The organism is Sulfurimonas sp. HSL-1716, assembly GCF_039645975.1.
GTDB lineage: Bacteria > Campylobacterota > Campylobacteria > Campylobacterales > Sulfurimonadaceae > Hydrocurvibacter > Hydrocurvibacter sulfurireducens.
In genome coordinates this window covers 1267214-1728586 of record NZ_CP147918.1, presented here as the reverse complement: position 1 = coordinate 1728586, position 461373 = coordinate 1267214, and the positions used below count along the sequence as shown (strand labels likewise).

General features: G+C 42.7%; 445 protein-coding genes, 9 tRNA genes and 3 rRNA genes (2 of these 457 only partly in view). 257 read left to right on the top strand and 200 right to left on the bottom strand.

Annotation, left to right across the window (positions count from 1 at the left end):
* Positions 1-302 carry the 5' end (the start) of a lipopolysaccharide heptosyltransferase I gene (waaC, locus tag WCY03_RS08785; RefSeq protein WP_345992145.1) on the bottom strand. The gene continues 685 nt to the left of window position 1, outside the view, so the window shows 302 of its 987 coding nt (coding positions 1-302); it begins with the start codon at positions 300-302; the stop codon falls past the left edge of the window.
* A gap of 33 nt (positions 303-335) precedes the next feature.
* Here waaC and WCY03_RS08780 point away from each other — a divergent pair, with 33 nt between their 5' ends.
* From WCY03_RS08780 to pssA, 9 genes are all read left to right on the top strand, one after another.
* Positions 336-1235, top strand: a complete 900-nt coding sequence (locus WCY03_RS08780; RefSeq protein WP_345992143.1) for a cation diffusion facilitator family transporter — start codon at positions 336-338, stop codon at positions 1233-1235.
* Positions 1236-1296: 61 nt separating this feature from the next.
* Complete coding sequence (locus tag WCY03_RS08775) at positions 1297-2202, top strand: PDC sensor domain-containing protein (protein WP_345992141.1); 906 nt, start codon at positions 1297-1299, stop codon at positions 2200-2202.
* Positions 2199-2810 (top strand): imidazole glycerol phosphate synthase subunit HisH, encoded by a 612-nt coding sequence (gene hisH, locus WCY03_RS08770; protein WP_345992139.1) that lies wholly within the window; start codon positions 2199-2201, stop codon positions 2808-2810. Before WCY03_RS08775 ends, hisH begins: the two co-directional genes overlap by 4 nt.
* A 14-nt stretch (positions 2811-2824) precedes the next feature.
* The gene (hisA, locus tag WCY03_RS08765; protein ID WP_345992137.1) at positions 2825-3538 is read left to right on the top strand and encodes a 1-(5-phosphoribosyl)-5-[(5-phosphoribosylamino)methylideneamino]imidazole-4-carboxamide isomerase; all 714 of its coding nucleotides are present in this window, start codon (positions 2825-2827) and stop codon (positions 3536-3538) included.
* A 60-nt stretch (positions 3539-3598) separates the two neighbouring features.
* Entirely contained in the window at positions 3599-3973 is a 375-nt protein-coding gene (locus WCY03_RS08760) for a chemotaxis response regulator CheY (RefSeq protein ID WP_345992136.1), read from the top strand.
* Positions 3973-4800 (top strand): 50S ribosomal protein L11 methyltransferase, encoded by an 828-nt coding sequence (locus tag WCY03_RS08755; protein ID WP_345992134.1) that lies wholly within the window; start codon positions 3973-3975, stop codon positions 4798-4800. Before WCY03_RS08760 ends, WCY03_RS08755 begins: the two co-directional genes overlap by 1 nt.
* A 6-nt stretch (positions 4801-4806) precedes the next feature.
* Positions 4807-6810 (top strand): ATP-dependent zinc metalloprotease FtsH, encoded by a 2004-nt coding sequence (gene ftsH / locus WCY03_RS08750; protein WP_345992132.1) that lies wholly within the window; start codon positions 4807-4809, stop codon positions 6808-6810.
* The gene (locus WCY03_RS08745; RefSeq protein WP_345992130.1) at positions 6797-7423 is read left to right on the top strand and encodes a phosphatidylserine decarboxylase; all 627 of its coding nucleotides are present in this window, start codon (positions 6797-6799) and stop codon (positions 7421-7423) included. The genes ftsH and WCY03_RS08745 overlap by 14 nt, the downstream gene beginning before the upstream one ends.
* 1 nt (position 7424) lies before the next feature.
* Positions 7425-8150 carry a CDP-diacylglycerol--serine O-phosphatidyltransferase gene (pssA, locus tag WCY03_RS08740; protein ID WP_345992128.1) on the top strand — a complete coding sequence of 242 codons (726 nt, stop codon included), beginning with the start codon at positions 7425-7427 and terminating at the stop codon, positions 8148-8150.
* Positions 8151-8153: 3 nt separating this feature from the next.
* Here the strand turns inward: pssA and WCY03_RS08735 are convergent, their stop codons facing one another.
* Positions 8154-10502, bottom strand: a complete 2349-nt coding sequence (locus tag WCY03_RS08735) for a tetratricopeptide repeat protein (protein WP_345992126.1) — start codon at positions 10500-10502, stop codon at positions 8154-8156.
* A gap of 262 nt (positions 10503-10764) precedes the next feature.
* On the opposite strand from WCY03_RS08735, the gene WCY03_RS08730 reads away from it, so the two are divergent.
* Entirely contained in the window at positions 10765-12720 is a 1956-nt protein-coding gene (locus WCY03_RS08730) for an EAL domain-containing protein (RefSeq protein ID WP_345992124.1), read from the top strand.
* On the opposite strand, the gene WCY03_RS08725 is transcribed toward WCY03_RS08730, so the two are convergent.
* The 6 genes from WCY03_RS08725 to WCY03_RS08700 all read right to left on the bottom strand — a co-directional run bounded on the left by WCY03_RS08725 (position 12721) and on the right by WCY03_RS08700 (position 17942).
* A complete protein-coding gene (locus WCY03_RS08725; protein WP_345992122.1) occupies positions 12721-13659 on the bottom strand; it encodes an HD domain-containing phosphohydrolase in 939 nt (312 codons plus the stop codon). It lies immediately after the preceding gene.
* Positions 13660-13802: 143 nt separating this feature from the next.
* Positions 13803-14741 (bottom strand): HD-GYP domain-containing protein, encoded by a 939-nt coding sequence (locus tag WCY03_RS08720; protein WP_345992120.1) that lies wholly within the window; start codon positions 14739-14741, stop codon positions 13803-13805.
* Positions 14742-14841: 100 nt separating this feature from the next.
* A complete protein-coding gene (locus WCY03_RS08715; protein WP_345992118.1) occupies positions 14842-15252 on the bottom strand; it encodes a DUF1566 domain-containing protein in 411 nt (136 codons plus the stop codon).
* A 1-nt stretch (position 15253) separates the two neighbouring features.
* A complete protein-coding gene (locus WCY03_RS08710) occupies positions 15254-15682 on the bottom strand; it encodes a thioredoxin fold domain-containing protein (protein ID WP_345992117.1) in 429 nt (142 codons plus the stop codon).
* Complete coding sequence (gene serS, locus WCY03_RS08705; protein WP_345992116.1) at positions 15682-16926, bottom strand: serine--tRNA ligase; 1245 nt, start codon at positions 16924-16926, stop codon at positions 15682-15684. Before serS ends, WCY03_RS08710 begins: the two co-directional genes overlap by 1 nt.
* Positions 16927-17030: 104 nt before the next feature.
* Positions 17031-17942 (bottom strand): methylenetetrahydrofolate reductase, encoded by a 912-nt coding sequence (locus tag WCY03_RS08700; protein WP_345992115.1) that lies wholly within the window; start codon positions 17940-17942, stop codon positions 17031-17033.
* A 74-nt stretch (positions 17943-18016) separates the two neighbouring features.
* Between WCY03_RS08700 and serB the strand changes: the two genes are divergently transcribed.
* Both serB and WCY03_RS08690 read left to right on the top strand, forming a co-directional pair.
* A complete protein-coding gene (gene serB / locus WCY03_RS08695; protein WP_345992112.1) occupies positions 18017-18637 on the top strand; it encodes a phosphoserine phosphatase SerB in 621 nt (206 codons plus the stop codon).
* A gap of 8 nt (positions 18638-18645) precedes the next feature.
* Positions 18646-18978, top strand: coding sequence for a hypothetical protein (locus WCY03_RS08690; RefSeq protein WP_345992110.1), 333 nt, complete (start codon positions 18646-18648; stop codon positions 18976-18978).
* A 77-nt stretch (positions 18979-19055) separates the two neighbouring features.
* Here the strand turns inward: WCY03_RS08690 and WCY03_RS08685 are convergent, their stop codons facing one another.
* The 8 genes from WCY03_RS08685 to WCY03_RS08650 all read right to left on the bottom strand — a co-directional run bounded on the left by WCY03_RS08685 (position 19056) and on the right by WCY03_RS08650 (position 25726).
* The gene (locus WCY03_RS08685) at positions 19056-19589 is read right to left on the bottom strand and encodes a peptidylprolyl isomerase (RefSeq protein WP_345992109.1); all 534 of its coding nucleotides are present in this window, start codon (positions 19587-19589) and stop codon (positions 19056-19058) included.
* Positions 19590-19674: 85 nt separating this feature from the next.
* Positions 19675-20067, bottom strand: coding sequence for a peptide-methionine (R)-S-oxide reductase MsrB (msrB, locus tag WCY03_RS08680; protein WP_345992108.1), 393 nt, complete (start codon positions 20065-20067; stop codon positions 19675-19677).
* Complete coding sequence (locus WCY03_RS08675; RefSeq protein WP_345992106.1) at positions 20051-21427, bottom strand: hypothetical protein; 1377 nt, start codon at positions 21425-21427, stop codon at positions 20051-20053. Before WCY03_RS08675 ends, msrB begins: the two co-directional genes overlap by 17 nt.
* Before the next feature lie 153 nt (positions 21428-21580).
* Positions 21581-21865, bottom strand: coding sequence for an HU family DNA-binding protein (locus WCY03_RS08670; protein ID WP_345992104.1), 285 nt, complete (start codon positions 21863-21865; stop codon positions 21581-21583).
* Positions 21866-22205: 340 nt separating this feature from the next.
* The gene (locus WCY03_RS08665; protein WP_345992102.1) at positions 22206-22448 is read right to left on the bottom strand and encodes a helix-turn-helix transcriptional regulator; all 243 of its coding nucleotides are present in this window, start codon (positions 22446-22448) and stop codon (positions 22206-22208) included.
* Between the two features lie 250 nt (positions 22449-22698).
* Positions 22699-24357, bottom strand: coding sequence for a hypothetical protein (locus WCY03_RS08660; RefSeq protein WP_345992100.1), 1659 nt, complete (start codon positions 24355-24357; stop codon positions 22699-22701).
* Positions 24358-24379: 22 nt separating this feature from the next.
* Positions 24380-25066, bottom strand: coding sequence for a hypothetical protein (locus tag WCY03_RS08655; RefSeq protein ID WP_345992098.1), 687 nt, complete (start codon positions 25064-25066; stop codon positions 24380-24382).
* 9 nt (positions 25067-25075) lie between these two features.
* A complete protein-coding gene (locus WCY03_RS08650) occupies positions 25076-25726 on the bottom strand; it encodes a hypothetical protein (RefSeq protein ID WP_345992096.1) in 651 nt (216 codons plus the stop codon).
* Between the two features lie 93 nt (positions 25727-25819).
* Here WCY03_RS08650 and WCY03_RS08645 point away from each other — a divergent pair, with 93 nt between their 5' ends.
* Complete coding sequence (locus WCY03_RS08645) at positions 25820-26365, top strand: hypothetical protein (protein ID WP_345992094.1); 546 nt, start codon at positions 25820-25822, stop codon at positions 26363-26365.
* A gap of 26 nt (positions 26366-26391) precedes the next feature.
* Positions 26392-27105: a carboxy-S-adenosyl-L-methionine synthase CmoA gene (gene cmoA / locus WCY03_RS08640; RefSeq protein WP_345992093.1), complete on the top strand. Its 714-nt coding sequence runs from the start codon at positions 26392-26394 to the stop codon at positions 27103-27105.
* 15 nt (positions 27106-27120) lie between these two features.
* On the opposite strand, the gene WCY03_RS08635 is transcribed toward cmoA, so the two are convergent.
* Positions 27121-27342 carry a hypothetical protein gene (locus tag WCY03_RS08635; RefSeq protein WP_345994075.1) on the bottom strand — a complete coding sequence of 74 codons (222 nt, stop codon included), beginning with the start codon at positions 27340-27342 and terminating at the stop codon, positions 27121-27123.
* Positions 27343-27449: 107 nt separating this feature from the next.
* On the opposite strand from WCY03_RS08635, the gene WCY03_RS08630 reads away from it, so the two are divergent.
* Positions 27450-28706: a diguanylate cyclase gene (locus WCY03_RS08630; protein ID WP_345992091.1), complete on the top strand. Its 1257-nt coding sequence runs from the start codon at positions 27450-27452 to the stop codon at positions 28704-28706.
* 1 nt (position 28707) lies between these two features.
* On the opposite strand, the gene nth is transcribed toward WCY03_RS08630, so the two are convergent.
* Complete coding sequence (gene nth, locus WCY03_RS08625; RefSeq protein ID WP_345992089.1) at positions 28708-29355, bottom strand: endonuclease III; 648 nt, start codon at positions 29353-29355, stop codon at positions 28708-28710.
* 94 nt (positions 29356-29449) lie between these two features.
* Between nth and WCY03_RS08620 the strand changes: the two genes are divergently transcribed.
* Genes WCY03_RS08620 through WCY03_RS08605 form a run of 4 tightly spaced genes read left to right on the top strand, consistent with a single transcriptional unit; the run spans position 29450 to position 35127 of the window.
* The gene (locus WCY03_RS08620; protein WP_345992087.1) at positions 29450-31408 is read left to right on the top strand and encodes a response regulator; all 1959 of its coding nucleotides are present in this window, start codon (positions 29450-29452) and stop codon (positions 31406-31408) included.
* 1 nt (position 31409) lies between these two features.
* A complete protein-coding gene (locus tag WCY03_RS08615) occupies positions 31410-33365 on the top strand; it encodes a response regulator (protein WP_345992085.1) in 1956 nt (651 codons plus the stop codon).
* Positions 33366-33425: 60 nt separating this feature from the next.
* On the top strand, positions 33426-34268 hold the full coding sequence (locus tag WCY03_RS08610) for a peptidyl-prolyl cis-trans isomerase (protein ID WP_345992083.1): 843 nt from the start codon (positions 33426-33428) through the stop codon (positions 34266-34268).
* Positions 34231-35127, top strand: coding sequence for a 1-aminocyclopropane-1-carboxylate deaminase (locus WCY03_RS08605; RefSeq protein WP_345992081.1), 897 nt, complete (start codon positions 34231-34233; stop codon positions 35125-35127). Before WCY03_RS08610 ends, WCY03_RS08605 begins: the two co-directional genes overlap by 38 nt.
* On the opposite strand, the gene fbaA is transcribed toward WCY03_RS08605, so the two are convergent.
* Positions 35113-36192: a class II fructose-bisphosphate aldolase gene (gene fbaA, locus WCY03_RS08600; protein WP_345992079.1), complete on the bottom strand. Its 1080-nt coding sequence runs from the start codon at positions 36190-36192 to the stop codon at positions 35113-35115. The two genes, WCY03_RS08605 and fbaA, sit on opposite strands and share 15 nt — an antisense overlap.
* Before the next feature lie 131 nt (positions 36193-36323).
* Between fbaA and WCY03_RS08595 the strand changes: the two genes are divergently transcribed.
* Positions 36324-37913 carry a methyl-accepting chemotaxis protein gene (locus WCY03_RS08595; RefSeq protein WP_345992078.1) on the top strand — a complete coding sequence of 530 codons (1590 nt, stop codon included), beginning with the start codon at positions 36324-36326 and terminating at the stop codon, positions 37911-37913.
* Here the strand turns inward: WCY03_RS08595 and WCY03_RS08590 are convergent.
* Complete coding sequence (locus WCY03_RS08590; protein WP_345992076.1) at positions 37910-38212, bottom strand: cupin domain-containing protein; 303 nt, start codon at positions 38210-38212, stop codon at positions 37910-37912. The genes WCY03_RS08595 and WCY03_RS08590 overlap by 4 nt on opposite strands.
* A gap of 107 nt (positions 38213-38319) precedes the next feature.
* Here WCY03_RS08590 and WCY03_RS08585 point away from each other — a divergent pair, with 107 nt between their 5' ends.
* The 11 genes from WCY03_RS08585 (at position 38320) to WCY03_RS08535 (ending at position 51595) form a co-directional block, all read left to right on the top strand.
* On the top strand, positions 38320-38829 hold the full coding sequence (locus WCY03_RS08585; RefSeq protein WP_345992074.1) for a shikimate kinase: 510 nt from the start codon (positions 38320-38322) through the stop codon (positions 38827-38829).
* Positions 38826-39272, top strand: coding sequence for a thioredoxin family protein (locus WCY03_RS08580; RefSeq protein WP_345992070.1), 447 nt, complete (start codon positions 38826-38828; stop codon positions 39270-39272). The genes WCY03_RS08585 and WCY03_RS08580 overlap by 4 nt, the downstream gene beginning before the upstream one ends.
* Before the next feature lie 28 nt (positions 39273-39300).
* Positions 39301-40590: a histidinol dehydrogenase gene (gene hisD / locus WCY03_RS08575; protein WP_345992068.1), complete on the top strand. Its 1290-nt coding sequence runs from the start codon at positions 39301-39303 to the stop codon at positions 40588-40590.
* A 302-nt stretch (positions 40591-40892) separates the two neighbouring features.
* Entirely contained in the window at positions 40893-41528 is a 636-nt protein-coding gene (locus WCY03_RS08570; protein WP_345992066.1) for a 4Fe-4S dicluster domain-containing protein, read from the top strand.
* On the top strand, positions 41528-42424 hold the full coding sequence (nrfD, locus tag WCY03_RS08565; protein WP_345992063.1) for an NrfD/PsrC family molybdoenzyme membrane anchor subunit: 897 nt from the start codon (positions 41528-41530) through the stop codon (positions 42422-42424). Before WCY03_RS08570 ends, nrfD begins: the two co-directional genes overlap by 1 nt.
* Positions 42425-42435: 11 nt before the next feature.
* Positions 42436-45711, top strand: coding sequence for a molybdopterin-dependent oxidoreductase (locus WCY03_RS08560; protein ID WP_345992061.1), 3276 nt, complete (start codon positions 42436-42438; stop codon positions 45709-45711).
* 143 nt (positions 45712-45854) lie between these two features.
* Positions 45855-46436, top strand: coding sequence for a molecular chaperone TorD family protein (locus WCY03_RS08555; protein ID WP_345992058.1), 582 nt, complete (start codon positions 45855-45857; stop codon positions 46434-46436).
* Positions 46433-47530: a 4Fe-4S dicluster domain-containing protein gene (locus WCY03_RS08550; protein ID WP_345992056.1), complete on the top strand. Its 1098-nt coding sequence runs from the start codon at positions 46433-46435 to the stop codon at positions 47528-47530. Before WCY03_RS08555 ends, WCY03_RS08550 begins: the two co-directional genes overlap by 4 nt.
* Positions 47527-48279, top strand: coding sequence for a hypothetical protein (locus WCY03_RS08545; RefSeq protein WP_345992054.1), 753 nt, complete (start codon positions 47527-47529; stop codon positions 48277-48279). Before WCY03_RS08550 ends, WCY03_RS08545 begins: the two co-directional genes overlap by 4 nt.
* On the top strand, positions 48279-48740 hold the full coding sequence (locus tag WCY03_RS08540) for a hypothetical protein (protein WP_345992052.1): 462 nt from the start codon (positions 48279-48281) through the stop codon (positions 48738-48740). The genes WCY03_RS08545 and WCY03_RS08540 overlap by 1 nt, the downstream gene beginning before the upstream one ends.
* 134 nt (positions 48741-48874) lie before the next feature.
* The gene (locus WCY03_RS08535; RefSeq protein WP_345992050.1) at positions 48875-51595 is read left to right on the top strand and encodes an EAL domain-containing protein; all 2721 of its coding nucleotides are present in this window, start codon (positions 48875-48877) and stop codon (positions 51593-51595) included.
* A 5-nt stretch (positions 51596-51600) separates the two neighbouring features.
* Here the strand turns inward: WCY03_RS08535 and WCY03_RS08530 are convergent, their stop codons facing one another.
* The 18 genes from WCY03_RS08530 to WCY03_RS08445 all read right to left on the bottom strand — a co-directional run bounded on the left by WCY03_RS08530 (position 51601) and on the right by WCY03_RS08445 (position 69869).
* On the bottom strand, positions 51601-53313 hold the full coding sequence (locus WCY03_RS08530) for a lysophospholipid acyltransferase family protein (protein WP_345992049.1): 1713 nt from the start codon (positions 53311-53313) through the stop codon (positions 51601-51603).
* A gap of 2 nt (positions 53314-53315) precedes the next feature.
* Positions 53316-53495, bottom strand: a complete 180-nt coding sequence (locus WCY03_RS08525; RefSeq protein ID WP_345992047.1) for a hypothetical protein — start codon at positions 53493-53495, stop codon at positions 53316-53318.
* Positions 53496-53553: 58 nt separating this feature from the next.
* Positions 53554-54699, bottom strand: a complete 1146-nt coding sequence (locus WCY03_RS08520; protein ID WP_345992046.1) for a hypothetical protein — start codon at positions 54697-54699, stop codon at positions 53554-53556.
* Complete coding sequence (locus tag WCY03_RS08515) at positions 54680-56275, bottom strand: VWA domain-containing protein (RefSeq protein WP_345992044.1); 1596 nt, start codon at positions 56273-56275, stop codon at positions 54680-54682. The genes WCY03_RS08520 and WCY03_RS08515 overlap by 20 nt, the downstream gene beginning before the upstream one ends.
* Positions 56272-57177: a VWA domain-containing protein gene (locus WCY03_RS08510; protein ID WP_345992042.1), complete on the bottom strand. Its 906-nt coding sequence runs from the start codon at positions 57175-57177 to the stop codon at positions 56272-56274. Before WCY03_RS08510 ends, WCY03_RS08515 begins: the two co-directional genes overlap by 4 nt.
* Before the next feature lie 6 nt (positions 57178-57183).
* Complete coding sequence (locus WCY03_RS08505) at positions 57184-57693, bottom strand: TlpA disulfide reductase family protein (RefSeq protein WP_345992040.1); 510 nt, start codon at positions 57691-57693, stop codon at positions 57184-57186.
* Positions 57693-58871 carry a glutathionylspermidine synthase family protein gene (locus WCY03_RS08500; protein ID WP_345992038.1) on the bottom strand — a complete coding sequence of 393 codons (1179 nt, stop codon included), beginning with the start codon at positions 58869-58871 and terminating at the stop codon, positions 57693-57695. The genes WCY03_RS08505 and WCY03_RS08500 overlap by 1 nt, the downstream gene beginning before the upstream one ends.
* A 2-nt stretch (positions 58872-58873) precedes the next feature.
* Positions 58874-59449, bottom strand: a complete 576-nt coding sequence (locus WCY03_RS08495) for a hypothetical protein (protein ID WP_345992036.1) — start codon at positions 59447-59449, stop codon at positions 58874-58876.
* The gene (locus tag WCY03_RS08490) at positions 59433-59888 is read right to left on the bottom strand and encodes a hypothetical protein (protein WP_345992035.1); all 456 of its coding nucleotides are present in this window, start codon (positions 59886-59888) and stop codon (positions 59433-59435) included. The genes WCY03_RS08495 and WCY03_RS08490 overlap by 17 nt, the downstream gene beginning before the upstream one ends.
* Positions 59885-60316: a hypothetical protein gene (locus WCY03_RS08485; RefSeq protein ID WP_345992033.1), complete on the bottom strand. Its 432-nt coding sequence runs from the start codon at positions 60314-60316 to the stop codon at positions 59885-59887. The genes WCY03_RS08490 and WCY03_RS08485 overlap by 4 nt, the downstream gene beginning before the upstream one ends.
* A gap of 1 nt (position 60317) precedes the next feature.
* Positions 60318-63578, bottom strand: a complete 3261-nt coding sequence (gene carB, locus WCY03_RS08480; RefSeq protein WP_345992031.1) for a carbamoyl-phosphate synthase large subunit — start codon at positions 63576-63578, stop codon at positions 60318-60320.
* A gap of 149 nt (positions 63579-63727) precedes the next feature.
* Complete coding sequence (locus tag WCY03_RS08475) at positions 63728-64471, bottom strand: MipA/OmpV family protein (RefSeq protein WP_345992028.1); 744 nt, start codon at positions 64469-64471, stop codon at positions 63728-63730.
* Entirely contained in the window at positions 64468-65229 is a 762-nt protein-coding gene (gene mreC, locus WCY03_RS08470; protein WP_345992026.1) for a rod shape-determining protein MreC, read from the bottom strand. The genes WCY03_RS08475 and mreC overlap by 4 nt, the downstream gene beginning before the upstream one ends.
* Entirely contained in the window at positions 65222-66259 is a 1038-nt protein-coding gene (locus WCY03_RS08465) for a rod shape-determining protein (RefSeq protein WP_345992024.1), read from the bottom strand. The genes mreC and WCY03_RS08465 overlap by 8 nt, the downstream gene beginning before the upstream one ends.
* 9 nt (positions 66260-66268) lie before the next feature.
* Positions 66269-67510, bottom strand: a complete 1242-nt coding sequence (gene clpX / locus WCY03_RS08460) for an ATP-dependent Clp protease ATP-binding subunit ClpX (protein ID WP_345992022.1) — start codon at positions 67508-67510, stop codon at positions 66269-66271.
* A complete protein-coding gene (lpxA, locus tag WCY03_RS08455; RefSeq protein WP_345992020.1) occupies positions 67510-68292 on the bottom strand; it encodes an acyl-ACP--UDP-N-acetylglucosamine O-acyltransferase in 783 nt (260 codons plus the stop codon). Before lpxA ends, clpX (WCY03_RS08460) begins: the two co-directional genes overlap by 1 nt.
* On the bottom strand, positions 68292-68735 hold the full coding sequence (fabZ, locus tag WCY03_RS08450) for a 3-hydroxyacyl-ACP dehydratase FabZ (protein ID WP_345992018.1): 444 nt from the start codon (positions 68733-68735) through the stop codon (positions 68292-68294). Before fabZ ends, lpxA begins: the two co-directional genes overlap by 1 nt.
* A 51-nt stretch (positions 68736-68786) precedes the next feature.
* Complete coding sequence (locus WCY03_RS08445; RefSeq protein ID WP_345992016.1) at positions 68787-69869, bottom strand: epoxyqueuosine reductase QueH; 1083 nt, start codon at positions 69867-69869, stop codon at positions 68787-68789.
* 105 nt (positions 69870-69974) lie between these two features.
* On the opposite strand from WCY03_RS08445, the gene WCY03_RS08440 reads away from it, so the two are divergent.
* Positions 69975-70544: a hypothetical protein gene (locus WCY03_RS08440; protein WP_345992013.1), complete on the top strand. Its 570-nt coding sequence runs from the start codon at positions 69975-69977 to the stop codon at positions 70542-70544.
* Between the two features lie 228 nt (positions 70545-70772).
* Here the strand turns inward: WCY03_RS08440 and WCY03_RS08435 are convergent, their stop codons facing one another.
* Entirely contained in the window at positions 70773-71162 is a 390-nt protein-coding gene (locus tag WCY03_RS08435; protein ID WP_345992011.1) for a hypothetical protein, read from the bottom strand.
* Positions 71163-71170: 8 nt separating this feature from the next.
* Positions 71171-71677: a peptidylprolyl isomerase gene (locus tag WCY03_RS08430; RefSeq protein ID WP_345992009.1), complete on the bottom strand. Its 507-nt coding sequence runs from the start codon at positions 71675-71677 to the stop codon at positions 71171-71173.
* Positions 71678-71768: 91 nt separating this feature from the next.
* Here WCY03_RS08430 and WCY03_RS08425 point away from each other — a divergent pair, with 91 nt between their 5' ends.
* From WCY03_RS08425 to pyrF, 10 genes are all read left to right on the top strand, one after another.
* Positions 71769-72986 (top strand): HAMP domain-containing sensor histidine kinase, encoded by a 1218-nt coding sequence (locus WCY03_RS08425; protein ID WP_345992007.1) that lies wholly within the window; start codon positions 71769-71771, stop codon positions 72984-72986.
* Positions 72986-73642, top strand: a complete 657-nt coding sequence (locus WCY03_RS08420; protein WP_345992005.1) for a response regulator transcription factor — start codon at positions 72986-72988, stop codon at positions 73640-73642. Before WCY03_RS08425 ends, WCY03_RS08420 begins: the two co-directional genes overlap by 1 nt.
* A 145-nt stretch (positions 73643-73787) precedes the next feature.
* Entirely contained in the window at positions 73788-75131 is a 1344-nt protein-coding gene (locus tag WCY03_RS08415) for an OprD family outer membrane porin (protein ID WP_345992004.1), read from the top strand.
* Between the two features lie 16 nt (positions 75132-75147).
* Positions 75148-75465 (top strand): DUF485 domain-containing protein, encoded by a 318-nt coding sequence (locus WCY03_RS08410; protein WP_345992002.1) that lies wholly within the window; start codon positions 75148-75150, stop codon positions 75463-75465.
* Entirely contained in the window at positions 75462-77126 is a 1665-nt protein-coding gene (locus WCY03_RS08405) for a cation acetate symporter (RefSeq protein ID WP_345992000.1), read from the top strand. The genes WCY03_RS08410 and WCY03_RS08405 overlap by 4 nt, the downstream gene beginning before the upstream one ends.
* 56 nt (positions 77127-77182) lie before the next feature.
* Positions 77183-78997: a putative nucleotidyltransferase substrate binding domain-containing protein gene (locus WCY03_RS08400; protein ID WP_345991998.1), complete on the top strand. Its 1815-nt coding sequence runs from the start codon at positions 77183-77185 to the stop codon at positions 78995-78997.
* Positions 78997-79620, top strand: coding sequence for a 3'-5' exonuclease (locus tag WCY03_RS08395; protein WP_345991996.1), 624 nt, complete (start codon positions 78997-78999; stop codon positions 79618-79620). The genes WCY03_RS08400 and WCY03_RS08395 overlap by 1 nt, the downstream gene beginning before the upstream one ends.
* A complete protein-coding gene (acs, locus tag WCY03_RS08390) occupies positions 79620-81575 on the top strand; it encodes an acetate--CoA ligase (protein WP_345991994.1) in 1956 nt (651 codons plus the stop codon). Before WCY03_RS08395 ends, acs begins: the two co-directional genes overlap by 1 nt.
* Positions 81576-81668: 93 nt before the next feature.
* Entirely contained in the window at positions 81669-82286 is a 618-nt protein-coding gene (locus WCY03_RS08385; RefSeq protein ID WP_345991992.1) for a dual specificity protein phosphatase family protein, read from the top strand.
* 15 nt (positions 82287-82301) lie between these two features.
* A complete protein-coding gene (gene pyrF, locus WCY03_RS08380; RefSeq protein WP_345991990.1) occupies positions 82302-82985 on the top strand; it encodes an orotidine-5'-phosphate decarboxylase in 684 nt (227 codons plus the stop codon).
* On the opposite strand, the gene WCY03_RS08375 is transcribed toward pyrF, so the two are convergent.
* The gene (locus WCY03_RS08375) at positions 82982-83443 is read right to left on the bottom strand and encodes a hypothetical protein (protein WP_345991988.1); all 462 of its coding nucleotides are present in this window, start codon (positions 83441-83443) and stop codon (positions 82982-82984) included. The genes pyrF and WCY03_RS08375 overlap by 4 nt on opposite strands.
* A 43-nt stretch (positions 83444-83486) precedes the next feature.
* On the opposite strand from WCY03_RS08375, the gene dbpA reads away from it, so the two are divergent.
* From dbpA to rrf, 5 genes are all read left to right on the top strand, one after another.
* The gene (gene dbpA / locus WCY03_RS08370; protein WP_345991986.1) at positions 83487-84863 is read left to right on the top strand and encodes an ATP-dependent RNA helicase DbpA; all 1377 of its coding nucleotides are present in this window, start codon (positions 83487-83489) and stop codon (positions 84861-84863) included.
* A 354-nt stretch (positions 84864-85217) separates the two neighbouring features.
* Positions 85218-86732 (top strand): 16S ribosomal RNA (locus WCY03_RS08365).
* A 131-nt stretch (positions 86733-86863) separates the two neighbouring features.
* Positions 86864-86939 (top strand) — tRNA-Ala (locus WCY03_RS08360).
* A 348-nt stretch (positions 86940-87287) separates the two neighbouring features.
* Positions 87288-90204 (top strand): 23S ribosomal RNA (locus WCY03_RS08355).
* Positions 90205-90328: 124 nt separating this feature from the next.
* Positions 90329-90444, top strand: a 5S ribosomal RNA gene (rrf, locus tag WCY03_RS08350).
* Together the 16S, 23S and 5S rRNA genes with 1 tRNA gene alongside form the textbook arrangement of a ribosomal RNA operon.
* A 436-nt stretch (positions 90445-90880) precedes the next feature.
* On the opposite strand, the gene WCY03_RS08345 is transcribed toward rrf, so the two are convergent.
* Together WCY03_RS08345 and WCY03_RS08340 are read right to left on the bottom strand one after the other, a co-directional pair.
* Positions 90881-91825 carry an endonuclease/exonuclease/phosphatase family protein gene (locus WCY03_RS08345; RefSeq protein WP_345991984.1) on the bottom strand — a complete coding sequence of 315 codons (945 nt, stop codon included), beginning with the start codon at positions 91823-91825 and terminating at the stop codon, positions 90881-90883.
* A gap of 54 nt (positions 91826-91879) precedes the next feature.
* The gene (locus WCY03_RS08340; protein WP_345991982.1) at positions 91880-93829 is read right to left on the bottom strand and encodes a M3 family metallopeptidase; all 1950 of its coding nucleotides are present in this window, start codon (positions 93827-93829) and stop codon (positions 91880-91882) included.
* A gap of 147 nt (positions 93830-93976) precedes the next feature.
* Between WCY03_RS08340 and pyrH the strand changes: the two genes are divergently transcribed.
* Genes pyrH through WCY03_RS08310 form a run of 6 tightly spaced genes read left to right on the top strand, consistent with a single transcriptional unit; the run spans position 93977 to position 100808 of the window.
* Positions 93977-94687: a UMP kinase gene (gene pyrH / locus WCY03_RS08335; protein ID WP_345991980.1), complete on the top strand. Its 711-nt coding sequence runs from the start codon at positions 93977-93979 to the stop codon at positions 94685-94687.
* Between the two features lie 35 nt (positions 94688-94722).
* The gene (locus tag WCY03_RS08330; RefSeq protein WP_345991978.1) at positions 94723-94935 is read left to right on the top strand and encodes a DNA-directed RNA polymerase subunit omega; all 213 of its coding nucleotides are present in this window, start codon (positions 94723-94725) and stop codon (positions 94933-94935) included.
* Between the two features lie 14 nt (positions 94936-94949).
* Positions 94950-97103 carry a RelA/SpoT family protein gene (locus WCY03_RS08325; RefSeq protein WP_345991976.1) on the top strand — a complete coding sequence of 718 codons (2154 nt, stop codon included), beginning with the start codon at positions 94950-94952 and terminating at the stop codon, positions 97101-97103.
* A gap of 15 nt (positions 97104-97118) precedes the next feature.
* Positions 97119-98321, top strand: a complete 1203-nt coding sequence (gene tyrS, locus WCY03_RS08320) for a tyrosine--tRNA ligase (RefSeq protein WP_345991974.1) — start codon at positions 97119-97121, stop codon at positions 98319-98321.
* Positions 98321-99412: a nitronate monooxygenase gene (locus WCY03_RS08315; protein WP_345991972.1), complete on the top strand. Its 1092-nt coding sequence runs from the start codon at positions 98321-98323 to the stop codon at positions 99410-99412. The genes tyrS and WCY03_RS08315 overlap by 1 nt, the downstream gene beginning before the upstream one ends.
* Positions 99413-99419: 7 nt before the next feature.
* Entirely contained in the window at positions 99420-100808 is a 1389-nt protein-coding gene (locus WCY03_RS08310) for an N-acetylmuramoyl-L-alanine amidase (RefSeq protein ID WP_345991967.1), read from the top strand.
* On the opposite strand, the gene WCY03_RS08305 is transcribed toward WCY03_RS08310, so the two are convergent.
* The 3 genes from WCY03_RS08305 to WCY03_RS08295 are packed head-to-tail and all read right to left on the bottom strand — an operon-like array spanning position 100805 to position 104503.
* Complete coding sequence (locus WCY03_RS08305; RefSeq protein WP_345991965.1) at positions 100805-101884, bottom strand: phosphoesterase; 1080 nt, start codon at positions 101882-101884, stop codon at positions 100805-100807. The genes WCY03_RS08310 and WCY03_RS08305 overlap by 4 nt on opposite strands.
* 30 nt (positions 101885-101914) lie before the next feature.
* Complete coding sequence (gene flhA, locus WCY03_RS08300; RefSeq protein WP_345991962.1) at positions 101915-104095, bottom strand: flagellar biosynthesis protein FlhA; 2181 nt, start codon at positions 104093-104095, stop codon at positions 101915-101917.
* Between the two features lie 3 nt (positions 104096-104098).
* A complete protein-coding gene (locus tag WCY03_RS08295; protein WP_345991959.1) occupies positions 104099-104503 on the bottom strand; it encodes an Rrf2 family transcriptional regulator in 405 nt (134 codons plus the stop codon).
* 164 nt (positions 104504-104667) lie between these two features.
* Between WCY03_RS08295 and rpsO the strand changes: the two genes are divergently transcribed.
* A complete protein-coding gene (gene rpsO, locus WCY03_RS08290; protein ID WP_345979151.1) occupies positions 104668-104943 on the top strand; it encodes a 30S ribosomal protein S15 in 276 nt (91 codons plus the stop codon).
* Between the two features lie 35 nt (positions 104944-104978).
* Here rpsO and kdsB read toward each other — a convergent pair whose 3' ends face one another.
* Positions 104979-105698, bottom strand: a complete 720-nt coding sequence (kdsB, locus tag WCY03_RS08285; RefSeq protein ID WP_345991957.1) for a 3-deoxy-manno-octulosonate cytidylyltransferase — start codon at positions 105696-105698, stop codon at positions 104979-104981.
* A gap of 51 nt (positions 105699-105749) precedes the next feature.
* On the opposite strand from kdsB, the gene WCY03_RS08280 reads away from it, so the two are divergent.
* The 5 genes from WCY03_RS08280 (at position 105750) to WCY03_RS08260 (ending at position 109776) form a co-directional block, all read left to right on the top strand.
* Complete coding sequence (locus tag WCY03_RS08280; protein WP_345991955.1) at positions 105750-106445, top strand: methyltransferase; 696 nt, start codon at positions 105750-105752, stop codon at positions 106443-106445.
* On the top strand, positions 106433-106813 hold the full coding sequence (locus WCY03_RS08275; RefSeq protein ID WP_345991952.1) for a YkgJ family cysteine cluster protein: 381 nt from the start codon (positions 106433-106435) through the stop codon (positions 106811-106813). Before WCY03_RS08280 ends, WCY03_RS08275 begins: the two co-directional genes overlap by 13 nt.
* Entirely contained in the window at positions 106806-108074 is a 1269-nt protein-coding gene (locus tag WCY03_RS08270; RefSeq protein ID WP_345991949.1) for a hypothetical protein, read from the top strand. The genes WCY03_RS08275 and WCY03_RS08270 overlap by 8 nt, the downstream gene beginning before the upstream one ends.
* On the top strand, positions 108071-108859 hold the full coding sequence (trpC, locus tag WCY03_RS08265) for an indole-3-glycerol phosphate synthase TrpC (protein WP_345991947.1): 789 nt from the start codon (positions 108071-108073) through the stop codon (positions 108857-108859). Before WCY03_RS08270 ends, trpC begins: the two co-directional genes overlap by 4 nt.
* A gap of 512 nt (positions 108860-109371) precedes the next feature.
* Entirely contained in the window at positions 109372-109776 is a 405-nt protein-coding gene (locus WCY03_RS08260; protein ID WP_345991944.1) for a hypothetical protein, read from the top strand.
* 37 nt (positions 109777-109813) lie between these two features.
* On the opposite strand, the gene WCY03_RS08255 is transcribed toward WCY03_RS08260, so the two are convergent.
* A complete protein-coding gene (locus WCY03_RS08255) occupies positions 109814-110257 on the bottom strand; it encodes a GatB/YqeY domain-containing protein (RefSeq protein WP_345991943.1) in 444 nt (147 codons plus the stop codon).
* A gap of 84 nt (positions 110258-110341) precedes the next feature.
* Here WCY03_RS08255 and flgH point away from each other — a divergent pair, with 84 nt between their 5' ends.
* Together flgH and WCY03_RS08245 are read left to right on the top strand one after the other, a co-directional pair.
* Positions 110342-111055 (top strand): flagellar basal body L-ring protein FlgH, encoded by a 714-nt coding sequence (gene flgH / locus WCY03_RS08250; RefSeq protein WP_345991941.1) that lies wholly within the window; start codon positions 110342-110344, stop codon positions 111053-111055.
* A gap of 25 nt (positions 111056-111080) precedes the next feature.
* Positions 111081-112541: a hypothetical protein gene (locus WCY03_RS08245; protein ID WP_345991938.1), complete on the top strand. Its 1461-nt coding sequence runs from the start codon at positions 111081-111083 to the stop codon at positions 112539-112541.
* A 27-nt stretch (positions 112542-112568) separates the two neighbouring features.
* On the opposite strand, the gene WCY03_RS08240 is transcribed toward WCY03_RS08245, so the two are convergent.
* Together WCY03_RS08240 and WCY03_RS08235 are read right to left on the bottom strand one after the other, a co-directional pair.
* On the bottom strand, positions 112569-114113 hold the full coding sequence (locus WCY03_RS08240; RefSeq protein WP_345991936.1) for a SulP family inorganic anion transporter: 1545 nt from the start codon (positions 114111-114113) through the stop codon (positions 112569-112571).
* 152 nt (positions 114114-114265) lie between these two features.
* The gene (locus WCY03_RS08235; RefSeq protein ID WP_345991934.1) at positions 114266-116896 is read right to left on the bottom strand and encodes a valine--tRNA ligase; all 2631 of its coding nucleotides are present in this window, start codon (positions 116894-116896) and stop codon (positions 114266-114268) included.
* A 140-nt stretch (positions 116897-117036) separates the two neighbouring features.
* Here WCY03_RS08235 and fliW point away from each other — a divergent pair, with 140 nt between their 5' ends.
* Both fliW and WCY03_RS08225 read left to right on the top strand, forming a co-directional pair.
* Positions 117037-117423 (top strand): flagellar assembly protein FliW, encoded by a 387-nt coding sequence (fliW, locus tag WCY03_RS08230; RefSeq protein ID WP_345991932.1) that lies wholly within the window; start codon positions 117037-117039, stop codon positions 117421-117423.
* A 55-nt stretch (positions 117424-117478) separates the two neighbouring features.
* The gene (locus WCY03_RS08225; protein WP_345991930.1) at positions 117479-119563 is read left to right on the top strand and encodes an ATP-dependent helicase; all 2085 of its coding nucleotides are present in this window, start codon (positions 117479-117481) and stop codon (positions 119561-119563) included.
* A 39-nt stretch (positions 119564-119602) separates the two neighbouring features.
* On the opposite strand, the gene WCY03_RS08220 is transcribed toward WCY03_RS08225, so the two are convergent.
* From WCY03_RS08220 to WCY03_RS08135, 18 genes are all read right to left on the bottom strand, one after another.
* The gene (locus tag WCY03_RS08220; RefSeq protein ID WP_345991928.1) at positions 119603-120850 is read right to left on the bottom strand and encodes a type II secretion system F family protein; all 1248 of its coding nucleotides are present in this window, start codon (positions 120848-120850) and stop codon (positions 119603-119605) included.
* Positions 120847-122583, bottom strand: coding sequence for a GspE/PulE family protein (locus WCY03_RS08215; protein ID WP_345991926.1), 1737 nt, complete (start codon positions 122581-122583; stop codon positions 120847-120849). Before WCY03_RS08215 ends, WCY03_RS08220 begins: the two co-directional genes overlap by 4 nt.
* Before the next feature lie 13 nt (positions 122584-122596).
* On the bottom strand, positions 122597-123142 hold the full coding sequence (locus WCY03_RS08210) for a hypothetical protein (protein ID WP_345991925.1): 546 nt from the start codon (positions 123140-123142) through the stop codon (positions 122597-122599).
* Positions 123139-123951 carry a hypothetical protein gene (locus WCY03_RS08205; protein WP_345991923.1) on the bottom strand — a complete coding sequence of 271 codons (813 nt, stop codon included), beginning with the start codon at positions 123949-123951 and terminating at the stop codon, positions 123139-123141. The genes WCY03_RS08210 and WCY03_RS08205 overlap by 4 nt, the downstream gene beginning before the upstream one ends.
* Positions 123944-124756: an ATP-binding protein gene (locus tag WCY03_RS08200; protein WP_345991921.1), complete on the bottom strand. Its 813-nt coding sequence runs from the start codon at positions 124754-124756 to the stop codon at positions 123944-123946. The genes WCY03_RS08205 and WCY03_RS08200 overlap by 8 nt, the downstream gene beginning before the upstream one ends.
* On the bottom strand, positions 124746-126350 hold the full coding sequence (gene mshL / locus WCY03_RS08195) for a pilus (MSHA type) biogenesis protein MshL (RefSeq protein WP_345991920.1): 1605 nt from the start codon (positions 126348-126350) through the stop codon (positions 124746-124748). Before mshL ends, WCY03_RS08200 begins: the two co-directional genes overlap by 11 nt.
* Before the next feature lie 9 nt (positions 126351-126359).
* Positions 126360-126839, bottom strand: a complete 480-nt coding sequence (locus WCY03_RS08190) for a hypothetical protein (RefSeq protein WP_345991918.1) — start codon at positions 126837-126839, stop codon at positions 126360-126362.
* Between the two features lies 1 nt (position 126840).
* Entirely contained in the window at positions 126841-127470 is a 630-nt protein-coding gene (pilO, locus tag WCY03_RS08185) for a type 4a pilus biogenesis protein PilO (protein ID WP_345991916.1), read from the bottom strand.
* Complete coding sequence (locus WCY03_RS08180; protein ID WP_345991914.1) at positions 127467-129002, bottom strand: hypothetical protein; 1536 nt, start codon at positions 129000-129002, stop codon at positions 127467-127469. Before WCY03_RS08180 ends, pilO begins: the two co-directional genes overlap by 4 nt.
* Positions 129003-129010: 8 nt before the next feature.
* Positions 129011-130300, bottom strand: a complete 1290-nt coding sequence (locus tag WCY03_RS08175) for a M99 family carboxypeptidase catalytic domain-containing protein (RefSeq protein ID WP_345991911.1) — start codon at positions 130298-130300, stop codon at positions 129011-129013.
* 1 nt (position 130301) lies between these two features.
* The gene (locus WCY03_RS08170; RefSeq protein ID WP_345991909.1) at positions 130302-131264 is read right to left on the bottom strand and encodes a L,D-transpeptidase family protein; all 963 of its coding nucleotides are present in this window, start codon (positions 131262-131264) and stop codon (positions 130302-130304) included.
* A complete protein-coding gene (era, locus tag WCY03_RS08165) occupies positions 131261-132136 on the bottom strand; it encodes a GTPase Era (protein WP_345991908.1) in 876 nt (291 codons plus the stop codon). Before era ends, WCY03_RS08170 begins: the two co-directional genes overlap by 4 nt.
* Positions 132137-132144: 8 nt before the next feature.
* Entirely contained in the window at positions 132145-133473 is a 1329-nt protein-coding gene (hslU, locus tag WCY03_RS08160; RefSeq protein ID WP_345991906.1) for an HslU--HslV peptidase ATPase subunit, read from the bottom strand.
* Positions 133473-134018 (bottom strand): ATP-dependent protease subunit HslV, encoded by a 546-nt coding sequence (gene hslV / locus WCY03_RS08155; RefSeq protein WP_345991904.1) that lies wholly within the window; start codon positions 134016-134018, stop codon positions 133473-133475. Before hslV ends, hslU begins: the two co-directional genes overlap by 1 nt.
* Positions 134018-134464 (bottom strand): 50S ribosomal protein L9, encoded by a 447-nt coding sequence (gene rplI / locus WCY03_RS08150; RefSeq protein ID WP_345991902.1) that lies wholly within the window; start codon positions 134462-134464, stop codon positions 134018-134020. Before rplI ends, hslV begins: the two co-directional genes overlap by 1 nt.
* A 17-nt stretch (positions 134465-134481) precedes the next feature.
* Complete coding sequence (locus WCY03_RS08145; RefSeq protein WP_345991900.1) at positions 134482-135219, bottom strand: ferredoxin-thioredoxin reductase catalytic domain-containing protein; 738 nt, start codon at positions 135217-135219, stop codon at positions 134482-134484.
* Positions 135220-135233: 14 nt separating this feature from the next.
* On the bottom strand, positions 135234-136469 hold the full coding sequence (locus WCY03_RS08140) for an argininosuccinate synthase (protein WP_345991898.1): 1236 nt from the start codon (positions 136467-136469) through the stop codon (positions 135234-135236).
* A 102-nt stretch (positions 136470-136571) separates the two neighbouring features.
* Positions 136572-136943, bottom strand: coding sequence for a flagellar protein FlaG (locus WCY03_RS08135; protein ID WP_345991896.1), 372 nt, complete (start codon positions 136941-136943; stop codon positions 136572-136574).
* A gap of 151 nt (positions 136944-137094) precedes the next feature.
* Between WCY03_RS08135 and WCY03_RS08130 the strand changes: the two genes are divergently transcribed.
* The 3 genes from WCY03_RS08130 to WCY03_RS08120 are packed head-to-tail and all read left to right on the top strand — an operon-like array spanning position 137095 to position 138832.
* Complete coding sequence (locus tag WCY03_RS08130; protein ID WP_345991894.1) at positions 137095-138291, top strand: MFS transporter; 1197 nt, start codon at positions 137095-137097, stop codon at positions 138289-138291.
* Between the two features lie 3 nt (positions 138292-138294).
* Positions 138295-138549: a hypothetical protein gene (locus WCY03_RS08125; RefSeq protein WP_345991892.1), complete on the top strand. Its 255-nt coding sequence runs from the start codon at positions 138295-138297 to the stop codon at positions 138547-138549.
* Positions 138539-138832: a hypothetical protein gene (locus WCY03_RS08120; protein WP_345991891.1), complete on the top strand. Its 294-nt coding sequence runs from the start codon at positions 138539-138541 to the stop codon at positions 138830-138832. Before WCY03_RS08125 ends, WCY03_RS08120 begins: the two co-directional genes overlap by 11 nt.
* Here the strand turns inward: WCY03_RS08120 and WCY03_RS08115 are convergent.
* The 6 genes from WCY03_RS08115 to WCY03_RS08090 are packed head-to-tail and all read right to left on the bottom strand — an operon-like array spanning position 138818 to position 144962.
* Positions 138818-140029 carry a peptidoglycan DD-metalloendopeptidase family protein gene (locus WCY03_RS08115; protein WP_345991889.1) on the bottom strand — a complete coding sequence of 404 codons (1212 nt, stop codon included), beginning with the start codon at positions 140027-140029 and terminating at the stop codon, positions 138818-138820. The two genes, WCY03_RS08120 and WCY03_RS08115, sit on opposite strands and share 15 nt — an antisense overlap.
* Complete coding sequence (locus WCY03_RS08110) at positions 140029-140841, bottom strand: cell division protein FtsX (protein WP_345991888.1); 813 nt, start codon at positions 140839-140841, stop codon at positions 140029-140031. The genes WCY03_RS08115 and WCY03_RS08110 overlap by 1 nt, the downstream gene beginning before the upstream one ends.
* A complete protein-coding gene (locus WCY03_RS08105; RefSeq protein WP_345991886.1) occupies positions 140828-141499 on the bottom strand; it encodes an ABC transporter ATP-binding protein in 672 nt (223 codons plus the stop codon). The genes WCY03_RS08110 and WCY03_RS08105 overlap by 14 nt, the downstream gene beginning before the upstream one ends.
* Entirely contained in the window at positions 141492-142670 is a 1179-nt protein-coding gene (gene trmB, locus WCY03_RS08100; protein WP_345991884.1) for a tRNA (guanosine(46)-N7)-methyltransferase TrmB, read from the bottom strand. The genes WCY03_RS08105 and trmB overlap by 8 nt, the downstream gene beginning before the upstream one ends.
* Complete coding sequence (locus WCY03_RS08095; RefSeq protein WP_345991882.1) at positions 142670-144046, bottom strand: hypothetical protein; 1377 nt, start codon at positions 144044-144046, stop codon at positions 142670-142672. Before WCY03_RS08095 ends, trmB begins: the two co-directional genes overlap by 1 nt.
* Positions 143985-144962, bottom strand: a complete 978-nt coding sequence (locus tag WCY03_RS08090) for an RluA family pseudouridine synthase (protein WP_345991880.1) — start codon at positions 144960-144962, stop codon at positions 143985-143987. The genes WCY03_RS08095 and WCY03_RS08090 overlap by 62 nt, the downstream gene beginning before the upstream one ends.
* A gap of 58 nt (positions 144963-145020) precedes the next feature.
* On the opposite strand from WCY03_RS08090, the gene WCY03_RS08085 reads away from it, so the two are divergent.
* The 4 genes from WCY03_RS08085 (at position 145021) to WCY03_RS08070 (ending at position 149368) form a co-directional block, all read left to right on the top strand.
* Complete coding sequence (locus WCY03_RS08085) at positions 145021-146133, top strand: FtsW/RodA/SpoVE family cell cycle protein (protein ID WP_345991878.1); 1113 nt, start codon at positions 145021-145023, stop codon at positions 146131-146133.
* An 80-nt stretch (positions 146134-146213) separates the two neighbouring features.
* Positions 146214-146290: transfer RNA gene (locus WCY03_RS08080), tRNA-Ile, on the top strand.
* Between the two features lie 60 nt (positions 146291-146350).
* Positions 146351-147502, top strand: a complete 1152-nt coding sequence (locus WCY03_RS08075) for an FAD-binding oxidoreductase (RefSeq protein WP_345991876.1) — start codon at positions 146351-146353, stop codon at positions 147500-147502.
* Between the two features lie 123 nt (positions 147503-147625).
* Complete coding sequence (locus WCY03_RS08070) at positions 147626-149368, top strand: HD domain-containing phosphohydrolase (RefSeq protein ID WP_345991874.1); 1743 nt, start codon at positions 147626-147628, stop codon at positions 149366-149368.
* Here WCY03_RS08070 and WCY03_RS08065 read toward each other — a convergent pair.
* A complete protein-coding gene (locus WCY03_RS08065; protein ID WP_345991871.1) occupies positions 149360-149908 on the bottom strand; it encodes a hypothetical protein in 549 nt (182 codons plus the stop codon). The genes WCY03_RS08070 and WCY03_RS08065 overlap by 9 nt on opposite strands.
* A 176-nt stretch (positions 149909-150084) precedes the next feature.
* Between WCY03_RS08065 and WCY03_RS08060 the strand changes: the two genes are divergently transcribed.
* Positions 150085-150426, top strand: a complete 342-nt coding sequence (locus WCY03_RS08060) for a TraR/DksA C4-type zinc finger protein (protein ID WP_345991869.1) — start codon at positions 150085-150087, stop codon at positions 150424-150426.
* Here the strand turns inward: WCY03_RS08060 and WCY03_RS08055 are convergent.
* The gene (locus WCY03_RS08055; protein ID WP_345991867.1) at positions 150415-150777 is read right to left on the bottom strand and encodes a hypothetical protein; all 363 of its coding nucleotides are present in this window, start codon (positions 150775-150777) and stop codon (positions 150415-150417) included. The genes WCY03_RS08060 and WCY03_RS08055 overlap by 12 nt on opposite strands.
* A 122-nt stretch (positions 150778-150899) precedes the next feature.
* On the opposite strand from WCY03_RS08055, the gene WCY03_RS08050 reads away from it, so the two are divergent.
* Positions 150900-151256 carry a cupin domain-containing protein gene (locus WCY03_RS08050; protein WP_345991864.1) on the top strand — a complete coding sequence of 119 codons (357 nt, stop codon included), beginning with the start codon at positions 150900-150902 and terminating at the stop codon, positions 151254-151256.
* A gap of 10 nt (positions 151257-151266) precedes the next feature.
* Here the strand turns inward: WCY03_RS08050 and WCY03_RS08045 are convergent, their stop codons facing one another.
* Positions 151267-152190: a glutaminase gene (locus WCY03_RS08045; protein WP_345994074.1), complete on the bottom strand. Its 924-nt coding sequence runs from the start codon at positions 152188-152190 to the stop codon at positions 151267-151269.
* A 78-nt stretch (positions 152191-152268) separates the two neighbouring features.
* On the opposite strand from WCY03_RS08045, the gene WCY03_RS08040 reads away from it, so the two are divergent.
* Entirely contained in the window at positions 152269-153387 is a 1119-nt protein-coding gene (locus tag WCY03_RS08040) for a metallophosphoesterase (protein ID WP_345991862.1), read from the top strand.
* A gap of 9 nt (positions 153388-153396) precedes the next feature.
* Here the strand turns inward: WCY03_RS08040 and WCY03_RS08035 are convergent, their stop codons facing one another.
* The gene (locus WCY03_RS08035) at positions 153397-153975 is read right to left on the bottom strand and encodes an NUDIX domain-containing protein (RefSeq protein ID WP_345991860.1); all 579 of its coding nucleotides are present in this window, start codon (positions 153973-153975) and stop codon (positions 153397-153399) included.
* Between the two features lie 74 nt (positions 153976-154049).
* Here WCY03_RS08035 and WCY03_RS08030 point away from each other — a divergent pair, with 74 nt between their 5' ends.
* The gene (locus WCY03_RS08030; RefSeq protein ID WP_345991858.1) at positions 154050-155819 is read left to right on the top strand and encodes an ABC transporter ATP-binding protein; all 1770 of its coding nucleotides are present in this window, start codon (positions 154050-154052) and stop codon (positions 155817-155819) included.
* A gap of 36 nt (positions 155820-155855) precedes the next feature.
* On the top strand, positions 155856-156263 hold the full coding sequence (locus WCY03_RS08025) for a tetratricopeptide repeat protein (protein ID WP_345991856.1): 408 nt from the start codon (positions 155856-155858) through the stop codon (positions 156261-156263).
* On the opposite strand, the gene WCY03_RS08020 is transcribed toward WCY03_RS08025, so the two are convergent.
* Positions 156260-156772 carry a hypothetical protein gene (locus WCY03_RS08020; protein WP_345991855.1) on the bottom strand — a complete coding sequence of 171 codons (513 nt, stop codon included), beginning with the start codon at positions 156770-156772 and terminating at the stop codon, positions 156260-156262. The genes WCY03_RS08025 and WCY03_RS08020 overlap by 4 nt on opposite strands.
* 104 nt (positions 156773-156876) lie before the next feature.
* On the opposite strand from WCY03_RS08020, the gene WCY03_RS08015 reads away from it, so the two are divergent.
* The 4 genes from WCY03_RS08015 to WCY03_RS08000 are packed head-to-tail and all read left to right on the top strand — an operon-like array spanning position 156877 to position 158717.
* A complete protein-coding gene (locus WCY03_RS08015) occupies positions 156877-157497 on the top strand; it encodes a NifU family protein (RefSeq protein ID WP_345991853.1) in 621 nt (206 codons plus the stop codon).
* Between the two features lie 55 nt (positions 157498-157552).
* Entirely contained in the window at positions 157553-157945 is a 393-nt protein-coding gene (locus WCY03_RS08010; protein ID WP_345991851.1) for a 4Fe-4S dicluster domain-containing protein, read from the top strand.
* Between the two features lie 5 nt (positions 157946-157950).
* The gene (locus WCY03_RS08005) at positions 157951-158328 is read left to right on the top strand and encodes a NifB/NifX family molybdenum-iron cluster-binding protein (RefSeq protein ID WP_345991849.1); all 378 of its coding nucleotides are present in this window, start codon (positions 157951-157953) and stop codon (positions 158326-158328) included.
* Positions 158328-158717, top strand: a complete 390-nt coding sequence (locus WCY03_RS08000; RefSeq protein ID WP_345991848.1) for a 4Fe-4S dicluster domain-containing protein — start codon at positions 158328-158330, stop codon at positions 158715-158717. Before WCY03_RS08005 ends, WCY03_RS08000 begins: the two co-directional genes overlap by 1 nt.
* 25 nt (positions 158718-158742) lie before the next feature.
* Here WCY03_RS08000 and WCY03_RS07995 read toward each other — a convergent pair whose 3' ends face one another.
* Positions 158743-158997 carry a hypothetical protein gene (locus tag WCY03_RS07995; protein WP_345991847.1) on the bottom strand — a complete coding sequence of 85 codons (255 nt, stop codon included), beginning with the start codon at positions 158995-158997 and terminating at the stop codon, positions 158743-158745.
* A 171-nt stretch (positions 158998-159168) separates the two neighbouring features.
* Here WCY03_RS07995 and WCY03_RS07990 point away from each other — a divergent pair, with 171 nt between their 5' ends.
* On the top strand, positions 159169-159564 hold the full coding sequence (locus WCY03_RS07990) for a 4Fe-4S binding protein (RefSeq protein ID WP_345991845.1): 396 nt from the start codon (positions 159169-159171) through the stop codon (positions 159562-159564).
* A gap of 5 nt (positions 159565-159569) precedes the next feature.
* On the opposite strand, the gene WCY03_RS07985 is transcribed toward WCY03_RS07990, so the two are convergent.
* The 3 genes from WCY03_RS07985 to WCY03_RS07975 form a co-directional block, all read right to left on the bottom strand.
* The gene (locus tag WCY03_RS07985; RefSeq protein ID WP_345991843.1) at positions 159570-160832 is read right to left on the bottom strand and encodes an ArsS family sensor histidine kinase; all 1263 of its coding nucleotides are present in this window, start codon (positions 160830-160832) and stop codon (positions 159570-159572) included.
* The gene (locus WCY03_RS07980) at positions 160825-161493 is read right to left on the bottom strand and encodes a response regulator transcription factor (RefSeq protein WP_345991841.1); all 669 of its coding nucleotides are present in this window, start codon (positions 161491-161493) and stop codon (positions 160825-160827) included. Before WCY03_RS07980 ends, WCY03_RS07985 begins: the two co-directional genes overlap by 8 nt.
* Before the next feature lie 62 nt (positions 161494-161555).
* Positions 161556-162218: an EF-hand domain-containing protein gene (locus WCY03_RS07975; RefSeq protein WP_345991840.1), complete on the bottom strand. Its 663-nt coding sequence runs from the start codon at positions 162216-162218 to the stop codon at positions 161556-161558.
* A 169-nt stretch (positions 162219-162387) separates the two neighbouring features.
* Between WCY03_RS07975 and WCY03_RS07970 the strand changes: the two genes are divergently transcribed.
* The gene (locus WCY03_RS07970) at positions 162388-163602 is read left to right on the top strand and encodes a diguanylate cyclase (protein WP_345991838.1); all 1215 of its coding nucleotides are present in this window, start codon (positions 162388-162390) and stop codon (positions 163600-163602) included.
* Here the strand turns inward: WCY03_RS07970 and WCY03_RS07965 are convergent.
* Together WCY03_RS07965 and WCY03_RS07960 are read right to left on the bottom strand one after the other, a co-directional pair.
* The gene (locus tag WCY03_RS07965; protein ID WP_345991836.1) at positions 163587-164654 is read right to left on the bottom strand and encodes an alkene reductase; all 1068 of its coding nucleotides are present in this window, start codon (positions 164652-164654) and stop codon (positions 163587-163589) included. The two genes, WCY03_RS07970 and WCY03_RS07965, sit on opposite strands and share 16 nt — an antisense overlap.
* A gap of 120 nt (positions 164655-164774) precedes the next feature.
* On the bottom strand, positions 164775-166121 hold the full coding sequence (locus tag WCY03_RS07960) for an NAD(P)/FAD-dependent oxidoreductase (RefSeq protein ID WP_345991834.1): 1347 nt from the start codon (positions 166119-166121) through the stop codon (positions 164775-164777).
* A gap of 94 nt (positions 166122-166215) precedes the next feature.
* Between WCY03_RS07960 and WCY03_RS07955 the strand changes: the two genes are divergently transcribed.
* Entirely contained in the window at positions 166216-166860 is a 645-nt protein-coding gene (locus WCY03_RS07955) for an HAD family phosphatase (RefSeq protein ID WP_345991833.1), read from the top strand.
* A 5-nt stretch (positions 166861-166865) separates the two neighbouring features.
* Here WCY03_RS07955 and WCY03_RS07950 read toward each other — a convergent pair whose 3' ends face one another.
* Genes WCY03_RS07950 through WCY03_RS07930 form a run of 5 tightly spaced genes read right to left on the bottom strand, consistent with a single transcriptional unit; the run spans position 166866 to position 170706 of the window.
* Entirely contained in the window at positions 166866-167432 is a 567-nt protein-coding gene (locus tag WCY03_RS07950; RefSeq protein ID WP_345991832.1) for a hypothetical protein, read from the bottom strand.
* Positions 167433-167485: 53 nt separating this feature from the next.
* Positions 167486-168694 (bottom strand): ATP-dependent Clp protease ATP-binding subunit ClpX, encoded by a 1209-nt coding sequence (gene clpX, locus WCY03_RS07945; RefSeq protein WP_345991830.1) that lies wholly within the window; start codon positions 168692-168694, stop codon positions 167486-167488.
* The gene (locus WCY03_RS07940; RefSeq protein WP_345991827.1) at positions 168691-169290 is read right to left on the bottom strand and encodes an ATP-dependent Clp protease proteolytic subunit; all 600 of its coding nucleotides are present in this window, start codon (positions 169288-169290) and stop codon (positions 168691-168693) included. Before WCY03_RS07940 ends, clpX (WCY03_RS07945) begins: the two co-directional genes overlap by 4 nt.
* A 34-nt stretch (positions 169291-169324) precedes the next feature.
* Positions 169325-170155, bottom strand: a complete 831-nt coding sequence (locus tag WCY03_RS07935; RefSeq protein WP_345991824.1) for an SIR2 family protein — start codon at positions 170153-170155, stop codon at positions 169325-169327.
* Positions 170155-170706, bottom strand: a complete 552-nt coding sequence (locus WCY03_RS07930) for a hypothetical protein (RefSeq protein WP_345991821.1) — start codon at positions 170704-170706, stop codon at positions 170155-170157. The genes WCY03_RS07935 and WCY03_RS07930 overlap by 1 nt, the downstream gene beginning before the upstream one ends.
* A gap of 160 nt (positions 170707-170866) precedes the next feature.
* Between WCY03_RS07930 and WCY03_RS07925 the strand changes: the two genes are divergently transcribed.
* From WCY03_RS07925 to nifK, 11 genes are all read left to right on the top strand, one after another.
* The gene (locus tag WCY03_RS07925) at positions 170867-171592 is read left to right on the top strand and encodes a DUF4395 domain-containing protein (protein ID WP_345991819.1); all 726 of its coding nucleotides are present in this window, start codon (positions 170867-170869) and stop codon (positions 171590-171592) included.
* Positions 171593-171760: 168 nt separating this feature from the next.
* Positions 171761-173179: a nitrogenase cofactor biosynthesis protein NifB gene (nifB, locus tag WCY03_RS07920; RefSeq protein ID WP_345991816.1), complete on the top strand. Its 1419-nt coding sequence runs from the start codon at positions 171761-171763 to the stop codon at positions 173177-173179.
* Between the two features lie 4 nt (positions 173180-173183).
* The gene (gene nifV / locus WCY03_RS07915) at positions 173184-174296 is read left to right on the top strand and encodes a homocitrate synthase (RefSeq protein ID WP_345991813.1); all 1113 of its coding nucleotides are present in this window, start codon (positions 173184-173186) and stop codon (positions 174294-174296) included.
* A complete protein-coding gene (locus WCY03_RS07910; protein WP_345991811.1) occupies positions 174287-175111 on the top strand; it encodes a GNAT family N-acetyltransferase in 825 nt (274 codons plus the stop codon). Before nifV ends, WCY03_RS07910 begins: the two co-directional genes overlap by 10 nt.
* A gap of 25 nt (positions 175112-175136) precedes the next feature.
* A complete protein-coding gene (locus tag WCY03_RS07905) occupies positions 175137-175331 on the top strand; it encodes a CCE_0567 family metalloprotein (RefSeq protein ID WP_345991810.1) in 195 nt (64 codons plus the stop codon).
* A gap of 56 nt (positions 175332-175387) precedes the next feature.
* Entirely contained in the window at positions 175388-175666 is a 279-nt protein-coding gene (locus tag WCY03_RS07900; RefSeq protein ID WP_345991809.1) for a hypothetical protein, read from the top strand.
* Positions 175656-177170, top strand: a complete 1515-nt coding sequence (locus WCY03_RS07895) for a GNAT family N-acetyltransferase (protein WP_345991808.1) — start codon at positions 175656-175658, stop codon at positions 177168-177170. The genes WCY03_RS07900 and WCY03_RS07895 overlap by 11 nt, the downstream gene beginning before the upstream one ends.
* A gap of 211 nt (positions 177171-177381) precedes the next feature.
* On the top strand, positions 177382-178287 hold the full coding sequence (gene nifH / locus WCY03_RS07890) for a nitrogenase iron protein (RefSeq protein WP_345991807.1): 906 nt from the start codon (positions 177382-177384) through the stop codon (positions 178285-178287).
* A gap of 95 nt (positions 178288-178382) precedes the next feature.
* A complete protein-coding gene (locus WCY03_RS07885) occupies positions 178383-178730 on the top strand; it encodes a hypothetical protein (protein WP_345991806.1) in 348 nt (115 codons plus the stop codon).
* 194 nt (positions 178731-178924) lie between these two features.
* Positions 178925-180397: a nitrogenase molybdenum-iron protein alpha chain gene (nifD, locus tag WCY03_RS07880; RefSeq protein WP_345991805.1), complete on the top strand. Its 1473-nt coding sequence runs from the start codon at positions 178925-178927 to the stop codon at positions 180395-180397.
* The gene (gene nifK / locus WCY03_RS07875) at positions 180397-181938 is read left to right on the top strand and encodes a nitrogenase molybdenum-iron protein subunit beta (RefSeq protein WP_345991804.1); all 1542 of its coding nucleotides are present in this window, start codon (positions 180397-180399) and stop codon (positions 181936-181938) included. The genes nifD and nifK overlap by 1 nt, the downstream gene beginning before the upstream one ends.
* A gap of 43 nt (positions 181939-181981) precedes the next feature.
* Here nifK and WCY03_RS07870 read toward each other — a convergent pair whose 3' ends face one another.
* On the bottom strand, positions 181982-182524 hold the full coding sequence (locus WCY03_RS07870) for a hypothetical protein (RefSeq protein ID WP_345991803.1): 543 nt from the start codon (positions 182522-182524) through the stop codon (positions 181982-181984).
* 179 nt (positions 182525-182703) lie between these two features.
* Here WCY03_RS07870 and WCY03_RS07865 point away from each other — a divergent pair, with 179 nt between their 5' ends.
* The 4 genes from WCY03_RS07865 (at position 182704) to WCY03_RS07850 (ending at position 187537) form a co-directional block, all read left to right on the top strand.
* Entirely contained in the window at positions 182704-183384 is a 681-nt protein-coding gene (locus tag WCY03_RS07865; protein WP_345991802.1) for a superoxide dismutase, read from the top strand.
* 24 nt (positions 183385-183408) lie between these two features.
* Positions 183409-185952 (top strand): 2-oxoacid:acceptor oxidoreductase subunit alpha, encoded by a 2544-nt coding sequence (locus WCY03_RS07860; RefSeq protein WP_345991801.1) that lies wholly within the window; start codon positions 183409-183411, stop codon positions 185950-185952.
* A complete protein-coding gene (locus WCY03_RS07855; RefSeq protein ID WP_345991798.1) occupies positions 185949-186797 on the top strand; it encodes a thiamine pyrophosphate-dependent enzyme in 849 nt (282 codons plus the stop codon). The genes WCY03_RS07860 and WCY03_RS07855 overlap by 4 nt, the downstream gene beginning before the upstream one ends.
* Positions 186798-186886: 89 nt before the next feature.
* Positions 186887-187537: a leucine-rich repeat domain-containing protein gene (locus tag WCY03_RS07850; protein ID WP_345991796.1), complete on the top strand. Its 651-nt coding sequence runs from the start codon at positions 186887-186889 to the stop codon at positions 187535-187537.
* 3 nt (positions 187538-187540) lie between these two features.
* Here the strand turns inward: WCY03_RS07850 and WCY03_RS07845 are convergent, their stop codons facing one another.
* Positions 187541-188293 (bottom strand): TIGR01458 family HAD-type hydrolase, encoded by a 753-nt coding sequence (locus tag WCY03_RS07845; protein WP_345991794.1) that lies wholly within the window; start codon positions 188291-188293, stop codon positions 187541-187543.
* 233 nt (positions 188294-188526) lie between these two features.
* Between WCY03_RS07845 and ald the strand changes: the two genes are divergently transcribed.
* Together ald and WCY03_RS07835 are read left to right on the top strand one after the other, a co-directional pair.
* A complete protein-coding gene (ald, locus tag WCY03_RS07840; RefSeq protein WP_345991792.1) occupies positions 188527-189627 on the top strand; it encodes an alanine dehydrogenase in 1101 nt (366 codons plus the stop codon).
* Between the two features lie 137 nt (positions 189628-189764).
* Entirely contained in the window at positions 189765-189920 is a 156-nt protein-coding gene (locus WCY03_RS07835; protein ID WP_345991791.1) for a hypothetical protein, read from the top strand.
* A gap of 65 nt (positions 189921-189985) precedes the next feature.
* On the opposite strand, the gene cowN is transcribed toward WCY03_RS07835, so the two are convergent.
* Entirely contained in the window at positions 189986-190285 is a 300-nt protein-coding gene (gene cowN, locus WCY03_RS07830; protein WP_345991789.1) for a N(2)-fixation sustaining protein CowN, read from the bottom strand.
* 55 nt (positions 190286-190340) lie between these two features.
* Positions 190341-190721, bottom strand: coding sequence for a hemerythrin family protein (locus WCY03_RS07825; RefSeq protein WP_345991787.1), 381 nt, complete (start codon positions 190719-190721; stop codon positions 190341-190343).
* Between the two features lie 103 nt (positions 190722-190824).
* On the opposite strand from WCY03_RS07825, the gene nifE reads away from it, so the two are divergent.
* From nifE to rpoN, 9 genes are all read left to right on the top strand, one after another.
* Positions 190825-192186, top strand: a complete 1362-nt coding sequence (nifE, locus tag WCY03_RS07820) for a nitrogenase iron-molybdenum cofactor biosynthesis protein NifE (protein WP_345991785.1) — start codon at positions 190825-190827, stop codon at positions 192184-192186.
* Positions 192183-193499 (top strand): nitrogenase iron-molybdenum cofactor biosynthesis protein NifN, encoded by a 1317-nt coding sequence (nifN, locus tag WCY03_RS07815; protein WP_345991783.1) that lies wholly within the window; start codon positions 192183-192185, stop codon positions 193497-193499. Before nifE ends, nifN begins: the two co-directional genes overlap by 4 nt.
* Before the next feature lie 104 nt (positions 193500-193603).
* On the top strand, positions 193604-194059 hold the full coding sequence (gene nifX / locus WCY03_RS07810; protein WP_345991781.1) for a nitrogen fixation protein NifX: 456 nt from the start codon (positions 193604-193606) through the stop codon (positions 194057-194059).
* Positions 194060-194069: 10 nt separating this feature from the next.
* Entirely contained in the window at positions 194070-194513 is a 444-nt protein-coding gene (locus WCY03_RS07805; RefSeq protein ID WP_345991779.1) for a NifX-associated nitrogen fixation protein, read from the top strand.
* Between the two features lie 10 nt (positions 194514-194523).
* Positions 194524-195042 carry a flavodoxin domain-containing protein gene (locus WCY03_RS07800; RefSeq protein ID WP_345991777.1) on the top strand — a complete coding sequence of 173 codons (519 nt, stop codon included), beginning with the start codon at positions 194524-194526 and terminating at the stop codon, positions 195040-195042.
* A gap of 93 nt (positions 195043-195135) precedes the next feature.
* A complete protein-coding gene (locus WCY03_RS07795; protein ID WP_345991774.1) occupies positions 195136-195513 on the top strand; it encodes a nitrogenase-stabilizing/protective protein NifW in 378 nt (125 codons plus the stop codon).
* The gene (locus WCY03_RS07790) at positions 195467-195865 is read left to right on the top strand and encodes a nitrogen fixation protein NifZ (RefSeq protein WP_345991772.1); all 399 of its coding nucleotides are present in this window, start codon (positions 195467-195469) and stop codon (positions 195863-195865) included. Before WCY03_RS07795 ends, WCY03_RS07790 begins: the two co-directional genes overlap by 47 nt.
* Before the next feature lie 37 nt (positions 195866-195902).
* Positions 195903-196193, top strand: coding sequence for a 2Fe-2S iron-sulfur cluster binding domain-containing protein (locus WCY03_RS07785; protein ID WP_345991770.1), 291 nt, complete (start codon positions 195903-195905; stop codon positions 196191-196193).
* 159 nt (positions 196194-196352) lie between these two features.
* Complete coding sequence (gene rpoN / locus WCY03_RS07780; protein ID WP_345991768.1) at positions 196353-197621, top strand: RNA polymerase factor sigma-54; 1269 nt, start codon at positions 196353-196355, stop codon at positions 197619-197621.
* A gap of 18 nt (positions 197622-197639) precedes the next feature.
* Here the strand turns inward: rpoN and WCY03_RS07775 are convergent, their stop codons facing one another.
* Entirely contained in the window at positions 197640-198038 is a 399-nt protein-coding gene (locus WCY03_RS07775; RefSeq protein WP_345991766.1) for a P-II family nitrogen regulator, read from the bottom strand.
* A 201-nt stretch (positions 198039-198239) separates the two neighbouring features.
* Here WCY03_RS07775 and WCY03_RS07770 point away from each other — a divergent pair, with 201 nt between their 5' ends.
* The 7 genes from WCY03_RS07770 to WCY03_RS07740 all read left to right on the top strand — a co-directional run bounded on the left by WCY03_RS07770 (position 198240) and on the right by WCY03_RS07740 (position 203427).
* Positions 198240-199361, top strand: coding sequence for an aldo/keto reductase (locus WCY03_RS07770; RefSeq protein ID WP_345991764.1), 1122 nt, complete (start codon positions 198240-198242; stop codon positions 199359-199361).
* The gene (locus WCY03_RS07765; protein WP_345991763.1) at positions 199351-201012 is read left to right on the top strand and encodes an FAD-dependent oxidoreductase; all 1662 of its coding nucleotides are present in this window, start codon (positions 199351-199353) and stop codon (positions 201010-201012) included. The genes WCY03_RS07770 and WCY03_RS07765 overlap by 11 nt, the downstream gene beginning before the upstream one ends.
* A gap of 3 nt (positions 201013-201015) precedes the next feature.
* A complete protein-coding gene (gene nifT / locus WCY03_RS07760; RefSeq protein ID WP_345991761.1) occupies positions 201016-201237 on the top strand; it encodes a putative nitrogen fixation protein NifT in 222 nt (73 codons plus the stop codon).
* Between the two features lie 217 nt (positions 201238-201454).
* Positions 201455-201763, top strand: coding sequence for a hypothetical protein (locus WCY03_RS07755; RefSeq protein WP_345991759.1), 309 nt, complete (start codon positions 201455-201457; stop codon positions 201761-201763).
* A 105-nt stretch (positions 201764-201868) separates the two neighbouring features.
* Entirely contained in the window at positions 201869-202162 is a 294-nt protein-coding gene (locus WCY03_RS07750; protein ID WP_345991757.1) for a hypothetical protein, read from the top strand.
* Positions 202163-202256: 94 nt separating this feature from the next.
* Positions 202257-202685 carry a hypothetical protein gene (locus WCY03_RS07745; RefSeq protein WP_345991755.1) on the top strand — a complete coding sequence of 143 codons (429 nt, stop codon included), beginning with the start codon at positions 202257-202259 and terminating at the stop codon, positions 202683-202685.
* On the top strand, positions 202678-203427 hold the full coding sequence (locus tag WCY03_RS07740) for a hypothetical protein (RefSeq protein ID WP_345991754.1): 750 nt from the start codon (positions 202678-202680) through the stop codon (positions 203425-203427). The genes WCY03_RS07745 and WCY03_RS07740 overlap by 8 nt, the downstream gene beginning before the upstream one ends.
* Positions 203428-203479: 52 nt before the next feature.
* Here the strand turns inward: WCY03_RS07740 and WCY03_RS07735 are convergent, their stop codons facing one another.
* Positions 203480-205111 (bottom strand): sigma 54-interacting transcriptional regulator, encoded by a 1632-nt coding sequence (locus WCY03_RS07735; protein ID WP_345991752.1) that lies wholly within the window; start codon positions 205109-205111, stop codon positions 203480-203482.
* A 156-nt stretch (positions 205112-205267) separates the two neighbouring features.
* Between WCY03_RS07735 and WCY03_RS07730 the strand changes: the two genes are divergently transcribed.
* From WCY03_RS07730 to WCY03_RS07705, 6 genes are all read left to right on the top strand, one after another.
* Positions 205268-205816, top strand: a complete 549-nt coding sequence (locus WCY03_RS07730; protein WP_345991750.1) for a redoxin family protein — start codon at positions 205268-205270, stop codon at positions 205814-205816.
* A gap of 57 nt (positions 205817-205873) precedes the next feature.
* Positions 205874-206200 carry a nitrogen fixation protein NifQ gene (locus tag WCY03_RS07725; RefSeq protein WP_345991748.1) on the top strand — a complete coding sequence of 109 codons (327 nt, stop codon included), beginning with the start codon at positions 205874-205876 and terminating at the stop codon, positions 206198-206200.
* 18 nt (positions 206201-206218) lie between these two features.
* Positions 206219-206461 carry a hypothetical protein gene (locus tag WCY03_RS07720; RefSeq protein WP_345991747.1) on the top strand — a complete coding sequence of 81 codons (243 nt, stop codon included), beginning with the start codon at positions 206219-206221 and terminating at the stop codon, positions 206459-206461.
* Positions 206462-206556: 95 nt separating this feature from the next.
* Entirely contained in the window at positions 206557-207840 is a 1284-nt protein-coding gene (locus WCY03_RS07715) for a nodulation protein NfeD (protein ID WP_345991745.1), read from the top strand.
* 3 nt (positions 207841-207843) lie between these two features.
* Complete coding sequence (locus WCY03_RS07710) at positions 207844-208605, top strand: slipin family protein (protein WP_345991743.1); 762 nt, start codon at positions 207844-207846, stop codon at positions 208603-208605.
* 16 nt (positions 208606-208621) lie between these two features.
* Positions 208622-209143, top strand: coding sequence for an NAD(P)H-dependent oxidoreductase (locus WCY03_RS07705; protein WP_345991741.1), 522 nt, complete (start codon positions 208622-208624; stop codon positions 209141-209143).
* On the opposite strand, the gene WCY03_RS07700 is transcribed toward WCY03_RS07705, so the two are convergent.
* From WCY03_RS07700 to WCY03_RS07665, 8 genes are all read right to left on the bottom strand, one after another.
* Positions 209135-211048: a methyl-accepting chemotaxis protein gene (locus tag WCY03_RS07700; protein ID WP_345991740.1), complete on the bottom strand. Its 1914-nt coding sequence runs from the start codon at positions 211046-211048 to the stop codon at positions 209135-209137. The genes WCY03_RS07705 and WCY03_RS07700 overlap by 9 nt on opposite strands.
* Before the next feature lie 105 nt (positions 211049-211153).
* A tRNA-Asp gene (locus tag WCY03_RS07695) sits at positions 211154-211230 on the bottom strand.
* A gap of 58 nt (positions 211231-211288) precedes the next feature.
* Positions 211289-211364, bottom strand: a tRNA-Val gene (locus WCY03_RS07690).
* Between the two features lie 30 nt (positions 211365-211394).
* A tRNA-Glu gene (locus WCY03_RS07685) sits at positions 211395-211470 on the bottom strand.
* Positions 211471-211500: 30 nt separating this feature from the next.
* Positions 211501-211576 (bottom strand) — tRNA-Val (locus WCY03_RS07680).
* Between the two features lie 12 nt (positions 211577-211588).
* Positions 211589-211665: transfer RNA gene (locus tag WCY03_RS07675), tRNA-Asp, on the bottom strand.
* A 94-nt stretch (positions 211666-211759) separates the two neighbouring features.
* Positions 211760-211835: transfer RNA gene (locus WCY03_RS07670), tRNA-Lys, on the bottom strand.
* 66 nt (positions 211836-211901) lie between these two features.
* Positions 211902-212996, bottom strand: coding sequence for a CinA family protein (locus tag WCY03_RS07665; protein ID WP_345991739.1), 1095 nt, complete (start codon positions 212994-212996; stop codon positions 211902-211904).
* 103 nt (positions 212997-213099) lie between these two features.
* Here WCY03_RS07665 and ileS point away from each other — a divergent pair, with 103 nt between their 5' ends.
* The 5 genes from ileS (at position 213100) to WCY03_RS07640 (ending at position 218717) form a co-directional block, all read left to right on the top strand.
* On the top strand, positions 213100-215862 hold the full coding sequence (ileS, locus tag WCY03_RS07660) for an isoleucine--tRNA ligase (RefSeq protein WP_345991737.1): 2763 nt from the start codon (positions 213100-213102) through the stop codon (positions 215860-215862).
* Between the two features lie 335 nt (positions 215863-216197).
* The gene (locus WCY03_RS07655) at positions 216198-216719 is read left to right on the top strand and encodes a hypothetical protein (RefSeq protein WP_345991735.1); all 522 of its coding nucleotides are present in this window, start codon (positions 216198-216200) and stop codon (positions 216717-216719) included.
* 136 nt (positions 216720-216855) lie between these two features.
* On the top strand, positions 216856-217575 hold the full coding sequence (locus WCY03_RS07650) for an isoprenylcysteine carboxylmethyltransferase family protein (protein WP_345991733.1): 720 nt from the start codon (positions 216856-216858) through the stop codon (positions 217573-217575).
* A 92-nt stretch (positions 217576-217667) separates the two neighbouring features.
* Positions 217668-218042 carry a thioredoxin gene (trxA, locus tag WCY03_RS07645; protein ID WP_345991731.1) on the top strand — a complete coding sequence of 125 codons (375 nt, stop codon included), beginning with the start codon at positions 217668-217670 and terminating at the stop codon, positions 218040-218042.
* Between the two features lie 99 nt (positions 218043-218141).
* Positions 218142-218717, top strand: a complete 576-nt coding sequence (locus WCY03_RS07640; protein ID WP_345991729.1) for a hypothetical protein — start codon at positions 218142-218144, stop codon at positions 218715-218717.
* A 22-nt stretch (positions 218718-218739) separates the two neighbouring features.
* On the opposite strand, the gene WCY03_RS07635 is transcribed toward WCY03_RS07640, so the two are convergent.
* A complete protein-coding gene (locus WCY03_RS07635; protein WP_345991727.1) occupies positions 218740-219753 on the bottom strand; it encodes a PAS domain-containing protein in 1014 nt (337 codons plus the stop codon).
* A gap of 129 nt (positions 219754-219882) precedes the next feature.
* On the opposite strand from WCY03_RS07635, the gene gatA reads away from it, so the two are divergent.
* Positions 219883-221229 (top strand): Asp-tRNA(Asn)/Glu-tRNA(Gln) amidotransferase subunit GatA, encoded by a 1347-nt coding sequence (gatA, locus tag WCY03_RS07630; RefSeq protein ID WP_345991726.1) that lies wholly within the window; start codon positions 219883-219885, stop codon positions 221227-221229.
* Positions 221230-221304: 75 nt separating this feature from the next.
* Here the strand turns inward: gatA and WCY03_RS07625 are convergent, their stop codons facing one another.
* Entirely contained in the window at positions 221305-221907 is a 603-nt protein-coding gene (locus WCY03_RS07625; protein ID WP_345991724.1) for a LysE family translocator, read from the bottom strand.
* Positions 221908-222041: 134 nt separating this feature from the next.
* Between WCY03_RS07625 and WCY03_RS07620 the strand changes: the two genes are divergently transcribed.
* From WCY03_RS07620 to proB, 7 genes are all read left to right on the top strand, one after another.
* Positions 222042-222296 (top strand): hypothetical protein, encoded by a 255-nt coding sequence (locus tag WCY03_RS07620; RefSeq protein ID WP_345991722.1) that lies wholly within the window; start codon positions 222042-222044, stop codon positions 222294-222296.
* Entirely contained in the window at positions 222296-222793 is a 498-nt protein-coding gene (locus WCY03_RS07615; protein ID WP_345991720.1) for a hypothetical protein, read from the top strand. The genes WCY03_RS07620 and WCY03_RS07615 overlap by 1 nt, the downstream gene beginning before the upstream one ends.
* 64 nt (positions 222794-222857) lie before the next feature.
* A complete protein-coding gene (locus WCY03_RS07610; protein ID WP_345991718.1) occupies positions 222858-223412 on the top strand; it encodes a hypothetical protein in 555 nt (184 codons plus the stop codon).
* On the top strand, positions 223412-225313 hold the full coding sequence (locus tag WCY03_RS07605) for an HD domain-containing phosphohydrolase (protein ID WP_345991716.1): 1902 nt from the start codon (positions 223412-223414) through the stop codon (positions 225311-225313). The genes WCY03_RS07610 and WCY03_RS07605 overlap by 1 nt, the downstream gene beginning before the upstream one ends.
* Before the next feature lie 141 nt (positions 225314-225454).
* Complete coding sequence (guaB, locus tag WCY03_RS07600; protein ID WP_345991714.1) at positions 225455-226900, top strand: IMP dehydrogenase; 1446 nt, start codon at positions 225455-225457, stop codon at positions 226898-226900.
* Between the two features lie 53 nt (positions 226901-226953).
* Positions 226954-227454: an RDD family protein gene (locus WCY03_RS07595; protein ID WP_345991712.1), complete on the top strand. Its 501-nt coding sequence runs from the start codon at positions 226954-226956 to the stop codon at positions 227452-227454.
* Positions 227451-228212: a glutamate 5-kinase gene (gene proB / locus WCY03_RS07590; RefSeq protein WP_345991710.1), complete on the top strand. Its 762-nt coding sequence runs from the start codon at positions 227451-227453 to the stop codon at positions 228210-228212. Before WCY03_RS07595 ends, proB begins: the two co-directional genes overlap by 4 nt.
* Here the strand turns inward: proB and WCY03_RS07585 are convergent.
* The 3 genes from WCY03_RS07585 to WCY03_RS07575 form a co-directional block, all read right to left on the bottom strand.
* A complete protein-coding gene (locus WCY03_RS07585; RefSeq protein ID WP_345991709.1) occupies positions 228209-228571 on the bottom strand; it encodes a response regulator in 363 nt (120 codons plus the stop codon). The two genes, proB and WCY03_RS07585, sit on opposite strands and share 4 nt — an antisense overlap.
* Positions 228572-228594: 23 nt before the next feature.
* A complete protein-coding gene (locus WCY03_RS07580; protein WP_345991707.1) occupies positions 228595-229485 on the bottom strand; it encodes a HAMP domain-containing sensor histidine kinase in 891 nt (296 codons plus the stop codon).
* A 115-nt stretch (positions 229486-229600) separates the two neighbouring features.
* The gene (locus tag WCY03_RS07575; RefSeq protein ID WP_345991706.1) at positions 229601-230083 is read right to left on the bottom strand and encodes an Hsp20/alpha crystallin family protein; all 483 of its coding nucleotides are present in this window, start codon (positions 230081-230083) and stop codon (positions 229601-229603) included.
* A gap of 168 nt (positions 230084-230251) precedes the next feature.
* Here WCY03_RS07575 and WCY03_RS07570 point away from each other — a divergent pair, with 168 nt between their 5' ends.
* The 12 genes from WCY03_RS07570 to WCY03_RS07515 all read left to right on the top strand — a co-directional run bounded on the left by WCY03_RS07570 (position 230252) and on the right by WCY03_RS07515 (position 242042).
* Positions 230252-231517, top strand: coding sequence for an O-acetylhomoserine aminocarboxypropyltransferase/cysteine synthase family protein (locus WCY03_RS07570; RefSeq protein WP_345991704.1), 1266 nt, complete (start codon positions 230252-230254; stop codon positions 231515-231517).
* 163 nt (positions 231518-231680) lie between these two features.
* Entirely contained in the window at positions 231681-231920 is a 240-nt protein-coding gene (locus tag WCY03_RS07565) for a DUF2798 domain-containing protein (RefSeq protein ID WP_345991702.1), read from the top strand.
* A complete protein-coding gene (locus WCY03_RS07560; protein WP_345991701.1) occupies positions 231910-232359 on the top strand; it encodes a MarR family transcriptional regulator in 450 nt (149 codons plus the stop codon). The genes WCY03_RS07565 and WCY03_RS07560 overlap by 11 nt, the downstream gene beginning before the upstream one ends.
* A 92-nt stretch (positions 232360-232451) precedes the next feature.
* Positions 232452-232910, top strand: a complete 459-nt coding sequence (locus WCY03_RS07555; protein ID WP_345991699.1) for a MarR family winged helix-turn-helix transcriptional regulator — start codon at positions 232452-232454, stop codon at positions 232908-232910.
* The gene (locus WCY03_RS07550; protein ID WP_345991696.1) at positions 232907-234037 is read left to right on the top strand and encodes an efflux RND transporter periplasmic adaptor subunit; all 1131 of its coding nucleotides are present in this window, start codon (positions 232907-232909) and stop codon (positions 234035-234037) included. Before WCY03_RS07555 ends, WCY03_RS07550 begins: the two co-directional genes overlap by 4 nt.
* An 8-nt stretch (positions 234038-234045) precedes the next feature.
* Complete coding sequence (locus WCY03_RS07545) at positions 234046-237174, top strand: multidrug efflux RND transporter permease subunit (protein ID WP_345991694.1); 3129 nt, start codon at positions 234046-234048, stop codon at positions 237172-237174.
* Positions 237164-238588, top strand: a complete 1425-nt coding sequence (locus tag WCY03_RS07540; RefSeq protein WP_345991692.1) for an efflux transporter outer membrane subunit — start codon at positions 237164-237166, stop codon at positions 238586-238588. The genes WCY03_RS07545 and WCY03_RS07540 overlap by 11 nt, the downstream gene beginning before the upstream one ends.
* A 2-nt stretch (positions 238589-238590) precedes the next feature.
* Complete coding sequence (locus tag WCY03_RS07535; protein WP_345991690.1) at positions 238591-239139, top strand: HPP family protein; 549 nt, start codon at positions 238591-238593, stop codon at positions 239137-239139.
* Between the two features lie 72 nt (positions 239140-239211).
* Positions 239212-240324, top strand: a complete 1113-nt coding sequence (locus WCY03_RS07530) for a homoserine O-acetyltransferase (protein WP_345991688.1) — start codon at positions 239212-239214, stop codon at positions 240322-240324.
* Positions 240311-240499: an exodeoxyribonuclease VII small subunit gene (xseB, locus tag WCY03_RS07525; protein ID WP_345991687.1), complete on the top strand. Its 189-nt coding sequence runs from the start codon at positions 240311-240313 to the stop codon at positions 240497-240499. Before WCY03_RS07530 ends, xseB begins: the two co-directional genes overlap by 14 nt.
* Entirely contained in the window at positions 240496-241284 is a 789-nt protein-coding gene (locus tag WCY03_RS07520) for a carbon-nitrogen hydrolase family protein (protein WP_345991686.1), read from the top strand. Before xseB ends, WCY03_RS07520 begins: the two co-directional genes overlap by 4 nt.
* 86 nt (positions 241285-241370) lie before the next feature.
* On the top strand, positions 241371-242042 hold the full coding sequence (locus tag WCY03_RS07515; RefSeq protein ID WP_345991684.1) for a ThiF family adenylyltransferase: 672 nt from the start codon (positions 241371-241373) through the stop codon (positions 242040-242042).
* A gap of 80 nt (positions 242043-242122) precedes the next feature.
* Here WCY03_RS07515 and WCY03_RS07510 read toward each other — a convergent pair whose 3' ends face one another.
* The 4 genes from WCY03_RS07510 to WCY03_RS07495 form a co-directional block, all read right to left on the bottom strand.
* Positions 242123-242536 carry a c-type cytochrome gene (locus WCY03_RS07510; RefSeq protein ID WP_345991682.1) on the bottom strand — a complete coding sequence of 138 codons (414 nt, stop codon included), beginning with the start codon at positions 242534-242536 and terminating at the stop codon, positions 242123-242125.
* Positions 242537-242592: 56 nt separating this feature from the next.
* Positions 242593-243411 carry a hypothetical protein gene (locus WCY03_RS07505; protein ID WP_345991680.1) on the bottom strand — a complete coding sequence of 273 codons (819 nt, stop codon included), beginning with the start codon at positions 243409-243411 and terminating at the stop codon, positions 242593-242595.
* A gap of 13 nt (positions 243412-243424) precedes the next feature.
* Positions 243425-243823 (bottom strand): hypothetical protein, encoded by a 399-nt coding sequence (locus WCY03_RS07500; protein ID WP_345991678.1) that lies wholly within the window; start codon positions 243821-243823, stop codon positions 243425-243427.
* Between the two features lie 61 nt (positions 243824-243884).
* Positions 243885-244286: a hypothetical protein gene (locus tag WCY03_RS07495; protein WP_345991677.1), complete on the bottom strand. Its 402-nt coding sequence runs from the start codon at positions 244284-244286 to the stop codon at positions 243885-243887.
* Positions 244287-244410: 124 nt separating this feature from the next.
* Between WCY03_RS07495 and WCY03_RS07490 the strand changes: the two genes are divergently transcribed.
* From WCY03_RS07490 to WCY03_RS07440, 11 genes are read left to right on the top strand one after another with little or no spacing between them, the layout of a single operon-like run.
* Entirely contained in the window at positions 244411-245547 is a 1137-nt protein-coding gene (locus tag WCY03_RS07490) for a succinyldiaminopimelate transaminase (protein ID WP_345994073.1), read from the top strand.
* A complete protein-coding gene (locus WCY03_RS07485) occupies positions 245544-246041 on the top strand; it encodes a hypothetical protein (RefSeq protein ID WP_345991675.1) in 498 nt (165 codons plus the stop codon). The genes WCY03_RS07490 and WCY03_RS07485 overlap by 4 nt, the downstream gene beginning before the upstream one ends.
* Positions 246042-247352: a UDP-N-acetylmuramate--L-alanine ligase gene (gene murC, locus WCY03_RS07480; RefSeq protein WP_345991674.1), complete on the top strand. Its 1311-nt coding sequence runs from the start codon at positions 246042-246044 to the stop codon at positions 247350-247352. It abuts the gene before it with no gap.
* On the top strand, positions 247353-247682 hold the full coding sequence (locus tag WCY03_RS07475; protein WP_345991672.1) for a hypothetical protein: 330 nt from the start codon (positions 247353-247355) through the stop codon (positions 247680-247682). It abuts the gene before it with no gap.
* Positions 247673-249895 carry an endonuclease MutS2 gene (locus WCY03_RS07470; RefSeq protein ID WP_345991670.1) on the top strand — a complete coding sequence of 741 codons (2223 nt, stop codon included), beginning with the start codon at positions 247673-247675 and terminating at the stop codon, positions 249893-249895. Before WCY03_RS07475 ends, WCY03_RS07470 begins: the two co-directional genes overlap by 10 nt.
* Before the next feature lie 10 nt (positions 249896-249905).
* On the top strand, positions 249906-251861 hold the full coding sequence (ligA, locus tag WCY03_RS07465; protein ID WP_345991668.1) for an NAD-dependent DNA ligase LigA: 1956 nt from the start codon (positions 249906-249908) through the stop codon (positions 251859-251861).
* On the top strand, positions 251854-252417 hold the full coding sequence (locus WCY03_RS07460) for a porin family protein (protein ID WP_345991666.1): 564 nt from the start codon (positions 251854-251856) through the stop codon (positions 252415-252417). Before ligA ends, WCY03_RS07460 begins: the two co-directional genes overlap by 8 nt.
* Positions 252414-253130, top strand: a complete 717-nt coding sequence (locus WCY03_RS07455) for a TlyA family RNA methyltransferase (RefSeq protein WP_345991664.1) — start codon at positions 252414-252416, stop codon at positions 253128-253130. Before WCY03_RS07460 ends, WCY03_RS07455 begins: the two co-directional genes overlap by 4 nt.
* Entirely contained in the window at positions 253096-253938 is an 843-nt protein-coding gene (locus tag WCY03_RS07450; RefSeq protein WP_345994072.1) for a bifunctional riboflavin kinase/FAD synthetase, read from the top strand. Before WCY03_RS07455 ends, WCY03_RS07450 begins: the two co-directional genes overlap by 35 nt.
* Positions 253935-254933 (top strand): tRNA pseudouridine(13) synthase TruD, encoded by a 999-nt coding sequence (locus WCY03_RS07445; RefSeq protein ID WP_345991662.1) that lies wholly within the window; start codon positions 253935-253937, stop codon positions 254931-254933. The genes WCY03_RS07450 and WCY03_RS07445 overlap by 4 nt, the downstream gene beginning before the upstream one ends.
* Positions 254934-254993: 60 nt before the next feature.
* The gene (locus WCY03_RS07440) at positions 254994-255824 is read left to right on the top strand and encodes a hypothetical protein (protein ID WP_345991660.1); all 831 of its coding nucleotides are present in this window, start codon (positions 254994-254996) and stop codon (positions 255822-255824) included.
* 3 nt (positions 255825-255827) lie between these two features.
* On the opposite strand, the gene WCY03_RS07435 is transcribed toward WCY03_RS07440, so the two are convergent.
* Together WCY03_RS07435 and WCY03_RS07430 are read right to left on the bottom strand one after the other, a co-directional pair.
* Positions 255828-256004, bottom strand: coding sequence for a hypothetical protein (locus WCY03_RS07435; RefSeq protein WP_345991658.1), 177 nt, complete (start codon positions 256002-256004; stop codon positions 255828-255830).
* A gap of 45 nt (positions 256005-256049) precedes the next feature.
* Complete coding sequence (locus tag WCY03_RS07430; RefSeq protein WP_345991656.1) at positions 256050-256574, bottom strand: transglycosylase SLT domain-containing protein; 525 nt, start codon at positions 256572-256574, stop codon at positions 256050-256052.
* A 198-nt stretch (positions 256575-256772) separates the two neighbouring features.
* Here WCY03_RS07430 and WCY03_RS07425 point away from each other — a divergent pair, with 198 nt between their 5' ends.
* Together WCY03_RS07425 and WCY03_RS07420 are read left to right on the top strand one after the other, a co-directional pair.
* Positions 256773-257249, top strand: coding sequence for a thermonuclease family protein (locus WCY03_RS07425; RefSeq protein ID WP_345994071.1), 477 nt, complete (start codon positions 256773-256775; stop codon positions 257247-257249).
* On the top strand, positions 257246-258505 hold the full coding sequence (locus WCY03_RS07420; RefSeq protein ID WP_345991654.1) for a hypothetical protein: 1260 nt from the start codon (positions 257246-257248) through the stop codon (positions 258503-258505). Before WCY03_RS07425 ends, WCY03_RS07420 begins: the two co-directional genes overlap by 4 nt.
* Here the strand turns inward: WCY03_RS07420 and WCY03_RS07415 are convergent.
* Together WCY03_RS07415 and ppa are read right to left on the bottom strand one after the other, a co-directional pair.
* Positions 258493-258786: a hypothetical protein gene (locus WCY03_RS07415; RefSeq protein ID WP_345991653.1), complete on the bottom strand. Its 294-nt coding sequence runs from the start codon at positions 258784-258786 to the stop codon at positions 258493-258495. The two genes, WCY03_RS07420 and WCY03_RS07415, sit on opposite strands and share 13 nt — an antisense overlap.
* A gap of 13 nt (positions 258787-258799) precedes the next feature.
* The gene (gene ppa / locus WCY03_RS07410; protein ID WP_345991651.1) at positions 258800-259318 is read right to left on the bottom strand and encodes an inorganic diphosphatase; all 519 of its coding nucleotides are present in this window, start codon (positions 259316-259318) and stop codon (positions 258800-258802) included.
* A gap of 177 nt (positions 259319-259495) precedes the next feature.
* Between ppa and WCY03_RS07405 the strand changes: the two genes are divergently transcribed.
* The 4 genes from WCY03_RS07405 to WCY03_RS07390 all read left to right on the top strand — a co-directional run bounded on the left by WCY03_RS07405 (position 259496) and on the right by WCY03_RS07390 (position 264346).
* Positions 259496-259744: an OadG family transporter subunit gene (locus WCY03_RS07405; protein ID WP_345991649.1), complete on the top strand. Its 249-nt coding sequence runs from the start codon at positions 259496-259498 to the stop codon at positions 259742-259744.
* A 2-nt stretch (positions 259745-259746) separates the two neighbouring features.
* Positions 259747-261573 (top strand): biotin/lipoyl-containing protein, encoded by a 1827-nt coding sequence (locus WCY03_RS07400; protein ID WP_345991647.1) that lies wholly within the window; start codon positions 259747-259749, stop codon positions 261571-261573.
* 4 nt (positions 261574-261577) lie between these two features.
* Positions 261578-262906: a sodium ion-translocating decarboxylase subunit beta gene (locus WCY03_RS07395; protein ID WP_345991645.1), complete on the top strand. Its 1329-nt coding sequence runs from the start codon at positions 261578-261580 to the stop codon at positions 262904-262906.
* Between the two features lie 156 nt (positions 262907-263062).
* A complete protein-coding gene (locus WCY03_RS07390) occupies positions 263063-264346 on the top strand; it encodes a sensor domain-containing diguanylate cyclase (RefSeq protein ID WP_345991644.1) in 1284 nt (427 codons plus the stop codon).
* A 21-nt stretch (positions 264347-264367) separates the two neighbouring features.
* Here the strand turns inward: WCY03_RS07390 and WCY03_RS07385 are convergent, their stop codons facing one another.
* Positions 264368-265318 carry a chemotaxis protein gene (locus tag WCY03_RS07385; protein ID WP_345991642.1) on the bottom strand — a complete coding sequence of 317 codons (951 nt, stop codon included), beginning with the start codon at positions 265316-265318 and terminating at the stop codon, positions 264368-264370.
* A gap of 140 nt (positions 265319-265458) precedes the next feature.
* Between WCY03_RS07385 and WCY03_RS07380 the strand changes: the two genes are divergently transcribed.
* The 6 genes from WCY03_RS07380 (at position 265459) to WCY03_RS07355 (ending at position 272376) form a co-directional block, all read left to right on the top strand.
* Entirely contained in the window at positions 265459-266256 is a 798-nt protein-coding gene (locus tag WCY03_RS07380; RefSeq protein WP_345991641.1) for an HlyD family efflux transporter periplasmic adaptor subunit, read from the top strand.
* Positions 266249-267979: a molybdopterin-dependent oxidoreductase gene (locus WCY03_RS07375; RefSeq protein ID WP_345991639.1), complete on the top strand. Its 1731-nt coding sequence runs from the start codon at positions 266249-266251 to the stop codon at positions 267977-267979. The genes WCY03_RS07380 and WCY03_RS07375 overlap by 8 nt, the downstream gene beginning before the upstream one ends.
* Positions 267980-268065: 86 nt before the next feature.
* Positions 268066-269247: an acetylornithine transaminase gene (locus WCY03_RS07370; protein WP_345991637.1), complete on the top strand. Its 1182-nt coding sequence runs from the start codon at positions 268066-268068 to the stop codon at positions 269245-269247.
* On the top strand, positions 269204-270427 hold the full coding sequence (locus WCY03_RS07365) for a TolC family protein (protein WP_345991635.1): 1224 nt from the start codon (positions 269204-269206) through the stop codon (positions 270425-270427). Before WCY03_RS07370 ends, WCY03_RS07365 begins: the two co-directional genes overlap by 44 nt.
* The gene (locus tag WCY03_RS07360; protein WP_345991634.1) at positions 270417-271406 is read left to right on the top strand and encodes an SAM-dependent methyltransferase; all 990 of its coding nucleotides are present in this window, start codon (positions 270417-270419) and stop codon (positions 271404-271406) included. The genes WCY03_RS07365 and WCY03_RS07360 overlap by 11 nt, the downstream gene beginning before the upstream one ends.
* A 10-nt stretch (positions 271407-271416) precedes the next feature.
* Positions 271417-272376 carry a 5'-nucleotidase gene (locus tag WCY03_RS07355; RefSeq protein WP_345991633.1) on the top strand — a complete coding sequence of 320 codons (960 nt, stop codon included), beginning with the start codon at positions 271417-271419 and terminating at the stop codon, positions 272374-272376.
* 2 nt (positions 272377-272378) lie between these two features.
* Here WCY03_RS07355 and WCY03_RS07350 read toward each other — a convergent pair whose 3' ends face one another.
* Positions 272379-272921 (bottom strand): hypothetical protein, encoded by a 543-nt coding sequence (locus WCY03_RS07350; RefSeq protein WP_345991631.1) that lies wholly within the window; start codon positions 272919-272921, stop codon positions 272379-272381.
* Between the two features lie 98 nt (positions 272922-273019).
* Here WCY03_RS07350 and thiS point away from each other — a divergent pair, with 98 nt between their 5' ends.
* Positions 273020-273220, top strand: a complete 201-nt coding sequence (gene thiS, locus WCY03_RS07345; protein WP_345991629.1) for a sulfur carrier protein ThiS — start codon at positions 273020-273022, stop codon at positions 273218-273220.
* A 9-nt stretch (positions 273221-273229) separates the two neighbouring features.
* On the opposite strand, the gene acpS is transcribed toward thiS, so the two are convergent.
* The gene (gene acpS, locus WCY03_RS07340) at positions 273230-273580 is read right to left on the bottom strand and encodes a holo-ACP synthase (RefSeq protein ID WP_345994070.1); all 351 of its coding nucleotides are present in this window, start codon (positions 273578-273580) and stop codon (positions 273230-273232) included.
* Positions 273581-273791: 211 nt separating this feature from the next.
* Between acpS and WCY03_RS07335 the strand changes: the two genes are divergently transcribed.
* The 5 genes from WCY03_RS07335 to WCY03_RS07315 all read left to right on the top strand — a co-directional run bounded on the left by WCY03_RS07335 (position 273792) and on the right by WCY03_RS07315 (position 279623).
* Complete coding sequence (locus WCY03_RS07335; RefSeq protein ID WP_345991627.1) at positions 273792-274607, top strand: SDR family oxidoreductase; 816 nt, start codon at positions 273792-273794, stop codon at positions 274605-274607.
* Positions 274607-275521, top strand: coding sequence for an AraC family transcriptional regulator (locus WCY03_RS07330; protein ID WP_345991624.1), 915 nt, complete (start codon positions 274607-274609; stop codon positions 275519-275521). The genes WCY03_RS07335 and WCY03_RS07330 overlap by 1 nt, the downstream gene beginning before the upstream one ends.
* Positions 275522-275588: 67 nt before the next feature.
* Positions 275589-276401, top strand: coding sequence for an SDR family oxidoreductase (locus WCY03_RS07325; protein WP_345991622.1), 813 nt, complete (start codon positions 275589-275591; stop codon positions 276399-276401).
* Between the two features lie 198 nt (positions 276402-276599).
* Positions 276600-277793 (top strand): cytochrome c peroxidase, encoded by a 1194-nt coding sequence (locus WCY03_RS07320; protein ID WP_345991620.1) that lies wholly within the window; start codon positions 276600-276602, stop codon positions 277791-277793.
* Positions 277794-277805: 12 nt separating this feature from the next.
* Positions 277806-279623 carry a multiheme c-type cytochrome gene (locus WCY03_RS07315; RefSeq protein WP_345991618.1) on the top strand — a complete coding sequence of 606 codons (1818 nt, stop codon included), beginning with the start codon at positions 277806-277808 and terminating at the stop codon, positions 279621-279623.
* Between the two features lie 104 nt (positions 279624-279727).
* On the opposite strand, the gene WCY03_RS07310 is transcribed toward WCY03_RS07315, so the two are convergent.
* From WCY03_RS07310 to WCY03_RS07280, 7 genes are all read right to left on the bottom strand, one after another.
* Complete coding sequence (locus WCY03_RS07310) at positions 279728-280894, bottom strand: KamA family radical SAM protein (protein ID WP_345991616.1); 1167 nt, start codon at positions 280892-280894, stop codon at positions 279728-279730.
* 195 nt (positions 280895-281089) lie between these two features.
* Positions 281090-281644 carry a flagellar basal body-associated protein FliL gene (gene fliL, locus WCY03_RS07305; protein ID WP_345991615.1) on the bottom strand — a complete coding sequence of 185 codons (555 nt, stop codon included), beginning with the start codon at positions 281642-281644 and terminating at the stop codon, positions 281090-281092.
* Positions 281645-281684: 40 nt separating this feature from the next.
* Positions 281685-282344 carry a carbonic anhydrase gene (locus WCY03_RS07300; protein WP_345991613.1) on the bottom strand — a complete coding sequence of 220 codons (660 nt, stop codon included), beginning with the start codon at positions 282342-282344 and terminating at the stop codon, positions 281685-281687.
* 18 nt (positions 282345-282362) lie between these two features.
* Positions 282363-282620, bottom strand: coding sequence for a hypothetical protein (locus tag WCY03_RS07295; RefSeq protein ID WP_345991611.1), 258 nt, complete (start codon positions 282618-282620; stop codon positions 282363-282365).
* Positions 282621-282677: 57 nt separating this feature from the next.
* Complete coding sequence (radA, locus tag WCY03_RS07290) at positions 282678-284024, bottom strand: DNA repair protein RadA (protein WP_345991609.1); 1347 nt, start codon at positions 284022-284024, stop codon at positions 282678-282680.
* A gap of 101 nt (positions 284025-284125) precedes the next feature.
* Positions 284126-285010, bottom strand: coding sequence for a signal recognition particle-docking protein FtsY (gene ftsY, locus WCY03_RS07285; protein WP_345991607.1), 885 nt, complete (start codon positions 285008-285010; stop codon positions 284126-284128).
* A complete protein-coding gene (locus tag WCY03_RS07280; RefSeq protein ID WP_345991605.1) occupies positions 285010-285564 on the bottom strand; it encodes a TlpA family protein disulfide reductase in 555 nt (184 codons plus the stop codon). Before WCY03_RS07280 ends, ftsY begins: the two co-directional genes overlap by 1 nt.
* A gap of 51 nt (positions 285565-285615) precedes the next feature.
* Between WCY03_RS07280 and WCY03_RS07275 the strand changes: the two genes are divergently transcribed.
* On the top strand, positions 285616-286245 hold the full coding sequence (locus WCY03_RS07275) for a 5-formyltetrahydrofolate cyclo-ligase (protein ID WP_345991603.1): 630 nt from the start codon (positions 285616-285618) through the stop codon (positions 286243-286245).
* A complete protein-coding gene (gene rny, locus WCY03_RS07270; protein WP_345991601.1) occupies positions 286175-287743 on the top strand; it encodes a ribonuclease Y in 1569 nt (522 codons plus the stop codon). The genes WCY03_RS07275 and rny overlap by 71 nt, the downstream gene beginning before the upstream one ends.
* 38 nt (positions 287744-287781) lie before the next feature.
* On the opposite strand, the gene WCY03_RS07265 is transcribed toward rny, so the two are convergent.
* The 3 genes from WCY03_RS07265 to WCY03_RS07255 all read right to left on the bottom strand — a co-directional run bounded on the left by WCY03_RS07265 (position 287782) and on the right by WCY03_RS07255 (position 291095).
* Complete coding sequence (locus WCY03_RS07265) at positions 287782-288300, bottom strand: GNAT family N-acetyltransferase (protein WP_345991599.1); 519 nt, start codon at positions 288298-288300, stop codon at positions 287782-287784.
* 2 nt (positions 288301-288302) lie between these two features.
* Entirely contained in the window at positions 288303-290138 is a 1836-nt protein-coding gene (locus tag WCY03_RS07260) for an ABC-F family ATP-binding cassette domain-containing protein (RefSeq protein WP_345991597.1), read from the bottom strand.
* Positions 290139-290201: 63 nt separating this feature from the next.
* Positions 290202-291095, bottom strand: coding sequence for a cation diffusion facilitator family transporter (locus tag WCY03_RS07255; RefSeq protein WP_345991595.1), 894 nt, complete (start codon positions 291093-291095; stop codon positions 290202-290204).
* Between WCY03_RS07255 and cmoB the strand changes: the two genes are divergently transcribed.
* Both cmoB and WCY03_RS07245 read left to right on the top strand, forming a co-directional pair.
* The gene (cmoB, locus tag WCY03_RS07250) at positions 291013-292050 is read left to right on the top strand and encodes a tRNA 5-methoxyuridine(34)/uridine 5-oxyacetic acid(34) synthase CmoB (RefSeq protein ID WP_345991593.1); all 1038 of its coding nucleotides are present in this window, start codon (positions 291013-291015) and stop codon (positions 292048-292050) included. The two genes, WCY03_RS07255 and cmoB, sit on opposite strands and share 83 nt — an antisense overlap.
* Positions 292043-292555, top strand: coding sequence for a hotdog domain-containing protein (locus tag WCY03_RS07245; protein WP_345991591.1), 513 nt, complete (start codon positions 292043-292045; stop codon positions 292553-292555). Before cmoB ends, WCY03_RS07245 begins: the two co-directional genes overlap by 8 nt.
* Here WCY03_RS07245 and WCY03_RS07240 read toward each other — a convergent pair.
* From WCY03_RS07240 to msrA, 3 genes are all read right to left on the bottom strand, one after another.
* Complete coding sequence (locus WCY03_RS07240; RefSeq protein WP_345994069.1) at positions 292552-293145, bottom strand: MBL fold metallo-hydrolase; 594 nt, start codon at positions 293143-293145, stop codon at positions 292552-292554. The two genes, WCY03_RS07245 and WCY03_RS07240, sit on opposite strands and share 4 nt — an antisense overlap.
* Positions 293145-294806 carry a methyl-accepting chemotaxis protein gene (locus WCY03_RS07235; protein WP_345991590.1) on the bottom strand — a complete coding sequence of 554 codons (1662 nt, stop codon included), beginning with the start codon at positions 294804-294806 and terminating at the stop codon, positions 293145-293147. Before WCY03_RS07235 ends, WCY03_RS07240 begins: the two co-directional genes overlap by 1 nt.
* A 72-nt stretch (positions 294807-294878) precedes the next feature.
* Complete coding sequence (gene msrA / locus WCY03_RS07230; RefSeq protein WP_345991589.1) at positions 294879-296063, bottom strand: peptide-methionine (S)-S-oxide reductase MsrA; 1185 nt, start codon at positions 296061-296063, stop codon at positions 294879-294881.
* Between the two features lie 123 nt (positions 296064-296186).
* Here msrA and WCY03_RS07225 point away from each other — a divergent pair, with 123 nt between their 5' ends.
* The 6 genes from WCY03_RS07225 to thrC are packed head-to-tail and all read left to right on the top strand — an operon-like array spanning position 296187 to position 302257.
* A complete protein-coding gene (locus WCY03_RS07225) occupies positions 296187-297005 on the top strand; it encodes a ferritin-like domain-containing protein (protein ID WP_345991588.1) in 819 nt (272 codons plus the stop codon).
* Positions 297006-297064: 59 nt separating this feature from the next.
* Positions 297065-297871 (top strand): NAD+ synthase, encoded by an 807-nt coding sequence (locus tag WCY03_RS07220; protein ID WP_345991586.1) that lies wholly within the window; start codon positions 297065-297067, stop codon positions 297869-297871.
* A 9-nt stretch (positions 297872-297880) separates the two neighbouring features.
* Positions 297881-299002, top strand: coding sequence for a DegT/DnrJ/EryC1/StrS family aminotransferase (locus WCY03_RS07215; protein ID WP_345991585.1), 1122 nt, complete (start codon positions 297881-297883; stop codon positions 299000-299002).
* Positions 298999-299910: a tetraacyldisaccharide 4'-kinase gene (locus WCY03_RS07210; RefSeq protein ID WP_345991582.1), complete on the top strand. Its 912-nt coding sequence runs from the start codon at positions 298999-299001 to the stop codon at positions 299908-299910. The genes WCY03_RS07215 and WCY03_RS07210 overlap by 4 nt, the downstream gene beginning before the upstream one ends.
* Positions 299910-300761 carry an acetylglutamate kinase gene (gene argB / locus WCY03_RS07205; protein WP_345991580.1) on the top strand — a complete coding sequence of 284 codons (852 nt, stop codon included), beginning with the start codon at positions 299910-299912 and terminating at the stop codon, positions 300759-300761. The genes WCY03_RS07210 and argB overlap by 1 nt, the downstream gene beginning before the upstream one ends.
* 26 nt (positions 300762-300787) lie before the next feature.
* Positions 300788-302257 carry a threonine synthase gene (gene thrC, locus WCY03_RS07200; protein WP_345991578.1) on the top strand — a complete coding sequence of 490 codons (1470 nt, stop codon included), beginning with the start codon at positions 300788-300790 and terminating at the stop codon, positions 302255-302257.
* A 25-nt stretch (positions 302258-302282) separates the two neighbouring features.
* On the opposite strand, the gene WCY03_RS07195 is transcribed toward thrC, so the two are convergent.
* From WCY03_RS07195 to WCY03_RS07165, 7 genes are read right to left on the bottom strand one after another with little or no spacing between them, the layout of a single operon-like run.
* Positions 302283-303494 (bottom strand): ABC transporter permease, encoded by a 1212-nt coding sequence (locus WCY03_RS07195; RefSeq protein WP_345991577.1) that lies wholly within the window; start codon positions 303492-303494, stop codon positions 302283-302285.
* The gene (locus WCY03_RS07190; protein ID WP_345991575.1) at positions 303484-304164 is read right to left on the bottom strand and encodes an ABC transporter ATP-binding protein; all 681 of its coding nucleotides are present in this window, start codon (positions 304162-304164) and stop codon (positions 303484-303486) included. The genes WCY03_RS07195 and WCY03_RS07190 overlap by 11 nt, the downstream gene beginning before the upstream one ends.
* A complete protein-coding gene (locus tag WCY03_RS07185; protein WP_345991573.1) occupies positions 304161-305369 on the bottom strand; it encodes an efflux RND transporter periplasmic adaptor subunit in 1209 nt (402 codons plus the stop codon). The genes WCY03_RS07190 and WCY03_RS07185 overlap by 4 nt, the downstream gene beginning before the upstream one ends.
* A gap of 9 nt (positions 305370-305378) precedes the next feature.
* Positions 305379-306554 (bottom strand): TolC family protein, encoded by a 1176-nt coding sequence (locus WCY03_RS07180; protein ID WP_345991571.1) that lies wholly within the window; start codon positions 306552-306554, stop codon positions 305379-305381.
* Between the two features lie 10 nt (positions 306555-306564).
* A complete protein-coding gene (gene ppk2, locus WCY03_RS07175) occupies positions 306565-307380 on the bottom strand; it encodes a polyphosphate kinase 2 (protein WP_345991569.1) in 816 nt (271 codons plus the stop codon).
* A gap of 21 nt (positions 307381-307401) precedes the next feature.
* Positions 307402-309384: a diguanylate cyclase gene (locus WCY03_RS07170; protein WP_345991567.1), complete on the bottom strand. Its 1983-nt coding sequence runs from the start codon at positions 309382-309384 to the stop codon at positions 307402-307404.
* Between the two features lie 4 nt (positions 309385-309388).
* On the bottom strand, positions 309389-311335 hold the full coding sequence (locus WCY03_RS07165; protein WP_345991565.1) for a thioredoxin domain-containing protein: 1947 nt from the start codon (positions 311333-311335) through the stop codon (positions 309389-309391).
* 137 nt (positions 311336-311472) lie between these two features.
* Here WCY03_RS07165 and WCY03_RS07160 point away from each other — a divergent pair, with 137 nt between their 5' ends.
* From WCY03_RS07160 to WCY03_RS07130, 7 genes are all read left to right on the top strand, one after another.
* On the top strand, positions 311473-315033 hold the full coding sequence (locus tag WCY03_RS07160; protein WP_345991564.1) for a bifunctional proline dehydrogenase/L-glutamate gamma-semialdehyde dehydrogenase: 3561 nt from the start codon (positions 311473-311475) through the stop codon (positions 315031-315033).
* A 22-nt stretch (positions 315034-315055) separates the two neighbouring features.
* Entirely contained in the window at positions 315056-316525 is a 1470-nt protein-coding gene (gene putP / locus WCY03_RS07155; RefSeq protein WP_345991563.1) for a sodium/proline symporter PutP, read from the top strand.
* A gap of 18 nt (positions 316526-316543) precedes the next feature.
* The gene (locus tag WCY03_RS07150; protein ID WP_345991561.1) at positions 316544-318079 is read left to right on the top strand and encodes a hypothetical protein; all 1536 of its coding nucleotides are present in this window, start codon (positions 316544-316546) and stop codon (positions 318077-318079) included.
* Between the two features lie 151 nt (positions 318080-318230).
* The gene (dsbD, locus tag WCY03_RS07145; RefSeq protein ID WP_345991559.1) at positions 318231-320006 is read left to right on the top strand and encodes a protein-disulfide reductase DsbD; all 1776 of its coding nucleotides are present in this window, start codon (positions 318231-318233) and stop codon (positions 320004-320006) included.
* Between the two features lie 107 nt (positions 320007-320113).
* Entirely contained in the window at positions 320114-321265 is a 1152-nt protein-coding gene (locus WCY03_RS07140; protein ID WP_345991558.1) for an AAA family ATPase, read from the top strand.
* Positions 321262-321864, top strand: a complete 603-nt coding sequence (locus WCY03_RS07135; protein WP_345991556.1) for a DUF4276 family protein — start codon at positions 321262-321264, stop codon at positions 321862-321864. Before WCY03_RS07140 ends, WCY03_RS07135 begins: the two co-directional genes overlap by 4 nt.
* Before the next feature lie 145 nt (positions 321865-322009).
* Complete coding sequence (locus WCY03_RS07130; protein WP_345991554.1) at positions 322010-322495, top strand: hypothetical protein; 486 nt, start codon at positions 322010-322012, stop codon at positions 322493-322495.
* A gap of 56 nt (positions 322496-322551) precedes the next feature.
* Here the strand turns inward: WCY03_RS07130 and WCY03_RS07125 are convergent, their stop codons facing one another.
* Positions 322552-324003 carry an acetyl-CoA carboxylase biotin carboxylase subunit gene (locus WCY03_RS07125; RefSeq protein ID WP_345991552.1) on the bottom strand — a complete coding sequence of 484 codons (1452 nt, stop codon included), beginning with the start codon at positions 324001-324003 and terminating at the stop codon, positions 322552-322554.
* Positions 324004-324132: 129 nt separating this feature from the next.
* Here WCY03_RS07125 and WCY03_RS07120 point away from each other — a divergent pair, with 129 nt between their 5' ends.
* The gene (locus WCY03_RS07120; RefSeq protein ID WP_345991550.1) at positions 324133-325005 is read left to right on the top strand and encodes an AraC family transcriptional regulator; all 873 of its coding nucleotides are present in this window, start codon (positions 324133-324135) and stop codon (positions 325003-325005) included.
* 12 nt (positions 325006-325017) lie between these two features.
* On the opposite strand, the gene WCY03_RS07115 is transcribed toward WCY03_RS07120, so the two are convergent.
* The 5 genes from WCY03_RS07115 to lpxB all read right to left on the bottom strand — a co-directional run bounded on the left by WCY03_RS07115 (position 325018) and on the right by lpxB (position 329455).
* Positions 325018-325569 carry an outer membrane beta-barrel protein gene (locus WCY03_RS07115; RefSeq protein ID WP_345991548.1) on the bottom strand — a complete coding sequence of 184 codons (552 nt, stop codon included), beginning with the start codon at positions 325567-325569 and terminating at the stop codon, positions 325018-325020.
* A gap of 131 nt (positions 325570-325700) precedes the next feature.
* Positions 325701-326426 (bottom strand): acyl-ACP--UDP-N- acetylglucosamine O-acyltransferase, encoded by a 726-nt coding sequence (locus WCY03_RS07110; RefSeq protein ID WP_345991546.1) that lies wholly within the window; start codon positions 326424-326426, stop codon positions 325701-325703.
* Positions 326423-327319, bottom strand: coding sequence for a Gfo/Idh/MocA family oxidoreductase (locus WCY03_RS07105; protein WP_345991545.1), 897 nt, complete (start codon positions 327317-327319; stop codon positions 326423-326425). Before WCY03_RS07105 ends, WCY03_RS07110 begins: the two co-directional genes overlap by 4 nt.
* Before the next feature lie 2 nt (positions 327320-327321).
* A complete protein-coding gene (locus tag WCY03_RS07100; protein WP_345991543.1) occupies positions 327322-328413 on the bottom strand; it encodes a DegT/DnrJ/EryC1/StrS family aminotransferase in 1092 nt (363 codons plus the stop codon).
* A complete protein-coding gene (gene lpxB, locus WCY03_RS07095; RefSeq protein ID WP_345991541.1) occupies positions 328403-329455 on the bottom strand; it encodes a lipid-A-disaccharide synthase in 1053 nt (350 codons plus the stop codon). The genes WCY03_RS07100 and lpxB overlap by 11 nt, the downstream gene beginning before the upstream one ends.
* Positions 329456-329514: 59 nt before the next feature.
* Between lpxB and WCY03_RS07090 the strand changes: the two genes are divergently transcribed.
* Both WCY03_RS07090 and WCY03_RS07085 read left to right on the top strand, forming a co-directional pair.
* A complete protein-coding gene (locus WCY03_RS07090) occupies positions 329515-330702 on the top strand; it encodes a dihydroorotase (protein ID WP_345991539.1) in 1188 nt (395 codons plus the stop codon).
* Positions 330703-330782: 80 nt separating this feature from the next.
* Positions 330783-333563 carry an EAL domain-containing protein gene (locus WCY03_RS07085; protein ID WP_345991537.1) on the top strand — a complete coding sequence of 927 codons (2781 nt, stop codon included), beginning with the start codon at positions 330783-330785 and terminating at the stop codon, positions 333561-333563.
* A gap of 37 nt (positions 333564-333600) precedes the next feature.
* Here the strand turns inward: WCY03_RS07085 and htpG are convergent, their stop codons facing one another.
* The 3 genes from htpG to recO form a co-directional block, all read right to left on the bottom strand.
* Positions 333601-335493 carry a molecular chaperone HtpG gene (gene htpG / locus WCY03_RS07080; RefSeq protein WP_345991535.1) on the bottom strand — a complete coding sequence of 631 codons (1893 nt, stop codon included), beginning with the start codon at positions 335491-335493 and terminating at the stop codon, positions 333601-333603.
* A 107-nt stretch (positions 335494-335600) separates the two neighbouring features.
* A complete protein-coding gene (locus WCY03_RS07075; protein ID WP_345991534.1) occupies positions 335601-336674 on the bottom strand; it encodes a response regulator in 1074 nt (357 codons plus the stop codon).
* Between the two features lie 61 nt (positions 336675-336735).
* Positions 336736-337353 (bottom strand): recombination protein RecO, encoded by a 618-nt coding sequence (gene recO / locus WCY03_RS07070; protein ID WP_345991532.1) that lies wholly within the window; start codon positions 337351-337353, stop codon positions 336736-336738.
* Positions 337354-337544: 191 nt separating this feature from the next.
* Between recO and gltB the strand changes: the two genes are divergently transcribed.
* The 13 genes from gltB to WCY03_RS07005 all read left to right on the top strand — a co-directional run bounded on the left by gltB (position 337545) and on the right by WCY03_RS07005 (position 352967).
* On the top strand, positions 337545-341984 hold the full coding sequence (gene gltB / locus WCY03_RS07065; protein WP_345991530.1) for a glutamate synthase large subunit: 4440 nt from the start codon (positions 337545-337547) through the stop codon (positions 341982-341984).
* A 1-nt stretch (position 341985) separates the two neighbouring features.
* The gene (locus tag WCY03_RS07060; RefSeq protein ID WP_345991528.1) at positions 341986-343371 is read left to right on the top strand and encodes a glutamate synthase subunit beta; all 1386 of its coding nucleotides are present in this window, start codon (positions 341986-341988) and stop codon (positions 343369-343371) included.
* The gene (locus WCY03_RS07055; RefSeq protein ID WP_345991526.1) at positions 343371-344108 is read left to right on the top strand and encodes an inositol monophosphatase family protein; all 738 of its coding nucleotides are present in this window, start codon (positions 343371-343373) and stop codon (positions 344106-344108) included. Before WCY03_RS07060 ends, WCY03_RS07055 begins: the two co-directional genes overlap by 1 nt.
* Positions 344105-344950 carry an acetyl-CoA carboxylase, carboxyltransferase subunit beta gene (accD, locus tag WCY03_RS07050; RefSeq protein ID WP_345991524.1) on the top strand — a complete coding sequence of 282 codons (846 nt, stop codon included), beginning with the start codon at positions 344105-344107 and terminating at the stop codon, positions 344948-344950. The genes WCY03_RS07055 and accD overlap by 4 nt, the downstream gene beginning before the upstream one ends.
* On the top strand, positions 344951-345508 hold the full coding sequence (locus WCY03_RS07045; RefSeq protein ID WP_345991523.1) for a thiamine phosphate synthase: 558 nt from the start codon (positions 344951-344953) through the stop codon (positions 345506-345508).
* Positions 345505-345963 carry a 23S rRNA (pseudouridine(1915)-N(3))-methyltransferase RlmH gene (locus tag WCY03_RS07040; RefSeq protein ID WP_345991522.1) on the top strand — a complete coding sequence of 153 codons (459 nt, stop codon included), beginning with the start codon at positions 345505-345507 and terminating at the stop codon, positions 345961-345963. Before WCY03_RS07045 ends, WCY03_RS07040 begins: the two co-directional genes overlap by 4 nt.
* A gap of 11 nt (positions 345964-345974) precedes the next feature.
* Entirely contained in the window at positions 345975-346331 is a 357-nt protein-coding gene (dksA, locus tag WCY03_RS07035) for an RNA polymerase-binding protein DksA (protein WP_345991520.1), read from the top strand.
* A 10-nt stretch (positions 346332-346341) separates the two neighbouring features.
* Positions 346342-347355: a hypothetical protein gene (locus tag WCY03_RS07030; RefSeq protein ID WP_345991518.1), complete on the top strand. Its 1014-nt coding sequence runs from the start codon at positions 346342-346344 to the stop codon at positions 347353-347355.
* 106 nt (positions 347356-347461) lie between these two features.
* Positions 347462-348418 (top strand): tRNA dihydrouridine synthase DusB, encoded by a 957-nt coding sequence (gene dusB, locus WCY03_RS07025; RefSeq protein WP_345991516.1) that lies wholly within the window; start codon positions 347462-347464, stop codon positions 348416-348418.
* 11 nt (positions 348419-348429) lie between these two features.
* Positions 348430-349569: a hypothetical protein gene (locus tag WCY03_RS07020; protein ID WP_345991514.1), complete on the top strand. Its 1140-nt coding sequence runs from the start codon at positions 348430-348432 to the stop codon at positions 349567-349569.
* A gap of 170 nt (positions 349570-349739) precedes the next feature.
* On the top strand, positions 349740-351719 hold the full coding sequence (locus tag WCY03_RS07015; protein WP_345991512.1) for a molybdopterin oxidoreductase family protein: 1980 nt from the start codon (positions 349740-349742) through the stop codon (positions 351717-351719).
* A 70-nt stretch (positions 351720-351789) separates the two neighbouring features.
* On the top strand, positions 351790-352437 hold the full coding sequence (locus tag WCY03_RS07010) for a ferritin family protein (protein ID WP_345991510.1): 648 nt from the start codon (positions 351790-351792) through the stop codon (positions 352435-352437).
* 14 nt (positions 352438-352451) lie between these two features.
* Positions 352452-352967 carry a ferritin-like domain-containing protein gene (locus tag WCY03_RS07005; protein WP_345991509.1) on the top strand — a complete coding sequence of 172 codons (516 nt, stop codon included), beginning with the start codon at positions 352452-352454 and terminating at the stop codon, positions 352965-352967.
* 82 nt (positions 352968-353049) lie between these two features.
* Here WCY03_RS07005 and WCY03_RS07000 read toward each other — a convergent pair whose 3' ends face one another.
* Positions 353050-354957, bottom strand: coding sequence for a ferredoxin--nitrite reductase (locus WCY03_RS07000; protein WP_345991507.1), 1908 nt, complete (start codon positions 354955-354957; stop codon positions 353050-353052).
* Between the two features lie 217 nt (positions 354958-355174).
* On the opposite strand from WCY03_RS07000, the gene WCY03_RS06995 reads away from it, so the two are divergent.
* Positions 355175-356455 (top strand): MFS transporter, encoded by a 1281-nt coding sequence (locus WCY03_RS06995; RefSeq protein WP_345991505.1) that lies wholly within the window; start codon positions 355175-355177, stop codon positions 356453-356455.
* A 13-nt stretch (positions 356456-356468) separates the two neighbouring features.
* Positions 356469-358106: a protein phosphatase 2C domain-containing protein gene (locus tag WCY03_RS06990; protein ID WP_345991504.1), complete on the top strand. Its 1638-nt coding sequence runs from the start codon at positions 356469-356471 to the stop codon at positions 358104-358106.
* Here WCY03_RS06990 and WCY03_RS06985 read toward each other — a convergent pair.
* The 3 genes from WCY03_RS06985 to WCY03_RS06975 are packed head-to-tail and all read right to left on the bottom strand — an operon-like array spanning position 358103 to position 359692.
* A complete protein-coding gene (locus WCY03_RS06985; RefSeq protein ID WP_345991502.1) occupies positions 358103-358957 on the bottom strand; it encodes a hypothetical protein in 855 nt (284 codons plus the stop codon). The two genes, WCY03_RS06990 and WCY03_RS06985, sit on opposite strands and share 4 nt — an antisense overlap.
* Positions 358954-359274, bottom strand: a complete 321-nt coding sequence (fliN, locus tag WCY03_RS06980; RefSeq protein WP_345991500.1) for a flagellar motor switch protein FliN — start codon at positions 359272-359274, stop codon at positions 358954-358956. The genes WCY03_RS06985 and fliN overlap by 4 nt, the downstream gene beginning before the upstream one ends.
* Positions 359264-359692: a chemotaxis protein CheX gene (locus WCY03_RS06975; protein ID WP_345991498.1), complete on the bottom strand. Its 429-nt coding sequence runs from the start codon at positions 359690-359692 to the stop codon at positions 359264-359266. The genes fliN and WCY03_RS06975 overlap by 11 nt, the downstream gene beginning before the upstream one ends.
* A gap of 141 nt (positions 359693-359833) precedes the next feature.
* Here WCY03_RS06975 and WCY03_RS06970 point away from each other — a divergent pair, with 141 nt between their 5' ends.
* The 5 genes from WCY03_RS06970 to WCY03_RS06950 all read left to right on the top strand — a co-directional run bounded on the left by WCY03_RS06970 (position 359834) and on the right by WCY03_RS06950 (position 366879).
* On the top strand, positions 359834-360568 hold the full coding sequence (locus WCY03_RS06970) for a sulfite exporter TauE/SafE family protein (protein ID WP_345991496.1): 735 nt from the start codon (positions 359834-359836) through the stop codon (positions 360566-360568).
* A gap of 18 nt (positions 360569-360586) precedes the next feature.
* Positions 360587-363397, top strand: a complete 2811-nt coding sequence (gene uvrA, locus WCY03_RS06965; RefSeq protein WP_345991495.1) for an excinuclease ABC subunit UvrA — start codon at positions 360587-360589, stop codon at positions 363395-363397.
* On the top strand, positions 363397-364476 hold the full coding sequence (locus WCY03_RS06960; RefSeq protein WP_345991494.1) for an MltA domain-containing protein: 1080 nt from the start codon (positions 363397-363399) through the stop codon (positions 364474-364476). The genes uvrA and WCY03_RS06960 overlap by 1 nt, the downstream gene beginning before the upstream one ends.
* Positions 364473-365042, top strand: coding sequence for a recombination mediator RecR (recR, locus tag WCY03_RS06955; RefSeq protein ID WP_345991493.1), 570 nt, complete (start codon positions 364473-364475; stop codon positions 365040-365042). The genes WCY03_RS06960 and recR overlap by 4 nt, the downstream gene beginning before the upstream one ends.
* Before the next feature lie 73 nt (positions 365043-365115).
* On the top strand, positions 365116-366879 hold the full coding sequence (locus WCY03_RS06950) for a cache domain-containing protein (RefSeq protein ID WP_345991491.1): 1764 nt from the start codon (positions 365116-365118) through the stop codon (positions 366877-366879).
* Between the two features lie 14 nt (positions 366880-366893).
* Here the strand turns inward: WCY03_RS06950 and sulP are convergent, their stop codons facing one another.
* The 10 genes from sulP to WCY03_RS06900 all read right to left on the bottom strand — a co-directional run bounded on the left by sulP (position 366894) and on the right by WCY03_RS06900 (position 377059).
* Positions 366894-368588 (bottom strand): sulfate permease, encoded by a 1695-nt coding sequence (gene sulP, locus WCY03_RS06945; protein WP_345991489.1) that lies wholly within the window; start codon positions 368586-368588, stop codon positions 366894-366896.
* An 85-nt stretch (positions 368589-368673) separates the two neighbouring features.
* Entirely contained in the window at positions 368674-369468 is a 795-nt protein-coding gene (locus WCY03_RS06940) for a shikimate dehydrogenase (protein ID WP_345991488.1), read from the bottom strand.
* A complete protein-coding gene (locus WCY03_RS06935; protein ID WP_345991486.1) occupies positions 369468-370871 on the bottom strand; it encodes an anthranilate synthase component I family protein in 1404 nt (467 codons plus the stop codon). The genes WCY03_RS06940 and WCY03_RS06935 overlap by 1 nt, the downstream gene beginning before the upstream one ends.
* A 25-nt stretch (positions 370872-370896) precedes the next feature.
* Positions 370897-371577: an SPOR domain-containing protein gene (locus WCY03_RS06930; protein ID WP_345991484.1), complete on the bottom strand. Its 681-nt coding sequence runs from the start codon at positions 371575-371577 to the stop codon at positions 370897-370899.
* Between the two features lie 13 nt (positions 371578-371590).
* Positions 371591-372133 carry a DUF1882 domain-containing protein gene (locus WCY03_RS06925; protein ID WP_345991482.1) on the bottom strand — a complete coding sequence of 181 codons (543 nt, stop codon included), beginning with the start codon at positions 372131-372133 and terminating at the stop codon, positions 371591-371593.
* A gap of 18 nt (positions 372134-372151) precedes the next feature.
* Positions 372152-373399 (bottom strand): serine hydroxymethyltransferase, encoded by a 1248-nt coding sequence (locus tag WCY03_RS06920; RefSeq protein ID WP_345991480.1) that lies wholly within the window; start codon positions 373397-373399, stop codon positions 372152-372154.
* A 31-nt stretch (positions 373400-373430) separates the two neighbouring features.
* Positions 373431-374957 (bottom strand): lysine--tRNA ligase, encoded by a 1527-nt coding sequence (lysS, locus tag WCY03_RS06915; protein ID WP_345991479.1) that lies wholly within the window; start codon positions 374955-374957, stop codon positions 373431-373433.
* Between the two features lie 22 nt (positions 374958-374979).
* Entirely contained in the window at positions 374980-375447 is a 468-nt protein-coding gene (locus WCY03_RS06910; RefSeq protein WP_345991477.1) for a Fur family transcriptional regulator, read from the bottom strand.
* A 3-nt stretch (positions 375448-375450) separates the two neighbouring features.
* A complete protein-coding gene (locus WCY03_RS06905; RefSeq protein WP_345991475.1) occupies positions 375451-376143 on the bottom strand; it encodes a CvpA family protein in 693 nt (230 codons plus the stop codon).
* Positions 376133-377059 (bottom strand): GGDEF domain-containing protein, encoded by a 927-nt coding sequence (locus WCY03_RS06900; protein ID WP_345991473.1) that lies wholly within the window; start codon positions 377057-377059, stop codon positions 376133-376135. Before WCY03_RS06900 ends, WCY03_RS06905 begins: the two co-directional genes overlap by 11 nt.
* A 216-nt stretch (positions 377060-377275) precedes the next feature.
* On the opposite strand from WCY03_RS06900, the gene WCY03_RS06895 reads away from it, so the two are divergent.
* Positions 377276-378625, top strand: coding sequence for a 3-deoxy-7-phosphoheptulonate synthase class II (locus tag WCY03_RS06895; protein WP_345991471.1), 1350 nt, complete (start codon positions 377276-377278; stop codon positions 378623-378625).
* 94 nt (positions 378626-378719) lie between these two features.
* On the opposite strand, the gene WCY03_RS06890 is transcribed toward WCY03_RS06895, so the two are convergent.
* The 3 genes from WCY03_RS06890 to gatC are packed head-to-tail and all read right to left on the bottom strand — an operon-like array spanning position 378720 to position 380435.
* The gene (locus WCY03_RS06890) at positions 378720-379799 is read right to left on the bottom strand and encodes a type IV pilus twitching motility protein PilT (RefSeq protein ID WP_345991470.1); all 1080 of its coding nucleotides are present in this window, start codon (positions 379797-379799) and stop codon (positions 378720-378722) included.
* Complete coding sequence (locus WCY03_RS06885) at positions 379796-380137, bottom strand: arsenate reductase family protein (protein ID WP_345991469.1); 342 nt, start codon at positions 380135-380137, stop codon at positions 379796-379798. Before WCY03_RS06885 ends, WCY03_RS06890 begins: the two co-directional genes overlap by 4 nt.
* A gap of 7 nt (positions 380138-380144) precedes the next feature.
* Entirely contained in the window at positions 380145-380435 is a 291-nt protein-coding gene (gene gatC, locus WCY03_RS06880; RefSeq protein WP_345991467.1) for an Asp-tRNA(Asn)/Glu-tRNA(Gln) amidotransferase subunit GatC, read from the bottom strand.
* 110 nt (positions 380436-380545) lie between these two features.
* On the opposite strand from gatC, the gene WCY03_RS06875 reads away from it, so the two are divergent.
* The 3 genes from WCY03_RS06875 to WCY03_RS06865 are packed head-to-tail and all read left to right on the top strand — an operon-like array spanning position 380546 to position 382965.
* Positions 380546-381142, top strand: coding sequence for a hypothetical protein (locus WCY03_RS06875; protein WP_345991466.1), 597 nt, complete (start codon positions 380546-380548; stop codon positions 381140-381142).
* A 3-nt stretch (positions 381143-381145) separates the two neighbouring features.
* Entirely contained in the window at positions 381146-382150 is a 1005-nt protein-coding gene (locus tag WCY03_RS06870) for a hypothetical protein (RefSeq protein ID WP_345991464.1), read from the top strand.
* Positions 382150-382965 (top strand): tyrosine-type recombinase/integrase, encoded by an 816-nt coding sequence (locus WCY03_RS06865; RefSeq protein WP_345991462.1) that lies wholly within the window; start codon positions 382150-382152, stop codon positions 382963-382965. Before WCY03_RS06870 ends, WCY03_RS06865 begins: the two co-directional genes overlap by 1 nt.
* On the opposite strand, the gene WCY03_RS06860 is transcribed toward WCY03_RS06865, so the two are convergent.
* From WCY03_RS06860 to WCY03_RS06840, 5 genes are read right to left on the bottom strand one after another with little or no spacing between them, the layout of a single operon-like run.
* Positions 382940-383626, bottom strand: coding sequence for a phosphatase PAP2 family protein (locus WCY03_RS06860; protein ID WP_345991460.1), 687 nt, complete (start codon positions 383624-383626; stop codon positions 382940-382942). The genes WCY03_RS06865 and WCY03_RS06860 overlap by 26 nt on opposite strands.
* Positions 383623-385062, bottom strand: coding sequence for a glycosyltransferase family 39 protein (locus WCY03_RS06855; protein WP_345991458.1), 1440 nt, complete (start codon positions 385060-385062; stop codon positions 383623-383625). The genes WCY03_RS06860 and WCY03_RS06855 overlap by 4 nt, the downstream gene beginning before the upstream one ends.
* Positions 385046-386269, bottom strand: a complete 1224-nt coding sequence (locus WCY03_RS06850; protein ID WP_345991456.1) for a glycosyltransferase family 9 protein — start codon at positions 386267-386269, stop codon at positions 385046-385048. The genes WCY03_RS06855 and WCY03_RS06850 overlap by 17 nt, the downstream gene beginning before the upstream one ends.
* A 3-nt stretch (positions 386270-386272) precedes the next feature.
* Positions 386273-387193: a lysylphosphatidylglycerol synthase transmembrane domain-containing protein gene (locus WCY03_RS06845; protein ID WP_345991454.1), complete on the bottom strand. Its 921-nt coding sequence runs from the start codon at positions 387191-387193 to the stop codon at positions 386273-386275.
* A 44-nt stretch (positions 387194-387237) separates the two neighbouring features.
* A complete protein-coding gene (locus WCY03_RS06840; RefSeq protein WP_345991452.1) occupies positions 387238-388632 on the bottom strand; it encodes a glycosyltransferase family 39 protein in 1395 nt (464 codons plus the stop codon).
* 196 nt (positions 388633-388828) lie between these two features.
* Between WCY03_RS06840 and WCY03_RS06835 the strand changes: the two genes are divergently transcribed.
* The 12 genes from WCY03_RS06835 to hypF all read left to right on the top strand — a co-directional run bounded on the left by WCY03_RS06835 (position 388829) and on the right by hypF (position 403802).
* On the top strand, positions 388829-389593 hold the full coding sequence (locus WCY03_RS06835; protein WP_345991451.1) for a motility protein A: 765 nt from the start codon (positions 388829-388831) through the stop codon (positions 389591-389593).
* Entirely contained in the window at positions 389593-390372 is a 780-nt protein-coding gene (locus tag WCY03_RS06830) for a flagellar motor protein MotB (RefSeq protein WP_345991449.1), read from the top strand. The genes WCY03_RS06835 and WCY03_RS06830 overlap by 1 nt, the downstream gene beginning before the upstream one ends.
* Entirely contained in the window at positions 390372-391103 is a 732-nt protein-coding gene (gene fliP / locus WCY03_RS06825; protein WP_345994068.1) for a flagellar type III secretion system pore protein FliP, read from the top strand. Before WCY03_RS06830 ends, fliP begins: the two co-directional genes overlap by 1 nt.
* A gap of 22 nt (positions 391104-391125) precedes the next feature.
* On the top strand, positions 391126-392007 hold the full coding sequence (locus tag WCY03_RS06820; protein WP_345991447.1) for a hypothetical protein: 882 nt from the start codon (positions 391126-391128) through the stop codon (positions 392005-392007).
* Complete coding sequence (locus tag WCY03_RS06815) at positions 392004-394001, top strand: EAL domain-containing protein (protein ID WP_345991445.1); 1998 nt, start codon at positions 392004-392006, stop codon at positions 393999-394001. The genes WCY03_RS06820 and WCY03_RS06815 overlap by 4 nt, the downstream gene beginning before the upstream one ends.
* A 9-nt stretch (positions 394002-394010) precedes the next feature.
* Positions 394011-395123, top strand: a complete 1113-nt coding sequence (trmA, locus tag WCY03_RS06810; RefSeq protein ID WP_345991443.1) for a tRNA (uridine(54)-C5)-methyltransferase TrmA — start codon at positions 394011-394013, stop codon at positions 395121-395123.
* A complete protein-coding gene (locus WCY03_RS06805) occupies positions 395123-395731 on the top strand; it encodes a hypothetical protein (protein WP_345991441.1) in 609 nt (202 codons plus the stop codon). The genes trmA and WCY03_RS06805 overlap by 1 nt, the downstream gene beginning before the upstream one ends.
* 122 nt (positions 395732-395853) lie before the next feature.
* Positions 395854-397089, top strand: a complete 1236-nt coding sequence (locus WCY03_RS06800; protein ID WP_345991439.1) for a hydrogenase small subunit — start codon at positions 395854-395856, stop codon at positions 397087-397089.
* A complete protein-coding gene (locus WCY03_RS06795; RefSeq protein ID WP_345991437.1) occupies positions 397089-398867 on the top strand; it encodes a nickel-dependent hydrogenase large subunit in 1779 nt (592 codons plus the stop codon). Before WCY03_RS06800 ends, WCY03_RS06795 begins: the two co-directional genes overlap by 1 nt.
* A gap of 11 nt (positions 398868-398878) precedes the next feature.
* Positions 398879-399580 carry a cytochrome b/b6 domain-containing protein gene (locus WCY03_RS06790; RefSeq protein WP_345991435.1) on the top strand — a complete coding sequence of 234 codons (702 nt, stop codon included), beginning with the start codon at positions 398879-398881 and terminating at the stop codon, positions 399578-399580.
* Between the two features lie 51 nt (positions 399581-399631).
* Positions 399632-401557 carry a hypothetical protein gene (locus tag WCY03_RS06785; RefSeq protein ID WP_345991433.1) on the top strand — a complete coding sequence of 642 codons (1926 nt, stop codon included), beginning with the start codon at positions 399632-399634 and terminating at the stop codon, positions 401555-401557.
* Entirely contained in the window at positions 401529-403802 is a 2274-nt protein-coding gene (gene hypF / locus WCY03_RS06780; protein ID WP_345991432.1) for a carbamoyltransferase HypF, read from the top strand. The genes WCY03_RS06785 and hypF overlap by 29 nt, the downstream gene beginning before the upstream one ends.
* Before the next feature lie 17 nt (positions 403803-403819).
* Here the strand turns inward: hypF and WCY03_RS06775 are convergent, their stop codons facing one another.
* From WCY03_RS06775 to hoxE, 7 genes are read right to left on the bottom strand one after another with little or no spacing between them, the layout of a single operon-like run.
* Entirely contained in the window at positions 403820-404497 is a 678-nt protein-coding gene (locus WCY03_RS06775; RefSeq protein WP_345991430.1) for a transposase, read from the bottom strand.
* A gap of 17 nt (positions 404498-404514) precedes the next feature.
* The gene (locus WCY03_RS06770) at positions 404515-404922 is read right to left on the bottom strand and encodes a hypothetical protein (RefSeq protein WP_345991428.1); all 408 of its coding nucleotides are present in this window, start codon (positions 404920-404922) and stop codon (positions 404515-404517) included.
* A gap of 3 nt (positions 404923-404925) precedes the next feature.
* Complete coding sequence (locus WCY03_RS06765; RefSeq protein WP_345991426.1) at positions 404926-406350, bottom strand: Ni/Fe hydrogenase subunit alpha; 1425 nt, start codon at positions 406348-406350, stop codon at positions 404926-404928.
* Positions 406347-406886, bottom strand: coding sequence for an oxidoreductase (locus WCY03_RS06760; protein ID WP_345991425.1), 540 nt, complete (start codon positions 406884-406886; stop codon positions 406347-406349). Before WCY03_RS06760 ends, WCY03_RS06765 begins: the two co-directional genes overlap by 4 nt.
* Positions 406879-407601, bottom strand: coding sequence for a 2Fe-2S iron-sulfur cluster-binding protein (locus WCY03_RS06755; protein ID WP_345991423.1), 723 nt, complete (start codon positions 407599-407601; stop codon positions 406879-406881). The genes WCY03_RS06760 and WCY03_RS06755 overlap by 8 nt, the downstream gene beginning before the upstream one ends.
* Positions 407594-409213 (bottom strand): NADH-quinone oxidoreductase subunit NuoF, encoded by a 1620-nt coding sequence (gene nuoF / locus WCY03_RS06750; RefSeq protein WP_345991421.1) that lies wholly within the window; start codon positions 409211-409213, stop codon positions 407594-407596. Before nuoF ends, WCY03_RS06755 begins: the two co-directional genes overlap by 8 nt.
* On the bottom strand, positions 409210-409683 hold the full coding sequence (gene hoxE / locus WCY03_RS06745; RefSeq protein WP_345991419.1) for a bidirectional hydrogenase complex protein HoxE: 474 nt from the start codon (positions 409681-409683) through the stop codon (positions 409210-409212). Before hoxE ends, nuoF begins: the two co-directional genes overlap by 4 nt.
* 151 nt (positions 409684-409834) lie before the next feature.
* On the opposite strand from hoxE, the gene WCY03_RS06740 reads away from it, so the two are divergent.
* From WCY03_RS06740 to WCY03_RS06725, 4 genes are all read left to right on the top strand, one after another.
* A complete protein-coding gene (locus tag WCY03_RS06740; protein ID WP_345991417.1) occupies positions 409835-413128 on the top strand; it encodes an EAL domain-containing protein in 3294 nt (1097 codons plus the stop codon).
* 72 nt (positions 413129-413200) lie between these two features.
* On the top strand, positions 413201-414628 hold the full coding sequence (locus WCY03_RS06735) for an FAD/NAD(P)-binding oxidoreductase (protein WP_345991415.1): 1428 nt from the start codon (positions 413201-413203) through the stop codon (positions 414626-414628).
* A gap of 219 nt (positions 414629-414847) precedes the next feature.
* The gene (efp, locus tag WCY03_RS06730) at positions 414848-415414 is read left to right on the top strand and encodes an elongation factor P (protein WP_345991414.1); all 567 of its coding nucleotides are present in this window, start codon (positions 414848-414850) and stop codon (positions 415412-415414) included.
* 19 nt (positions 415415-415433) lie between these two features.
* Positions 415434-415991, top strand: a complete 558-nt coding sequence (locus tag WCY03_RS06725) for a DJ-1 family glyoxalase III (protein ID WP_345991411.1) — start codon at positions 415434-415436, stop codon at positions 415989-415991.
* Between the two features lie 20 nt (positions 415992-416011).
* On the opposite strand, the gene WCY03_RS06720 is transcribed toward WCY03_RS06725, so the two are convergent.
* The 7 genes from WCY03_RS06720 to WCY03_RS06690 form a co-directional block, all read right to left on the bottom strand.
* A complete protein-coding gene (locus WCY03_RS06720) occupies positions 416012-416464 on the bottom strand; it encodes a hypothetical protein (RefSeq protein WP_345991409.1) in 453 nt (150 codons plus the stop codon).
* The gene (locus WCY03_RS06715) at positions 416445-419513 is read right to left on the bottom strand and encodes an efflux RND transporter permease subunit (protein ID WP_345991407.1); all 3069 of its coding nucleotides are present in this window, start codon (positions 419511-419513) and stop codon (positions 416445-416447) included. Before WCY03_RS06715 ends, WCY03_RS06720 begins: the two co-directional genes overlap by 20 nt.
* Entirely contained in the window at positions 419510-420544 is a 1035-nt protein-coding gene (locus tag WCY03_RS06710) for an efflux RND transporter periplasmic adaptor subunit (protein WP_345991405.1), read from the bottom strand. The genes WCY03_RS06715 and WCY03_RS06710 overlap by 4 nt, the downstream gene beginning before the upstream one ends.
* Complete coding sequence (locus tag WCY03_RS06705; RefSeq protein ID WP_345991403.1) at positions 420537-421733, bottom strand: TolC family protein; 1197 nt, start codon at positions 421731-421733, stop codon at positions 420537-420539. The genes WCY03_RS06710 and WCY03_RS06705 overlap by 8 nt, the downstream gene beginning before the upstream one ends.
* Positions 421734-422423: a hypothetical protein gene (locus WCY03_RS06700; RefSeq protein ID WP_345991401.1), complete on the bottom strand. Its 690-nt coding sequence runs from the start codon at positions 422421-422423 to the stop codon at positions 421734-421736. It lies immediately after the preceding gene.
* Between the two features lie 66 nt (positions 422424-422489).
* Entirely contained in the window at positions 422490-423788 is a 1299-nt protein-coding gene (locus tag WCY03_RS06695; RefSeq protein WP_345991399.1) for an ATP-binding protein, read from the bottom strand.
* The gene (locus WCY03_RS06690) at positions 423772-424434 is read right to left on the bottom strand and encodes a response regulator transcription factor (protein WP_345991397.1); all 663 of its coding nucleotides are present in this window, start codon (positions 424432-424434) and stop codon (positions 423772-423774) included. The genes WCY03_RS06695 and WCY03_RS06690 overlap by 17 nt, the downstream gene beginning before the upstream one ends.
* A gap of 87 nt (positions 424435-424521) precedes the next feature.
* On the opposite strand from WCY03_RS06690, the gene dnaE reads away from it, so the two are divergent.
* Genes dnaE through WCY03_RS06650 form a run of 8 tightly spaced genes read left to right on the top strand, consistent with a single transcriptional unit; the run spans position 424522 to position 433479 of the window.
* A complete protein-coding gene (gene dnaE, locus WCY03_RS06685) occupies positions 424522-428109 on the top strand; it encodes a DNA polymerase III subunit alpha (protein WP_345991395.1) in 3588 nt (1195 codons plus the stop codon).
* A 10-nt stretch (positions 428110-428119) separates the two neighbouring features.
* The gene (locus tag WCY03_RS06680; protein ID WP_345991393.1) at positions 428120-428740 is read left to right on the top strand and encodes an ankyrin repeat domain-containing protein; all 621 of its coding nucleotides are present in this window, start codon (positions 428120-428122) and stop codon (positions 428738-428740) included.
* Positions 428727-429959 (top strand): M18 family aminopeptidase, encoded by a 1233-nt coding sequence (locus tag WCY03_RS06675; protein ID WP_345991392.1) that lies wholly within the window; start codon positions 428727-428729, stop codon positions 429957-429959. Before WCY03_RS06680 ends, WCY03_RS06675 begins: the two co-directional genes overlap by 14 nt.
* A gap of 2 nt (positions 429960-429961) precedes the next feature.
* Positions 429962-430939 (top strand): HAMP domain-containing sensor histidine kinase, encoded by a 978-nt coding sequence (locus WCY03_RS06670; RefSeq protein WP_345991390.1) that lies wholly within the window; start codon positions 429962-429964, stop codon positions 430937-430939.
* 13 nt (positions 430940-430952) lie between these two features.
* Positions 430953-431582 (top strand): protein-L-isoaspartate O-methyltransferase, encoded by a 630-nt coding sequence (locus WCY03_RS06665; protein ID WP_345991388.1) that lies wholly within the window; start codon positions 430953-430955, stop codon positions 431580-431582.
* An 18-nt stretch (positions 431583-431600) separates the two neighbouring features.
* On the top strand, positions 431601-432221 hold the full coding sequence (gene upp, locus WCY03_RS06660) for a uracil phosphoribosyltransferase (RefSeq protein ID WP_345991386.1): 621 nt from the start codon (positions 431601-431603) through the stop codon (positions 432219-432221).
* Positions 432218-433099: a class I SAM-dependent methyltransferase gene (locus tag WCY03_RS06655; RefSeq protein ID WP_345991384.1), complete on the top strand. Its 882-nt coding sequence runs from the start codon at positions 432218-432220 to the stop codon at positions 433097-433099. Before upp ends, WCY03_RS06655 begins: the two co-directional genes overlap by 4 nt.
* Positions 433100-433140: 41 nt before the next feature.
* Entirely contained in the window at positions 433141-433479 is a 339-nt protein-coding gene (locus WCY03_RS06650; RefSeq protein WP_345991383.1) for a hypothetical protein, read from the top strand.
* A gap of 4 nt (positions 433480-433483) precedes the next feature.
* Here WCY03_RS06650 and WCY03_RS06645 read toward each other — a convergent pair whose 3' ends face one another.
* From WCY03_RS06645 to WCY03_RS06625, 5 genes are all read right to left on the bottom strand, one after another.
* Positions 433484-434158, bottom strand: coding sequence for a YggS family pyridoxal phosphate-dependent enzyme (locus tag WCY03_RS06645; protein WP_345991381.1), 675 nt, complete (start codon positions 434156-434158; stop codon positions 433484-433486).
* Positions 434159-434162: 4 nt separating this feature from the next.
* Positions 434163-435218: an RIP metalloprotease RseP gene (gene rseP, locus WCY03_RS06640; RefSeq protein ID WP_345991380.1), complete on the bottom strand. Its 1056-nt coding sequence runs from the start codon at positions 435216-435218 to the stop codon at positions 434163-434165.
* Between the two features lies 1 nt (position 435219).
* The gene (pgsA, locus tag WCY03_RS06635) at positions 435220-435771 is read right to left on the bottom strand and encodes a CDP-diacylglycerol--glycerol-3-phosphate 3-phosphatidyltransferase (protein ID WP_345991377.1); all 552 of its coding nucleotides are present in this window, start codon (positions 435769-435771) and stop codon (positions 435220-435222) included.
* A 127-nt stretch (positions 435772-435898) separates the two neighbouring features.
* On the bottom strand, positions 435899-437356 hold the full coding sequence (locus WCY03_RS06630) for a methyl-accepting chemotaxis protein (RefSeq protein WP_345991375.1): 1458 nt from the start codon (positions 437354-437356) through the stop codon (positions 435899-435901).
* A complete protein-coding gene (locus tag WCY03_RS06625; protein ID WP_345991373.1) occupies positions 437325-437834 on the bottom strand; it encodes a PAS domain-containing protein in 510 nt (169 codons plus the stop codon). Before WCY03_RS06625 ends, WCY03_RS06630 begins: the two co-directional genes overlap by 32 nt.
* 232 nt (positions 437835-438066) lie before the next feature.
* On the opposite strand from WCY03_RS06625, the gene WCY03_RS06620 reads away from it, so the two are divergent.
* Together WCY03_RS06620 and WCY03_RS06615 are read left to right on the top strand one after the other, a co-directional pair.
* Positions 438067-438459, top strand: coding sequence for a hypothetical protein (locus WCY03_RS06620; RefSeq protein WP_345991370.1), 393 nt, complete (start codon positions 438067-438069; stop codon positions 438457-438459).
* Positions 438460-438601: 142 nt separating this feature from the next.
* Positions 438602-439660 (top strand): polysaccharide deacetylase family protein, encoded by a 1059-nt coding sequence (locus WCY03_RS06615; RefSeq protein ID WP_345991368.1) that lies wholly within the window; start codon positions 438602-438604, stop codon positions 439658-439660.
* 2 nt (positions 439661-439662) lie between these two features.
* Here the strand turns inward: WCY03_RS06615 and WCY03_RS06610 are convergent.
* From WCY03_RS06610 to WCY03_RS06590, 5 genes are all read right to left on the bottom strand, one after another.
* Positions 439663-439738 (bottom strand) — tRNA-Ala (locus tag WCY03_RS06610).
* Positions 439739-439910: 172 nt separating this feature from the next.
* Positions 439911-440678 carry an enoyl-ACP reductase gene (locus tag WCY03_RS06605; RefSeq protein ID WP_345991366.1) on the bottom strand — a complete coding sequence of 256 codons (768 nt, stop codon included), beginning with the start codon at positions 440676-440678 and terminating at the stop codon, positions 439911-439913.
* A gap of 2 nt (positions 440679-440680) precedes the next feature.
* A complete protein-coding gene (dapA, locus tag WCY03_RS06600; RefSeq protein ID WP_345991363.1) occupies positions 440681-441574 on the bottom strand; it encodes a 4-hydroxy-tetrahydrodipicolinate synthase in 894 nt (297 codons plus the stop codon).
* A gap of 1 nt (position 441575) precedes the next feature.
* Positions 441576-442844, bottom strand: a complete 1269-nt coding sequence (locus WCY03_RS06595) for a pitrilysin family protein (RefSeq protein WP_345994067.1) — start codon at positions 442842-442844, stop codon at positions 441576-441578.
* A 107-nt stretch (positions 442845-442951) separates the two neighbouring features.
* Positions 442952-444010, bottom strand: coding sequence for a quinone-dependent dihydroorotate dehydrogenase (locus WCY03_RS06590; protein WP_345991361.1), 1059 nt, complete (start codon positions 444008-444010; stop codon positions 442952-442954).
* A 143-nt stretch (positions 444011-444153) separates the two neighbouring features.
* Here WCY03_RS06590 and WCY03_RS06585 point away from each other — a divergent pair, with 143 nt between their 5' ends.
* Both WCY03_RS06585 and WCY03_RS06580 read left to right on the top strand, forming a co-directional pair.
* Positions 444154-444939 (top strand): MBL fold metallo-hydrolase, encoded by a 786-nt coding sequence (locus tag WCY03_RS06585; RefSeq protein ID WP_345991359.1) that lies wholly within the window; start codon positions 444154-444156, stop codon positions 444937-444939.
* A 10-nt stretch (positions 444940-444949) separates the two neighbouring features.
* A complete protein-coding gene (locus WCY03_RS06580) occupies positions 444950-446824 on the top strand; it encodes an EAL domain-containing protein (protein ID WP_345991358.1) in 1875 nt (624 codons plus the stop codon).
* Positions 446825-446847: 23 nt separating this feature from the next.
* Here the strand turns inward: WCY03_RS06580 and cysS are convergent, their stop codons facing one another.
* The gene (gene cysS / locus WCY03_RS06575; protein WP_345991356.1) at positions 446848-448254 is read right to left on the bottom strand and encodes a cysteine--tRNA ligase; all 1407 of its coding nucleotides are present in this window, start codon (positions 448252-448254) and stop codon (positions 446848-446850) included.
* Positions 448241-449647: a murein biosynthesis integral membrane protein MurJ gene (gene murJ / locus WCY03_RS06570; protein WP_345991355.1), complete on the bottom strand. Its 1407-nt coding sequence runs from the start codon at positions 449645-449647 to the stop codon at positions 448241-448243. The genes cysS and murJ overlap by 14 nt, the downstream gene beginning before the upstream one ends.
* Before the next feature lie 86 nt (positions 449648-449733).
* Between murJ and WCY03_RS06565 the strand changes: the two genes are divergently transcribed.
* Genes WCY03_RS06565 through WCY03_RS06535 form a run of 7 tightly spaced genes read left to right on the top strand, consistent with a single transcriptional unit; the run spans position 449734 to position 457211 of the window.
* Positions 449734-451638: a flagellar assembly protein A gene (locus WCY03_RS06565; RefSeq protein ID WP_345991352.1), complete on the top strand. Its 1905-nt coding sequence runs from the start codon at positions 449734-449736 to the stop codon at positions 451636-451638.
* Positions 451635-452201, top strand: a complete 567-nt coding sequence (gene ruvA / locus WCY03_RS06560; protein WP_345991350.1) for a Holliday junction branch migration protein RuvA — start codon at positions 451635-451637, stop codon at positions 452199-452201. Before WCY03_RS06565 ends, ruvA begins: the two co-directional genes overlap by 4 nt.
* A gap of 18 nt (positions 452202-452219) precedes the next feature.
* Entirely contained in the window at positions 452220-453257 is a 1038-nt protein-coding gene (locus WCY03_RS06555) for a D-alanine--D-alanine ligase (protein ID WP_345991348.1), read from the top strand.
* Positions 453258-453992, top strand: coding sequence for an alpha/beta hydrolase (locus WCY03_RS06550; RefSeq protein WP_345991345.1), 735 nt, complete (start codon positions 453258-453260; stop codon positions 453990-453992).
* Position 453993: 1 nt separating this feature from the next.
* Positions 453994-455439: a UDP-N-acetylmuramoyl-tripeptide--D-alanyl-D-alanine ligase gene (murF, locus tag WCY03_RS06545; RefSeq protein ID WP_345991343.1), complete on the top strand. Its 1446-nt coding sequence runs from the start codon at positions 453994-453996 to the stop codon at positions 455437-455439.
* Positions 455440-455448: 9 nt separating this feature from the next.
* Positions 455449-455934 (top strand): TRAP transporter small permease subunit, encoded by a 486-nt coding sequence (locus WCY03_RS06540; protein ID WP_345991341.1) that lies wholly within the window; start codon positions 455449-455451, stop codon positions 455932-455934.
* Positions 455931-457211: a TRAP transporter large permease subunit gene (locus tag WCY03_RS06535; RefSeq protein WP_345991339.1), complete on the top strand. Its 1281-nt coding sequence runs from the start codon at positions 455931-455933 to the stop codon at positions 457209-457211. Before WCY03_RS06540 ends, WCY03_RS06535 begins: the two co-directional genes overlap by 4 nt.
* A 2-nt stretch (positions 457212-457213) precedes the next feature.
* Here WCY03_RS06535 and WCY03_RS06530 read toward each other — a convergent pair whose 3' ends face one another.
* Both WCY03_RS06530 and WCY03_RS06525 read right to left on the bottom strand, forming a co-directional pair.
* Positions 457214-457843 (bottom strand): DUF47 family protein, encoded by a 630-nt coding sequence (locus WCY03_RS06530; RefSeq protein WP_345991337.1) that lies wholly within the window; start codon positions 457841-457843, stop codon positions 457214-457216.
* Entirely contained in the window at positions 457840-458883 is a 1044-nt protein-coding gene (locus tag WCY03_RS06525) for an inorganic phosphate transporter (protein ID WP_345991335.1), read from the bottom strand. The genes WCY03_RS06530 and WCY03_RS06525 overlap by 4 nt, the downstream gene beginning before the upstream one ends.
* A 44-nt stretch (positions 458884-458927) precedes the next feature.
* Here WCY03_RS06525 and WCY03_RS06520 point away from each other — a divergent pair, with 44 nt between their 5' ends.
* Entirely contained in the window at positions 458928-459422 is a 495-nt protein-coding gene (locus WCY03_RS06520) for an HIT domain-containing protein (protein ID WP_345991333.1), read from the top strand.
* Positions 459423-459471: 49 nt separating this feature from the next.
* Here the strand turns inward: WCY03_RS06520 and WCY03_RS06515 are convergent, their stop codons facing one another.
* A complete protein-coding gene (locus WCY03_RS06515) occupies positions 459472-459672 on the bottom strand; it encodes a hypothetical protein (RefSeq protein ID WP_345991331.1) in 201 nt (66 codons plus the stop codon).
* A 255-nt stretch (positions 459673-459927) separates the two neighbouring features.
* Between WCY03_RS06515 and pstS the strand changes: the two genes are divergently transcribed.
* Positions 459928-460896: a phosphate ABC transporter substrate-binding protein PstS gene (pstS, locus tag WCY03_RS06510; RefSeq protein ID WP_345991328.1), complete on the top strand. Its 969-nt coding sequence runs from the start codon at positions 459928-459930 to the stop codon at positions 460894-460896.
* Between the two features lie 172 nt (positions 460897-461068).
* Positions 461069-461373: the start of a phosphate ABC transporter permease subunit PstC gene (pstC, locus tag WCY03_RS06505; protein WP_345991326.1), read on the top strand. It continues 658 nt past the right edge of the window; 305 of the gene's 963 nt are visible here — the first part of the coding sequence; the start codon lies at positions 461069-461071; its stop codon lies beyond the right edge, outside the window.

The following is a 461373-nucleotide window of genomic DNA, read 5'->3' as shown; positions in this document are numbered from 1 at the left end:
ATCGCTGATTTTACAAGCCCCTGCATATCGATGATAAGATCGTATTTCGGGAGGTTTTTCAGCTTGGTTACGGTCTGCTTTAAAAGCCGGAGGCTTTTCTCTTTTTTTATCTTTTTCAAGTTTACGGTGTGGACTTGATCTATGAGCGGGTGTTCATATAAAAGAGGTGCAAAAACTTCCTCGCAGATCCAGTCGATTTTCATCTCGGGATATTCTTGACGGATAAATTGTAGTACAATTGTAGCATTAACAATATCTCCAAGAGCCGAAAGCCTTACTAAGGCTATGTGATTAAGTTTCATGGGCGGTATTATATCAAAATCATCGGAAGAAAAATGTCACAGCATCACCATCACCACCACCACGTAAGCGGAAAGAATCTTTTGATCGCGATCATTTTAAACCTGACGATCACGCTTTCTCAGGTCATCGGAGGAATATTCTCCGGTTCTCTTGCGCTTTTAAGCGATGCCCTTCATAATTTCAGCGACGTACTGACGCTGCTTATAGCTTATGTTGCGAATCGCCTTTCACATAAAGAACATACAGAAAGCAAGACTTTCGGATATAGACGCGCAGAGATAATCGCGGCGTTCTTTAACACATCCGTTCTTATGGCAGTCGCTATCTTTTTGATCTACGAATCGTATCAAAAACTCATCAATCCGCAGAGTGTGGATTCGTTGACTGTTGTGTGGCTGGGTGTGCTGAGTATATTTTTAAATGCTCTTGGCGTACTGCTTGTCAAAGATGATGCCCATCACAACATGAATATCAAAGCGGCATATCTTCATTTACTGACGGATATGGTGACTTCCGTCGCGGTCGTTGCGGGCGGACTTTTAATGTATTTTTATCAGATATACTGGGTCGACCCGCTCGTATCGATGATCATCGCTTTATATCTGATAGTTGCATCATGGAGCCTGATGAAAGTTTCGCTCTCCGTATTGATGCAGTTTACGCCCGAAGGCATAGCAATACAAGATATCATCAACAAGATAAAAGAGACGCAAAACGGTATCGAAAACGTACACCATGTCCATCTTTGGCAGCTGGACGATCACAGTATCCATCTTGAAGCACACTTGAACTTTCAGGACAATATCTCGTTGCAGGAGTGCAGTGCTGTTTTGGATTCTTTGGAAAAGGTGTTGAAAAAAGATTTCGGCGTGACGCATACGACGTTTCAGTGCGAACATAACCGCTGTCAAGTAATGAACGCGATAGTATAGGGCGGTTAATTTAAAAATATGATGGTATAATCGCGGAATTATTTTATTAAAGGTGTCGAAAATGGTTGCGTCTGATATTCAAGATTTTTCGCAGGGCAGAACCAAAGCCAGAGCATATTTTTGTTATCTGTTTTCTAAAAATATTCCCGACAGGCTGCCGTCGCTTTCGCCGGAGATGATCATGCCTAGGCTTTTAAAGATAAAAGCCGATCTGCAGAACTGCGATGCGGTATACCTTTTGGATTATAAAGGCGTTCAGGTATCGCCTACATATGCGAAAGACAATGTTTTAGAAGATGATATAGGCAAGATAAGGGCCGACAGAGCCTATTATTACCGAGCCGTCAGGGAAAAAAGATGTACCATTACCGATCCTTACCCGTCCCTGCTCAGTCCTGAACTGACCATTACCGCATCCAAACCGATATTTGACGAGCATGGCGAGATAAAGTATGTCGCGTGTCTGGATATGCCTTTGGACGAGGTTCTCAAGATATCCCATCTCAACACTCTCGATACTTTTTTTAAAAACTTTTTCAAATACTCGTACGGGATATTCGCTATCGCTTTGATTGCCGTTGCGATGCTGCTTTTTGTCAAAGGGGTGCAGAGCTTTTTTGTCAACGAAATATCTCCGAAAAACTTTGAGATAAAAAACGTTTTTGAAGCGACGATCCTTTTGACTCTTTCGCTTGCGATGTTCGACCTCACTAAAACGATCATCGAAGAGGAGATAACGGGTCAGATGCAAGAGCATAACATATCGGGACCGCACAAGACGATGGTAAAGTTCCTGGGCTCCATCATCATCGCTTTGTCCATCGAAGCTTTGATGCTGGTCTTTAAGTTCGCGATAACGGACCCTGACAAGCTCTTATACGCCTTGTACATAGTAGGCGGAGTCGCAATGCTGCTCATCAGTCTGGCGGTCTATATAAAATTTACGAAAGAGAAGATTCAAAAATGATAGCCATCGTCGATTATAATATGGGAAATCTTGCAAGTGTAAAGAATGCGTTTGCCAAACTCGGAAAAGATGCCTTTATAGTGTCGGACCCCCATAAGTTTAAAGATTATGACAAACTTATCTTGCCGGGGGTCGGTGCGTACGGCGATGCTATGGAACACTTAAAAGAGCGGGGGATGGATGAAGCTCTAAAAGAGTTTGCTGCAAGCGGAAAATATATGTTTGGCATCTGTCTTGGAATGCAGCTTCTTTTTCAAAGCAGTGAGGAGTTTGGAGACAGTAAAGGGCTCGGACTGATAGAAGGAAAGGTGATAGAATTTGACAAAAACCGTTTTCCTCATCCTTTGAAAGTTCCCCACATGGGATGGAACAGGATGTTCACGAAAGAGCATCCGCTTTTTAGCGGTATGGACGAATCGCACTACCTTTACTTCGTTCACTCCTTCCACGTTGTCTGCCAAAACGAAGCGGACATCATAGGAAAAACGGAGTATGGCTATGAGTTTACAAGTGCCGTAGCACGTGACAATATTTTCGGTATTCAGCCGCACCCGGAAAAAAGTCACACGAATGGGCTTAAAATATTAGAAAACTTTATAAAACTATAGGAAATTACGATATTATGACTTTATACCCGGCAATCGATTTAAAAGATGGAAAAGCAGTTCGCCTTACAAAAGGCTTGATGGAGAGCGCGAAGATATACTCAAACGAACCATGGGAACTTGTTAAAAAGTTCGAAAGCATGGGGGCTGAGTGGGTGCATCTTGTCGATCTTAACGGTGCGTTTGCAGGCGAACCGAAAAATCTTGAACAGATCATAAAGATAAGAGAAAACTGCAATGTCAAGCTGGAGCTCGGCGGGGGTATCCGTGATGAAAAAACGGTACAAAAAATGCTTGAAATCGGAATCGACAGAGTGATCTTGGGATCAATTGCCGTGAAAGACCCCTCTTTTGTCAAAGAGATGGCCGCAAAGTACCCTATAGCGGTGGGAATAGACGCAATAGACGGTTTTGTGGCGGTTGAAGGCTGGGGAGAAGTAAGTTCTATGAAAGCTACGGATCTGGCACGTGAGTTCGCAAATGCGGGAGTCGAGGCTATTATTTGTACGGATGTCGGCAAAGACGGTACATTAAGCGGCGTAAATGTCGATTTTACTCTTGAGATCGCAAGAGCAAGCGGAGTGAGCACGATCGCAAGCGGCGGAGTGAAAGATGCCGGAGATATTGAAGCTTTGATGGCGACCGGCGAGATCGACGGCGTCATCATAGGTAAAGCATATTACGAGGGTACTTTGGACTTAGAGCACATGTTTAAAGTTACTTCAAACTAAATTAGGCTATTATTAGCCTGAATTCTTAACAAAATATATAATTTATCTAAAGGATTATATTTGAAATTATTAGTAGTTGATGATAGTTCTACAATGCGCCGTATCATAAAAAATACTTTGGCTCGTCTAGGATATAAAGATATTTTAGAGGGTGAAGACGGAGTGCAAGGGTGGAACGTTTTAACAGAAAATCCGGATCTCGGCATGCTGATCACTGACTGGAATATGCCCGAGATGAACGGCCTGGAGCTTGTTAAAAAAGTCCGCGCCGATGCCCGTTTTAAAGATTTGCCGATCATCATGGTCACAACAGAAGGCGGTAAAGCCGAAGTTATAACGGCATTAAAAGCAGGCGTAAACAACTATATTGTCAAACCTTTTACTCCTCAAGTATTAAAAGAGAAACTCGCTGCAGTTATGGGCATTGAGGGTTAATGCAAGAACTCTACAATCAACTCGCGGTGAGAGTCTCATCTCACCACGATCTTTTTAGTGACTTTTTAAACGATATTCTACCTATAGGTTTTGAAGAGACGGATGACGGTTTTATCATCCGCAGCGAAGATGAGCTTGAGACCATAAAATGGGGAGTCGAGCAGTTTGGCGAAGCTTTGCAAAAAGCTTTGAAACAGCCTATAGACATAGAGATCGTTTTGACTAAAGAGAAAAACAGCGACTGGGTCAAAGAATACCAAGAGGGTGTGACTCCGGTCGAAATCGATCAATTTTATATCTATCCGACCTGGGAAGAGCCGAAAAACGGCAAAGTAAACATAGCCATAGACCCAGCTCTGGCTTTTGGAACGGGGCATCACCCGACAACGGCGACATGCCTTAAAGCGGTCGCAAAATATGTAAAAGAGGCTGATGAGGTCATAGACGTGGGATGCGGAAGCGGGATACTGAGTATCGCCGCTATGAAACTCGGAGCCGTAGCTGATGCCTGTGACACGGATCCGATATCAGTTGAAAATTCTAAGATAAATGCTACGGAAAATAGTGTAGAATATAGAAATATCTGGGAAGGTTCGGCATCCGCCGGCAATACAAAATATGACGTGACGATAGCAAATATCGTAGCGGACGTCTTGACATACATTGCAAACGATCTGAAAAAGATCACGAAATCCGGCGGGATCATGGTCTTATCTGGGATTTTAGACAAATATGAGAACAAAGTGTTGAAGTTTTATCAGGATTGTGAGTTGATCGAGCGAATACCACAAGATGAATGGGTAACATTAATTTTAAAAAGAGGATAAAACATTATGGGATCTCCCGACAATAATAGCAATAATAAAAACAATAATTTCTTCAATAATAATCCGCTTATAACTTTTGCAATATTTTCAGTAGTTATAATCTTGATCTTTAAGACGCTTATCGGCGAACAAGGTGCATCGGGGCCTATGAGCTCGTCGATCGGTGCGACGGTCAAAAACAAACAGATCAGTTATTCCGAGCTAAAAACCTTGGTAAATGAAAAAAAAGTGCAAAAAGTAGAGATCGGGCAGAGCTATATACGTGCGCTAGGTACTGAAGACGGCAGAAAGATCTCTTATACGACGCGTATGGTAAGCGGCGATAACACTCTTGTACCGTTACTTGATAAAGAGAATATCGATTATTCGGGCTTCAGCGAGTCAAACTGGTTTACTGAGATGTTCGGATGGCTGCTGCCGTTTTTGATCATCATCGGCATATGGATGTTCTTTGCAGGGCGTATGCAAAAAAATATGGGCAGCGGAATCCTGGGAATGGGCAATTCGAAAAAACTCGTAAACTCGGAAAAACCGAAGACAAAGTTTGACGATGTCGCAGGTGCTCAGGAAGCAAAAGAGGAAGTCCTTGAGATAGTAGACTTTCTAAAATACCCTCAAAGATATGTGGAACTCGGAGCAAAGATACCAAAAGGGGTTCTTTTAGTCGGCAGTCCCGGTACGGGTAAGACCCTTTTGGCAAAAGCCGTCGCGGGAGAAGCTGAAGTTCCGTTCTTCTCCGTCAGCGGTTCAAGTTTCATAGAGATGTTCGTCGGTGTGGGTGCGGCTCGTGTGCGCGACCTGTTCGAACAGGCGAAAAAAGATGCTCCTTCCATCATCTTCATCGATGAGATTGACGCCATAGGTAAAAGCCGTGCGGCAAGCGGCATGATGGGCGGTAACGACGAGCGTGAACAGACGCTGAACCAGCTTCTTGCGGAGATGGACGGGTTTGGAACGGATACGCCTATCATCATCTTAGCGGCAACGAACCGTCCGGAAGTACTTGACAGCGCATTATTGCGCCCGGGTCGTTTTGACAGACAGGTCTTGGTTGACAAGCCTGATTTTCAAGGGCGTATAGAGATATTGAAAGTGCACGTAAGAGGCGTAAAACTCGCAGATGACGTGGATCTTGAAGAGATAGCGCGCATTACGGCCGGACTTGCGGGCGCCGATTTGGCTAACATCATAAACGAAGGTGCTCTTTTAGCCGGACGTAACGGTAAAAAAAGCGTGACCCAAAAAGATCTGTTCGAAGCGGTCGAACGTGCTATCGCCGGACTTGCAAAAAAATCCCGCCGTATCAATCCTAAAGAGAAAAAGATTGTCGCTTACCATGAAAGCGGTCATGCGCTGATTGCCGAGATAACAAAAGGCGCGAAAAAAGTCTCTAAAGTTTCGATTGTTCCGCGCGGACTTGCAGCGCTCGGATATACGCTAAACACTCCCGAAGAGAACAAATTTATGGCTCAGCGCCACGAGCTTTGGGCGGAGGTCGACGTGCTTTTAGGAGGGCGTGCGGCAGAAGAGGTTTTTTTAGGCGAGATATCCACAGGCGCCGGAAACGATCTGGAACGTGCCACGGAGATCATAAAATCTATGGTTCAAGTTTATGGAATGAGTGACGTTGCCGGACTTATGGTACTGGAAAAACAGCGCCAGTCTTTCCTTGGCGGCGGCGGACCTGCTGCTAGAGAGTTCAGTGAAAAGATGGCTGAGGACATGGATTCGTTCATCAAACGTAATCTGGATGAACATTATGTCCAAGTCAAAAAGAGTCTTGAAGAGTACCGTGACGCTATTGAAAACATGGTTGCGCTGCTTTATGATAAAGAAAACATAACAGGCGAAGATGTCCGTTCGATCATAGAGAAGTTTGAAAAAGACAATAATATCGAAAGCAAACTTGAACCGGTAAGCGATGAGATCGAAGACGAATTGAAAGAGGATGCGAATATGACCAAAAAGCGTCCCGGTATAGGTGAAGAGAAAAAAAATGATGATGAATGATACGTTTATAGTTTCAAAAGCAGGTTACAAGCATATAGCTGCAGCGGTTGCTTTTTTTATTATATTCGCCTTGTTTGGCTGGGGTCTCTTTAAATTTTTAAGCTTTGCGGCGCTCATCTTTTTTATTTTTATATACAGAAATCCTGAAAGAGAGACTCCCTACTTTCAAACAGGTTCTCTCGTGAGCCCGGTAGACGGAAAGATAACAGCAATAAATACGCTTGATAACGGATACGAGATCGTAATAAAATCGTCTTTGCTCGATACTTCGATCCTTAGGGTGCCGTTCCTCTCAAAAGTAAAATCGTTTCATATCAGAAAAGGGGCAAGGCTCTCGACGGACATAAGAAAAGCCATGTTCTTAAATGAAAAGTTCGAAGTGTCGTTTGAAGACAAAGATGGGCATATCATGCACATTCAGCATCTCTTAGACAACAGCATTGACGATATAACGGCAAACTTGCATCTTGACCAAGAATTCAACCAAGGCAAAAGATACGGTGTCATGACAAAAGGCAAAACGATCATCACTCTTCCTATGACATGCAGGCTTTCTTTGCATGTGGGTGAGAAGGTCAGAGCCGGCGAAACGCTTTTAGGATATATAACCTAAGATGTCCAGACAAAAATCCGGCGTAATCTATATCCTTCCGAATATATTTACCGCTTCTGGTATTTTTGCCGGTGTCATCAGTATCGTAAACTCCATTAACGGAGAGTTCGTAACTGCCTCATGGCTTATTATGCTCGCTCTTATCTTTGACGGTCTGGACGGCAGGGTGGCGCGTCTTACAAACACCTGCAGCAGATTCGGCGTAGAGTTCGATTCTCTTGCCGATCTGGTTGCTTTTGGTGTTGCTCCTTCGATATTGCTTTATATGTATGCCGGTCATGATTATGGAAGAATCGGTATCGTTGCAACCGCGCTATTCGTCATATTCGGAGCGATCCGGCTTGCCCGTTTCAATGTAATGACCTCTCAAGTCGAACCCTCTGTATTTATAGGTGTTCCCATCCCTACCGCAGCTGTTTTCATATCTATTTTGATTCTCTTATTTGAAAAATATGATTTTTTACACCGTTATTTATATGTCCTTTTAGGTCTATCGATGCTCATCTCATTTTTAATGGTCAGCAATATAAGATATCCTAGTTTCAAAAAGCTCAATTTTACAAAAAGATATGCACTGAGATTATTCGTTTTGCTTTTGTGTCTGGCTCTTGGTATCTTCGTCTATCCTATAGAGGGCTTTGCTTTGATATTTGTCGTCTATATCCTTTACGGACTGATAAGAGCGGTCGTAAATATGAATAAAAGGTCTATAAACAGAAAAGAGTAGTTCTTATTTGTCGGGATGCTCTTTTTTGAAAAACAACTCGTTTGTGTCTATACCGAATGTAAAGTAGTTTGACTGAAAACCGCTCTCTTGGATATGTCCGAGCTGTATGACCGCTCCTTTGTTGTTCTTTTGTTCAAGATATAAAAGACCAAGAGCGAACCGGCTCTCCGAATATTCCGGATTTTTCAATTTTGCCAGCTCTAAAAGGGCGATAGCATTTTCATGGTGCCCCGCTGCGATAGAAGCCACCGCTCCGAGAAACAGCGTATGCGCATCGTTTATTTTATAGTCGTCGATCAGCTGGTTGAAGATAGTATAGGCCTGTTCTGCGTCTTTGCTGAAAAGATGCGTTAATGCAAGAGTGTAAAGTATCTCTTCGGGAGACTCTTTCGTGGTGTTTAGTTTTTCCTGCAGTTTGAGCTGCAAAGGATATAGAGTTCCGGTGACAAGAGCCTGCTGCACGTAAAGATATCTGGTTATATAGGGTCCGAAATAAAGGTCTTCGTAGTTGAAATTCTGTTTTTTCATAAAAAACAGCGTTTCTTTTGCATACTCTTTGCTGTCGTCGTTTTTGAATTTACTGTTGCAGTAGATGATCTGAGGCAGTATGTCATGAGGCAGCAGAAAGCTTAGTTTTTGTGCCGATCTCTGCACTATGTCGTTTTTTCCCAATTTGGAGGCGATTATTGCATTTAAAATGAGATAAAGCGGTCTGTCCTGATACGTATTGTTTAACCATTTTGAACTGCCTAAGAGATTGTTTTGTGTTATATTCAGCAGTGCGGTGTAGAGATCTGTGTCCTCTGATGGTTCTTCATGCGAGAGATTATCTTTTAAAATAGATGTAAACTTGTCGTTTTGTTTATGCAGAATCTGTGCGCACATTATGGTAAATATTCCAGAAAGATAGTTGTTTGAATCAAGGTGGTAGGATCTTTTAAAATGCTCGTATGCTTTTTGAATGTCTCCCATCTGTGCATAGGTAAGAGCTAGATTATAATGCAGGATCGAGTGTTTGGGCTGAATCTTTACGAGTGCTTCAAGCTGTTTGTTCGCATCCCTGAGTCTAAATGAGAGAGCCTTTTTTATCGCCTGTGCTATTCCGTAGTTGACGGTAGAAGACGATCTGCTTTTTTCAAGATAATCTTTTGCAGACGAGATATCGTCGATATACATGTTTGCATTTCCCTTCCTGATATAGCTTATCGTGTTGGCGGCATTAAAAACCTTATAGGGAGCGAAATAAAAGATCTCTTCATATTTTATCCATGTTTCATTGTCCATATTTTTTCTAAAATGTGTTTGGGCTACTTCCGTATCGAAAAGAGAATCTTTCAAATAGACTTTGACCGGGTAGGGAATATAGACCTCCTGAGGATACATATCCGTGAGATTGTTTAACTGTTTGGCAGCTTCTTGCAGTTGTCCTGCTTTTATGTTTATAAGAGCCAAAGAAAGCTCTTCGCGTACAGGATAGAGATTTTGAGGGATGGAGCTCGCGAGATGTTTTTTAGCTAACGTTAAATCGCCTATATTTGAGTATAAAAGTCCTAAAGTAAGCGAGTTTTCTTCTACAAAAGGATTTTCAAGAGCATCGATAGCTTCATAATAATTTCCAAACAAAGAGTTGATTTTCGCTTTTAAGATCTGTTTTTGGTATTTGTACTCGTTTGAAGTAGGATGTTCCAATCCGCTTAAAGATTCCAGATAGTTGCCCTTGTAATACTGTATCAGCGCATAGTAGTATGAGTACATAGGAGAGTTTATCTCTTTTGGAAGATATGCAAGGGCGAGGTTTATATAGTATCTAAAGCTCTCTTTTTGATTCAGATAATGCGCGCATACGGCTGCATTAATGGCGCTTACGCATACTTTCTCATTGTTTTTTATCGCTTTTTTAAAGGTCGATAGTGCTTTTTTGTATTGTTTGTCTTTAAGCTGCGCAACACCCAGGTTGTACTGGGAGATCGCTTCGCTGTACAGAGCTATCTGTTCGTACAGGTTCAATGCTTCTTGTTTATTGCCGTTTGTATAGAGGTAATTGGCTTTTGCGATGATTTTTTCAAGCTGGCTTTGTTCGATGACCTTTTTCGGTTTTTCTTTGAGCTTTTTTTCTATAAAATGAACGGCTTTTATTTCGGTTTTATCAGGAGAGCTTCTTAGTAAAAGAAAGATAACAACGCCAATCACTAAAACAGCTGCCGCCGCGCCGCCCAGCAGAAGGATCTTTTTTTGTTTTTCGGATTTTTCGTCACTTTTGACTTCTGAAGCCACATCATCCGAGATAAAATCGGCGCCGCCCGCCGCATCTTCATCTTGAATAATGATTATCTCTTCGTTTTCTTCAGCCATTGTGATCTCATACCTTTAATGTAATAAACATGATTATATTGTATAAGCAATTAAAGTACCAGAAAGAGAATAAAGAACCACATATATATTAAATAATATTTTATTCGGTAGATAAAAATTAACTTTTTTTGATATTTTATCTATTTAGATGAATTAGTAGGGGTTTTGACTAGATTTTTACCTGATTTCATAGTATTATAATGTGAAAACAAAATATAATATTTCTCTGATCATTCTGGGGAGATAAAGGTTTCTGAAATAGATGACTAGAAAAACGACTTATGCAAAGATTACTGCAAAGATCATTTTCATAACAATGCTGCTGACTCTTATGACCGCTTTTATATACGGCCAGTATATGAAAAAAGAGGCTATATCCAGTTTGGCATACGTGGATGCCAAAAAAACCAGTATGTTTGTTTTTGAAACCCTGTATTCCGCAATGCAAAGAGGATGGAACAAGAGCGACATCTATGAGATAATATCAAGACTTAACCGGGTTGACCCGAATATGAGGATCAATGCTTATAGAAGCAAAATAGTCGCGGACCGTTTCGGCGATATCGATATCGACAAGAATGTAAGAGAAACAGAAAGTTCTATCATCAAAGCCATGAGAGGCAAAGAGATACTTGATATTTCACAGGCGGGTGTAATCAAATACAGTTATCCCGTTACTGCGAAAAACGAGTGTATCAAATGTCATACGAATGCAGAGATCGGTGATGTTCTAGGCGTTATAAATGTCGTCTATCCTATCGATAATCTCAAGATATCCCTTGATGAGATGATCAATTTTTTCATAGTGTTTATCATAATCTTTTCCATTGTGATATTTATCGCCATATTTTTTGAACTTAATATCCATTTGATCAAACCCATAAAAAACTTTTCAAACGTTATTAGAAATATAACCAACTCCAAAGATATCACAAAACGTGTAGATGTGTGCGATAACATCGAAGAGATCGATTCTATAAAAGACACCTTCAACGAAATGCTGAGTTCTATCGAGTATCAATTTTATCATGACACTCTTACGGGCTTGGAAAACAGAAAAAAATTGACGGAAAAACTCGAGAAAAAAGTAAATACCTTTTTGATGATCATAAATATCGACTCTTTTCAAGAGATCAACGATCTTTACGGGGATCAGGTCGGAGATGTGATACTAAAAGAGTTCGCTGCATTTTTAATACAATCGGCACCCAAAAAAGGCATTGTATATAGACTGCATTCCGATGAATTTGCTTACCTGTGTCAAGATAAGATCGATCTAGCGGAGTTTAAAGAGTTCGCTGCCGACCTAAGCCAGAAGATATACAAAAAAAGCTTCAATATCGACTCAAAAGGAGAGGTCAGCCTGACTGCAACCATCGGCATATCGTACGGATCCGAAGTGCTTCTGGCAAATGCCGATATCGCTTTGAGTCTGGCAAAAAAGAACAGAAAGAACTATCTTGTATATGAAGAATCGATGGCAATGGCAAAAGAGTATGAAAAAAATCTCAGCTGGACCAAAAGATTGAAAAAAGCGATAGACGAAGACAGGGTGGTACCTTTGTTCCAGCCTATTGTTGACGTAAAAACGCAAAAAATTGTCAAATACGAATCGCTTATACGGATATCCGATCATGAGGGCGGATACATAACCCCGATACATTTTTTAGAACTTTCCAAAAAAAATAAGCTCTATCATAATTTGACGAAGATCATGATAGAAAAAACATTTAAAAAGTTCGAGGATCTTTCCTATTTTGTTTCGATAAACATCTCTGTCGAAGATATCTTGAATAAAGAGATCCATGCTCTGATCCTTGAAAAACTCAAAAACAGCCCTATCAGAGACAGAGTCGTCTTTGAGATCATTGAATCCGAAGGTATCGAGAACTTTAACCAGGTCATAGAGTTCATCGATGACGTTAAACGCTACGGAGCAAAAATATCGATAGACGATTTTGGAACGGGATATTCCAACTTTGAATATCTGATGAAGCTCAAAGTCGATTATATAAAGATAGACGGTTCCATGATAAAAAATATAGATACCGATACCAATTCGCAGATGATCACACAGACGATTGTAGACTTTGCCAAAAAGATGAATATTCAAACGATTGCGGAGTTTGTCTGTTCAAAGGATGTTTTTGACAAGATAGTAGAGCTGGGTGTCGATTATGCGCAGGGGCATCACTTCGGCAAGCCTACGGAACTGTAGTTATTTGAACATAATGATCATTTTGGTCAGCAGTTTTATATCTATACGGTCTTTCATCTTCGTCTTCATCAGTTTTAAAGCATCAAACGTACTTAACTGCTCTTTATAACTTTTTTTGCTTGTCAAAGCATCGAAGATATCGCATATACCGATTATCCGTGCAAAAGGAGGGATCTCTTCTCCTTTCATCTTAAAGGGGTATCCTGCCCCGTTCATCCGCTCATGATGGTGACGGATACCTTGCAGTATATTTTTGTTCTTGATACCGAGTTTTAATGCGATCGTATAACCGAACGCGGGATGTTTTTTCATCTTTTCATACTCTTCGTCATTGAGTTCGCCGTTTTTATTTACAATTTCAGGAGGAATTTTGCTTTTTCCAAGATCGTGTAAGAGTGCCGCTTCGCCTAACTGAGACAAGATATTCGGTTTGAGTCTTAAAAAAGCTCCAAGGCTGAGTGAATAGATCGCTACGTTAATGGAGTGCGTATGGATGTAGTAGTCCTGTGTAGCGACGCTCATTAATGATTTGATGGTAAAATCTTCTGCCGTAACCGTTTCTATGAGTTCGTTTACCACCTCTTTACATGTTTCATAATTGGATACATCGTCGGGATCTTCGAAAAGTTTGTTTAATATCGCAGCGGCGTTTTTGTACATACTTGCCGATTTTTCCGTAAAACTGACATTTTTTATGGAGGAATCCGCGGGTAGAAGTGTTTTGCATATCAGCTGGTAATTCTTATATTTGGACTCGTCTATATAAAAAGTCTCGACAGTATCGATAATCGATTTGTCATCACTTGTAAGGGCTGTTCCGTTTTCCTTGAAGCATCTCATATCCTCATTCGCATCGGAAGGAATAAGAATATCAAATTCAAACTGCATTCCCTCTTTAAGAATGCTTTTGTCGATGGGAACGTATTTGACGGATGTCATCGCAATTTCCTTTTTATCTTGTCTCTAGTACGGCGCGGATATCGTCGTTTGTCAGACTTGAAAAATCAACGGTTTAATTATAGCAAAGTGTTCGTTTATATTGACTCAGTTCGAATGATGTACGGCTGCAAATAGAGCGCTGCTTATTTAAACATGGTGATCATTTTATTAAGCAGGTTTATATCGATGTGGTCTTTCATGTTTATCTTCATCAATTTCAACGCATCGAACGTTGTCATAGGGTTTTTATAACTTCTTCTCGTCGTCAAAGCGTCAAAAATATCACATATGCCGATTATGCGGGCATACAGAGGGATCATTTTGCCTTTCATTTTGGATGGATATCCGGATCCGTCTATTTTTTCATGATGGTGTCTTATGCCGTTGAGTATGTTTTTGTTTTTTATACCCAGTTTCATCCCGATCGCATATCCAAGATTTGGATGTTTTTGTATCTCCATGAACTCATCTTCGGTGAGCTTGCCTTTTTTATTTATGATAGCCGGATTTATTTTACTTTTGCCAAGATCGTGCAAAAGAGCCGATTCACCGAGTTCCGAGAGCGCTTCTTGCGATAATCCGATATATGAACCCAGGCTCAGGGCATAGATGGCGACATTTATGGAATGGGTATGGGTATAGTAGTCATGTTCGGCAATGCTCAAGAGTGATTTGATGGTAAATCCGTCATCGAGAATAGTCTCTACTATCTCATTTACGACCTTTTTGCAGACATCATAATTAGCGAGTGTTTCGGGATTCATAAAAAGATCATTTAAAACGGCGGAAGCGTTTTTGTATATACTCGCTGATTTTTCTTCAAAGCTTATATAAGTTGACTGGGTTTGAGATTCTAAAATATTTTTATAGAACTCTTCATAATACGAATATTGAGATTCTTCGACATACAAGGTGTTTATGGTGTCGATGACGTTTTTTTCGTCATTTGTTATGAGCGAACCGGTCCTTTTAAAACATTCCACTTCTTTATCGGTATCTGCCGAGACAAACAGGTCAAATCCGACTATCATCCCTTCGTCAATCACATTTTTATCGATGGGAATGTATTTTGTGGTACTCATAACGAGAGACGTCCTTTGAAACAAATGATAACATTATATAATAAAAAGGTAAAAATGAAAACTCCAGCGGGTATTTGGCTCTTATATTGAAAAGAGGGGATTATCGGGATCTAACGCACAGTGAATGATTTTTTTCGCATTTGTCGCTGGAAGATATGTAGCCGTTTGGCATATAGACTGTGAATGCGTTGATGTCGTCTTGAGGATTTTCCTCGCCGCTCCAAAACAGATGATCACTCAAATGTAAAAAAACTTTTTTTGCTTCTTTGGATTTTGCAAGAGCGGAAAGTTCCTCTTTTGTAGGCAGCCTCCAGTCGTTAAAACCCGATAGATGAAGTCCCTGACAATGTGCTTTTTGCATTTTCCATATAGCGTCGTTTTCCTCCATATCTGCCGTGTCTTGCCACTGCAGATGATGTTTAATGTCGATCACGCTGTTCTTGCTCCTTATCAAGTCGCCTGCAAATACAAACGTACTTGAGAGTAACAAGAACATTAAAGCTTTAAGCATTTTATTTTTTCCATCTCTCTTTTACTTTATCCATCATCATAGCAAAATCTTCTTTAGGCAGAAACCCGTCGATCTCAAGCAGTATCTTGTTTCGCTTAGGATCGATGAACAAAACCTTTGGACTGATATGCGCTTGATATTTTTGCGAAGGAAAATGTTTTTTCTCCAGGTCTTTGTCCACGATGACTGCCACAACCTCATTTTTAAGCCGAGATTGTATCGTATCCGAAGCAAGGGTGTTCTTTTCAAGTCTTCTGCACCATGGACAATCCTGTTTGGTCAAAACAAGCATAACGGGCAGATCCAGATGCTTGGATTTTTTTAGCGCCGTAGCATAATCTCTTTCAAAACCTGTTTTCTTTGCAAAATCGTCAAGCTCAGATGCAAAAAGTGAAAAACCTAAAAATAATAGCGTTAAGATCAATTTCATTACATGTACCTCTCAAGTATGTCGGGAATGGTAATGCTCCCGTCTTCGTTTTGGTAGTTTTCCATGATAGCTACCATCGTACGTCCTACTGCCAATGATGAACCGTTTAATGTATGAACAAGCGTATTTTGCTTGCCGTCTTTAAAACGGATCTTTGCACGGCGTGCCTGAAAATCCCTAGTATTTGATACGGAACTTATCTCTCTGTATTGCCCTTGACCCGGAAGCCAGACTTCAAGATCTACCGTTTTTGCCGCGCCAAAACCGAGATCTCCGGTACAAAGCGTTACGAGTCTGTGCGGAAGTCCGAGGGCTTCGAGCAGATCCGATGCACATGCAACCATATCGTCAAATATTTTGTCGCTTTCATCCGGCTTGGTGATAGCTACCAGTTCGACTTTGTGAAACTGATGCTGTCTGATGATTCCTCTGACGTCGCGTCCTGCACTTCCGGCTTCTTTTCTAAAACATGCGGTGTGTGCGGTCATCTTTATCGGGAGCTCATCAGAAGGGATGATCTCATCCTGATAAAGATTTGTAAGCGGAACTTCGGAGGTAGGGATAAGATAGAGTTCGTCATCCTCTATTTTGTAAAGGTCTTCTTCAAATTTAGGAAGCTGCCCCGTGCCCTCCAGTGCGCTGCGGTTGACAATCTGCGGGACGCTGACCTCTTTAAATCCGCGTTTTTCGTTGAAATCAAGCATAAAGTTTATAAGTGCACGCTCCAATTTCGCACCCACGCCGCCGATGACGCTAAATCTGCTTTTTGCAAGCTTGACGCCGCGCTCAAAATCGATCCAACCGTTTTGTTCTGAGAGTTCCCAATGCTCTTTTGGTTTAAAGTCAAACTCTCTTGGTGTGAGGATCTTTTTTATCTCGACATTGCTCTCTTCATCTTCACCGTCGGGTACGTCGGCATCTGGAAGGTTCGGTACTGCCATGGCACGTTTGACAAGGGTTTCTTCGGCTTCTCTTTGAACATCGAGGAGTTCTGTGACCCTTATCTTGTTAGCGTCCACTTTTTCTTTGAGTTCGGTTATATCTTTGCCTTCGCGTTTGTAGACGCCAAAGAGCTTGCTCATCTCGTTTTGCGCCGCCTGCGCAGCTTCATAGGCAGTTTTCGCCTCTTTTAAAGTTTCGTTCTTGGCTTTGAGATCGGCAAGTATCTCTTCGTCGACCCCTTTTCTTTTAAGTTGTACAGAAATATTGTCAAAATCTTTTTGAAGCAGTTTTAAATCTATCATTTTTTCCCTTATAAAATAAACTTTTAAACGTAAAATGAGCAAAGCCCATTTCACTACGCTAGCCGCTTAGGCACTAAAGCTTGCCTTTTTAAGGCAGATAAAATTTACAGTAGTATCTCTTTGGCGATCTCAAACTGGTTCGCCGTCATCAGATGAATCTTCGGATGTATCTCTTTTATCGATTCGAAAAGCTCTTTACTCAGTTCAAATCCCACTTTATACTCCTCTTGGGGAGAGATCTCGTTTGCGCGTCTGAGCTTTTCTATCCAGATGTCGGGAACGTTGATGCCCGGTACATGCGAAGCCAAGAACTGTGCGGTCCTGAGTTTTGTGATCGGAAAGATTCCGAGGATCAGCGTCGCATCTGCTTCTTCGATACAGCACTCTTTTTTTGCTTTTTCCATCAGTTCCAAAAGCAGTTTCGTATTTTCTGTGTCATAAACCGGCTGGGTAATGATACCAAGAGCGCCTTTTGCCAGTTTTTTCTGCATCTTTTTTTGGAGTGTCTTGGGATTTTTCGCATAGGAGTTCACTACTCCAAACGGGTAGATGGTCTCAGGCTTGACGCTAAAAGGTTTTCCTGCGTAGTCGATAGAGGAGTTAAAGCATGAGATGATATCGAGCAAAAGGGTGCTGTCGCTCTCAAAGACGCCTTTTACATGGGGTTGATCGGAGAGTTTTGCAGGGTCACCGGTAAGAGCGAGTATGGCTCTGATGTCGGCTTCGTTCGCACCCAGCAGATCGGACTGAAGGGCGATGATGTTTCTGTCTCTCATAGTCATCGTTGCGATAACGGGTTTGTTAAATCTCTCTTGAAGCATCTTTGCGGCAAAAAGAGAGTTGTATTTTAGTTTTGCCAAAGGATTGTCCGTCGTGCTGAATCCGTCGACAAGATCTGCGAGTCCAAGAGATTCAAGACGCTCTATCACCGTTGAGAACCTTGGAGAGTGTCCTGGTGTAGTCTCAAGCGTGATATAGGTCGAATTTTTCAATTTATCTAAAAGCTCTGTAAACAAATATATTCCTAAGATAAGAGGTTTGGGCAAACTCTATTGTATAATTGCGTAATTATAACTAAAGTGAGTGAAATTTGAAGTTAGCTGTGTTTGATTTTGATTCGACATTGATGGATGGCGAGACGATAGACTTTTTTGCCAGGGAACTCGGCATCGGAGAAAGAGTCGCGACTATTACCGAACGCGCCATGAACGGCGAGATAGATTTTTTTGAAAGTCTTCAAGAAAGAGTTTCTCTTTTAAAAGGACTTCCGTATAAAAAAGTCGAAGAGATCAGCCATTCGCTGCCATATATGAACGGTGCGGTCGAAACGATAAAAGAGTTGAAACAGCGCGGCATGAAAGTAGTCTGCTTTAGCGGTGGTTTTAGAACGGCTACAACGTATGCGAAAGATATTCTCGGATATGATGCGGATTTCTCGAATGCGCTTCATCATAAAGAGGGTGTATTGACGGGCTTGGTCGGCGGTGATATGATGTTTAACTTTTCAAAAGGCGATATGCTGGTACGTTTGCAGAACCTGCTTGGTGTAAACGAAGAGGAGACGATGGTCGTGGGCGACGGAGCGAACGATCTGTCAATGTTTGCCCATGCAGGTACGCGTGTCGCGTTTTGTGCAAAAGAGATACTTAAAAAAGAATCGACGATCATAATCGATACAAAAGATCTGACAAAGATACTAGAGAAGATATAAGGAAAAAGATGTTAGAAAATTCGGTATGGAAGCAGTATCATGAGGATATGTCCATAAGAGAAGTGATAAGCAGGTTTTATGAAGTCGATCCGGCTTTGATAATAGATGATGAAAAAGAGCTGTACGCACTCTTAAAAAGAAAACTCACGAAAAAAGAGCTGAGACTTTTTACGATGGACAGTGCAAACGTTTCGGATAAGAAGATGATGGAGTTTTTTGAAGTAGATGCCAAAGAACTGAGCGTTATGAAAGACAAACTGTATAAAAAGATGCGTCAAGACAAATTGAGATATCCTCTCAGGATGAAACAGTTCAGCCAAAGCAGGTATTCCGAAGAGTAACTTTATCTAACTGCGGTTGATGAAAGCGATGATCAAACATATCCAAGGATAACGCTCTTAGACATGTTTGAGCGAGACTATTTTTTAATATACGCCTTTATGATCTCTTGGCGCTCCAAAGGTCTGTCTCCTCCGTATCTTCCCGAAGTAGGAACCTTGTTTAATTTCATAAGCGCGTCCATAGAACCGACGACATGACCAAAGATAGTGTGATGTCCGTTGAGCCAAGAGGTTCTTGCAGTCGTGATAAAAAACTGGCTTCCGTTCGTGTTTGGTCCTGCATTTGCCATTGCCAGCACCCCCGCGTCATCAAAAGCATATCCTGGTTTGAACTCGTCTTTAAAAGGTTTTTTCCATATAGATTCCCCTCCGCGGCCCGTTTCAGTCGGATCTCCGCCTTGGATCATAAAATCGCGTATGATTCTGTGAAAAGCCACATGATCGTAATAACCCTCTTTTATATGGGTCATAAAATTTTCAACGGCTTTCGGTGCGGCATCGGGATAGAGTTCAAGCTCTATATTGCCCTGTGTCGTTTGAAGTACGGCTATCGGGTTGCCTGCCATAAGATAAGAAAAGCTCAGCAGCAGCGAGAGTAGGATTTTTTTCATAGTTTCGTTCTCCGTATTTTTTTGGGCATTATATCAAATAAGCGGTATAAATAAAAAAATTATCCGATGGAAAATACTTTGAAGATCATCTCTCTTTAAATTCCAGGCAAACCGAGTTTATGCAGTATCTAAGCCCTGTAGGCATAGGACCGTCGGCAAAGACATGCCCCAAATGTGCATCGCATTTAGAGCATTTCACTTCGACTCTTGTCATGCCGTATGAGGTGTCTTTTTCTTCGACAACGGCTTCGTCTCGAACAGTTTCATAAAAACTTGGCCATCCCGTTTTTGAATCGTATTTTGTGCTGCTGTCAAAGAGTTCTTGGCCGCAGCAGATACATCTGTAAATGCCATCACCCTTAAAATCATAAAACTTGCCGCTAAAAGGCGCTTCTGTTCCATGCGCTCTGCACACTTCGTATGCTTCGGCAGACAATTGTTCTTTCCACTCTTTGTCTGTTTTAGATATCTTTTGCATCCATTTTTCCTATAAGCTTATTGTCTTGGTCATATATTACAAATGTTTTTTTACCGGCTCTTGAAAATATAAAATTTATGATATTCGTCTCTATATCTTTAGGATCAAATATAAATACATAATCTCTTGAAAAACCGAATATCTCATCGTAGTTGGCTATAAGGATATGGCCTAATTCCTGATTGTTTATAGTCTCAAACGGATCTAAGATCACTGGTACGTCTTCGACAAAAGAGTGCAGATCTTCAAGAATTTTATATCTGTCGTCGTCTTCTGTAGTTATTATGAGAATATCTTTAGGAAGAACACCTTTTTCTAAAAGTCTTCGTATATTCACAAATGTCAAAGCATATGGGTTGCCGTTTAAGAGCTCTATCGTAGATTGAGCTCTGTAGTTGTTGTTTAATGAGAATCTGTATGTTTTTAATTCGTCGTGATTTTCAAAAATCACAGTATCTTTTTTCAGGCTTGTCAGATAATCCAAAAAACTTTTATTGAGCATTGAAGCATTGTCTACAAGAATATAGTCCGTTTTTTTATTTTTAAAATCATGTGTCGTAATAACCGAAATCTTTGAAAAGTCGACTTCGACGATAGAGTGCTCTACCAGATATAAAAGTTTCTGCTTAAAAAGTTCACAAGCGATATTCGTCGGTTCAATAATACAGATATTTTTTTCTTTGTTCAGCAGGTGCTCGTATACGGCTTTTAAAAGAATAGTGCTTGTTTTTCCCGAACAGTCTTTTGCCGATATAAAGTTTATACCGCGAAAATCATGACGTATGATCGCATTTTGATCGTCGGAGGTTATCTGTATGGAGTGATCTTCACAGATGATAGTATTTTGGACGAATAGAGTCGAGATGATACTATTGATATCTAAAATATCATGTTTTTTGTCAGAAACACCGAAGAGCTTCTCTTTGATCTCATTTACGGAATCGGAACTAAAAAGCGTTCTGCTTTGAGGTATCAACTCATGAAATGAGCTGTCGAGACGTTCAAACTCCTCTTTTGTAAGGTTTTCCATCAGAACGAAGTTAAATATATCGGCTCCATCGTTGTTAAGAATCTCGTTGAACCTTCTTTTTATATACTTTTGTTTCGATTCAAAAGCAAGGGAGTTTTTTGAAGAATCCTGCTGCGATGATTTGGCAGCTTTAAGGCTTTTTATCTCATTGTAGCACCACGTCTTATACTCAAAGATATATATGCCTCTTTTAGGATCTACGACCAACAGCGGAATATCCAGTATATCCGCATGATGAAAGATCTTGGCGTCTTTGAAAATATAAAGCGAATTTTCATGTGCGCACTCTTGTACTTTGTTTACCAATATGGAATCAGGTACTTTGAGCAAATTTTTGTTTTTAGGAAAAAGATTTGAAAAGAGAGAGGAAAACATTTTATGACTTCATAAGAGATTTGTATGACAAGGTTAATATTTCATAAAATACTAAACTAATCATACGAAGATGACAATGCCGCTATATCAGCGGCATTAAAAAAAGAGTTATTTGCCAGCAGAGATACGGTCTTTAAGACCTTTTCCAGCTTTAAATTTAGGAACCATTTTATCTTGAGTAGTATAAGTTTTGTTAGTACCAGGAACTTTACCACTTTTTCCTTTTTGAAGAGCAGCACCAAAACTACCAAATCCGACAAGAGATACATCTTCTTTAGCAACCAACGCTTCCGTTACAGCTTCTGTGAAAGCTTTTATTGCATTTTCAGCTTCAACTTTAGTTTTGTAGCTACCACTTTTTTGAACTAATTCAACGAATTGTGCCTTATTCATTCATCCACCCTTAATTTATTTGAAGATCGCGATGCACTGTAAATGGCCCTAAAAGTATAGTATTAAAGGCACTTACTAGTGATTCAGCTAGCTATACTTTATAATTTATTTGCTTAAATTTTTCTTCTTTCTTACATAATTTGTAAATAATTGTGATATTTTAGTTAATTTAGTACTCTTTTTTAGTTTGAAACTAAGCATTTTAGGCTTAAACACATTCTTGTCCACCAGTAAAAACGAGGATAAATAGGTACTTATGGAGTGTTTTGTTTTATCTACATGAATTGAATTAAACACATCCTCAAGTCCGCTTTTCTCTTTTTCGGTTAATGTATTCATCTTAATTGTCTCCAAGCTTATTTATTTTTCTGACTACTCTTATGATCTCATCGTCTTCCAAATATCCTAACATCTTGATAACGGCTGCCGAGGCCTGAGGCTTTGTATTTCCAAGCCTCCAGTCCTGATATGTTCTCATAGGTATGCCTAATTTTTTAGCCATATCTTTTTGAGATATCTTTTTACCGTTGTACCGAGCTTCGACGGCATTGTGAAGAATATTAAACAGATCGATGATTTCCATAGCCACTATTATACAGATTAAAGCTTAAATTATACGAAAATAAATATAAAAAACTATATTAATAGTATAAAATATACATTTAATAGAATTAATTATAATGAAATAAGTATATTATAATGTATTAAAAGTATATTGTATACGGAAAAACGTATTTAATTTATAAAAAAAATTCTGAAGAGATTTTAAAAAATTTCAATCGATGCAGTTTTGTCGAAGTTCTAAGATTAAAAGAGAGAAGGGGGCAGAAGCGTCAGATATTTTTTGTGACACCTACCGGATAAAGTGTTACTTTTTCATCATCGAGTTTGATATAAAATTTCTCGTACTGTTTTGGGGAGGTTTTATAGAGTATCTCATCTTTGTCGGAGAAAACGAATTTGATTATATTAAGACCGCGCAGAGGATTCTTTATACTGATAGAAGCCTTTAACGAAGAGCTTATTATCTGCTCTTTTTCATGTTTTAACTCGTCGATCTTCTCCTCTATGGATGCAGCGGTGTTGTTGTCACTTTTTAGAGCATCTTCGAGTTTGAACTTCAGATCGTCTATATCGGCATCTATTAAAGATATCTGACTTGTAACGACTGGAATCTTTCTGTAGTCGATGATAAAGCTGTTGTCTTCTCCGGTGACAAGCCTTACCGTTATCGAATTGGAAGCATAAACGGTGACATTGTTTTTGACATGATCTATGACCACGTCCCTGGCATAGATACTTCCTCCAAGACAAGTTCCCACTTCGGCATAAGATGCATGTACTTTACCGCCTTCAAGAAGTGTTATCTCTGCTTTGTTGCATCTTAAGGTGCCTTTATGTCTGTTGATCTTTGCATTTTTTGCGAATATGTTGGAGTCTTTGTGGGTTGCTCCGTCTATGACGAGATCTGTGGCTTCTAGCAAAGATTTACTGCCTGTATGACCGTTGATATGTATACGCTCGGAGACGATCTCCGCACCTTCCCCGACGCTGTCCCTTGTTATATCGTTTTGAGCGACGACTACCTCTATCTCATTGTCTTCATCGTCTGTTATCTTGGATTGGATACGGTTTATCTTATTTACTTTCACGACGTTGCTGACGGCGATCTTCCCGTCGTTATAATCCACAAAACCTTTTTTTCTGCTTTTTAAAATAAGCATGTTGTCTTTTTCAACCGTATATATAGATTCGTCGTCTATCTGCAGATCAAAACTTTTTGCTTCGAGATCACCGTGTTCTATCAGTTTTCCATAGCAGTTAAAACCATTGGAGCCGTATATCGGTTTTCTATATTCCAAAATGATCTCGTCTTTATCGACCTCTATGAGCTGATGATCGGGAGAGGTTTTGTTCTTAAATATCAGATTTATGGAACTCTGCATCGAAAGTTCGGGTTCTATCCCTTCAAAGAGCTGTATTTTGACAGGTTTTACAAATTTTCCCGCATACAGATGTCTGACAAACTTTTTAAGATCTTCAAGCATTTTGTTATGATGGAAATTGACAAGAATTCTGTTTTTGGCTTTGATCTTGTTGAGTTCGCTTATCAACAGTACATAGAGCTCTTTGGGCTTTATCGTTTTATACGGAATATGCGATGTCGGAAGAACGATAAGTTTGGGATGTGTTTTGAACTCATCGAAATTGATCTTATATTCAAGTTTTATGGTACATTCATGTGCTATGAACAGAGTTATTTTATAGACTTGGTTGATGTTTATCTTGTCTTTTACTACATTGTTTATATCTTGTGAATACTGTTTATAATGATCATCCGGTATTTTTGTGTAGCTTTCGTCACTGGGGTACTTTACATATGTGACGGTGCCCTCCAGACTAAAATCACAGCTGTCGAGAGGTGTATAGTTATCCGATGCAAACTCTTTGAGTAAGGAATCGATATTTCTTGTTAGTGTCGGTTTTTGCATCTATTCTCTGAATAATGGTATCTTAGTACTTTAAGAGATCTGAATAGTCATATTTCGCAAAATCCAGATAGATCTTTCCGTTTTGCTCAATGACTCGTATGTCATGCTCTCTTGCATCTAAAAATCGTCTTTTGATGATCTTTCTTTGATACGGTTCTATGTCCAATGTCTTTAGATAATGTTTCAGTTCTACAAATGAAAAATTGTCGTCGATAGAAGCATTTATCGTATCAAGTTCGCTAAGGCTTACTTCATGTACGGTCTCGGTCTTTTGTTCGAGTAAGAATTTTTTATTGATAAGCTCGAGTATGGTTTTAAGCTGTTCGTCTTTTGAGGCATAGATAGTCTCTATCCTGTCTCTCTCATCCCTAAGCATCTGCTCTTTGTCGTCTACAAGAGAGTCTATCTTCTTTTCCAGCTCTTTTATCTTCTGTTTAAGCTGAGCGTTCTCTCTTTGATATAGCGACAAGATCATGCCAACCGTCGTTTTTTTAGTGGTTATGTTCGAGGCTGTTTCCTGTGATTTTTTTTGCATGTTGTGCTGATGAATCTCTTCTCTTTTTTCCTGATCGAGCGAACTTCGTGTCACTATGATATAAGTCGTACCGTTTTCAATGATGTAATTTAGTTTTTTAGACCGCAGTTTTGAGTTTATCATCTCTTTGGACATTTTAAACTGTTTTGAATATTCATCAATTGTAAAACGCATTTTAGTTCCTTACATTAAAAGAGAGTTGAAATTCGTATTTGGCGGATTAATTATACCAGAGTGTCTTAGCCAAACGAGATAAGTAGCCCTTATTTTACCATGTTTATCCTCAAATTCCTGTAAAGAGCTGCGTTTTAGTTCTCTTTCAATCATAAGCTCTTCAAAATCGGGATGAAAACTCAAAAATTTTTCAAACGAGTCAAAAGCGGCTTTTGAAGCGATGAGAGCCGAGGGACTCACATTTTTTATCTGCAGATATCTTGAACAGTCGTTTAATCCGTCACCGATAAAGTTCGTGTGCCCCAGTATGTCCGTAAACGGATAAACCTCTCCCGCATGAACTGCTACTTTTACTCCCGTGAATTTTTTGTTTCTTTTGATGATCATCTCTGAAAAATAGATAAAATTGAGTCCGAGTATGACTCCGTAGCCTTTTAGCCTCGGATTTAAGATGCAGTAAAAACCGTCGCCGGTAGGGACGATGCCTTCGATCATTTTACTAAAGCTCATTTGCGAATTGTTCAGCAGTGTTCGTATCATCTTGGAGTAGCTTTTTGTCAAATAGGTAATGATCTCAAGCTGCTCTTTTGACGTGTTGTGCGAAAAACCGATTATATCGATAAGGACGATATCAGTGTTGCTAAATTTTTTATTTGTCATATATTCCAAACTTTAAACAATAATGTGGATTGTATCGAGAACTATCTTTAATTAGATATAATTTTACACAAGAATTATTAAGGAAACCGCTTTATGAGAAATTTCGTTTTGATTTGTATGCTTTTTTTTGTTAACATAAGTGCTAAAACAACCGAAGAATTTATAAAAGAGTTTAAAAATAAAAAATATGACATTGTCTGTACCGACGGACTGAAGCAATATTACGGCGGCCGTCAGGACGAGCTGTTCATTTCGATGGTGGGTATCGCCTGTGCAAACATAGACAATATCAACCCTCTCGGTACGATGCAGTCGAAACTGGTTTCAACGAAAGAATCCAGAGAGACGGCGTCTTATTTCGCTTCTTTGCTGCTCTCAAAACGTCTTATCTATCAGTTCATGATTGACGACATCTCTTTAAAAGCGCTGCAGCTGCCCAAATCAAACCATATTTTATCTTTCGTTTTCGAGCATCTTGGAAGCGGAAATTTCGTATATATCAATAAAAATCCTAAGATGATAAAGATAGACGACGGAGGAAAAAGCGTTCTTCTGTCCGTCTCGGACGATGAAGTAAAAAAGGTGCTGATAGATGAATACAAGGGTGCGACGCTTATTAAGCGCCACTGGTTTCAATAAGCAGATCCGAACCTGACAGAGCGATGATGAAAAAAGATAAAGTCTTTACAAAACCGATAGAAAAACAGTTTGAGTTCGACGAGGATGTCGCAGCCGTATTTGACGATATGCTCTCCCGTTCGGTTCCGTTTTACAAAGAATCTCAGGAGATCACGAAACATTTCACCAGCCGGCATCTTAAAAACGGTTCGATTGTCTACGATCTGGGCTGTTCGACCGCTTCGACGCTTTTGAGCATAGAAAGAGATCTCTCAAAAGAGAGAGTCCGCCTCATTGGCATAGACAACTCAAAAGCGATGCTTGAGCAGGCAAAGAAAAAGATAGATGCCTTTGATTCGGATATAGAGGTTCTCGAAGGCGACATATTGGAGTTCGATTATCAAAAAGCCGATGTTTTTATAAGTAACTATACCCTGCAGTTCGTTCGTCCGCTGGTGCGTGAAAAACTGATAAGAAAGATTTGCGGCAGTCTCAACGAAAACGGGGTGTTTATATTCAGTGAAAAGATAATAAGCGAACATAAGCTTCTCAATAAAGAGCTGATAGACTATTATTACGATTTTAAAAAAGAGCAGGGCTATTCCCAATATGAGATCATGCAAAAGCGGGAAGCTTTAGAGAACGTTTTGATCCCCTACAGTGAGTCAGAAAACATAAAAATGGCAAAAGAGTGCGGCTTTTCTCATTGTGAGGCGGTATTTAGATGGGGGAATTTCGCGACTTTCATCGCTATAAAATAGATATGGCAGTAAAACCTACCAGACGTTTCCGGTCGGTTTCTCCTCTTTCTTTTTAAATATTTTTTTCACGTCTTCATATTCTATTATATTTTTATCGCAATCTTTATGGTAATACCCTTTTGAATCGTAATACTCGTTGCAGTCATTATAGTATTTTGCAGATATCCCGCGTCTGTTGACGCATCCGGTAAACAACAGAGCCGACAGAGTAAATAATAAAACGGATACTTTTAACATAAAAGAGATTGTATCTAAAATATCGTTAGTAGCCAATAGTTTTCCCTAAATTATCGATAAAAAATTCTTTAAGAAAATTGTAATGAAAATAGTTATAGACTGTTAAAATGAGTTGTTTTTCAAATAATAATATTAGCTATAAAACTGTTTTTGAACATATTCCCGCTGCCAGTTTTATAGCGAAATTAAAGCGAGATCCCGACCTTTCGGTCGATGATCTGCATTTTAACAAAGCTTTTATGCAAAAATTTAACACTCTTGAAACAGACCTTTTTTCCGATACTCTGATAAACGATAAATTAAATTTTGCGGTGCGAAACAGCTTTGAGACGACTGCTCCTCAGTATTTTGAACATACCCTAAAAAACAGAGATCTGCTAATACATCTCCGCATAGCCGTAGATACGCTGTGTATGAACGAAACGGAGTTTGTAACGGGGATCATAGAAGATATCAGCGCACATGTGGATACCACAAGAAAGATGCACAGTCAAAATAAAGAACTTCAAATCCTAAACTATGAACTTACGTCATCAAAGATATTGATAGATAAGTACATACCTATATCCATTACGGATTTAGACGGTGTAATAACCGACTGTAACGAAGCTTTTTGCAATCTTACGGGTTTTACAAAAGAGGAAGTTCTAGGCAAAAAGCACAATATTTTAAAAGATGAGCAGACACCGCAGAAAGTATACAAAAATTTTTGGGACATAATTGTCAACAACGAGACATATATAGGAGAACTGAAAAACAGAAAAAAAGACGGTACTCCGTTTTGGATACGTACGCGGGTTCATCCCAAATATGAAAAAGACGGAACAAAAGTGGGATATATATCGGTGAGAGAAGATATAACCAATACGAAACATCTGGAGGAAAAAGCTTCGATGGATATGCTCACAAGAGTGTTCAATAGAAATAAATTCAATGATTTCATAGCAAAATCGATGGCTGAGTTTCATAGATATTCCAAAGTGTCTTCGCTGATCATATGCGATATAGATCATTTTAAAAACGTAAATGACAGATACGGACATCTTATAGGCGATGAGATACTCAAAGAGGTGGCTTTTGAGATAAAATCCTCTTTAAGAGACAGTGACGTCTTAGGAAGATGGGGCGGAGAAGAGTTTATCATACTTCTTCCAAACACATCCGAGAAAAATGCATTTCTTGTCGCGAACAAAATTTTAAAAGCCGTTGCACAAAGAAGGTTCAGCGTTGTGGAAAATATCACTATAAGCTGCGGCGTCAGTGAAGTATCCAAAAGAGACACCTTGAACGTTTGGTTCAAAAGGGTGGACGACGCGCTTTACAAAGCAAAAGAGGGCGGGCGCAATACGGTTGTCTGTATCTAAGTTATTTGGGTTTAAAGCTTTCGGTACTTTTACAGAACTCTTTTAAAAAACATTTTGTATCGCATTTGGGATTTTTAGCGGTGCAGATGTATCTGCCAAAAAGAACCATCCCCTGATGCAGCGCATGAAGGTCGTTTTTGAATTTTCTTACCAGCGTTGCTTCCGTTTTTGACGCTGTGTCGTCGCGGCTGAGACCAAGCCGGTGCGAAACTCTGAAAACATGTGTGTCGACTGCCATAAGATTTGCTTTCGTGTACTCTATCATAACGACATGTGCCGTTTTTTGCCCGACGCCGGCCAATGTCATAAGATCTTTTTCATTAAGAGGGATCTCTCCGTTATAGACTTCGACCACGCGTTTTGCCATATTGACAATATTTAGGGCTTTGTTGTTAAAAAACGAGCAGCTTCTGATCAGTTCTTTTACTTCGTCGATATCGGCGGATGCCAAAGTCCGGGCATCGGGATATCTTTTAAAAAGCTCAGGGGTTATGATATTGACTCTTTTGTCCGTACATTGTGCCGAAAGCGCTACGGCGACGACAAGTTCGTAGGCGTTGTCGTAACGGAGTTCTGTTACGGCATCGCTGTAGTGTTCTAAAAAAATTCTATGTATCTCTTGGATCTCTTTTTTTGTGGCTGTTTTCATAAATATAATTTTATCGAGATAAAATAAAAAGACTACATTTTTTAGTTAGAATATGATAGAATAGTTTGAATCCCTTTAATCATAAGGATATGTGATGTCTGTTTTTGATTTATTCTCAAAACTTTTCAATAAAGAGGAAGAGGCTGTTTCAGCTTCGAGTTTTTTGGACGGACAGGAAGTCGTAAACAAAAATCTTTTTTATAAACTTTTGGATCTCAATGACTCTATCATCCTTTTTTTTAATAAGAAAAACGGATATATCGGTGCGAACAACTCTTTTTTTAAAGTTTTCGGATTTGAGCATATAGATGATTTTAGAAACAATTATGAGAGTATAAGAGAGCTTTTTGTATCTGAAGCAGAAGAGATATTTACAGAAGACGACAAGAGCTGGATGGACTATATCCGCATCCATAATAAAGCGGGATATCGGGTAAAAGTACGATCCAAAGAGGAAAAGGTTTTGGAGCTTGTGGCAAAAAACACGGTCTTTAAAGAAACCGGTCAGGAGCTGTATATTTTAGAGCTCAAAAACATCACGGAACTTGAAAATGCAAAAGCCAAAGCCAGCGAGATCGACGCGTTAAAAACGAAGATACTTTCAAATATAGGGCATGAGTTCCGTACACCGATGAACGGAATACTCGGATTTTTATATCTGCTGGAAAAAACCGGTCCAACCCCAAAACAGGCAGAATATCTCAAAATGACGAACAGCTCCGCAAGAAGCTTGATGTCCAATATCGAGACGCTTCTCGATCTGGCACAGATGCAAAGCGGCAGATTAAGCGTAAGCAAAACAGAGTTCTCTCTGGTTCACGATATGCAGGAGATCGCAAAATATTTTACCGAGGACGGGGTCGATAAAGGGATAAACGTCAGTTTCTTCATAGACTCGAAGCTTCCCGAAACTATAGAGGGCGACATCCATAAAATAAGGCAGATAATAAACAATCTGGTACAAAACGCCATAAAGTTCACGCCAAGGGGCGGAAAGGTCATGGTCGATATCAAACTGCTCAAAAAGCTTCCTCATGGAGCTTGCAGCGTTGCATTCAGTGTTAAAGACAACGGTAAAGGAATATCTGCGAGCAGGTTATCCGAGATCACGCAGCCTTTTATATCCTCAGAAGAGGCGGATCAAAGACTGGGAGTCGGGCTCAGCCTCTCTTACGGACTCATTCATCTTTTAGGCGGCGAGCTCAAGATTCAAAGCGAAGAGGGAAGAGGTTCGATATTTAACTTTTCATTGGATTTTGAGAAATACAGCGGACAGTCGTTTAAAATAGCGGTGCAAAAAAATGTGAAAGTATTGCTTTTGGATGATGCAAAAATAGACGATGCCAACCTTTTGACGTCGTACTTGCGCTCCTTTTCTCTCGGGGTTACAAAGGTCAATAGTATAGATCAAAACATATATGAAGACACGGATGCGCTTTATATTGTTGCTTCGCAGGACAAATCTTCATGGCTTATGGAGCTGGGAACGCATAATAAAAAAGCTCCTGTCATATTTTTGCTCGATATCGGCGAGACGCTGCAGACGAAGATGACGCATGTGATCGATGAGGTCATAACAAAACCTCTGCTTCCTTCGAGCGTATCGGAGCATCTGGATAAAATATTTTTACAAAAGCCGGCAGAAGAAAAAACATCCAAACGGATGAGAGCGGATATTCAAGCGCTGGTTGTTGAAGACAACCTGATCAATCAGAGGCTTATCAAGATCCTGCTGCAAGAGTATAATATCCGCGTGGTAACCGCTTCAAACGGACAAGAAGCGGTAGATATCTGTAACAACAAGGATTTCGATATCGTCTTTATGGATATCGATATGCCCGTAAAAAACGGGGTCATGGCAACAAGGGAGATCAAAGAACATCTGCGCAGCAACGGACACACGATGCCTATTATCGCAGTCACTGCACTGGCCATGGAAGGTGATAGGGAAAAACTGCTTTCCGAGGGGTTGGATGATTATTTGTCCAAACCTCTTACGCGAAATAAACTGGATCTTATTTTAAATAAGTATCTCTCAGAAATGATGGTGTAAAATGCAAGGTTTAACAAAAGTAATCGAACAATTTCCAGAACATGCCGAAATCATAGTGGCATTTGCCAAACTTGAAAAACATCTATTTTTCATATTTAACGACAAAGGCGAGCTTTTAGGCTGTAACTATTCCACTTATGAAGCTTTGGGCTTCTCGACCTACGACGAGTTTTTAGAGTATTATGACGATATGAACAAGCTGGTGGAGCCTAAAGAGGGATGTGTGGACATCTCCGTTGCAGGCTGGATAAATAAACTCGAAGAGGGAAAAGACCACTGCATCGATATAAAGAATAAAGAACAGGAGATAATCCCATGCACCCTCAGATTGCAAAGTTTTGCACTAAACGGTGTCGTGCTTCATCTGATCCTGCTTGAAAATCAGTATATTATCGAAAGAGCGAAAAAGGCGCATGAATATTTTGAGAACTTTAAAAAGCAGTTTTTAAAAAACATATCTCATGAATTTAGAACGCCGATGAACAGTATAATAGGCTTTGCCGAACTTTTAAAGAACACGAATCTCGATAATTCGCAAAAAGAATATGTCAACAATATAGATAGCAGCTCTCATATGATGATGGATAATATAGAAAACCTTCTTGATATGATGCAGATCGAAAGCGGTGTGGTAGAAGTGAAGAACGAACCGTTTTATCCGTTTGAGGAGTTTGAAAGGTTTTTTGGCGAATATTGCAGTATCACAGGCAATAAAAAACTGCAGATATTCTTTCTTATCGATCCTCATATCCCAAAAGAGATGGAAGGGGATTTTTACAAGATAAAAAGAGTTCTGATGAACCTTATATCAAATGCTATGAAGTATTCTAAGGATAAAGACGGCAAGATCGTCGTAGAGCTCAAAGCAAGATATAATCAGGAAAACGTACAGATAGAGTATTCCGTGAGCGACAACGGTATAGGGATATCGCAGGATAAACTAAAAACGATATTAAGACCTTTTGCCGCCGTCTATGAAAAGCAAAGAGTGGCTGAAAGCGGTATCGGTATAGGTCTGAACTTGTCACATAGACTCTTAAGTATGCTCGGTTCGAAACTCAAAGTCAAAAGCCAGCTCGGCAAAGGCAGCCGTTTTTATTTCGAGATAATACACAAGATCGTAGAAAAAACACCGTATGAGTTCGTCTCAGGATCGAAGATTGCCGTGTGGGCGGAAGAGAAAGGTTCGTCCATACAGCAGAAGGTCCTTGAGGAGTATCTCAGAAGATTTGAGGTGAACGTCGTTGAGATCGACGGACTGGCTCATAAAGAGCTGGATTCTTCATTGGCACTGTTTATCCTGACCGATTATATAAGCAGTTCGAGAGTAAGATCCATTAAAACACATTATAAAAACCTGCAGATCGTACAAGTGTGCCATAAAGATGCAAAATCTGGCTGCGAAGCGATCATCGACGAGATAGACGGTTTTGTGATACTTCCTCTTCTGCCGCATAAACTTTACGATGTATTGAAGGTTTTATGGAAAAAAGCTTCGCCGAGCAAATTAAAATATTCGACGTTCAAAAACCTTGATTCAAAATTGTACTCGGCTAAAATACTGATAGCCGAAGACAATGAGATCAACAGGAAACTTTTGCGCACCATCCTTGAAAATGAGAACTATAGCGTATCTACCGCCGATAACGGGCAGATGGCTATAGATATGTTCTTAAAAGAGGATTTCGATCTTGTTCTTATGGATATCGATATGCCTGTAATGGACGGTATTGTAGCAACGAGACTGATAAAAGAGTATGACAAAAAAAGAAAAGTTTTTACCCCGGTAATCGCTTTGACGGCGCATGCTCTTTCGGGTGACAGAGAGAGGATATTAAGTGCAGGACTGGATGCGCATCTTGCAAAACCGATAGACAGAGAGTTTTTGCTGCAGGTAATTGACAGGTATTTAAGCGAAAAGTTAACAAATAGGACCAATTTGGATAATTTTGTTTAATAATTGTTAACATATAAGCTATAAACTACTATTATAAAGAAAAGAAAAAAAAGGGAATATATGAATATAGCACAAAAAGTTTTAACTACTGCCGCTTTGGTTGCAACGACTTTAAGCGCGAGTACACTTGTAACGGTAAACGGTAAAGCGATAACTTCAGATGAGGTAAACGAAGCGTTGATGCAGGCGACTCAGGGCAGATTCAAATCACTGCCTCAAGATAAGCAGCAGCAGCTCGGACAACGTATACTTCAAGAGATGGTTATGCAAGAAGTCGTATATAACGATGCTAAAAAGCAGGGAATAGACAAAAGCAAAGAGTTTAAAGAGGAACTGGCAAAGATTACCGAACAGATCAAAAAAAGACTTGCAGTACAGTTGTGGCAGAAAAAAGTAGCCGACAAGATAAGCGTAACGGATAAAGAGATAAAAGATTATTACACAAAAAATAAATCGGAATTCCAAGAAAAAGAGCGTGTTCATGCGTACCATATCTTAGTCAAAACAGAAGATGAAGCCAAAAAGCTCATAGGAGAGATGAAATTCTTAAAAGGCAGCGATCTTGAAAAGAAATTCTTTGAACTGGCAAAAGCCAACTCTACAGGACCGTCTGCTTCAAAAGGCGGAGATTTAGGAACATTTACGCAAGGTCAAATGGTTCCCGCGTTTGACAAAGCGGTGTTTGGCATGGATGTAGGAACGATAACTCCGACACCTGTAAAAAGTGAGTTTGGGTATCATATCATCTATCTTAAAGATAAAAAACCGGCGCGTACCCTGTCATTAAACGAAGTAAAAAACTTTATCGAACAGCGTCTGAAAATGGATAAATTTAAAACGGTAGTTCAAGCTAAAATGCAAGAACTTGAAAAATCTGCACAAATTGTACCGGCTAAAAAATAACATAACTTCTTTATCGTCCATCCAAGAGTATCCTCTTGATGGACGTCTCTTCTACGTTAAAAGAGACGATCTGATAGACCCCTATTTGAGCGGAAACAAATATCGAAAACTCTATACTCTTATTCATACCCCCGAATCGAGATTCAATACAATAATTTCTTACGGCGGTACACAATCAAACGCGATGCTTGCCATCGCCGCGCTCTGCAAAACGAAAGGCTGGAGATTTGAGTACTATACGAAATCTCTGCATATAAAAGAAAATCCGAATTCCAATTACGCAATGGCCCGCGGGCTTGGAATGATCCATAAAGAGCTTGAAGAGGAGTTATATAAAGACTACATATCCTCTTTGATGCTGAACCTTGATGAAAAGAGTTTTGTTTTGCATCAGGGCGGTGCGGATAAAAGTGCAAAAGCGGGGGTGGAAGAGTTAGCGCAAGAGATAAGAGAATCGGGCTTGCATATAAGAAGTCTGGCAACCCCTTCAGGTACCGGAACGACAGCGCTGTATCTGGCTTTGGCTTTGCCTGAATACAAGATATACACGACTCCCGCGATAGGTGATAAGAGCTATCTTATACAGCAGATGTCCGCACTTGAAAAGATACCAGAGAATCTGATCGTGCTTGAATGTGAAAAAAAGTATCATTTTGCAAAACCCTACAAAGAGTTTATCGAGATATATCAAAAACTTAAAAAAGGCGGTATCGAGTTTGATCTGGTCTATGCCCCTAAACTGTGGAAGATGATTTTGGAAAAAACGGATGAAGAGATACTCTACATCCACAGCGGCGGAACCACCGGGAATGTAAGTATGCTGGAGAGATACAGATATAAAGGTCTAATTTCTGTTTAGTGCGTTGAGGTCGCTGAAAGCGACTTTCACACGCTCGATCAGGGATACTTGTCCTGCTCTTAGCCATTTTCTCGGATCATAATATTTTTTATTCGGTTTTTCGTCGCCTTCAGGATTTCCGATCTGTCCTTGAAGGTAGTCTTTATACTTTTGGGCATATTCTTTTACGCCCGCCCAAGTAGCCCACTGGGTATCGGTATCGATGTTCATTTTGATGACACCGTAGCCGATCGCTTCGCGGATCTCTTCGAGAGTCGAACCGCTGCCGCCGTGAAAGACGAAGTTTACGGGTTTCTCTTCGGTATTGTATTTTTCCTGAATATATTTTTGAGAATTGTCCAAGATCTTTGGAGTAAGCACCACGTTACCAGGTTTATATACGCCATGAACGTTTCCAAAAGAAGCGGCTATCGTAAATCTGTCGCTTACCGACGAGAGTTTTTCATATGCAAAAGCCACCTCTTCGGGTTGTGTATAAAGAAGTGAATTGTCAAGATGGGTATTGTCGACGCCGTCCTCTTCTCCACCCGTCACGCCGAGTTCTATCTCCAACGTCATACCAATCTTGTCCATACGTGCAAGATACTCTTTACACGTAGCAACGTTCTGCTCGATAGGTTCTTCCGAAAGATCAAGCATATGGGAGCTAAACAGCGGTTTGCCCGTTTGCTCAAAATGTTCTTCTCCGGCATCAAGCAATGCATCTATCCAAGGCAGAAGTTCACGTGCGGCATGATCTGTGTGAAGTATAACGGGAATGCCGTAAGCTTCAGCTATCATATGAACATGCTTTGCTCCCGATATCGCACCCAGTATCGCAGCTTTTTCGTTCTCGTTGCTTAAGCCTTTTCCTGCATAGTAGCTGGCGCCCCCGTTTGAAAACTGAATGATCACGGGAGAATTTACCAGTTTAGCCGCTTCCAGCACGCCATTTATCGAATCAGTCCCGACAACATTAACGGCAGGAATCGCAAAACCGACTGCTTTAGCGGTCTTATATACTAAACTAACGTCATCACCGGATAGTACGCCGGGTTTTACTAAATCAAGAATACATTTACTCATAATCTCATTTGCCTTAATTTTTTTGATTTATTATTATACAAAAGAGTTCTTTTAATATTCCTTTTGATTTTTCTTTTAATATTCCTTTTGATATGCTACAATTGTGAGACAAAATCTTATAAGGGTGTTTTATGCTTTCAACAGTCAAGTCCAAGATAATCTTTTCGACAATAGCAGTCAGTATATTAAGTATTATAGGTGTGTATATTTATCTTTCAGAGACTTTCAATGAATTTTCAAATAAAACCGCTCAAAAATCTTTACATATGCTTAGTGATTCCGTTTTTCAAACCCTTTCCAGAAGTATGCTTGCCGGAGATCCTGCAGTAGTCGAAGAAACGTTAAAGCAGTCTCAAGAGATAATCAAAGGGATAGACAACATAAGCGTTGCCAAATCGAAAAAGGTTATCGAGCTGTTCGGCCTGCAGGCAAAATTTACAGACGATCCTCTTGTAGAAAAAGTGTTTGAAACAAGAAAAAATGATATCATCGAATCAAACGTCGGGCACCATACGATAAGATTGTTGAAACCTTTGATAGCGAACAAAAGCTGTTTGGAATGCCATGTAAACACACAAGTAGGAGATGCTCTTGGCGTCATGGATATGACGGTGTCGCTTGCAGGCAACGATGCAGATATCTCTCATACGAAGATGACACTTCTTATGTATCTGACGGGTGCATGTCTTATTTTCGTCGCTCTTGTTATGTGGTTCTTCTCAAAAGCGGTTATAAATCCTTTGGAAAACTTAGGCTGCCGCGCACATTCTTTGGTTGAAGGCGACAAAGACTTAACGAAACGTATCAATGTATCGGGCAAGGACGAGTTTGCATATGCGGCATCCTCGGTGAACAGTTTCATAGAAGTTGTACAAGATACGATAAACGAAGTGAAAAATCTGGGTGAACAAAACATCAATATAGCAAAGAACATGTCAAGTCAGGCTGAGTTGATAAATAAAAGTATCTCCGGCGAGAGGGATATAGTAAATCAGACGACACAAAAAACAGGTTCTATTAAAGATATTCTAAACAGATCGATCGATGTTACGAAAGAGACGCAGGAACATATCTCATCTGCGAATCAAGAGCTTTTAACGGCAAAAGACGCTCTTAGCCATCTGGTAGGAAGGGTCGATGAATATATGGAGGTCGAGAGCGAACTGGCTTCACAGCTCGGCGGACTCAAAAATGATGCCGATCAGGTAAAAGAGGTACTCGATATCATCAAAGATATAGCAGACCAGACCAATCTTCTGGCACTCAATGCTGCGATCGAAGCGGCACGTGCGGGTGAGCATGGCCGTGGATTTGCGGTTGTTGCCGATGAGGTAAGAAAACTTGCCGAGAGAACGCAAAAAAGTTTGATGCAGATCGAGATAAGCGTAGGAACGATCGTTCAGTCCATTAACGACGTAAGCGACTCGATGGGGCAGAACGCTTCAAATCTTTCTGCTTTGACGGAGATCTCATCTGATGTCGAAAGCAAGATAAACACGACCTCAGAAGCTATGAACTTCTCAATAGAAGTTGCGGACAAATCTTTTGACGATACGCAGGAGATAGTTAAAAATATCGAATGGATAATCGAGAGAATAAACAAGATAGACGAGTATTCAAAACAAAACGAAAACAGTGTAAACCTTATAGACACGGAATCGTCAAAACTCCTAGAGGTTGCCAATTCGCTTAAATCCAGAATAGACGAGTTTAGAAGTTAAAATATATGTACTGCCAGCCAAAGGGTCTTTTCGTCCGTCGAGATGACCCGGTGCGGCGTATTTGCTTTTATAAATATAAAATCTCCTTCATTTAACGTATGCCTGACATCTCCGATCTCCAGTACCGCACTGCCTGTTAAAACAGCGACCCACTCATCGTGATCTTGATCGTACAAGACTCCGTTTTCAATACTGTTCGAGTGTATAAACTCTATCTTTACGTTTTTGTGCGATAAGAGTGTTTTAAAAAGTTCTTTCCCTCTTTTTGGAGAATTGATATCTTCGAATATGTTCCGCACTCTGTTCTTCATAATCCGTATTATAGTATAAAACGTATTTATACTGTTGTCAGGGCTTTTAAAGTATACTTGCACAATAAAATGAGATTGTGGTTTCGGAAAGATATATGAAAAATATAATATTAATAGGTTTTATGGGTGTAGGCAAGGGCAGTGTTGCCCGTGAAATGGTAAAACAGGCGGATATAGTCGCAATAGATACCGATGATATCATTGAGAGTATGGAAAACAGGACAATAAAAAAGATATTTGCGACAGAGGGCGAAAAATATTTCAGAGACATAGAAGCAAAGGTGGCAAAATGGCTTGAAAAAAGTGTCGAAGATACGCTGATTTCTACGGGCGGAGGATTTTATAAAGTAAAGAACCTTAAAAAGATAGGAACCGTCGTTTTTCTTGATTCACCTTTTGATAAGATATATGAGCGTATAATAAATCATCCGAAAGCTCAGAACAAGATAAAAAAACGTCCGCTTTTCCAAGATCTGGAAAAAGCCAGAGAGCTGTATGAACAAAGATATCCGCAATACCAAAAAGCGGCGGACATTACGATCGACGTGACGGATAAAAGTGTAGAAAAGATAGTAAAAGAGATACTAAGAAAGGTAAAGTTATGAAAAAAATAATATGGAGTCTTTTATTCCTGTTTTCAAGTTTGTTTGCAAGTGAGTTGCATTTAGAAAAAAGTTTTAAAGACGCTGTCGCTCATGCACAAAGTGCAGGGAAACCTATGATGTTTATTCTTTCGCGACATACCTGCAGATACTGTGTACTGCTTGAAAGAACGACTCTTTCAGACAGCGGTGTGATAAACGAGTTGAACAAAAATTTTGTTACATATATCGCGTATACGGATGACGGCGACTACTGCCCCGAAGAGTTCTGGCGTCCCGGAACGCCTACCCTTTGGTTTTTAGACGACAAGGGAGAACCTCTAAGCAAGCCTATCATGGGTGCGATAGATGCAAAAAATCTTCTTAAAGCCTTGGATATTATAAAAGGAAGATTTCAAAAAGTGAAAAAGCTGGATAAATACAACTATACTAGAAATAAGTTATGATTTTTTATAAAAATATATAGGAATAGATATGATCTTCACAAATACGTCCGAAAAGGATTTCGATAATAAATTTAACGACCTGCTTAGCCGCGGTAAGATGGATATAGAACATGTAAGCGGAATCGTGGGCAACATAATAAACGAAATAAAAAAAGACAAAAACAGTGCGTTAAAAGCGCATATTGCAAAGTTTGACAAATGGACTCCGCAAAATGACGATGATCTTAAGATCGATACGAAACTCATGCAGCAGGCCTACGATGTATTGGATGCCGATCTGAAAAACTCACTGCACCTGGCATACGAGCGTATCAAAGCCTATCATGAAAAACAAAAACCGAAAAGCTGGTTCGATACGGAGAGCAACGGAACCATTCTCGGACAAAAAGTGACGCCGGTAGATTCTGCCGGATTATATATCCCTGGCGGAAAAGCGGCGTATCCCTCTTCGCTTTTGATGAACGTTATCCCGGCTCAAGTCGCAGGCGTCGAAAAGATAGTGGTCTGTACACCGACGCCGGATAATGAACCAAACGAACTTCTGCTTGCGGCTTGTCATTTGTGCGGTGTCAGTGAAGTATACAAAGTGGGCGGAGCAAGTGCGATCGCCGCTATGGCGTACGGTACAGAAACGATCCCGAAAGTGGACGTCATCACGGGTCCTGGAAACATCTTTGTCGCGACTGCCAAAAAAATGGTGTTTGGGGATGTGAACATAGATATGATAGCAGGACCGAGCGAGATAGGTATCCTTGCCGATGAAAGTGCGAACACGAATCATCTTGCGATCGATATGCTTTCGCAAGCCGAACATGACGAGATGGCGAGTTCGATCCTTATCACTCCTTCACAACGAATTGCAGACGAAGTAAAAGTCGAGATCGAGAAATGGCTTTTAAAACTCCCGCGCGAAGAGATAGCAAGAAAATCGATCGAAGAACGAGGCGCGATCATAGTGACAAAAGATATGGACGAGGCGGTCAAACTTATGAACGAGATAGCTCCCGAGCATCTTGAAGTCGCGACGAACAACCCATTTGAGCTTCTTGCCTCGATCAAACATGCCGGAGCGATTTTCTTGGGCCACTACACTCCAGAAGCAGTAGGCGATTATGTTGCCGGACCGAACCATACGCTTCCTACCGGAGGCACGGCAAAATTCTACTCTCCTTTGGGGGTTGAGAACTTTATGAAGAAAAGTTCCATCATCTCTTTTAGCTCGGCTGCGATCAATGAGATCGGCGAAGCATGTGCACTAATTGCAAATACGGAAAGTTTGACAGCACATGAGCAATCGGTCCGAGTCCGCTTAAAGTAAAAAACAGAGCTTAATGTCAACTTAAATTTAACATAATATTAAGTAAAATTGATGAATCCTTTTTTAAAGGATTCTGCTTTCAGTTATAAAAAAAAATAATCTTGCTCCTTTATTGCACAATTGCGAATTTATCACACTTTTATCAAAAAAAATATCAAATTTTAGTTTCAGTTAAAGAAACATTGGTTAAGATCGAAATAGCGAAAATGCTGTGAGAGACGTATTTTACGGTATCTTTATAATAAAAATTAGTTCGACTAATAAAACGCTAAAATATCTACTTGGTAGGTGAAGGAGAGTATATGCAATTGGGCTTTCTAGTTGATTTGCATCTTTGTATGGGATGTAAAGGTTGTGAAATCGCATGTAAAGTGGAAAACGAAGTTCCGCTAAGTACATGGAGACTTCGCGTTAAGTATGTGGATGTTGGAATGTACCCGGAAACGAAGCGTACATTTACACCGTTACGTTGTAACCATTGTGCGAATGCGCCATGTGAACGTATATGTCCGGTCAGTGCCCTGCACTATATTGAAAACGGAATCGTAAATATAGATAAAGAGCGTTGTATCGGATGTGCAGGTTGTATCATGGCTTGTCCGTACGGAGCTATTTATATCGATCCTGAAACTCAAACAGCTGATAAATGTACATATTGTGCACATCGTATCGCTTCTAGTATGATGCCTGCTTGTGTTGTGGCTTGTCCTGTACAGGCAAACATATTCGGCGATTTGGACGATCCGACATCAGAGATCAGCAGATACATTCAAGACCATCATGATACAAGAGTGAGAAAACCTGAAAAAGGAACGAATCCTCATCATTATTACGTAGGCGGCGGAGACGTGAATCTTAATCCGTTGGCGTCAGAGCGCGTTGAAGGTTATTCATTGTTCAATAACATAACACACTTACCGGTAGGAGGGCACCATTAATGCATGCAGCAATTGAAGCAACAAATGCGGTAGTAACTCTAGATGTAGGCTTGCCAGGCATCGTATGGGGTTGGATTATTACTATGAACATGTGGGCGAAAAGTATTGGTACGGGTGTTATCTTCTTACTTTTTTATCTACTGAAAAAATATCCGAACGAAGCCGGATATCTGCGTTTTCCGGTAACGGTGGTATCACTTGTATTTATACATATATTCCTGCTGTTTACCGTGATCGACCTGCACCATATCTTTAGGTTCTGGCATATATTCACGCAGCCTCATTTTACATCGGCGATCACGGTCGGCGCTTGGATCGTGACCGGTTTGGTGGCCTTGCTGTTCCTGATGGCATTTACCGTGTTTATTAAGAAAAATACGGCATCTTTTGACAAGATGCTTACTTGGGCTGTTGTGATCTCTATCCCTGTTACGCTTTACACGGCGGCGATCATGGCCGAAGCTACTGCCCGCGAACTGTGGCAGATGCCTACAGAAGCTGTTCAGATGCTTCTAGCGGCAACGCTGACAGGATCTGCAACACTGATTTTGATGGGCGGCAGATTGTCTTACGAAGCAAAAAGAGATCTTGGTCTCATCCTGGGTCTTAGTGCCTTCGTGGCTTTCATAGTATATATGAGCGAGATGGTGTTTGGACCGATGAAAGGCGAAGAGATCATCGTGACGCTTCAAGCGGTCAAAGGTGCGGGTCAGTACACGACTATGTTCTGGATAGGACAAGCTGCGGCTTTCATCCTGCCTATGGTTTTAGTTCTACTTAGTATCTCCAGTAGAAGTGAAAGTTTATTGAAGTTGGCTTCTATACTGGCAATTGCAGGTCTCTGGATTGTCAAATATGTATGGCTGGTTATTCCACAATTATTAAACTTGAGTTAAAGAGGTAATAGATGTATTTAGAAAGAAGAACATTTTTAAAAGGCGCTGCATTTTCAGTTGCTGGCGTCACATTAGCAAGAGGTGTATTTAGTACGGATGCCGTAGCGGAATCTGTTACTGAATCAAAATTTACCAATACGCCGGATTCTTTGTCATTTTATCCTCCTCAAAAAGAGTGGGATCATTTTGCCGAACTTGACGGTACTGATTGGAAACGCGGCGGTATCGAACGCCACGGCGTAAAAAGCAAAGAAAATCCGGACGGTATACAGGTAAACAACTATACGATCGTTCCTACGGTCTGTTCGAACTGTGAAGCGGGATGTGGGCTTACTGCATGGGTCAACAAAGATACCATGACGGTACGTAAATATATGGGTAACCCTTTACACACGGGTTCTCGCGGACGTAACTGTGCAAAAGGGTATGCGGTTACTTCTCAGATGTACGATCCGGATCGTATACCGTTCCCGCTTAAACGTGCACCGGGTTCTAAACGCGGTGAAGGGAAATGGGTTCGTGCAACTTGGGATGAGGCTATGGCCGATATCGGTAAAAAGATGCATGATACTCTTAAAGTCGGCGATGAGCTGTCTAGAAAATCGATCATGTATCATGTCGGACGTCCGAACGAGAACGGTTTTGGTCACCGTGTATCGCATGTTATGGGTACAGACGGATTTAACTCTCATACGAACATCTGTTCTGCAGGTGCACGTGAGGCTACGATCCAATGGGCCAACGATGACAGAAACTCTCCGGACTGGGCAAATGCAGACTTGATCTTTTTACAATCGTCTCATGCAGCCGATTCCGGTCACTACTTTCAACAATCGGCTGCTTACATTGCAGATGCAAGAAGAAAAGGTGCAAAACTCGTCGTAATCGATCCTCGTATGAGTAACTCTGCAGGTATGGCAGATCTTTGGTTACCGGTATGGCCGGGTACGGAAGCAGCGCTTTATCTTCACCTCGCCAATCGTATCTTAAACGAAAAAGATATAGACGGTAATGATTATGTTGCTCATGATTTCGTTAAAGAGTGGGTAAACTGGGATCGTCTGATGGCGAATAAAGAGTATCTTAAAAAGATGGTAAGCTACGGCTATATCTCTAAGATGCCAAAAGGTAACAGCTATAAAGATTTCATCGCTTTAGCTAGAGAACTTTACGCTCCGTATACTGCGGAATTCGTAGTCAAAGAGTGTAAGATGGAAGGCATGGAGTATAAACTAGATGAACTCTGGGATATGTTTATTTTCGCAGGCGACAAGATAGCGACTTACCTATGGCGTGCCGGTGCAATGGGACACCGCGGCGGCTGGATGAACACACGTGCAGGCTTCTTGCCGTTGGTTCTTCGCGGTGCGTTACGCGGTGATGTCGGTGGAACAGGTATGCACCACTGGCATGAGATCGGTGTTGCGGGTAAAGGCGATAAAGCGACCGTAGCTGGTGAAAAAGCTCCAAAAGTCGATGTCTGGAACGAACTTATGTGGCCGCCGGAATATCCGCTTTCTACATATGAGATGAGTTACCTGCTTCCTCACCTGCTCATGGATACCGAGTGGCAGCAAAAATGGAAAGCAAAAGGGCTTAACGTCCCGACCAAGCTTGCCGTATGGTTCCCTCGTATGTATAACCCGGTATGGATCAATCCAGACGGGTTCAGATGGATCCAAGCGATTAAAGACGAGTCTAAGGTCGAGATGTCATTTAACCTTTCTCCTACATGGAGTGAGACAAACTGGTATTGTGATTACATCCTTCCTGTAGGTCTTGCAGGTGAGCGTAACGATCAGCAGTCGACTCCATCTAAGCCGGAACAGCGTATAGAGTTCCGTCAAGCGGTACTTCGTGTCGCGGCTGAGAAAATGGGATGGAAAGCAAAAGATCCTGCACGTGCGACGTTAGAAGCACACATGAAATACGGTCTGGGCGAGATCTGGGAAGAAACGGAGTTCTGGGCAAATATCATGGTTCACCATGTCGACCCGGACGGAAGCTTGGGCATCCGTAAACACTGGGCATCTAAAAAAGATCCGTCTCGTGCCGTAACTGTACCGGAATATTTCGATGCGGCTATGAGTTTGCTTCCGAGACTAAACGATACGGCTAAAAGACTGTATGCGAACTCAGAGTTCCCTGTTTACGAGTATATGCGTGACCACGGTGCTTGGACTGAGAAAACTCATGTCTATAAACCGCAGGAAGAGGAACTTAGATTCGATGGAAGCAACTATATCGTACACGGTAAAAAAGTTCCTAAACATGAAGTTACCAAAGATAAGTTCGGAACATTATGGATGGAAGAGGGCGGACGTAAACAGTCTATCGGTATAGATATCAACGGTAAGCTTCATGAAGGTTTCCATACACTAAGTAAAAAACTTGAGTTCTTCTCTGAGTGGTTTGCAGAATGGAAATGGCCAGAATACGCTGTTCCTGTGTATCCGCGTAATGAAGGCGAATACGAGAAGATGAAACATATCGTGACTCAGGTACACCATACGCACTTAAAAGGCGACAATGAGTTTGCACTAAATACGATTTACAGATTACCGTATAATATCCATACGCGTTCTGTAAACTCCAAACATCTTATGGAGATATCTCAAAACCATAATCCGGTCTGGATATATACAAAAGATGCAGAGAAACTCGGAATCAAACGCGGTGACGCTATTCGCGTGAAAATCACGGATACCGTTTCCGGTTTAGACAGCGGTTATTTCGTAGCTATGGCCGTGCCGACCGAGGCGACCCGTCCGGGTGTTCTTGCTTGTTCTCACCATGCCGGCCGTTGGAAACTCAAAGATTCCGTAGAGATTCCAGGGTTTAACCATAAACTTGGAATCATGGGTCTTGGTGCTCCTAGATACGATATGACGAACGACGGCAAAGTCGGTACGTTAAAACCTGTCGAAGGGATACGTCCTCGTCATGATGTCTGGCAGTTCAAAGAGTACAATAAAGATCTTGACAATATCTGGTGGGACGGATTGAGCGGTGCATGGCAAAATGCCGTTATCCCTCCGCATCCGGATCCTATCGCAGGTCATAACTCTTGGCATCAAAAAGTGACTATCGAAAAAGCGAAAGTCGATGACAAGATAGGCGATATCGTCGTTAATTATGCGAATAACTTCAAGATCTATCAGGCGTGGAGAGATGAGTTTACCCGTCCGCTTCAAGCAGGCGATACGCTTCGTCGTCCGCGTCATATGCCGCGTCCGGCTGTTCCTCTTTCGGAAAAAGCTTACGCAGTCAAGATTAAAGACGTATAATTTAATAATTAAAGCCCGCATCAAGCGGCGCTTTAATATACTTCAAAAACATTTCTCCAAAAGGTACCTTATCGATGCAAGCAACCCTTAAAACCGAACAATTATCACGCGTTAACCTGTATGCTCTTATATCTCGTATATTAATGAATGAAATCGATGAAACGTTGCTAAAATCAATAGTCGAAGATGAAAATATATTATCTTTTTTTCCGTCGTTTAAAGACTGGGGAAAACGTAAAGAATTAAATTCTAAAGACTTGATTGAAAAATATTTAAATGTTGATTTTACTAACCTTTTTTTACTTCATTTAGTTCCTTATGAATCGTTTTATCTCAGAGAGGATCAGATGATGGAAACAGGCGGAGACAATCCGGTTCAGGTTCTTTATAATGATTTTGACTTTAGAGTCGAACTTGATAAAGCACGCGTTATGAGTGCGGATCATATCGGGGTGGAACTTGAATTCATGTATAAGCTTTGCGAAGCGGAATACAAAGCAATTGAAGACGGCGAGTTCAAGATTGCCGCGGAGATAGCGGAGATAGAATACAACTTCTTAAAAGAGCATATTCTCGAATGGGCTCCGATGTTTTTGCTTAACGTAAAATCTGAAGCGGGTACCGCATTTTATTTCGATGCGGCGGAACTGGCTTTGGAATTCATGATGAGTGATTTTGAATATCTCACCGCATTGAAAAATAACGGATACGACTATAACGCATGAGTTTGCTTTCATTAGATATCTCCAAATGTGTCCATACCAGCAATAAGCTCTCGGCATGTGAAAGCTGCGTGAGTGCTTGTCCGGTAGATACCATAAAGGTACAGGACAATGTAGTCTCTTTTATTCCCAGCGAATGTGTGGGCTGCGGCGGCTGTGGTGCCGCTTGTCCGACTGCAGCGTATACTTTGGACGATTTTAACCCTATCAACTATATATTTAAGTTCTTAGAAGAGGACAAAGAGGTACTGACCTGTAAAAGCGAGCTTCCGTGTATTGCCGCATTCAGCGCAGATGAACTTCTCAGTCTCTCACTTTTTAGTAAAGAGGAGATAACTCTTGATATCGGACCGTGTGCGGAATGCGCGATCGCAAAGACCAATCTGCAGATCATAAAGGACAGAGCAGAGGAGGCGAACTTCTTGCTTGAGGCGATGATGCAGACAAAACGTCTGCATGTCAAAACGCTTTCTTACACGCTTGAGGAGGAAACAAAGGCGATATCAAGACGCGATCTGCTTACAAAAGACTCTGTAAAGCGCGTTTCACAGATAAAACAGCAGTTTTTAAACAGAGTGGACGAAGGGGACGACGAAATAAAGTTACATAATGTCACCACAGCCGATATCGTCAAAATAAAACAGAAAAAAGTGCCTGATAGAAGAAGTCTGCTTTTAATGGCGTTAAAACGTGCGGACGTTCCTCAAGAATTTCATATTATCAGCGCCAAAGATATCTCTTTTATCTCTCAAAAAGAGCTTGATGCACAAACGTGTACGAACTGCCAGATGTGTTACAGGATCTGTCCTACCGGAGCGCTCAGTTCAGATATAAAAGGTTCTTTTATCGCCTTTAATCCGCTCGCTTGTGTAAAGTGTCAAAGCTGTCATGACGTCTGTGAGCCCGGCTCATTAATGCTTAAACAGACGTTTAATCTTAAAAACTTTTTTGAGCCGAAAGCGGAAGAGCTTATTAGGTTCGATATGAAAAGATGCAACGAATGCAACACCCCTTTTGCCTACAGAGGCGGAGAGATCTTGTGTAACAGATGTATGACCGAAGAGGAAGAAGCTAGAGAACTATGGGGAGTCAGATGAACGAAGAAAACAGTATGAACCTTGACGACAGAATAGGAAAAGAGACCATTTTATACGGTTATATTGCAGTGTCCGCATCGCAAAACAGGCTCAGCCACAACTTTAATAAAGCGTTAAAAGAGCAAAGTATAGATGGAATGATGATACCGATGAACATCAGAGAAGACGATTTTTATTTTACTCTTGCGAATATGAAAAAATCGCATGTCAACGGTGCCGTGCTCAGCCTCGAATATCAAAAAGAGATACTCGATCTGCTTGACGACTCCTCAGAGACGGTAAAGAAAAGCGGCGGGTGTGATTTTGTAAAAAGAGAGGGGCAGACCCTTCGCGGTTATTTTATATCTGCCGATGTCGTAAAAGAGTTTATAAAAGCGCATAAAAACATAAAAAAGATAGCAATCATAGGCGATGAGCCGCTCGCACGCGGACTGGCACTGTTGCTAAAAGATTGCGAAGTTTCTTTTTACGACAAAGAGATAGAGAAGCTTCTGGCAATGAGCCGGGACCTGCATATGGACATAGATATAAACTATCTTTCACCTAACGGAATCGATTTCAGCGGATATGATATGCTCATAGATACGACGACCGATGATATATCATCGGCCGTAGCAAAGCCTTCAGCGATGAACCTTGATCTAAAAGATTCAAAAAGCTTTTCAAATCTGAAAAGCTTTGAAGGCTATAGAGGGTTTGATAATCTGCTGGATTTTTTTACAATACATTTAATTGAGGATATAAAATAATGGATATTAAAGATCTAAATGAACTGAGAAACGAGTTTGAGGCACTTCAAAAAAATATGCAGCAAGAAAGCTGTGTTGACGATAGCTGTGTAACTGACGAAAGCCGTGAGGATTATCCCGATTATCTTGTGGCTATGTACAAAGAGGTGATGCCTCCTGCAAAGAGCGGTGTTTATTTTTCAAGATGGGATCTCAAAGCGATGGCAGCAGAGCTGGATGAGCATTTTGCGCTTGACATCAGAGAAAGAATGTTCCAAAACTTTATGAAATGGGTTTCAAACCCTGACGATATGAGGCTTGTTATGGATCAGTTCGTTAAAAATATGGATATGAAATGCGATCTTTATCGTGAGTATTCTGAACGGTTCCCTTCTACAAAGCCGATCTTCGACAAAAAAATAGCAAAAGCGCAAAGTACTAAAAAATATCTTGACAAAGTATTTACCGAGTTCTTTACATGAATTAAAAGTTCCGGAAATATCTCCGGAATCCACACTCTTCATAATAAAAGCAAATTTTTGCCGTGAAATAATCTATAAAAATTTTTTTTTCGGTAGAATGTAAGTATATATATCATTTAGCGGAACCGAAACATATGTTCAAATATTTCGATCTATTTAGATTTTTTAAAAAAAGTTTTGTTTATAATAAGATAACGGTTTTAATCATTATCGTTTTATCCATCATTTTCTCTCTAGTCGTCTGGTTCGCTTCAAAAAACTACTACGATAATCTCATTAAAGATAAGTTCGAGACCAATGTTCTTGAGAACATGGACCGTATTGAAAAACGGATGTCCAGTTACAAGAGCGTTCTGCAAAGCGGAATAGGATTTTTCCGCGGAAGCGAAGACGTCAGCAAACAAGAATGGCATGATTTTGTCGATTCTTTGGATCTCAAAACCAACTATCCCGGTATTCAGGGAATAGGGTACTCGGTTATGCTTACTCCTGAGCAGGTTGCTCCAACGGAAGAAAAGATGCGTCAGGAAGGCTTTAAATCTTTTACCGTCAAGCCTCAGGGAAAGAGGGCAAAATACAGCGCTATCTTATATCTGGAGCCGCTGGATATACGCAATATACAAGCTATCGGATACGACATGTATTCAGAACCCGTACGCCGTCAAGCGATGCAGACGGCAAGAGATACGGGGCTTCCTTCTATCTCTGGCAAGGTAACGCTTGTTCAGGAGATAGATTCCGATGTTCAACCAGGAATGCTAATGTATCTGCCTTTGTATAAAAAACATACCAAGACAGACAGCGTCGAAGAGCGCAGAAAAGCTTTGATAGGTTTTGTCTACAGCGCTTTTCGTATGAACGATCTTATGGATAAGCTGGTCTTGGAAAAATCGGTTTTGAATTTTGAGATATACGACGGCAGCGATCTGTCTGAAGAACATCTGTTGTACAGATCTTTTACTCCCTCTTCATATATTTCAAAATACAATGTAGAGAAAAAGATGAAGATCGATAACCGTACGTGGATCATTCACCTTTCCAGTACAAGACAGTTCGATATATCCGTAAACAATTATTATCCGCTGATGATGACGATAATAGGATTGACGATATACTTCTTTTTACTTTTTATCATCTTGTCGCTTATTAAAAGCAGATATCTTCTTTTATCTCAAGCCGATGAACTGCTCAAACTCTCAAAAGCCATCGAACAGAGTCCAAACAGTATCGTCATTACGGATACAAAGGGAGATATCGAATATGTGAATCTTGCTTTCTTAAAATGTACGGGACATTCCAGAGAGGATACGATCGGTAAAAATCTCTGCTCTTTTCAAGACTGTGAATCACAAAAGAACGGCTATGAGGATATGATGCATGCCCTTTCTTTGGGAAAACAGTGGGAAGGAGAGATAATAAATTGGGATAAAGACAAAGTAGAGCATACAGAGTTCGTAAAAGCATCGCCGATCTTTCAAATGGATAAAAAAGTATATCACTACATAATAATCAAAGAAGATATAACAGAAAAAAAATATTCTCAAGAACGGATACATCGTCTTGCAAACTTTGATTCGCTTACAGGGCTTCCAAACAGGCTTCAACTGGAAGAGCTGACACAATACGTTATCAATACGGCAAAAAGAAATAACGAACATTTTGCGATAATGTTCCTTGATCTCGACCATTTTAAAGATATAAACGATACTCTCGGGCATAGTGTCGGCGATAACCTGTTGGTTGAGATGGCCAAACGTTTCGAATCTGTTTTACGCGATGTGGATACCGTGGCAAGACTTGGAGGCGACGAATTCATTTTTCTGCTGCCTAAAACCGATATGAACGGTGTTCAAAAAGTGGCAGATAAACTGCTTCTTGTTATCGACAAACCTTTCAAGATCGATAGCCACGAGCTGATGGTTACGGCATCTATCGGTATCGCTATCTATCCGCAAGACGGCCTTGATCAGGAAACTCTTGCCAAAAATGCGGATGCAGCGATGTATATGGCAAAAAAAGAGGGGCGCAACAAATATTATTTTTATACGAACATACTGCAAAAGGATTTCTCGAGAAATCTGCAGCTTAGCAATGCCCTTCATCATGCGATAGACAATAACGAACTCTCTCTGGTATATCAGCCGCAGTTCTCTATGACAAAAGGATGCGTCATAGGTGCCGAAGCTCTCTTAAGATGGAAACATCCGGAATTTGGAAATATAGAGCCTGCAGAGTTTATTCCGCTGGCAGAAGAGAGCGGCAAAATACTCTCCATAGGCGAGTGGGTACTTAAAGAAGCGATCGTTCAGGCAAAAAAATGGCAGCAAAAGGATCCTACGTCGTTTATTATGGCGGTAAATATCTCCTCGATCCAGTTTCGTCAGATGAACTTTGTCCAAAAAGTCACTACTATACTCGATGAGATCGGATTGCCGCCGGAATGTCTGGAACTGGAGCTGACCGAAGCCGTTGCGATGCATTCGTACGATGTTATGGATAATCTTCATGAACAGGGGATACGTATGTCGATAGACGATTTTGGAACAGGCTATTCCTCTTTGAGCTATCTTAAAAAACTAAAAGTCTCAAAATTGAAGATAGACCAATCCTTTATCCATGATATTTGGACGGATCCCGATGACAAGGCGATAGTAAGCGCTATTATCAACATGTCTAACAGACTAGGGATACGAACTATTGCTGAAGGTGTTGAGACGGCCGAACAGCTGCAATACCTCCGAGAACAGGGCTGTGACGAAGTACAGGGGTATTATTACAGCGAGCCTTTAAGTCCCGAAGAGTTTGAAAAGTTTATGAAAGCGGATCATAGAAGAGATAATCAGAGTGTTTTTTAAACACTCTAGCCCATGTACCGCTCTCTTTTATGCGCTTTTAGTTTTGTGATGTCGACGATGATAAAACCGTCGACACAATCTTCAAAATCCTTATCCAGTCCGAAATCCGTAAACATCACGCCGCCGTCTTCACACAGGTCGCTGTACTGTTTGTATAGCGTCGGAATCGCAAGCCCCTGAAGCTGAAGTCTGTCTCTGAGCGTTATGAGGTCTTTTTTGTAGTTGTCCAGCTCAAATATCTTTTCAAATTCGGATTCCAGCTGTGATGAGATGATGAAACGCTCTTTATGTTTTACATACAAGATGTCCGAACCGAAATAGTTCATATAAAAATAGATCATCATAGCCGTTGATTCATAGTTATAAGATTTTGAGATGCTTACGGGGCCGAACATATATCGTATGTTCGCATTTTCCCGCAAGTATGCCCCGATCCCCTGCCAGAGGTAGTCAAGTGCTCTTGAGTTTTGATATTTTGGCTGGATGAAACTGCGTCCGAGCTCCAACCCTTGGGCAAAATACTCCTGAAAACTCTCCTGATAATCAAACAAGGTAGCCGTATACAATCCCTCTTTGGAGTATTTTTCCAGTACCTCTTTTGTCTTTGCAACTCTGTATGAACCGACGATTTCCAGATCGTTGTCATCCCAAAGGACTATATGCTCATAGATCAGATCGTATTCGTCGATGTCCCTTTTTTTGCCGCTTCCCTCTTTGACATGACGAAAACTTATCTCTCTTAATCTTCCTATCTCTTTTAAAACGGATGTTTCTTCCGTCGATGAATACTGGAATATTTTTTTGCCGTCTTTGGTCTCGCCCAATGCTTTTGCCTTGAGAAGTTCATTTTTGAGCTCCTGATGGTTTTCTGCAAGTGCTATCTCGTTTTGCGTCTTAAAGAGGCATGATTTGTTCGTCGCCAGACGCTCGAGGTGTTTTTTAAAGAGCTTAACCGTATCTTTTGTGGAAAGGGCGGGGATATTGTAGTTCTCGTAAGGGATCGATTTTCCTATCTTGAACTCTATCTTTTTCCCGTAGAACTTGAACATCTCGTTTGGAAGAGTGATGGTTGCCAGAGATTTGTTCAGGCTTGAAAGGGTGTAGAAAAACTTGCTGTTTTTGGCATTGATATAGATAGGCAGGATAGGGGCCTGCATCTTTGAAGCGATACGCAAAAATCCGCTTCTCCATTTCGTGTCTTTGATGCCGTTTACGCGTGCGCGGCTTACTTCGCCTGAGGGAAACACTATGATGAGCTGCTCTTTTTTCAGAGCGTCATACATCTTCTCAAGAGAACTCTTTTCCATCTTTCCGCGTATGTTGTCGACGGGGATGATGAGTTCGCCGAGATTTTCGATAGAAGCCAAAAAGGTTGTTGCGACGATCTTGATATCTTTTCTTACGTCCTTTAATACGTATAAAAGAGCAAGTGCATCGAGCGCTCCCAGCGGATGGTTCGCGATAACGACACATCTTCCGTAAGAGGGTATGCGCTGCAGCTGGTTTTTATGGATGGTTATATCGACATTGAAATGATCCAAAACAGCTTCGACGAAACCGAAAGAGTCTTTGTGACGGTTTTTTGCCAAAAAGCTGTTTATCTCGTTCTCATGGAAAAGCTTTTTCAAAATGGCAGACGATAAGTTTTTTAAAAGAGAGGGAAGCTTGTTGTAGCCGCTGTAGTTGTGTTGTAAATAATTCTCTACCGATACCTGCATAGTTACGCCACCATATAGATATCGATGAGCGCTTTTGCCACATCTTCTACGTTCATGTTGGCGTCCGTAAAGCAGTTTTCAATGAAATCATACTCTTCATCTATGATAATACATACATTTTCCTGCGCTATAAAGTAGTACTTTACAAGGCGCTGCTGCAGCTTTTGTATCTTTAGTTCCATATTGTCACCTCACGTTAAATCGTTAGTGAGATGGTAATACACAACTGTCTCAGATTGGTTACATAAATTTTTTTAATATCTCCTCTTTTATTGCATTGAAACTTCTTTGAGAAGATTTGTACTCCAAGCGTTCGAGTTCGTTTATATACTCCTGTATATCTCTATTTTTATAGTTCTGCAGTAAAACGATAATAAGCTCTTTTGGACTTTTTGCATCTTTTATATCTCTAAAGCGGTGCTTTTTCGTCACTTTCTTAAATTTGAATTCTGAACTGAGTCTAGCCGTAATGAATCCTGCCAGAAAGATGATGATTGCGATGAAGATATTTTTCAATGTGCTAAGGTCGTACCCGTTTTCTTTTGGGAAATCTTTATCGTCTACAAGTGTATCGGGGTTTATGGACGTGATCTTTATGGGGTAAGCCTGGGTGCTTAGCGTATAATATTTATTTTTTGTAGGCGAATATGCTTTAAGTGTGAGTGCAGGGATAACAAAATCTTTTTGAGCGATAAGGGCATAAGAAAAATCGCGTTTGATTTTTAGTCCTTGTGCGGTGTATTTGGATATTTCGTCTTTGATATCCGAAAAAATAGTCGCGCCGGAGACATTTTCAAGCAGTTTCAAGTCGTCATTGACATAACCGGTGCCGCTTAGCACGTAGGATATATTTGCTGCGCCGTATTGATTTGTCTGTGAAGCCTGCAGGTGCGAATCGATTTTAAAATCTCCCACGAGATCAACTTTCTCTTTTAAAGGTTTTACATGCAGGCGAAGCGGCGGTATTTTTACCGGAATACTCGGCATCTCGACCCATTTGACCCTGGAGTAATCTCCCGTATATATCTGTGCCATGACATCGTCGCTCGCCACCTTGATGATAAAATCAAAATCAACGTCGATGTCTCCGCTAACAAGAGGAAACACCACAAACCTGAAAGTCGCCGCGTAGTTATGATAAGAGAGTTTTTTGCTTTCTTGGGTCAAAAGTTCTATCTTATATTTTGAGCTCGGTTTTGGATTGAGAATGAAGAACATCGCGTCTTTTTGATCTTTTTGCGTTGCGGTGAAAGTCACTTCTACCGCCTCTTTTGTATAGATCGTTTTCTTGTCGATATGAAAACCGTAATCGGCAAGGTCAGAGCGTGCCGACAGGGCAATTGCAAAAAGTAACAGAACTACTATCTTACCAAGGTTCTTTTTCATCCGTATATCCTTTGTTTATCATTTCGTAGGAGCGGTACCCCATCTTGTATTTGTTCTTTTGGATCTGTTTTACTTCACTTTTCTCGGCTTTTTTCATATCGCCTTTTTTTGCGTCGCCTGCACCCTCGCTGCTCTGATCTGCCTGCTGATTCGAGTTGCTTTTACCGCCGCCCTCTTTGTTTTCATCCTTTTTACTGCCTGTTTTTTTGGTGCTGTTCTTTTTTGTCTGCGCATTTTTCGGCGGAAGCATATCGGATATGTTCACGCCAGTTTTGAGGTTGAGCTTTTGCAGGAGCGTGAGATTGTAAAGAGCGTCTTCGTCTTTTCCAAGAGCCAAAGCCTGCTGGTAATAGATTTCGGCTCTGTCGTATTTTTTGAGCTTTACCGCGCACCCTGCCATATCGTAGAGTATCTTTTGTTTGATCTCTTTGGAGGTCGTTTGTATCATATCGAAATATTGCAGCGCTTTTTTATAATGTCCCGCTTTATAATATGCCGTTGCCGTATTATAGTAGCTTTTTACGCTTGGAGTCACTTTCTCGAACTCTTTTGCCGAATCGAGATATTTCTGCCGTTTAAAGCTCTCATCCGCTTTTTTTAGGTGATAAAAATCCAGTACTCCGGCATGAGAGAGATCGGGTAGCAGCAGCAAAGGTACAAATACGTAAAGCTGATGGATTTTCGTAACGCCGGCAAAGAAAAACAGCACCGCCAAAAGAAGGGGGATATAAAAAAGTTCTTTGTAGCTTTTTACTTTCACGGTTTCGTTCATCGAGCTTTTTTGGCGTGAAGATATATCGTCTGAGAGTTCTTGGACAACGCCCGATGAGCCAAGCTCGTAATATTTACCGCCGCTTTTTGCCGCCAGTTCTTCGAGTATAGGATTAATGCGCGAGATGACAAGTGAGCTGTACTGGTCTTTTATGTATCTGCCGTCTTTTTTAAGGGCAGTTCCGTTTTTCGATGCGGACGCTACGATGTAAGGGATAATGGAGCTTTTTTTGCAGATGTTTGTGAGTATTTTCAAATCTTTTTCGTCGCCGCCGTCGCTGAAGACGATGAGCTTTTTCTTCGCGCGCGATACTTTTGCTATTGTCTGAAACATCTGTTTGAGATCGGTGCTTTTTGTAAGTATGAACGAAGGGTTGAGCGCGTCGAGTGCGTTAATGCTGATGGCACTGTCTGTTGTGGGAGGCGAGATAAGCAGCGTGTTGGAAGTAAATGCGAAGATCGTGAACCTGTCTTTTGGATGCAGTGCGAACAGTTGCTTTATCACCTCTTTAGCGGCTTCGTAGCGGGATGGTTTTATATCATCTGCCTGCATAGAGTATGACGCATCGATGGCAATTATGTACTCCTGAGCGTCAGATTTCTCGTCCGTAAACGAGTTTTCTATGACGGGGCGGGAGAGGGCGGCGAGCATAAGCACCAATGCGAGGTAGAGATACTTTATCTGTCTTTTTTGAGTCTTTTTTTCTTCAAAGAAATGAGCCTCATATGAGTTATTGAGACTTTTTTTATAAAGAAGATAGATCGGAATAAGCGCAACGTATACCCAAGGATAAAGAAAACTCATGATGCCTGCCTTCTTAAAAGCATGCCAAGCAGTAAAACAGAGGCAAGAAGAAGCGGATAAAGATATAAAGCGTGTTTGTATAGATAATTCTCTGAGCGTATGCGGCTCGGTTCGAGTCTGTCGATCTCGTCATAGATCTTTTGAAGCGAAACCGAATCTGCCGCGCTGAACATCTTTGCATGAGATTTTTCTGCGATGAGCTGTAAAAGATCTTTGTCGAACTCTCCTTTTTTGCCGATGCCGACGGTGTATATTTTTATGCCTTTTTTGACCGCTGCGGTGAGTGCGTCTTTTGGCGAGACGGAGCCGCTGTTATGGTAACCGTCTGTGACGAGAATTATCACTTTCTCTTTGGCTTCCCCTTTTTGCAAGATGCGTGTCGCGTTTGCTATGCCTTCGCCGATAGCCGTATTCTCTCCTGCTATGCCCACGTCTAAAAAGTCGATAAGATAGGTGATGGCGTTCATATCGTATGTAAGAGGTACGCTTGAAAACGCGTATGAGCCAAAGACGGTGACCCCGACGTTGTCGTCATAGCGCTCATTGACAAACTTTGAGATGATCGACTTTAAAATATCGAACTTGCTTTGGCTGTTGTCCTCTTTGTCAAATCCGCTCTCGCCCATCGAACCGCTTGCATCAAGAGCAAATACCAGGTCGCGCCCCTTTCTTTGATGCGATGATTTTGAATCATATGAGATCGGCGAAGCAAGAGCGCTTATCATAAGTGCGAATATAAGCGAATAAAGAAGCCTGTCTCTGTTGAACCAGCCCGTTTTAAGAGAGAAGAGAGATATGTGCGGGAAGATGATTTTTTTTAAAGCCGCCGGACATCTGTAGATGCAGACGATGAGTAAGAGCAGTAAAAATATGTATGGATACTCAAACTCAAAATGGCTCAAAGTCTTTTACCTATGTGCGTATAAAAGTTTCAGGTACAGAGTCAGATAGGAGCTGTAACCGACCTCGCTGAATTTTAACACTCCCTCTTTGTCATAGATGAAGGTAGTAGGATATCCGCTGATCTTAAAGAGTGAAGCCAGATGTGAATCCTTGTCGTTTATGACGTTAAGCTTCAGATTTTTCTCTTTTAAAAACTCTTTTATCTTTTCATCATCGCCCGAGTTTTCCACTACTGTGATGACGTTGAACTTCTTGGAGAGCGAAGCTATCGTGGAGTTTTCCATCTTGCAGGTGGGACACCATGTCGCCCAAAAATGGATCATAATCGGTTTCGCATTTTTTGTGTCCGTCGAATCGAACTTTTTGCCTTCGATAGTCACTGCACTAAAGGAGGGCAGTTTCTTGTTCTCAAATGACGGGGCTCTCACATAGCTTACGATATTGCTGAAAACAAAGAGTATAAGGATGAAGATCACCGCCTCTTTTATAAGCTTGTTTAGATTGCGCTTTTTCATCAGCCGACCAGTACATGTCCCACGAATTTGCTCATATTGTCCAAAATATCGCCGCCGCGTCTGTATCCCAGACCGCATGCTTCATATGCGAAAAACACTCCCGCTTGATATTTGTTGCCGTGGACGTCTTTGCTAAACTCGACGTATTCCTGATATACCTTTTTATAGTTGCCGTAGGGACCGTCGTTGGCTTTTAGCACTTCGCCGGTTTTTGAGAGTATCTTCGTATTCGCTCCTTCACGTCCGAACACAGGTTTTTCCACACACTTTACGTCAAGCGGTTCAAAAGAGGTGCGAAGCAGATAAGGTGAATCGGGAAAAAGATCACAGAGTATCTTCATCATCCCTTTTGATTGAAAGAGCAGGGTATAAGGCGGATTCAAAAGAATCGCCTTTTGGTTTTGCATGATGTTTGTGAGCATCGTGGCAAGCTCCGGCTCATCATGGGCTATATCTTCAAACGGATAGAGTTTAAACCAGTATTCATAAGGATTGTCGTTGGCGTCGCATATCTCCTCATCGCCAAATCTTACGTTTTGGATGAACTCAAAAGCCGTAGCAAATCCCGCGTCGGTCGCGATCTGCTGAAGAAGTCTGGTCGTGACCTCCTCTTCGGTGTTGCCTTCTACCGATGAGAAAAGTATCTTCCATCCGTCGTAAAGCTCGTCAAACTTCTCTGGATCGTCAAAGAGCGTTATCAGACGGCGGAAATTCTCGCGCACTGCGTCGTAAACGTTGTTGAACTGCTCATTCTCGTTCATATCGTTGTATTTTAAGAGCGCCCATTGAAGTACGGCGGTTTCAAAGAGTGATGTCGGCGTGTCCGCGTTGAACTCTATGAGCTTTATCGGATCTCCTCCTACTCCTCCTGCAAGATCGAATCTCCCATAAACATGCCAGTGAACATCATTTTCCCAGCTTTTTTTTATCATCTCTATCAAGTTAAACGGGATTCCGAGTTCAAAGAACAGATCATTGTCTATGACAAACTCGGCAGCTTCTGCGTACATATCGTAGAGTTCATTGACCGCTTCATAGTAAGCTTCGGCTTCTTCATGCGTAATCTCTACAAGTTTGTCGGCGATATATTTGCTTCCGTCGCTGTCTGTATGCCAGGTAAATCCGATCTCTTCGAGCGATTTGTCGTCAAGGGGTTTTATATCTCTTAGCGTTACCATTTTCAACCTCCGAAAAATCCGCCGGAATATTTTTTTGAGCTTCCGCTGCTGCTAGATCCAAAAAAGCTTTTTTTTGCGCTAGAACCGCTTTTGTTCGGACTGTATGCTCCTGCTGAACGGTGATAAGCAGAACGATTTACGCTGTTTGCTTTGTTTAGAAAATTCGAGTTGTTTAAAAGCGCATTACCGATCATATTTCCCAGCAGACTTCCTGCGGCGACTGCGAGAATAGTACCTGCGAGTCCCATCCCTTCGCCGCCGTTGTTTTGGTTCAGCTCGGAGCCTCCGTGTTGAAATTTGTCGTATTCCTGTTGGGCAAGGGTTTTCATTTCGGCTTCGCTCATAATACGCTCGGTCACGTTGCCGTTTGCATCTTTTTCACGGATGATGGCACGGCTGGGACCATCTGTTGGTATCTCTTCGACTACTACGTATTTACCGTTTGTGAGCTGTTCGATGACTAAAAATTTATTTTTTTGCTGTTGTTGTTCTTGAGAACAGCCTCCCAGAACGCTCATCAAGACAATTCCCGCACTTCCCAGTGCGACGCCTTTTGCCAGACTATTTATATGCTTCATCTTTTATATCTTCCTTTTTGAATCTCAATATCTTGTTCAACTCTTTATCAAAAAAATAAACCTCTTTTCTGCCGTTATAATAAAGATCTCCGCTGTAGGTATATTTTCCCACATGCAGGGTCGTATTTTTTTGCATCAGCAGTGTTTTGGCTGTCTCTTCGCCGATCGAAGGTACAAGCGGCAAAAGCGATAAAACAAACAGTGTCGAAATTATAATAATAGATACTTTTATATTGTCTAAGTAGACTATTACCGCGCCGAGCATAAGCGTAAATAAAGCAAATATGAAAAAGTTTTGATGGTCTGCAAAAAGGATGTTGTAATAAAGGTCTATATCATATTTTTTTATATAGTTTTGAAAGATTCCCAAAAAGATAAAAAAATCATAGATAAACGTAAAGAAAACACCTGTTAACAAAGCTTGTAAAAAACGTATCATCTCAACCTCCTGGACTTGACATTATTGAGTCTGTAAAGAGAAGACGGCGTCTCCTCTTTCAACCCTCTGTGATCCTCTATGATTATATCGCTTTTTGTTATGCAGAATTCTTTATCAAAACCATATCCGCTTTTATTTGCCGAGGTTGAGTACAGCCAAGAGTATTTTTTTAAAAGCTTTAAATGGAGAGGATCTTTTACGATCCTAGAAGCCCTGCCTTTGATGATAAAGGTGGTTTTTTCTGCACGTCTGACAAGGTTCTTATATTTTTGAGGGACTCTGTTACCGTTTTTTTTAAACTCTTTGAATGACGGATAGACCTTTAAGAACTGCTTTTTTGGAGGACGTGATTTTAACTTTTCAAGACTCTTAGCATCATTGGATAAAAATCCGACAGTAGTATCTGTTTGTGCTAAGAGAACGGACATTTTAAGATAAAAAATCCTGAAGCGACTGCGGTTCGTTCCAGGCGCTGTTGTTTTTCATCTCGCTGAGTGCGGCCAGCATGGCACGGGTAGCGCTCAGTGTCGTGAAGTACGGAATGTTGCGGCGCAGGACTTCCTGACGGATGACTATAGCGTCTTTTTTAGACGTATTGTTGTCGGAAGTGTTAATGGCAACCGTTATCTCTCCGTTTTTCATACTGTCTTCTATGTTTGGGCGGCCTTCTGAGATCTTTAGAACCGTTTCGCACTCTAACCCCGCTTCATTGATGATCTGAGCCGTCCCGCGGGTTGCTACAAGCTTAAATCCATGCGCTATAAGACCTTTTGCGATCTCGGGAGCATGTTTTTTATCCATATCTATGAAAGAGAGGAATGCCGTTCCGCTTGCAGGGATCTTGTTTCCTGCTGCCAGCTGCGCTTTTGCAAAACTGATACCGAAGTTTTTACTGATACCCATGACCTCGCCCGTAGATTTCATCTCAGGACTCAGTACCAGATCTGCACCGTAAAGTTTGTTGAACGGGAAAACCGCTTCTTTGACGGCGATATGGTTTTTTAGTTTCGGTTTTAAGACACCGTTTTCATAGAATACCACATCGAATTTATCGTAATATTTCAACGAACTTCTCAAGGTTTCTCCCATCATGACACGGGTAGCGACCTTTGCCAAAGGTATGCCCGTTGCTTTGCTGACAAACGGTACGGTGCGAGATGCACGAGGATTTACTTCGATAAGATAAATCTCACCCTCATAAATCGCATACTGAACGTTCATGAGTCCGCGTACTCCAAGACCCAAAGCTATAGTTTTTGTCTGCTCTTCCACTTGTCTGATCAGCTCTTCGCTAAGTGTTACGGGAGGAAGCGAACAAGCGCTGTCTCCGGAGTGGATGCCCGCTTCTTCGATATGCTGCATAACAGAGCCGATATAGACTTCAAAGCCGTCACAGATAGCATCGACGTCAAGTTCTATCGCCTGATCCAGAAATTTGTCAATAAGTACGGGAGCGTCGTTGCTTACAGATACAGCAAGATCCATATATTTTCTCAGTTCGTCTTCACCGTAGACGATGCGCATACCGCGTCCGCCAAGAACGTATGACGGGCGGACAAGAACTGGGTAGCCGAGTTTTTGAGCGATGAGATAAGACTCCTCTTTTGTACGGGCAAGACCGTTTTGGGGCTGTTTTAGACCGTTTCTGATAACGAATTCTGAGAATTTCTCCCTATCCTCGGCAAGGTCGATGACCGAAGCAGGAGTTCCGGAGATGTTTGCACCGATGTTTGTCAGAGCGTTTGCAAGTTTAAGCGGGGTCTGTCCGCCGAAATGCACTATGATCCCGTCTGGTTTTTCGTTATCGATGACTTCTCTTACGTGTTCGAAATCGATCGGCTCGAAGTAAAGGACGTCCGAAGTATCGTAATCGGTCGAGACCGTTTCTGGATTACAGTTGTACATGATGGTCTCGATATCCATCTCTTTAAGCGCGAAAGCAGCATGGACACAGCAGTAGTCAAACTCGATACCCTGACCGATTCTGTTTGGTCCGCCGCCGACGATGAGGACTTTCTTTTTATTGCTCTGGCGGGGACTTACATTCGGCAGTTTCGAGATATTTGTGGTAGAGTAAAGATACGGGGTAAGCGCCTCGAACTCTGCCGCACAGGTGTCTACTTCGTTGTATTCCAGATTTATTCCCAAGGCTTTTCTAGCAGCGTAAACATCGTTTTCACTTACTTTTACCTTAGAGTTTTTATGGATCAGTTGTGCGATCTTGGCATCTGAGAAACCGTCGCTTTTCACTTTTCTCAAATGTGGTTCATACGTCAGGATCGTATCGGCGATCTCTTTTTCGGACTTGATTATCTCTTCGATCTGATATAAGAACCAAGGATCGATATTGCAGGCATCAAATATCTGTTCGACGCTCATACCGCGTCTAAACGCTTCTGCAACGTAAAGAATGCGATCGGCATTGGGACGACGGATCTCATGAAGCATTGTTTCATCATCGACTTTTATTTCGTCAAAACCGCTAAGACCCGTTTCTAGCGAACAAAGTGCTTTTTGAACGGATTCTTTGAAGGTTCGGCCGATCGCCATAACCTCGCCGACAGATTTCATGCTTGTACTGAGCGTGCTTTCTGCTTCGGGGAACTTTTCAAACGTGAAACGAGGAATCTTTGTAACGATGTAATCGATGACTGGTTCAAACGCTGCAGGTGTTCCCGTGATATCGTTTTCGATCTCGTCAAGTGTGAATCCGACAGCCAGAAGCGTCGCTACTTTTGCGATAGGATAGCCCGTCGCTTTGGATGCAAGAGCCGAAGAACGAGAGACACGAGGGTTCATTTCGATGACTATCATACGCCCGCTTTGAGGGTTTACCGAAAACTGAACGTTGCTTCCGCCCGTATCGACGCCTATCTCTCTTAAAATTGCAAAAGATGCATCACGCATACGCTGATACTCTTTATCAGTGAGCGTAAGTGCGGGTGCGACGGTGATGCTGTCACCCGTATGCACACCCATAGGGTCGAAATTTTCGATGGAACAGACGATGATACAGTTGTCCGCACGGTCACGAATGACCTCCATTTCATACTCTTTCCAACCAAGAAGAGACTCTTCTATGAGTATTTCGTTGACGGGAGATTCCGCAAGTCCGCGGGCTGCTAAAGTCTTGAATTCGTCTATGTTATAAGCGACACCGCTTCCCCCGCCGGCAAGGGTGAAAGATGCACGGATGATGATAGGAAATCCTATCTCTTCTGCGGCGCTTATAGCTTCGTCGATATTATAAGCGTATCTTGAATAAGGAAGGTCCATGCCGAGTTTTTGCATAGCCTCTTTGAATGCTTGGCGGTCTTCGCCTTTTTTGATTGCCGAAGGGTTCGCACCGAGGAATTCTATACCCTCGAGCATCCCCTTTTCATACATGCTCATAGCGGCATTGAGCGCTGTTTGACCGCCCATAGTCGGAAGTATGGCATCAACCTTTTCTTTTTTGATTATCTCTGCAATGATATCTTCTTTGATCGGTTCAATATATGTTCTGTCGGCAAATTCTGGGTCTGTCATGATCGTCGCCGGATTTGAATTGATAAGGACGACCCTGTATCCAAGCTCTTTAAGAGTTTTTACCGCTTGGGTTCCGGAGTAGTCGAACTCGCAGGCTTGCCCAATGATGATCGGGCCTGATCCGATGAGAAGTATGGTCTTTATATCAGTGCGTTTTGGCATTTTTAACCTTTAAAAAGTCTATGTAAAAATTTTTTTATTATATTGCAAAAGCACTTAAAATTTGATGATTCTTTTGAAGAAATTCGCTTCTGTGCAGGAAGAATTAAAATAACTTTTGCATAAGAGTTTTTTGTCTTATGCAGTGTTTGTCAAAGCTCCAATCTATACATAAGCGAGATCAGTCCAGAAAACATATATTTGTCCGAGACAATAGGAGAGTTTTGCTCCTCTTTGCCTAAATAATCGGCGCGAAAATTGAGCAGTGCCGACCACTTTTCCGTAAAGGCGTATCTCGCATATGTCTGAAAAGCCAGATCGATACTTGATGAGGGTGAATAAGCGGGTCTTGAGGCAGTCGCTTCGCTTTGTCTGACACCGTAATAATAGTTGTTAAACTTATCTGCATGGTAGATCGCCATGATGCTCGGATAAAAGTCGAGTTTTCCCATAGCTAGATGATGTCCCAATTCTGCTCTGACTATATAGGAGTTGCTTCTGTTTAAGATGTCATGGAAAAAAACGGCACTGAAAAAAGTGTTTTTATACTCCACATCCAGAGCCGGTCCCGCTTCAAAGCTGCTGTCTCTGTTCATATCCTCCAAGATAGCAGAATCGCTCGATTTATACCCAAAAGGTCTGGGCTGCGCAGTCAGTGAGATGCCCCAGTTGAAGTTGTCTTTTGAGTTACCAAAAAGATAGAGCCCGACTCTTGTCCATCGCACGTAAAAAATGCCATTGTCAAAAAATATAACGGGAGAGGGAACGATGATCGCATCTGCGCCTTTATAGGGCTGGGTCTGAATATAGGGCCCTGCACCGATGAACAGAGGCGTTTTTTTGTCATCGGCGATGAGATGAAAAAAAAGTATAAAAAGTAAAAGAAAAAATCTCATTGAACCCCGGTGATTACATAAAAATATCTGGGTTCTTTTGATTTAAAATAGGGGTCGACTACTACGCTTTGATACCCTTGCGATCTTTTTATGGAGAGTACTTTTCCCACTTTAAGTCCTCTGAAAAAAAGATTGTCCAGACCTGAAGATATCACTTCGTCACCGACTTTTATATTTATCCATGAAGGTATAAAATTGACTATGATAGTATTGTCGTTGTTCCCATGCGCTATTCCCGGAGCATTGTTTTCTCCGACGAAAACGGCGTAGGAACTCTTGATATCGCCGTTTAAAAGGGCTATAGGTTTTGAGTCTTTGGAGATGACGATACCCGCGACACTGTCCTTATAGACCAGCCCGTATATTTTTGAACTGTTAAAATCGTTCATCTCCAGCCAAAGTTTGTTAATGTCGGAAAATTTAACGTATGAGATCGCGCGTACAAGTTCCACTTTGGGATGTGTGCGTATAGAGGAGTTGCTTTCTTTATAGAGACTGTTAAGCTCGCTTGAAAGCTGCTGCATAACGAGATGATTGTTGTCATACTCTGCCAGCTGTTTTTTTAATTTTTGGATATGTTTTTGCTGATAAAAATGTTCATCCAGAGTATTGAAAACGGATTCTACCGTATTGAAGTAAGCAGATTGAATGGAATTAGACAGCGATATAAAAGGAGATTGGATACTGTTCGTATAATATATAGCACCGCCCAGCAGTGCTATAAATATTATGAAAAAACTAAGGAGTCCCTTATTCATTCTCAAAAAGTTCTTGTAATAGATCTATCTCTTCAAGCGCACGGCCGGTTCCGCGTGCAACGGCTAAAAGAGGTTCATCCGCTACATAAACAGGAATTTTTACTATGTCGGAAAGGAATTTATCAAGCTGACGGATAAGTGCCCCGCCGCCTGTTAAGATAATGCCGTGGTTTACGATGTCTCCTGCTAAGTCAGGCGGCATCTTTTCCAAAACATCGCGCAGTGCTTCAGAGATCTCGCGAAGAGGTTCTCTCATCGCTTCACGGGCGTCTTCGCTTGTCAGTTCGATCGAACTGAGCAGTCCTTCGACCTGGTCGCGGCCGTTAACTACGATGGTAAGCTCTTCATCCAAAGGCACTGCGGTCCCAATGGCGATCTTGATGATCTCTGCGTTTCTTTCGCCTATTAAAAGGTTGTACTTTCTTTTGACGTAATCGACGATCGCTTTGTCAAGTTTGTCTCCCGCTGTACGGATAGATTTTGAAAGAACAAGACCGCCTAACGAGACAACACCTATCTCAGTGGTACCGCCGCCGATATCGACGACAAGGTTTCCTTGAGGCTGACGGATATCGATACCCGCGCCGATGGCTGCTGCCATCGGTTCTTCGATCAAGAACACCTCTCTTGCACCCGCGCTTAAGGCAGATTCGCGGACGGCTTTACGTTCGACCTGTGTGAGACCGTAAGGGACACAGATGATGATACGCGGGCTTATAAGGCTTTTTCTTCCATGGGCTTTTTCAATAAACTTTCTTATCATTTTTTCTGTCATATCGAAGTCGGCAATAACGCCGTCTTTCATAGGACGGATGGCTTTGATGTTGCCCGGAGTTTTTCCGACCATCTCTTTAGCTTCATGCCCTACTGCAAGAACGTTTTGCTGTCCGTATTTTTCAGTTTTTACGGCAACGACCGAAGGCTCGTTAATGATGATTCCTCTGCCTTTGGCAATCACTAAAGTGTTTGCGGTTCCTAGATCTATCGAGAGATCGTTTGAAAAAAGTCCAATCAGTTTGTTTAATATCATATATTTGCCTTATGCAGTTTTTTGCTCAGTTTTTTTAATATAAATAGGTTTTTCACCATTTTCTATCACATCTTTTGTTATCACGACCTCATACCCGCTGTACTCCGGAAGTTCATACATGATGTCTATCATATTCTCTTCCAAAATAGCTCGGAGTCCGCGCGCGCCCGTTTTTCTTTCAATGGCCTTTTTTGCGATCGCCAGCAGGGCATCGTCTTCAAAATTCAGCTCAACCTTGTCGATGGCGAAAAGTTTTTTGTACTGGCGGATCAAAGAGTTTTTCGGCTCGGTCAATATTCTGACCATGTCTTCCTCGTTTATCTCGTTTAACGACGCGATTATCGGAAGACGGCCTACAAGCTCGGGGATCAATCCGTAATGGACGAGATCGTCCGGTTCGACCAGATCGAATGTCGGTTTTTTCTCATTTTTGCTTTTCTTTTCGTGTCCGAAACCTAAAACATTTTCGCCTTGTTTTTTCTTCAGGATCTCTTCAAGGCCGTCAAAAGCACCGCCGCAGATAAAAAGGATGCCCGAAGTATCTATCTGCGTGAACTCCTGATTGGGATGTTTGCGTCCGCCTTTTGGCGGGATATTTACCATTGCACCCTCGATGATCTTGAGCAGCGCCTGCTGGACTCCTTCGCCCGAGACATCTCTGGTGATGGAGCGGTTCTCGCTCATACGGGATATTTTGTCGACTTCATCGATGAATACGATCCCCTGTTGTGCACGCTGAATATCTCCGTCAGCCGCTTGAAGAAGACGGGTCAGGATGTTTTCGACATCTTCTCCTACATATCCGGCTTCTGTAAGGCTTGTCGCATCGGAGATGGCGATCGGAACATTCAAAACACGAGCGATGGTCTGTGCTAAAAGGGTCTTGCCGCTTCCCGTCGGTCCGATAAGCAGTACGTTCGATTTTGCGATTTCGGTATCGTCTTCTTTGACGTCTGAGGTTTTGAAAATTCTTTTGTAGTGGTTATAGACCGCAACGCTTAGAAGTTTTCTTGCTCGTTCCTGACCTATGATGTACTGGCCGAGGAAGTTGTCAAGCTCTTTTGGAGTCATAAGTTCGCCGACGGCTTCGACAAGCTGAACATGGTTCTCTTTTATATCATCTTCGTCGCCGAACATGATCTTATATGCCGAAAAAACACAGTTTTTACAGATATAGACGCCGTTTCCCGCTATAAGGGGATTCTCATCGCTCTCGGTAGCGTCACAAAAACTACAATGTCTATGGATCATTATATCTTCCTCTCAAATGGGATACCGCGCTTAGTTTTTATAATAAAATTACAAAGTTTCTGTACGTGGTGGTTTGAACTGGTCTCTAAAAGAGTATTCGCAACGTCTTTTAGGGGTTGTCCTGCTTCAAAAAGGTCGCGGTAAGCCGACTTTAGCTCATCTATCTCGCTTCTTTCCAGATGGCGTCTAAGACCTGTGAGGTTTAGACCTCTGATACTCGCGCGATTGCCTTCGGCCATACAGTAGGGCGGGATGTCCTGAGCAAGAGCAGATGCGCCTGCTATCATCGCAAAATCTCCGATATGGACAAATTGATGGATCGGCGTCATACCGCCGATGACGACATAATCACCCATTTCGACATGTCCTGCCAAAGTCGCGGCATTGGCAAGGATACAGTGGTTGCCGATAAGTACGTCGTGACCGATATGAACATATCCCATAAAGAGATTATGGTTGCCGATAATGGTTTTTCCGCCGCCGCCTTTGGTACCGGGATTAAAAAGAGTGAACTCTCTTATCTTGTTATTGTCGCCGATGATGAGTTCCACCTCTTCCCCAGCAAATTTCAGATCCTGGGGAATAGAACCTAAAACGGAATGGGAAAAGATATGGTTGTTTTTACCGATGGTGGTCTTGCCGTAGATACAGCTTCCCTGATCGATGACGGTTCCCTCACCGATGGTGGTCTGCGAGGAGATAAAACAGTATGCTCCGATCTCTACGTTCTCACCTATGACCGCTCCCTCTTCTATAATGGCAAGGCTGGATATTTTACTCATTATTTGTCAACGACCATTGCTTTGAGTTCTGCCTGGGCGACTACTTTGTCGTCCACATACGCTTTTCCGTCAAGCATCCAGATAGCGCCTTTGTTCTTTATGACGCTGACTCTGTACTCCAAACGGTCTCCGGGACGCACGGGTGCACGGAACTTCGCATTATCTATACTCATGAAATATACGACCTTTTCGGCCGCCTCTTCTTTTGTCATATCCATGCTCTTAAATGCCAAGATACCGCCTGCCTGTGCAAGACCTTCGAGAATCATCACGCCCGGATAGATAGGATGGTCCGGAAAATGTCCTTGAAAGACCTGCTCGCTGATACTAACGTTTTTGTAACCGATCAGATTTTCTCCGTTGTTCACTTCAGTGACCCGGTCTACAAGCAAAAACGGAAAACGGTGAGGAATAATCTCTTGAATCTCAATAACATCCATCATTTATTTAATACCTTATATATTATGAATTTGGATATTTTACCAAAATATTTGTTAAATTTCGATTATCTTATCTTTTGTATCTTCATATATCTTTGCGTCAAGAACTAAAGAAAGTTTCCCTTGCGGTATCTCGTCGACGACGATGATAGGTGTCAAATCGTAGATGCTTTTGGTGATTTTGATCCTTAAAGCGACTTCATCCTCGTATGCTAACGGACTGTATATCAGTTCTTTAACGGATAAGTAGTCCCTGTCTGCAAGGAGGTTGAACTTTTGTAACGAGATAAAGCGTATCTCTTCGCGGTTAAAATAGTGAATTCCCTCTATCTCTGTCTCTATCCTGCCTTCGGCTTTTTTTCTTTGCAGTATCGAGTAGGAGAGTGCGTAAGCTGCAACGGGTATAGATTTGTCTACAGTAAGTTTACATGTAAACTGCCTGTAGTTTAAGAACTTATGCTTTTGTATCCTGTATTTTCTGCCTTCGTCTTCGAGTCTCATTCTAGTTTCGTAAAGAGAGAGCCTCTCTTCGATGGAAGCGGGCAAGACGGTATTTGAGATAGGAGAGAACATCTCGTCCATCAGTTTGTCCTGAGACTCTCTTTGCATGGTAAGACCGTAGATACATCCGCAGTAGTCCTGTCGGTAAAGCTGTTCTTCTTTTGTCACTTTGGCTTGATCCTGCGTGCCGCCGCCGCTTCTGTAATCTACGGCAATGAATTCCACGCCGTTTTTTCTGTAAAACTCGTCGCCGACGCGTTTGAGCTGTTCTTGAGATTTGAGCGGACTGACCAAAAGTGTTGTCGTCATCTTTTTTTCGCCGAGTTCAAGCGCTTTTTGCGCACTTACCTCAAAGCGTTTGTCAAAACAGACTTCGCAGCGTTTGCCTTTTTCAGGTTCTCTTTCAAGACCCCGCACGGCTTCCATCCAATTTTCGTAATCGTATTCGCCTTCCAAAAGAGGAATGCCGAGTTTTTTGCAGGAACGCTTTACGTCCAGATAGCGCAGACGGTATTCGGAGTAGGGATGGATGTTGGGATCGTAAAAAAAGCCGGTGAGTTTTTCTTCGGGAAAATCGCGCTGCAGTTTCTCTAAAAAAAAGTGGCTGTCAACAGAACAGCAGATATGAACCAGCACTGTATCTCCTTCTCTTTATATGACTGACATTATAATTTAATTAGATAAATTTTTGAATAAAGGCATTTTTTGGCATAATGGTATTAATTCAAGGCAGGAGTTGTTATGCGCTTATTTCTTTTTTTACTACTTACTTTTAGTTTTTCACATGCTATCGACAAGCAAATCATCTTGGGAAGTTACACGATTGAAGAAAATGGTATGCAGGCATTGACAAAGCTGAATAAAACGATTTTAAAGGATCCTAAACTTAAAGAACAGGTAAAAGTAAATGCTCTTAAGAGTAAGATGAAACGCATAGGAAAGTATTATGTCGTATTTTTGGCTCCACTTACCACGCGCCAACAGCTTTTCCGCACCCTTGACAGGTTGAAACCTTACTATGATGATGTATTTGTTTTAGAAATGTCTGAACCTGCCCCTACACAGATGCTTCAAGTAAGACCGCTGCCAGCCCCTATGAAAGTAGTTGCTAAGAAGGAGGAGCTTCCTATAGCAAAAAAGGAGCAAGCAGCAGTGCCAAAACCAATCGTGCCCCAGCTTAAAAAGCTAAAAGAGGTGCAAAAAGTACAGCCAAAAGAGGAGAACAGCTACTCTTTGTATTTCATTATCTTACTTATAATAGTGGTTGCTATGGGAACATCATACGTGATCTTTAGGAGGAAAAATTCATAGAATAATATTTGACTGTCTTTTGTGAACGCTTTTTGCTGTTTGTACGTTGATACTTCAAAACTAAGGAAATGTCATGAACAATGGTTTATTTCGAGTTGATGTTGTAAGTACTCACAGTCCAAAAGTTAATCAGAACAATCGGTTTATAAAAATGGTGAAGATCAATTTGATACATTGCGATAAAGGAGGCTGATCCTTACGCAACGGCATATAAAAGTCTAAGAGTCTTTAAAAGACACTTACAGTGTACAGGGGGCTATCGTCGTCCTCTTGTTCTAAAAACAGTTCTATGCTTTGTGTTTCGTAATTGCCTTCGTGGCGTATCTCGATTCTCTCTTCTTGGACGCTCATAGGAAATTGGAGTTCAAATTCGTCCATTGTTTTAGCGAGTCGTTCGGACAAGGTTTGTGCGTCTTCTATCAAGATATCGTCAAACTTTGTTTCGATGATATCTTCGAGTTCGCTGAGACGCGCAAACGCTTCTTCGTCGGCCTGAACCAAAAGCTCGTCCCTTTGAGCGATGGTTCCTTCATCGACCAGTTTCTCTCCGCAGTAGGGACAGAAGATAAAAGGGGGAAATGTTCCTTCGATAACGATGTTGTCTAGACAATTACACATTTTTTTGCTTATTTTGATTCTAATATCTCGATAGTTTCTATCTCGTCTCTCATAACGATAGAATCTAAGACGCTCATGCTCTCTTCATCATTGGCTTCGATACCGCCAAATACGGTATGTACGCCGTCAAGATGAGGACACGGTACAAAACAGATGAAGAACTGGCTTCCGCCGGTGTTCGGTCCCGCATGTGCCATAGAGATAGTACCTTTTACGTGTTTGTGCGTGTTTTGTTTCGTCTCACAAGGGATAGCCCAGCCCGGTCCGCCTGTTCCTGTCCCTTGAGGACATCCGCCTTGAGCCATAAAGCCAGGGATAACACGGTGGAAGTTCAGACCGTTGTAAAAACCGTCATTTACCAAATGAGCAAAATTCGTTACGGTGATAGGAGTTTCTTCAGGGTAAAGCTTTACCCACATGACGCCTTTGTTCGTAGTTATCTTAGCCCATTGCATTTTAGCTAATTCATCTTCATTGATATCGTATTTTTTTAAGTCTCTTCCAAAAAATGACATTGTATTACCTTCATTAGATTTTATTTTTGAAATTATAGTCAAAGTTTTGTAAGAAGTCTAATTTTAGACACATGACTGTATAATTACACCTATGAAAATCGAATCGTTTTTTAAAAATATTACTATTAAACAAGCCAATATTTACACGATGATCATTATCTTTCTCTTTAGTGTCGTCTTTGTCTCTCTGCTTGTTTCGCAGATATATAAAGACTATGAACAGTCGCTCGTGGAGAATATCATCGTCAAAAATCTGGACACGAAAAACGTAAAACTGGTCGAGCAGAAAAAAGAGATACTCAAATCGATCTTGATCAAAACGATACTCGCGATCGTGACGCTCTCTTTCATACTCTTTGGAATAGCGTTCGGCGTCTTTAAAATATTTAACGCACTTTTACAAAAAGACACGGAGCAGTTTTTGGATTTTTTCAAAAATGCCGCACATGACGACAGGTCTATGGATGAGAATACTCTGTTTTTTCAGGATTTTAAACTTATGGTCGGGCATATAAACAGTATGCTTGATATCATCCGCGAACAAAAAGACTCTTTACGGGAGTTGAATGTGCATCTTGAAGACAGGGTCAGAGAAAAAACTGCCAATTTAAAGCTGATAAACGAAAACCTCGTAAAGGAAAAAAGCCACAAAGACGAAATATTACAGTCGCAAAAAGAGTTTTTAAGGTACACCATCCATGAGACGAACACTCCTCTTAGCGTGATATTGACGAGTATAGAGCTTTTTGTCATGAAAAATCAAAAAGACAGACAGCTCTCCAAGATAGAGGCCGCCGCGAAAAATATCTTTAATATCTACGACGATCTGAGCTATCTTGTAAAAAAAGATCAAGTAGAGTATCCAAAAGCCGCCATAGAGATAGAGCTGTTCTTGATCTCAAGACTCGATTTTTTTGCCGAGGTCGCAGAGCTTTCAAAAGTGAGATTCGAGTATATTTCGGACTTTAAAGGCAGATATATATATTTTAATGAAACGAAACTTCAACGGATCATAGACAACACCATAACAAATGCCATCAAATATACGTTGGCTTACGAGATCGTACATGTAAGCCTGAAACAGGAGGGTGTCTTTGCCGAACTCTCTATGGGAAGTCTCTCCAAAACCATAAAGAACACCGACAGGATCTTCGATGCATACTACAGGGAAAATAAAACGCAAGACGGTTTTGGGATAGGTCTGCAGCTTGTCAACAGTATCTGTAAAGAGGAGGATGTCGTGATCTCTTTAGATTCAAGCGACGAAAGAACGACTTTTACATATAAATTCAAAATGATGGGTGAGTGATGAAGATACTGCTGCTAGAAGACGAAGTGATGTTAAATGAATCCATACAGGAGTTTTTGGAAGCGGAAGGGCACAAGGTAGATACCTATTTTGACGGGCTCAAAGCGTTTGAAGCGCTAAAAAAGAACAGTTACGATCTGCTTATCCTGGATATAAACGTACCGGGGATGGACGGACTTACTTTTTTAGAAAAACTGCATGAGCTCAAAATCCATGTACCGACCATCTACATCAGTGCACTTGTGGATATAGAAGATATCTCCCGTGCCTACAATCTCGGATGTTACGATTACCTGAAAAAACCGTTCCATCTAAAAGAACTTGCCCTGCGTCTTGACAGAGTGATGCTTTCAAACGAGGTCCCAAGAGTCCATCTGCGTCTGTCGAAAAACTATAGTTACGATCAGGAACACAATACGCTTCTTTTTAACGGATACCCTCAGATACTTACCAAAAGACAATCCCAGATTATTGATCTTCTAGCTAGAAACAGGGGAAGGATTGTCGATTTTGAACAGTTTACTATATATGTATGGGACGAGCAGATAGTCGATAATGCCACCATACGCGCAGAAGTAAGCCGCCTAAAAAAATCTATGCAAGAAGATGTGATCATCAATGTCCGTGGGATGGGCTATATGATAGACAAACCGTAAAGTACATTGTTACCGATATACACAATTAAAAAAAATCCCAAAATATAACACTCTATTTTTATCATTGCTACGTTCACGCTATTTTTGTCACATACCATTATGCTGTTTAGATTAATACCGACAGGTATAACAAGGAGAATGTGAGATGAAAAAAAGCTTAGCGATTAGTTTGATTGCAGTTGGATTCCTTGGTTCTGTAAATACGTTTGCAGCCGAAGATATGAGTTCTATGTTTAAAGACGGAAAAGTCAGCGGACAGATCCGTATGTTTTCTATCGACCGCGAATATCAGGGGAGCGCGGGAAATACTTTACACCGTAACGGTACGGCGCTCGGCGGGCATTTGAAGTTTGAGACAGCCGATTATGAGGGATTGAGCTTCGGTACGGCGCTTTATACTACGAACCGTATAGCGTCATCACCGACGATAGACGCGACGCTGTTTGGCAAAAACAACGACGGTTATTCGATCCTTGGAGAGGCTTACGTTCAATACAAATACGGCAAAACGACGTTTAAAGGCGGACGCCAAAAACTCGATACGCCGCTGGCAGGTTCGGATGATGCGAGAATGCTTCCAAACCTTTTTGAAGCCTATCTGCTTATCAATACCGATATCCCAAATACTACTTTGATAGCCGGACATGTAACAAAATTCGCTCAAGGAACGTTCGGGCGTGTATACACTAACACTTCTGTGGCAAACCAATTACTTTCCGTAACATCCGGTTATTCGTATGTCGATCCGCAGAATCAAGTGGGCGATTTTGTAAAAATGGGCGAATACGCGATCGGGCAATCGACTGACGGTGTAAGTGTCGCATCGGCAACTTATGCACCCAACAAAAACATAAAAGCTCAGGTATGGGACTACTATGCATACGACATCTTAAATGCGGTATACGGCCAAGTCGATCTTTCATGGAAATGTCTTTTGACAGATAAGATTCATCCGTTTTTTTCGGCTCAGTTCATAAAAGAGGATGAGGTCGGAGATAAACTGGCCGGAAAAGTGGACGGGATGTACTGGGGCGCGAAATTCGGTGCCAAAGTCGAAAACCTAACGGCATACGTGGCGTATTCCCAAACAGGTGCGAACAATGCAGCAGAAGCAGCGGCCGGAGGACTTGCAAACGCTATCATCACTCCATGGGGCGGTATGCCTGCATATACGCAAGGTATGGTGACTCGTCATCAGTTCATTGCAGGTACGAAAGCGGCAAAAGTGGCGGCTACGTACAACTTCAAAGATCTGGGCGCGAACGTAAAAGCGACTGCTTATTATACATCTTTTGACATGGATGCAAACAGCGGTTACGGCATAGCACGCACCGCAACCGAACCAGGTTTTGATATCATATATAATCCGGAAGTCGTGAAAAATCTTCAACTGCGTTTACGCGGGAACTTCCCGAGAAAATTTGCAGAAACTGCCTCAGGTGACACGGGCTGGGACGAATACAGATTTATAGTTAACTATAATTTCTAATATAAGGAAACAGATCATGAAAAAAGAACTTGTAGATCAGATTAAAAACGATCCCAATTACAAAGAGCTGGTAGCAAAAAGAGGGTCTTTTTCGCTAAAGCTGACCATGGCGATGCTGGTCGTGTATTTTGCATTTATCCTGACGATTGCATTCGATCCGTCACTTTTGGCTGTTCCTCTGTCGTCTGATTCCGTTACTACGGTAGGGATTCCTATCGGTATGGCGGTCATCGTATTTGCATTTATCCTTACGGGTATATACACAAAAAGAGCCAACGGCGAGTTTGACGATCTGTCAAACAAGATCAAAAATTCTATAAAGGACAACGGATGAATAGAATATTTACATTTTTAGCACTTTCGGGTGTGGCTCTTTTTGCTTCAGAAGCGATTCAGGGCGAGGTGCAAAAACAGGCACTAAACATTTCTGCCATTGTGATGTTCGTTATCTTTGTCGGAGCTACTCTGGGTATCACTTACTGGGCAGCCAAGAGAACGAAAAGTGCAAAAGATTTTTACACTGCAGGCGGCGGCATAACAGGTTTTCAAAACGGTATGGCTATTGCGGGCGATTATATGTCTGCGGCGTCATTTTTAGGAATTTCCGGTCTTGTCTACCTAAAAGGATATGACGGGCTTATTTATTCCATCGGTTTTCTTGTCGGCTGGCCGGTCATTCTTTTTATGATCGCAGAACCGCTTAGAAACCTTGGAAAATATACATTCGCAGACGTTGCGTCATACAGACTCCGTCAAGGGCCTATCCGTACTTTGGCGGCGTTTGGTTCTATTGCGACGGTTATTTTGTATTTGATCGCACAGATGGTCGGTTCGGGTAAACTTATCCAGCTTCTTTTCGGGCTTCATTATGAAGTGGCCGTTATCCTCGTCGGAGTATTAATGGTACTTTACGTGACGTTTGGAGGTATGCTTGCAACTACCTGGGTACAGATCGTAAAAGCGTTTTTACTTTTGGCGGGTGCTACGTTCATGGCGATCGCCGTTATGGCGCATTACGACTTTAGTTTCTCGACGCTTTTCTCTCACGCAACAGAGTTAAAAGGTGCGTCTATTATGAGCCCGGGCGGACTTGTAAGTGATCCTGTATCGGCGATCTCTCTGGCAGTGGCACTGATGTTCGGTACGGCGGGACTTCCTCATATCTTGATGAGATTTTTTACCGTCGGCGATGCGAAAGAAGCAAGAAAATCCGTTTTCTTCGCGACAGGTTTTATCGGATATTTTTATATCTTGACGTTCATCATCGGTTTTGGTGCTATCGTATTGGTATTTAAAAATCCTCATTATCTGGATACGGCAAAACAAGCAGTAAGCGGCGGTTTCCCTATCCTTGGAGGAAACAACATGGCGGCGATCCACCTGAGTCATGCGGTCGGCGGAGATTTCTTCCTAGGCTTTATCTCGGCTGTGGCATTTGCTACAATATTGGCAGTCGTTTCAGGTCTGACATTGGCAGGTGCATCTGCGATATCTCATGACCTTTACGCTTCGGTATTCAAAAAAGGTCAAGTCGACGGTATAACAGAGATGAGAGTTTCCAAAATAGCTACCGTGGCTCTTGGTGTCGTGGCTATCATCATGGGTATCGCGTTTGAGAAACAAAATATCGCATTTGTCGTCGGTCTTGCTTTTGCCATCGCTGCTTCTGCGAACTTTCCGATCCTTTTCCTTTCTATGTACTGGAAAAAACTTACTACCCGCGGTGCGGTGATAGGCGGAAGTCTGGGACTTGCTACTGCGGTACTTCTCGTTATTCTCGGACCGATCGTTTGGGTACAGATACTTGGAAACGCGCATGCGATATTCCCGTATAAATATCCGGCGCTCTTTTCAGTAGTGGTCGCATTTATCGGGATATATATCTTCTCGGTCACTGACAACTCTGAAGAGGCTAAAGCCGAAAGAGAGGCTTTTGAAGCTCAATATATCAGAAGCCAGACAGGTATCGGTGCAGAAGGTGCCAGTGAACATTAGCAAAAAAAGTGCATGGAGACTTCTCTTCATGCGCCATATCTTTTAGGAGAGGTGCATTGAGCATACTTGATCAAAGAAAACTTATCGAGTCCATCCATCCTTTTGAACTGCTCAGTTCGTCCGTGCTGGACGATCTTATGAACAAAATGGATATTGCCTACTACCCTAAAGACACTCTTCTATTCTCAAAAAACATTCCCTCGATCGCATTTTATATTATCATCAAAGGCACCGTCAAGGAGTATGTCGATGATGAGATACATAGTTTTTTCAGTTCCGGCGACAGCTTTGACGCGGATGCTCTCATCTACGGAAAAACCGAAGGGAGATTCATAGTTGACGAAGACCTGATATGTTACGAGCTGAAAAAAGAGGATTTTATAGCCCTTTTGGAGAACAAAGATGTCCAAGGCTATTTCCTGCAGGATTTCGTGACCCGTCATCAGCAGCTAAAAGAGTATCATACCCAAAGCGATCTGACCCCGTTCTTGATCTCAAAAGTAAGCGAAATCTATCTTCATAACGCCTGTATAGTCGATGAGGCTGCAAGCATTTACGATTCTTTAAAGAAGCAAAAAGAGCTCAAAGCAAGCGTGATACTCGTAAGATCCCAAAACGGCTATGCTATCGTGACAGATACGAACCTGAAAGAAAAAGTGCTCTTAGGCGGGACAGGAGTAGAAGAACCGATCATACGCATAGCGACTAAGAACGTTATCGGCATAGATATAAACGATTTTCTGTTCAATGCACTTTTGCTTATGACGCACAACAGCATAAAAAGGGTCGTGGTATTCGATGAAGGCGAGGTTAAAGGCGTATTGGAGCAGTTGGATCTGCTTAGTTATTTCGCAAACCATTCGCATCTTGTCGCAGTCCAGATAGACAAGGCAAAAAGTGTAGACGATCTTAAAAATCTGCAGCAAGATCTGAAAAACATTATACTTTCGCTTGATGCCAAAGGCGTGAAGGCGAGATATATCACAAAGCTGATATCGACGCTCAACACCAAAATATACAAAAAAGTCTTTGAGATGTGCGTCGATGAAGAACTGCGGAACAAATGCGCACTTATCGTCATGGGTTCAGAAGGCAGAGAAGAGCAGATCATAAAGACCGATCAGGACAATGCTTTGATCATAAAAGAGGGTGTGGATGCACAGCTCTTTGCTCAGCCTATGATGAAGCTTAACAAGTTTCTGCTGGATATCGGTTTTCCGTCTTGCAAAGGAAACGTCATGGTAAGCAATGAGTTTTACAGGCGTGATGAAGCCAGATACAGATCTTTGATCGATGAATGGATAGTGACGCTGGATGAAACAAACCTGCAGAACCTGAGCATCTTTTTGGATGCGAAATGTGTGAGCGGCGACAAAACCCTGCTTGAAGGGCTTAAGAACTATCTCTTCGAGAGTTTCAATGCCAGGGACGATGTCTTGGCGCATATCGCAAAAGCGGTACTTAACTTTGAGACGCCACTTTCGCTGATCTGGGGCTTTGTACTGGAAAAAAGCCATCACAATAAACTTGATTTAAAAAAAGGAGGTATATTTGCCCTGGTTCACGGGATAAGGACATTATCGCTGGAGTATAAAGTCGATGTGACAAACACTATAGAGAGGATCAAAGCCTTAAACAATAAAGGTATCTTCGATAAAACGTTCGCTACGGAGCTTATAGAGTGTTTTGACACATTGTCGTCCATAAGGTTAAAAGCGATGCTTGAAGCAAAGAACATGGAAGAGATAAACTACATCAATCCAAACAACTTGCAAAAGATCGACATCGATCTTTTAAAAGACAGCTTTAAAGTCGTAAACAAGTTTAAAAAATTTATGATTTTTCATTTCCATCTCAATATGGTCGGCTGATGTTTTTTTCTTTATTTAAAAAATGGAAAAGAGATAAAAATTTGTCAAATCTCACAGATAAAGAGTTCTCCTTTTTATTTGATGAGGATACAAGCGGAGAATTTGTCGTGTTTGATACGGAAACGACGGGACTTGATCCAAAAAAAGACGAAATACTCTCCATTGGAGCGGTTAAGATAAAAGATAATAAAATATTGACTTCGCAAACTTTTGAGGTCTATCTTAAAAACTCCAAAGATATCTCTTCCAAGAGCATCGCCATTCACCGCATAAGGGAGTGCGATCTTATGAGTGCGAAAAGTCCCGAAGCCGCCGTTAAAGAATTTTTGCGATTTATAGGAGCAAGAACTTTAATAGGGTATTATTTAGAATTCGACGTAGAGATGATCAACAAGTATATAAAACCGATGATAGGCGTAACTCTGCCCAATAGTATGATCGAGGTTTCTGAAATCTATTTTGAACAGACGATTACCTTGATACCGCAAGGAAATATTGATTTACGCTTTGATACAATCTTAAAAAATTGTAATTTACCTAACATGGGTGCTCATAATGCCGTCAATGACGCGATCATGACAGCTATGATATATTTAAAACTTAATTCAAGGAGAAAAAAATAATGACAGAAGTAAAACCTGTTTTTAAACCAAATAAAGAGTTTGCAAAAACTGCAAGAATCAAGAATATGTGTGAATATCAAGCGCTGCAAGATGCCGCTATGGAAGATTATGAAGGGTTTTGGGGAACTTTTGCCAAGGAAAAGATCGATTGGATAAGACCGTTTGACACGGTACTGGACGAGAGTGCTTATCCGTTTGTAAAGTGGTTTGAAGGCGGGAAGCTCAATGTCGCGGCGCAATGTATCGATCGTCATTTGAACTCCCGTAAAAACAAAGCGGCCATTATTTTTGAAGGTGACAGAGGCGACAAGCAGATCATCACATATTTGGAACTTTACTACAATGTAAATCAGTTCGCAAATCTTCTAAAAAATGAGTTCGGCGTGAAAAAAGGCGATCGTGTCGTTATCTATATGCCTATGATCCCTGAAGCGGCGTATGCGATGCTCGCATGTGCAAGAATCGGTGCGATCCACAGCATCGTGTTTGGAGGCTTCTCGGCAGAAGCGCTTCGTGACAGAATCATCGACGCAGACGCAAAGGTCGTTATCACGGCCGACGGTGCTTTTAGAAAGGACAAACCGTATATGCTTAAACCGGTCGTGGATGAAGCGTTAAACGGGGATACTCCTGTAAAAAAAGTTTTAGTCGTGGAGAGAAACGGTGAAGATGTCGAGTGGGTAGCGGGACGTGACTATTCTTACAACGAGATCATCAAGCATCAATCCACTAAATGCGAGCCTGAAGTAATGGATGCCGAAGATCCGCTTTTCCTTCTTTATACATCGGGTTCGACCGGTAAACCAAAAGGTGTACAGCATAACCAGGCAGGTTATATTCTTTGGGCGCAAATGACCATGGAATGGGTCTTCGATGTTAAAGAGAATGATACATACTGGTGTACGGCGGATGTCGGCTGGATTACGGGACATACCTATATCGTCTACGGACCGCTTGCCATGGGTGCTACAACGGTAATGTTCGAAGGTGTTCCGACATATCCTGATGCAGGTCGTCCATGGAAAATGGTAGAAGAGTACAAGATAAATCAGTTTTATACGGCGCCGACGGCTATCCGCGTACTTCATAAGACGGGTGAACATGAGCCTGCAAAATATGATATCTCGAGTCTTAAAGTTCTTGGAACGGTAGGAGAACCGATCGATCCTCCGGCATGGAAATGGTATTATGAAGAGGTCGGTAATTCCAAATGTGCGATCGTGGATACTTATTGGCAGACTGAGACGGGCGGACATATCGTTTCACCTCTTCCGGGAGCTACGCCTATCAAGCCTGCGTGCGCCACGTACCCGCTTCCGGGGATCATGGCGGAGATACTTGATCCGCAGACCGGAGAGCGTACAGAAGCGGGAGAAGGCGGTTATATGTGTGTAACACGTCCGTGGCCGTCTATGATCAGAGGTATCTGGGGCGATCCTGAGAGATTTGTAAAATCTTATTTCGGTGATGTTAAAAAAGAGGGTAAAGCGGTATATTTTACGGGTGACGGCGCTGTTTACGATGCGGACGGTTATATCACTATTACCGGACGTACGGATGACGTTATCAATGTTTCGGGACACAGAATGGGAACAGCAGAGGTCGAAGCGGCAATTAAAAAACATCCTAACGTTGCTGAAGTCGCAGTTGTAGGCAAACCGCATGAGATAAAAGGCGAAGGGATATTTGCCTATATCGTTCTCAAATCGGACGAAGGGGTCGCAGATGAACTAGAGGAGTTCAAAGCTATCAACAATGTCATCAAAAAAGAGATAGGCAATATCGCTTTATGTGACGATATCGTTTTTGCTCCGGGATTGCCAAAAACACGTTCTGGAAAAATCATGCGCCGTATTCTCCGCTCTATCGCCAAGGGCGAGGCAATAACACAGGATATTTCGACTCTCGAAGATCCTAGCGTGGTCGAAAAAATCGAAAAAATGGTAAACGCGTAATCAAATCGGCATGTAAATTTTACATGCCGACGACTCTTCTTAATCAAACTTTGATACAATTTCTCTTTTGATCTTAATCTTTAGGAAAGACTTGTGAAAAAACTTCTTAAGCTACTTGGCCTTGCAGTCGTGATTATCGGTGTTTATTATGTATGGCATGTGAATTTTAATTATCGTTTTGAAGAGATAAGCAAAGACAAAGTGTATAAATCGGCACTTATCAATCCCGATAAATTGGGCTCTTATTTAAAAGAGTACAAGATCAAGACGGTCATAGATCTCCTTGATCCCGGAGTACAAGACAGATTAAACCCTGGAAAACAGGCGCATATAGACGCAGAAGCGGCAGCCGTAAAAAAATATGATGAAGAAAATAACGCTAATGTCGTTCATGTGAACATCCCTTCGGGACAAGTTCCGACAAAAGAGACGCTGAGCAAGTTTTTTTCGGTGTTGGACAATAATGCAAGTTATCCTGTTCTTATCCACTGTTATCATGGAACGGGCAGAGCGCAGATATACAGCGCTATCTATAGAATAGAGTATGAAAAATGGAAAAATGCGGATGCCAGAGCCAAGACAAGGTTTTTAGTGCAAGGATTCGGATATAGAAGCAGTTTTGCAGACGGAAAAAGCAAAGGCGATTTTCTGATGCATTACAAACCGAGAAGAGTCGGAGAAGAAGCGACTATAAATCAATTGAACAAATAATATAAAAGAGAAAAGATGGAACTTTGTATTGCCCTGGACCTGCCGAGCAAAGATGAAAACCTGGCATTGGTCGAAAAGATAAAAGATTACGATGTCTGGCTAAAGGTCGGTTTTCGTTCATATATCCGCGACGGTGCTGATTTCATAAAAGCGATAAAAGCGATTAACCCGGATTTTAAAATATTTTTGGACCTGAAGCTTTATGACATCCCAAATACTATGGCTGATGCGGCCGAGTCGATCATGGGGCTGGGTGTGGATATGTTCAATGTCCATGCAAGCGCGGGAAAACGTGCGATGAACACGGTCATGCAGAGACTGAAAAAATATGAAAAACGTCCTATCGTCTTAGCCGTAACGGCACTTACTTCTTTTAACGAGGAGGAGTTTATGGATGTGTATAACGAAAATATCGCAAAAAAAGCGGACAAGTTTGCGCACGATGCTTATGAAAGCGGGCTTGACGGTGTCGTGTGCAGTGCATTTGAAAGCGAATCGATCAAAAACATAACGTCAAGAGAGTTTATGACCCTGACACCGGGTATCCGTCCCTTCGGTGAAGATGCAGGCGATCAGCAGCGTGTTGCGGATATCGACTACGCGCATTCGGCAATGGTTGATTTTATCGTGGTCGGCCGTCCGATCTATATGGCCGAGAATCCGGCTGAGGTCGTTGAAAAGATAATAAGAAAACTTTAAACGGCTCTTTTATGAAAGTATGCGTCATTTTGAATGTAGATATTGGCGGCATCGGCTTTTTGAGCAGTAAAATCTATACTGCCGAGTTTGGGTGCTAAGGTATATTTGACGTTTTGCAGCGACGTTATCTTATAAGAGGTCTGCTGATACGCGCTTTCTCTCTTTTTTAAAATATTAAAACTGCTTACATAGCGGCTTTCATCCAAACTTTTTGATATCTCTTCATCTGAAGATATATCCTGCTGCATACGAAGTTTGTTAAAAAATGTACTCTCTTTATTTATATAATCGATAGGAAAAGACTTAGGAACATTGTATGTATCTATGGTCTTGTATAACAGCTGCTCTTTAAAACTGGTCTGCGGCTTTGTTAGCGGAGCTGTTTCTTGTTTATTATAGGTTCCGACAGGATTTATATAACTATTATATGTTGATATGTACATAATCGATTGTAGCATTATCCATACCAATATGATGCTATACTGTCGAAAAAGATTTAAAATGTCCCATAAAAGTTTCACTTCGTTAAATATACAAGAAAAGCTGCTAAAAAGTCTGAGTTTATTAGATTTTACACAGATGACCCCCATTCAGGAACAATCCATACCGTTAATACTGCAGGGTGAAGATCTTGTTGCAAAATCCAAGACGGGCAGCGGCAAGACCATCGCTTTTGGAATAGGTCTGCTTCAAAATCTGGACGTAAAAGATTTTCATATCCAGTCCTTAGTCATCTGTCCGACCAGAGAGCTGAGCGAGCAGGTTGCATCGGAACTGAGAAAACTCGCACGTTCGCAGCATAATGTGAAGATTGCGACGATCTATGGCGGAGACTCCTTCGCGAATCAAAAACGCTCGCTGGAAAAAGGTGCTCATATAGTAGTCGGGACTCCGGGACGTATCATCGATCATATAGGAAAAGAGAGCATCGACCTTAGCCGCATAAAGATATTGGTACTTGATGAAGCCGACAGGATGTTGGATATGGGTTTTTTTGACGATATCTCATATATAAAAAACAAGCTTCCCTCAAAACTTCAAATACTTCTTTTTTCGGCGACATATCCGGAAAATATCAAAAAACTTGTTTCAAGCATCATGAACACTCCAAAAATCGTAACAATAGAAGAAGATAATGAAAAGTTTTTAAAACAGTTTATATGCAAAGTGAATAAAAACAGTAAGTATGAAACATTAAAGATCATCCTTCTATCATACAGACCTGATTCTGTAATAATCTTTTGTAACACAAAACTTGAAGTGGAAGAGTTGACGCATAATCTTTACAGTGACGGTTTTGATTCGGAATTTTTCCATGGCGGAATGGAGCAAAATATCAGAAACGAGATGCTCTTGATGTTCGCAAATAAAAGTATTCCAATCTTGGTCACTACAAATCTCGCGGCACGCGGCATCGATATAAAAGATATCTCGCTTGTCATTAATTACGATATCCCCCATGATCCGGAAGTTTATCTTCACAGAGTAGGCAGAACCGCAAGAGCAGGTGATGAAGGTGTGAGTATCAGTCTCTATGATGATTACGGTATCAAACATCTAAATGCAGTAAAAGAGCTGATAAAAACAGATATCGAAGAGTTGGATGTAAAAGAGCTTTCATATAACGATAGATCGTCTATCCGTGCAAAATATGTGACGCTTCATCTGCTCGCGGGCAAAAGAGACAAGATACGTGCAGGAGATATAGTCGGGACTTTCATAAAAACACTCGATTTGGAAAAAAATTCATTGGGAGATATAGATATTTTTCAAAAAGATTCATATGTCGCAATAAAAAGAGAGTGTTTCGATAAAAAAATACCTAAGATAAAAGAGATGATTATCAAGGGAAAAAGAGTAAGGATCTTTGTTTTATAAGAAAAAATAATCAAAAAAAGTGCGAAAAGATTACACAGAGAGAAAAAAAGCGAAGAAAAGGTGAAAAAGGGGTAAAAACCTCTTGACAATGGATAGATTTTTCCCTATAATTCCCGTCCACAAACGAAGAGACCTAAAGTTTAGGGATTTAAAGAGAGATAAGAATTTCACGTTTGAGATCATTGAAAACTAAGCAAGTAGACGACGGGGACGGCTAACGAGAGTTAGGGTTGTCGGAAGTTTACTTAAAGATAACTATAACATAACCGTCTATTTAATACTATTTATTAAATGGATACTTTTTAAAAAATAAAGCCAATGATTTTTATCTTGGGCTTTGGTTCAAATAATTCAATTATGGAGAGTTTGATCCTGGCTCAGAGTGAACGCTGGCGGCGTGCTTAACACATGCAAGTCGAACGATGAATAAGAGCTTGCTCTTAGGATTAGTGGCGCACGGGTGAGTAATATATAGTTAATGTGCCCCAAAGACCGGGATAGCCACTGGAAACGGTGATTAATACTGGATACACCTTTTAAGCAGAAGCTTAAACGGGAAATGTTTTTTCGCTTTGGGATCAGACTATATCCTATCAGCTAGTTGGTGAGGTAAGGGCTCACCAAGGCAATGACGGGTAGCGGGTTTGAGAGGATGATCCGCCACACTGGTACTGAGACACGGACCAGACTCCTACGGGAGGCAGCAGTGAGGAATATTGCACAATGGGGGGAACCCTGATGCAGCAACGCCGCGTGGAGGATGACGCATTTCGGTGTGTAAACTCCTTTTATGAGTCAAGATAATGACGGTAGCTCATGAATAAGCACCGGCTAACTCCGTGCCAGCAGCCGCGGTAATACGGAGGGTGCAAGCGTTACTCGGAATCACTGGGCGTAAAGGACGCGTAGGCGGGTTGTCAAGTCAGGTGTGAAATCCTACAGCTTAACTGTAGAACTGCACTTGAAACTGGGAGCCTAGAGTATGGGAGGGGGAGATGGAATTAGTGGTGTAGGGGTAAAATCCGTAGATATCACTAGGAATACCGAAAGCGAAGGCGATCTCCTGGAACATAACTGACGCTAAGGCGTGAAAGCGTGGGGAGCAAACAGGATTAGATACCCTGGTAGTCCACGCCCTAAACGATGTTCACTAGTCGTCGGGATGCTTGTCATCTCGGTGATGCACCAAACGGATTAAGTGAACCGCCTGGGGAGTACGGTCGCAAGATTAAAACTCAAAGGAATAGACGGGGACCCGCACAAGTGGTGGAGCATGTGGTTTAATTCGAAGATACGCGAAGAACCTTACCTGGCCTTGACATTGATAGAATACTGTAGAGATACGGTAGTGCCTTTCGGGGAACTTGAAAACAGGTGCTGCACGGCTGTCGTCAGCTCGTGTCGTGAGATGTTGGGTTAAGTCCCGCAACGAGCGCAACCCTCGTCGTTAGTTGCTAACAGTTTGGCTGAGCACTCTAACGAGACTGCCTTCGTAAGGAGGAGGAAGGTGAGGACGACGTCAAGTCATCATGGCCCTTACGGCCAGGGCTACACACGTGCTACAATGGGGCGTACAGAGAGTTGCGATACCGCGAGGTGGAGCCAATCTCTTAAAGCGTCTCTCAGTTCGGATTGTTCTCTGCAACTCGAGAGCATGAAGCTGGAATCACTAGTAATCGTAGATCAGCATTGCTACGGTGAATACGTTCCCGGGTCTTGTACTCACCGCCCGTCACACCATGGGAGTTGATTTCACCCGAAATCGGGAAGCTAACCTTCGGGGGGCTACCGCTTACGGTGGAATTAGCGACTGGGGTGAAGTCGTAACAAGGTAACCGTAGGAGAACCTGCGGTTGGATCACCTCCTTTCTAGAGTAAAGAGATATCATTCGTTTGATATGCTCAATATAAAGAAAATCTCACACGAGAAAAAAATGTTAGTTGTTCAGTTGTCTGCTTGCTTAGTCCTGAGTGATCAGGCTGTATTATGATTACTTGATGGGGAATTAGCTCAGCTGGGAGAGCGACTGCCTTGCACGCAGTAGGTCAGCGGTTCGATCCCGCTATTCTCCACCATCTTTTCATTATAAAGTTTAACACCAGACCTACAGAGGTAGGTTTAGTGTTAGACTTTAAAAGTCTAAGAAGAGTTCATTAAATTAATATTGTCAAAGTCAACTAAAGTAAAGAATAAACAAGGTTTATTTTTGAAATAACAACTACAACAGATCGCTGTCTTATGTTAAGTAAGGCAGTGAGCGCAAATTAGAATAGTACGCCAAAGGAAGTAATTCCTTAGGCTGCGCTAACGCTAAGTTCTCTTCGACAGAGAGTCCAATCGCACTAGTGCGATGAGCTTACTGCTGAAGTAAACCCAGTGTTAACGTAGGTATTCGGACTTTGTTCGGATAACGTATCATATAAAAAAAAGATATTAAGGGCCATAGGTGGATGCCTTGGCTGGTAGAGGCGATGAAAGACGTACTAGGCTGCGAAAAGCCTCGGGGAGCTGCCAAGAAGCTTTGATCCGGGGATTTCTGAATGGGGCAACCCGGCATGGCGCGAGTCATGTCACCCTACGGGGGGCGAACGAAGGGAAGTGAAACATCTCAGTACCTTCAGGAAGAGAAATCAAACGAGATTCCCAAAGTAGCGGCGAGCGAAATGGGATTAGGACAAACCTGGTGCTTGCACTAGGGGTTGCGGACTGCATACGGTATTTGAGTCGATAGATGAGCCATTTGGAAAGATGGGCCATAGAGGGTGATAGCCCCATAATCGAAATCGACGATAAGCCAGCAGGATCCAGAGTAGGTCGGGACACGTGTTATCTTGACTGAAGCCGGGGGGACCACCCTCCAATCCTAAATACTACTACCAGACCGATAGTGAACCAGTACCGTGAGGGAAAGGTGAAAAGAACTGCGGTGAGCAGAGTGAAATAGAACCTGAAACCTATGGCTTACAATCATTCGGAGCACTATTATATATAAGTGTGACGGACTGCCTTTTGCATAATGAGCCTGCGAGTTGTGGTATCTGGCGAGGTTAAGCGAACGCGAAGCCGTAGCGAAAGCGAGTCTTAATAGGGCGACATAGTCAGATGCTGCAGACCCGAAACTGAGTGATCTATCCATGAGCAGGTTGAAGCTGGTGTAAGAGCCAGTGGAGGACCGAACCCATTGACGTTGAAAAGTCTCGGGATGACTTGTGGATAGGGGTGAAAGGCCAATCAAACTCAGTGATAGCTGGTTCTCTCCGAAATATATTTAGGTATAGCCTCGAGCATTAGCATACAGGGGTAGAGCACTGACAGGGCTAGGGCTGCCTACCGCGGTACCAAACCCTATCAAACTCCGAATACTGTATGTGCAACCTCGGGAGTCAGGCGGTGGGTGATAAAATCAATCGTCAAGAGGGGAACAACCCAGACTAGCAGCTAAGGTCCCAAAGTTACATCTGAGTGGAAAAGGATGTGGAGTTGCTGTGACAACCAGGAGGTTGGCTTAGAAGCAGCCATCCTTTAAAGAAAGCGTAACAGCTCACTGGTCTAGCGATTCTGCGCCGAAAATATAACGGGGCTAAGATGTACACCGAAGCTCTAGATTCATAGTTTACTATGAGTGGTAGGAGAGCGTTCCAAACAGCGTAGAAGCCATACCGGCAAGGAGTGGTGGAGCGTTTGGAAGTGAGCATGCAGGCATGAGTAGCGATAAAAGGGATGAGAATTCCCTTCGCCGTAAACCCAAGGTTTCCTACGCGATGCTCGTCATCGTAGGGTTAGTCGGGACCTAAGTCGAGTCCGAAAGGGGTAGACGATGGCAAATCGGTTAATATTCCGATACCGACGGTTGTTCATTTGAGTGATGGGGGGACGCATAGAGTTAAACGAGGTCACTGATGGAATAGTGGCTCGAAGGGTGTAGGATGATAAGCAGGCAAATCCGCTTATCGCGAATCCGAGACCTGACAGGCAATCCAATCTCTTCGGAGAGCGGGTTGAATCGTTGATACTGTCGTGCCGAGAAAAGCCTCTAAGCGAGAACAGCCGTTGCCCGTACCGTAAACCGACACAGGTGGGTGAGATGAGTATTCTAAGGCGCGTGGAAGAACCCTGGTTAAGGAACTCTGCAAACTAGCACCGTATCTTCGGTATAAGGTGTGCCTTAATCGTTAGGAGATTTACTCTCCAAAGCGATCAAAGGCCGCAGCAAAGTGTCCCTCCCGACTGTTTACCAAAAACACAGCACTCTGCTAACTCGTAAGAGGATGTATAGGGTGTGACGCCTGCCCGGTGCTTGAATGTTAAAAGGATTTGTTAGCTCTGCGAAGCATTGAATTGAAGCACAAGTAAACGGCGGCCGTAACTATAACGGTCCTAAGGTAGCGAAATTCCTTGTCGGTTAAATACCGACCTGCATGAATGGCGTAACGAGATGGGAGCTGTCTCAACCAGGGATCCAGTGAAATTGTAGTGGAGGTGAAAATTCCTCCTACCCGCGGAAAGACGGAAAGACCCCGTGCACCTTTACTATAGCTTGACATTGCTATTGGGATATCCATGTGCAGGATAGGTGGGAGCCGTTGATGTAGAAACGCCAGTTTTTACGGAGGCATCCTTGAGATACCACCCTTGGATATTCTGATAGCTAACTTGGTACGATTATCTCGTGCGAGGACAATGTCTGGTGGGTAGTTTGACTGGGGCGGTCGCCTCCTAAAAAGTAACGGAGGCTTACAAAGTTCGGCTCAGAAGGGTTGGAAATCCTTCGTAGAGTATAATGGCATAAGCCGGACTGACTGTGAGACAAACACGTCGAGCAGAGTCGAAAGACGGTCATAGTGATCCGGTGGTTCTGAGTGGAAGGGCCATCGCTCAAAGGATAAAAGGTACGCCGGGGATAACAGGCTGATCTCCCCCAAGAGCTCACATCGACGGGGAGGTTTGGCACCTCGATGTCGGCTCATCGCATCCTGGGGCTGGAGCAGGTCCCAAGGGTATGGCTGTTCGCCATTTAAAGCGGTACGCGAGCTGGGTTCAGAACGTCGTGAGACAGTTCGGTCCCTATCTTCCGTGGGCGTAGGAAAGTTGAGGAGAGCTGACCCTAGTACGAGAGGACCGGGTTGGACGTGCCACTGGTGCACCAGTTGTTCTGCCAAGAGCATCGCTGGGTAGCTACGCACGGATGTGATAACCGCTGAAAGCATCTAAGCGGGAAGCCAACTCCAAGATGAACTTTCCCTGAAGTACGCTTGAAGACTACAAGCTTGATAGGCTGGATGTGTACGCAGAGTAATCTGTTTAGCTGACCAGTACTAATAGTACGTTCGTCTTTTTTTTAGCTCACTGCCTTACTTAGTATAAGCAAAGTGGTCTGTTGTTGTAAATGTTGACTTTGATAATAAACTCCTCAAGTCCAAGCAGTTGGATATAAGCGCATCCCGGTGCTTTTATATCCGATTGTCTAGGTGGCTACAGAGAGAGGGAAACGCCTGGCCCCATTCCGAACCCAGAAGCTAAGCCTCCCATCGCTGATAATACTGCACCTTTCAGGTGTGGAAACGTAGGTCGCCGCCTAGTTATCGGATTTACTACTCCAATCACTTAAATCATTTACTAATCAATCCAAGCTTTTACTTAATACAATGACTTTATATTTTAATTTATACTTGTCACTTTTTTATAAAAGTAACCAAAAATCTTTTTTTTCGATTAGAGACGGCTACAACCTTTTTCGGGGATAAAAAGCTAAGCGAAACGATTCGGTTAATGTCAAGCGTTTTGCAATAAAAGTCATAATAGTTTATTCGACTGTGCAACATCTACAGAGCTAAGAAATCGAAACGGAATAACGTAAAGAAAATGCAACTGTTTGAACGAAGTGAGTTTTGCATTTTTAGGAATGGAGTTACTATTTTTTAGGAACCTAACGAAGTTAGGCTCGAAGCCGTTGCAGAGTTTTTGCTTACTTTTTGCGGACAAAAAGTATGAAAGAAAAAGCTTACATGTAAAAGAATTATTTTACAAGAAACTCAGCAGTTAGAGGTAGATGGTCGGAGTATCCTTTTCCCAAGTGTTTATGAGGTTTTCTTCTACTCATCTGCCATCTGTTTATTTTGTTTTTTACTACCAAGTAATCAGTTGTAAAAGTTTGAATGCTTCCCTCAATATAATGAAGCTTTTTATTGTGAAGCAGTTTGGGAGTTATTATAATGTTATCAAGTGCTTCTTTTCTTTTACCGTAGATGTAGGTATATCGTTTTGCTTCATCTGTATCGTACCAAAGATTGTAAAGGCAGTTTTTACAAGTAGAGGTTTTATCGGCTTTATTTTTTAATTCATCGGTGTGTAAAATATCGTTTATTCCTGTCCTTCCGTTTGTATTGTTATGATATCTGGAAAGTTTGTATTTTTCAGCATAATCGGAATTAAAATCTCCCAGTGCAATGATGTTTTTGTCAAAACCGATCTCTTTGATTCTTTCATAGAGTTTTTTTGCACACAGAACTCTTTCTCTTTCTTTACCCGACTTGGACTTCCAATGGTTTACAAAGACGTAAAGAGGCTCGTCTTCAACATCGAGCTTGACTTCTAAAATGTTTCTATATCGAAATGTAGCGTTAATGGGAATCTCTTTTTTATAAAGAATCTTATATTTGCTCAAAATCCCGACTTTTACAGTTGTGTTTTTAGCATCTGCAAGTGCATAGTATCGATAATACAGCCCATCTCTTTTAATTTGATTTTTAAGGTCGATAAACGCTTCATAAGATTCGATTTCCTGTAGAGCAATGATATCTGCATCTATATCTTTTATAACTTTTGCCGTATTTTTTATTTTTGCAGTATAATTTTTTTGGTTCCACTGTGAAACGGTATTTGGAATATATTCTTTGTATTCGTATCCGGATTTTTTGAGATCAAAGAGATTCTCCACGTTATATGTTGCAATTTTTATCACTTTTTCTCCATATGAAATCGATACGAGAAGTATAAATAATACTAATAATCGCATCTATTTTATGCCGTTTAATCTTAAAAGATTATTGACATCCGGTTCTCTTTGCATAAGATCAAAGAAAAGCTTTTGCATACTGTAACTGCCGCCTTTTTTTAGTATGATATCCAGATATGATCTGGCTGTTTTTGAATCGAATATCCCTTCATCGACTATCTGAAAGAACGCATCGGCACTAAGTACTTCCGCCCATTTGTAGCTGTAATATCCTGCTGCATATCCTCCTGCGAAGATATGAGAAAAACCGTTTTGGAACTTGTTGTAAGAAGGCGGTTTTATAAGAGCCGTTTTTTCTCTTATGTTATCAAGCAGAGTTTGAACTTCATCGCCTTTATATGTTTTCATATGCAGTTTAAAGTCAAATAATGAAAATTCAAGTTGTCTTAACATCGACAAGCCTGACTGAAAATTTTTAGAGAGGATGAGTTTTTCGATCATCTCATCGGACAATACCTCGCCAGTTTTGTAATGTTTTGCAAAAAGTTTCAATATCTGCGGTTCGTATGCAAAGTTTTCAAGCATCTGCGACGGAAATTCAACGGCATCCCATTCGACGCCGTTGACACCGCTCACTTCGTTTTCGTTTACTTTTGATAATATATGGTGGATTGTATGCCCCATCTCATGAAAAAGCGTTACTACGTCGTCATGACGGAGCAGGGAAGGTGTTTCCTTGCCTGATGGCGGAAAGTTGCATACAACAAAAGCGGAAGCCGGCTGTTCAACGTTATTTTCATCCATGCAATGGGTCTGCCAGTTGTGCATCCATGCACCGCCTTTTTTATTTTTTCTTGCCTCCAGATCCATATATATTCTTGCTGTGATCTTATCATCGAGATAAATATCGTATGCTTTTGCTTTTTCATCCCAGAGCTTAAGGTCTACTTGTTCGCAGGTGAGACCGAAAAGTCTTTGTAAAAACTCAAAAAGCCCTTTTACTACAGAATTCTGTTCAAAATAGGGTCTGTACAGCTCCTCGTCGATATCATATTTTTTGTGTTTTAAGATCTCGCTGTAATAAGCTGTATCGTAGCTTTTGATCTCTTCATATGTTATCTCTTTAAGTTCAAGAAGCTCATTTTTCGCCTGTTCTATGGATGAATCTATCAGTTTTTCTATAAACTCTATTACTTTGTCGGTAGAGGGTGCCATTTTCGAAGCTATGGAGTATTGACTGTAATTGTCAAAGCCCAAGAGTTTTGCCATCTTCTGTTTTAGTTCCAGCAGTTTATCAATTATCTGAGCATTTTGAGGAGCTCTTGTCGTATAGGCTTTATACAGTATCTCTCTAAGTGCTTGATTTTTTCCGTAGGTCATATAAGCGATATATGTCGGCATCTGAAGATTCAGTCTGTATCTTGTCACACCGTTATCGTCAAATTTCAGCTCTTCTATGTCGCTGGCGGGAACACCTTGCACATCTTTTTCATCGACGATGTGCTCAAATTCGTTTGTTGCATCCAGAAGATTTTGAGAAAACTTGTTTGAAAGATCGTTTATCTCCAGATGTATTTTTTGCAGTTTTTCTTTTATTTTCTCATCCAGATGTGCACCGTTTAGCTCGAAGTTTTGGATGTTTAGTTCCAATACCCTTTTTTGTTCGTCGTTAAGGCCCGCTTCATTTTTTGATATCTCTTTCATCGCCTTGTAGATATTGAGATTTTGACTGAGTTTTGTCGAGTATTCCGTGATAATAGGCAGTGACCTGGAGTACACTTCTTGTGTTTCTTTAGAGTTTTTTACCGAGTTTATATGCGATAAAAGAGTAAAAAACTGATCCAGTTTTTCGTCCATCATCTCAAACGGTTTTATGAAGTTTGCGAATGTTTTTTCTTTAATACAGAGCAGTTCATCTGTTTTTTTATTATTTTGTTCAATAATCGATGTCAAATCATCAATAAAAGTGCTTAAATTTATATCAAAATCTAAAAAAAGTTCTTTTTGCATAGAGATATCCCGATCCATTATAATTTTTAGCAGACATTGTATCTTAGTTAGGATAAACTCCTATTAAATTATATAAAAGAGATTTTCTAAAAGCCTTTTTAAAGCGACTTTCATATATAATTGCGTGATTTAATATAAGGGTATTCTATGGCCAATAAACGCGTATTAGTTAAGTTCTCTGGTGAAGCATTGGCTGGTGAAACCGGTCATGGTATCGATACCAAGATTTTGAAGTATATTGCAGGCGAGATCAAATCTTTGGTCGATGCAGACATAGAGGTCGGAATAGTTATCGGCGGAGGCAATATAATCCGCGGTGTCACCGCTGCGCAAGACGGTATTATCAAGCGTACGTCGGGTGATTATATGGGTATGCTTGCAACCGTCATCAACGGTGTCGCTATGCAAGAAGCGTGTGAATATACCGGTCTTCAAGTTCGTATGCAGACGGCAATCAAGATGGAACAGATCGCCGAGCCTTATATCAACCGCCGGGCCGTACGTCATCTGGAAAAGGGCAGGGTCGTTATTTTTGCTGCAGGAACGGGAAATCCGTTTTTCACGACGGATACGGCAGCGACGCTGCGCGCCGTGGAGATAGGAGCGGATATGATCATAAAAGCGACAAAAGTCGACGGTGTTTACGATAAGGACCCGAAAAAATATGATGATGCCGTTAAGCTTGACACATTGACTTACGATCAAGCATTGAGCGATCATATAAACGTTATGGACGATACGTCGATCGCGCTGGCAAAAGATAACAGACTTCCTATAGTCGTTTGCGATATGTTCAAAGCGGGTAATCTGCTGGATATCATAAACGGAAACATGAAAAACTGTTCTATAGTTAGATAAACTATTACTAAATAAATCAAATAAAAGGTTTTAAAATGAGAGTAGAAGAATTAACGGCAAAAGCATTGGAAGTAGCAAATATAGATAGATATACATTGGCAATAGCAGTTTCAAAACGCGCTGATGAACTTTTAAACGGAAGCCCGAGCAAGCTGAACATCGACCCTAAATCGATGAAGGCATCCGATCTGGCTTTAATGGAAATAGCTGAGGGCCTTGTCGTTGTAAAAGGCTTTGAGAAAAAATAATATAAAGTAGAATCTTGAGTCGATTTAATTTAGAAAAGATAAAACATCTTCATAGTGTCGACTCGGCGAAAGATTATCTTTTCAAACATATCGAACATTCCGAAAAGTTAAGAGAAGCTCTTGACTTTGCCTCTAAAGCTCATCATGAACAGTTTAGAAAAAGCGGTGAGCCTTATATAATCCATCCCATCTTAGTTGCTTCCATCGTCGCTTCAATCACTAATGACGAATCTATGACGATCGCCGCGCTTTTGCATGATATCGTCGAAGACACGGATGTAGCGGTAGAAGAGATAACGGAGCGTTTCGGTTATGATGTCGCCCATCTTGTCGAAGGATTGACAAAGATAGATATCATCCGCGACGCCGAGCTTATCCCCTCGTCTTCCGATGAAAAACTGATAGTTTCGGCACTTTCGTTTAGAAAGATGCTTGTCGCAAGTATCCACGACGTAAGAGTTCTTGTCGTCAAACTCTGCGACAGGCTGCATAATATGCTTACATTAGATGCGCTCGCACCCTATAAACAGCACAGAATAGCTGAAGAGACATTGGTCGTTTACGGACCGATAGCTCACAGGCTCGGTATCTCTTTTTTAAAGAACATGCTTGAAGACTTGAGCTTTGCGTATCTGTTCAAAGAGGAAAAACACTATATCGACAACTATCTCGATACCAATTACAGAGAGCTGGAAACAAAGCTCGACGAATTCAAGCAGTCCGTTTCAAAACTCTTGGTGCAAAACGGTTACTGCGAAGATGATTTCGAGATACTCAGCCGCGTAAAACATAAATATTCCATTTATCTGAAGATGCAGAGAAAAGGGATAACTATAGATGAAGTCCTAGATCTCTTGGCTATCAGGGTCTTGGTGAAAAATGAAATCGACTGCTACAAGATACTGGGTATCATTCATTTGCATTTCAGGCCTTTGGCGTCAAGGTTCAAGGATTACATCGCTATTGCAAAAGAGAACGGATACCAAACTATCCATACGTCGGTATTTTTTAATTATGTCATTTTTGAAGTCCAGATCCGCACCTTTGCTATGCATAAGACAGCAGAATACGGAGTTGCCGCTCATTGGAAATACAAAAACGGCGGTAACGAGATAAATCTCGACTGGTTGAAAAACCTTCAATATCAAAACGAATCGGTCGAAGATTTTTACGAGATGATAAAAAACGATCTCTACAGTGAAGATATAAGTGTCTTTTCGCCCAAAGGCGATGCGTACACTCTTCCAAGAGGTGCCGTTGCTTTGGATTTCGCATATGCAGTACACTCTAAAGTAGGCGACTGTGCCGCTTCATGTCTTGTAAACAAAGAGAGAGTTTCTCTTCTTTCGGAGCTGCAAAACGGAGATATCGTCAATATCATTACGGAAAAAGAACCGGTGAGCAGATGCAGCTGGCTTGATGCCGTAAAGACTTCCAGAGCAAAAACCTATATGAAGGCATTGTGCAACTCAAAGTTCAAACATATAGATTCTCTGGCAAGCGTGAGCATAGTCGCTACGATCATGGGGCTGAACAACTCCCGTGTCGAAGAGTGGTTTAGTGCCCACAACTGCGGTGAAGCAAGACTTAAAATACCAAACGATCTCAATCAGTTAAAAGAGACCATCGCAAAATATGTGGAAGAACTGAGTAAAAATAAGAGATTTTCAAACTTTTTAACAAGAAGAAGATTTAAGTTTAAAGAGCATGTATACCAAGGCGTAAAAGTCATAAGCAACAAATCGATAAACGGACTGATATTCGACTACTGCTGTCATCCGAAGATGAGTGATCCGATAGTCGGGATACTTCATGGATCCAAAGTTCATATCCATCATAAGATGTGTCAAAACGCACTGAACCAGATCAAAGAGTTTAATGCTATGGTCTTTGTAAAGTGGGAAGACAAGAAAGTCTACCATTACCATATCATTGTCAGTCTGCAAAACGGAAAAGGAGCGCTTGCAAACTTTTTGACATATCTTGCAAAGATCGATATAGATATCATGAGCATCGTTTTGGGCAAGGAAAAAGTGGATCATGTACATTACTGCGAGATCGATTTTCATTCAACGGAAGCAAACATTTATCAACTACAAGGTAAAATAGAAAAAAAAGTTAAAGTAATAAATCTGGTCAGAACAGATGATGTGTATAAAAAAGATTAAATAGTTAGGATAGAGATGATACAAGAGGCGTTAAGAGAGATAAGTCGCGGCAGTGCAGAAATAATAGATAACGAGCATATAGAAAAATTGGTAAAAAACTATTTTGAAAAGGGTGAAACCTACAGCGTAAAAGCAGGTTTTGACCCGACTGCTCCGGATCTTCATTTGGGGCACACGGTACTGCTGCAAAAATTGGCTACATTTCAAAAATATGGAGCGAAAATACAGTTCTTGATCGGCGATTTTACGGCACAGATCGGTGATCCGACCGGAAAAAGCGTCACAAGAAAGACTCTGAGTGCGGCAGAGATACAAGAAAACGCAAAAAGCTACAAAGATCAGGTATTTAAGATACTCGATCCGCAGAAAACACAAGTCGTATTTAACTCAGAATGGATAAACGCGCTCGGTGCTTCGGGAATGCTTTCTCTTACAACCACTTTTAACGTAGCCAGAATGCTTGAACGTGATGATTTTGATAAAAGATACAAAAGCGGAACTTCCATATCTATTAGTGAGTTCATCTATCCGCTTTTGCAGGGGTATGACAGTGTTCATCTAAAAAGCGATGTCGAGATAGGCGGAACCGATCAGAAGTTCAATCTTTTGATGGGACGCCATCTTCAGCGGGCGTATGAGATAGGAAAAGAGCAGTCGGTCTTGATGATGCCTATCTTAGAGGGACTAGACGGTGTTCAGAAAATGAGCAAGTCTTTAAACAATTATATCGGCGTAGCGGATGAACCAAACGATATGTTCGGTAAGGTGCTGAGTATCTCCGATGAGCTTATGTGGAGATATTACGAGCTTTTGAGCTCAAAGACTCTTGACGAGATAGAGGCGCTTAAAAAAGGTGTTTACGGAGGTTCGATCCACCCTAAAGCAGCCAAAGAGGATCTGGCACTGGAGATCATAGAAAGATTTCATTCAAAAGATGCCGCAGAGCAGGCAAAAGCTGAATTTGAAAGAGTACATGCAAATAACGAGATACCGACGGATATCGAAGAGTTCGAACTATCCGAATCACCGATCTGGATAGCCAAAGCCTTAGTCGAATGTAAATTGGAACCGTCAACTTCCCAAGCGCGTAGAGATATTAAGCAAGGTGCTGTTAAAATAGACCAAGATAAAGTCCAAGACGAGCAGTTACAGATACAAAGCGGCGAGTATGTCTTACAAGTTGGAAAAAGAAAATTCGCAAAAGCAAGGGTGAAGTGATGAGTTATAAATCTGTACAAATAGGAAAATATAAAATAAAGAGACCTATCATTCAAGGAGGCATGGGTGTCGGTGTAAGCTGGGATAAACTGGCGGGAACCGTGTCCAAAGAGGGAGGTCTTGGAGTTATAAGCGCAGTCGGTACGGGTTATTATGAAGATAAATCCTATGCAAAACGTCTTGTTTCGCAAAGACCCTTGGAGGCTGAAAATTTTTATTCAAAAGAGGGATTGACAGCGATCATCAAAAACGCCAGAAAGATATGCGGCAATAAACCTCTGGCAGCAAATATCCTCTATGCCATCAATGATTACGGACGTGTCGTAAAAGATGCATGCGAAGCCGGGATCGATATCATCATAACGGGTGCGGGACTTCCTACGAATATGCCCGAGTTTACCGAAGAATACCCCGATGTCGCATTGGTACCCATCGTTTCCTCTCCAAAAGCTCTTGCCATTATCTGCAAAAGATGGCAGAAAAGATACAACCGTCTTCCCGATGCCGTTGTACTGGAAGGTCCAAAAAGCGGAGGCCATCAGGGATTTACCTATGAACAGTGTGCAATGGAAGAGTTTCAATTGGAAAATCTTGTGGCACCGGTAGTGGAAGAAGCGAAAAAATGGGGCGACATTCCCGTTTTTGCAGCAGGCGGTATCTGGGATAAAAAAGATATCGACGAGATGATGGCACTAGGAGCTGCAGGCGTTCAGATGGGTACAAGATTCATCGGTACGCACGAATGTGACGCACATGAAAACTTTAAAGAAGTACTCTTAAACGCGAAAGAGGAAGATATACAGCTTATGTCTTCACCTGTCGGTTATCCTGCCCGCGGCGTAAAGACGAACCTCACATCTCTCGTAGAAAAAAGAGAAGGTCCCGTGATCAAGTGTATCTCAAACTGTGTCGCCCCGTGTCATCGCGGAGTCGAAGCAAAAGAGGTCGGGTTTTGTATAGCGGACAGACTCAGTGACGCATATAACGGAGATCTTGAGTTTGGACTCTTCTTTTCGGGAACGAACGGCTATCGTTTGAACGAACTTATCTCAGTAAAAGAGTTGATGGACAAATTGGTAAACGGTGAATAAAATTTGAATGTTTAGATTCTTCTCTTCCCTTTTTTTATTGGTATCTTTGCTCGGTGCATCGACAAATCAAGATATATTAAAAAGAGCCGAGGGGCTTGCCGGATCCGGTAAAACCAATGAACTTTTTAGAGCATATAACGATTACAAGAATCTCTATCTTCGTTCGATTATAAGCGGTGACTCGTCGTTGAAAATAAAATCGTTAAACGGCATAGTGGTTACAGGTAAAGAACTTCACATAGATGTTTCCCAATATTCGGACGAGCTGAAAAAAATAAACTCGCATAATACCTATAAAGTATCAAAAAGCGATACAAGAAGTAAAACAAAGACTGTTAAGCTCGAACCGCTCTCAAGAGTAAAATCCGTAAAATGGGACGGCAATGATCTTGTTCTAAGTTTCGATACCGTGCTTAAAAACGGTCAGATCAAATACTTTGTACTTCATGACAGTAAAAAAAACAGATACAGGTATGTATTTGATATAAGTTCCTCTTCGATCTCCAAAAGCAAAGTTCTTGTTAAAAAAGGCGTATCCAGGATCAAATTAAACCAATATAATCCAAAGACGTTAAGACTGGTATTTGAAAATAGAGAAAAGTTGAACCTGCATTTCACCGTAGATAAAAATGATCTGATCATCAGTTTGCTGATAACAGAGAAGCAGGTTTTCAATAAAAGCACTCTTAGAACCTTGCCGAAAAAATACAATACGCATACGAACAAGATAATAGTAGTGGATCCTGGTCATGGAGGAAAAGACTCCGGTGCTATCGGATATAGACACTATTATGAAAAAAATCTGGTTCTCTCTATCGCCAAAGAGCTTACACAGACTCTTAAAAAGCGCGGATATAAGGTTTATATGACAAGAGACAGAGATATTTTCATAAAACTAAAAGAACGTACGGCATACGCGAATAGAAAAGATGCCGATCTTTTTATATCCATTCATGCAAATGCCGTCTGCAGTTCAAAAGCTGAGAAAGCCTGCGGTATAGAGACATATTTTCTTTCACCTTCGAGAAGTGCAAGAGCGACATCGGTCGCGGAGCTGGAGAACTCCGCCGATCTTTCGGATATGAACGGTTACGGTAAAACGACGTTTTTGAAGTTTACGACAAATCTAAACCGAATTGCATCAAACAAACTGGCAATAGATCTGCAGCGGGGAATGCTCGGCAATTTAAGAAAGCATCACAAAGGCGTCATAGATGCAGGTGTGCGCGAAGGGCCGTTTTGGGTCTTAGTAGGTGCGCAGATGCCGGCTGTTCTGGTCGAGGTAGGATTTATTACAAACCCCGAAGAAGCAAAAAAACTTGTCAACAAAACATATGAAAAGCATTTGGCCGAGGGGATCGCCAACGGCGTCGAGAGTTATTTTATAAATAATTAGTCCTCTTTCTTATACTCCAAGTTTCCGGCTACGGCTTCTTTATCTGCTATGAGCTTTTGTATCTGCTCTTTTACTTTGGCGTATCTGTACTGCTCTTTAAAGCCTATGATACGTCCGCCCGAGGCATTGGGATGTCCGCCTCCGTCCACCCACTCTTTTGCGATTTCGGAGACGCTTACCTTGTTGTTTGCCCGAAAGCTCATCGTGCCTCTGTAACTTACGTCGACTATAAAGTCATAATCATCGAACTTTGTCAAAAAACCGTTTCCAACGATGGAAGTGTTGCCCACGCCGTAGCTTAGGAATCCTTTGTAGCCTTTGTAATATATCGTCATAATATTTGTTTTTTGACCCAGAAGGTTTACGATGTATGCAGTTGAAAGATTATCCAGCGTGTCGTCTTCATCTTCTTTAAAAAACTCTTTTTTCATCATATGTATAGCGTCGTCTAATGCGATATTCGCTTTTTCATTTTCTATAAATTCGACGGCTTTTTGTAAAAGCGAAAGTTTATAAAATCTGTCGTCATCTCCGAAAGTTACGCGGTTTAACTCTCTCGTTTCGGAAATAAGACGCATACAGACCTTTCCGAATTCAAAGTTAAATACTTCCTCCTGTTTCCAGAGATCGACGGCATTTACGATATCGACGAATTTTTCCATCCAAGATGTTTCGTTTAGTTCAAAATTCTCTTTTGCATAATCGTAAGTAATCTTTGTAGCGCATCTTGTGGTGTCGAGATAGTACCAGTCGAATTTGTTCGCACTGTCCTGTCCGCTTCCATGATGATCCAAGAGAAGGATCTTTATATCTCTGCCTTTGTCGCACAATTGGATCACTTCTCTATCCAGCCATTTTGCTTCATCCATCGTCAGATTGAGATCCGTTATAAGGATAAGGGCGCTTTTGTCGTTTGCTTTGATATCATCTAGTATCTCTTCGAGTCTGCTTTTCACTTCTGCACCGTAGTTGGCGTTATAGCTTTTCATATTATGCGGAGTGTAGCTCATGACAAGCTGGCAGCTGTAGCCGTCAAGATCCGTATGCGAGAGATGATATATATTTTGTATGTTCAATTTTTTTCCTTTTTTAGGTTTACGCGAAGTCTAGGCTATATCGATAGAACCCATTACTTCGAATTTTGCGTTTGAGTCTATCTCTGCGTGAGAAAGCGTTACGACATCAAGGCTGAATCTTTCAAAAATCTCGGCAACAGGACGGCGCAGCTGCGGATCGACTATGATGATGACAGGAGATATCCCTTTTTGCAGGACTTCGGTCGCTTTTTGACTCGTTGCTTGGATAAGGTTGTTTATTTCGCCGACATTGAGCATAAGATTTCTTATGCCGTCTTTTTCATTTGATTTTTCAAGCATCATCTGTTCGCTTGCAGTCGAGAATGTAAGCAGATGGATGATGCCGTTATCACCCGCGTACATTTGTGTGATCACCCGGGAGAGTTTTGCACGGACCTGTTCGGTAATGATATCGATGTTTTTAGTGTATTCACCGATGTCTGCGACGGTTTCTAAGATCGTCAGCATATCTTTAAGCGGTATCTTTTCATGTAAAAGTGATTTGAATACCCTTTGAATAAGCCCGATGCTTGCGACTTTAAGTACATCGTCGACGACAACGGGATAATCCTCTTTGATCTTGTTGATGAGAGACTGTACCTCTTGACGGGTGAGCAGGTCTTCGGCATAACGTTTGACAAGCTCGCTCATATGAGTGGAGATAACGGTCGCAGGATCTACGACGGTATAGCCGTTGATGATGGCATCCTCTTTTTGTCCCGGTGATATCCACAGGGCATCAAGACCGAATGCCGGTTCTTTTGTCGGCTCTCCGTCGATATCGCCCGTCGCCATTCCGCTGTCCATCGCCAAGAACTTATCGGGAACAATCGTTCCCTCTCCGATAGAGATACCTTTTAAAAGTATCTGGTACTGGTTTGGTTTGAGATGCAGATTATCGCGTATACGAACCTGAGGCATTAAAAAACCGAAGTCTGCAGCTATCTTACGGCGCATAGAGCGGATACGCTCTAAAAGATCACCGCCTTGTGCGGCATCGGCAAGACGGATAAGCTGATAGCCTAACGTGAGTTCAAGCATCTCTACTTTCAAGATATCTTCAAGTGCCGCTTCCTCCTCTTTTGCGATCTCTTCATTTGATTTTGCCGCCGTTTTCGTCTGAGCAGACGCGGCTGAGGTTTTCTCTTCGCTTTCCTCTTTCTCTTTGCTTGAAGGCGAAAGAGCGTTCAAGATGGTGAGTTCTCCCAAGTCATACTTGTAAAGAGCGTATCCAAGCCCCAAAAATACTAGACCGACAAAGCCCATAGATATTGTCGGAAGACCGGGAACGAGTGCAAACATGATCATGATCCCGCCGACGATGATCATATTCTTTGCACTTCCCATCATCTGTTTGATGGTACCTTCGGCAAAGTTGCTTCCGTCGCTTGATGAACGGGTGATCATAATACCCGTCGCAGTCGATACGATGAGTGCGGGGATCTGCCCGACAAGTCCGTCTCCGATGGTAAGTATGGTAAATGTCGAAGCACTGCTTGCGACCGTCATATCATGCTGAAACACTCCTATGAGAAATCCGCCGATGATATTTACAAGCGTGATGATGATACCCGCAACGGCATCTCCTTTTACGAACTTGCTCGAACCGTCCATGGCTCCGTAGAAGTTTGCGTCCTGAAGAATTTCCGCACGTCTTTCTTTTGCCTGTTCGTCATCTATGAGTCCGGCGTTTAAGTCGGCATCGACTGCCATCTGTTTACCGGGCATCGAGTCGAGGGTAAAACGTGCAGCGACCTCTGCAACCCTTCCCGCACCTTTGGTGATGACCATAAAGTTGATGATGACAAGGATGGTAAAGACGATGATCCCTATAACATAGTTTCCGCCCACGACGAACTGTCCGAAACTGGTGATGATATCACTCACCGCCTGAGGACCTTCGTTCCCGTGACTGAGAATCATCCTTGTTGTGGCGACGTTTAGAGAAAGCCTGAAAAGAGTGATGATAAGAATAATGGTCGGAAATGTCGTCAGATCGGTCGGTTTTGGTATGTAAAGAGATATGAGAAGTATTAAAACCGCGATCGCCATAGAGATGGTAAGCATCAGATCAAGTACACCGCTCGGAAGAGGAACGATGATGATGGCAATAATGGCGACGACAAAAAATACTACACTTAAATCGCGTTGACCGATTAAAAAATTAAGAGATTGGCTTATCTGTTTTCTAAAAGGTACTTTTTTTTCCAAATGTCACTCTTCTATAAGATCTTCGATGGTGAGCGTATCTAAGAAATCGTCGATTTTCCCCTGAAGTTTGTTTAAAAACGGCCATAATGAGCATACCTTGGCTTTATCCGCAGGGCAGGAGTTTATGGAAGGCGAACAATCAAAAACCGCCGGACTTTTTCCCTCTACGGCACACATGACCTCCAAGATGGTTATCTCCTTACTGTTTTTGATAAGTTCGAATCCGCCGTTTACTCCCTTAAATGACTGGAGGATATGATGTCTTGTGAGAGACTGCAGTATTTTTGATAAAAAACTTTTGGAGATGTCAAGCTCTTTTGACAAAGTATCCGAATCCATAGGACCGGAAGCTTTCGCCAAAACAACCAAAGATAAAAGAGCGTATTCGCTCGCGCGTGTCATTAACATAGATGATGGTTTCCTAAAATGTATAAATTATAGGTATTATATCTAAAAAAATATTTTACGGGGTCTAATTTATTTAAGCCGGGTATAGGAGATTGAAGAAATTTTAGATATAATTTCGCTTCGGCTTTTAAAAGCTAGATTATTATACCATTCAGGAGGCTATTATGGCTTTAGATTCGGCTAAAAAATTAGAAATTATTGCTAAGTACGGACGTAGTGAAAACGATACGGGTTCAAGCGAAGTTCAAATCGCACTTTTAAGTAACCGTATTGAAGAGTTGACTTCTCACCTTAAAGTGTTTAAAAAAGATCATGCATCTCGTTTAGGTCTGCTAAAACTTGTCGGTCAACGTCGTCGTTTGATGCGTTACTTCAAAGCTAAAAACAGAGAAGCTTACAATAAACTTGTTGCAGACCTCGGTATCCGCGACAACATATAAGTAACTACTTGTATAAAAATAGTCCGTTAACCGGACTATTTTAAAAATATCTCTTTCGCTTTTTTTAGATCTTCCTCGGTATCTATACCAAATCCCGTACTCGAAACTTTTACCATCGATATCTTCTTTTGATGATAGATCGCACGTAACTGCTCTAACTTTTCTATATCTTCTATCGGAGCATCGCTCAGATTGCAAAACTCATACAGACTCTTTTTCGTGAATCCGTAGATTCCGATATGCCCGAAATAGCTTGCATCTCCGCTTCTGTCATAGGGAATAGGCGATCTTGAAAAATAGATGGCGTTGTTTGCATCGTCAAGTATTACTTTTACAAGATTTGGATCCTGTGCAGCTTCTTTGTTAATAGCGTTATAACAGCTTCCCATGATGAAAGGTTCGTTTTTCTTTTTAAGCGTGTCAAGCCTGTCTATGAGTGCTTTGACTACGGCTGTTTCAATAAAAGGCTCATCTGCCTGTACGTTTATGATGATCTCATCATCTGCGATATCCAAAAGCTGTGCACATTCGTTAATACGGTCCGTTCCGCTTTTATGGGTGGTCGAGGTCATCATGGCTTTGATATCGTGATCTTTGCAGGTAGAGAGTATAAGCTCGTCATCGGTCGCAACGACTACGTCGTCTACAGACATTACTGCTTTTGCCGTGCGAACGACCATCGGCAGACCGCCGATATCTGCCAGAACTTTTTGAGGAAATCTCGTGGACGCCAAACGTGCCGGGATGATTATCATTTAACCGCCTTAGTGTATAATTACGGAAATTATATCAAAAAAGGGTGTTTTATGACACTTTATCAGCCCGAATCAGGGTATTGTTACAATAGCGATTCTTTATATCTGTATAAGTTTATAGACTCTTTTCATCCGCGCGGAAGGATGCTCGATGTAGGTGCCGGATGCGGAGTTGTAGGACTTTTAGTAGCAAGAGATAATCAAAAAGTCGAGCTCCATGCCGTTGAAAAGCAGGAGATATTTGTAAAATATGCCGAAAAAAACGCAAAAGCAAACGAAATAAATTATAATATACACCATATGGATTTTTTAGAGTATGAGGATGAAAAGGGGTTTGACTATATCATCTCAAACCCGCCTTTTTATCACGAGGGCGCATCAAAAAGTGAAGATGAGATGCTTTACCATGCGAGATACAACGTGAACCTCCCGTTAAAACAGTTTTTCGGCAGAGTAGCAAAGCTTTTAACACCGAAGGGGCATTTTATATTTTGTTACGATGCAAAACAGTTCGCAATTATCTGCGCTCTGCTCTCTGAAGCAAAATTAAGAGTAGTTGATGTACAATTCGTACATTCAAAGATAGACAGAAGTGCATCGCTGGTAATGCTGCATGTAAGAAAAAATTCTAAATCACTTTTAAATGTACTGCCGCCTTTCATAGCTTTTGACGGAGACAGATTTTCAAAAGCTTCGGAGTCAGTATATGAAAAAGCGGGGACAAACAGCATAAAATGTCAGATTTAATAAGAAAAGAGGGCTTCTCTTACGCTTTTGACCCTTCACAGTGTGAGACCTGCGAAGGGAGATGCTGTACCGGCGAGAGCGGCTATATCTATCTTACACAAGACGAGATAGTGAACATCGCAGCACTGCTGCGACTCGATACGCAGAGTTTTATCGAGAAATATCTTTATAAAAAAGGGTATAGATACTCCATAAAAGAGGTAGTGTACGAAGGTTCCAACGACTGTATATTTTTTGACAGAAAAATGAACGGATGCAGTATATATGAGGCCAGACCGACTCAATGCAGAACATTCCCTTTTTGGGATTATTTTAGACAGAGAGTAGATGAAGTAAAACAAGAGTGTCCAGGGATATCAGATGACTAAAGTTATATTTTTCATACTTGTTTCAGTGTTTTTTATCGGATGTCACAGCAGTGACGTCAAGCCGAACCAAAAAGCTTTTGAAGGCGAAGACAGATATACGGTATTTGCACTTGAAGCCGAGAGAATAGGGGATTATAACTCCTCGGCGTCTCTGTTTAATACGATATATGAAAAATCGGGGAAAAAAGAGTATCTCTACAGATCGCTTTTGGGACTGCTGGATTCGCATCAGTATAAAAAGCTTTTACAAAGATCCGTAAAATATCAAAAAAAATTTGCCGACGATGCGGTACTTAGAAGATACGAGATATTGGCACTGGTCGATCTTGACAGGCTCGAAGATGCGAAAAACAGAGCGCTTGAGTTGGTCACTAAAACAAAAGAACCCGATGACTATATCTTAGTCAGCAATATCTATGTAAAACAGAACCATTTTAAAACGGCGTTAAAATATCTTGAAAGTGCTTATAACGTTAACTATAACGAAAAAATACTCGACAAGATGGCGATCATCTTATATGTGAACCTTCAAAAAAAGAACGAAGCGCTTGCATATCTTGAGTCGCATATCAGGATACACGGCTGCTCAAAGCTCATCTGTCTCAGGCTGGCGGGATTTTACAGCAATGAGAACAATGTGGACGGGATGCTTGCCACATATCTGAGACTCTATGAACTCGACCCTTCCGATAAAATCGCTCAAAATATCATAAAGCTTTACGGGTACAAAAAAGAGTACTCAAAACTGATGATATTTTTAGAAGACTGCGGTTGTGACGACGATCTGCTGCTGCAGCTGTATTCCGAAGCGAAGCTTTACGCAAAGGCTTCCGTCTTGGCAAAAAAACTTTATATGCAGAACTATGATCCGCAGTATCTGGCACAAAGTGCCATCTATAGATATGAGAGTCTCGATAAAAAAGGCGATAAAAAAAGTATCGATGAAATACTCGAAGATCTAAAAACAGCCGTGCAGTCAGATCCTAGACCACAGTATCTCAACTATCTCGGTTACTTGATGATAGAGCATAACACGCATATAAAAGAGGGGATATCTTATGTTAAAGAGGCTCTAAAAATAGAGCCAAATTCAGCATACTATCTGGATTCCCTTGCTTGGGGGTATTATAAGCTTCACAAGTGTAAAACGGCAAAAAGAATCATAAATAAAGTCGTAAAAGAGATAGGTTTGAAAGAACCGGAAGTTAAAGAGCATTATGAAGCGATAAATCAGTGTATAAAGGAAAAAAAGCGTAGATGATTTTAGACGATATCATAAAAAGAACGAAAGAAGACCTAGAAAAAAGAGAGAAGGAGTTCAGTCTTGACTGGCTCGGGCGCTCTCTTGCTTTTAATGCAAGAGCACCCAGAGACGTGGTGCCGTATCTGAAATCAACAGAAGAAGACCCGTACAGGATCATAAGCGAAGTAAAAAAAGCAAGTCCTTCAAAAGGGGTTATACGCGAAGATTTCGACCCTTTGGCGATAGCACAGGCGTACGAAAGAGGGGGAGCGAGTGCTATTTCCGTTTTGACAGAACCGCACTTCTTTCAGGGAGATATCGAATATCTCGCCGGAATAAGACGCTATGTGGGTATCCCGTTGCTTCGTAAAGATTTTATCATCTCAAAGTATCAGATTTTAGAGGCTATGGTATTTGGAGCCGATTTCATTCTTTTGATCGCTGCCGCGCTTTCTAAAAAAGATCTCAAAGAGCTGCTAAACTATACCCGCCATCTCGGGATGGAAGCATTGGTAGAAGTCCATGACAAAACCGACCTTACAAAAGCCATCTATGCGGGTGCGGATATCATAGGAATAAACCACAGAAATCTGCAGACGTTCGAGATGAACATGAACCTCTCGTACGAGCTTATCCCGCTTATTCCAAACGGCAAGATCATAGTCGCAGAAAGCGGTATCTATGAGCACGGACAGCTTGAAGACTTAAGCAAGGCAGGTGTGGATGCGTTCTTGGTAGGTGAGTCTTTGATGCGTCAAGATGATGTGGAAGGTGCTCTTAAGAAGCTAAAATACGGGGAGTAAGTTCTTTACTCTCTTTTCTTATATGTAAGACTTCTCGCATACTTTTTTTTATCGCAAAAAAAGTATGCAAAAAAGCTTGTGTCACGAGTTGGATTTTTTAACGCCTTTTTTCGGTCGTTCCAGCTAAAAATCAAAAACTCGGTCGCACACTTCCTCAAACAGTTTGATTTTTTTCACGCTTGCTCTCGGTCAAAAAGACTAAAATCCAAAGTGACACAAAACAGCCGATACAATTGCCACGTCGGTGCAACATCTGCAGAGCCAAGAAATAGTAAAGTAATGACGTAAAGAAAATGCAACGTGTTTGAACGAAGTGAGTTTTGCATTTTTAGGAATGGATTTGCTCTTTCTTGGGAACTCGCCTATGGCGAGCTCGAAGCCGTTGCAGAGTTTTTGCTTACTTTTTGCGGACAAAAAGTATGGAGTAGTTGTTTACATGTAAAAATTTTTATTCATTTTGTTTTTTTAAATGAAAACGAATATAATATCTCTGATTATAAAAAAGGACATAGATGGAAATAAATACTCTTTTACCTATTTTTACTGCAATAGTAGGTTCGTATCTTACATATTTTTTTACAAGTCGTTCAAAACGTGAAGAAGCTATTTTAAAGTATAAAGAAGAAAAGTATGCAAATCTTTTAGTTTTATTACAAGGGTTTGTAGGCTTAACAGCAACAACTGAAACAAAACGTAAATTTTTTGAAGAACAATATCGTTCGTGGATTTATAGTTCAGATGAAGTTGTTTTAGCAGTCAATAAAATGATAAAGCTTGTCATTGATTCAAAAGGAAATAATCCAGATCTTGAAGAAGGAAGAAAAGCAATAGGTAATATTGTTCTATCAATGAGAAAAGATTTAAAAGGCAAAACAAATCTCACATACAAAGACTTTACATACATAGATGTTAGATAAGATTACATGTAAGAATTCTTACATGTAAAAAGAAGTTTTACGAAAGAATCGCTTTCGCACACTCATTGATGCGCTTTCCATCTGCTTTTCCTGCAAGTTCTTTACTTGCTGCTCCCATAACTTTTCCGATATCTTTCATAGATTCAGCACCGACTTTTGCAATTATCTCTTTAATTGCGGAGCTTAGTTCATCATCACTTAACTGCTTCGGAAGGTACGGTTCAAAACATGCTATTTCTGCGCTTTCTTTTTCTACTAGGTCGTCACGTCCTGCATCTTTGTACTGCGTGATAGAGTCGTTTCTTTGCTTTATCTGCTTTTGAATAATTTTGATGACGTCATCGTCTGTAAGCTCTTTTCTTTCATCTACTTCTATCTGCTTGAATGCACTGGAAAGGAGTCTTAAAGCGTCACGTTTTACTACGTTTTTTGCTTTCATCGCTTCTTTTATGTCTGTATTTATCTGATCTTTTAAGCTCATAAATATCCTTGGAACTTTTTTTGCTAGTATTATACCAAGAGCTTTTAAAGCTGCCCTTTATCCTATGCTAAAAGAAGAATTTTGATGATTAAAATAGTATTTTTCGGTTTGTATGTTATACTGTTATTTAGCGGTTGTACGGCTAACCTGACCGATCCGGAGATAAATTTCAAGCCTCCCAAATATGTTGAAGAGATGCCTCCAAAACAGGATCAAAAAGATTATGCTTCAGAGGGAAGTATATTCGGAAAAGGGGACAATCCTCTCTTTTCGGATCATAAAGCGATGCATGTCAACGACATCGTGACGATCGTGATCTCTGAGGCTACACAAAGCAGCAATACCGGTACCAAAGCACTTTCAAAAAGTGATACGAGCACCCTTGGAGGAGGCATTTTTGCGGCAAACGGAGGAAATCCCGCCGTATCGGCCTATGCAAACAAGCTAAACGGATTGACGAACATAGGCTTTACGGGTGCTACGACCTCCGCATATACCGGTTCGGGATCTTCGACCAAAGATGCTTCGTTCACGACGACCGTCTCGGCAAGAGTCATCAAGGTATTGGAAAACGGAAACTATTTTATCTCCGGAAAACGTGAGATCCTGATCGATGATCAAAAGCAGATCATACAAGTCAGCGGCGTGATAAGACCGTACGATATCAGCCAGAATAACCAGATAAGCTCTTCACAAATGAGCGATGCAAAGATATTATATAAATCTGAGGGAGATGTAGACCGTGCGACGAAACAGGGATGGGGAACAAAGATCATTCAAAGTATTTGGCCGTTTTAGCAGTATCGTTTTACTTAGCGCTTTAGTGCTGCATGCAGGTTCTTTTGAAGATTTCAAAAGAACGCAGACCGAGTCTTTTAAAAAATACAAAGATGAAAGAGACGCTGCGTTTAACAACTATCTAAAAGAGCAGTGGAAAGCATATAAAGAGTTTGCAGGACAGCCTCTTTATGAAAAACCAAAACCAAAAGTAGTTCCCAAAACTACCTATGTAGAACCGCCGAGTCTTGGGCCTAAGATCATCATCAAGATCAAAAAACCGATTGAAAAAGCCGAAGTACCTGCTATTCCGGTGCCGAAAAAAGAGATCACACAGAAACCTCAAGCAGTACAGCCTCCAAAAGCGGAAGAAAAGCCGCTTCCCGTGATCGTTGTTAAAAAAGCAGAGACTCCTAAAGCAGGAACTGCGTTTATGTTTTATGGCTCCATGCTGAGCTTTGATGTTCCCGATACGATCAAGAAGGCAAGATTCTCTCCGAAAACTCAAGAAGGGATCGCCGGATTTTTCGATGTTTTGGCTTCGAGTGATTATAAAGGACTGGTGCAGAGCATAAAAGAGGTGCAAAGCGACATGAAGCTCAATGACTGGGGTGTCTATCTTTTGGTAAACGATATCTCCTCCAAAGTATTTGCATCGCAGGACGAGGCGACTCTTCTTAGCTGGTTTATATTCAATAAACTCGGATATGCAGTGAGAGTGGGACTTGCAGATAAGCATGTAGTGATGCTGCATTATTCAAAAAAGATCATCTACTCTACGCCAAACTATACGTTAAACGATAAGAAGTATTATGCGCTCTCTTTTTATAACAAAAACGGAGTCGGGCGCCTGTTTACTTACAATCAAGATTATCCGGACGCGACAAAACCGATGGATCTGGGTGTAAAAGAGCTTCCAAACTTCGTAGATGACAAAAATGCAAAAACCCTGAAGTTTAAATATCAGGGAACGGAGTATAAGATAGATTTCGTCTATAACAAGAACATCATCGATTTTATGGCTTCGTACCCTCAGGCGGATTACGATACCTATTTCGACGCTCCGATAGAGAACCAAAGCTATGTTCAAATAGCAGCAGCACTCAAAAAATATCTGGACGGCAAGCGTGCAAGCGATGCTATGAACTTTGTCCTTTCTTTCGTGCAGCATGCGTTTATCTATCAGACCGATCCTGAACAGTTTGGAAGAGAGAAACCGATGTTTGCCGAGGAGACTTTGTATTATGATAAATCCGATTGTGAGGACAGGGCGGTTTTGTATGCGTATCTGATGAAAAAGCTCTTTAACGTCAATATCGTAGGGATCAAATATAAAGATCACATGGCAACCGCCGTACAGATACCGCTTAAAGGGGATTCTCTAAATATTCAAAACAAACGTTTCGTTATTGCCGATCCGACATACATCAACGCGACCATAGGACAAAGTATGCCGCAGTACAAAAGTGTCATACCCGAATCGTTTATAAGGGTAAAAGTCAACTAAGTGTAAAAAGCTCTGTTAAAACGCCCTTTAGTAATTATATGCCACTTTATATGTCGGGTCGTCGTCGGCTTCTATAAAGGTGCAGTGTCTTCCCGCTGCAATCAGCAGATTTTTGCAGTCACGGCTTAGATGACGAAGCATAAGCGTTTTTCCGGCATCTTCATATTTTTTCGTTATGACGTTTATCGCTTCAACGCCCGATGAGTCCATGACTCGGGCATTTTTGAACTCCAGTATCACTCTTTGGCTGTCATCGTCGACATCGAAAATATCCATAAATGAAGAGGATGAAGCAAAAAACAGCGGACCGTCGAGTTCGTAGATCTTTGTTCCATCGTCTGTAAAACTTACTTTTGCGTAGATGCGTGCATGTTTCCATGCAAATACGAGTGCAGAGATGATGACTCCGGCTATCACGGCGGTGGCTAGATCCGCAAAGATAGTGATAAGCGTCACGGAGACGACGATAAAAGCATCTTCGCGAGGCATATGTTTTAGGTGAGAGAAACTGCTCCACTCGAACGTTCCGATGCTTACCATAAACATGATCCCGACAAGTACTGCGATAGGGATGATATTGAGCGTGTCTGTAAGTGACGCGACGAGCACCATCAATCCGATCGCCGCCGTAACACTCGAAAGCCGTCCGAGACCGCCTGAAGTAAAATTGATGATGGACTGGCCGATCATCGCGCATCCCGGCATAGCGCCAAAGAGTCCGCAGGTAAGGTTTCCTGTTCCAAGGGCGATACACTCTTTGTTTCCGCTTCCTCTGGTATCGCTCATCTCATCAAGAACTGAAAGCGTCAGAAGCGATTCTATAAGACCGACCATCGCCACTATAAAGGCATATGGAAGAACCATCTTGAAAGCTTCAAAACTAAGAATAGTATCGGGAATATAAAATGAAGGAAGCTGTCCCTTAAAGGCGCTTAGATTTGCCATATCTCCTACAAGCATCGTATCTATATGCAGATAGTAGACGCCTACGGTAAGAGCGATGATCGCAACAAGCCCTGAGGGCACCGCTTTTGTGAACTTTGGTAAAAAATACATGATGAGCATCGTGACGGCAACAAGAAGATACATCGCATATCCCTGTCCATGAAAGAACTTGAACTGTGCCATAGCGATCACGATGGCAAGTCCGTTGACAAAGCCGTAGATCGCAGGCAGGGGAACCAAACGGATAAATTTACCCAGCTTCAAGACACCGGCAGCTATTTGGATAAGACCGGCAAGAATTGCAGCGAGCGTTATATACTGCAATACTCCAAAGGCAAGCTCGTTGCCGCTGAGGCCCTGTGAAACTAGCAAAGAACGGGCCTCGAGCGTAAGCCCTACAAGAACTACCGCGACCGAGCCTGTTGCTCCGCTTATCATACCCGGTTTTCCGCCGATAAGCGCGGTAACAAGACCGAGTATAAAAGCGGTGTAGAGACCGACTATTGGACTGACGTTGACTATGAATGAAAAAGCAATAGCTTCAGGAACGAGTGCGACGGCGACGACAAGTCCCGAGAGTATATCGTTTTTGATGTTGGAGGTGTCGTATTTTCTTATATCGAACAAATTTCTAGCCTTTAAAAATATAGAATAAAAAAAATTTCGGAATTATAGCTAAAGAGTCATAAAGGCTGGCTTGCCGCATAGAGGTTTGATTTTTGTGGAAGTATTGAAAAAGAATAGAGGCTTTTACCCAAAGAGTCCGGCTCTTCGGGATTTCAAGATTTTAGCGAGTTAAGCTGCTCTATCACCTTTTCCTGCTTGCTTTGCGCGTCTGCAAGGGCTTCACGGTTTTTGGCGAGTACGTCCTCGGGAGCGTTGGCAACGAATCTTTCGTTGTTTAACATACCGTTTAATTTCGCTATCTCTTTTTCAAGCTTCTCGCTCTGTTTTTCTAAACGCGAGATGATAGGAGAGAGGTCTATGGAAGCAGTCGGAATGAACACCTCGCATTTTTCGCCGATATCGCTTACCGCATCGGCTATTTTGCTATCGCAGAACTCTATCTCTTCGACTTTCGCGAGTTTTTCAATGTATGGTTTCATCATCTCTTTGTCTTTTTCGGTTGCACCGTCTATTTTCACATACGCTTTGGCGATCTTCTGGTTTGCCATATCCACGAGAACTTTTGCACGTCTGATAGATATGATGGCATCCATGATGATTTCAAATTTGGCTTCCTCTTTTTCGCGTTTTTTTGTTTTTGTAGGAAATTTTGAGATCATGATAGATTCGGTGTCTTCGAGCTCTTTGCCTGAAAGTTCCTGATAGAGATACTCTGTGATAAAAGGCATAAACGGATGCAGAAGTCTCATCGCTTCTTTGAATATCGCTCCAAGTTCGATTATGGAAGCTTTGTCTGCCTTAGAGAGTTCGATACCCCAGTCGCAGAATTCGTTCCATAAAAATCTGTACAGTACCGTAGCAGCATCGTTGAATCTGTATTCATCCAAATATGCACGAACCTCTTTTGTTGCCATGTTTAGGCGTGAGACCATATATTTTCCCAGATTCGTGTCCATACAAAAACCGTTGATATCCGGGAAGGTTTGGGCATTCATCTGCAGATATTTGGCCGCATTGTAGAGCTTGTTGGTAAAGTTACGGGTCTGCTCCAGTTTATCATTGCTCATACGGATGTCGCGCCCCTGCGCCGCACTGATAGCCAGAGTAAAGCGCAGGATGTCTGCACTATAGTCGTTGATGGTGTCAAGAGGATCAATCACGTTGCCTTTTGATTTGCTCATTTTATCGCCGTTCTCATCGCGGACAAGTGCATGTAGGTAGATATGCTCAAACGGCAGCTTATCCATAAACGTTTCACCCATCATCATCATTCTTGCGACCCAGAAGAAAAGGATGTCAAAGCCTGTGATAAGAAGAGAGTTCGGGTAGAACTCTTTTAAATCGTCAGTCTCAAACAGTCTGTCCATCTCGCTGTCGCCGTTACCCCATCCAAGAGTTGAGAAAGGCCAAAGCGCAGATGAGAACCATGTATCTAGGACGTCAGGGTCTTGTGCAAACTCTTTTGAAGCACATTTTGGACACTGCGTTGGATGTTCATCTATACTTGCCCACTCATGGTCGCAAGAAGAGCAGTAAAATACCGGTATCTGATGTCCCCACCAAAGCTGACGGGAGATACACCAGTCACGCAGTTCGCCCATCCAAGAGTTATAGCTGTTGATCCAGTGAGGAGGAAAAAATTTCGCAAGACCATCATTTGTCTTCTCGATAGATTTGTTAGCGATCTCACTTCTAATGAACCACTGTTTTGAGATGTACGGCTCGACCACGTTTTTACAGCGGTAACAGTGTCCCACTTGATGCGTATGCTCTTCGACCTTTGCCATAAACCCTTCTTCATCGAGACGTTTTACGATAGAGCTGCGTGCGGCAAGACGCTCCAAACCTTTGAATTCGCCGGCAAAATCGTTAAGTATTCCGTTTTCGTCAAATACCGTGATGAACTCCAAGTCGTGACGTTTTCCAACTTCGTAGTCGTTTGGATCATGTGCAGGGGTCACTTTTACCATACCCGTTCCAAATTCCATATCAACGTAGCTGTCCGCAATGATAGGGATCTCTCGCTCAGTTAAAGGCAGTTTGACTTTTTTTCCGATGAGGTGTTTGTACCTTTCATCTTCGGGATGTACCATGACAGCTGTATCTCCGAAGTATGTTTCAGGTCTCGTCGTTGCTACGGTGATCTCTCCGCTGCCGTCTGCAAACGGGTATTTCATATGGTAGAAGTTTCCCTGATGTTCTTCGTACTCCACTTCGATGTCGCTGAGCGCGCCGTCATGCGTACACCAGTTGACCATGTAGTTTCCGCGGATGATAAGCCCTTCGTTGTAGAGGTGGACAAACGCTTCACGAACCGATTTTTGCAGACCCGCATCCATTGTAAATCTCTCACGTTTCCAAGCAGGAGAAACTCCAAGTTTACGTAGCTGAGAAACCATAGTATTACCGCTGAACTCTTTCCACTTCCAAGCACGTTTTAAGAACTCTTCTCGTCCGAGTTCCTCTTTTGTTTTTCCTTCGGCCATGATCTGTTTTTCCACAACGTTTTGCGTAGCGATCCCCGCATGATCGGTTCCCGGCTGCCACAGGGTCTTATATCCGTCCATTCTTTTATATCTGGTGATAATATCTTGCAGCGTGAATGTAAGCGCATGACCGATGTGAAGACTTCCCGTGACGTTTGGAGGAGGCATCATGATTGCGAATTTTTTATCATCTTCTTGGATGGCTTTGTTTCCGTCTATCTCAAAATAGCCTCTGTTTTCCCAAAGTTTATAAAATCTATCTTCTATTTTGCCGGGTTCATAGCTGTTGGTGGACATAAAATTACCTTAAAATTGTGGATTAAAATTTCGCGATTATAACCAAAATGACGTGAAAATATCCTTACATACCGATAACGGCAATTTTGGAATAGCTTTTGCTTTTTAACAAAAATATAGAAATTACATAAGGAAGCGATATGACTTACGAAGTAAAAACAGAGATACTCGGCTTTGAGAATATCAGCAGTATGGAGTTTATAGAAGTAGATAATCTTTTTGCGACTATTAAAAGTAACGGAGAACCTATCTCTTTTACATTGGTGAATCCCTATCTTTTAAGAGAGTATTCGTTCGATCTGCCAAATTCGGCAAAAGTTCTGCTCGGGATCGATGAAACGTCAAATATTTTAGTCTATAACATCATGGTCGTCCAAAATCCTTTGAACGAGTCAAGAGTTAACTTTCTGGCACCGATCATTTTCAATAAAGACAAAGGTTTGATGGGTCAGATCACTCTTCGTGCTGCGGATTACCCGAACTTTGGATTCGCTGAAGAATTAAAAACTTTTATGATAGCGGCATAATTTTACAATAAAGCAAATCTGGTATAATCCGTTTTTTAAATAAGGATCGTACCTCTTGCCACTATCACGTTTAAACGAACAGCAGCTCTCAGCAGCAACGGCTTCATTCGGTCACAATCTTATCATAGCTTCAGCCGGAACGGGGAAGACCTCCACGATAGTCGGACGCATTGCGCATCTCCTAAACAGCGGCGTTAAACCAAACGAAATACTTCTGCTTACTTTCACAAACAAGGCCGCAGCGGAGATGATCGAGCGCGTCGCCCAATATTTCGGAGCCGAGATCGCGGCAAAGATCGATGCGGGAACCTTTCACGCGGTGAGTTACAGATGGCTCAAACGCGAAGATAAAAGAGTAGTCTTAAAACAGCAAAGAGAGCTGAAGACGCTCTTTAGAAGCGTACATGATAAAAGAAGCTTCATGCATATTTCCGCCGAAGTGACTCCTTACGGCGGCAACTATCTTTATGATCTGTACTCATTTTACCAAAATACGGAGATGAGTCTTGATTTTGAAGTATGGATAAAAGAAAATCAGAGCGAACATGAAACGTTTGCGATGATATATGCGGATATCGTCGATGAATTCGAAGCATTAAAAACGCAATACGGTTTTTTGAATTTTAACGATCTGCTTATAAAGATGCGAGATCTGTGTAAAAACAAGGCTCTGGGATATAAAGAGGTCTTAATAGACGAGTATCAAGACACGAACGCTCTTCAGGGAACGCTGATCGATGCCATGAGACCCGAATCACTCTTTTGTGTCGGAGATTACGATCAAAGCATATACGCTTTTAACGGAGCGGATATATCTATTATAGGGAGCTTTTCTAAAAAGTTCAGCGATGCGAATATCTTTACCCTGAACAAAAACTACCGTTCTACCATCCCCATCCTTTCTCTTGCAAACAAGGTGATCTCTTACAATGAACGTATCTATCCAAAAGCCCTGGAGTTTACAAGAACACAAGAGAATGCCCGTGCACCGAAGCTGATAGCTTATGACGAGCTGTTCGATCAGTACCATGACATAGCCTCGTCCATCAGGGATTCCATGACTCAAAGGGATGAGATAGCCGTTATCTTTAGAAACAACTCTTCGGCTGACGGTATCGAAGTAGCCTTAAAAGAGCTTGGTATAGCCTGCAGAAGAAAAGGCGGAACGAGCTTTTTTGATTCAAAAGAGATAAAAGTTCTGCTTGATCTTTATACGCTTCTCATCAATGAGTCGGACATGATGGCTTTTATCCATCTATTCGAGTATGCCAAAGGTGTCGGAACGTCGATGGCAAAAGAGATATATATAGCTTTGAAAACTCTTGGAAACGGTTCTATTTTTTACGGTCTTTATGCGCCTGACAGTTCGATATCAAACCCATTTGAGAAAAGAACACTGAACCATCAGCTGGGACTTTTCGATGATTTTTTGGAACTCGGTGCGATAGGACGTTTTGCCAAGCTCGGATTTGAAGAGAAGTTTTTAAAGAACGTTGTTTTAAAGCATCCGAAACTGACGAAGGACGGTGCGATTTTTCTGCATCTGTTTTATCAGCTTTTCCGTGATCTTAAAGGAATAAAGCAGCCTAAAACGATTGTCAGGAAGATGGCTTCATCAGAGCTGTATAAGCTGATAATCAATCAGCTTGCACAAAAAAGGGCACAGTTAAAAGACGGTTCGATAGACGAGCGTTTAGAACAGGAAGCAAAGTCAAGAATATCTAGAAAATCGATACTGCTTGAAGAACTCTCTAAACCGTATAAGGAGCATGAGCGGTTTTTAAACGCCATGATACTGGGTTCTCAGGATTTGACACAAGGTGAAGGCGTGCATCTGCTTAGTATTCATGCATCCAAAGGGCTGGAGTATCAGGAGGTCTATGTTATCGATTTGATGGACGGAAGATTTCCAAATAGAAAATTGATGTCCAGAGGCGGCAGCATAGAGGAGGAGAGAAGACTTTTTTATGTTGCGGTCACACGCGCAAAAGATATACTTTATCTAAGTTTTGCGAAATACGACAAGATAAAAAAGATAGATTTTGCAGCTTCACAGTTTTTGTATGAGGCCGGACTTATTGCGATGGATGAAAATTATAAGAAGCTGGTCAAAAAAAATAATAAAGATGAAGAGAAATAGATTTTTAAATGAGAAAATCTAGCATGTGAAGAAGATATTTTATCTTCTTCCATGGACGGCGTTGCCCATATCCCACATAGGCAGGAATATCCCCAGTGCCAATAATAAAACCATGGCTGCGATGATAAAGAGCATGACGGGCTCGATGGCTTCGGACAATCCGTCGATAATGGCATCAAATCTCATTTTATAGTAATCTGCGACTTTTTGCATCATCGAATCCAGCTGACCGCTCGATTCACCCGCGGACACCATTTGTACAATCATATTTTCAAACAGCTCGGTCTCTTTTAAACCCGTATTGAGCGTTCCGCCCTTTTCAACAGTGGCTCTGACAGTAGAAAGTTTCTCTTTTAAAGGAAGGTTGTCGATCATCGTAATGGAAGTCTCCAGAGCTTCTGCAATTGGGATACCTGCACGCACGAGCTCTGAAAAGACAAGGGTAAAACGGCTTAGGGTAGCAAATTTAATGATATTTTTTATGAGATACACTCGTAAAAGAAACTTATGAAAGCCGTACCGTATATTTCTATAGTTATTAATCAGATATTTAAAGATCATATAAATGATAAACAGTGCAGCCAAAAGATACGGACCGAAGTTGTTAAAGAGATATTCCAGTTTTAAAAGAATGATGGTCGGAAGCGGAAGCTGTGCTCCAAGCTCTTCGAAAATGGATTTGAACTGAGGCACGACGTAAGAGATAAGTATGGTAAAAGCGACAGCCATAGCGATCATAACATTTCTTGGGTATGCCATTGCTTTTTTGAATTTGATAATGTTTGAACGTATCTCTTCGAGCATGTCCGAAAGGGAGTACAGAGCTTCTGCGACATTCCCTGTTTTCTCACCGAGCTCGACCATAGCTAATGTAAGGTTACCGAGTTCGTATCTATAGTTTCCTACGGCATGGGAAAGACTGTGCCCAGAATTTATGTCGTCTGCAATAGATAAGAAGATGTCTCTTAAATTTTCGTCATTGGTCGAGCGAGCGATCTCTTTGATGGAGTCATGTATGGAAATACCGGCGTTTGTCATAACGGCCAGTTGTCTTGTCGATGCGATCAATGCATCCTGTTTTACTTTTTTTCTTTTTAGATTTTTTGTCAGGCTCGCTTTAAATTGTTTTAACTGCTCCTCTAATGGAGGTTTTGATTCAACAACTTTGATTATTATCCCTGAAAACTTGATCTTTGCAAGATAATGAGCTTCTTTTTTACTCTCAGCATAAAACCCGTGTTCCTCTTTCTTTCCTTTTGAAAGAACAGTTGCAGTAAAATAATTCATACTTTTGCCACCCTTAATATCTCTTCAAATGTCGTTACGCCGTTTATCGCTTTTTGCATGCCGTTTTCAAACATACCGATAAAACCCTCTTCGATCGCTTGTTTATGCAGATCCTCTTTCGATGAATTTTTCGCGATCATACTAGATAGTTTTTCAGATATCGGCAGAACCTCACATATCATCTCACGCCCCATATAACCCGTTCCGTTACACTCGTTACATCCTTCGCCTTTATAAAAGATCGTATCTTTAGGGATCATATATCTATATGTCTCTAAAGAAGATTCCGGCAGATGGTCTGGAGCCTTGCAGTTAGGACAGATCTTTCTTACAAGTCTTTGTGCCTGAACCGTGACCAAAGCACCGCTTATAAGATAAGGTTCGATTCCCATATCGATCATACGCGGGATCGCGCTGATTGAGTCGTTCGTATGTAGCGTAGAGATCACCAGGTGACCCGTCAATGCTGCTTTGATAGCGATCTCAAGTGTTTCCTGGTCACGGATCTCCCCGATCATTATCTTATCGGGGTCTTGACGGAGTATAGATCTTAATGCGTCGGCAAAACTGAGACCGACACTGGCATTTACCTGAACCTGCTGAATTAGGTTCATCCTGTACTCTACGGGATCTTCAACCGTGATCACCTTGTCTTCCACGTTTCTCAGTTCGTTCAACGCACCGTAAAGCGTAGTTGTCTTTCCTGAACCGGTAGGTCCGGTGACCAGGATTATCCCAAAAGGAGAGCCCAGACCTTTTAGCAGCTTGTTATAGCTTGCGGTATCCATTCCGGCGTCTTCGAGTTTTACCAGCGCTTTGGTTTTATCCAAGATACGCATAACTATGGATTCTCCGTAAAGTATAGGCAATGTCGATATACGAAAATCGAACTCTCTATCGCTCAGTGTTGCCGAAAAACGGCCGTCCTGAGGTTTTCTTTTTTCCGCAATATCAAGATTTGCCAAAAGCTTTAGTCTTGATGCAAGGGGCGGATATATATCTTTGTCAAAGATGAATATCTCGCTTAACTTGCCGTCGATACGCGAACGTATGACACAGTTCTTTTCCGTCGGTTCGACATGGATATCGCTGGCTCTGCTTTTTATACACGCATTTAGTATTACATCAATAAGCTGAAGAATGGATGAAGCTTCCTGCTGTTCTTCTATGCTTCCGATGGAGTTAAGTTCCGTTCGGATATTGGTGACAAGCTCTTTTACACTGTCTTTAAGGGCGATCTTAAACAGGTACTCTTGTATCTGTTTGTTTGTGGCGATCGCTACTTTGACCGGCTTTCTTGGAAATATCCTCTGGATAGCTTCCTGTGCCTCGATATTAAACGGATCCGCAAAGACGACGATCAGATTCAGATCGTCTTGGGATATCGGAAGAAGATTATATTTTTTTAACTGGTTCAACGGAACGCGCTCTGCCAGTTTATAGTCCATATCTATCGAATCAAGGTCGACAAAATTCAGGTGCATCGCTTCAGCAAGAGATTGAAGAACATCGGACTCTTTAATAAATTGATAGTTTTTTAAGATGCTGATGGCGTATTTGCCGCTTTTTATCTGTTCGACTATAAACCGCTTCACGAAATTCGCCGAAACGGCACCGACTTTTATAAGTGTATATAATACGGTGTCTTCATGGACGCCATGTGAGACCAATCTGTCGATTTGACGTTGGGTAATATGATTATGTGTCAATAAATCTAAAGTGATTCTATCCATACTTTACCCTTGTTTATCTATATATATGTTTTTTTACCAATGTCGAATCATATAACTCTTCGATAACCATATTGCTTGAATCCGCATTGCCGGACAAATACAGTTTATAAGTTATTTTAGCATTATTTGGATCAATAAATACATAGAGCGGAATCTTTTTATGTATTTGCAGGTTTGAGTAGAGGTCAAATACTTTAGATAAGATGTTATCCGTTGTGGGAAGTTTTAACGATTTTATGTTGTAATTGTCCTTTAAAGAGTGCTCCAATAATTTTTTCTGCATCAATATGATCGACAAGTAAGCGGCGTTGGAACGGGCTTCTTTTGAGTTTTTTAAGATCGTTATGGGAACGCTTAATCTATCTATATAGTCTGCATTAAGACAGGAAAAAGCATAGATAGACACGAAATTTTCATCATCTCTGTGTTTACTGAAATGCAGTAATCCAAGCTTGCAGGCTTTATCATACTGTTTTAACTGGTATAAACTGTAAATATCCTGTTTTGCGTCGGAAAAAAGGAGGGTAAAGAGGGATATGAGCAGAAGAAGCGATCTCATTGAAAACGTCCTGTCTGTATCTCATCGAGCAATGTTATGGCAGTTTGAGAATTTGAATTTTTGATGTAGGATTTAAGCGTGTTCACGGCCATATCTTTTTGTCCGAGTTTTACTAACGATTTTGCAAAAATGATCCAGCTCATATCTATCTTATTATCGATCTGATTCGTTACAAGAGCATAATTATAGGATAGATCGTATTTTTTCATAGCATAATATTTTTTAGCCAGAAAAAGGCTTAATACGGGATTATTGGTCTTTTTGAATCTTTGAATCACGTCTTGCAGGTTTTTATCGACACTGTGCATTTTGATAGTGATCTCGCTCTTTTTTTCCTCTTTTACGGGATCCGGTTTCTTTTTAACTACTTTTGGCTTGGGATGTACACTGCTTTTTACTTTCGCGGCGGTTTTTTGAGGTGCTCTTTTCTTTACGGATTTTTTATTATTGCTTTTATCATCGTAATATGTGACCATGGAGTCTTCCATCTTATTGACAAAATTAAGAGACGGTTTGAGTACTAGCTTATCCTCTTCTTTTATATCGGCAGAGGTGTTAAGATCTTTTTTAACGGCTTGCACAACAGGCGGCACAGATATATTGACATCGGTGCGGGTCTTATTGTCCTCTTTTGCCGCTGCTGCTAGCTTTTTAGGTTCGGCCACTTTTTCGATCGGTTTTTTAGCAGGATAAAATATTATGACAAGCGGGACGGATACGATCACAAAAGCAAAGAGAAGAATATAGGGTAAAAAAGCTTTTAACTTATATTTTATCCATTTTTTTTCAAGTTCCGGCACATTAAGCATTGACAAGTCCTGTGGAGATAGCAGCCATCTCTATGATCTTATTGGATACGAAACTTCTATTTAGTTTATATGGCTGGTTATTGTCGTACCATTCGTATATTTCAAATAGCGAGTGTACCAGTTTGTTGGTATCTCTGTAATTGCCGCGGGTGATCTTATGTATCTTTTCTGCAGCTTTGTCATGAAACATATTTGCAATATCGAAGCAGTTAGCTTTCATAAGTTTTTTTTGTATGTATATTTTAAGTTCGCCACTTGTGGCATTGCTCAGTTCTATACTTTCCCAGATTCTTGTTTGAAAATGTTCTTTGGCGATAATATCCTCTTGTTCGGTCTTGTGAAGCACTATTACAAATTTTACGATTCTCGAATCGGACAGCAGTCTTATCTTCTCCATCAACTCCGGCGGGTAGAGTTGTGCTTCGTCAAGCAGGATAAGAGGAACATGTTTTGACTCATAGTTTTTAGCGATTTTTAAGAACTGTGTCAAGTTCAGTTCCCCGTTATATTTCACTTCAAAAAGATCGGCTGCCAGAGATTTGAAAAACTCGCTTTCATCTATAAGCGGAGTGCTGTACAGATGGATCTTCTGATGTTTGGAAAGATCGCTAAAAAGCTTGGTGAGGAGCATACTCTTTCCTGTACCCGGTTTTCCGTAGAGAAGTATCATCTTCAATGGTTTTTGTACAGTCTCTTTAAGTGATTGATATATACTTGAACTGCGGTCTATATGAACGTAGTTCTTCGCATCGACCGTATCAAGAAAAACCATTTTAGGTTTTTCATAAATACTATTATTTGTCATCCTGTTTTTCAGCTTTCTTTGTTGACTTGTTTTCTGTTGTGCCTTTTTCTAACTCTTCTGCCGTCAGGTTGTGGTTAAGCAGATTATTGCTGATGCCTTCATATCCAAGATCGGAAAGTGAAAGGTTTGATTTTGCTTTTCGAATGATATGAGGTTCGATGACTATTACGAGCTCCTCAATTTGCTTAGTGTTTTCTTCGCGTCTGAAAAGATAGCTAAGGCCTGGGATACTTCCAAGTATCGGTACATGGTTACCGCCTTTTGAAGTGCTCGTATGAATCAGACCTCCTAAGATTATCCTGTTGCCGTCTTTAACGGTTACGACAGAAGAAAGCTGTCTTCTGTTAAGATCGGGCGGTGTAGTTCTGTTCGCAGATGACGTATTGGACATATCAGTTGTCGTTTCCGATAGAGACGGGTTTATTTTCAATGTGATCATATCGTTATCGGATATTTCAGGTGTGATATCCAAAAGAATTCCTGCAAATACGGAGCTTATCTCTTCGTTTTGCGTAGTAGCAGCCACTCCGCCGCCTGTTCCCTGCTGGTTAGTCGATTGCTGTATTTTATAAAAATATTCCGTTCCCGCAGTTACGAGTGCGGGCTGATTATTTAGAGTCAATACTTTAGGATTTGAGATCGAGCTTACGTTTCCTTGTGTTTTTAAGAATTTGACGACTTGATCCAGATCGATGCTTGCTCCGGTTGCTTTGATATAGTCATCACCTGACGCATGATCGGTGTTGTACGAGGCATCGACTTTTATATTTTGCAGTTTATACAGCTGGCTCCAGTCGATACCGGTCGTTTTGCTTTTACTCATAGAAACGGTTAAGAGCTGAACGTCGATAAGAACCTGCAGTTTGACCTTGTCTTGCAGCTTTTTCAAATATTTGTCAAGTCTGTTGATCTGTTCTTGCGTAGCCGTAACGGTGATAAGTCCGGCATTTTTGTTTATGATTGGAGCTTCGGCTTTATATTTATCTTCAGGTCTGTTAAGCACATGTTCGAGCTCTTTATCCAGCTGTGCCCAGAACACTACTTCATCAGTAGATTCTATCGATATTCCCGAGTTTGCCGTAGAAGGATTGGTTGTTGTTACAGTAGAAGATGCCGTTGCCGTCGATGAACTTGTTGTACCAGATGCCGCTGTATCAAGGCTGCTGGCCCCTCCGGAAGATGAGAGGGTGACGTCGGTGCTGCCTTTTCCTTTTCTTTGGGAAAGAATATAGTCTATGTTGAACACTCTTGTATTTAAATACGAGATCTTAAGTATATTGTTCTCAAAAGAGTAGGTTAAGTTGTTTTGTTTGAGTATCAGGTCCAATACCTCGTTGATAGTAAGATTCTTTATATGAGTTTTATTTAACGGAGTTCTCAGTATTTTTTCCGCCTGTGAATCGGAAACGACGACGGTAAATTCACATTCATCACTAAGCTGGTCGATAAAGTCCGTGATTCTGGTACCTTTTACCGAGCTGATATTAAACAGCTCATACGTACAATCCGCCGATACAGAAGTAGATAATAACATTAATGCTGCTACTGTACTTACAACCGATGTTTTTAATATGTTTTTGTATTGTGTTTTCATATTATTTTCCTACTTTGTATTGATTTTTATATTTTTATTATCTTTTTTTATCGATAATATTTTTACTTTCTTGTTTTTTACAAGAGACACTTTTACTTTATCGATAGAAGTCACTTTGTAGCCTCGTACTTTATCGTTTATACCGTACCATCTGCCGTTGATGAACGCTTTTGAATTTATTATCAAAGTGACTCTTAGAGGCCATATTCGACGTTTTTTGAAGACTCTTGTGCCCGAGGCCGTTTTAGATTGGGCATTTTCTGCTTTCTCTTTTTTGACGACAAAGATAAAAGGCTGGTTGATCGTATCTATAAAGGCATTGGTCGTTCCTTTTCTTGCCGGTATGATAGCTCTTATCTGTTCATCGACCCAGGACAGCTCTTTGCTTTTTACGGTCCCTTGAGGCGCTTTTTCTATAGGGACGGCACCTTGGGCGAAAACAACGGATGACATAAGCAATACGCTTAGAATTAAGATTATATTCTTCATATCAATTGATCCCCCATACCGAGATATTAAGATCGCTATACAGCTTGTCTTCGGCTTTCATAGAGAGGTTGTGCAGATCAACGACCAAAAAGCTCTGCTCGATAGAGTTTATAAACTTGAGCGTATTTTTATACGTTCCGTCCACTCTTACGTTGATATCAAGGACATGTCCGAAGGTCGTGCTGTTCGTTGCATATTTATTATTGAAATTAAGTATTTTTACATTGTATTTTTTAGCATTTTCGGAAATCGAATCGATATATTCTCCCCATGTCTGCTCATCATAGAACAAAGAAGAGATCCTTTCGATCTGATATTTTATATATTCATTATAATCTTTGTACATCATGTATTGATTTTTTAACGTTTTGATCTCTTTATCCAGCTGAGCGACCGTAAGTTCGGTGTTTATCCTCAGGTACTCATTGTCGACATTTAGTTTCTGCTGGAGTCTTTCGACTTTTGCGTGTTCCTGGTCGAAAAGCGCTTTGGATGAATCAAACAAAGTCAGATATGACAGTGCGATTATAGAGACGACTATCAATATATACAGCATATACAGATCTTTTTTAGACTTTTGGTTGAGTACGTTATCTATCTTGTAAAGGTAGTCTTCAATATTTGTTTTCATAGCAGTGTTACCTTCAGTTCACTAATATACTGTTTCTCTTTTTCATTATAATCTATACTTTCTAAAGAGAATTTGTATTTGTTAGTTTTTGATTTCGTTAGATACTCCAGCAGTTCGGTGATCTTTTTGTCAGTCGTCGACATCAAAGTAAATACGAACGCTTTTTTCCCCTCTTTTTCATCATATGAGATGTTTGTGAGCATGATCGAGTATCTGTTGAGGTCTTTTGTCAATTCTGCCAAATGTTTAGATTTCATAGGGTAGTTGACTTTGACATCACGGATCTTCATTAGCGTGTTCTTTTTGTTGTTATACTCGTCTTCCTCTGCGTCTTTTAGTTTTTGGGCTTCTACTTTGTGTGCTTTTTTCAGCTTTATCGTAGCCTCTCGCGTAACCCTTGTATTATGTACTTCGGTATATTTTGTGTCCAAAATGGCGTATCTCAGACTTTCCGCATAAGCGAGTGACCAGTTCACAATAGGATATATAAGTCCTATCACCAAAGCAGCAGAGGTTAATAGGATCAGTTTTCCGCTTTCTCTTTTTATAAAAGGAGGAGGTCTGTTAAAGACGGTAAAATTACATTCATATCTCTGCTCGCCGGGCATCGTGGTATAAAGCTGCATAAGAGCATGAAGCTGGTTGATATGACCGGTATCGGAAGTATATCCATAGTCAAAATCGAAAGTGCTCGCCTTCACGGCAAGATATGTTTGAGCGTATTCGTCGAGTCCTGCGATACCGGTAAGTTCGCTTCCGATATAAATATGATCGATCTTTTCTATCTCAAACGCTCTTTTCGCATAAGTCAATACATCGCTGATATGTAAAAAGACTTCGGCAAAAAGTTTGATCAGATGTTTTTGGTACTCTTTGTTCGCTGTCGCCAATCCTTCGTTTGACAAGATCTGAAGGAATATATCAAGAGGAAGCTGTTCTCCGAGAAGTTCGCAAAATCTCTCGTAGATCTCTTTTAACGAATATTTCAGGGATTTTGTATAGACGAACTCATTTTCATTATATATGGTTAAAAAGGTGTCGTTTTCTTGAAAATATATAAAGCAGTGGACTCCCGCATCGTCAATGATCTCTTTCGTATAGAGCGTTTTTAACAATAGTGGAGCGGGGATGATCTGATCGATATACTTTATGTCTTCTACGACGTTTTTGAAATCTTCGTCCAGGGTAAGAGGATCGACGACGAATACGTGGAAGAACCTATTGCTCTCATCCACATTGTTGTATGCTTCGATATAGTTCGTTTTATACGAAATGGCCATATCAAGAGCCAGTTCTTCGTATACTTTGTTTTCTATGACATCGGGCAGGTCGTCTTCTGGTATATTTTTACTTACGCTTATCAGTGCGCTGATAAAACTTTTTGTTCCAAGATAGGATATGGCATACTGACTTTTAGAATATCCTGGATCCGATTCTTGACTTAGGTGACTAGATACACTTTTATAATATTCTCTTTTATATGGATCAACAGATATGACGCTTGTAAAACTCTGCTGCTTTTCTTGATTCATTTTGACACCTACCTAAAATTAACGAGGATCATTCCGCAGAACGAACTCTTATCATAAAATTCGATACGAAATCTTTTTTTATGATTATCTATCGAGTAATTTTTATCCAAAGATTTATAGTTGATCGTCAAACCGCTTTCGTTTTTATGAGTTTTGTCGGTAAATCCGATGACGTTTACCCTTAGGTTATTAGAATTCACTACTTTAAAATCGTCATTAACGAAAAACTCTGAAGCGAATTTGAACTGTTTAACTTTTCCATCTACTTCTATAGAAACATTATTGTCCGACTTTTTACAAAGAGAGAAGTTTTCTCTGTGTAAGGTCGTTATCTTCTTGTTTCCGACATATAAATCAAAAGAGCCATTTTGTGTTTTTACACTCCCTATTGAACTAGAAAACACAAAATCGTTATTTCTCCATTGTAGCGGAATAAAACTTAAAGATTTTTTTATATCTCGCAAATCTAATAAAATATTACCATTTATAATAATACTTCCATAATCGTTTATTATGTTCGTTATATCTTTTGAATCAAGTTTAAAATCTCTTTCGAATTTGATGTTCATAATGGTCATAAATTCTTCTATGGCGTTTAATTGATAATAAACTTTTTGTGAAAGACTTGAAAGGTTTTTACTCGTTTCTATCGCGAATGCAGGCTTGTTGTGTGTTACGGCAAAATAGGTAAGAGAGTGTCTCATCTCTTCGTCGTCAAATTTGGTATTGGTGTTTTTGACGTTGAATATATGATGGTTTTCAATAAGGCTTTTGTTGATGTTCTCTTTCACTTTTGTCGCGATTTTATCCATATTGTTATATGTCGCGCTGTTTTTTAAGTTACACTGATCGATGACGCAGGTCTGTCCCCATGCCTTAGGATTGAAAATAGTTCCTAAATTCTTGTTCCTGTAAAATCCGTGTCCGTCGTGAAGATTGATGATAAGCGTTACGTTTTTGTCGAGGATGATCTTTTTGATATCGGAAACTATGTCGAAGTCGGGGTCATTTTTGGTGATCGTTGAGAATTTGCGGTTCATATCACCGAAGACGCCTCTTTTGTCGGCTTGAATGCTTCTTGCGTTTAAGTTTGGAACGATCCACAGATTACCGGATTTTATCTTATAGTGCGAAGCAAGTATTTCCGCGGAAAAGTATCCGCCGGGCTCGTTACCGTGTATACCTCCTATGACCAGCAGCGTATTGTTGTTATCGGTTCCGTGTTTTTTGATAAAGTTGAAATCATAGGCCTGTGCAGATACGAAGATCATGCATATTGCAAGAAAAAAGCGCAGCATCTTATCTTTCTGTTAGTATTTTAAATGCGGTGTCGCTTAACTGCACGATCAGTTTTTTATTACCTGAAAACGAAAAACTGTCCGATCTGTAAGTCTCATTAAAACTGATCTCATAGATGTTTTTTTCATAGTTTGGATAAGGGATCACCGATATATTGGTAAATACGATGCTCTTTTTTTCATTTTTATTGAATATTCTGGTCTTATATTTCTTGAAATCATTGATCTGCATTCCGTCGAAGCGTTTAAAAGATTCGTCATAAAAACTCAAATAGGTTTTTAGATCGTTGTATATCCAAGAATATCTCCATTTATAAAGGTTTGCAAGGATGACGGAGAGATCATCTTTTGAAGGATACGTTTTGATGTTCGTATCGTTTATGATAAGCAGAGTCTTGTCATAGTTTATTTTTCTATCCAGACAAACGATATCGTCGTTGCCTATGGCGATACATCCTTTTGTGAACTCGTCTCTCTCTTTATTTATAGGCAGACCATGGATCCAGATACCGTGGCCGTCTTTATTGTTGTATCTGTCGTAAAGGTTCGGGTATGAGGTCACAAGTGCCAAAGGACCGTAAAAGGAATCGATCTTATCGATCTTTTTCACAATGGTATAGATCCCCACGGGTGTTCTTAGATCTCCCTCTTTCATTTTGTCGCCGCTGTATTTTCCCGTGAACGCACTGTAGTTGTTTATCTCATGAAAAGTGTTGTTTTTGTCCATTACATGCAGTTCAAGCGAAGATTCCTTTTTATTACAGGTAAGGATGTCCATATCTGCTTCGAAATATCCGTATTTTGTGTCGGCGTGACTCAACACTTTGTCCCAATAAGATTTTTCCGACAGTTCTTGATCGAGCCTTTGTTCGATGCCGTCTATCCCGTTTAGCCTATATTGTGTCAGTATGTCTTGTGCAAAAGCAAAGTTTACAAATACCAGAACTAATAATACCTTTATCATTTATAACCGATCTCCTCTAAAAATTTTTTATCGTTTGTCCAGCCTTTTTTAACGGAAACAAAAAGGTCCAAAAACACTTTTTTACCAGAAAGCTGTTCAATTTTAAGTCGTGCACTTTTTCCGATTCTTTTGATCGTAGAGCCGCCGCTTCCGAGAATGATCCCTTTTTGGCTCTCTTTTTCAAGTATGATTGTCGCCCGTATATGATCTATATCTCTTTTTTCATCTATTTTATCGATGATAACGTCCGATTCGTAGGGAACCTCGTCGCTGACGTTGTCAAAGATAGCTTCTCTTATGAACTCTCTGTAAATATCTCTTAGCATCTGTGTCGTAATATCTTCAGGGTCATACAGATACGGAGATTCATCGAGGTACTTTACTATCGTGTCCAGCAGATCTTTATGCCCGACTTTTTTTGAGATACTCACAGGTATCAAAGCTTCGAACCGGTCTGAATACTGGTTATAAGAGTTTATACGTTTGAAAAGTTTCTCCTGCGAGACCTGATCTATCTTGCTGAGGACCACGATATGTTTTTTCTTACCGCCGTTGATCTTTAAGAATTTTTCATAATGCTCGAGTGAATCGGTGACGGGTGAAAGATATACGATGAGATCGCAGTCGCCGATCGCTTTTAACGCTTCTTCGAGCATGAACTGGTTGAGTATCTTCTCTTTTTCATGCAGTCCCGGAGTATCGACGAAGATGATCTGGGCATCGCCGTGCATAACGATTGCATTGGAGCGTTTTCTTGTCGCATTGGCTTTTTGGGAGACCATCGCGATCTTTTCTCCGAGAATCGAATTCATCAGTGTGCTCTTGCCTGCGTTTGGACGTCCTACCAGTGCTACAAAACCGCATTTGCTCATATTTTGCCTTATAGTATATATCTTGAAAGATCTTGGTTCTCGACGACAAGGTCAAGTTTTTCGTGAACGAGTTCCGGCGTAACGATATATTTTTGACCGCTGAACTCATCGGCATTGAAGCTTACGTCTTCTAAAACTTTTTCAAGTACGGTATGCAGACGTCTTGCCCCTATATCTTCGGTTATCTCGTTCGCTCTGTGCGAGACTTTTGCGATCGCACGGATCGATTCTTCGCTAAACTCCAGTTCGACGCCTTCCACATCCAGCAGAGATTTGTATTGACGAAGCAGAGAGTTCTTTGTCTGAACAAGTATTTTGTAAAGCGATTCTTCATCTAAAGATTCAAGTTCGACACGTAAAGGAAAACGTCCTTGAAGCTCCGGAATAAGATCGCTGGGCTTGCATAGATGAAAGGCTCCCGCAGCAATAAATAAAATATGGTCGGTCTTGATCACGCCGTATTTTGTAGTGACGCTGCTTCCTTCGACTATGGGAAGCAGATCGCGCTGGACTCCCTCTTTGCTCGGATCGTTTCTGCCTTCGCTTTTAGAGTTGACAGCTATCTTGTCGATCTCATCTAAAAAGATTATACCGCCGTCTTCTGCGCGTTTTAACGCTTCGTTATGGATATTGGTCATATCAAGCAGTTTTGAACTTGCTTCTTGACGGAGAAGCTGTTTTGCGTCTTTTACCGTGACTTCTACGGTATTGTTCTCTTTGGAAAGTGAGCTGAACATCTTTGTAAAAGATTCCTGGACTTTCACCATCTCGGGCGGGAGATTCGTATCATTGAACTCGACAGATGCCTTTGCCAGATCGATCTTGATGATTTTATCGTCCATTTCGTTCGATACGACTTTGTCTTCCATTTTTTTTAAAAGCTCTTTATACTCGGTTTTTTTCTGTTCGGAAGCCAGATCGGAGATAGGAGGCAGAAGTTTTTCGACTATCTTGTTTACGACATAGTTCTCTATCTTTTCGGCATTCTCTTCCTCTTTTTCCGTCTTTACGATCGAGATCGATGCGACGACGAGATCTCTTATCATAGACTCGACATCACGTCCTACAAATCCGACTTCGGTATATTTGCTGGCTTCGACCTTGATAAAAGGAACTTTCATCATCTTTGCAAGACGGCGGGATATTTCGGTTTTTCCGACACCTGTAGAACCTATCATCAGGATGTTCTTTGGCATTATTTCGTCTTGGATATTCTTGTCAAGCTGCATTCTTCTGTATCTGGTTCTCAGCGCCAGTGCAATGCTTTTTTTTGCATCTTTTTGGCCGATGACATAGTTATCCAGATACTCTACGATCTCTTTTGGAGTCATATCCATTACGAGTCTTCCTCTAATATAAGTGTTTTAATGTTGTGATTGGTGTAGATGCAAAGCTCTGCTGCGATCTTTAAGCTTTCTTCGACTAAAAATTCTTCGTCCATGCCTTGTGCATGACGTTTAAGAGCGCGTGCCGCAGAGATCGCAAAGTTGCCGCCGCTGCCAATAGATGCGATCTCGCCGTCTTCAGGCTCTACGACATCACCGTTTCCCGTAAGAATAAAGATATGCTCTTTATTAAGTACGATCATCATTGCTTCTAAGCGGCGCAGAACTTTGTCTTTTCTCCAGGCTTTGGAAAAATCGATGACGGCTTTGAGAAGGTCGCCTTTTCTGTCTGTCAAATAATCTTCGAACATTTCAAAAAGGTTAAATGCATCGGCGGTACTTCCGGCAAATCCCGCGAGGATCTTGCCGTTATAAAGAGTTCTGATCTTGGTAGCGTTGCCTTTTAGAACACTGTTGCCAAACGTCACCTGTCCGTCGCCGCCTATGACCGCTTTATTTTTGCCTTTATATGCCAGTATGGTCGTAGCGTCGAACATTATTCACCGACAACATCTACATGCAAAGTCGCATGCAGACCGTGTCCCAGTTTGAAATCTATATCGTGCTCACCGACGGTTTTGATGTTTTCCTTTGAGACGATATGTTTTTTGTCTATTTCGATACCATGCTGTTCTTGCAGTGCATTTGCTATCTCATCTTTGGTCACTGCACCGAAAAGGTGGTTATTCTGGCCTATTTTTTTTGTGATGACTATCTCCAGTTTATCCAGTTTGAGAGCAAGAGCTTTTAATTCTGCAATCTCCTGGGCTTCATTCTCTTTTCTTTTTCTTTCCTGGGCGGCATGACGCGCCAAAACATCGTTGGTCGCATGCTGTGCAAGGCCTTTCCCGATAAGGAAATTTTTTCCGTAACCGTCTTTGACCTCTTTTACTTCTCCGGCTTTACCCAAGCCTTTTACATCTTTTGTCAATAATACTTTCATAGTTTATCCTAAATTTATTAACGTTCAATCTCACCGTCGTAAGAAATAATACCGTGTGTCAAGTTCCCTATCTTGGTATATCCCATATCTTTCAATATTCTTGCAACATGTGCACTTCTGCTTCCTACATGGCAATAGACGATGATGTTTTCATTTTTATCAAGCTGAGATTCGTTTAGCGTATTGAAGAAACTGCTTGTCGGGATCAGCTGATCTGCGCCTTTGATGTGACCCATCTGCCACTCCATGTATTCGCGGACGTCGACAAGTTTAAACTTGACCATTCCGAGCTCACGCGCTTCAAGCAGCGATATAAGTTCGTCTGAATCGAGTTCGCTGTTGTTTACCAAAACTTCGCATTCCTCTTTGGTCAGACCGCGGGAATGTTGGTGAACGACCTCTTCCATACCCATCTCGATTCTTTTTTTAGCGGCATATTCCGGAGTACAAAATATCTGGCAATGACATACACCCTCTTCGGGGATCTCTTTTTCAATAGCAGGAGTACAAGGACATACTCTGTCTTCTACGCTTTTTGGTTTTCCTTCGACCTCTTCGACCATGAAACATGGGCAAAATCTTTTGTTGTACATCATCTTATTGCGGGCAAGTCCCATTTGGACACCCTCGTTGATCATATCTTCAGGGTTGTATTCCCAGCCGAACTGATTGATCACTTTATCCGTAAAACGGACGGTTTTTTCAAGCTCTGCTTGAAATTCCGGTGAATTCATATCTATCTTGATTATACTCATAATGATTTCCTTTCTTAGTTTCCTCTGGCTTTACCTGCGATGATTAAACGAAGTGCGTTCAAACGAATGAAGCCTTCTGCATCTTTTTGGTTATAAACTGTATCTGCTTCAAATGTAGAGTGCGCTTCTGAGAAAAGTGTTTTCGGCGAAGTTCTACCTACGACCATCACGTTTCCTTTGTAAAGTTTTAATCTCACATCACCCTCGACAAATTTTTGTGTATTGTCGATAAGTGCTTGAAGAGCCTCACGTTCAGGGGTAAACCACATACCGTTGTAGATAAGTTTTGCATATTTTGGCATGATCTCATCTTTTAGGTGTGCAGCTTCACGGTCAAGTGTGATCGATTCGATCGCACGGTGAGCTTTTAACATGATCGTTCCGCCCGGAGTTTCATAACATCCGCGTGCTTTCATACCTACATATCTGTTTTCAACAATGTCGATACGTCCGATACCGTGTTTGTTTCCATAGTCGTTAAGTTTTTTTAAAAGTGTAGCAGGAGACATCTCTTCGCCGTTAATTGCTATAGGATCACCGTTTTTATAACTGATAGTGATGTATTCCGGCGCATCCGGTGCATTTACGGGGTCAGTCGTCCATAACCACATAGAGTCTTCAGGTTCTGCATTCGGATCTTCTAGGTGTAGTCCCTCATAAGAGATGTGAAGAAGGTTTGCATCCATTGAGTAAGGGCTTACTTTCGGGTTACCGTTCTCATCGATATGTTTTTGAGAGATATCGATACCATGCTCTTTTGCATAGCCGAGAAGTTTTTCACGAGAGTTAAGGTCCCACTCTCTCCACGGAGCGATTACCGTAATATCAGGGTTTAGTCCCAGGTACCCAAGCTCAAAACGTACTTGGTCGTTTCCTTTTCCTGTTGCTCCATGGCTGACCGCATCGGCACCCATTTTATTTGCAATTTCGATCTGTTTTTTTGCGATAAGCGGTCTTGCGATTGAAGTTCCCAAAAGGTATTCGCCCTCATAAATGGTATTTGCTCTAAACATCGGGAACACGAAGTCTTTTACGAACTCTTCGCGAATATCCAAGATAAAGATATTTTCCGGTTTGATCCCCATTTTAAGTGCTTTTTCACGTGCAGGTTCGACCTCTTCGCCCTGTCCGAGATCTGCCGTAAAAGTAATGACTTCAGCCTTGTATTCGTCTTGAAGCCATTTTAGTATCACACTGGTGTCAAGTCCGCCCGAATATGCCAAAACTACTTTTTTTACCTCTTTTTTCATACACAAAACCTCGTAATAGATAAAATAATATGCGTGATGTTACAACAAAATAGATTAAAAAACAGTTAGTGGAGGAGGAGTATACGAAAAGGATAAGTTTCCTTAGCCTTTCGTATCAAATATTATTCCGGTCAGTTCTTTCATTTTTGGAAGAAATTCGGTAGCCTGTTCAACAGGAAAACGTCTTATCATTTTTTGTGATTGTGTATCTACGACCGAAACATAAAAAGTGTCTTGTTTGTCGACCCCGAATTTGATCGATGTATTAAACGGGCTTAAAGCATCGTTCATTTTTTTTACCAGATCATTCACTTCGTCTTGAGAAGTAATTTTTTTTGTAGGATGCATATCTTCATTTTGCATCTGTTGAACAACTGTAGATTGTTGTGTTTGCTCCGCAGCCGCTCTTCCTTGAGCATTCGGATTAGACATCTGTGACACTTGCTGTCTTGCAACGTTTTGTAAGCCGTCCATGGCAAACTCCTTATGTATAAGAATATCACTCTGGGCATATTATCGTCTATAAAAATAAAAACTTTAATAAATCTTTGAATTTTTTTTAACAAATTTAAATTTATTCAATGTTATGTGTAAAATAATAGCTGTTTTTGGTACTATGGCGAGTATGAAACAGTATATAAAATTATTGAAGAACGAATACGTTTTAAGACGATTGTCGACCATACAATTGATCTCGTATTTCGGTGCGTGGTTTAGCAATGTGGCGATCTATACTCTGCTTATCGAGATGGATGTTTCAGCAGGCGTGATTGCACTCGTCGCCGCTTTGCATTTCCTCCCGGGCGTTTTGCAGGCACCCGTAAGCGGAACGTTCATAGATCGGCTTGCTCCGAAAAAACTTATGCTTTGGCTTTTATCGATAGAGATCGTCTCAACTCTTTCGCTTTTAATGGTACAAGACATCTCTTTATTGTGGCTTTTATATATCATCATATTTATACGAATGGGTGCGGCCAGTTTCTACTTTACCGCCGAGATGTCTCTTTTGCCGAGGATACTTCATCACGATCATTTAAAGCAGGCAAACGAGATACATTCGGTTATCTGGTCGTTTTCATATACCGTCGGTATGGCGGTGAGCGGTTTTGTCGTTTATGCACTGGGTGTTAAGGCGGCATTTGTTCTTGATGCGCTTTTGTTCTTTATCGGTTTTTTACTTCTTTTTAACGTAAAGATAGACGTTATTGTCACACAATCGGGCGAGTCGGTCATAAGGATGATGAAAAAAACGTTCACGTATCTCAAAGAGAACAAACATGTTCTGCACTTGATGTTTGTTCACTCTCTTGTCGGATTGACATCGTTTGATGCGGTCGTTGCACTTATGGTAGATAGATACTACTCCGCAGTCATAGCCACTTCGCTTGCTCTTGGGCTTATGCATTCATCAAGGGCCGTAGGACTCGTGTTTGGTCCTGTGTTCTTGGGAAAATGGATAAACGACAAGAGACTTTTGTATCTTTTTTTGTTTCAGGGAATTGCACTTTTTGTCTGGTCGTACGTGATGGAGTATTTTTATCTCTCGCTTCTCGCATCGGTTTTTGTCGGATTCTTTACGACGACGCTTTGGTCTTACAGCTACACTTTGATACAGCATAAGACCGACAAGGAGTATTATGGTCGTATCGTAGCATACAATGACATGATATTTTTGACTGTCGCTTCGGTTACTTCTCTTTTAACGGGAGAATTGGCTAAAATTGGATTTTCGCTGCAAAGCATCGTCGCTTATATGGCAGCAGCGTTTTTTATGAGCTCTATTTATTATGCGTGGATATATAAAAGATATATAAGGGGTTGAGAGATGGTTTCTTTTGCGGTTATCGGCGGTATTCTTTTGAATATCGGAGCATATCTCACCTTTAAAGGAAAGATATACGAATCGGTTGCGGCTTTTCTTTTGGCCGATTTGTGCTGGGTGATAATGGCTTATGAAAGGGACGACTACCTGGGAATGTTCTTTATCGTAGTGGGAGTCACTTTCGGCGTACTCGCATTTTTTAAGATGCAGACGGGGAAGATGCGAAAAAATTTAAATAAGGATGATAATGATATATAAGTCTCACGGTCATGAACTTGATCTAAAAAAAATAACGAGGCTCTATCCAGCGGTGCAGGTCGATGTCCACGGAGAGATAGCACAGGTTTCGCTGGAGTGGGCGGAGCTAAACGGTGATAAAGTAAAACTTAGCAACTATGTTCTGGTTTTTGATTTTGATGCTTTGGGCGAGGTTGTAAAAAACAGAATCGAGATACTTTTTTCTACAAAAGAGGAACTGTTTGAAGAGATGAGAAAGGTCGATGTGTTCGTAAAAGAACACAATATGTCAAAACAGTTCTAACGGGTTTATATGGGAATCTTTTTGTGTCACTTCAAAGACAAGTTCGTCGTTTACCCGTCCGATGACCGAGCTTTTTTTGATCTTTTTGCCTTTTTTGATGTCTGGCGCTATCTGAGAAAGGTTCGCGTAGATCGTATGCATTCCGTTATCATGTTCGACGATGACCACATTGTCTAAAAGCGGCGTACTTTTTGCAAAGATGACTTTCCCGTTGAAAACGTTTCTCACTTTGGCATCCTTTTTTTTCGGTGCCAGCGACACGGATTCGTTGAAGATCTTTATCTTATAGATAGGGTCCGTGTAGTTTCCGTATTTTTTGGTGACCGTATAACCGTCCAGCGGAGATATTGTCTTTGGACCCCTGTAACGTACGGTTTTTACGCTTTGGTAGCTGCTTCCCACTTTTTTGACCTTAGGCATGTTGGAGAGATCGACCTCTTTCATCGCCTGTTCTTGCTGCGCTTTCTCCCGTGCTCTTTTGATTTCGTCGATCTTTATGATGTTGAGGTTTGCAAGAGTCTGCTTCAAAGAATCCTGCTGTTTTAGTATCTTTTCAAGAGCGATCTTATAGTTTTGCTTGTTCTTTTTTAACTCGGCGAGCTCATTTTCGTTCTCTTTTTTTGTTTGTTTCAATTCTTTGCGTTTTTGATCGATGGAGGTTATCTCCTCTTTTATGTGACCGCTTTTTTTCTCCAAGGAGGCAATATGCTCATTATTCTTAAAAAATCTCTCGTTTAGGTCTTTTATGTCGGTATCTGTCTGTTTTGCAAGTATCTTTATGATCTCTTCACTCATGATGGAGTCGACGCTTGTGCTTTCTTTTTTGTCCATAAGTATCGTGAGTGATGCCATCCTGGCAATGTTGAATATGAGCTTTTGTTCGATGTCTTCTTGTTCTTTTTTAAGATTCGACTGGGTCTGTGAGAGGTTTTGAAGTTCCGTTATGTTGGATTTGTATACATCCTCTTTTATCGCCAGTTCGAGTTCAAGTTCTTTCAATCTTTTTTGCTGCTGAAGAATCTCTTTTTTCTGTTTTAGTATCTCCTGGGCGTTTTGCTGCATTTTGTAATGGATCGAGGAGTATTCGCTCTTTTTGTCTTTGATAGCCGAAGCAGTGCTTTTTATTTTTTTATCGATATTTGAAGCATTGACGAAAAGAGGAAAAAAAACTATGATAAATGATAAAAAGAATCTCATCATACCTCTTCTTTATATCCTATGACTATCATGCCGGCAAGTAAGATAGAGATGCTCACGGAGACAAGACCAAGGACGCTCCCGTCACTTACAAATTTAAAAATATCTATATCTATACCTATGACATGCAGCTGTTCTTTTGCCCATGATGTCTTGGCTATGACGGAAAAAAGTGCAATAGCCAATATCGACGATAAAATGGCATCGACAATGGCAAGCCTGAAAAGTACGGCGCTTCTCAGCCATACGGGCGCTCCGAAAAGCCCCATGATATTCATACGTTCACTGTGCTTGAACTGCCAGATCCTCATCTCTTTTGCTATAAGAAGTACGGTGACTACGATAATGACAAGTGCAAAGAGCTGTGTTATCTCTTTAAACAGAAGAAGAAGTTTGTATACTGTATCGTGATTGTTTGAAAAATCTTCTACTTTGGTGACGGTATCATTCTTCATAAGAGACGATGTTAGGTTCTTTATCTCGCTTGGAGAAGGAAAAGTCTTTAAGTGTATACGATAAAACTTCGGCATGGATATCTTAAGCAGTTCTATATTCTTCTTGCTTATGTTCTCCTGGAGTTTTTCAATGATCTCATCGGCCGAGAGCTCTTCTATATTATCTATGTTCGGGCTGTATTTTTTAAATACTTCATCGGTGATCGCACTGTTGGCGACAACGATCATAGAGTAGTTGCTTGAAAGCTTCTCTTCATATGCTTTTAGAGCTCTGCTGTTTATTGTAAATACCTGGATTGCAAACAGTATGGAAAAAAGTGCCAATATAAGTGAAAAGTGGTTTTTAAGTGACTTCATATATTGTTCCATATTCGATGTGGAGATGTTTATAGTCTATCTTCATTGTTTCCGGGATATGGTGTGTGACAACGATGATAGTGGTCTTTAGCTGAGTGTTGGCACCCTCTAGCAGGTTCCAGATAAGTTCAGAAGAATAATCATCCAGATTTCCCGTAGGCTCATCCGCAAGAATGAGAATAGGGTTGTGTGAAAGTGCTCTTGCCATAGCGACACGCTGCTGTTCGCCCCCGCTTAGTTCAAGAGGATATTTTCCCGATTGATGGTTGAGCTTTACATGGTTTAAAAGTTTGTGAACCTGCTGTTCGCTGACACTTTTTTCATATCCGCCGATGATGAGCGGCAGCATGACGTTTTTCTCGATGGTCCACTCTTTGACGAGTTTGTAATCCTGAAAGACGATACCGATATGCTGTCTTAGAAAGTTCAGTTTTTTTGTGCTGATATTGTTTATCTGCGCACCGCCGACGATAAGGCTTCCCTGCGCGGGTTTAAGTGCGCCGTAAAGCGATTTTAGCAGGGTGGATTTCCCGCTTCCGCTCGCACCCGTGATAAAAGTGAAACTACCCGATTCGATGGAAAAAGAAGCCTGGTTTATGATCGTTTCGTTTTTGTTGTATGAAAGAGTCAGGTCTTCAGCTACTATCACTTTATCCATGGAGCATCTCTTTTAAGATTTGGTGTGCTTTTACGTTCGCCGATGATTTTAAAGGCGGTTTTGGAAAGTATCTTGTCTCGTTTTCGCCTATCAGTACATACAGGTGTTCGGGTCTGTCGAAACTTCCCATAGAGATCCGAAACAGGATCGCATTTTGGTCTTCGATATTATATACTCTTTCGATGTGAATGAATCCTTCATCGAATCTTTTTATGGCGGAATTGAGTTTTTCCAGCGCTTGAAAATCTGTCTTTACAAGATCGAAATCAAAATTGCCTTGGACCTGCAGCGGTTCGCTCTCCTCTTCGTTTATCATAGTTATGTCGTAGATGTTTTTTTCCATCTTGCGCCAGCGGTCCTCATATTTGCTGATGATGGCGATATCCTGATTTTTGTTTATCTGCAGCTTGACTTTCGTGCGGGAAATGAAGGTCTCGTATGAATAAGCGTAATAGTTCTCGCTGTCGGTTCTCAGCTCCAGTTGTCCGCCGACCTTGAGCACTCTGGTCGCTTCGTCCAGAAACTTTTTGGAGATGACGCGTCTGTGCGGTTTTTTATCCCAAGGCACGGGAAAATGCACATATATCCTGCCCACGATGTTTGATGGAACCTGCTCTAAGAAGAGTCTTGCATCATAATCGAGAAGCAGAAGATTGTCCAGTTTATTGATGCTTATCTGTTTTAAAACCTGTTCGATAGAGGGGCGGTGTATCTCTATGCCTATGAAAAGAATATCGGGATTGCTCTTTGCCTGATGCAAAATATGTCTTCCCGAACCGAAACCGACCTCTATCCTTACCTCTTTGTCTTGAGGGAAGTTCGATGCAAAATACTCTATATCTTTGAGTGCCGTGACGTTATTGAGGTGGATGTTCTTTTTACCGTCGATGACATTAGAGGCGATGACGTTCATCCCAGAATCTTTCGCATAGGACAAAAGAGCCTGATGTACCAGATATGTGGAAGAGGGACGGGTCAGTTTATCCGTCTTTAAAAGACTTTTTCCTTCGTCTTGAATTGAAAGTAAAAAAAATTCTTCTCCCTCGGCTTCTGCAGCGATGAGCTGTTCCTCGGGATGGTTAATGTTCTTTGCCAAAAAATTGAATCTGAACGTCCCGTCATCTACGGGAAAGTTCAGATTTTTAAAATCCTCGATATGCAGATGCGGCATTACAGCGAACTCGTATCCAAATCAGGTGCTGCTTTGACTGAATCTTTTACCGCTGGAGTTCTGTTTTGCATCGTATTGTCAGGTGCTTTGTTCTCCATCATTTTTCCGTCTTTTTGCTCCACAAGAGGAGGAAGTTCATCCGATGATATCTTTACTTCGCTGCTAGGCTCTGATTCGATGTTATTCTCATCGACGGCAATGACTTGGTATATGTATTCTACGCCGGCATAGATATTAGGGTCGGTATAGCTGGTATTTGGTATCCCTTTTATCTCGTCCACTTGAGAATCAAGCCATCCTTTTTTCGACGTTTTTATGACTGTATAGGTCTTTGTTCTCGGATCGACTTGCGACCATTTGAGTTCGGCTTTGTTATCGACTATTTTCGCTCCGATGACTGCAGGCGGTTTTGGTTTTGACAGAGTAAGACCTTGAAGGGCAGGAACGTTCTGATCGCTTTCAAGACCGTCTTTGTCCACTACGGTTACTTTATAAAAATACTGTTTTCCATCTTTTTCGATGGCATCTGTGAACTCGTTATTGTTGACTTTGGCATAATAGTCAAGACTTCCCGTTGCACTTGTTCCTCTGTATATTTTGTAATAATCAAAATCCTTCGCATCAGAAGGCTGCCATGAGAGTCTTATCTTTTTAGGCAGGTTGTTTGTGACCATCAGACCTTGGACGTCATGCGGAAGAGGTTTCGTCACGGCTTGTATGATTATGCTCGGAGTCGAGACGACATCATCGTACGTTACGGCTCTTAATCTGTACTTGTAGACCTGACCGTCTTTGAGATCCGTATCTATGTACTCAGCATTGAGTCTGCCGTCTATATGCGCTATCTTTTTGAAATCATCGTCTTTAAGTGATTTTCTTTCCAGAATATATCCGTTCACTCTAGGATTTGTATGCGGTCTCCAGAGTATCTTGACGCTTCTTGGCATGTTTTGTATGCACTGTATCCACGCGACCGATTGCAAGACAGGTAAAGTATTGACCGTTACGGTCTCCGATTTTCCGCCTTGGGCTTTATCTGAAAAAGTCGTAAAAAAGTATTGGTATTTTGTGTCCGGTTTTACGCCGGTATCTACGAAGTGTGTCGCAAAACGGTTTGGTATGGTGGCGTATCGTCTGATCTGCGGATCGCTGTCTTCAGGATTGCTTCTATAAACGTAGATACCGTTTACTCTAGGATCTTTCGTGTCCTTCCATTCAAAAGCGACCGATTTCATATCCTCGATATGACCGTTTAAAGTTACAACGGGTAAAGTGGTGTCTATAGCATCTTCGTTGGGCGGTGTGGGAGTAGAATTACATCCGCTGATCAGAAGTGCTGAAGCCGTGCCTAATGCTATCAGGTTTAAGATTTTCATTAAAATTCTCCATATCAAAGTTTTTCTCTATAAATTGTAACATATCATTATCTAACGAAGCCGTAAAATATTGCATTGTTTTCATCGTCGGATGCACAAAGTATAACAGATAGGCATGAAGCAAGATATGTTCCGATTTGCCCTTTTTATCCTTTGTGCCGTAGAGATGATCGCCTATTATATGCCTGTTGAGTTTTTCCAGATGAACCCTGATCTGATGCGTTCTTCCGGTGAAAAGTTTGCAGGTAAGGATCTCGCAGCTTTCATCTTTGCTTAAAAGTGTTTTTTTGAATTCGGTCTTTGCATATTTTCCATGCGGCTGGATAGCCATCTTCAGGCGGTTGTGAGAACTTCTTGCTATAGGCTCCTCTACAACGGTTAGATCGTCTTTGAGCGGAGGAGTGCTGATGGCAAGGTAATATCTTCCCATGGTCTTGTCTTGGAGCTGAAGAGAAAGCGCTTCATGTGCTTCGTTCGTTTTTGCGACTACCATGGCTCCGCTTGTGCCTTTGTCGAGTCTGTGAACTATGCCGTGGCGTTCCTCTCCGCTGATGGTAGAGAGTCTGATGCCTCTTTTTTTCAGCCAATCGACAAGAGTGGCTTCTTTAACGCTGGGAGCAGGGTGGACTGTTACGCCCGAGGGCTTGTTGATAACCATCAGATCGTCGTCTTCATAAAGTATCTCCACATCGAAATCAACCTCTTTGGGAGCGCTCTCTTTTGCTTCTGGAAATGTTATGGCGATCTCTTGTCCCGGTTTGAGTTTTATGCCGGGTTTAGTGACCGTTTTGCCGTCTACGCATACGGCGCTTTGTTTTATGAGCTGTACTATCTGCGATCTCGTCTGTCCTATTTTATCGGTTAAAAACGTATCTAACCTCTGTTCGTTCTCGATCGTGTATATTTTTTCATTCATTATTAAATAAGTACCTTTGTATGTTACAATCTCATAATTTTTTTAGGAGTTGCGCAGTTTGTGGAGAATCGATAGGCGAATTTTAGCACAATTTGATTTTATTTCAATTATATTCATTATGCCGCTTATATTTATCTCGCATTGGCTTATCGGTGAGGTCGTCCCGATGCTGGCGCAAAAACATACCGCGTACGTATTCTTCGCATTTTTGGCATTTGCCGTTGTCTTTTTTCTGCCTATCAGACGGATGAACTGGCTTATCCCCATCATCTACTGGATCAACATTTTGCTTCTTGTCGCGGTGGAGTTCTTCGGGCATACGCGCCTCGGTGCGAAGCGCTGGATAGAGATACCTTTTATTCATGCTACTATACAGCCCTCGGAATTCGTAAAACCCGCTCTCATACTGATGCTCGCATATCTTATCAGCAAATCGCCTCCTCCTCTTGAAGGCTACAGACTCAAGGAGTTCTTAAAGATATCCGCCTACATCCTGCTTCCTTTTGTTCTTATCGCCAAAGAACCCGATCTGGGCACGGCGATGGTTCTTATAATGATCGGATTTGGAGTGTTGTTTTTTGTAGGAGTATACTGGAAGATCTGGGCGGGTATTTTCGTGGCCGTCATTTTGATGTTTCCCATAATCTATACACAGCTGCTTCATGATTACCAAAAGCAGAGAATATTGGACTTTGTAAGCGAAAAACCCTCATACCACGTGCAGCAGTCTATCATTGCCATAGGTTCAGGGGGATGGAGCGGCAAGGACAAAGATGACGCGACGCAGACGCAGATGCGTTTTCTGCCGATCGCAACAAGTGATTTTATTTTTGCTTATGTGGTCGAGAGGACCGGTTTTCTGGGCTCTTTGCTTTTGATCACCATCTATGTACTGCTCATCCTTCATCTTTTTGCGATCAGCGTGTATCATGACGACTATTACATCAAAGTGGTTTCCTCCGCCGTCGCATTCATGATATTTATCTACATGAGCGTAAATATTGCCATGACGATGGGGCTTGCTCCCGTCGTCGGCGTGCCTCTGCCTATGTTCAGTTACGGAGGAAGCAGCTTTTTGAACTTTTTGATCCTCTTTGCGGTGATGGAGAATCTTATAGCTTTCAGATTCAAAGATTCATACGATTCGCGCGGTACGAAAAGTTTCTTGTGAATTTTTGAGATTTCAATTTTTTTTAATAAATATCTAGTATAATTTCGGTCTCAAATATGCACCTGCATACTTGATGTGGAGGGTCTTTAGCTCAGTTGGTTAGAGCTCTCGGCTCATAACCGAGCGGTCCCGAGTTCGAGTCTCGGAGGACCCACCACTCCTAACTTTCTAAAATATACTTTTCCAAGACTTTTTATCATTATTATTTTGGGTTATAATGTCGCCGATGAAAACATACGACTACTTAATTATCGGTGCGGGAAGCGCCGGATGCAATACGGCTTATTTTCTAAAACAAAGCGGCAAAAAAGTCGCCGTTGTCGATAGAGAGGGTATTGCAGGAGGTGCAAGCGGTGCGGCGGGAGCATTTTTATCTCCGCTTCCGGGTAAGACAAATCTTTACAACACTTTTGTAAACAATGCACTGGATTTTTCGATCGATTTTTATCAAAGACTGTTTCCCGAAGATATAGATGCAAAGGGTGTTCTTCGAGTCAAAAACGATAACTTTACAGAAGAAAAATTGCAGACAAACAGCATAGGACATCAATATTACAGCAGTCAAGAACTGCAAAAAATTTCTGAGAATTTTAAAGAGATCGACGGATACTTTTATGCCGATGCAGCTGTTTTGGATCCTTTGAAAATCTGTAAAAAGTTGATAGAGGGATGCGACTTTTATATTGAAAATGTCGAAACGCTGACTTTTGAAGACGGACTTTATAAAGTGGGAGAGATCAAAGCAAAACATATCGTTTTAGCCCAGGGAGCCAGCAGTTCTTTGGTAGAACTTCCCTATATGAAAATATCTCCGATCTTCGGACTCAGGATCGATGTCAAAACAACGACAAAGATCCCTTTTAACATACATAAATCCATCTCTATCTCAACCAACAAATCTGACGGTACGGTAGCCATTGGAGCCACGCATCAAAGACATGACAATGAAGCGATGACATGTTTGACCACATGCGATAAATGCGAGTACTACGTAAACAGTGAAGAGGGACAGATACAAACCCTTTTAAGCCAAGCGGAGGAGTTGATAAGACTCGAAAACGTAGAGGTGCTAAAAACATATAAAGGTGCAAGGGCGACTATTAAAAGTTATTTTCCGGTGATCGGTAGAGCGATCGATCATGAAAACTCTTTAAAAAAATACCCTTCTATTAAAAAAGGGACAAAGATCCCGCCGGAAAAACTCCAATATCATGAAAATATCTATGTCATAAACGCTCTTGGTTCCAGAGGTTTCGTATTTGGCCCCTATCTGGCAAAAATCTTAAGCCAAAACATACTGCATGCAGACAAGATACCGCAAGAACTCTCCACCGAAAAACTTTTTTATAAAACGGCTAGAACAAAATAAAAAACACATTTATTGAAAAGTTTAGTTTGTTTTTTTTACTTTTTGGTATAAATTGAGTATACTTTGAATATATCGTAGGTTTAGTACAATCTATTATTTTTTAGAATATATCGAAGGGTTTTAATGGCGTTCAGAGCACGTTTTATAAACAAAATTGCTTATGTGTTGGCATTGGTATGGTCGGTGTTAATTTTTGCATCGGCATCCGTTTCTATCTATAATGATTATAAGTATGCAGACGCATTAGTGAAAAATGAAGCAGTTGTGAGCGTCAATAAAGATCTGGCTTATCGTTCTTGGGTATCTTCGCATGGCGGCGTTTATGTGCCTATTACGAAAAGAACCCCTCCCAATCCGTACCTTTCACATATAAAAAACAGGGACGTTACGACGCTTGATAATCAAAAACTGACGCTTATGAACCCTGCATATACCCTTTCGCAGATGATGAGAGATTATTCGAAACTCTACGGAACGAAGGGGCATATAACAAGCACGAAACTGATGAATCCAAAGAACAAACCCGATGAGTGGGAAGAAAAAGCGCTTAAGACCGTAGAGATCACCAGAAAACCCGTTTTTGAAAAATCGATCATCAACGGAAAAGAGTACTTTCGATATCTCAATCCTCTGGTGACAAAACCTTCATGCTTGAAATGTCATGCTTTTCAGGGGTATAAGGCAGGCGATATCCGCGGTGGGGTATCAGTGTCGATACCGATGGCAAAGTATAAAAAAGAGGCTTTTATCCATTCGCTTGATAACGGTATCGTATTTTTTCTGATATATATTTTGGGTCTGGGAGTGATACTGTTCGCCAAGAAAAAATCAAAAGAGTTTTTGGACAACAAGATCAAAGATTACGAACAGCATATCTTCTCTTTGGTCAACATCATGGAAAAAAGAGACAGTTATACGGCGGGACATACGCAAAGAGTCGCCAAATATGCGGTGATGATCGCAAAAGAGATGAACTTTAGCCAGGAGGAGATAGACGATATCTACAGAGCCTGTATGCTTCACGACATAGGCAAGATCTCTACTCCCGATTCTATTTTGCTCAAGCCGGGCAAACTCAGCGCGATAGAGTATGACATAATCAAAGAGCATGTCAATGTCAGCTATGAGCTTTTGATGAACGTCGATATTTACAAAGATATCGCCGAAATAGTGCGTCATCATCATGAACGTTACGACGGTAGCGGTTATCCGCAGGGGCTTAAAGGGGATGAAATCCCTATCATGTCTCAGATAATGACGGTAGCCGATGCTTTTGACGCTATGACGACCAACAGAGTGTATAAAGCCAGAAAAAGCGTTAAAGATGCGATAGCCGAGCTAAATGAACTGGCGTCCAAACAGTTTAACGCCGAGATAGTACGAGCGGCGACAAAAGTATTAAAAGATATTCAGGTAGAAGCATCGATAACGCAGCGTCCAAAAACCAAGATCGAGCAGGAGAGGTTCTCGTACTTTTATAGAGATCAAACCACCGGCGTATACAACAAAGAGTATCTGGATTTTGTTTTGGCCTACAACCATACGGACGAGTTTAATCTCAGATGTATCAATATCATCTATCTGCATAACTTTAGCCGTTATAACCAAAAGCACACCTGGGAAAAAGGCGATGAGTTCTTAAAAAAATTCGCCGAAGTATTGGACGGTATCAATGAGAGCGATTATGTCTTTCGGGTCTACGGTGACGACTTTATAGTCCTAAATGCAGAGCATTATGAGATGAGTGAGCATATATCAAAACTTGAAGAGGTTCTGCTCGGTACGGACATATATATTTCATATAAACATTTTGATATCAATGAAGAGAATATTAACAATATAGCAGATCTGGAAAAGTTACTTTAGTTTTATAAAAAATTTTTTCTGCTCTTTTGCCAAAATGTTTATGGGTGCAAAGAAATCATTTATCATAAGAGCTTGAAGCGACAGTTTATAGAGATCCGTATCAGGGTATAGATAGCTTGCATAAGCGTTTGAGACGATGAACATCGCGTTGTCGTCGTCGATGATGACTGCAGAAAGAATACTCTGTATGTAGGTTATGCTCTCTTCAAAGTTTTTAAACCCCGCTTCTTCGTTCAGAGGATCGGATCTGTTAATGATAATAGAGAGAAGGTTGTAATGTATCTTGTCTTCGGCTTTGGAAAAATTTTCATGGTCGCTGGCTCTGGCAAAAATATTTGCGAGAAGGAGATATATTTTGCTTTTATCTTTATAGTCAAATTTTTTTTCGAACATGCCGCAGCATTCATCGATAGTGAGTTCAAGGACATTTATGTAGTCGGTAAGAGTTCTGCATTTTTTCAAGAGCTCTTCGACGTCGATGGGGAAGTCGTTGGATCTTTCGGGCTCTTTGTAGAACATTTTTTTTAGCCATTGAAGCATTGTAATTATCCGATCTCAAAGAATATCTCATACTATTGTAACAAAAAAATGTATCTCTTTTTACCCGAATGATCCAAAGCGGTTTATAGTTTATTTTGGTTTATTATATTCATAATTTACCTTTATGATTAATATTTATATTATAATTGAGAAATTTGTATCGAAAAGAGAAGATGATGACTACTTCACAAAAAGAGCAGATCAAAGAGAATATCGTCGAGCATATCGCGTCGCTCGAAAATGAGATAACAGAACTGCAGGAGAAAATAAAACCTATAGCACCGGATTGTTCCCTGGGCGACCTGACGCGTTTTGAGATGATGCATGAACAGGATGTGTTTCATAAAGCTCTGCGTAACTCGCAGACACGGCTTAACAGGCTGAAGCATATTCTCGGCACTATAGACGGTGACGATGAATATGGAAGCTGTGCCGAATGCGGCGAAGATATCCTTTTTGAACGTCTTTTGCTTCTTCCCGAAGCTAAGCATTGTACGGATTGCGCCTCAGACAGATGAATCTTGTAAAGATATCTCTATGCGTGCGGGTTTTAAGATAAATCTGTAATAAAGATAATACAGCGGAAGCCCGAAATAGGCGAGTGCTCCAAAAAAGATGAGCAGAACTCCCAGATTGAAATGTTTTTTTTCCACAACGAGCGTATCGTCCGTGCGCAAAATCCTTTTGTACCCGTTTTGATAGTACATCTCGTCTATCTTGTCAAGTTTTTCTTTTAGTGTGATATCCGTAGCTTTTACCTGAGATATGTAATGCTGAAAATTCGCTTTGTTGTTTTTTTGAACCTTTTTATCAAAAAAATAGACAAGGATGCCAAGAGGCAGGATAAAGAGCATGATAATGGTCGTCATTTAGTATCCTTTTGGTGCGAATCTTTTTATGGGATTATATTATAAAAAACTGTAAGGATTTTTAATAATAATTTGGATATATTTTTCAAAAATTTCAGTGATGGTCACAAAAGGATCTTTGTATGATAAAAAAAGCGGTTATGGACATAGCTTCTATAGAGCAAAAAGCGGGTAAAGGCGTTTCTATGAAGATGCTTCTCTCAGGAGAAGAGGCCGAAAATTTTGCGATGAGGCAGTTTACTATCAAAGCGGGCGGATATATGCCTCTTCATACGAACAGCGTGGAGCATGAGCAGTTCGTGTTGCAAGGCAGAGCAAAAGTAACCGTCGGCGATGAGGTGTTCGAAGCAAAAAAAGGAGACATCCTTTATATCCCCGCAGATGCGCCTCATATGTATGAGACGATAGGCGATGAGGATTATGAGTTTTTATGTCTCGTACCCAAAAAAGAAGATACTATCAGCATCCTTTCATGCTGAGAACGTTCGGCTAAAAAACGGAGAGCCCGCTCTTTTGGGAAAAGAGCTCGAGTGCCTGCGTTCCGGCAAGCGAATTGCCCCAGCTGTTGAGCCTCGGTGAGAAAACGGCAATGCTCATCTGTTTTGGCACCACTGCGACGATACCTCCTCCTACACCGCTTTTGCCGGGAAGCCCCACATGAAAAGCAAACTCTCCCGAGGCATCGTAATGCCCGCAGGTAAGCATCATGGCATTTACCCTTTTTGCCTGATTGTCCGTGATGAACCGATGGTTTGAGATGGGATCGGTGCCGTGGTTGGCCAAGAACAGCATTGCACGCGAAAGCTCTTTTGTACTCATTGTGACCGAACAGTGTTTAAAATAGGTTTTGACGACATCTTCGACGTCGTTATCCAGATTGCCAAAACTTTTCATAAGATTTGCAAGGGCAAGGTTTCTGTACCCGTGCGCATATTCGGAGTCGCAGACCTCCTGATCATGCGTGATCGCTCTGTCGCCGGCGACCGCTTTTATGAAATCCATGACTTTTTCGAAAGTGTCGTTTACATTTTTATAGTGTGAGAGCAGCGTATCGGTGATGACGATAGCTCCGGCGTTTATAAAAGGATTTCTCGGGATACCTCTTTCATATTCCAGCTGTACCAGTGAGTTAAAAGGGTTTCCCGAAGGCTCTTTTCCGACTCTTTTGTAAAGCTCTTTACTGTAGATATTAAGAGATTTGGTAAAGGTGAAGACCTTGGAGATGCTTTGGATGGAAAATTTCGTGTCGCTGCATCCGATACTGTGCGTCGTGCCGTCGAAAAGAGTGACGCTCATAGCAAACTGGTCCGGGTCGACCTTGGCAAGAGCCGGGATGTAGTCCGCTACTTTTCCCTGCGACATAAAGGGCTTTATCTCCTCTTGTATCTCTTGAAGTATCTTTTCGATGTCGATCATCTTCATACCTTTTTGCTCATAGCTTTTACTCAGACCATTTTATCAAATTTATATTAATCTGATATAATCGAATCTATGAACGCGCTTATGTTTGGAACGATATTCTCGGCCGTATTTGTATTGTTGAATCTCTATATCCATAAAAGGCTCATAGAGAAGCTCGACCTCTCAAAGAAGATAAAACATTTTCTAAATATCTTTTTGCTCGTTAACTTTTTTGGCATCGTCGCTTATATTTCGGCGAGGTATTACATAAACATCCCGAGCTGGCTTTATTATCTGCTCTCTTTGCCTATCGGCGTACTTTTTTTGCTTTTTTGTACCGCTGTTGTCTATGACGTTTCAAGGCTTGTGCTTTCTATCGCGCCCATCTCATCCTCGCGCAGGAATTTTTTTAAAAGATCTCTTGATATCTCCTCTCTTTTCGTAGCGGTCTCTCTCAGCGCCAGAGCGATGTATGAAGCGAGGTTCGTAGAGGTCGAAAAAGTGAGCGTCAAGATAAAAGGGCTTGCGCGTCCCTATAAAATAGCGCAGATCAGCGACCTGCACATAGGCGGTCTTATCGGCAGAGAGTTCATAAAAGAGGTCGTGCAAAAGGTCAATGCCCTAACGCCAGATCTGATAGTGATAACGGGAGATCTTGTCGATGTCAAAGCCCTTTATGCAAAAGATACGACTGATGAGTTCAAAGAACTTCGTTCCAAATACGGAACATACTACATCGTCGGAAACCATGAGTATTTTCACGGTATAAAGGAGATAATAAAAGCCGTAAAGGCGCTCGGCATAAGAGTGCTTGAAAACGAGAACGTCTATATCGGAGAAGAGGGAAGAGGGTTCAATCTCGCCGGCGTTTACGACGTTTTTGGATATAGGACGAAAACATACATGCCCGACCTGCAAAAAGCACTGCAAGGCATCAAAGACTCTCCGACCGTCCTTTTGGCGCATCAGCCGCGCTTTATAGAAGAGGTCAAAGAAAAAGTGGATCTGATGCTAAGCGGTCATACCCACGGCGGGCAGATATATCCGTTTAAATTTCTGATAAGCCTTGTGCAGCCTTATATCAGCGGACTGCACCGCCATAGAAAAGACCTGCAGATATACGTCAATAAAGGAACGGGTTTCTGGGGACCGCCGATGAGGCTGGGAGCCAACTCCGAGATAACCGATATGACGCTCGAACCTTCGTAAAAGGTGTGTTCAGTTAAACTTGGTTATATCGATCTTAAAAAGTTCGTCGAGCATGATCAGTATTTCATTCTTTGAAGAACCCGCAAAGGAGTTTTGCAAAAAGAGATTGATCCCCTTGTTCTTGTGTTCAAAGACGGGGACGATCTTTATGCCCGTGATCTCGGACATAAAATGCGATTTGTCTCCCTCTTCGTAGGCATGCAGAAGGATCGAACGCGAAAAGTTGTTTAGGATATGGTAGTAGATGTGCAAAAACTCTATCTCCAGTACCTCAAGCGCATAAAGATGCGTGGCTATCTTTCCTACATGCGTTGCGATCGGGCGGACTTTTTCGGGCTTTACCGTGATACCCACTTCCTCTTTGACCTCGCGCACCAAAGCGTCCAGGAGATCTTCGCCCTCATTGACGGTACCTCCGGGAAATCCCATCCTTCCGTCCCATCTGTCTATCATGATGAGCGCAGGGCATATCATATGTTTTATATCGTCGTTAAAATATTTCCATGGCGATATCTCTTTTACGTAGATAGCCAAAAAAACGGCATTTGTCCTGTCTCTGTAATGATCGCCGAATTCTACACGTTTCATGATGCTCTTTTAAACTGTTTTTATAATTTTACATAAAAAACCGTTGCTTTACCTATAAGAGATATAATTACGTTATGAATAATGAACCCATAACGCTGAAATATATTTTTAGGCTCATACTGCACAACAGATCAGCTTTGATATACGGGCAGATCATAACGGTGATCGCCATACTTCTTAGTGTTCCGATCCCGCTTATGCTTCCCGTCATGGTGGATGAGGTGCTGCTGCACAAACCGTCGCACTTCGTACATACGATCGATTTTCTTTTCGGCACCGGCAGTGCATTTTACTACATAGGACTCGTCACTCTGGCAGTCATTTTACTGCGGTTCATATATTTTGTTCTGGGCGTCATCATCACAAAAATATTTACGAAAATATCCAAGTATGTGACCTTTATGATAAGACGCAGACTCATAGAACATCTCAAGATCGCCTCCATGAACGAGTACGAGACTCTTGGAAGCGGTGCGATCACAGCCAATCTCATCACTGACGTGAACACGCTCGATGCTTTCATCATTACCAGCGTAAGCCGTTTTGTTTCTTCTGTTTTGACCCTTGTGGCCGTAGGCGTGGTCATGATCATGATAGACCCGACTCTGGGAGTACTTATCCTTTTCATACAGCCTCTCATAATGTTCATCAGTAAAAAGATGGCAAAAAGGGTAGGCGTATTAAAAAAAGAGGAGAACGAATCGATCGAGAAGTTTCAAGAGGAGGTGGGAGAGACTCTGGAGCTTTACGGGCAGATAAAAGCAAGCAACAAAGAGAACTATTTTTTCTCTAAGGCCATCATTCAGGCAGATACGATCCAGAAGACTTCAAACGAGTTCGGATACAAAAGCGTCGCCTACGAGAAGCTTTCATACACCATCTTTCTTGTAGTCTTCGAGCTTCTGCGTGCCAGCGGGCTTTTGCTTGTGGCGTACAGTGATCTGAGTATCGGGATGATGTTTGCGATGTTTGGCTACATCTGGTTTATCATGACTCCCGTACAGGATATCCTCTCCATGCAGTACTCCTACGCTTCTGCGATGAGCGCGATAAAGAGGCTCAACAAGATACTCGCGCTAAAAACGGAAGCCAGCGGAAAAGAGGTGCTCGATTCGGCACAAGTGGATATATCTTTAAAACATCTGAGCTTTTCATATACCGCGGATAAGAAGATACTTCAGGATATCTCCTTTGATATCCCTTCAGGTTCGAAGATAGCGCTCATCGGGGCTAGCGGAAGCGGAAAAACCACATTGGCTCAGGTGATATCTGGATTTTACGAAAAGGATGAAGGGGCTCTTACATACAACGGCATAAACATAGAAGAACTCGACAAACATTCGCTCAGACAGCGGATATTCTTAGTTCTTCAGATGCCTATACTCTTCAACTCTACGCTGCGTTTCAATATCACGATGGGAGACGATCGCATTAATGACGAGGCGATATATAAAGCGCTTGAAACAGCACAGCTGCGTGAGATGATAGATGCGATGCCGCGCGGTCTGGACACCATCGTAGGACATCATGGTGTCCGTCTCTCAGGAGGGCAGAGACAGCGTCTGAGTATCGCAAGGATGATAATCGCCGATCCGAGCGTCGTCATCTTCGATGAATCGACCTCCGCGCTCGATGTGCAGACGGAGGCAAAACTTTACACCGCCGTTATGCCGCTTTTAAAAGAGAAAACAGTCATAACCATAGCCCACCGCTTGAGTACGGTCAAAAACGCGGATATGATCTACGTACTTGACAGCGGAAAGATAGTGCAAAGCGGAACTCATAAAGAGCTTGAAGAGCAAGAGGGGCACTATATGGAGTTTATAAAGAATCAGTTGATATAAAGAGTTTGGTTATAATAGATCTATTGAAGGATAAAAATGAAAAAAATATTATTGATAATTTCCTTGTTTTTAAGTGTTAATCTTTTTGCGGACATGATGAAAGACGGTTCCTCGGCGTACGAGAAGGGTAATCTCGACGATGCCATAAGCATATGGTCAAAAGCGTGCAGCGACGGTTTTATGGAAGCGTGTGACAAACTCGGCTCGATGTATTATTTTGGATACGGTACGCAAAAAGACCGTCTTAAAGCTAAAGAGCTGTTTTTAAAAGTATGTATATCGGGCAACGGCGAAGACTGCGCGAAAGTTGCAAGGATGTACGACTACGGCTACGGCATAAAACAGGATAGGAAAAAAGCGGCGGAACTTTACAAAAAAGCATGCGATGCTGGCTTTAAAAAGAGCTGTAGAAAATACAAGGAGTTAAAAAGAAAAGGCTACTAAAGAGTTTTTAAAGCCTCTTGTATCTGCAATAGCGCAAGTTTTTTGCCGTTTTCCTCTTCGTTCGCGTTCCACCAGTATTCTATGATCTGCTGCTCTATCGTCCCCAAAAGATCTATGGGCAAATTTGCAAACACTTCAAAAGAGCTGACGGCATCTTTATTCACGCCGTTTCTTTTGGCGATCTCGTCTATCAGTTCTCGTATCGATTTTTCAATATCCGTGGGTTCGGGCAGGGGCGTACCGTCGTCTTTTGGATGTTCGAGCTTTCTTGCATAATCTATCCAGGTCTTTATCTCCTCTTGCAGATAGTCATAACCGTGAATCTTGTAGCAGAGTATGCGCGAGGGGGTGTAGAGTATCTCCTCCTCTTTTTCTAGTATGTCCGACATTTTGGGCACACCGCCGTCTAAGTACACCTCTATTCTCTGGCTCTCATACAGCGTAGATGCTGTTTCAAAAGCATTTCTGGCGTGTTTAAGCAGTTGAGTCTTTAGCTGTTCATAGTCCATGCGGCTCCTTTTTAGATCTGTTGTTAAGAGTACTATGCAAAAACGGTTCTAGAACAGTTGATGCATAGTGCTTTTTAAAGATACATATAAAAAAGGATAGCGGCATGAGCGAGACATTCAATACGGCGATACGGGAGTTCGAGGCAAAAAACTACGCCTATGCGTACGATCTATTTGAAGAAGCCGCCCGCACAGGCGATATAAATGCACAATACGCTTTGGGAGCTTTTTACGAAAGAGGCATGCTCGGCGGTATAGATGAGGACAAAGCTTTGGAGTACTTTAAAAAAGCCGCAGACTGCGGTCATATAGACGCCCAGCTGAAGACGGGACTGTTGTACAGACAAAAGGGAGAGATCTTCGAGTCTATGCGCTATCTCATTACGGCGGCGCATAACAATAACAGACAGGCGCAGTCGATCATCACGTATGTGAGCAACTCCTCTTTGTCCGCAGAGAAGAACGAAGCGTTTCACCTTTTGGAAGAATCCAAACAAAGAGCCTTGGTAGAGGAGCTGCTGCAAACAAAGATACGTCCTATGCTCGCGGGTGACGGCGGCGGGATAGAGCTTGTACATTATGCAGCAAAAGAGAAACCGCAGGTGTGGCTGAACTACCAAGGCGCATGTTCGGGCTGTCATCTCTCTTTTACGTCAACGGCGGATATGCTGCTTGATCATTTTGAAACAATGATAGACAAAAATGTCGTACTTTATCTAATGTAGGGTACAGAATAAAAGTTGCATATTATAGATCGATGTATCAACAAGGAGAAAAACAATGGCTGTAATGATAACTGATGAGTGTATAAACTGTGATGCGTGCGCATCGGAATGCCCGGTAGCTGCGATACTTTCTGACGATAATGAGAAAAATCCGTATGAGGGCGAGAGATTTTACGTAAAACCCGAAACATGCGTGGAGTGTGTGAGTCATGCCGACACTCCCCGCTGTGCGGAAGCCTGTCCGACGGAAGGTTCCATCGTCTGGGATATGCCTTATACCGTGGAATTCAATGAGTATTTTACCCAAGGCAATGAAAGCGGAACGTACAAGATCCGTGAACACAAATCAAAAGGACTTATGCTTCCTGCCGTAAAAGAGCAGGCGTTTATAGCAGAGATATCTATGGATGCCCGAGCATCGCATGCGAACGTCATGGATTCGTTTTAAAGATCATGAACGTAGCATTTGCGTCGACTGACGGAGAGAAAATAGACCAGCATTTCGGCTGGTCGAAAAGTTTTTATATCTATGAAGTCGATAAAGAAAAAGTCGAGTTCGTTACGGTGTCCGACAGCTCAGAGGAGCCTGAGGACGAGCAGGAGAAGCTGCACTACAAGATCAAAACACTTGGGAGTTCGGACATCATGTACTGCACGCAGATAGGGCCGACCGCTTCGAAGATGCTTCAATCTTCAGGCATCTATCCCGCAAGAGTCGCCGAGGGCCAGAGCATTAAAGAAGCTGCAAAAAAACTGCAGGAGATGTTAAACGGCAATCCGCCTTTATGGCTGCAGAGGATATTTCATAAATCACAGAACAGGAGTGCGTAATGGCCGTTCTTATCACTGAATCTTGCATAAACTGTGACGCCTGCATAGAGGAGTGCCCCGCAACGGCGATCGTAAGTACCGAAGAATCGCCTTTAAAAGATGCAGAGCATACCTATGTCAAGCCTGAAAAATGCATAGAGTGTATGGATGCCGCGGTACCTAAATGTGCCGATGTCTGTCCGAGCGAAGGATGTATAGTCTGGGATATGCCCTACACAAAAGAATATAACGACTACTTTACCAAAAGTGATGCGTATGTCATCCGCGTGCATAAGAAAAAGGGTTTGCTCTCCCCCGCAGTAAACCCGCAGGCCTACAGAGAGAACATCACAAAAGAGCAGAGAGAAAACCATGTCAGCATCGGTGAGACACTGAGGCTTTATAATTAGGCATGAAGTTTAAAATCGATCTTTTTTACTCTTCATCCGGGCAGACGTCATACTGATAGATATGTGATTGGTAATATCCCGATACCATCTCCGCTGATCTGTTCTTCAAAGCGACTTTGATGTGGTCTTTGTAAAAACTCAGAGCTCCATCTTCATCAGTTTCGTATGAGCTGCAGTATTTGATGGCTTCATCGCTTACCAGAGTTTTCATCTTCTCGTTTTCGTCGATGATATAATGTCTGCTTGCATTCTCAGGGTCTATAATTGCTTTTATACTCATAATTGACTCCTTTTTTCTTTTCTTGAATTATTAGTATAACAAATAATATAAAAGCTACAAAGCAATATTTGCAAAACCGACAATTTACACGATTTTTCCCCTGTAGATAAGCCTTCTAGAACACATCTTGCAAATGTTCGGATATAGAGATCTTAGATCAAGGAGATAATAATGTCGGTAATAATAGATGATACTTGTATAACCTGCGATGCATGTGCGCAAAACTGTCCGGTTGGGGCGATAGTGGATGATTTGAACAATCCGACGGGCAATCCCCGCTACTATGTTTGTCCTGAAAAATGCGTCGAGTGCGTCGGTATATATGACGATCCTCAGTGTGCGGCGATCTGTCCAAGCATCGGATGTATCACATGGGATATGCCTTTTACCAAAGAGTTCGACGGGCATTTTTTAAATGAAGAGATATACAGACTCGGCATGGCTAAAGAGGGACAGGTAAGATCTCCTGCATATAAAGAGAAAAAGTTCCGCAAAGATATCTCTCTTGTTAAACGCGGTATAGGTGAAAAAGTACAAGAAGAGCCTGAAGAATTGGAAGCCGGGTAAAGCAGCTAATTTAAGACGACATGAAAGCAGTTGTATCCTTCTGTATATTTGTAGATGAGCCTGAAACCATGTTTTTTTAGTACAGAATCGGTTATGTAAAGTCCCAGTCCAAGACCTGCGGAGGAGTTTTCAAAATCGCGGTTGAAGGGTCTGCTGAAATCTTGCTTCTCTGCGGGCAGCGGCTCGCCTTGGCTGCATATCTCAAAAGCATCGGCTTTTATGGTGAGGACGGGTTTTGATACAGAGTATTTCAGCGCATTGTCGAGGAGGTTTTTGAGCGCGACGGTGAAAAGATCAAAATCCGCTTTTACGATGAGCTGGTTCTCTTCTCCGTGAACGATGATGCTTTTTCTGCTGCAAAGGAGCATGTCGCAGGAGTGATCTAAAAGATCTACAAACCTGTATTCTTGCAGATTTAGACGCCACTCTCCGCTGTTGAAGTTTTCCATTTTCGCAAACTCGTTTAAAAGGTAATCCATACGTGAAAATATCCTCTTAAGCCGTTGTTGATCGGCGGAAGATTCCAGACAATCGGTCGTGAGAGAACCTTTCATGATGGGTGTTTTCAGCTCGTGCAGGACGTTTCTTAAAAAGAGCGAACGTGCTTCGCGCATCGCCGCGATCTTGTTTAAAGCGGAGTTGAACTCATGCGTTATCTGAGATATCTCGTCGTTTCCGCTGACGGGCAGATCGAGGGTCGCGTCTTCGTCCTTAAAAGCGATGATCGCGTTTTTGAGGCGGTGCAGAGGAAGCAGCTTGCGGATAATATATGCGAAAAACAGGAGGATGAGTAAATCCACTGCAGCTACAACGGCCCAAAACACTTTTAGCGAATGCGGTGCGATGTCCTCAAGAACGACGGAAGTAAAATGATCCATCCACGGTGCAAACAAAGGCGGAGGCATAAGGTCAAAACGTCCGAGATCAAATGCCGGAGGCGGAGGCGGGGGAGGTCTGTCGTTTGCAAAGAAAGTACGGTCTTTAAAGCTCACCATCTTGCCAAAGGGAAGTTCCATAAGTATCTTTCCTTTTGAAAAGAGTTCTTGAGAAGACAGGTTTGATGGGCGTACCATAAGCTGTTTCAGCTCTGCGGAAAAGTCTTGTTTATTGTCATGAAACAATCTGTCCGCAAGAAGAAAACGGCGTATCTGTTCGCTCTCTTTTTGTTTGCTGAAGTGCTGATGCGCTATGTAGAACAGTCCGTTTATAAGGGTAAAGATGAGAAAGAAAAATATACTGATAAGACGTAGAAGAGAGTGTTTATGCATTGAGAAACTTATATCCTACTCCACGTACGGATACTATGTGTCTGGGATTTTTCGGGTCGTCTCCTATTTTTTGGCGTATGCGCCCCATGATAACGTCTATACTTTTGAGACTGCTTTCGTAACGGATGGAGCCTATGTTTAAAAGCAGCTCTTCGCGCGCTATGACAAAACGCTCTTTTCTTATCATATACGAGACTATGTCGTATTCTGCTTGCGTCAGTTGCAGAGGGATGTTGTATTTTGAGATCTCATGCCGTTCGTCATCTATTTCAAAAGGAGCCGTTTTCTTTACCATAACGGGATTGATACGCCGCATGATGGCATTGATGCGAAAGACAAGCTCCTGTGAGTCGTACGGTTTTGGTATGTAGTCGTCTGCACCGCGTGAGAATCCCATCATCTTGTCTCTAATATCTGAACGGGCTGAGGAGATGATGATGGGGATATCGCTTTCCTGACGTATAAGACGGCATATCTGCATCCCGTCCATCTGCGGAAGCGAGAGATCGAGTACGAGCAGGTCGTAGCTGTTTTTTTGAAAAAGGCTCAATCCTTCCAGCGGAGTAGAAGCCAGAGTGACGTCGATATCCTCTTTTTCGAGGCTTTTTTTTAGCAGCTGCGCCAACTCATCGTCGTCTTCGATCATCAATACGTTTATCATCTCTTGATTATATCTTTAAGAAAGTAAATAAAAAGTAACATGCCCCAAGCAGGGCATGTGTGTCATGCGCTTGTGTTGAGAAGCGATGTAGTGTCCGTAGAGGATGCACTGTTGTTGCCGTAGTAAGAGAGGATCTTTTGAAGCCAGTCGTTACTGATCTGTTTAGTGATATTGTCCGTAGAGGATGCCGATGCGGTTGTTGAACTGTCTTGATCCGTCGAATCCCCGAAAAGAGCGGAAAGTTCATCGGAACTGATGCTGCCGTCTTGATTCGTATCGAGTGCCGAAAAAAGCTTGTCGATGCCCGAAGTATCCGATGATGCGGATGATGAATCATTCGGTGGAGGCATTCCTCCCGGCGGAGGCGGAGGCATATCTCCGTCTTGACCCTGCGGAGGTTTTGGTGGCTTCATATTCTTAAGCGCTGCCATAAGCTCGTCGGTGCTTAGGGTACCGTCGCTGTTTGTATCAAGCGTATCGAACACATCTGATGCGGATGAAGTGTCGCTGCTAGTGCTGCTGGTGCTGCTGTTTGAATTTGATGCGAGAGCTTGTGCAGCCGCGCTGAATTCTGTTTTGTCTATGGAACTGCTGTTGTCGCTGTCCATAGAGGTAAGCAGCTCTTGTGCCATCTTTTCAAAATCAGGCTTTCCTCTGTGTGCAGAGGAGGTAACACCCGAAGAGCTGTAAGACGAATATGCATTGTAGCTAGAGCTAACTGTCATAGTAGACTCCTTGTTTGGTGTAGCAAGAAAGAGTTCTTGCCCAATGAAAATCATAAATCTTCTATGGTAACTAATGGGTAACATTTGAGCAATATCAAAAATTGTGATAATCACCGGTCGAAATTATTAATATTATTTTAGGTGATATTAACATTACGCATATATAATTATGCTAGTTTTAAGAATCGGCGGAACTTTGATGTTTGAAGAGACGAAAAAATATATTAATGCTTTGACTATAGGCTATATCATCGCGCTCAGCATCATCGCGGCATTGTCCGTGAGTTCCCATTTCTTTCTTTACAAAGTCATCAAAGTGCAGTCCTGCTTCGCTTCGCTTATCAATGTAAGCGGTAAACAAAGGATGCTCTCTCAAAGAATAGGGATGCTTTCCTGCCACTATGCGCTCAATCAAAACGATTACAATAAAAAATCGCTCTCCCAAGCGATATCTTCGATGGAAAGTGCACATCTTGCTCTAACCAAAGGCGATAAGACTTTAGATTTTCCTTCGACTCTGCCGCCTGAAATTTATGACGTATATTACGGGAAAAAATACGATCTGGATCATAAGGTCAAAGAATATATCGCTTTGGCAAAACAGTTTTTGTATAATCCGACGGATAAGGAACTTCTTAAAGAGATTATGAGCAAGTCTCATGATTCATTGCTCGAAGGGCTGGACAAAATTGTCAGGCTGTACGAAACTCAAAGCATCGAACAGATAGAGATGATAACGTATACACAGCGAATAGTCCTTATCGTGATCATAGCCACGCTGTTTGTCGAAGCACTCTTTATTTTCCGGCCGATAATCAAAAAGATAAAATATTTCGCGACCTTGCTGTATGAACTTGCTACACATGATTATCTGACGAAATTCGCGAACAGAAGACTCACTTTGGAACTGCTTGAAAAGCTTCTTATCAGAAACAGGATCGATAAGCAGCCGATCTCGGTCATGATGGTGGATATCGATTTTTTTAAAAAGATCAACGATGCATACGGACATAATGCGGGTGACAGTGTGATCGTCGCCGTTGCAAAAACCATTTTAAAGAGTGTTCGTCCGACGGATATCTGCGGTAGATGGGGAGGAGAAGAGTTTTTGATCATTCTTCCGGAAACCGATCTTAAAGATGCGGATGCGGTCGCGCAAAGGGTTCTTTTAAATATTGAAAAAGAGGATATCGATATAGAATCAAAAAAGATCAAAACGACCGTGAGTATAGGAGTATCGACATATATTGCCGGCGAACCTGTCATGGACTTTATCGAGCGTGCGGATTCGGCTCTTTATCTGGCTAAGAACAACGGCAGGAACAGGGTAGAAAGCAGAGTTGAAGAAGAGTCTTTATCGACACTGTTTCATAAAGAGGGGTAGTCCGTATAGCCTTTTGCATCCTGTGTATAAAAAGTATCAGGATCGGCTTCGTTGAGCGGAGCATTTGTTTTAAAACGCTCCGGCAGATCCGGATTGGCGAGAAACAGCGCCGCAAAAGAGACGGCGTTTGCCAGATGGTCTTCGATGACCTTGTTCGCTTTTGCTTTGTCATACCCGCCGTTTACTATCAAAAGACCTTTGTAAGCATCTCTAAGTACCGCCAGTTCCACGACATTGGCACCGTGTCTTATGTCGCCTTCAAGTGCGTCGACCACATGAAGATACGCAAGGTTGAACTCGTTGAGCTTTTGACATACGTAAGCAAAATGTTTTTGCGGGTTGGAGTCGGTCATACTGTTAAAAGTTCCGCTCGGGGAGATCCTGACACCCGTCTTTGCCGCACCGACGGCGGCCGTCACGGCTTCGACGATTTCAAAAAGAAAACGGGCTCTGTTTTCTATCGTCCCGCCGTATTCGTCGCTTCTTATATTTGTACCGTCTCGCAAAAACTGATCGGGAAGATAACCGTTTGCGCTGTGTATCTCAACGCCGTCAAAGCCTGCCTCAATCGCATTTTTAGCACCTTGGGCATACTCTTTTACGATCTCTTTTATCTCTTCTATTTTAAGTGCTCTTGGCGTTTCGAAATCTTTCATCCCCTCGTAGGTGTATATCTGACCCGAAGGTTTGATGGCAGAAGGAGCCACGGGAAGTTTTCCGCCGTGATAAGATGAATGCGATACTCTTCCCACGTGCCACAGCTGCAAAAATATCTTTCCCTCTTTTTCATGTACGGCTTTTGTGATCTTTTTCCAACCTTCTATCTGAGCATCCGTATGAATCCCGGGAGTTGCAGGATAGCCGATGCCCTGAGTCGAGATCTGTGTTCCTTCGGTTATGATCAGACCCGCTGAAGCTCTTTGTGCGTAATACTTAGCCATCAGATCGTTTGGAACGTTGTTCTTGACGCTTCTGCATCGTGTCATCGGAGCCATGAAAATTCTATTTTTTAAATTGTAATTTCCAAGTTTTATAGTCGAAAAAATATTCATACCCAACTCCTCTGTAATATAATGAAAACTATTATCTCTCAGAATTGATTATATATCTATAAAAAAATATTATTAGATAATACTCAGGGATTTAGATCGTTAAAAAATCTCTTATATCTCTCAGCTCAGCATATATCGTATGTCGGAAGTAAAGTTCGGATACGCCCACATCATGTGCTTGAGGTCATGTGTCGTCGCCTTTGTCTTGATGGCAAGGGCAAAGAGGTTTATCAGCTCCGAGGCATGGTGGCGGATAAGATGTGCGCCCAGTATACGGGCGCTCTTTTTTTCGACGATGATCTTGTAAAAGCCGTGTTCTTCTCCGATCCTTTTTGATGAAGACCACTCTTTTGTCTCGCCGCTGTAAATCTCAAACGAAAGCCCCTGTGATCTTGCCTGCATTTCATCGAGTCCGACGGCTGCTGCTTCGGGATAGGTGAAGATGGAAGTGGGAACGATGTCGTAATCTATGCTCTCACTGTTGCCGTGCAGGATATTTCTCGCCGCTACACGAGCTTCCTGATCCGCGGTCGAAGAGAGCATAAAAGGTGTTGCTGCGGCATCTCCCGCGGCATAGACGTCGGGGTTGGATATGCTTTGGCAAAAACTGTTGACTTTGATGCCGTGCGCATTATATTCGACTTCTCCAAGACCGCCCTCTAGTACGGAGAGATTGGGTACTCTGCCTATCGCCGAAAAGATCTTTTCACATCTGTGCAGAGTGCCGTTTGAGTCGGTGATCTCAAATGCTCCGCCAACCTTTTTTATCTTCGATACCGTCGTCTCTTTTATGATATTTATGTCCATATCCGCCAAAACGTTTTCAAGTCTTGAAGATATCTCTTGATCCAGCCGTTTCAGAAGTGTATCTCCCCTGTGGATGATCGTGACTTTGCTTCCGAATGCACCGAGTATGTGTGCAAACTCCATCGTGATATAGCCGCCTCCGATGAACACCGTATTTTTCGGAAGCTCTTTTAGGTTAAGAAAATCGTCACTGTTAAGGATATGCTGTGAGCCCTCTATCTCTTTTGCTTTTTTTGGTTTTGAGCCGGTGGCTACGATGATTTTTTTTGCGTTTATTTCATATGAATCGCCGACCTTAAGAGAATGCGTTCCGCCAAAAACCGCTTTTCCCTGCACAAACTCCACGCCGGCGGCTTGAAGCAGTTTGCGCGTGTGGTTTGGGACACTTTTTGTAAACTCCTCTTTGGCGGCTTGAAGCGAACTCCAGGAACTTTTTGGCAGGGTCTCAAACCCTCTTGTCAAAAGATGGCGGATCATCATGCGGATGTGAGCGTGTTCTACAAGGTATTTTTTGGGCAGACACCCATGCAGCGCGCATGTGCCGCCAAGCTCGTCCTGTTCGATCAAAACCACTTTCTTCCCACCTTTGGCAAGATGCATGGCGACAGTGTGGACCGAACCCGAACCGACGATAGCGACGTCTGTGTCTAAAATCTTCATGAAGAGCCTTTGAAATATTATATAGGGATGAGTTTTAAAAGCTCAAAGACAAATGAAACTATATATATTTGTTAAGTTTTGATATTATAAAAAAATGAAAAAATTTCTTCTTTTTGATAATGACGGTGTCCTTGTAGAGACTGAAAAATGGTACTACGAAGCAAATAAAAAAGCTTTAAAAGAGATAGACGTGGAGCTGGAGTTCGATGTCTATATGGAGATTATGGCGCGAGGCGGTACGGCTTGGGAAGCGGCGCAGAAACTCGGGCGTCCCAAAGAGCTCATAGATGAACAAAGACGCAGAAGGGATGCATACTACCAGGAGTTTTTGCTAAGCGAACATATCGAGATAGAGGGAGTTCTCGATGTGCTTGAAGAGCTCTCACGTGAGTACAGGATGGGCATCGTCACGACTGCCAGACGGGTTGATTTTAATCTCATACATTCGCAAAGAGAGATAGTGAAATATATGGATTTCAGCCTGTGTGTAGAGGAGTACCCAAGAGCAAAACCCTATGCCGATCCCTATTTGGCGGGGATGAAAAAGTTTGGTGCCTTGCAGCGGGAGTGTCTTGTCATAGAAGATTCTCAAAGAGGGCTTCAAGCAGCTGTGAATGCAGGCATAGAGTGTGCCGTTGTAGATAACACTTTCACCGCGACACATGATTTCAGCGGCGCGGCCTTCCGGATAAAAGCGCTCAAAGAGCTTCCCTTATTGCTTAAATCTTTAAAAAAGTAGGGAGATCAGACGGCTCCAAAAAGTGTTTTTCCCGCGTCTTCGTTTTGAAGCGCTTTGATCTCGTCGTAAGACTTGCCGCTCATACGTAAAGTACTCCCTTTGATCTCGTCGTATACGATGTCGATCTTCTCTTCGGCACTCGCTTTTTTCAGATCGCCTTTTGAAAGGTCGGCGTGGTCTAAAAGCTCGTTCCATACTGAACTTTCATCGAGTGCGAACGTGTAGAAAGTGAAACCTTCGTATTCAAACTTGCCGTCACCGTCGAGATCCGTCACGAAAAGTATGTACAGACCGCTTGGTGAAAGAACCTCTTTGTAACGCTCTACAAAAGGCTCAAAAAAATCCAAACTCTCCAGTTCGCAAGCGAGAAAATCGATCTTATCGCCGCTGCTCACCAAGATGGCTTGAGTAGCGGTCGCTTTTGGCGGCAGCTGTTTGTCCGCAGACATAACCTTACCCGGAGTGATCACCAGACTTCCTCTGTATCCGTAAGCGTACTTATCCGTTTTTGCACTGAACGATGCCTGCCATTGCAGGTTGTTTTCATAGATGAACTCTTGTACTTTTGACATGTGCTGTTTCCTTTGATTTGTTTGACTTTTCCGATGCAATTTCGGTTCTAGATTTACGCTTCTTTTTCCGTTTTATAGGTAAATATTGGTTCTTTTGAAGGATCTTTTACGAGCGCTTCTGTTATGGTACAACTCTGTAGATCTTCGCGCGAAGGGCAGGAGTATTGAAGCGGCAGCATCACCTCTTCGATGATCCCTCGAAGCCCTCTGGCACCCACGCCTTTTTCTATCGCTTGTTGAGCGATCGCTTCGAGTGCTTTGTCTTCGAACCGCAGCGTTATGCCGTCCATCTCAAAGAGAGCCTGAAACTGTTTAATGAGCGCGTTGTCTGGCTCTTTTAAAATCTGAACCATCTGCTCTTTTGTCAGCTCTTTAAGCTGGGCTATGACGGGGATACGTCCGATGAACTCGGGAATGATGCCGTAATGCACGAGCGCTTTTTGGTCGACTTTGAACTCTTTCGCCTCTTTGTCTTTGAGCGAACCGAAACCGACTCTGTTGCTTTTTTTACTGTTTGTGTCGGGGACCAGTCCCACAAACGCTCCGCCGCAGACAAAAAGTACATGAGATGTGTCAAAAAGCACGGTCTCCGTCGTTGAATTTTTACGGCTTCCCTTGAGAGGAACGTAGACCTCTGCACCTTCTAGTATCTTTAAAAGTCCCTGCTGTACGCCTTCGCCGGAGACATCGCGTCCCATAGTGGAAGATTCGCTTTTTCGTGCAATCTTGTCTATCTCGTCTATGTAGATGATCCCTCTTTGAGCAAGTTCGATGTCGTAGTTCGCAGCGGCGAGCAGGCGCGAGAGGATGCTCTCGACGTCCTCGCCAACATATCCGGCTTCAGTCAGTGCAGTCGCATCGGCTATGGCAAAAGGAACCTTCATGATACGAGCCAGTGATTTTGCAAGAAGGGTCTTGCCGCTGCCCGTTGGTCCCAAAAGCAGGATGTTGCTTTTTTCAAGTTCTACATTGTTGTAGATGGGACTCTCGATGCGTTTGTAGTGGTTGTACAAAGCGACTGCCAGTACTTTTTTCGCATCTTCTTGACCAATAATGTGTTTGTCGAGATGCTCGACGATCTTTTGGGGTTTTGGAAGCTGTTCTTGCATCTGCGCGCGCTGTTCGTACTTCACCTCTTTTTGCAGGATGTTCGAACATGTAGCGATACACTCGTTACAGATATGCGTCTTCTCCGATGAGAACATCTTTTTGACTTCGCTTTGTTTGCGCCCGCAAAACGAGCAGATTTTCTCTTGGCTCATCGATTATCCTTTTTTTCAATGCTGCTTAGTATTGTGTCGGCCAATCCAAATGCAATAGCCTCTTCTGCTTCAAAATAGTTGTCACGATCGCTCTGTTTTTCAATAGTCTTAACATGTTTTTCCGTCGCCTTTGAAATGATTTTGTAGAGTCTTTTTTTAAGGTTCATGATATGTTTTGCCTGTATCTCTATGTCGCTTGCCTGTCCGGATGCGCCGCCTAAAGGCTGATGTATCATGATCTGGGCATTTGGCAGCATATACCTGTGTCCCTTCTCGCCGCATGTAAAAAGGACGGCTGCCATGGAAGCGACCATTCCCATCGCGTATGTGTAGACGGGTGCGCAGATGAGCTGCATCGTATCGAGGATGGCAAGTCCTGCCATCACTGAACCGCCCGGCGAGCTGATGTACATATGGATGGGTTCACTTGAATCCTCTGCTTCAAGGTAGAGAAGCTGAGAGACGATGATGCCCATCATCTGGTCGTCCACTTGTTCGGTGATGATGATGACGCGGTCGTTTAAAAGTTTTGAAAAAAGGTCAAAATATCTCTCGCCTCTGGGCGAGAGGTCTTTTACTGTCGGTATTATTGGCATTTACAAACTCCTTGTGTTATGTTCTCTGTCCCTATTAAACGAACTCTTTTATGAAATCTTGAAGCGACATGTCGATGACTTCCAAGTTATGTTTTTCGATGAATTTTTTCTCTTTTTTACCAAGTTCTTTGTCCGTGATGACGTAACCGCCTTCAAGATTGAGTGTCAGCTCGTTGGCGACCATTCTGTCGGTATCGCGGTCGAACGATGTGCCTAAAAAAAGATACTTTTTTGTCTTTCTATATGTCTTTAATATGCAAGGAAGCGCAAACCCGCCCATAGCTTCGGTCAGCCAATCCACATAATCGGCATCGGAGATGATGAAGCTCGGCTCAGGTAGGGGCGAGCCCATCGGTTTGAAAAGTATTTTCTTCGCATTGTCCAAGACTTCGTCTTCTACAAGAAAGTATTTTTTGTTCTCGACGTCGTACTCATACACTTCATATCTGTTTTTATCAGCCATTATTCTTGATTTGCCGATGATAAGACAGTGTGGTTCATACGCCAAGAGTTCTTGTATCTTCATATCGCGGTTGGTATCTATGATGTAGCGCGGCGACATGTCCAGCACCGCTTTTTGCAAAGAGGTAGGCTCGAACTCTTTTGTGTAGATATGGTTCATAAGCTGGGTCATATACTCTACACCCCTGCGCTGTTCGAGGTGCATGGCAGCGCGTGAATACTCGAACATCAGCCTTTGGCTCATCGCTCTTCCGCTGTTCATCGCAAGTATCATCGAATCCGAATCATAAGGCATCTCTTCACCGTTTTTCGTTGTGATGCCCTGAAATATTCCCAGTCCGAAATAGGGTACGGTCGTTTGGTTTCTCAACTCTTTTTTTATGTTTTGTATCATCTCGTTCATTAGTGGCATCCTTTACCCGTATAACAGGTTTGTGCTGCGTATATTTTTCTCATAAGCGTCTCTTGGTCGAATCTCTCGCTCAGGTCTTTTGCGATCTCGTCATAAAAAAGCGCGCCGTCTTTTGAGATAAGAAAGACAGCTTTTGTAAGCTCTCTTTCGTAGGGTTCGCCGCTGAGCCTGACACCGTAGAGATCGCCGAACTCCTCTTTTTTGTCTGTATACTGCTTGAATTTTGCAAGGGCCAAATCGTTTTTTAGTTCATGTGCCAGTACAAGTGAGGCCGTGACCTCATGCTCTGCTGTGTTTGGCAGCGAGGCTTCCATCTCCCGAAGCTCTTTTAAAAGATTTTCGTCTATGAAAGGCGCAGTGATGATGAGCTGAGTCTTTCCGTTTTGCCCGCCGATGGTGTGTTCTTTGCCGTTTTTACCTTTTACACCGACCTTGTCGGATGCATAACCGATGTCAAGAGGCATCTCATCAAGACGCATCGTGTATGTGCCGTACTTTATCTGCAAGTGAGCTCCTTTAAAAGACTTTTTTATCGTCTTCATAGACTGTACTTTATATAATTAGCCAAGTATTTGCATATAGCGTTCTAGATGGATGTTCATTGAGTCTGACATTTGTATTTGATGTTTAATGAAACTATATTTCAAATAAAAAAAAAGCTATAATTTTGTGATAAAAAAGTGATATTGGTAGAGGACGGTAATGAAAGAGTTATTTGCATACGGTGAAAAAGTTGCGGGATATGACGTAAGAGTTTTGAATGAAAGAGAAGCCAGGGCTGCGGCGGGCATACTTTTTGTAGGAGCGTTTTTAGGACTTACCAACGGCGTTATGCTTGGAACGGCGGTTTTTTCAGAGTACTTCGTGAGCTTTTTTGCGCTCGATTTTACCATCCGTGTCATCAAACCGAAGTATGCGCCTAGCCTGCTGATCGGTCGTTTTTTTGTGCAGAATCAGACACCCGAATATGTCGGAGCCGAACAAAAACGTTTCGCCTGGCTGCTTGGGATGATTATTGCATGGCCCATGTTTTACTACCTTGTCATAGATTTTCAGCCAAATCCCATTAAAGTCCTTGTCTGTCTCATCTGTATGGCTTTACTTTTTTTAGAGGCTGCTTTTTCTATCTGCCTTGGTTGTAAGATATTTAGTGTCATCAGAAGAGAAAAAGCAAGCCACTGCCCGGGCGGCGTATGTGAAATGAGGATAAAAGAGCCTGTTCAAAGATTCTCTCTTTTACAAAAATTTATAGTTGTCGTCACCTTTACAGGGATGATCTACGGCGGATATGCTTACATGACAAAACTTCCCGACAGAACATTTCTCGTAAAAAAGCTTAAAGTGATGATGATGAGCGAAGCGGAGCTTAAAAAGAAAGAGCAGCAAGAGTATCAAAAACAGCTTGACGAATTTGATAAAGAGGAGTGAGCTTTCCTTCTCAAATAAATTTTTAAACATACAAAATTGTCGTTTTTTTGTTTCAATATCAAAGATAGTGCTAGAACGTCAATTGCATAATCTCATTTTAGTAAATGATTATAGCTTTCGTGTGCGAGATCATTTGAATTCCTAACAATAGTCAAATAAGGAGCTAAAATGAGTTGTTGCTCAAACAATCCTGCTGAAAACTTTATGCCCGAAGATATTCGCCAGAAGATACACAACCACCCGTGTTATTCAGAAGGCGCACATCATCATTATGCCCGCATTCACGTAGCGGTCGCCCCTGCATGTAATATCCAGTGCAACTACTGTAACAGAAAATACGACTGTTCGAACGAAAGCCGTCCCGGTGTCACAAGCGAAAGGCTTACTCCCAAAGAAGCTGCGAAAAAAGTCTTGTTTGTCGGCGGCGAGGTACAGCGTTTAAGCGTTTTGGGCATAGCGGGACCCGGTGACGCACTTGCTAACCCTCAAAAGACATTCGAGACATTTGAGTTGGTACGTGATTATGCGCCTGACTTAAAACTGTGTCTTTCAACAAACGGGCTTGAACTGCCTCAATATGTAGATGAGATGGTCAAGTACAACATAGACCATGTCACCGTCACTATCAACAGCGTGGACGAAACAGGTGAGATCGGTTCGCAAATATATCCTTGGATCTTTTACAACAATAAAAGATACTACGGTAAAGAAGCGGCGCAGATCCTTTTAGAACGTCAGCTTGAAGGGATGAAAAAGTGTGTCGAAAAAGGGATACTTATCAAAGCCAACTCTGTTTTGATCCCCGGCATCAACGACAAACACCTTCCTGAAGTCTCTAAAAAGCTCAAAGAGATCGGTGTGTTTTTGCATAACATCATGCCTATCATCTCCGAGCCTGAACACGGTACTGCATTTGGGCTCGCAGGCGTACCAAGCGCGACCGATCAGCAGCAGATGGAAGTACAAGAAGCATGCGGAATGGACATGAAACTTATGCAGCACTGCCGCCAATGCCGTGCGGATGCCGTGGGCCTTATCGGCGAGGACAGAGGACAGGAGTTCACAAAAGCGGCTTTTAACGAGATGAATTTTGATGAACTACAGACTAAGTACGATCTGCAGGGACGTCAAGAAGCACAGGCAAAGATCGAAAAATTTAGATTTTTCTTGGATCAGGCAAACGAACGCGTGCGTAAAGAAAAAGAGGAACTCAGCTCTGACGGCAATACTGTCCTTGTAGCGGTCACGACTGCAGGCGAGGGGATGATAAACCAGCATTTCGGCTCAGTCAGAGAGTTTCTTATCTATGAAGCGGGTGACAAAGGTATCCGCTTCGTTCACCATAGAAAACTCGATTATGAATACTGTGCGGGACCGGACGGTGCAAACCCTATGGACCCTATCCTTGAAAAACTCAAAGATGTAAAACTCATCCTTACAGCAAAGATCGGCGGATGCCCGCAAGACGATCTGGCTAAAGCCGGAATCGCTGCAGATCAAAGCTACGCTTACGAGCCGATTGAGGTTTCTGTTTTAAAAGCGGCGAGAAAATACTTTAACCTCTCCGAAGAGATGGAAGGGAATTGACAAGATGCTTATCAATGACACGACTCTTCGCGACGGTGAACAGGCTCCCTACGTAGCGTTTAATACAGAGGAGAAGCTTACCATTGCCAAAGCGCTCGTAGCCTGCGGTGCCGATGAACTGGAGATCGGTATCGCTGCTATGGGAAGCAAAGAGCAAGAAGATATCAAAGAGCTGCTCTCTCTTGGTTTGGACGTATGCATGATGACTTGGAACCGTGCAAAGATGAGTGACCTGGAAGCGTCACTTAGCTGTGGTGTTAAAGCAGTTGATCTTTCTATTCCCATTTCGGATATTTTAATAGATGTGAAGTTCGGCGGCAACAAAGATGCTATGCTGCGTGAACTTGAAAATGTCATCAAAGTAGCAAAAGCCGAAGGTGTCTATGTTTGTATCGGAGGAGAGGACAGCTCGCGCGGTTCTCTCTCTTTTATGAAAGAGGTTATGAGACTTGGGCGCGAACTCGGGGCTGATCGCTTTCGCTACTGTGATACGGTAGGCATCATGACCCCGATGCAGATTTATAACGATATACGTGAACTGGTTTCTGCGGATATTCTTCCTATAGAGATGCACACTCACAACGATTTCGGTTTGGCAAATGCCAATGCGCTCAGCGGTTTGGATGCAGGTGCCCTAAGCGTCAATACGACGGTCATAGGTCTAGGAGAGCGAGCGGGCAACGCATCGTTCGAGCAGATCTCGATGGCGCTCAAACATCTTTACGGACAAACCCGTCCTATAGACACGCTGGGTATGCGCAATCTTGCGCTTTTAGTCGCAAATGCGGCAGGAATGACTCTCTCTCCTAGTGCGCCGATCGTAGGTGAGAGAATATTTGCCCATGAAAGCGGAGTTCATGCGGACGGTATGATGAAAAACTCTAAGTCGTATGAGCCTTTTGAAGCTGAAGAGGTCGGTTCTTCAAGAGAGTTTCCCATAGGAAAGCACTCGGGGACGGGAACAATTTTGTACCATCTCAAACAGCTCGGCATTAATGCGGAAAGATCGACATTGGCACTATTGCTGCCACGTATCCGTGATATAGTTACATCCAGAAAAAGAGTCTTAGATGATGCCGAGCTTGTCACTCTTTACAGGGAAAGCCTATGTTTATAGGATGGCTTAAATTCATCGATGTTGCCGAATTTGTAAGCATGTCAGAAGAGGTAGGCTGGTTGCTTGACGGCTATCATGTCAAGCTGATGATGATGCACTCGCCGCATTTGTGTTACGGTGCATACGACAACGGTAAACTCGTAGGTGCGGTTATGGCCATAGAGTTTGAGCACTCTGCCATGATAAAGTATTTTATGGTTAAACCAAGCTATCAAAAACAGGGGATCGGACGCCGTTTATTCGAGACTCTTTTGGGTGCAGTGAACGAATATGATTGTCTTTACATCCATGCAAATCCGGATTTGGTCGACTTTTTCAAAGGTTACGGTTTTGAGGAGAAGATGCAGGTCGGAAGATATATAAACGTCGGAAAAGTCCCTCCGTTTAACTTTACCAATGCCCATGCCAAAGAGCTGGACGGAAGTAACTTTGAAGCGGTTATCTCTGCGATCGACAAAGAGACATTTCATGAGAATAGAATGGACTTTTTACTAGATGAAATGGATAGGAACAGTTCGCTTAAACTGACTTTGCCAAACGGTTTTCAGCACTCAAGCATCGTGAATGCAAGAAATGTTTACCTGGGTCCTTGGCAGGTCCGCGCAGGGCACGAAGATGAAGCCGAGAAGATGATGCGCGGGGTGCTGTACTTCAGGGGATTAAAAAGAGTGGTCGCAGACGTCCCTTTGGGCATCAAACATGTAGTCGATCTGTATGAAAAGTATCATTTTCAAAGCAAACAGCGCTTTGTACATATGTCGCGAGGCGTGACGACCGAGATCGACTTTGAAAACATCTACGCGTTTTCGTTGTAAAAAATAAGATTTAAGGAGTAAGAACATGTCTGAAGAACTAAAAGAAAATAAAAAAGAGCTGGCAAAGCTAAAGAGAATAGCGGTCGAGATCGCTTCTGAGATACACGATATAGTAGAGGACACTTTGTGGACGGATTATGTCAGGATGCCAGAACTCAGCCTAAAACTAAAAGCCGCGGTCGAAGAAGCAAACAGCTTTAAAGAAGCAAAGGGTCTGTAAGGGATTCTTTGGCTGGCATCGCATTTTTTTAGCATCGTCAAAAAAAGGAGTTTCGTATGCAAGAGAAGCAAAAGATCCTTGAGATGGAGATCTGTGAATGCGGTCAAAAAAATGTCGCCCAAGCGGTCGATATCTTCCAAAACACGGCTCTCCCGTTTAAAAAAGCCAAAAAACTTGTGACAGAATGCAACAAAAGCTGCTGCAGAGCAGTGCTTATGAAGCTTTATGATATGAATCGATACGGCAGATACGATTATGACGAGATCGCCTACTTGATAGAACAAAGACTAGAGAGGATCAAAAGATTATGTGAAGGAGCCGGCGATGATGAGTAGCAAAGAACAGAGACTCAAAAACTGGTTGGTATCGCTTGGTGCCGTCGATGAGAAGATCGGGTCGCTCGCAGAGATCAACAGGCTCGATCTCAGCGGACGCAAGATAGCAAAGCTGCCCGAAGAGATCGGTCTGCTGAGAAACTTAAATGCGCTGAACCTCTCAAACAACAAGCTGGACTCTTTGCCCGATTCGATGCGTAAACTAAGCAGACTTGTCAATCTCAACCTGCGCAGAAACAGTTTTAAGGCGCTGCCTTTTGTACTCAGAGATATAAACCTTCGCTCCATCAATGTGAGCTCCAACAAGTTAAGCGACGTATCGATATTACAAGAGTGTGAATATCTAAGAGTTCTCGATCTAAGCGGCAATGCCTTAAAATGCGTAGACGGCTGTTTTGCCTCAAATAATGAGATCCGTACGCTGAACCTTTCGTCAAATCTGCTGCATGACATGAGCGGTGTCTTTTCGATGCTAAAAAAAGTCCAGAGACTCGATATCAGCGACAACATCATAAAAGAGATACCCCAAACAGTCAAAGAACTGTCGTCCATAGAGGAGTTCGCAGCATCGCATAACAGGATAGAAAAGATAGATGCTGCCTTTTTTGCACTGGACGTAGAGCGCGTCGATCTGAGTTCGAACCTGCTTGCATCTTTGCATCTTGGCTCTCTCGTGTCTCTTGAAAGCCTGATCCTTGACGACAATCCGTTTGAGATACTGGACATCGATGACGGCTTTGCACCCTGTTTAAAAGAGCTTTCTTGCGAGGGCTGCGGACTGCGCGAGCTTTTGCTGCCTGCTTCTGAAAATCTGGAACTTTTATGCTTTTCCTCTAACGAGATAGAGACGATCCCAAAAGAGATAGGCAGATATATACGGCTGCAAGAGCTGGATATCGACGGCAACAAGATAAAAGAGCTGCCCGACACTTTGGCAAATCTCTCTTATCTAAATATATTGTACGTAAACGGCAATCCGCTCGGCGAAGAAGCAAAAAAAGTGATAACCATTTTGAACCCGGAGATATGCGATATGAATATGAAAACAGGAATAACCATAGAAAAAGCGATAAAACAGGATCTGCCCCAAATGGCCGAACTGCTCGGTGTATTGTTTGCAATAGAGTCGGATTTTACGATCGATTACGACAAACAGCTCTCCGGGATCACCCGGCTCTTTGAACATGAGAGCAGCGACCTGCTTGCGGCAAAATATGAAGGCAGAGTCGTCGGCATGGTGACGATGCAGCGTCTCATCTCGAGTGCCGAGGGCGACTACGTCGGTCAGATAGAAGACCTTGTGGTGCATGAAGAGTACCGAAAGATGGGTGTGGGGAGCCGTCTTATAAACAAGATGAGAAGTATGGCCGTAGAGTACGGCTATAAACGCATTCAGCTCGCAGCCGATGTGGACAACAAAAACGCGCTGCAGTTTTACAGCAGACGCGGCTTTAAAAAGACGCATCTCAATATCTACCACTATACGGTTTCATCTTCTGCGTGATCTGTTTTTCTACAAAAACCGCTTTTTTGCATATATCGTTCTAACAAATTTGTCGGCATTTACGCGCTTTGTAGGAATAAAGCGCTTTTGTAGGTTTTTTTTGTACCAAAAATCGAGAATGACGGATGCATTGACCTAAGTGAAATACATAAATACCTTCAAAGAGCCGTTTATCGGTTAAGAGGGAGTATTTAAAACAAAGGAGATAAAAATGGCTGCACTTCGTCAAATAGCATTTTACGGAAAAGGTGGGATCGGTAAATCTACCACATCTCAAAACACATTGGCTTCTATGGCTTATTATTTTGATAAAAATATTATGATCGTCGGTTGTGATCCAAAAGCGGATTCTACTCGTCTTATCCTACATGAAAAAGCACAAAACACTATTCTTCAGTTGGCTGCTGAAATGGGTACGGTTGAAGATCTGGAGCTTGAAGATGCATGTAAACCGGGTGCAGGGATATTTTCTCCCGATTCGCCTCACGGCTGGATAAACTGTACTGAATCCGGCGGACCTGAACCGGGAGTCGGTTGTGCGGGACGCGGTGTTATCACGGCGATCAACTTCCTGGAAGAGGAAGGCGCGTATGAAGCTGAAGGTCTGGATTTCGTTTCTTATGACGTTCTTGGTGACGTTGTCTGCGGCGGGTTTGCTATGCCGATTCGCGAAGGTAAAGCGCAGGAGATCTATATCGTTATGTCTGGTGAGATGATGGCTATGTATGCCGCGAACAACATCTCTAAAGGTATCTTGAAGTACGCCAATACGGGCGGTGTCCGTCTTGCCGGTCTTATCTGTAATGCCCGTATGACCGACCGCGAGTACGATCTTGCAACGGCTCTTGCAAAAGATCTCGGTACTCAGATGATCCACTTCGTACCACGTAACAACATCGTTCAACACGCTGAACTACGTCGTATGACAGTTGTCGAATACAGCCCGAAATCTGATCAGGCGTTAGAGTATAAAGAGCTTGCCCGCAAGATCATTGCAAACGATATGAAGATCATTCCTACTCCGCTTGAGATGGACGATCTTGAAGACCTGTTGATGAAATTCGGTCTTGAAGACGAAGCCGATGAGGAGAACATCGGTAAGGCGGCAGAGGCGTAAAACAGAAGATGTGTGAGTTTGCTGCTGAGGCTTGGCTTCAACGGCATATTTTGTAATGAAAAGAAAACTATAAAAGACAAAGAAGGAGAATTATTATGTTTATTTTAGGTTTCCACTTCCCTGCAGATATGGGAAATACAATTGCGGATGAGAAAGTCGTCGAAAAACTCGGTGATGTAGATACAAGCGGCGTAAAAGAGGTTAAGCTCTACATGGAAAGCCGCGAAGGCCAAAAAGAGGAGATCTCTTATACGAACAAAAACACGTTTATGTTCAAAGCGCTGGTTCATTATGCAACGAGTGCAGAAACCGACTATATGATCTATACGAACCGTTACCAAATAGCCGAGATATCAAAACGTCTTGACAGCAGTGATGATGAGACTATGGCTCTTTGTAAGAAATTCGATTCTATGGCGCAGTTTCGTATAAAAGCCGCATAAGGCAATATGAACGATGCCGGGAACAAAGTCCCCGACATCTACGCTAGGCGCTGTGTCACTAAAGCACAAGCATGCTTCCGGCATGCTCGTAAAGCCGCAATGGGCCTGCTGCCGAAGCAAACTTAGTGTTAACGTAGCAAAAGGGGGCTTTGCTCCTTTAGCGTTTTAAAATGATAAAAATAGAGGAGAATGAAATGGGTCCAGAATCATTGGAAGCTAGACAAAAAGCAGCCGTAGAAGAAGTTTTAAAAGCTTATCCTGCAAAAGCTGCCAAGAACCGTGCGAAACACCTGGGTGTCGGCGGTCCTGAAGATGAAAGTCAAAAAACATGCGGAAACGTCCGTTCAAACAAAAAGACCGTTCCGGGCGTTATGAGTCAGCGCGGTTGTGCGTATGCAGGGAGTAAAGGGGTCGTCTGGGGTCCGGTAAAAGATATGATCCATATCAGCCACGGTCCTATCGGTTGCGGACAATACAGCCGTGCGGGCCGTCGTAACTATTACATAGGCACGACGGGCGTTGATACGTTTGTGACGATGAACTTTAGTTCCGATTTTCAAGAAAAAGACATCGTTTTCGGCGGAGACAAGAAACTTGCCGTTTGTTTTAAAGAGATAGACGAGCTTTTCCCTTTGAACAACGGTATATCTGTTCAATCAGAGTGTCCGATCGGTCTGATAGGCGACGATATCAACGCGACGTCCAAACAGTATACGAAACAAACGGGCAAAACGGTCATCCCGGTGAACTGCGAAGGTTTCCGCGGAGTTTCCCAATCACTCGGGCATCATATAGCAAACGACACCGTGCGCGATTATGTGTTTGAGGCAAAACCGCAGACGCTTGGAGAAGAGATAAAAGAGACTCCTTATGATGTCGCGATCATCGGGGATTACAACATAGGCGGTGATGCATGGTCGAGCCGTATCCTGCTTGAAGAGATGGGGCTGCGCGTTGTGGCTCAATGGTCGGGAGATGCGACATTAAAAGAGATGGCGGCAACGACAAAAGTGAAACTGAACCTGCTTCACTGCTACCGTTCTATGAACTATATTTCCCGCCACATGGAAAAAGAGTACGGGATACCTTGGATAGAGTATAACTTCTTCGGACCGAGCCAGACGATTAAATCTCTGCGCAAGATAGCCGCATTCTTTGACGAGAGCATTCAGAAAAAATGCGAAGAGGTCATCGCTAAATATCAACCGCTCGTAGATGCAGTGGTCAACAAATACCGTCCGCGCTTAGAGGGCAAGCAGGTCATGCTGTTCGTCGGCGGTCTGCGTCCTCGCCACGTTATCGGCGCTTATGAAGACCTTGGTATGGAAGTGATCGGTACGGGTTACGAGTTTGCTCATGACGATGATTATAAACGAACAAAAGACGAGATATTCAGATCGACCGTGATCTATGACGACGTTAACGAGTATGAGCTCGAGGCGTTTGTCAAAAAACTGCAGCCGGATCTGGTCGCATCTGGTATCAAAGAGAAATATGTGTTCCAAAAAATGGGTCTGCCGTATCGTCAGATGCACTCTTGGGATTATAGCGGTCCTTACCACGGATATGACGGTTTTGCGATCTTTGCACAAGACATGGATCTGGCGATAAACTCTCCGGTATGGGCTCACACAAAAGCACCATGGGAAAAAGAAGGAGAAGCGTAATGCAAGAGATAGAAAAAATTGTAAATGGTCAAAAACTATTTCAACGTCCTGAATATAAAGAGGTTTTAAACAACAAAAAAGAGTTCGAAGGCGGCATGGGCGCTATCGATCCCGAGAAAGTCAAAGAGGTAGCCGAGTGGACGAAATCATGGGATTACCGTGAGAAAAACCTCGCCCGTGAAGCCATCACCGTAAACCCTGCAAAAGCATGTCAGCCTCTAGGGGCGGTTATGGTAGCGCTTGGATTTGAGAATACGATGCCTTACGTTCATGGCAGCCACGGATGTGTCGCGTATTTTCGTTCATATTTCACGAAACACTTTAAAGAACCCACTCCTTGTGTTTCTGACTCTATGACAGAAGATGCGGCGGTTTTCGGCGGTCTTGCAAATATGAAAGACGGTCTGAAAAACTGTGCGGCGCTTTACAAACCTGAGATGATCGCAGTCTCTACTACATGTATGGCAGAGGTCATCGGCGATGACCTAAACGCGTTTGCAACGGCGGCGAAAGATGAAGACGGCGGTGAGTTCCTACCGGCCGGTTTCCCGATCCCGTATGCGCATACTCCGTCATTTACGGGCAGCCATATCACGGGTTATGACAACATGATGCACGGTATCTTGGATCAATTATCAGAAAAATCTGAAGAGAAAAAAGAGCGTATCAATATCATTCCAGGTTTTGAAACATATATCGGTTCGATCCGTTCCGTTAAAAGCATAGCAGAAGCATTCGGTGCTTCATACTTAATGCTGGGTGATCACTCCGATCAATGGGATATGCCTGCGGGCGAGTACAGTATGTTTGCCGGCGGTACGCCGATAGCCGATGCAAAAGATGCCGTCAATTCTACAGCTACGATATCTTTACAAAAGTATGCGACCGTCAAGACCATGAAAATGGTTCACAAAAGATGGAAACATCAAGGCGGATTTTCCAATCCGATCGGTCTTAAAGGCACGGATGAGTTCGTGATGAAACTCGCAGAACTTACAGGAAAAGAGGTACCTGAAAAGCTAAAGATCGAACGCGGCCGTCTTGTTGATGCGATGCAGGATTCATATCCGTATATGCACGGTAAAAAATTCGCTATATGGGGCGATCCTGACTTTTTGATCGGTATGATCTCGTTCCTTTTGGAGATGGGTGCCGAGCCGACTCATGTACTGTGTCACAACGCACCGCGCGGGTGGGAAGAGGAGATGAGAGCATTGCTTGATACTTCGCCGGCGCACGCAAGCTGTCATGTCTGGGCAGGTAAAGACCTGTGGCATATGCGTTCGCTGCTGTTCACAGAGCCGGTCGATTTCATGATAGGCAACTCTTACGGCAAAGAGCTTATGCGTGATACAGGTACACCGCTGATCTATATCGGATTCCCGATATTTGATCGTCACCATCTGCATAGATATTCTATTGCAGGATACGACGGAGCGTTGAACCTGCTTACTTGGATCACGAACAAAGTCCTTGATCAGTTGGACGAAGAGACCAAAAACATCGCTTCGACCGACTACTTTTTCGACTTGGTCCGCTGATTACTTCTTGTTGTATCGATCCTTTTTGGATCGGTATGTTTACTTACCCGTAAGAATCCAGCTCTTTTTTGATCTTTTCAAAATAAACGAACATCTCTTTATCTCCGGGATATGTTTTATGGTAAAGCTCCTGCAACGCTACGTTGAGATCGTACGGATTGGCCATAAAGATATCTTGCTTGAGTGAAAAAAGTGCCTGCTGGATCTCCGCCATATTGAGATGAATACTTTTCTTTGATTTTTCTACGTTTTTTAGAACCTTTTTCAAACGAAGAAGGATCCTTTCTATATGATGGTTTTTCTTTTTTTTTGCGACTGCTTTTGGCAGTTCTTTGATATTGCTGCGCGGCAGGAAAACGGGGTCATAAGATTGCAGATCCAAGCGGTATTTTGCATTGAGTGTCGCATAACAATCAGAATAACATCCGTAATGTTCGACCGCACCGTTGGTATAGGTTATCCTGATTTTATTGTTTTGAGTCCATTCGAACTTGGAGATAACTTTTCTTTGTAATTTCAACAATGTCTTTTCGTTGACAAGATCAACTAACTCTGCAATAGTGATTTTCATTTTAAAATTTTGCACTGTCTTCCATAGAGATCGATTACTGTTTTTTTGTTCGTAATTATAGTTGAAATTCTTTAAGAAAAAGTCGATAAAGATCAAGAAGAATAACTTCTTTAAACTAGTTCAATATTTTTTGCAAAACATTATATTTTTTCAGTTACGATGATACAAAGCAACTTATATGCAAGGAGTGTAAAATGAAGTTTGAATTAATGTCACTGCCCTATAGCCAAGCAGCATTAGAACCATATATTTCCTCTGAAACGATAAGCTATCATTACGGTAAACATCATGCAGGTTATGTCAATAAGCTCAATGGGCTTATCGAAGGAAGTGATTATGCGGGTAAGCCTTTGGAGTATATAGTAAGATATTCAAACGGCGCGATCTTCAACAATGCCGCACAGGTGTTTAACCACAATTTTTACTGGCATGGCCTCTCTAAAGAGCCTAGTACATGTTCTGTATCGCTTTCTGACATGATACAAAACACTTTCGGCTCGCAAGAAGAGTTTAAAAAGATGTTTTTGGGCAAAGCCGCCGCACTGTTTGGTTCGGGATGGGTTTGGCTTGTTTTGACAAAAGACGGCAGACTGGCCATCTCCGAGTTCTCCAATGCGGACAATCCGATACGCCATAACGAGACACCTCTGCTTACCTGCGATGTCTGGGAACATGCATACTATATCGATTATCGCAACGGCAGAGCGGATTATCTTGAGAACTGGTGGAAGCTGATAAACTGGACGTTCGTATCGGATAATCTCGCAGATGCTCAAGACGATCCGATCTCAGGGTATGCTCAGCCGTGCAACGATAACAACGAAGTGTGTGATTATGTCGATGTCATGCAGGAAAACGAGCGTACACAGTCATAAACTAATGTTACAAAGGACATCATGATGACGCTAGATGAGCTGAAATCGTATGACGGTAAAAATAGTTCTAAGGCTTACGTCGCTTACAAAAATGTTGTATACGACGTATCAAAGAGCCCCTTTTGGCAAGAGGGCGAACATGAAGCCTCCCATAGTGCCGGGATGGATCTGACATCCGAACTTTCCGGCGCGCCGCACGGAGACGAAGTCTTTAAAAACTTTCCGGTAGTCGGAGAAGTGGATGAAGAAGAGCCTCTCTTAAAGACGCAGACTCCTCCTCTTGAAGATATGAAAAACCGTCTTAGACTTCTCTATAAAAAATTCCATCCGCATCCCATGATCGTTCATTTCCCAATAGCCCTGCATCTTTTTGCCGCGGGACTAGATATAGTCTTTTTGGATACTCCGCGCGAAGATTATGCGGTAGGCGTGTTTTATTCATTTTTTGTCGCTACCGTGATGGGATTTTTTGCCATGATACCGGGACTGCTCAGCTGGTGGATAAACTACAACCTTTCGACCCACAGAGCTTTTATGGTAAAGATCGTCGTTTCGGTAGTGACGCTGATCTTGGGCATAGTCGGCATAGGTATCTATCTTGAAAATACAAACGTCGTCTATGACTATTCGCTTCTTGGGATAATTTACCACGCGATCATCTTGTTTACAGGCCTAAACGTCATTGTACTGGGGTATTACGGCGGAAAGATCAGCTGGGGCAACATAGGAGAAGAGAATATGCAGACAGTTTCTTTGGATATGAACGAACCGAAGTTTTTTATGGGAGGTGCTTCTCCTTTAGACAGGAAGTATGAAGCTCCCCTTTCTATGTCTACTCCGACCTCTTCGGCAAAGATATCGGAGCAAAAAGAGAGAGGTGTGAGCAGCAGTGAGCAAGCCGATATCTCTATCTTGATAGGGGGTGCCGCGGGTCTTGGCATAGATACGCTGGAAAAGATACTCAGTGACGCTTTTAAGAGAAGCGGATATTATGTATTTTCGACAAAAGAGTTTATGTCCCGCGTACGCGGGGGAAGCAATACGACGCTTATCCGTATCGCTTCTTTTCCGGTGCAGGCTCCATGCTGGGAAGTCGATATCGCCGTGGCGCTTGACGAGCTTGCGCTGGAGCACATGAAAGGCAGATACAAAAAAGACACCGTTGTCTTTGCGGATGAAAGCCTCAATGAAAAGGGTTCAAATATCGTCGCCGTTGCGATGAAAGAGAGAGCCAAGAAGTTCGGCGACGTACGCTATGCGAACACCTATATGGCAGGTTTGCTTTTCGGAGTGCTCCATGTCGATGAGCCCGCTCTTCTTCAGACGGTCGAAAAACACTTTAAAGACGAGGGTGCAAACATAGAAGCGGCCCAAGCGGGATATGAAACGGGGCGCGATATCAGATCTCTGCTGCTTCCCCCACTTCCAAAAGCAGACATCCAAGCCGTAGAAAAACTGCACCTTATGGACGGTACGACCGCATGCGGATTCGGCTTTCTTTCTGGCGGATGCAACATGATGACTGCATATCCGATGTCTCCTTCGACGGGAGTACTCAACTTTATGGCATCGATGTCAAAACACTTTGATATTGCAGTGGAACAAAGCGAAGACGAGATAGCCTCTTTGACCATGGTGCTTGGCGGCTGGTACGGCGGTGCGCGCGCTTTGACATCCACTTCAGGCGGAGGATTCGCTCTGATGGGCGAAGCGCTGAGTCTCAGCGGCATGACCGAGACCCCTGCGGTCATCTACCTCGCTCAGCGTCCCGGTCCTGCGACGGGACTACCCACACGAAGCGAGCAGGGAGACTTGAACATGGCGATCTATTCGGGGCACGGACCCTTTGCGCGCGCGGTGCTCGCTCCGGGATCGCTGCAGGAGTGCATCGAATGCGGATATCTTGCCTTTGAGCTGGCGGACAAGTACCAGATACCCGTCGTCGTGTTGAGCGACCAGTATTTGGCGGACTCTATGAGTATGATAGGCGATATCGATTTTTCCTCCTACGAACAGCGCAGATATATCATAAAAAGTACTAAAGAATATGAACGTTATGCGGATACGGAAAGCGGTATAAGTCCGCGGAGTGTACCGGGCTTTGGCGAAGGTCTCGTGTGTGCGGTCGGCGATGAACATGACGAACGCGGACAGATAACCGAGGATTATAAAATGCGGGAGCAGATGATAGAAAAACGTGCGCGAAAAAGCGAAGCGCTCACAAGCGAAGCCCTCTCTCCCGTATGCATCGGCGAAGGGGACATAGCCGTTATCGGCTGGGGATCGAGTAAAGGCGCCATAGCCGAAGCCCTGCAAAGACTTGACGATCCGCGTCTTGTCCAAGTCCACTTTACATGGGTGCATCCTCTAAGCAGAGAACAGCTGAGCGTTTTAGACAGCTACAAATATAAGATAGTCGTGGAAAACAATGCGGACGGTGCGTTTGCAGACCAGCTCAAACTTTATGGTGTCAAAGTGGATGAGAAGATATTGCAGTCCAACGGTTTTAGTTTCTTCGCCGATCAGCTGAAAAGTATGATAGAAAAATCTGTAAAGGAGCTGTCATGAGCCATCTTTTTGACAGAGAAAATGTCGATGTTGCATGGTGTCCGGGATGCGGGAACTTCGGTATCTTAAAACTTATAAAAGAGGTACTCGAAGAGCTGCAGGCGGATAAAACAAATACCGTCATAGTCTCAGGCATCGGACAAGCGGCAAAAGCACCTTATTATGTCGATGCCAACATGTTTGGAGTCCTGCATGGCAGGGCGGTACCCGTGGCTACGGCCATAAAAGTCGCAAATCCGCATCTAAACGTCGTCGCCGAAGGCGGTGACGGAGATATGTACGGCGAGGGCGGAAACCACTTCATCCACGCGGTGAGACGAAACGTCGATATCGTCCACATAGTACATAACAACATGGTCTACGGGCTGACAAAAGGGCAGGCTTCGCCTACAAGCCAAAAAGGTTTTGAAACGAAAGTACAGGTGAACGGTGTGGTAAACGAACCTTTTAACCCTCTTGCCGTGGCGCTTTCTCTAAGAGCGGGATTTGTCTCGCGCGTGAGTATCGGCAATGCCGTTCATGCAAAAGAGGTGCTCAAAGCCGCATTCAAGCATCACGGCTACGCACTTGTCGATATCTTTCAGCCATGCGTCACTTTCAACAAAACAAACACCTACCACTGGTTCAAAGACAACACCTATGCGCTTGACGAGAACTACGACAGCAGTGATTTCAATGCGGCGCTCGGCAAAGCTTTTGAGACGATGCCGATGCCTCTGGGTGTGATATACCAAAACAAAAACGGCGGTGCGACCCTTGAAGAGTCGATAAGAAAAGAGGATACGCCGCTTTATACCGCGATGCACGACACGGTTAAGATACAGGAGCTTTTTGAGAGGTATTGAGTTAAGAACGCTTACTTGTTTTTTTCATTGATTTGTCTATTTTCGATAATGTTTGATACAATGTTTTTAAGTAAGAAGAAGGAGATAATATGGTTGAAATAAAGTCCTTAGCCGAAGCGCAACAGCTCAAACAAAGCATTTCAGATAAAAGTATTGTGGATGAAACCTCATTTTCATTTTCAGGTGGAGATTTTACAGATATACCGTTGTGGATATTTGAACTTCCTCATGTCGAATCTTTAAGATTTACCAATACTAAAATAACCACCGTTCCAAACGAGATAAAGAAACTTGGTTCGACTCTTGCCGAACTAGATCTGGCACGTAATGAAATTAAAACTCTTCCCGATAGTATAGGGCAGCTAACAAAAATGCAAAAATTAGATTTAAGGAATAACAAATTAGTTCAAATTCCTAAAAGTATAGGAGATTGCGCAGCATTAAAAACTTTAGTAATTTCTAATAATTTATTAAAAGAATTGCCAAGCAGTTTAGAAAAACTACAAAGTATTCAATCTATAGATGTTCAAAACTGTCAACTTTTGACTCTTCCATATGAATTGAAAGAATGTACATCTTTAAGTTCGCTGTATTTAAATAAAAATAATATTTCAACTTTGCCAACCTGTATACCGCATTTAGAGTTCTTGAGCATACTCGACCTTACTAACAATAAAATTTCCGAAAGTGAAAAAAAAGCTATAAAACAAATTTTGAATGTACATGATTTAAGACTGTAAAAATTATACTCTAGGTATAAAATCCGCGATGGAATCGATGATTATATCTGCTTTTATACCCGTTTGCAGGTCTTGATCTCTGAATTTTCCCGTTTTTACAAGAGCCGTTTGCAGTCCCGCATCTTTTGCTCCGCCTATGTCGCTTTCTATGTCATCGCCTATCATGATACAGTCCCTAGGTTTGCAGGAAAGTATCTCGCAGGCTAGGTGGTAAAACTCCTTGCTTGGTTTGCCGATGATCTTTGCCTTTGTTTGCGCTGCATATTCGAGGGCCTTCACAAATCCTCCCGCATCCATGCTAAGCTTTTCGTTCGTATCTTTAAAGTAGCGGTTTTTTGCAGCGGCAAGGAGGGTTGCTCCCGAGTGAAGATAGCTAAATGCGGTGTTGAGGTTTTCGTAGCTGAAATTTTTCTGCGCATCGCCTACGACGACATATCGTATGTCGGTAAAAACTAGATCGTCAAAGAAGGCCTTGGCATCGTCTGTCAAAAGATAGTAGGCTCCCGCTTTTTTCTCTTGGAGGTACATCTTTGTCACGTCCAGTGCCGTGATGATCTCCTCTTGCGTGATATCAAAACCCATCTTTTGCAGGGATGCTGCCAGTTGTCTGCCGCTTTTTTGCGTCGTATTTGTCAAAAAACGGACGGGGTAATGCTTTTTGATGTTGGCGACTGCTTCGATCGCTCCTTTTATGGGGATGTTACCGACGTAAAGAACGCCGCCTATATCGCACAAGATACTTTTAAAATGGGACATGGCCTCTCCTTGAAAAGAGAATAAGGACTTTTTACATTGTAATCACAGATGCTTTAGGAGAGGATGAAAGTTTTAGATTAACTTTTCAATGTACGGCTTAACAAGATGAGTTAATAGAAATCTTAAAATAAAAAAGGCAAGATAATGCAATATCATAGAAGTATAAAAAGCATGCGTGGACTAAAAGTAGTCGAGATTGATGATGATTTTGCCGTTGCAGCAGGAGAAAAAAGATGATTATCGGTGTACCAAAAGAGATAAAAACGGATGAGTACCGCGTGTCGGTTACGCCTGCGGGCGCGGCAGAACTCATTAAAGAGGGGCATACTCTTTATGTCCAAAACGGTGCCGGCGAAGGAAGCGGTTTTAGCGACGCGGAGTATGAAAAAGCGGGAGCGGTGCTTTTAAGTGACGCCGCAGAGCTTTTCAGGTCGGCGGACATGATAGTCAAAGTAAAAGAGCCGATTCCTTCGGAGTACGGTCTTTTTAAAGAAAAACAGATACTTTTCACATATCTTCATCTGGCGGCGGACAGAGTGCAGACGGAGTTCTTGCTGGAGAAAAAGATAAGAGCTTTTTCGTACGAAACACTGGAGGTAAACGGGAATCTGCCGCTGCTGGAGCCGATGAGCGAAGTGGCTGGGAAGATGGCCTCTCTCATGGGAAGCGTGCATCTCGGAAAGTATCACGGCGGCAGCGGTCTGCTTGCAGGCGGGGTTGTTGGAACGCATAAAGCCAAAGTGATGATACTCGGCGGAGGCGTCGCTGGAAAAGCCGCTGCCGAGGTTGCCGCTGGTTTGGGTGCTGATGTGACCATCGTAGACATAAACATGGAACGTCTGCATTATCTAAATGACGTAATGCCCTCCAACGTCGCTACGCTTTACAGTTCGCATCAGACCATCAAAGATCTGCTGCCTCATTGCGACATTGTCGTGGGAACAGTACTTATCCACGGTGCAAAAACACCCAAGCTTATCACAAAAGAGATGCTCTGTCTTATGAAAAAAGGCAGCGTCCTTGTCGATGTTTCGATAGATCAGGGCGGATGCTTCGAGACTTCTCATCCCACTACCCACACTCATCCGACATTCATAAAAGAGGGAATCGTGCATTACTGCGTGAGCAATATGCCAGGAGCCTACCCGCACACATCGACATACGCACTCACAAATGCGACGCTGAAGTATGTAAAGGCGTTGGCCCGCTATGGAGCACAAAACGTCTGCAAAGAAGTGCCCGTGATGATAAGTTCGCTCAACACGTATGACGGCGTACTCTACAACAAAGCTGTCGGCGATGCTCACGGCATAAGTAGTAAAACTTTCGTATAAACTCCTAAAACACGACAATTTTGTCGCGTTTTTGTATTTTTGGTATGTTAATTGCATATTTTCTTATGTTCTTTAGGGAACGCTTTATGTAAATATCCTATTAGAAAAGGGCAGACGCCCTCAAAAAAGGAGATAAGATGTGTGAAAGCGATATCATAGAGTTCGAAGATTTTAGTTTCAATCATTACATACACCACTTTGACGAGTGCGATGCGGAACATCTGAAATATAACGAAGAGTATGATTGTATCGAAACGGTCACGGAGTTGATCGAAGAGATCATCTGGAGCTGATCTTGAAATGCGCTAAGACGGGATCATAGATAAACAAAAACAAGTTTACATACGATCCCCTATTGTTAACAGCAGTCGAACTCCGCCGTCTGTAAAAACCTCAATCCTTTTTCAAACTCGTATGTCTCAAAAAGCTCTTCGATGTAAAATACGTTCGAGCAGACCTGATAAAGTGTGTCCCTGCCCAGATCGTCAAGCGGGTTGTTCGCATAGTCTTGCGGCAGTTTCGTCTCAAACCTTTCCCAAAACTCGTTTTTAGATTCTGGCTTTAGCGAAAAAAGCTCGTACATGGCGTCCAAGACCGCTTTGGCGTCGTTATAGCAGTCGATGTTTTCAAATGTGATATACCTGTCTTTTTTACTCAAAGAGATTCCTTTATGAGATCATATAAAAAAAAGATGCAATTCTCAGACCAGCTTTTCATAACTCTATGCCTCTCTCTTTAAAGAACATCGCAAGCTGCGAGTCGATGTTGATGATGTGGCGTCTGAACTTGTCGTATGCGTAGTCGTCTATGTAGGATTTTCCAAACACAGGCAGTTTCTGCGCCTTCTCATAAAAATACTCCATCTCGCCAAGCAGGTTCTTGTGTTCGTCGAGATGCTCCCCTTTTGCATAGAACTCATACTTCTTCATCAACTCCTCTTCAAAAGCAAAGTGTTCTTTCGTATGCTCGATCATCTCTTTAAAAAGAGGCAGAAACTCATTTTTTTCGCAGGAGCGGATATTTGAGAGGAGCGTTAAGAACTCCTCATGCTTTTCATCCATAAGGGGTATGTTCACATGCAGGTCTTCGTTCATGGTGTTCTCTTTTTATTATACCGGATGCATATTGCATACCAAGTACTTGCATCTCGAACAAAAGTTGCACAAGGTGAAGTAATTGACTCCAAAGGAGTGTTTTATGGTCAACCGTGCAAAGATAAAAGAGCTGATGAACGAAAGTGCCTGCTCGCACAACAAAGATAAAAAAAAGGGTGAAGGCTGCGACAAACCAAAGCCGGGACTCGCAGCGGGAGGATGCGCATTTGACGGTGCGCAGATCTCCCTTTTTCCCTACGCCGATGCAATCCACTTAGTCCACGGCCCTCAGACCTGTCTGGGAGCTTCATGGGAGACGAGGGAGACGCTTACCTCTTATGAGGGGCGCGACCATACCGTGATGGGTTTTACCACGGGCATCACTACAAACGACGTTATATTCGGAGGTGATAAAAGACTCGCCGATTCCATCGACTATATTATGCAAAACTACAAACCAGAAGCGGTCTTTGTCTACTCCACTTGTGTGACCGCGCTGGTGGGCGATGATATCGATATGACATGCAAACTGGCAAGCGAGAAGCACGGCATCCCCGTAGTTCCCGTGCATGCACCCGGTTTTGTAGGCGGAAAGAACCTCGGTTCGCGTCTTGCGGGCGAAGCGGTACTCGAAAATCTCATAGGCACGAAAGAACCGGAATTTACGACGCCCTATGACATCAACCTCATAGGAGATTACAACGTAACGGGCGACATGTGGCAGTATCTTCCCATCTTTGAAAAGATAGGCATCAGGGTGCTCAGCTCGCTCAGCGGTGACGGACGCGTGGGAGACATAAGGTGTGCGCACCGTGCGAAACTCAATGTCATCGTCTGTGCGAAATCGCTTATCACGCTTTGCAGAAAGATGCAGGAAAACTACGGTATCCCTTGGGTATCCGTATCGTTCTACGGAAAACGCGATACGACCTTTGCGATCATGGAGATAGTAAAAGCTCTGGGTGATGAGGCGCTCATCAAAAAAGCAAAAGAGGTGATAGCCCAAGAAGAGGCGAAACTTGAAGAGGCTTTGCAGGAGTACAAGGCACTTTTTGCAGGTAAAAAAGCGGTGCTCAATACGGGTGGAAACAAGGCTTGGTCCATCGCATCGGGACTTCAAGACCTCGGCATAGAAGTGGTAGCCACTTCCATCCGCAAATCCACCGAAGACGACATCGCAAAAGCAAGAGAGTACCTCGGCGAGAACGGACTGCTCATGAAAGCCCCCGCAAGCGAACAGGCAAAAGCGATTGATGAAAGAGGTGCGCACATACTGCTTGCGGGAGGCCGAAGCCTCTACACCGCCATCAAGAAAAAGATATCGTTCATCGACGTGAATCAGGAGAAAAAAGTGAGCTACGGCGGTTACGGCGGACTGCTCAATCTTGCAGAGGACCTCAAACATGCGTTTAACAACCCGGTCTTTGCAAACGTATCTAAAAAAGCGCCGTGGGAGGCCGAATGATGGAAGCACAAAAAAATATAGAGCTAAGCAGACACGAACACAAACCGCTTCAGGTAAACCCTATAAAACACTCTCAGCCTATGGGTGCGGCACTTGCATTTATGGGGATAAGGAACTGCCTTCCGCTGATGCATGCATCGCAAGGATGCGCCTCGTACACAAAGGTATTCTTTACACGCCATTTTAACGAACCCATCGCCATGTACAATACATCCGTAAGTGACATAACGGCGGTTTTAGACGGCGGAGATTATTCCGTTTTGATGTCGATCGAGAACATCACCCAAAAGAACTCTTCCATGAAGCCTGAACTTATCGGGCTGCATACGACGGGGCTCACGGAGACAAAAGGCGATGACGTAAGAAGCATAGGCACGCATGTGGAGATACCCTACTGCTATGTGAACACACCTGATTTTGAAGGCGGTATGGAGAGCGGATGGGCTCTTACTGCAAAGGCGCTGATACAGCAGCACACAGTGGCTGTAGAGGATGTAAAACCAAACAAGCTTCTGCTGCTTCCGCATGTAAGCATACAGCCGGCGGAAATAGAAAAAGTAAAAGAGTGCTGTGAAAGTTTCGGTTTTCATACCCTGGCTCTTCCCGATCTGTCCACTTCTCTTGACGGCTGTCTCAGCGATGGGCAGGGAAAACTCGGCACGGGTGCTATCGGTATTGAGGATATCAGAGAGCTTGCAAGTTGTTCGACCGTCATCACTCTGGGCAGTTCGATGAAGATCGCTGCCGAAGCACTTTTAAAAAAGAATCCGAACATAACGCATCTGCATTTCGATCATCTCATGGGACTCTCTATGAACGACAATTTTGTCGCTTCATTGATGAAAATCAGACAGATCGATCCGACTCCGCTGTTAAAACGCTGGAGAGGAAGACTTCAAGATGCTATGCTCGACAGCCATTTTCTCATCGGCTCGTCAACTTTCGTCATCACCGGCGAGCCCGATATGTGCGCGGGCATATGCGAAACGCTTCAAAGCGCAGGAGGCACCGTAAACGCGGTGATTGCGACCGTTTACAGTCCGGTTTTAAAAACGATAAAAGCAAAAAACGTCTTTGTCGGCGACCTTGAAGACGCACAAGAATACTTTAAAGACGCCGACCTCGTCATCGGCAACTTTCATGCAGAACGGATATTGCACTCACAAAAAAAACACACGGGTTTGATCCTAAGAGGGTTTCCAAACTATGAAGAGCTGGGCAACCAGCTTAAAAACGATCAGCTTTATGAAGGAAGCACCTATTTTCTTTTTGAAGTTGCAAATAAACTTCGTGAAGTGAAGCATTATACATAATAGTTCTGACTCGAAAGAGTCAAGCTTCAGTGCCTTAGCGGCTAGCGAAAGTAAGCCGGGCTTTGCTCGGATTGCGATTAAATTAAATAAAAAGGTAAAGCATCATGGGTGAAAGTACAAAAATAACTGTCGAGGGAAGCAGTCCTTTAGAAAACGCGATAAAAGTGGCATTTGCCACAAAAGATATGCAGAGTGTCAACGCGCACTTCGGCGGTGCCAAAGAGTTCGTCGTCTATAAAGTCTCAAAAGAGGGTTTTGAGCTGAGCGAAGTCGTCAAAACGGACACGGAAGATATGGAGGGCGACGACAAGACCGATTTTAAGGTCAAAGCGCTCAAAGGGATCAACATCATGTACTGCGAATCCATCGGCGGAACGGCGGCGGCCAAAGTGATCCGCAGCGGCATAAACCCAATGAAAGTTCAAGAACCCCGAGCGATCGAAGATATTTTAAAAGAGCTGGTCGTCATGCTAAAGAACAATCCTCCGCCTTGGGTTAAAAAAGCTATGAACATACAGACAAAAAACGACCCGCGCCTGGAGCGCTGGACGGTAGAATAAGGAGAAAAAGATGAGTGAAGTAATGGAGTTTAATGCGTTTACACAGGAGCTGATACGTCAGCTAAGAGCGACGGATCAGTTTGGCAGCTGGGCAAAAATGAGCGACGAGGAGCTGCTCGCTAAAAAATATGTCAAGACAAAAGAGGATCTCAAACAGATCCCCATCATCGCTGATATAGACGAGATGCTTATCGGCGAGATCAAGATGATATTTAAAGCCGTCGCGCTTCAGTTCGAACGCAAAACGGGAGTCATGTGCAATGTCGTGATGGAGATGAGTCATGAAGGATTCGGACGCTGTATCGTCATAGCAGACAAAATAGTGCTGGTGGATAAATATTTCAAAGACGCTCACCGTTTTAGTTTCAGGACTTTGGAAAAGCTCTACGAAGAGGGCGAGAAGTATTTAAACGCTTCATTTGAGATCTACAATAAATTTAAACCATGTATATAAGGAGATAAAAATGGCAAAAGTAGGCATATTTGTAGGAAGCAGCGGCGGAGTCACACTGAGTGCGGCGCAGATGCTGGAGGGACTCTTGGAGGATGCGGAACTTATCAATATGGAAGAAGATTACGATGATCTGGAGCAGTTTGAAGAGTTTGACGTTCTGCTCATCGGTTCATCCACTTGGGGACAGGGCGATCCTCAGCGAGACTGGGTAGATCCGCTTTACGAGATGCAAAACGAGGAGCCTGACTTCAGCGGCAAAAAAGCGGCATTTTTCGGTGCGGGCGATCAAAAAAGCCACCCTGAAGAGTTTGTCACGGCTTTGGGAAAGATGAAAGATATCTTCTCCAATCTCGGTGCAGACACCGATTTCGGTCATACCTCTACGAGTGGGTACTCTTACAAATATTCGTATGCTGAAAGAGGCGGAAAGTTCTGCGGACTTGCGATAGACGATATAAACCAAAAGGAGCTTACGGCAAAAAGAATCGCGGAGTGGGCAGCACAGATCAAACGGGAGATGGGAATCTAAACGCAGAAAAAGCGACATAAATGTCGTTGTTTGTGTATTTAAACAAGAGTAGAAATTGCATCTATACCTGTAAATGAGTATGAGGAATTGATTATGAGCAGACTTCAGGAATTTGAATCGCTAAGCGATACGGAAGATTTTTTTGACTTTTTCGACCTTGAGTACGATGAGCGTTTGGTTTACGTAAAAAGATTTCATATCATGAAAAAATACGGAGAGATGATAAACAAAGCCAAAGAGAATGATCTGGGAAGTGATGAAAAAACACTTGAGTATTATAAGTTCGCTCTGATCAGCGTGTACAAGAACTTTGAAAACGGCTACTCCCCCTCTGCTGCGGAAATATGGGACACGTTTTGCAAACCTAGCGCCTGCAGCACATGTTCTACATCTATGAGCTGTAACGATATCGAGGAGGTAAGCCATGGCGTTCACGCATGCACAAGCCAATCAAATCTCAGCTTCAACTAAAGACGAGATCCTTCCCGTTTTTCGTTTGGGACAGCGGGTACGCATAACCAAGCCCGTCAGAAACGACGGATCGAATCCTTTTGAAGCGCCCGATGCTGTTTTGGTACAGCCGGGAGCCGAGGGGTATATCAAGTATATCGGCGACTGGCTTCAGGTCATACGCATATATGAAGTCCATTTTATAGAAGAGGGGCATACTTACGGCTGCCGCGAAGCCGAACTCGAAGCCATTGACGATCTGGACGGATACGATGAAGTACAAGAGGAGCTGAGATGGCTCCGTGAACACAGAGAGAACAAAGCCAAAGAGAGCTTGTTCTCGCAATCCCAAAAAGAAGGAGAACCGAACTAACTTTTTGCGAATTGACACTATATCGAAGGAAAAATGAATGACAACACGTGTAGAAATAATAAATGACTTCTTGGCGATCAACGTAAGACCGGGCAAAACGATCCAAGACATCGTAGAAGCATCCGGAAGCGCGCTGCCGTTTGGATGCCGTGACGGTGAATGCGGTACCTGCATCGTTACCATAGAATCGGGCATGGAGTATCTAAGCGACGTGACGGACAAAGAAAAAGCCGTCATGAAGATGCTCAACGAAACAAACCCAAAAGCACGCCTCTCCTGCCAGATGAAGATCGTCGAACCAAACGGTCTTGTACGCCTCAAATACTAAAGATCCGCATCGCCTTCCTCGTGGCGATGTTCTTTTATCTCTTTCATTAAGTATCTAGAACAAAAATTGCAAACTGTATAAAAAAAGAACACTTATTTGTATATAAAATACAACATGAGAGTATAATCTATATAGATTACAGCGTAAAAAGAAGATAAAATGAAACAGCAATTTTCCTTAAAACAAAAACAACTGCCTAGACTTTCCATGCAGACCTGGCTGCCTCTTTTACAATGTTCTTTGAGTGACCTGGACAAACATCTGCAGGTCATCACAAATGAAAACCCGTGTCTGGAAGTACAATCGGGTTTTGAGGTTTCAGAGAGTTCCAGCAACAGATCTCACACCGCTTTTATGGAGTACCAAAACAGAGTATCAAACACGGCAAGCGACGAGATAGAGTGGATGAGCGTGGCGACGGAGTCGCTTTATGAGAAACTTGACAACCAGATAAGCGCTCCGCTTTTCCCTACGCCCATATCGCAAAAGATAGCAAAACAGATCATCTACTATATAAACGACGAAGGGTACTTCGAGGGAGATGTCAAAGAGATAGCTCTTCAGTGCGGCGTAGACGCCTACAAAGTAGAGCAGGTCCGTCAGCGTTTTGCCTATCTGGAACCTGTCGGCGTGGGTGCGGTCGATTACAAAGAGTCGTTTTTGTTTCAGCTGGGCGACTATGATCTTGATGATGAGCTTAGCATCCTGCTCAGTGCTATGATCACGCAGTTTGACAAGATGGAGAAGTTCATAAACCATCCGCGCATACACGACGCAAAAGAGATGATAAAAAAACTCAACAATCCTCCGGCGATCGCCTACATGGAAGCTGAAGAGAACATTCTGCCGGACATGTTCATCGAGTCAAAGGGCGATGAGTTTGTCATTCGCATCAACCATGCGTTTTATCCCGATCTCATAGTCAACCAGATAGACAAATACGACAACTTCGCAAAACAGAAGTTCAAAGAGGCAAGAGAGCTTGTGAAACTGCTAGACCTTCGAAAAGCGACGCTTTATAACATCGCTTTGGTGCTTATCGAAAAACAGTACAGCTTTTTCATGGGAGGCAAACTGATGCCGCTTCGTCTTCAGGACGTAGCCGACGAGCTTGGTTTTAACGAGTCCACCGTCTCGCGCGCCATCAGCGACAAATATCTGGAGTGCAGCCGCGGCGTCTTTGCGTTTAAGGATTTTTTCTCAAACGCCATAGACAACGTCTCCACTTCGGAGATAAAAAGTTTTCTCAAAAGACTTGTGGAGTGCGAAGAGAAGGAAAACCCTCTCAGCGACAAGCATCTGCATGAGGAGATAGAAAAAAGGTTTCATATCAAAATGGTGAGGCGTTCTATCGCAAAATATCGTCAGGAACTGGATATTCCGGCTTTTAAAGAGAGGCAGTTCTTGTATAAACTCGCGACACTCTAAAAAGAGTGCCGTGGCCGATCAGCTTACGGGCGTGTCTATCGCCGTAAAGTAGTTCTCTTGGAGGTTTTTCTTTTTCCCTATCGTCGGATGTGCCAAAGCGGATTCGTTCGTCTCTCCCGTTCTTATTCTCTCCACTTCCAGTACCGGAGTGACCCACATCTTGCCAGAACCGGTCTCCAATTCGCGGGTATTTGTCCTGATAGCTTCTTTTGCGCTCTCTTTGAACGCTTCGTTGGAGATGACGATGTCGAGCCTGATGTTTTTATCCAGCTCGGTCTCTCCGCTCTCTTTTATAAAGCCGAGTCCGCCCTTGCCGACGACGTGGCTTATGGTGACTCCCTCTATGCCTCTTTCTTTGAGGTCGATCAGAACATCCGTGAGACAACTTTGGTTAAATATCGCAGTTAATAAATACATGAGAATCCTTTTGTGTGTGATTGTTTACGTATATGCAAGTGCCGTTCTAGCAGCGGGAAAAAGAAACATTTTTGTAGGGATATCTTAAATTTGACAAAAATGTAGCCGCTTTTTTGCCTGATGTGCGTTTATGTTCGGTATCCGGCGCAGCTGCAAGAATGCAAATTGCAACTATGAGGGTAACGACTTACAAGGAAAAAAATGCATTGTGCGACGAAAGAGGGTACTTTTTCATACTTGAAGCAATATCCCAAATACAGTATGGATTTTTACAGGTTCAACGGAGACTTTTTCATCTCCTCTTTGGGTCTTGGCACCTTTAGAAAAGAGCCTTACCGCGAGGAGAACTATGTCTTAAACTATAAAGACGCGGTAAAGACGGCTGTCTTAAACGGGATAAACCATATAGATACGGCTATCAACTACAGATATCAGACAAGCGAGCGGGAGATAGGCGAAGCGCTCGAGGAACTGTTTAAAGAGGGCAAAGCATCCAGAGAACAGCTCGTCATCACTTCAAAAGCGGGGTTTCTGCCTCTTGATTTTCCTTTTCCGGAGAACCCGTACAAATGGATAGAGGAGAACGTGGTGAGCAAAGGTCTGGCGCTAAAAGAGGAGATCGTCATAGACCAGCACTGCATGTCGCCCGGATATCTGAGATGGAGCGTGGAGAGATCGCTGGAAAACCTCGGCATAAAGACTCTGGATATCTTGTACCTTCACAATCCGGAGACACAGCTCGGCTACGTTGACTATGCGACGCTTTTAGGACGCATCGAGGATGCGTTCGTACTCTTTGAAGAGCTTGTAAAAGAGGGCAAAATAAAAGCCTACGGCATCGCCGCATGGAACGGTTTTTTGTACGAAGAGACGCACAAAGAGTACATCAGCCTGATGGATATCGTAGGCCTTGCGCAAAAAGCCGGCGGTAAAGGGCATCATTTCAAATATATTCAATCCCCCTTCAATCTGGCAAAATCGGAGGCCTACGGCTTTACCAACCAAAAGGCTCCCGACGGGCGCTACTATACGCTTATGCAGGCGGTAAGCGGGTTCGGACTGCAGTTTATGGCTTCGTCCTCTTTGCTTCAGCTAAACCTTTTCAAGTCGAAGTTTTCGCCGAAGGTAGGCGAGACGCTGGGCACATCGGAGTTCAACGACGTGCTGAGCGCGCTTCAGTTCGCGCGCTCGGCAAATGTCGTGAGCGCGCTTTTTGGGGCGGTCGATCCCCTGCATGTAAAAGACAACCTCACGCTTGCTTACCTGCCGCGGGCTGAAAGCAAGAAGATAAACACTCTGCTGGGAGACGCGAATGCTTTATGATGTCATAGTCGTGGGAAGCGGCATATCGGGACTTTTTGCCGCCTTGTATGCAAAAAGGGCGGGGTGCAGCGTCGTGGTCATCACCAAAAGCAATCCCTTCCGCTCGAACTCCGCCGTGGCCTCAGGCGGCATGAACGCCGTCACAGGACAAAACGAGCATGATTCGGTATATAGACATATAAAAGACACTGTCGGCGGAGCGGACGGGATCTCCAACGAAGTGAACGTCAACGACATGTGCAAAGAGGCGGTAAACATCGTGCGCGAGCTTATGGAGATGGGAGTAAAGTTCGACTGCGATGCAAACGGCAACATACAACAGCGCCCTTTCGGCGGAGCCAGTGCGAACAGGACATGTTTCATAGCCGACCGTACGGGAAGCGCGATAGTGCAGACCCTGCTTATGCAGTGCCGCAAAGAAGGTGTGGAGATACTGGGCAATCATCAGCTTTTAAACATCACAAAGTTCGACGACAAACTCTCGGGCATCACGCTGCTGCACCGTGAGGATTCGCATGTAACGGCGTTTGCCTGCAAATCGCTTGTACTTGCGGGAGGAGGATTTGCGGGGATATACAGAGGTCACTCGACAAACCCGCAGGAGAGTTCTGGAGACGTCATCGCAGCAGCGTTACGTGCGGGCATGAGACTCTCAAACCTCGAGTTCGTGCAGTTTCATCCGACCACGCTAAAAAACGGTTCTCTCATAAGCGAAGCGGCCCGCGGCGAGGGTGCTTACATAGTCGATGAGACGGGGATGCGTTTTACGGACGAACTTCAGACAAGAGACAAGCTTTCGCGCGCCATTTTGGAGCATATACAGGCCGGACATAAAGTCTATCTGGATTTCAGGCATCTCTCCTCTGAAACTATCGAAACAAGACTGCCTTCGACTCAGAAGATGGCGCTAAACAGTGCGGGAATAGACATAAAAACGGAGCTTTTGGAGATAACCCCTTCGGCGCATTACACCATCGGCGGTATCTGGACAAGAGGAGACACCTCTACGGATATCGCCGGGATCTTCGCATGCGGCGAGTGCGCGGCGACGGGAGTACACGGGGCAAACAGGCTGGGAGGCAACTCGCTTCTTGAGGCTGCTTACTTCGGCCGCATAGCCGGAGTGGAAGCCGCGCGCAGGGCAAAAAGGCGGGATTTTCTCCCCATAGATTTTTCTCAGGTCAACAAAGAGTACAGGCGGATAAATCTCATACTCGATGCGGACAGCCATTTCAACATAAACGCGATGAAAAAAAATCTCGGAGAGTCTTTGTTTAAAAATGTAGGCGTGTACCGAAGCGAAGAGAGCCTCATAGACGCTTTTGAGTATGTGCATTACCTGATGAAATGCCAGTACGGTCTGCACTGCGTGAACAAAGAGAGGCATAACAATGTGGAACTCTCCTCCATCTTGGAGTTCAGAAATGCGCTTTATGTGGCAGAAGCGATGATCCTCTCGGCAATGAAAAGGGAGGAGAGCAGAGGCGTTCACTACCGTACCGATTTTTTGGAGCGTGACGACAAATACTATGGGGTCTCCTCATGCGTCAGGAATTTGGGAGACGGGTTTTTAAGGGTCTCCTTTGAAAACGACATATTGGATAATTTTTTATACAAGATAAAAAGTTATCTTAAAAAACTAAAAGGATGAACAATGGCAAAAGTGATGTTGAGAGAAAACGATGAAGGCAAGGTCCTTTTTTATGTGGCAAAGAAAGATATGGAAGAGATCATAGAGACTCTGGAGTTTGACACGGATGAAAAATGGGGCGGTGAGGTAAACCTGACAAACGGCGACGTATGGTTCATCAAACCCGACGTAAAAAAACTGCCAAACGAAGTCGATGCAAAGATAGTAAGCCGCGGCGACGACTAAGATAAGAACCCTCTTTAGGGTCTTTTCTACCTGTGTAATATCTTTTTTTCATACTTTCGCATCTTCATCATAAACTTCAAAAAAATTAATGATAGTCTTTACATGTAAGGTTCTCTTGATTGAAATTAACATGTTTTGTGTTTATTTAGTGAATGTCAAGCTGTTTTATATATAATGTTTATTAAATAAATAGTTATCTACAACATAAAGGAACTGCATGTCAACACCTACTCAGACAATAACATTAAAAAGTGCTAACAAGTCCAGTCGAGTAACAATCGACAAAATCGGTATCGATAAATTTGAGCTCGCCGTAACGACCAAGTTAAATAGTTCAAACGAATACGCAGCTCCAACAAGAGTAAGAAATGGCTATACCAGTGCACAAGACGCTTTGCAAGATGCTATTTATCGTTTTACAAAAGACGGTTCTACTATTCAGGATGCCACTAATGAAATATCTGATCTTCTAACTACCAAAGAAGTCTCGAGTATTGTTGGGCTCGCCAGCATTTCTGAATGCTAAAACTAAAGAAGATAACAAATCAGTGGAGACCAATCAAAAACCCGCGAGCGGCTTTTTAATTGCTCATTTTAAACGTTACGTATTCAAAACTCTAGGAGGATTAACATGTCTGAATATATTGAATTAGAAAAAGAAGTAAATAGCCTAAAGAGCAATCAAGATTTTTCAGCATTTTTAACAAAATATGGTTTAACAAAGTCTAGAGAAAATGATTCAAGGAATGAAACTTTTTATTCAGGACAAGTTGGTGAAGACAGCTTGCATGTCAGTTATCGCTGGAAGGATCCAAGTAAATCTTTTTCTATACGACCAGATCGAAATTTTATCGAAGTCCATATCAAAGATGTAAACGACAATGTTAAAGCTAAATTCACAACTATGTATGAAGATGATATGTAACAAACCAAAGGAAACCAATTAAAAACTCGCGGGCGGCTTTTTGATTGCTTATTTTCAACGTTAAATGTCAATCCAACTTAAGGAGTTACAAGCAATGAATCCACAAGCTCAGATATTATTGTTACCAAGAAATTATGAATCAATTGATGAACATTATCTCTATGATAACACGGTATATACTATCAATAAAGTTTTAAACCAAGCAGGCATAAATAGTGCGTATCTCGACGACAAACCTATTCAAGTTCTCGAACTACGTAACGATAATTGGTTTCTCCCAGTTTTATATATTTCCTACAATGTACTGATTGAAAATAAAGAAGTGTATGAAGTGGCTTTAATGGCAATCAAAGAATACATAATTAAGTCTTCCCCATTTACACGAGGAGAAGATAATACTGTCGAATTGAAAGTTATTGTAGAAAAATCAGAAGATAAAACAACCAAAAGCATTGAGTATAACGGTTCTATTGATGGATTAAGTGATTTAAAAGATACTATATTGAGGATTGCTAATGAGTAAAACAATTACTTTTGAAGATATAGTTGAAAAATTTAATATATCTCTTGAAGAAGCACTGAATATGACAATTTTTGTTCGTGATATTGAACTACAAAAAGCACAAGTGTCTACTTTGACAACGCAAGTTGAAGAAATACGTCAGTATAAGTGTCAAGCTATGAAACGTAGGGAAGAAGAAAGAGCAAATCTTTTTTTTGCTTTTCACAATCTTTTAAACTCAGTCAAGTCGTGTATTGAATCAATCATATGTTTAAAAGAGAATGAACACCAAAAAGGTTGGAGTAAATTTGTTGATGCAGAAGAATTTTTAGATTATGCCGCTCTTCAAAAGGAAAAACTTGTCGGCTTAGAAGGCTATCATCAGCATTTAATACATATGGAAAAATGTTTATTTCCTCAATGGAAAATTTTTAATAGTCCTGGTATTGTTGAAACGATCGGAGATTGTAATATTTGCAATGTTCAATATGGTAAATGTGACCATATTGAGGGCTTATTGTACTCTGGTATTGTATGTCAGAGAATTAATAGAAAATTTATTAGAGTCGATCACAGCGCATTAGTAGAAAAGCCTAAAGATAGACGGTGTATTATTACAAAAATTTCAACAGATAATGGCTATATGAAAGATTATATGACATTAAAAATGTTAGATGAAAAAGTCAAAAATGATGGTAATGAAGAAAAGCATATGAATATGGAGTGTATTTTAATGACGACAACATCATTAGATATCAATTAAAACTACACCCCAGTGACTAAATTTCCACTTCAAAACATACCGCCCGACCTCGTTAGAGGTCGATATCGTATTTCTTAATCTTGTAGCCTATCTGTCTTGCCGTCATGCCCAGCTGCGCAGCGGCTTTTGTCTGGATGCCGCGGTTGTCTATGAGGGCTTGAAGTATGGCTTCTTTTTCCAGCTCCTGCAGGTTCATCTTTGTGACCGGTGCCGATTTTTTTGGCTGAGGGTTCGGTTGCAGCGATTTTTCTTCCAAAATCGGCTCGGGAGGCGTATTTACGGGTGCGGGCTCCATGTAAAGCTTTTGGTAGTTAAAGGGCAGGACATGGTTTAGCATCTCGGGCATTATGACGCCCTCTGGACAAATCAGCACGATCCTCTCCATCGTGTTTTGAAGCTCGCGGATATTTCCCGGCCACGGATAGTCTTGCAGAACTTCGAGTGCTGCTTTACTGAAGCTCATGTTCTTGCGGTGCTCTTTCATGAACTTGTGCAGATAGTGTTCTATAAGGAGCTTGACATCTTCGTAGCGCTCTCTGAGCGGAGGAAGGTTGACGGGGATGACGTTGAGACGGTAGAACAGATCCTCTCTAAACTCCCCTTTTGCCACCATGCTTTCCAAGTTGCGGTTAGTTGCCGCTACCAGACGCACGTTTGTTTTGATGGTCTTCGTTCCGCCAACGCGCTCGAACTCCTGCTCTTGAAGGATGCGCAGCAGTTTTACCTGAAGTGCGGGCGTGATGTCGCCTATCTCATCAAGAAAAAGCGTACCGCCGTCGGCCAGCTCAAAACGTCCTTTACGCATCTCTTTGGCATCGGTGAACGCACCTTTTTCATGTCCGAAAAGTTCGCTTTCCAAAAGCGTCTCGCTGATAGCCGCACAGTTGAGTTTGATATAGGGGCCGTTTTTTCTTTTGCTGAGGTTATGCACCGCCGTGGCGATGAGCTCTTTTCCCGTTCCCGTCTCACCGCGCACCAAGATGGTGGCATCCGATGGCGCGACGGTCTCTAAAAGACTGAAGATATGCTGCATCTTCGTACTGTTGCCGACAATGTTCTCGAACTTGTATTCGCTCAGCACCTGGTCTTTGTAGTACGTTTTTAGATCGGTGAGATTCTCTTTTTCCTGTACGAACCTTTTTTGTATGGCGAGTGTTCCGCAAAAGAGCGAACCCACGATGGTAAGCATCCTCACGATATCGTCAAAACTCAGCACGGAAGATTTGTTTATGTTCGCGGAGATGACCCCGAAAAGCGCTTCGTCCTGCATGATCGGCACGGCGACGTAAGAGATCGATTTCGTGTCTACGATACCCATCTTGTTGAGATAGTTGATGTTGTTGTGGATGTTTTCTATGACGACGGGTTCGCAGCTCTGCGTGGCAAGTCCCGTAGCGCCTTCTCCCAGCTTGTAGACCGCCATTTTACGCTGTTGGGGCGTCGTGTCTATGGAGGTGTAGAGTTCTACCGTGTTTTTGTCCTCGGAAAGCAGAAAGAGGCTGCAGCGCTCCAGATACGAGTTGCGTTTTAGCAGACGCATCCCTTTTTCTATGCTTTCGTTCACGTCGGTACTGCTTGAGAGCATCACCGCGATATCGTAAAGGATCTTGATCTCGTTGTATGCAAATGTAAGGGCACACGCCTGACAATCTTCGCTGTTTGATATATTTATCTGGTTATACATACTGTCCAACTATTAAATTGATATAACAAAATTATATAGAGAATCCAAACGGGTTCTACAAAAATGTTGTATAAAAAATGACCATTTTGTTGTATTTTAAATAGAATGCCTTATGCATATATCATCGAATAAAGAAACATGAAAAGAGAGGTGAATATGCAAATAACGGTACATAAAACGCCTACGAAACTCTTGGGCAAAGAGCTCTTTATCGGTAAAGAAGCCCCCGCCGCGCGCATAACAAAACTCGACGGCACTGCCAACGTGATCGGCATGATCGCCCCATCCATCCAGCTGCTCATCGCCATTCCCTCGCTTAAGACCGAAGTCTGCTCATTGGGTGCAAAAAAGTTTAATACATTGCTCAAAAAAATCAAAGGGGTAAGTGCGGTCATGGTCACTACCGATGATGCGGAGTTTTTAAAAGGGTATAAAGAAGCCCAAGGTATAGACGGTGCGGAGATCGTCATAGACGAAGAGCGCCATTTCGCCAAAAAATACGGAATTCTCATCGGTGAAGGAAAACTCAAAAACCGTTTGGCACGGGCTGTTTTTTTGATAGACAAAGAGGGCAAGGTTGCGTATAAGGAGATCGTACCGGAGATAGTCGATGAGGTCGATTATGACGCCTGCCTGCAAGCACTCACGGATCTTTTGAACGAAAAGAGAAAAGGACATACGCATGAGAACTGGATGTCCCTTTGAGCTTTTAACAAGGCTAAAGAAGAACAAAATATGCAATCGGCATGACGGAGATAAAAGATGATCGACCTAAAGACTATAGAAAAAGAGGTGTGTTCGCTTCTGCACTCTTACGGTGTCAATGCTTTTGCGCAAAGCGTCTTAGCGCCTTGGGTAGCGCACGAGTCACTGAAGATGAACCATCTGTATCAGGATCTTGGCTTTAAAAGCAGAACGGAGATGGGCAGGTTCATGAAAAAGAACTTTCCCGCATTTGCTGCTAAAAAACCAAAAGACAAGCTATGGAAAAAGTTCATTTACGACCAGATCGGACAGACCGCTCCCGCGTGCGTCCAGTGCGATGACAGGGTGAACTGTTTTAAGTGCTCTTTAGAAGAAGCGAGCTGATCAAGGAAAGGATATTGTATGACGGGTATTTTAAAAAGTGTTATGAAAGCCATATATAATCTAAGTGATGAAGATAATTACAACTTGTATGATGCCGAGGATATCGCAGAGTATCTGGGCTTGAGACAGGAGGTGGTCGACAGGGTCATAGGGACGCTTTTGGATGCAGGCTGCCTGAGCGAATGCATGAATCTGCATGATGACGGGATCCAGACATACTGCCTGACGGACAAAGCCATCGATATGGTAGAGATCGGGTAGAAGCGGCTTGACTTTGGGGAGATAACTCTGATATTATAAGTAATCGTTATTGTTTCGTATGCACTGTAGAATATTTAAAAGCGAGGTGTATAGATATGAAAAAATTACTTTTACTGCTATTTCTTTTATTATCACCGCTTTTTGCCGCATCTTCGGTCATAGTTGAGCTGGAGATAAAAGGCGCTATCGGTCCTGCGAGCAGCGAATACTTAAAAGGCGGTATCGAAACGGCGGTGCGTGAAGACGCCGAGATGATACTCGTCAAACTTGATACTCCCGGCGGTCTTTCCACCTCTATGCGCGAAATGATCCAGGATATCGCCAACAGTCATATTCCAGTTGTCATGTATGTCTATCCAAAAGGTGCGCGCGCCGCGAGTGCGGGGACGTACCTCATGTATGCGTCGAATGTCGCGGCTATGGCACCGGGAACAAACATCGGCGCAGCCACGCCCATAAGCCTGATACCTTCGCATCCGGCGACAAACGAGATGTCGGCTCCCGAGAGAAAAGCGGTGAACGATGCCGCGGCATACATCAAGAGCCTCGCCGAACTAAACGGCAGAAACGTACCGTGGGCGCTGGATGCCGTAAAAAACGCAAAAAGCATCACGGCAAAAGAGGCTTTAAAGCTCGGCGTTATTGAATATATCGCCGAGAATCCTCGCGAACTTATCGCTATGCTTAATAACAAAACGGTAAAAGTCTCGAACAACACGCTCACCTTAAACACACAAAACAGCATCATATCGAAGTATGAGCCTGACTGGAAGACGAAGTTCTTATATGTAATCACCAACCCCAACATTGCGTATATCCTTTTGCTTATAGCGGTGTATGGAATATTTTTTGAACTGATGAATCCAGGTGCGGTGCTTCCGGGTGTGATCGGGACAATCTCGGGAGTGGTGGCGCTCTATTCGCTGAATATGATCCCTTTTAACTTTGCGGGATTGTTTCTCATCATCTTGGGTATCGCTTTTATGATAATAGAGGTCTTTGTGGCAGGATTCGGTGTTTTAGGCATCGGCGGAGTGGTATCTTTTGCATTCGGTTCTCTTTTGCTTTTCGATGCAAAGACTTTGGGTAACAGCGTGTCCGTTCCTTTGGTGATAGCTTTTAGTCTGGTGAGCCTTGCTTTTTTTATCATGGTCGTGAAGCTGTTCTTAAAAGCGAGATCGGCCAAGGTTGTCAGCGGTGCCGAAGAGATGATCGGCTCCTTTGCGGAGGTGGTCGATGTGGGTGAGACGGGTTACCGTATCATGTCTCACGGCGAGCTATGGAACGCCGTAAGCAGAGAAAAACTGAAAGTAGGGCAGAATGTCCAAGTCGTAGGTCTTAACGGCCTTACATTGAGAGTCGAACCGACCAAGGAGTAGATCATGTTCTTAAACATACCTATCATCGGAGTGTATATCTTCATATTCGTTTTCGCTTTTTTGGCGATGTCTATCCGTGTTTTGAGGGAGTACCAGCGCGGAGTGGTCTTTACGCTCGGGCGTTTTACGGGTATCAAGGGTCCCGGGCTCATCATCCTGGTACCGTTTGTGCAGCAGATGGTCAGAGTCGATCTTCGTACCATAGTCCTCGATGTCCCGACTCAGGACGTCATCTCGCATGACAACGTTTCCGTGCATGTAAACGCCGTGGTCTATTTTCGGGTGATCGACCCTGAAAAAGCAATCATACAGGTGGAGGATTTTCACGATGCGACGAGCCAGCTCGCACAAACAACCCTGCGTTCGGTTCTTGGAGGACATGAACTGGATGAGATGCTTGCAGAGCGCGAACGCCTCAACTCCGATATTCAGGAGATTCTCGACAAACGTACCGATGCTTGGGGAATCAAAATATCAAACGTAGAGATCAAGCATATCGATCTTGACGAGAGTATGATCCGTGCTATTGCCAAACAGGCCGAAGCGGAGCGTGAACGCCGCTCCAAGGTCATCAACTCAAAAGGCGAACTTGAAGCGAGTGAGAACATCTTGGCGGCGGCTCAGAAACTGAGCCAGAACGATCTGGGGATACAGCTGCGTTATCTTCAGACTATGAGCGATATCTCCAACGATAAGACGAACACTCTCGTCTTTCCGTTTCCCATAGACATAGCCAATATCTTCAACACGAGCCAGAAAAAATGATCTTTGAGGCGGTATGATGAAAACGCTGATCCTGCTTGCCAGTTCGGGAGAGAATCTAAAACTGGCGCTCAGACTGCAAGAGCAGGCCGCAACTCTGGATGCCGAAGCGGAGATAGTCAACATCATGAAACTCAAACTGCCGCTGTACGATATGGATGTCGAAATAAACGAAGGCATTCCCCAAAAGGTTTACGCATTGATGGAAAAGATGAAAGAGGTTGATTCTTACATCGTAGTCGCTCCCACATATAACGGCTCCATTCCTCCTGTACTTTCAAATGCGGTCGCCTGGATATCAAGAGCCGACGCAGATTTCAGGGTGCTGTTCAATGAAAGGATCATCCTGATGTGTTCTCACAGCAACAGCGATTGCAGCGGAGTATTTTTGGCCATGAGACAGCAGTTCAACAAACTCGGTTCTATCGTTCTCTCACGGGAGATAGGTACGACCTTGACCAAGGAGCTCAACGAAAGAAGCTCACTAAAGACCCTCAAACAGTTTTTTAAGTTTTCAAAAGTCAATCAAAGGCTAGAGTAGCTTCGTTCCGTAGAAGAAGATACCCTGCATAGCTTCCTGACTGATATAGACTATCTCACATTCGAACTCGGTCTTGTTGTCAAGCGGTTCTTTGGTGACAAATACGATCTTGTCGCCTTTTTGTCTTTTGACATTTTTATCGACATCGTAAAAAGAGATGCCGTTATGGGAATAGTCGAATATATAGATACAGTTGGCATTGCCGTCTCTTGCTTTTAACGGCGGCGTTATCACGGTTCTTTTCGCGCTTCTGCTGTTTAGAACGACCTCAAATCCGTCCGCAAGCGTTTTAAGCGATGCACTCTTGTCTGCCGTGTCTTTCATGATATGTTTGGAATCTTCGGCATTGTCTACAAGAACCTTGCTCGATTCTTCCACTTTTTGAAGTTCATGGTTCATGTCGTTTAACATCACCGATTCTTCGCTGAACTGGGTGTTGAACTCGACAAGATAGTTTGAGATGAGATTAAAGCTGTTTTTTATCTCTTCGAAGTTTTTATCGATGATATTTGAACTCTCCACCAAAGAGACGACACTGTTCTTAGAGTTCAGCGCGCTTATCGAAACATTATCTATCTGCTTGTCTATTTTGTTGAGGACCTCTTCGATATCATCCGCATTTTTCTGCGAGACCTCTGCAAGTTCGCGGATCTTGTCCGCAACGACGGCGAAACTTCTTCCATGGACTCCCGCGCGCGCCGCTTCGATGGCTGCATTTAAGGAAATGAGGTTCGTTTCATCCGCGATGTCGGAGATAACGTCCATCATTTTGGAGATCTCGCTGGAGAATGTTTTGAGATCTTGTACCGTAACGGTAGTGTTTTCCATAGATTCGATCGCTTCAGAACCCTGTTTAAGGTTTTTGGAGACCTCTTTTTGGCTGTTGCTTACGATCTCTTTGGAATTATCCGAACTCTCGAGCATTCTGGCGAGGGTACTTTGCATCTTGTCGTTGTCTTCGACGATCTCGTAAAGCTTGCTTTTTGTGCTGTGCAGCGAGTGATGCTGTATCCTTACATGTTCATTGGTCTGATCGATCTTGACATATCCGTAACTTGCATTAAACGCCATATGCTTGCTTTCGTTCACGACATTTTCTATGACGGGTTTTAATGCTTTTACCATCTGATCGAGATGGATAAAGAGGTTGTCTATCTCGTTGTCGTTGTCCTCTTCTTGAAGGAGTTCGTCTTTTACGATATCATCGATAACAAAGTTTCCTTTTTCAACCCGCAAGATGACCTCTAAAAGTTTGTTTATACGTCTTGATACATATTTGCTAAACAAAAAGTGAGTCAGAAGAAGGATGATGACTATATTGATGATGCCCGTAATGATAGTAAGGGTGATGTTGTCGTTTATGGCCGTGTCAAAATCGTTGAGGTCGATCCTGGCATCTTCAATCGCGATCACGTCTCCGGGAGTCCATGTAGGGTGGCACATCTTACATTTTTCTTCCGCGACGATGGGACGGGCCAATATATAGTAGTTTTTGTTTGAATCGACAATATTTTCCTCTATCTCCTTGACCTTTTTGTCGTTTTGAAATCTGTCGATTATCGCCGCTTCGTATGCGGTCGCTTTGTTTTTTATGTTTGTAGGTGTTTTTGACGCTTCTTTAAAAAAGACCTTCCCTTTTGAAAGATCGGTAAATCTGTCAAACACCTCGTTTTGGATTATCTGAGGTATCTCGGTAGATTCACCGCTGAAGAACTTTTCATTTCTCGAGTCGAGCAAAACATCGGCAAAGTTAAGTACCGCCGTGGCTTGCGATTTTAGATTTACCGTCAAAGATTCTTTTTGTTTTACGTATCCGTAGTAGTAGAAGATTGCCGAGATGGTTATGAATGCACCTGCAAACATAATAGAAAACATCGTAGCTAATTTTAATTTTTGAACATTCATTAAGTACCTGCTGAGATTGAGTATGTTTATTTTTGTTATTATAACAAAAGATAACTGTAGATTATTTTAAGAGTATTTACAGTTTGCAGAATATAAACAAAAGGGTGGCGCAGCGGACGGGACTCGAACCCGCGACCCCCTGCGTGACAGGCAGGTATTCTAACCAACTGAACTACCGCTGCATTTGCGCCTTTAAAGAAACACTTTTATTACAAGCTGCATCTAAGTATGTAAGATCTATGGTGGGCACTACTGGACTCGAACCAGTGACATCTACCTTGTAAGGGTAGCGCTCTACCAACTGAGCTAAGCGCCCTTCGTAAAGGAATGGTTTAGTACACCAAGATGGCGACCCCTAAAGGATTTGAACCTTTGTTCCTACCATGAAGTGATAGTGTCCTTGGCCACTAGACGAAAGGGTCACTTTCATAAACAAAAGGCTTTTAAATAAATGGTGGGCACTACTGGACTCGAACCAGTGACATCTACCTTGTAAGGGTAGCGCTCTACCAACTGAGCTAAGCGCCCTTTGTTAATTGATGGCGCAGCGGACGGGACTCGAACCCGCGACCCCCTGCGTGACAGGCAGGTATTCTAACCAACTGAACTACCGCTGCATGCGCCGTTGTTTTTTTGTTTAGACAAGGCAAATTTTAACGTAGCGTACAAAAAAGTACGTGAGTTGAAATTTAACGAAGTATAAACTAAAAGTGGTGTCCCGTGATGGACTCGAACCATCGGCCACATCATTAAAAGTGACGTGCTCTACCAACTGAGCTAACGAGACGGATTTTCACTTGCTTGTGAGGGCGAAATTATATGTAAAATGCACCTTTTTGTCAAGTCTTTTTCGTCAATTTGCGAAAAAAAGTTTTTTATCGATTTCCAGGAGCATTTTTATCGCATACAAAGCGCTTTGCTCCTGTATATATCTTCTATCGCCTTTGAGTGAAAGCTTCTGAGTACTCTCATGTTCTCTGCTTCTTACGCTGATGTAAACGGTTCCTACAGGCTTTTCTTCCGTGCCTCCCGTAGGGCCCGCCACACCGCTTATCGCGACTGCGTAGTTTGCGTAACTGACGTTGAGCGCTCCGTCGCTCATCTCTTGGACCACTTCTGCACTTACCGCGCCATGTTTTTCAAGCGTACTATGTTCGACGGCAAGCCAGTTCTCTTTTAATGCATTGGAGTAAGTAACAAGCGATCCGTCAAAGATATTGGACGCTCCGCTCTCTTTTGTAAACATGTACGCCAAAAGCCCGCCCGTGCAGCTTTCCGAAAAAGTCACTTTTTTCTGGGCATAGTGCATCTTTTCTATCATGTATGCGGGGATGTTGGATGCGGCTATGATCTTTGAGCTGAGAAGCTGCTTTGTCGAAGAGATGAACTGCGTGATGTTCCCGTATTTTTTGCTTGTTACGTCGATGCGCAGCCAGTTTTCTACTACGTCGGTGATATCGATCTTTACTTCGTTTGTCTGGGCTATGGGCGATATAAGCGCTTTTGCGCTCTCTCTGTCCTCTCCGAAGAGGTGTATGGTCGCACTGGAGTATTCATCTTCTAAAAGCAGTCTTGGAAACTCTGTGAGCTCGTCGCAATGCAAGACGTTGACAGTGCTGTTTTTGTAGTTTAAAAGATAGGTCTGATCTTCAAAAACGGTACACATGGAGGGAAGAAGCATGTTCTCTTTGAGTATCTGATTGTCAGCGGTTACGGTGCATAAAAGTTTACCGATCACGCTGAAATTTTGTTTTGTCGTGATAATGAGTAGTTTTGTATCAACCGAGAGCTCGCGTTCCAGATGCAAAAACAGGGAGTTGTCATTTTCAAGGTAAAAGGTTATAGAGTCTATATGAGATATTTTTTTGTTTATCTCTCTTAATATGTAGTCCTTCAGATAAGTGTTATTTGAGAATTTATTGCCGACAAACAAAACGTTAAACTTCATCGATAAAACCTTATGAACAAGATGATGGATTATACCATATCAGTCTGTTTTAAACACTTTAAAGGTATAATCCAACGATTTTAATAATGATAATGAGGTCTAAATGGACTATAAAGATACCCTTCTTTTACCTACAACAAACTTTGCCATGCGTGGAAACCTTCCGCAAAACGAGCCTATAAGATATGAATCCTGGTACGCAAAAGATGTGTACACAAAGATGAAAGACAAACGTAAAGGAAGAGAGTCTTTTACGCTTCATGACGGCCCTCCGTACGCAAACGGAAACATTCACATCGGCCACGCACTCAATAAAATATTAAAAGATATTATCGTAAAACAAAACTATTTTGCAGGAAAATCGGTTCGCCTGACTCCAGGTTGGGACTGTCACGGTCTTCCGATCGAACAGCAGGTCGAGAAAAAACTGGGCGGAAAACAGAAAAAAGAGCTTTTAAGCACAGCAGAGATCAGACATCTCTGCCGCCAACATGCCGCAAAATTCGTCGACATCCAGCGCGGTGAATTTAAACAGATGGGTATCATCGCAGACTGGGAAAATCCGTACGTCACCATGGACTTTAAGTTCGAAGCGAATATCTACAGAACTTTGTGCGAAGTAGCGCAAAAAGGGCTTCTCATCGAGCGTTCAAAGCCGGTCTTTTGGAGCTGGGCGGAGCGTACTGCGCTTGCCGAAGCCGAAGTAGAGTATCAGGACAAAGAGGACTACTCTATCTACATCGCGTTTGAACTCAGCGACGATGCAAAAGCAAAAGCGGGCATAGAGGGAAAAGCGGCGTTTGTCATCTGGACCACGACTCCTTGGACCATCCCTTCAAATACGGGTATCTCGCTGCATCCCGATGAAAAATACGCATTGACGACCGACGGCTACATAGTCGCGGAAAAACTGCACGATGCACTAGTAAAAGCGGGCATACTAAAAAGCGGGATCGCGCGTACTTTCGATGCGACGGTATTTGAAAATCTAAAAGCGATCAACCCTCTAAACGGCAGAGATTCGACTCTGGTACTCGGCGAGCATGTCCTTATGGACAACGGTACGGGAGCGGTCCATACTGCACCGGGTCACGGCGAGGACGACTACCGCGTCGGTCTGAAGTATGACCTTGAAGTGATCATGCCCGTTGATGAAACGGGATGTTACGACGAAACGGTCGTAGGACTGAAGCTGATCCCTAACGCAGAGGAGTTCGTAGGCAGACATATCTTCAAATCAAACGAAGCCATCATCGAACTTTTGGGCGAGAGCGTCTTGCATGTGAGCCGTTTTGTGCACTCGTACCCGCACTGCTGGAGAAGCCATACACCGCTTATCTACAGAGCTACAAAACAGTGGTTCATCTCGGTGGACGAGACGCCTGAAGGCGAGAAAAAGACATTGCGCCAGATAGCGGCGGATGAAGTGGCAAAGACCGCTTTTTATCCGGCAAGCGGACGCAACCGTCTGAACTCAATGGTCGAAAACCGTCCCGACTGGTGTATCTCCCGTCAGCGTGACTGGGGTGTGCCTATCGCATTTTTCAGAGTGAAAGCGACGGGCGAGGTACTGCTGGATGAAAAAGTGCTCAACTTCGTGGCGATGATATTTGAGATGCAGGGAAGCGACGTGTGGTACTCTATGGATATCGCAGAGCTTCTTTATCCGGGAAGCGGTTACAAGCCCGAAGAGCTTGAAAAAGTGAACGACATCCTTGACGTTTGGTTCGACTCTGGTTCGACTTGGAACGCGGTACTGAAATCTCGTAACTACGATGCGGGCGAATACCCTGCGGATATCTACCTAGAGGGTAGCGATCAGCACCGCGGATGGTTCCAGTCTTCACTCTTTTTGAGTGCGGCGGTACAACACAAAGCGCCTTACAAGACGGTCCTTACCCACGGTTTCACGGTCGATGCCAAGGGTGAGAAGATGAGTAAGTCCAAAGGCAACGTCGTAGCCCCTGACAAGGTTCTAAAAGAGTTCGGAAGCGAGATACTCAGACTATGGGTCGCATCAAGCGACTACCAGGGTGATCTTAAGATCTCAAACGACATCTTAAAACAGATAGCGGAAAACTACCGCAAGCTGAGAAATACGTTTAGGATTATGCTCGCAAACGTCAACGACCTTGAAACACTCGTAGACGTAAAAGATATGGGCATACTGGACAGATGGATAGTTGAAAAAGCGAGTAAAGTGTTCGCAGACGTGATGAAGGATTTCAAAGAGTACAATTTCGTCCATGCGATGAGCCTGCTCAACAACTTCATTGTTAACGATCTGAGCGGTATCTACATCGACATAACCAAAGACAGGCTCTACTGTGACGCAAAAGACGATATGCACAGACGCTCATCCCAAAGCGCACTTGCACTCATCGCAAAATCGCTTTTGACTATCGTAGCGCCTATTCTCACTTATACGGCAGATGAGATCCTTGAAAACGCTCCGGCTGTCGTAAAAGGCGACGCGGAAGATATCTTTGACCTTGAGTACACGCCTCTAAACGCAGAGCCTTCGGGCTTTAACGAAGCGTATATGCTAAAAGCAAGAGACGCGTTCTTCGAGATCGTCGATGTCTTGAAAAAAGAGAAGAAGATCAAAAACACTCTGGAAGTGGAGATATCCACAGGTTCAGAGATACTTTTGTCTATGAATGCTCTTGAAGCTGAAGACTGGTTCGTAGTCTCAAGCGTGAACAACAATGACATTGCAGATGAAGAGCTCGATCACTTCACGGTAGATGGCGATGAGTTCGTAGTCGTAAAAGCGACAAGAGCAAAATGTCCAAGATGCTGGAAGTTCCAAGCGGTAAACGAAGAGTGCGTCTGTGATCGTTGTGCAAAGGTAGTAAATGCCTGATTTCTCTCGTCCTGTAGAGATGAGCTTCATCATCGAAACTATAGGCGTCATCTTCGTCATCATCGGCATCGGTGTAGCTCTTGTAAAACAAGGCAAAAAAGCGAAGCATTAGGCTTTGCTTCTTTTTTCCACTCTAATCTCATTTTTTTGTTTATATACTTAGTTAATATTCAGTTAATCTATATATAATATTTGGTGAATAAATAGTTAGGTTGTCTATAAGCTTACGCTCTTCCATGAGAATCCTAACTTGCGATTTATCTTTACTACGAGGAGAAGAAAGATGAGTATTAAGAACAGCAATCATCAAATATTGGGCGCATGGAAACACCACGATGAAAGATAATAAGATTACTTTGCCCGTTCGATATATCGTTGCTGTTGGACTTACTCTCGTGGCGTTAGAGTCACACGCAGTTGAGCTCAAGGAGTACTGGTATAAATCCGAGCCTAAAGGCACTTGGACGGAGCCCTCGTATATCGCAATAACCTTGGTGCATGATCGTGAAAAAGTGTGCGGTGTGCTGAGCTCCTCGCTAATGGGTACAAACCGCATTGATCGCTCTCTCTTAGTCGGAAGAGTATTACCAGGCAATAAGTATAAGGTCATGTACGCCAGTTCATATTACGCTGAGCAACAGGAAGTTGCCATCGCTACTCTTGAACTAAACGGGACTAAACTGCGATGGTCACCGGGAGAAAAAGTATTGCGAATGAGTTGGTTCTGGGATGAAACGTTGCTAAATCGAGTCAAGAAACCATATGATTATGGATTGTCTCCAGAGCTAGTTGCTAGATGTCAGAAGCTTAATGATATGCCAGTAATCACGGCCAAGAACCTCTACCTTGATCCGTAAAACTAAATTCCGGGAACAGCGTACTTAATTATTTTTTTTTACATGTAAGAAATAGTTAAATTACACCTTAGGAGTTGAATATCTACCTTCTGACTACTCACTTTAAACGTTAAAATAGTTGCAAAGAGGAGAGGCTATGACATCACAGACAAGCGATCAACAGAGCGTTCAGACTATGACTCCCTTTCAGTGGATTCGTATGATTCTGGTCTATTTTCTTATCCCTTTTTTGCTCTTAGCGTTCGGAGGGGAACTCGGATGGTGGCAGGGGTGGGTATACTCCTTTTTGCTCCTAGTGACCGGCATCGGGGGGCGTATATTGACTGAACAGAGACATCCGGGACTTCTGGCAGAACGGGTCAATTTTGAAAAGCTGCGAAATGCAAAGCCGTGGGATAAGGTGCTGGCTCCGCTGATGGCGGTGAGTTTTTCATTTCCTCTTGTCATCGTTGCAGGACTCGATCACCGCTATGCGTGGACACCTCAGTTTTGGACATGGCTGAACATTTTCGGTCTCGTTCTCATTGCACTTGGGTACGCGTTTGCTACCTGGGCTTTCATAGAGAACCGCTTTTTCTTCACTGCAGTGTATATTCAAACGGATGGGGAACATGCGGTCTGCGATAGCGGCCCTTATCGGTTTGTGCGCCATCCCGGCTATGCCGGAAATCTGCTGGCACTTCCGGGCATGGTATTTGCCTTTAGCTCGGTGTGGATACTCATCCCCGCCATGGCGGCGCTCATCATTACCGTGATCAGAACGGCTCTGGAAGACAGGACTCTTCATGAGGAACTGCCGGGGTATCGGGAGTATGTTCAGCGCGTACGCTATCGTTTGCTACCGTGGGTCTACTAAGCAGCTTCACATTGCGGTTATGATTGTTCGATTATGCTCAAGTTAAATTTCATATGGTATAGTACGGTCTAACACAAATAAAAGGATGACCGTTGGCAACAATTGAATTGACACAAGAAAATTTTGATAAAACCGTTACACAAAACGATATAGTAATTATAGATTTTTGGGCACCGTGGTGTGGACCTTGTAAGTCTTTTGGACCTGTTTTCGAAAAAGTATCGGAGCAATACCCAGACATCGTTTTTGCTAAAGTTAATACGGAAGAGGAACAAGGATTGGCAGGTCACTTTCAGATCCGTTCGATTCCTACTACGATGATCTTAAAAGAGCAGGTACTTGTATTTAATCAGGCGGGTGCTCTTCCTGAAGAGGGTTTGAAAGATCTTATGGAACAGGTAAAAGTACTTGATATGGACCATGTCCGCGAAGAGATCAAAAAACAGCAGGAATCTGCTCAGCAGTAAAGAGGAAACTTATCCCGGACTCCAAGGAGATTCTATGAAAAAAGTTCTGTTTATGATGCTTTTGATGATGTTGTCCAGTGCGGCTTTTGCAGGTGCTAAATGAAATTAGTTTCAAATGCAATATTGATCATTATGCTTATATTGATAAGCGGATGTTCATCTAAATCGATTGTTTTGAAAGATGCGCCAAAAGAAGGTATTCATGCACAAGGTATCAATATCCTTTATAGAACTTTTCCTTTGGCTGCTCCGACGGATGTAAAAAAACTTTCAGCCCTCACTGCGCCGACTCATCCTCAAATAGAGAGATTGGGAAAAGATATCGAAAAGCGTATGCCTCTTGATTTTAAAAATAAAGGTTTACACTCAAATTTTGCAACTTTAAATGTACCGGGCATAGCAATGACATCCAAGAAAGATCTATGTCCGCCAAGTTTTTCAAAAAACTACTATACATTGATCATCACTCCCGTGCGAGAACATGTATTTTGTTATCAGACCTGTTCGACGACTTATACTGTTTTGTTGAGCTTAAAAACTCCCAATGAAGATAAAGAGGTTTGGGATCTTATGTTGATCCAGTCAAAAATGTCTGCATCGGATATAATGCCTTTTAAAAACTATCAATTTATTAATGATATGGCAAATGCTGTTTTAAACGTTGTTCACAACTAAATTGTTAAGCTAAGAATTCGGCTTAATTCTTTTGAATGACGAAGATATAGAGCTTGATCTTCTTTTTGGGACTTTGCAGCGCGCGGACATCAACTCTGTACTTTTCACCGTTTTCTTCAAAATTATAGTGCATCTCTTTGATAAGCTCTATATACTCGTTCATCTGTCGAAGGTCTATATGCTTTTTCAAAAGAGGTATCTCTTTGAAATGGAGATGTTTTTTCTCTTTTGGTATTTTTAGAAGCTTTATAAACTTGGGATTCATCGTGATGAAAATCCCTTTTGCATCCATATACCCCACTGCCATCGGGAAAAAATCGAATCCGACTTTGATGCTTGTAAGTTCGCGTTTGAGTTCACAGTTCTCTTCGACATACTTGCTGATGTCATTGCCGATAGCGACGATGTATGTCTGCTCTGCTTTTTTCATTGTCGAGACCTGCCATTGGATCCGGTACAGCTTGTCGTTACTTCCTTTAAGCGGTGTTATGAAATGCTGATGAGGTATATCATCCGAGCAGAGTGCCTGCAGGTAGCCGTTGAGTTTTTCCCGGTTGCCGGGGATAAATCGGTCGAAAAAGCTCTGATGAAGGACATCCTCTCTTTGCTTGTTTACAATATTTAAAAAAGACTCGTTTGCATCTACAAGAGCGCCGTCGGTATCAAGAATGACGATAATAGGTTTATAGTCGATGTCATGAGCGTCAAAGGTTATGCTTTTAAAAAGTTCTTGAAACTGCAGTTCGATGAAGATGACAAAAAGATGGTCACCGTTACGGTTAAAATAGATGGTATAAAGAGAACCGAAGATCTCAAAATTATGTAAAGCGTTTGAGGTTCCGTCGGTTTTTTTTGGAATATGCCGTATCAATGATTGTATAGGCTCGGAGATCGGCTGCTCTTCGGTTATGGATGCCAAACTCTTTAAAGTGCTGTTGGCATAGACGAAATCGTATCTTTCATCTGCATATTTGAGTATTAATATCGGATACCCGAGTGTATCTATGGTTTCAAAAACTGATGTTTGAGCATCCATACGGACTCCCTTTTTGTATATATTTTATTTTATCATGAGTTTTGCTAAAAGTAAAAAACAGCATAAAAGAAAACAATAAACACATTTCGATATAATACAAAAAATAATTTTTACATTGTAGGAAAACCGGTGATTACATTAAAAGAAGCATTATCCCTAAGCAAAGACGAACTAAACAAATTTAAAGACTCCCTCAAAGCCAAAATACAAGCCGATCCGGAGCTAAACGCATACATAGACGTAAACAATGTAGGCGAGGGCGTGCCTATCGCCATAAAAGACAACATTCAGGTAAAAGACTGGTCCGTGACTTCGGGCTCGAATATCCTTCAAGGCTACATCGCTCCATACAACGCAACCGTCATCGAAAAGATGTTAAACGCCGGTCTTAGTCCGTTTGGACGTACGAACATGGACGAGTTCGCTATGGGTTCTACGACTGAGAGCAGTTTTTACGGCAAGACATTAAACCCTAAGAACCGCGACTGCGTACCGGGCGGAAGTTCGGGCGGAAGCGCTGCTGCCGTGGCTGCGGGTCTTGCTATCGCTGCTCTTGGAAGCGATACGGGCGGGTCTATCCGTCAGCCTGCCGCGTTTTGCGGGATAGTAGGGATGAAGCCGACTTACGGGCGTGTAAGCCGTTACGGTCTTGGCGCATATGCTTCTAGTTTAGATCAGATCGGGCCGATGACGCAAAACGTCGAAGATGCGGCGATCCTTTACGACATCATCTGCGGTTACGATGAAAAAGACTCTACAAGTGCGAACATCGCATGCGAAAAAGTCAGCGACAAACTGAACCCTGAGAGAAAACTGCGTATCGCGGTACTTCCAGAGTATGTAAAAGATGCAAGCGACGATGTACAAAAAGCGTATACATATGCAGTCGAGTCGTTAAAAGCTGCGGGTCATACCATCGTGGAAAAAGAGATGATGAACCCGAAATACGACATCTCTGCCTACTACATCACCGCAACCGCAGAAGCGACCACGAACCTTGCACGTTACGACGGTATCCGTTACGGTAACCGTAAAGTGGGCAAAAACCTTGAAGACACTTTCATCCAGACAAGAAGCGAAGGGTTTGGCGATGAGGTAAAACGCCGTATCATGCTTGGAAACTTCGTACTTTCTTCAGGGTACTACGATGCTTACTACGTAAAAGCGCAAAAAGTACGTCACCTTATCAAAGACAACTATGCGAAAATTTTTGAAGACGTGGATCTGATCCTCTCGCCTGTCGCTCCGACAACGGCAAACAAGTTCGGCGAACTTTCCAGCCCGATAGAGATGTATCTAAGCGACATCTACACGATCTCCATCAACCTTGCGGGACTTCCTGCTATCTCGCTTCCTGTCACCAACGCAGCAAACGGTATGCCGATAGGCTTACAGTTCATTGCAAACGCATACGATGAGCAAACGCTTTTCGACGGTGCAATGAGCCTGGAAAAACAAGTAAACTACAACGCGTAATCTTTCTCTTTGACTTCTTTTATTTCCAAGCTTTGCTTGGATTTATACCCTTTATTTTTTAGTATTTTTGGCAGTTTAAAAAATTACATGTACAAAAAGTGAGAAAGCAAACCCGCACAGAATGAGTGCCGAAAAAATGCTGAGATAGGTTGAAACACTTTGAGATATTTTGTGCTTTGTCCTGTGAACCAGATAGGGCATTAAAGTTGTCCAAAGAGTGATGGCGCTGATCATGCCCAGTATGGTAAAACCGGTGTTTAGGTTTTTCGTTGCGGCATAGCCCGCGATACTAAACCAAAATACGACGGTGTAGGGATTTAGAAGCGTTAACAACAGCCCTTGCATATAGATCTTGGAGAGATTCTTGATCGGGACAGGCTGGGTGTGCAGTTTTATTTTTTTCGCCCTGTTCTTGTAAATGTCGTATGCAAGATAGAGCAAAAAAGAGCTCCCGAGAATCCCTATGATATTTAAAAGCGTCGGGTTGTTGAAAAGTTTGAGAAATCCGGCTAGGATTAAAGACAGATAAAGTATATCCGCGCTCATGGCTCCAAAACCAAGAGCAACCCCCGCCTTGTAGCTTTTTAAGGCGTTGTTCATGATGAGGATGTTGATGGGACCCAAAGGGATGGCGGCGCCAAGACCCAGTAAAAACCCTTCGCTAAAAGATACTATCATCTGATATGCCGCAAATGATGAAGAGATGACATTTTTTTATATCCTTATTAAAGAAACAGTGTCATTATAGCACCTCTTTTCACTTTGAGAATACATCTTGCTTACTCTGTCTAAAATGATTTCAAGGGATACAAATGGCTGTATATACGAGTAACGGCAAACAACTGCTTGATGTCGAGTATGACGCGATAGTCGAACTTAACGACATGGTCGACGGTATGCGGGTGATCTCAAAAGATGTACGTGACGACGAGTATGCGATCTTTATGCTGGAACCAAACGGCAACGTCTGCTGCTATGTTTTTGACGAGGTGTTCATTATCGGAAAAGTCGGCGGTTTTGAAACGCTCATCGAAGCGGTGACGGCTTGGAAAGATAACGAGATCTGATGAATCCTCTGTTCCTGTCCTTAAAAGCACAGTTGAACGATTATGAAAAGATTCAAAGCGATTTTGGCGGACTCGTCACAGGACGCTGGACTCCGATTGAAAATCTGCACGTCACTGTCGGTTTCTTTGCTAACAAGTTCAGCATCGAAGAACTGCTTGAAAGAGTTCCGCCGCTTCTTGTACCTATCAACTCTTTTAAACTCTGCGGACTGGATTATTTTACATCTAACAAAATATTTTACGCAAAAAGCGAGAGTTCAGAACTAACCTCGCTTGTCGCATCTCTAAACGATGCTTTTTCTCTGGGCGGGACAAAACAATTCACGGCTCACGTAACATTGATGCGGGTAAAATCCGTCGAAAATAAAGCGGCTTTTGAAAAGATGCTTCGAAGTTATGACAAAAAAGAGCTGGGCAGGGTGGATAATGTTTTTGAACTGATACAGAGTCATAGGCATCCTAATGGCGCGAATTATGAATGTATCAAAAGGTTTTAACCCGTTTTATCGTTTTTTTCTTTCTTTGTGTTAGAATATAGGCAAATTCAAGAAGGAGCAGAAGATGCGTGTAGTTTTTTTATTGATCACGTTGGTAGTTTTTAGTTTTTCAAAAGGCCTGAAAGATGAAAATATTCTATTTGGTATGCCTCATGATTTTAAAGTAGGATACAAAGCGTACAATCCGAAAAGTTCTCTTTCTTTTGCGGAATTCGTGCCAAAGACCGAGAGCGTAAAAGACTGGTCGCAGATGCTCACCGTGAGCATCTACCACAAAAACCTGCCCATAAGTGCAAACGAGTATATCGCCAATATGAAAGAGATGTGGCAAAAAGAGTGTAAGCAGAGCTATACGAAAGTCATATCCGAAGGCAAAGAAAACGGCTATGACTATGCACTGATAATGCTTTACTGTCCAAAAAGCAAGATCTCCCATAAAGAGGAATATACATGGATAAAAGCGATAAAAGGCAACGATAGTTTTTATGCGATCCAAAAAGCTTTTGCCATGAAACCTGATGAAGCGCAGATAACAGGTACGATGCGGTACCTGAGACAAGTTCAGCTTTGCGATACAAGACTTAAAAACTGTCCAAAAGGGATACTGGGAGTGAAGTGATGAGTGAAATGACGTGCGAAAAGATCGAACATGCACACCAGGAGTGGATGTGCGCACTGGATTCTTTTAAAGATGCGATCTTTATGCATGATGACGATTTTCGCATACTGCGCTGCAATAAAGCGTATCAGACATATGCGGGGCGTCCGTTTAAAGAGATCATAGGTCAAAAATATTTCGAGGTATTTCCAAAGTCCGATGCGCCGATCCGCAGCTGTCAAGAAGGGCTGGAAAATCCCGGCACAAGGGGCAGTGAAGAGGAGATACAAGTAGGCGATACTACTTTTCGTTCTTTTGCGTATTCTCTGACAAATAAGAACGGTGAGTATCTCTACTCGATGCATACGCTCGAAGACGTTACGAAATACAAGAAGATGGAGATGTCTTTGCGCGAAAGCGAGGAAAAGTTCCGTGTCATCGTAGAGTCTGTGAGCGACTGGATATGGGAGGTCGATAAAAATGGAAGGTACACCTATGTCGGCCCTCAGTCAAGAACTCTCATCGGATATGAACCTGACGAACTGCTCGGCAGGACGCCTTTTGAATTTATGCTTTCCGAAGAAGCACAAAGGTTAAGTCTTGTTTTTCAAGACATAGTCAAAAAACGTTCGGAGATGGTCGCCTTGGAAAATACCATGATCCACAAAGACGGACACGCCGTGACGATGGAAACAAGCGGTATTCCGTTTTTTAACGAAGAGGGAGAGCTTTTGGGATATCGCGGTATTGACCGCGACATTACCGAGCGCAGGGAAGCAGAGATCTCGCTTAATCGCGCCAACAGGGCTCTAAGAACTCTCTCCGCGGGAAATCTGGCATTGGTGCGCGCGACGAACGAAGAGGAACTTTTACAATCCGTTACGGATATTATCGTGGAGAAAGGCGGCTACAATCTGGCGATGGTCTGTTATGCTCAAAACAATGATGCAAAAAGCATTGTTCCAAAGGCATGGTCCGGCTTGCAGAAAAGCTACTTTTGGGAAGGAGAACCCAGCTGGGGCGATAACGAGAACGGACAGTTTCCCATCTCAAAGGCGATACGGGAGTCAAAGACTCAGATATGCAGGGATCTGGGCGGCAAATGCAGCATAAAAGGCTGGGAAGAAGCTGTCTCTTCACGGGGATTTTCTTCAAACATTGCGCTTCCGCTGATCGATAAAGAGGGTAGTTTCGGTACATTGACGATCTACTCGACCGAAGCGGAGCCTTTTGACGATGATGAAGTTAAACTGCTCGAAGAGCTGGCAAGCGATCTGGCTTACGGCATCATCACGCTTAGGGTGCGTATCGAGCATGAACGGCAGGCTCTGCTTTTAAGAGAGAGTCTTGAACAATCGATCCAGACTATTGCTGCGACGTTAGAAGCGCGAGACCCTTACACTGCGGGACATCAACGCCGTGTAAGCGAGCTTGCGGTTGCCATCGCCTCTGAAATGGGCTTATCCGAAGATCAGATCAAAGGCATCAGCTTTGCGGCAATGATCCACGATCTCGGCAAGATCCATGTTCCCGCGGAGATACTTTCCAAACCTACAAGACTCAACGAATTGGAGTATAAGCTGATCCAGATGCACCCCCAAACGGGGTACGATATCTTAAAGGAGATCAAATTTCCGTGGCCTATCGCCGATATCATCTTGCAGCATCATGAAAAGATCGACGGAACGGGATATCCTCAGGGTTTAAAAGGCGATGAGATCCTGATAGAATCCAAGATCGTCGCTTTGGCAGATGTCGTCGAGGCGATGTCTTCGCACCGTCCTTACCGCCCCTCTTTAGGCATCGAGGCTGCGCTGGACGAGATAAAGCGCGGAAAAGGGAGCTTGTATGATTCTGCGGCGGTGGATACCTGTCTGAAACTGTTTTATGAGAAAAAATTCGCTTTTAGCAGCGATTTTTGATCATAAGGCGAGATATACAGGTACGGCTTGCTTAAAGAAGCGGGCGCGTAAATTCCTTTACCTGTTTTTAACCACAAAAAAGTTATAATCGCATAATTTTAAGACAACTATATGATTTTTACTCTACATAAGGACAGCCGTATGAAAATTCGCAAGCGCGCTCTAACATTTGAAGACGTACTACTGGTACCGCAATACTCGGAAGTCTTGCCAAAAGAGGTAAGCTTAGAGACAAAACTTACAAAAAACATCACATTGAATATTCCTATGGTTTCAGCGGCGATGGATACCGTAACCGAGTATCAAGCGGCTATCGCGATGGCACGCCTCGGCGGTATCGGGATCATCCACAAAAACATGGATATCAACACGCAGTGTGCCCAGATAAAAAAGGTAAAAAAATCCGAAAGCGGTATCATCATCGATCCTATCTACGTGTATCCTGATGCGACGCTCGGAGAAGCCGACGCGCTTATGAGCGAGTATAAGATATCGGGAGTACCTGTCGTAGACGGACATAACAAGCTTCTGGGAATCCTTACGAACCGTGATATGCGTTTTGAAAAAGATATGCGCAAGACCGCTGAAGAAGTGATGACGAAAATGCCTTTGATTACTGCGACAAAAGGGATATCGATAGATCAGGCGGCAGAAATCATGCACAAAAACAAGATAGAAAAACTTCCTATTATCGACGAGGAAGGATTTTTAAAAGGTCTTGTAACGATCAAGGACATCAAAAAACGTATTGAGTATCCAAATGCAAATAAAGATGATTTCGGCAGACTCAGAGTCGGCGGAGCTATCGGCGTAGGTCAGCTCGACCGTGCCAAAGCGCTTGTCGATGCAGGCTGTGACGTGCTTGTCCTTGATTCTGCACACGGACACTCCAAAGGGATCATCGATACCGTTAAAAAGATCAAAGAGAGTATGGTAGTCGATGTCATAGCCGGCAATATTGCGACGGGAGAAGCTGCCGAAGCATTGATAAAAGCGGGTGTCGACGGAGTGAAAGTAGGTATCGGACCGGGTTCTATCTGTACGACCCGTATCGTTGCTGGTGTGGGTGTTCCTCAGATATCAGCTATCGATGAATGTGCCGAAGTGGCGAGAAAACATGGTGTTCCTGTTATTGCCGACGGTGGTATAAAATACTCGGGCGATATCGCAAAAGCTCTTGCGGTCGGTGCTTCATGCATCATGGCGGGCTCACTTCTTGCGGGGACGGAAGAGTCTCCGGGCGAGACGATCATGTTTCAGGGCCGCCAGTACAAATCATACCGCGGTATGGGAAGTATCGGTGCGATGCAAAAAGGTTCTAACGACAGATATTTCCAAGAGGGAACGGCTGCGGACAAACTGGTCCCCGAAGGGATAGAGGGGCGTGTACCTTTTAGAGGAAGCATTGCCGGAATCATCCATCAGATGATGGGAGGTCTCCGCTCGTCCATGGGATATTGCGGAAGCAAAAGTATAGAAGATTTTTGGAAAAAAGCAGAATTTGTCGAGATCACGAGTGCGGGACTTAAAGAGAGTCATGTCCATGATGTCATCATCACGCAGGAAGCTCCGAATTATCATATATAATTTTAAGGCATCCGCTCTTATGAGCGGATGCCGGCAACGTAAAAGATCGGCATATGGATAATATAAAATACGCAGGTTTTTGGGTAAGATTTACCGCCTCTTTTTTAGATACTCTCTTTTTGGCTCTGCCCGTAGCAGTCGTCATCTACTTTTTAAGTGACGGCAACTGGTTTGATCTCTCTCTTTATAAGCAAAATATGATCTACGCGATGAACGGAAACGCACAGGCGGCACTTGCTCATCAGCCCAAGACTTCTTTTAGCTGGGAACTCGTTTTTGAGATATCGGTTTTAGTTGTGACTATCGTTTTTTGGAGAAGCTGGCGCGGTGCCACTCCCGGTAAGAAGATAGTTAAAATTAAGATAGTAGATGCAAAAACATTTGATGATATAACGAACAAACAAGCAATTACCCGTTCTTTAGGGTATGTCATCTCGACAATTCCATTTTTACTTGGATTTTTAATGGTTGCATTTCGAAAAGATAAAAGAGCGTTCCATGACCTTTTGGCGGGAACAGCTGTTATTTACGATGAAGATGAAAGGAAAATATGAAAAGAGTTGTAATAAAAGTCGGAAGCGGGGTTTTAACGGAGTCAAACAGTATAGCTAAGGTAAGGATGCTCAAGCTTGTCACGTTCATAGCCGAGCTCATAGAAAAATATGACGTTATCCTAGTGACCTCCGGTGCGGTGGCTGCCGGATATACCGCTTTGAAACTTGACAGAAAAAAGCAGATAGGTAAAAAAGTCCTGGCATCGGTCGGACAGCCTATTCTTATGAGCAGTTACAAAAAAAAGTTTGACACTTTTGAAGTGGATATCTCACAAATACTTTTAACCGAGGATGATTTCGATTCAAGAAAAAGAACCGAGATATTCAGCCAGATCATAGACACGACACTGGAAAACGGCATACTGCCTATCATCAATGAAAACGATATATCTACCACGCCCGATCAGGTGTTTGGAGATAACGATCAGCTTTCAGCACATGTTGCGCATCATACGAATTCCGATATGCTCGTTATTTTAAGTGACATAGACGGTTATTATGATTCAAATCCGCATGAAAACAAGGACGCGAAGCTTTTAAAGGTGGTAAACAGTATAGACGAGTGTGCTTTAGAAGCAACACATACGCCAAACAACGAATTTGCCACAGGCGGGATAGTCACAAAATTAAAAGCGGCAAAATATCTGCTTGACAAAAATAGAAAGATGTTCCTGTGCAGCGGTTATGACCTTTCAACGGCAAAGGAGTTTTTGATGGAGGGTATTCACAACAAAGGGACTCTTTTTAAAAACAGTTAAGCTTCAAGCAGTTCTTTGATCCTTTTCTCAAGCCTGTTTAGATCCAGAGGCTTGATCATAAAATCATGAGCTTCGTATCTATGACTTTTTAGAACTCTGTCCAAAGTCGATTGCGCCGTCATCATGATCATTTTCGGCGGATTTTTTAAAGCTTTTACGTTTTGTAAAAGCTCGAGTCCGTCCATATTTGGCATAGTGATGTCGGACAAGACAAAATCCACTTTTTCGCTTTGAATGTACTCCAATGCCTTAAAAGGGTTGTTAAAGGTCTTTATATTGTTCTTGTCAAATCTTTTAAAGAACCTTTCTAGCATCATGGTCATGTCCGGATTATCGTCTATAATTACTACGGATTTCACGTAAAACTCCTTTGAAACAAGATCTATTGTTTATGAAAGTCGAGTGAGAACCTTGCTCCGTTCTCATGATTTTGTACGCTTATGTCGGCATTGTGCTTTTGCATGATAAGCTGACTCATATACAGCCCGATTCCCGAACCTCCAAAAGCTTTTTTTGTCGTCACGTAGGGATGAAATATCTTATCGAGCATCAGCTCGTCGATGCCGCCTGCGTTGTCGTCTATGAGCAGAGACACAGTGGAATCCTTTTGTTTTACGGATATGTTAATACGGCAGCCGCTTATATTTCTCAGCTTGAAAGCATCTTTTGCGTTATTTAATATGTTGATGATCACATGCTGGATCTCTTTGCCGTTACCTTTGATGAAAAGTTCGTCGGATTTTTTAAACGAGAGTTCTATGCCGTTTAGATCGAACTCCTCTTTGAGTAGATTCAAAGATTTCTTTACCGTTTTGTTGAGTTCAAATGTTACCTCTTCATTGAGCGGGTTCAAAAAATTTCTGAACTCGTTTAGCGTTGAATCCATATAATCTTTTTGCTTGTCTATCGATTCTAAAAGTTCGATAAAATAGTCTTTGTTTATTTTGTCCTCTCTGATCTCATATTTCAAAGTATCTACATACATGGAGATCAGCGTGATCGGCTGTACCCATTGATGTGCAACTGCGTCCATCATCTCTCCCATAGTCACAAATCTGGTCTTCTCAAGCATCAAAAGCTCATGTTCCAGTCGTTTTTTTATCTCCTGCTGCACTTTTTTTTCCAGTACACCTTTGTAATCTTCTAGTTTGTTGTAAGCGGTTTCGAGTTCTTTATATGATTTTTTCAGTTTTGTGTCGTCTGTTTTCAGGTCGAGTCGTTTAAACTTTTTTTTGAACTGTTTAAACACGGATTTGAATGCGGTATTTTTCAAAATGTTGCACCGATTTTTGATTTTTAAGATTATATTTTTAGTTTGTTACATATCAATTACAATGAAGAAAAAAAGGATTTGCAGGGTTTATCCCCGTGGGGGAGGGGGATAAAGTCTATGTTTTCGGGATGTCTATCGTCAAGACGCCGTTTTTATAGTCGGTTTTCAGCTTTGAAGTATCTGCATTTTTTGGAAGGGAAAAGCTTCTGTATACAGAGCCTGTATAACGTTCTCTTTCATAAAAATGTTCATCTTTCTTTTGGGTGTCCATGTCGTTTTTGGCTTTGATATTGATGATTCCGTCTTTTGCTTTTACGTCTATGTTTGATTTTTCAAATCCCGGAAGGTCCATCTTGATGACATATTTTTTGCCGTCGTCTTTAAAGTCGCTTTTTGCGGATATTTTCATTTGGCTGAAAAACTTGTCATCGCTGAAATACTTCTGATGAAAGTTTACAAACATACTGTCCATATCCTTTTGCAGTTTTACAAAATCATTGTAAAAAGGATCGTTCATAGGTTTTTGTTCTTGCGCGTTTGCACTTACTAAAAGCCCACCTAGAATTGCCGCTATCAAAGTCGAGTGAATAACTTTCATAGTGTTACCTCCTGTTTGCGTTTTAATATTTCGTACAACCAAATTTTAATACTCTTTTCTAACTGAACGGTGAACGAGGTAACACTTTAAAGTTACTAAGGATTGGCAATGTTCTTATCTGTTTTTTGATAAAATAGGAAAAATTTATAAATCACGAGGTTTCTTCCTATGAAACAACAAACACAAGCTCTCCATGCAGGATACGACAAAGACTCTCAAAGCACTATGGCGGTACCTATCTATCAAACCACTGCTTATGAGTTTCGCGATTCTAAACATGCAGCTGATCTTTTTGCACTTAAAGAGCTGGGAAATATCTACACGCGTCTGAACAACCCGACCACCGATGTCTTTGAAAAGCGTTTTGCTGCGCTTGAAGGCGGAGAAGCCGCACTTGCGACATCCAGCGGTATGAGCGCTATTTTTTACGCCATCGCAAACTGTGCCGAAGCGGGAGACAATATCGTCTGTGCCTCGCAGCTTTACGGAGGGACACTGACGCAGACCGCTCATACGCTCAAACGCTTTGGTATCGAGGCAAGATTTTTTAATGTCCATAATCCCGAGGAGGTACATAAACTTGTAGATGAGAAGACAAAAGTGATATTTTTCGAAACTCTTACAAATCCGAGTATCGACGTAGCGGATATTTCTGCAATCACAAAGATCGCCGACGGCTACAATATTATCACGGTCGTAGACAATACGGTGGCCACGCCTGTTCTCTGCCGTCCTTTAGAGCGCGGAGCGGATGTGGTCGTTCACAGCGCAAGCAAATATACGACGGGGCAGGGACTTGCGATAGGCGGAATCTTGGTAGAGAGAAAAGGACTTTTGCAAAAGATAAAAGCAAACCCGAGATATGCTCACTTTAACGAGCCTGATCACTCTTATCATGGTCTCGTTTATGTCGATGTGCCTCTGCCGCTCTTCACGCTTCGTGCAAGGCTCAGCCTGCTTCGTGATCTGGGTGCGGTAGTCTCTCCTTTTAACTCATGGCTCTTTATTCAAGGGATCGAGCATCTTTCGCTTCGTATGAGAGAACACTCGAAAAACGCCCAGATGCTTGCAGAGTTTTTGGAGGCGCATCCAAAGGTCAAAAAAGTGAATTATCCGGGGCTGAAAAGCAATGCAAACTATGAGAACGCGATGAAATATTTCGACGGCGGTGCATGCAGCGGACTTTTAAGTTTTGAACTGGAGAGTTTTGATGCGGCGGTGAAAGTCGTGGATGCCACGAAACTCTACTCGCTTGTGGTAAATATAGGCGATTCAAAATCGATCATCACGCATCCCGCTTCAACGACCCATCAGCAGTTGAGCCCGGCGGAGCTTGACGCATGCGGCGTACCTGCGGGACTTATCCGTATCAGCTGCGGCCTTGAGGATATATCCGATCTTATCGAAGATATGAAACAGGCATTGGACGCTTAAGGGCTGTGGCGGCAGTTTTCCTCGCCGCCGTTTTAGCTTAAGATATACTTTTAAACGGAGCTTTAATAATCAAATAAAATTTATAGTTATGCGCATAATAGTTATTTATATAATATTAAGGAAAAGGGTTATATACTTTTCAAAATCATTTTAAAGGACTCTTATGATCTCCGTAAAACATCTTTTCTTTGTTCAGTCTTTTTTGGTTGCGTTTGTGATGACCTTTGTCATGTCTTTTGCTATTTCCGCTTTGAACCTTGGATTTGTTTCAGGATTCTTAAGTATTTGGCTTCATGCATGGATGGCGGCATTTATCATCGCTTTTCCTACGCTTATGATCATACTGCCTCCGATGAAGATGCTTGCTATGAAGATCGCTTCAAAGGCGCATGATGAGCAATGAGCGTTTAATGGGTTCTGCTCTAAAGATCGGACCGCTTATCGGGCGTGTAAAGCGCAAGATGCACAAAAGAATGAGTGATCTGCTAAAACCTTACGGCATCACTCCCGAGCAGAGGGCAATCTTGCTTACGCTTATTGAAAAAGGTCCGATGACGCAAGCTCAGCTTTGCGAGCTGACCTCGACAGAACCTTCCAATCTTTCTACGACGCTCAAAAGGCTGCTTCAAAAGGAATATATACTTAAAGTAGACCATCCTGAGGATCCCAGAGCGTATCTGATAAAAGCGAGTAAAAAAACAAAAGAAGCGGCACAGGAACTTGCGGCTCTGAGTGCTTTTATCGATGAAAGATTGATAAAAGGCATAGAACCAGAGATGTTCACGGCAGCTGTAAAAGTTCTTGAAACAATAGACAAAAATCTGGATGACTTGTCTTTATAAAAAATAAAAAGAATCCATGATTATTTTTTATTTTAAATTTCATTAAAGTTGCATATGCTACTATTTTAAAAATTTTATCTTCTGGAGCTTGCATGTCATATATGCTGAAAGATTCTATCGGTTATAGAATAAACCTTGTAGCTACAACGCTTAAAACAAATTTTACAAAGCTGTTAAGGCCTTCTTTCGGGATCGCGGCGGAGCAGTTTGCTACACTGAAAATAATAAGCGAAGACAATGAAGTAACGCAGACGCAAATAGCCGAACTGCTTGGAAAAGACAAAACGACCGTGGGCAGATCGATCGATTCGCTTTTAAAAAAAGGCCTGCTTGCAAGAGAAGATATAGAAAATGACAGAAGGGCGAACAGAATTTTTTTGACGCCCAAAGCAGAAAATATTTTGGGATCTGCGATACCGCTGGCACAGAAATTTAATGAAACGGTAAAAAGCAGATTGAGCAAAGAGGAGATAGAGACTTTTTTTAGAGTTCTCGATACGATTCTTGAAGAGAGTAAAAACATGAAGATAAAAAAAGGGGATATCAAATGAAACTGTTTAATAGAGATATGTTTAAAGCGGTGATCTTGAGCGGTATCGTGCTAGGAAGCACTTTATCGGCACAAGATGCTAAAGCGGCAGCGGCGATGCCTGCACCGAAGGTCGATGTCTATATCGTAAAAGAAGCACAGGATATGCCGGTTTCTTTAGAGTACCCCGCGCGCATCAGTTCCGTAAAAAACGTAACGGTAACGGCAAGAATCTCAGGCGTTTTAGAGGAAAAGCATTATACGGAGGGAGCAAGTATTCATAAAGGCGATCTGCTTTACAAGATAGAACCGGATGTCTATCAAGCGGCCGTAAACAGTGCCAAAGCGACGCTCGATCTGGAAAGCGCAAAGATGCAAAAAGCGAAAAAAGACTGGGAGCGTGCAGACGGGCTTTACAAAGACAAAGCGATAAGCGAACAGGATAAAGATACGGCGTATTTTGCTTATCAGACCGCAAAAGCCAGTGTCGATGTCGCAAAGGCGGAGCTTCAAAGAGTATCGGTAGACCTGAACTATACAGAGGTGAAAGCGACGATCGACGGTGTTGCCGGAATGAAGCTCGCAGATATCGGCGATTTTGTAAAAGAGGGAACATCGCTTGTAAAGATAACGCAGACGAACCCCGTCTATGCCGAGTTTTCTATTCCCGATATCAATGCTATAAAACAAAGATACGACCTTCAAAACGGAAGCTGGTCGAATATGCAGGGAGCAGGTTTGAAAGCTTCGCTCACAGTTGAGGGCAAGCCCTATAAAAAAGAGGGCAAAATAAACTTTATAGATACGAGCGTCGATGCTTCGACTTCGACCTTAAAAGCCCGCGCCGTTTTTGAAAATGCGGATGCACAGCTTTTGGCAGGGCAGTTCGTCAAGATCAAGATCATAGGCATAGTATCAAAACATGTCATCGCCGTCCCGCAAAAAGCGGTACTGCAAAACCCTCTGGGAACGGTCGTGTTCGTAGTCGCCGGCGGTAAGATAGCCGTAAAACCCGTAAAAGTACTCGATACCGTAGAACAGGATTTCGTAGTCGAGGGTGTCAAGGCGAACGACAAAGTCGTAGTGAATAATTTCTTTCGAATCAAACCGGGTGAGAACGTGGTTATAGATAAAACAATAAACAGATAGGCACAGCAATGTTTTCTAAATTTTTCATAAACAGACCGATATTTTCAGCAGTATTGTCCATTGTGGTCATAATCATCGGTTTTATCTCTATCAAATCACTCCCTGTACAGGCCTATCCGAGTGTCGTTCCCGTTCAGATAAACGTTCAGGCGACATATCCGGGAGCGGATGCACAGACCTTGTCCAAAACGGTTGCCGCACCGCTTGAAGAAGCCATAAACGGTGTTGATAACATGATCTATATGACATCGACCGCGTCGCCGAGCGGGACCATCTCCATCAGCGTGCTCTTTAAGATCGGTACGGATCCAGATCAGGCAAATGTCGACGTAAACAACCGTGTTCAGCTGGCAATAAGCAAGCTTCCTCAGGCCGTGCGCAATCAAGGGATAAGCGTACGTAAGCGTTCGCCGGATATGCTGAAAGTCTTGGCATTCACCTCCAAGAATCAAAAACATGATACGATCTATATCTCCAACTATGTTCTTATCAACGTGCTTGACGATATCAAGCGTATCCGCGGAGTCGGAGATGCTCACATTTTCGGTAACCAGGATTACTCTATGCGTGTCTGGCTTAATCCGGACAGACTTGCAAACTATAATCTGACCGTAACGGACGTGGTCAATGCGATTCATAGCCAGAACAATCAATATTCGGCAGGTCAGTTAGGACAAGAACCAGTTGCAAAACATCCTGTATATACCTATACAATCCGCGCTCAAAGCAGGCTAAAAGATGTAGAAGAATTTTCAAATATAAGACTCAAATCAAACAGCGACGGTTCGGCTCTCAGACTCAAAGATGTCGCACGAATCGAACTCGGCTCGGAGTCATACTATTTTAATGCAACGTACAATAAAGAGCCTATGATCCCCGTAGGTATCTTCCTTTCGCCGGGTGCGAACGCCTTAGAGGTTTCTGCGGCTCTTGACAAAACCATAGCGGAGCTGTCTAAAACTTTTCCTTCGGACATAAAAGTAAGCGTTCCGTATGATCCGACAGAATTTGTCAGGCAGTCGATAGAGGAGGTTGTGCTTACCTTGGGTCTGTCGATCCTGCTGGTCGTGGGCATTATCTACCTGTTTTTGGGAAATATCAGAGCTACGATCATTCCTGTACTTGCCATTCCCGTATCGATCATCGGTACGTTTGCAGGATTTTATGCCGCCGGTTTTTCCATAAATCTGCTGACGCTTTTCGGGCTTACGCTTGCCATCGGGCTTGTCGTCGACGATGCCATCGTCGTTATAGAGAACGTGGAGCGTATCCTGCGGGATAATAAAGATATCAGTGTCAAAGAAGCGACCATAAAAGCGATGAGCGAGATCACGGGACCTGTTGTTGCTATCGTTTTGGTGCTTTCTGCGGTTTTCATTCCCGCATCGTTCATGGGTGGATTCAGCGGTAAACTTTACCAACAATTCGCCATTACGATCGTTATGTCCGTCAGTATTTCAGGACTTGTCGCATTGACACTTACTCCATCGTTATGTGCGCTGTTTTTAAGACATGAAGAACCGACGCCGTTTTGGCCTATACGTAAATTTCATCAGATGTTCGACTATGCTACATCAAGCTTTACCAACGGCGTCAAACGGGTGATAAAACTCGGGATTATCAATCTGCTTTTGTTTGCTGCGATGATAGGCGCTGCGTATATGCTGATGCTGAGGCTTCCAAGCGGCCTGGTCCCGGGTGAAGATCAGGGTGTCATCATGGTCATTCAAAATATGATGCCTGGTGCTTCTTTGGAAAGAACTGAGGCTGTCACCAACGAAGTGAGCAATGAGCTTTTAAAAAGCAAAAACGTTACCAAAGCCGCGGGACTCAGCGGACTTGACGTGACGACGTTTGCGTACAAGACGGATGCCGCGATCTCGTTCGTGCATCTGTCCGATTGGAGCAAACGCCGCTCGCCTGAGCTTTCGGCTTCGGCCATAGCGCATCAATATATGGGCAAGTTCTCCCAGAACAAAGAAGCGTTCCTGTTTGCCGTTACTCCGCCTCCTATTCGCGGGATGAGTACGACAGGCGGGTTTGAGATGTACATACAAGACCGTACGGGTTCGGATCTGGAAAAACTTAACGGTTACGTCCAAAAGATCGTACAAAAGGCAAGCGAGCGCCCTGAACTGATGGCAGTACGTACGACGTTAAATACGAACGTACCGCAGTATATGATAAAAGTGGATGAAGCGAAGGCAAAAGCCTTGGGTGTGACGATAGCAGATATCTTTACGACTCTGCAGGCTACTTTCGGATACACATACGTCAACGATTTCAATCTTTTCGGACGTACCTATCATGTCAACTTGCAGGCAGATTCCCAATATCGCGAAGGATTGAACAGTTATGACAATGTTTTTGTAAAGTCGAATAATGGAAGTCTGATCCCTATCAGTTCTATAGTCGACATAAAACGTATCGTCGGCTCAAGCGTCATACAGCGTTTTAACATGTTCGATGCCGCAAAGATATCGGGACAGCCAAAACCGGGATACAGTTCCGGAGATGCGCTAAAAGCGATCGAAGAAGTTTCCAAATCGATCCTTCCCGAAGGGTACACTATCAGCTGGGCTGGAACGTCGTATCAGGAGAAAAAACTGCAGCAAAGCGGTAACGTGGCGTTTGTTTATGCTATTGTGTTCGTATTTTTGATCCTTGCTGCGCTGTATGAGAGCTGGAGCATCCCTTTTGCCGTCATCTTGGCGGTACCGTTTGCATTTTTCGGCGCGGTTTTGGGACTTTGGCTGCGCGGAATGGAAAGCGATATCTATTTTCAGGTAGGTCTCATCACGCTTGTCGGTCTTTCGGCAAAAAATGCGATCCTTATGGTCGAGTTCGCTATGCAGAGATTAAAGCAGGGATATCCGCTGCTTGAAGCGACGATAGAGGGAGCAAAGATACGTTTTAGGCCTATCGTCATGACATCGTTTGCTTTCATCATGGGGTCTTTGCCTCTTGCTTTGAGTATCGGTGCGGGTGCGAACAGCCGTCATATCATCGGTACGACGGTTGTGGGAGGTATGATCGCACTTACCATGATAGGTATCTATTTCGTACCGCTTTTTTATTATCTGATCATGAGGTTCAAGATGAAATATTTTAACAAAGGAGAAGCAGATGCGCATTAAGACATTAACGGTATGCACGGCAGCGGCACTGCTTTTTGCAGGCTGTTCGCTGGCACCTGAAATGAAGACTCCCAAGGTCGAACTGCCTTCGTCGTTTGATAAAAACGGTGATAAAAACGTAACGATCGATGTCGCTTGGTGGAAAAACTTTAACGATGAAAACCTGAACGTTTTGATTGGAGAAGCTTTAAAGAACAACGATGATCTGAAACTTGCCGTCGCCAACGTTCAAAAGGCCCGTGCACAGTACGGGCTCAGCGAAGCGGAGATGTATCCGCAGCTGGATATGGATGCTTCGGCTTCACGTGAGAAAAAAAGTATCAATACTTATACGGGCACTAAAAACGGTTCATATAATAACTACGGTGTTTCGGCTTCGGTCGCTTACGAGATCGATTTCTGGGGCAGGGCGCAGAACCAAAAAAACGCGGATCTTTCACTGCTTCTTGCCAGCGATGCCGATAAAGAAGCGCTGCGTATCTCTGTCGTGGTCGATGTCGCTACGTACTATTTCAATCTGATCTCAGTCAACGAGCGTTTAAGTATCGCAAAGAAAAGCCTGATGAGCTATGAAGAGAGTCTGCAGTATAAGCAGATGCAGCTAAAACATGGAGTCGTCGACGAACTGGTCGTCGCACAGGCAGAGGCGCAGGTCTCGGCTGCAGATACTCTTGTGCAGACGATCGAATCGGAAAAAATAAAGATACAAAGCGCTTTGGCACTGCTTTTAGGGCGTACGCCAAAAGAGATATTTGAAAAGATGCTGATCGCTTCAAAAACGCTTCCTTCAGCAATTGAGATTCCAGCGGGTATCCCTGCAAAGATATTGGAGAACCGTCCGGATATAAAGGCGGCGGAAGAAACCCTAAGAGCAAAAACGGCATTTATCGGCGTAGCCAAAGCGGCGTATTTCCCAAGCATCAGCCTGACGGGCAGTTACGGATACCAAAGCCAAAATCTTGATAATCTCGTAAGCGGCAACTCCTCCGTATGGGGGATCGGTCCGAGCCTCAATATTCCGCTTTTTGATTTTGGAAGGATCAAAGCAGCCGTACAAGCGAGCAAAGCCGATCAAAAAGCCGCGCTGATATCTTATGATAAAGCGGTAAAAACTGCGTATAAAGAGGTATATGATTCTTTGGGAAGCATCCGTATATCCAAACTCAAAAGCGCTTCGGCAGACCGGGAGATAGAAGCGTACGACAAGGCGTATATGCTGGCAAGTAAAAAATTCGAGCGCGGAACGGCCAGTTATCTTGACGTGCTGCTTGCCCAAGAGGGGCTTTTAAATGCAAAACTTTCGGGTGTAGATGCCTATACCCAGCTTTTAATAGACGAGGTAACACTTTACAAATCGCTCGGCGGCGGATGGAGTCGTCATTATGACAGTAATGTAACACAAGCCGACAAATAAAGATGAAGACCTTTTTCAAAAAGATGAGAGGCGGAGAAAAATCTCCGCCCAGAAAACCTTTCAGTAAGATCGCATGGTCCTGGCTTGGTGCCTTTATGGGGATATATCTTGTCTCGATTCTGAGCCGTCTGACACATTTCAACCTGCTTAACAGCATGTTCTTGGTCGGATCTTTCGGAGCATCCGCCGTACTTATCTACGGCGTTCCTCAAGCCGATCTTTCGCAGCCGCGCAATCTGGTAGGAGGGCATGTGATATCTGCTTTTATCGGGGTGACGATATATAGGTATCTCTCCTTGGATGTAGCTGTTTTGGGGGCGCTTGCGGTCTCTTTGTCCATCGTTGCGATGCATTTTGCGCGTATGCTGCATCCGCCGGGAGGCGCTACGGCATTGATCGCAGTAACGGGAAGCGCGCAGGTTCACAGTACGGGGTATCTGTTTGTGCTCTCCCCTATCGCTACGGGAGCCTTTATTTTACTCACCGTCGCTCTTTTTGTAAACAATCTTTCCGGCAATCCGAAAAGGCATTATCCGAGATACTGGATATAAAAAGACAAAATTGAATTTGCATTAAGTCATTTTCGCTAAAATAACATAATCATTTTGAAAAGAGCGTAGAAATTGTCGTTGAACCTGCAAACACATACCGAGCATTTTACCAATCCGCTTTACCTTGAAAGCGGGCGTATATTAGAGCCTTACGACATAACGTATGAGACATACGGGACTCTAAACGAAGATAAAAGCAATGTGGTCGTTATCTGTCATGCACTCACCGGTTCACACCATGCGGCCGGTATTTACGAAGGTGAGAACAAAGCGGGCTGGTGGGACGGTTTTATCGGTCCTGGCAAAGCGGTAGACACGAACAAATACTTTGTCATCTGCACGAACGTGATAGGCAGCTGTTTTGGTTCTACCGGTCCGATGTCAAATATGTACCCCCATCAAGAGCCGTACCGTTACAAATTTCCTGTTGTTTCCATAAAGGATATGATCAAAGCCCAGCGCATACTTTTCGATAGGCTTGATATCCACTCCGTAGAAGCTATCATAGGCGGTTCTATGGGCGGTATGCAGGCGCTGCAGTTTGCCATCAATTTTCCAAACTTCGCAAAAAAAGTGATCTCGATGGCGGCGACGTACGCGACTCAGCCATGGGCGATAGCTTTTAACAAAGTAGCGGGAGAAGCGATACTCAAAGACCCGAACTTCAAAAACGGGTATTACGATCCGCAAGAGATAAAAGAAAATGGACTCAGCGGTATGGCTATCGGCAGGATGGCGGGACATATCAGTTTCTTGTCGCATCACTCCATGGCCGAGAAGTTTGGCCGTGAATACAAGAGAAACGACGGCCTTTTTGAGCTTTTCGGGAAGTTTCAGGTCGAATCGTATCTGGAGTATAACGGGAATAATTTTACAAAATGGTTCGATCCGCTTGCATATCTTTATATAACAAAAGCGATAAATATCTACGATCTGGCACGCGGATACGATTCATTGGAAGATGCACTTAAGAACATCTGTTCTGAGCTTCATCTTATAGGCTTTAAAAGCGATATGCTGTTCTTGAGCGACGAGATGAAGCATATTGGCGATACTTTAAAAAGTATTGGAAACAGCAATCACCGTTATTTCGAAGTCGACAGCGATTACGGTCATGATGCTTTTCTTGTCGAGTTGAACAGATTTGATTACTACGTAAAAGAGGTGCTAGATGGCAAAGAATGATTTTGAGACAAAGCTTCAAAACTCAAAAAAGATACTTGAGACTCTGATGGATCCTGAAGTAACGCTGGAGAACAGCATAAAAGCTTACGAAGAGGGGATGAAAGAGCTTCAAGATGCCCAAAAGATGCTCGAAGACGCCCAGTTGAAAATCCAAGAGATAAAAAGCTCAAAATGACGGCCGCCGTTTTACAGCTTCCCTCCATCGGAATGAGCTCGACAAAACTTTACCACTACATCCGCATAGCGAATAAAAAGGGTGTTAAAGTGCTTGTCATGGGAGAGTATCTCCTAAACTCTTTTTTCAAAGAGCTGCAGAGTATGTCTACTGCGATGATACAAGAGCAGTCACAGCATCAGATAAAGATACTTAAAGAGCTTTCCGCTACATACTCCATGACCATCATAGCCCCGCTTGTAATCGTAAAGAAGAAACAGCCCTATAAATGTATAGTCAAGTTTTCGCCGACATCCGCGTCATACTATTACCAGCAGATCCTTATCAACTATCCTCACTGGAACGAAGCGAAGTTTTTTGCCAATGAAACCACTTTCTTAAAATCGCCGATGGTCTTTAGCGTCGATGGTTTTAGATTCGCGGTCATGAGCGGCTTTGAGATGCATGCGGACAAACTCTGGCATTTTGCTTCACAAAAGAACGTCGATGCGGTAATCGTTCCGAGCGTTTCGACGTTTGAATCTTCCCAAAGATGGAAAGAACTCGCCCGTATGCGTGCATTTACCCATAACTGCTACGTGCTCCGTGCAAACAGGATAGGCGAGTATAAAGACAAAGATCATACATGGAGATTTTACGGGGATTCGTTTTTAATCGATCCTAACGGAGACGTTATCAACGAACTCGGCAACAGCGAAGAGCTGATGATAGTGGAGATGAGTCATGCAGAAGCGGTGGAAGCCAGACGTGCATGGGGATTTCGGGATATAAATACGAAGTATTGATCCATTCCTGATGATTTGACTCATATTTGTTCGTGTATGAGCGCATTAGTGATAAAATAGACAATTCATATATAAGGAGATTTGAAATGATGCACTATTTTCATCGTCAAGTCCAGCTGTGGGGAGAAGAGACCCAGCGCTCGCTGCAAGATAAAAAGATAGCCGTCATAGGCTGCGGCGGGCTTGGATCGTCCCTTGCTTTTGCTTTGGGTTCCAGCGGAATCGGCGAGATACATCTGGTTGATTTCGATGAAGTGAGCACCCATAACATCCACCGTCAAATAGCTTTTAAAGTGGGAGACGAAGGTAAGAACAAAGCCGCAGTGAACGCAAAGATCATTCAAGAGAGATCTCCTTATGTAAAAGTGGTTGCCCATGAGTGTGATTTTAACGGATTTAAAGAGAAGAAGATAAAAGTCGACCTTATTATCGATGCGACGGACAACCTTCCAGTGCGCGGCGAGATAAACCTTTACGCAAAAAGTGTGAATACTCCCTGGATCTATGGAAGCGTGGAAGCTTTTAACGGGCAGGTATGTTTTTTTGACAAAGCCTCTTTTAACGATGTGTTCAAGATAACGCAAAAGACGCCTGCGGGCATAGCCGCTCCCATAGTGATGCATATAGCCTCTCTTCAGGCAAATCTGGCTTTGCGTTTTTTAGCGGGTTTGAGCGTGAAGAAAGATTTTTTATATTATCTTTTTTTCAATCAAGAGGGAGAATTCGTCACTCAAAAGTTTTCACTTCCGACAGCCTAACACTTCCGATGCGAAGCATCAAACTTCAGTGGCATAGCGCCCAGCGTAGATAAAGGGGCTTAGCTCCTTTATCGTTCTAATCATAATGAATGGATGTAGACAGCGACTTTTTTGATCTCTTCATCAGATAACCCTTTGGCCTGTGCCGACATGATATTTTTCATCTTCGCACCGTATGTACCGTTTTTGTATCCGTGCAGAGCTTCTTCGATTTTTGAGACATCCCAGCCTTTGATGATCTGTGATGAGCCGAGAGCTTTCTTTTCGGCGCTGTTTCCATGGCAGCCTTTGCACTTGCTGAAAATCGTTTCGCCGTTCATCTCTGCTTTTGCATTTTCCTGAGCAGGTTTCGTATCGGGTTTTTCCTCTTCGACCTGTGTAACGGCCTGTTCTATGGAAGTAGAGTTTACACTCATCTTTTCGTTAGCGGTTTTATCTGAATTGTTGCAAGCCGTAAAAAACAGTGATATGATCAAGGGTAATATATATTTCATCATCTTCCTTCTTTTTGATACAAAATTATAAGTGGAAAATGGTTAAAAAATAATTATCAACTTTTATTTCTTATTAGCCGCAGGATAGTTTCAGTTTCGATTCTACCCGTTAGGGCATATTTCATGCAAAGTACGAATATCCAGATATACAAAAGCGGGAGGAGAATACTGCTGAGCACAAAGATGGCGCTTAGGGTTATGATCTGTCTGGAAGCATCGTCAATAATCGATTTTAATGTCTGGAGTTTCTGTCGTACGTCAAAGATCTGGCCGAGATCCTGCGCGTTTGTCTGCTGCAAAGCGAACTCTTTGTCCAGCTGTCGATCTGTTTTTGTAAGGACAACAGAGGCGTTGTTATAGTCATTTTCAAGCAAAGAGGTGTATACGAACTGGTTGAGATAGATAAAAAGGATGGTCGCAAACCGAAAGATGAACATGACGATAAATATTCTCACCGAGATATTTACCCATCTGCGGTCTTGAAAGTTCTTTATCCACAAAAGCATCATTAAAAAAACAGAACTGAAGATAAATGCTAGCTGAACAAAGAGCTTCGTGCCGATGAGAAGAAAGAATTTTTGAACGCCGATAGATATCGTGGCTGCAAGCATAAGCCAGGAGAAGCGTTCGATCAGATCGTTTAAGGGATCGAGTATCTCTCCGATACTTATATTGACGCCCATACCCATAGGCGAAAAAGAAAACTCTGTGCCTTGAAAGACGGAGATAACGGCATTGAGCGCTTTGGCGATCCCAAAAGCGGCCAGTGACCGCTGAAAAGAAAGGTCATGCAAAGCCAATGCGGCAGAGTCTATATAAGTCGAGATATTTATTAATGAGAGAAAAACGATAATGATCGTTAAAAATATCTTCATCTCTTCTCTAAAATCACTTTTTCTTTCTGAAAAGGTGATATTTTTCCTTCTCCAGCATATCTTCGATATAACCTTTTACGCATTTCGTACAATCGGTCCAGATACCAGAAGGAAGCCTGACCTCAAGTTTTTTCTTTTCCCTGAGCTTGATGATCTTCTTGGTAGAGAGGACTTTTTTCGTAGGAGTGAAGTCCACATCGGTAAGATCGATATCTTTTTTATAAAATATAGTCTGTTTTTTGAAGTTTCCCCAGCCCGGAATGCCGTCTTCGGTATAGGGGACTTCATATCCGTTTTTAAAAGAGACCATCATCTTGTAGTGGCTGTTTTCAAATACCTCTATGACCTTTCCTTTACCAAATACCAGTCCGTAAAGTTTGTCGCCTTTTTTTACATCGTCAAAATAAGCCATGTTTTTCCTTTTTTTTAAAATTATAATAGAGAAATATTACAAAAAATTACAATAAGCCGTATTAATGGATAGGGTTTTTTATAGAATCTTTCAGATATTTCAGATAAGAGATGAAAATCGCGCTTAAGAGGAGTACGGCGATCACTTCGTAACCGATCGCCCAGACTATAAAGAAGGCACCTATGTCAAGGACAAAAAAGTTCGTTACGCTGCCGTGTGCTATGAATATGAACAAGAACAAAGCGCCTACGAGGTAAGGTAAAGATATGAAATAAAGAAAAAGCATTAATCCTTCCCACCCTTCGGGAGAAAGTATGTAGTCGTTAAGGTCCACTTTCTGCGAACCGAAACTCTCTTTTTTTATTTTTCTGGCATCCTTCATCCGCTCTAGATATTTTTGCGTATCGCTTGATTCAGAGCTGAACAACACATCGTCACCGAGCTGGTCTTTATTCTTTGGCATCTGATTTCACTTTTAATATCTTATTTGAAAACATTATAGCACAAAATTTAGTTTGAACTACCTAATATAACTGTTCTAATATTATGTTAAAATTGCGCATCTGTTTTAAAGGTAAGAAATATTGATAGACTTTGAACCGTATCCGTTTGAAAAATTAAATACATTATTAAAAGATATAACTCCATCGAAAAATTATGAAGCCCTTACACTGACCATAGGAGAGCCCCAGTTCGAAACGCCTGCGTTCATACAAAAAACGCTTTGCGAAAACTCCTCTCAGCTAAAAAAATATCCAAAAACAAGCGGTGAGGACTATCTTGTAAAGAGTATGACCGGTTTCGTGCAAAAAAGGTTCGGTGTTTCTCTGCAAGAGAGCGAGATAATACCTACTTTCGGCACAAGAGAGGTGTTGTTTAACTTCCCTCAATTCCTGCTGTTCGGCAAAGAAAAGCCCGTAATGGCGTATACGAATCCATTCTATCAGATATACGAAGGTGCGGCTATCGCTTCTCAAGCCGAAGTGATCCACATCAACCTTGAAGAAAAAAACGCGTTCAAACCCGTTATAGACGAACAGAGCCTGAAAAAATGCGATCTCGTGATCTTGAACTTTCCAAATAATCCCACGGCATCCGTACTTACTCTCGATGAACTTGCAGAGTGGGTCAAGCTGGCACAAAAATATGACTTTGTCCTGCTAAACGACGAGTGTTACAGCGAGATATATACGAACAAGTCCGTACCTTCGCTCTTAGAAGCTTCCATTTATGCAAAAAACGAGAGTTTTAAAAACGTGCTGGTGATAAACTCGATCTCAAAACGCTCATCCGCACCGGGGCTGCGCAGCGGGTTTATCGCCGGTGATCAAGAGATATTAAAAGAGTACATGAAATACAGAACGTATGTAGGCTGTGCATCTCCGCTGCCTCTTCAAAGTGCGGCTGCTGCGGCTTGGAGCGATGAAGCGCACGTGGCGGTATCAAGAGATATATATAAAAGAAACTTCGAACTCGCACAGGAGATACTTGGATGCGAGATCTCGGATGCGACCTTTTATGTCTGGCTGAAGGTCGATGATGCTTTAGACTTTACATGCAGGCTTTATGAGGAGTATAATGTAAAAGTACTTCCCGGAGAGTTTTTGGGGCGCAGTGATAAAAACGGCATCAATCCTGGAGAAGGGTATATCCGCATAGCGCTTGTCGAAAGTGAAGATCGGACGAAAGAAGCATTAAAACGCATAAAGGAGTGTTTATCATGAGAGATCTGAAAAAAGAGGTCTTAAAGGCTCAAGAAAGCGGTGATATAGCAAAACTTTACGTGCTTGAACAGCGTGCGCAGGATGAACTTGGTGAAGATGAACTGATGCGCTACTACTCCAATATTTTGGAGCTTGCACTTGAGCGTTTGACGGATGTTTTGGAGAAAAAAGTGAGAATGGATATGAACGACGTTCAGGATTTTGCAACGCTTCGGGCTTTGTATGAATACGCCGTCGAACATTACAGTGCAGGCGGTCTGCATGACGCGTCCGCGCTTTTTGAAGTTTTAAGCGGGCTCAGTCATGATAAAGCGTTTTCAGATGCGATGAAGATCCATCAAAAAGCTGCAGATGCAAAGATGAGTTTGGATGATTTCATAAATCAAATAGCTGATATCGAAGCGACTCAATCTGCCGGTACTTTTTATGTCAGCGTTTTTACAAATGAGGCACAAAAATTGCTAAGTGATTCAAAAAAATCGGCGGAGAAGTAAATGAAGATCCATTTTATCGGAATCGGCGGAATCGGAATATCGGGACTGGCGCAGTATATGCACTATAAAGGACATACTGTCAGCGGTTCGGATATCAAAGATACCATCATCACTAAAAAATTAAGAACACTCGGCATAGATGTAAATATTCCGCATTCGGGCGATGCCATTACGAACCAGGATCTAGTCGTCCATTCTGCAATCATCCGTCCCGATAATCCGGAGATCGAAGCGGCCGTGGAAAAAGGGATACGCGTCCTTGCCCGCCGTGAAGCACTTTTAGAGATACTTGACGACAGAAAGGTATATTCGGTCGCGGCTGCTCACGGAAAAAGTACGACGACCGCGATCCTTACCGCCATAATGAAAGGTTCGGCGATCATCGGAGCCGAGGCAAAAGAGTTCGGCTCGAACGTGAGATACGACAAAGAAACAGATGTGATGCTCTTTGAAGCGGACGAAAGCGACGGCAGTTTTATCAATTCGAACCCTTACTGTGCGATCGTTATCAACACAGAACCGGAACATATGGAGTATTACGACTATAATTACGAGCTTTTTTATGAGTCGTACCGCAGGTTCATCACCTCTGCAAAACACAGAGTCATAAATGCCGAAGACCCGTTTTTGGCGACATTGACAGATATCGAAGCGGTACGTCTGTATCCGAGCATGGATATAAAAAATATCGAGTATGTTCTTATCAACGACGAGCCTCACACGAGATTCGAGCTCAAAGATATGGGATATTTCGACGTCTGGGGATTTGGAGAACATATTGCTCTTGATGCGTCGCTGGCTATCCTGGCGGCGTCAGAGGAGATGGATATAGAAGATATCCGTAAAAACATACTGAATTTCAAGGGTATCAAAAAGCGCTTTGACATCATAAATATTCAGCAAAACAGCATTATGATCGACGATTACGGACATCATCCCACAGAGATCCGTGCAACGCTGCAGTCTGTAAAAGAGTATGCGAGACTTAAAGGTTTCGACAAGATAACCGCTATCTGGCAGCCGCATAAATACTCAAGAACCATCGATAACCTCGATGAGTTCATCAAATGTTTCGACGGTGCGCAGGAACTTATCATTCTTCCTGTCTGGGCAGCAGGCGAAACCGCAAGAGAGATAGATTTTGCAGACAAGTTCAGCCGTTACAACCTCACCATGGCCGACAATATAAAAAGAGAAAACGACAAGATCGACCTTATAAAAGATGAGCATATCTTCAAAACACTCGATAACGGACTTATAATCGGTTTTGGCGCGGGAGATATCACATACCAGTTAAGAGGAATAATTTAAGTGGGATATATTTACGGTTTAATTGTTCTGGGGTTGTTATTTACCCTTTTAAACTACTTTACTGAACTGAACAATAAACAGAAGTTTGCCGTATCTTCACTCTTTGGGCTTTTCGTCCTGTTGGCGTATCTGTATAATACTTCTACGCAAAATGAGCAGGAAAAGATACTAAAGACGGTAAGAGATTTTCAAAACGGCAAGACCCTTGTCTGCAACGGCAAAGATATAAACTCCACGTTCTACACGCTAAGTGTAGGCACATACACATTTATAGGGAAAGAAAATACACCGTATTACAGTGATATGGTCAGTGCTTCTACATGTCGATAAACAGCAACAACCATTTTGACAAACTGACTGCTCAATTAGATCTTTTGACTCATATAGCATCACTGCAGAGCTTTTTTTCAAGAGAACAGTCTTTATATATAGAGGGTGACCAAGAGAGGCATTTCGGTTTTATAAAAGAGCTTGAAAAACTTGTCTTTAAAGCTCCTGCGAAGATAGCGAGTTTTAAGCCGTTCATCATGCATCTTAAAAAGCAGGGAGTCTTGCGCTTTGAGCAGATATTTGAGGTCGTCAAGCTTATCCGCTATATCAGGTATTTTAAAAATCTGGAGCCACGCGGGATCATAGGCGAGTGGATAGACAAAGTCGTCATTCCCGAGAACTTTATAGAGATAGAAAAGTATTTTGACGAGAGCGGAAACTTCAACGAACATCTCGACGAGACGCTTTACGGACTCAATCAAAGGGTAAAGGCGCATAAAAGCGAGATAAGTTCCATACTCAAAAGGCTGCTTCACGGTTCAAAGCTGGGCTCCTATCTCATTGACACGCAGGTGCATTACCTGAATGACGAAGAGTGTCTGCTCCTTCGCGGCGGATTTAATCATGTTATTAAAGGCAGCGTCGTAGGGCGCAGTACGGCAGGGTATTTTTATGTCTCCCCCGATGCCATCATCAAAGAGAAACAGGCGATACGCTATATCGATCAGGAGCGAGAGGCGCTCTTTTACGAGTATGCTAAACAGTTCTCATCCAAACTTTTCGAATCGGTGCTTTTTCTAGGTTTTATAGATAAAGAGTTCGACAGATTCGATCACTATCAGGCGCGTATACAGTTTGCCAGAAGCAAAGACCTCGTCATCTTGCATGCACAGAAAAACTCCGATATCGTGATAGCCGACTTCAAACATCCCGCACTCGAACATGCAAAAAGCGTGAGTGTGGATTTTACGAAGAACGTGTTGATGATAACGGGGGTCAATGCCGGAGGAAAGACGATGTTTTTAAAATCCATCCTCAGCAGTGCGCTTATGGCAAAGTATCTCATACCGATGAGCATCAACGAGAACCGCTCCAAGATCGGAACGTTCAAACACATAGAAGCCATCATTGACGATCCGCAGAACGTAAAGAACGACATCTCCACTTTTGCGGGGCGTATGAAAGAGTTCGCACACCTCTTTACGCATCGCGAGACACTTGTGGGGGTCGATGAGATAGAACTCGGGACCGACAGCGACGAGGCTGCGGCGCTCTTTAACGTCATACTTGACGAGCTTGTGAAAAAAGGACAGAAGATAGTCATCACGACTCACCATAAACGTCTTGCCTCGCTTATGGCGGATCGTGAGGACGTAGAGCTTTTAGCCGCGCTTTACGATGAAGAGAGACGTCTGCCGACTTATGAGTTCTTGCATGGTGTCATCGGCAAAAGCTATGCTTTTGAAACGGCGAGCAGATACGGCATAGCATCGAATATCGTCACAAAAGCAAGAGAAGTCTACGGGCTCAACCATGAAAAGCTAAGCGAACTGATAGAACGCGGTTCGACGCTTGAACGCGAGCTGAAAAACAAGCACAGACAGGTAGACGAAAAACTCGACGAACTTCAGAAAAAAGAGCTGCGTCTCAAAGAGCTGGAAGAATCGCTGTACAATGAACTCAAATCCCAAAAACAAAAACTCAAAGCCCAGTTCGACGAAGCGATAGACGCAGCAAAAAAAGCGGCGAACGCGACCGATACAGCAGCGATACACAGAGCCATGAACAAAGCGGCAAAAGCCCTGCCAAAAGAGGAGATAAAACCGCCTAAAAAACAGAGTTACAACTTTAGTGCGGGAGATGTTATAAAATACAGAGGCAAAAGAGGCACCGTCGTCTCCATCAAAGCCAAAGAGGCGATGATAGAGGTCGAGGGGATGCGTCTTCGCGTCAAGACCTATGATCTCAAACCTTCCGGAAACGAGACGGTCAAAAAGGTCAAAAGCGACCTGCAGTTAAACGTTCAGAGAAAAAGCGGTCTGAAATGCGATCTTCACGGGATGCGCAGCGACGAAGCCTTGGAAGTTCTGGACAAGTTTATCTCCGACGCGCTGATACAGGGCTGGGATGAAGTGATAGTCTACCATGGCATAGGTACGGGCAAACTCTCCTATGCAGTCAAAAACTATTTAAAAGAGCATCCTAAAGTCAAAAAATTTGAAGATGCACCGCAGCATATGGGCGGATACGGTGCAAAATTAGTCTATCTCTAGGAGGGTCGCATTGAATTACGAAGAGTACAAAAAAGCGGTGGAAGAGCTTAACAGATACGCATACCATTATTACGTCGAAGACAATCCGATCACTACCGACGAGGTGTACGACAAGCTTTACCATGAAGTGCTGGCATACGAAGAAAAAAATCCCTATCAGGTACTTGATAATTCGCCTACGCAAAGGGTCGGAGATGTCGTTTCAGAAGGGTTTCATAAAGCTTTGCATAAAAGCAGAATGTGGAGTCTTGAAGACGTTTTCGATGAAGAGGATCTGAAAAAATGGCTTGCACGCATCTTCAAGCTTGACGACAGAGCAAGTTTTTACTGCGAACCCAAATACGACGGTGCGAGCCTGAACCTTTACTATGAGGGAGGCAGGCTGATTCAGGCAATTACGCGCGGAGACGGAGTGACTGGTGAAGATATCACGCAAAATGCAAGAACCATAAAAACCATTCCTTTGAAGATTGACTATGAAGAGCCTATAGAGATACGCGGGGAGGTCGTCATATTCAAATCGGAGTTCCAAGCGATAAACGAAGAACGCGCAAAAAACGGTGAGAATATCTTTGCAAATCCGAGAAATGCCGCGGCGGGAAGTCTTCGTCAGCTTGACTCGAGCATAACGGCAAACAGAAATCTTGTGTTCTTGCCTTACGGAATAGGACAAAATACGCTGGACATACCGCTGTTAAGCAAAAGGATGGAGTTCATCTACTCTCTCGGATTCAAGACTCCCCCTTACCGTGCGGTCTGTAAATGGCTTTTGGATATCGAAAAAGTGTATGCAAAGATGAAAGATGAGCGTGACGATTATGATATGATGCTTGACGGCATGGTCGTCAAAGTCGATCAGATCGAGTCGCAGGAGAGCATGGGATACACCGTAAAATATCCGCGCTGGGCGGTCGCATACAAGTTTCCCGCAGTCGAGAAGATAACGACCGTCAAAGATATCATTCTTCAAGTGGGACGCAGCGGGGTCGTTACTCCCGTTGCAGTCGTTGCACCGACAAACATAGACGGAGTGGTGGTCGAGCGTGCAACGCTGCATAATTTTGATGAGATACAGAGAAAAGATATCCGTATCAACGATAAAGTGATCATCCTAAGAAGCGGCGACGTCATTCCAAAGATCATAAAAGTCTTAGAACATGAGCGAACGGGCAGTGAAATAGAAGTGCTTCGCCCAAAAGAGTGTCCCGTATGCGGCAGCGAACTTCTCGACGAGGGTGCTCTTATCAAATGCCAAAACCTTACCTGCAAGGCGAGAGTGGTAAACTCCATCATCTATTTTGCTTCAAAACAGTGTCTTAATATCGACGGACTGGGAGAGAAGATAGTCAAAGCACTTTTTGATTCCGGACTCGTAAAAAGCGTCGAAGATATCTTTTCTCTAACATTGGAGAAACTTTTGGCTCTTGAAGGGTTTAAGGAGAAAAAATCCCAGAACCTGCTCGATGCCGTAGAGAACGTAAAAGGGTGCGATTGCTGGAGATTTATCAATGCGCTTGGTATGGAACATATCGGAGAGGTTGCATCCAAGAGTCTGTGCAGCGAGTTCGGGCTCGGTTTTATGAAAGCTGAAAAAAACGATCTGCTTACCATCGAGGGTATAGGCGAAGAGATGGCCGAATCGGTACTGGAGTTTGTCAGGGTAAACGAAGAGCATATTTTACGGCTTACAGAGATATTGAACCCGAAAATACCGGAGCCGAAAATTGAAGCCAAAGACAACCCTTTTAAAGCAAAGACCATAGTGCTCACAGGTTCTTTAAGCCACCCTCGCGGCGAGATAAAAGAGATGCTCGAATCTTTGGGCGCAAAGGTGTCGGGTTCAGTTTCAAAAAAAACAGATATGGTAATATACGGAGACGATGCAGGCAGTAAATACGACAAAGCTTTGGAACTTGGCGTAAGGACTGTAACCGAAGATGAGATGAAGGAGATGCTCGATGACTAAGTTTTTTATTAGATCGCTCTTATCGATCTGTTTGCTGTTTACGGTGCTCAATGCAGAGCAAAACGAAAGAAACGGCGGTCCGTACATAGGTTTTGGATACGGAGAGGCTTCATACAATGACGACGGTTATTTTTCTGATGTAAAAGATTCCCGCAGCGCTTCATATAATCTTTATGCGGGTGCGTATATAAACAGATTCTTATCGGTCGAGCTCGGATATATGAAAAGCGGGGATTTCAGTGCGGTGGATCTAAGTTCGATACAAACAAGTGTCAACTATTCATCTATCACGGTTAATGCACTGGTGCACTATCCGGTACTGGACGACAGTTTGGATTTTTATGCAAAATTCGGTGCGGGACAGTCATATGTCAGCCTCTCCAACAGCGACGGTGCAGCTCTTGTATACGGTGCGGGAATGAGCTATAGATTTAACGGAACATATGCTTTGCGGATAGCTTACGATATGTACAAGTTTGCTTATGACAGCGATACGAGAGGCAGATTCAACATGAACATGCAGTACGTGTATGCGGGAATCGAGGTACAATTTTGAAACGTTTGGACCAGTATCTCGTAGAAGCCGGTCTGGCAGAAACCAGAAACAAAGCGCAAAACATCATAAAAGAGGGACTGGTCTCGGTTGACGGCATAGTGATGCTCAAAAGTTCGTTCAAAGTAGACGGCGGGGAATCGATCGTAAAAGTCAAAGAACATAAGGATTATGTCAGTCGGGCGGCGTTTAAACTTGCAGCATTTTTAGACGAAATAGCGATAAATATAGAGGGTGCGAATGTGCTGGATATCGGATCTTCTACGGGAGGTTTTACGCAGGTGCTGCTTGAAAACAGAGCCTTTCATGTCAGTTGCGTGGATGTCGGACGCGATCAGCTTCACAGATCGCTGCGCGAAGACGCAAGAGTAAGCGTTTATGAAGATCGGGATATCAGAGAGTTTCAAACAGTTGAACGTTTTGATCTTGTTACAAGCGATGTTTCTTTTATATCGCTGTTACACATACTAGACGATATAGACCGTTTGTCGTCCGATAAGATTATTCTTCTTTTCAAACCGCAGTTCGAGGTCGGACGCGAAGCAAAACGGGATAAAAACGGTGTTGTTACGGATGAAAAAATCATACAAAAAGCGATGATACATTTTGAAGACGCCTGTGTCATAAAAGGATGGAATCTTGTGGTAAAATCACCGTCAAAAATCACAGGAAAGGAGGGTAATCTTGAATACTGCTATTACTATAAAAAACAGTGATACTATCGCCATCGGCGGATTTGACGGTATGCATGTCGGACATCAGCATCTTTTTCGCGAGCTGGGAGACAACGGATGTATCGTCGTTATAGATTCCGGCTATACAAATATTACCCCAAACAAAGACAGAGAAAAGTTTACGCACTATCCCGTGTTTTATTTTGCTCTTGAGAGTATCCGTCACCTTGAGGGCGAAGGATTTGTGAAACTTTTAAAAGAAAATTTTCCGAAATTGAAAAAGATAGTCGTGGGGTACGATTTTCATTTCGGTAAAGACAGAGCCCATAACTATGATGACCTCAAAGAGATATTCGAGGGTGAAGTGATGGTCATCGACGAGGTTAAAGTAAACGGAGAGTCGGTTCACTCCCGTACTATTAGAAAAAAGCTCTCACACGGAGATATAAAGAGTGCCAACTCTCTACTCGGGCATAACTATACGATACACGGAAGTCTTGTAAAAGGCCAGGGCATAGGGGCAAAAGAGCTCGTTGCCACCATAAACCTGCATGTCAGCGATTATATCCTGCCAAAAGAGGGTGTCTATACCACTCTGACACGTATAGATGACGAAGAGCATTTTCACCCCTCTGTGAGTTTCATAGGTCATAGGGTCAGTACAGACGGGAGTTTTGCGGTCGAAACTCATCTGCTTGACGGTCAAGTGATATGTACCAGCAGCGCAAGTATCGGTTTTGTGAATTTTATACGCGAGAACATGAAGTTCGAAACACTTGAAGAGTTGAAAAAGCAGATAAACATGGATATAAATATCGCAAAGAGAGAATTAAAGATGCTTGAACTATGAATGAGACGGTAAGAATCTTTTTACAAGACCATGAGCCGATAGATTTTCTTTTTGAACAAAACAGGGACGATTTTATAGTCGATGAGATATTTGCAAAACCTTTTAAAACAAAGGGAAACTTTCTGATCCTGCATGTCAAAAAGGTGAATATGACGACATGGGAGATGATAGAAAGGATCGCGTCTTTTTTAAATATACCGGCGAGTTCGATAGGATATGCAGGGCTCAAAGACAAATACGCCACTACGACGCAGTATCTTTCCCTGCCTCTAAAATATGAAAGATCTTTAAATAAGCTTCAAGATAAGCAGATAACGATACTCGAGACCTTTAAAGACAGTAAAAAGATAAGCATCGGTGATTTAAAATCAAACAGATTTACCGTTACGTTACGCAATGTCGATGACATAAAGGCCGGAAAGATAGAAAAAGTTGCGAGAAATATCGAAAAGATCGGATTTCCGAACTATTTCGGATATCAGAGATTCGGACAGGACAGTGAGACACAGGCACAGCAGATGATAGAAGGCGAGATATTTATACAAGATAAGAAGTTAAAGAAGTTTTTAACGAGCGTGTATCAAAGCAAAAAATTCAATGAATGGCTAAAAGAGCGTGTCGAGATCAGTAAAGCGGATGCAATAAACGGATTTAAGCTTTTAAAGGGCGATGTGATGATGAGTGACGATGACAAGCTTTTCACTCCAAAATCTCCTTCACTTACGGATTTCAGAGATAAAAAGATCGTTCTTACGGGTCTGCTTGTCGGGCGCGAAGTGTTCCGTGCCAGAGATGAGGCAAGAGAGATAGAAAAAAAATATGATGACGAACTGCTGCAGGAAAAGGGTTTAAGACGCCGTGCCTGGGTGTATCCGCAAGATCTTACATGCAAATACCGCAAAAAGGATTCTGCGATGGAACTTTCTTTCGTGCTTCCAAAAGCTTCGTATGCCACCGTCTTTATAGAAAATATTGCAAACAAAAATTTCAATTGAATTTTAATATATAAATTATTTTAATATGATAATATGTTGTTAAGTTTTTAGGGGTGACTTTTGAAAAACATATTACTTATCGCAAAAGTTAAAGCGCTGCAGGAAAATAGCGAGTGCGTAAAAATATGTCACTTGCAAACGGCATTAAACAATGTCACGATACGCAATGAAAAAGTAAGAGATTTTATATATAAATTTTTCGGTGCCTCATATCTTCCGCCGGAAGCACACTACACTCAAGCGATACTCGAAGACAAAAAGCTTAAAAAAGCGATAACTTATGACGAACACCTCAAACATATTTTAATGCAGCTCAAAAACAAAGAATTTTCGATCGATATTATGAACATTTCAAAATTAAATAGATTAGAAGAGCTGGAGGCTTCATATCTTGAATTCGCGGAAAATATCTGCAATGCAAAAGATGAAGCTTACGGTGCTGCTTTTTATAATTTCGATTATATATACGACCCTTCAGAAGCCATCAATGAGCTCGGTCTTTCAGAACAGCTGGTGTATGAACTGGTAGAAGATTACGTAGAGCAGATACTGCGTACATACGGGGAATTTAAACTTTATCTGTCTGCTTTATGGGAGTGCCGTTTTCTGGATCAGCCGCTTGATTATACGCCCTTACGCGATCTGGCGCATAAAAATCTGGGTGTTGCCAAGAATCTTCGCATCGAAGACGGCATCGCACTTTTAAAAGAGATAAAAAATGAAAATGATCTGGATAAAATATCTAGGTATTTAAATCTGCTTATTAGCCGTACGATAAAATTAAAACCGAAAAAAGCTTGCGAAGCGATGTTTGATTCCGTAGAAGAGTTAAAAAGATTTCAAAAGTTTTATTCAAATAAAGAGAAGATTCTTCAGACTATCAAAAACTGATCGTTATTTATTTTTCATAGCATGCGATATTTCAGCAAGCTTGCCTTTTGGCTTCTCCATGACAAGCGGAGTGTCGTTATTGTCTTTTATAGGTACGACCAAAGCAATAAGTATAAATATAAAAGAGAATATCAAGCCGCTCAGTATGCTGATAAGGATCTTTATTTTAAAATCATTCATAGGATGATTTTACTAGATATTTGTTTACAGCAGACTTACGAAATCTCAAGATAGTTTTTTATTCTCTTTGAGTTTATTTATAATGGTCAGATTTTTCATGACTCTGGAGTAGTAAGGCATATTTACCATACCGCCGTTATAACCGCTTACCGAATGAAGATATTTTTTTCTGGTGTCCCTGAGTATGACGAAATAGTGGGCGGCTATACGTGCTGAGAACTCCACATCCGTAAGCAGACGGTTGGCTATCTGAGCGTTTGACATGGAAGATATCCAGCTCATACTCTCTACTTTTCCTGCTACAAAACGTGCAGTTGCTACTTGAACCTGCATAACGCCAAGAGAAGCTTTTGTTAAAATAACGTTTTTATTGAAATCGCCTATGAGGTTTTTTCCTGCACTGCTTTCGGTCAGACAGATCGCACTAAGCGTGTCCTCATAAGTTTCGCCGTTTTTTGCGGGTACGGTTCTGGCGACGTCTCTGACTATCTGAAGAGTACGTAATTGATCGTCCGTTATCGCAAACAGCGAAGTCATAAATATAAATGATACTAATAATAATAATTTCAAAACCACTCCATATAAAAAAGAGTGGAATTATATCCAAAAACAGCATAAAAAGTCCAATGATTTAGAAATAAATAAAGTTTTTAAGAAAGTTTGTTGATTATTTCAACAATATTGTCTTGAATCGTATAAAAAATCGAATCTGCCTTTTTCAAATCGATTAAATGCTATCATTAGGGCATGAGAACTATTTTTTTATTGATGATTTTTTTTACTCTCAATGCCCAATCTATACAGATTGCAGAATTAAGAAGCGTATATTCGAACGATATGCAGAAGTTCAGTATAAAAATGAACAGTTTTATCTGTGAGCCTTACGGTGTCGTTACGCTCGAAGAGATTCTGGCAGATAAGAATACGATACCGATATGCAAAAAAAGGATCGAAGAATATTTTTCTAAAAATCCCGTACAAAAATATTTTATACAGATGAACCTGCATCTAAGACAAAACTACCATATAGAATTTAAAGATAAAAGATGTCTGGTATACGCCTTCGGACAAAAAACGATCTCCGAAGCTCTTCTGGAGCAGGGCCTTGCGATAAAAAAGCCAAGCCTAAAAGACGATGAATTCGGATATCTCTTTCTTAGAGCGCAAACCCGTGCAAAGAACAGAAATAGCGGAATCTGGAGCGATAAAACTCTGCAGAGCTGCGTAAAGAGCTTTTACAAATGAAAAAAGCCGTTTATCACAGCATCTGGATATCGTCGCTGAGCGTCATTTTAAATTTCGGATTTAAAATATTTCTGGCAAGGCTCATGCCAAAAGCGGATCTGGCTTTGTATTTTACCGCGATAGATATCTTTACCATGACCCTTTTGGTGCTTGTCGGGTTTAGAAGTTCGATGGTGGTTACTTTTGCCCAGACAAAGGATGACTATAAGATATTAAAGGTTTTTAAAACCGTTTTGTTCGTGACCGTTTTGGCGGTGTGGGGATTTGTCATCCCTTACCTAAAGCACAGGATAGGCGTGCACATAGATTATTGGTATCTGGTCTTTACCGTCATATCGCTTGGATTCAGCGTTTATTTTACAAATCTCATCGCGATGTACAGGATGTACAAGGTCATAAACTTCGTAACCTTTTTAGAACCGGCACTTCTCATCGTCTGGTTTTTGATAGCGTATTTCTTTGTCCACACGCACGGACTTCAGCCTCTGTTCATATCGACTATCATGACGGCGTTTAGCATATCTCTTTACATCTATATAAAAAAGACGCGCGAGATAAAAAGTGTCTCCGTAGACAAACCCAAACATAAACACGATACGCCGAAGTTCTTGAAAAACTCTCTTATCTCCACCATAGAGTTCGGTTCGGGAATCGTTATGATGTATACCGCCGTGCTTTTGATTATGAAATATTTTACACTAGAAGAGCTCGGTGATTTTCAAGTGGTCGTCAAACCTATATTCACTTATATGATCATGCTTTTCGTTTTTCCGATCTTCAGATTCGTTCTGCCGGAGCTTTCAAGACTTTACAGCGAGAAAAAGTATGATGAGCTCAAGAGGGTCAAAAGGTGGGTAATGAAGTTCGCATTTACGGTAAGCACGACTTTTATCGTGCTTTCGCTTCTTTTTGCAAACAGAGTCGTTTTGTTTCTTTTTTCAAAAGAGTATGCCGAGGCGTCTTTGATGATCATACACATATCGTTTTTCTTTATCTTCGTTATGCTCAATGCTTATCAGATATCGGTTATAAAGGCCAGCGGAGATTTTCTTTCAGCCCTTTTTATCCGTTTGTGGGGAATCGCTTCGCTGGTAATGATATTTTACGGGATCTATTATTTTTATTCAAAAAATATTATCGCCGTCGTCGTTGCGCTTATTGGCAGCTATATATCTATGTTTTTGGTTTCGCTGTATAAAGAGAGAAAGATATTAAAAGAGCTGCAAAGAGCAGACCGAGATATCTACTCTTCGTGAGTCATATATATCCAGAACTCTTTATGCGTCTTGCCTTTGTTTAAAAAGTAAAACTGTAGTATTGCCACTCTGTAAAGTGTTATTATCATCTTTGCATAGGGGATAAAAAGAGAGATAGCGACCAGTGAAGACTGCTCTTTTTCCCCTTTGCTCGTTATCATCTCCTGCATACCGATGTTTTTGCTGAGATAGATCCCAAACAGTATGGAAAAAACAAAATTCAGCACTATTCCGAATATGAAATAAGCGATAAAATCTTGTTCATACATCTGCGCTATCATAATCTTTTATGTCCTATTTATAGTTGTTTATTGCGTCTTGAAGGATCTTCGTCGCACTTGCTTTGTCTTCAAAACCTTTTACTTTTACCCATTTGTTCGGTTCAAGCATCTTGTATGTTTCAAAGAAGTTCTTGATCTTTGCCAAAGTGTGTTTTGGGATATCGCCTAGATCTTGTATCTCTTCAAACGTAGGATCGATCTTTGATGTAGGAACTGCAAGAAGTTTTTCATCGATTCCGCTTTCATCCTCCATGATCAATACTCCTACCAAACGGCAGTTTACGACACAACCTGCCTGCATAGGATACTCGGCAAGAACTAAAACGTCGGCAGGATCGCCGTCTTGAGAAAGAGTTTTGTTGACAAAACCGTAGTTTGCCGGATAATACATAGCCGAATGCATAACACGGTCAAGAACTACCGCACCGCTCTCTTTTTCAACTTCATATTTTATGTTCGAACCGCATGGGATCTCTATGATAGCTTTTACTTTGTCCGGGTTTTCGCCGTAACCTATTTTATCTAAGTTCATAAATTCTGCCTTTTTTTATTTTTAGTACCGAAATTATATCGTCTTAACTTTATATGTTCGTAAAATAATCTAAAAAAAGTAACAAGGATTATAAAATATTGAAGTTAGATGAAAATCTATAAAAAGTTTAATATTATTTATACTACCATTACGGATTATTTTTTAAGGTGAAATGAGATGGAGACAAATTTAGTTCTTGAAGGAACAAAGTTTATGTTTCTGGGTATGGGAACAGTTTTCGTATTTCTGTTTATTATGATCGTGGCGACGAACATCGTTTCTAAAGTCATAAACAGATTTTTTCCGGAACCTGTAAGCATACCTAAGACAGAGACACATGAGGCCCATACGCAGAGTGCGCAAGACAATAAAAAGATAGTCGCCGCCATTACGGCAGCTATTATGCATCATAGACGACAAGGATAGATATGGCAAAGAAATTTATTGATATCATGGATACCACATTCAGGGACGGGTTCCAATCCGTTTTCGGCGGCCGCGTGCTTATGGACGATTTTTTTCCGGCTGTGGAAGCAGCAAAACATGCCGGCATCACACATTTCGAGTTTGGCGGAGGGGCAAGATTTCAATCGCTGTATTTTTATCTGAATGAAGATGCATTCAAAATGATGGACAGATTCCGTGAAATTGTTGGACCGGATGCAAATCTTCAGACCCTTGCCCGCGGTGTAAATACCGTTATGCTCGATACGGGTTCCAGAGAACTGATCGATCTTCATGCAAAAATGTTTAAAAAGCACGGAACTACGACTATCCGTAACTTCGATGCGCTAAATGATGTTGAAAACCTTAAATATTCAGGCGAGAGAATATCCCACCACGGACTTAAACATGAAGTGGTCGTAACCATGATGGATCTTCCTCCGGGATGTTTTGGAGCTCATGACGTCGCCTTTTATGAAAAGACTCTCCGCGATATTCTAGACAGCGGTATCCCTTATGACAGTATCTGTTTTAAAGATGCCAGCGGAACTTCAAGCCCTAAAAAAGTGTATGAGACCATAAAAATGGCTCGTGCTTTGGTCCCTGAGGGAACCCATCTTCGTCTTCATACTCACGAAACCGCAGGTGTTTCGGTCGCTGCTTATCTGGCTGCGCTTGATGCCGGAATCGACGGTATCGACATGGCGGCTTCTCCTGTAAGCGGCGGAACGTCTCAACCCGATATCCTTACTATGCTGCACGCTACCAAAGGGATGGATTACGACCTCGGCGGTCTGGAGATCGATAAGATCCTTTCTTATGAAAAAGAGGTAGAACGCTGTTTGGAAGATTACTTTATGCCTCCCGAAGCTACTATGGTTTCTCCTCTTATCCCGTTCTCTCCTATGCCGGGCGGTGCACTTACTGCAAATACTCAGATGATGCGTGACAACAATATCTTGGACAGATATCCTGAGGTGATCGCAGCGATGCGCGAAGTCGTAGAAAAAGGCGGGTACGGTACATCTGTAACTCCTGTTTCACAGTTCTATTTCCAACAAGCGCTTAATAATGTTATGCAAGGTCCTTGGAAAGCTATCGCTCCGGGTTACGGAAAAATGGTTCTTGGATATTTCGGCAAGACTCCCGTCGCGCCGGATCCGGAAGTAGTCAAGATAGCTTCTGAAAAGCTGCATTTAGAGCCGACGACCGAAAAAGCTTTGGATCTGGCGGATGCGGACGAGACGAAATCTTTAGACCATTGGATTAAAAGACTTGAACTCGAAGGGATCGAGACGACTGAAGAAAACATCTTCATCGCAGCAGCCTGTCAGGATAAAGGGATCACTTTCCTTAAGGGTGAAGCCGAAGTAAACGTAAGAAAAAAATCATTAATGGCGGCACAAGAAGCAAGCCAAGCAAAAACAACAAATAACGAAGGAGTCAAAAGCATGGGTACAGGAACTTATACGGTAGTAGTAGACGGACAAAAATTCAGTGTTCAAATAGCAGAAGGTGATGCAGATATCCAAGTAACGGCGGTAAACGGTGAAAGTGTTTCTGCTCCGAAAAATACGGCCGTACCGCCATCGACCAATGGTACGACTATCAAAGCGCTTCTACCGGGTGCAGTTTGGAAAATAGTTGCTAATCCGGGACAAAGCGTTGCTGAAGGCGATGTTATTCTGATCCTTGAATCCATGAAAATGGAAATAGATGTAGTCGCTCCTAAAGGCGGAGTCGTAAAATCTATCAATGTAAGCGTAAACGACAAGGTAGTAGAAGGTCAAGTCGTAGCAGTAATAGGATAATTTTATGAAAACATTTCTAGTCAGGTTTTTAACACTTTTAGTCCTGTTTGGATTTGTCGGTGTCGGTGCGAACGAGCATCAAGCGGCTTCTGCGGCACAGACAACGGAAAAAAAAGAAACCTATGTGGCAAAAGATTTTTCTGTTATGGTCAGCAACTTTTTAAAAACGACGGGGGTCAATGCTATTTTGCATCCTGATCCGAACGAACTCAGTGCGACCGGAGAACCTATGAGCGAGTTTCATAAGGGCTGGGGCCGTGTACTGATGATACTCGTGACGTTTTTGATCTTCTGGCTGGCTATTAAAAAGGGATTTGAACCGCTTCTGCTTCTGCCGATCGGTTTTGGCGGGCTTTTGGCAAACATTCCCGTCGCGGATATCGCAGGTCCTCACGGATTTCTGGGCGTGATCTTTCATGCCGGTCTTTCAAACGAACTTTTCCCTATCATCATATTTATGGGCGTAGGTGCGATGACCGATTTCGGTCCGTTGCTCTCTAACCCGAAAACCGCTCTTTTGGGCGGTGCGGCGCAGTTTGGAATCTTCGGTACTCTCGTAGGAGCCGTCGCTCTTGCACAGTACACCGATATTTTTGACTTTACTCTCAAACAGGCTTCTGCTATCTCTATCATCGGCGGAGCGGACGGACCGACGTCGATATTTATTGCGACAAACCTTGCTCCCGAGCTTTTAGGTGCAATCGCCGTGGCTTCGTATTCATATATGGCTTTGGTTCCTATCATCCAGCCTCCGATCATGAAAGCGCTGACTACCGATAAAGAGCGTCGCATCAAAATGACGACGCTTCGTCACGTATCGCGTGTAGAGAAATTGATATTTCCTTTGTTGGTTTTGACTCTTTCTATCTTGGTACTGCCTGATTCGACACCGCTTATCGGTGCGTTCATGTTTGGTAACTTCTTAAAAGAATCGGGTGTGGTCGATCGTCTTTCTGACACGATGCAAAACGCACTTATCAATATCACTACAATCATGCTCGGTCTGGGTGTCGGTTCAAAACTCGCGGCCGATCAGTTTTTGGTACCCGATACGCTGGCGATTCTTTTGCTTGGAAGCCTTGCATTCTCGGTCGGAACTGCGGCGGGTGTGCTTATGGCGAAGATTATGAACATGTTTCCAGGACATAAGATCAATCCTCTTATCGGTTCGGCGGGTGTTTCTGCAGTTCCTATGGCTGCGCGCGTATCGAACAAGGTCGGTATGGAGTATGACAGAACGAATATGCTCTTAATGCATGCAATGGGTCCGAATGTTGCGGGTGTTATCGGTTCTGCGGTCGCAGCAGGCGTACTTCTTTCTATCTTTAAATAGTAAGAACTTCTAACTTACATGCAGTTTTTGCATGTGAGTCCATGACACACCTCTTTATAGATGTTTTTTTTTGTTTATTTTTTAAAGTGCAATTAAAGTATTATTTAAATATAATCGTCCCTTAAAAAAACCGTGCAGGTGTATAGGATATAAACAATGAAATATAATTTCTCAAAACTATTTGACAATACAGAAATTATTTTAGAAGAGTTTATAGATAAATACACATCCTATTTTCAATCAAATCAAGATGATACAAACTATGATCTGCATATGAAATATTATAAGAACATCATACAGATGCTCAGCAGAGAATTTGAAGAAGAGGATCTGCTCGAGCAGTTCGAACTGTTTGCAAACCATAAGATATCTTCAGGCACACACTACATAATAATAACAAATGAGATAAACAACCTCAAAAATATTCTGATAAACAAGATTGATGAAAATCAGACAAAGGCTAATTTCACTGATCTGTTTAGACTGTTTAACAATATATACAATAAAATCGCATCCGTATATCTGGAATCATATGCAGAGAATATAAAATCGATAAACAACGTTCGTATAGCTTCTCTTTCCGATTTAATGGAAAAAAAAATTTTAGTTCATTACGAAGCGCATCTTGTATGGCTTTCCGATCTTGCAGATTGTATCAAGAATAAAACTATAAACAAATTTCCGGAACTGAACCCCTTGACATGCGATTTCGGAAAATGGATGCATGAAGAGGGAAAAAAGATCATACAAAATAATTCAAAATACAACACCATAGACAACCTGCACAAAAGTCTGCACCTTTTTGCAAAAAAGATTCTCGACAGCATGTTTACACAAGAGCATCACGTGATTATTACCTATCTTGAAAAATGTGAAATGCTCTCTTTAAGCATAGGAACGGAGCTGGCTCTTGTGGATAACATCCTAATGAACAGCAGAGTCATCAAAGATCCTTTGACAAATGCGCTCAATAGACATAATTTAAAAAACATATTTAAAAATCAATATGAGCTTTCTTTGGCTACAAGCAATCCTTTTATCATTGCAATGTGCGATCTTGACTATTTTAAAAATCTGAATGATACTCACGGTCATCTCTTCGGTGATAAGATTTTGGTTCATTTTGTTAATGTGGTAAAAAGAAATATTCGTAATTCGGATATTGTCGTAAGATATGGAGGCGAAGAGTTCATAATAATACTTCCCGCCGTTAATAAAGAAAAAGCTCATATCGTTTTAGAAAAGATACGTAAAGATTTTTACGATGATATTTTAGAGATCGACAAGAAGCCGATCCAGCACAGTGTAAGTATCGGCTTTACGGAGATAATGCCGCAAATACAATATAAACAGCATTTTTTAGATGAATATCTCGGTTTAGCGGATCAAAGGCTTTATTCTGCTAAAAAGAACGGCAGAAACCAGATCGAATATTGTTAACCTGATATCGGCGGCATCTTTTTACAGATGTCCTCTCCCGTTCATAGCCTGTACTATCAAAGGTATGATGTTATGGCTTTTTGTTTTGTCGATAAATCCGTCGGCTCCAAGTCCCGTTGCTTCGCGCTTGTTGTTCGAACCAGTCATCGAACTGTTTACGATAATAGGCATTTTGGATGTTCTTGGATCTGCTCTTAACTCTTTTATGACCGTAAATCCTGAGACTTCAGGCATCTCGATATCCGTGATGACGACAGGAATAATACTCGGGTCTTCCATTGAGAATATATATTCGAGCAGCAGTTTTCCGTTGTTGAATATTTTGTATTTTAAAAGGGCGTTGTCAAATATCTGCATCAGATGTTTTTGTGCGGTTTTTGAATCTTCGGCAATTAAGATAGTCCCTTTTTTAAGTTTTTTAGGAATATCGACCTCTTCAAGAGCTCTTTTTCCTTCACTGACGTCGACCATCGCCTGAGGGACCACATCTGCCAAAAGTTTTTCGTAATCCAGAATCAGACACATATTGCCGTCTTCAAGCCGCGTATCGTTGATGACGACACCGTCTTCGCCGAGTCTGTAACTTTCCGGAGCATGCATTTCATTCCAGTTTTTCTTGATGACTCTGTATGCTGACATGATGCGAAGACCGATGATAATGCCGTTGAAGTCGCATATGAGGATATTTGATTTTTTCATCTCCTCTTTGTTGAGAGGCATATGCAGCCAGGAAGGGAGGTTGAGTATCGGGATCTGGATTCCTCGAAGCGTGATGGTTCCTTCGAGCAAAGGATGTGAAGATGGGATCTGCGTTAGATAATGATTTTTAGATTCGACGACTTCACGTGTTTTAAAAACATTGATGGCGTAAAAAGCCGAATCGTCATTGTTGCTCACTTTAAATACTAATAGCTGTACTTCATTGTTTTTTGCTAAATTTGTGGATGCATCTACATTGTCTAATACGGACATACCATTATCCTTTGTGCGATTATATGTAATATTATCAAAATAAATATGAATATGAGTTTATATTCGTTTACTTATCTTTTTAAAAGTGATATGTGAGTAGAATGCATATAAAATTTTTAACGATCATTAAGGGTGTATTGATGAACAGATCTATCTTTTTTGCTTTGATCGCGGTTTCTTTGAACGCAAAGGTCTACTACTCGAAAATCGAGCCGTACGAGATACGGAGCATCTCCTCAAACGTATCTGCACAAGTCGTTTTTACGGATGAAAAAAAACTCGGCAAACTTCTTGATGCCGATGATTACATAAAACTTGACGATGAACTTGATCTCGTAGAACTCAAACAGCTCAAAGAAAAAACCGTTTTGCTAAACGATACCGTCAAACTGGATGAAGAGATAGTAAAGAACTATCGAAATATTTTAGAGAAAAAAAATGTAAATTATGACCGAATCAAAGTTCTGAAAATAAAATCGACCGTCGAAAAAGATAAAGAGTTTTACGATCTTTATACGACGCAAAATCAATATCTTTCTACAAAAAAAGAGCTTGACAGTCTGAAGATGCAGCTTTTAGACACCTCTTTACAGATAGCAAGGCTGAACAAATCGGTAAAAGACAAACACTTAAATGCAAAAAATTTCGTTCTTTACGATCTGATGGTAAAAGAGGGGCAGGTAGTTTCGCCTGGCACACCCCTAGCCAAGGTCGCCGATGTATCAAAAGCCATTCTGACCGTATTTCTTGACGAAAAAGATGTCAAAGGTATTGAAAGCAAAAAGATCTATATCGACGGACAAAAGACGAACTATAAAATAAGTAGACTTTGGAATATTACGGATGAGACGCATATATCGAGCTACAAAGCTCAGATCATCGTAAAAACGCCTCACAGATTCTCAAAACTTGTACAGATCGAGTTTAAAGATGAATAATATTACCGCATGCCCGCTGGATTGTTACGATGCTTGTGTAGTAGAGTACACGGATAAAAAGTTAAAAGGCTATAAAAAGGGACTTACGCAGGGATTTTTATGTCCGCATCTCAACCATTACGCCGATTTTAAAAGGATAGAAGAACCCAGATACAAAGGCGAGACCATTACGATGGACGAAGCGATAGGGCACCTTAAAACGATACTCAAACAGAGCAAAAACATCCTTCACTACAAAGGTAACGGCAATTTCGGGCTTATGCAGGAAGTGACCGATCATTTTTTTACCTCTTACGGCGCGACTCTTACAAACGGTACGCTCTGCGACGGAGCAGGCGAAGCGGGCATCATAGAGGGAAGAGGGCACAATGACATTATGACACCCTCACAGATAGCAAAGTCCGAAGTGGTCGTATTTTGGGGGAGAAATCCTCATGCGACCTCTTCGCATCTGCTGCCGCTTATAAAAGATAAAAAGGTGATAGTTATCGATCCCGTGAAGACAAAGGCGGCAGAACATGCCGACCTTCATGTACAGATAAAACCGCATGGTGACTTGCAGTTTGCCATGCTGCTTTCCCGTTTTTTATGTATAGAAGGCAGTGTCGATCTCTCTTTTGTCAACAGATGTGCGAGCGAGCATGAGGATTTTTACGAACTGACGCAGACGGTACGCATCAAAGCCGTTTTGGACGAGATCGGTGCGACGCTCGGAGATATCGGCAAGTTCCTTGAGATCATCAAAGACAAACGCGTGGCCATCATCTGCGGGGTGGGGATACAAAAATATCGTGACGGAGCCGATGTCATACGCGCCATAGACTCTTTTGCCGCATTGTTGGGGCTGTTTGGCAAAGAGGGATGCGGTGTGAGCTATCTCGGTTCTTCAAGAGCGGGTATAGAATCTCCTTTTGCTTCTGCTGCAAAAAAAGTGAGCAAAGTAGATACGAGATTCGGCGATTTCGATACGGTGTTTGTGCAGGGAACAAACCCGCTAAACCAGATGCCAGATACCGCACGGGTAAAAAAAGAGATGCAGAACGTAGAAAATCTCATCTATTTCGGTCTCTTTGAAAACCAGACTTCGGCAATGGCGGACCTTATCATTCCCGCGAAGAACTTTTTGGAAAAGGATGATGTCAGAACGTATTACGGCACGCATTATCTCTCGTTGATGCCTAAACAAAAAGAGAGCGATATCGGCATAAGCGAATATGGGCTTGCACGCGTTTTATGCGACGAATTCGGTATTGTGCTTAAAAGCGAAGAGGAGTATTTGGAGCATTTCAAATCCTTTGCCAGACAAAACGAAGAGGGGCTTTTAGAGGTAAAAGGACGAAGTGTTATATCTTATGAAGAGGGTTTTACGACCGATGATGAAGAGTTCGCATTTTTGGAGGAGATAGACATAGAGTTCAACATGACGGACGATTTTTTCCTCATCACCAGCAAGTCGCCGACAAGCCTCAACTCGCAGTTCAAAACGGACAATAAAGTCTATATAAACCCTTCTTTGGGCTATATAGAGGGACAAACGGTGGAGATCGTCTCAAAAACGGGAAGCGTGGTTTTATCTGTGGCGTTAGACGGCAGATTAAGACCTGACTGCGTACTCATCTATTCGGGAACGGACGGAGTGAACAATCTTACCACCTCTAAGCGAAGCTTTGAGGGGAACAGTGCGGTCTTTCAGGAAAATAAAGTGAAGATCAAGATCATATGATCCTGTTTTTAAAAGAGTTAAATAATTCTCTGGATGATTAGATATAATTCGGATAATAAAATAGAAAACAGTATGAAGGTTGTGAAATGACAACAAAAGAATTAGATAACAAATATGTTTTGCCTACATACGCCAGAGCGGACGTAGAGTTTGTAAGCGGTAAAAATGCGAGACTTTTCGATGTCAACGGAAAAGAGTATATAGATTTTACTTCGGGCATCGCCGTAGTGAGTGTGGGGCACGGAAACGAAAGACTTTCAAACGCATTGTGCGCCCAGATAAAAAACGTGGTACATATGTCAAACCTGTATTACATAGCTCCTCAGGCACGTGCTGCGGAGAAACTCGTAAAAGCGAGCGGTTATGACATGAAATGTTTCTTTGGAAACAGCGGAGCCGAAGCCAACGAGGGTGCCATCAAGATAGCGCGCAAATACGGTGAAAAAGACGGTCAGGTAAAAAAATACAAGATAATAACTTTAGATCACTCGTTTCACGGACGTACTATCACGACCGTCAAAGCAACGGGGCAGGAAAGCATGCACAACTATTTCGGACCGTTCCCCGACGGCTTCGTGTACGCGAAAAACATCGATGAGATAGAATCTCTTGTCGACGACCACACGGTTGCGGTGATGATAGAATTGGTGCAGGGAGAGGGCGGAGTACAGCCTCAGGATAAAGAGAAAGTACAGGCGCTTGCAAAATTTTTAAAGAGTAAAGATATACTGCTTATCGTCGATGAGGTGCAGACGGGTGTTTACAGAACAGGAAAATTTCTTGCGTCAAACCTTTACGAGATAGAGCCCGATATCGTGAGCCTGGCAAAAGGCGTGGGCGGCGGAGTGCCTGTGGGCGTCGTGATGACAACATTAAAAGATATTTTCGGCGCAGGCGATCATGGTTCGACGTTCGGCGGGAATTATTTGAGCACGACTGCGGTCTGCGAGGTCATGGACATACTTGACGAGTACGTGAGCAGCGGAAATCTGGAGATAAGTATGCTCTTTTTCGATAAAGCACTTGAGAAATTTTATAATGCTCACAAAAATATTTTCACGGAGAAAGTCGGCCTTGGCATGATGTGCGGTCTTCGTGTCAAAGATGCCGATACCCTTGCAAAAATCATAAACAGTGCAAGAGAAAACGGTGTCATGGTCTTAAAAGCGGGCAGAAATACGCTGAGACTGCTGCCGCCGCTGACTATTACAAAAGAGGAGATCGATGAGGGCTTTAAACGTCTTAATATTGCTGTTAGCGGTCTTTAATCCTGCTTTTGCACAACAAAGCGGTCAAAAGCTTGAGAGCTATCTTTCCGATATCAAAAAGCAGGAGTTCTCTTACGATTACAAAAAGGTCGAAGCCGACAGCTCAAAACTGAGAGATTCCTGGATACAACCGCTCATCATCAGTTACGCCTACTCTAAAAGCGATCCGTACAAAAACTCTCAGGAGTCCCAAAAAGCCGCGATAGTGATGGATCAACCCATCTTTCAAAGCGGCGGTATCTACTACGGAATCAAATTCGCTCAAGCCTCAAGAAAATACTCCGACTATACCATAGACGTCGCAAAAAGAAAACTCATAAAAGACACCGTCGCCCTTTTGATGCAGATAAAGCAGACGGAGTTCAAGAAGCAAAAGCAGAAACTTCAGATAAAAAATGCCGAGATAAATCTGGAGCAGAAAAAAGAGGAGTATCTAAACGGGCAATTGGATTCTGGCTTTTTAGACAGTGCGATCATACAGACAAATGAAGCAAATCAGGCTCTTTTTGATATCGAAGCAAACGAACAAAAATTGATATCACAGTTTAAAAGCATAAGCGATATGAATTATGAAACGGCAGAGATTCCAAAACTCAGAATCTTAAACGAGAGCGAATTTTTAAAAAACAATATAGACATTTATCAGATAAGAAGCCAAGAGGAAAGAGACAGATACAACAAAAACGTGACCGTGTCCAAATATCTTCCAAAGATCAGCATAACGGCCGGCTACAACTGGGACAAAACAAAAAACCAGCAGTATGGAGGATCGGGTATCACCTCTTCAGGTGAAACGGATTACTACAATTACGGCATCAAGGCTTCCATCCCTCTTGATATAAACACCTTTAGAGACGTCGAATCCGCAAAAGTGGAGTACCTCAAATCCCAAGTCGTGGTCATAGACAAAAAAAGAGAGCTCAAAGCGCTTTTCGAGCAGGTAATGCAGAACATAAAAAACTTTGAGAACAAGATACAGCTTTCAAAAAAAAATAAAGAGTTGTATGAAAAACTCTTGGAGGATACGGCACAGCTTTTTCAAGCGGGGTATAAAACGCAATATGACGTAGACACGCTGAAAAACTCCGTCGAGATCCAAAAGCTCGACACAAAAATTTATGAGATGGACAAGCAGCTTGAACTGCTGAGTCTGTATGAAAAGTTTAAAGATGAGATTTAGCGAATACATGAACGAGTGGCTCTACGGTAAAGACGGCTACTACACGAACTACAAACAGATAGGAAAAGAGGGTGATTTTTACACCTCCGTGAGCACTTCGAAATTTTTCGGCGGTACGATCGCCAAACATATCCTCTCTTTGATCGAGGACGGTTTTTTACAGCGTGATGCCGTCATCTGCGAAATAGGCGCGCATCACGGCTATTTTTTGGCCGATGTGGTAGAGTTTATTTATACCCTTTATCCCGAACTTCTGGAGAGTCTGCAGTTTGTCATCATAGAGCGTTTCGATGCGCTTCAAGAGCGTCAGCGCGCATATTTTAAGGAGTCTTTCGGCGATGTGGTCTCTTTGACGCATTATAAGTCGCTTGGCGAGCTTAGATGCGAGAACGCATTTTTTATTGCAAACGAGATATTCGATGCATTCGGCTGCGAGCTTTTATATGACGGTAAGATCGCTTCTGTCACCAACGGCAAGGTGGAGTTTGATACTGTCGATGAAAAGATCCTGCAAAAAGCTGCGAAGTACCATAAAGACAAAGGTGAGATAGCCGTGGGATACGAGGAGTTTGCAAAAGAGATGTACGGCTCATGTAAAAAATTTGAGTTTGTCAGTTTTGATTACGGCGAGATGAAAGCCCGCCCCGATTTTTCGCTTAGAATCTACAAAGATCACGAAGTGTTTCCTTTCTTTGACGAGAAGATAGATATTAAAGAACTGTTTAAAAACTCCGACATCACGTATGACGTGACGTTTGAACATGTAAAAGACGCTTTTGTCGAAGCAGGATGCGAGTTTGTGGCGCTAAAAGCCCAAATGACGGCTTTGGTGGATATGGGTATATTGGAGCTTTTGGAGATGCTTCGCATCAACGTGGACGAGAAGATATACGAGCAGGAGCTTCAAAAAGTTAAAATGCTCATCATGCCAAATCTCTTAGGCGAGAGATTTAAGATGATACGGATAAGAAAATCCTAAAAGGAACACTATGGCACTTGACCTCTCCGATACTCTTGTCGTAGGCATTTCGGCGACGGCTTTGTTTGATCTCAGTGAAGCGGATGCGGTTTTTCAGTCAAAATACAAAGAGGACAAAGAGACGGCAATGAACGAGTATAGAAAATATATGCTCGAGCGTGAGAATGAACCTTTAAAAGACGGTACGGGGATGCCTCTTGTCAAGGCCCTCTTGGAGCTAAACAGATATCAGCCGAAGGGAGAATCGCCTCTCATCGAAGTGGTTGTCATGTCCAGAAACAGTCCCGAAACGGGTATACAGGTCTTTAACAACATCAGAAGAACGAAGCTTAATATTTCAAGACACGCTTTTACCGGCGGGGAATCCGTTGTGGATTATCTTGAAGCGTACGATGTCGATCTGTTCTTGACGACGAACATAGATGACGCGCAAAAAGTGATAGACGGCTTTACATGTGCGGCGGCTATTGTTAAAAATCCGCCCGAAGATTTGAGTCGTATTGCAGAAGGACAGGTGCGTATAGCGTTTGACGGGGATGCCGTCTTGTTCGACGACAGCAGCGAGATCGTATATAAAGCCGAAGGGCTCAGCGGCTTTCATAAAAACGAGGATACGAATCAAGATGTCCCGATGGCAGAAGGGCCTTATGCGGCGCTGCTTAAAAAACTCGCAAGGCTGCAGGAGAGGCTGCCTTTTAGTACGGAGTTCTCTCCGGTAAGAATAGCGATAGTGACGGCAAGAAACGCACCTGCGGAGCTCAGAGTCATAAAGACGCTCCGGCAGTGGGGTGTGTATGTCGATGAAGTGTTTTTTTTGGGAGGGCTTGAAAAATCGAAGATACTCAAGGCGTTTAAGCCTCATATCTTTTTTGACGACCAGGAGCTGCATCTTGAAGCAGCATCGAAGTTTGTTCCTTCGGGAAAAGTTCCCTATCTCAGCACTTCGCCTCTAAACGAGGTGAAAAAGTAGCGTCAGTCTTTTTTCACTATCTTTCTGACGGTACGCTTTGGAGGAAGCTGGGACTGAGCTTTTTTCTCTTCTTTGTCTCTCTCTTTTTGACGCTCTTTTTCAAAACGTTTTGCTTTTTTCTCTTTTTTCGCTTTTGCCTTTTTACGTTCTTGGCTTTGTGTCGTCTCAAACTTTTTGATGACCTCTTCTACAAGAGAGCGTCCCAGAAGCGTTTCTATCGGGTAGAGCAGTTTCTGCTCTTCGGGATCAAGCAGGATGAAAGCGTAGGTCTTTGCTAAAGAGATGCGGTTGAGATACTGCTGTGCATCTTTGGGAAGATCGTAGTTTATGATCAGATCGTACTTTGAATCCAAACGGCTGTCGTCTAGGATCTTTACTCTTTCGTTTGATGAGACAGCTTTAAAATCATCTATGGTTTCTTTTGCTATGATCGCAATGTCAAGGTCGCTGTTCTTTTCTATAAGGAAGTTTATGAGCTCGATCTTGCGGTCTTTATCACAAGGCAGAACTCGGTGATTATGACGCTTTATTGCAGAGGATGACATATGGTTCCTTAAGTCGTATATTAGTGGAATTATATCGTAATAAATTAATAAAAAAATAGTAATATTCTTTTTGAATAAAAAAGATGAAAAGAGTAAAAATGAACATAACGGTAAACGGAAATATGAGAGAGGTCAAAGAGGGGATCTCTATGCAAGAGCTGATAAACGAACTGGGCCTGCAGGACAAGGTCATGGCTGCAGCTCTTAACATGGAGGTTGTCAAACAGGAGAACTGGGCCTCTTGCAGATTGAAAGACAAAGACAGGGTCGAACTGCTCGATTTTGTAGGCGGAGGGTGATTAAAGCGGCTAAAACCTCTCTATGGCGACGACGGCTATGGCGTAATCGCCGTCATGCGTGATCGAAAGAGAAGAGTCTTTTATATTGAAATTTTTTTGTACTTTTTCGCTGAAAGTGATCTGCGGAGCTCCTTTTTGCGTTTTGGATATTACTATATCGAAAAAGCCGCATTCCGAACCTATCCCGACCCCGAGAGCTTTTGAACAAGCCTCTTTCGCGGCCCAAAAACCCGCCGCAGTTTTATGATTTTTGACTAGAAGAGACTCTTTCGGGGATAAAAATCTTAAAAGAGCTTTCTCTCCGAATTTTTCCATCATATTTTTCATCCTGTCAGTCTTAACGAGATCGATCCCTATCATCTTTAAAATCCAATTTTTCAAATATTTTTCTATTGCAAATGCAATTATATAGAAAATCGGCTTATCTTATTGATTAAACTCAAAATGATCGATCTAAAAACGTATTTTGACAAAAGTCAATGTTTCCGCCTTGAAAAAGTGTTACCATCTTCTAACAAAACACATTCTGCATCTGAATTTGATAAAAAATATAGACTTAAAAGATCGATACATGCAAGCTCCCCGAAAAGTAGTTCTTATTACCGGTTGTAGTTCCGGAATGGGAAAAGCAAGTGCGCTTTTTTTAGCAAAAAACGGTTTTACCGTATATGCCGGAACAAGAACACCCGAAAAGATCAGTGACTTGATCAGTGAAAATATTCATCCCGTCAAACTTGATCTAACAGATATGCAGTCCATCGCCGATGCTGTTTCTAAAATAGATCAAATCGATATTCTTATCAACAATGCAGGATACGGTCTCGTTTCAACCGTTGAAGACGTGCAGGAAAAGCAGATGTTCGATCAGTTCGATATCAATGTTTTTGGTATCCTTAGAGTTTGTAAAGCAGTGATACCAAAAATGAGAAATCAGCAGGACGGCATCATAATAAATATCAGTTCGTTTTTGGGCAAGATCGGGCTTCCTCTTTTTACATTTTACAATGCAAGCAAATATGCCGTGGAGGGCATAACCGACTCTTTGAGATATGAATTAAAAGATTTCGGCATCAGAGTACATTCTATCCTGCCCGGATTTTTCGATACCGATTTTGCAAAAGACAACTTGGCCGTAAATGCTAAAACCTTTGATAAAAATTCGCCTTATGCAGCGCTTGTCGACAATCTGGCTCCTACCATCGTAGATCAGATCAATTTCGGCAACAATGCTGATGAAGTTGCCAAAATGATATTGGAGATCATCACTAATGACAACTTTTCTGCCCGTGCGACGATAGGCGACAAAGCCAAAAAATTTATTCCTATGCGAAAAGAGCTGAGCGATGAAGATTTTGAAAGACATGTACAAAGGTATTACAATCTATAATGGAAAGTTTTTTCTTCAACATCACCGACCGAAGCTACAAAATAACTAAAGAAAAATCTTTCAACAGAGTCGATATCTCAAACGGTATCGTTTTTTTGGATATTCATGCTTTCACTCAATTGAATATACAAAATATCGATCGGATGATTATTTTGGTCATAGTTCAAGAGGGAAAATTCTCTATATCGGATCATCTGTCTCAAAAAGAGTTTATCTCCCATGCAAACACAAGCGAGATCTTTTGTACGACGAGACAAGACTTGACTATTAAAGCCGAGGGTGATGCCTTTATTCTTTTTATTGCAGATTTTTTCTTGAAGCGCTATCTTTTGTCAACACAAAAAGAACCGATAGATTTTCTCTATCAAAAACTGCAAAACGATATCTCTTTGATATCTTTGGACAAAAAAACCATAGACGCGCTTAGTTTATATCTCATCAATAAGATCACGGCCCGGCATCAAAATATGAACAGTATCCGTTGTGAACACAATGTCATGGAGCTTATGATACATAGATTTTTACAGCTTGATATATTTGATACCTCTATCGGCGAGGATGAACTAACAATAGCAAAAAGAGCAAAAACACATCTTTTGCATGATCTTGCAAATCCGCCTACCATATCGGAACTGGCACATAAATGTGCGACAAATGAGTCGAAGCTTAAAATGGTTTTTAAAAAAGTTTATCAGACTACCATTTATAACTACATCCAAAAACAAAGGCTGGAGATGGCCAATCTTCTGCTTATGGAGCAGATATACTCTATCGGAGAGATCGCACATAAAGTAGGATATAAACACCAAGGACATTTTTCAAAACTTTTTTTTAAGAATTTTGGTGTTTATCCTAAAGATCTACTAAAAAAACAAAATTCTTTTCGTGCTAAAACAAAATTCTTTTCGTGCTAAAAAAGGGTTGTTTCGGAAAATACAATCCAATATACTTATGCTACAAAAATATTTGAGGAGAAATATTATGGCAAAAGTAGTACTGATCACGGGGGCGAGTTCAGGTATGGGGAAACTCACAGCAGCGTTTCTAGCGCAAAATAATTATATGGTTTATGCAGGCAGCAGAACTTTCGATACTGTATCCGATAAACATAATCTTAAAAATATCTATCTCGATGTTACAAATACCAAGAGTATTAAAAATGCGGTAAGGTACGTCATAGAGCAAGAAGGAAAGATAGACGTATTGGTAAATAATGCCGGATACGGTCTGCTGGCAACAGTTGAAGAGGGTACTGACGAAGAGATGTTTGACCAGTTCAATGTCAACGTTTTCGGACTTCTTAAAATGACAAGAGAAGTGCTTCCGTATATGAGAGAGAAAAAAAACGGCGTTATCATTAATATCAGTTCGTTTCTAGGCAAAATGGGGCTTCCGCTTTTAGCACATTATAATGCCAGCAAATATGCAGTCGAAGGCATCGTAGACTCTTTACGTTTTGAGAGCTTGCCGTTTAATATCCGTGTCCATTCGATTCAATCGGGATTATTTGGTACAAACTTTGTCAAAAAAGGACTTGTAGCCAATGCGCGAACAGTAAGTGAGACTTCACCTTATAAAACTTTGGTAGACCACTTTGTTCCTATTGTCGCAAAAGCTATCAATGAAGGCCCGAATTCTCAGCCCATAGCCGATGCGGTTAAATATATCATTGAAAACGAAAACGCCGATATCTCTATGCCTGTAGGCGCTGAAGCAGAAACGTTCGTTCCTCTTAGACAGGAGTTGAGCAATGAAAAATTCGAGCGACACATAAAGGAAACTTTTGGTGTATAAGTAAGTAACAGCTGTAAAAACTTTTATACAATTAGCCAAAATTATTATTTTTTCATTTTATCCGTCTTAACGAGATCGATCCCGCAAGTGCAGTTATCTATAAAATCAGCTTATCTTCTTGACTAAACTCAATAAGAAATGGATCAAATACGGTTAAAATGAGAGATAAAACGTTAAATATCCGTTTATGGAGTAAAAATGAAGAAATATTTATTTATTATACTTATTACGCCTCCTGTTCTTGTCTTGATCGCATTATCACTGCCTTTTATCTGGCCGACACGTGAGTGGCCTCATTACACCGACAACGAACTGCGCAAACTTGCTTTGTCAAAAGGTTTGAAACCGACGCCGAGCTCTTTTGAAGAACTCAAAAAGCTCATGGACACTCCGAGTAATCCTTTGACACCTGAAAAAATAGCTCTGGGCAAACAGCTGTTCTTTGACGCGAACCTCTCTAAAAACAGGGATATAAGCTGTGCTACCTGCCACTCCTTTGACAAAGACGAAGCCAACAAAGGCGCTCTTTTAAAGACGCTTACGTCCAAAAATGACAAGACCACGAATTGTGCCGCCTGCCATCTGCAGGATCAAAGCGGTACGGACAGGTTTACGTTCTCTGTGGGAGAGGGCGGACGCAAGCATCCTCATCTGCTAAATACCCAGACCATTCTCAACTCCGCGTTGGCAAAATTCTACACATGGAGCGCCGAAGTTAAAAGCATAGAGGATGAAGCCGCCAACTCTATACATCTAAATTATAAGATGGACCTATCAACAAGCGAGGCGGAGGTAAGGCTAAATGAAAACAACCTCTACAGAGAAGAGTTTAAAAGGGTCTTTAACGAAGATGCCAACTTCAAAGATGCGACAAAAGCCATAGCGGCGTATGTGAAGACCCTTATAACAAGAGGCAGTTACGACAGGTTTTTAGACGGCGACAACACTGCCATAAGCCCCGAAGCAAAAAGAGGACTGGCCGATTTTATCAATTTCGGATGCAAGGGCTGTCACTCGGGGATGAGCATAGGTGGGCAGAGTATCCAGAGATTCCCGTTGAGAAAGTTCGCTCTTATCTCCTATTTCAGGCCTAATATCGAGACGATCGCGCACATAGAATACAGTGATGACGAGTTTCCATTTAAGAACAACGGCGGGTTTCTGGGCAAAGACAACAACCACCTTTTCAGGGTCCCTGTTTTAAGAAATGTGGCAAAAACCTCTCCCTATTTTCATAACGGAGCGGTGCCAAAACTCAGAGAAGCCGTCGCGACCATGGCAAAGCATCAAGTCGGACTTCCTTTGACCAGTGTACAGATAGACGAGATAGTGGCGTTTCTAAAAACGCTTAACGGGGATATAGTCGATTACACCAAAAAGAAAAAAGATTGAAAAGAGGAACATATGAAAATATATATTGTTAAGATATCTATAATTTTAATGTTTATAACGGGAATTTTGCAATTGGACCAGCTCCATATAAAATGGGAATTTTTTACGCTGACTCAAGCCGTACACATCCTCGGTTCCATCTTTGTAACGATCTTTTTTCTTATACCGCTGATAAAAAGACACGTTTATTATTATGCCGTTATCGAGAAAGTGGATTACAGGGACGGGGCACTGCTTGGAGGAGCTCTTTTGCTTATCCTCATCAGCGGGACATATCTGTTTTTAGTCGGTAACCGTGGCGGAGATATTTTAGGCAGCGCATCCTTTTATGTTCATCTCTACGGCTCTTTTGTTCTGCTTGGAATGCTGTTTTATCATATGCGCAAACATGTAAAAGATCTAAAAGTGCAGATATCTCTCCTCATACTGCTCATAAGCGTTGCATATCCGGCATCGTCATACGCCGAGGAGAAACTTTCCAAGATAAAGCTCGGCGATCATGTCCAAAGATACCACAGCGAAGACTGGACCAACTCCGTAAAATGCAAGTCGTGCCACAGCGAGATCTTTAACGAGTGGGCAGATTCCAATCACAAGCATATAGCGGGTTCCAACCCTTACTATATGGTCATGGAGACACTTGCGGGAGAAGATCAGGGACAGGGATTTAGAAAATGGTGTATGGGATGCCATAACCCCAGCGCGCTTACAACCGAACATGAGAAAACGACGCACGGGATGCAGGGTAATTTTCTCAGCAACGATATATTTGAAAAGAACGCACAAGCCTCAAAAGAGGATTTCGCCGATCAGGATAACTTTAGGCTTGAAGAGGGAGTGTCGTGTATAGCATGCCATAGGATCGAAGATGTAAACAGTACAGGAAACGCTTCGTATACGCTGGATCTGACAGACCGAAAAAAATATATGCTAGAAGAGAGCAGATCGGATATCGGCCGATGGGTGGGACAGAAATTCATTAACTCAAAACCTGGCGTACACAAAAGCAGCTATTCCAACGACGTATACAAACAAAGCAAGTTCTGTGCTTCATGCCATGACGAGTTTCATCCCGTAACCGGGTTTAAGATAGTCTCCACCTATGAGCAATGGAAAAAATCGCCGTATAACGATCCGAAGGACAAAACAAAAAACAAAACCTGTATCGATTGCCACATGACAAACCTAAAAGACGGCAAGTTCTCACCTCTGCGAGGTGCTTCTACCGACGGAGGCGAGATAAAAAGCGATATAAAGGTCCATTATTTCGCAGGTTCGAACCATTTTCTTGTGGGACTGAAAAACAAAGCGCATGAAGAGCAGACCTTACAGCTGTTAAGGACATCGGCAAAACTTGACGTAGATATCAAAGACGGCAAAATACTCGTGGGTGTCAAAAATGTGGGAGCCGGACACAATCTGCCTACGGGAGTAGCCGACTTTAGAGAGCTTTGGTTAGACGTTACCGTACAGGACAAAAACAACAAGACTGTGTTTTCAAGCGGAAAACTGACAAAAGACGGCAGCATAGAAAAAGGCTCGAGGGTCTTTATGAAAGTATTCGGCGACAAAAACGACAAACCAGTCGGTCTGATGTTTTGGAAAGCCGCGAAGCTTTTAAGCGATACGACGATCCCTGCAAAAGAAAGACGCATTGAGACGTATGAGGTGGGAACGAAGCTGCAATATCCGCTGAAAGTGACGGTAAAACTGAACTTTAGGATATATCCGCAATGGGTAAGCAACGCTGTTCAAAGAATATACCCGCAGCTTCCGAGTCCGCCTGTAGTGGAAGTGAAAAAAGTGGAAAAAGAGTTTGCAGATGAGTGATCTTTGCGATGATAAATAAAATGCGAACTGTGCTATTGTAAGAGATAAAGGCTCTAAAAAAGAGTGAAAAATTTTAAAAGCACAGTTTACTCTGTATCTATGATTTAAATCGTGACCTCTTTCATATCATCTAGCCAGCCGGCATTTTTTGTGAGTTCCATAACTCTTATCTTGCTTGCGTCCTTGGGTTTTTCGGGGCGGGAATGGATATGCTTTAAGATCAGTTTGTCGTCTACTTTACCTATGATCTCTATCTTGCCTATATCGTGCCCCATGATAAATTTAAATCTCTTCGCATATCCGTCAAGTCTTGTCTTCGCTTCATCGACTATATTGATCCCTTCGGATAAAGGAACCTGAAAATGGTTTCTTACGCGGCTGACAGGCATACATTGGTACAAATAATAGGGGTTGACACCGATACTGGTCAGACCGTTCATCAACTCCTCTATATCCTCCGCACTGTCGTTCACGCCTTTTAAAAAGACTGCTTGATTATTAACTGTAATACCTGCTTCTCTAATACGCAGAACAGCTTCTTTAGAGATTTCTGTTATCTCATTGATATGGTTAAAATGAGTAGGAATATAGAGTGTTTTGACTTTGTTAAACTCTTTGAGATAATCCATCAATTCATCGTCAAAAAAACGCAGAGGATACACCACAGGTGTTCTTGTTCCTATTCTTACATAGTTTACATGTTTGATCTCTTTTAGACCGTTAAGCATCTTTTTCAGTTTTGGTGTGTCAATGAGCATTGGGTCGCCGCCTGATATGATGACGTTGGTAATCTCTTTATGCTCTTTTATGTATTTTAGTGCATTTTGAAAGTTTTCGACGGTTTTGTCGTTTGGAAGACCTACTATCGCTTTTCTAAAACAGTGTCTGCAGTACATTGAACAGTAGTCTGTTGCGACTATAAGCGCAGAATAGGGGTATTTATGTAAAATTCCGTTGCCCTTGTTATGTTTGTCGTCGCCGTAGGGGTCTTGCGTGGTTTCTCCCATACTTCCCGAAACGGTCAGCTCCTCTTTGTTGGGAAACGCTAATTTTTTGATGGGGTCGTCGGGATTATCTTGATCGATGAGGCTTAAGTAGTATCTTGGAATATTCATAGGATGGTTAGCAACTACTTCACGCAGTTTTTCCTCCTCGTCTCCACGAAAATTCATATATTTTTTTAATTTATCGATCGAATTAATGTTGTTCTTTAATTCGTTCCACCAGTTTAACTCTTTCCAATCTATGTCATTTAACTCTTCATCATGCAAAACATCTCCTTTCAAAACTTAATGCTTGTATGCAGTGCATTCTTTAATGTAACATATATGCGTAATAGTGAAAAGCTTTTAGCTGAAATATAGCAAATTTAATGTTTGAAACTGAAAGTAGTTTTAAATGAAATGGTATATTTTGAGAGAAACGGTAGAATTGAAGCCCAAATTTATGAGCTTCTATATCTTAAACTATTGAATGACGAATTCGGTAAAATATATTCCGTTTATGCTGCCGTCGGTAAGCATCGGGTTTAAAACGTCCATCATCTGTTCGCTCAGTTTGTCTTTACCTTTTAGAGTAGAGACCTCTTCAAGTGATTTTGAAGAGAGAAGGCGCAGTATCCTGTCTCTGATGACCGCTTTTTTAGAGTCGAGTTCCGCAGCGAGTTCCTGTCCGCTCAACTCCAGTGATATTTGAGCTTTGAGGTAACGGCTTCCGTTCTCGCTTAAGAGATTCACCGTAAAAGTGTCCAACGGATACAAGATACCGATTTTGTTCAATGTTCTGGAGTTGTCAAGCTCGGCATGAGACCTTTTCATCGGCTGAGAACTTGCAGACTGCTGTACGTTCTTTTGCACCTGCTTTGACGAGCTGCTGTCTCCTCCCATCATAAGTACGGCGATGATAGCACCAATTAAAATAACGACCACCAAAACTATGATGATAACAATCAGCATTAATGAATTTGATTTTTTGGTTTCAGCCCCTGCTTCGGTTTCTTCTGTTTTTTTCTCTTCCGCCATTATCCGTCCTTAGATGTTGTGAGTTTGTATTTTTCGATAATTATACCATATCGGTTTTTTTTACCAATGAGTTTAGAGGTTCGAACTCGTAGGTATCGGGATCATAGTAATGTATTCCGCCTGTTTGTATGTCGTAATACCAGCCGTAAATATGCAGATTCTCTTCGGCTACTCTCTTTTTGACCGTCGGATACGTCAAAAGATTTTCGATCTGTGTTATTACGGAGAGTCTTTCCGTCACGCGCAGCAGCTCTTCGCGGTCGGCATTTCTGCCTAGACTTAAAAGAGCCATAGATTTTGCTTTTTCACCGAGATCAAGCCATTTTTTCGTATGCGTGAGCGAAGGGTCCTCGATGTTTTGAAACAGATGATTGATCGCACCGCAATGGGAGTGACCGCATATGATGATCTCGCTCACGTTAAGAACGCTTACAGCGTATTCTATCCCCGATGCGGTTGCATGATAATCTTCGTCTGGTTTATAAGGAGGAACAAAATTTCCTACGTTTCTTATGACAAAAAGATCGCCGGGATTTGACTGTATCATTAAATCCGGTATGACTCTGGAATCGGAACAGCCGATAAAAAGAGCTTTCGGATTTTGACCGTTTTGAGCAAGTTCTAAAAGAGCCTGTTCGTTCTTTTTGAAATAAGCTTTTTGAAAAAGCTCATTTCCTTCAGCAAATTTTTTTAAATCCAAAATAATATCCTTTAAATATTAGCAGTGTGATATTCCCAGATTTTTCATCATGTTATTAAAAATTGATTCGGATGAGCGGTCGTAATCGTCATGATACTCAACGACCAATACTTTTTTGTTGTTTGGAAGTTCGCAGGTATATATTCCCGGTTTGATCGAGTTTTTGCTTACGATGTCGTCTACGACCGAACAAACCTTCTCTTCTTCCTCTTTCGTATCAAAAACTATTGAAAGTTTTGCGTAGCGCTCTTCACTTTTATGTTCTGCTGTTATCATATTTTTTATGTTCCTTGAGTGATAATTAAAACATTATACAAAAAGTTTTTAAACAAATCAAAACCATTCCAGAAGTTTTGTGACTTCGTCCACTATGTAGGTCTTTATGGTAGATTTTTCCAATGTCTTTTTTGCTATCAGCGCTTTTGAGATATTTTGCATTTTTGCCTCTTTGAGTCTTGAGTCGAGTTGAAAAACTTCCCTCACGTCGCCTACAAGCGAAACCTCTCCGATGAAAACCGTCTCTTTGGATATCGCTCTGTCTCGAAAACTGCTGATGATTGCCGCGAGTATGGCCAGATCCGCCGCGGTTTCGGTTATCTTGATACCGCCGGTGATGTTGATGAATACGTCGTAGCCGTTCAGCGGGATCTCAAGCTTTCTTTCTAAAAGTGCAAGAAGCATATTGAGCCTGTTGTTGTCAAAGCCAGTAGCCTGACGTTTGGGATTGGATGTGTGCGATTCGGATACCAATGCCTGGACTTCGAGGATTATCGGACGGGAACCCTCCATAACGACCGTTAACGCCGAACCCGGCTGGGAGGTGGCGCGGTTGAAAAATCTCGAGGAGATATCTTTTGCGCTCAATAAGCCTTCGTTTCTCATCTCAAATACGCCTATCTCGCTGGTCGGTCCGAATCGGTTTTTAAATCCTCTGAGTATCCGCAGTTCCTGTGATGAATCGCCCTCAAAATATAATACTGTATCCACCATATGCTCCAAAACTCTCGGTCCTGCGATAGAGCCCTCTTTGGTTATATGTCCGATAATGAAGATAGCGATGTTTTTCTCTTTTGCAAGGCGCATCAGCTCGAACGTTATCTGTCTGACCTGCGTGACGGAGCCGGGTGCAGACGTAATCGCTTCGGAGTAGAGTGTCTGGATGGAGTCGATGATGATGAACTCGTACTCTTTGTGATGAAGCTCTACTAAGACCTGTTCCAGCCTTATTTCGCTTAAAAGGTAAAGGTTCTTTTCATTCGATCCCAGCCTGTTGGCGCGAAGTTTTACCTGGCTCTCGGATTCCTCTCCTGTGACGTACAGGACGTTTTTGCCGGTCGAAGCTATATTTGAACCGATCTTTAAAAGCAGAGTCGATTTTCCCACTCCCGGGCTTCCTCCGATGAGCGTAAGCGAACCGGGAACGACGCCTCCTCCAAGAACGGTATCGAGCTCATAATCTAGCGATGAAAATCTCGGGATATCTACTTCCGTGATATCGGGCATAGATACGGCTTTTGTCTTTGCATTGCTCGAAGAAGAGAGGGATTTTACGATCTCCTGCTCTTTTTCATCGAGTTCGACAAAAGAGTCCCACGCACCGCAATTTGTACATTTTCCCATCCATTTTGGAGTCGTCAGTCCGCAGTGTTGACATTCGTAAAGAACTTTTTTCTTTGCCATAAATATGAACCTTTAGCCTAGCCTTATGAGTAAGGGAGAAATTTATTATATTGTAGGAGAAAGTTCGTGTTGCAGTTTAAAATATGACATATTGTCATATTTTAATTTTCTTCCTCTGCTGCGAAGATTTCATCAAGCAGACTGTTTACAAATTCGTATTTGTCGAATTTGATAAGATGTTCAGGCTGCTCGCCGACACCGACGTAGAGTATCGGAAGCTGCAATGCATAAGCAATGCTAAAGACGGAACCGCCTTTTGCCGTCCCGTCAAGCTTCGTTATGATGATGCCGTCTATGCCGATCATCTCGTTAAAGGCTTTTGCCTGAGCGATGGCCGAGTTGCCCTGCGTACCGTCTATGATGAGTATCGTTCTGTGCGGGGCTCCCGCATGTGCTTTTTCGCAGATACGGTTTATCTTTTTAAGCTCGTTTGCGAGGTTTGTCTGGGTGTGCAGACGACCCGCAGTATCTATGATGACATTGTCCAAATTTTTGGCTTTTGCCGATTCGATGGTATCGTAAGCGACGGCAGAGGGATCATGCCCCTGACGAGAGAACACGATCGGGATATCGAGTTTGTCCGCCCATCGGGTAAGCTGCTCGATCGCTGCTGCTCTAAACGTGTCCGCAGCTCCGAGCATAACGCGTTTTCCTTCGTTTTTGTACATAGATGCCAGCTTGGCGATGGTTGTGGTTTTACCCGCACCGTTGACGCCTATAATCAAGTCGACAAAAGGCGCGTCGTATTTCGGCTGTGCATAGCTTGAGTATGCAAAAGTCGCCAGCAGCTTGGCTTCGAGTATCTGACGTGTTACTTTTTCTTGATAGATCTCGTTTAGAATGATCTCTACCAAAGCGTATTCGACATCGGCTTCAAGAAGTATATCTTCCAATTCATTTTTTGTTAAGGTGAGCTTTTTTTTCGGAACGACCGTTTTTATGGCATCGACGGTCTTTTTAAGCCCCTGCTTTATAAATCCGAACATTATTTTCCTAATGCTTTTTTGATGTCGCTCTCAATAAACTCTTCAGGTGTTGCGCCGACATAGTACTTTATCAGTTTTCCGTCTTTGTACATCACCATCAACGGGATAGGAAAGTCCGCACTTAGTCCCTCCAGCGTAGAAGCGATCGAGAAAGCAAGTTTGCGGTTGTCTTCGGAGGTAAGCATCATATAATCGGCGCCGTTATCGTTTTTGAACTTGACGACCTCCGATGCTGCCAGATCTTTTTGTATGGATATGCCCGCAACTATCAGATCGTCTTTATATTTATGCTGCAGCGACGACAGATGTGATGCTTCGGCGCGGCACGGCGGACACCATGTGGCAAATATATCGAACAGTACGACCTTGCCTTTGACATTGTCAAAAGTAAAATTATTTCCCTCTTTGACAACGGTGTGTTCTTGGTTGCTTAAATCCTTTACCATAAATTTGTTTGAGGCTATCATAGAATTTTCATCATTTTTCTTGTCACTGCAGGCTTGGAAAAGCAGAGTAACGGCTAAAGCTGAGAGTATGAGTGATTTTTTTAGCATATAAAACCTTTTATTGGATAAAATATACGAAATTATATCAAAAGATTGAAAATGGACATGACAAAAGAGAACTTTCGCAAAAATTGTTTGGAAAAATTCTGCAGATCCTCAAAATTCAACAAAATTTATCGCGATAATTTGATAAACAGGCAGCTGATAACGCTATTTAAAGAGGTAAAGGGCCAAAATATACTTTGTTACTGGCCGCTCGGACTGGAGGTCGATATAAGAAAAACGATCGCTAGAATCAGAAAAAATAATAATATTTTTCTTCCGTTTATGCAAGAAATCAGTTTTAAAATGGTACCATTTAGATTACCGCTGTCACGAAAAAAGTTTAATATATATGAAGCGGGAAACAGTTTTAAAAATATAAGAAAAATTGATGTAGCTATTATTCCTGCGGTTGGAGTTGACAAAAAATCGCGACGTATTGGATTTGGAAAAGGAATGTATGATCGTTTCTTTGAAAAACTCAAAAATGATCCATATAAAATTTTTTTACAATCACAGATCTGTTATACGGAAAAAGATATTTGTGATACCCATGATATATCGTGCGATATGTTGATAACGCCGAGAATAAGATTGTTGCATCGAAGGAAAGTAAATGCTGACTATCGTACTGTTAGGGGCTTTAATAGCCATCGTAAGCGGGGTAGCAGGTTTTTTCATTTCTAAAAAAGTTTCAAGTGCCAATTTTGAGATATATGTAGAACAGGCAAGATCAAAAGCCAAAGCCATCGAGAGCGAGGCCGAACTACTTTTACATAAAGCGAATTTAAAATCTCAAGAGATCGAGTTGGAGGCCAAAAAAGAGTACGAAAGCGTCAAAGACCGCGTGAAACGCGATATGCAGGAGCGTGATGACGAACTTCAAAGAAAAGAGCGTGAGTTCGGCAAATATAAAGAGAGCGAAACGCAGAAGTTAAAAAATGAAAATTTGGCATTATCCAGTGAAAGATTGAAATTAAAAAGAAATGAGAAATCTCTAGAAATAATAAAACATGATTATGAATCGCGTATCGACGATGTCATAAAAGTTTTAGAGGGTGCCTCGGGAATGACAAAAAAAGAGGCTAAAACGTTGCTTCTTCAAAAAGTTGAAGAGAGCTCGCGTGCGGATATTTCACATATTGTCCGCAAATATGAAAACGAAGCAAAAACGGAAGGGCAGAGAAAAGCCAACTTCATTCTGGCGCAGGCCACGACCCGCTATGCAGGAGATTTTGCAAGCGAAAGGCTCGTGAACAATATCTACCTTGAAAGCGACGAACTAAAAGGGCGCATCATAGGCAGAGAGGGCAGAAACATTAAAGCGCTGGAGATGGTTCTGGGCGTCGATATCATCATTGACGATACGCCAAATACCATTGTTGTGAGCAGTTTTAATCTTTACAGACGCGCCATCGCCACACGGACGATAGAACTTCTTGTGGAGGATGGCCGCATCCAGCCCGCACGCATAGAGGATATCTACCAAAAAGTGTGTGACGAGTTCGAAGACAAGATACTGCAAGAGGGTGAAGATGTTGTTGCGAAGATGGGTCTTCCTCCTATGCACCCCGAGCTGATGAAGCTTATAGGAAGACTCAGGTACCGTGCCAGCTACGGACAAAATGCACTTGCGCATACGCTTGAAGTGGCGCACTTGGCGGGCATCATGGCTGCAGAGATGGGTGGTGACCCGCTGTTGGCAAAAAGGGCGGGTCTGCTTCATGATATCGGCAAATCTCTGACGCATGATGTCGACGGCAATCACGTCGACCTCGGAGTAGAGGTGTGCACGAGATACAACGAGAGCGAAGTGGTGATAAACGCCATCTATGCTCACCACGGGCATGAAGAGATCAAAAGTGTGGAGTGCGGCGCTGTCTGTGCTGCGGACGCGCTCTCAGCTGCCCGTCCGGGCGCAAGACGCGAAGTACTCGAAAGTTTTTTGAAGCGGGTAAGTCTGGTCGAAGAGATAGCTTCAAAACATAACGGCGTCAAACAGAGCTATGCCATAAATGCGGGTCGTGAACTAAGAGTCATCGTGAATGCGACACTGATAAACGATGATGAATCCGTGCTTCTGGCAAAAGAGATAGCAAAAGAGATAGAGGAAAAGGTCCAGTATCCCGGAGAGATAAAAGTAAACGTGATACGCGAGACAAGAGCTACCGTTTACGCAAAGTAAAATCATATGTAAGGCAAAGCCTTACATGCGGGAGTCTCTCAATCCATCCATTTGGAAGCGTCATAACCGTCGCTTGGACGCACTATCTCCTTATATTCCAGTTTTTTTATCATCGTAAATATCTCTCTGCCGTCAACGAGGCTTTTTGTATCCGAACCTTCCAGCGGCGTAAATCCAAAACGTTCATAGAATTTTACGGCAGGAGATTCTTTGAGTACATCCACAAATATCTGTTCAAACTTTGCCGCCGCTTCCAAAAGGAGCTGTTCAAGCATCATGGAACCCAAACCCTCTCCTCGAAACTCCGGTTTTACGGCGATGGTCAAGACGGGCAGGGTATCTAGCAGGCGTATCCACGCTGCCCCGGCGATCTTGTGTCCTTTTAAGAGATATATGCCGAGATCTCTGCTAGTGAGTCCGTAGTGCTCTGTGAACTTTCCCAGCTCAGGAAAATCTTGAAATGTTTTTCCAAGTTCGTCCAGACGGTAGGCAAAATAAAGCATATCCGATGCTATCTTCTGCTCGGACGAGCGTAAAAAATAAAGTTCTGTCTGCATGGTTATCCTTCTAAATCGTTTAATCTTCTTTCATAACTCTCTAACAGCTCGTCAAGCCTGTTCTGTGTCTCTTCCATCAGCTCAAATTTTTCCTCTACGGCATTTTCGAGTTTTGAGATGAGCTGTGAGAGTTCCATTATCTTGGAGTTATCCGAAGCGTTTGAAGCTTTTATGAGTTCGGTATGATGCACTTTGAGTTCCTCTTCTGTCTTTATAATGGACTTCTCTGCGTTTTCAACCTCTTTTTTCAGCGGCGAAGTGAGTTTGCTTCTCTCTTGGATGAGTGCGGCTCTGAGTTTTTTATTTTCCGCTCTGTTCGTTTTGGGTGCAGGTTTTGGTTTTTCCTCCGCATCTTCCTCTTCCCAGCCTATTTTTTCCAAAAACAGGTCATAACCGCCGTCAAAATACTCCGCACCGTTTTTGCCGAAGATGATGAGTCTGTCGCATACGCGGCGAAGCATCTCCTGAGAGTGAGTGACGATGACAACGGAGCCTTTGAAGTTTTGTATGGCGAGAGTGAGGGCTTCTATGGAATCCATATCCAAGTGGTTGGTAGGTTCGTCCAATAAGAGCAGGTTCACATCGCGTGCGAGTATCTGTCCGAGCATGACGCGGCTTTTCTCCCCGCCCGAGAGGAGCGATATCTTTTTTTTGGCACTTTCGCCGCTAAACATCATTGCGCCGCAGATGCTTCGCACCGTTGATTCCGAGAGCTTCGGATTTCCCAGATAGATCTCGTCCATAACGGTATTGTTTGGATGCAGACGGGCAATATTTGTTTGTCCGAAATGAGCATGTTGGGCCGTCGTGTGAAAACGAACCTCTCCGATAAGCGGCTTTAACTCACCTGCGATGGTATTTAAAAGCGTGGATTTTCCTTTGCCGTTTTTCCCGATGATGCCCAGGCATTCTCCTTTTGCCAGAGCAAAAGAGATGTTCTTAAAGAGGATGTTCTGCGGACTGTATCCAAAACTCAGATCTTTTACTTCCAGCAGGATCTTTGCCGGCGTGTCTTTGAAGTTGAAGTCGAACTTGAGGGTAGGATCATATCCGAGATCATCTAAGAGATCCATTTTTTCCAGCTGTTTTACTTTTGACTGAGCAAGGGCAGCGGTGGAGGCGCGCACCTTGTTTTTAGCTATGAACTCTTCGAGCTCTTTTACTTTTTTATCCTGGTTGATTTTCTGCTTTTCGTGCAGCTCTTCATCTGCTTTTAACTGGGCGTAAAACTTATGAGTATCTCCGGCGATGATGTTTAACGATCTGCGGATGATTCCCATCGTATGGGTTGTCACACCGTCCATAAAATCTCTGTCATGCGTGATGAGAATGACCTCTCCCTCAAAAGTTTTTAAAAAGTTTTTCAGCCAGCGGAGCGAGACGATGTCGAGATAGTTGGTAGGTTCATCCAAAAGAAGCAGATTGGGCTCGGCTACCAAAAGCTTCGCCAGATTAAGACGTATCTGATATCCTCCCGAAAAGGAGAGGGGGCTTTTGTCCAGATCTTCATGAGAAAATCCGAGCCCGAAAAGGATCTTTTCGACCTTGTAGATACTGAACTTGTCATCTTCGCCAAGGGCTAGGGCGACTTCATCTTTGATGCTAGGCTCGCTGAACTCAAGATGCTGCTTGAGCGCACCTATCTTGTAGCCTTTTGGTATGACGATTTCGCCGCCATCAGGCGTTTCTTCGCCGAGGATAATCTTAAAAAGAGTAGATTTTCCGCTGCCGTTTTTGCCGACCAGCCCGACCTTGTTGCCGGAATTTAGTTTAAAGTTCAAGTCGGAAAAAAGTTCTTGCGAAGCAAAACTTTTCGAGATGTTTATAAGCTGTATCATTTGAGTCTTTTTTATTTATGGGATTTGATCGGATCGATCTGTTTGATGCGTCGTGTTCTTTCTTTAGTATTCATCTTCCGTTTCGTTCATTTCCGAGTCATCATATGGATCGAGATGTACGAGAGTATGGACCTTATACTCCGGAAAAAGCTTTTTGAGTTTCATCTCGATCTTGTCCCCGACCACATGGGCGTCATAAAGGGTCACGGTGACGTTGAAAACCAAGTGAACGGAGATATAGATATGTGAACCCGCTTGTCTGGTGCTTAAAAAATGGTAGGTCGTTATCTCTTTTTCACTTTCAAGCAGATCTTTTATCTTGTTTACGTCCTCCTCTTCCAAAGCGACATCCAAAAGCATAAGTACTCCCTCTTTAACGATCGGAAAAGCCGAATAAAACATATATACCGCGATACCGATACCCAAAACAGGATCGATGAGTTCCACTCCGGTCATAGAGATGAGACCAAGAGCCAAAAGGACGGCACCGTTTGAAAAGAGGTCCGTCTTATAGTGAAGGGCGTCTGCACGGATGACCATATTTTTCGTTTTTTTTGCGATATAATTTAAAAACAGGACCAAAGCACCGGTTATGACGATGGAGAGCACCATCACCACGATCGATTCCTGCAGATGCTGCGTAGGAGTGTCGTTTGCGATCTTCATGATCGCCTGGTAGAGGACAAAAATTGCCGACATCGAGATGATGGTGCCCTCGACTACGGCCGCAAGCGGTTCAAGCTTTCCTCTTCCGAAGTTGAATTTGTCATCAGGTTCTTTTTGTGCGTGGCCGAGTGCAAAAAAGTTAAACGCCGATACTGTAAGGTCTAAAAGAGAATCAATCGCCGAGGCCAGTACCGCGACCGAGCCGCTCATGACGCCTATAATCATCTTCAGACTTACCAAGATCGCCGCCACCGACATGGACGCAACGGTGGCTTTTTGTTCAATACGCATAAATATCCTGTTTTTTGTTGAGATTATAACAAATAGTTGTTACAATAGCGAAATGAATTTAGATGAGATTAGAAAAGACAGACAAAAGTGGATGACGTGGAAGAACATAGCTCCGCTCAGAGATATCATAGACAATCTGCCCGATGTCGATGTCAGGATGGAGCTCGGCGACACGGTGACGCTTTCGTGCAGTGAGCCGATAGATTTGAAGCTCATAGAAGAGAATGCCAGAGCCATGATGCCGTGGAGAAAGGGACCGTTTGATCTTTTTGGTCTGTTTATAGATACCGAATGGAAAAGCAATATCAAGTACAATCTTATCCGTCCCTATTTTGATCTCAAAGATAAGCGGGTAGCCGACATAGGGTGCAACAACGGATACTATCTTTTTCGCATGCAGGAGGATTCCCCTAAAAAGCTGATAGGCTTCGATCCTTCGGCTTTATACAAGACGCAGTTTGATTTTATAAACCATTTTGCAAAGACGAATATCGTTTATGAACTTTTAGGCGTCGAGCACCTGCCATTTTATGAAGAGAAGTTCGACTTTATATTTTGTCTGGGTGTGCTTTATCATAGAAGTGATCCCGTGATGATGTTAAAAGATCTCTATAAAGGGCTTGATACCGAGGGCGAGGTTCTGCTGGACACGTTTTATATAGAGGGCGATGAAGAGATGGCTTTGACACCAAAAGGAAGTTATTCTAAAATACCCAACATCTATTTCGTGCCTACGATACCCGCACTTAAAAACTGGTGCCTTCGCGCCGGTTTTTCCGGTTTTGAAGTCTTAGAAACATCCAAGACGTCGACGGATGAACAGAGAAAAACCGACTGGATCGAAGGGCAGAGCCTTGAAGATTTTTTAGATCCTGACGATAGTAGTAAAACCATAGAGGGATATCCCGCTCCAAAAAGAGTATATGTAAAACTTATTAAGGAAAGAAATGGCTAAGAAAAATAAAAACGAAATTGAAAACGAAAACGAAGAAAATGAAGAGCAGGACGAAGAACTGGGGATAGAAGAGTATAGTAACGAAAATACCGTATATCTAAAAACTCATGACAGCATACATCAAGAGCTGTGCGGCGAGATCCATAAACTGGAGTTCGGGTATGCCGAAACCGAGCTGAAAACTACGCATGAGATGCTTGCAGACGAAATGGGACTGATCCACGGCGGATTTGTCTTCGGTGCCGCAGATTATGCAGCGATGGCCGCAGTAAACGAAAGAAACGTCGTCTTGGTTGCGAGCGAATGCCAGTTCCTTTCACCCGTAAAACTAGGAGACATCGTAAAAGTTACGGCAAAAGTACGTCATAAAGAGGGGCGCAAAAGAAACGTGGAAGTGGAAGCTTTCGTATTGGATATAAAAGTCTTTACGGGAGTGTTTAAAACCGTCATCACCGAAAGACATGTATTAAAACTTAAACTTCTCGACAGTGCGGGAGAAGCTTAGAGCATATTTATCCAGTAAGGCGCGTTTTGCTGTTCAGCGGCAATCGTCGTAGAATCGCCGTGCCCGGGGAAAACCGTTTTATCGTAATCCAATTTCGAGAATTTTTTCAGACTCTCTTTCATCGCTTCGGGATCGGAATAGGGAAAATCCGTTCTGCCTATCGAGCGTTCGAATATAAAATCTCCGCTAAACATAACATCTCCGATCTCAATGGTAGAACATCCCGGACAATGCCCGGGAAAATGGCGGAACTTGACCTTTACGCCTTCAAAATCAAACTCTGCATCACCCTCTACTTCAACGTCGGGAAATGAAGGCGGAAGGCCGGGCATCCAGCTGCTGTTTTGAAGCAAGAAGACATCGTCTTTTGGAGTGTAAAGCGGGATATGGAGTTTTTCTTTAAGCTCCTGATTGCTCCATACATGGTCGAAATGCCCATGCGTATTGAGGATGGCTACGGGATTTGTGACGTTTTGCATGACCCATGGAGTCGCGCCGACACCCGGATCGATGATAAAATCTTTCCCTTCTACCGTTACGATATAGCAGTTTGTCTGATATGACCCCATGGGTTCTCTTTTTATTTTCATCATGTCTTAAATCTGTTTAGTTTGGTGTGGAGGTCTTTTGCGGATCTGTAAAGATTGTCCGCTATGTTTGAGAGTTCTTTCATTCCTATGTCGTTTTCCTTTGATATATCGTTTAGTGTATCGATCTGATGCAGCATATCGCTGTTATGCGAGAGTATCATATGTGAACCCTCTACGCTTTTTTCGGTCAATGCGGTTGTCTTGTCGATAGCATCTACGCTGTTGTTGATGTTGCTTTCGACATTTTTTGATATCTCGGAAAGATGCTGTATGTTTTTAGCGTTGTCCTGCATCTGCTGAGTGACTTCCATCACCGATTGAGATATGACGGTTATGGTTGCGTTTATCTCCGAGAGGCTTTTTTGCGTGCGTTCTGCGAGTTTTCTCACTTCATCGGCGACAACGGCAAAACCGCGTCCGTGCTCACCCGCGCGCGCAGCTTCTATGGCAGCATTTAAAGCAAGCAGATTCGTCTGGTCGGCAATATCGCCGATAAAGACCAATACATCTTTTATCTGTTCCATCTGAGAAGAGAGCTGGCTCAGTTTTACGTTGAGTTCGCCTTCAAGTTCCACACTGTGGTTCACGCTCTCGGTAAGGGTGTAGATATCGTTTTTTGCCTGCAAGAGCTGATCGTTCGTCTCCTGCATATTCTCTTTGGTCTGTTCGAAGTTCTTGGATGTCAGCTCTATGATCTCTTGGATAGAGTGAGCCTGCGCGGTCGTTTTTGTAGCGATCTTGAACTCTTCATCGACATGTTCTTTTATCTTCGCGACGATAATATTCATGTTTTGTGCGTCGTCTTGATTCACGCTTGAGACGTTTTTCGCTTCATCGACCGTATGACGGAGTTCAGATACGAACAGGTTGATACTTCTTGCCATGATCCCTGTCTCGTCCCTGTTTGAGACATGTATGGATTTTGTCAGGTTGTCGTATTCTGTTGAAACGGCGTTTGAAATATTTTTGACCGAAGAGGTGGTCTGTTTTATTACAAGATAGATGTTAAGTGCGGAAATGATAAGACCGATAAAACCGACGGTGATATTTTTTATGATGATCTCATTCATCTCTACGCGGCTGTTCGTAATAGCCAGAGTAACGCTAAAGAGGATGAGCAGGATGATGTTTCCAAAGATCGTGCTGAAAATGGAGAGGATCATCTTCTTGCCAAACGATAAGAATTGGTATCTATCGGAGAGCTCAATATCTTTGGTCCACTTTTCCAGATCTATGACGGATATGATAAAAACGGGAATAATGAACAAAAGGATAAGAGGAAGAGTAAAGAGCTGTGCTAGGATGAACTTTTGAGTGGTGACAAAATCGAAGTTTACGATCACTATGAGGGGACCGAGGCTGCTGTAAAGAAACTGTGCAATCATAAACCATACGGGAAGAGCGGCCAGGGTCTTGTGTGTTTTCTCGGTGATTTTTTTCGTCTCTACCGCATCTTCGACGATCTTGAGCTTCGCATTAAAGAAAAAAACGACGGCCGAAGTCACGATGAGCACGTAAGCGATCATCTGTATGGATAAGAGGATGGTAATTATCTCGTCAAGACTGAATATGTTTGAAAAGTAGACGATCAGCACCCAAGCGAACGGAGGGATCATAAATCCCGTTAAAAGAAGTAACAAAAGTTTAGTGCGATATTTCATTGATGCCCGTTCTTTAGTTTTTATAAAAAAGTATAACTTTTATTTGATAAATATACCTTTATGTCCATACGATTATTTTTTCAGCTTATCTCTGGGAACGAACTCCAATACCGTTGCGTTGATACAGAACCTTCTTTTGTTATTTGCATAGGGAAAGACATGCCCCAGATGGATGCCGCTTTTTTTTGCTATGACCTCGACTGCATGCACGCCGAATCTGTTATCATCTTTTTCTATCGTAGCACCGTCGACGGCTTTGTAAAAACTCAGCCATCCCGTTTTCGAGTTGAACCTGTCTCTTGTGTCAAAGAGAACGTCACCCGAGAGTTTGTCTATAAAGACGCCATCAGGTGTATTTTTAAAGATGTCGTACTGCTTGCAAAAACGGTTGTCGGTTCCTTGACTAAAAGCCACTTTGTAGCTTTCGGAGTTTTTTCCCAGCTTAAAATCACCCAGAGCTTTATAGAACTGCTTTTTGTCCATGTAGCCCAGATGCGACGATACCTCTTTTCCGTCTTGGATGAAGAGTATCGTCGGCGTCGCATACAGCTTTGTCTTTATGTTGAATCGGGAGAGTTCTCTTGCTGTTGCGTTTCTCAGCGGGATGGAACCGTGATAGGATGAGCTGACATCCTGCTTGAACTTTTCGCAATAGGGACAGTACCCCTCTGCGACCACGACTATGATCTCTTTTCCTCCAAGGGGAGCTATCGCATCTTTGGCGACGTAACCGCTTTTAAACTTCACGCCCGTACTATGGTTTGGACAGTATCCGTTTGGATGCTTTTGAAGGTAGTCTTGATGGTACTCTTCTGCTGCGTAGAACTTTTTAAGCGGTTTAATCTCGGTCACTATCTTTCCGTAACCGTTTTGATTTAAGAGCTTTTGATATTCATTTTCGGTCTCAAGCGCTATCTTGTGCTGGTTCTCGTTGGTATAGTATATGGCGCTTCTATAGTTTGTTCCGATGTCGTTTCCCTGACGGTTGAGCTGAGTGGGATCGTGAAGCTCCCAAAAATCTTTTATCAGCTCTTTTGCTGTTACCTTGGAATTGTCAAATTTTACTTTGACGGCTTCTGTATAGTTTATGATCTTTGGATCCTTGGAGTTTCTGTATTTCAGCAGATCGTCGTAAGTGGGGCTGGGATAATTTCCTCCGACATAGCCTGACTTAACGTCTATGACCCCTTCTACATGCTCATAATACTTTTCAACGCCCCAAAAACAGCCTGCTGCAAAAACGATTTCAACTATCATGATAAATCCTTTATAAGAAAAGTTTATACAAATAGATATTAAAGAGATTTTAGTAAAGATCACTAAAAAGACTCTGTCAGCTTTGCTGCAGTTAAAAGAGCTAAATAGTGTATAATTTTTATCATGAAGTTCTATGCACAACTGGAAAACATACTTTTACAAGCCGACTATAAAGCCAAGATAAAAAGTTTTGAAAATTTTTACGAAAGATATAAGAACGGCGATTTCTCTTTTGAAAAAAAGTATGAAAAAAAACTTTTTGATTCTCCTTCGTACGGCGCTTTTTGCAAGATCGTACCTCCGCAGGAGGTCCCAAAAAGAAAAAATCTTACCACCAAAGAGGGGCAGATATATCTGCTTCACGCCATCGCGCACATCGAATACAGTGCCATCGACTTGGCGCTTGATGCGGCTTACCGCTTTGCGGATATGCCAAAAGAGTACTACGACGACTGGCTTGAGGTCGCGGATGACGAGATAAGACATTTTCTTATGATCGAAAAACTTTTGACCGAGGCCGGCGGGCATTACGGCGACGTCGAGGTGCATGATGCGCTCTTTGAAGCGATGCAGCGCACTTCGCATTCGCTGCTTGAGAGGATGGCTGTGGTTCCGCGTTATCTCGAGGCAAACGGGCTTGATGCGACTCCCGCAATACTCAAAAAACTTCAAAAACTGCCAAAAAGTGAAATTCTCGAACGTATTATAAAGAGTTTGCAAATCATAGTCGATGAAGAGATATCTCATGTGCAAAAAGGGGATAGATGGTTTTCATATGCCTGCGTTCAAGAAGGCAAGGAAAAGGAGAGTTATTTTGCTATAATAGACAAATATTATCCTCTTTGGCTCGGCAAGAAGAAAGAACTCAATGTCGAGGCCAGAAAAGAGGCCGGTTTTTCCTGCGGCGAGCTGAAGAGGATAGCGCACAGTGATGTGTGTTAAAGCATCTTGCAAAAATTACGATATAATATTTTCCGTTAACGATAAGGTTTCAATAAAGTATGAAAAAGTATGCACAAATCACCGATTATCTGGTACGTTTTTTAGATAATGAGGTTCGAAAGACAGGACTCAAGCGTGTCGTGGTCGGATTAAGCGGAGGTATCGATTCGGCGGTGGTCGCCGTTTTGGCGCATCGCGCGTTTAAAGACGATCTTTTATGCGTGAAGATGCCCTCTCAATACTCCTCTCAGAGCTCTTTGGACGATGCACAAAGTCTCTGTATGGATTTTAAGATGAGATCGGTTACGAAAAGTATCGCGCCTCTGCTTGAGGCGTATGAATCGCAAAATCCCGATATGGACAACCTTCGCAAGGGGAATCTGTCTGCCAGACTCAGGATGGCCACGCTTTTTGACATGTCGGCAAAAGAGGGTGCGTTGGTCCTTGGTACAAGCAACAAAAGCGAACTTATGTTAGGATACGGGACTTTATACGGTGATCTGGCGAGTGCACTCAACCCTATCGGCGATCTATATAAGAGCGAGATATTCGAGTTTGCACGCTATCTGGGGGTTACCAAAAGCATAATCGATAAGCCGCCTTCTGCCGATCTCTGGGACGGTCAGAGCGATGAATCCGATCTGGGGTATAGTTATGCCAAGCTGGATGAAGCGCTTCGTCTTTATGTCGAAGAGAGGCTGAGCATCGAAGAGATAGTCAAACGCGGTGTCGATAAAGAGATGTTGGATATGATAATCAAGAAAATCTACGCAAATCAGTTCAAGCGTAAGATGCCCGTTATCGCAAAACTGACGTCACGTACGATAAATCACGATTTTAACTATCCAAGGGATATAAATTTATAAGGAGAGAATATGGAAGTTCCATTTTACAGACAAGAAAGCGGGGTCACGGAGCATGATAACATCGCTGATGTTTTAGACGGCGACGAGATAAATTTTGTTGAAAAACTTGAAGAAGACTTTAGATCATATACCGGTGCAACCTATGCCATAGCGACATCCAGCGGAACTTCGGCTCTTCATCTGGCTATGCTGGCCATCGACCTTAAACGCGGCGACAAGGTTATCTGTTCGGTAAATGCGTTTCCTTCCGTTCCTGAAGTCGTGCGACACTTCGATGCCGAACCGACTTTTATAGATATCGATCCTAAAACCTATAACATAGACCTTGATAAGCTTGAAAGCTATTTAGAGGACAACTCTTCAAGAAAGCTAAAAGCGGTGATTGTCAGTCATATAGCGGGTCAATGCGTTGATCTGGACCGTCTTTACAATATCGCAAAGATCTACGACGTAAAGATAGTCGAAGATGCTGCAGATGCACTGGGTGCGACATATAACGGCAGCAAGATCGGTGCGACAGGTGCGGACATTACATGTTTTAGTTTCTCGCCGCATCTTAAAAACAGCATCAGTAACGGCGGTATGATGGTGACGGATGATGAAGAGATACAAAACAGGGCCAGACTTCTTAGAAACCATGCCATGGTCGTAAGCGAAGATACTCTTGATTATATCTACGATGTCGTGGATATAGGGAATAAATACACCATGAGTCAGCTTGATGCGGCATATATAAGCGCGCAGCTTGAAAGACAGGATCAAAACATAAAAAGACAGCGCGAAATCGCGCATATCTACAGCGATGCGTTAAATACGACTCCTCATATCAGCTTGCCGAACTTGAGCAACGGCGATCATGCGTTTGCGTTGTTTATCATAGAGGTGGACAAAAATAGAGACTCGTTTGCAAAAGAGCTGGAGGAAAACGGTATAAAAACGGCTCTGCATTACATCCCTTTGCATCTGCTTTCATACTACAAGACAAAGTATATGTTAAGAGTAAACGATTTTCCTGTCGCTCTTAAAACGTTTCAAAAAGTGCTCTCTATCCCTATCTTCGCGTCGATGAGCGATGCAGAGATAAAATATGTGATAGATACGATCAAAAAGATAGCAAAAACAAGAGTTTGAAAAAATCTATAGTCTTTTGGATCGAGAGATATCTGTACGAGCCGGATATCTCTCAGCGTCTTTTATCTTTTTTACTTCTTCCGCTTACTTTCATTTACTGTTTGATAGTCTGGATAAAGTATAAAAGGGCAGTGCCTTTTGATCATGGCATAGATGTCATCAGCATAGGTAATCTCAGCGTAGGCGGAAGCGGGAAAACCCCTTTGACTACGGCACTGGCTTTAAAGTATGAGAATGCCGCCATCATCCTTCGCGGCTACGGAAGAAAGACAAAAGGGCTGCAGGTGGTTTCTGACGGCCGCGAAATACTTTGCGATGTGCTATGCAGCGGTGATGAAGCTATGATATATGCGCTTAAAGTTCCAAAAGCCGTAGTAATTGTCAGTGAAAAAAGAGAAGAGGGGATCAAAAAAGCCAAAGAGATGGGCGCAAAAATCGTTTTTTTGGACGACGGATACTCAAAGCACCACATAAAAAAGCTTGATCTTCTCATAGATGTTCGAAGCAAAAACGGTTTTTGTCTGCCTTCGGGTCCTTACCGCGAGAAGGCGTGGAGCGGGAAAAAAGTAGAGCTTTTACAAGAGGGAGTTGATTTTAAAAGAGCTGTTCGTATAGAAAACGAAACCGAAAATATGGCGCTTGTGACAGCTATAGCACGACCGCAGAGGCTAGATGCATTTTTGCCCCGGGTCGTGAGCAGGCACTATTTCGAAGATCATCATTTCTTTACAAAAGAGGAGCTTGAAGAGATCATGAAGTCGAGTAAAGCGGCATCTTTGCTCGTAACTTTTAAAGATTATGTGAAAATCAAGGATTTTGGTATTAATATTTCAATATTGGATCTAGACCTTGATGTCGATGAAAGAATATTTAAACTAATAGACGATTATGTCAAAGGGGATATGTGATGCAAAAGAAGATCGAGACAGTAAAGACGCTGCTTGAAGCATTGCCGTTTATAAAACAGTTCGCAAAACAAAAAATAGTCATAAAATACGGCGGTTCGGCGCAGACATCACCGCAGTTAAAAGAGCAGTTTGCAGAGGATATACTGCTTATGTATCTGGTGGGTATCCGCCCTATCATCGTTCATGGAGGGGGAAAAACCATCACGGATATGCTTGATGCGCTTAAGATAGAGACAAAGTTCATAGAGGGGCAGCGCGTCACGACAAAAGAGGTTATGCGTATAGTGGAGATGATCCTTAGCGGCGAAATAAACAAAGAGATCGTATCGCTTCTGAACTCCCACAGTGCAAAAGCGATAGGTATCAGCGGAAAAGACGCGCATTTTATTACAGCGGAGCCGAGAGATTTCGCAAAATGGGGACTTACGGGCAGGATCAAAAGTGTCAATGCCGACGTCATTACAAACCTTTTGGACGAGAAATTTGTGCCTGTCATTGCGCCTATCGCAGCAGGCGAAGAGATGGGACACCCCGGTTATAACATAAATGCGGACCTTGCGGCTTCATATATCGCAAAGTCTGTCGGTGCGAAAAAGATCATCTTCTTAACAGATACGGCGGGAGTGCTCAACAACGATAAAGAGCTTCTGCCTTCGCTAACGCGTGATGAGGTCGAAGCGCTTAAAGCCGACGGTACCATTCACGGCGGGATGGTGCCTAAAGTGGACGCCTGTCTTGAAGCGGTGGAAGGCGGAGTAGAGAAGGCTCACATCATCGACGGCAGAGTTGAACATTCGCTTCTTTTAGAGTTGTTTACGTCCGAGGGCGTCGGTACTCAAATTACGCTATAATTTCACAAAAATTTTTTGGACGAGATATGAACTTTATTGAAACACGCGGTAACGACGGTAAAAATCCTAAAGAGGTGACATTTTCAGAAGCGATACTTTCGCCTATCGCTTCGTTTGGCGGACTTTATGTGCCAAAAGAACTCCCCGCTCTGGGACAGGCCTTCTTAGACAAGCATCTAAACTCAAGCTACAAAGAGCTGGCAGGCGATATGCTTTCCCGTTTTGAGATAGACATAGACAAAAGCGTCATAGACGAAGCATTGAGTCTTTACGATAAATTTGATGATGCCGATAATCCTGTTCCTGTGGTAAAAGTGAGAGAAGATCTTTATGTGAGCGAACTTTACCACGGCCCTACGCGTGCTTTTAAAGATATGGCGCTGCAGCCTTTTGGTGTAGTGCTTTCATCCATAGCGCAAAAAAGAGGCGAGAACTATCTTATCTTGGCTGCGACAAGCGGAGATACCGGCCCTGCGGCTTTAGAAACGTTCAAAAATCGTGCGAACGTGCAGGTTGCATGTCTTTATCCTGATGGCGGAACAAGCGATGTGCAGCGTCTGCAGATGGTCACAGAAGATGCGGCGAACCTCAAGGTCATAGGGATAAACGGTGTTTTTGACGATGCGCAAAATGCTCTCAAACGTCTTCTTGCAAGCGATAGTTTCAAGTCGGCCCTAAAAGAAAAGAACATCCTTCTCTCGGCTGCAAACTCCGTGAACTTCGGACGTATCATTTTTCAGATCATCTATCATATCCACAGCTACCTGGAACTTGTGCGTCAGGGCGCCCTTACAATGGGAGAGAAGGTCTATCTAGATGTTCCCAGCGGAAATTTCGGGAATGCGCTTGGCGGATACTATGCCATGAAGATGGGACTGCCTGTTGAAAAGATCATCATCGCATCAAATGAGAACAATGTCCTCACACGCCTTATCAACACGGGAAGATACGATCTGGTAGGGCACGATGTAGTCTCTACGACATCGCCTGCGATGGATATCTTAAAGTCGTCGAATGTCGAGCGTATCTTGTACGATATGTTCGGAGACAAGCGTACAAAAGAGCTTATGAACGATCTTGATACGAAATTTGTCTATGAACTGACATCAGAGGAGCTTATAAAACTTCAAGAATCGTTTGCAGCCGATTTTTGTAACGGCGACGAGGGTAAAAAATATATTAAAGATACGTTTGCGTCGGGTTATCTGATGGATCCTCATACGGCGACATGTTTTAAAGCGTATGAGAGCTGTGCGACCGGAGATCATGTGACCATAGCGTATTCGACCGCAGAGTGGACGAAGTTTTCTCCTACGATCGCAAATGCACTCACGGGCGAACTTGACGCACATGACGAAGATGCGCTCAACGCAATTTCAAAAGAAGCGAAGCTGCCTATCCCTGTTATGATAAAAGAGCTTTTTAGCAAAGAGATAGCTCAAAAGACCGTCATCGAAAAAGAGATGATAGAGTCCGAAATCTTAAAGTTCCTGTAATTTTTTAATATGAATAGTTTTTAGACTATTCATACCTCAAAGCGTCGATCGGGTTCATGTTCGCCGCTTTTCTCGCGGGTATTATTCCAAACACTATTCCTATGAGCATCGAAAACATCAAAGCGGCGATCGTGATCGTCGGGTCGATTATGAGGATGATATCCATGCCGACCGAGACGCCGTAAGTGATGGCGATGCCGACTATCACTCCGACGATCCCTCCGAGCCCGGAAAGTACTACCGCTTCTATAAGAAACTGGATGAGGATATCCTGCGCCATCGCTCCGATAGCCATTCTTATGCCTATCTCGCGCGTACGTTCGGTTACGGAGACGAACATAATGTTCATGATCCCGATTCCGCCGACGACCAGAGATATCGCCGCGACGGCGCCGAGCATGATGGTAAGCATCGAAGTTATCTGGCTGATCGTATCCACAAGCGCGGACATACTTCTGACGGAGAAGTTCTCTTCATCTTCAGGTTTGAGATGGCGTCTCTCTTTTAAGACCTGCTGTATCTGCATGGATGCTTCTTCAAGAGGGATGTTCTTTTTTACGGCAGCCATGATAAGATGGATATTGTCGTTGCCGCTGATACGTCGTTGAAACAGCTTTAGCGGGACAAGTATGATATCGTCTTGGTCTCTTCCAAAAGTGTTTGCACCTTTTTCATCCAAAACTCCGGCTACTTCACATGAAAATTTTTGTATGCGTATCTTTTGGCCTAAGGGGTTCTGGTCTTGAGGGAACAGCTTTTCTACAACCGTTTTGCCGACTATACAGGTGTTTACGCCTGTACGAAGTTCGTTTTTGGTGAAGAGGCGTCCCGTTTTTAGATCCCAGTTCTGTATGCTGAAGTAATCGTTTAAAACCCCTCTTACGGTAGTTTGGTAGTTCTTGTCTTTATAAAGCACGGTTAAAGTGGTGCTTTCTGCGGGAGTTATCGCCTGCAGGGCGAATATGGACTCTCTTAAAACATCGATATCCTTCATTTTAAAAGGTTTGGAGACCAGCGCTTCGCTTCCGGGTCCATGCTCCTGGCTGGGAAAGATATACAGGGTATTGCTTCCGAGTTTGGAGATGCTTTGTGTTATGGACGCACTTGCTCCTTTGCCTATGTTTACCATGGCGATGACCGAGGCGATACCTATGACGATGCCGATAGCCGTAAGCAGTGAGCGCATAAGATTGCGTTTTATCTCGCGCAGCGCCTGCAAAAAAGCATTAATGAGCATTGTGTGTTTCCTTCTCTATCATACCGTCTCGCACGTGAATTATCCGTGAAGCGTAAGATGCTATCATCTCTTCGTGCGTTACCATGATAATGGTTATTCCCTCTTGATTGAAGCTTTTTAGGATATCCATTATCTCACGGCTTCGCTGCGTGTCCAGGTTTCCTGTCGGTTCATCTGCGATGAGCACCTGCGGTTTGGTCACGATGGCTCTTGCAATGGCGACGCGCTGCTGTTGTCCGCCGGAGAGTTCTGAAGGCTCATAATCCATGCGTTCGCCTAGACCGACGTTTACAAGTGCATCGTAAGCTCTCTTTTTTCTCTCTTTTGCATGGATGCCAAGATAGATAAGCGGCATCTCGACGTTCTCGAGAGCAGATGTCTTTTTAAGCAGGTTAAACCCCTGAAAGATAAAGCCGAGTACGTAACGTCTGAAGAGTGAACGCTGATCCTTTGAAAGAGCCCCGACATTGGTATCTAAAAAGGTGTAGCTGCCCTGGCTTGGAACGTCAAGCGTGCCAAGAATATTTAAAAGGGTGGATTTTCCGCTGCCGCTTGGTCCCATGATGGCGATAAACTCACCCTTTTCTATACGTATATTTATATCTTTAAGAACGGTTGAGGCTATATCTGCGGTTCCGTAAACCTTTGTGACCCCTTTGAGTTCGATCATTTTTTCTTTTCCTGAGTGACGATCACGGGATCTCCCTCTTTTAGCTGATCGGATTCTATCGCGACCCTAGAACCGCTGTCACCGAGTACTTTTACATATATTTTCTTCGCTTCGCTGCCCTCTTTTTTCCATATATGAGGTTTGGAGTCGATCGTGACCTTTGCAAACCTTCTTGAAGCGTTAAGTTTTTTTACTTTAGGTTTTACGGGTATGAAAAGCAGGGCGGCCTTTGGAACAATAAATACATTTTTGATGGTCTGCGTGGTTATATCTATATCTGCACTCATACCGGGTTTTAGAAGCATCGCCGAGTTGTCGACGTTCATGATGGCTTTATATGTCACGACACCCTCGAGTATCTCGGAGTTGACACGTACAAGCCTTACTTTTGCATTAAAGGTTTTATTTTCATAAGCATCTACCCGAAAAGTCGCATTTTGTCCGGCTTTCACTTTTGCTATGTCGGCTTCGTCGATGCTTGCTTGAAGTTCCATTTTTGTCAGGTCTTTGGCTATTTTAAAAAGAACCGGAGTCTGAAAAGATGCTGCTACTGTCTGTCCTGGATCGATGTTGCGTACAAGGATGATGCCGTTTACGGGAGAGTATATGGTCGTCCTTTGAAGGTCGTATCTTGCAGATATAAGGACCTGTTTGGCCTGTTCGACCTGGGCTTTGGCGTTAGAAACCTGAGCCTTTGCCACAAGATAGTTTGACCAGTCCTTGTCCCAGTCGTTTCTTGAAGGAAGAGCCCCTTTAGTGGACTCTTTAAGCAGTTTGTCTCTTGTGATGACCGAATCTGCCTGATAAAGCTGAGCCTGCGTATTTTCAAGAGAGGATTTTGCCGAAGCAAGAGAAGCTTCTGCTTTGTTCAGAGCGCTTTGGTATTTCGTTTTGTCGAGTTCGGCAAGGATCTCCCCTTTTTTTACGGCATCGTTGTAGTCGACAAACACTTTTTCGATCGTTCCCGAGACTTCGCTGCCGACTTCTACCTGCTCTATGGGCTGTATATTCCCCGTAGCCGATACGGTCATGACAAGGTCGCCTTTTTTTAGAGGTTCGGAGATGTACGAATATGCGTTTTGCTCCTCTTTGGGCGTAAATATCTCGTAGCTGATAAAAGCTATGATGAGGATAAATAAAAACAGCAAAAGCGTCCACACATATCTTTTGCTTTTATACGTAGTTACTTTTTGCATCTCTTGCATATATTTTCCTTAATGTTTTATGTCGAAATACAGAGATATCTTTTCTATCGCTATATTGTAGCTTTGTATTTTCTTTTCGATCTGCTGGATACTCAGGGAGTTTCCAAGAGATTCCAGATCGTACGAAGATTTAAAGCCCGCGTCGACCTGCTGTTTCGTAAAGTCGTAGAGTTCTGAGTACATCTTTATCATATCGTCGGCTACGGATATCTTCTCTTTATAATCGTCTATGTTGTTCTTGTGTTTGTCATACTCCTGCTCCAGTTCCAGCTTTCTGTCCTGCATGGCAGTTTTTGCCTGCAGGGCCTGAAGTCTTGCAGATTCGACAGTGCTAAGTGTGTTTATGTCCAGCGGCATGCTCAGTACCGCACCGTAACTGTATGCGTTGCCGTTATAGTCGGTCGTGTCGCCTCTGTAGTCCACATGCCCGTACGAGCCGTTAAATGTCAGTTTTGGAAGGTATGTCGAGCGTTTGTTCTTCCATGCCGCTTCTTTGGCGATATCGGTCTGTTTGTATTGTAGCAGTTCGATGCTGCGGGAGAGGTATTCATCTCTTGAAACAGACGGGATATCGGGAATCTTTACGGAGTCCACGTCTTGATTGTCGATAAGTTTTCTCAGTTCGAATATTTCGGCATGTAAAGCATTCTTGGTCGAGATAAGATTCGTTCTTGCATTGTCTCTGTTGATTGTCGCCTGATTTAGCTCGCTGATATCGGATGTTCCGACTTTGTATTTGGCTTTTATGATAAAAAGGTCGATATCCATATTTTTTAGAGTCAGCTCCTCTTGGTTCATCTTCAGCCTGTCGCGCTGGATCTGTGCTTTGAGAGTGTATATCTGCTTCAAATAGGTTGATTCTTCTATATCAACACCCAAAAGGTTTGCTTCTCCCGAAGCCTTTGACTGCTCTATGGTGTAGTAGATCCCTCCGCTTCTAAAAAGATCCTGACTCCACTCTATCTTTGCGTTTTTCGTTTCGCTGTCATTGTGCAGGGCGTCTTGGCTTTTGCTGGCCGATAGGGAAAGGTTCAAAGGGGATATCCAGCTTTTTGTCGAAACTTCGGTATCTTTTTTGATCTGTTCCCGTTTTAATTGCAATATCTCTTTTTTATTTGTCGAGATCGGTTGATCTCCGGCATAAGCTACGATCGCAAGCAATAAAACCGGGATCACTCTTTTCATGCGCTTGTCCTTAGTCTATCTCTTTTTTGATGTTCATGTTCGATTCCATTATCAGGATCTCTTCGTTTCCGTCAAGGACGATTGTATCGTCGGTTTTTAAAAACTCGTCTGATATTTTGTCGGGATAATCAATATGTGAAATTATATGCTTGATACAGTTAATACGCGCCATTTTTTTGTCATCCGAACGGATAATCGTCCATGGAGTTCCCGGAGTCTGGGAAGCCAATAGCATGGAGTATTTTGCGATCGTGTATTTGTCCCAAAGTTTTTGCGCTTTTTCATCTACCGGCGATATCTTGTAGTGCTTGAGCGGATCCGTTTTTCTGTCTTTGAACCGTTTTGCCTGTTTCTCTTTTGAAACCGAAAAATAGAACTTCAACACAAGAATTCCGGCGTTCATAAGCATTCTCTCAAATCCGGGAACGGAACGCAGAAAATCCTCATGCTCCTCTGGTGTACAAAAACCCATAACGGGTTCGACTCCCGCACGGTTGTACCAGCTTCGGTCAAAAAGTACTATCTCGCCCGCGGAGGGAAGATGGCTTACGTATCTTTGAAAATACCATTGCGTTTTTTCTATATCCGAAGGTTTATCAAGCGCGACGACACGCGCGCCGCGGGGATTTAGGTGTTCGGTTATGCGTTTTATCGTTCCGCCTTTTCCCGCCGCATCGCGGCCTTCAAAAAGCAAAAGAAGTTTCATTCCCGTGTCTTTTATATGGTTTTGCATCTTTAAAAGTTCTATCTGCAGGGTTCTGAGCTCTTTTTCATATGCCAGCTTCGACGCTTTTATCATAACTTTTACGAGTTTATCTTCTTTCATCTCTCTTCCTTCTTTGCAGTATTATAAAACATTTTTTTGTAACTCTTTTATGATTTCGATCTGTCTGTTGGATATAAACTGCACTATCTCCTCTTGTACGTCGGCCATTGGGCTTATATGCACTATTATCTTGAACTTGTCGGCTACGGCTATGAGCTTGTGCACGTTTCCGTTAAGTTCCATCTCGTGGTCGGTGATCGTCACTTTCATATCCAGACTCGTACCTATGTCGATATCGTAAAGATGGTCGATGATGATGACGAAACTGTTGATGGAGAGCGAATCGAGTTCCGCGTTTATGCTGTTTTTCGGTGATTTTACCGAGATATCGATCTGTCTTTGAAGTTTTACATGTATGCTTCTGCGATCCAGAGGCGAGGTGTCTACTGCTTTAAAATCACCTAGCATTACTTTGTTATGGACGGCATTCACCTCTATGACGGTCGCTTTGAAATTCGGTTTTTCGGGCATCTCGATATATACGTTGTCGTTACGGTATAAAGAGAAAAGCGAAATCTTTCTCAGAGTGACCGACATTAAACTGTTGTTAATGTTTAAAATATCCGCATCGGATCTTATCGGTATATCGAGATAGTAGCTGGTGATAGGGATCTTTTTATTCTCGTCATGATATGTATGCATCAGTTCAAGAAACATCTGCTGCAGCCGCAGGCGTTCGTTCTCTTTTTCCTGCATGATCGTTTCGTCGAAGACTATCTTGTCGTTGTTGTTCTTTACATGATTTAACAAAATATCGCCTCTTTCAAGGATGCTCTCTTTTGTGTCTTGATCATGGAAAAGAACGATGGCGGAGTTCGTGTTTATGTTGTTTGCGTATTTGTCTTTGGCGAGAATGTCGTCGATCTCTTTTACGGTGTTTTCCGCAACGCTGAGCGTCATATCGTCGCTCATCACCGCAAAACGGTCGATATCGATCCTGGCCGATCTTCCCGGGAAATGTTTGTTTAATACATCGGCAATGTTTTTTAAGATATGCTCCCCTTTTTCTTTGCCGTACATTTCGTTTGTTATTTTAAATCCCCGCAGATGCATCATCAGTATTTTGAAGCCGTTTTCAGGCAGTTTTTTCAATTTTTCCTCGATCATCTCTTCGAATCTCTTGAAGTTGGCAAGTTCGGTCGATGAGTCTTTGTAAACAAGATCTTTGAGCTTTTTTATCTCGCGCTGCTGTTCGGTGATGTTTGTAAACGTAAAGATGAAATCGTTCACGTTCTCCCCGACATCGGCGATTTTCATATGCATGATGGATTTTTTATTTGTGATATGATCAAATATCTCTACCTTACATTCGCCGTTGTTCTCTTTTATAAGCTTCTTTATCCATTTGATATAGTCTTGTGTTTTAAAGAGTGATTCGAAAGTGTTTACATGCTTTATGAATGCCAGAGGATAGGGATATTTCTCTTTAAACGCTTTGAGGCTTTTTATTCCGAGGGTAAGAAAGAACGCTTTGTTTGCCAGATGAAGTTCGCCGTCATGTATTTTAAAGACAATGTTGTCTTGAACGTCAAATACGGTCTGAAGACGTTCAAGATAATGTTTCAAATTTTTTTGCGAATGTTTGGCAATGTTCTTTTGGTCAAAGTTTGCAAGAACGCCCGAGAGGTTCCTGTCAAATACGAAAAAAATCTTTTGGATGGAGGAGATGTCTTTTGAAAACTCCGGATACTCTTTCCAGAGTTTATTGAAGATGGTCGTTCTCAGCCCCGAACAGATAGTAAAGATATCTTCGGATCTGATATTTTTTTCGATCATCAGGTCGACGAATTTGTTCATGATAGGACAGTCGTCCATCTTTTTTTTATCTTGCAAAACCTCTATATTGTGTGTGAGAATCGCGTGGGAGAACTTGGCCGAGAACTTTTTGATATCGATATGATAGTTTAGAAATATCTCTTTTATAACGGTGTTGTCAAGCCAAGTGTCGACCACTTCATCAGCTCTTTCTTTTAACCATTCTCCGATAAGATAAATCGCGTTCATAAAACTATCCCTCTTTGACCGAATCGTCTACTATTTCGTTTATTTTATCGGTTTTATCCGTATTTGCAAAACAGCTGCTTGTGCCGCACACTAAAAAATCGTCGTTGCTGCTCGGCTGTTTTAATATATAAGGATATCGTATCTGCGCGATGATCTTGGAATTTGAGTGCAGGTTGTTCATTTTGGATTTTATAATCCTGTCACCTTTGAGATACCGCAGAGTCTGGTCGAGCATATAGGGAGAGTAGATAGGTTTTCTTCCCAGGTCGTAGGAGTTATATTCGAGCGTTTTAAATGCAAAACGGGTATATTTCTCTTCGATCAAAGTTCCTAAGGACAAAAGGAGGTCTACCATAACGCTTATGGCCGATGGATAGGTGTTATCGGTAGTTTCTGCCTGAGTGGTGAACTCTCCTTTGCTGAAAAACCATCTTCCGTTGTCGTAAAACTCTTCAAGTGCTCTATTTGCAAATCTTTGTGCGGTGATGAGGTAGGATTCATCACCTGTTTGCTCGTATGCCGCGATCAAAGCGGTGCCCATAAATGCATAATCCTCTAAGAAAGCTTTGACTTTGGGTTCTTTGTGGATGAGAGCGGAGTGATAGAGTTCGCCCTCTTTGTACATCGTATTTAAAAGAGCGTCAAGCGATCTTTTTGCGGCATCGGTGTACGAGTTTTCTATCTGCCCGAGCATGAAAAGCGCTTTTGTCATCATGGCGTTCCAGGATGTCTGCACCTTTTTGTCGATGAAGGGATACTCTCTTTTTTCTCTCAACGAACCGAGGATACGGATGACGTTGTCGTACCAGTCGGGTTTGACGCTTTCTTCATACCTTATGATATTTCGTCCTTCGAAATTTCCTCTTTTGCTTACATGGAGGAACTTCAATATTGCCGTTATCTCGCCGTTCTCATATCCCTCGGCGGCGAGCGCCGTTTCGATCTCCTCTTTTAAATAGGTGAAGTAGGCGCCTTCTCCTTCGTCGCTGTCGGCGTCGCTTGCAGAGTAAAACAGATCGTCCTCTTGCATAAAACGCATCATGAAATCGGCAGACTGTTTGGCTATATGCAGGTAGTCTTCGTTTTCATATGCAAGGCAGGCTTTTGCATAGAGTCCGCAGAGCAGGGCGTTGTCATAGGTCATTTTCTCAAAATGGGGCACAAGCCATCTCTCATCGGTAGAGTACCTGCAAAAACCGCCGTCGACGAGATCGTACATCCCTCCTTGAATCATATTGTCAAGCGTGAATGTGACCATATCGCGCGCTTCTTTGCTGTTGTAAAGGGAGGAGATGTTTAACAGTGTATTGAGCGTCGAAGCGTGCGGAAATTTTGGAGAGACGGAAAAACCGCCGAAGTTTTTGTCAAAGTTTCTCTGTGCCTGCAGTATGAAATTTTTGTAAAAATCCTCTGTAAGCTTTGTCGCTTCTTTTGGATGTTCGGCAGGTTTTAAAAAACTTACTATCTCCTCGGCATTTTTAAATATCTGCTCGTCCTTTTGAGCGATCTTTTCGGCAATGATCTTGGTTATTTCGGTAAAACCCATCATATTGACATACTCGGCTTTGTTATGAAGCGGTATATATGTCCCCGCGTAAAAAGGCTTGTTCTGCGGCGTTGCAAAGATGGATGTCGGCCAGCCGCCTGCGCGGCGGTTTAGAAGCTGATAGACCTCTTGATAGTGTTTGTCGATATCGGGTCTTTCTTCACGGTCTACCTTTATGCATATGAAGTGTTTGTTTACAAATTTCGCAGTCTCTTCGTCTTCAAAGACCTCTTTTTCCATGACATGACACCAGTGACAGCTGCTGTAGCCGATCGAGATGAAGATGGGTTTTTGCTCATCGTCTGCTTTTTTAAAAGCTTCTTCACACCAAGGGTACCAGTCTATGGGGTTGTCTTTATGCTGTTGAAGGTAGGGAGAGTCTTCGAATTGTAATCTGTTGGCCATAATGATCTTCCTGTTTTCAAAAAATATTAATATAAGGATATAGAGTAGATAAATCTTACTAATTTTGCGCTTAAAGAAGTGAGTCAAGTTTGATTTAAACCTATTTTGTTATCATAGGAGGGTTTTGGAGGGCAGTCATGCAGATCGATAAAAATACGTTTCAAAGAGCAAAAGATGTGGCGCGTATCTGGCAGAACGACATCGATAAAAGCAGAGAGAGCAGCGAGCAGAGATTTCATGAAGTGATGAAAAAAATGCTCCAAGATCCCGTGAACAAGGTTTTTCTCATCGAGCTTTTGGATCAGAGTTTTCGTTCTCAAGATCCCAAGCGTATCGCCGATCAACTGGAATATATATTTGCAAAATATAAAAACACGAATATCTTTACGGAGTTCGAACAGCTTCTTGTATGGTCGTTTCGGCATATCGGCATATATATGCCCGATATCTCAGTCGACCTCTTTATAAGATATCTCCGCAACGATGTTGCCAAGATAGTCATAAAGGGTGAAGACAGCTCTTTAAACAGACATCTGAAAAAACGTAAAGAGGAACACACAAGGGTCAATATAAACATCATCGGTGAGACCGTATTGGGTGAAAAGGAGGCGCAGGAGCGGATCCAAAAGTATATAAGCGCTTTACAAAATCCTCATATCGACTATATCTCCATCAAGATCTCCACCATATTTTCACAGATATCTCCCGCGGCCCATCAATGGAGTGTCGATGAGATATCAAAGAGACTGCAAAACATTTATCAAGCGGCGATGGAGAATAGCTTTACAAACTCCAAAGGCAGACGCGAAAACAAGTTCGTAAATCTGGACATGGAAGAGTACAGGGACGTCGATATAACCATAGACGCATTTATGCAGACGCTCTCACAGGAAAAGTTCTACGGGCTCAAAGCGGGCATCGTTTTGCAGGCTTATCTTCCCGATACTTTTAAAAATCTTCAAAAACTCGTAAAATGGGCAAAAACGAGGATGAACAAGGGCGGAGTGCCCATAAAGATCCGTCTGGTAAAGGGTGCCAATCAGGAGATGGAACTCACCGAAGCCGCTCTGCGCGGATGGCCTTGCGTGACATATCAGAACAAAGCGCAGACCGATGCGAACTACAAGCTTTTAATGGATTATCTCATAGATAAGGATGTGACTCCCTACGTGAACGTCGGGATCGCTTCGCACAATCTTTTCGATCAGGCTTTGGGGATGCTGCTCGCACGCGAACGCGGTGTAGAGGAGTTTTATACCGCAGAGATGCTGGAGGGGATGAGCGAGACCGCTTACAGGGTGTTAAAAAAAGAGGGGTTAAACGTCATCTTGTACGCACCTATAGCGACGGCAAAAACATTTACAAATGCGATCGCCTATCTTGTGCGACGTTTTGACGAGAATACTGCGGAGCAAAACTTCCTGCGCCACAGTTTCGGATTGAAAGCCGATTCTCCTGAATGGGAAACACTTGTTCAAAGCTATGACGATGCACTTGCGGTTCTGCCGAAGATACCTTTGGAAGCTTTTCGCACACAGGACAGAAACAATGAGCTTGTAGAACCTCTTGAAGATATAGACGGGTATGAGTTTAAAAACGAAAGCGATACCGATTTTTCCCTGCCGCCAAACAGAAGATGGTCAGAAGAGATACGAGACAAGTGGCAAAACATCTCGGATACGGGAGGTTTTCATGCCGCTGCCGTCGTTGCGGGAGAAGAGATTTCTACAAGCAAGAACATCGATGTCATAGACAAATCGCAATACCATCAAAACGTTGTGGTCGGAACCTATAAAAGCGCTTCAAAAGAGGATTTGAATAAAGCGGTCGCAACAGCGAAGAAAGACCCGGACGGCTGGCGGAAGCTAAGCGTAAAAGAGCGTCAAAAAATACTTATGAGAGCGGCGGACGAGTTCAAAAAAAGCAGAGCCGACCTTATAGGCGTCGCAGCCGCAGAGGTAGGAAAAGTCTTTGCCGAAACGGATGTGGAGATTTCAGAAGCGATAGACTTTTTAAACTTTTATCCCTACAGCGTTAAAAAGTTCACGTCGCTTCGGGGCATCAAAGTGCAGGGCAAAGGAGTCGGCCTTGTAGTGAGTCCTTGGAATTTTCCCATCGCCATTCCCACAGGAGGAGTCGCAGCATCGCTGGCTGCAGGAAATACCGTTTTATTAAAACCTTCTTCAAATGCGGTGCTTTGCGCATACAGGCTGTGTCAATGTTTCTGGGAAGCGGGAGTAAGTAAAAATACCCTGCAGTTCGTTCCATGCAGTGCGAAGCTCGCGGGAGAGGAACTGATAGCGGATAAAGATATAGACTTCGTGATACTCACGGGCGGCGAATCGACGGCAAAACAGATGATAAAAAGCCGTCCGGACATCTCTTTGAGTGCTGAGACGGGAGGCAAGGACGCAACGATCGTAACGGCTCTCAGCGACAGAGATCAGGCCGTTAAAAATGTCGTGGCCTCGGCGTTTAACAACTCGGGGCAAAAATGTTCGGCGACCTCGCTTTTGGTCTTGGAACGCGAGGTATATGAGGATGAAAAGTTCAAGACAATGCTCGTAGACGCGGCATCTTCGCTGAATACGGGTTCCGTATGGGACCTTCAAAACAGGATAGGCACGCTTGTGGACAGACCGACGGGAAAACTGGATAAAGCGCTTGGATATCTGGATAAAGACGAAGAATGGGCGCTCAAACCCTCGTATGCAAAGGACAATCCCTATATTCTTCGACCCTCTATCAGATACGGAACGAAAAAAGGAGATTTCTGCCACCTTACCGAGCTTTTCGGTCCTGTGCTCAGCGTGATGTGCGCCGAAAACCTCGAAGACGCCATAGATATAGTGAACTCTACGGGATACGGTCTGACTTCGGGATTAGAGAGTCTCGATGAGCGTGAGCAGGAAATATTTAAAAAGAGGCTTCATGCAGGCAATCTCTATATAAACCGTATGACGACGGGAGCTATCGTTCTCAGACAGCCTTTTGGCGGTATGAGAAAATCTGCCATAGGCAGCGGAAAAAAAGCCGGAGGTATCAATTACGTATCGCAGTTCATGAGGATCGAATTTGACGAAAGTGAATCAGAGAACTCCTATATGCAGAGATTGAAACCTCTTTTTGAAGAGGAGGACAGAATCGCCTACAGTCTTGAGAAAATGCTCAAGACCACGACGGATTTCAGTTATTGGTTCAATGCTCATTTCAGCAAAGAGAACGATCATTTCAACATAAGAGGCGAAAGCAACGTCTTTGGCTATATTCCGGTAAAAGATATCCTTTTCCGTTTTGAAGAGGGGGATTCTTTATATGAGATGCTGGCTTCCATATCCGCTGCGAAGATTGTCGGGGCAAAAGTCCATGTATCCATACCAAAAGATCCAAAAGACGGGGATCTGATCTATTTGAGCGGAAAAAAAAGCGTGCTGCTGGATGAAGAGGATATCTTCGTGTCCGAAGATGAAAAAGAGTTTGTCAAAAGAATGAAAGAGGTACAAAGAGTTCGTTTTTTAAAACCTCAAAACGTCTCTTCGTTCGTTTATGAAGCAGCGGCAGAGGATGCTCTATATATAGCAAAAGACCCTTTCGTGGCGCATGGACGTATAGAGCTTATGCACTACTTCGTAGAGCAGAGTATCTCGAACAGTTATCATAGGTACGGCAATCTGGGGTACAGAGGCCTAAAACAATAAAAAAAGGAGAAAAATGATGGAAATGCCGATAGTAATTTCATTTGTAGCGTATATGCTGGTCATGGTAGGGATAGGAATATATTTTTATTTCAAGACCAATGACCTGAGCGATTTTGTTCTGGGAGGAAGAAGTCTGGGACCGGGAGTCACCGCTTTGAGCGCAGGAGCGTCGGATATGAGCGGCTGGCTGCTTTTGGGGCTTCCGGGTATGATGTATACACAGGGGATAGTAGGCAGCTGGATCGCGGTCGGTCTTATTCTTGGAGCTTACATCAACTGGCACTACGTCGCAAAACCTCTTCGTGTTTATACGCATCATCTGGATGATGCTATCACTATACCCGATTATTTTTCGAACCGTTTTGAAGATACGGGAAACAGTCTGCGAGTCGTAACGGCGATAGTCATTTTGATCTTTTATACTCTGTATACCTCTTCAGGACTTGTCGGCGGTGCAAAACTTTTTGAAGCGACGTTCAATCTCGATTATTCCACCGCACTTGTTATAGGAAGTTTTGTTATCGTATCGTATACTTTTCTGGGCGGCTACAATGCTGTAAGCTGGACGGATTTCATCCAGGGGATACTGATGATGCTCGCACTTGTGATCGTGCCTCTGGTAGTTATCTATGATGTGGGCGGGCTCAGTAAGGGACTGAGGATCATAGAATCCGTCGATCCTGCGAATCTCGATATTGTCAACGGGACATCACTGATAGGGGTGCTCTCTTTGATGGCATGGGGACTCGGGTATTTCGGGCAGCCGCATATTCTTGTGCGTTTTATGTCCATACGCCACGAAGACGAGATGAACAGAGCCAAAACCATCGGGATGAGCTGGATGATATTTTCCATCATCGGATCGCTCTCCGTCGGGTTCTTCGGTCTGGCATATGTCGTTTCGCACGGGATCGATCTTAAAGACAGTGAGAAAATATTCATCACTCTTTCGCAGCTTCTTTTCAATCCTTGGATAGCGGGCTTTTTGCTTGCAGCGATACTTGCAGCGATAATGAGCACGATCGATTCCCAGCTGCTTGTTTCCTCTTCAGTTTTGACAAGAGATCTTTACCATGCCATTTTCAGGAAGAACGCGACGGATAAAGAGCTTGTATGGGTCGGACGTTTGACGGTGATAGCGATTGCGGTGATCGCATGGTATCTCTCGACCGATGAGAATTCAAGTGTTTTAAAACTGGTGGCTTATGCTTGGGCAGGGTTCGGTGCGGCGTTCGGTCCTGTCGTCATCCTCTCTCTTTACGACCACAACATAACGAAAAACGGAGCCATAGCGGGAATGCTCGCAGGTTCGGTGACGGTCATCATCTATAAGCACTTGCATGGAGGCATTTTTGAACTGTATGAACTTTTACCGGGATTTACGGCGGCTTGGATTGCGACGGTACTCTTTAGCAAAGTAGGCAAAAAGAACTCTTCAAAGGTCAAGATCATATTTTATGAAGTTCAAGAGAGATTGAACAAAAGCTTTTAAAAAAAATGAGGTCTTTTCATGCTTATATTTGATATCGCCGTTTATCTGCTGTTATCGGTAATGGCATGTATAGTCCTTGTGAGGTTTTTTGTCGTGTACAGAGGCTTCGTTCCTCTGCTTCTCGTTGCTTTTTTGACGATCCTTCTGGTACTTTTTAAAACTTCGCTGCCCGATATTTTTTCTTACCGCATAAACAGCTTTTATATCACGTATCATAATGCCGATGCCGCCGATTCTCAAAAATATCTGCCCAAAACAGATACAAGAGTAGATATTGAGTATCTGGCAAAAACGTTTCACCATGACAGAAAAAAAGATTTTTATGTCATGATGGACGGCTATTTCGTAAATGTAAAACCCGTAAAAAAAGAGATATATACAGACATAAAGCAGGCAAAAGCCGAAGTATATCTTGACGGCGAACTCGTACTTGCTTCTGATTCGCAAAAAAAAGAGCTGCTTGTCAATCTTTCAAAAGGGGTGCATCATCTGCGGATATATATTTATGCTTCAGGACGTTCAAAAGCCGTGATGCGTGCGGGTATAAACGATTTTACTCCTGTAATATCGGATGAGAACATGACAAAAGAGTTAAAAAAGATCGTCAAAAACAAAGCGTATGATCTGTTCTTCACCGCCCAAAACAGCGACAGGAGAATGAACTTGCAAGATTCGGCAAAACCTTCGGTCTTGTTTATAGACTCTGCCGATGCGGCCGCTTATGATATCCGTAATATAAAAGGTTCGAACACAAAAGCGGTGGTCTATGCCGGAGTAGGAGCTAGATTTAAGTTCGATGGCAATGTAAGCCTGCTGCGCATAAAAGAGATGCCCGAGATATATAAAGTCTACCCCAAAAAACTGGAGTGCGTCAATCACGCTCCCTTTGGGATCGAATGTTCGACCTTTAGCGAGCTGGCGGCTTTAAATGCATGGATGCGCAAGCTTTTGGGGAAAAAGATAACAGGATTTACGGACGGTACTAACAAAAAAGAGACCCCGGTAAAAATTCCGCAGATAGAGTTTGACACAAAGCGTTACGATGAGATAAACGGAAGCATCGAAGCTATGAGGCTGCAAAAAGAGGAGCTTCAAAGAAGGCTTGCTGATCCGTTTTATCGGTATAAAGGCAAAAGATGGCATGACGTTTTGCATGTAAACGATGCCCAGATACCGAGCAATTCGTTTAAAGCGTACTATATGGACAAGTTCGATGTTTCAAATATCAGATATAGCGAAAATGTTTTTAAAATAGCCGTTGATTATGTAAAAAACGGTTTTCACGATATAAGAGCCGATAATTTCGTCGGATACTGGGTGGGAGATTTTATCTTTGCAAGACCCGTCACTTACGAGTTCGACGTGAATGTCAGTCATGCAGATATTCGTGTCATGGTAGACGGAAAAGCCGTTTATGAAGGCAACAGCTCTAAGAGTTTTGATCTGAAGTTTAAGCCCGGCAAAAAATATCGGATCGAAGTGGGGTATATCAATGATTATCCGCATGCAAAACTGCTTTTAAATATGAAAAATGCTCATAAACATGCTTTTTAAAAAGCTGCCAAAACAAATAGATCAAGCGGCTGAAATGTTACGAGAGAGGCAAAGCTGTTTTAAATTTTGGCAAAAAACGCGGCAGCCGGGCAGATATTTAATTTAATTAGATAATATAATATATCAAAAGAATGAGACGGGACGTGTAAATATGAAAAAACTGCTGCTGCTGCTGATTTTGCTCAGTATCTTCACATTAGCTCAGGCACAAGGGTTTCTTCTGCCAAACGAGGCTTTTAAACCTTCCGTGACTGTCGATGAGAGATCGAACATAATCATCGATATCGTTTTGGGTAAAGATATATATCTTTACGAAAAAGATCTGAAGATCTCTTTGAAGAAAAACGACGCCCTTGCCGTAGAATCCATAGATCTTCCAAAAAGCGTCAAGCATGAGCAAGACAAAGTATATATGAACTCGCCTCACATCATTGTAAAGCTCAAAAAGCTTTCTAACGCGGCACAGACAGCAAAAGTCGATCTTGTTCTGGGATTTCAAGGATGTTCGCTGCACGGGCTTTGCTACGAGCCTCAAGAGCATACATATACGCTGAATATAGATACGGCAAAGATCACTTCGGGCAAGATTGCTGCGGAAAAATCTGTAAAGTCTTCCAAAAAACAGCTTTCCGAAACCGATGACATCGCAAATACCTTAAAATCGGGAAATATTCTTTTTACGCTCGGTATGTTTCTTGTTTTTGGACTTTTGCTCTCCATGACTCCGTGTGTCTTTCCTATGATACCTATCATCTCTTCGGTGATCGTATCGCAGGGGGAAGGACTTACGACAAAACGCGCCTTTTTCCTCTCCGTCGTTTATGTTCTTTCTATGTCGGTCGCTTATACGATAGCGGGTATTTTGGCAGGGCTTTTCGGTGCAAACCTGCAAGCAGCACTTCAAACTCCTTGGGTCATCTACTCGTTTGCGGGTATCTTTGTTCTTCTCTCGCTTTCTATGTTTGACGTTTACGAACTGCAGGTGCCAAGCTTCATACAGTCAAAAGTAAGCAGTGCTACGAGCAACAGAGGCGGTATCATCGGTGTCGCTATTATGGGCTTTTTATCCGCACTCATAGTCGGGCCTTGTGTGGCTGCACCGCTTGCGGGAGCTTTGGTGTACATCGGGCAGACAGGAGATGCGCTGCTAGGCGGTGCGGCGCTCTTTATGCTCTCCATCGGGATGGGGATACCTCTCATCGTTGTCGGTACGGGAGCAGGCAAGTTTATGCCTCGTCCTGGAGGCTGGATGGAGCTAGTGAAAACCGTGTTTGGTCTGATGATGCTGGGCGTGGCTATCTGGATGGTTTCTCGCGTTTTGGACGAGGGGATCGTCATGATGCTTTGGGCAGTACTGGCTATCGCTTCGGGAGTGCATTTTGGAGCGCTGGAGCCGTTGCAGGTGGAAAACGGAGAAAGAGAGAACAGCTTTAAAAAGATAATTGCGGTGATCATCCTGCTTTACGGCGTGATCCTTTTCATCGGTGCGCTGAGCGGCTCCAAAGAGATGCTTTCCCCTTTGGATAAGTTTACGTCAAGGACGGTTGAAAGTACGGCAAAAAGCGGTGCAAACGAGCTGCAGTTCAAGAGAGTCACAAATATGGATGAACTGGATGCAGCCCTCGCACAGGCAAAAGGCAAAAAAGTCGTCCTCGATTTTGCGGCTTCATGGTGTACGGCCTGTAAAGAGCTTGACGAGACGACGTTTAAAGATAAGGACGTGATCGACAAGATGAAAGAGTTCGTCCTCATCCGCGCGGACATAAGCGCAAATACAGACAAACAAAAAGCCGTCTCTAAAAAATACGGAGTCTTCGGCCCTCCCGTCATCGTCTTTATGGATGAAAACGGAACCGTGCTAGAAGACAAGACCATAACGGGATATAAAGAGGCAAAAGAGTTCTTAAAACACCTGGAAAGTCTCTAGGTCGTAAAATAAATATGTATTTTATTAGTAAAGTAGGTGCAAGAAATTCATAAAGTAGTTTACTTTATAATAACAAATTAAATATAATATAAATAAAAAGTGGTATTATGCAGATTAAACGATTACAGCTAAAAAATTGGAAAAATTTTAGAGATATAGACATAAACTTAGATAATCGAGTATTTATTGTTGGTCCAAATGCAGCAGGTAAATCTAATTTTCTTGATGTATTTCGTTTCATTAGAGAGATAGCAAAAGAGACAGGTGGTGGGCTTCAAAAAGCAGTTAAAGATAGAGGTGGATTAACTAAAATAAGATGTTTAGCAGCGAGACAAAATCCTGACGTAGAAATAGATATAGAAGTGGATGATGAAGACACAACATGGAGATATTTTTTAAGTATTAAGCAAGAAAAAGGAGGTAAAAACCCTGTCGTAGTAGCAAAGGAGCAAGTGTGGAAAAATAAAACTATGCTCATTGATCGCCCAGATAAAGATGATAAGAATGATGATAAGAGGTTAACTCAAACGTATATTGAACAAATTAATGCTAATGCACAGTTCCGTGAGCTGGCAATTTTCTTTGAAAAAACATTATATTTGCACTTGATTCCTCAATTAATTAGGCATTCACAAGAATTTATTGGATATGAAAGATCAGATGATCCTTTTGGAAAAAATTTTTTACAGCATATAGCTAAAACACCTTCACCTACAAGAGATGCGAGATTAAGAAGAATAGAACAAGCTTTAAGAATAGCAGTTCCACAATTTAAAGAACTTAAATATATTAAAGATGATGAAGGTAAACCACATTTAGAAACTAGTTATGATAACTGGCGAGGAAAAGATGCTAAACAACGAGAAGAACAGTTTTCAGACGGAACTTTGCGTTTAATTGCATTATTATGGTCTTTACAAGAAGGTGAAGCTTTATTATTATTAGAAGAACCAGAACTTTCATTAAATACTGCAATAGTTGAACAATTACCAGAACTAATTTTTAGAATTCAAGCAAAACTAAAACGTAAGCGTCAAGTTATTATGACTACTCATAGTATAGATTTATTGAATGCAAAATCTATAGGTGGAAATGAAGTGTTTTTATTGTCTCCAGATAGAGAAGGTACAAGTGTCCGCAATGTATCTAGTTTAACTGAAGTACAAGCCATGCTTGCAGGTGGTTTTAGCGTTGGAGAAATAATTAAGCCTATTATTAAACCAAAAAATCTTAATCAATTGGTCTTTGAATTTGAATGATTAATTTTTATATTGTAGGTGAAGATGCTCCGAGTATAGAAATAATTCGTAAAATTTTAAGAGAATTTCCACAAGAGTTTTGTATTTTTCGGGAAGATTGTAAAAATGGTTATGGCAATATTAAAAAAGCAATTCACAAATATAATCAAGCAGCTGAATATATACACTACTTTATTTTAACAGATTTAGACAATGATCCTTGTCCGTCAGCTAAAATAAACGATTGGTTAGGTGAAATATCAAAGAATGACAAGTTGTTTTTTAGGATTGTTGTAAGAGAAATTGAATCTTGGCTTCTTGCTGATAAAGAAGGTTTTTCTCAATTTCTTAATATTCCTATTGCTAATTTTGTAAATAACCCAGATGAGTTAAATGATCCTAAAAATGAAGTGTTTAGAGTAGTTAAAAAATCTAATAAACGTAAATATAAAGAAGCTATATTACCAAATAGTGGTGCTTCTATAGGTCCTGCTTACAATTCAACAATAAAAGAGTTTATTGACAATTATTGGGATTTAAATAGAGCAATGAAAAACTCTCCAAGCTTAAAAAAAACAATTGATGCTTTAAATAGGTATAAAGAAGAATTTAATAGTTAAACATTAATGTATCCAGAAACAAGCAGTTATTGTAGGTGAAGTGAGATATGGTAAAAGTCCTTCTTAAAATCTTTTGTGTACATCTGTTTAATCGGTTCTTATATAATACCAGTGACCTCTGCTATTCCTGCAGTTTGGAGTATTTATGAAAAAAATTTTATTGTACACGCTTTTAACTCTTCTCGCTTTGGGCTCTTTTATCATTTTTGGAGTCATAGGTGTTTATAAAACTGAGAACGGAATAGTCTTAGGTCTCCCCGATTATGAAAAAAGAGATATCCGTGTATCGCAGGTCGATCTGGATATTTTGACAAAAGCGGATGCTTTGTTGTCTGATGAAAATACATGGCAAAAAGAGCATCCCACAAACTGCTCGCATTCACAAAAGCTCGACCTGTATTGCGCTTTGCAAAACGCTTCTGTTGCAGTAATGGGAAAATATGTCCATAGACAGCCCGCCTTGCAGGAAGTAAGATTTAATATAGACGATTATTACAGAAAAAGATGGACGAAACATCGGCTCATCGACTTCAATGCCAATAAAAACACGACTTTTAAGGATGTCAAGTCCGTTCTCGCACAAGCTATAATGACGGTAAAAGGAAAGCTTGCCGCCTATAAAAAGAGATGAAAGAGTGTTTTTAAAAAAGGCAGAGAGAGCTTTATAAGGCTCTCTTTGCAAAAGTTTTAATGTCTGACGTGAAGGTTATGCTGCTTGATGGTCTCGACGAGCTTTGAGATCTGAGTCATCTTCTGCTCTTCCTCTTCTATGTTGTTTATCGCGTCGAGGTTGAACTTGTCCAGTTTGGCGTCAAGATAGCTTGTGTTGAACTTGCCCTCTATGAAATCAAGGTCTCTTACTATCGCTCTGTGAAGAGGAATGTTTGTAGCTACGCCGTCTATAAAGAACTCGTCCAGTGCTCTTTTTGCTTTTCTGACCACTCCGTCCCAGTCAAGTGCCGATACGATAAGCTTTCCTATCATGGAGTCGTAATTTGCAGGGATCTTGTAGCCTGCATACAGACTTGTATCGAGTCTGACGCCCGGACCTCCCGGCGCCATATAGTTCGTGATGGTCCCGACAGCCGGCATAAATTTTAGTTTCGGGTTTTCGGCATTTATACGAAACTCGATGGCGTAGCCTTTAAGCTTGATCTCCTCTTGCATAAAGTGCAGTTTGTCCCCTTCTGCGATCTGTATCATCCTTTGGATGATGTCAATTCCGGAGATAAGTTCGGTAACGGGATGTTCGACCTGTACCCTTGTGTTCATCTCGATGAAGTAGATGTTGTCGGCTTCATCTACCAAAAACTCGATTGTTCCCACACTCTCGTAACCGAGTTTGAACATCGCTTTTGTGGAGATGCGGTAGAGCTCGCGTCTGACATCGTCGTTTAGTCTCGGGCTGGGTGCTATCTCGATCACTTTTTGATGGCGTCTTTGGATCGAGCAGTCGCGTTCGCCAAGATGTACGACGTTGCCGTATTTATCTGCGATCACCTGTATCTCGATGTGTCTTGGGTTTTCGACGAACTTCTCGATAAACATCTCGTCCCTGCCGAAATATTTTTTTGATTCGTTGGCTGCGGATTCGTAAAGCTCTTTAAAGTCTTTCTCTTCTCTTACTATCCTCATCCCTCTGCCGCCGCCGCCGAATGCCGCTTTGATGATGACGGGAAAACCGATATCTTTAGATATTTTCTCGCCTTCTTTGATATCTTTTACAGGTTCGTCCGTTCCCTCCAGTACAGGAACGCCCACTTTTTTCATAGCGACCTTCGATGCCATCTTGTCGCCGAAAAGTGCGATGTGATCCGCTTTTGGTCCGATAAAAATAATGCCGTTGTCTTCACAAGCCTGTGCGAACTCCGCACTTTCGGATAAGAATCCGTAACCCGGATGGATAGCGTCGCATTCGGCTTTTTTGGCCAGTGAGATGATCCTGTCGTAGTCCAGATAGGCTTCGACGGGATTTCCTAAGATCGGGTAACATTCATCCGCTTTTCTTACCCAGATACCTTCTATATCCACTTCGGAAAATATCGCTACGCTTTTTATTTCCAACTCTTTACAAGCTCTGATGATACGAAGAGCTATCTCGCCTCTGTTGGCTATAAGTACTTTACCTATCTTTTTCATCGGGTTTAAGGATTCCTTCTTTTTTATTTGCAATTTTATACCTTTCAAAAAAAAAGTTCTTCCTTTTTTCTGCATATTAAGTTGTTCATTTGTGCTTACTTTATGGTTTGATTATGCTACAATTATTGCATGAAAAAAGAGACTTTGCAAAAAAGAATCAAGATCGCCAACGATATCATGTACTATGTATATACCCATATAGATACCCACATAGATGTCGATGAACTGAGTCGGGATTTTGGTATAAGCAAGTTTCATATGCAGAGGATATTTAAAGAAGCGTTTGGAAGAAACATCTATGAAAGCATAAAATCTATTCGTCTGCAAAAAGCTTCCAATCTGCTTTTGACAAACAAGTATTCGACCATCTCGAACATAGCCAACATGTGCGGGTACAGTTCGCAGTCATCTTTTATAAAAGCGTTCAAGGAGCGTTTTTCCATGACGCCAAAAGAGTGGAAGAACGGCGGCTATAAAGTGTATTCGGACAATATCTTAAAACAATCCAGAGGAGCCGTACAGTCGACAGCGGACTTTAGCGATGTAACGGCGACGATCGTCAAGATGCCTGTGATCCAAAGCTATTATATAAGAAATAAAGGATATAACTCCAAAAACATCCGAGAGAGCTGGCAGAAGCTGGAGACCTGGGTGCTGAGCAATAATGTCAAGGATTATCAGGAGATAGCCCTGTTTCACGACAATCCTACCGTCACACCGCTTGACGAGTGCCAGTATGTCGCGTGTATCGCGACCAAAAACAAGGTCGGCAGTGACAGGCTGCCGAGGTTCAACATCTCTGACGGCGTCTATGCGAAGTTCGATCTCAAAGGAAAGAAGGGCGACTTTTTGAAATTCATCCAATGGGTTTATCATGAATGGCTTTTAAAAAGCGAGTTCGAGACGACCACCAAACCCTCATATGCCATCTACTATAAAAACAAATATCTCTCAGACGACAAAGAGTTCGATCTGAGCTTTTATCTGCCTATAAAGTTTTGAGTAAGACGTAAATTAGAATTTATAGAGCAGACCCAGCATATATGAGTTTGTACTGGTATCCGGATCGGCATTGGTACCTATACCTTTTACGTCAAATTTTCTATATTTATATTCGGCTGTAATATCCAGACTTTTATTCATGGCTATTGCTATACCTGCCGTACCTTCGTAAGTTCTGACATTGTCGGTCGAGATACCGTCGTCATATGCAGAAGTACCGATACCTACACCAAGATAAGGCGTTACTACCGATTTTAAGTCAATATAGTAGAGTGCATTTACTATGTATGAATTAACGGTAATATCATTTTTATAATTTAGATTTTTATTATTATAATTTACTTTTGAATGAGAATATTCACCCTCAATTGCAAAGTCTTTATAACGATAACCGATCGCCATCATAGTGTTAACACCTGTACCGGCATCTATATTATAATTGCTATTTGTAATATTATTTGCATCCTCATATCCTAAAGCAACTTTTCCGTAAAAGTTCGAATCTGCATATAATGCGCCGCTTAGCATTAAAGCTGTTGTTGTTACGGCCAATAGTTTTTTCATGTTCCTGCCTTTATCTATAATTTGTAACACAAGTATATTGGATTGTATTTTCCAAAACAACCTTTTTTTAGCACAAAAAGAATTTTGTTTTAGCAGGGGAAGAATTTTGTTTTGCACTCAGGAGAGCATATTTATAGATTGCTCTCTTTGATGAATCCTGCAAATAGTTTGACGTAGCCGTTTTGGCTTTCTTGCTCAAGTGTTTTTGCCGTCTCTTTATCGACGCCGTGGCTGAGAAGTTTTTTGTACGCGGCTTTTATCTCCTCTATATCATCAGGATTTTCCAGTCTTCGTCTGAGACCTATGATATTGAGACCTTTGATGCTGGAACGGTTTCCTTCGACCAGACAAAACGGCGGGATATCGTGATTGACGTAGGAAGCTCCGCCGATCATCACTCCCGTCCCTATGCGGTTGTTTTCTTCGACCGTACTCAGCCCGCCGATAATGACGCGCTCTTCGCATTTGACGTTCTCATAAAGTCTTACGGCATTTGTGAGTACGCAGTTATTGGCTATCTTCACGCCGTTCATGATCTGTACATATGCCATTATGAAGTTGTCATGGCTTATTTCGATACTTTGTTTGTTATCGCTCTCCTGTGTACCGATCTGGACAAATTCGCGGACGTGCGTGTTTTTTCCTATCCTGATCGTCGAGCTTTCGTTTCCTATCGTTGCGAAACTGAATATCTTTGTATTCTCTTCCAGGGTCGTTTTACCTTTTATGATCACGTTTGAAGCGATGTTTACGCCCGAAGCTATCACCGTGTCTCTGCCTATGAAACAAAAAGGTCCGATGACCGCGTCTTCGGCGATCGAAGCGCCGTCTTCTATGATGGTTGTTTTGTCTATCATGAGTGGATTGCGATCTTGAGCGTGATGATGCTGTCTTCTATGGAAGCAAGAGATGCACGTTCGCCTGTTTTGAGGTATGCTATGAAAGTTTCCAGCTCTTTTATGAGCGGCTCGTCTTTTTTGATGTGGCAGCCTCTGACGACATAGGAGTTGTTTGTGCTAAACGATGAGTATTCGGTAAGACTTTGCGCTATCAGATCGGCTTCAAAGTAAGAATCCTGACAAGCCACCTCTATGCAGCGTTTTTTAAACGGAGTAAGCCAGTTTGTCGTGATATTGGCTATGACCGAATCCGTCAGTTCGAAACTAAGTACCGCATTGTCTTCATGGTGATTATGGATCTTTCTTGATTTGAAGATAGACTGGTTGAGTATGTCTCTGTGCGTTATAAAACGGATAAGATCGATGTCATGCACCGAGAGGTCCGTGAGTACTCCGACATCGGCGATGCGCGGAGGGAACGGTCCGACACGCGTGATTGCCACGGAAAATATCTCTTTGCTCGAGAGTTCCTCTTTAAGCGCCTGAACGACGGGATTGAATCTTTCGACATGACCGACACAGCTTTTGACTCCTGCCGCATTTACGGCGTTAAGGATATCTTTTGCATCTTGTACGGTCGAAGCAGCCGGTTTTTCGATAAAAAGATGTACGCCTTGAGCCGCGCATTTGAGAGCGACCTCTTTATGCAGGAATGTCGGAACGGCGATGATGACGGCATCGGGTTTTGCGTTTTTTAACATCTCATCCACATCATGGAAAAAAGGTTCTTTGTAGGGGTCGTTTTGTACGACGTCACAGAGTGCGCAGACCTCTACTTCGTCAAGCATACTTAGTATGCGGTAATGGTTTTTCCCCATCGCGCCCAGACCTATGATCGCTATTCTTATCATACTTATCCTTTTATCGCTGCTACTATAAAATCTTGCTGTTCATCCGTAAGATACGGACTCATCGGAAGAGACATGATCTCGTTTGATATCTTTTCGGAGACAGGAAAATCCCCCTCTTTGTATCCAAGATACGCAAAAGCTTCTTGAAGGTGAAGCGGCATCGGGTAATGAACGGCTGTCGGGATAGATCTCTCGCTCAGCTTCGCGATCGTTGCAGCTCTGTCTTTTACCCTTATGGAGTATTGTGCGTAGACGCTTGTTCTATCGTCTGCGATATATGGAGTCACGACATCGGCATCGGCGAGAAGCAGCGTATATCTTTGACCGATATCCTGTCTCAGTTTCACCTCTTTGTCAAAATGACGGAGTTTGACGTCGAGTATTGCGGCTTGAACGGCGTCAAGACGGCCGTTTATTCCTATATATTTGTGCTTGTATCTCTCGTTTTGTCCATGGTTTAGAAGCATTCTCATCTTTGAAGCCAGTTCATCATCGTCGGTAAAGATAGCTCCGCCGTCGCCGTATGCGCCAAGAGGTTTGGAAGGGAAGAAACTCGTACAGCCGATTGATGAGAGAGCGCATGATCTTTTGTCTTTATACTGTGCGCCGAAGCTTTGGCAAGCGTCCTCTATGACCGTAAGACCGTGTTTGTCGGCAATAGCGTTTATCTCGTCCATATCCGCACATTGTCCGTAAAGAGACACGGGAATGATCGCTTTTGTTTTTGCCGTGATAAGGTTTTCTATCTTGGATGTATCGATATTGTATGTTTTTTCGTCAATATCGGCAAATACCGGTTTTGCACCTAAAAATGCGATCACTTCGGCAGTCGCTATAAACGTAAAAGGAGTTGTGATGATCTCATCACCCGCTTTGACGTCGAGCGCCATAAGGGCAAGTAAAAGCGCATCTGTCCCGCTGCTGCATCCGATGGCATGTTTTACGCCCGTATATGCTGCGATGTTTTTTTCAAAAGCTTCGAGTTTCGGTCCTCCTATGAATCCCGCACTCGCAAAGACTTCGCTTACCTCTTTGTCAATCTCCGTCTTATACTCTTGATACTGCGCCTGTAAATCTATAAAATTAATCTTCATTCTTTTCCTCTATGATCGATGCTACTGTTTTGGAACTTCCATGGCCTAAATATTTTCGTAACTCTTTTGAATTGTTCAGAAACTTTTCTCTGTCAAATTTTTTATATGCTTCAAAAAGATTGTCCGGCGTCACTTCGTCCTGGATGAACTCAGGATGAAGCGGTTCGCCTTTGAACTTTTCGAACATGATGTTGCCAAGACCGATATAATCAAGCTTCACCAGCCTGCTTGCCAGAAAATAATCAAGCGGCTTTGCGATGTAGCTTAAAATGAACGGGATCCCTATGAGTGCGGCTTCAAGCGTAGCCGTTCCGCTGCATATAAAAGCGAAGTCGCACTCCCGTAAAGTCTGATGCGCATCGTGAACAATTTTAAATTTCGTTAGGGTACCGTAAACTTCTTTTATATCTTCTTTAGTGAACTGTTTTGGGACGATAATATACGCTTCGCACTCCAGTTTTTCTCTGAGTTCTTCAAACACGGGCATCAGTTTTTTTATCTCGCCTCTGCGGCTTCCGGGCATGAAAGCTATCTTGTTCGTTTGCGAAAGTGTTTCTTTAAACTCTTTTATCTCGTCTAAGAGGGGATGCCCCACGTAGGTTATGGGTGCGTTTTTAGAGTAGTAGTCCTTTTCAAAGGGCAGGATGGAGGCCAGATGCGTGATGGTACGTTCTAAAACGGGAATTCTCTTTTGTTTCCAAGCCCAGGCCTGCGGCAGGATATAGTAGATGATCTCTTTGTCGGGGTATTTTTTTCTTATCTTCTTTGCAAGAGGGAGATTGAATCCCGATGAATCCATGAGCAAGACCTTGTCGGCATCACGTGCGAGTTCTGCCATCTGCGTATTGAGCTTGAAGAAAAATCTCAGTTTTTTTATCGCGTCGACAAACCCCATGATAGCCAGAGACGAGAGATCTATGAGCGGAGTTCCGAGCTCTTTGTCGAAGATACCGATAAATTCTACATCAGGGCTGAGCTCCTGTTTTAAAGCTTTTAGATGGATGTTCGCGGAATGTTCCAGGGCGCTGACGAGAAGTTTCATAGTAGGTTTAAACCTTTTTTGTTTATAATTTTGTAATTATATCTAAAGGTGTTGTTTAAATGGTAATAACAGATGTGAAAATTTGCGATATAAACGGCGAAAGAGTTGTTAACGTTACGGTCGAAGAGGGTGTCATAACCAAGATAGAGGAGATCAAGGAGCCAAGCGATACTCCGCTTTGTCTGATCCCTTCGCTCATAGACCTCAATGTCAGGGTCAAAGATGACATCCTAAACTCCAAAAAGATAGAGGATCTCTCATGCAACGCTTCAAAAGGAGGCGTCAAAGATGTGATACTCAATCCCGAATCGACTCCTGCCATAGACGATGAGATAGTCTTGGAGTTCGTACAAAACAATCCGATCCCGCGAGACGGAGCGAATATACATTGCTCTTTTAATACTATAAAATCCTCGGATGCGACACTCAGTAACATCGCCATACTTCTCAAAAAAGGGGCGGTTGCGCCGTTTATGAGTACGACGACACATAACAATCTCGCTATCAAGATAGCCGAATATGTCAAAATGTACGGTGTGACGCTGTTTTGCAGAGCGGAGGATAGAAGTCTCAGAAGTATGGGTGTCATGAACGAAGGAGAGACAAGTTCCTGTCTGGGGCTTGCAGGAATCCCTGCGATAGGCGAGCTTCTGCATGTAAGCAGGATGATAGAGCTGGCGCGCTACTATGGCATAAAAGTACTGTTTAAATCCATAGCCAATCCGCGTTCTATCGAGATGATAAGCAAAGCGAAAAAAGAGGGTGTGGACGTAAGATGCGAAGTGAGCATACATCACCTTCTGCACTCCGATAAACTTTGCGAAAACTTCAATACGGCGGCAAAGATATATCCGCCGCTGGCAACGCAGAATGATATGCAGCTTATGCAAGAAGCCCTGAAAAACGGCGAGGTCGATCTGCTCACGGTTCTTCATCATCCGTCGTCTCCGTTGAACAAAGAGGTTGCTTTTTTTGATGCGGCTTACGGATGTGAAAGTATAGATCATGCCCTGCCTCTTTACTATACGAAACTCGTAAAATCCGAAATGGTCAGTATGAAAGATCTGATACGTCTTTGCGTGCAAAATCCTGCAAAAGCCATTGGGGAGGAGAGAGGAAAGATAGAGGTCGGAACGAAAGGATTCGTTATCTTTGATACAAAAGAAACTATGTTCGTCGATAACTCGCAGTCTCTTTATAACGGCGAAGAGCTTTTCGGTGTCATAAAAGAGCCGGATGAACTTTAAAAAACTTATAGTAAAACAGGTAGATTGGAATTTGGATATAATTATTTGAAATTATATGTGGATGGGAAGGAAATCGCTTTTTGAAACTACTTAATCATACTTTTGAAAACTGTGCCGCTCTGGAGCAGTTTATAGATAACGAACTGCCAAAAGAGGGAAATATCCTCGTACAGCTTTTCAGCGGAATATCCGATATCACAACGGTTCAATCGGTCTTAGACGTATTGAACGAAAAGATCCCGAATGCAGTGATCATCGGTGCTTCCACCGCAGGCGAAATATCTGGCGGCATCATTCACAGCAAAACCGTACAACTTTCTTTTTCCGTATTTGAAAACTCCTCGCTCAGAACTATCTATTATCCGAAGGTGGATTTCCAAACGGGCGTCGATGCCGTAAAGGGTTTTTCAAAAAAAGATACCAAAGCGGTTCTGGCTTTTTGTGAAGCTTTAAAGGGAGATTCGGAGCTGTTTTTGGAAGGTTTTTCCTCCGTAGAACATAATATCCCCATTGCAGGCGGCAATGCGGGAGACAATTTAGAATTTAAAGAAACGTTTGTCATAAACAAAGACAAGATATATTTTGAGGGGATCGTATTGTGTGCGATCGACAGTGAAACTTTGAGCGTATCGACCAACTACTCTTTGGAGTGGACGCCCGTGGGCAAAGAGATGATCATTACAAAAGCTCAAAACAACGTCGTCTATGAGATCGACAATCTTCCGGTAGAAAAGATATACAGATACTATCTCGGAGACGAAATCCTGCTTAACTTCCCTGCCACGGTCGTAGAGTTTCCCTTGATAAAAACGGACGAAAATGTAAAGATCGCCAGATCGATCGTCGCGAGAACGGATGATGAAGGATTCGTTTATGCGGGGCATTTTAAAAACGGGGACAAAGTCAAGTTCGCGATAGGAAACGTAGAAGAGATTCTGAACAAAGCACAGGTACTTTATGACAATATCATTTCCGCTCCCGTCGAAGCTACGTACATATATTCCTGTTCGGTTAGAAAGCTGTTTTTAAAAGATCAGTTGAACTATGAGTTTGGTTTGATAGAGCAGATAGCTCCGGCTGTCGGTTTCTTTACGTACGGAGAGTTCTATCACGGCAAAACGAAAAACCAGCTTTTAAATATAACTACCACGACACTCAGCCTTTCGGAATCGACTCAGTTGAAAGAGAAACAGAAGATCACAGAGAGAAAAGCCAAGACCTCTATGTTGAAATCTCTTACAAATCTCGTGAACATTTCGGAAAAAGCCCTAAATAACAATATTATCAAGCTCAATCAGTATAAAGAGATACTCGACAACAGTGCCATCGTTTCCAAAACCGACGAGAGAGGGATCATTACCTATGTCAACGACGAGTTCTGCAGGGTTTCGGGTTACAGCAGAGAAGAGCTTTTGGGGCAAAAACACAATATCGTAAAGCATCCCGAGACGGAAAAATCCGTTTTTACCCAGATGTGGAAAGATATCACGCATAAAAAGGTATGGCACGGCACCATAAAAAATCTTACAAAAAACGGAGAGACCTATTATGTCAAGTCCGTGATCATGCCGATCCTGGATGAAGAGGGAAATATTACCGAGTACATCGCGGCAAGAACGGACGTGACGGATCTGATACAAAAAGACAAGATCATCAAAAGGCAGTTCGAAGATGTTTTGACGGGCTTGCAAAACAGAGCCTCGCTTTTGTATCAGTTAAGTATAAGACCGAGCGAATATGCCTCTTTGATACTTATAAACATCGACAGGTTTTCCGATATTAACGATTATTTCGGATATGAAACAGGAGACAAAGTCCTGCAGGAGTTCGCTCTTCGGTTAAAACAGAAGCATGAAAAAGTATATAGAATAAGCGGAGACGAATTTGCGATACTGTGCGAACATGATCTCAACGAAGAGAACAAAGCTGATATAATCAAATTGATACTAGATCTGGAAAGGTCCGATTACAAACTGTACGAGGATGTGATCTCCGTATTTTTATCTTGCGGCGTCGCATACGGAAGAAGAAGCGAGATATATAAATTTTCCCATATTGCGCTTAAAGAGAACAAAAAATCGAATAAACATGTCATCTTTTACAATGACAACGATAATCTGGATAAAAAAATAAAGGACAATATCAACATAATCGCAAAGATCAAAGAGGCGTTGCAGCATGACCGATTCCTGCCGTTCTTTCAGGGTATTGTCGATAACAAAACCAAAAAAATCGTCAAATATGAATCTCTTATCCGTCTCAAAGAGAGCGACGGCAAAATAGTCTCTCCGTTTTTCTTTTTAGAACATGCAAAAAAAGCGAAACTCTATATCAGACTAACAGAAGTCATGATAGTAAAATCGTTTGAAAAGTTTGCAAATCTGGATTACGAATTTTCCATAAATCTTTCCCTGCAGGATATTGAATCAGTAAAAATAGTGAATCTGCTGATAGAGAATCTGGAAAAATACCGATGCGGAAACAGGGTCGTCTTGGAGATAGTCGAATCCGAAGGTATCGACAGTTTCGAGAAGATGTCGGAGTTTATTTCCATAGTCAAACAATACGGCTGCAAGATAGCCATAGACGATTTTGGAACGGGATATTCCAACTTTAGCTATCTCTCCAAGCTGCACATAGATTACATAAAGATTGACGGCTCTTTGATAAAAGATATAGATAAAGACGAAACACAGCTCGCAACGGTCGAGAGTATCCTGCATTTTGCCAAAAAGATGGATATAAAGACGATCGCGGAGTTTGTAGAAAACGAAACTATCTACAATGTTTTACATAAGCTGGGAGTGGATTTTTCCCAAGGTTACTTTTTTTCCAAGCCGCAAGAGGAACTCGCGGAGTAAGATATCGTCCAAGAGGCTAAAGGAAATCTCCTTTAGCTTACAGAGCTTTTGTTATTATGCGGTTGAGTTTTGTGATAAACGAAGGGATATCTTCGATCTCCATACCGTTGAACAGTTTTGCCTGATCAAGAAGAACATGCGCGGCATCGTTGATGAGGTTCTGATCTGCGGAGTCTTTTAGTTTTTTGATCAGTTCATGATTTGGATTGATCTGCAGTATCGGTTTTGGCATCGGTACGTCGCCGCCTTGACCCATCTGTCTCATCATCTGAGCCATCATGAACGACGGATCCTCTTTATCCTCTTTGATCGCAACGGCAGAGTCGGTAAGATCAAATGTCACTTCGACATCTTTGACATCATCTTTAAGTGTATCTTTGAACTCTTTTGTCAACGGTTCGTACTCTTTTTTGCTCTCCTCTTTGGCTTTTTTGTCCTCTTCGCTCTCTTCGAATTTTGCGTCGGAGACATTTACAAGCTTATACTCTTTGTATTTGCTTACCATAGGGAAGACGATAGTGTCGACCTCTTCGTTTAAGATAAGTACGTCGATCCCTTTTGCTTTGAATCTCTCAAGGGCAGGATTGTTTTTGAGCATGCTTACAGTCGATTTTGCAGTGATGTAGTAGATCTCTTTTTTCTGGGCATCGACATTTTTTACAAACTCTTCAAGAGATGTTTTCTCATCCGAGTTGAGAGTGCTGAATCTTAGCAGGTCTAAGATCTTTTCACGGTTCGCATAGTCTGAATACAGCCCCTCTTTTAAAACGTTGCCGAACTCTTTGATGAAAGTATCGTATTTTTCTGCGTCGTTTTTAGCCATCTTCGAGAGTTCGGACAATATTTTTTTGACCGAAGCGTTTTTGATCTTCGCAAGTACGGCGTTGTTTTGAAGTATCTCGCGGCTTACGTTAAGCGGAAGGTCTTTTGAGTCGATCACACCTCTTAAGAAACGCAGGTATGTAGGCATCAGCTCTTTTTCATCGTCCGTGATGAACACACGGTTGATGTAAAGTTTTATGCCGGGCTGATAATCTACGCGGTACATATCCATTGGTGCATTTGTTGGTATATAAAACAGAGTGGTGTATTCTATGGCGCCTTCTGCTTTGTTGTGTATCCAAGTAAGAGGATCGGTAGAATCATGAGCGATACTTTTGTAAAAATCTTTATATTCATCGTCGCTTATCTCCGATTTTGAGATAGTCCACAGCGCGTTCGCTTTATTTATCTGCTCATTTACGATCTCTGTCTTTTCTGCTTCGATCTCTTTGCCTTCATCATCTTTCTTTGCAGGAGTATAGTGCTCTTTGTCCATAAAGATCGCAAAAGGGATATGGTTGGAGTATTTTTCTATAATGCTTGATATTCTGTACTCTTCTAAGAACTCGTTTTCATCATCGTTTAGATAAAGAGTGATCGTCGTACCGTGTCCGTCGCGCTCGGTTTTGTCAAGATCGAACTCTCCGTTTCCTGTGCTTGTCCAGATATATGCCTGCTCTTCACCGGCTTTTTTCGTTACGACTTCTACTTTGCCTGCAACCATGAACGCGGCATAAAAACCGACGCCGAACTGTCCGATAAGCTGAGAGTCTTTTTTCTGATCGCCGCTCAGACTTTCGATGAATGCTTTTGTACCGGATTTTGCGATAGTTCCTATGTTATTTATTAGATCCTCTTCGTTCATACCGATACCGCTGTCTTTGATAGTTAATGTTTTATTTTCTTTGTTAGGTATGATATCTATACGAGGGTCGAACTGTACGTTTTTATATTTTTCATCCGTAAGGACCAGCATATTGAGTTTATCTAATGCATCAGAACCGTTTGAGATAAGTTCGCGCAAAAAGATCTCTTTGTTGGAGTACAAAGAGTGGATCATAAGGTGTAGTATTTGATTTGCTTCAGTTTGAAATTGATGTTTTGCCATATTAAATTCCTTTTTTGATAGATTTAACTTGAGCGTAAGTATATCAAAAAAAAATAAATATATGCAAGCCGTATCAGTTTAATTTAGTCAATACGACTAAAGTCTATTTAGTGCATGTAGGTTTCAATACTGCTCTTTACTTGTAAAAGTGTATCTTTAAATCTTTCTTCGATCTCAAAAAATTTGTTTTCCTGCTTATTTTTTAATATCTCTCTGAACTCGGTCGAAACGTTTGCAAGTCTGTCTGCACCGATATTTGCCGATATCCCGGAAATATCCAAAAGCAGTTTTTGGACTGAATCCGTATCATCTTTTGCCATCATAAGATTGATATTTTTATCAGAATCTTTGTACATGCTCATAAATTCCGACAATACCTCTTTGTAAAGTTCGTTGTCGCCGCTGCATATCTCGATCCCTTCATCGATATTGAGGATATCGTTTTGTTCCTCTGCGGGCTTTGTACTTTTTTCATCTTTCATATCGAGATAGCAGTAGAGCACTTCGTAGAGTTTCTCCACGTTCAAAGGTTTTTCGAGATGTTCCTGCATCCCTGCGTTATACATCTTCTTTATATCATCAGAGGCCGTATCGCCGCTTAGAGCAACGACTAGAACATGATTTAAAGAGTCGTCGCCGCGGATGCGCCTTGTAGCTTCAAATCCATCAAGTACAGGCATATGGGCATCCATCAGCACGATAGAGAAGTCTTTGTCTTTTTGTAGGATATCAAGGGCTTCCTGACCGTTGTTGGCGATCTCTACGATCATTCCCGAGTCGCCCAAGATGCCGTTTATGACTTTTTGGTTGATCAGGTTGTCTTCTGCAACAAGTATCTTCGATCCGGCGAAGATATTAAAATTTTCTTTTGTTATCGGGTCGTGAGAAGTAAGTTCACGTTTTTTTTCAATGATTCTAATTTCGGGTTTTGTTTGAACAGAGGGTTCCTCTTTTGGATGTTTTATCTCTTGAGTTTGCTTCGTATCCTCTTTCTCTTTTTGCATGTCGGAGAAGATATGAATCGGTTTTGGCTCCTCTTTTGTCTTTTCATGCTCTTTGAGATCTTTGGGTTTATCGCTTCTTTGTTTGATGATGACATACAGCAAAATCAGCAATATGATCAGGATAAAAGCGATCGTCTCGGTAAGGTATAGTGTAAAAAACTCATTGATCTTATTCATCTTTTCCCCTCGTTCATTTTTAGATAATAAGTCTATATGATAGACTTTTTTTTCTTAAACTTTATAATCCTTCAAGTAATACGTACCAGAGCCTGTCTATCTCTTTGTCGCTTAAAAAAAGTGAAGAATGAGTGTCGAAAAGTTCGTTTAAAGCGTCTTTGTCGATGCCAAGGGTATGGGAACATTCAAAATGCGTCGGCAGGTAGCCCCGGATCACCGATATCTCTTTTTCGATCTTTTGGCTGCATAAAAAGCATCTGTTTTCCCTATGCAGACGGCCCTCATATCTTAAAAGTCTGCTGTATGCTTCCACGGCTACGCGCTTGGGGTTTTGTCTGTCCCATTTCATTGCGGCGTCGTCTATCAGATTAAAATAGAAATCGCCTATATCTTCGGCTTGTTTTAAGTGCTGATGAAAGAGAGTTACGAAATCCTGCCATGCTCTGAGCCTGTTCCTGTCACTTATCCACTTAAAACTCAGATGTATGACGTCTCTTAGTCTGGAGATAGAGCTTTTGATCGATCCTTCAAGCTCATAATCTATCTTGAATCCGAGGTTGATGACACCGTGGCGCGCACCGTAAAATCGATAAACTATTTGTAAGTTATCCTTTGATATTATTGTAACTATAAGATCTTCGTCCTTAGCCCGATTGATATTTATGATATAACCCTGCATAGTATGCTTCCATTTTACACGAATTTTATTTTTTAAATAATTATTATTACTTTTAAATGCTTTTTTAATTCTTTATTAGATACAATAAGCACGTAAATTTTTCTAAATAGACTAAGTTTATTTAAAAATAGATTAAATTTTCTCTTTTTTTGAAGAAAATTTCAAAAAATATAATAATTTGGAGTGAATATATGGTTGAATATAATGACTTATTAAAATCTTTTAAAGATAATTGTGGTTTTGGTCTTATCGCCAACATAAAAAACCGCACGTCACATGAAAACCTAGAAAATGCCATTACAGCACTTGAAAGAATGATGCACCGCGGCGCAGTCGCGGCTGACGGTAAAACAGGGGACGGAAGCGGACTTCTGCTTTCTATGCCGGTAAGCTTCATGCGCAAACAGGCGCAAAAAGAGGGAGTGGAGCTTCCCGATCAGTTTGCCGTAGCATCGGTATTTACAAAAAACAAAAAACAGATAGACGTAATTGAAAAAATCTGCAGTAAAAACGATCTTAAAGTCATCCTGGTACGTAACGTTCCCGTTGACATAAATGCTTTGGGCGAACAGGCAAAAGAGACTCTGCCATATATCATTCAACTATTTATTACTTCAAATTCTATCATGGCTTCGGAGCGTTTTGACGCTTTATTGTATCTGAGCAGAAAAGAGTGTGAGCACGCTTTGGTGGACGACAGAAACTTTTATATCTCATCAATGTCGTCAAAAGTCCTTTCATATAAAGGGCTTGTCATGCCTACGCATATCAAAGAGTTCTATAAAGACCTTCAAGACAAAGAGTTCAAGATCTCTTTTGCTCTGTTTCATCAGAGATTTTCCACAAATACGCTTCCAGAATGGCGTCTTGCACAGCCGTTTCGCGCCGTGGCGCATAACGGTGAGATCAACTCCGTAGAGGGAAATAGATTTAACGTCGAGATCAAATCCGAATCGATTAAAAGCGAAGTGTTCACCGATGAAGAACTTGCACGAATCTTGCCTATCCTTCAGCCTGCATCTTCCGATAGTGCGAGTGCGGACAACTTCTTGGAGTTTTTGCTTGTAAACGGCATGGACTTTTTCAAAGCGGCACGTGCGGTGATCCCGAGTGCATGGCAGAACGCTCCGCATATGGACCCTGAACTTCGTGCGTTTTATGAGTATCAATCGACCGTATTTGAAGCGTGGGACGGTCCTGCGGCATTTTCTTTGACTGACGGCCGTTATATAGGGTGTGTATTGGATCGTAACGGACTCCGCCCGTCAAAATATATCATCACAAAAGACGATACGCTGCTTATTGCCAGCGAATACGGCGTCATAGATATCGACGAATCCAATATCAAAGAGCGCGGACGTTTGAAATCAGGACAGATGATAGGACTTGATCTAAAATACGGAAAAGTGCTCAAAGACGAGCAGATCAACGATTATCTTAAAAGTTCCAACCCGTATATGAAATGGCTCAACGAACATATGATCTATCTTCAAGAGCATGTAGAAGAGCAGTATGTGAGCCAGTGCGATCATGATGATTCGACCATTATTAAAAAACAGAGATATTTCAATCTCACTCAAGAGGTGATTGAACAGGTGATCGAACCTATGATCCGCGACGGTAAAGAAGCCGTCGGTTCTATGGGAGACGATACCCCTCTTGCCGCGTTTAGCAATAAGCAGCGTTCGTTTACCGATTTTTTCAAACAAAAATTCGCTCAGGTGACCAACCCTCCGATCGACCCTATCCGTGAAAAGGTCGTAATGAGCTTAAATACAGGTTTCGGCGAGGCACACAATATACTCGGCGAACTTCCTTCTCACGCTCACAGACTCAAGGCGATCTCACCTATCATTACGCTTGAAAAGCTGGAAGTCCTGAAATCTTTCGGAGATAAAAAATCGCCGAGCTATCAGGATTTTTACAAAAACTCGACTTTTTCGACAGCGTACGATACCGACTTGAAATCGGCGTTGGACGAATTGGTAAAAAATGTAATAAACAGCGTCAAAAACGACCGTGTACGTATTGTCGTGCTTGATGACGATGCTCTTAGCAAAACAAAACGTATCATCCCGATGGCGATGGCTGTGGGGCGTATCAGTCATGCACTGCTTGAAGTAAAACTTAGACATCTCGTCTCCATCGTCGCTTGCTCTTCGGAAGTCGTCGACTCTCACAGTGCTGCGGTGCTCATAGGTTACGGCGCGAGCGCGGTTTATCCGGGTCTGCTTTTTATGACTGTTGCAAAAGAGCTTGAAAAAGCAAAATACGGCGGACTCTCTTGTCAAGAAGCGTTGAAATCGGTACACGGTTCTTTAAATGCGGGTATACTCAAAATAATGTCGAAAATGGGGATATCTACCGTCGCGTCTTACAGAAACACAGGATTGTTTGATGTTATCGGTCTTGCAAAGGATGTAACACAGGATTGTTTTAAAGGTTCTCACCTTTTGATTCCGGGACTGAGCTATGACGATATCGATGCTAAACTCAAAGAGAATCACAGGTCGGCGTATAATGACAACGGCTTTAGCAAAATATTCCCGCTGCATATAGGAGGGTATTATAAATTTTACTCTGGACAGGAATATCATGATTTCGGTCCAGACGTGATACACGCTATTCATACGGCGGTAAAATCGGGAGATAAAAAAGATTTTGACAAACTAAAATCGATCGTGAACAACCGCGGTCTGAAGTTTATCCGCGATTTCTTTGAGTTTAAATCCGACCGCGCGCCGATAGATATCTCCGAGGTCGAACCGAAAGAGGCGATCTTTAAACGTTTTGCATCGGCGGCGATGAGTCTCGGTTCTATTTCACCAGAAGCGCATGAAACGATAGCAATGGCAATGAATCAGATCGGCGGACAATCGAACTCGGGAGAGGGTGGAGAAGATTCTGCACGTTTTGATACGAACCGCAACTCAAAGATCAAACAGGTTGCTTCGGGACGTTTCGGAGTTACTCCTGCATATCTTCGTTCAGCAGAAGAGATACAGATCAAAGTCGCCCAAGGTGCAAAACCGGGTGAGGGAGGACAGCTTCCAGGACATAAAGTAACCGAGCTTATCGGACGTCTGCGTCATACGATCCCTGGAGTTACGCTGATCTCGCCGCCGCCGCATCACGATATCTACTCTATCGAAGATCTGGCGCAGCTGATATTTGACCTTAAGCAGGTCAATCCAAAAGCGCGCATCGCCGTAAAACTTGTTTCGACCGCGGGTGTCGGTACTATTGCGGCAGGTGTCGCTAAAGCCTATGCGGACAAGATCATCATCTCCGGAGGCGACGGCGGTACGGGTGCTGCTCCGCTAACTTCCATAAAATATGCGGGTAATCCATGGGAACTGGGACTCAGCGAAGCGCATAATGCGCTAAAGGTCAACGATCTCAGACGTCTTGTAGAAGTTCAAACGGACGGAGGACTCAAAACAGGTCTTGATATCGTAAAGGCTGCGATGCTTGGAGCAGAGAGCTATGCGTTTGGTACGGGTGTGCTTACGATTGTCGGATGTAAGATGCTTCGTATCTGCCACTTGAACAAATGTTCTGTGGGTATCGCTACGCAAAACGAAAAACTGAGAAACGAGTTCTTTAAAGGACATGTTCCTCAGGTTGTAAATTACTTTACTCTTTTGGCAGAAGATGTAAGAGGGATCCTTGCAGGACTCGGTTACAAAAGCTTGGAAGAGCTGATAGGCAGAAGCGATCTGCTTAAAGTCGTAGACGACGAGTTCGCGCAAAAATTTGATTTCTCGTCCGTACTTCATAAAGTCGAGGGCATAAACACCTGCCAAGAGCCTTTTAACAATCCTTTTGACGATAATGCATTTGAAAAAGGGATATTAAATGACGTGATGCCTGCCATCAAGCATCCCGATCATCCTATAAGGATCACAAAAGAGATCAAAAACATTCATAGAAGTTTCGGTGCGCTAATCAGCGGCGAGATAGCTCAATATTACGGAGATACGGGCTTAAAAGCCGATACGATAACTATGAAGCTCAAAGGGATCGCAGGACAGGCGTTTGGAGCGTTCTTGATAAACGGCGTATCTTTATACCTAGAGGGTGTAGCAAACGATTATATCGGTAAAGGCCTCCATGGCGGAAAAGTCGTCGTAACTTCGAAAAATGCGGGCGAAGAGTTTAGTGCCGGAGGAAATACGTGTCTTTACGGCGCTACTTCTGGAAAACTGTTTATTTCAGGAAACGTAGGCGAACGTTTTGCGGTCCGTAACTCCGGTGCTTTGGCAATCGTTGAGGGTGCTGGAGACAATGCGTGTGAATATATGACCGGCGGGATCGTCGTGATCCTCGGCGATACAGGTATCAATTTCGGTGCAGGTATGACGGGCGGTGTCGCGTTCGTATATGACAAAAAACATGATTTTATAGAGAATGTAAACCGTGAGCTCGTCGAAGCGGTAAGAATAGATACGGATGACGGAGACGAAGCCCGTCATTACTTAAAACGATTGTTAAAAGAGTATCTTGTCGAAACATCGAGTGAAAAAGCCAGAGACATTTTAGATAATTTTAGAGAAGACATAAGAAACTTCTGGTTGGTTCGCCCGAAAAATCTTAAAAAACTACCGTTGAACGTTGATAAAGGAGACTAGGATGCAAGAATTTTTAAATACAGGACGTATTGATCCTGAAAAACGTTTAGTAGTAGAGCGCGTAAGAGATTTCAAAGAGATTTACGAAGTCTTTGATAAAGACAGAGCAGCGTCTCAAAGCGACCGCTGTATCCAATGCGGTGATCCGTATTGTCTAAACAAATGTCCTCTTCATAACTATATCCCGCAGTGGCTAAAAAGCGTAGCCGAAAAGGACCTCAACTTTGCATTTCGTCTTGCAAACGAGCCTTCTCCGTTTCCAGAAGTCATGGGAAGAGTTTGTCCGCATGACAGACTTTGCGAAGGCGACTGTACTTTAAATGACGGACATGGTGCTATCACGATCGGTTCTGTCGAGACATTTATCGTCGAAGAGGGATTCAAAAACGGGCTTAAACTCGAATTTCCAGGGATAACGACCGATAAAAAGGTTGCTATCGTCGGTTCCGGACCTGCAGGACTCTCCGCTGCTACGTATCTTCTTCGTTCGGGCATAGCCGTGACCATGTATGAAAGAAGCGACAAAGCGGGCGGGCTTTTGACTTACGGCATCCCTAACTTCAAACTTGATAAAAAAGTGGTCGATCGCCGGGTCAAACTGCTTCAAGAAGCGGGAATGAACCTTGTCTTGAACACGGAAGTTGGACGTGATATCTCTTTTGAAGAGATAGCGGATAATCATGATGCTATGTTTATCGGTATCGGTGCGACCGTCGCCAAAAAAGCGGGAATCGCCGGAGAAAATGCCAAAAACGTGTATAAAGCTATGGATTATCTCACGAACATTCAGCGCAAGAACTTTAAAATGACATACGACAAAACGTTTGATTTTAAAGACCTTGACGTAGTAGTGATAGGCGGCGGCGATACGGCGATGGATTGTCTTCGTACGGCAAAACGTGAGGGTGCAAGAAGCGTTACTTGTCTGTACCGCCGTGATGCGCACAATATGCCGGGAAGCCAAAAAGAGTACAAAAACGCTATGGAAGAAGGCGTCGACTTTACCTTCTGCGTTTCTCCAAAAGAGATCATCTTGAACGAATCGGGACGTGCTATCGCGGTCGAAGTGGCAAAGACGACTCTTGGCACAAAAGATGAAAGCGGCCGTCAGAAGATGGAGGAGGTAAAAGGCAGCGAGCACAGAGTAAGTGCCGATGTCGTCATTATGTCCTTGGGCTTTGATCCGTCCAAACCCTCTTTCTTGGCTGAAAACGGAATCGAGACCAATTCATGGGGAGGAATCATCATCAATGAAGAGACTCATGAAACCACGACTGCCGGCGTCTATGCGGGCGGAGACTGTTTCCGCGGAGCGGATCTGGTCGTAACTGCGGCGTTTGACGGTCGTGAAGCAGCAAGAAGCATCGTAAAATCTCTTTTAGGCTGATGATAGATCTCACCTCTTTTATCGAAGATGCCGCCGCGGCATCTATCGATATACAAGAAAAGCTGCAAAAAAATTCTGCTTCCTTATATGAAAAACTGGATATCGGTGCCGGCGGGGACATAAGTTACGGTGCCGATATCATGGCAGAAAAGATCTATGTCTCTTACCTGAAAAAATATGCTAAGATCGACTCCGAAGAGTCGGGCATTATCGGAGAAGGGAAGTACACGATTTACCTCGACCCTCTAGACGGAAGCGACAATTTTAAAACGAATTTTCCCTATTACGGTTCCTCCATCGCACTTTGCGACGGTGATGAAACTTTAGCTGCCGTCATCGTGAATTTCATATCTTCAGAGATATTTATCAGAACAAAAAATGAGTTTTATAAGACCTATCTAAATGATCTTTCTTGTAAGCTGGATGTGCTTGAAAACAATTCTCTGTCTTCGGTAGGCATAGTGGAAAAGGCGTATGCCGATCCGAAAAAAACGGTACCATTGAAGGAAAATCATCTTAAATTCAGGTCTCCAGGTGCCATAGCGTTATCTTTGGCGTATGCACATTATGTTAAATATATGCTCTTTTTTGGTACAATGCGGGTTTACGATATACAAGCCGGTCTTTACATGTGCAAAGATTTGAATGTATATATGGATGATGAAATAATCATAATCTCAAAAGATGACGATCTGTTTAAAAAATTATGCAAACTATATAATAAGGAACCGTTTTGAACCTTTTTAATCTTTTTAGTTCAAGCTCAAAAAAGCAGCAGGCTACAAAAAGCGAAGCTCCTGCACACTGGATCAAGTGTACGTCTTGTCAGTCTCTCATGTATTATAAAGAGGTCGAAAATCAGAACTATGTCTGTCCCAAATGCGGATTTCATCTGCGTATAGGCGTGAAAGAGCGCATCAGCTTATTGGCGGACGACGGAGAGTTCATAGAGCATGATGCAGGTCTTTCTCCTGTTGATCCGTTGAAGTTCGTCGACAAAAAAAGCTATGCAAAGCGTATAGAAGAAGCCTACTCTAAAACATCCCGTAAATCTTCCGTGGTAAGCGGAGAGTGTAAGATAAACGGACAAAGTGCGCAGCTTGTTATCTTTGACTTCTCTTTTATGGGCGGGTCTCTCGGCTCGGTCGAGGGCGAAAAGATCGTTCGTGCCGTCAATCGCGCCATAGAAAAAAGAGAAGGGCTTATCATTATAAGTGCCAGCGGAGGTGCAAGAATGCAGGAGAGTACCTTCTCTTTGATGCAGATGAGCAAGACTTCCGCAGCCCTGGCAAAACTTGCGGAGCATAGGCTTCCTTACATCTCGCTTCTGACCGATCCGACGATGGGCGGTGTCAGCGCCTCATTTGCGATGCTCGGCGATATAATCATCGCCGAACCGGGTGCACTGGTCGGTTTTGCAGGTCAGAGGGTTATTAAACAAACAATCGGTTCGGATCTTCCCGAAGGATTTCAAAGAGCGGAGTTCTTGCTTGAAAAAGGATCGATCGATATGGTCGTAAACAGAAATAATTTGAAACAGACGCTATCAGATCTTTTAAAGATGTTAGTAAACGAATAAATGAAACTCTACGCACTTTGCGACCAAGACCTGCTGGATAAAAACGATCTTTGTCTGGAGGATTTTGTTGCAATAGCCAAAAAGCATGATGCCGAGGTGATACAATACCGCAACAAGAGTGCGGACATCTCTTTTATTAAACAGCAGCTCATCGAACTAAGAAGGCTTTTTGAAGGCTTTTTGATAATCAACGACACTTTTGAACTCAGCCCTTTTTGCGACGGTGTACATATCGGTCAGGAAGATCTTCAAAAGATCGATCCCGACGAAAAAAAAGCCATAAAAATACTCAGAGAAGTTTTGGGAAAAGACAAGCTGATCGGTCTCTCCACACATAATAAAGACGAGATCATAAAAGCCAATGAACTGGATATAAACTATGTAGGTCTTGGCGCCTATAGAGCGACGTCCACCAAAGAAGTGGACAATATACTCGCAGACAGACTGGATGAAATAGCTTCTTTCTCGATTCACCCCGTAGCCGCAATCGGCGGCGTAAGACTTGATGACAGGTTTGAGAACGTGACATACCATGTGATCGGAAGCGGGCTTTTATGAATATTGACATCATATCGATCGCAAAAAAAGAGCGTTCGACTTATGACCCTTTGTACAAAGAATTAGAAAAAATGATATCTCGATTTGCAAAAATCAATGATATTGAACTATTTTCCAAAGAAATTACTAAAGCTCACAACATTGGTGTAGAGGCTTCAAAAGCTGCATATACAAAGGCTTTTGAAGCATATGATAACAAAGGATATGTAGTTTCGTTACATCCTGATGGAAAATTAATCGATAGTTTTGAATTTAGTAAGCTTATAGATGGTAAAATGTCCATTCAATTTTATATTGGTGGAGCTTATGGCCTTGAGGATAAATTTTTACAAAAATCCGACAAGGTTATAAGTCTTGGGAAGATAACAATGAGCCATAAGATAGCAAAAGCAGTCTTGCTTGAGCAGATATATCGGGGGTTTTCAATTTTATCGAACCATCCATACCATAAATAGCGGGGGAATTAGTGAGACAGAGTGAGCTTGATTTTTTCAAAAAAATGTTAGAAACACGTAGGGCACAGATAGTGAAAAATATCCTTGGTGTTGAAGAAGAGATGGGTATGTTACGTCAAGAAGAGTTACACGATGATGCGGATTACGCCGTTATGAATAATAACAATCTGGTTGAATCGGCGATAGGCGAACAACAAAACAAAGAGCTGCGAGAGATAGAGATATCCTTACATAAGATATTTACACAGTCTTACGGAAGATGTGAGATGTGTGAGGAGCTTATTAATATTCATCGTCTGAAAGTTAAGCCGCATGCAAAATATTGTATAGACTGCCGTGAGATCGCGGAGAAAAAAGACACAAAATAAGGAAAGAAATATGTATATTAAACGCTACACTATAGCAGTGAGTTTATTTGTAATTTTGCTAGGATGGTATGTCTATACTTTTGTGACGCAGCAGAGTATCGCGGTAGATTTTTTCGGAATAGTTCTACCCTCTTTGCCTGTTGCCGTTTTAGTAGTTTTACCGGTGATCTTACTTTATATAGCGAGCGTTTTGCATATGAGCTTTTACTCATTGGTCGGTACTCTTAACCTGAGAAAGTATGAAAAAGACTATGAGAAGCTCATAAGTTCTATCAGCGATGCTTTACTCGGTAAAAAGAACCGTCATTACGAGTTTAAGACACAACGATACAAACAGCTCGGCAAAGTACTGGACAATATATCGATCTATACGAATGCTCAGATAACCGAGATCGACGATGAGAAACTCTCATCTACGCTGGATATCATAAACAAGATCAAAAACGGCGATGTCGTCGACTTGAAAAAGCTCGGTCTGCAATCGGATAACGAACTTGTCATCTTAAATGACAGAAACAGATACAATGCAAAAGATATTAGCGCGGAAGACGTTTTGGGCAAATCCGCGAAGTATCCGAAAGAACTTTGTATCAAAGCATATACGGATTTATCCAAAACCGCTTCTGCAGGCAGTATTGAAAAATATAAAGAGTTCATGAGCAAAGATTCGCTCTTAAACATCTTGTCGCGTATAAATGCCGATAAAGATCCTCTGGATATCACAAACGAGTCTTTGATACAGCTCTTTTCACTGCTTGATCTACAAGAGAAAGACTTTATCGAAGCTTCGCATATCTTATCGAAAAACATGGTTCCTGAGCAGAGAATAAGACTCTTTGAACTTTTAAGCGACAAGTCCGAAGAGGCGATGGGCGGATATCTCTACACGCTTTATGATCTGGAGATGCTTTCACCTGCCGATGAGATACTGGACAATTCGCAGCCGGACGAATACATGTATTTTAAAGCTTACCGTGCGTTAAAAGAGTGTAATAAAAATTATGATATCTCACTTTTTGTCTAGGAGATTTTCTTTTCCTGGACATCCTGCTTCTTTTCTAAACAAGTGTTTATCTAATAGAAATCTCTTTTTAGATAAAATTCTATAAAAACAATCCGGAATATTTTATATGCAAAATAAATTATCTTTTGATCTCCCTATATATGTACTTGCTCCGCTTGCCGGATATACCGACCTTCCATTTAGAAATGTGGTTAAAAAGTTCGGTGCGGATTTGACGGTAAGCGAGATGATTAGTTCCAATGCTCTTGCGCACGGATCGAAGAAGACTTTGCAAATGCTTGAGAAAAACCAGAATGAAGACCCTTATTCCGTTCAGATAGCAGGATCGCAGACGGATATCGTCAAACAGGCAGTCGAAGTCTTGAACGAGCAAGAAGGTATAGATATCATCGATCTTAACTGCGGCTGTCCCGTTCCAAAAGTCGTAGGGCATGGAAGCGGCAGCTCGCTTCTTTTGAACCTACCGCTTATGGGCGATATCATCAAGACAATCAAAGATACTTCCAACAAATCGATGACAAGCGTGAAGATCCGTCTCGGTTATGAGAAAAAGAACCATATCGATATAGCAAAGGTCGTAGAAGACAGCGGAGCCGATTTTCTCGCGGTTCATGGACGTACCCGTGCGGGCAAGTTCAAAGCTGCGGTCGATTATGATGCCATTAAAGAGATAAAAGAGGCAGTGAAGATCCCGGTAATCGCAAACGGCGATATCGATTCTTACGAAAAAGCTCAGTGGGTGCTGCAGCATACGGGAGCCGACGGGGTGATGATAGGACGCGGTGCGGTCGGTGCTCCGTGGATATTTCATCAGCTCAAATCCGGTTCGGCGGATATCGACAGACTTTTAAAGCATGAGATAATCATGGAACATTTTGACAAGATGATAGAGTTTTACGGCGCACATGGCGTCAGTATGTTCAGAAAACATACGCATACCTACTCTAAAGGGTATCAGGGTGCGTCCGCTCTACGCGATCTGGTAAACAGGATTAGCGATATAGACGAATACAGAGATGTGATAGATAAGTTCTTTTTGGAGAATGAGATCGTTGCAAGATAATAGGGAGAGTAATGCTTGAAGCAACAGAATCGATTATAAACCTACAAGAAGACGATATAGACGATAATGTCTTATATTACGATTACAATATAAAGCATCTGCTCTCTTTGATAAAAGCCAAAGTACCCGAAGACGACAACAGATACCTGAGCTCATTTAGATCGTTTGAAGGCGAGGTCTTTGAGAACTATATGTACGAAAAGCTTTTGGCGTATGTCCAGACACAAGACGAAGTAGAAAAGTTCGTCCTCAAAGGACATCATCAAAGCAGAGACAAAGCCTTTGCGAACACCCTTTCGATAAGCGAAAAATCTCAGATAGTCTATCGTACGAAAAGCAGGGAAATAGGCGAGTTCGATGCGCTTATCTTTACGAAAAAAGAGCTTTATTTCGTGGAGATGACGCTTGTCAAATCTGTTTTGAAACTTAAAAAAAGGCTCCGTAAGAAGAAAGCGCTTTTGGAGACGATCTTTCCCGATTACGAGATAAAAGCGCTTATCATTCTAAATGAAGGAGTAAGCGGAGTAAAACAGCTTCCTCCTTACTGCAAGGTCTGGATCACAAAATCTTTTTCATCCCAAAAGGTTTTGGATTATCTCAAAAACAGAAGAGCATACGAGAGAAAGCCGAAAAAAGAGATGGACAGTAAAAAGATGGTCGAAGCCCAGAGCCTGAAAATCTTTCCGTTTCGATATTACAATACTTTAAGCTGGATAACCAGATCTCTGCGCTCAAACAGAAATCAACTGATAAATATGAAGTTTCTGACAGATCCGCTTACTCAAAGATATCATGATCTCTATACAAAAATATATCTGGGCTTTATGTATCCCTCCGAATTCAAAAAGATAATGAATATAAAAGCAGATATTAAAAACGACCAAAAGATCATCGTGGCGCTGGAAAAGAAACATTCAGACGAGATCGTTCTGACCTACTACATCCAGTATACCCGCAAAAAACTCGACTATATATCATATAACGACGAGGGTGCGATGATTGTCGAAAAAAAGGATCCTTACGGTATTACCGTAACTGAGGTCTATCATGTGACAAAGTTGATGGACAAGAGCTTTTCTCTGAGTGCCAACAATATAAAAACCATCGCCAATCTTTTAAAAGAGAGTTTTGCCTCTATGGATAAGAGATAAAGAGCAAAGCCTCAAAAGATCCTCTGATCTTGCAATAAAACTTAATATTTCATAAAAAAACAACTTTTCCACCATACAGGCAAAAAATGCCTAAAATTTAATCATCATATTTCTTAATTTTACATTAGCTGTGTTACAATTTTAAAAAATAGATCGAATCGGGGTTTTTTATGATTAAGTCTGTGTGCGGGTATTGCGGTGTTGGATGCGGATTGGAATATGACGAGAAAAATTTGATAGGTGATGTCACATATCCGACGAATTTCGGCAAGGTCTGTTCCAAAGGGGTGTCGGAACTAGTCAGCATCCAAACCGATACGAGACTTTTAAGACCTGTATATAGAGAATCGCTCAATCAAGAGTTTACGACGCTAAAATGGGAAGATGCGATAAAACGCATAGCCGACAAGATACGAAAGAGTTCCAAAGAGAAGATAGGATTTTATCTCTCCGGTCAGCTGTTAACGGAAGACTATTACATCGCCAACAAGCTCGGCAAAGGCTTCATAGGTACACCCAACGTCGATACGAACAGCCGTACCTGCATGTCCAGCGCCGTCGTCGCTTATAAAAAAGCGATAGGAGCCGATTTCGTTCCTCTTAGAATGGACGATATCTTCAAATCAGATCTGCTCATTCTTGCCGGAGCGAATACGGCCGAGGCGCATGTCGTGTTTCACAACCAGATAAAAAAAGCGAAAAAAGAGGGGCTTAAAGTCGTCGTCATCGATCCAAGATACACCGAGACCGCAAAGATCGCAGATCTCTATCTGCCCATAAAAGCCGGAGGCGATATAGATTTTTTCAATCTCATCTCCAAACGCCTTATCGATGAAGAGCTCTATGACAAAGAGTTCGTAGAGAACCGTGTCAACAATTTCGAGCAGCTGAAAAACAAGTTCAAAAGAGTTCCGACGACAAAGATGATAAAAAGAACCGGGTTGCCGCAGGAGCTTTTTGACGAATTTTTCGAGCTTTATAAAAACAGTGAAAACATCATTACGGCTTGGACGATGGGACTCAACCAGTCGGTCCAGGGCGTGGATAAGAACCTTGCACTGATAAACACCCATCTCTTGACGGGTAAGATATTTAAAGAAGGCTGCGGGCCCTTGAGCCTTACAGGGCAGCCAAACGCAATGGGCGGAAGGGAAGTAGGAGGACTTTCAACGATGCTTGCTGTTCATCTTGGATTTGATAAAGAGAGCGTAAAAAAGGTTTCAGAGTTTTGGAAAAGCAATAATGTCGCCTCACATGCGGGACTTACGGCGACACAGATGCTCGAAGCGGATCTTGACGTGCTTATCATCTGTCATACCGATCCAATCTACCATCTTCCAAACCGAAACAAGACGGAGAAGCTTATCCAAAAGATCCCTTTTGTCGTGGAGATAAACGCCTATGAAAACTCCGAATCTTCAAAGTTTGCCCACCTAAGGCTTCCCGCTTCTCCATGGGGAGAAAAAGAGGGGACGCAGACAAATCTGGACAGGACCATAACCAGACAGGAGCGACTTACCCGCCAGTCGATCGATTCTAAACCGGATTGGGAGATATTTCAGCTTTTAGCTGTGGAGCTAGGGTTTAAAGAAGCCTTTAATTTTAAAAATCCAAAAGAGATATTTCAAGAATACCAGCAGATGACCAAGCTAAACAGCTATATGGATATCGACAAGGCCGATTATGATGAGATGCGCAACAGCGCGTTCGTCTGGGGAAAGGGTATTAAAGAGTTCCTCACACCGGATAAAAAAGGAAACCTTTTTTTCGTGCAAAACAAACTCTTAAGCGAAAAGAGCTCGCTCGAGTATCCTTTTATCCTTTTAACGGGACGTACCCGCGACCAATGGCACAGCGGTACGAAAACAAATCTCCCTACCACTCTGCTCAAATACAAAGAACTCAACTTCTGCGAGATCAATCCCCTTGACGCAAAAACACTCGGGATAAAAGACGGAGACAGCATAAAAGTGATCTCAAAAAGAGGCGAGCTTATTACAAAAGCTCTTATAACCGAAGCAATAAATGAAAAAAATATTTTCATTCCCATCAGCAACAGGGAAGTGAACTATCTGACCATCGATCTGTACGACAGTGAATCGCTTGAGCCGGATTATAATCACAGCGCGGTAAAAATAGTAAAGCTTTAAAGGATAATTATTTTCTTTTAAGAACATCTGCCCTATACTCATAACAGATAAAATTTAAAGGAGTGTATAGATGAGGCAGTATGAAACATACAAGTGCAATGTTTGTGGAAACGAAGTAGAGGTACAGCATGTGGGCGGCGGTACGCTGACATGCTGTAATCAGCCGATGGAGTGCACGACTGTAAATTTAACTGCGGTAAACCTGATGAAAGCTTTTGCGGGAGAGAGTCAGGCCCGTAACAAGTATGAGTTTTTCGGAGAGCTCGCACGTGAAGCGGGATGGCACGCGATAGCCGATCATTTTGCCGAATCGGCCATGAATGAAAAGTATCATGCAAAAGCCGAATATGAAGCATACAACAAACTCATGTACGGCATAGAGATGCATGAAACGCTAAAAAATCTCGAAATGGCGATGGAGGGAGAAAAATACGAACATACCCAGATGTATCCGAATTTTGCGGATATTGCGGAAAGCGAAGGACATAAAGATATCGCGCGCCTCTTAAAAGCCATCGCAAAAGTAGAGGTGGAGCATGAACGCGAATACGGCGAACTGAAAAAAATTCTCGAAGAAGAGGGCTTTTTTAACAGTGATGAAGATGAATACTGGGTTTGTGAGGTGTGCGGACATGTCCACAGAGGTAAAAAAGCACCCAAAGCATGTCCTTTATGTAAAGTAGGACAGGAATACTTCAGACGTGAAAATCTATATTAAAAAAGGAGCGTAAGATGGCAAAAAGAGGAATATCGATACTAAAAGGTATTGAAGCACAAAAGGTCACACAGCTTTTAAATAAAGCATATGCCGACGAGTGGCTGGCATATTATCAGTATTTTACGGAAAGCAAAGTCATTAAAGGTATCATGAAAGACGCGGCGATAACGGAGCTGACGCAGCATGCAGCCGATGAACTCCGCCACGCTACGATGGTCGCCGATCGTATCGTACAGCTCGGAGGCACCCCGCTTTTAAGCCCAAAAGACTGGTTTACGCATACGAACTGCGGTTATGACGCACCCACCGATGCAAACGTCCTGCCTATCTTGCAGCAGGCTATTAAGGGTGAACAGTGTGCTATCAGCATCTATTCGGAACTTGTAGAGATCACCAAGGACAAAGACATCGTTACGTACGACATGGTCTCTCAGATATTGGCCGACGAGGTCGAGCATGAAGAGGACTTGCAGGCTCTTTATGACGATATCCATGAATTTATAGCCGAAGTCAGAAAAAACCTTCAGTAAAAAGAATCGATGATCAATCCCCAAGGCATGTTCCTTTCGTTTATGAAATACGATCGGACACTTGGGGGCATAACCTCTATTTTTAATCCTCCAGCGCTATAAACGTTAAAAGTTCCGAAAAAACTACGGCTCGGTTCTCATTGCCTATCATCTTTTCAATCATCTGCACGAATTTTTCATCCATATGTAAAACAAGTTTTCTTATATCTTCCGGCTTTTCTCGTTTGTTTGCATTTGTAAATCTCTCATACGATGAATACGCTTCTTTTTTTGTCAGTTGGTAATAGAGTCTTCTGCCAAGTTCAAAAAGTTCGAACTCTTCGTTCTTTCCGGTATTTGTTATCTTGTTTATATCCAGTTCAAGCTCTATCTTGTTATGTCTCAGGTAAGCTTTTAACTGCATCATAAAACCTATATATGCCGATGTGTACTGCGACAAGACCCTGATGTTGAACTTTTCAAAACTTTCGTTCTTGATTCTTAGTTTTTTATATTCGAGCATCAGACTCTCTACAAAAAAATGTGCATATCGCAGAGGAGCCGATTTGATGACGGTGTATCCTTCAAGACCTTCGCCGGCAAGTCTGCCTCCGATGCTGATGTGTACTCCGTCCTCAGTTACTTCGGCGACTTTCGTTTTGCATCCTTCAAAACCTATGTCTGCGAGTCCATGCAGACCGCATCCTTTGACGCATGCTGACCAGTACATACGTACCCGTCCCGATTCCAGAGGAACGCTTGTGCTTAGATAATCGGCCATACGTCTGGCATCCTCTTTGTTTTCGATAACACCGAACGTACAGTGTTTTGTTCCCGCACATGCGATAAGATTGTTGAAGTAGGGCGTATCGATGTTTTTGTATTTTTGAAAAAAATCCTCCTGCAGCAGAGCACTTGTGTCTTTTACTCCAAGAATATAGAGATTTTGTTCGATGCTGAACCGAAGTTCGCCGTTTCCGAATTTTTCGCTCAAAGATGCCGTCTGCAAAAGATCGGTTCCGCTGAATACTCCCGATGGAACTACTACATGCACAGCGAAACTGCCGTCTCTAAGCTGCACTTTGCCATGCCCCGCATCGGTAAAATCAAGGCTCGTCATCGTCTCTCCCGCAGTTGCAAAATCTATACCGGCATTTTCCCGTATGGCGCTTGCAATCTCCTCCATTTTGACCTCTTGAATAAGAAAATGAAGTCTGTTCTTGTTTCGATTGTCTCTAAACCCGAATCTTTTGAACAGGTCGATGATCGATTCGTATGCTTTTAAGACCTCTTCTTGGGAAGATAAAAAAATATCGGCATCTTTGGCTACTTGACCCACTTTGCCGCCAAGATACATGTTATAACCGTATATCCCGTCTTTTTGCGCAAGCACGAAACAGCAGTCATGTCCAAAAGCGTTGCATCTGTTTGAAAACGAACCTGAAACAGCTGTGTTGAACTTTCTCGGCAGTGCGCTGATCCAATTTGGATCATGCAAAAACTTGCTTTGAAGTTTTTTTAAGAGATCCTGGGATGGAAGTACGTTGTCATATGCATAGCCGTCCAGCGGGTCGTTGACGATGTTTCTAAAGTTATCCACACCCGTTTGGTAAGAATCTATCCCTACCTCTTGCAGTCTTTTGAACAGAGTCGGAATGTTTTGTATGTCAAGATAGCGAAGCTCTACCTGCGCCCTTGTCGTTATATCGATGTAATCTCTTCCATAGTCACGTGCGACTTCACCGAGAGCTTTGGCTTGTTGGGAGTTAAGATGTCCTCCCGGTATACGAACGCGCATCATGAACTGTTTTGGTGTCAAAGTATCTTTGTCAAAAAGACCGAAACATTTTAAAAAATATTTTTTGTCTTCTTCAGGTATAAAATCGTATCCCTCTTTTGCATAGATTTGAAGTTTGTTAAAAACATCGATCGGGTCTTTGAGAGTTTTTATATTTTCTATCTTATTCGTTTTGCCGGCTTTAGCATCATATGCTTGTTGTAATCTTTGCATCTTATCCTCCATTGTAAATCAGACAGATATGTATACATAAAGTATGCAGGCATATCTAAATATGAATGTTTTGAAAATTGTAGCATCGAATTAATGTAAAATTAATGTTAAACTGTATAAATTTTAAACAACAAACTGGTCAATAATAGGATATTTCCCTGTTATAATTTTGATGTTCAACATTTGTTAATGAAAAATTAAGTTTAAGGATGACAAGATGGCAGGAATTAGAGCATTAAAAGGACAGGGACACTGGCCGACGCTTATGGCAGCGTTTTTGTATTTTGATTTTAGTTTTATGGTGTGGACTATGTTGGGTCCTCTTTCAACGGAGATCAGCGAAGCGCTTGCGCATGCAGGATTTATCATGAGTGCGGCGCAGAAGGCCACGTTGCTGTCCATTCCTATATTAGCGGGAGCGCTTTTAAGGATACTTCTCGGGTTCGGAGTCGATAAGTTTGGAGCAAAAGCAACCGCTCTTGTCTCTCAGGCGGTTGTAATAAGCGTACTTTTTTATGCGTATTTCAGAGGAGTCGGCATCACATACAACGAATTGCTGCTGGTTGCATTGGGTCTTGGTTTTGCGGGTGCTTCTTTTGCAGTAGCGCTTCCTCAGGCAGGGCAGTGGTATCCTCCAAAGCTTCAAGGGGTCGTACTTGGGATTGCCGGAGCCGGAAATATAGGCGTTGTCATAGATTTCCTCTTTGCGCCTAAGATCGCTGAGATCTGGGGATGGGAAGCAGTATTTTTAGTGGGCGGATTTCTCTCGACCATCATCTTCATAGCTTATATATTTATGGCAAAAGACGCACCCGCAGAGGTATATACGCCGCGCCCTAAACAGCTAAAAGACTATATGAAGCTTTTAAAGGACAAAGATACATGGTGGTTCAACCTTTTTTATGCGGTAAGTTTCGGAGGGTTCGTCGGTTTTGCGGGATACATGAAGGTCTATCTTATGAATACCTATCAGACAGATATGAGCGCATTTGGACTGAATGTTTTGGATGAAGGCAACGTAAAAGTAGTAGCCGGGTATTTCGGAGCTTTATGTATATTTGCCGGTGCGGTACTGCGTCCCGTCGGCGGGGCGGTTGCAGACAAGATGGGCGGGATAAAATCGCTTTATCTGTTTTTTGGAACGGTTGCGCTGATGGCTATGATAAACGCATTTGTCACTCTGCCGTTTCCAGTAGCTATCTTGGTACTGTTTTTTATCATGGCAAATCTGGGAATGGCAAACGGCGCCGTTTTTCAGCTTGTGCCTCAAAGATTCGGAAAAGATATTGGTATAATGACGGGTATAATAGGCGCTGCGGGAGGTCTTGGCGGTACGGCTCTTATCAAGACTTTCGGCTGGAGTAAAGGTGCATTTGACGGTTATTCTGCCGGTTTTATGATCTTTGCAGTCGTCGTCGTAGCGGCATTGAGCGGTATCAGTCTGGTAAAAACCAGATGGAGAACCACATGGGGAGTGACTGCCGGAGGCAGAATATAAAACAGGAAGAGATATGCCCTTTACCAATATAAAAAGTTCCGGATTTACTCTCGTAAAAGGCAAAGAGCTTCTCGGTGATGATTTTTTTGAGGTAAAGACTCTTGGAGGTTTGACCGTCGCCATAGTCTGCGACGGAGTCGGAAGTGCCGCCGAGGGAGCCGAAGCCGCATCGAGGGTAACTTCATATCTTATTAACAACTTCAAGATGCGTCCAAAAAGCTGGAGTATCGAAAAATCGATCATCACTTTTATAAAGTCGATCAATTCCATTTTATATAAAGAGTCGATCGTAGAGTATGAGCGTCCTGAACTCGTTACGACTCTGGCACTGGTCGTCATTGAAGGAAACCGCCTCTACGGTGCAAATGCCGGAGACAGCAGGATCTATCTTTATAGAGACGGCAGTATAAATAAACTCTCCCAAGATCATGTCATGCAAGAAGAAGGATATGAAGATGTCCTTACAAAAGCCCTCGGCATAGAGGAGGAGATAGAACCCTACTATTTCGAGAACATTATTCAAAAAGGCGATAAGATACTGCTGTGCAGCGACGGTCTTTACAATATAATGGATAAAAACCGACTTGAAAACGGCATAGGATTCGGGGCTCACGGACTTGTAAAAAAAGCCAGCAAGATAATGCGCCATGATCTTCCGGACGACACTACCGCCGTTGTCTTGGATATCGTAAAAGTAGATGAGTTCGAAATATTAAAACAGCTGCGCCTGCCGGTTTTAAGAGCATTGAAAAAAGATCAAATAATCGACGGATACGTTTTAAACAAGCCGCTTGCCCAAAACGAAAGGACATGGATATGTTTGAAAAAAAACAGACGCTATGTTATAAAGTTTCCGCCTCTTGAAGCGATCGACGATGAAAGGATATTGGACCTTTACGTAAAAGAGGCATGGAACGCAAAAAGATTAAACTCTGTTTTTTTTCCTAAGGCCGTGATACCCAAGAAGAGGACATGCCGCTACTACATAATGCCGCTGCTAGAGGGTGAAGATCTGCAAAGTCATCTGCAGCATAAACATATAAGCATAGACGACGCCATAGAACTAGGCAGGGCCCTTTTGGGCATGTCCCAGTATCTTTTGCGGTACGATCTGGTTCACGGTGACATCAAACCAAAAAATATAATGGTGATGCAAAACGGCAGCGGCATCGATTTTAAGATCATAGATTTCGGAAGCATCACAGAGATATTTTCTACAAGTTCAAGAGCCGGAACCCCGAGTTATCTTTCTCCTCAGAGATTTAAGAACGAAGCGATCAGCGAGATAACGGAGATATTTGCCATCGGCGTTACGCTTTATATGGCATTGACGAAAAAATATCCTTACGGAGAGATAGAACCTTTTTCAAACCCTTCGTTCAAAGAAGCAAAAAAGCCGAGCGTATACAATAAAAATATTCCCGATTGGCTCGACAGCGTGATACTTCGAGCCATAGCCATAGAGACACACAGGAGGTACCAGCACTATTCTGAGATGATGTATGAACTGCAGTTCCCGCAAAAGGTCAAGCCGTTTTTTCCAAAAGACAGCTCGATCATAGAACGCTCGCCTCTGCTCTTTTACAGAACGGCCTTTACGGTCATGTTTATTTTAAACATCGTGCTGATAATCTACTTTAACATCCGTTAAACGTCATATGCTATCGAAGCGGCTTTTTCCTTATATGTCTGAAAAGGTTCTTTTTCTTTATTCTTTATCTGTAAAAGATTCGTAAGCTCTTCGTTACGGGATTTGAGTATCTCTTCAAATTCGTTGGTCGTTACGGGTTTGTTGTCTTCGAATTTATCCAGAAGAATGTTGTCGTTGCCTGCCAGGATAAGATAGCTTAGATTTCCGTAATCGACCATGATCACTTTGTTTACTTGATCTATCTGTTTTGAAAAACGTATATTTACATCTTCCTGCTCGGCATTTTTGCTACTAAAAAGCCATGGTCTTCTTGCAGGTTTTGGTGCACCTGGAGATCTTTTTGCCGGGTTTGCCATTTTTCTCTTTAAATAAAAAACGAAGACAAGACCTGCAAGCAAAACAGCAATGACGATATAGTAGCCGCTTGAGATCTTGAGGTCTTTTTTTGTAGGCAGAGCTGCGACCGAGCCGGTGGCGCTTGTCTGTAACGCAGGGGCAGTTTTGTTAAATCTTAAGCGGAGTCCGTACGCATCGGATGTTTTTGATGCCTGCAGGTTTACGTTGGCAGGAACATATGCGGTGATTTGAGTATAACCGGATACCGGGGTAATGGTCAGCTGAGTCAAATAAGGCGATGTCAGCTGTTTTGTCTTTTGGGATTCTATCGTCGCGTCTTCAAGCTTGATTATTATTTTTGAGTTTGACGTCTTTTGGCTTATGACTCCTTCGTAGGGAGTGTCGAACGTGAACATTACATCGACCCTGTCGCTTCTGTCATAGACGTTATAGCTTAATATCTTTGATGCAAAAAGTGCAAAAGGAATGAGAAGCAGAAATATTGTCTTTTTCATAATCTTTCCTTTGATAGATGGTATAAGACGGCACTGGAACTCAAGATTTCGTTTATACGGATAGCAAGATTCTTTTCATAGACCATTACCTCTCCTTTTCCCAAGATGCGTCCGTTCACATAAGACTCCACACTCTCTCCTGCAGGTTTTTTGAGATCGATCACAGAGCCTTTTTCCAGTTTCAGTATATCGCCGATGCTGAGCTCCGTTTCTCCCAGGTCTGCAACAAACTCGACTTCCATATCAAGCAGGCCTTCATAGTTCATCCATGAGAGCTCTTTTTGTGAGTCGAATTCGTTTTCATTGTTATGCGGCATTGTTTTCCTTGATCGCTACTATTATATTAGTGTTGTCTATATTGATATTGATTTCCGCATCATACGGGTAATTGAACTCTTTTATATCCAAAAATACCGGAGTTCTTATATCAAATGCTTTCATTCCGTTTTCCTGTGCTATCACTTTTGCGCTTCCTACTATCATATTTGCCGTTTCCATCAGCATGTCTTTGAGCGTTTCTTCGTCACACTCTTCTTCAAAAAGGAAGATTCCGCACAGCATCTCAAGCAGCTCTTTTGGCGCGGCTACGTATACTTTATGCGTATTGCTGTTCTCCATTATGTTTATAGAAGCAATAAACATTCTCATTTTCGGTATCTCGTTGGTCAATGAGTAGGGTTTTCTGATCTGATGTTCACAAAAGTTGGTAGCGGCTTTAGTGATGGTAGATAACATTTTTTAATCCAATAAACAAAATTTAGTAGATTATACGTTATACAAACCTAAAAATAAATTAATATAGAGATCGTCCGTGTATCTACATAAGCATTTCTTGGGTATAATCGGGCGAAATTTGAACCAAATTAAAGAGTGTTGATGTTTGAACTTGGTCTGCTTGGTACTTTCGTCGGACTGCTGTCCGGTTTTTTTGGAATAGGGGGCGGGACTATCCTTGTCCCGCTGCTTCTGTTTCATGGATTCGATATGAAGACTTCTATCGGAATATCCGTCGTTCAAATGGTTTTCAGCTCCGTATACGGCAGCTATTTGAACCTGAAAAAAGGTACTTTGGACGTAAAAATGGTCTTCACCATAGGTGCAGGAGGTTTCATAGGAGCGCTTTTCAGCGGGATGATAGTCTCAAATGTGAGCGCTATCGTTTTACAAAGCGTCTTTTTGGGTTTTACGGTTTTTGCGCTTTTAAGACTTTTCTTTAAGGTCAAAGAACATAAAGGCCATAAAACCCTCAACCCCGCTATCTTGTTTGTAATAGGATTCTTTTTGGGTATGTTCAGCGTATCCATCGGAGTAGGCGGTTCACTTTTACTCGTTCCGATCTTGGTCGGTTTTTTGCATGTGAAGCTGAAAAATGCGACGTCCGCAGGGTTGTTTTTTGTGGTTTTTTCTTCGATCTCAGGATTCATATCGCAAAGCCTGCACGAAGTCATAGACTTTCACAGCGGACTCATCATAGGGGCTGCGTCGCTTGTCGGTGTACATTTTGGCGTAATGCTGAAACATACGGCAAGCGAATCCCTGCAAAGAAGGCTGCTTATACTGTTTTACGTGGGCGTAGTCAGCTATTTGACGTATAGAACATTTTTTAAATAGAGCGAATTAGGATAGATAATGATAAAAATTTTTGGTGCACGTGAAAACAATTTAAAAGATATCTCTTTAGAGATACCCAAAAACAAGCTGGTCGTTTGTACGGGTCTCAGCGGAAGCGGTAAGTCTACACTGGCGTTTGACACGTTATATGCAGAGGGACAGCGCCGATATATAGAGTCTCTCTCCTCTTACGCAAGACAGTTTTTGGATCGTATAGGAAAACCGGATATCGATAAGATAGAAGGGCTGACTCCCGCGATCGCCATAGACCAGAAGACAACCTCTAAAAATCCCCGATCGACAGTAGGAACCATCACCGAGATCTATGACTATCTACGCCTTTTATATGCGCGCGTGGGCGTGCAGCACTGTCACAAATGCGGAAAAAAGATCACTCATATGAGTGCCGAAGATATTATAAACGAAGTCTTAAAACTTCCCAAAGGCGCGAAAGTCGTCATGCTTGCACCTCTTGCCCGCGAGAAAAAAGGTTCGTTTAACGAGATGATAGAGTCGCTGGTACAAAAAGGATATGTCAGAGCGATGATAGACGGCGTCATGACAAGGCTTGATGAAGAGATAGAGCTGAGCAAGACAAAAAAACATACTATCAAAGTGGTCATAGACCGTTTGGTAATAAGCGAAGAGAACAAAGACCGTATAGCCCAGGATGTAGAAAAAGCGCTAAAGCAGAGTTACGGCGAGCTTGAGGTCGATATCTTGAACCATGAGGAGCTGGGGATCAAAGAATCGAGCATCCATTACAGCGAACATAATGCATGCTTTGACTGTAAGATAAGTTTTGACGAGCTCGAACCTTTATCTTTCTCGTTCAATTCTCCAAAGGGAGCATGTCCGGAATGTGACGGTCTTGGAGTGCGTTATGCATTGGATCATGACAAGATAATAGACCAGGATCTCTCTATCGAAACGGGTGCGATCAAGATAGTTTACGGGTTTAACAAAGGGTACTATTTTACTTTTTTAAAAGGTTTCTGCGAAGCGAACGGTATCGATATAAAGATCCCATTTTCGGAGCTGGAGGAGTACCAGAAAAAAGCGATACTTCACGGCGGTGTAGACGAGGTCACCTTTCTTTGGAAGAATCATCCTGTCAAACGTGTATGGCCGGGCATCATCAAGATAGCGTACGATATGTTCAAAGATGAGAAAGAGCTGGCTGATTATATGAGTGAAAAGGTGTGTAATGTCTGCAGCTCATATCGATTGAAGCAGGAGAGTCTGGCGGTAAAGGTATCGGATCTTGGGATAGCATCGATCCTTGATATGCCTATTGCTAAAAGTTACGAATGGTTTAAATCTGACAAGAACTTTTCTCACCTGAACGCTCAGGCAAAGATGATAGCAGCACCGATCCTCGGCGAGATCAGAGAGCGTCTTTATTTCTTATATGACGTGGGTCTTGGTTATATAACTCTCGGGCGCGATGCAAGGACTATAAGCGGAGGAGAAGCGCAGCGTATACGTATCGCCTCGCAGATAGGCAGCGGGCTTACGGGGGTCATGTACGTTCTTGACGAACCGAGCATCGGTCTTCATGAGAGGGATACCCTAAAGCTCATCCGCACACTCCGTTCGCTTCAAGAGAAGGGCAACAGCGTGATCGTCGTCGAACATGACAAAGAGACGATAGAGCAGGCAGATTATATAGTCGATATAGGTCCGGGTGCGGGAAAATTCGGCGGAGAAGTCGTTTTTGCAGGAACGTTCGATGAACTGAAAAAAGCCAAGACTCTTACAGCCGATTACATTGTCGGGCGCAAAAAGATAGAGTATTTTTACAGACGTCCGCAAGAAAAATTCATCGAGATAAAGAACGTAACGCTCAACAATATCAACGACCTGAGTGCCAAGATTCCTCTGAACAACTTTACCTGTATAACGGGAGTGAGCGGAAGCGGCAAAAGCTCGCTTATCCTTCAGACGCTTCTGCCTACTGCAAGAGAGATACTCAACCATGCCAGAAAAGTAAAAAAAGTTGCTGGTGTGGAGATAGACGGCTTGGAGCATGTGGACAAAGTCATCTACCTCGATCAAAGTCCGATAGGCAGAACTCCGAGATCCAATCCTGCGACATATACGGGAGTCATGGACGAGATACGTGCGCTTTTTGCAAAGACGAAAGAGGCGAATATACGCGGATATAGCTCCTCAAGGTTTAGTTTTAACGTCAAAGGCGGACGCTGTGAGAAATGTCAGGGCGAGGGTGAAATAAAGATAGAGATGCATTTCCTGCCCGACATCATGGTCAAGTGCGACGCGTGTAAAGGCACAAGGTACAATGCACAGACTTTAGAGGTGCATTACAAAGGCAAAAGCATCTCCGATGTCTTAAAGATGAGCGTGAGCGAAGCTTTGGAATTTTTTGAAGCGATCCCCAAGATCAAGATCAAGATACAAACGCTTTTTGACGTGGGTCTTGGGTACATCACTCTGGGACAGAACGCAACGACGCTCTCAGGCGGTGAAGCGCAGCGTATCAAGCTCTCTAAAGAGTTAAGCCGCAAAGACACAGGAAAGACTCTGTATATCCTTGACGAACCTACGACGGGGCTTCATTTTGACGATGTGAACCGTCTGACAAAAGTCTTGCATAACTTTGTGGAACTCGGAAATAGCGTGCTTGTGATCGAACATAATCTCGATATGGTCAAAAATGCCGATTATATCATAGACATGGGGCCAGAAGGCGGAAGCGGCGGTGGAGATATTATCGCCGTGGGAACACCAGAAGAGCTTGCACGAGATTATAAGAAAACGGGAAGCTATACGGGAGAGTATCTTAAAAAAGAGTTGGACAGAGAGTGATGCGGTTTTTTTTACCTTTTATTATGATCGTTTTTTTTGCGGGATGCTCCAATAAGCTCACTGTACCGGCGATGCCGGATACTACGTTGCAAAAAGCAGATATTTCCGATCTGCAGGGATTTGAAGATGAGAACTTCGATGAGGTCGTAGAGGGATTCTTGCAAAACTGCAAAACTAAAAAAACGCAGGAAATGTACGGCGTGCTCTGTCAGGAAGCTTTGCATGTAGACGACAAAAAAGAGTTCGTAGAAGAGAACTTCGAACTTTACCAAATAGTCGGCAAAGAGGGCGATACGGGGATGTTGACCGGGTATTACGAACCGGAGCTTCACGGTTCTCTCAGCAGGCATGACAAGTATATCTATCCACTTTACGAAAAACCGCAAGATATGTACGATATCGATTTCAGCACTCTTTACCCAGAACTTAAAAAATATAACCTCAAAGGCAGGATCGAAGGAAATAAAATAGTCCCGTACTATACAAGAGCCCAGCAAAAAGACATAAACGCTTCTGCCATCTGTTATGTTGACAATAAAATAGACGCTTTCTTTTTGGAGATACAGGGTTCAGGTCGTGTCAAACTCGACAACAATGACACCATATATATCGGATACGGCGGAAATAACGGACAAAAATACACCTCTGTCGGAAAATATATGATCTCAAACGGCATTATCGATAGGAAAGACATGTCCCTTAAGAACATAAAAAAATGGGCAGCGGAAAACCCGAAAAAGGTCGATGATGTCTTAAACCATAATCCAAGGGTCGTGTACTTTAAAAAGAAGGTCATGACAGAAGTAAGAGGTTCTTTGGGCATCCCTTTGACGCCGATGCGCTCCGCTGCGGTAGACAGCAAATATATACCGCTTGGAAGCATGCTTTATATCGATGCAAAAGATATGTATCATAATATAGACCGGATCGTATTTGCTCAAGACAGAGGAGCTGCCATAAAATCCGCTATAAGAGCCGATCTGTTTACGGGTTTTGGCGACGAGGCTCTCGATATCGCCGGAAATCTCAAAGCAAAACTGAAAATGTGGATATTCTTGCCTAAAGTGAATGTCAGATGAAAAGATCACTGGAAAAATTCAACCGTCTTGTCGAATGCTTGGAAGAACTCCCTACGATAGGTAAAAAGTCAGCCGTCAGGCTTGCATACCATATGGTGATGAAAGAGAGTTTTAACGCTATAAAACTGGCACATGCCATAGAAAATGCGGTCGGAAGCCTCAAAAAATGCATCTCCTGCGGCGGGATGAGCGAGGACGAACTTTGTGCGATCTGCAGCGATACTTCAAGAGATATCGAAGTGCTGTGCATCGTCGAAAACGCCAAAGATATACTGACTTTTGAAGAGAACGGGCTTTTTGAAGGAAGATATTTTGTACTCGATTCTTTGGAACATCTGGATGTTTCTCATCTTCAAGACATCGTCTCAAGCGGGGTAAGCGAAGTGATATTCGCACTTACTCCTTCGATCCAAAACGATGCCGTGATCCTTTACATAGAGGACAAACTGCGTGAGTATAATGTCAGATTCACAAAAATTGCTCAAGGGGTACCCACAGGAGTCAGTCTTGAAAATATCGATATCCTTTCTCTTACAAGGGCATTGCAAGACAGAGTAAAAGTATAAAAATTCTCATTGTTTTGTTATTTCTATATTTATTGGGTATGATAGTATAAAGTTATTGTCAGAAAGTTGCCTTATGAAGAATTTGCTTGATTTTTTGAGTGAAAAAAATTTAGTCTCTTTAATCGCGTACGGTCCGTTTATCTTCATACCCTTCGTCATAACGATGATTTCGATGTTTTTGCTGCATTTGACCGAGCTTCAGTATCAAGATTCTCTCAAAGATATGGAAACAGTATATGTCGAAGCGCAAAAAAACAAGACCATCTCAAAAGTCGATATCGCTTCCAAGCTGCTTCAATATAATGAATCTGTTACGACGGACATACTAAAAGAGAAACTCAAAAACAGAGTCAACACGGCGTATTCCATAGCTAAAAATATCTATGACCAAAATATCAAGAGCCATACCAAAAAAGAGGTCCAAAAGATAATTATCGATTCGCTCAGACCTCTTCTTTGGAACAATGGCGAAAGTTATATCTTTATCGTCGACTTTAACGGTATCTCGCGGCTTTCTCCATCATATCTGAGGCATTTTGAAGGAAAAAGTATCCTTGATCTGCAGGACGCACATAAAAGATATGTCGTGAAAGAAGAGATAGCGCTGGCAAAGGAAAAAAACGAAGGATATCTTTGGGATACTTTTACACGTCCGAACGACGATCTCCATAAACAGTACAAACAGCTTGCATATGTCAAGCGATTTAACCATTTTAACTGGTATTTGGGTACGGCGGAGTATTTGGATACGACAATGGCGCAGATGCATGAGCACTCTTTAAACACTTTAAGAAATATGTTTTTAAATCACAGCAAATATTTTTTCGTCATCGACAAATACGGCAACAACATAATGAACGGGCAGGACCTTTTTCCAAAAAACACCAATATACTCTCTTTAAAAGATACGGATGGAAAAGAGTTTGTCAAAGAGCTGATAAAAAGTTCCGATTCGAAAGAATCCTATTTCGTATCGTATAAATTAAAAAATCCGCTTACGGGCAAGGTAGAAGAAAAATTCTCGTATGTCAAGAAGGTTTTGGGAACCGATTGGATAGTCGGAAGCGGATTTTACTATAACTTTTTTAACGACCGTCTGCAAAAAAAAGCGGCATCTCTTCAAGAGATGTATAAAAAGCAGTATCTTAGAATCCTGTTCTTCTCTTTTGTATTGATTGTTTTGTCGCTGTTTGTCTCCTATCTTATATCCGTTTCACTGAAAAAAAGGCTGACGGAGTACTCCAAAGAGATCAAGGAAAAGAACAATGAGCTGACGAACCTCAATATATCTTTGGAAAAGATAGTAGACGAAAGAACGCAAGAGCTGCATAAAGCCTACCATGATATGAAAGAGATCGCCGTCAAGGATGCTCTGACCAAGATATATAACAGATACTTTTTTAACGATGCCCTGCAAAAGGAGATCAACAGGTCCAACAGATATGACCTTTCGTTCTCATTATGTATGTTTGATATCGATAATTTCAAAGAGGTAAACGATACATACGGGCATGATGTCGGAGATGTCGTATTGAAAACCGTTACGGAGATAGTACGCAAATATCTTCGCAGCAGCGATATATTTGCAAGATACGGAGGAGAGGAATTTATGATAATCCTGCCTAAAACGGTGCAGGAAACCTCTTCTTTGATCGTCGAAAGAATAAGAAAAAGCATCTCGGAGCATATATTCGAGGAGGTAGGTCATCTCACCGTCAGCATCGGTCTGGTCACTTACAGAAAAGATGAAACAAAAGAGGCATTTATAAAAAGAGCCGATCTGGCACTGTACAATGCCAAAGAAAACGGCAAAAACAGAATTATTACCGATGAATAGAGCTTTAAGAGGTCTTAAATAGGCTTTAAGATCTCCTCTTCTGCTGCATTGATGGCTTTGTCTATATGATCAAAAACATTCTCTTCGCCTATCATCGCGTAAAAGCCGAATTTTTTTAACATACTTTCCAGATTTGGATTTACTCCCGAGAGGATAAATCTCGTATTTTGTTTTTTACAGCGCAGATAGAACTCTTCAAGAGCATGCATCCCCGTAGCGTCTACTACGGGAACTTTGCGCATTCTGAGAATGAAAACTTTTGGCGTATAGCCGAGTGTTTCCAAAACCCTTTTCAAGCTGTCCGCGACACCAAAGAAAAACGGTCCGTCTATCTCATATATTTCGGTATATTCGGGGATATTCTTTTTTGTAAGCATATCGGGATCGTCAAGATTTTCCTCTTTGTCGGTTTCAAAACCGCTTAATTTGAATCTGCTGCTTTGTACCTGCGTTACTTCGATCACACGTTTGATAAAAAGCAGCGATGCAAGCACGACGCCAACCTGAACGGCAACGGTCAGGTCCACCAAAACCGTTAGCACGAATGTCGTCACAAGAACCATCGCATCGCTCTTTGGCCCTTGAAGTATATGTTTAAAATGATGTATTTCGCTCATATTCCAGGCGATGATAACGAGTATCGCCGCCATAACGGCCATCGGCACTTTTATGATCCATTCGGCGAACAAGAACATAAACAAAGCGATGACTATGCCGTGGACGATTCCGGCAAGCGGTGTTTTGGCACCGGATTTTATATTGGTGGCGGTTCTGGCGATCGCACCGGTCGCAGGGATACCCCCGAAAAAGATTGAGCCGATGTTCGCCGCACCTTGCGCTATAAGCTCCGTATCGGACTTATGAGTACGTCCCGTCATACCGTCGGCAACCACTGCACTGAGCAGTGATTCGATCGCTGCAAGCAGGGCAATGGTCAAAGCATCGGGAATGAGAGATTTTATAAGAGCAAAATCAAATACGGGCAGTGACGGAGAAGGAAGCGTACGCGGAATATCGCCAAAGCGCGACTGGATCGTATCTACGGGCAGATGAAACACAGATACCGCAACGGCGCCGAAGATGACGGCTATTATCGGACCCGGTATCCTCGGAAAGTATCGTTTGACCGTCAGGATAATGACTATAGAGACAAAAGCAAGTGCGAGGTTGTAAGGGTTTATATGATCTATATATTTAAAATAGGTCTCCCACTTTAGAAGAAAATCCGAAGGCAGCGAATGTATCTTCAAACCTAAAAAATCATTTATCTGCGATGTGAAGATGATAAGAGCTATCCCGCTTGTAAATCCGGTAATGACGGGATAGGGGATATATTTGATGATTGCGCCAAAACGAAGCAGACCCATAACGATGAGAAGCAGGCCTGCCATCAATGTCGCGACCGCCAGCCCCTCATATCCGTGACGCATCACGATGTCGTAGATGATGACTACAAAAGCTCCCGTCGGCCCTCCGATCTGAAAACGGCTTCCGCCAAGAAGCGAGATGAGTATGCCGGCAACTATGGCGGTATAGAGCCCTTTTTCAGGTCCGAGTCCGCTGGCGATTGCAAATGCCATGGCAAGCGGAAGAGCGACGACGCCGACGGTGATCCCTGCGACCAGGTCGGGCATAAAGTAGGAGCGTTTATATCCCTCTTGCAAGACGATAAGTGATTTTGGAGAGAATATTTCAAAAAAGTTTTTCATGTTTTCAGCATCCTTTGCTGAGTAAATATAATTTTTTCATGATTTTGGAAGTATACATCAAAATTATATTTTTGTCATATACTATTTAAAGGCTGAAGCTCTTTTGCATTATCCCCGCGGTAGTTTTCAGATCATATTTTTTATCGCAAAAAAGGTGGTTTGCAAGGACTCCCTGATATAAAAGCATATCTGTTCCGTCTTTGCATGGTATGCCCTTGTCTTTGGCAAGCTTTAAAAAAGGAGTGAGCTTTCCGTAGACGGCATCTGCTGCGTATGCAGAATGAGAAAGTATCTCGTCTGTTATCTGTTTAGGTGCAGGGTAGGCGTCATCTTTCAGACCTGCGCTCGTAGTGTTTACGACAAGGTCGTAATTGTCGCATATAAAATTATCCCAGTTCATACATGTCAGACCGAGTTCCTTAAAGTAAGAGAGTCTCTCTTCACCTCTGTTTAATACGCTTACGTGTGAGTCGTCTTGAATAAAGCGGTTTGCCAGAGCTTTAGCCGTTCCTCCGGCTCCAAGTATTAATACCCTTTTTATCTCTCCAAAGGGTTTTATAGCTTCCATAAAACCGTCTGCATCGGTATTGTAACCGATGAGTCTGCCGTTTTCATTGATGATGGTATTGACAACGCCGACGCTCTTTGCAAAACCCCGGATCTCATCACATGCGTTAAATGCCGCTTCTTTGTGAGGTACGGTGATGTTCGCGCCGCTGAGGCCGAGCTTTAAAAATGTTTCTCTTAGTTTTGAACCGTCATGAAGATGCACTCTGGTATAGCAAGAGTCTACATGCAGAGTCTTAAAAAGGAAGTTGTGCATAAGCGGAGAGCGCGAGTGGGACACGGGGTCTCCGAAGATGGCATAAAGTTTTGACATCAGTCGAGGTCTTTTAGCGAACTCGTAAGTGCGCCAAGTTTGTTTACAACTTCTAAGTACTCGAGTTCATTGATGGAATCCGCCACGATACCTGCTCCGGCTTGAAGAATTATTTTTTCAGGTTTTACCATCGCCGTTCTTATGGTAATGGCACTGTCCATATTGCCGTCAAACCCGAAGTAGCCGATGCTTCCGCTGTAAAAACCGCGTTTGAGACCTTCAAACTCTGCAATGAGTTCCATAGCTCTTATCTTCGGTGCTCCCGTCATCGTCCCTGCTGTAAACGTCGACATAAAAAGGTCGAACATATCTTTGTCTTCGCGAAGCTCGGCTACAACGTCCGAGACTATATGCATGACATGAGAAAAACGCTCTATATGCATCATATCTTCCACTTTTACGGTTCCTGTACGTGCCACGCGTCCGACGTCGTTACGTCCCAAATCTATGAGCATGAGGTGCTCAGCAAGCTCTTTTGGGTCTTCTAACAGCTCGTTTTCAAGCTCTTTATCCCTTTGCTTGGTGTTGCCGCGTTTTCTTGTTCCAGCGATAGGGCGTAGAAGTATCTCGCCGTCTGTAAGCCTTACCATGACCTCAGGAGAACTTCCGACGATGTTAAACTCTTCATAATTCATCAAGAACATGTAGGGCGAAGGATTCTTTGTTCTAAGGATACGGTAGAAACTAAACGGATCAACCTGTATATTTCTTGTGAAACGATTCGTCATAAGGATCTGAAAAACGTCGCCGCTTCTTATCATCTCTTTTGATCTCTCAACCATCGAGAAAAACTGCTCTTTGCTAAAGGCGAAAGAACCTGTGTCGTCTCCTTTGTTTTTTATCATAGGTACATAGTTGTACGAACTTTTTAATGCAGATTCAAGTTCGCCGAATCTTTCTTTCATCTCATCAAGTACGGAAACCAGAGAGATGACATTATTCTTGTGCGAATATACGATTACGAGCTTTGGCAGAATGAGATCGAGATCAGGGGTGTTGAGTTCATCTTTTAAGTGCTTCATACTGCTTTTGAGTTTTGGTTCGAACACTTTTACCATATCATATCCGATATAACCGATAAATCCGTCGACATATCCGATATTGAGTTCTTTGCATGCAGATTTGTATATGTTTGTATCGATATTTTTATAGTACTCTTTTAAGAACTGAAACGGTGAGATCTCTTTTATCTCTTTTTCCTGCAAAGCATTGGTGTAGACAGTGACGTCGTCTTTGTATTGAAGCCTCTCTCTTGCTCCTATCATAATGAAGCTGTAGTTTCCTTCGCTTTTTCCGGCGCTCTCAAAAAGATAACTTACTTCGTTCGTAAAAATCTCTTTGAGCTTATGATAAACGGCAATCGGTGCGAACTGATCAAGTGTGAACTGTGTATGATGAATCAAGAAAGGCCCTTATATAAACATATCTCTATTTTTTTGTAATAAAAGCACCCGGCTCTATATTCTTACGTATATTTTTTAAAGCTTCTCTTGCATCCGCTTCTCCTGTAAATGGACCTACCAAGACCTTGTTAATGGTTTTACCGTTTCTTTGGACTTTATGATAGCTGTATTCATAACCGAGTTTTTTAATCGATGCCAGGAACTTTTTATCCGGTTCATATTTTGCAAAAGAGCCGACTTGGACATATATCTTTTTTGTACCTGTGGTTTTAGCAGCAGGTGCTTTTGTAGGTTTTTTTGCTTTTGCCTCGCTTGAACTCGGTTTAACGGAAGGTTTTGCTGTCTCTTGTACAGGTTTCATCTCGTTTTGAGTCAAACTTTCCTGTTTTAGTTTTTTAGCTATTTTGTCAAGGTCGTCATCTGTTTTCTTATCCTCTTTTACAATTTCGACAGGTTCGAAAAGCGAACTGTTTTGTTGTGCGTCTGCTTGAGGAGACGGCGGTTCTGGAGGCAGATTCGTCTTTGCCGTATCTTGAGCTTGAGGAAGGTTTTCAACGGTACTTGATCCTGAATTTTTCATGATCATTACTACGACTATTAGAATAATCGTCAATATAGCGACGACCAGAATAACTTTCTTGCTTGAACTTGCTGCATCATTACCCTTGTTGAGGATAATATCGTTTAATTCGTTTCTCTCTTCCATAATAGCTCCTTTGTTACATATGCTTTGACCAAGAAGCCCCGCGCTCTTTGGCATAAAGTTCATATGGTAGCGTCAATATGTTGTATTCCGGCGGCATATCGTCACTCGGAAACATCTTCCATTGCTTGGGCTGTTTCGCCGCTAATTTCATAGAAATCATTTTACCAAGTTGTATAGCCTCTTGTAAAGTGGTATGCCCTTTATGTACGTAAACATGCAGGTGTCCCTCCGTTTTTGTTTTAAAAGCGGTGAAGTTTATATATCCCTCTTCACGCAGCAGAAGCTGAGCTTTATGGTAAAATCTTTCGGGATCGCGGCCATTGTAATCGATGACGATGTTTTCAACGATACCTCTGGCGTTGACGAGTGAATGAGCAACGGTTATATTACCTTTTAGATGCTCGTTTATCACGGACTGTGTTAATGTTTTGTTCACCTTTTCGAACTTGTTGAAAAATGTTCTGCCTTTAAAACTTATTTTGTCGACGACCCTGTCGCATTTTTGCCAATAATGGGTCGTCACCATTTTTATAAGTTTTAAATCCATTGCAGTCATTATCTCTGTCCTTTTGTCTTAATATGTCGGTTGGTTATATATTACGAAATTCTTCGCTAAGGCTTTTAGTTCCTCTTTTATTTCGGCTTGACGGGACTCATTGTTGATATCGTCCAGGACATCCGCGATACGGTTTGCGATCAGTTCAAACTCAGCATCTTTCATACCACGTGAAGTAAGAGCGGGACTTCCGATACGGATACCCGAAGTCACGAAAGGGCTTCTCGTTTCGCCGGGAACGGTGTTTTTGTTTACCGTGATACCCGCACGTCCAAGAGCCGCGTCGGCATCTTTTCCGCTGAAATCTTTATTGATAAAGCTTACAAGTACAAGATGATTGTCCGTACCCCCGCTTACTACGTCGTATCCGCGTTTCATCAATACGTCAGCCAAGACGGAAGCGTTTTTCTTCACTTGTACTGCGTACTCTTTCCATGCAGGCGAGAGGTTGTGTTTGAATCCGACAGCTTTTGCGGCGATTACATGCACTAAAGGTCCGCCTTGAAGCGCGGGGAAGATTGCAGAGTTTATCTTTTTGGCGATCTCTTCGTCGTTTGTCATGATCATACCGCCTCTAGGACCTGCTAAAGTCTTGTGGGTTGTTGTAGTTACGACATCGGCATAAGGGAACGGGCTTGGGTGCTCGCCCGCAGCGATAAGACCCGCGATATGTGCGATATCTGCAAAAAGGATCGCTCCTACGGCATCTGCGATCTCGCGGAATTTTTTGAAGTCGATCTCTCTGGCGTAAGCGGAAGCACCGCATACGATGATCTTCGGCTGCACGATCTTGGCGATATCCATAACGCGTTCATAGTTGATGCGCCCGTCAAGCTCCACGCCGTAAGTAAACGAATGGTAGTTCTTTCCGGAAAAGCTTACTTTTGAGCCGTGGGTCAAATGTCCGCCGTGGCTTAGATCCATACCAAGAAGCTTGTCGCCCGCTGTCAAAAGTGCTGCATAAACGGCACCGTTGGCCTGGCTTCCCGAATGCGGTTGTACGTTTGCAAAGTTACATCCAAAAAGCTCGCATGCTCTGTCTATAGCCAGTTGTTCAACACCGTCGGCGTATTCACAACCGCCGTAGTAGCGTTTTTGCGGGTAACCCTCGGCATATTTGTTCGTAAACACGCTTCCCATAGCTTCCATGACCGCAGGAAGAGTGAAGTTTTCACTCGCGATCATCTCCAAATGGTCGGTCTGGCGTTCTAACTCTTTTTCGCATAACTCATATATTTCACTGTCAAACTCTTTTAAAAAACTCATCTTTTGATCCTTTTTATGATTTAAACTTCAATTATTCTTCATTTTGAGAGTCATCGCTCTCTTTTATCTCATTGTGTATAGGCTTCATCGCCGGGAAGAGCAGTACATCTCTAATGGAATGTTCGTTGGTAAGAAGCATCACAAGTCGGTCGATACCTATACCCTGGCCTGCAGTTGGAGCCATTCCGTAGCTAAGTGCGTTGACGAAATCCACATCCATCTCATGCGCTTCATCGTCTCCTGCGTCTTTTGCGCTCATCTGCGATTCAAAACGTGAAAGCTGATCGACGGGATCGTTTAACTCGCTAAAAGCGTTTGCGATCTCGCGGCCTGCGATGAAAAGTTCGAATCTCTCCGTTATCTCAGGATGTTCGTCGCTTCTTCTTGCCAAAGGAGATATCTCTACAGGATACTCCGTGATAAACGTCGGATTGATCAGTTTGGCTTCGACAAACTCGTCGAAAAGCTCTCCTTGAAGCTGTCCAAGGTTCATGGACTCTTTTGCTTCAAGGCTGTTCGCTCTTAAAAACTCCAGTATTTTTTCTTTATCGTTTACGATCTCCTCGGGTACTCCGCCGATCTCAGAGAGTGACGTGATAAGCGGTATCTCTTTGAAGTCACCGAAATCAACTTTGAGATCTCCGTAAGGAAGAACGGTCGGCAGATTTAGATGGTCAAAAAGATATTCGAAGTACTCTTTTGTGATCCTGATCAGATCTTTGTACGTCTTGTATGCCCAGTAAAACTCTATCGACGTAAATTCAGGATTGTGCGTTGCGTCCATCCCCTCGTTTCTAAAGTTTCTGTTTATCTCAAATACCGCTTCAAATCCGCCGACGATCAATCTTTTTAGATAAAGTTCAGGTGCGATGCGGAGATATCTGTCGATCCCAAGAGCGTTATGATGTGTCACGAACGGTTTGGCATTCGCTCCTCCCGCGATAGGATGCATCATAGGTGTCTCGACCTCTAAGAATCCTTTGTCTTCAAAGAATCTGCGCGTAAGCGAGATGATCTTTGAACGGGTTTGAAACGTTTTTCTTATCTCGCTGTTCATGATAAGATCAAGATAGCGCTGACGGTATCTTATCTCTTTGTCTGTGACACCGTGAAACTTTTCAGGAAGCGGTGAGATCGCTTTTGTAAGCAGTTTTAGAGAATCTGCATGCAAAGAGAGCTCGCCTTGGTTCGTGACAAAAGGGTAGCCGCTTACTTCGATGATATCGCCGACTTCTATCATCTTTTTAAAGATATCATTGTAATAACCCTCAGGAAGATTGTCGCGTGCCACGTAGACTTGCAGCATCCCGCTTTCGTCTTCTATTTTTATAAAGCTTGCTTTTCCCATGATACGGAAAAACTTGATACGTCCGCTAAGGGTGTAGCTGCGGTTCTCATCGCGTCTGTTCTCAAGATGCTGCACGTCGGAGTTGACATTCATATATTTTAAGATCGTAGTGTTTCTGTGTGATTCGTTCGAGTACGGGTTGTATCCCAGCTCTTTAAGCTGGTTTGCTTTTTCTATACGTTGCTGAATATATTTGTTCTTAAATGGCAATTTAGAGTTCCTTGTAAAGTTGTTATTGGCAGTTTTTGCAGATGCCGTATATCTGCATCGAATGGTCTGTCATTTTGAAATCGAGTTCTTTGGCAATGGTCTGCTGGCGTTTTTCGATCTCTTCATCGACAAACTCGGTGATATGTCCGCATTTTGTGCATATCATATGATCATGATGGTCTTTGGCTCCCAGTTCATATTTTTTGCCTTGGGTGCCAAATGAGAGCGAAGTGACGATCTCCGATTCTTCCAGAAGCGTCAACGTACGGTAGATGGTAGCTATTCCCGTGTTTAACTGGGGATACTTTTCCTGGATCAGATTGTATAGAGATTCCGGTGAAAGATGTTCATCCGAGTTATACAGGGTTTCTAAGATGACTTCACGCTGAATAGTGAATTTTAAATGGTTTTTTTTGAGCAGGTTTTTAAAATCGTTAAGCAGCTTTTCGTATTCTACCGTTCTCTCCGTAAAATCTGTCGATGTGTTCATATCTTAGTTAACTCTCTTTTTCATATCTTCTGGCATTGCGTCTTTTATTTTCTCTTTGACTTCATTTGTCATATTTTCTTCGTTCTTTTGGATCTGATCTGATACGTCTTTTAAGACTTTGTCTTTACTTTCGGCTATGGTTTTTTCTATCTGCGTCTGCATCTCTTCTTGTTTTTTAGTGACGGTCTCGTTAATATCTTTTGAGACTTGGGTAGTGTCAAGCTTCATGATAAAACCACCCGTTTCCACCAAGACAGGAAAGAGGATACTGCTTTTCATCGTGTCTTGCATATTTGTTTTGATGACTTTGATATTGTAGACCGCATATGCGATAACAGCGATGATCAAAAAGAATTTTCCCGCACCTACGACAAACCCCATTATTTTATCTACAGGACCCAGCCCGCTCAGCTTGCTTAGTTTTTTAAACGCAAATCCGACACCGACCATGACCAGCCAAAAAACGGCAAGCGTCACTAAAAAGCCCGTAAAATTTATAGCGGTCTGATTTTGAATATGCAGCAGAGAATCGCTCAGCATCTGACCGATACTGCCGCCTGCGCGTGAAGCGACAAAGACACCGCCTATTATACCTATGAGCCCAAAGAGTTCTTTAAAAAAGCCGTTTATTATTCCTTTTAAACCTAGGAGCAGTATGATCGCTCCGACTATGATGTCAAAATAACTAATTTCCATCTTTCTCATCCAATACTATTCTATTTTTACCGTCTTTCTTTGCTTTGTAAAGCGCTTTGTCCGCTCTTGAGATCAGAGTGTCCGGGGTATCGGTATTTCGCAATGTGGTTGCACCCAGACTTACCGTGACGTTGATGTTGAGCTCTTTATATATGAGCTTGTTGGTCTGCATCAAAGAAACGATCCTGTTTGCCACGTTCGCACATTCGGTCTTTTGGATACGGTTTAAAATAACGACGAACTCTTCTCCGCCGTATCTGTATATCCTGTCGCCGTCTCGAAGGGTCTTTCTCAAAATATTCGCTAAAAATATCAGAACCTTGTCGCCGACCACATGCCCGTAGGTGTCGTTGATGATCTTAAAGTCGTCGATATCGATCATAAAAAGATGAATGTCATTTGTATGATGCAGGTTCTTACAGATGTTCGCAAGGTGTTCGGAGAGCATCTTGCGGTTATAAACTTTTGTAAGATGATCGATCTGCGAAGTCTTTTCAAGTCTTTCTACTTTTTTGGTCAGATCCGAGATAAGATTGTTCGCTTTGCTTACCTCTTCGATCATATGCATTTGAATACTGCTGAACTTATCGGTTATATCCTCTATGCTTATCAAAGGGTCCTGGCAGTCGTCTATGGTCTGTTTGTGCTTAAATGCGAGCTCTTCAAATTTTTTATTCGTGTCGTCATAATGTTTTATGCTCTCTTTTGCCAGGTCCTTAAAGCCGTCATCAAGGGATCTTCTTAAGCTGTCAAGTGCGTCGGGCAGTTCGAAATCCAGGTTCGAAATCATGTCGACCGTTGATCTCATCAAGTCAAGAAGATGGTCTTTTGATATTATGCCGTCCTGGCCATCTATTTTTGAAGTGATATCGTTATATAACTCTTCCAATATTTTTTTTGCATTAGATTTATTCATCTTTTTGACTTTCATTTTTTAATAGTGATGTCATTATACATTTTTAAGTATAAAAATATCTTTTAAGGAGGTATGATATTTGAAATTGGATCGTTTAAAATTTAAAATCAGAGGTATTTTAGGAACTTTTTAGTAAAATCACGCAATTTGTAATCAAATAGTATTTATGTAAAGCTACTATTTCCTTTATATAATAATTGTAAATAAGGTTTAAAAATGAGTAATTGGAATCCATCAAGCTGGAGAGGAAAACCGATCCTGCAGCAGCCGGTATATCCGGATCAGGAGCATCTAAACCGTGTTTTAAGCGAACTTAAAAAATATCCGCCGCTTGTTTTTGCAGGAGAAGCGCGTTCATTAAAAGCACAATTGGCAGAAGTCGCGAACGGGCGTGCTTTTTTACTTCAAGGCGGAGACTGTGCGGAGAGTTTTTCAGAATTTCATGCACAAAACATCAGAGATACGTTCAAAGTCATACTTCAGATGTCCGTAGTCATGACGTATGCAGGTGGTCTGCCGGTAGTTAAGGTCGGACGTCTTGGCGGTCAATTCGCAAAACCTCGCTCGAGCGATACGGAGACGATAGACGGCGTAACATTGGACTCTTACAGGGGCGATATTATAAACGGCGTCGACTTTACAGCCCAAGCGCGCGTTCCGGACCCTGAAAGAATGATCAAAGCATACAACCAATCGGCAGCGACGCTCAATCTGCTGAGAGCGTTCGCATCGGGCGGCTTGGCAGATCTTCATCAGGTTCATAAATGGACACTCGATTTTGCCCAGCAAAACGAGATAAGCAAAAAATATGAGGAGCTCGCAGAAGATATCGGCACTTCATTGAAGTTTATGGCGGCATGCGGCATTACGTCAAGTACATACAGAACCTTGCGTGAAACGGATTTTTATACCTCTCATGAAGCGCTTTTGCTTCCGTACGAAGAGGCGTTCACAAGACAGGATTCACTTACCGGAGAATGGTACGATACCTCTGCACATATGCTTTGGATAGGAGACAGAACACGTCAGCTTGACGGCGCGCATATAGAGTACATGAAGGGGATCAAAAACCCTATCGGTGTCAAAGCGGGACCGTCGACCGATCCCGATGATCTGATCAGACTTGTAAATGCATTGAACCCTCAAAATGAAGCGGGACGTTTAAATATCATCGTCAGAATGGGTGCAGATAAAGTGGGTGAAGGTATGCCTAAACTTATCCGCGCCATTGAACGCGAAGGTATGAAAGTGGTCTGGAGCTGTGATCCGATGCACGGCAATACGATAAAATCGTCAAACAACTTTAAAACTCGTCCGGTCGACTCTATTTTGACAGAGATGAAACAGTTTTTCCAGGTACATAAATCGGAAGGTACTTTTGGAGGCGGTGTGCATCTGGAGATGACGGGCAGGAACGTCACTGAGTGTATAGGCGGTTCTTTTGTCGTCACGGAAGAGGATTTGAGTTCTCGTTACCATACGCACTGCGACCCGCGCTTAAATGCGGATCAAGCGCTCGAACTTGCATTTTTGATCGCAGATACGTTAAAAGAAGCTCAAAAGTAAGAGCTTCTTCATAATTTGTTCGCTTGGGGGGATAATAAAATACCCCTTTAAGCTACTTCTAGCAGCTCGGCATTTCGTATAAAATTCTTTTTTGTTACAGACCTTCTATCATCTTTATAAGCTCTTCTGGACGGTTTGAGAAACCGATAGCGTTTTCTTTTGAAATGATCTTTTTTCTTAAGAACTCTATGATCTCCTGTGTTTGTGTGGTCATACTCGTAGACTGTTGGTTCAACTGCATTTGAGAATAGAGCTGATGAACCTTGTCTTCGCGGATAAGGTTTGCGATCGCAGGATTTACGACGAGCAGCTCCTGTGCAGCGATACGGCCGCCGCCTATGCGGGGGATAAGCGCTTGAGAGATAACCGCGATCAGCGAAGTCGAGAGCTGTGCTCTTACTTGCGGCTGTTCATCTCCGCCGAAAACGTCGATGATACGGTTTATCGTCTGCGGTGCAGAATTGGTGTGCAGCGTTCCAAAGACGAGGTGTCCCGTTTCTGCTGCGGTCAAAGCCGCTCCGATGGTTTCTTTGTCACGCATCTCACCGATCAGGATAACGTCGGGATCTTGACGCAGTGCATATTTGAGCGCCGTGTGGAATCCGTTCGTATCGGTTCCCACGTTTCTTTGTGAAAAGAGGGATTTTTTATTTTTATGAACGAACTCGACCGGGTCTTCGACGGTGATAACATGTTTCTTCTCCGTTTCGTTTATCTCGTTTAACATAGCCGCTAGAGTCGTCGATTTACCGCTACCTGTCGGACCGGTCACAAGAATAAGGCCCTTTTCGCGCTTTACGAGTTCTTTAAATATCTTTTTGGCATTGAGATCGTCAAGCGAAGGGATGTCTGTCGGGATGATACGAAAAGCACATGCTATATCGCCCATCGTCTTGTAATAGTTGGAACGAAAACGTCCGACATCGGGGATCATTATCGCAAAATCGAGCTCGTTGAACTCCTCAAAATCCTTTTTTTGTTTTTCCGATAACAGCGAATAGGCCATATCGGTGATCATGTCACCGTCTAAAACGGGAAGATTTAAAGCGACAAGCCTTCCGTCCCTGCGGATCTGAGGCTCGGAATTGGCGACAAGGTGAAGGTCGGAAGCCTTATAGGCGACAACACTTTTCAAAAGTTTTTTTATGTCTAGTTTTTGAACTTCTTGACTCATAGAAACTCCATTTCATAAATCTCTTTATCGTATCCGACTATTATACCACCCGGATATTGTATTACAGGTCTTTTTATTAAAAGATTCTCTCTGCACAGCCAATCGATCTTGTCGGTCTGCTCTAAGTTTAGCTTTTTTAAGTTTAATTTTCTATATGTCGTACTTTTGGCGTTAAAAAGTTTATCTATATCTACATTTTTCAGCCATGCCGAGATTTCGTCGCAGTCTGCACTCTTTGTTTTGAAATCTCTAAAGGTGAACTCTATATTGTTGTCTTTTAAAAATTTGAGGGCTTTTTTTACGCTGTCGCAATTTTTTATTCCGTTTACAACGATCATAAAAAAATCACTCTATGATTTTAGGAACTATGAAAAAATGATCCTGAGCATCAGGTGCGTGTTTTAAGATATCGTCATTGACGCTGCGATTGCATTTTTCTGTATCTTCACGTGTGAACGTAGCCTGATCGTTCATAAAAAACTTGTCATCGACATTATCCGTATTCAGTTCGTTTAGGTTATCGACGAACGAGACGATTTCTGAAAGCTGAGCGATGATCTCCTCTCTTTTTTCATCGGATACTTTGAGGTATGACAGTTTTTCCAAACGTGTTAAAAGTGCATTATCGACTTGCATTGGGCTCCCTTGTTTTATATAGGAGATTGTAACAAAAAAAAGCTGTTTCACAAAACTTTAACAATCTATTTGCTATCATTATTGACAATTTAAATAGACGGAGATAATTTTTGAGCTTAAAAGAGAATATATCTATGGTAAGAGATGAACTTAACGCAGAAGAGAAGTTTTTTGAAAATGCCGTTAAGACTGAGCGTTTTGTAAAAAAGTATAAGACGAAGCTGATAGGTCTGGCCGTTGCCGCAGCCGTGATCATCGGAGCAAACATCGTTTATGAATATATAAAAAACAGCGAAGCAGAGGCTTCAAACGCTGCCCTTATGATCTTGAAAAAAGATGCAGGCAACAAAGAGGCTTTAGCTGTATTAAAAGATAAAAATCCTAATCTTTATGATCTGTACATGCTCTCGACGGCGATCGAAAAAGGAGATGTAAGCAAGCTTAAGGAGCTGCGATCTTCAAAAGCTTTAGCCGTGTCCGATCTCGCTTCGTATCAGATCGCGTCTCTGGAGAAAAAACAGGCTGACCTGAACAGTTATACAAATAACGAGGATTCTATATACAGAGATATGTCTGCTTTGCAAAGTGCCGTTTTGCTTATGCAGGAAAAAAAGCTGGATCAGGCACATAGAAAACTCGCACTGATCTCATCCTCTTCACCGGTTTATCCTGCAGCGATGTCGTTGATGCATTATGGTGTAAAGTAAAACGTGAAAACTTTTTTATATATTACAGCCCTGTTCAGTTTACTGGTATTAGGCGGATGCAGCAGCAAACAAGTATTTGAACCTGCGAAAGACACTGTCGGTTCGTGGAAATATAAAAATGATCTGAAAGACTCGATCGTAGACGTTACTTCAAACGGGGCTCTTTTACAAAACGGAAGCGTGATCGTCAAAGACAATGTCATCGACATGGGTATTTCGATAGACAAAGAGAGACTCATCGGGGTAAGCGATAAATGGATAATCACATCGGAGATAGACGGCAATCTGACCCTTATATCTAAAAGCGACAAAACCCTCAAAGATATTTTCGAGCTCAAAAAAACGGTAGCCGCCGCCAGTGTAAAGGGTGATCTTCTGGCCGTGCTTTTTGCAAGCAACGAGTTGGCGATATATTCCGTAAAAACCAAAAAGATAATCTTTCATTCGCAGGGAAATGCTCCTCTCATCGTCAATGCAAAGATCGTCAATCCCTATTTTTTGGATGATCTTGTTCTGTTCTTGACGCTTGACGGAAGAATAGTCATCGTCAACTCCAAAGAAAAAAAAGTGCTTAGATCCATTATCGTAAGCAGTGCGGAAAATTTCAACAATATAACCGCTTTTAGCGTAGTCAACGACAACCTTGTTGCCGCGACGGGATACAAGATACTGTCGCTGACGAACAAAGAGATACGCGAACCTTATGAGATACGCAACATGAAATATGACAAGGACGGCATATATATAGCTACAAAGCAGGGTGAAGTCGTCAATCTGACGCCGTCTCTTCAGGTAAAAGCAAAGACAAAATTCCCTTTTGCCCACTTTTTGGGGATGATAGTAACGGATAAAAGAGTATATCTGCTCGAGAAGCAGGGCTATATCATCTCCCTTACTAAAGATCTCTCATCTTACGATCTGTATGACGTAAGTATAAGCAAAGACAGCTACGTCTATGTCGGAGATAAAGCGTTTTACGTGGATGACGAGTATTTCTCCATAAAATAATGTCGAACGAACTTGAAGCGTTTATAGAGTATATCACGGTCACAAAAGCGTTAAGCAAAAGAAGCATAGAAGCGTATAAGAACGATCTGAAGCATATAGAGGATGCTTTAAAAAAACCTCTTATTAAGCTTGATTCAAACGAGGTTCTAAATTTTCTGAGCGAGTACGCCAACAAGCGTACGTTAAACCGCAAACTCTCTTCTGTAAACGCATTTTTCGATTTTTGCTACAAGAGTCGGTTTGCAGACGAGAAAAACCGTTTTAAACTTTCAAAGATACCAAAAACTCTTCCGAAATTTTTATCTTTTAATGACGTCAAAAAAGCATTGTCGCTTATAGACAGATCGTCGTGGATAGGACTGCGTGATTACGCGCTCATTCTTTTTTTATATGCCAGCGGTACAAGGATAAGCGAGGCTTTAGCACTTAGACGCGAAGATATCGAGGGTGAATGGCTGCATATCAGACATGGAAAAGGCGACAAAGAACGCATTGTGCCGATAGCCGATATCTCTTTAAAAGCGATAGACGCATATCTGAATGAGATCCCTTTTGAAAAGGACGATATCTGGCTCAACTATCAAGGCAAGCCTCTCAGCCGCATATCTGCATATAAGATTACGCAGAAGTATCTGGGGGTTTCTCCGCATGTTTTAAGACACTCTTACGCGACTTCGCTTATCATCGGGGGAGCGGATCTGAGAGTTGTTCAGGAACTGCTGGGGCACGCTTCTTTACTGACGACTCAGATATATACGCATGTCCAAAAGCAAAACCTTCAAGACACGGTCAGGCAGTACCATCCGCTTGCTTGAATATTTTTTCTTTGAGTTTTGAATATAAGAACAGGGTGGAGAGGGTACCAAGCAGCGCACCGGCGGTGATATCGCTTAAAAAATGATCGCTGTCCATTATCCTTCCGCTGACCAAGATAACGGAGATACCGAGCCAGAGATAGAGATATCTTGGAAAAAGAAGAATAAGATAGGTAAATACGGCAAATACGGTAGTCGAGTGGCCCGAAGGAAACGAGGTGTAGGTCGTAGGTGCGTCGGCAAGCGTGACAAAATGGTATTTCATCTTTTCGACAAATCCCATATCGAAGTTTTGAAACAGTAAAAACCCATACTCGTCGCCGCCTTTTCGCAATCCCCATGGACGTATTCTGCCGAAGATGTTTTTAAGTATGATGCTGAGAAGTCCGGAGAAAAGATTGGTGTAGAGCAGAAACAGAAATCTCTGTTTGTAAAGCTCGTTTTTCTTAAAAAATCCGAAAAATAGAAATCCGATAAGCGCTGCTCCGATATACCAGTAAGATTCGCCGAAGATACTGATAAAATCACCCGCCGCTTCGTAGGTCGAGGCTCGTGCTAAAAAATACCGTGCTATGTTTTTATCGAGATAAAGATAGGCAAAGATGATAAACAAGAGGGTAAGAGAGATCGTAAAAAGATACCGTTTTTTCAAAAAGATCATTTGAGTCCTTGGTAGTTCTTGCATGTAAACAGGTTTACGGTGTTTACTTTGTGAGAGTTTAACATGATATCGAAACTTTTATCTTCTACGATGCTGTCGCATTTCATATATTTGCTTATGTCTTTATGGAAAAAATGGGTATCTATGATTACCAGATTTTTTCCTATCGGCGAGCCTTTTTGCCAGATGTCGAACTGGTCGTACCTGTCGTCTATCAGATAGACCTTGCTTTTATATTTTTGATCGTAAAAGATGGCACGCGATGCCAGTGTCCAGTTTGTCACGGCTATGGCGTCTTTTTCTTTGTCTTTGACAAAGCCGTTTGCCTCTTTTAGGATTGTGTCCCAGCCGTATATATCACGGTGAAGCGATTGGTAATCAGGCAGGGGGATCATTTTAAAGCCGAGTTCGGCGTATGCCAGAGCCGAGACAACAAGCCCGAACCAAACAGCTGCACGCAAATATTTTTTGTATCCGTTTGCAAGTTCGAGCATATAGTATGTTCCCATAGGAATGAAAAGCAGATAAAAAAGCGCACTCCAGTGAGGCAGGGCAGGTTTATGCAGCGACGCATACGTAAAGAACGAGATAAGCACAAGGCCAAAAAGTCCCGAAAGAAAGATCGTATCGTCTTTGCTTTTAAGCGCTTTGTAGAGACCGAAAAAGGCTACGGGAAAGAGCAGAGGGTTGTATGCTCCAAACTGCGCAGCGATTGAGCCGAAAAACCCTTTCCAGTCGATGCGGCTTTCCCCTACGACATGACCACTTTGGTAGGTGAAGCTTATCCAATCATGCTCTATATTCCAGTAGATCACCGGCGAGATCAAAACGAGTGCGATGAAGACGGCGGGAATGATCTTGAAAGTAAAGATCATGTCCCAGCGTCTTTTGATCAGGACATAGAGGATTATGGGGATTATGAACAAAACGGCGGTATATTTTGCAAGCCCGCCCAGACCGAGTAATATTCCCAACTGTATCCACGATGAAAGAGAGCCCGTTTTTTCTACTTTCACAACGGTAAATATGATAGGAATGACAAGTAAAAATAAAAACGTATCGGGCAGAAGCATAATGAACAGAGCATTGAACAAGAACGATGCATGCAGTGCAAGAACGGCAAAAAAAGCGGTCGAAGAGCTTTTGCTTATCTCGTAAATGAGCTTGTATACGAACAGGGATGTAAAAAAGCCGATAAGAACGGCACCGATCCTTGCACCAAACTCGTTTACGCCGAATATGGACGTAAAAAACGCTTCCGTCCACCCTACGAGCGGAGGATGGTCAAAATAGCTCCAGTTGAGATTGAGACCGTATAGTACGTAGTGGGCCTCATCGACCCCAAGACCGACATGCGCGGATAAAAGCAGCCTTATCACGGCTACTGAAGCGATGAAGTAAAAAAGCGGATAGTGCTCTTTATTTAGCAATTTCATCTAGTTTAAATTTGAGAGTATTGAACACCCAGTCAGGCGTGATGACTTGGATGCACTGGTTGTCCGTACACGGTGTTTTTCTATGGTTAGCCGCACTGACGCAAGGACTGCACGCCATACCCGCAAAGATAGGAGTCGTCGGTCCCAAAGAGCCGTAAAGTGCAGGAGTTTCCGGGCCGAAGATCACAAAAGTATGCATATCGGTAATAGAAGCGAAGTGTGCAGGACCCGAGTCGTTTGTGAGCATGAACGCACTGAGAGAGTACAGAGTAGGGAGCTGCAAGAACTTGACTCCGCCCGCAAAATTGATACATCTCGCATTGTTAACGCAGTCCGCAAGGGCTTGCGCACCTTCAAACTCGGCAGGCGCTCCCGTCAGGAGTATGAGGGCTTTGTCATTGTACGCAAGAATCTTTTTAATAACCTCGCAGTAGTTTTTTCTATCCCATCTGCGCTGAGGAAGCAGATCCGAAGCATTTGAATTGACCAGTATGACAGGGTTTGTTTTTTCATCGAATCCACTGTACATTTTTGAGATGATCTCCAACACTTCTCTTTGATCCGTTTCGTCAATGACGGCTTTTGCGATACGGATCTCTTCGTCTGGGATGACACGTTTGGTAAATGGGATCTCATCTTTTTCGCTGAGAAGCGCGTCGACTAGTGCAACGAAACTCTTTGCGATGTGCTGATGCGGGTTATACGCTACTTTTTTGCTCAAAAAATCGCCGCGGTACAACCCTTCGTTATGAAAACTGTGAAAACCGACACGGTTCTTTGCACCGCTTACAAACGATAAAAGAGCCGTAACCCTGGAAAAAAGCTCCAGATCTATCGTGGAGTCTATTTTGTTCTTTCTGCACCAGAATATAAATTTTATGGCACTTACGATAAGTGAGATGAGACTGCTTTCATCAAGTGTATATATGTTTTGGTTTTTTACGGTCTTTAAAAGGTCAAGGCTTACTTTGTTCTTGCTGAAGATGACAAAAAAGAGTTCGCCCTGTATGTTTGCTTTGAGTTTTCTCATAGCGGGATCGACGATGATGGCGCTTCCCATTTCGGAGAGTTCTATCAAGAGGACGTTCTTCGGTTTGACTTTTTTGCCGGAAGAAAATATCTTCATGGTCTTGTCCATGATCGTACCGATAAATGTCAGCGGAACACCTACGTAATAATCTATTTTTCTCATTAAATCAACGTTCACTGTCTATCCTATCTTTTTAGTTTTTTTTGAGATGCCTTTTATCCAAAAGTACGAACCCGGCAATGCGCTGATGATCAGCAGCAGTCCGTAGAGGATCGATATTGCGAGTATCTTTGTTTTATCCTCGTAAACAAGCATCAGTATCCCGACCATGGCACCTTCGCGGATTCCCCATCCTGCAAGGGAAAGAGGGACTATCATAAGTAAAAATACGGGCGGTATAGCGATGAGAAATATCTGAAAATCGAGTTTGACGTCGATGCTCAGTGCGATGGCAAATATCGCCATGAGCGTTAAGAGATGGACTCCTACCGAGATACCTATATGTTTTAAAAGTATCGTTTTGTTTTTGTATAAAGAGTTAAGTCTGTTTGCCAGTCTGTAAAAGAGATTTAAAAATTTATAATGCTGTAAAAAATGGATCTTGTTAAGAAAAAACAGCAGGGTAAAGCCGGATATTCCCGCCAAAGAGATCAAGATGATGAGATATGAAAAGCTGTCTTTAAACGTTCCGAAAAAGAAGATAGTGGAGAAAAGATTGAGGACCAAAAGACCCACAAGTCCGACGACTCTGTCGACAAACACTCCGTAAAATGCTTCTTTTTTGTCGTATCCGTGGGATGTAAGATCCAGTACGCGCACGGCGTCACCGCCGATACTGCTGGGTAGAACCTGGTTGAAAAAACTGCCTTTAAAATAACTGTTGACATAAAAGGAAAGCGGTTCGTCAAACACAAGAAGTTTGCTGATCGCACGCCATCTGTAAGCCGCGAGATAGGTACTTCCCATCTGAAATACAAGAGCTATGAGAATATCGCCGCCGTGGCTTTTTGAAAGGACTGTTATAAGGGCGTAAAAGTCTATATATTGGAACAGATAGTAAAAAATAGCGATAGTAATAAGTAGTTTTAAGACGTTTTTCATCGACAGCCAATATTTAAAATAGACGATATTTTATCGAAATAATACTAATAATGCTCTTTAACGCGGTAGATATGAAACGTTTTTGTAGAATGCAGTCCGTTTGTAACGGTTAAAGTGTCTACCTCTTTGACATCTTTGTATACCTGCTTGAGCCTTGTTTCTTCGGGATCTCTTGTCAGCACAAGACCGTCTTTGAGATACCCTTTTTTTCTCCACATATCATACTGGCTGTATCTTGAGGGAAGTGCCAGATCGGCATCGGGATGACCCGGCAGATAATATGTCAGATACGCGGCTATGGTGAGATGGTCTCCGTAAAATGAATCTCCTTTTTTCGCATGTTTGGCAAGCAATTCTACTGCTTCTTTGTTTCCATACATTCTCTCTTGTACATAAGGGAGAAAAAACAAAAAAGCGATCCTTCCTAGAATCGTAAAGATCAAAGCTACGATGAGACCTGCTTTAAAAGTCTTTTTCATCTCATATTTTGAGATGATAACGGCTAAAAGCACTGCTGCAGCGATATATGCAGGTGCCGAGTAGTTCAGCGCCATTCTTGTATAGAGACTTTTATACATAAAAAAGAGAAGTGTGACGACGATGCTGAGCGAGATGAAGAAGAGTTTGTCGTCTTTAAAATAGAGCCTGTCTTTTATCAAAAAGAAAAACAGTACGGCCGTAAAAACAGGAGAAAATATTCCGAACTGTCCGCCGAAAAAATCAAAAAAGAGATGGGGATATATTTCGTATGAGGAGGTGGATCCATGATGCAGCTGAAAAGTAAAACTTATCCAGTCATGCTTATAGTTCCAAAAAAGCATCGGAGATACGACAAGAGCGGCTATTGCCATGGAAAGATACATATAAGGGTTTAAAAAAAGATCGCGCCTTTTTAAAAGCATAAATATGACCACGCCTGCTATATATAATATTGCCGTATATTTGCTCAGCATCAGCAGACCTAAAAAAAGACCCGTAAGGATAAAATCTTTTTTCTCTCCGATGAAAAGAGCCCTGTAAGTATAATACATGGATACGCTCCAAAACAGGATCAGCGGCGAGTCGGGAGTGGTTATGATATAACCAGCATGAGTGAGTATCACCGAGGAGAATATTATGAGGGCGTTTAATGCGGTTTTCTCATCGGAGAGCATTTTTGTGAGCTTAAATATGTACAATGCGGCGATGCTCATGCTAAAGACGTTTACCAGCCGGACACCCCATTCGTTTTGGGAGATAAAATTAGTTAGATACAGCATAAAAGCGATCATAGGAGGATGGTCATAATATCCGGCTTGAAGATGTCTGCTCCAGACCCAATAGTACGCTTCATCACCGTGCAAAGGCAAAAAAGCGTTGTAAATGGCACTGAAGATCGCTAAAAAGATAATCAGCAGATAAGCATTTTTTGTCGGGTTGTCATAGAGAGTCGTTTTCATAGCTTGATTTATATCCGTTTCAGTTGCATTATAGTTTGTAAAATTTCAAAATTATACTTAAAAATCTGTTGATTAATGTAGCGGCTAATGAAAGTTGTGGTATCATAAGCCAAAAATATATAGACGTTAAGTGGTTGGACATAATAAACTTAATTTAAGATTTAAAAGTGTTTTTCATGCTTGTTAAGGTGAGTGAATGGATTTAGGTACGGTCATAGGTTTAGTCTTGGTCTTGGCACTTCTTTTTGGTGCTATGGCGATGGGTGTCGGTATAGGTGCTTATATCGATATACCCTCAGTCTTAATCGTTATAGGCGGTTCGGTAGGAGCTCTTCTGGTCTCATTTAAAATGGAGCAGATGAAGAACTTCGTCAAGATATTTATGATCGCCGTCAAACCTCCGCAGCAAGATGTCCCCGAACTCATAAAAAAACTTGTCGATTATGCCACCCAAGCCCGTAGAGACGGTATCTTGGCCCTTGAAACAGCCGCGAATAACGAAGAGAACGAATTTTTGAAAAAAGGGCTTTCAATGGCGGTAGACGGAAATGAACCCGATACTATCCGTGATCTTCTGGAAATAGAGATGGAGCAGACAAGCAGCCGTCATAAAAGCAATTCCGCGATCTTTAGCAACTGGTCCGGGCTTGCCGGTGCGATGGGGATGATCGGTACACTGATCGGTTTGGTCGCGATGCTTTTGAATATGGCGGATCCTTCGGCGATCGGTCCTTCGATGGCGGTCGCTTTGCTTACGACCATGTACGGCGCGATGATCGGTAATATCTTCGGAAATCCTGTCGCCAATATATTAAATATCCGCAATGATGACGAGATGCTTGTGATGCAGATGATCGTTGAGGGAATCATGTCGATTCAGGCCGGCGATAATCCAAGAACACTGGAAGGAAAACTGCTTAGCTATCTTCCTCCTGCAAATCGTGAAAGCCAGTTTGACTAATGGCTAAAGAAAAATGTCCCGACTGTCCTGAATGTATGCCGGAGTGGCTGGCTGCATTTGGGGACTTGATGAGTCTTTTGCTTTGTTTCTTTGTTCTTCTGCTCTCCATGTCGAGCATGGATGCGAAAAAGGTGTCTGAAGCCATCGGTTCTCTTTCGGGTGCGATGAGTGTCCTTGAAGGCGGTACAAAAACCGAGATATCAAAGATGCGTATTCAAGAATCGACTCCTATTGAAAAGCAAAACGAATCGAGCCAAACGGTAAACAGGGTAAGCCAGGCTATCATAGACGCAAACGAAATGATGCAAAAAGGTCATGGTCCGACGATCTCCGTCGAAGAGGCAGAAGAGGGGTTTGTCATAAATCTTCCTTCGTCGCTTCTTTTTAAAATCGGCAGCGCGAAGATAGAGAATGAAGACGCACTGCTTTTTTTAAAACGTATAGCTTTGATCATAGAAGAACTGCCTAATGAAATGGATATTACGGTAAAAGGGTATACCGACAACACGGCTCCGGGAAAAAATTCGCCGTATAAGGACAACTGGGAACTCTCGTCTGCGCGTGCTATTTCCGTACTTAAAGAGCTTATCGATGACGGGGTCAAACCAAACAGGATCAATGCCGCGGGATATGCGGAATATAGCCCGATGGCCACCAATGCGACAGCAGAAGGACGCGAGCAAAATAGGCGTGTCGAGATCAGTTTCTACGGTAAAAAAACGGCCAAAAGCGATAGCATCAAAAAAAATATATTGGACAAGGCAGCCGTATCTAAATGATAAGAGCTATACTGATCCTATTTTTTCTGGCGTCTTCCGTATTTGCGGCAAATGCAGTTATTCCTACTGTCAATTTTTCATTGTCCGCTCCGGACACTCCTCAGCAGCTGGTAAGTTCGCTCAACGTCTTAGTGGCTTTGACGCTTTTGTTCCTGGCTCCGAGCATCGTTCTTGTTATGACGACGTTTACGAGGTTCGTCATAGTTTTCGGTTTTTTGCGTCAGGCGCTCGGCACACAGCAGGTTCCGCCGACACAGTTGATGGTGATGCTCGCACTCATCCTTACTATATTTGTCATGGAACCGGTAGGACAAAAAGCTTATGACGCAGGCATAAAACCCTATTTGGAAAAAAAGATAGGATATGAAGAAGCGTTTACCAAGACGGCTCAGCCTTTTAAAAACTTTATGATCAGAAATACAAGAGAGAAAGATCTTGCTCTTTTTGTCCGTATCCGCCATCTGCAAAACCCAAAGAGCATTGAAGAAGTGCCGCTTTCGGTTGTCATTCCCGGGTTTATCATCAGTGAACTCAAAACCGCTTTTGAGATCGGCTTTTTGATATTCCTGCCGTTTTTGATCATAGACATGGTTGTCGCTTCCATCCTTATGTCGATGGGTATGATGATGCTTCCGCCGGTTATGATATCGCTGCCGTTTAAAATACTCGTCTTTGTCCTTATTGACGGCTGGAATCTTCTTATCGGAAATCTAATCGCCAGCATAAAATAGAGAGGGAGGGGGAAAGAGTTTTATGAGATCGCTGCTTATCATTTTTATCTCTCTTCTTTTTATCGGCTGCGGACCGGCTAAAAAAGATACTCTCATCATATCGTGCAATGAGTGGATAGGATATTCGCCGCTTTATTATGCAAAAGAGAAAGGGTGGCTCGACAAGCTGGATATAAAACTTGTCAATGTCGTCTCTCTGGGTGAAAATATGGGTTTGTACGATGTCGGGAGATCTGATGCGTTTACGGGAACGCAATATGAGTACTCGTTGATGAAAAACAAGGACAAAACCCTTATGCCGATCATACTTCTGGACAGATCGTTCGGAGGTGATATGATATTTAGCAACAAAAGCATTAAAGAGATGCAAAATTCAAACGAAAAGATAGATGCATATCTTGAGATGAACTCCGTAAACAATCTTTTACTCAAATACTTTATAGAAAAATATAAGATCGATAAAAGCAGGATAAACTATATAAACAAGGATCAGGCGGTCATAGAGACTCTACAAAGCAAAAAATTCTCGTCTAAAACGGTGCTTCTTGTCACTTACAGCCCATATGACGCCAAATTGAAAAAAAACGGTTTTCATGAAGTGGCTTGTACGAAAAACGGATTGACTCTGGTCGTAATAGACGCTTTATATGCCGATAAAGAGATATTCGGTGCTCATAAAAAACAGTTTTTAGCACTGAAAAAGATTATAGACGATGCAGTAACGGTTGTCCAAAAAAACCCAAAAGAGTATTACCGGGTAGTTAAACCCTACTTAAAAGGGTATACCTACGATGAGTTCATCGTTTCTTTGAACCAAATTGAATGGATAAATAAAAATCTCTCTAAAGAGTTAGAAAAAAAACTTGATTCCATACGATTTTCAACGGCGGATATCATAAGATGAAACTCTCAATAAAAGAGTTCAATCTGATCTTATATGCGATCATCATAGTTGTATTTACGTCATTATCTGTTTTTATGTACGTTTCTCAAAGAGAAAAGATGGTCGATCTCATAGCAGGCGATATACAAAAAAATCTTCTGGAAGTCGGTTATTACGCTTCAAAAGTTTTAGACAGTACGAAAAATATCTCCGTTTTGGAGCCTATGATAGACCGCAGGGTCGCATCCAACGAGATCGTAGACGACTTCTTGGTCTTGAAAAATCAAACACCGATCTTAAGCAGCAAGGTAGGCGATGTAAAACTTCCTAAAAAAGATCGGATTTCAAGCGATCTGAAACATATCTCGTTTTATGATTTGTTGAACAAGAAAGGGTTTCAAACAGATATCTATATTTATGAGCAGGACAAACCCATAAAGTTAAATCTTCTTTTGATCTTGAATCATGATCTGATAAAACAGAACTTTTTAGATCTGAAGACGAACTTTTTGATCATCTATGGGCTGATCTTCGTATTTATCTATCTGTTTTTATGGAAAGTGATCGATAAATATGTGATCTTTCCTCTTGAGAAGCTTCGCCAGTATGCGTATTATAATTCTGCCATACCTCCCATGTTCATGATAAAAGAGTTGGAGTATATACGCTCCTCCATGCTTCAAACCTTTACCCGTTTGGAGATAGAAAAAGAGAAGCTTTATATGTCCTCGATCACAGACGAGTTGAGCGGTCTTTCAAACAGAAACCATCTTGAAGAGCGACTGACCAGGCTTATTGCCAAATCCGACAGGGACAAAAAAGAGTTTGCTTTCGTGTTTATGGATATCGATCATTTTAAAGACGTCAACGATCTTTTGGGACATACGATAGGCGATAATCTGCTTGTCGACGTTTCCAAAAAACTTCCCGCTACAGTGAAAATAAATGATATCGTAGCCAGAATAGGTGGAGATGAGTTTGTGCTTGTCATCAGCGAATACAAATCGCTTATGGACCTGACAAATATTTTACAAAACGTGCTGGATATCATAAGTTCGGAGTGGACGGTAAACAATCATAAGGTTAATATATCGGCAAGTATGGGTGTCGCTTTTTATCCAAAAGACGGTATGGATATAGAGAGCCTGTTGAAAAACTCGGATATCGCTTTGTTTGAAGCCAAGAACAAAGGAAGGGCAAGATTCAACTTCTTTACTCAGGAGCTGAACAAAAAGATTATAAACGAGATAGAGACGAACAATAGGATGCGCGAAGCTCTTAAAAACGAGGAGTTCGAACTCTATTATCAGCCAAAAGTCGATATTGCGACTTCAAAGATCATCGGAGCAGAAGCGCTCATCAGATGGAACTCTCCAAAAAACGGTTTGATCTCTCCAAACGAGTTTATTCCCATCGCAGAAAACAGCGGGTTTATCGTCGAGCTTGGAGAATGGATATTCAAGACGGCTTTCGAGCAGCAAAAAAGATGGTCGATGAGCGATATGTTTAAAGAGATGCTTTTGTCCGTCAATGTTTCGGCCAAACAGATCGCAAATGAAAAGTTCATGCAAAGATTTAAAACCATATATGAAAACAGCGGTGCAGATTCGAACAACTTGGAGATCGAACTTACAGAATCCGTATTCATAAACAGTGTAAAGGAGGCTTTTGAGATAGTCAACCTTTTTCACAGTCTGGGTTTTACCATATCCTTGGATGACTTTGGTACGGGCTATTCATCTTTGTCATATCTCAAAAAATTCTCTTTTGACGTTATAAAGATAGATAAGAGCTTTATAGATGACTACAGTTCCAAATCGGGTAAAGTCTATATAGATACGATAATAAAGATGGGACATTCTCTGGGGATAAAACTGATAGCCGAAGGCGTAGAGACAAAAGAGCAGTTGGAGTTCTTAAAAGAGGTGGAGTGCAATGTCTATCAGGGGTACTATTGCTCAAGACCGCTGCCGATCAGAGAATTTGAAGAGTTGGTTTTAAAAACAAATAATTAAGGGATTTTTTTGAATTGTAAATATTTTGGCGAATGCGGAAGCTGCCGTGATTATGAAGGCGGATACGAGACACAGCTTCTAAATAAAGTGGAGTCGAACAAGAAACGTTTTGCAGATCTTTATAAAGGTGACATGGATATATGCCGGTCACCCCAAAGCGGATACAGGGCAAGAGCAGAGTTCAAGATCTGGCATATAGGCGATGAGATACATTATGCTATGAACGCACTTGAGCACAAAGGCGTAGTCATCATCGAGGAGTGTCCGCAGGTAAACGTGTATATCATGGACCTTATGCCAAAACTGCTACAATCCATAAAAGAGAAGAAGATGGATAAAAAGCTTTTTGGTGCAGACTTTCTTTCCTCTTTGAGAGGCGAAATAGCGGTCTCTCTCTTGTATCACAGAAAACTGGACGGGGAGTGGGAAGAAAAAGCAAAAGAGCTGTCTCAAGAGCTTGGCATATCCATAATCGGAAGAAGCAGAAAGCAAAAAGTGACCATAGGAAAAGATCACATAACCGAGACACTTCATGTACAGGATATCGATTATAAGTTCATGCAGATAGAAAACAGTTTCACTCAGCCAAATCCAAGAGTGAACGAGCAGATGATATCTTGGGCGCTAAACCAGTTCGAAGGTCTTAGTGGTGATTTGCTGGAGCTTTACTGCGGCGCCGGAAACTTCACTATCCCGTTTTCTTCGAAATTCGATAAAGTTCTTGCAACGGAGATATCAAAATCATCCATTGCAGCTGCGAAAAACAATATGCTTTTAAACGACGTCTCCAATATAGAGTTTGTCAGGATGAGCTCTGAAGAGTTTGTTCAAGCTCTTGACGGAGTCAGAGAGTTCCGCCGTATGGGTGAAGTAGATATAAGCTCTTATGCACTTAAGACTATTTTCGTCGATCCTCCGCGTGCGGGCATGGATGAAGCATCTTGTGAATTTGCCGCAAGACATGAGAACATCTTGTATATCTCCTGCAATCCGGAAACTCTGTATAGGGACTTGAAGTATCTCTCAAAAACGCATGAGGTGCAAAAGATGGCCGTGTTCGATCAGTTTCCGTATACACACCACCTGGAGATGGGTGTTAAACTTATAAAAAGGGGTCGATAATGAAGATCTTAACGCTGATATTTTTAATAGTATTGTCTCTAAATGCCGATGAGATAGACAGAATTGACGATATCGTAAACGATATTTCGAAATTGAGAGTCAATTATGAAACCTGCATGAAAGAACTGACTGACGTTAAAGAGAAGAACAGTGTCTTAAAAACGGAAATAAGTTCTATGGAGGAGCTGAACTCCAGAAATAAAGAACCGTATGTAAAAGAGATAGAAGATCTGAAAAAGAGTGTAGAAGAGAGCAAAAAACTTTTGAAGCTCAAAGATAAAGATATCAAAAGCCTAAAAGCGAAAATAAAGAGTATGCAGACTCCCGACAACACTCTGCCCAAGCTGATTATGAAAGATGAATACGATAAAAAAGACAACAACGTAACATATTTTGAAGCAAGCTCTTTCAGGCTCAAAGAAGATAGTTACATATATGACGGTCCCGAAGGAAAAAAGATCGAGATATGGAGTAAAGATACAAGTTTTACCTCCTATATAAAAAAAGGTGATTGGATAAAAATAACGGGCTATTTTATAGACAGAGTCTGGGTACCGGCAAAAGAAAAAGAACTTTGGGTAGAAAAATCTTCTACAAAAGAGCATTGATCGTTTAGTCCTTAAATTAAATAAGAAATTATATTTTTAAGATTGTATAAATATATATTATAATTGTTTAAGTTCTGCTGGGTTAGTATGGTATACACACATTCACTTTCAAGGAGTTTGGTATGCCGGATAGAATCGAAGGGGTGAAGAAGTTGTTTACCTCAAGGAGCGCTCGAGTCGAGACGAACAAAGGTGAGTCTTATTACAACGATCTGTTTGAGAGGTGTCAGACACGATTACGGGAACTGCGCGTATCACAGCCTGCAAACGACCGGCTGGATTTCAGCGAAGTGTTAAGTAACAACGGCGTCGACAGACGCGATTTTATGAAATGGGTGAGCGCGACGACGGCGATGCTTATGCTTCCTCCGATGTTCTCCCCTTTAGTGGCCGAAGCCGCGGAGCTTATGAACCGCGCTCCGGTCATCTGGCTGGAACTCCAAGACTGCGCGGGCAACTCCGAAGCGCTTTTGCGTTCTGACGGGCCCAAGATTGACGAGATCGTCTTGGATATCATCTCTTTGGAGTTCCATGAAACGCTTCAGGCCGCAGCGGGCTTTCAGGCGGAAAAACAGCTCGAAGACGCGATCAAGACCTTTAAAGGCAAATACCTGCTCTTTGTAGAAGGCTCGGTGCCTATGGGGATGAACGGCCAGTACGGCACCATAGGTGCAGGCGCGGAGACCTTTTACGATCACCTGATGCGTGTCTCCAAAGATGCTGCGGCAGTCGTGGCAGTAGGCGCGTGCGCGACATTCGGCGGTATTCCCGCGGCTGCTCCCAACCCGACACAGGCCGTGGGCGTCATGGACGTCGTAAAAGGCAAACCCCTCATTAACATCCCCGCCTGTCCGGCAAACCCGGCCAACATGGTAGGGGTCGTTATCCACTATATCCTCACGGGACAGCTTCCCGAACTCGATTCCCTGCTGCGTCCGAAATTCGCCTTTGGATACCGTATCCATGACAACTGCGAAAGACGCGCGCACTTCGATGCGGGAGAGTATGTGGAAGAGTGGGGCGACGAGGGAGCGAAGAACAATTTTTGTCTGTACAAGATGGGATGTAAAGGCCCGATGACGTTTAACAACTGCTCCATCATACGCTATAACGAAGCGGTGAACTGGCCGATCGGGGTCGGACGCGGATGTATCGGCTGTTCGGAACCCGATTTCTGGGATAAATACGCATATGAACGCCCGATGGCAAACGCGAAGATAAAAGCGCCGGCGGGCGGAGTCGAGAAAAGCGTCGATGAGTTCGGTCTGGGACTGCTCACCGCAGCGGGTATAGGTATAGGTATTCATGCGATCGCCAGTGCAATCGGCGGTAAAAAAGAAGACGGAGGAGCAGAATAATGAGCAAGAAACATATCGTAGTGGATCCTATAACACGTATAGAGGGGCATCTGAGGATCGAGGCGGTCATAGACGAGAACAACACCATAGTAGACGCATACAGCGCATCGACGATGTTCCGCGGGATAGAGACCATCCTGCAGGGGCGCGATCCGCGCGACTGCGGACTCTTGGCTATGCGTATCTGCGGCGTGTGTACGGGTACGCATTACCAGAGATCCATCGAGGCCGTCGAAGATGCATTTGATATCACCATCCCTAAAAACGCGCGTATCGTGCGCAACCTGATTCAGGGATCGCTCTATGTCCATGACCATCTCGTACACTTCTACCATCTGCATGCACTTGATTTCGTGGATGTGGTCTCCGCACTCTCGGCAGATCCCGCAAAAACCGCCGCAGAAGCCAGAAAGTGGGCAGGTGTCGCGGGCGTGAACCCGTATACCGACGGTCAAGGCGAGTTCAAGGAGATCCAGGACCGTGTCGCCAAGTTCGTAAAACAGGGACGCCTTGGAATATTTGGCAACGGGTACTGGGGCAACAAACACTATAAACTGACCCCCGAACAGAACCTCATAGGCGTGGCGCACTACCTAAAGGCGCTGGATATTCAGCGCGACCTGGCGAAGATGCAGGCGATATTCGGCGGAAAGAACCCGCATCCACAGTCCATCGTGGTGGGCGGTGTGACCTGTGTGCAGGATATCGAGAACCCTGCGCGTATAGCCCTGTTCAAACAGCTGCTCTCAGACGGTACGAGATTCGTAAAAGAGGCATACCTTCCCGATGTTTACATGGCGGGGACGATGTACGCCGATGAGGCGACCGATTCAAAAGCCACCTTCAGCGAGCTGATGGAGGGCAAAGGCGTAGGCGGAACGGGAGGCGGTCTGCTTAACTATATGAGCTACGGGGATTTTCGTCTGGACGATACCGGCTTTTATAAATCCGCTCTGCTTTTTCCCAGCGGCATAGTGTACGGCGGCGATATCTCCAAAGTACAGGATGTGGACCCTCAAAAGATCGCAGAGGACGTCACGCATGCCTGGTATGAGGGAAGCAAACCTCTACACCCTTACGACGGTCAGACCATTCCTAAATATACAGGTCTTGACAAACGCTCAGACGGTATCGCCTACCTGAAGACGAATGAGAAATACAGCTGGATAAAATCTCCTATCTACAACGATACCCGCGTAGAAGTGGGACCGCTTGCGCGTATGATCGTGGGAGTGGCAAGAAAAGACGAGAGGATCACCAAATACGTGATGAACTTCTTAAAACGCGGAAACCTTCCGGTCTCCGTGCTCTTTAGTACCGTAGGAAGAACCGCGGCGCGCGCCGTGGAGACGGAGCTGATGGCCGATATGCTCGTCGAGTGGGCGGATGAACTCGCCGCAAACGCAGCAGCGGGCGATCTTCGCACCTGGACGGAGTTTGACTTTGATAAAGTGAGCGTAAAGACCAAAGGTATGGGACTTGCAGAAGCGCCCCGCGGTGCTTTGGGACACTGGGTAAAAATAGCAGACGGCAAGGTCGCCAACTATCAGGCCGTGGTCCCTTCTACCTGGAACGCCGGACCGCGTGATTATAAAGGAAGGATGGGTGCGTACGAGGCAAGCCTCATCGGCACGAAAGTGGCCGACCCGCAGCAGCCTTTGGAGATCATCCGCACCATCCACAGCTTCGACCCGTGTATCGCCTGTGCGGTGCATGTGCTCGATACGAAGGGCAAAGAGCTGGGCGTCTATAAGATAGACACGCAGTGCAGTGTCTAAGGAGGCCTATCATGAACTCTGAACATAAACAGGTAAGACGCATGACGAGTGCGGGACGCATCATCCACTGGGCGAATGCGATCTCGATGGTCGTTGCGATCATAACGGGTCTGTATATAGGGCATCCCTATTACCAGACACTCATCGCCGATGGCGCGGTGGACAAGTATGTGATGGCATGGAACAGATGGGGGCACTTCATCGTGGCCATCATCTTTGACGTCACCTCGGTGGTGATCGCGTATCTCTACTTCTTCAGCAGATTTGAAAAAGCGTACAAGAAGGTGATTCCCACAGCAAAGAACGTCTCGGAGTTTTTCGAAGTGTTTTTAAACCTCGTGACGCTCAACAGACGTAAAAAGTTCGATTCCGCGCATACGGACAGTTTTAATTCCGTCTACTTTCTCATCTTCCACCTGCTTTTGGTGTGGATGCTCTTTACAGGACTGCAGCTGTACGTCTCGGGGCTTGAATCGGGGATAAGCTCGATAGGGAACTGGTGGCCGTGGATGCTGCATCTGACGACCGACTGGACGCTCGTCGTGACGGGAGGGACGATCATGGATGTCCGTATCGCGCATCACTACAGCATGTGGTATATCGTCGCGTGGGTGATGTTTCATATCTATTATCAGATATGGCGCACCGTATTCTGGAAAGAGGGCGATATCGCCATTGTGTTTGGCGGCAGCAAATTCGTCAAAGAGAACTAATATGACACGGCAGAAGAGGAAGTGCTCTTCCTCTTTGCTAAAAGGAATCAAATGGCATTCGTGCTGGAATTAAAGACAAGCTCTTCTCAAGACTATATCAAAAACTATATCATCAGTATCATCAGAGAACACGGAATAAAAGCTTCCGTACATAAAGAGGCGGGAAAGATCGTCTGTGCTCTGGCATCGGGACATAAGGACCTGCAAGGTTGTGTCGATGCGATAGCACGGCGTCTGCCGGCATCCTGTTTCTTAACGGGCAGTGCGCACTATGAAACAAAGGAGGAACCGCAAAGCCTTCCCTCATACGAGATACGCTATCCGCTGGGTCTTGGCCTGTGCCCCTCCTGCCAAAAAGAGATCTTCGATCCCTCTTCGCGCAGATATTATTACCCCTTCACCTCCTGCAGCCACTGCGCAGGACAGTACGGATTTTTTACGGGCTTTCCCTATGAGCGCAAGAACACCTCTTTTAAGTTCTTTCAGGCCTGCGGGGAGTGCGAGTCTGAGATAAACGGCGTGGGGATCAGAGAAGCCCATAGGATCAACAGCTGCCATAAATGCGGCGTACCCGTGAGGCTGGTGCATAAAGGCAAAGAGCGCTACGCAAACGACGCGGGAAGTTTTAGGACGATGTTTGAGGTCGCGGCAAAAGCGCTGCTTGACGATAAACGCCTCCTCGTCAAGACGGCCATGGGGTACAGACTCTTTTATAAGAGCGAACATGCACACAAGAGTTCGATCCTTATGATGATCAATGCCAAAAAGATCACGGAGTATCTCTCCCTGATAGATCAGGAGTTCAACGCGCTGCTTTGCATCGAGCGGCCGATCCTGCATATGGCCCTAAAAGAGGAGGGGTTAAAAAGAGCACTGGGAAACACCGCCGATGTCAAATACCCCGACGAAGGCTTTACCGTCCTGCTTGCAAAAGAGCTGCAAACACTGGGTACGGATCATATCTGCTACGAAGAGGCCCTCAGCGATACTCCTTGTGACATGGTGATGGATCATGATCTGGAGGTGACGCCCCAAAAAGAGCTGCGGCTCTTTATCGACAAGGATATCCGCTTCATCGCCGAAGGAGAGCGGGTATCCTTCCCCTCTGCACTTTTTCCCGCAACCGATACTCTGAGCATCGCCCATGAGCTTATAGGCATAAAAGAGGGAGATGAGATGCTCTTTGACAAGATGGAGCATTTCAAATCCGCCCATGTCTCAAAAGCGGTCGTCCTTGAAGGAGAGGATAAAGAGCGGTGGCACTCCGAGCAGACCTCTATGCATCAGGATGAAGCCTCTTTTATGTCGGTGATCGCAGAACACGGTCTATTTGGCACAAGCTGCGTGGGGACATACTTCGACGAGGAGGCCTCTTTTTTATACTATGACGGTAAGAAAGTGATACGCGTCGTTCCTCCCCGCGACTTTAACGCTGCTGATCTTTTAGAGAGGATGGCTGCTTTACGGGAGGGGTCCGAGCGTCTGGTGAATAACCTCAAAGCCAAACTTCCCGCCGTGTATCAAAAACTCGAGCTTCTCCAAGAGAGGGGCAGCATAGACCTCTTTGAAGCCACGGCCGTCATACTGGGGCTTGATGAGCAGAACATGCGCGGTGTCACCAAAGAGGCGCTGAAGTTCATCGGCAAAGGGGGTATCCAGATAGACACCCATGTCAAAGACAACCGCTTCGATCATATCGCGTTTCTCTCGAGCATAGTGAGCTATCAGCTCGGCGGTGTAGAGAGCGTGCTTTTGAGCTACTCCATATTCGAATCCCTCGGGGATTATTTCAGCGAGCTGATACAGGAGATAAAGACAAAGACCAAAGCAAAGAACGTCATCCTCTGCGGCAGCCACTTCGCCAACCTCTCCCTTTTCAGCCGTATGCACAGAAACCTCAAACAGACGCCTTTTTTTATGAACGTCAACTATCCCATAGGCAAGGAGAATGCCGTTGTCGGCGGAGCCTATCTCTAAAAGAGCGCGCATCAGGGTCAAAGGGGTGGTCCAGGGGGTCGGGTTTCGTCCGTTTGTCTATCAGCTGGCTTTAAAACATTCTCTTGAAGGCTTCGTGCGTAACGATGCCCATGGTGTCCTGATAGAGGTGCAGGGAGAAGAGACCTCTCTTGCTTTGTTCATAAAAAAGCTCAGCGAGGAGTCTCCCGTACTTTCAAAAGTAGAGAGCGTGGCAAGCGGGGATATTCCCCTTAAAGACACAAGCGGCTTTCGTATAGAGCATTCGGATGAAAAGCTCTCAAAGCTTACGATGGTCTCGCCAGATATCGCCGTGTGCGAAAAATGCAAAGAGGAGATGAGCAATCCTGCCAATCGCAGATATGCTTACCCCTTTATCAACTGTACCGACTGCGGGCCGAGATACTCCATCATCAAAGAGCTTCCCTACGACAGACCCTATACCTCTATGAACAGCTTTAAGATGTGTGAAGCATGTAAAAAAGAGTATGACGACCCCGCAAACAGACGCTACCACGCCCAGCCCATAAGCTGCCCAGACTGCGGCCCGAGGCTTTATCTTTTAGACAAAGAGGCTAACAGGACGGCAGAGGGCTCCGAGGCAATTTCACTCGCTGCAAAGCTCATAAATGAGGGGAAGATACTGGCCCTAAAAGGACTCGGAGGGTTTCATCTGGTGTGCGACGCTTCAAGTGATGAAGCGGTATCGGCTCTAAGAGAGAGAAAAAAACGCCCGAACAAACCTCTGGCGGTGATGTTTGAAGATATCCAAGCGATAAGAAAAGAGGCTCTCATCGACGATGTACAGCAAAGACTTATCCTCTCTAAAGAACACCCCATAGTAATAGTCGCCAAACATCCCCGCGGCACTCTTAGTAAGTATGTGGCGCCCGATATTGACAGAGTGGGAGTGTTTCTGCCCTATACACCGCTGCATATCCTTCTGTTAAAACAGCTCAAAAAACCCATGGTAGCCACCAGCGCGAACCTGAGCGATGCGCCTATCATCACGGATGAGAAGGATATCTTCAAAAAACTGGGCGGTGTGATAGACGCCGTGCTCTCGTATGACAGAGAGATCGTAAACGGATGCGATGACAGCGTAGCGCAGACGGTTAGAGATAAGAACCTCTTTATGCGTCTTGCAAGAGGGTACGCCCCAAAGAGCTTTCTGCTCCCAAAGAAAAGCAACAAGAGGATACTCGCGGTGGGTGCGAACCAGAAGAACACTCTTGCCTTGGCGTTTGGCGATCATATCATCCTTTCTCCCCATATCGGAGACCTGGACTCTCTTGATGCGTTTGAATATTTTACAAGAACGCTGGAGACCTTTAAGAGGTTCTATGACTTTATGCCCGACATCATCGTCTGCGACAAGCATCCGGAATACGAAACGAGTAAATGGGCGAAGCAGATGATAAAAGAGAATCCAAATATAGAGCTTATAGAGGTACAGCACCATTACGCCCATGCCCTTGCCTGCATGGCGGAGTACTCTTTGGATGAAAAGGTGCTGGCTTTTTGCTTTGACGGTACGGGATACGCAGACGATGGAACGATCTGGGGAGGAGAGATCCTCATAGCAGATACGCAGGGCTATGAGCGGGTCCATCACCTAAAGGAGTTTCGTCTGATCGGCGGAAGCAGGGCGGTAAAAGAACCAAGACGCGCCGCACTCTCCCTGCTGTTTGAATGCTATGGCTTAGAAGAGGTGCTTGCTCTTGAGAACGAGACGGTAAAAAGCTTTACGCCCGAAGAGATAAGGAACCTTCACAGGGTGTGGCAAAAAGGGATCAACTCCCCGTATACCAGCTCCATGGGAAGAGTGTTCGATGCGGCGGCTTCTTTGCTGGGGGTGATACAAAAGCTTGATTACGAGGGGCACAGCGGTCTGCTTTTAGAGAGTATCACCGAGAGTGTGGATAAAAAGAAGAAGTTCGGCTACACGATAGAGGATAAAGCGATCGATATTTCGCAGATGATAAAAGAGATAACACGGCTTCAAGATGCAAAGAGGGGTGCGGGTATGCTCATCTCAACGATTGTAAATATTATATTGGATATAGTACAAAGATATCCGAAGTTTCCCGTAGTACTGTGCGGAGGCGTGTTTCAAAACAGGGTGCTGGTAGACAACCTTATCGAGGTCTTCGAAGAAAGAAAGATCAGGTACTACATACAAGAGAAAACCCCGGTTAACGACGCCTCCGTCTCTTTGGGGCAATTATGGCGGGCGGGGCACACATAGAGTATATCAAGATATTTTTATTTATATTCGTCCGTAAAATACTGTTTTTGCAGTAATTTTTTTTGTGTCTCCAAAGGATGATTGAACTTAAACTCCGCTTCTTTGAGATACAGCGGAAAATTTTCCGTGGAGATGCCTTTGTAGCTGAGTATGAATTTTTCAAAATACTCCCAAAAATCCACTATTTTATTTAGATGTTTCGAGACTTTGATGATCCTGCTTTTTCGTTTAAATCTGGCAAATTCGCTATTGTAAACCTTTTCCAGATCATCATTTATAAATTGCTGTTTATATTTTTGCAGAGTCGGCATGACCACGGTATATATGTGATTTTCATAATCAAAGGTAAGAAAATTGTGTGCGTCGAATATGGCTAGTCTGTCATGGCGTTTACTTTGTTCGAGATAAAAATATTCTTCATATTCACAGGGTTTGTGTCTTGCATGCTCATATTCGTTTTCGCAGATATGCGCACAGTAAAATCTGAAAATATCATAATATTTGTGTATGGAAACGTAAGAGAGACTGAGACGTTTTGAAGTTTGAAGCGCGTTCTCATTCTCACAAAACGAGTCTATAAGAGTGAGTATCTTATTTATACGTTTGGGGCTGTATTTTCTTTTGCACAAAGAACATTTGAGCATCCCGTCACTCAGATGATAGAGTTTATGATCGCAATATATACATCTGTTCAACCATTGCATATCTCATTTTAGCATAAAAACGAGGCGACCTTGGCAATATTTTCTCTATATTTTTTTGCATCGTCTATATTTTCAAAACTGTTTGTCAACATCGAATATATCTGATACGTCGGATGCTTTTTATAGACATTTTCGAGTATGGAGATGATCGTGTGAGGCAGAATACTGTGGCTTAGATGCGTGCTCTCTTTATTTATGCTGCAGGCAAGTGCGTAATCTCCCTCTTTGCTAAAAGCCGCATCGACGAAGATGACTTCATCCGTATCGAGAAGTTCTAGGACCACCTCGGGGGTCAACCCGAAAGCCGAGATGAGTCTGGTGTCTTTTATTTCAAATTTTTGAAGCTCTTTTATGACATCAATGCCAAACGCGTCCTCTCCGCGTAACTCGTTTCCATAACCGATGATAGCTCTCAAATGTCAATTCCGCTCGATGATCTTTATGATCTTTTTGTCATGATCCCGCAGTTGGATCGTCGAGGAAACGATGCCAAGAGCATGTGTAGAACAGCTTAGACACGGGTCAAAACAGCGTATTACCGCTTCGACGCGGTTAAGCGCGCCGTCGGTTATGTCGTTTGCATCCACAAAAGCTGCAGCAACTTGTTTGACGCCTGCGTTCATCGCAAGATTGTTGTTTCCCGTAGCTATGATAAGGTTGACTTTTTCTATCACTCCGTTTTCATCGACCCTGTACTCATGAAAAAGCGTTCCTCTGGGTGCTTCGGAACATCCCACTCCCACGGTTTTGTTGATCTTTCCATCGGCTTTTATATCTTCGCTCAAGGATGCTTCGTCATTTAAAAGCTCTTCTATCTTTTCTATGGCATAGATGATCTCTATGATCCTTGCATAATGGTAGTAAAACGAATTAAGCACGGGTTTTCCGCCGTTTAACGCTTTGAAATTTTTAAGCTCTTCGTCTGCCAGCGGAGTCCCGCATGACGAAGCGATGTTAAGTCGTGCCAGCGCACCTACCCTGTACATCCCATCGGGATATCCGAGCGGTTTGTAATAGGGTGATTTTAAGTAGCTGTCCTCTTCGGCGGCTTCTCCTATGAACTCTTTGTATCTTTGCGGATCTACTGCATCTTCGAGTATGTTCCCTTCGCTGTCGATAAAACGCAGGACGCCGTCGTAATGCTCCAGAGTTCCGTCTTTGTTTACAAGCGCCATAAAAAGAGAAGGAAAAACGGCAAAGGTGTCTATCTCTTTTTGAAACTTGTGCATGTTCTCTTTAAAATATTTCAGTGTGCTTTTTGCGATCTCCATTGCCCGAGGTATTTGGCTGAGGATGTTTTTTTTGACATCGTCTTCAAGTTTACGGCTGACTCCGCCCGGGATTATTCCCTCCGGATGTATTTTTTTCCCTCCGAGGAGTTCTATGATTTTCTGTCCAAAAGCTCTGAGCTCTATTCCGTCCTTTGCCATCTGGGGATGTGTTTGCATCAGCTTAAAGATATTCCTGTCCTCTTTAAGCGCATCAAAACCATACACGAAATCAGGACTGCTGAGATGGTAAAAGTTCAGTGCATGGGATTGTAAGAGCTGAGCCAGATTGATGATCTTTCTTATGTTTAGGGCAGCTTGCGGCGGAGTGAGAGACAAGAGAACGTCGCATGCTTTTGAAGAGGCTATGACATGGCTGACGGGGCATATCCCGCATGTTCTGGCGGTAAGAGAGGGCATCTCGGTATAAAACCTTCCTTCACAGAATTTTTCAAAGCCGCGGTATTGCGTCACATGCAGACGGGCATCGCTTACTTTGCCGGCTTTATCCAGATCGATGGTTATCTTTGCATGCCCCTCTATGCGTGTTACGGGAGCGATCGTGATCGTCTTCATTTTCCAAATCTCGTCAATTCGTTTACATTTATTTCTCTTCCCTCTATGAGCGCTTTTATCGTCTCGTAGACAGCATCCGCAGGCGTAGGGCATCCGGGGAGAAAATAGTCTATTTTTACCGCTTCGTGAAGAGGTATCACTTTGTCCAGGAGTTTTGGGACTATCTGAGACGGATATCTTTTGTTTTTGTTGATATCCGCAAGTTCAAAATAGCCTCTTTGCAGCACCGCATCCGTGCCGTAGAGGTTTTTTAACGCAGACACGTTTCCCGTCACCGCACAGTCTCCAAGAGCAAGTATCGTCTTGGAATTTGCTCTTATTTTTTTTATCATCTCTAGATCATGGTCGCTGCTCACGGCACCTTCTACTATGCTCAGATCTACCTCTTTTGGAAACTCTTTTGCATCGACGTAGGGACTGTAGACAAGGTCAAAATAGGGTGCGAGCTCTATGAGCCTTTCGTCCATATCCAAAAAAGACATGTGACAACCCGAACAGCCGTCAAGCCAGATGGTCGCTAATCGTATCTTAGTCATCTTTTTTTCTGCTTTTTATAAGATTGAGGATGATATCGGTTTTTTTAAGTTTCTCCTCGGTACTGATATCTTTTTCGTAAAGTGCACCCGTCGGACAGACATAGACGCATTTGCCACAGCTCGTACAGCTTTGCGAGTCTGCCCACGGCTCGTCCATATCGTGTATGATCCTCGTGTTTATGCCTCTGTCTACAAGGTCGAGAGCATGGGCACCTTCGATCTCATCGCATACGCGGACGCATCTGGTGCACAAGATACATCTGTTTGGATCATGAACAAAGTTTTTATGTGAAGCATCGATCTCGAACCTCTGCTCCAAATAGGGCACTAAAGAGTGTTCAAGTCCCAATTCCACCGTTTTGTCTTGAAGCTCGCAATTGCCGTTTACCACACAGACGCTGCAGGTATGGGTCCTTTCGCTAAAAAGCATGGAGAGTATCATATTTCTGTGCGCTTGGATATCGGGCGAGGTTGTGACGACCTCCATTCCCTCTTTGATCTTTGACGTGCACGCGGGAGCAAGTTCGCGGCATCCTTTTATCTCGACAAGGCACATTCTGCATGAGCCTACACAACTGAGGCCTTCGAGATAACATAGGGTAGGGATGTAGATATTATGCTCTCTTGCCACTTCCAAGACGGTCTGATCCGATTGTCCCGTAACAGTGATATCGTCGATCTTAAACGTTTTTACCCTGACCTTTTGTTTAATCATCTTTGATCCCCTCGAGATATTCGTTCTCAAAATATCTGACAGTGCTTAAGACCGGATTCGGCGCGGTCTGTCCGAGTCCGCAGAGGCTCGCGCTCTTTACGATCTCAGACATCTGTTTTAAAAGCTCAAGATCGGCTTTGCTTGCTTCTTTATTGATGAATTTTTCAAGCAGAAGCGTGAGCTGGGTGGTACCCACACGGCAGGGAGTACATTTTCCACAGGATTCGCTCTTGCAAAAATCCATAAAGAAGTGCGCGATCTCTACCATGTTTGAACTGTCGTCGATGACGATCATTCCGCCGCTTCCCATGATCGTGCCGATGCTTTTGAGCGAATCGTAATCTATGGGCAGGTCAAGATATTCTACAGGGATGCAGCCTCCGCTTGGGCCTCCCGTCTGAATCGCTTTTAACTCTCTGCCATCGCTCACTCCGCCGCCGATCTCATAGATGAGTTCGCGAAGAGTGATCCCCATCGGTACTTCGACAAGCCCCGTATTTTTGATGTGCCCCGTCAGCGCAAATATCTTTGTTCCGCTTGAAGCGGTTGTCCCTACGCTCTTAAACCACTGCGCACCTTTTTTTATGATGGTCGGTACGTTTGCCAGTGTCTCGACGTTATTTAGTATCGTAGGCTCTCCCCAGAGCCCGTAATCGCTGAGATGGGGCGGTTTTTGTCTTGGATTGCCGCGGTTGCCCTCTATGGAAGTTATGAGTGCGGTCGCTTCTCCGCATACGAAAGCACCTCCACCCAGCCTTATCTCGATATCAAAATCAAAGCCGCTGTGAGCGATTTTGTTGCCTAAAAGTCCGAGTCTTTTTGCCTGTTTGATGGCATGATCCAGTTTTTCTACCGCAAGAGGATACTCCGCGCGTACATAGATGTATCCCATATTTGCTCCGCAGGCATATCCTGCGATAGCCATTCCCTCTATGATCTTGTGGGGATCGGCTTCCATCAGGGCTCTGTCCATAAACGCGCCCGGATCTCCCTCATCGCCGTTACAGACTATGTACTTTTGGTCGCTTTGGACTTTGTAGACGCTTTCCCATTTGAGCCCCGTAGGGAATCCGCCTCCGCCTCTGCCTCGAAGCCCGCTGCTCTTTACTTCGTCAATGACGTCGGTACACGACATCTCCTTTAAGACATGAAACAAAGCCGAATACCCGCCATGGGCAATATAGTCTTCGATCTCGTTTGGATCGATCACTCCCGCATTTTGCAAAACAACTTTGTTCTGTTTTGTAAAAAAGGGCTGATTCGTGTCGCACCGCTTTTCTTTATAGACGGAGTGATCTTCTACGCATTTGACGAGTTCTTTGATGTCGGATGCGGTGACCTTTTCATAAAGCGTCTGCTCTTTTTTGGAGCTGTCGCAGTGCGACACTAAGGTGCCGTTGGCGCAAAGACCGTTGCATCCCACGCCTTTTACCCTGCATCTGTTTTGCAGACCTTTTGCTTTGACCGCTTCTTCGAGATCTTTTTGGATCGCATCAGAACCCTGTGAAAGACAGCTGCTGCCTATACAGACTCTGAGCTCCTGCGGGATATTCTCTTCGCTGCATTTTCTATTTTCGGCAACCTTTTGAAGCTCTTGGATCGAGGTAATCATCGGAGTATCTCCTCTATCTTTTCTAACGATTCTTCTATGGACAGTCTGCCCTTTACCTTGTTGTCGTAAATGGCTACGGGAGCGATGGAACAAGAACCGACGCATCTGGCACTCAGCAGCGACAGTATGCCATCAGGCGTCGTCTGACCGACTTTGACGCCGAATCTTTCCTCTATGCTCTCAAGTATCTTTTTTGAGCCTTTGATGTAGCAAGCCGTTCCCAGACAGACGATCACACTGTGTTTTCCTTGAGGTTTGAGCGTAAAATGATGATAAAAAGTGGCGACGCCGTACACTTTGGAGTAGGGAGCTTTGAGCCGCTTTGCAATAAACTTCAACACATCTTTTTGCAGATAACCAAAACTCTCTTGGGCGACATGAAGCGTCTCGATGAGCGCGCTTTTGTCGTATCCGAGCTTTTTCATGGTCTGTTCGATCAGTTTATATCTGTTGTCAGCCGCATCGGTCATGGAACTCTCTTTGATTCAAACTGTTCCATTATAGATGAGAACTGTTTAAAATAACTTTTAAATTCAGATATAAAAAAAAGTAAAATAAAGAATGATAAAAAGCTGTGATACAATAGAGGATTATTCCAATTGTTTTGCAAAAGGACAGTTTATGTACTTGCATGCTTTAAATCTTATAAATGATTTGGTATTCATACATGATAGCGAATATAAAATAGTGTTTGCAAACAATGCCTATTTAAGACTCTGCGGAAAAAAACTCGAAGAGGTCGCAGGACGGCCTTATTATAAAATCCTGCCCCTGCAAGAAGCTCCTTTTAAAGGATGTCTCAAGGAGCTTGACAGCGATGATGATTACGAGAACAGCGAGACCGTGATTTTCGATAATCACTCCTACTTAAGCCGGGCGTTGAAATTCAAGCTTCCCGATATCGCCGCTCCGGTCTTTATCCATGTTCTTGAAAAGATCATCTTCTCGCCGCAGATACTTACGATCTTAAACCACATTCCCCAAAAAATATTTATAAAAGACCTCAATCTAAAATATCTTTTTTGCAACAAATATTACGCAGATGATCTCAAGCTCGCCTCGCCCGAGCTGATCGTAGGAAAAGACGATATGGATTTTCATACCAAAGAGATCGCCAAAAAATACCGTTTTGATGATCTGCGTATTATCAAAGAAAGAAGATCGCAGACCTTTGAAGAACCCTATGTTCTGGATGGCAAAACTTCGATAGTGCGTACGTTCAAAACGCCGTTTTGCGATCATAACGGGCATGTAATAGGGATCTTCGGCATCTTTGAAGATGTCACGGAACAGGTGTCGCATAGACAGACTATGCTGCAGCTCCATACGCTTTTGGACACCATACCCGATCTTGTCTGGTTAAAGGACAAAGAGGGCGTATTTCTTGTGTGCAATCCCGTATTTGAACGGTTTGTCGGAGCCAAGGAAGAGGTTATAATCGGAAAGACCGATTATGATTTCGTAGACAAAGAGCTCGCGGATCTCTTTAGGGAAAAAGACAAATTGGCGATGAGCTCGGATAAGCCGAACATCAATGAGGAGTGGGTCACCTTTGCCGATGACGGGCACAAATCACTGCTGGAGACGATAAAAACTCCTATGTATGACGATAAACATGATCTCATAGGCGTACTTGGGATCGCAAGGGACATCACCGAGCGATACGAAAATCAAGAGCACATAAAACGGCTTAACCGCATATATGCGACGCTCAGTCAATGCAACATGGATATCGTGCACTCTACAAATGCCGATGAACTCTTTGAAAAGATCTGTAAAAATGCTGTGGAACTTGGAGACATGAGCATGGCTTGGATAGGTATCATTGACAAAGAGACCAAGATGGTGCACCCGGTAGCATCGCATGGAGATGAAAACCGTTATCTTAAAGGTATTGAAATCTCGGTAGATAAAAACAGTCTTTCGGGAGTAGGGCCGACAGGTATTTCCATTCGGGAAGATCATCCTGTATGGTGTCAGGATTTTATGAACGATCCGTCTACGAAACCGTGGCATGAAAAAGGCGAGAGGATGGGCTGGAAATCTTCGGCATCTCTTCCGATACGCAAAGGCGGCGAAGTGATCGGAGCTTTTACGCTGTATTCCAAGATCAAAAACGGATTTGATCCGATGAGTCAAAAACTGATAGAAGAGATAGCGATGGATGTCAGTTTCGCTATGGAAAACTTTGAACGCGAAGCCAAACGCAAAGAATCCGAAAACCGATTGAAAAAAACGGAAAAGCTTCTTGAGGATATGAGCCAGGTTGCTCACATAGGAGGGTGGGACTTTGATCCGCAAACAGGTGCAGGGGAGTGGACGGCAGAGGTTGCACGTATCCATGACATGGACCCGGATGATCCGACCTCAAAAGAGATGGGACTGAGCGTTTATGACGATGTGCATTTAAAAAAGATTCAAGATGCGATCGACAAAGCGGTGAAATACGGTATATCATATGATTTGGAACTGAAAATGACGACTCTCAAAGGCAATGAAAAATGGGTAAGAGTGATAGGCACGCCCGTGATAAAAAAGGAGAAAGTCGTCCGTATCCGCGGTTCTATGCAGGATATTACGATCCAAAAAACCGCACAGGAGAGGATACAGTGGCTGGCGCACTTTGACGCTTTGACCGAACTTCCAAACAGAGCTTTGTTCAATGACAGGGTTCAGCATTCTATCAAGATCGCACAGCGTATGAACAATCCGCTTTCCGTACTCTCTTTAGATCTTGATAACTTTAAAAATATAAACGATACCTTAGGGCATGATATAGGCGACTTGCTGCTTGTCGAGGTCTCTTCGCGTATAAAATCCGTAATGAGAGAGGAAGATACTCTTTCAAGACAGGGTGGAGATGAGTTTATCATGCTGCTTCCGGGTACGGATGCAGACGGAGCGGCCCATGTCGCGGAAAAAATAACCGAAGTCATCTCCCGGCCATACCGTATCAAACATCAGGAACTCTATATAACACCTTCGATCGGCATAGCTATGTATCCTATAGACGGTGAAGATTTTCAAACGCTGTTTCAGTCTGCGGACGCTGCCATGTACCATGCAAAGCATGACGGACGCAACTGTTACCGTTTCTTTACTTCCGAGATACAGTCGCGCGCGGCCCGCAATCTGGAACTGGAAAACGGTCTGCGTCATGCGCTGGAGAGAAATGAGTTCGAGCTCCATTATCAACCGCAAATACAACTCGGTACGAACCGCCTTGTCGGAGCCGAAGCATTGATCAGGTGGAGACATCCTAAGCTCGGTATGATTTCGCCTGCAGAGTTTGTACCCATAGCCGAAAACGGAGGGCAGATCATAGCCATAGGCGAATGGGTGCTTCGTACAGCCTTAAGACAGCTAAAAGAGTGGATAGAAAACGGAATCGAGCCTTTTGTCATGGCCATCAATATCTCTGCGATACAGTTCCGCCATCCCAAACTTGTCTCATCTGTGCTCGATATACTGCAAGAGTTCGGGCTTCCTCCTGAGAGTATTGAACTGGAACTCACAGAGGGGGTGGCGATGGAAAACCCTCTTAAGGCGATAGATATCATGAACGAGTTTCATCAAAACAAGATTCGTATGGCGATCGATGATTTTGGAACGGGATACTCTTCGATGAGCTATCTAAAAAAATTCAGCGTGCACAAGCTTAAGATAGACCGCTCTTTCATACAGGAGATAACCCATAACCTCGATGACAGGATGATAGTAAAAACCATCATCAATATGGCTCACAATCTCAATATGAAGACAATTGCCGAAGGAGTCGAGACAAAAGATCAGCTCGAACTGCTGCGGCAAAGCAGATGCGACGAGATACAGGGATACTATTTCAGCAAGCCTCTGCCTTCAAAAGAGTTCGAGGCATTTGTCGGATCAAGAGTAAAAATCAAAAAAAATGAATGATTACTCAGTATTTTAAATACAATCATTTTTTTCTTTGTTATAATGTTTTCAAATCAAAAAAAGGATAGGTAGATGAAAAACGACAACTTGATCGAGTTATTTAAAACAGGTGCCGCCAAAGGGCAGATGTCAAGACGTGAAGCGATCAAGCTGCTCGGGATATCTCCTATCGCTGCATCTGTTCTAGCATCTGCGGGAAGCGGAAGCATCACCGAGGCGGAGGCTGCTGACGTAAAAGGAAAGATACTCATAGTCGGAGGCGGCAGCGGCGCTATCATGGCTTTGGCAAGATTAAAACGCGCTATATCAGACCCGGATATCACCGTCATCGCTCCAAACGAGATACATCTGTATCAGCCGGGACAGATATTCGTGGCTGCGGGACTTATGAAACAAGCAGACCTTCAAAAACCTAACAGCGACTACATCACAAAAGAGGTGAAGTGGATCAAAGACGAAGTAGGCGGCTTCGATGCGGATAACAATACCGTTACTACGCGCGGCGGTAAAAAAGTGCCGTATGATTATCTAATAGTCGCTACGGGCGTCGTAAACCGTTTTGACAAGATACAGGGGTTAAAAGAGGAAGATATAGGAACCAACGGGATCACCAGCGTTTACCTAAGCGATCTCGAACATGGTACGGCCCGCGGAGCGACTGCCACATGGGATTGGTACAATGAACTTAAATCTGCGGCAAAGACCAAAAGACCGACAGTATTATATACACAGCCGGACACTCCAATAAAATGCGGCGGTGCTCCGCAAAAGATGCTTTATCTCAGTGCCGATTATCTCAAACGTGACGGGCTTGGAGCGGATTACTATTTTTATACGGGTTTAAAAAAACTGTTTCATCTGCCTAAAGTGGATGAGGAGCTGACCAAAGTCCAAAAGCGCTATGATAAGATCGAGACGAAATTTTCTCACTTTTTACGCTCCATAGACGTAAAAGCAAAAAAAGCCACTTTCATTCATGCATACGAAAAAGAGGTGATCGATCCGGATTTCGGTGATAAAATGATGCAAAGTTTTGCCGATGAGGTTGTCGTGAAATACGATTTTATCCATGTCGTACCGCCTATGACGCCGCCCGATGCCCTTTTAAAATCAAAACTTGTCAATGGTGATGGATGGCTTGATGTAGACAAACATACGCTGCAGCACAACAGATACAAGAATGTATTTGGTATCGGCGACGTTTGCGGCATCCCTATGGGAAAAACCGGAGGAAGCGCCAGACATCACGGTCCGATCCTGACGGCAAATCTTATCTTTGCTATGCAAAAAAAAGAACTAAAAGAGAAGTTTGACGGCTATACGGTATGTCCGCTCAAGACTCAGTACGGTAAGATCATTATGGCAGAGTTCAATTACTACGGATCAAAGCCGACTCTCCCATTTTTAGATTATGAAAAACCAAGATGGATGTGGTGGGAGTTCGACCGCTATATGCTAGAGCCGATGTACTGGCACTTGATGCTCACGGGACTCTTTTAGAAAGTCTTTTTAAAATGGGCTTTGCCCATTTGCGTCTCTTTATGTAATCTGCCTCGACAGAGGCAAGCGTTTCGAGGAAACATCGCTATGGCGAGCGGTTCCCTTGTTTTGTGCCAAAGCGGCCAGCGTAGTAAAAATGGGCTTTGCTCATTTTACGTCTCTTTACAATGTAAGGTTCTTTGCGGTAAAATTGCACAAATTTTTTATAAGGTCAGGTATATGGCAACAATAGGTATGGGTGATATCAAAAAAAATGTACGTTTGGAGATCTCTGACGTACCGTACAAAGTAGTCGAGTTTCAACACGTAAAACCGGGCAAAGGCGCGGCTTTCGTACGTATGAAGGTAAAAAGCTTTTTAAACGGAAAGGTCATAGAAAAGACAGTTCACGCAGGTGATAAGTTCGAAGTTCCCGTGATTGAATACAAGACCATGCAGTACCTTTATGACGACGGTGAGATGCTGCAGTTCATGGATAACGACACTTACGATCAGATAGGTCTTACTTACGATCAGTGCGATGATGCTATGAAATGGTTAAAAGACGGCACTACCGTCGATATGATCTTTTATAAAGGCTCTGCTATCTCCGTAAGCGCACCTGAAACTATGGAGCTTGTCGTGACCGACACTCCTCCCAACTTCAAAGGCGATACTTCAAGCGGAAGCAAAAAGCCTGCGACTTTAGAGACTGGTGCTGTGATTCAAGTACCTTACCATATCTTAGAGGGCGATACCATCAAAGTAAACACGGTAGAGGGCGAGTATCTGGAAAAAGTAAAATAATCTTTTTAAAGGAGATATTATGGCAACTGTTTTAGTACCTTTAGCAGCCGGATTTGAAGAGATCGAGGCGGTATCGATCATCGATACTGTAAGACGCTCTTCCATAGAGGTCATTGTGGCTTCAGTCGATGGAAATGCCGATGTACAAGGTGGACACGGTATAACCGTGAAAACAGATACAAGTATAAAAAATATAAGTGCCGATGATATCGACATGATTGTGCTTCCCGGAGGCTGGGGCGGAACAAAAATCTTAGCCGAAGATCTGAAAGTACAATCCCTTTTAAAAGAGATGGATCAAAAAGGTAAGCAGATAGGAGCCATCTGTGCCGCTCCGTTTGCACTGGGCAAAGCGGGTGTGCTAAAAGAGAAGTTTACCTGTTATCCGTCTGTTGAAGCAGATATAGATCATAAAGGATATGATGCCACTAAAAAAGTGGTGAGCGATAAAAATATCCTTACTTCACGCGGTCCGGGAACGGCTATCTGCTTTGGACTCGAGATCATAAAGATACTGCTTGGAGACGATGCGAAAGAGAAAGCAAAAGGCGGACTTTTAGCAGATTATTGCGAGTAAGACAACTTAGAGATGACGCGTTATTTTGTAAAGATGGCGCTATAATTTAACACCTCGTTGGTTTTTTGATATTCAAAAGCATACTCCAGGATCATAAAACTTCTGTTTATTATATTTGCGTCAAGACCTTCACTTTCCGATGAGCAGACCATTGAACTGTAATAGTAGTTGTCCGACTTGTGAAAATCTCCGTCTTGGTTGTAAAGGAGTTTTTCGATCCCTTCTGTCATCTGCCTGTCATTATTGGATTCAAACACGATGCAGATCAGGTTTTTATCGAGTATAACGGCTTCATCCGTCTGTCTTATATGGAGATTGAAATAGTTTTCATCCAGATTTTTAGCATAGATTATTAGCAGACAAAACTGTAGTTTGTAGCGTGAAAACCTGTACCAAAAAGGTTCGATCAGTTTTTCGATGCTTTTTCTTTCCTTTGAAAGCACATTATATATTTCAGCGTATTTGATGTCCATTTTTCATCCTTTTTTGCATAAAATAAAAAAACAGAGGCATAACGTATAAGTTTACTATAATCGCGAAAAATAATCCACCCATGATCGCGATGGCCAGATCCTGTATGATCTGAGTTCCGCTACCTATGGCCAAAGCGATCGGAAGAAGTGCGAAAGCATTCGAGAACATCGTCATAAGAACGGGGCGGATGCGTACGGACACGGCATGGATGATCCTGCTCTTTTCATCGTCGTATTTCGAAAAGTTCGTCTGATAAAGATTATATATCAGAACATTATTGTTAATGACTATACTGAGTACAATGAGCATTCCCATAAAAGCGGTAATATCAAGAGGTTTTCCTGTGAGTTTCAGCGCTATGAAGACGCCCGTAAGCGTAAAAAGCAGAGCAACAAGGATATTAAAAGCGATCTTGAGACTACTGAAATTCAGCAGCAGGCCTATGAAGATTATCATGACGGCAAACAAGACGACATAGCTCATCTCCTGAAACGATCTCTGCTGCTCTTTGTAAAAACCGTTTATATCGGTCGTGATGTCAGAAGGCAGAGATGAATTGTCTATCGTTTGTCTGATATCTTTCACGGCCTGGGACATATCGTTGCCGTTAAACCTGATCCCCAGAACGCATACGGGAGAAAGGTTATAATGTGTGACCTCAGCAACCTTGTTTTGATAAGATATGTCTGCGACGCTTGAAAGAGGGATGTTTTTTTTATATTTAACAGAATATATAAGAAGCTCTTTTTGAAGATAGGCGATAGGATCCCGGCGCGGACGATCCATAAGCACCCGTATGTTGATGAGCTTTTCCCCCTCTGCAACAGAAGCTACTACCTCTCCGTAATACATACTTCTGATCTGTGAGATCAGTGTGTTCTCATCGATGCCGTAAAGAGCTGAGGCATCGGGTTTTAAACGCACGTTAATAGAAGGCGATGCATACGATGTCAGGACATTGACCTCCTCTATGTTTTTGATCGATTTCAGAGAATCTCTCAAGCGGTATCCCTCTTTTATGAGTTTATCGGGGTCTGAACCAAAGAGCATGACCGAGATCGGTGCGTCGGCCCCCATGATATCTCCGAGTCTGTCTTCTAGCACCTGAGAAAGTCCGAGCTCTTCAAGGTTGGGGATTTGAGATTCTATCTGCTTTCTAAGCTCTTTTATAACTTCAAAAGAGCTTTTGTCCCTGTCATGCTTGAGTGTTACCAGAAAATCTCCTTGATTTGATTGTGTGCTAATCTGTCCTAAAGCCGTGCCGATACGCATGGTCCACCCTTTGACCTCCGGCGTCCTGTCTAAAATATCTCCTACGGCCTTAAACTCATCACCGCTCTGTTCTAATGATGTTCCCGGAGGAAGTACGAGGTCTACGACGATATTTCCTTCGTCCCATTTTGGGAGAAAGGTCGAGGGGATATGCTCATAAAGATACCAGCTAAGAACAAAACCGCCTAAGATGATCGGAACAGAAACCCAGGCATAGCGCATCGATTTAAGCAAAAACACTTTATATCTACTGATCAGCGATTCTAAAATATCCGGTTTCTCATCTTCGCTTTTTGGCAGTGCGACATAGGCGATAACGGGAGTCAAAAAAACAGCGATCAGCTGTGATATGAAATAGGTCACGACAAGGACGAAAGCAAGCTGTTTGAAAAAAAGTCCTACGATGCCGCTGACGAGTAAAAGCGGAATGAAGATAAGAATGGCTAAAAACGTTGCAATGGCCATGATGGGGAGTATCTCTTTGGAACCCTCTATGACCGCTTCTTTTTTTGAGAGGCCTTTTTTAAAATGGCGTTCAATGTTTTCTATGACGATTATCATCTGATCGATGAGTCCGCCTAAGGCTGCGGCCATACCGGCAAGCGAGAATATATTGAGGTCTATATTCGCCAGTTTCATTCCGATGACGGTGATGAGAAACGTGATGGGGATGATAAAAAGGGATATCAGCGAAAGTTTTAGTTTTCTGAGAAAAAAGAATACGATCAAAACGGCGATAATACCGCCCATAAGGATGGCGTCGGTAACGCTTTTGATGGCTTGGTTTACAAACTCCGTGCCGTCATAATAGTTTTTTATTTCGATCTGCTCTTTTTTAAGTTTTGGAGCAAGTTCTTGAAGTTTGTCATTGAACCTTTTGACGACATCCACCGCATTTGCTTTTGGCTGACGCAAAAGATTAAATACGACGCTGTTTTTAAAGCCTTTCGTGGCGCTCAGTGTTTTGATAGGATTCGTCTTTTTTACCAGCAAGGCGATGTCTCCCAGTTTGACCGACCTTCCGTTTGAGAGACCGATATCCAGATTCAGCAGTTTGGAACTGTCTTGGCTCTTTTGATAAAGTGAGAGAACATACTGACGGTGATAATCTTTGATAAGTCCCAAAAAATCTATGAGATTTTGTGCCTTGAGCCTCTCTATGATCGCTTGAACGTCAAGATCGTAAGCGCGTATCTTTTTGGCATCGAGCAGCAGTTTGTATTCGCTCCATGCAGGCGCTTTTATCTGAATGTCGTAGACTCCGTCGATGGAAAGAAAAAGAGGTTTGAGCTCATAGTAAAGTTTTTCGCTGAGCTGCGTGCGGGAGAGCGTATCCGAACCGATGGAGTAGATGGCTACGGGATAGATGCTCGGAGTCGCCTGGCGTATCGTTATCACCGCATCGCTTGGGATGCGGCTCTTAATATCGGCGATACGGGATTGGACCAGCTGATACGCCAGATAAGGGTCGATGTTCCAGTTGAAATAGAGGCTTATGTCCGTAGAGCCTATCGAAGTGCTAGATACGATCTTTTGAACGTCCTGAACGGTCTTTAATGCTTCTTCGCTAGGTTTTGTGACGGAGAAGAGCATCTGCCGTATCGGGGAGTAACCGTTTTCTATGCTCACCTCTATGCGAGGAAAAAAGACATTGGGTAAAACGCCTTTTGGCAATGAGAATGAGAGTTTGTAACCGATGCCGGCAAGCAAAAAAATGACAAGCAAAATGGCCAGTTTATTTTTTAGAATGTACAGAAAAAAACTTCGTCCTTTCATCGTGTGACCTCGACAACGGAGTTTTCTTCGAGCATATAAGCATTTTTATATGCGATACGGTCATCTTCGCTCAGGTTGTCCGTGACAAGTACCTTGTCTATCATATCTTTCTGCACATCTATAAAGTGGACATGGGCGACATCGTTTTTTATGATAAAAACGGCAGGGCGGTTCTGTACGAGGACGATAGCTTCTTTTGGAAGTATCCATCCATGTTTGTTCTTTGTCTGAATATCGGCTTGGACATTAAGCCCTAGGGAAAGAGGGGTCTTGGCGGCGGCTATCGCTTCTACGAGATTATTTGTCGTGTTTGGCAATATCTGCGATATCACGGCTTTTACGGATGAGCCTTGCAGATGTATGACGACATTCTGTCCTTTTTGTATGTTTTTTGCATAAAGAGCGGGGATGAACAGCCTCACGTATGCGTTTGCGTCATCGACCCTGCATATGGGAGCTGCATATGTAAGATAACTGCCCTCTGCCTGCAGGTCGGAGATGTAACCTTCAACCGGCGAGTGTATGACGCCTCTTGCTTTTCTTTGCTTTAGGTCGTCAAGTTCGTTTTGCGTATTTGAGAGAAGCAGCTTTTTTTCATTTACAAGTGATCGCTGCGTCAAATAGTCATTTTTGCTTATAAGCCCCATCTGCAGCATCTCATCGATGCTTTGCAGTTTTTTTGTCTCCAGTATGAGCTGCTCTTTGTAAAGAGTGAGATCATAGCTTAGACGATTTACTCTGTTAAAGAGCGTCTGGTTTTGGATTATTGCGATAACGGCACCTTTGTTTACCTTCTGTGTATTTGTGACCTTTGTGTGCAGTATCCCTTCAAAAGGCGCATTTAGTATATGTTTTGCCACTGCTTCGGTCGTTCCCTGCACTTCTATGGGAATGTTCATGTCGGCTTTTTTGGGTATAACTACGCTGACTTTGACATGATTTTCCCGTACTGGCGGCACTCTGTCGTCGTCTTCGGCGCCAAAAGCATAAAGTGAGGTGAGCAGACCGATGATCAAAAATATCTTATTCATAAAGGGCTCCTGAGGACAGTGTGTTTAATATGGCAGTTTGCGTATCTTTTAGGTATCTCATTTTTATGATCTGCTCTTGCAGCGTCAGTGTCTGAGAAACGACTTGAACGTAGGTGTTAAAATCCACATATTTTTTCAAAAAGGCTTCCTGTATGATTTTTTTGCTTTTTAGAGAATCGTCAAGGCTCTCTTTTAAGATACGCAGCTGCTGGACCGCATTTGTGATACTTTGCATCCTTTGAATATACTCTTTTTTTCTTTGAAGCCTATATTTGGCCGCATCAAAGCTCACTCGCAGCGACCGTACCCTTAACGCTTCACTCTGCTTGAGATCGCCGCTCTTTAAAGGTATGCTTATGCCTACATGAAAGGAGTAGTTGTCGCCGTTTGCCGTAGGGTCGTCTATCTTTTGGTAGGAGGTACCGGCTGTGAGCCGCGGAACATAGCTGTGAGAGAGCACATTCGCCTGATTTGCAAGCTGTGCTGCTGCTATGGAGTTGAGCTGGGTGTTTGGATCGCTCTTGAGATACGCTTTTTGTGAGCAATGAAGCGTTTCGTTTTTATCAAAAGACGGGATGCTTTGAGCCGTATACAGCATCAGCTGTTCTTGCATCCTTTTTACCCGGTTCGTTTCGTCCGTTATCTGTGTCTTAAAGAGAGTGACGCTGTTTTTAAGTCTTAAATAATCCATGTCAGAAACAGTTCCCGAACTGTTTAGACGTTTTATCTTATCAAGTATATTTAGCTGGCCGTTTAAAAAGTCCGTGTGCAGAGCAAGTTGCTCTTGTGTTTGGCGGTAGGCGCTTATCATCTCTGTTAGTGACACGAACAGTTCCTCTTTCTGCTTTTTTAACAGAGTCTTCTGTTCTTTTAAGTTTAGCTTGAGCTCATCGATCTTGTAAGTGTCTTTTCCAAAGATGTCGATCGTATCGGTAAAAGATACATCGGTGGTATTAAAGGAACTTGGAAGTCTGTCTGCTTTTGTAGAGGAATATCCGGCATCCAAGGAAAAATCGGCGAACCTGTTTAGATTCAGCGCTTTTTTTTCCAAATCGCCTGCTTGGCGTAAAAGCTGTTCTTTTTGGTTGTAGTGCAGGTTCTCAAGGGCAGACCTGTAAAAGTCTACAACGGTTTCACTCGCCTGCAGACTAAACGTGACAAGGGTCGATAAAACGATCTTTTTTAGCATCTATTCTTGAAACTGCTTTTCCAGCATATCTACCAAAGCCAGATCCAAAGATGCATAAGTCATTGCATTTTTTATATCTTTTTTCTCTGTGCTTGCGTCGAGTCCCTGAAACATAGAATCAAAAGAATCGACGATATGCGTATCTTTTATTTTCGATTTTAATTGTTTCCAAAGCTGTTTGGTCTCTGCTTTGAGGGCGTATAATTGTGCGTAATCGACTCTGTCCTGGTTTAAAAGCGCCAAAGTTTTGACTCCCATATAATCCAAGTCCTCCACTATGATCTGCTCTTTTACGGAGCGGGAATATTTGAAATTTTTTATATTGTCATGAAATATTTCCGCCGATAATAAAGCGGTCTTCTTATAGTCTTTAGCATGGATATAGTTTTTCAATCGATCCAACTTCACCCTAAATACGATATAGTTTGCCAAAGGAAACGAATCATTGAAGGTGAGATCTTCTATTTTGTTTTGTATATCCTTTATCGAGTTTTGCAAGCCGTTATCGTTATCTGCAAGTGCGTATTGCGTCATGTCTTCAAAAGGAGAGGAAACGTTTTCCAGCAGACCGAGCATAGAAGCACGATCCATATATTGAGAAGTGCCATCTTCGTTGGAACCGTTTAAAGGTGAAGCGTTTAAAGAGGTGCATAAAAGAAAAACCGTGATCAGCGTGAGTATATATTTCATGACTATCTCCAAGTCTAATTAAGATAAGAGATTATGAAATATGAAAATGAATTTTAAATGAAATCGCTAAAAAACGATTTTTATATCCGTTCCTTTTCCCATGCTCGACTTTATGGACATTTTTGCATTATGAAGATCCACACTGTATTTTACGAGAGACAATCCGAGTCCGAAGCCCTCTGTTTTTTTATTTCTCGATTTATCGACCCGGTAAAACCGCTCGGTTATCTTTGCAATATCGGCTCCGTCTATGCCTATTCCTTCGTCTATGATCTCAAAGAGTATGCCTTCTCCTTTTTTATCTTGGAGCGATATGTAAATATCGGTATCGTCTTCACTGTATTTGACCGCATTGTCCAGAAGATTTGAAAATATCAGATTGAGAAGCAGGAGATTTGCGGACATAGAAACATTTTCGATCTTTTTATGCAGTCTGATATTTTTTGCCTGCAATTGAAGTGAATACTTGTCTATCACCGCTAAAAGCATCTCGTCAAGCCTGCATACTTCAAAGGAGGCTTGAATATTCTCCTTTGTATATCTTGTAAGCAGCAGCAGACTCTCTACGATCTTTTGCATCTGTTTTGCTTCTTGACGTATGGTACTCATACTCTTTTCATATTCACGGCTCTCTCTTGTTTTTCGCAGAGTCACGTCTATCTCGCCGAGGATCACGGTCAAGGGGGTTTTGAGTTCATGAGATACGTCTGAGTTGAATCTGTCCAGTGAATCGACTCCCTCTTTTAATCTTTTTATCATCGCATTGAACGAATCGACGAGTTCTTTTATCTCGTCATCCTCATCGGGTCTTGGGATGGTGGTGGAAAAATTGTTTACGGATATATCTTTGGCGGCTTTTATCAGGTTGTTGATGGGGATGAGGATCTTGTCTATCATCTTAGATGCCATAAACAGGATGGAAAAGAACAAAATGGGATTTAAGACAACGAGCGTGCTCACGATATCTTCCACTTTGTTGTCAATATTCTTTTTATATACCATGATGAAGTTCTTTTTCCCCTTGTATACATAAAGAGCATCGATGTTTTCAAGACTTTCCTCATTATCCAATATAAAAAAATTCTGATCTTTTTTTATGTATTCATTTATGTCCGCAATAGTAAAGTCCGCGGTTTTATATATCAAAGTACGGTCTTTGTCCAAAACCGCAAAAGCGGTATGAGGAAACTCTCTGGATATCAGAGCTTTTTCAATATCGGCTGCTTGATGCTCCAATTTTGTCTTAATATTATCGTTTATGCTGTTACTGAGAAAATAGTAAAAGAAGATGCTGAACAAAAGAAGGATAAAAGCGCTGACGCCTCCGAACCAAAGAAGAAGTTTTCTTTTAAGCTTTGTCTTCAAGTGTATACCCCAGTCCTCTATGGTTTTTGATGAGTTCTTTGCCGATTTTCTTTTTTAGATTGTACATAGTCACCTGTATGACGTTGCTGTTTAAAAACTCTTCGTCTGTCCACAGCTGTTCTTCGATCATGGCGTTGGAAACAAGATTTCCCCGGTGTTTAAGTAAAAAAAGCAGCAGTTCGTACTCTTTGGATGTCAAACTGATCGTTTGGGAATCTTTCGTGACCTGCTTTTTAGCCGGATCGATGACGATACCGCCCACTGTTACATGATCGCCGCTCGTACCGAGAGATCTTCTGTACAAAGCTTCAATGCGCGCTTCGAGTTCATCGAACGAAAAAGGCTTGCCGAGATAATCGTCGGCTCCTTGTTTGAGACCTGTTATTTTGTCTTTTACGTCGCCTTTTGCACTGAGCATAAGTACGGGTGTAGAGATATGCTTCTCTCTTAAAGAGTGCAGCACGTCTATTCCACTTTTCTGCGGAAGCATCCAGTCGAGAATGATCACATCGTAATCGTGCGTAAGGGCAAGGTATTCGCCTTCGTCACCGTTTTGGGCACTCTGGAGGATATGCCCGTTTTCACGCAGTCCTCTTACGATAAAAGAGGTGATGTTATCATCGTCTTCTATGATCAGTATTTTCAATTCTCTTCCATTCTTTTTGTTTAAAACTAGATTTTATCAACAAGATACTATAATAAAAATAATTTACTTTTTATACAGGCAGTCATTTTGAGCAAAAAACCGGCATTTACACACCTTCATCTTCATACGGAATATTCACTTTTAGACGGTGCGAACAAAATATCAAATCTAGTAGAGCGTACAAAAGAGCTCGGTATGAGTTCCGTGGCTATGACCGATCACGGCAATATGTTCGGAGCCATAGATTTTTATCATCAAGCAAAGGGTGCGGGATTAAAACCCATCATCGGTATGGAGGGCTACATCCATAACGGCGAAGAGATAGACGACAAGTCCACAAAGCAGCGTTTTCATATCTGTCTTTTTGCAAAGAACGAGGTAGGATACAAAAATCTTATGTATCTCTCCTCAAAAGCGTTCATAGACGGCTTTTACTATTTTCCGCGCATCAACAAAAAAGAGCTCCGTGAACACTCCGAGGGGCTGATCTGTACCTCTGCATGTCTGCAGGGCGAAGTGAACTGGCATTTGAACACCCAAAGCGAGCGCAACGTTAAAAACGGTGCTCTTGGGTATGAAGGTGCTAAAAAAGCCGCACTTGAATACAAAGAGATGTTTGGCGAGGATTTTTATCTTGAGCTTATGCGTCACGGGATAAGCGACCAGATGTTTATAGACGAGCAGGTACTTTCTCTGGCTAAAGAACTAGACATCAAAGTAGTGGCTACAAACGATACGCACTACACATATCCAGACGATGCGCAGTACCATGAAGCGTTTATGTGTATCGGAATGAACAAACTCTATGACGATCCCAACCGTATGCGCCACTCGGTACACGAATTCTACCTGAAATCTCCCGAGCAGATGGCGCGTCTTTTTGCCGATATCCCCGAAGCGCTCGAACACACACAGGAGATAGTCGAAAAGTGTCAGCTTGAGCTCAATCTGGGAAACCCGACTCCGCCGAACTTTAAGTTCACCAAAGAGTATGCGCAAAAAGAGGGGTTGGGAATAGACAATACGGATGATGATGAAAGCGTGCCTGAGAAAGAGCGCAGAAGCGCTATGGATAAAAACGATGCCGAGTATTTTATCCACCGCTGCCGTGCAGGGCTGGAAAATAGACTGGTACACGTACCCCAAGAGCGTCATCAGGAGTATAGAGACAGACTTGAGTTCGAGATAGAGGTCATCAACGGTATGAAATTTCCGGGGTATATGCTTATAGTCTGGGATTTCGTCAAGGAAGCCAAAAATATGGGTATCGCCGTAGGGCCGGGACGCGGTTCGGCGGCAGGGAGTCTGGTGGCTTACAGTCTGGAGATAACCGATATCGATCCTATGAAATATGACCTGCTTTTCGAGCGTTTTTTGAATCCTGAGCGTGTAAGTATGCCCGATATCGATATGGACTTCATGCAGGCGCGCCGCGGCGAGATCATCGACTACGTCGTAAAAAAATACGGACGCAATCAGGTCGCACAGATCATCACTTTTGGTTCACTTTTGGCAAAAGGGGTCATTCGCGATGTTGCGCGTGTATTAGACATGCCGCTAAGTCAAGCCGACAATATGGCAAAACTGATCCCCGACGAGCTTGGTATCACGCTAAACGGTAAAAGCAAAAAGGGCGAATTCATCGACGGTGCGTACCAAAAAGAGCCTAAGCTTGCGGAACTCATTGAAACGGATCCTCAGGCCGCACGCGTCTGGGAGTTTTCCAAAAAACTTGAAGGACTCAAACGCAACTCGGGTATGCATGCCGCGGGCGTTGTCATCTCCAACGAAGAGCTTTGGAAAAAGACGCCTATCTATAAACCATCAGGCGAAGAGACATTTGTCACGCAGTATTCTCTTAACTATCTCGAAGACGTCGATCTTATCAAGTTCGACTTCTTGGGACTTAAAACCCTTGACGTTATCGACAATGCCATCAAGCTTGTAAAAGCGCGCTACAACAAAGAGATCAACTGGCATGAGATCGACGAGAACGATCCGAAAGTTTATGATGTCATACGCGGCGGAGACACGATCGGGATGTTTCAGATAGAGTCATCGGGTATGCAGGATCTTAACCGTCGTCTGATGCCTGACAGTTTCGAAGACCTGATCGCGGTCTTGGCGCTGTATCGTCCGGGACCGATGGAGTCTGGGATGCTTGACAGTTTTATCGAGCGTAAACACGGACGTGAGGCGATCGAGTACACTTTTGCCGAGATGGAGCCTATCTTAAAACCGACCTACGGGGTCATCGTTTATCAAGAACAGGTCATGCAGATCGTTCAGACCATAGGCGGCTTCTCTTTGGGATACTCGGATATCATCCGTCGTGCCATGGGAAAAAAGAAAGATATGGCGGTCTATAACGACGAATTTTCTCAAGGAGCAAAAAAGCAGGGTCATGACTATGACAAAGCTTCAAAACTCTTCGATCTTATCGAAAAGTTTGCCGGGTACGGTTTTAACAAATCCCACTCCGCAGCTTATGCGATGGTTACTTTTCAAACGGCGTGGCTGAAAACCTACTATCCAAACGAGTTCATGGCCGCACTTCTAACAAGCGAAAAAGACAACACCGACAAAGTCGTTAAGTATATAGACGAGGTCAAGCATATGGGCATCACGCTTTCGCCTCCCGACATAAACGACTCGCAGCTGGAGTTTTCTGCGATCACAAAAGATGATCAAGATCTCATTCTTTTTGGGCTTGGAGCCATCAAAGGGGTCGGAAAAGCTGCGGTCATCTCGATACTCGATGTTATCAAAGAGGGCGGAGAGTTCATCTCTATGGAAGATTTCGTAAACCGTATAGAACCGCAAAAAGTGAACAAACGGGTTATAGAATCGATCATAAAATCAGGCGGATTCGACAGGTTCGGATATTCCAGAAAAGCGCTGCTCGATCAGATTGATCTGCTTGTGGATACGGCAAAAAAAGCGAGTGATGCAAAGAAAAACGCTATGGGCAGTCTTTTTGGAGACGACTCTGAAATAACGCAGGTCAAGCTAGATCTAAAAAATTCTCCAGAATATGAGCTAAGAGAGATACTCGAATTTGAAAAAAATACACTGGGCTTTTACGTATCCGGGCATCCGCTTGACACCTACCGCAAAGAGATGGACGAACTGACTTATACGCTCTCTTCGGATATCGAGAATATCGAAGACGGTTCGACGGCGATCTTTATCGGCAAAGTCGAAGAGATACAGAAAAAAGTCTCAAAAAAAGGCAACGCATTCGGTATCGTGACGCTTATGGACTTTCACGGAAATATCGAAATGATGCTCTTTTCGGACAAACTCGAAGAGTTAAATGCCCTGGATCTCGAAGAACCTGTCGCTTTTAAGGTAAAAGTTACCCATACCGAGATGTTTACCCGCATTGCGGTACTAAAAGTGCTTACACTAAAAGATGTAAAAAAAGAGTCAAAAAAAGTGAAGACGACCATCATGGAAAAACCTCAGGAACCGTTAAACGTCAGTATCCATCTCAACTCAGAGACAAAGGAGCTTGAAGAGCTCTATACGCTTGTAAGACGTCATCATGGAAAACGCGCTTTGAAACTGACCATAGTTTCCAAGCTGCAAAACGTCGTCATCGAATCGGCTATCAGAGTCGATAATAGTATATTAGAAGAGCTGCAGAAGCTTGAATATATAAACATCTTGTAAGGAGCGTCCAATGAGAGCCGTAGCATTTGTCTTTTTGTTAGTTTTGACACTGAGTGCTACTCCTCTCAACCGCGCCGTTAAAGAGGTAAATGAAAAAAGAGTAAAAGAGCTCTTAAAAGAGTGTAAAGATATCGACTTGCAGGATAAAAACGGCGATACGCCTCTGCATATTGCCGCTAAAGTAGGACGACTCAAGATCATAGAAGAGCTACTGCTCTGCAAGCCTGATGCAGATATAAAGAATAAAAAAGGCGATACTCCGCTTGCCATAGCCATAGCAAAAAACCAGATCAGCTCGGTAAATCTGATACTCGATTACAAAAAGAGCGTTTTAAAGCAGAAAAAGCAGAGATCGGATATGTACAATGCGATAATGAAAGACGATATCAAGACTTTTAAGGTCTTGATAAAAAAAATTCATAGCATAAACATAAAAGATAAGAACGGAGTGACGCTTCTGCACACAGCCGCAAAATATAGAGCAAAAAAGATTGTAAGATTCCTGTTGCAAAACGGAGCGGACGTAAAAGTAAAGGACAAAGAGTACAGAGATGCGCTTTATTATGCTATCTACGGCGGAGACAAGGAGATCATAAAGATGATAAGGAAAGATTTAAATGGACAAAAATAGTTTTAACGATGCGCTTTTAGGATTTTTGGACGCTTCGCCGACACCCTTTCATGCGGTGCTCAATATGGCGGGGATGCTTGATAATGCGGGGTTTACAAGAATAGACGAGAGAGAAGAGTTTGATCTTGTTCCAGGAGAGAAGTATTACATCACGAGAAATGACAGTTCTATCATCGCGTTTAACTACTACGAAGGGTATGAGTATCTTCTTGTAGGTGCACATACGGATTCACCGAACCTGAAGATAAAGCCAAATGCCGACGTAAAAAAAGAGGGGGTGAACCAGCTCGGCGTTGAGCCTTACGGCGGAGTGCTCTTGCACACATGGTTTGACAGGGATCTCGGTATCGCGGGACGTGTGAGCTACAGAGCCAAGAACAGAAGTTTGACATCCGCGATACTCGATATGCAAAAACCCGTAGCCGTCATACCCTCCTTGGCGATTCATCTCGACAGAGACGCGAATGCTTCAAAGACGATAAACGAGCAGAACCATCTGCCGCCGATAGTCTCGATGAGCAAAAATTTTTCATTAAAAGACGAGCTAAAAGAGATGATAGACGACTGCGAAGAGGTACTTTCGTACGATCTTAGCCTTTATGATACGCAAAAGGCTTCGTTTGTCGGCTTTAACGATGAGTTTATCACAAGTGCGAGACTTGACAATCTGCTGAGCTGTTATATCGCTCTTATTACTATTTGTTCGACCGACAAACCGATGATGATCGTTTGTTCCGATCATGAAGAGGTCGGAAGCGTGAGTACTGCAGGGGCGGGTGGATCGTTTCTGACAAGCGTGATCGAGAGGATGTTTGCCACGCCTGATGAGAAAGTAAGGTTTGCAAGAAGTTCGCTGCTTATCTCAGCCGACAATGCTCATGCAATCCACCCTAATTATGCAGACAAACATGAACCCTCTCATGCACCAAAACTAAACAGAGGCGTCGTCGTGAAGGTCAACTCTAACCAGCGTTACGCTTCAAACTCTGAGACGATAGCAAGATTCATAGATGCGGCGCAAAGCGTGGATGCACCGACACAGATGTTTGTTACAAGAAGCGACATGGGATGCGGTTCTACCATAGGTCCCATGACGGCGGCAAAAATAGGCATCGATACCATAGATATCGGTATACCGACCTATGCAATGCACTCTATCCGTGAAACAGCAGGCGTAGACGATGCTTACGATCTGTATAAAATCCTCTTAGGCGTTTAGTTATGATAACATCAGAAGAGCTGCAACACTTAATAGAGCAGACGTATAAAATAGAAAACGATTTTAAGGATCTTAAGGATTCTTATAATCATCTTCAAAACACGATAGAAAAAGTCGTGGAGTTCCTGCCAAACGCCATCTGGATATTGGAGAACGACGGCAAGGTGTTCTTGCAGAACTCACAAGCAAAAGAGCTGTCCGAACTTTTGGTGATATTGAGGCTCGATACGAATGATTACGAAATAAACTTCAAAGACAGATCGTATCTCGTAAAGATAAGCAATTATCAGGATAAATTTCTTGTGAGCGCTACGGATATCACGGAGCAGAAAAGAAAAGAGAACCTTGCGACCATGGGACAGATGGCGGCGCATCTCTCTCATGAGATAAGAAATCCAATAGGTTCCATCTCTCTTTTGACCTCTACGCTCAAAAAACGGGTAAAACCTGAAAATATCGCCATAGTAAGCGAGATAGAAAAATCTATCTTCCGTATAGAGAGGATCATAAAAGCTACGCTTATGTTCTCAAAAGGGGTACAGGCGGACAAAAAACTTTTAAAATGGAGCCAGCTTCAAGATGCGCTCAAAGAGATCATCGGTTATTACAGCTACTCAAAAGAGATACGTTTTGGCTTTATCGAAGATGATTTTACCATAAACGGTGATGCTGACCTGCTTTTGATGATGTTCTCAAACTTCATCATCAACGCCATAGACGCCATAGAACTCGACGATGAAGAAGAGGGCGAGATAGAGCTGAGCTATAAGAACGACGGAGAGTTCCACAGCTTTTATATCTACGATTCTGGCGTACCCATCGAGAACAAGCGCACGCTGTTCGAAGCTTTTAAAAGCACAAAGGTAAAAGGCAACGGCCTTGGCCTCATACTTGCAAAGCAGATAGCTACTGCGCATGACGGCGACGTTTTTTTGATCGAGGGTGAGAAAAAGCTTTTTGAGATAAAAATAAAGGTCTGAAAAAGGGATTGAGATGATATACGGTTTTTCTGACAATAAAAGTCTGGTCTATCATCTTGTTAATTCCGGTGTTTTACGTACGCCCGATATTATCAAAGCGTTTGAAAACGTCGATAGAGGCGATTTTGTGGGGAATACCGTTATCTCTGACATCTACGGCGATTATCCGCTGCAGATAGGATACAGCCAGACTATCTCTCAACCAACAACGGTTGCCATAATGCTTGAGATGCTTCAGCCAAGGCAAGGACAGAAGATACTTGATATCGGCAGCGGTTCGGGATGGACGACGGCGCTTTTGGCATATATCGCGGGAGAGAGAGGTTTTGTCACGGGACTCGAGCGTATCGATCCTCTTGTGGAGTTTGGCAATGATAATCTTAAAAGATACCGCTTCTCAAATGCAAAAATCATAAAAGCCGGTGCAAAACTCGGGATGCCCGGTGAGAGATTTGACCGCATCCTTGTATCTGCAGCCGCGGAAGAGTTTCCCTATGAACTGGCCGATCAGCTAAAAACAGGGGGAAGATTGGTGATCCCCGTTGGCAGTTTTATCTTTGAGGTCGCAAAAAAAGAGAACGGCGAGCTAGAGATATTTAAGCATTACGGATTTTCATTCGTTCCGCTTATCTTAGAAAAATAACTATATAAAAGGCAAAAAATGGTTTATGAACTGAAAAATCCTCTTACAAAAACCCTTATAACATATCTTAGAGATCAAAAAACAGGCGCTGTCGGTTTCAGGCATACGATAGCCGAGCTGACAAAACAGCTGGTATATGAGGCACTGAAAGATTTTCCGCTGGTAAAAAAAGAGATAACAACCTGGCAGGGCGAAGGCGCTTTTAATGCTTTAGACGAGAAAGAGATCATCGTCGTAACGGTGCTAAGAGCCGGCATGCCGATGCTTGAGAGCGCGATGGAGCTTTTACCCGGTGCCGTTGCAGGCTTTTTGGCCATGAAAAGAGACGAGACGACGCATAAAAGCGTGCTGTATTACGACAGGCTCCCCGATTGTAAAGGCAAGACGGTGCTCTTGGTCGATCCTATGCTTGCGACAGGCGGTTCGATGAAAGATGCGATAGCGTTGATAAAAAGCAGAGCTCCAAAAAAGATCATTGCCCTAAATATCATCGGCTCGCCGGAAGGTGTCAAAGCGGTAGAATCTGCACATGAAGACGTGGACATATACATTAGCCAGATAGATGAAAAACTGAGTGACGACAAGTTCATTCTTCCCGGCCTCGGAGATGCGGGAGACCGTTCGTACAACACTTTATGAAGATCGATCTAAAAGCAAAAAGTTCATCTGAAATACTGAAATGGTTTGAAAATAATCCCATAAAAGAGGGCGATACGCTGGAAATCGAACTCTCAAATACCGATATTGACAGGATCGGCTATAAAGCATTCGTGGATCTTGCACAGCTCTTTTTTATGAGGATGCTTACACCCTATGTAAAAGACGATACGGTCGTTTTGAAGTTTTACAGACTTCATCAGGAAAGCTCGTTTCACAAAAGTGGACAGAGCAGTGAAAAGTACGGCACTATGAGCGAGTTTTTTAAAATAGACAAGACCGCTCAGTTTGGCTTTTTGTATTACTATAGGCAGGCTTTAAGGTTTGCAGATATAAAAGAGAAAAAAAGGATATTGAATCTCGGTATAAACAAAGCCGATGAATTTTTCGTCATAAAAGAGATGCTTCAAGAGGATGAATTCAAAGCCAAAAAGTTCGTCGGTATAGATCACTCAAGCAGTGCCATAGCGTACGCAAAAGAAAGCTTTGCGCATCCCAACACCGAGTTCATCTGCCATGATATAAACAAACTCGATGAGCTTGAACTCGGAAGATTTGATCTGATAATCTCCATAGGCACTCTTCAAAGCAGCAGTATAGAGTTCAAGCCCGTTTTCATGAAGCTATATCAGGAGTATCTGGAAAAAGGCGGTTCGATCATACTCGGTTTTCCAAACTGCAGATGGATAGAGAGCGAGATGATCTACGGTGCAAAAGCCCCGAACTACTCCTTCAACGAGATGAGTCTGGTATTAAAGGATATCCATTTTTGTAAAAAATATCTGCAGCAAAAAAAATACAGGGTTATCGTTACGGGAAAAGACTACCTATTTTTAACGGCAAAAAAAATTGGAATATAATTTGCTCAGAACATGCAAAATATCTTGAAAGGGATGATAACATGGGCTGTATACCTTACGAGCAGATTCTAAATTATGTCGAGCGTGTGCATGTGGACAAATTCAATGTGTATTGTTACTTTACCTGTAAAGATGAAAGGGACAGAGTCAGGCATATCCTCTCAACGATCCCTTTTGAACCTTATGAGGGAAAGATGGTGTTTTCCTATAAAGATGTCCTGCTTCATCCTTTTAGGTCATGGGAGAGGTACTACCACACTCCCATCACTATCTACTCTCCGGATAACCAGGAAACGATAGTTCAAAAGGCGTTTGCTCTCATAGAAGACAAGTTCGACTGTAAAAACGGGACGCTGATCTTAAAAAACGTTCAAAAGTAAGTATCTATTTATTGAACATAAGCGAGCCTATGCGGACCATGTTTGAACCGCATGCGATCGCAAGTTCAAAGTCTGTGCTCATTCCCATAGAGCAGATCGTCGCACCTTTTAGACGTGAGTAGATATCATGAGTCGCCTCAAAACTTTTTTTTATCTTCTCTCTCTCGTCGGTATGTGCACCGATACTCATGACGCCTTTTAGGTGTATGTTTTTGCATAAAGAGGCTATCTCTTCATAGATGTCGATAGCAGCTTCGGGCATAACCCCCGATTTTGTCTCTTCGTATGCAGAGTTTATCTGCAAAAGAGCCTCCATCTTAACGCCGTGCGCTTCAAGGCGTTTGTCCAGTTCAAGGGCAAGTTCCAGAGAATCAAGGGATTGAAAAAGAAACGGGTTTGTCTTTATAAGTTGATTTATCTTGTTCTTTTGCAAATTACCGATAAAGTGCCATTCCAAAGGAAGATCTTCCAGTTCTTCGCTCTTTTTTGCAAGGTCTTGAACCCTGTTCTCTCCAAAAGCGCGCTGACCTATCTCGTAAAGTGCTTTTATCTCTTCGCTCGTAGAGTATTTGCTCACAGCGACGATCTTTACGATATGATGTGCACTGAGACTCAGTCTTGCTTTTTCTACTCTTTCTATTATGGAATCGATATGAAGTTTGTATTCTAATTGCGTCATTTTTCTATCCTATCAGTCTGTTAATGTCATTATAGAGTCCAAGTCCCATCAGACTGAACAATATCACCCATCCGGCGATCGTGAGTCTGACAAGCATCGCTTCGCTCGGTGCGCGTCTTGTCACCATCTCGTAGAGATTGAACATAATATGTCCGCCGTCAAGTGCGGGGATCGGCAGGATGTTCAACACGCCGAGATTGACCGAGATAAGCGCGGCAAAGAATAAAACCGCCATCCAGCCCTGCGCAGTTGCATCCGAGGTTATTTTCATGATGGAGATCACACCGCCCATCTCTTTTGCAGGTACGTCGCCCATTATCAGTTTTTCTACGCTTTTAAATATCATGGTCGAAGCAAAGGCGGTCTGATCGGCCGCGTATTTTATGACTTCACCGGGTGTGAGGTCAAGCTTGTGCGTGACACCCGCGCTTCCTACTCCTATCATCGGTTTATAGATATCTTCATTGAACATGCTTTTTGTCTTCGTGATCTTCGGAGTCAGACTTATATGCAAAATCTTGTCGGCTCTTTTTACCTTAAGATCAAGAGATTCTCCCTTATTGTGAGAGATGATGTCCGACATCTCTTCCCAGGTGGTTATGCTTTTGCCGTCTATCGCCGTGATCGTATCGTTTGATTCAAGTCCGGCAATAAAAGCGGGAGAATTCGGAGATATCTTTCCGATGACGGGCGAGAGTATCGCAGGTGAGCCAAGACCGATAAAGATATAAAGAAAAAATGCCAATACAAAGTTTGCTGCGGGACCTGCAAAGAGGATCAAAATCCTTTGAAGAGGCGTTTTTGAGTTATAACTGTCCTTGTCATAGCTTTTTACGGTCGGATCGCTGTCGTCTTGTCCTTTCATCTTCACGTAGCCGCCAAGAGGGATCATCGCTATCCTCCATTCGGTATTAAACATCCTAAAAGAGGCTATTTTTTTCCCGAACCCGATACTGAATATCTCTATATATACGCCAAAAAATCTAGCCATCGCATAGTGACCGAGCTCATGAAAGAAGATAAGCGCCGATAAGACTAATAATGAAACCAACCAACTCATTTTATATACTATCCTTTAATATTGCTCTTCTAAAACTCCAGACATACTCGGCTCCCGAATAGACGGTCATGGCAACGGCGATCCATAAAAGCAGGGTACCGTATGGCCAATGCATCAGCAAAAAACCTATCGCAAACATCTGCGAAACGGTCTTTACTTTCCCCGCAAACGAAGCTTTTACGCTTATCTGTTCCCCTACGGCGACCGTTCTGAGCGCTGTAATGAAAAGTTCACGGATGATGATGATATATATTGCCCACACAGAAGCAACGCCCGTCATCATAAGACCCAAAAAAGCCGCCAGTGTCAGCATCTTGTCGGCAAGAGGGTCCAATATAGCGCCCAAAAGCGTCGATTGGTTCCATTCTCTTGCTATATATCCGTCAAAAAAATCTGTGACCGAAGCAAGCACGAAAAGCAAAGATGCCGTATAATAGTTCCAAGTTATGTCATAACCGTTTTGTATAAAGGCTTGCTGATTTAGTATTATCCAAAACATGACAGGAGCGATAAGTATTCGTAAAGAGGCTAAAAGATTCGGTAGATTTAACAAAAAAATCCTTATTTTTTATTTGAAATTTTAGCTTGTTATTACTTATTGGGACTTAATGTAAAGAGATATGATAACAAAGTTTCAAAATATTTAATCTATATTTTGAAGAACTTTGTTTGTGTCAGTGTCAGACTTTTAGATCAGGATTGGCTTCTTTGACCATATCGTCGAGATATAAGAAGAGTTCTTTGCTGTTGTTTTCCATAGCGAACATCTCGGTAATAAGGTTATCGAAGTTCTTAGGAGAGAGACAATCACCTTTAATGGCGCATTGAACGGCTTTAATGACATGACTGTGCACGCTCGCGTGCGGAGCTTCCATTTTTTTATAAGCCGGTGTATGGGAGAACATCTTCTTGCCGTTGCCTTCATAATACCATTTGCCCATTCTACATTCGTGATGGTTGGAAAAGGCAGCCGCTTTTTGTGCATCTTCATTGAAAATAGCTGTGTAAGCATTATGTTTAAATACGATATGATCCACTTTCACCAGTGTTGCAAAAAGCGAACTGTTTATGAGCTGGGACATGGTTGCGGTTTCAGATACGGTATGAGAGAAATCGTTTATGACCTCTTCGAAATTGCTGACGCTCTCTTGAGAATCGGAAGCAAGCCTGTTCATATCTTCAGAACCCGAGAGAATATCGTTTGCTTCCTGCTGGAGCGTTTGAAGCGTCATCGATATCTCCTGAGTCGCTTTTTGCGTACGTTCGGCAAGTTTTCTCACTTCATCCGCAACAACGGCGAATCCGCGTCCGTGCTCGCCTGCACGGGCTGCTTCTATGGCTGCATTTAGTGCGAGAAGATTTGTCTGATCTGCAATATCTTTGATCAGGCTGGCAATAGCGCTGATCTCGTTCGTTCTTTCGTTTAGCGAGGTTATCGCCGTGTTCGAATGACCGATAAGCTGCAGCAGATGTTCAATGTTTTCGACAATGTTTGCGACGCTTTCTTGAGAGTTTTGAACCTTTTGAGCACTTTGGGTAGCAGAATCATTGATGATCTGCGTATAGCCGGTATTTTTGATGATAGCGTCTTGGATGACGACCAGACCGCTTGAGATGCCGCCGCTCTCTTTTTCAAATTTATTTGAGAGTTCTACTCTCATTTTGCTTTTGAATGTAGCTACGACGGAAGCGATGGCGGCGTTTATATCCGGGCATATCGATGCATAATCACCTTTGTATCCTTCTTTAAACACTATTCTTTTCGGATTGCCTGTATTTGCTTCGGAGATACCCGAACGGATATCGCGCATGATCTGTTCTGTTTGATCCAGCATATCGTTGATCCCCCATGCCACTCCCTGCAGCACGTGTTTGTCATCTATGTTCGTTACGCGGTCGGAGATATTGCCGCTTCCCGCTTTTATGAGGACATCGCGGATCTGACGGACAAGGTCGTCTTGAAATATTTTATCGCATACCGATTGTTCGGGAATGAACAACCCTATCGGAATCATAATTAGTAAAATCACCGCAGCAATGTATGAGGCAAAGATAGCCGCCACGACCGCTCCGATCAGTGAAAGTAAAATAAAAAATAAAGTTTGTTTATTGTTGAAGGCTGAGGATAAACCCGTCATAGTCGACTCCTTTTTCGTCTAATATTTTATCAAGCAGATTTTTTGAAGCTTCCATTCCTCCCGATTTTTCGGCGGAGAGAAGTTCTTTATAAAGATCAGGAATCACTGCCATCGCTTTTGCACTCGGTTTGCGTCTTACCGAATGGAAATCCCTGATATTGCCGCTTCCGTCAAGTGTAGCCGTCACATTTGCAAAAACCCAGTAATAACCCCCGTCTTTACATAGGTTTTTAACATAAGCAAATATCTCTTTTTTACTTTGAACACGTTCCCACAGCAGTTTAAAAACTATTTTCGGCATATCCGGATGTCTTATGATCGAGTGGGGTTGTCCCATTAGTTCTGATTCGGCATAACCTGATATTTTGATAAAAATTTTGTTTCCATATATGATTTTTCCTTTCGTATCTGTCTTCGAAACTATAAAATCTTCATTCTTTAATGTATGTTCCGTTTGAGTCGGATTCGGTCTATGCATAGTTACTCCTTGTTGCATAGTTATCTTAACTCTATTACTATTCACGAATTATTATGTGATAAAACGAATTGGGTGTTTTTTGTTAAATGTTACTTTTTGTAATCTCAAATTGTTAAAACCGCTATTATTACGCTAAAAAGATAAGTTTTTCTTAATTTATGTTCAAGAAAACGTTTTATTTTTAATATAATGTTTGAGAACACAGTTAATATAAAAACATAAGGATGAGTGAATGAAAAAGGTATTGATCGGTTTAAGTTTGTTGGCTGCGCTTGGATTACATGCAGATGATAATATTCAAGGAAGTATGAAAAATATGAGAGACGGACTGTTGCAGGTCCAAGACGGTTTTTTATATAACAATAAAGATTCGATACTAAAGGGTATCGATAAAATAAAAAAAGCCAACAGCGCTTTTCATGATGCAAAATCTTCCGCGTCTTTTTTACCGCAGGATAAAAAAAGATTTTCAAAGGTCGCTTATATAAACGTAAAAAATCTGAACTTTTATCTTGATACGATGAAAGAGTATGTAAAAGCGGGCAGTATCGTCAATGCTTCTGACGCTTATTCGGGAGTTGTTCACAGCTGTACACACTGTCATGCCATAACAAGAGGCTGGTAGTAAATATTTGATCTCCGATTTTTTCGGAGGTCCTCTTCTTGAATCTGCATATAAAAATATATAATAAATACTCTTTTATAAAATATCTTCGCTTTTAATATGATACTATTGTAGTCATAATTTTATAGGGAAGGGTTTATATATGAAAATCGTTGTATTTTTTTTGTTTTTTATATACCTGTTTGAGAGCCTTTTGTCTGCCGAAAATATCAAAAATAAAGCCGATGATACGAACTATGCTATTGTTTTTACCTATCACAGGTTCGGAGAGACAAGATATCCCTCGACCAATATCCGCCTTGAACAGTTCAAGTATCAGCTAAACTATTTAAAAGACAACCATTACAATGTCTGGCCTTTATCCAAGATCGTCAACTATATGAGAGAAAACAGGCCCATCCCTCCAAAAACGGTTGCGATCTGTATGGATGATGCCTACAAAAGCGTTTATACAAAGGCTTATCCGCTTTTAAAACAAAAAGATTTTCCCTTTACCGTTTTTGTCAATACGATGCCCGTTATCCATAAATCAAAACGCTACATGAGCTGGGACGAGATGCGGGAGATGGGTAAGCATGGCGCTTCGTTTGCAAATCATACGTACTCACATGATTATCTTACGCAAAAAAAGTCCGAGAACAAAGAGCAGTGGAAAAAAAGAGCGACTGCCGAGATCGAAAAAGCTGAAGAAAAACTGCGTAAAGAGCTTGGAGATGCTTTGTGCGAAACACCGAAAATGCTTGCATATCCGTTTGGCGAGTATAGTGTGCAGACAGAAGCACTTATAAAAGAGCTCGAGTATGCGGGTATATCGCAGCTTTCAGGACCTTTTGGGCAAGATACGGACTTAACCCGTGTGCCCCGTTTTCCAATGTCGGAAACTTATGCAACGCCAAAAGGCTTTTTATTAAAACTCAATACGGTTCCTTTGCCGATCGTTTATGAAGAGCCGGTAGATACCATGCTAAACGGAAAGAACCCTCCAAAACTCCGCATTAAGCTTAAAGAACCGATAAAAAACCTGCAGTGCTATAAATCCGACGGAGATAAGATCAAGATGCAGTGGATCGACGACAAAGAGGTCGTCATACAATCAAAAACGCGTCTGAAACTTCCGAGAGATCATTATACCTGTACGGCAAAAGCAGATGATAATAAGTGGTATTGGTATAGTCATTTGTGGGTATTTAGACAAAGATAAAGTGGTGGAGATAAGGGGGCTCGAACCCCTGACCTCGACGCTGCCAGCGTCGCGCTCTCCCAGCTGAGCTATATCCCCGGTAAAGAGTGGAAATTATACCGTAAATCTTTCAGATATGCAGTAGATTTTTAGGTTATTTTTCAAATTTTTTACATATAAAGAAAGCTCGACAAATCTGTCTTTAAAGGAACAGACTTTTGTGCCTTATCGTCAATGCGGGCAAGGAGTTTTGCTCTTTACCCGTTTTCATTTATTGAAACGTAGTTCCGCCGTCTATGACCACGGTTTGACCCGTCATCCAAGATGCGGCGTCCGAACACAGAAACAGACATGCACCCGTAAGGTCTTCGGCTTCGCCCATACGGCTGAGAGGAGAACGCGATACGACCTCGCTTTTAACCTCTTCGTAGTTTGGAAACGCTTTGAGGGCATCGGTATCTATAGGACCGCCGCTTACGGCATTAACGCGGATCCCTTTTTCACCGAGCTCGGCAGCCGCATAGCGCACCATCGCTTCGACTGCCGCTTTATTCGTTCCATGTCCTGCATAGTTCGGCGTATAGACAAGATTGCCTGTCGAGCTCATGCTTATGATGCTTCCGCCTCCCGTTTTTTCCATTCTTTTTGCGGCTTCCTGTGCACCTACTACAAAAGCATCGACAGTTGCTATATAGATGTTATTGAGACCTTTTGGCTTTAATCTCATAAACGGGCCAAATCCGCCTACGACCGCACGTCCCGAGATGATAGCATTGGAAATGAAAAAATCCAGTCTTTCAAAATCTTGATCGAAGAGCTCATAAACCTCTTTGTATGTTTCGGGTTCTAAGATATTGAGCTTGTACGCTTTTGCTTTTATGCCGAATTTCGATTCTACATCGGCGATTATCTCATCGGCTGCATCCGTACTCGAAGCATAAGTAAACGCAACGTCACAGCCGTTTTTTGCAAAGGCATAGACGATAGCTTTTCCGATACCGCGGGTTCCGCCGCTGACAAATAGAGTTTTTCCCTTCATAATTACAATCCTTTTATCGTGTAATTTTTCATAACGGTTTCAAGTTTTTTCATGTTTTCTGTACTCGGTGCCACAAGAGGCAGTCTGTACTCTAACGTTTCGATAAGTCCGGCTATATACATAGCCGCTTTTATCATGATCGGATTGGATTCGACGAACAGGATCTTGTTTATCGGATAGAGCAGGTCGTTTATGGCTTTTGAACCTGCATGATCTCCGCTAAGCGCACGTTTTACAAGTTCGCTTTTTAGATCCGGCAGCAGGTTGCTCGTGACAGAAGTCACTCCCGTGCCTCCGTTTGCCAAAATAGGGTAGTCGATCGCATCGTCGCCGCTGAAGACTTTGAGGTCGGGTCTTCTTGAAAGAAGTTCTATCGTTCTTTCGATGCTTCCCGTCGCTTCTTTGATGCCGTAGATGTTATTTACATCATCAAAAAGTCTTATGACCGTATCTGCTTGTATGTCCACTCCCGTACGTCCCGGAACATTATAAAGCATGAAAGGAAGTTCGGGTACCGATTCGGCTATGGCTTTATAGTGCTGGTACAATCCCTCCTGAGAAGGTTTATTGTAGTAGGGACTTACGGAAAATATTGCATCCACTCCGCAGTTTTGTGCTGTTTTCGCCGTCTGTATCGCTTCTGCGGTGGAGTTGCTTCCCGCACCTGCAAGGACTTTGGTATTTGTGCCTTTACATATCTCTACTGCGATCTCCATACATCTTTTGTCTTCATCGTGGGTCAACGTAGCACTCTCTCCTGTAGTTCCGACCGGACAAACTGCGTCGATTCCGTGGTCTATTTGGCGTTTGATAAGAGCGGCAAATGACTGTTCGTCGAGTTTTCCGTTTTTAAACGGAGTGATAAGTGCCGTCGTAGCACCGGTTACAAGTTTCATACTATTTCTCTCCTTGAGGTTTTTTTCTAAGAATGACGGTCGTCGATTTTGAAAAATCAAAATATTTTTGTGCGGTTTTTTGCACATCGTCGACAGTGAGTTTGTTTATCGCTTCTTCATACTCTTCAAGCGGTTTTATATCTCCGCGCGCCAGATAGCTCCCAAAAAGGTTCGCTACCGACGTCGAACTCTCCAGTGAGTAGATAAATTCGGATTTTGTATTTATCTTCACTTTGTCGAGTTCGGCTTGAGAAACCTTCTGCGTCTTCATAAGCTCTATCTGCTCTTTTATCTCTTTTTCGACATCTTCTGCTTTTACGCCGGGATTGCATGAAGCCATGAAAAGAAATATTCCCGGATCTTTTTGCTCCATGTTGTAAGCGTAGATCTGATTGACGAGATGTTTTTTATCTACGAGTTCGGAATAAAGCCTGGAGCTTTTTCCGCTGCTGAGCATTTCGCTGATCGCCGAAAGCTTTATCTGATCGGGATCCTGGAAGTTGGGGATATGAAACGCGATGGCAATCATCTCCACTTCGCTCTCTTTATAGATAGTCACTCTTTTTGGACCGTCTTGTTCAGGTTCTACGAACTTGACTTCGGGAATGGCGGTAGAGTTTTTGATCTGTTCGAACTCTTTTTTTGCGGCGGCAAAGACGTTGTTTGGATCGACGTCTCCTGTCACAATGAGTATAGCATTTTTGGGCTGATAGTAGGTTTTGTGAAAATCCTGGATATCTTTGAGTGTCCAAGTCTGAATATCATTCATAAAACCTATCGGAGTCCAGTGATACGGATGATAGACAAAAGCGTTGTTAAACAGTCTGAAATACAGATATCCGATAGGATTGTTATCCGTTCTCCAGCGTCTCTCTTCGGCTACGACATTGCGCTCGGGTTGAAACTCGTCGTCTTTGAGGTTCAGGTTTTTCATAAGCTCGGCAAAAAGAGAGAGCGATTTATCGAGGTTCTGCGTGCTTGATTTGATGTAATAATGCGTAAAATCAAATCCTGTCGATGCATTGTTGACGCCGCCTATGCTTTTTACCTCTTTGTCAAACTCGCCCGCAGCAAGATGTTTAGTTGATTTGAAGTTCATATGTTCAAGCATATGCGCGATGCCTGTTTTACCCATGACTTCATTTCTGCTGCCGACTTTATAAAAGATATCGGTAGAGATGACGTTTGAATCGTTGTGCATCGGGATCACGACTATCTGTAAACCGTTTTCCAGCGTTTTTGTCTCATACTCGGGAAGTGATGAATTCATATGTTGTTTATTCACTTTGCTCTCTTTTATTGGTGGTTTGATATCTTTTAGGTTATATGCTATACCCATGGCTATCGCCAGTACTGCAATAATTGCAAATATGGTTTTCATCGTCTGTCGGCACCGATGGCTTGAGTTATGTTCGTATACTTGTCGGCTTGAATCAGATTGATAAGCTCAAGATTTATATCTCTGATCATATCCGGGCCGCCAAAGATCAGTCCGCTGTAGATCTGAACCAAAGAAGCTCCCGCTTTTATGCGCCTGTACGCTTCTTGCGCCGAGTTTATTCCGCCTACGGATATAAGCGTTGTTTTATTGAACAGCTCTTTTGCGACGGCTTCAAATATCTCAAAACTTTTTTCTTTCAAGACGGCGCCGCTGAGTCCACCTATCTCTTTTGGATGTTTAACCAAAGAGTAGTCGATCGTCGTATTTGTCGCAATGATACCGTCTGCTCCTTTTTCGACTGCAAGACTTGTCAGATCGACCGCCTGCGCTTCGCTCATATCGGGAGCGATCTTTAGCAAAATAGGTTTGGACGTAAGTTCTTTAGATTCGGCAAAAAGCGACGAGATAAACTCTTCGTTTTGCAGGTCTCTAAGACCGGGCGTATTTGGAGAAGAGATGTTTATAACGATGTAGTCTCCAAGGGTGTGAAGCGCTTTGATCAGTGTTGTATAGTCGCTGATGGCATCGCGTTCGGATGTCGTTTTGTTCTTTCCGATGTTGATACCGATAGGGGTTGAGAACGGATATCTCTGCTGTAGTCTTTTTTGCGCTTTTAAGAGACCGTCGTTGTTAAAGCCCATGGCGTTCTGGATCGATTCCTCTTCTATATGGCGGAACATCCTCGGTTTTGGATTTCCCGGCTGCGGTTTTGGCGTTAGTGTTCCTATCTCCGTAAACCCAAATCCAAGCGCCTGAATACCGCGTATCATCGTCGCATTTTTGTCAAATCCGGCGCCAAGTCCCACGGGATTCAAGAAGTCTACGCCAAAAAGCTTTTGCTGCAGTATGGGACTGGTTATAAAATGATCGTTTAAAAATCCGTTAAAAAGGTTTGGACAGATATTGGGCATTCTTAAAAAACACTCCGCCAGATGGTGTGCATTTTCCGGTTGAAGCTTAAAAAGCCATGGTTTTAGGGTTTCGTAATTCAACATATTATAAGCGATCCAATATTAAAAATTTTGTTATTTTACTGAAATATAGGTAAATATTTGATAAAACATTTTACCGTTGTTTAAGCGTAAGATCGACTAAAATTGGTTATTATCACAAAAGATATAAAAATAGGTTTTAAAATATGAGTTACGGTTTAATAGATAGTAACAAAAACAAAAACATTGAATGTGACGGAAATATTTTACTTTTTGATTCTCCTGACCATAAGATATACTGGATGGGTATAGAAGAAGAGACCGCATTTCGATGCAATGTTTACCTAATACAAGACGGCGATGAGTATCTTTTGGTAGACCCAGGAAGCAGAATATATCACGAAGAGCTTAGAAGAAGGGTTGCAGATATCATCGAACCTGAAAAAGTAACGGGATTGATCTTGTCTCATCAGGATCCCGACGTAGCGGCTTCCATGGTGGACTGGCTGGGAGTAAACCCCCGGATGCTCATTTATACTTCGACCCGTACGAACGTTCTGCTTCCCTATCATGGCAAAAAAGAATACGACTTTTACAATATTTCCCTGCAAAACGAGTACCGCTTTAAAAGCGGAAGAACCTTAAAATTCATAGAATCTCCTTTTTTGCACTTTCCCGGTGCGTTTACAACATTGGATATCACTTCGCATATGCTGTTTTCCGGAGATATCTGGGCGGCGCTCGACACCGACTGGAACCTGGTCGTCAATGATTTTGAAGCGCATAAATCCAATATGGATCTTTTTCACATAGACTATATGGCATCCAATATCGCTTCAAGAGGATATGCAAAAAAAATCGAGAATGAACACATAGAAGCGATCCTTCCCCAACACGGTTCCATTATAAGTAATAAAAATATATCGGATGCGATGGAATATTTAAAAAACTTAAAATGCGGTTTAGATATAATTTACAGCGAATTGCACTAAGGGCGAATCTATGGCAGAAGATTTGAAAAAGAAAATAAAGATATTAGAGAGACGGCTGAAATTATCACAAGAAGCTTTAAGCCAGTTTGACGCTATCAAAAAGAAGTATGAGACCGCAAGAGAAAATCTGCAAAAATTAAACGCTTCGCTCGAAGAGAGAGTCGAAGAGCGTACAAAAAAGATAAAAGAGCAGCATGAATATCTGCGGGCGGTCATAGACGGTGTCGATTACCCCATAATGATGATAAAAAGAGATTTCTCCGTTGAGATAATGAACAGCGTTTTGGAAAAAAGTATAGACCAGTCCATGGTGGCAGACAAAGAGAATCCCAAGTGCTACGAGATATCGCATCGGCGTTCGACGCCCTGCGACGGAAAGGAACATCCCTGTCCGTTAAAAGAGGTCATAAAGACGAACAAGTTTACGACCGTAGTGCACCAGCATTGCGGCCTTTCGGGCAATAAATATTATGTAGAGCTGGCTGCTTCGCCGCTTTTTGACAGCGAAAAAAAATGTATAGGGATCATCGAATCGGCCAGAGATATCACGGAGTATCTGGAAGTCCAGGATGAACTGCGTGAGCAAAAAAGTATCTTGCAGCATCAGGCGCACCATGATTTTCTCACCGGACTGCCAAACAGAGTCCTTTTCAACGATAGGCTCAACCAGTTGATCGAAAAAGGAAAACGCAACAAAGAGAGCTTTGCATTGTTTTTTATCGATCTTGACAGATTTAAAAAGATAAACGACTCCTTAGGACACAGGATAGGTGATGAAGTATTAAAAACGATCTCTTTGAGGATAAAATCCGCTATCCGGGCGGAAGATACCTTATGCCGTTTGGGAGGTGACGAATTCACCATATTGATGAGCGGGATAAAAAAACCGCAGGACGCCTCGCTTTTATCTCAAAAAATACTCAACGTCCTCTCAAAACCCCTCTATGTCGACGAATATACTTTTTATATTTCGGGAAGTATCGGAATCAGTCTTTTTCCTCAGGATAGCGATGATCCTCATGATCTTTTAAAATTCGCCGATGCCGCCATGTACAAGGCAAAAGATGAAGGAAGAAGCACTTTTCAGTTTTATTCTGCGAAGATGACGGATATGGCGCTTGAGCATGTCGCTCTTGATACGAGTCTGCGTCAGGCGCTTGAGAATAACGAATTTGTTATATATTATCAGCCTCAGATGAATGCAAAAACGGATAAAATTGTCGGCATAGAAGCCTTGGTGCGGTGGCAGCATCCGAAAAACGGTCTCATTTTTCCGGACATTTTCTTGCCTATCGCCGAAGAGACGGGACTCATCGTAGAGATAGACAGATGGGTCATGAAGACCGCTATGAAACAGATGGTTCAATGGCATGATGACGGATTAGCTCCTGGCATATTGGCATTGAACCTGTCGATGAAACAGATCGAACAGAAAGATTTTATCGATTTTCTTAAAATGACCCTTGAGCAGACAAAATGCAAGGCGCAATGGATAGAGCTTGAAATAACGGAGAGTCAGATTATGCAAAACCCCGAAGAGTCCATAAGGGTTCTGCAGCAGATCAGCGATATGGGAATCGAACTTGCCGTCGATGATTTTGGAACGGGACACTCTTCTTTGTCGTATCTCAAACGTCTGCCTATAGATAAGCTGAAGATTGATAAATCGTTTATAAAGGACCTGCCTCATAATGAAGAGGATGTCAGTATTACAAGAGCTATAATCGGACTTGCAAAAGGTCTCAACCTCAAACTCATCGCCGAAGGTGTGGAAGATAACGAACAAAAAGAGTTCCTGATAAAAGAGGACTGTGACAGCATTCAAGGTTATTTGTATTCAAAGCCTGTTTCTGCCGAAGATATCAAGAGATCTTTTTTACAATGAAAAAGCCTGCGGGAACTCTTTTGTTATCTTTTTTCCCAGAAAGTCCCCTGCGGCGTATCCATTATATTTACACCAAAGGCGAGTATCTCGTCTCTTAGCCTGTCTGAAGCTTCGAAATCTTTTGCTTTTTTGGCTTCGTCGCGTTTTTCTATAAGCTCTTTTATTTTCTTTTTCGTATCGGCGTCGACGCCTGTCTGAAAATACTCAAACGGATTTTTTATACCAAATCCCAAAATTTCCTCGATATAGGCTAAATCTATGACGGTTTCACGTTTAAGCTCTTTATGTTTGCCCGGGGTATCAAGCGTTTCGTTTACGGCCGAGATCATCTCGTCTATGATTGATAGAGCCTGTGAGATATTGAGATCGTCTTTGAGTGCTTCAAGCAGCTTGCTCTTAAAGACCGTCTCCGAATCCAAGTGCACCTCTAAACCGAAAAGACGTTTTTTTAGTCTGTAGAGTCTATCAAGACGTTTTTTTGAGGCTATGAGATCCTCTTCGTTGAAATTAAAGTTGCTTCTGTAGTGTGTCGAGAGCAGGTAAAAACGAAGTACTTCTCCGTCATACGCCTTAAGAGCGTCTTTGATAAAAAAGCTGTTGCCAAGACTTTTGCTCATCTTTTCGCCGTCTATGTTTACAAAGCCGTTATGCATCCAGTATGCGGCTATCTCATGGTCTGTGGAACATCGTGTCTGCGCAGCTTCGTTTTCATGATGGGGAAAGAGCAGATCGGCTCCGCCTCCATGGATATCTACGGCATATTTAGACGTATTTTCGCCTGCCAGATGCTTCTCTATCATCGCCGAACATTCCAAGTGCCATCCGGGACGTCCCTTGCCAAAGGGAGAGTCAAAACTGACATCGCCCTCATTTACACTTTTCCAAAGTGCAAAATCGGCGCTGTGTCTTTTCTCTTGGGAATTGGCTACGCGGTTTTGCTTTTCCTCTTCATCCTGGATTCTGTGCGAGATACTGAGATATTTGCTGTCGCTTTGCGTATCGAAATAGATATCTCCGTCGCTTATCTTATATGCGTGTTCATTGTCTATCAGCTTTTGTATCATGGCAAACATCGCATCGAGTGATTCGGTGGCTTTTGGTTCGATATCGGGTCTTTTGACGCCGAGTCGCGCCATATCCGCATGGTAAGCTTCGGTATACTTGTCCGTAATCTCTTTGATGCCTACGCCGAGTTCTTTTGCTTTTTTTATGATCTTGTCATCGATGTCGGTGATGTTTCTGGCATATTTTACATGATATCCCTCGGCTTTTAAGACGCGAGAGAGCAGGTCGAAAACAAGCGCACTTTTGGCATGTCCCAGGTGAGCGTCATCATAAACCGTAGGTCCGCAGACGTACAAAGACACCTCTTTCTCTTTTAAAGGAATGAACTCTCTTTTTGATTTGGTGACGCTGTCAAATATAACCATCTATAAAATCCTTGAACCATAGTAAGAAAAAAGTGAAAAGCAGGGCAGATAAAAGCCAGTAAAGTGCTTTTTTCGATGAGATTATATCTAAAAACTGCTGCGTGCCAAACACTTTGATCGTCAAAATGAAGCTTAAAAAACCGCTTATAGTGCTTGCAAGGGCAAGTCCGCCCGCTCCCATGGGAGAGATCAAAGCAAGAGAGAGGATCACATTGGATATCAATGAATAAGAAGCTATTTTAGCCGCTTTTAATTGCAACTGTGAAGCGTAAAGCCAAAGTGAAAAAAGCTTGTTAAGCCCAAAAGGAAGAAGACCTATGAGATACATCTTTAAGACAAAAGAGGTATGAACGGCATCTGTCTGGCTGAATGCACCGCGCTGAAACAAAAGCTTGACTATCTCGTCTGAGAGGATAAAGCCTCCAAGCGTGCTCAGCATCAATATGGTTGCCAAGAACCAAAACGCTTTTTGCAGATAGTTCAGGGCGTTTGTATGATCATTGTTTCTTAAAAATCTTGCGATACGCGGAAAGATCGCCGTGGAAGTGGCAATGGCAAAAAGTGCAAGAGGAAGCTGAAAGACACGGTTTGAATAGTAAAGATAACTGATGGATCCTGCAGCCAAAAAAGAGGCCAGCCAAGTGTCTAAAAATGCCGAAAGCTGAGCGGTCGAGTTTCCCCAGATGGCCGGGAAGAACTGCTTGCGAAAAACTTTGGTCTCCTCTTTTACCAGCAGAGCTTTTTTGTTAAAGTACTTAAAGCCGCCGATAACGATCTTTAAAAGACCGATCTTCCAGATCGCCATAAGATGTACCAGAAGCTGTAAAGCTCCGCCGATGACGACTCCCCAGCTGAGATAGTAGACTATCACGTCATCGGATGAACCTTTGGAGAGAAGGAGTGCGCCGATAAGAGAAAGATTTAAAAATCCCGTCGCAAAAGCGGTCGTGGCAAAATGGTGCTTATATTGTAAAAGCGTACTTAAAAAAGTGACCGCAAAGATAAATGTAAGATAATAAAAGTTTATAGTTACATAGGGTGCGGCAAGTTCGATTGTTTTTGTGTCGAATCCAATTGCAAGGGCTTTTGTCGCGAGTTGGGGAAACAGATTTACAAGCAGCGTAATAAACAGGATTATTGATAAAAATATAACAAAAATATGGATCGAAAAAAGGCTTTTTTTCGTCGAACGGGTAAACGACGGCAAAAAGACCTGGGTAAATGCGCCTTCGGCAAATATTCTGCGAAAAAGGTTAGGGAGTTTAAAAGCAATAAAAAAAATATCGCTGTAAACGTTGGCTCCAAGGATCGAAGCGGTCAGGAGATCCCTGATCAACCCTAGTATTCTGGAGAAAAGTATCCCGAAACTATTTGTAAAGATTGCTTTAAACATAATATTCTTTAATTTTTTACAAATTTTACAATAGTTTAACAAATATGATACTAAAATAGAACTCTTAATTAAAAAGAGGGATTATTATGGCTATCTTTGGTTCAAAAAAAGAGACAGATACTAAACAAAATCCTATACGTCCGGTCGTAAAAAGAACGGAGAACGTAGCAAAAGAACTTCTTAATATCGCGATCTCGAACAGGGTTGAAGTCGCTTCTTTAGATTTTAATCTTTTGGAGATCGAAACGCTGACGCGCAAGAAGGCATCTTCGAGAGAAGATCAGTTTAAAGAGATAAACGATCAAGAGCTCGAAGCGTTGAAAAAGAGCAAGCTCTTGATGGATCAGAGCTTTGAGATCAAGCAAATTTACGAGATAGAGGTCTTTACCAAAAAACCAAGACCCCAGTATGATAAATTTCATTTCTCCATAGGCGTAAATGCTACGATGTGTAAAGTCTTTTTAACCATAAAAGACGGCTCTTTTTTAGAATACAGCGAGAGTTTTGAAGAAGATTTTCTGGAGTTGATAAACAAGAAAAAGATTCGTGCGAATATTTTAGTGGGGATCTTCGATGACATGGTGCCCGAAGTGGTCTCAAAGCTTAATGCGTCGCTAATGGTAAACGAGACCATGACCTTTGAAAAGACCGATGCCATTTTGGTCGCAGAAGGGATAGAACCTATACCTACCTTCGATGATCAGATAATCATGCATTTTAGAGAAAAAAACAGTAAGAACGATATCGATAAAATCGATTATTCAAAGCGAAATTATATTCTCAGCGTCGTAAAAGATGAACTCTTGATAGAGTATATAAAGCCGAAAAAAGGCTCGTCGGGAAGAAACTGCAGAGGCGAGTTTATAGTGGCGAGAGAACCGGTTGCCGATAAAGTTCCGACTTTTAAAGTAAGTGACAATATCGCCACTATCGAGACGAAAGAATCGATCGAGTACAGGGCAAAGAAAAACGGTTATATCGTCTATGAGAACGAGACGTACGATATCAGAGACGAAATGGATATCAATGAGATCAGTTTCAAGACCACGGGCTCTATCGAGACGCGCCTCGATGCCGATGTAAGTTTAAAGGTTAAAGAAGCCGACGTGTTTAAAGACGCCGTCGGTATGGGAATGGAGGTCGAAGTCAGCGAGCTTGACGTCGAGGGCAATATAGGTCCAAAAGCCAAGGTTCTTGCAAAACGCGCGAAAATAGACGGACAGACCCATAAAACCTCTTTCGTAAAAGCGGATGATCTGACCATCAACGTGCATAAAGGCACTGCGGAGGGAGATGCCGTACATATCACAAGGCTCGAACAGGGCGTCGTCAAGGCAAATACGATCGATGTCGCACAGGCGATAGGCGGAAATATCAAAGCAAAAGAGATCACGATCGATCTCATCGGCTCGAACGTGACCATGACTGCCAGCAAAACGATAGAGATACATAAAATGCAGGGCAGCGAAAACAGGTTTATAATCGATCCTCTCGCCGTGGATAGTATCGACAGGGACGTAGATGAAAAAGAGAACGAACTGGATAATGTGGAGATACAGACACGCGCCATCAAAAAAGACATAGAAAAATATACGGAGCTGATCCAAAAAAATGAAAAGAGTTTTTTAGAGATCAAAAGAAGATTGCTGCATTATAAGAAAAACGATATAAAGATGCCAGAAGCTTTTGTAAAGCAGTATAAGCAGTTTCAAAAAGTGCAGGCGCATCTGGAAGAACTGAAAAACAGCCTTAACGAGCAAGGTATAAGAAAAGATAAATTGAATACGTCCATAAAATCCGTACAGGAAAATATTTTCGCTGCAAGGATCATAAACAAAGACAGATGGATCGGATACAACGAGATACGCTTTAAGCTCATCGATCCTCCTATAGATGTCGTCTATACGCCTATAGAAGGTTCATACGACACTGTTTACGCTCTGTTTCAGACAGATGATAACGAATACGTGATAAAGGCCATAAAAGGATGATCGTAGGGGTAGAAGGAACGATAGAATATAAAGATCCGAGTGTCGTACATGTGAATGTAAACGGTGTGATTTATGAGGTGTTTATCTCTCTTCAGTCATACTCCGCGCTTCAAAAAGAGAGGGTGAAACTTTTTACTTCCCACATCATCCGTGAAGACGCCCAGCTTCTTTTCGGTTTTATCGACAGATCCGAAAAGGTGATGTTCGAAAGGCTGATAAAGATCAACGGAGTAGGCCCCAAGGTTGCCATGGCGATATGTTCGACCTTTTCGGCGTCGGCATTTGCGACCGTCATCAACAACAATGACGTTGCGGGTCTGAAAAAAGTACCGGGCATAGGGCCTAAAAGCGCAGGACGGATTCTGGTCGAACTCAGCGGGTTCGATGCCGTGCTTGCCTCAAGCGAATCGACGGCAAGCTCTACGGCACTCAAGGATGCTTCTCTTGCGCTTGAAAGCCTCGGGTTTAAAAAAGAGGATATTTCAAAAACGCTTAGCGGCTGTGCGAGCGAAGATACGGCTTCATTGGTAAAAGAAGCACTAAAAAAATTACAAAAACTATAACAGATTTAAAGGAAAAGATTGAAGTTAGCTATATTATTCGGCGGAGCAAGTTTTGAACATGAGATAAGTATCGTAAGCGCTGTTACGGTGAAAGAGAAGTTGGTCGGATTTGAGTTGGAGTTTATATTTTGCGATCAGGATCATACGTTTTATCTCATAGAACCCTCACGCATGAAAGCGGTCACTTTCTCAAAAGGCGAATACAAAAAGATGCCTTCTCTTACCCTTGAGAACGGCGGATTCGTCAAAAAATCGCTTTTTTCAAAAGAGCTTGTAGGAACAAAGGTTTTAAATCTCGTTCATGGAGCCGACGGAGAGGACGGCGTCATAGCTTCCCTGCTAGATTTTTACTCTATACCGTTCATCGGTCCCCGTACTTCTGCCTGCGTGTTCAGTTTTGACAAGCGCTATACAAAATATCTCTGCGATGCTCTGGGCGTTAAAAGCGTGGCATACCGCACGCTCAGTAAAAACGACGAGCGTAAAGTGGATATCGCCTATCCTTTTATCATCAAACCGGCACGTCTTGGAAGCAGTATCGGAGTAAGCGTGGTCAAAGAGGAAAAAGAGCTGGATTATGCGCTTGACGTTGCTTTCGAGTTTGACGAGAACGTCATCATAGAACCGTTCATAACGGGCGTAAAGGAGTACAACCTTGCAGGCTGTATGGTAGAAGGCAAGATCAAATTTTCCATCGTCGAAGAGCCTCAGAAAAATGAATTTTTGGATTTTGAGAAAAAGTATATGGACTTTTCGCGATCGGCTACGGTATCGTCCGCCGAGATAGACGACAAACTGGTTGCAGAACTCCAAAGCACCTTTGCAAAGATATATACGAATCTTTTTGAAGGTGCACTTATCAGGTGTGATTTTTTTGTGATCGAAGATGAGATCTATCTTAATGAGATAAATCCCATTCCGGGTTCTATGGCAAACTATCTTTTTGATGATTTTTCAACGACCATAGGCAGACTGTTGAACTCGCTGCCTCAAGCTAACAGGGCAAAGGTAAGCTATCAGTATATTCACTCGATCTCAAGTGCAAAAGGCAAGTAAGTGGCGGTCAAATCGATCCAATACGATAGATATACTTTTGATATCAGCTACGAGATCATAAATCCCGATGCAAAGGCGGATGTGATAGTTCTGCATGGATGGGGTTCGAATAAAAATATCATGAAACAGGCTTTTTCTCCCTATTTGAAGGGATTCCGTCATATCTATATAGATCTTCCCGGTTTTGGGAACTCCACATGTAACACGGCTTTAAAGACATCGGATTATGCGCGCATCGTAGAACTTTTAATGGTGCATATAAATGCATCTAAAGACATCATAGTAGGACATTCGTTCGGCGGCAAGGTAGCAGTTTTGCTCGAACCTGACGTTTTGGTATTGCTTTCAAGCGCCGGTATATATACGAAGAAAAGCCTGAAAGTGAGAACAAAGATCGCTTTGTTCAAAATGCTAAAAGTTTTCGGCTTTTCAAAGATAAGGAAATATTTTGTGGCCGAAGACGCAAAATCGCTGAGCTCGCATATGTACGAGACTTTTAAAAACGTGGTGAACGAGGATTTTTCCGTTCAGTTTAGAGAATCGAAATCAAAAGCGCTTCTCTGCTGGGGAGAAAACGATACGGCTACGCCGCTTAGCAGCGGACAAAAGATAGATGCGCTGATGAAAGATTCAAAACTTGTGGTCTACCCCGGCGATCACTACTTTTTTACGCAAAATGCAAAATCTATATCAGCGCTTATAGAAGACACATTTATAAAAAGATTGGAGAGATAGTATGGATTATACGGTTTTGGTCATGTTTGTAACAAATGTCCTTTTTGTGACGGCACTTGGCTGGTATCTTATAACAAATCTGCAGTGGTACGACTACAAGATCCAAAGAGTAGTGCTCAATCACCATAAGACTTGGTGGCATCTGGTATATTTCATCATCCCTTTTGTCGCCTACTATGCAACGGATAAATTTTTTGCGATATTTTTCTATTTTGCCGTTTTGCCGTCCATCTTTATGTGGCATAGAGGTCTTGATAAAAAGCTTGTTCTTACATGGAGAGTCAAGAGGTTTTTGATCCTTTTGGTCTCGCTGACGCTGTTTCAGGATATTCTTTGTACGCTTAAACACGGATGCGAGGTTTACGGCGTCTTGATGCCTTTGGCCGTGGCATACATCGGCTCTACGCTTATTGAAAAGTTTTTGTTCGCCGCGTATAAAAAAGAAGCCAAAAATAAGCTCAAATCACTCGAGAAACTACAGATAGTCTGTATTACGGGAAGCTACGGGAAGACCAGTATAAAAAATTTTACTGCGAGCATTTTGGCGGAAAAATACAAGGTATACGCGACTCCAAGAAGTGTAAACACGATCGGCGGGATCGTAAGAGATATAAACGAATCTCTACCGGTCGATACGGAAGTCTATGTATGCGAAGCAGGGGCAAGAGAGATGGACGATATCCGTGTGATCTCGGAGTTTTTGGAACCTCAGACGGTAGTGGTAGGCAAGGTCGGTCCGCAGCATCTGGAGTATTTTAAGACGATGAAAAACATTATCATCACAAAACTGCAGATCATGAAATCTCCGAGACTTCAAAAAGCTTTCATCCATAACTCCGTAACGGACGAGGCACATGAAAAAGTGACATTTTTTGGAGAAAACATCTCAAACGTGGAAGCTACGCTGGATGGAACATCATTTGTCCTGCACACTCCAAATGAGAAAAATTTAAACCTTCATACAAAGATACTCGGTGAGTTTCAGACCATCAATATCGATGCGGCAGTACTTGTGGCTATGCATCTTGGTCTAAGTACCCAGGAGATAGTCAAAGCCGTAGAAAATCTGCAACCCGTAGAGCATAGACTCCAGCGCATAGACGCGGGCGGAAAGATCATCCTTGACGACGGCTACAACGGCAACATTGACGGAATGCTTGAAGCAGTGCGTCTTTGCTCTTTGCATCAGGGCAGAAAGGTTATAATAACACCGGGACTCATCGAGAGCAGCGACGAGCTCAACTTGAAGTTTATCGAAGCGGTAAACAAAGTTTTTGACATCGTCATAGTCACAAGTTCTCTCAATGCAAAATTGTTCGACAAACATCTTGATGTCGACAATAAGATAATATTAAAAGACAAGATGAAGCTTCAGGAACTTTTGGGCTCACAGACCAAAGCGGGCGACATCATCCTGTTTGCCAACGACGCACCGAATTTTATATAAGAGAAACCGATGATAAAAAAGATAGATAAGTTTACGCTCTACATAGGCTATTTTGCAGCATTCGTACTTTCGCTGCTCGTGCTTTTGATCGTCTATGATGCAACGGCAAGATATATGTTTTCCGAAGGCTCTACGGCGTTGCAGGAACTTGAATGGCATCTTTTCGATCTTATCATGCTTTTTTCCATCGCGTACACCCTTAAAAAAAGTGCGCATGTCAGAGTCGATATCTTTTATAACTCCTTTTCCCATAGAACAAAGACGATCATCAATCTGATCGCCGCGCTTTTGTTCGTTATCCCTTTTTCCGTTTTGATCGTTTACGAGGGGCTTCATTTTGTGGAGCTGAGTTTCTTGCAGATGGAAGGTTCATCCGATCCCGGCGGGCTTCCATACCGTTTTATCGTCAAATCGCTTATGCCTCTTGGTTTTATCTTTTTGATCATGCAGGCTGTCAAAGAGGTGCTTGTGTGTAAAGAGGAACTAAGCAGATGATAGCGCTTTTGATGTTTGCCGTCGTACTTGTTTTGCTTCTTTTGGGTATACCCGTCGCATTTGTTTTCGGTACGGTCGCTATCGTTTTTGCGGCATTTATCCCTACGCTGGGCTTTGAAGTGTTTGACATCCTTCCGTTTCGCATCTACGGGATTATGAACAATATGACTCTTATGGCAGTTCCTCTTTTCATTGCGATGGGACTTATCTTAGAAAAGTCGATGATGGCAGAGAAACTGCTTAGTTCTATGAGCCTTCTTTTCCGTGGTGTTAGAGGCGGACTTGGTGTAAGTGTGGTACTTGTGGGTGCTATGCTTGCCGCGTCTACCGGAATCGTCAGCGCATCGGTGGTGATGATGAGCGTCATCGCTCTGCCTTTGATGCTAAAAGCGGGGTATGATAAAAGTCTGGCCGCTGGAACTGTAGCGGCAAGCGGAACGCTCGGGCAGATCATTCCGCCCTCCATCATACTTATCATCTTGGGTGATGTGATGAGTGTGAGCGTAGGAGATCTTTTTAAAGCAGCCGTACTTCCCGGGCTTGTGCTTGTGGGACTTTATGTGGCGTATATCCTCTTTATCTCCTATATCAAGCCCGAAGTCGCTCCCGTTTACGAAGCGGATGAAAAAGTTTCGCCAAAAGAGCTTCTTTTTTCCTTGTTTCCGCCTTTGCTTTTGATGGTGAGTGTTCTTGGTTCCATCTTTGCGGGTATCGCTTCACCGACAGAATCGGCTGCATTTGGGGTGATGGGTGCGCTGCTTTTAAGCTACGTGAACCGTTCGCTTGACGCTCAGATGATAAAGTACGCTTCTTTAGAGACGGTAAAGCTGACAGGTATGATCTTTATGATACTTTTCGGTGCTACGGCTTTTAGTCTCGTCTTTAACGAGCTCGGCGGAACGGATATGATCCTGGATTTTTTCAGCAACGATATCGGCAATGTTTGGGTATTTATCGCCGTATCTATGTTCGCCGTGTTCATTCTCGGCTTCTTTATCGATTTTATCGAGATATCTTTCATTATTGTGCCCATTCTCGTTCCGATTATGAATGCGTTTGGCATAGATCCGATCTGGTTTGCCGTTTTGATAGCGCTTAACCTTCAGGCATCGTTTTTGACGCCTCCGTTTGGGCTTGCACTTTTCTTTTTAAAAGGCGCGTCAAAAGATATAACGACGCTGCAGATATATAAGGGGATCATCCCCTTCATCCTTTTGCAGCTGGCGGCTCTTTGTATCGTGATATTTTTCCCTGATCTGGTGTTTGCGTTCTTATAGCATCAGCTCATCTTGATGACGATATCTTCTAAAGAGTTTGCGCAGATCTGCAGCCGTTTGGCGATCTCTTTGAGCTGACTGAGCAGTTCTCTTTGCGTAAATATGCGTTTCATGTCATTGCTTTTTGAAAGTTCCGCCATCTTTTGTATGTATACTTCGACAAGCTCTTCGTATCCGTCTCTTACGCTTTGTGCGTTTGAAGCGACCACGAAAGGCTTTTCAGTCCTCAGGTTTGTAAATCCAAGATTCAGCATGTTGGACTGCTCTTTTATATGTTTTATAAGCTCTATGTATTCATTGTTCGAGGGCGGGGTATCGTAGGCTTTTGCTTCAAGTACAAAATGTTTAATGCTCACCGCGATCCAGTCGAGCTGGGAGATGATACGGTATATGGATTCTCTGTCTATGGGAGTGATAAACGCATTTAAAAGTTCGTTCATATTTTTTTCACGTATCTCCTGCGCTTTATGCTCGTCTTGCAAGATGGCGCTGCAGCTTTTTGCATCCATATCTACAAAACATCGGTGCAGATCCGAGATTATGTCGTGTATGATCGCCGAGTGTTCCTGCAGTGACGCGACAAAATCGACCTCTTTTGGCAAAATGTATTTTTTTATGAAAGATCCGATCATGAAAAAGCTCCTAGAATATGGGTTAAGATATATGCGTAAAGTGCGCCCAGCGACATTGAGACGGGAACGTTCACGAACCATCCGGCAATTATCTGCGAGGCTTTTTTCCAGCCGACATGAGAGGGCTTTTCCGCCGCGCCGTTGCCCAGCAGCGTAGCTGTCACCACCTGTGTCGTCGAGGTCGGCGCTCCAATGGCGGTCGCTATCGTATTGACGGCTGCTGCGCTCATCTGATTTGCCACGGAGTGGATGACACGGATGCGGTAGAGTTCAAAACCAAGTGTTTTTATGATGTTCCATCCTCCAAACACCGTCCCGAGCGTAATGGCGGTCGTACAAAGTAAAACGACCCATAAAGGGATGAAAAAATGTGTCGTATCGCCGGATGCCAGCAGCATCATACCGATTATGGCCATTCCTTTTTGCGCATCGTTGGCACCATGGGAAAAACCGAGCCAGGCAACACTGAAGTATTGCGATACCACAAACAGTGCTCTTATCTTGATCGTAAACCTTTTAAAAATCAAAAATATAAGCTTCATCATCATAAATCCTACTATAAAGCCTAAAAAAGGAGATGCAAAAAGCCCCGTCACGACTTTCATGACGCCCTCGAGATGACCGTTTTGCAAAGAGTCGATCCCCCAGTTTATCCTGTCGCTGTCGACCATGAACAAGCCGGCTCCTACAAGTCCGCCTGCGAGCGAGTTGGAAGAAGAGGAGGGAAGACCGAACTTCCAAGTGGTTATGTTGTAGGTGATGGCGGCAAAAAGTGCGGCGATGACGAGCGACTGGGCGTCCTTGATGTCGGTATGCGAGATATCTACAAATGTCCCGATAGTGTCCGCAACGGCAAGGCCCGCCAAAAGTGGTCCCAAAAACGTAAAGAGGCTTACTATGAAAATGGCGACGCTGCTTTTCATCGCGCGCGAGGCGATGGCTGTCGCCACCATATCTGCAGCGTCATGGAAGCCGTTTGTGAAATCAAAAACAAAAACGGCTATAATTGTCAAAGCTAAAAGAGAAGTTGTTAAATCCATTTGGTTATTTTACTCAGAAATAACTTAGTAGAAAAGGAGTTTTTTTGAAAGATATAATCTATGCGCCATGGAGAAGCGAATATATCAGCGGCAAACGCATAGAAGGCTGCGTGTTCTGCCATATAAGCGAGCATGAACGAAATGATGCCGATCTGCATGTTCTGCACCGCGATGAGCACTGCTTCATGGTCATGAACAAATATCCTTACACTCCGGGGCACTTTATGATCATTCCCCATCTTCATACGGACAAACTCGAAGACCTGCCCGGCGAAACATGGCTGCATATGAGTGATCTGGCTCAAAAATCGGTAAGACTTTTAAAAGAGGGATTTAATGCCCAAGGCGTAAATATAGGGATGAATCTTGGCGAGAGCGGGGGAGCGGGAATAGCCGAGCATATCCATATGCATCTTGTTCCAAGATGGCAAAGAGATACCAATTTTATTACATCGATCGCAAATACGAGAGTCTATTCGACCGATTTTGAGAAGATATACAAGCGTATAAAAGAGTTAGTGGCAGAGTACATTAGATAGATGTTCCCAACCAAAAGTTAGGAACGAAGATCATTAGAAGAAGATGTCCTTAGTGGTGTGCACCCTCACTATGAGCCGCATGACGCGCGTTTAGCTCCATTTTTATACCCGAATGCAGGAAAAGCCCGAACGAAAGAGCCGCAAATACTATTTTTGCACTGCTGTCACCGATCATAGCCCAGACGATGCCGAATATGAACATTACGCTAAATACAATAAACCAGTTTTTATCTATCTGACTTTGTTTCACTGTTGTCACCTTATTTGTCTTTTTTTCTAGTGAGTATTATACCGACAATGCCCAGTATTACCAAAAAAAGTATAATATTTTCACCTACAGCAGATGCTTCATCCATAGGAACTCCTGATTTTTTACTCTAACTATATCATTTACTCTCTTTGTAATCAACTTGTAATCAAAACAGTTTAAGATACCGCTATCAAAATTAAACAAAGGTAACATCAAATGAAAAAACTTGCGTTATTAGCACCATTAGCTGCGTTAATGGTTACAACTAGTTCAGTATCTGCTGCAGATCTAAAAGGTAGCGGAGCTACTTTCCCATACAGTGTTTATCAGGCATGGATAGGTGCTTATCATAAAGCGACTGGAACCGAGATCGATTATATCGGAAAAGGTAGTTCTGCAGGTATAAAAGATGCAGAAGCCAGAACTGTTGATTTTGCAGGTTCAGATGCGCCTTTAAATCCAAACAAACTTGCAAAAGACAAACTGTACCAGTTCCCGGGTGTCGTCGGTGCAATCACTATGAGTTACAATATGCCAAACACTCCTAAATTGAGATTAAGTCGTGCGGCTATTTCAGGAATAGCTCTTGGTGAGATCAAATACTGGGATAACAAAACTATTACTGCTGCAAACCATGGCGTAAAGCTTCCACACGAAAAAATCACTTTCGTTCACCGTGCAGACGGTTCTGGAACTACGTTTAACTTTACTTACTACCTAAGCAAGATATCAAACAAGTGGAAAGAAACTTACGGTGCTAAAAAAGCTCTTAACTGGCCGGGTGACCACCATGTCGGCGGTAAAGGAAACACTGGTGTAGCTGCACTTATCAAACAAACTCCGTACTCTATAGGTTATGTTGATTATGCAGATGCTAAAAACAACAATCTTCAAATGGCTGTCGTTCAAAACAAAGTTGGTGAGTTCATAGCTCCTGAACTAAAAGCATTCCAAGCAGCGGCGGCAAAAGCAAGTCTTGATCCTAGAAAAGATTTTTATGCTGTAATCGCAGATCCTAAAGGAAAAGGCGCTTATCCGATCGTAGCTGCTACGTTCATTCTTTTACCGAAAGAAAAAGCGGATATGGATAAAAAAGTCACTGCATTTTACGACTGGTCTTTCAAAAACGGTCAATCTCTTGCGAGCGACCTAGGGTATGTTCCGCTTCCGGATGCATTAACAAACAAGATCAGAAAATACTGGGCGGAAAAAGGTATCAACTAAGACCTTTTCTTTTCAAAGAACAGCTTGAACTTCGGTTCAAGTTGTAAAAAAACTCCTCGTTTAATAAAGCTTGTATCTTAACTAGTTTATAATTTCATTTCAAATAATAGTGATAGATTTTTAAAAGTGCATACATTGCATTTTTTAGAATTTATGAAATATCGGTATATGTATGGAAAAAATCTTTAAGAACCTCTCACTCATAAGTGCTACTTTCGTATTGGTGCTGCTGGTATCTATATTTATCAGTCTGTTCAACTCCGCCAAGCCTTCTATCGACGAGTACGGGCTAGGATTCGTGACAGAATCGGCATGGGATAAAGAGGTTCCTATAGAAAACAGCGTATCAAGCTTGGCAAACGATGCAAAACCGATAAAAAAAGAGGTAAAAGCTTCTAGCGACGAAGACGATATTCTTGCGGCATACGAGGATGAGGATGAACCGCTGACCAAAACGGTCTTTGGCGGCTGGATCCC

What these genes read in the sequence shown, in the direction of transcription:
- WCY03_RS06605 (WP_345991366.1), bottom strand. Translation starts at nt 440,678, where the DNA reads ATGAAGGGAAAAACTCTATTTGTCAGCGGCGGAACCCGCGGTATCGGA.
- proB (WP_345991710.1), top strand. Translation starts at nt 227,451, where the DNA reads ATGAAAAGAGTTGTAATAAAAGTCGGAAGCGGGGTTTTAACGGAGTCA.
- WCY03_RS06940 (WP_345991488.1), bottom strand. Translation starts at nt 369,468, where the DNA reads ATGTCAAAACTTTATGCCATCTTCGGAGACCCCGTGTCCCACTCGCGC.
- WCY03_RS08190 (WP_345991918.1), bottom strand. Translation starts at nt 126,839, where the DNA reads ATGAAGAATATAATCTTAATTCTAAGCGTATTGCTTATGTCATCCGTT.
- WCY03_RS07965 (WP_345991836.1), bottom strand. Translation starts at nt 164,654, where the DNA reads ATGAATATTTTTTCGACTATAAAACTTGGAAATTACAATTTAAAAAAT.
- WCY03_RS08030 (WP_345991858.1), top strand. Translation starts at nt 154,050, where the DNA reads ATGAATAATGAACCCATAACGCTGAAATATATTTTTAGGCTCATACTG.
- WCY03_RS08670 (WP_345992104.1), bottom strand. Translation starts at nt 21,865, where the DNA reads ATGAATAAGGCACAATTCGTTGAATTAGTTCAAAAAAGTGGTAGCTAC.
- argB (WP_345991580.1), top strand. Translation starts at nt 299,910, where the DNA reads ATGCAAAAGAAGATCGAGACAGTAAAGACGCTGCTTGAAGCATTGCCG.
- lpxA (WP_345992020.1), bottom strand. Translation starts at nt 68,292, where the DNA reads ATGAGTAAAATATCCAGCCTTGCCATTATAGAAGAGGGAGCGGTCATA.
- WCY03_RS06680 (WP_345991393.1), top strand. Translation starts at nt 428,120, where the DNA reads ATGAGAGCCGTAGCATTTGTCTTTTTGTTAGTTTTGACACTGAGTGCT.
- WCY03_RS08780 (WP_345992143.1), top strand. Translation starts at nt 336, where the DNA reads ATGTCACAGCATCACCATCACCACCACCACGTAAGCGGAAAGAATCTT.
- ppk2 (WP_345991569.1), bottom strand. Translation starts at nt 307,380, where the DNA reads ATGAAAGAAGATAAACTCGTAAAAGTTATGATAAAAGCGTCGAAGCTG.
- fliW (WP_345991932.1), top strand. Translation starts at nt 117,037, where the DNA reads ATGACTTACGAAGTAAAAACAGAGATACTCGGCTTTGAGAATATCAGC.
- WCY03_RS06735 (WP_345991415.1), top strand. Translation starts at nt 413,201, where the DNA reads ATGAAAAACGACAACTTGATCGAGTTATTTAAAACAGGTGCCGCCAAA.
- WCY03_RS07505 (WP_345991680.1), bottom strand. Translation starts at nt 243,411, where the DNA reads ATGAAGATATTTTTAACGATCATTATCGTTTTTCTCTCATTAATAAAT.
- WCY03_RS08310 (WP_345991967.1), top strand. Translation starts at nt 99,420, where the DNA reads ATGTTTAGATTCTTCTCTTCCCTTTTTTTATTGGTATCTTTGCTCGGT.
- WCY03_RS07910 (WP_345991811.1), top strand. Translation starts at nt 174,287, where the DNA reads ATGTTTATAGGATGGCTTAAATTCATCGATGTTGCCGAATTTGTAAGC.
- ftsY (WP_345991607.1), bottom strand. Translation starts at nt 285,010, where the DNA reads ATGTTCGGATTTATAAAGCAGGGGCTTAAAAAGACCGTCGATGCCATA.
- hisH (WP_345992139.1), top strand. Translation starts at nt 2,199, where the DNA reads ATGATAGCCATCGTCGATTATAATATGGGAAATCTTGCAAGTGTAAAG.
- WCY03_RS08495 (WP_345992036.1), bottom strand. Translation starts at nt 59,449, where the DNA reads ATGAAGCATATAAATAGTCTGGCAAAAGGCGTCGCACTGGGAAGTGCG.
- WCY03_RS07835 (WP_345991791.1), top strand. Translation starts at nt 189,765, where the DNA reads ATGTGTGAAAGCGATATCATAGAGTTCGAAGATTTTAGTTTCAATCAT.
- WCY03_RS07715 (WP_345991745.1), top strand. Translation starts at nt 206,557, where the DNA reads ATGAAAAAATTACTTTTACTGCTATTTCTTTTATTATCACCGCTTTTT.
- WCY03_RS07090 (WP_345991539.1), top strand. Translation starts at nt 329,515, where the DNA reads ATGGTAATAACAGATGTGAAAATTTGCGATATAAACGGCGAAAGAGTT.
- WCY03_RS08540 (WP_345992052.1), top strand. Translation starts at nt 48,279, where the DNA reads ATGGATATTAAAGATCTAAATGAACTGAGAAACGAGTTTGAGGCACTT.
- WCY03_RS07605 (WP_345991716.1), top strand. Translation starts at nt 223,412, where the DNA reads ATGAGTGAAATGACGTGCGAAAAGATCGAACATGCACACCAGGAGTGG.
- WCY03_RS08255 (WP_345991943.1), bottom strand. Translation starts at nt 110,257, where the DNA reads ATGAGCTTAAAAGATCAGATAAATACAGACATAAAAGAAGCGATGAAA.
- WCY03_RS07950 (WP_345991832.1), bottom strand. Translation starts at nt 167,432, where the DNA reads ATGTCAAAAGTACAAGAGTTCATCTATGAAAACAACCTGCAATGGCAG.
- WCY03_RS07900 (WP_345991809.1), top strand. Translation starts at nt 175,388, where the DNA reads ATGCAAGAGAAGCAAAAGATCCTTGAGATGGAGATCTGTGAATGCGGT.
- WCY03_RS08570 (WP_345992066.1), top strand. Translation starts at nt 40,893, where the DNA reads ATGCAATTGGGCTTTCTAGTTGATTTGCATCTTTGTATGGGATGTAAA.
- fliN (WP_345991500.1), bottom strand. Translation starts at nt 359,274, where the DNA reads ATGCCGCATAACAATGAAAACGAATTCGACTCACAAAAAGAGCTCTCA.
- tyrS (WP_345991974.1), top strand. Translation starts at nt 97,119, where the DNA reads ATGATACAAGAGGCGTTAAGAGAGATAAGTCGCGGCAGTGCAGAAATA.
- WCY03_RS07845 (WP_345991794.1), bottom strand. Translation starts at nt 188,293, where the DNA reads ATGTCCCATTTTAAAAGTATCTTGTGCGATATAGGCGGCGTTCTTTAC.
- WCY03_RS07030 (WP_345991518.1), top strand. Translation starts at nt 346,342, where the DNA reads ATGTATATTAAACGCTACACTATAGCAGTGAGTTTATTTGTAATTTTG.
- WCY03_RS07115 (WP_345991548.1), bottom strand. Translation starts at nt 325,569, where the DNA reads ATGAAAAAACTATTGGCCGTAACAACAACAGCTTTAATGCTAAGCGGC.
- putP (WP_345991563.1), top strand. Translation starts at nt 315,056, where the DNA reads ATGCCGATAGTAATTTCATTTGTAGCGTATATGCTGGTCATGGTAGGG.
- WCY03_RS07550 (WP_345991696.1), top strand. Translation starts at nt 232,907, where the DNA reads ATGAAACTGTTTAATAGAGATATGTTTAAAGCGGTGATCTTGAGCGGT.
- WCY03_RS06620 (WP_345991370.1), top strand. Translation starts at nt 438,067, where the DNA reads ATGAAAAAGGTATTGATCGGTTTAAGTTTGTTGGCTGCGCTTGGATTA.
- WCY03_RS08090 (WP_345991880.1), bottom strand. Translation starts at nt 144,962, where the DNA reads ATGAATGAAAAAATATACACGATCGAGAACGAACAGAGGTTAGATACG.
- WCY03_RS07650 (WP_345991733.1), top strand. Translation starts at nt 216,856, where the DNA reads ATGACATCACAGACAAGCGATCAACAGAGCGTTCAGACTATGACTCCC.
- WCY03_RS08140 (WP_345991898.1), bottom strand. Translation starts at nt 136,469, where the DNA reads ATGAAAAAAGAGGTAAAAAAAGTAGTTTTGGCATATTCGGGCGGACTT.
- WCY03_RS06835 (WP_345991451.1), top strand. Translation starts at nt 388,829, where the DNA reads ATGGATTTAGGTACGGTCATAGGTTTAGTCTTGGTCTTGGCACTTCTT.
- WCY03_RS08550 (WP_345992056.1), top strand. Translation starts at nt 46,433, where the DNA reads ATGAGTTTGCTTTCATTAGATATCTCCAAATGTGTCCATACCAGCAAT.
- WCY03_RS08775 (WP_345992141.1), top strand. Translation starts at nt 1,297, where the DNA reads ATGGTTGCGTCTGATATTCAAGATTTTTCGCAGGGCAGAACCAAAGCC.
- WCY03_RS08595 (WP_345992078.1), top strand. Translation starts at nt 36,324, where the DNA reads ATGCTTTCAACAGTCAAGTCCAAGATAATCTTTTCGACAATAGCAGTC.
- WCY03_RS07040 (WP_345991522.1), top strand. Translation starts at nt 345,505, where the DNA reads ATGAATATTGACATCATATCGATCGCAAAAAAAGAGCGTTCGACTTAT.
- WCY03_RS06565 (WP_345991352.1), top strand. Translation starts at nt 449,734, where the DNA reads ATGGCTATCTTTGGTTCAAAAAAAGAGACAGATACTAAACAAAATCCT.
- WCY03_RS07665 (WP_345991739.1), bottom strand. Translation starts at nt 212,996, where the DNA reads ATGAAGTTTAACGTTTTGTTTGTCGGCAATAAATTCTCAAATAACACT.
- pyrH (WP_345991980.1), top strand. Translation starts at nt 93,977, where the DNA reads ATGGCCAATAAACGCGTATTAGTTAAGTTCTCTGGTGAAGCATTGGCT.
- WCY03_RS08260 (WP_345991944.1), top strand. Translation starts at nt 109,372, where the DNA reads ATGGAAATAAATACTCTTTTACCTATTTTTACTGCAATAGTAGGTTCG.
- WCY03_RS07320 (WP_345991620.1), top strand. Translation starts at nt 276,600, where the DNA reads ATGAAGAAATATTTATTTATTATACTTATTACGCCTCCTGTTCTTGTC.
- WCY03_RS08650 (WP_345992096.1), bottom strand. Translation starts at nt 25,726, where the DNA reads ATGACAAATAAAAAATTTAGCAACACTGATATCGTCCTTATCGATATA.
- WCY03_RS06790 (WP_345991435.1), top strand. Translation starts at nt 398,879, where the DNA reads ATGAACTCTGAACATAAACAGGTAAGACGCATGACGAGTGCGGGACGC.
- WCY03_RS07225 (WP_345991588.1), top strand. Translation starts at nt 296,187, where the DNA reads ATGAAGTTCTATGCACAACTGGAAAACATACTTTTACAAGCCGACTAT.
- kdsB (WP_345991957.1), bottom strand. Translation starts at nt 105,698, where the DNA reads ATGATAATCATCCCGGCACGTTTGGCGTCCACGAGATTTCCTCAAAAA.
- WCY03_RS07855 (WP_345991798.1), top strand. Translation starts at nt 185,949, where the DNA reads ATGAGCCATCTTTTTGACAGAGAAAATGTCGATGTTGCATGGTGTCCG.
- WCY03_RS07745 (WP_345991755.1), top strand. Translation starts at nt 202,257, where the DNA reads ATGAATCCACAAGCTCAGATATTATTGTTACCAAGAAATTATGAATCA.
- WCY03_RS07730 (WP_345991750.1), top strand. Translation starts at nt 205,268, where the DNA reads ATGCAAATAACGGTACATAAAACGCCTACGAAACTCTTGGGCAAAGAG.
- WCY03_RS07330 (WP_345991624.1), top strand. Translation starts at nt 274,607, where the DNA reads ATGGAAAGTTTTTTCTTCAACATCACCGACCGAAGCTACAAAATAACT.
- WCY03_RS07555 (WP_345991699.1), top strand. Translation starts at nt 232,452, where the DNA reads ATGTCATATATGCTGAAAGATTCTATCGGTTATAGAATAAACCTTGTA.
- WCY03_RS07980 (WP_345991841.1), bottom strand. Translation starts at nt 161,493, where the DNA reads ATGATAAACGTATTGATGATCGAAGACGACGATGAGTTGGCGCAGCTG.
- WCY03_RS06765 (WP_345991426.1), bottom strand. Translation starts at nt 406,350, where the DNA reads ATGAAGACGATCACGATCGCTCCCGTAACACGCATAGAGGGGCATGCA.
- WCY03_RS07515 (WP_345991684.1), top strand. Translation starts at nt 241,371, where the DNA reads ATGATGCACTATTTTCATCGTCAAGTCCAGCTGTGGGGAGAAGAGACC.
- WCY03_RS08070 (WP_345991874.1), top strand. Translation starts at nt 147,626, where the DNA reads ATGGCGTTCAGAGCACGTTTTATAAACAAAATTGCTTATGTGTTGGCA.
- WCY03_RS07015 (WP_345991512.1), top strand. Translation starts at nt 349,740, where the DNA reads ATGATTAAGTCTGTGTGCGGGTATTGCGGTGTTGGATGCGGATTGGAA.
- WCY03_RS08170 (WP_345991909.1), bottom strand. Translation starts at nt 131,264, where the DNA reads ATGATAAAGGTATTATTAGTTCTGGTATTTGTAAACTTTGCTTTTGCA.
- WCY03_RS06990 (WP_345991504.1), top strand. Translation starts at nt 356,469, where the DNA reads ATGCCCTTTACCAATATAAAAAGTTCCGGATTTACTCTCGTAAAAGGC.
- WCY03_RS07935 (WP_345991824.1), bottom strand. Translation starts at nt 170,155, where the DNA reads ATGAACGAGATGATACAAAACATAAAAAAAGAGTTGAGAAACCAAACG.
- WCY03_RS08075 (WP_345991876.1), top strand. Translation starts at nt 146,351, where the DNA reads ATGTCGCCGATGAAAACATACGACTACTTAATTATCGGTGCGGGAAGC.
- nrfD (WP_345992063.1), top strand. Translation starts at nt 41,528, where the DNA reads ATGCATGCAGCAATTGAAGCAACAAATGCGGTAGTAACTCTAGATGTA.
- WCY03_RS06755 (WP_345991423.1), bottom strand. Translation starts at nt 407,601, where the DNA reads ATGATTAAACAAAAGGTCAGGGTAAAAACGTTTAAGATCGACGATATC.
- ppa (WP_345991651.1), bottom strand. Translation starts at nt 259,318, where the DNA reads ATGAACTTAGATAAAATAGGTTACGGCGAAAACCCGGACAAAGTAAAA.
- WCY03_RS07610 (WP_345991718.1), top strand. Translation starts at nt 222,858, where the DNA reads ATGCGTGTAGTTTTTTTATTGATCACGTTGGTAGTTTTTAGTTTTTCA.
- WCY03_RS08615 (WP_345992085.1), top strand. Translation starts at nt 31,410, where the DNA reads ATGCAAGGTTTAACAAAAGTAATCGAACAATTTCCAGAACATGCCGAA.
- WCY03_RS08735 (WP_345992126.1), bottom strand. Translation starts at nt 10,502, where the DNA reads ATGGCTGAAGAAAACGAAGAGATAATCATTATTCAAGATGAAGATGCG.
- hslU (WP_345991906.1), bottom strand. Translation starts at nt 133,473, where the DNA reads ATGGATATGACTCCAAAAGAGATCGTAGAGTATCTGGATAACTATGTC.
- xseB (WP_345991687.1), top strand. Translation starts at nt 240,311, where the DNA reads ATGGCAAAGAATGATTTTGAGACAAAGCTTCAAAACTCAAAAAAGATA.
- mreC (WP_345992026.1), bottom strand. Translation starts at nt 65,229, where the DNA reads ATGAATAAGGGACTCCTTAGTTTTTTCATAATATTTATAGCACTGCTG.
- WCY03_RS08215 (WP_345991926.1), bottom strand. Translation starts at nt 122,583, where the DNA reads ATGGATAGAATCACTTTAGATTTATTGACACATAATCATATTACCCAA.
- WCY03_RS08525 (WP_345992047.1), bottom strand. Translation starts at nt 53,495, where the DNA reads ATGGAACTAAAGATACAAAAGCTGCAGCAGCGCCTTGTAAAGTACTAC.
- WCY03_RS06900 (WP_345991473.1), bottom strand. Translation starts at nt 377,059, where the DNA reads ATGAATAAATCTAATGCAAAAAAAATATTGGAAGAGTTATATAACGAT.
- lpxB (WP_345991541.1), bottom strand. Translation starts at nt 329,455, where the DNA reads ATGAAACTTCTCGTCAGCGCCCTGGAACATTCCGCGAACATCCATCTA.
- WCY03_RS07885 (WP_345991806.1), top strand. Translation starts at nt 178,383, where the DNA reads ATGTTTATTTTAGGTTTCCACTTCCCTGCAGATATGGGAAATACAATT.
- WCY03_RS06700 (WP_345991401.1), bottom strand. Translation starts at nt 422,423, where the DNA reads ATGAAATATATACTCACGCTGATCACGGTTTTTCTTTTATGCACCTCT.
- WCY03_RS07795 (WP_345991774.1), top strand. Translation starts at nt 195,136, where the DNA reads ATGAGCAGACTTCAGGAATTTGAATCGCTAAGCGATACGGAAGATTTT.
- thiS (WP_345991629.1), top strand. Translation starts at nt 273,020, where the DNA reads ATGAACATAACGGTAAACGGAAATATGAGAGAGGTCAAAGAGGGGATC.
- WCY03_RS08485 (WP_345992033.1), bottom strand. Translation starts at nt 60,316, where the DNA reads ATGTCCGTTCTCTTAGCACAAACAGATACTACTGTCGGATTTTTATCC.
- WCY03_RS07170 (WP_345991567.1), bottom strand. Translation starts at nt 309,384, where the DNA reads ATGAACGCGATTTATCTTATCGGAGAATGGTTAAAAGAAAGAGCTGAT.
- dbpA (WP_345991986.1), top strand. Translation starts at nt 83,487, where the DNA reads ATGTCCCATAAAAGTTTCACTTCGTTAAATATACAAGAAAAGCTGCTA.
- WCY03_RS06625 (WP_345991373.1), bottom strand. Translation starts at nt 437,834, where the DNA reads ATGCATAGACCGAATCCGACTCAAACGGAACATACATTAAAGAATGAA.
- WCY03_RS06800 (WP_345991439.1), top strand. Translation starts at nt 395,854, where the DNA reads ATGCCGGATAGAATCGAAGGGGTGAAGAAGTTGTTTACCTCAAGGAGC.
- WCY03_RS07280 (WP_345991605.1), bottom strand. Translation starts at nt 285,564, where the DNA reads ATGCTAAAAAAATCACTCATACTCTCAGCTTTAGCCGTTACTCTGCTT.
- pyrF (WP_345991990.1), top strand. Translation starts at nt 82,302, where the DNA reads ATGGAACTTTGTATTGCCCTGGACCTGCCGAGCAAAGATGAAAACCTG.
- WCY03_RS07485 (WP_345991675.1), top strand. Translation starts at nt 245,544, where the DNA reads ATGAGAGATCTGAAAAAAGAGGTCTTAAAGGCTCAAGAAAGCGGTGAT.
- WCY03_RS07720 (WP_345991747.1), top strand. Translation starts at nt 206,219, where the DNA reads ATGACGGGTATTTTAAAAAGTGTTATGAAAGCCATATATAATCTAAGT.
- WCY03_RS07755 (WP_345991759.1), top strand. Translation starts at nt 201,455, where the DNA reads ATGTCAACACCTACTCAGACAATAACATTAAAAAGTGCTAACAAGTCC.
- WCY03_RS07255 (WP_345991595.1), bottom strand. Translation starts at nt 291,095, where the DNA reads ATGCGTATTGAACAAAAAGCCACCGTTGCGTCCATGTCGGTGGCGGCG.
- recO (WP_345991532.1), bottom strand. Translation starts at nt 337,353, where the DNA reads ATGCAGGGTTATATCATAAATATCAATCGGGCTAAGGACGAAGATCTT.
- WCY03_RS08105 (WP_345991886.1), bottom strand. Translation starts at nt 141,499, where the DNA reads ATGGATAAAGTGATAGTAGCTGAAGACCTGACTCTTTCATACAACAAA.
- gltB (WP_345991530.1), top strand. Translation starts at nt 337,545, where the DNA reads ATGGTTGAATATAATGACTTATTAAAATCTTTTAAAGATAATTGTGGT.
- fliL (WP_345991615.1), bottom strand. Translation starts at nt 281,644, where the DNA reads ATGGCGGAAGAGAAAAAAACAGAAGAAACCGAAGCAGGGGCTGAAACC.
- ald (WP_345991792.1), top strand. Translation starts at nt 188,527, where the DNA reads ATGATTATCGGTGTACCAAAAGAGATAAAAACGGATGAGTACCGCGTG.
- WCY03_RS08405 (WP_345992000.1), top strand. Translation starts at nt 75,462, where the DNA reads ATGAATAGAATATTTACATTTTTAGCACTTTCGGGTGTGGCTCTTTTT.
- msrB (WP_345992108.1), bottom strand. Translation starts at nt 20,067, where the DNA reads ATGCAAAAGATATCTAAAACAGACAAAGAGTGGAAAGAACAATTGTCT.
- WCY03_RS08410 (WP_345992002.1), top strand. Translation starts at nt 75,148, where the DNA reads ATGAAAAAAGAACTTGTAGATCAGATTAAAAACGATCCCAATTACAAA.
- nifD (WP_345991805.1), top strand. Translation starts at nt 178,925, where the DNA reads ATGGGTCCAGAATCATTGGAAGCTAGACAAAAAGCAGCCGTAGAAGAA.
- WCY03_RS08560 (WP_345992061.1), top strand. Translation starts at nt 42,436, where the DNA reads ATGTATTTAGAAAGAAGAACATTTTTAAAAGGCGCTGCATTTTCAGTT.
- WCY03_RS07615 (WP_345991720.1), top strand. Translation starts at nt 222,296, where the DNA reads ATGAATCCTCTGTTCCTGTCCTTAAAAGCACAGTTGAACGATTATGAA.
- WCY03_RS08065 (WP_345991871.1), bottom strand. Translation starts at nt 149,908, where the DNA reads ATGCTTCAATGGCTAAAAAAAATGTTCTACAAAGAGCCCGAAAGATCC.
- WCY03_RS06665 (WP_345991388.1), top strand. Translation starts at nt 430,953, where the DNA reads ATGATATACGGTTTTTCTGACAATAAAAGTCTGGTCTATCATCTTGTT.
- pssA (WP_345992128.1), top strand. Translation starts at nt 7,425, where the DNA reads ATGTCCAGACAAAAATCCGGCGTAATCTATATCCTTCCGAATATATTT.
- WCY03_RS07565 (WP_345991702.1), top strand. Translation starts at nt 231,681, where the DNA reads ATGATCTCCGTAAAACATCTTTTCTTTGTTCAGTCTTTTTTGGTTGCG.
- WCY03_RS08610 (WP_345992083.1), top strand. Translation starts at nt 33,426, where the DNA reads ATGAATATAGCACAAAAAGTTTTAACTACTGCCGCTTTGGTTGCAACG.
- WCY03_RS08035 (WP_345991860.1), bottom strand. Translation starts at nt 153,975, where the DNA reads ATGAAACGTGTAGAATTCGGCGATCATTACAGAGACAGGACAAATGCC.
- WCY03_RS06670 (WP_345991390.1), top strand. Translation starts at nt 429,962, where the DNA reads ATGATAACATCAGAAGAGCTGCAACACTTAATAGAGCAGACGTATAAA.
- WCY03_RS07180 (WP_345991571.1), bottom strand. Translation starts at nt 306,554, where the DNA reads ATGAAAAGAGTGATCCCGGTTTTATTGCTTGCGATCGTAGCTTATGCC.
- ileS (WP_345991737.1), top strand. Translation starts at nt 213,100, where the DNA reads ATGGACTATAAAGATACCCTTCTTTTACCTACAACAAACTTTGCCATG.
- rpsO (WP_345979151.1), top strand. Translation starts at nt 104,668, where the DNA reads ATGGCTTTAGATTCGGCTAAAAAATTAGAAATTATTGCTAAGTACGGA.
- WCY03_RS06885 (WP_345991469.1), bottom strand. Translation starts at nt 380,137, where the DNA reads ATGATCGTTGTAAACGGAATAAAAAATTGCGACAGCGTAAAAAAAGCC.
- WCY03_RS07350 (WP_345991631.1), bottom strand. Translation starts at nt 272,921, where the DNA reads ATGTCATCCTCTGCAATAAAGCGTCATAATCACCGAGTTCTGCCTTGT.
- WCY03_RS06845 (WP_345991454.1), bottom strand. Translation starts at nt 387,193, where the DNA reads ATGAAAAACGTCTTAAAACTACTTATTACTATCGCTATTTTTTACTAT.
- WCY03_RS06960 (WP_345991494.1), top strand. Translation starts at nt 363,397, where the DNA reads ATGCGGTTTTTTTTACCTTTTATTATGATCGTTTTTTTTGCGGGATGC.
- WCY03_RS06655 (WP_345991384.1), top strand. Translation starts at nt 432,218, where the DNA reads ATGAAGATCGATCTAAAAGCAAAAAGTTCATCTGAAATACTGAAATGG.
- WCY03_RS07260 (WP_345991597.1), bottom strand. Translation starts at nt 290,138, where the DNA reads ATGATACAGCTTATAAACATCTCGAAAAGTTTTGCTTCGCAAGAACTT.
- WCY03_RS08635 (WP_345994075.1), bottom strand. Translation starts at nt 27,342, where the DNA reads ATGTTAAAAGTATCCGTTTTATTATTTACTCTGTCGGCTCTGTTGTTT.
- WCY03_RS07990 (WP_345991845.1), top strand. Translation starts at nt 159,169, where the DNA reads ATGTCGGTAATAATAGATGATACTTGTATAACCTGCGATGCATGTGCG.
- WCY03_RS07860 (WP_345991801.1), top strand. Translation starts at nt 183,409, where the DNA reads ATGACGCTAGATGAGCTGAAATCGTATGACGGTAAAAATAGTTCTAAG.
- WCY03_RS08690 (WP_345992110.1), top strand. Translation starts at nt 18,646, where the DNA reads ATGTTAGAAAATTCGGTATGGAAGCAGTATCATGAGGATATGTCCATA.
- WCY03_RS08415 (WP_345992004.1), top strand. Translation starts at nt 73,788, where the DNA reads ATGAAAAAAAGCTTAGCGATTAGTTTGATTGCAGTTGGATTCCTTGGT.
- WCY03_RS07130 (WP_345991554.1), top strand. Translation starts at nt 322,010, where the DNA reads ATGAAAAAAATTTTATTGTACACGCTTTTAACTCTTCTCGCTTTGGGC.
- WCY03_RS07315 (WP_345991618.1), top strand. Translation starts at nt 277,806, where the DNA reads ATGAAAATATATATTGTTAAGATATCTATAATTTTAATGTTTATAACG.
- WCY03_RS07570 (WP_345991704.1), top strand. Translation starts at nt 230,252, where the DNA reads ATGAAACAACAAACACAAGCTCTCCATGCAGGATACGACAAAGACTCT.
- WCY03_RS07545 (WP_345991694.1), top strand. Translation starts at nt 234,046, where the DNA reads ATGTTTTCTAAATTTTTCATAAACAGACCGATATTTTCAGCAGTATTG.
- hoxE (WP_345991419.1), bottom strand. Translation starts at nt 409,683, where the DNA reads ATGACCGATGCGGCTGACAACAGATATAAACTGATCGAACAGACCATG.
- WCY03_RS07500 (WP_345991678.1), bottom strand. Translation starts at nt 243,823, where the DNA reads ATGGCTTATTTTGACGATGTAAAAAAAGGCGACAAACTTTACGGACTG.
- WCY03_RS08685 (WP_345992109.1), bottom strand. Translation starts at nt 19,589, where the DNA reads ATGAAAAAAATCCTACTCTCGCTGCTGCTGAGCTTTTCTTATCTTATG.
- WCY03_RS08515 (WP_345992044.1), bottom strand. Translation starts at nt 56,275, where the DNA reads ATGAGTTTTCTTTATCCTTGGGTATACGTTGCGCTTATTCCGATCTAT.
- WCY03_RS06905 (WP_345991475.1), bottom strand. Translation starts at nt 376,143, where the DNA reads ATGGAAATTAGTTATTTTGACATCATAGTCGGAGCGATCATACTGCTC.
- WCY03_RS07235 (WP_345991590.1), bottom strand. Translation starts at nt 294,806, where the DNA reads ATGAAATATCGCACTAAACTTTTGTTACTTCTTTTAACGGGATTTATG.
- trpC (WP_345991947.1), top strand. Translation starts at nt 108,071, where the DNA reads ATGATTTTAGACGATATCATAAAAAGAACGAAAGAAGACCTAGAAAAA.
- WCY03_RS08015 (WP_345991853.1), top strand. Translation starts at nt 156,877, where the DNA reads ATGAGCGAGACATTCAATACGGCGATACGGGAGTTCGAGGCAAAAAAC.
- fabZ (WP_345992018.1), bottom strand. Translation starts at nt 68,735, where the DNA reads ATGATGGATGTTATTGAGATTCAAGAGATTATTCCTCACCGTTTTCCG.
- WCY03_RS08200 (WP_345991921.1), bottom strand. Translation starts at nt 124,756, where the DNA reads ATGACAAATAATAGTATTTATGAAAAACCTAAAATGGTTTTTCTTGAT.
- WCY03_RS07405 (WP_345991649.1), top strand. Translation starts at nt 259,496, where the DNA reads ATGGAGACAAATTTAGTTCTTGAAGGAACAAAGTTTATGTTTCTGGGT.
- WCY03_RS07045 (WP_345991523.1), top strand. Translation starts at nt 344,951, where the DNA reads ATGAAACTCTACGCACTTTGCGACCAAGACCTGCTGGATAAAAACGAT.
- WCY03_RS06895 (WP_345991471.1), top strand. Translation starts at nt 377,276, where the DNA reads ATGAGTAATTGGAATCCATCAAGCTGGAGAGGAAAACCGATCCTGCAG.
- WCY03_RS07100 (WP_345991543.1), bottom strand. Translation starts at nt 328,413, where the DNA reads ATGAAGATTAATTTTATAGATTTACAGGCGCAGTATCAAGAGTATAAG.
- WCY03_RS06920 (WP_345991480.1), bottom strand. Translation starts at nt 373,399, where the DNA reads ATGAGTTTTTTAAAAGAGTTTGACAGTGAAATATATGAGTTATGCGAA.
- WCY03_RS07295 (WP_345991611.1), bottom strand. Translation starts at nt 282,620, where the DNA reads ATGATAACAGCAGAACATAAAAGTGAAGAGCGCTACGCAAAACTTTCA.
- WCY03_RS07735 (WP_345991752.1), bottom strand. Translation starts at nt 205,111, where the DNA reads ATGTATAACCAGATAAATATATCAAACAGCGAAGATTGTCAGGCGTGT.
- msrA (WP_345991589.1), bottom strand. Translation starts at nt 296,063, where the DNA reads ATGATAGTTGAAATCGTTTTTGCAGCAGGCTGTTTTTGGGGCGTTGAA.
- WCY03_RS07075 (WP_345991534.1), bottom strand. Translation starts at nt 336,674, where the DNA reads ATGAATAAGATCAATGAGTTTTTTACACTATACCTTACCGAGACGATC.
- WCY03_RS07655 (WP_345991735.1), top strand. Translation starts at nt 216,198, where the DNA reads ATGAAAGATAATAAGATTACTTTGCCCGTTCGATATATCGTTGCTGTT.
- WCY03_RS06630 (WP_345991375.1), bottom strand. Translation starts at nt 437,356, where the DNA reads ATGACGGGTTTATCCTCAGCCTTCAACAATAAACAAACTTTATTTTTT.
- WCY03_RS06840 (WP_345991452.1), bottom strand. Translation starts at nt 388,632, where the DNA reads ATGAAAACGACTCTCTATGACAACCCGACAAAAAATGCTTATCTGCTG.
- cmoA (WP_345992093.1), top strand. Translation starts at nt 26,392, where the DNA reads ATGAAAAAAGATAAAGTCTTTACAAAACCGATAGAAAAACAGTTTGAG.
- WCY03_RS07370 (WP_345991637.1), top strand. Translation starts at nt 268,066, where the DNA reads ATGACAACAAAAGAATTAGATAACAAATATGTTTTGCCTACATACGCC.
- WCY03_RS07625 (WP_345991724.1), bottom strand. Translation starts at nt 221,907, where the DNA reads ATGATAGTATCTTTTAGCGAAGGGTTTTTACTGGGTCTTGGCGCCGCC.
- WCY03_RS07805 (WP_345991779.1), top strand. Translation starts at nt 194,070, where the DNA reads ATGAGTGAAGTAATGGAGTTTAATGCGTTTACACAGGAGCTGATACGT.
- era (WP_345991908.1), bottom strand. Translation starts at nt 132,136, where the DNA reads ATGAGCAAATGCGGTTTTGTAGCACTGGTAGGACGTCCAAACGCAGGC.
- rpoN (WP_345991768.1), top strand. Translation starts at nt 196,353, where the DNA reads ATGAAACAGCAATTTTCCTTAAAACAAAAACAACTGCCTAGACTTTCC.
- nth (WP_345992089.1), bottom strand. Translation starts at nt 29,355, where the DNA reads ATGAAAACAGCCACAAAAAAAGAGATCCAAGAGATACATAGAATTTTT.
- WCY03_RS07000 (WP_345991507.1), bottom strand. Translation starts at nt 354,957, where the DNA reads ATGCAAAGATTACAACAAGCATATGATGCTAAAGCCGGCAAAACGAAT.
- WCY03_RS06975 (WP_345991498.1), bottom strand. Translation starts at nt 359,692, where the DNA reads ATGTTATCTACCATCACTAAAGCCGCTACCAACTTTTGTGAACATCAG.
- WCY03_RS08620 (WP_345992087.1), top strand. Translation starts at nt 29,450, where the DNA reads ATGTCTGTTTTTGATTTATTCTCAAAACTTTTCAATAAAGAGGAAGAG.
- WCY03_RS08375 (WP_345991988.1), bottom strand. Translation starts at nt 83,443, where the DNA reads ATGCTACAATCGATTATGTACATATCAACATATAATAGTTATATAAAT.
- WCY03_RS06950 (WP_345991491.1), top strand. Translation starts at nt 365,116, where the DNA reads ATGAAGAATTTGCTTGATTTTTTGAGTGAAAAAAATTTAGTCTCTTTA.
- WCY03_RS06580 (WP_345991358.1), top strand. Translation starts at nt 444,950, where the DNA reads ATGGCAGAAGATTTGAAAAAGAAAATAAAGATATTAGAGAGACGGCTG.
- WCY03_RS06855 (WP_345991458.1), bottom strand. Translation starts at nt 385,062, where the DNA reads ATGAAATTGCTAAATAAAGAGCACTATCCGCTTTTTTACTTCATCGCT.
- WCY03_RS08430 (WP_345992009.1), bottom strand. Translation starts at nt 71,677, where the DNA reads ATGTCATTTTTTGGAAGAGACTTAAAAAAATACGATATCAATGAAGAT.
- WCY03_RS06985 (WP_345991502.1), bottom strand. Translation starts at nt 358,957, where the DNA reads ATGAAAAAGACAATATTTCTGCTTCTCATTCCTTTTGCACTTTTTGCA.
- WCY03_RS07825 (WP_345991787.1), bottom strand. Translation starts at nt 190,721, where the DNA reads ATGAACGAAGACCTGCATGTGAACATACCCCTTATGGATGAAAAGCAT.
- WCY03_RS08755 (WP_345992134.1), top strand. Translation starts at nt 3,973, where the DNA reads ATGCAAGAACTCTACAATCAACTCGCGGTGAGAGTCTCATCTCACCAC.
- WCY03_RS06890 (WP_345991470.1), bottom strand. Translation starts at nt 379,799, where the DNA reads ATGAGTCAAGAAGTTCAAAAACTAGACATAAAAAAACTTTTGAAAAGT.
- WCY03_RS07765 (WP_345991763.1), top strand. Translation starts at nt 199,351, where the DNA reads ATGCTTTATGATGTCATAGTCGTGGGAAGCGGCATATCGGGACTTTTT.
- WCY03_RS08710 (WP_345992117.1), bottom strand. Translation starts at nt 15,682, where the DNA reads ATGAAATTGATCTTAACGCTATTATTTTTAGGTTTTTCACTTTTTGCA.
- WCY03_RS07215 (WP_345991585.1), top strand. Translation starts at nt 297,881, where the DNA reads ATGGAAGTTCCATTTTACAGACAAGAAAGCGGGGTCACGGAGCATGAT.
- WCY03_RS08210 (WP_345991925.1), bottom strand. Translation starts at nt 123,142, where the DNA reads ATGAGATCGCTTCTTCTGCTCATATCCCTCTTTACCCTCCTTTTTTCC.
- WCY03_RS08530 (WP_345992049.1), bottom strand. Translation starts at nt 53,313, where the DNA reads ATGCAGGTATCGGTAGAGAATTATTTACAACACAACTACAGCGGCTAC.
- WCY03_RS06590 (WP_345991361.1), bottom strand. Translation starts at nt 444,010, where the DNA reads ATGTTGAATTACGAAACCCTAAAACCATGGCTTTTTAAGCTTCAACCG.
- dapA (WP_345991363.1), bottom strand. Translation starts at nt 441,574, where the DNA reads ATGAAACTTGTAACCGGTGCTACGACGGCACTTATCACTCCGTTTAAA.
- WCY03_RS07750 (WP_345991757.1), top strand. Translation starts at nt 201,869, where the DNA reads ATGTCTGAATATATTGAATTAGAAAAAGAAGTAAATAGCCTAAAGAGC.
- WCY03_RS08535 (WP_345992050.1), top strand. Translation starts at nt 48,875, where the DNA reads ATGTTCAAATATTTCGATCTATTTAGATTTTTTAAAAAAAGTTTTGTT.
- WCY03_RS07375 (WP_345991639.1), top strand. Translation starts at nt 266,249, where the DNA reads ATGAATAATATTACCGCATGCCCGCTGGATTGTTACGATGCTTGTGTA.
- WCY03_RS08175 (WP_345991911.1), bottom strand. Translation starts at nt 130,300, where the DNA reads ATGCTGCGCTTTTTTCTTGCAATATGCATGATCTTCGTATCTGCACAG.
- murJ (WP_345991355.1), bottom strand. Translation starts at nt 449,647, where the DNA reads ATGTTTAAAGCAATCTTTACAAATAGTTTCGGGATACTTTTCTCCAGA.
- WCY03_RS06710 (WP_345991405.1), bottom strand. Translation starts at nt 420,544, where the DNA reads ATGAATAAGATATTTTTGATCATCGGTCTGCTCACCTCACTTTATGCT.
- serS (WP_345992116.1), bottom strand. Translation starts at nt 16,926, where the DNA reads ATGATAGATTTAAAACTGCTTCAAAAAGATTTTGACAATATTTCTGTA.
- WCY03_RS06805 (WP_345991441.1), top strand. Translation starts at nt 395,123, where the DNA reads ATGAAGATCTTAACGCTGATATTTTTAATAGTATTGTCTCTAAATGCC.
- dsbD (WP_345991559.1), top strand. Translation starts at nt 318,231, where the DNA reads ATGAAAAAACTGCTGCTGCTGCTGATTTTGCTCAGTATCTTCACATTA.
- WCY03_RS06820 (WP_345991447.1), top strand. Translation starts at nt 391,126, where the DNA reads ATGAGATCGCTGCTTATCATTTTTATCTCTCTTCTTTTTATCGGCTGC.
- WCY03_RS06525 (WP_345991335.1), bottom strand. Translation starts at nt 458,883, where the DNA reads ATGGATTTAACAACTTCTCTTTTAGCTTTGACAATTATAGCCGTTTTT.
- nuoF (WP_345991421.1), bottom strand. Translation starts at nt 409,213, where the DNA reads ATGATTACCTCGATCCAAGAGCTTCAAAAGGTTGCCGAAAATAGAAAA.
- WCY03_RS07435 (WP_345991658.1), bottom strand. Translation starts at nt 256,004, where the DNA reads ATGAATGATTTTAAAATAAAGATCCTTATCAGCATACTGAGCGGCTTG.
- hypF (WP_345991432.1), top strand. Translation starts at nt 401,529, where the DNA reads ATGCCGTTGTCGGCGGAGCCTATCTCTAAAAGAGCGCGCATCAGGGTC.
- WCY03_RS07510 (WP_345991682.1), bottom strand. Translation starts at nt 242,536, where the DNA reads ATGAAATATATATTACCCTTGATCATATCACTGTTTTTTACGGCTTGC.
- WCY03_RS07140 (WP_345991558.1), top strand. Translation starts at nt 320,114, where the DNA reads ATGCAGATTAAACGATTACAGCTAAAAAATTGGAAAAATTTTAGAGAT.
- WCY03_RS06925 (WP_345991482.1), bottom strand. Translation starts at nt 372,133, where the DNA reads ATGACTGCAATGGATTTAAAACTTATAAAAATGGTGACGACCCATTAT.
- WCY03_RS07705 (WP_345991741.1), top strand. Translation starts at nt 208,622, where the DNA reads ATGAAAACGCTGATCCTGCTTGCCAGTTCGGGAGAGAATCTAAAACTG.
- WCY03_RS08060 (WP_345991869.1), top strand. Translation starts at nt 150,085, where the DNA reads ATGACTACTTCACAAAAAGAGCAGATCAAAGAGAATATCGTCGAGCAT.
- WCY03_RS08330 (WP_345991978.1), top strand. Translation starts at nt 94,723, where the DNA reads ATGAGAGTAGAAGAATTAACGGCAAAAGCATTGGAAGTAGCAAATATA.
- WCY03_RS06795 (WP_345991437.1), top strand. Translation starts at nt 397,089, where the DNA reads ATGAGCAAGAAACATATCGTAGTGGATCCTATAACACGTATAGAGGGG.
- WCY03_RS07470 (WP_345991670.1), top strand. Translation starts at nt 247,673, where the DNA reads ATGTCGATAAACAGCAACAACCATTTTGACAAACTGACTGCTCAATTA.
- WCY03_RS08115 (WP_345991889.1), bottom strand. Translation starts at nt 140,029, where the DNA reads ATGAGATTCTTTTTATCATTTATCATAGTTTTTTTTCCTCTTTTCGTC.
- murC (WP_345991674.1), top strand. Translation starts at nt 246,042, where the DNA reads ATGAAGATCCATTTTATCGGAATCGGCGGAATCGGAATATCGGGACTG.
- WCY03_RS06715 (WP_345991407.1), bottom strand. Translation starts at nt 419,513, where the DNA reads ATGAAAGGACGAAGTTTTTTTCTGTACATTCTAAAAAATAAACTGGCC.
- hslV (WP_345991904.1), bottom strand. Translation starts at nt 134,018, where the DNA reads ATGTTCGACGCTACGACCATACTGGCATATAAAGGCAAAAATAAAGCG.
- WCY03_RS08660 (WP_345992100.1), bottom strand. Translation starts at nt 24,357, where the DNA reads ATGCAAAAACCGACACTAACAAGAAATATCGATTCCTTACTCAAAGAG.
- WCY03_RS08000 (WP_345991848.1), top strand. Translation starts at nt 158,328, where the DNA reads ATGGCCGTTCTTATCACTGAATCTTGCATAAACTGTGACGCCTGCATA.
- clpX (WP_345992022.1), bottom strand. Translation starts at nt 67,510, where the DNA reads ATGATCCATAGACATTGTAGTTTTTGTGACGCTACCGAGAGCGATGAG.
- rseP (WP_345991380.1), bottom strand. Translation starts at nt 435,218, where the DNA reads ATGAGTTGGTTGGTTTCATTATTAGTCTTATCGGCGCTTATCTTCTTT.
- guaB (WP_345991714.1), top strand. Translation starts at nt 225,455, where the DNA reads ATGAAAATTCGCAAGCGCGCTCTAACATTTGAAGACGTACTACTGGTA.
- WCY03_RS07150 (WP_345991561.1), top strand. Translation starts at nt 316,544, where the DNA reads ATGCTTATATTTGATATCGCCGTTTATCTGCTGTTATCGGTAATGGCA.
- WCY03_RS07275 (WP_345991603.1), top strand. Translation starts at nt 285,616, where the DNA reads ATGGACATGACAAAAGAGAACTTTCGCAAAAATTGTTTGGAAAAATTC.
- trmB (WP_345991884.1), bottom strand. Translation starts at nt 142,670, where the DNA reads ATGCCGCATCTGCATATCGAGGATTTTAAAAATCTGAACTTTCCCGTA.
- WCY03_RS07190 (WP_345991575.1), bottom strand. Translation starts at nt 304,164, where the DNA reads ATGATCGAACTCAAAGGGGTCACAAAGGTTTACGGAACCGCAGATATA.
- WCY03_RS07220 (WP_345991586.1), top strand. Translation starts at nt 297,065, where the DNA reads ATGAAAAAGTATGCACAAATCACCGATTATCTGGTACGTTTTTTAGAT.
- WCY03_RS08055 (WP_345991867.1), bottom strand. Translation starts at nt 150,777, where the DNA reads ATGACGACCATTATCATGCTCTTTATCCTGCCTCTTGGCATCCTTGTC.
- WCY03_RS08110 (WP_345991888.1), bottom strand. Translation starts at nt 140,841, where the DNA reads ATGAAGTCACTTAAAAACCACTTTTCACTTATATTGGCACTTTTTTCC.
- WCY03_RS08280 (WP_345991955.1), top strand. Translation starts at nt 105,750, where the DNA reads ATGACACTTTATCAGCCCGAATCAGGGTATTGTTACAATAGCGATTCT.
- WCY03_RS07495 (WP_345991677.1), bottom strand. Translation starts at nt 244,286, where the DNA reads ATGCCAAAGAATAAAGACCAGCTCGGTGACGATGTGTTGTTCAGCTCT.
- WCY03_RS06595 (WP_345994067.1), bottom strand. Translation starts at nt 442,844, where the DNA reads ATGAATTCATCACTTCCCGAGTATGAGACAAAAACGCTGGAAAACGGT.
- WCY03_RS08025 (WP_345991856.1), top strand. Translation starts at nt 155,856, where the DNA reads ATGAAAAAAATATTATTGATAATTTCCTTGTTTTTAAGTGTTAATCTT.
- WCY03_RS08665 (WP_345992102.1), bottom strand. Translation starts at nt 22,448, where the DNA reads ATGGAAATCATCGATCTGTTTAATATTCTTCACAATGCCGTCGAAGCT.
- WCY03_RS07160 (WP_345991564.1), top strand. Translation starts at nt 311,473, where the DNA reads ATGCAGATCGATAAAAATACGTTTCAAAGAGCAAAAGATGTGGCGCGT.
- ftsH (WP_345992132.1), top strand. Translation starts at nt 4,807, where the DNA reads ATGGGATCTCCCGACAATAATAGCAATAATAAAAACAATAATTTCTTC.
- WCY03_RS07060 (WP_345991528.1), top strand. Translation starts at nt 341,986, where the DNA reads ATGCAAGAATTTTTAAATACAGGACGTATTGATCCTGAAAAACGTTTA.
- clpX (WP_345991830.1), bottom strand. Translation starts at nt 168,694, where the DNA reads ATGAGCCAAGAGAAAATCTGCTCGTTTTGCGGGCGCAAACAAAGCGAA.
- WCY03_RS08500 (WP_345992038.1), bottom strand. Translation starts at nt 58,871, where the DNA reads ATGGTAACGCTAAGAGATATAAAACCCCTTGACGACAAATCGCTCGAA.
- WCY03_RS07355 (WP_345991633.1), top strand. Translation starts at nt 271,417, where the DNA reads ATGGCACTTGACCTCTCCGATACTCTTGTCGTAGGCATTTCGGCGACG.
- WCY03_RS06860 (WP_345991460.1), bottom strand. Translation starts at nt 383,626, where the DNA reads ATGATCTTTTTGAAAAAACGGTATCTTTTTACGATCTCTCTTACCCTC.
- WCY03_RS08420 (WP_345992005.1), top strand. Translation starts at nt 72,986, where the DNA reads ATGAAGATACTGCTGCTAGAAGACGAAGTGATGTTAAATGAATCCATA.
- WCY03_RS07740 (WP_345991754.1), top strand. Translation starts at nt 202,678, where the DNA reads ATGAGTAAAACAATTACTTTTGAAGATATAGTTGAAAAATTTAATATA.
- WCY03_RS06830 (WP_345991449.1), top strand. Translation starts at nt 389,593, where the DNA reads ATGGCTAAAGAAAAATGTCCCGACTGTCCTGAATGTATGCCGGAGTGG.
- WCY03_RS07775 (WP_345991766.1), bottom strand. Translation starts at nt 198,038, where the DNA reads ATGTATTTATTAACTGCGATATTTAACCAAAGTTGTCTCACGGATGTT.
- WCY03_RS07700 (WP_345991740.1), bottom strand. Translation starts at nt 211,048, where the DNA reads ATGAATGTTCAAAAATTAAAATTAGCTACGATGTTTTCTATTATGTTT.
- WCY03_RS07995 (WP_345991847.1), bottom strand. Translation starts at nt 158,997, where the DNA reads ATGAGTATAAAAGCAATTATAGACCCTGAGAATGCAAGCAGACATTAT.
- WCY03_RS07360 (WP_345991634.1), top strand. Translation starts at nt 270,417, where the DNA reads ATGAGATTTAGCGAATACATGAACGAGTGGCTCTACGGTAAAGACGGC.
- WCY03_RS07710 (WP_345991743.1), top strand. Translation starts at nt 207,844, where the DNA reads ATGTTCTTAAACATACCTATCATCGGAGTGTATATCTTCATATTCGTT.
- WCY03_RS07560 (WP_345991701.1), top strand. Translation starts at nt 231,910, where the DNA reads ATGAGCAATGAGCGTTTAATGGGTTCTGCTCTAAAGATCGGACCGCTT.
- ruvA (WP_345991350.1), top strand. Translation starts at nt 451,635, where the DNA reads ATGATCGTAGGGGTAGAAGGAACGATAGAATATAAAGATCCGAGTGTC.
- WCY03_RS08010 (WP_345991851.1), top strand. Translation starts at nt 157,553, where the DNA reads ATGGCTGTAATGATAACTGATGAGTGTATAAACTGTGATGCGTGCGCA.
- gatC (WP_345991467.1), bottom strand. Translation starts at nt 380,435, where the DNA reads ATGCAAGTCGATAATGCACTTTTAACACGTTTGGAAAAACTGTCATAC.
- WCY03_RS08475 (WP_345992028.1), bottom strand. Translation starts at nt 64,471, where the DNA reads ATGAGATTTTTTCTTTTACTTTTTATACTTTTTTTTCATCTCATCGCC.
- WCY03_RS07380 (WP_345991641.1), top strand. Translation starts at nt 265,459, where the DNA reads ATGAACAGATCTATCTTTTTTGCTTTGATCGCGGTTTCTTTGAACGCA.
- nifH (WP_345991807.1), top strand. Translation starts at nt 177,382, where the DNA reads ATGGCTGCACTTCGTCAAATAGCATTTTACGGAAAAGGTGGGATCGGT.
- WCY03_RS08505 (WP_345992040.1), bottom strand. Translation starts at nt 57,693, where the DNA reads ATGAAAAAGCGCAATCTAAACAAGCTTATAAAAGAGGCGGTGATCTTC.
- WCY03_RS07460 (WP_345991666.1), top strand. Translation starts at nt 251,854, where the DNA reads ATGACTAAGTTTTTTATTAGATCGCTCTTATCGATCTGTTTGCTGTTT.
- WCY03_RS08050 (WP_345991864.1), top strand. Translation starts at nt 150,900, where the DNA reads ATGATAAAAAAAGCGGTTATGGACATAGCTTCTATAGAGCAAAAAGCG.
- WCY03_RS08180 (WP_345991914.1), bottom strand. Translation starts at nt 129,002, where the DNA reads ATGAATCAAGAAAAGCAGCAGAGTTTTACAAGCGTCATATCTGTTGAT.
- WCY03_RS06740 (WP_345991417.1), top strand. Translation starts at nt 409,835, where the DNA reads ATGTACTTGCATGCTTTAAATCTTATAAATGATTTGGTATTCATACAT.
- dusB (WP_345991516.1), top strand. Translation starts at nt 347,462, where the DNA reads ATGCAAAATAAATTATCTTTTGATCTCCCTATATATGTACTTGCTCCG.
- WCY03_RS07395 (WP_345991645.1), top strand. Translation starts at nt 261,578, where the DNA reads ATGAAAACATTTCTAGTCAGGTTTTTAACACTTTTAGTCCTGTTTGGA.
- WCY03_RS07420 (WP_345991654.1), top strand. Translation starts at nt 257,246, where the DNA reads ATGAAAAAAGCCGTTTATCACAGCATCTGGATATCGTCGCTGAGCGTC.
- WCY03_RS07055 (WP_345991526.1), top strand. Translation starts at nt 343,371, where the DNA reads ATGATAGATCTCACCTCTTTTATCGAAGATGCCGCCGCGGCATCTATC.
- WCY03_RS07925 (WP_345991819.1), top strand. Translation starts at nt 170,867, where the DNA reads ATGAAAGAGTTATTTGCATACGGTGAAAAAGTTGCGGGATATGACGTA.
- WCY03_RS07850 (WP_345991796.1), top strand. Translation starts at nt 186,887, where the DNA reads ATGGTTGAAATAAAGTCCTTAGCCGAAGCGCAACAGCTCAAACAAAGC.
- WCY03_RS06585 (WP_345991359.1), top strand. Translation starts at nt 444,154, where the DNA reads ATGAGTTACGGTTTAATAGATAGTAACAAAAACAAAAACATTGAATGT.
- WCY03_RS08020 (WP_345991855.1), bottom strand. Translation starts at nt 156,772, where the DNA reads ATGGACTATGAACAGCTAAAGACTCAACTGCTTAAACACGCCAGAAAT.
- WCY03_RS07970 (WP_345991838.1), top strand. Translation starts at nt 162,388, where the DNA reads ATGCTAGTTTTAAGAATCGGCGGAACTTTGATGTTTGAAGAGACGAAA.
- WCY03_RS07800 (WP_345991777.1), top strand. Translation starts at nt 194,524, where the DNA reads ATGGCAAAAGTAGGCATATTTGTAGGAAGCAGCGGCGGAGTCACACTG.
- WCY03_RS08435 (WP_345992011.1), bottom strand. Translation starts at nt 71,162, where the DNA reads ATGTGTAATTGTCTAGACAACATCGTTATCGAAGGAACATTTCCCCCT.
- rny (WP_345991601.1), top strand. Translation starts at nt 286,175, where the DNA reads ATGCTGACTATCGTACTGTTAGGGGCTTTAATAGCCATCGTAAGCGGG.
- efp (WP_345991414.1), top strand. Translation starts at nt 414,848, where the DNA reads ATGGCAACAATAGGTATGGGTGATATCAAAAAAAATGTACGTTTGGAG.
- recR (WP_345991493.1), top strand. Translation starts at nt 364,473, where the DNA reads ATGAAAAGATCACTGGAAAAATTCAACCGTCTTGTCGAATGCTTGGAA.
- WCY03_RS06970 (WP_345991496.1), top strand. Translation starts at nt 359,834, where the DNA reads ATGTTTGAACTTGGTCTGCTTGGTACTTTCGTCGGACTGCTGTCCGGT.
- WCY03_RS07425 (WP_345994071.1), top strand. Translation starts at nt 256,773, where the DNA reads ATGATTTTTTTTACTCTCAATGCCCAATCTATACAGATTGCAGAATTA.
- WCY03_RS08135 (WP_345991896.1), bottom strand. Translation starts at nt 136,943, where the DNA reads ATGGACGGCTTACAAAACGTTGCAAGACAGCAAGTGTCACAGATGTCT.
- WCY03_RS07940 (WP_345991827.1), bottom strand. Translation starts at nt 169,290, where the DNA reads ATGCCAATAATACCGACAGTAAAAGACCTCTCGCCCAGAGGCGAGAGA.
- WCY03_RS06650 (WP_345991383.1), top strand. Translation starts at nt 433,141, where the DNA reads ATGGGCTGTATACCTTACGAGCAGATTCTAAATTATGTCGAGCGTGTG.
- murF (WP_345991343.1), top strand. Translation starts at nt 453,994, where the DNA reads ATGGATTATACGGTTTTGGTCATGTTTGTAACAAATGTCCTTTTTGTG.
- WCY03_RS06910 (WP_345991477.1), bottom strand. Translation starts at nt 375,447, where the DNA reads ATGAACACATCGACAGATTTTACGGAGAGAACGGTAGAATACGAAAAG.
- WCY03_RS07635 (WP_345991727.1), bottom strand. Translation starts at nt 219,753, where the DNA reads ATGGATGCTCAAACATCAGTTTTTGAAACCATAGATACACTCGGGTAT.
- WCY03_RS07955 (WP_345991833.1), top strand. Translation starts at nt 166,216, where the DNA reads ATGAAAAAATTTCTTCTTTTTGATAATGACGGTGTCCTTGTAGAGACT.
- WCY03_RS08395 (WP_345991996.1), top strand. Translation starts at nt 78,997, where the DNA reads ATGTTTTTTTCTTTATTTAAAAAATGGAAAAGAGATAAAAATTTGTCA.
- WCY03_RS07020 (WP_345991514.1), top strand. Translation starts at nt 348,430, where the DNA reads ATGCTTGAAGCAACAGAATCGATTATAAACCTACAAGAAGACGATATA.
- WCY03_RS06995 (WP_345991505.1), top strand. Translation starts at nt 355,175, where the DNA reads ATGGCAGGAATTAGAGCATTAAAAGGACAGGGACACTGGCCGACGCTT.
- WCY03_RS07595 (WP_345991712.1), top strand. Translation starts at nt 226,954, where the DNA reads ATGGATAATATAAAATACGCAGGTTTTTGGGTAAGATTTACCGCCTCT.
- WCY03_RS08120 (WP_345991891.1), top strand. Translation starts at nt 138,539, where the DNA reads ATGATATATAAGTCTCACGGTCATGAACTTGATCTAAAAAAAATAACG.
- WCY03_RS07640 (WP_345991729.1), top strand. Translation starts at nt 218,142, where the DNA reads ATGAAATTAGTTTCAAATGCAATATTGATCATTATGCTTATATTGATA.
- WCY03_RS08425 (WP_345992007.1), top strand. Translation starts at nt 71,769, where the DNA reads ATGAAAATCGAATCGTTTTTTAAAAATATTACTATTAAACAAGCCAAT.
- nifE (WP_345991785.1), top strand. Translation starts at nt 190,825, where the DNA reads ATGGTCAACCGTGCAAAGATAAAAGAGCTGATGAACGAAAGTGCCTGC.
- WCY03_RS08145 (WP_345991900.1), bottom strand. Translation starts at nt 135,219, where the DNA reads ATGAGTATAATCAAGATAGATATGAATTCACCGGAATTTCAAGCAGAG.
- WCY03_RS06760 (WP_345991425.1), bottom strand. Translation starts at nt 406,886, where the DNA reads ATGACTAAGATACGATTAGCGACCATCTGGCTTGACGGCTGTTCGGGT.
- WCY03_RS07195 (WP_345991577.1), bottom strand. Translation starts at nt 303,494, where the DNA reads ATGCTCATTAATGCTTTTTTGCAGGCGCTGCGCGAGATAAAACGCAAT.
- WCY03_RS08520 (WP_345992046.1), bottom strand. Translation starts at nt 54,699, where the DNA reads ATGAAAAAGAACCTTGGTAAGATAGTAGTTCTGTTACTTTTTGCAATT.
- WCY03_RS08465 (WP_345992024.1), bottom strand. Translation starts at nt 66,259, where the DNA reads ATGATATTAAACAAACTGATTGGACTTTTTTCAAACGATCTCTCGATA.
- WCY03_RS08295 (WP_345991959.1), bottom strand. Translation starts at nt 104,503, where the DNA reads ATGTTAATGACACGCGCGAGCGAATACGCTCTTTTATCTTTGGTTGTT.
- WCY03_RS07185 (WP_345991573.1), bottom strand. Translation starts at nt 305,369, where the DNA reads ATGCAAGAGATGCAAAAAGTAACTACGTATAAAAGCAAAAGATATGTG.
- WCY03_RS06530 (WP_345991337.1), bottom strand. Translation starts at nt 457,843, where the DNA reads ATGATCGGATCTTTCATAAAAAAATACATTTTGCCAAAAGAGGTCGAT.
- flgH (WP_345991941.1), top strand. Translation starts at nt 110,342, where the DNA reads ATGATTAAAATAGTATTTTTCGGTTTGTATGTTATACTGTTATTTAGC.
- mshL (WP_345991920.1), bottom strand. Translation starts at nt 126,350, where the DNA reads ATGAAAACACAATACAAAAACATATTAAAAACATCGGTTGTAAGTACA.
- WCY03_RS08095 (WP_345991882.1), bottom strand. Translation starts at nt 144,046, where the DNA reads ATGAAAATCTTAAACCTGATAGCATTAGGCACGGCTTCAGCACTTCTG.
- acs (WP_345991994.1), top strand. Translation starts at nt 79,620, where the DNA reads ATGACAGAAGTAAAACCTGTTTTTAAACCAAATAAAGAGTTTGCAAAA.
- WCY03_RS07790 (WP_345991772.1), top strand. Translation starts at nt 195,467, where the DNA reads ATGGCGTTCACGCATGCACAAGCCAATCAAATCTCAGCTTCAACTAAA.
- WCY03_RS06815 (WP_345991445.1), top strand. Translation starts at nt 392,004, where the DNA reads ATGAAACTCTCAATAAAAGAGTTCAATCTGATCTTATATGCGATCATC.
- WCY03_RS07325 (WP_345991622.1), top strand. Translation starts at nt 275,589, where the DNA reads ATGGCAAAAGTAGTACTGATCACGGGGGCGAGTTCAGGTATGGGGAAA.
- pilO (WP_345991916.1), bottom strand. Translation starts at nt 127,470, where the DNA reads ATGAAAACAAATATTGAAGACTACCTTTACAAGATAGATAACGTACTC.
- upp (WP_345991386.1), top strand. Translation starts at nt 431,601, where the DNA reads ATGGTTTATGAACTGAAAAATCCTCTTACAAAAACCCTTATAACATAT.
- WCY03_RS08270 (WP_345991949.1), top strand. Translation starts at nt 106,806, where the DNA reads ATGACTAAAGTTATATTTTTCATACTTGTTTCAGTGTTTTTTATCGGA.
- WCY03_RS07135 (WP_345991556.1), top strand. Translation starts at nt 321,262, where the DNA reads ATGATTAATTTTTATATTGTAGGTGAAGATGCTCCGAGTATAGAAATA.
- WCY03_RS07165 (WP_345991565.1), bottom strand. Translation starts at nt 311,335, where the DNA reads ATGGCCAACAGATTACAATTCGAAGACTCTCCCTACCTTCAACAGCAT.
- WCY03_RS08205 (WP_345991923.1), bottom strand. Translation starts at nt 123,951, where the DNA reads ATGCTTAATGTGCCGGAACTTGAAAAAAAATGGATAAAATATAAGTTA.
- WCY03_RS07520 (WP_345991686.1), top strand. Translation starts at nt 240,496, where the DNA reads ATGACGGCCGCCGTTTTACAGCTTCCCTCCATCGGAATGAGCTCGACA.
- nifN (WP_345991783.1), top strand. Translation starts at nt 192,183, where the DNA reads ATGATGGAAGCACAAAAAAATATAGAGCTAAGCAGACACGAACACAAA.
- WCY03_RS08340 (WP_345991982.1), bottom strand. Translation starts at nt 93,829, where the DNA reads ATGCAAAAAGAACTTTTTTTAGATTTTGATATAAATTTAAGCACTTTT.
- WCY03_RS07620 (WP_345991722.1), top strand. Translation starts at nt 222,042, where the DNA reads ATGGCTGTATATACGAGTAACGGCAAACAACTGCTTGATGTCGAGTAT.
- WCY03_RS08555 (WP_345992058.1), top strand. Translation starts at nt 45,855, where the DNA reads ATGAATGAAATCGATGAAACGTTGCTAAAATCAATAGTCGAAGATGAA.
- nifX (WP_345991781.1), top strand. Translation starts at nt 193,604, where the DNA reads ATGGGTGAAAGTACAAAAATAACTGTCGAGGGAAGCAGTCCTTTAGAA.
- WCY03_RS06535 (WP_345991339.1), top strand. Translation starts at nt 455,931, where the DNA reads ATGATAGCGCTTTTGATGTTTGCCGTCGTACTTGTTTTGCTTCTTTTG.
- WCY03_RS08220 (WP_345991928.1), bottom strand. Translation starts at nt 120,850, where the DNA reads ATGAATTATTTTACTGCAACTGTTCTTTCAAAAGGAAAGAAAGAGGAA.
- WCY03_RS08275 (WP_345991952.1), top strand. Translation starts at nt 106,433, where the DNA reads ATGTCAGATTTAATAAGAAAAGAGGGCTTCTCTTACGCTTTTGACCCT.
- WCY03_RS07770 (WP_345991764.1), top strand. Translation starts at nt 198,240, where the DNA reads ATGCATTGTGCGACGAAAGAGGGTACTTTTTCATACTTGAAGCAATAT.
- WCY03_RS07010 (WP_345991510.1), top strand. Translation starts at nt 351,790, where the DNA reads ATGAGGCAGTATGAAACATACAAGTGCAATGTTTGTGGAAACGAAGTA.
- WCY03_RS07390 (WP_345991644.1), top strand. Translation starts at nt 263,063, where the DNA reads ATGAAATATAATTTCTCAAAACTATTTGACAATACAGAAATTATTTTA.
- WCY03_RS08440 (WP_345992013.1), top strand. Translation starts at nt 69,975, where the DNA reads ATGCGCTTATTTCTTTTTTTACTACTTACTTTTAGTTTTTCACATGCT.
- WCY03_RS07985 (WP_345991843.1), bottom strand. Translation starts at nt 160,832, where the DNA reads ATGCATAAACACTCTCTTCTACGTCTTATCAGTATATTTTTCTTTCTC.
- cmoB (WP_345991593.1), top strand. Translation starts at nt 291,013, where the DNA reads ATGACGCCTATAATCATCTTCAGACTTACCAAGATCGCCGCCACCGAC.
- WCY03_RS08580 (WP_345992070.1), top strand. Translation starts at nt 38,826, where the DNA reads ATGAAAAAAATAATATGGAGTCTTTTATTCCTGTTTTCAAGTTTGTTT.
- WCY03_RS07445 (WP_345991662.1), top strand. Translation starts at nt 253,935, where the DNA reads ATGAATGAGACGGTAAGAATCTTTTTACAAGACCATGAGCCGATAGAT.
- WCY03_RS08715 (WP_345992118.1), bottom strand. Translation starts at nt 15,252, where the DNA reads ATGCTTAAAGCTTTAATGTTCTTGTTACTCTCAAGTACGTTTGTATTT.
- WCY03_RS07895 (WP_345991808.1), top strand. Translation starts at nt 175,656, where the DNA reads ATGATGAGTAGCAAAGAACAGAGACTCAAAAACTGGTTGGTATCGCTT.
- nifT (WP_345991761.1), top strand. Translation starts at nt 201,016, where the DNA reads ATGGCAAAAGTGATGTTGAGAGAAAACGATGAAGGCAAGGTCCTTTTT.
- WCY03_RS08655 (WP_345992098.1), bottom strand. Translation starts at nt 25,066, where the DNA reads ATGCGTTTTACAATTGATGAATATTCAAAACAGTTTAAAATGTCCAAA.
- cysS (WP_345991356.1), bottom strand. Translation starts at nt 448,254, where the DNA reads ATGGTTATATTTGACAGCGTCACCAAATCAAAAAGAGAGTTCATTCCT.
- WCY03_RS07265 (WP_345991599.1), bottom strand. Translation starts at nt 288,300, where the DNA reads ATGCAGACAGAACTTTATTTTTTACGCTCGTCCGAGCAGAAGATAGCA.
- nifV (WP_345991813.1), top strand. Translation starts at nt 173,184, where the DNA reads ATGCTTATCAATGACACGACTCTTCGCGACGGTGAACAGGCTCCCTAC.
- WCY03_RS07575 (WP_345991706.1), bottom strand. Translation starts at nt 230,083, where the DNA reads ATGAAAGTTATTCACTCGACTTTGATAGCGGCAATTCTAGGTGGGCTT.
- WCY03_RS06720 (WP_345991409.1), bottom strand. Translation starts at nt 416,464, where the DNA reads ATGGACATCAAATACGCTGAAATATATAATGTGCTTTCAAAGGAAAGA.
- WCY03_RS08645 (WP_345992094.1), top strand. Translation starts at nt 25,820, where the DNA reads ATGAGAAATTTCGTTTTGATTTGTATGCTTTTTTTTGTTAACATAAGT.
- WCY03_RS07865 (WP_345991802.1), top strand. Translation starts at nt 182,704, where the DNA reads ATGAAGTTTGAATTAATGTCACTGCCCTATAGCCAAGCAGCATTAGAA.
- WCY03_RS07905 (WP_345991810.1), top strand. Translation starts at nt 175,137, where the DNA reads ATGTCTGAAGAACTAAAAGAAAATAAAAAAGAGCTGGCAAAGCTAAAG.
- WCY03_RS07785 (WP_345991770.1), top strand. Translation starts at nt 195,903, where the DNA reads ATGACAACACGTGTAGAAATAATAAATGACTTCTTGGCGATCAACGTA.
- fbaA (WP_345992079.1), bottom strand. Translation starts at nt 36,192, where the DNA reads ATGAGTAAATGTATTCTTGATTTAGTAAAACCCGGCGTACTATCCGGT.
- rplI (WP_345991902.1), bottom strand. Translation starts at nt 134,464, where the DNA reads ATGAAAGTATTATTGACAAAAGATGTAAAAGGCTTGGGTAAAGCCGGA.
- WCY03_RS07125 (WP_345991552.1), bottom strand. Translation starts at nt 324,003, where the DNA reads ATGAAAAAGATAGGTAAAGTACTTATAGCCAACAGAGGCGAGATAGCT.
- WCY03_RS07120 (WP_345991550.1), top strand. Translation starts at nt 324,133, where the DNA reads ATGAAAAAAGAGACTTTGCAAAAAAGAATCAAGATCGCCAACGATATC.
- WCY03_RS07335 (WP_345991627.1), top strand. Translation starts at nt 273,792, where the DNA reads ATGCAAGCTCCCCGAAAAGTAGTTCTTATTACCGGTTGTAGTTCCGGA.
- WCY03_RS06540 (WP_345991341.1), top strand. Translation starts at nt 455,449, where the DNA reads ATGATAAAAAAGATAGATAAGTTTACGCTCTACATAGGCTATTTTGCA.
- WCY03_RS07535 (WP_345991690.1), top strand. Translation starts at nt 238,591, where the DNA reads ATGAAGACCTTTTTCAAAAAGATGAGAGGCGGAGAAAAATCTCCGCCC.
- nifB (WP_345991816.1), top strand. Translation starts at nt 171,761, where the DNA reads ATGAGTTGTTGCTCAAACAATCCTGCTGAAAACTTTATGCCCGAAGAT.
- WCY03_RS07725 (WP_345991748.1), top strand. Translation starts at nt 205,874, where the DNA reads ATGATCGACCTAAAGACTATAGAAAAAGAGGTGTGTTCGCTTCTGCAC.
- WCY03_RS08235 (WP_345991934.1), bottom strand. Translation starts at nt 116,896, where the DNA reads ATGTCCACCAACAGCTATGAACCCGGCAAAATAGAAGATAGATTTTAT.
- WCY03_RS06725 (WP_345991411.1), top strand. Translation starts at nt 415,434, where the DNA reads ATGGCAACTGTTTTAGTACCTTTAGCAGCCGGATTTGAAGAGATCGAG.
- thrC (WP_345991578.1), top strand. Translation starts at nt 300,788, where the DNA reads ATGAACTTTATTGAAACACGCGGTAACGACGGTAAAAATCCTAAAGAG.
- WCY03_RS06865 (WP_345991462.1), top strand. Translation starts at nt 382,150, where the DNA reads ATGTCGAACGAACTTGAAGCGTTTATAGAGTATATCACGGTCACAAAA.
- WCY03_RS07975 (WP_345991840.1), bottom strand. Translation starts at nt 162,218, where the DNA reads ATGACAGTTAGCTCTAGCTACAATGCATATTCGTCTTACAGCTCTTCG.
- pstS (WP_345991328.1), top strand. Translation starts at nt 459,928, where the DNA reads ATGGTTACAACTAGTTCAGTATCTGCTGCAGATCTAAAAGGTAGCGGA.
- WCY03_RS07245 (WP_345991591.1), top strand. Translation starts at nt 292,043, where the DNA reads ATGGCTAAGAAAAATAAAAACGAAATTGAAAACGAAAACGAAGAAAAT.
- radA (WP_345991609.1), bottom strand. Translation starts at nt 284,024, where the DNA reads ATGGCAAAGAAAAAAGTTCTTTACGAATGTCAACACTGCGGACTGACG.
- WCY03_RS08630 (WP_345992091.1), top strand. Translation starts at nt 27,450, where the DNA reads ATGAGTTGTTTTTCAAATAATAATATTAGCTATAAAACTGTTTTTGAA.
- WCY03_RS07365 (WP_345991635.1), top strand. Translation starts at nt 269,204, where the DNA reads ATGAGGGCTTTAAACGTCTTAATATTGCTGTTAGCGGTCTTTAATCCT.
- htpG (WP_345991535.1), bottom strand. Translation starts at nt 335,493, where the DNA reads ATGGCAAAACATCAATTTCAAACTGAAGCAAATCAAATACTACACCTT.
- WCY03_RS06645 (WP_345991381.1), bottom strand. Translation starts at nt 434,158, where the DNA reads ATGACGCAATTAGAATACAAACTTCATATCGATTCCATAATAGAAAGA.
- WCY03_RS07385 (WP_345991642.1), bottom strand. Translation starts at nt 265,318, where the DNA reads ATGTCCGTATTAGACAATGTAGATGCATCCACAAATTTAGCAAAAAAC.
- hisD (WP_345992068.1), top strand. Translation starts at nt 39,301, where the DNA reads ATGATCTTCACAAATACGTCCGAAAAGGATTTCGATAATAAATTTAAC.
- carB (WP_345992031.1), bottom strand. Translation starts at nt 63,578, where the DNA reads ATGCCAAAACGCACTGATATAAAGACCATACTTCTCATCGGATCAGGC.
- WCY03_RS06785 (WP_345991433.1), top strand. Translation starts at nt 399,632, where the DNA reads ATGGCATTCGTGCTGGAATTAAAGACAAGCTCTTCTCAAGACTATATC.
- WCY03_RS07930 (WP_345991821.1), bottom strand. Translation starts at nt 170,706, where the DNA reads ATGAAGACGATAAAAAAGTCTTTTAAAGGAGCTCACTTGCAGATAAAG.
- WCY03_RS07105 (WP_345991545.1), bottom strand. Translation starts at nt 327,319, where the DNA reads ATGATAAGAATAGCGATCATAGGTCTGGGCGCGATGGGGAAAAACCAT.
- WCY03_RS07415 (WP_345991653.1), bottom strand. Translation starts at nt 258,786, where the DNA reads ATGATAGCGCAGATGTATGAACAAGATTTTATCGCTTATTTCATATTC.
- WCY03_RS07110 (WP_345991546.1), bottom strand. Translation starts at nt 326,426, where the DNA reads ATGATAGACAAAACAACCATCATAGAAGACGGCGCTTCGATCGCCGAA.
- sulP (WP_345991489.1), bottom strand. Translation starts at nt 368,588, where the DNA reads ATGAAAAACTTTTTTGAAATATTCTCTCCAAAATCACTTATCGTCTTG.
- uvrA (WP_345991495.1), top strand. Translation starts at nt 360,587, where the DNA reads ATGATAAAAATTTTTGGTGCACGTGAAAACAATTTAAAAGATATCTCT.
- WCY03_RS08585 (WP_345992074.1), top strand. Translation starts at nt 38,320, where the DNA reads ATGAAAAATATAATATTAATAGGTTTTATGGGTGTAGGCAAGGGCAGT.
- WCY03_RS08545 (WP_345992054.1), top strand. Translation starts at nt 47,527, where the DNA reads ATGAACGAAGAAAACAGTATGAACCTTGACGACAGAATAGGAAAAGAG.
- WCY03_RS08730 (WP_345992124.1), top strand. Translation starts at nt 10,765, where the DNA reads ATGACTAGAAAAACGACTTATGCAAAGATTACTGCAAAGATCATTTTC.
- WCY03_RS08040 (WP_345991862.1), top strand. Translation starts at nt 152,269, where the DNA reads ATGAACGCGCTTATGTTTGGAACGATATTCTCGGCCGTATTTGTATTG.
- WCY03_RS08720 (WP_345992120.1), bottom strand. Translation starts at nt 14,741, where the DNA reads ATGAGTACCACAAAATACATTCCCATCGATAAAAATGTGATTGACGAA.
- nifK (WP_345991804.1), top strand. Translation starts at nt 180,397, where the DNA reads ATGCAAGAGATAGAAAAAATTGTAAATGGTCAAAAACTATTTCAACGT.
- WCY03_RS06675 (WP_345991392.1), top strand. Translation starts at nt 428,727, where the DNA reads ATGGACAAAAATAGTTTTAACGATGCGCTTTTAGGATTTTTGGACGCT.
- WCY03_RS08315 (WP_345991972.1), top strand. Translation starts at nt 98,321, where the DNA reads ATGAGTTATAAATCTGTACAAATAGGAAAATATAAAATAAAGAGACCT.
- WCY03_RS07400 (WP_345991647.1), top strand. Translation starts at nt 259,747, where the DNA reads ATGGCAAAGAAATTTATTGATATCATGGATACCACATTCAGGGACGGG.
- WCY03_RS06705 (WP_345991403.1), bottom strand. Translation starts at nt 421,733, where the DNA reads ATGCTAAAAAAGATCGTTTTATCGACCCTTGTCACGTTTAGTCTGCAG.
- WCY03_RS08745 (WP_345992130.1), top strand. Translation starts at nt 6,797, where the DNA reads ATGATGATGAATGATACGTTTATAGTTTCAAAAGCAGGTTACAAGCAT.
- WCY03_RS07005 (WP_345991509.1), top strand. Translation starts at nt 352,452, where the DNA reads ATGGCAAAAAGAGGAATATCGATACTAAAAGGTATTGAAGCACAAAAG.
- WCY03_RS07540 (WP_345991692.1), top strand. Translation starts at nt 237,164, where the DNA reads ATGCGCATTAAGACATTAACGGTATGCACGGCAGCGGCACTGCTTTTT.
- hisA (WP_345992137.1), top strand. Translation starts at nt 2,825, where the DNA reads ATGACTTTATACCCGGCAATCGATTTAAAAGATGGAAAAGCAGTTCGC.
- WCY03_RS06615 (WP_345991368.1), top strand. Translation starts at nt 438,602, where the DNA reads ATGAAAATCGTTGTATTTTTTTTGTTTTTTATATACCTGTTTGAGAGC.
- WCY03_RS08490 (WP_345992035.1), bottom strand. Translation starts at nt 59,888, where the DNA reads ATGATACGTTTTTTACAAGCTTTGTTAACAGGTGTTTTCTTTACGTTT.
- WCY03_RS07240 (WP_345994069.1), bottom strand. Translation starts at nt 293,145, where the DNA reads ATGAAAATAAAAAGAGAACCCATGGGGTCATATCAGACAAACTGCTAT.
- WCY03_RS08005 (WP_345991849.1), top strand. Translation starts at nt 157,951, where the DNA reads ATGAACGTAGCATTTGCGTCGACTGACGGAGAGAAAATAGACCAGCAT.
- WCY03_RS06930 (WP_345991484.1), bottom strand. Translation starts at nt 371,577, where the DNA reads ATGGAAGAGAGAAACGAATTAAACGATATTATCCTCAACAAGGGTAAT.
- WCY03_RS07960 (WP_345991834.1), bottom strand. Translation starts at nt 166,121, where the DNA reads ATGAAGATTTTAGACACAGACGTCGCTATCGTCGGTTCGGGTTCGGTC.
- WCY03_RS08130 (WP_345991894.1), top strand. Translation starts at nt 137,095, where the DNA reads ATGAAACAGTATATAAAATTATTGAAGAACGAATACGTTTTAAGACGA.
- WCY03_RS08725 (WP_345992122.1), bottom strand. Translation starts at nt 13,659, where the DNA reads ATGACATCCGTCAAATACGTTCCCATCGACAAAAGCATTCTTAAAGAG.
- acpS (WP_345994070.1), bottom strand. Translation starts at nt 273,580, where the DNA reads ATGATAGGGATCGATCTCGTTAAGACTGACAGGATGAAAAATATGATG.
- WCY03_RS08125 (WP_345991892.1), top strand. Translation starts at nt 138,295, where the DNA reads ATGGTTTCTTTTGCGGTTATCGGCGGTATTCTTTTGAATATCGGAGCA.